At 66.5% G+C, this 461,373-nt stretch carries 414 protein-coding genes, 1 tRNA gene and 5 pseudogenes (2 of these 420 only partly in view); 196 read left to right on the forward strand and 224 right to left on the reverse strand.

Translation table 11 applies throughout. The features are described from left to right. The 8 genes in view from iolD to OG326_RS28660 are tightly spaced (at most 18 nt apart) and all read right to left on the reverse strand, a layout consistent with a single transcriptional unit that may run on beyond the window. A protein-coding gene (gene iolD, locus OG326_RS28625) for a 3D-(3,5/4)-trihydroxycyclohexane-1,2-dione acylhydrolase (decyclizing) (protein ID WP_327140229.1) crosses the window boundary here: on the reverse strand, nucleotides 1–909 show its beginning. It extends 957 nt beyond the left edge of the window; 909 of the gene's 1,866 nt are visible here — the first part of the coding sequence; the start codon lies at nucleotides 907–909; the stop codon falls past the left edge of the window. Continuing rightward, on the reverse strand, nucleotides 906–1,796 hold the full coding sequence (gene iolB, locus OG326_RS28630) for a 5-deoxy-glucuronate isomerase (RefSeq protein ID WP_327140230.1): 891 nt from the start codon (nucleotides 1,794–1,796) through the stop codon (nucleotides 906–908). The genes iolD and iolB overlap by 4 nt, the downstream gene beginning before the upstream one ends. After that, nucleotides 1,793–2,686 carry a Cgl0159 family (beta/alpha)8-fold protein gene (locus OG326_RS28635; RefSeq protein ID WP_327140231.1) on the reverse strand — a complete coding sequence of 298 codons (894 nt, stop codon included), beginning with the start codon at nucleotides 2,684–2,686 and terminating at the stop codon, nucleotides 1,793–1,795. The genes iolB and OG326_RS28635 overlap by 4 nt, the downstream gene beginning before the upstream one ends. Further along, nucleotides 2,677–3,615: a 5-dehydro-2-deoxygluconokinase gene (iolC, locus tag OG326_RS28640; protein WP_327140232.1), complete on the reverse strand. Its 939-nt coding sequence runs from the start codon at nucleotides 3,613–3,615 to the stop codon at nucleotides 2,677–2,679. Before iolC ends, OG326_RS28635 begins: the two co-directional genes overlap by 10 nt. Beyond that, the gene (locus OG326_RS28645; protein ID WP_327140233.1) at nucleotides 3,612–4,397 is read right to left on the reverse strand and encodes an ATP-binding cassette domain-containing protein; all 786 of its coding nucleotides are present in this window, start codon (nucleotides 4,395–4,397) and stop codon (nucleotides 3,612–3,614) included. Before OG326_RS28645 ends, iolC begins: the two co-directional genes overlap by 4 nt. Then, a complete protein-coding gene (locus OG326_RS28650) occupies nucleotides 4,394–5,446 on the reverse strand; it encodes an ABC transporter permease (protein WP_327140234.1) in 1,053 nt (350 codons plus the stop codon). The genes OG326_RS28645 and OG326_RS28650 overlap by 4 nt, the downstream gene beginning before the upstream one ends. An 18-nt stretch (nucleotides 5,447–5,464) precedes the next feature. After that, the gene (locus OG326_RS28655; RefSeq protein ID WP_327140235.1) at nucleotides 5,465–6,463 is read right to left on the reverse strand and encodes a sugar ABC transporter substrate-binding protein; all 999 of its coding nucleotides are present in this window, start codon (nucleotides 6,461–6,463) and stop codon (nucleotides 5,465–5,467) included. A gap of 16 nt (nucleotides 6,464–6,479) precedes the next feature. After that, nucleotides 6,480–7,397, reverse strand: a complete 918-nt coding sequence (locus OG326_RS28660; RefSeq protein WP_327140236.1) for a TIM barrel protein — start codon at nucleotides 7,395–7,397, stop codon at nucleotides 6,480–6,482. A gap of 232 nt (nucleotides 7,398–7,629) precedes the next feature. Here OG326_RS28660 and OG326_RS28665 point away from each other — a divergent pair, with 232 nt between their 5' ends. Beyond that, complete coding sequence (locus OG326_RS28665; protein ID WP_327140237.1) at nucleotides 7,630–8,634, forward strand: LacI family DNA-binding transcriptional regulator; 1,005 nt, start codon at nucleotides 7,630–7,632, stop codon at nucleotides 8,632–8,634. A 33-nt stretch (nucleotides 8,635–8,667) separates the two neighbouring features. Continuing rightward, nucleotides 8,668–9,678 (forward strand): Gfo/Idh/MocA family protein, encoded by a 1,011-nt coding sequence (locus tag OG326_RS28670; RefSeq protein ID WP_327140238.1) that lies wholly within the window; start codon nucleotides 8,668–8,670, stop codon nucleotides 9,676–9,678. Nucleotides 9,679–9,893: 215 nt separating this feature from the next. Here the strand turns inward: OG326_RS28670 and OG326_RS28675 are convergent, their stop codons facing one another. Beyond that, nucleotides 9,894–10,406: an RICIN domain-containing protein gene (locus OG326_RS28675; RefSeq protein WP_327140239.1), complete on the reverse strand. Its 513-nt coding sequence runs from the start codon at nucleotides 10,404–10,406 to the stop codon at nucleotides 9,894–9,896. A 4-nt stretch (nucleotides 10,407–10,410) separates the two neighbouring features. Continuing rightward, entirely contained in the window at nucleotides 10,411–10,977 is a 567-nt protein-coding gene (locus tag OG326_RS28680) for a LysE/ArgO family amino acid transporter (RefSeq protein WP_327146611.1), read from the reverse strand. Between the two features lie 123 nt (nucleotides 10,978–11,100). Between OG326_RS28680 and OG326_RS28685 the strand changes: the two genes are divergently transcribed. The 4 genes from OG326_RS28685 (at nucleotide 11,101) to OG326_RS28700 (ending at nucleotide 14,416) form a co-directional block, all read left to right on the forward strand. Continuing rightward, on the forward strand, nucleotides 11,101–11,979 hold the full coding sequence (locus OG326_RS28685) for a LysR family transcriptional regulator ArgP (protein ID WP_327140240.1): 879 nt from the start codon (nucleotides 11,101–11,103) through the stop codon (nucleotides 11,977–11,979). A gap of 77 nt (nucleotides 11,980–12,056) precedes the next feature. Beyond that, nucleotides 12,057–13,142 carry an S-(hydroxymethyl)mycothiol dehydrogenase gene (locus tag OG326_RS28690; protein ID WP_327140241.1) on the forward strand — a complete coding sequence of 362 codons (1,086 nt, stop codon included), beginning with the start codon at nucleotides 12,057–12,059 and terminating at the stop codon, nucleotides 13,140–13,142. Beyond that, on the forward strand, nucleotides 13,142–13,768 hold the full coding sequence (locus tag OG326_RS28695) for an MBL fold metallo-hydrolase (protein WP_327140242.1): 627 nt from the start codon (nucleotides 13,142–13,144) through the stop codon (nucleotides 13,766–13,768). The genes OG326_RS28690 and OG326_RS28695 overlap by 1 nt, the downstream gene beginning before the upstream one ends. Before the next feature lie 111 nt (nucleotides 13,769–13,879). Next, nucleotides 13,880–14,416 carry a DUF4333 domain-containing protein gene (locus OG326_RS28700; RefSeq protein ID WP_327140243.1) on the forward strand — a complete coding sequence of 179 codons (537 nt, stop codon included), beginning with the start codon at nucleotides 13,880–13,882 and terminating at the stop codon, nucleotides 14,414–14,416. 45 nt (nucleotides 14,417–14,461) lie between these two features. Here OG326_RS28700 and OG326_RS28705 read toward each other — a convergent pair whose 3' ends face one another. Continuing rightward, nucleotides 14,462–15,553, reverse strand: a complete 1,092-nt coding sequence (locus OG326_RS28705; protein ID WP_327140244.1) for a glutamate--cysteine ligase — start codon at nucleotides 15,551–15,553, stop codon at nucleotides 14,462–14,464. A 107-nt stretch (nucleotides 15,554–15,660) separates the two neighbouring features. Between OG326_RS28705 and OG326_RS28710 the strand changes: the two genes are divergently transcribed. The 9 genes from OG326_RS28710 (at nucleotide 15,661) to OG326_RS28745 (ending at nucleotide 28,621) form a co-directional block, all read left to right on the forward strand. Then, nucleotides 15,661–16,023 carry a TfoX/Sxy family protein gene (locus OG326_RS28710; protein WP_327140245.1) on the forward strand — a complete coding sequence of 121 codons (363 nt, stop codon included), beginning with the start codon at nucleotides 15,661–15,663 and terminating at the stop codon, nucleotides 16,021–16,023. A 141-nt stretch (nucleotides 16,024–16,164) separates the two neighbouring features. Further along, nucleotides 16,165–16,971, forward strand: coding sequence for an amino acid-binding protein (locus OG326_RS28715; protein ID WP_327140246.1), 807 nt, complete (start codon nucleotides 16,165–16,167; stop codon nucleotides 16,969–16,971). A 367-nt stretch (nucleotides 16,972–17,338) separates the two neighbouring features. Next, entirely contained in the window at nucleotides 17,339–18,811 is a 1,473-nt protein-coding gene (locus tag OG326_RS28720) for an ABC1 kinase family protein (protein ID WP_327140247.1), read from the forward strand. Between the two features lie 168 nt (nucleotides 18,812–18,979). Then, entirely contained in the window at nucleotides 18,980–20,611 is a 1,632-nt protein-coding gene (locus OG326_RS28725; RefSeq protein WP_327140248.1) for a flavin-containing monooxygenase, read from the forward strand. A gap of 26 nt (nucleotides 20,612–20,637) precedes the next feature. Next, entirely contained in the window at nucleotides 20,638–23,214 is a 2,577-nt protein-coding gene (locus tag OG326_RS28730; RefSeq protein WP_327140249.1) for an SDR family NAD(P)-dependent oxidoreductase, read from the forward strand. Continuing rightward, nucleotides 23,211–24,782 carry a flavin-containing monooxygenase gene (locus OG326_RS28735; protein ID WP_327140250.1) on the forward strand — a complete coding sequence of 524 codons (1,572 nt, stop codon included), beginning with the start codon at nucleotides 23,211–23,213 and terminating at the stop codon, nucleotides 24,780–24,782. Before OG326_RS28730 ends, OG326_RS28735 begins: the two co-directional genes overlap by 4 nt. Before the next feature lie 23 nt (nucleotides 24,783–24,805). Further along, nucleotides 24,806–25,264: a nitroreductase/quinone reductase family protein gene (locus OG326_RS43065; RefSeq protein WP_442790838.1), complete on the forward strand. Its 459-nt coding sequence runs from the start codon at nucleotides 24,806–24,808 to the stop codon at nucleotides 25,262–25,264. A gap of 161 nt (nucleotides 25,265–25,425) precedes the next feature. Then, a protein-coding gene (locus OG326_RS28740) for an IS3 family transposase (protein ID WP_442790839.1) occupies nucleotides 25,426–26,597 on the forward strand; the annotation gives its coding sequence in 2 pieces (ribosomal slippage) (nucleotides 25,426–25,678 and nucleotides 25,678–26,597; 1,173 coding nt in all). A 140-nt stretch (nucleotides 26,598–26,737) separates the two neighbouring features. Continuing rightward, a complete protein-coding gene (locus tag OG326_RS28745) occupies nucleotides 26,738–28,621 on the forward strand; it encodes an HNH endonuclease signature motif containing protein (RefSeq protein ID WP_327140252.1) in 1,884 nt (627 codons plus the stop codon). Between the two features lie 1,083 nt (nucleotides 28,622–29,704). Here OG326_RS28745 and OG326_RS28750 read toward each other — a convergent pair. The 3 genes from OG326_RS28750 to OG326_RS28760 form a co-directional block, all read right to left on the reverse strand. Beyond that, entirely contained in the window at nucleotides 29,705–31,045 is a 1,341-nt protein-coding gene (locus OG326_RS28750) for an ABC1 kinase family protein (RefSeq protein ID WP_327140253.1), read from the reverse strand. Between the two features lie 109 nt (nucleotides 31,046–31,154). Further along, nucleotides 31,155–32,066, reverse strand: coding sequence for an endonuclease/exonuclease/phosphatase family protein (locus OG326_RS28755; RefSeq protein ID WP_327140254.1), 912 nt, complete (start codon nucleotides 32,064–32,066; stop codon nucleotides 31,155–31,157). Nucleotides 32,067–32,080: 14 nt separating this feature from the next. Further along, nucleotides 32,081–34,003 (reverse strand): glycoside hydrolase, encoded by a 1,923-nt coding sequence (locus OG326_RS28760; RefSeq protein WP_327140255.1) that lies wholly within the window; start codon nucleotides 34,001–34,003, stop codon nucleotides 32,081–32,083. 102 nt (nucleotides 34,004–34,105) lie between these two features. On the opposite strand from OG326_RS28760, the gene OG326_RS28765 reads away from it, so the two are divergent. Together OG326_RS28765 and OG326_RS28770 are read left to right on the forward strand one after the other, a co-directional pair. After that, complete coding sequence (locus OG326_RS28765) at nucleotides 34,106–34,768, forward strand: response regulator transcription factor (RefSeq protein WP_327140256.1); 663 nt, start codon at nucleotides 34,106–34,108, stop codon at nucleotides 34,766–34,768. Further along, a complete protein-coding gene (locus tag OG326_RS28770) occupies nucleotides 34,765–36,126 on the forward strand; it encodes a HAMP domain-containing sensor histidine kinase (protein WP_327140257.1) in 1,362 nt (453 codons plus the stop codon). The genes OG326_RS28765 and OG326_RS28770 overlap by 4 nt, the downstream gene beginning before the upstream one ends. 138 nt (nucleotides 36,127–36,264) lie before the next feature. On the opposite strand, the gene OG326_RS28775 is transcribed toward OG326_RS28770, so the two are convergent. From OG326_RS28775 to OG326_RS28785, 3 genes are all read right to left on the reverse strand, one after another. Then, complete coding sequence (locus OG326_RS28775; RefSeq protein WP_327140258.1) at nucleotides 36,265–36,825, reverse strand: DUF6817 domain-containing protein; 561 nt, start codon at nucleotides 36,823–36,825, stop codon at nucleotides 36,265–36,267. A gap of 34 nt (nucleotides 36,826–36,859) precedes the next feature. Next, nucleotides 36,860–37,264 carry a DUF1003 domain-containing protein gene (locus tag OG326_RS28780; protein ID WP_327140259.1) on the reverse strand — a complete coding sequence of 135 codons (405 nt, stop codon included), beginning with the start codon at nucleotides 37,262–37,264 and terminating at the stop codon, nucleotides 36,860–36,862. A 106-nt stretch (nucleotides 37,265–37,370) separates the two neighbouring features. Further along, complete coding sequence (locus OG326_RS28785; protein ID WP_327140260.1) at nucleotides 37,371–38,408, reverse strand: AraC family transcriptional regulator; 1,038 nt, start codon at nucleotides 38,406–38,408, stop codon at nucleotides 37,371–37,373. A 253-nt stretch (nucleotides 38,409–38,661) separates the two neighbouring features. Between OG326_RS28785 and OG326_RS28790 the strand changes: the two genes are divergently transcribed. After that, nucleotides 38,662–39,063: a hypothetical protein gene (locus OG326_RS28790; protein ID WP_327140261.1), complete on the forward strand. Its 402-nt coding sequence runs from the start codon at nucleotides 38,662–38,664 to the stop codon at nucleotides 39,061–39,063. Between the two features lie 249 nt (nucleotides 39,064–39,312). Further along, nucleotides 39,313–40,128 carry an SDR family oxidoreductase gene (locus OG326_RS28795; RefSeq protein WP_327140262.1) on the forward strand — a complete coding sequence of 272 codons (816 nt, stop codon included), beginning with the start codon at nucleotides 39,313–39,315 and terminating at the stop codon, nucleotides 40,126–40,128. A gap of 1 nt (nucleotide 40,129) precedes the next feature. Here the strand turns inward: OG326_RS28795 and OG326_RS28800 are convergent, their stop codons facing one another. Both OG326_RS28800 and OG326_RS28805 read right to left on the reverse strand, forming a co-directional pair. After that, nucleotides 40,130–41,278: an acyl-CoA dehydrogenase family protein gene (locus OG326_RS28800; protein ID WP_327140263.1), complete on the reverse strand. Its 1,149-nt coding sequence runs from the start codon at nucleotides 41,276–41,278 to the stop codon at nucleotides 40,130–40,132. 66 nt (nucleotides 41,279–41,344) lie between these two features. Continuing rightward, a complete protein-coding gene (locus OG326_RS28805) occupies nucleotides 41,345–41,776 on the reverse strand; it encodes a hypothetical protein (protein ID WP_327140264.1) in 432 nt (143 codons plus the stop codon). Between the two features lie 164 nt (nucleotides 41,777–41,940). On the opposite strand from OG326_RS28805, the gene OG326_RS28810 reads away from it, so the two are divergent. After that, nucleotides 41,941–42,936, forward strand: coding sequence for an alpha/beta hydrolase (locus OG326_RS28810; RefSeq protein ID WP_442790840.1), 996 nt, complete (start codon nucleotides 41,941–41,943; stop codon nucleotides 42,934–42,936). Between the two features lie 3 nt (nucleotides 42,937–42,939). On the opposite strand, the gene OG326_RS28815 is transcribed toward OG326_RS28810, so the two are convergent. The 3 genes from OG326_RS28815 to OG326_RS28825 form a co-directional block, all read right to left on the reverse strand. Further along, nucleotides 42,940–44,364, reverse strand: coding sequence for an APC family permease (locus tag OG326_RS28815; protein ID WP_327140265.1), 1,425 nt, complete (start codon nucleotides 44,362–44,364; stop codon nucleotides 42,940–42,942). A 221-nt stretch (nucleotides 44,365–44,585) separates the two neighbouring features. Continuing rightward, nucleotides 44,586–45,473, reverse strand: a complete 888-nt coding sequence (locus OG326_RS28820; protein ID WP_327140266.1) for a dihydrodipicolinate synthase family protein — start codon at nucleotides 45,471–45,473, stop codon at nucleotides 44,586–44,588. 3 nt (nucleotides 45,474–45,476) lie between these two features. Continuing rightward, entirely contained in the window at nucleotides 45,477–46,262 is a 786-nt protein-coding gene (locus OG326_RS28825; protein WP_442791060.1) for an aldolase, read from the reverse strand. 118 nt (nucleotides 46,263–46,380) lie between these two features. Here OG326_RS28825 and OG326_RS28830 point away from each other — a divergent pair, with 118 nt between their 5' ends. Continuing rightward, nucleotides 46,381–46,950 (forward strand): helix-turn-helix domain-containing protein, encoded by a 570-nt coding sequence (locus OG326_RS28830; RefSeq protein WP_327140268.1) that lies wholly within the window; start codon nucleotides 46,381–46,383, stop codon nucleotides 46,948–46,950. A gap of 21 nt (nucleotides 46,951–46,971) precedes the next feature. Here OG326_RS28830 and OG326_RS28835 read toward each other — a convergent pair whose 3' ends face one another. From OG326_RS28835 to tuf, 3 genes are all read right to left on the reverse strand, one after another. Continuing rightward, nucleotides 46,972–47,808 carry an MspA family porin gene (locus OG326_RS28835; protein ID WP_327140269.1) on the reverse strand — a complete coding sequence of 279 codons (837 nt, stop codon included), beginning with the start codon at nucleotides 47,806–47,808 and terminating at the stop codon, nucleotides 46,972–46,974. Nucleotides 47,809–47,822: 14 nt separating this feature from the next. After that, nucleotides 47,823–48,389: an MspA family porin gene (locus OG326_RS28840; RefSeq protein WP_327140270.1), complete on the reverse strand. Its 567-nt coding sequence runs from the start codon at nucleotides 48,387–48,389 to the stop codon at nucleotides 47,823–47,825. A gap of 349 nt (nucleotides 48,390–48,738) precedes the next feature. Further along, nucleotides 48,739–49,914, reverse strand: a complete 1,176-nt coding sequence (gene tuf / locus OG326_RS28845) for an elongation factor Tu (RefSeq protein WP_327140271.1) — start codon at nucleotides 49,912–49,914, stop codon at nucleotides 48,739–48,741. 414 nt (nucleotides 49,915–50,328) lie between these two features. Between tuf and OG326_RS28850 the strand changes: the two genes are divergently transcribed. Together OG326_RS28850 and OG326_RS28855 are read left to right on the forward strand one after the other, a co-directional pair. Next, nucleotides 50,329–51,495, forward strand: a complete 1,167-nt coding sequence (locus tag OG326_RS28850) for an MlaD family protein (RefSeq protein ID WP_327140272.1) — start codon at nucleotides 50,329–50,331, stop codon at nucleotides 51,493–51,495. Between the two features lie 226 nt (nucleotides 51,496–51,721). After that, on the forward strand, nucleotides 51,722–52,180 hold the full coding sequence (locus OG326_RS28855; RefSeq protein ID WP_327140273.1) for a L,D-transpeptidase: 459 nt from the start codon (nucleotides 51,722–51,724) through the stop codon (nucleotides 52,178–52,180). A 71-nt stretch (nucleotides 52,181–52,251) separates the two neighbouring features. Here OG326_RS28855 and OG326_RS28860 read toward each other — a convergent pair whose 3' ends face one another. Next, nucleotides 52,252–52,647 carry an SgcJ/EcaC family oxidoreductase gene (locus OG326_RS28860; RefSeq protein WP_327140274.1) on the reverse strand — a complete coding sequence of 132 codons (396 nt, stop codon included), beginning with the start codon at nucleotides 52,645–52,647 and terminating at the stop codon, nucleotides 52,252–52,254. An 83-nt stretch (nucleotides 52,648–52,730) separates the two neighbouring features. Between OG326_RS28860 and OG326_RS28865 the strand changes: the two genes are divergently transcribed. After that, nucleotides 52,731–53,708: a sigma-70 family RNA polymerase sigma factor gene (locus tag OG326_RS28865; RefSeq protein ID WP_327140275.1), complete on the forward strand. Its 978-nt coding sequence runs from the start codon at nucleotides 52,731–52,733 to the stop codon at nucleotides 53,706–53,708. A 129-nt stretch (nucleotides 53,709–53,837) separates the two neighbouring features. Here the strand turns inward: OG326_RS28865 and OG326_RS28870 are convergent, their stop codons facing one another. Beyond that, a complete protein-coding gene (locus tag OG326_RS28870; protein ID WP_327140276.1) occupies nucleotides 53,838–54,458 on the reverse strand; it encodes a TetR/AcrR family transcriptional regulator in 621 nt (206 codons plus the stop codon). A gap of 23 nt (nucleotides 54,459–54,481) precedes the next feature. Then, nucleotides 54,482–55,156 (reverse strand): SGNH/GDSL hydrolase family protein, encoded by a 675-nt coding sequence (locus OG326_RS28875; RefSeq protein WP_327140277.1) that lies wholly within the window; start codon nucleotides 55,154–55,156, stop codon nucleotides 54,482–54,484. Nucleotides 55,157–55,279: 123 nt separating this feature from the next. On the opposite strand from OG326_RS28875, the gene OG326_RS28880 reads away from it, so the two are divergent. Then, nucleotides 55,280–56,200: a PucR family transcriptional regulator gene (locus OG326_RS28880; protein ID WP_327140278.1), complete on the forward strand. Its 921-nt coding sequence runs from the start codon at nucleotides 55,280–55,282 to the stop codon at nucleotides 56,198–56,200. Between the two features lie 8 nt (nucleotides 56,201–56,208). Here the strand turns inward: OG326_RS28880 and OG326_RS28885 are convergent, their stop codons facing one another. The 5 genes from OG326_RS28885 to OG326_RS28905 form a co-directional block, all read right to left on the reverse strand. Beyond that, complete coding sequence (locus tag OG326_RS28885) at nucleotides 56,209–57,507, reverse strand: lipase family protein (protein WP_327140279.1); 1,299 nt, start codon at nucleotides 57,505–57,507, stop codon at nucleotides 56,209–56,211. Further along, the gene (locus tag OG326_RS28890) at nucleotides 57,494–58,525 is read right to left on the reverse strand and encodes an esterase/lipase family protein (RefSeq protein WP_442790841.1); all 1,032 of its coding nucleotides are present in this window, start codon (nucleotides 58,523–58,525) and stop codon (nucleotides 57,494–57,496) included. The genes OG326_RS28885 and OG326_RS28890 overlap by 14 nt, the downstream gene beginning before the upstream one ends. Before the next feature lie 130 nt (nucleotides 58,526–58,655). Further along, nucleotides 58,656–58,901, reverse strand: a complete 246-nt coding sequence (infA, locus tag OG326_RS28895) for a translation initiation factor IF-1 (protein WP_327140280.1) — start codon at nucleotides 58,899–58,901, stop codon at nucleotides 58,656–58,658. Between the two features lie 182 nt (nucleotides 58,902–59,083). Beyond that, the gene (locus OG326_RS28900) at nucleotides 59,084–59,737 is read right to left on the reverse strand and encodes a TetR/AcrR family transcriptional regulator (RefSeq protein WP_327140281.1); all 654 of its coding nucleotides are present in this window, start codon (nucleotides 59,735–59,737) and stop codon (nucleotides 59,084–59,086) included. Nucleotides 59,738–59,777: 40 nt separating this feature from the next. Next, nucleotides 59,778–60,905 carry an AAA family ATPase gene (locus OG326_RS28905; protein WP_327140282.1) on the reverse strand — a complete coding sequence of 376 codons (1,128 nt, stop codon included), beginning with the start codon at nucleotides 60,903–60,905 and terminating at the stop codon, nucleotides 59,778–59,780. 116 nt (nucleotides 60,906–61,021) lie between these two features. On the opposite strand from OG326_RS28905, the gene OG326_RS28910 reads away from it, so the two are divergent. Next, entirely contained in the window at nucleotides 61,022–61,180 is a 159-nt protein-coding gene (locus OG326_RS28910; RefSeq protein WP_327140283.1) for a hypothetical protein, read from the forward strand. Nucleotides 61,181–61,202: 22 nt separating this feature from the next. Here OG326_RS28910 and OG326_RS28915 read toward each other — a convergent pair whose 3' ends face one another. From OG326_RS28915 to OG326_RS28925, 3 genes are read right to left on the reverse strand one after another with little or no spacing between them, the layout of a single operon-like run. Beyond that, complete coding sequence (locus OG326_RS28915; RefSeq protein WP_327140284.1) at nucleotides 61,203–61,529, reverse strand: CopG family transcriptional regulator; 327 nt, start codon at nucleotides 61,527–61,529, stop codon at nucleotides 61,203–61,205. Further along, entirely contained in the window at nucleotides 61,526–61,828 is a 303-nt protein-coding gene (locus tag OG326_RS28920) for a hypothetical protein (RefSeq protein WP_327140285.1), read from the reverse strand. The genes OG326_RS28915 and OG326_RS28920 overlap by 4 nt, the downstream gene beginning before the upstream one ends. A 47-nt stretch (nucleotides 61,829–61,875) precedes the next feature. After that, nucleotides 61,876–62,604, reverse strand: coding sequence for a 2OG-Fe(II) oxygenase (locus OG326_RS28925; RefSeq protein ID WP_327140286.1), 729 nt, complete (start codon nucleotides 62,602–62,604; stop codon nucleotides 61,876–61,878). A gap of 146 nt (nucleotides 62,605–62,750) precedes the next feature. Between OG326_RS28925 and OG326_RS28930 the strand changes: the two genes are divergently transcribed. Both OG326_RS28930 and OG326_RS28935 read left to right on the forward strand, forming a co-directional pair. After that, nucleotides 62,751–63,203 carry a MarR family winged helix-turn-helix transcriptional regulator gene (locus OG326_RS28930; protein ID WP_327140287.1) on the forward strand — a complete coding sequence of 151 codons (453 nt, stop codon included), beginning with the start codon at nucleotides 62,751–62,753 and terminating at the stop codon, nucleotides 63,201–63,203. Between the two features lie 35 nt (nucleotides 63,204–63,238). Beyond that, complete coding sequence (locus OG326_RS28935) at nucleotides 63,239–63,832, forward strand: hydrolase (RefSeq protein WP_327140288.1); 594 nt, start codon at nucleotides 63,239–63,241, stop codon at nucleotides 63,830–63,832. A gap of 56 nt (nucleotides 63,833–63,888) precedes the next feature. Here OG326_RS28935 and OG326_RS28940 read toward each other — a convergent pair whose 3' ends face one another. Beyond that, a complete protein-coding gene (locus tag OG326_RS28940; protein ID WP_327140289.1) occupies nucleotides 63,889–64,257 on the reverse strand; it encodes a P-II family nitrogen regulator in 369 nt (122 codons plus the stop codon). Beyond that, a complete protein-coding gene (locus OG326_RS28945; protein ID WP_327140290.1) occupies nucleotides 64,257–65,663 on the reverse strand; it encodes an ammonium transporter in 1,407 nt (468 codons plus the stop codon). The genes OG326_RS28940 and OG326_RS28945 overlap by 1 nt, the downstream gene beginning before the upstream one ends. Nucleotides 65,664–65,959: 296 nt before the next feature. On the opposite strand from OG326_RS28945, the gene OG326_RS28950 reads away from it, so the two are divergent. The 8 genes from OG326_RS28950 to OG326_RS28985 all read left to right on the forward strand — a co-directional run bounded on the left by OG326_RS28950 (nucleotide 65,960) and on the right by OG326_RS28985 (nucleotide 75,975). Continuing rightward, the gene (locus tag OG326_RS28950) at nucleotides 65,960–67,234 is read left to right on the forward strand and encodes a hypothetical protein (RefSeq protein ID WP_327140291.1); all 1,275 of its coding nucleotides are present in this window, start codon (nucleotides 65,960–65,962) and stop codon (nucleotides 67,232–67,234) included. Continuing rightward, nucleotides 67,231–68,199: a glutamate ABC transporter substrate-binding protein gene (locus tag OG326_RS28955; protein ID WP_327140292.1), complete on the forward strand. Its 969-nt coding sequence runs from the start codon at nucleotides 67,231–67,233 to the stop codon at nucleotides 68,197–68,199. The genes OG326_RS28950 and OG326_RS28955 overlap by 4 nt, the downstream gene beginning before the upstream one ends. A gap of 6 nt (nucleotides 68,200–68,205) precedes the next feature. After that, nucleotides 68,206–69,387: a hypothetical protein gene (locus OG326_RS28960; protein WP_327140293.1), complete on the forward strand. Its 1,182-nt coding sequence runs from the start codon at nucleotides 68,206–68,208 to the stop codon at nucleotides 69,385–69,387. Continuing rightward, on the forward strand, nucleotides 69,384–71,762 hold the full coding sequence (locus tag OG326_RS28965; RefSeq protein WP_327140294.1) for a serine/threonine-protein kinase: 2,379 nt from the start codon (nucleotides 69,384–69,386) through the stop codon (nucleotides 71,760–71,762). The genes OG326_RS28960 and OG326_RS28965 overlap by 4 nt, the downstream gene beginning before the upstream one ends. Further along, on the forward strand, nucleotides 71,759–72,877 hold the full coding sequence (locus OG326_RS28970) for a protein phosphatase 2C domain-containing protein (protein ID WP_327140295.1): 1,119 nt from the start codon (nucleotides 71,759–71,761) through the stop codon (nucleotides 72,875–72,877). Before OG326_RS28965 ends, OG326_RS28970 begins: the two co-directional genes overlap by 4 nt. Beyond that, nucleotides 72,874–74,166: a vWA domain-containing protein gene (locus OG326_RS28975; protein WP_327140296.1), complete on the forward strand. Its 1,293-nt coding sequence runs from the start codon at nucleotides 72,874–72,876 to the stop codon at nucleotides 74,164–74,166. Before OG326_RS28970 ends, OG326_RS28975 begins: the two co-directional genes overlap by 4 nt. Further along, nucleotides 74,166–74,834, forward strand: a complete 669-nt coding sequence (locus OG326_RS28980; protein ID WP_327140297.1) for an FHA domain-containing protein — start codon at nucleotides 74,166–74,168, stop codon at nucleotides 74,832–74,834. Before OG326_RS28975 ends, OG326_RS28980 begins: the two co-directional genes overlap by 1 nt. An 85-nt stretch (nucleotides 74,835–74,919) precedes the next feature. Then, nucleotides 74,920–75,975: a phosphatidylinositol-specific phospholipase C gene (locus tag OG326_RS28985; protein ID WP_327140298.1), complete on the forward strand. Its 1,056-nt coding sequence runs from the start codon at nucleotides 74,920–74,922 to the stop codon at nucleotides 75,973–75,975. On the opposite strand, the gene OG326_RS28990 is transcribed toward OG326_RS28985, so the two are convergent. Then, the gene (locus OG326_RS28990; protein ID WP_327140299.1) at nucleotides 75,949–77,514 is read right to left on the reverse strand and encodes an MFS transporter; all 1,566 of its coding nucleotides are present in this window, start codon (nucleotides 77,512–77,514) and stop codon (nucleotides 75,949–75,951) included. The genes OG326_RS28985 and OG326_RS28990 overlap by 27 nt on opposite strands. A gap of 88 nt (nucleotides 77,515–77,602) precedes the next feature. On the opposite strand from OG326_RS28990, the gene OG326_RS28995 reads away from it, so the two are divergent. Beyond that, the gene (locus OG326_RS28995) at nucleotides 77,603–78,121 is read left to right on the forward strand and encodes a MarR family winged helix-turn-helix transcriptional regulator (RefSeq protein ID WP_327140300.1); all 519 of its coding nucleotides are present in this window, start codon (nucleotides 77,603–77,605) and stop codon (nucleotides 78,119–78,121) included. Here OG326_RS28995 and OG326_RS29000 read toward each other — a convergent pair. From OG326_RS29000 to OG326_RS29010, 3 genes are all read right to left on the reverse strand, one after another. After that, nucleotides 78,040–79,275: an MFS transporter gene (locus OG326_RS29000; RefSeq protein ID WP_327140301.1), complete on the reverse strand. Its 1,236-nt coding sequence runs from the start codon at nucleotides 79,273–79,275 to the stop codon at nucleotides 78,040–78,042. The two genes, OG326_RS28995 and OG326_RS29000, sit on opposite strands and share 82 nt — an antisense overlap. A gap of 184 nt (nucleotides 79,276–79,459) precedes the next feature. Beyond that, nucleotides 79,460–81,841 carry a beta-glucosidase gene (locus tag OG326_RS29005; RefSeq protein ID WP_327140302.1) on the reverse strand — a complete coding sequence of 794 codons (2,382 nt, stop codon included), beginning with the start codon at nucleotides 81,839–81,841 and terminating at the stop codon, nucleotides 79,460–79,462. Then, complete coding sequence (locus OG326_RS29010; protein ID WP_327140303.1) at nucleotides 81,838–82,689, reverse strand: alpha/beta fold hydrolase; 852 nt, start codon at nucleotides 82,687–82,689, stop codon at nucleotides 81,838–81,840. Before OG326_RS29010 ends, OG326_RS29005 begins: the two co-directional genes overlap by 4 nt. Before the next feature lie 148 nt (nucleotides 82,690–82,837). On the opposite strand from OG326_RS29010, the gene OG326_RS29015 reads away from it, so the two are divergent. From OG326_RS29015 to OG326_RS29035, 5 genes are all read left to right on the forward strand, one after another. Beyond that, nucleotides 82,838–83,440 carry a TetR/AcrR family transcriptional regulator gene (locus tag OG326_RS29015; protein WP_327140304.1) on the forward strand — a complete coding sequence of 201 codons (603 nt, stop codon included), beginning with the start codon at nucleotides 82,838–82,840 and terminating at the stop codon, nucleotides 83,438–83,440. A 113-nt stretch (nucleotides 83,441–83,553) separates the two neighbouring features. Further along, nucleotides 83,554–85,158 carry an FAD-binding protein gene (locus OG326_RS29020; RefSeq protein ID WP_327140305.1) on the forward strand — a complete coding sequence of 535 codons (1,605 nt, stop codon included), beginning with the start codon at nucleotides 83,554–83,556 and terminating at the stop codon, nucleotides 85,156–85,158. A gap of 112 nt (nucleotides 85,159–85,270) precedes the next feature. After that, complete coding sequence (locus tag OG326_RS29025) at nucleotides 85,271–86,311, forward strand: NAD(P)-dependent alcohol dehydrogenase (protein ID WP_327140306.1); 1,041 nt, start codon at nucleotides 85,271–85,273, stop codon at nucleotides 86,309–86,311. A gap of 28 nt (nucleotides 86,312–86,339) precedes the next feature. Then, the gene (locus OG326_RS29030; RefSeq protein ID WP_327140307.1) at nucleotides 86,340–87,281 is read left to right on the forward strand and encodes a TIGR03564 family F420-dependent LLM class oxidoreductase; all 942 of its coding nucleotides are present in this window, start codon (nucleotides 86,340–86,342) and stop codon (nucleotides 87,279–87,281) included. 101 nt (nucleotides 87,282–87,382) lie between these two features. Then, entirely contained in the window at nucleotides 87,383–88,444 is a 1,062-nt protein-coding gene (locus OG326_RS29035; protein ID WP_327140308.1) for an LLM class flavin-dependent oxidoreductase, read from the forward strand. Nucleotides 88,445–88,495: 51 nt separating this feature from the next. Here OG326_RS29035 and OG326_RS29040 read toward each other — a convergent pair whose 3' ends face one another. Beyond that, the gene (locus tag OG326_RS29040) at nucleotides 88,496–89,527 is read right to left on the reverse strand and encodes an aldo/keto reductase (RefSeq protein ID WP_327140309.1); all 1,032 of its coding nucleotides are present in this window, start codon (nucleotides 89,525–89,527) and stop codon (nucleotides 88,496–88,498) included. Between the two features lie 20 nt (nucleotides 89,528–89,547). Further along, complete coding sequence (locus tag OG326_RS29045; protein WP_327140310.1) at nucleotides 89,548–90,255, reverse strand: GNAT family N-acetyltransferase; 708 nt, start codon at nucleotides 90,253–90,255, stop codon at nucleotides 89,548–89,550. A gap of 145 nt (nucleotides 90,256–90,400) precedes the next feature. Between OG326_RS29045 and OG326_RS29050 the strand changes: the two genes are divergently transcribed. Then, nucleotides 90,401–91,198, forward strand: coding sequence for an SDR family NAD(P)-dependent oxidoreductase (locus tag OG326_RS29050; protein WP_327140311.1), 798 nt, complete (start codon nucleotides 90,401–90,403; stop codon nucleotides 91,196–91,198). A gap of 212 nt (nucleotides 91,199–91,410) precedes the next feature. After that, nucleotides 91,411–91,487 (forward strand) — tRNA-Pro (locus OG326_RS29055). Between the two features lie 667 nt (nucleotides 91,488–92,154). On the opposite strand, the gene OG326_RS29060 is transcribed toward OG326_RS29055, so the two are convergent. Together OG326_RS29060 and OG326_RS29065 are read right to left on the reverse strand one after the other, a co-directional pair. After that, entirely contained in the window at nucleotides 92,155–92,637 is a 483-nt protein-coding gene (locus OG326_RS29060) for a hypothetical protein (protein WP_327140312.1), read from the reverse strand. A 65-nt stretch (nucleotides 92,638–92,702) separates the two neighbouring features. Then, complete coding sequence (locus tag OG326_RS29065) at nucleotides 92,703–95,735, reverse strand: AAA domain-containing protein (protein ID WP_327140313.1); 3,033 nt, start codon at nucleotides 95,733–95,735, stop codon at nucleotides 92,703–92,705. Between the two features lie 295 nt (nucleotides 95,736–96,030). Between OG326_RS29065 and OG326_RS29070 the strand changes: the two genes are divergently transcribed. Then, complete coding sequence (locus OG326_RS29070) at nucleotides 96,031–96,567, forward strand: serine hydrolase (protein ID WP_327140314.1); 537 nt, start codon at nucleotides 96,031–96,033, stop codon at nucleotides 96,565–96,567. 190 nt (nucleotides 96,568–96,757) lie between these two features. On the opposite strand, the gene OG326_RS29075 is transcribed toward OG326_RS29070, so the two are convergent. Both OG326_RS29075 and OG326_RS29080 read right to left on the reverse strand, forming a co-directional pair. Continuing rightward, complete coding sequence (locus tag OG326_RS29075; protein WP_327140315.1) at nucleotides 96,758–97,129, reverse strand: hypothetical protein; 372 nt, start codon at nucleotides 97,127–97,129, stop codon at nucleotides 96,758–96,760. Between the two features lie 31 nt (nucleotides 97,130–97,160). After that, on the reverse strand, nucleotides 97,161–97,634 hold the full coding sequence (locus OG326_RS29080; protein WP_327140316.1) for a roadblock/LC7 domain-containing protein: 474 nt from the start codon (nucleotides 97,632–97,634) through the stop codon (nucleotides 97,161–97,163). A 528-nt stretch (nucleotides 97,635–98,162) separates the two neighbouring features. On the opposite strand from OG326_RS29080, the gene OG326_RS29085 reads away from it, so the two are divergent. From OG326_RS29085 to OG326_RS29095, 3 genes are all read left to right on the forward strand, one after another. After that, nucleotides 98,163–98,555 carry an SRPBCC family protein gene (locus tag OG326_RS29085; RefSeq protein WP_327140317.1) on the forward strand — a complete coding sequence of 131 codons (393 nt, stop codon included), beginning with the start codon at nucleotides 98,163–98,165 and terminating at the stop codon, nucleotides 98,553–98,555. Nucleotides 98,556–98,788: 233 nt separating this feature from the next. Further along, on the forward strand, nucleotides 98,789–99,721 hold the full coding sequence (locus OG326_RS29090; RefSeq protein WP_327140318.1) for a M48 family metalloprotease: 933 nt from the start codon (nucleotides 98,789–98,791) through the stop codon (nucleotides 99,719–99,721). 71 nt (nucleotides 99,722–99,792) lie between these two features. Then, the gene (locus OG326_RS29095; RefSeq protein WP_327140319.1) at nucleotides 99,793–100,389 is read left to right on the forward strand and encodes a GPP34 family phosphoprotein; all 597 of its coding nucleotides are present in this window, start codon (nucleotides 99,793–99,795) and stop codon (nucleotides 100,387–100,389) included. 95 nt (nucleotides 100,390–100,484) lie between these two features. Here OG326_RS29095 and OG326_RS29100 read toward each other — a convergent pair whose 3' ends face one another. Next, a complete protein-coding gene (locus tag OG326_RS29100) occupies nucleotides 100,485–101,318 on the reverse strand; it encodes a COG4705 family protein (RefSeq protein ID WP_327140320.1) in 834 nt (277 codons plus the stop codon). 252 nt (nucleotides 101,319–101,570) lie between these two features. Here OG326_RS29100 and OG326_RS29105 point away from each other — a divergent pair, with 252 nt between their 5' ends. Continuing rightward, entirely contained in the window at nucleotides 101,571–102,815 is a 1,245-nt protein-coding gene (locus OG326_RS29105) for a COG4705 family protein (protein ID WP_442790842.1), read from the forward strand. Between the two features lie 279 nt (nucleotides 102,816–103,094). Here OG326_RS29105 and OG326_RS29110 read toward each other — a convergent pair whose 3' ends face one another. Further along, complete coding sequence (locus tag OG326_RS29110; protein WP_327140321.1) at nucleotides 103,095–103,748, reverse strand: MspA family porin; 654 nt, start codon at nucleotides 103,746–103,748, stop codon at nucleotides 103,095–103,097. A 368-nt stretch (nucleotides 103,749–104,116) separates the two neighbouring features. Between OG326_RS29110 and OG326_RS29115 the strand changes: the two genes are divergently transcribed. Genes OG326_RS29115 through OG326_RS29130 form a run of 4 tightly spaced genes read left to right on the forward strand, consistent with a single transcriptional unit; the run spans nucleotide 104,117 to nucleotide 109,297 of the window. Beyond that, nucleotides 104,117–105,088, forward strand: a complete 972-nt coding sequence (locus OG326_RS29115) for an NAD-dependent epimerase/dehydratase family protein (RefSeq protein ID WP_327140322.1) — start codon at nucleotides 104,117–104,119, stop codon at nucleotides 105,086–105,088. Between the two features lie 10 nt (nucleotides 105,089–105,098). Beyond that, complete coding sequence (locus tag OG326_RS29120; RefSeq protein ID WP_327140323.1) at nucleotides 105,099–106,925, forward strand: glycosyltransferase family 2 protein; 1,827 nt, start codon at nucleotides 105,099–105,101, stop codon at nucleotides 106,923–106,925. Beyond that, on the forward strand, nucleotides 106,922–107,950 hold the full coding sequence (galE, locus tag OG326_RS29125) for a UDP-glucose 4-epimerase GalE (protein ID WP_327140324.1): 1,029 nt from the start codon (nucleotides 106,922–106,924) through the stop codon (nucleotides 107,948–107,950). Before OG326_RS29120 ends, galE begins: the two co-directional genes overlap by 4 nt. Nucleotides 107,951–107,971: 21 nt before the next feature. After that, nucleotides 107,972–109,297 (forward strand): UDP-glucose dehydrogenase family protein, encoded by a 1,326-nt coding sequence (locus OG326_RS29130; protein WP_327140325.1) that lies wholly within the window; start codon nucleotides 107,972–107,974, stop codon nucleotides 109,295–109,297. Between the two features lie 26 nt (nucleotides 109,298–109,323). Here the strand turns inward: OG326_RS29130 and OG326_RS29135 are convergent, their stop codons facing one another. After that, the gene (locus OG326_RS29135) at nucleotides 109,324–110,727 is read right to left on the reverse strand and encodes a right-handed parallel beta-helix repeat-containing protein (RefSeq protein WP_327140326.1); all 1,404 of its coding nucleotides are present in this window, start codon (nucleotides 110,725–110,727) and stop codon (nucleotides 109,324–109,326) included. A 154-nt stretch (nucleotides 110,728–110,881) separates the two neighbouring features. Between OG326_RS29135 and OG326_RS29140 the strand changes: the two genes are divergently transcribed. From OG326_RS29140 to OG326_RS29150, 3 genes and pseudogenes are all read left to right on the forward strand, one after another. After that, nucleotides 110,882–111,532, forward strand: coding sequence for a TetR/AcrR family transcriptional regulator (locus OG326_RS29140; protein WP_327140327.1), 651 nt, complete (start codon nucleotides 110,882–110,884; stop codon nucleotides 111,530–111,532). 55 nt (nucleotides 111,533–111,587) lie between these two features. Next, complete coding sequence (locus OG326_RS29145; protein WP_327140328.1) at nucleotides 111,588–112,271, forward strand: response regulator transcription factor; 684 nt, start codon at nucleotides 111,588–111,590, stop codon at nucleotides 112,269–112,271. Between the two features lie 411 nt (nucleotides 112,272–112,682). Beyond that, nucleotides 112,683–113,588 (forward strand): annotated as a pseudogene (locus OG326_RS29150) (alpha/beta hydrolase). 18 nt (nucleotides 113,589–113,606) lie between these two features. On the opposite strand, the gene OG326_RS29155 reads toward OG326_RS29150, so the two are convergent. Then, a complete protein-coding gene (locus tag OG326_RS29155; protein WP_327140329.1) occupies nucleotides 113,607–114,173 on the reverse strand; it encodes a class F sortase in 567 nt (188 codons plus the stop codon). 71 nt (nucleotides 114,174–114,244) lie between these two features. Beyond that, entirely contained in the window at nucleotides 114,245–114,532 is a 288-nt protein-coding gene (locus tag OG326_RS29160) for a hypothetical protein (protein WP_327140330.1), read from the reverse strand. Between OG326_RS29160 and OG326_RS29165 the strand changes: the two genes are divergently transcribed. After that, the gene (locus OG326_RS29165) at nucleotides 114,527–115,219 is read left to right on the forward strand and encodes a hypothetical protein (protein ID WP_327140331.1); all 693 of its coding nucleotides are present in this window, start codon (nucleotides 114,527–114,529) and stop codon (nucleotides 115,217–115,219) included. The genes OG326_RS29160 and OG326_RS29165 overlap by 6 nt on opposite strands. A gap of 113 nt (nucleotides 115,220–115,332) precedes the next feature. Here OG326_RS29165 and OG326_RS29170 read toward each other — a convergent pair whose 3' ends face one another. From OG326_RS29170 to OG326_RS29185, 4 genes are read right to left on the reverse strand one after another with little or no spacing between them, the layout of a single operon-like run. Further along, nucleotides 115,333–116,181 carry an SGNH/GDSL hydrolase family protein gene (locus OG326_RS29170; RefSeq protein WP_327140332.1) on the reverse strand — a complete coding sequence of 283 codons (849 nt, stop codon included), beginning with the start codon at nucleotides 116,179–116,181 and terminating at the stop codon, nucleotides 115,333–115,335. A gap of 59 nt (nucleotides 116,182–116,240) precedes the next feature. Further along, the gene (locus OG326_RS29175; RefSeq protein WP_327140333.1) at nucleotides 116,241–116,681 is read right to left on the reverse strand and encodes a MarR family winged helix-turn-helix transcriptional regulator; all 441 of its coding nucleotides are present in this window, start codon (nucleotides 116,679–116,681) and stop codon (nucleotides 116,241–116,243) included. 31 nt (nucleotides 116,682–116,712) lie between these two features. Beyond that, a complete protein-coding gene (locus tag OG326_RS29180) occupies nucleotides 116,713–117,090 on the reverse strand; it encodes a nuclear transport factor 2 family protein (RefSeq protein WP_327140334.1) in 378 nt (125 codons plus the stop codon). Then, nucleotides 117,087–118,556 (reverse strand): MFS transporter, encoded by a 1,470-nt coding sequence (locus OG326_RS29185; RefSeq protein WP_327140335.1) that lies wholly within the window; start codon nucleotides 118,554–118,556, stop codon nucleotides 117,087–117,089. Before OG326_RS29185 ends, OG326_RS29180 begins: the two co-directional genes overlap by 4 nt. A gap of 272 nt (nucleotides 118,557–118,828) precedes the next feature. Here OG326_RS29185 and OG326_RS29190 point away from each other — a divergent pair, with 272 nt between their 5' ends. Continuing rightward, nucleotides 118,829–119,680 (forward strand): hypothetical protein, encoded by an 852-nt coding sequence (locus OG326_RS29190; protein WP_327140336.1) that lies wholly within the window; start codon nucleotides 118,829–118,831, stop codon nucleotides 119,678–119,680. Nucleotides 119,681–119,749: 69 nt separating this feature from the next. Here the strand turns inward: OG326_RS29190 and OG326_RS29195 are convergent, their stop codons facing one another. The 4 genes from OG326_RS29195 to OG326_RS29210 all read right to left on the reverse strand — a co-directional run bounded on the left by OG326_RS29195 (nucleotide 119,750) and on the right by OG326_RS29210 (nucleotide 122,677). Then, nucleotides 119,750–120,307, reverse strand: coding sequence for an Rv1733c family protein (locus tag OG326_RS29195; protein WP_327140337.1), 558 nt, complete (start codon nucleotides 120,305–120,307; stop codon nucleotides 119,750–119,752). A gap of 164 nt (nucleotides 120,308–120,471) precedes the next feature. Next, nucleotides 120,472–121,071, reverse strand: coding sequence for a YdcF family protein (locus tag OG326_RS29200; protein WP_327140338.1), 600 nt, complete (start codon nucleotides 121,069–121,071; stop codon nucleotides 120,472–120,474). A gap of 207 nt (nucleotides 121,072–121,278) precedes the next feature. Then, complete coding sequence (pnuC, locus tag OG326_RS29205) at nucleotides 121,279–121,917, reverse strand: nicotinamide riboside transporter PnuC (protein ID WP_327140339.1); 639 nt, start codon at nucleotides 121,915–121,917, stop codon at nucleotides 121,279–121,281. A gap of 262 nt (nucleotides 121,918–122,179) precedes the next feature. Further along, nucleotides 122,180–122,677 carry a hypothetical protein gene (locus OG326_RS29210; protein WP_327140340.1) on the reverse strand — a complete coding sequence of 166 codons (498 nt, stop codon included), beginning with the start codon at nucleotides 122,675–122,677 and terminating at the stop codon, nucleotides 122,180–122,182. Nucleotides 122,678–123,172: 495 nt separating this feature from the next. On the opposite strand from OG326_RS29210, the gene OG326_RS29215 reads away from it, so the two are divergent. From OG326_RS29215 to OG326_RS29225, 3 genes are all read left to right on the forward strand, one after another. Then, nucleotides 123,173–124,285, forward strand: a complete 1,113-nt coding sequence (locus tag OG326_RS29215; protein ID WP_327140341.1) for a ferredoxin reductase — start codon at nucleotides 123,173–123,175, stop codon at nucleotides 124,283–124,285. A gap of 8 nt (nucleotides 124,286–124,293) precedes the next feature. Further along, entirely contained in the window at nucleotides 124,294–125,565 is a 1,272-nt protein-coding gene (locus OG326_RS29220; protein ID WP_327140342.1) for a fatty acid desaturase family protein, read from the forward strand. A gap of 115 nt (nucleotides 125,566–125,680) precedes the next feature. Further along, complete coding sequence (locus OG326_RS29225) at nucleotides 125,681–126,241, forward strand: hypothetical protein (RefSeq protein WP_327140343.1); 561 nt, start codon at nucleotides 125,681–125,683, stop codon at nucleotides 126,239–126,241. A 78-nt stretch (nucleotides 126,242–126,319) separates the two neighbouring features. On the opposite strand, the gene OG326_RS29230 is transcribed toward OG326_RS29225, so the two are convergent. The 6 genes from OG326_RS29230 to OG326_RS29255 form a co-directional block, all read right to left on the reverse strand. Then, complete coding sequence (locus tag OG326_RS29230) at nucleotides 126,320–127,408, reverse strand: TIGR03857 family LLM class F420-dependent oxidoreductase (RefSeq protein ID WP_327140344.1); 1,089 nt, start codon at nucleotides 127,406–127,408, stop codon at nucleotides 126,320–126,322. 53 nt (nucleotides 127,409–127,461) lie between these two features. Further along, complete coding sequence (locus OG326_RS29235) at nucleotides 127,462–128,595, reverse strand: phosphotransferase family protein (protein WP_327140345.1); 1,134 nt, start codon at nucleotides 128,593–128,595, stop codon at nucleotides 127,462–127,464. A gap of 88 nt (nucleotides 128,596–128,683) precedes the next feature. After that, complete coding sequence (locus tag OG326_RS29240; protein WP_327140346.1) at nucleotides 128,684–129,319, reverse strand: TetR/AcrR family transcriptional regulator; 636 nt, start codon at nucleotides 129,317–129,319, stop codon at nucleotides 128,684–128,686. 123 nt (nucleotides 129,320–129,442) lie between these two features. After that, complete coding sequence (locus OG326_RS29245) at nucleotides 129,443–130,546, reverse strand: AI-2E family transporter (RefSeq protein ID WP_327140347.1); 1,104 nt, start codon at nucleotides 130,544–130,546, stop codon at nucleotides 129,443–129,445. Nucleotides 130,547–130,577: 31 nt separating this feature from the next. Further along, nucleotides 130,578–131,510, reverse strand: a complete 933-nt coding sequence (locus OG326_RS29250) for a formylglycine-generating enzyme family protein (RefSeq protein WP_442790843.1) — start codon at nucleotides 131,508–131,510, stop codon at nucleotides 130,578–130,580. Nucleotides 131,511–131,527: 17 nt separating this feature from the next. Then, complete coding sequence (locus OG326_RS29255; protein ID WP_327140348.1) at nucleotides 131,528–133,087, reverse strand: arylsulfatase; 1,560 nt, start codon at nucleotides 133,085–133,087, stop codon at nucleotides 131,528–131,530. A gap of 221 nt (nucleotides 133,088–133,308) precedes the next feature. Here OG326_RS29255 and OG326_RS29260 point away from each other — a divergent pair, with 221 nt between their 5' ends. Further along, nucleotides 133,309–134,226 carry an HAD family hydrolase gene (locus OG326_RS29260; protein ID WP_327140349.1) on the forward strand — a complete coding sequence of 306 codons (918 nt, stop codon included), beginning with the start codon at nucleotides 133,309–133,311 and terminating at the stop codon, nucleotides 134,224–134,226. A gap of 7 nt (nucleotides 134,227–134,233) precedes the next feature. Here OG326_RS29260 and OG326_RS29265 read toward each other — a convergent pair whose 3' ends face one another. Beyond that, nucleotides 134,234–135,526, reverse strand: a complete 1,293-nt coding sequence (locus OG326_RS29265; RefSeq protein ID WP_327140350.1) for a hypothetical protein — start codon at nucleotides 135,524–135,526, stop codon at nucleotides 134,234–134,236. Nucleotides 135,527–135,642: 116 nt separating this feature from the next. Between OG326_RS29265 and OG326_RS29270 the strand changes: the two genes are divergently transcribed. The 3 genes from OG326_RS29270 to OG326_RS29280 all read left to right on the forward strand — a co-directional run bounded on the left by OG326_RS29270 (nucleotide 135,643) and on the right by OG326_RS29280 (nucleotide 137,527). Continuing rightward, nucleotides 135,643–136,095, forward strand: a complete 453-nt coding sequence (locus tag OG326_RS29270; RefSeq protein ID WP_327140351.1) for a hypothetical protein — start codon at nucleotides 135,643–135,645, stop codon at nucleotides 136,093–136,095. 3 nt (nucleotides 136,096–136,098) lie between these two features. Further along, on the forward strand, nucleotides 136,099–136,554 hold the full coding sequence (locus OG326_RS29275) for a hypothetical protein (protein WP_327140352.1): 456 nt from the start codon (nucleotides 136,099–136,101) through the stop codon (nucleotides 136,552–136,554). 190 nt (nucleotides 136,555–136,744) lie between these two features. Beyond that, a complete protein-coding gene (locus OG326_RS29280; RefSeq protein WP_327140353.1) occupies nucleotides 136,745–137,527 on the forward strand; it encodes an HAD family hydrolase in 783 nt (260 codons plus the stop codon). A gap of 11 nt (nucleotides 137,528–137,538) precedes the next feature. Here the strand turns inward: OG326_RS29280 and OG326_RS29285 are convergent, their stop codons facing one another. Together OG326_RS29285 and OG326_RS29290 are read right to left on the reverse strand one after the other, a co-directional pair. Further along, complete coding sequence (locus OG326_RS29285) at nucleotides 137,539–138,768, reverse strand: helix-turn-helix domain-containing protein (RefSeq protein WP_327140354.1); 1,230 nt, start codon at nucleotides 138,766–138,768, stop codon at nucleotides 137,539–137,541. 360 nt (nucleotides 138,769–139,128) lie between these two features. Then, nucleotides 139,129–140,256: a hypothetical protein gene (locus OG326_RS29290; protein ID WP_327140355.1), complete on the reverse strand. Its 1,128-nt coding sequence runs from the start codon at nucleotides 140,254–140,256 to the stop codon at nucleotides 139,129–139,131. A 333-nt stretch (nucleotides 140,257–140,589) separates the two neighbouring features. Between OG326_RS29290 and OG326_RS29295 the strand changes: the two genes are divergently transcribed. Next, nucleotides 140,590–140,877, forward strand: coding sequence for a hypothetical protein (locus OG326_RS29295; protein ID WP_327140356.1), 288 nt, complete (start codon nucleotides 140,590–140,592; stop codon nucleotides 140,875–140,877). 51 nt (nucleotides 140,878–140,928) lie between these two features. Here the strand turns inward: OG326_RS29295 and OG326_RS29300 are convergent, their stop codons facing one another. Genes OG326_RS29300 through OG326_RS29310 form a run of 3 tightly spaced genes read right to left on the reverse strand, consistent with a single transcriptional unit; the run spans nucleotide 140,929 to nucleotide 145,510 of the window. After that, on the reverse strand, nucleotides 140,929–143,280 hold the full coding sequence (locus tag OG326_RS29300; RefSeq protein WP_327140357.1) for a glycoside hydrolase family 65 protein: 2,352 nt from the start codon (nucleotides 143,278–143,280) through the stop codon (nucleotides 140,929–140,931). Beyond that, nucleotides 143,277–144,050 carry a beta-phosphoglucomutase family hydrolase gene (locus OG326_RS29305; RefSeq protein WP_327140358.1) on the reverse strand — a complete coding sequence of 258 codons (774 nt, stop codon included), beginning with the start codon at nucleotides 144,048–144,050 and terminating at the stop codon, nucleotides 143,277–143,279. The genes OG326_RS29300 and OG326_RS29305 overlap by 4 nt, the downstream gene beginning before the upstream one ends. 47 nt (nucleotides 144,051–144,097) lie before the next feature. Next, nucleotides 144,098–145,510, reverse strand: coding sequence for a glucose-6-phosphate dehydrogenase (locus tag OG326_RS29310; RefSeq protein WP_327140359.1), 1,413 nt, complete (start codon nucleotides 145,508–145,510; stop codon nucleotides 144,098–144,100). Between the two features lie 470 nt (nucleotides 145,511–145,980). On the opposite strand from OG326_RS29310, the gene OG326_RS29315 reads away from it, so the two are divergent. From OG326_RS29315 to OG326_RS29325, 3 genes are read left to right on the forward strand one after another with little or no spacing between them, the layout of a single operon-like run. Next, complete coding sequence (locus tag OG326_RS29315) at nucleotides 145,981–147,462, forward strand: NCS1 family nucleobase:cation symporter-1 (protein ID WP_327140360.1); 1,482 nt, start codon at nucleotides 145,981–145,983, stop codon at nucleotides 147,460–147,462. Continuing rightward, nucleotides 147,459–148,214, forward strand: coding sequence for an aspartate/glutamate racemase family protein (locus tag OG326_RS29320; protein ID WP_327140361.1), 756 nt, complete (start codon nucleotides 147,459–147,461; stop codon nucleotides 148,212–148,214). Before OG326_RS29315 ends, OG326_RS29320 begins: the two co-directional genes overlap by 4 nt. Next, nucleotides 148,211–149,170 (forward strand): isopenicillin N synthase family dioxygenase, encoded by a 960-nt coding sequence (locus tag OG326_RS29325; protein ID WP_327140362.1) that lies wholly within the window; start codon nucleotides 148,211–148,213, stop codon nucleotides 149,168–149,170. Before OG326_RS29320 ends, OG326_RS29325 begins: the two co-directional genes overlap by 4 nt. A gap of 60 nt (nucleotides 149,171–149,230) precedes the next feature. On the opposite strand, the gene OG326_RS29330 is transcribed toward OG326_RS29325, so the two are convergent. The 4 genes from OG326_RS29330 to OG326_RS29345 all read right to left on the reverse strand — a co-directional run bounded on the left by OG326_RS29330 (nucleotide 149,231) and on the right by OG326_RS29345 (nucleotide 155,481). After that, a complete protein-coding gene (locus OG326_RS29330) occupies nucleotides 149,231–150,382 on the reverse strand; it encodes a type II asparaginase (protein ID WP_327140363.1) in 1,152 nt (383 codons plus the stop codon). Nucleotides 150,383–150,408: 26 nt separating this feature from the next. Further along, nucleotides 150,409–152,094: an aspartate-alanine antiporter gene (gene aspT, locus OG326_RS29335; RefSeq protein ID WP_327140364.1), complete on the reverse strand. Its 1,686-nt coding sequence runs from the start codon at nucleotides 152,092–152,094 to the stop codon at nucleotides 150,409–150,411. A 24-nt stretch (nucleotides 152,095–152,118) separates the two neighbouring features. Beyond that, complete coding sequence (locus tag OG326_RS29340; protein WP_327140365.1) at nucleotides 152,119–153,756, reverse strand: bifunctional aspartate transaminase/aspartate 4-decarboxylase; 1,638 nt, start codon at nucleotides 153,754–153,756, stop codon at nucleotides 152,119–152,121. A 195-nt stretch (nucleotides 153,757–153,951) separates the two neighbouring features. Next, a complete protein-coding gene (locus OG326_RS29345) occupies nucleotides 153,952–155,481 on the reverse strand; it encodes a hypothetical protein (RefSeq protein WP_327140366.1) in 1,530 nt (509 codons plus the stop codon). 423 nt (nucleotides 155,482–155,904) lie between these two features. Here OG326_RS29345 and OG326_RS29350 point away from each other — a divergent pair, with 423 nt between their 5' ends. Beyond that, nucleotides 155,905–156,123, forward strand: coding sequence for a hypothetical protein (locus tag OG326_RS29350; RefSeq protein WP_327140367.1), 219 nt, complete (start codon nucleotides 155,905–155,907; stop codon nucleotides 156,121–156,123). Between the two features lie 96 nt (nucleotides 156,124–156,219). Here OG326_RS29350 and OG326_RS29355 read toward each other — a convergent pair whose 3' ends face one another. After that, complete coding sequence (locus tag OG326_RS29355; protein WP_327140368.1) at nucleotides 156,220–156,555, reverse strand: DUF3759 domain-containing protein; 336 nt, start codon at nucleotides 156,553–156,555, stop codon at nucleotides 156,220–156,222. Between the two features lie 195 nt (nucleotides 156,556–156,750). On the opposite strand from OG326_RS29355, the gene OG326_RS29360 reads away from it, so the two are divergent. The 5 genes from OG326_RS29360 to OG326_RS29380 all read left to right on the forward strand — a co-directional run bounded on the left by OG326_RS29360 (nucleotide 156,751) and on the right by OG326_RS29380 (nucleotide 187,520). Beyond that, the gene (locus OG326_RS29360; RefSeq protein WP_327140369.1) at nucleotides 156,751–157,251 is read left to right on the forward strand and encodes a hypothetical protein; all 501 of its coding nucleotides are present in this window, start codon (nucleotides 156,751–156,753) and stop codon (nucleotides 157,249–157,251) included. Between the two features lie 729 nt (nucleotides 157,252–157,980). Beyond that, nucleotides 157,981–159,627, forward strand: a complete 1,647-nt coding sequence (locus tag OG326_RS29365) for a fatty acyl-AMP ligase (RefSeq protein WP_327140370.1) — start codon at nucleotides 157,981–157,983, stop codon at nucleotides 159,625–159,627. Continuing rightward, nucleotides 159,624–160,964 carry a MupA/Atu3671 family FMN-dependent luciferase-like monooxygenase gene (locus OG326_RS29370; RefSeq protein WP_327140371.1) on the forward strand — a complete coding sequence of 447 codons (1,341 nt, stop codon included), beginning with the start codon at nucleotides 159,624–159,626 and terminating at the stop codon, nucleotides 160,962–160,964. The genes OG326_RS29365 and OG326_RS29370 overlap by 4 nt, the downstream gene beginning before the upstream one ends. A 26-nt stretch (nucleotides 160,965–160,990) precedes the next feature. Continuing rightward, on the forward strand, nucleotides 160,991–186,886 hold the full coding sequence (locus tag OG326_RS29375) for a non-ribosomal peptide synthase/polyketide synthase (protein ID WP_327140372.1): 25,896 nt from the start codon (nucleotides 160,991–160,993) through the stop codon (nucleotides 186,884–186,886). A 205-nt stretch (nucleotides 186,887–187,091) separates the two neighbouring features. Then, nucleotides 187,092–187,520 (forward strand): ATP-binding protein, encoded by a 429-nt coding sequence (locus OG326_RS29380; RefSeq protein ID WP_327140373.1) that lies wholly within the window; start codon nucleotides 187,092–187,094, stop codon nucleotides 187,518–187,520. Between the two features lie 52 nt (nucleotides 187,521–187,572). On the opposite strand, the gene OG326_RS29385 is transcribed toward OG326_RS29380, so the two are convergent. Next, complete coding sequence (locus tag OG326_RS29385) at nucleotides 187,573–187,944, reverse strand: anti-sigma factor antagonist (protein WP_327140374.1); 372 nt, start codon at nucleotides 187,942–187,944, stop codon at nucleotides 187,573–187,575. Nucleotides 187,945–188,034: 90 nt separating this feature from the next. Between OG326_RS29385 and OG326_RS29390 the strand changes: the two genes are divergently transcribed. Then, nucleotides 188,035–188,355, forward strand: a complete 321-nt coding sequence (locus OG326_RS29390; RefSeq protein ID WP_327140375.1) for a hypothetical protein — start codon at nucleotides 188,035–188,037, stop codon at nucleotides 188,353–188,355. Between the two features lie 73 nt (nucleotides 188,356–188,428). On the opposite strand, the gene OG326_RS29395 is transcribed toward OG326_RS29390, so the two are convergent. The 16 genes from OG326_RS29395 to OG326_RS29470 all read right to left on the reverse strand — a co-directional run bounded on the left by OG326_RS29395 (nucleotide 188,429) and on the right by OG326_RS29470 (nucleotide 204,997). Continuing rightward, a complete protein-coding gene (locus OG326_RS29395; RefSeq protein ID WP_327140376.1) occupies nucleotides 188,429–190,213 on the reverse strand; it encodes an AMP-dependent synthetase/ligase in 1,785 nt (594 codons plus the stop codon). 15 nt (nucleotides 190,214–190,228) lie between these two features. Next, nucleotides 190,229–191,083, reverse strand: coding sequence for an alpha/beta fold hydrolase (locus tag OG326_RS29400; protein ID WP_327140377.1), 855 nt, complete (start codon nucleotides 191,081–191,083; stop codon nucleotides 190,229–190,231). Next, a complete protein-coding gene (locus tag OG326_RS29405) occupies nucleotides 191,080–192,330 on the reverse strand; it encodes an acyl-CoA dehydrogenase family protein (protein ID WP_327140378.1) in 1,251 nt (416 codons plus the stop codon). The genes OG326_RS29400 and OG326_RS29405 overlap by 4 nt, the downstream gene beginning before the upstream one ends. A gap of 28 nt (nucleotides 192,331–192,358) precedes the next feature. Then, entirely contained in the window at nucleotides 192,359–193,231 is an 873-nt protein-coding gene (locus OG326_RS29410; protein WP_327140379.1) for an SDR family oxidoreductase, read from the reverse strand. A 57-nt stretch (nucleotides 193,232–193,288) separates the two neighbouring features. Next, on the reverse strand, nucleotides 193,289–194,152 hold the full coding sequence (locus tag OG326_RS29415) for a MaoC/PaaZ C-terminal domain-containing protein (protein WP_327140380.1): 864 nt from the start codon (nucleotides 194,150–194,152) through the stop codon (nucleotides 193,289–193,291). A 25-nt stretch (nucleotides 194,153–194,177) separates the two neighbouring features. Then, on the reverse strand, nucleotides 194,178–194,621 hold the full coding sequence (locus OG326_RS29420; RefSeq protein ID WP_327140381.1) for a type II toxin-antitoxin system Rv0910 family toxin: 444 nt from the start codon (nucleotides 194,619–194,621) through the stop codon (nucleotides 194,178–194,180). Nucleotides 194,622–194,680: 59 nt separating this feature from the next. Then, the gene (locus OG326_RS29425) at nucleotides 194,681–195,886 is read right to left on the reverse strand and encodes a lipid-transfer protein (RefSeq protein WP_327140382.1); all 1,206 of its coding nucleotides are present in this window, start codon (nucleotides 195,884–195,886) and stop codon (nucleotides 194,681–194,683) included. A 130-nt stretch (nucleotides 195,887–196,016) separates the two neighbouring features. Beyond that, nucleotides 196,017–196,502, reverse strand: coding sequence for a hypothetical protein (locus OG326_RS29430; protein ID WP_327140383.1), 486 nt, complete (start codon nucleotides 196,500–196,502; stop codon nucleotides 196,017–196,019). A gap of 171 nt (nucleotides 196,503–196,673) precedes the next feature. Next, nucleotides 196,674–197,867, reverse strand: a complete 1,194-nt coding sequence (locus OG326_RS29435; RefSeq protein ID WP_327140384.1) for an MlaD family protein — start codon at nucleotides 197,865–197,867, stop codon at nucleotides 196,674–196,676. Then, on the reverse strand, nucleotides 197,864–198,952 hold the full coding sequence (locus tag OG326_RS29440; RefSeq protein WP_327140385.1) for an MCE family protein: 1,089 nt from the start codon (nucleotides 198,950–198,952) through the stop codon (nucleotides 197,864–197,866). Before OG326_RS29440 ends, OG326_RS29435 begins: the two co-directional genes overlap by 4 nt. Beyond that, nucleotides 198,949–200,067: an MCE family protein gene (locus tag OG326_RS29445; RefSeq protein WP_327140386.1), complete on the reverse strand. Its 1,119-nt coding sequence runs from the start codon at nucleotides 200,065–200,067 to the stop codon at nucleotides 198,949–198,951. The genes OG326_RS29440 and OG326_RS29445 overlap by 4 nt, the downstream gene beginning before the upstream one ends. Beyond that, nucleotides 200,067–201,122 carry an MCE family protein gene (locus tag OG326_RS29450; RefSeq protein ID WP_327140387.1) on the reverse strand — a complete coding sequence of 352 codons (1,056 nt, stop codon included), beginning with the start codon at nucleotides 201,120–201,122 and terminating at the stop codon, nucleotides 200,067–200,069. Before OG326_RS29450 ends, OG326_RS29445 begins: the two co-directional genes overlap by 1 nt. A gap of 11 nt (nucleotides 201,123–201,133) precedes the next feature. Next, entirely contained in the window at nucleotides 201,134–202,186 is a 1,053-nt protein-coding gene (locus tag OG326_RS29455) for an MlaD family protein (RefSeq protein WP_327140388.1), read from the reverse strand. Continuing rightward, entirely contained in the window at nucleotides 202,183–203,274 is a 1,092-nt protein-coding gene (locus tag OG326_RS29460; RefSeq protein WP_327140389.1) for an MCE family protein, read from the reverse strand. The genes OG326_RS29455 and OG326_RS29460 overlap by 4 nt, the downstream gene beginning before the upstream one ends. 9 nt (nucleotides 203,275–203,283) lie before the next feature. Then, on the reverse strand, nucleotides 203,284–204,147 hold the full coding sequence (locus OG326_RS29465; RefSeq protein WP_327140390.1) for an ABC transporter permease: 864 nt from the start codon (nucleotides 204,145–204,147) through the stop codon (nucleotides 203,284–203,286). A 1-nt stretch (nucleotide 204,148) separates the two neighbouring features. Beyond that, on the reverse strand, nucleotides 204,149–204,997 hold the full coding sequence (locus tag OG326_RS29470) for an MlaE family ABC transporter permease (protein WP_327140391.1): 849 nt from the start codon (nucleotides 204,995–204,997) through the stop codon (nucleotides 204,149–204,151). A 282-nt stretch (nucleotides 204,998–205,279) separates the two neighbouring features. Between OG326_RS29470 and OG326_RS29475 the strand changes: the two genes are divergently transcribed. Further along, complete coding sequence (locus OG326_RS29475; protein WP_327140392.1) at nucleotides 205,280–205,672, forward strand: LLM class flavin-dependent oxidoreductase; 393 nt, start codon at nucleotides 205,280–205,282, stop codon at nucleotides 205,670–205,672. A 10-nt stretch (nucleotides 205,673–205,682) separates the two neighbouring features. Here the strand turns inward: OG326_RS29475 and OG326_RS29480 are convergent, their stop codons facing one another. The 3 genes from OG326_RS29480 to OG326_RS29490 form a co-directional block, all read right to left on the reverse strand. Continuing rightward, a complete protein-coding gene (locus tag OG326_RS29480; protein WP_327140393.1) occupies nucleotides 205,683–206,453 on the reverse strand; it encodes a hypothetical protein in 771 nt (256 codons plus the stop codon). After that, on the reverse strand, nucleotides 206,450–208,306 hold the full coding sequence (locus tag OG326_RS29485; RefSeq protein WP_327140394.1) for an ABC transporter ATP-binding protein/permease: 1,857 nt from the start codon (nucleotides 208,304–208,306) through the stop codon (nucleotides 206,450–206,452). The genes OG326_RS29480 and OG326_RS29485 overlap by 4 nt, the downstream gene beginning before the upstream one ends. A 194-nt stretch (nucleotides 208,307–208,500) precedes the next feature. Further along, complete coding sequence (locus OG326_RS29490; RefSeq protein ID WP_327140395.1) at nucleotides 208,501–208,695, reverse strand: hypothetical protein; 195 nt, start codon at nucleotides 208,693–208,695, stop codon at nucleotides 208,501–208,503. A gap of 24 nt (nucleotides 208,696–208,719) precedes the next feature. Between OG326_RS29490 and OG326_RS29495 the strand changes: the two genes are divergently transcribed. Further along, a complete protein-coding gene (locus OG326_RS29495) occupies nucleotides 208,720–209,730 on the forward strand; it encodes a 1-acyl-sn-glycerol-3-phosphate acyltransferase (protein WP_327140396.1) in 1,011 nt (336 codons plus the stop codon). A 62-nt stretch (nucleotides 209,731–209,792) separates the two neighbouring features. Beyond that, entirely contained in the window at nucleotides 209,793–211,313 is a 1,521-nt protein-coding gene (locus OG326_RS29500; RefSeq protein WP_327140397.1) for a patatin-like phospholipase family protein, read from the forward strand. Here OG326_RS29500 and OG326_RS29505 read toward each other — a convergent pair whose 3' ends face one another. Further along, nucleotides 211,314–212,069 carry a bestrophin-like domain gene (locus tag OG326_RS29505; protein ID WP_327140398.1) on the reverse strand — a complete coding sequence of 252 codons (756 nt, stop codon included), beginning with the start codon at nucleotides 212,067–212,069 and terminating at the stop codon, nucleotides 211,314–211,316. 197 nt (nucleotides 212,070–212,266) lie between these two features. Between OG326_RS29505 and OG326_RS29510 the strand changes: the two genes are divergently transcribed. After that, on the forward strand, nucleotides 212,267–213,919 hold the full coding sequence (locus OG326_RS29510; RefSeq protein WP_327140399.1) for a lipase family protein: 1,653 nt from the start codon (nucleotides 212,267–212,269) through the stop codon (nucleotides 213,917–213,919). A 42-nt stretch (nucleotides 213,920–213,961) separates the two neighbouring features. Here the strand turns inward: OG326_RS29510 and OG326_RS29515 are convergent, their stop codons facing one another. The 7 genes from OG326_RS29515 to OG326_RS29545 form a co-directional block, all read right to left on the reverse strand. Then, nucleotides 213,962–214,321: a nuclear transport factor 2 family protein gene (locus OG326_RS29515; protein WP_327140400.1), complete on the reverse strand. Its 360-nt coding sequence runs from the start codon at nucleotides 214,319–214,321 to the stop codon at nucleotides 213,962–213,964. 125 nt (nucleotides 214,322–214,446) lie between these two features. Beyond that, complete coding sequence (locus OG326_RS29520) at nucleotides 214,447–214,830, reverse strand: hypothetical protein (protein WP_327140401.1); 384 nt, start codon at nucleotides 214,828–214,830, stop codon at nucleotides 214,447–214,449. Between the two features lie 109 nt (nucleotides 214,831–214,939). Continuing rightward, the gene (locus OG326_RS29525) at nucleotides 214,940–215,533 is read right to left on the reverse strand and encodes a hypothetical protein (protein ID WP_442790844.1); all 594 of its coding nucleotides are present in this window, start codon (nucleotides 215,531–215,533) and stop codon (nucleotides 214,940–214,942) included. 81 nt (nucleotides 215,534–215,614) lie between these two features. After that, complete coding sequence (locus OG326_RS29530; protein WP_327140403.1) at nucleotides 215,615–216,424, reverse strand: alpha/beta fold hydrolase; 810 nt, start codon at nucleotides 216,422–216,424, stop codon at nucleotides 215,615–215,617. 246 nt (nucleotides 216,425–216,670) lie between these two features. Then, nucleotides 216,671–218,566 (reverse strand): arginine--tRNA ligase, encoded by a 1,896-nt coding sequence (gene argS / locus OG326_RS29535; RefSeq protein WP_327140404.1) that lies wholly within the window; start codon nucleotides 218,564–218,566, stop codon nucleotides 216,671–216,673. Nucleotides 218,567–218,584: 18 nt separating this feature from the next. After that, nucleotides 218,585–219,391 carry a HEAT repeat domain-containing protein gene (locus OG326_RS29540; RefSeq protein ID WP_327140405.1) on the reverse strand — a complete coding sequence of 269 codons (807 nt, stop codon included), beginning with the start codon at nucleotides 219,389–219,391 and terminating at the stop codon, nucleotides 218,585–218,587. 93 nt (nucleotides 219,392–219,484) lie between these two features. Beyond that, nucleotides 219,485–219,790, reverse strand: a complete 306-nt coding sequence (locus tag OG326_RS29545) for a hypothetical protein (protein ID WP_327140406.1) — start codon at nucleotides 219,788–219,790, stop codon at nucleotides 219,485–219,487. A 247-nt stretch (nucleotides 219,791–220,037) separates the two neighbouring features. Here OG326_RS29545 and OG326_RS29550 point away from each other — a divergent pair, with 247 nt between their 5' ends. The 7 genes from OG326_RS29550 to OG326_RS29580 all read left to right on the forward strand — a co-directional run bounded on the left by OG326_RS29550 (nucleotide 220,038) and on the right by OG326_RS29580 (nucleotide 229,411). After that, nucleotides 220,038–221,228, forward strand: coding sequence for an Ig-like domain-containing protein (locus OG326_RS29550; RefSeq protein WP_442791061.1), 1,191 nt, complete (start codon nucleotides 220,038–220,040; stop codon nucleotides 221,226–221,228). Nucleotides 221,229–221,277: 49 nt separating this feature from the next. Further along, entirely contained in the window at nucleotides 221,278–221,775 is a 498-nt protein-coding gene (locus OG326_RS29555) for a hypothetical protein (RefSeq protein ID WP_327140408.1), read from the forward strand. A gap of 169 nt (nucleotides 221,776–221,944) precedes the next feature. Beyond that, nucleotides 221,945–222,907 carry an NADP-dependent oxidoreductase gene (locus OG326_RS29560; protein ID WP_327140409.1) on the forward strand — a complete coding sequence of 321 codons (963 nt, stop codon included), beginning with the start codon at nucleotides 221,945–221,947 and terminating at the stop codon, nucleotides 222,905–222,907. 123 nt (nucleotides 222,908–223,030) lie between these two features. After that, nucleotides 223,031–224,359, forward strand: coding sequence for a hypothetical protein (locus tag OG326_RS29565; RefSeq protein WP_327140410.1), 1,329 nt, complete (start codon nucleotides 223,031–223,033; stop codon nucleotides 224,357–224,359). Between the two features lie 133 nt (nucleotides 224,360–224,492). Beyond that, complete coding sequence (locus OG326_RS29570; RefSeq protein ID WP_327140411.1) at nucleotides 224,493–226,211, forward strand: hypothetical protein; 1,719 nt, start codon at nucleotides 224,493–224,495, stop codon at nucleotides 226,209–226,211. A gap of 35 nt (nucleotides 226,212–226,246) precedes the next feature. Continuing rightward, on the forward strand, nucleotides 226,247–227,482 hold the full coding sequence (locus tag OG326_RS29575; protein ID WP_327140412.1) for an FG-GAP repeat domain-containing protein: 1,236 nt from the start codon (nucleotides 226,247–226,249) through the stop codon (nucleotides 227,480–227,482). Between the two features lie 210 nt (nucleotides 227,483–227,692). Continuing rightward, nucleotides 227,693–229,411 carry an MFS transporter gene (locus OG326_RS29580; protein WP_327140413.1) on the forward strand — a complete coding sequence of 573 codons (1,719 nt, stop codon included), beginning with the start codon at nucleotides 227,693–227,695 and terminating at the stop codon, nucleotides 229,409–229,411. Nucleotides 229,412–229,484: 73 nt separating this feature from the next. Here OG326_RS29580 and OG326_RS29585 read toward each other — a convergent pair whose 3' ends face one another. Genes OG326_RS29585 through OG326_RS29600 form a run of 4 tightly spaced genes read right to left on the reverse strand, consistent with a single transcriptional unit; the run spans nucleotide 229,485 to nucleotide 234,555 of the window. Next, nucleotides 229,485–231,719, reverse strand: coding sequence for an acyl-CoA dehydrogenase (locus OG326_RS29585; RefSeq protein WP_327140414.1), 2,235 nt, complete (start codon nucleotides 231,717–231,719; stop codon nucleotides 229,485–229,487). Between the two features lie 48 nt (nucleotides 231,720–231,767). Beyond that, complete coding sequence (locus tag OG326_RS29590; RefSeq protein WP_327140415.1) at nucleotides 231,768–232,736, reverse strand: SDR family NAD(P)-dependent oxidoreductase; 969 nt, start codon at nucleotides 232,734–232,736, stop codon at nucleotides 231,768–231,770. After that, on the reverse strand, nucleotides 232,733–233,545 hold the full coding sequence (locus OG326_RS29595) for an enoyl-CoA hydratase/isomerase family protein (RefSeq protein WP_327140416.1): 813 nt from the start codon (nucleotides 233,543–233,545) through the stop codon (nucleotides 232,733–232,735). The genes OG326_RS29590 and OG326_RS29595 overlap by 4 nt, the downstream gene beginning before the upstream one ends. Continuing rightward, nucleotides 233,542–234,555 (reverse strand): TIGR03617 family F420-dependent LLM class oxidoreductase, encoded by a 1,014-nt coding sequence (locus OG326_RS29600; RefSeq protein WP_327140417.1) that lies wholly within the window; start codon nucleotides 234,553–234,555, stop codon nucleotides 233,542–233,544. Before OG326_RS29600 ends, OG326_RS29595 begins: the two co-directional genes overlap by 4 nt. 174 nt (nucleotides 234,556–234,729) lie before the next feature. Between OG326_RS29600 and OG326_RS29605 the strand changes: the two are divergent. Continuing rightward, nucleotides 234,730–236,293: pseudogene (locus tag OG326_RS29605) on the forward strand (LVIVD repeat-containing protein). Between the two features lie 96 nt (nucleotides 236,294–236,389). Here the strand turns inward: OG326_RS29605 and OG326_RS29610 are convergent. The 3 genes and pseudogenes from OG326_RS29610 to OG326_RS29620 form a co-directional block, all read right to left on the reverse strand. Continuing rightward, nucleotides 236,390–237,481, reverse strand: a pseudogene (locus tag OG326_RS29610) (AMP-binding protein). A gap of 176 nt (nucleotides 237,482–237,657) precedes the next feature. Next, the gene (locus OG326_RS29615) at nucleotides 237,658–238,944 is read right to left on the reverse strand and encodes a PucR family transcriptional regulator (protein WP_327140418.1); all 1,287 of its coding nucleotides are present in this window, start codon (nucleotides 238,942–238,944) and stop codon (nucleotides 237,658–237,660) included. Between the two features lie 27 nt (nucleotides 238,945–238,971). Further along, nucleotides 238,972–239,574: a TetR/AcrR family transcriptional regulator gene (locus OG326_RS29620; protein ID WP_327140419.1), complete on the reverse strand. Its 603-nt coding sequence runs from the start codon at nucleotides 239,572–239,574 to the stop codon at nucleotides 238,972–238,974. 59 nt (nucleotides 239,575–239,633) lie between these two features. Here OG326_RS29620 and OG326_RS29625 point away from each other — a divergent pair, with 59 nt between their 5' ends. Then, complete coding sequence (locus OG326_RS29625; RefSeq protein WP_327140420.1) at nucleotides 239,634–240,299, forward strand: DUF305 domain-containing protein; 666 nt, start codon at nucleotides 239,634–239,636, stop codon at nucleotides 240,297–240,299. Nucleotides 240,300–240,412: 113 nt separating this feature from the next. Here the strand turns inward: OG326_RS29625 and OG326_RS29630 are convergent, their stop codons facing one another. Next, on the reverse strand, nucleotides 240,413–241,660 hold the full coding sequence (locus tag OG326_RS29630; protein ID WP_327140421.1) for a helix-turn-helix domain-containing protein: 1,248 nt from the start codon (nucleotides 241,658–241,660) through the stop codon (nucleotides 240,413–240,415). Nucleotides 241,661–241,806: 146 nt separating this feature from the next. Here OG326_RS29630 and OG326_RS29635 point away from each other — a divergent pair, with 146 nt between their 5' ends. Then, nucleotides 241,807–242,799, forward strand: coding sequence for a poly(ethylene terephthalate) hydrolase family protein (locus OG326_RS29635; protein ID WP_327140422.1), 993 nt, complete (start codon nucleotides 241,807–241,809; stop codon nucleotides 242,797–242,799). A 17-nt stretch (nucleotides 242,800–242,816) separates the two neighbouring features. After that, on the forward strand, nucleotides 242,817–245,201 hold the full coding sequence (locus OG326_RS29640; protein WP_327140423.1) for a glycoside hydrolase family 3 C-terminal domain-containing protein: 2,385 nt from the start codon (nucleotides 242,817–242,819) through the stop codon (nucleotides 245,199–245,201). Nucleotides 245,202–245,232: 31 nt separating this feature from the next. Here OG326_RS29640 and mhpB read toward each other — a convergent pair whose 3' ends face one another. The 3 genes from mhpB to OG326_RS29655 are packed head-to-tail and all read right to left on the reverse strand — an operon-like array spanning nucleotide 245,233 to nucleotide 247,558. Next, nucleotides 245,233–246,183: a 3-carboxyethylcatechol 2,3-dioxygenase gene (gene mhpB, locus OG326_RS29645; RefSeq protein ID WP_327140424.1), complete on the reverse strand. Its 951-nt coding sequence runs from the start codon at nucleotides 246,181–246,183 to the stop codon at nucleotides 245,233–245,235. Further along, nucleotides 246,180–247,058, reverse strand: coding sequence for an alpha/beta fold hydrolase (locus tag OG326_RS29650; RefSeq protein ID WP_327140425.1), 879 nt, complete (start codon nucleotides 247,056–247,058; stop codon nucleotides 246,180–246,182). The genes mhpB and OG326_RS29650 overlap by 4 nt, the downstream gene beginning before the upstream one ends. Next, a complete protein-coding gene (locus OG326_RS29655; RefSeq protein ID WP_327140426.1) occupies nucleotides 247,055–247,558 on the reverse strand; it encodes a cupin domain-containing protein in 504 nt (167 codons plus the stop codon). Before OG326_RS29655 ends, OG326_RS29650 begins: the two co-directional genes overlap by 4 nt. 118 nt (nucleotides 247,559–247,676) lie before the next feature. On the opposite strand from OG326_RS29655, the gene OG326_RS29660 reads away from it, so the two are divergent. After that, nucleotides 247,677–248,432, forward strand: coding sequence for an IclR family transcriptional regulator (locus tag OG326_RS29660; RefSeq protein ID WP_327140427.1), 756 nt, complete (start codon nucleotides 247,677–247,679; stop codon nucleotides 248,430–248,432). Here the strand turns inward: OG326_RS29660 and OG326_RS29665 are convergent. After that, entirely contained in the window at nucleotides 248,390–249,940 is a 1,551-nt protein-coding gene (locus tag OG326_RS29665; protein WP_327140428.1) for a flavin-containing monooxygenase, read from the reverse strand. The two genes, OG326_RS29660 and OG326_RS29665, sit on opposite strands and share 43 nt — an antisense overlap. Nucleotides 249,941–250,105: 165 nt before the next feature. Here OG326_RS29665 and OG326_RS29670 point away from each other — a divergent pair, with 165 nt between their 5' ends. Beyond that, nucleotides 250,106–250,591: a cupin domain-containing protein gene (locus OG326_RS29670; RefSeq protein WP_327140429.1), complete on the forward strand. Its 486-nt coding sequence runs from the start codon at nucleotides 250,106–250,108 to the stop codon at nucleotides 250,589–250,591. Between the two features lie 42 nt (nucleotides 250,592–250,633). Here OG326_RS29670 and OG326_RS29675 read toward each other — a convergent pair whose 3' ends face one another. The 8 genes from OG326_RS29675 to OG326_RS29710 form a co-directional block, all read right to left on the reverse strand. After that, on the reverse strand, nucleotides 250,634–250,999 hold the full coding sequence (locus tag OG326_RS29675) for a VOC family protein (RefSeq protein WP_327140430.1): 366 nt from the start codon (nucleotides 250,997–250,999) through the stop codon (nucleotides 250,634–250,636). Nucleotides 251,000–251,029: 30 nt separating this feature from the next. Then, nucleotides 251,030–251,569, reverse strand: a complete 540-nt coding sequence (locus tag OG326_RS29680) for a DUF779 domain-containing protein (protein WP_442791062.1) — start codon at nucleotides 251,567–251,569, stop codon at nucleotides 251,030–251,032. Further along, nucleotides 251,566–253,089: an aldehyde dehydrogenase gene (gene adh / locus OG326_RS29685; protein ID WP_327140432.1), complete on the reverse strand. Its 1,524-nt coding sequence runs from the start codon at nucleotides 253,087–253,089 to the stop codon at nucleotides 251,566–251,568. Before adh ends, OG326_RS29680 begins: the two co-directional genes overlap by 4 nt. A gap of 94 nt (nucleotides 253,090–253,183) precedes the next feature. Beyond that, nucleotides 253,184–254,413 carry a helix-turn-helix domain-containing protein gene (locus OG326_RS29690; RefSeq protein WP_327146616.1) on the reverse strand — a complete coding sequence of 410 codons (1,230 nt, stop codon included), beginning with the start codon at nucleotides 254,411–254,413 and terminating at the stop codon, nucleotides 253,184–253,186. Nucleotides 254,414–254,549: 136 nt separating this feature from the next. Then, nucleotides 254,550–255,461 (reverse strand): short-chain dehydrogenase/reductase, encoded by a 912-nt coding sequence (locus tag OG326_RS29695; protein ID WP_327140433.1) that lies wholly within the window; start codon nucleotides 255,459–255,461, stop codon nucleotides 254,550–254,552. Continuing rightward, nucleotides 255,461–256,933: a flavin-containing monooxygenase gene (locus OG326_RS29700; protein WP_327140434.1), complete on the reverse strand. Its 1,473-nt coding sequence runs from the start codon at nucleotides 256,931–256,933 to the stop codon at nucleotides 255,461–255,463. The genes OG326_RS29695 and OG326_RS29700 overlap by 1 nt, the downstream gene beginning before the upstream one ends. Nucleotides 256,934–256,965: 32 nt before the next feature. Continuing rightward, entirely contained in the window at nucleotides 256,966–257,976 is a 1,011-nt protein-coding gene (locus OG326_RS29705) for a PDR/VanB family oxidoreductase (protein WP_327140435.1), read from the reverse strand. 56 nt (nucleotides 257,977–258,032) lie between these two features. Then, on the reverse strand, nucleotides 258,033–258,923 hold the full coding sequence (locus tag OG326_RS29710) for a metal-dependent hydrolase (protein ID WP_327140437.1): 891 nt from the start codon (nucleotides 258,921–258,923) through the stop codon (nucleotides 258,033–258,035). A 97-nt stretch (nucleotides 258,924–259,020) separates the two neighbouring features. Here OG326_RS29710 and OG326_RS29715 point away from each other — a divergent pair, with 97 nt between their 5' ends. Further along, nucleotides 259,021–259,635, forward strand: a complete 615-nt coding sequence (locus tag OG326_RS29715; RefSeq protein ID WP_327140438.1) for a TetR/AcrR family transcriptional regulator — start codon at nucleotides 259,021–259,023, stop codon at nucleotides 259,633–259,635. 11 nt (nucleotides 259,636–259,646) lie between these two features. On the opposite strand, the gene OG326_RS29720 is transcribed toward OG326_RS29715, so the two are convergent. Together OG326_RS29720 and OG326_RS29725 are read right to left on the reverse strand one after the other, a co-directional pair. Then, on the reverse strand, nucleotides 259,647–260,876 hold the full coding sequence (locus tag OG326_RS29720; protein ID WP_327140439.1) for a helix-turn-helix domain-containing protein: 1,230 nt from the start codon (nucleotides 260,874–260,876) through the stop codon (nucleotides 259,647–259,649). A gap of 27 nt (nucleotides 260,877–260,903) precedes the next feature. Further along, complete coding sequence (locus tag OG326_RS29725) at nucleotides 260,904–262,382, reverse strand: N-acyl-D-amino-acid deacylase family protein (protein WP_327140440.1); 1,479 nt, start codon at nucleotides 262,380–262,382, stop codon at nucleotides 260,904–260,906. 183 nt (nucleotides 262,383–262,565) lie between these two features. Between OG326_RS29725 and OG326_RS29730 the strand changes: the two genes are divergently transcribed. Both OG326_RS29730 and OG326_RS29735 read left to right on the forward strand, forming a co-directional pair. Further along, nucleotides 262,566–263,366 carry a GNAT family N-acetyltransferase gene (locus OG326_RS29730; protein ID WP_327140441.1) on the forward strand — a complete coding sequence of 267 codons (801 nt, stop codon included), beginning with the start codon at nucleotides 262,566–262,568 and terminating at the stop codon, nucleotides 263,364–263,366. A gap of 234 nt (nucleotides 263,367–263,600) precedes the next feature. Continuing rightward, on the forward strand, nucleotides 263,601–263,765 hold the full coding sequence (locus tag OG326_RS29735) for a hypothetical protein (protein ID WP_327140442.1): 165 nt from the start codon (nucleotides 263,601–263,603) through the stop codon (nucleotides 263,763–263,765). Nucleotides 263,766–263,786: 21 nt separating this feature from the next. Here the strand turns inward: OG326_RS29735 and OG326_RS29740 are convergent, their stop codons facing one another. After that, the gene (locus OG326_RS29740; protein WP_327140443.1) at nucleotides 263,787–264,596 is read right to left on the reverse strand and encodes a DUF1206 domain-containing protein; all 810 of its coding nucleotides are present in this window, start codon (nucleotides 264,594–264,596) and stop codon (nucleotides 263,787–263,789) included. A 71-nt stretch (nucleotides 264,597–264,667) separates the two neighbouring features. Between OG326_RS29740 and OG326_RS29745 the strand changes: the two genes are divergently transcribed. Next, entirely contained in the window at nucleotides 264,668–265,042 is a 375-nt protein-coding gene (locus tag OG326_RS29745) for a hypothetical protein (RefSeq protein ID WP_327140444.1), read from the forward strand. A 39-nt stretch (nucleotides 265,043–265,081) separates the two neighbouring features. Here OG326_RS29745 and OG326_RS29750 read toward each other — a convergent pair whose 3' ends face one another. The 4 genes from OG326_RS29750 to OG326_RS29765 form a co-directional block, all read right to left on the reverse strand. Further along, entirely contained in the window at nucleotides 265,082–266,386 is a 1,305-nt protein-coding gene (locus tag OG326_RS29750) for a family 1 glycosylhydrolase (protein WP_327140445.1), read from the reverse strand. Nucleotides 266,387–266,593: 207 nt separating this feature from the next. Next, nucleotides 266,594–267,448 carry a universal stress protein gene (locus OG326_RS29755; protein WP_327140446.1) on the reverse strand — a complete coding sequence of 285 codons (855 nt, stop codon included), beginning with the start codon at nucleotides 267,446–267,448 and terminating at the stop codon, nucleotides 266,594–266,596. A gap of 69 nt (nucleotides 267,449–267,517) precedes the next feature. Further along, a complete protein-coding gene (locus tag OG326_RS29760; protein WP_327140447.1) occupies nucleotides 267,518–268,678 on the reverse strand; it encodes a low temperature requirement protein A in 1,161 nt (386 codons plus the stop codon). A 5-nt stretch (nucleotides 268,679–268,683) separates the two neighbouring features. Beyond that, complete coding sequence (locus tag OG326_RS29765) at nucleotides 268,684–269,163, reverse strand: universal stress protein (RefSeq protein ID WP_327140448.1); 480 nt, start codon at nucleotides 269,161–269,163, stop codon at nucleotides 268,684–268,686. A gap of 181 nt (nucleotides 269,164–269,344) precedes the next feature. Here OG326_RS29765 and OG326_RS29770 point away from each other — a divergent pair, with 181 nt between their 5' ends. The 4 genes from OG326_RS29770 (at nucleotide 269,345) to OG326_RS29785 (ending at nucleotide 271,919) form a co-directional block, all read left to right on the forward strand. Further along, nucleotides 269,345–270,301 (forward strand): alpha/beta fold hydrolase, encoded by a 957-nt coding sequence (locus OG326_RS29770; RefSeq protein WP_327140449.1) that lies wholly within the window; start codon nucleotides 269,345–269,347, stop codon nucleotides 270,299–270,301. Between the two features lie 160 nt (nucleotides 270,302–270,461). Further along, nucleotides 270,462–271,283, forward strand: coding sequence for a helix-turn-helix transcriptional regulator (locus OG326_RS29775; protein WP_327140450.1), 822 nt, complete (start codon nucleotides 270,462–270,464; stop codon nucleotides 271,281–271,283). A 50-nt stretch (nucleotides 271,284–271,333) separates the two neighbouring features. Next, nucleotides 271,334–271,492, forward strand: a complete 159-nt coding sequence (locus OG326_RS29780) for a hypothetical protein (protein WP_327140451.1) — start codon at nucleotides 271,334–271,336, stop codon at nucleotides 271,490–271,492. 79 nt (nucleotides 271,493–271,571) lie between these two features. Then, nucleotides 271,572–271,919: a VOC family protein gene (locus OG326_RS29785; RefSeq protein WP_327140452.1), complete on the forward strand. Its 348-nt coding sequence runs from the start codon at nucleotides 271,572–271,574 to the stop codon at nucleotides 271,917–271,919. Nucleotides 271,920–271,951: 32 nt separating this feature from the next. On the opposite strand, the gene OG326_RS29790 is transcribed toward OG326_RS29785, so the two are convergent. The 6 genes from OG326_RS29790 to OG326_RS29815 form a co-directional block, all read right to left on the reverse strand. After that, on the reverse strand, nucleotides 271,952–273,298 hold the full coding sequence (locus OG326_RS29790; RefSeq protein WP_327140453.1) for an FAD-binding oxidoreductase: 1,347 nt from the start codon (nucleotides 273,296–273,298) through the stop codon (nucleotides 271,952–271,954). Then, nucleotides 273,295–274,299 (reverse strand): hypothetical protein, encoded by a 1,005-nt coding sequence (locus tag OG326_RS29795; protein WP_327140454.1) that lies wholly within the window; start codon nucleotides 274,297–274,299, stop codon nucleotides 273,295–273,297. Before OG326_RS29795 ends, OG326_RS29790 begins: the two co-directional genes overlap by 4 nt. Further along, on the reverse strand, nucleotides 274,296–274,661 hold the full coding sequence (locus tag OG326_RS29800) for a RidA family protein (protein WP_327140455.1): 366 nt from the start codon (nucleotides 274,659–274,661) through the stop codon (nucleotides 274,296–274,298). Before OG326_RS29800 ends, OG326_RS29795 begins: the two co-directional genes overlap by 4 nt. Then, nucleotides 274,658–275,755: an alpha-hydroxy acid oxidase gene (locus OG326_RS29805; protein WP_327140456.1), complete on the reverse strand. Its 1,098-nt coding sequence runs from the start codon at nucleotides 275,753–275,755 to the stop codon at nucleotides 274,658–274,660. Before OG326_RS29805 ends, OG326_RS29800 begins: the two co-directional genes overlap by 4 nt. Further along, the gene (locus tag OG326_RS29810) at nucleotides 275,752–277,188 is read right to left on the reverse strand and encodes an amino acid permease (protein ID WP_327140458.1); all 1,437 of its coding nucleotides are present in this window, start codon (nucleotides 277,186–277,188) and stop codon (nucleotides 275,752–275,754) included. Before OG326_RS29810 ends, OG326_RS29805 begins: the two co-directional genes overlap by 4 nt. A 189-nt stretch (nucleotides 277,189–277,377) precedes the next feature. Continuing rightward, nucleotides 277,378–278,547, reverse strand: a complete 1,170-nt coding sequence (locus tag OG326_RS29815) for a hypothetical protein (protein WP_327140459.1) — start codon at nucleotides 278,545–278,547, stop codon at nucleotides 277,378–277,380. A gap of 169 nt (nucleotides 278,548–278,716) precedes the next feature. On the opposite strand from OG326_RS29815, the gene OG326_RS29820 reads away from it, so the two are divergent. Then, nucleotides 278,717–279,316: a TetR/AcrR family transcriptional regulator gene (locus OG326_RS29820; RefSeq protein ID WP_327140460.1), complete on the forward strand. Its 600-nt coding sequence runs from the start codon at nucleotides 278,717–278,719 to the stop codon at nucleotides 279,314–279,316. 9 nt (nucleotides 279,317–279,325) lie between these two features. Here the strand turns inward: OG326_RS29820 and OG326_RS29825 are convergent, their stop codons facing one another. After that, entirely contained in the window at nucleotides 279,326–280,600 is a 1,275-nt protein-coding gene (locus OG326_RS29825; protein ID WP_327140461.1) for an NAD(P)/FAD-dependent oxidoreductase, read from the reverse strand. Nucleotides 280,601–280,824: 224 nt separating this feature from the next. Between OG326_RS29825 and OG326_RS29830 the strand changes: the two genes are divergently transcribed. Together OG326_RS29830 and OG326_RS29835 are read left to right on the forward strand one after the other, a co-directional pair. Then, a complete protein-coding gene (locus tag OG326_RS29830) occupies nucleotides 280,825–282,693 on the forward strand; it encodes a hypothetical protein (RefSeq protein WP_327140462.1) in 1,869 nt (622 codons plus the stop codon). A gap of 65 nt (nucleotides 282,694–282,758) precedes the next feature. Then, the gene (locus OG326_RS29835) at nucleotides 282,759–283,508 is read left to right on the forward strand and encodes a GNAT family N-acetyltransferase (RefSeq protein ID WP_327140463.1); all 750 of its coding nucleotides are present in this window, start codon (nucleotides 282,759–282,761) and stop codon (nucleotides 283,506–283,508) included. Nucleotides 283,509–283,518: 10 nt separating this feature from the next. Here the strand turns inward: OG326_RS29835 and OG326_RS29840 are convergent, their stop codons facing one another. Next, entirely contained in the window at nucleotides 283,519–284,307 is a 789-nt protein-coding gene (locus tag OG326_RS29840) for a CHRD domain-containing protein (RefSeq protein WP_327140464.1), read from the reverse strand. Between the two features lie 316 nt (nucleotides 284,308–284,623). Here OG326_RS29840 and OG326_RS29845 point away from each other — a divergent pair, with 316 nt between their 5' ends. Continuing rightward, on the forward strand, nucleotides 284,624–284,905 hold the full coding sequence (locus tag OG326_RS29845) for a hypothetical protein (RefSeq protein ID WP_327140465.1): 282 nt from the start codon (nucleotides 284,624–284,626) through the stop codon (nucleotides 284,903–284,905). A 1-nt stretch (nucleotide 284,906) separates the two neighbouring features. On the opposite strand, the gene OG326_RS29850 is transcribed toward OG326_RS29845, so the two are convergent. Then, the gene (locus OG326_RS29850) at nucleotides 284,907–286,064 is read right to left on the reverse strand and encodes a serine hydrolase domain-containing protein (RefSeq protein ID WP_327140466.1); all 1,158 of its coding nucleotides are present in this window, start codon (nucleotides 286,062–286,064) and stop codon (nucleotides 284,907–284,909) included. Between the two features lie 99 nt (nucleotides 286,065–286,163). On the opposite strand from OG326_RS29850, the gene OG326_RS29855 reads away from it, so the two are divergent. Further along, nucleotides 286,164–287,102: a LysR family transcriptional regulator gene (locus OG326_RS29855; protein ID WP_327140467.1), complete on the forward strand. Its 939-nt coding sequence runs from the start codon at nucleotides 286,164–286,166 to the stop codon at nucleotides 287,100–287,102. Here the strand turns inward: OG326_RS29855 and OG326_RS29860 are convergent. From OG326_RS29860 to OG326_RS29870, 3 genes are read right to left on the reverse strand one after another with little or no spacing between them, the layout of a single operon-like run. Next, entirely contained in the window at nucleotides 287,057–287,686 is a 630-nt protein-coding gene (locus tag OG326_RS29860; protein ID WP_327140468.1) for a non-oxidative hydroxyarylic acid decarboxylases subunit B, read from the reverse strand. The genes OG326_RS29855 and OG326_RS29860 overlap by 46 nt on opposite strands. After that, nucleotides 287,686–288,171: a hypothetical protein gene (locus OG326_RS29865; RefSeq protein ID WP_327140469.1), complete on the reverse strand. Its 486-nt coding sequence runs from the start codon at nucleotides 288,169–288,171 to the stop codon at nucleotides 287,686–287,688. The genes OG326_RS29860 and OG326_RS29865 overlap by 1 nt, the downstream gene beginning before the upstream one ends. A 26-nt stretch (nucleotides 288,172–288,197) precedes the next feature. Further along, nucleotides 288,198–289,619, reverse strand: a complete 1,422-nt coding sequence (locus OG326_RS29870) for a UbiD family decarboxylase (RefSeq protein WP_327146617.1) — start codon at nucleotides 289,617–289,619, stop codon at nucleotides 288,198–288,200. Nucleotides 289,620–289,800: 181 nt separating this feature from the next. Here OG326_RS29870 and OG326_RS29875 point away from each other — a divergent pair, with 181 nt between their 5' ends. Further along, nucleotides 289,801–290,328, forward strand: a complete 528-nt coding sequence (locus OG326_RS29875; RefSeq protein WP_327140470.1) for a phenolic acid decarboxylase — start codon at nucleotides 289,801–289,803, stop codon at nucleotides 290,326–290,328. Nucleotides 290,329–290,443: 115 nt separating this feature from the next. Further along, the gene (locus OG326_RS29880; RefSeq protein WP_327140471.1) at nucleotides 290,444–292,039 is read left to right on the forward strand and encodes an oleate hydratase; all 1,596 of its coding nucleotides are present in this window, start codon (nucleotides 290,444–290,446) and stop codon (nucleotides 292,037–292,039) included. A 57-nt stretch (nucleotides 292,040–292,096) separates the two neighbouring features. Here OG326_RS29880 and OG326_RS29885 read toward each other — a convergent pair whose 3' ends face one another. From OG326_RS29885 to OG326_RS29900, 5 genes and pseudogenes are all read right to left on the reverse strand, one after another. Further along, entirely contained in the window at nucleotides 292,097–292,810 is a 714-nt protein-coding gene (locus OG326_RS29885; protein ID WP_327140473.1) for a spermidine synthase, read from the reverse strand. 244 nt (nucleotides 292,811–293,054) lie between these two features. Beyond that, a pseudogene (locus OG326_RS43070) lies at nucleotides 293,055–293,972 on the reverse strand (serine/threonine-protein kinase); the annotation flags it as partial. A 100-nt stretch (nucleotides 293,973–294,072) separates the two neighbouring features. Continuing rightward, nucleotides 294,073–295,395 carry a DUF2786 domain-containing protein gene (locus tag OG326_RS29890; RefSeq protein ID WP_327140474.1) on the reverse strand — a complete coding sequence of 441 codons (1,323 nt, stop codon included), beginning with the start codon at nucleotides 295,393–295,395 and terminating at the stop codon, nucleotides 294,073–294,075. A 60-nt stretch (nucleotides 295,396–295,455) separates the two neighbouring features. Continuing rightward, entirely contained in the window at nucleotides 295,456–295,602 is a 147-nt protein-coding gene (locus tag OG326_RS29895) for a DUF6307 family protein (protein WP_327140475.1), read from the reverse strand. 12 nt (nucleotides 295,603–295,614) lie between these two features. Further along, nucleotides 295,615–295,809 carry an RGCVC family protein gene (locus tag OG326_RS29900; RefSeq protein WP_327140476.1) on the reverse strand — a complete coding sequence of 65 codons (195 nt, stop codon included), beginning with the start codon at nucleotides 295,807–295,809 and terminating at the stop codon, nucleotides 295,615–295,617. A 271-nt stretch (nucleotides 295,810–296,080) separates the two neighbouring features. Here OG326_RS29900 and OG326_RS29905 point away from each other — a divergent pair, with 271 nt between their 5' ends. The 6 genes from OG326_RS29905 to OG326_RS29930 all read left to right on the forward strand — a co-directional run bounded on the left by OG326_RS29905 (nucleotide 296,081) and on the right by OG326_RS29930 (nucleotide 302,543). After that, a complete protein-coding gene (locus OG326_RS29905) occupies nucleotides 296,081–297,268 on the forward strand; it encodes an MFS transporter (protein WP_327140477.1) in 1,188 nt (395 codons plus the stop codon). A gap of 51 nt (nucleotides 297,269–297,319) precedes the next feature. Continuing rightward, nucleotides 297,320–298,192, forward strand: a complete 873-nt coding sequence (locus OG326_RS29910) for an NAD(P)-dependent oxidoreductase (protein WP_327140478.1) — start codon at nucleotides 297,320–297,322, stop codon at nucleotides 298,190–298,192. 114 nt (nucleotides 298,193–298,306) lie between these two features. Beyond that, nucleotides 298,307–299,668 carry a glutamine synthetase family protein gene (locus OG326_RS29915; RefSeq protein ID WP_327140479.1) on the forward strand — a complete coding sequence of 454 codons (1,362 nt, stop codon included), beginning with the start codon at nucleotides 298,307–298,309 and terminating at the stop codon, nucleotides 299,666–299,668. 16 nt (nucleotides 299,669–299,684) lie between these two features. Continuing rightward, nucleotides 299,685–300,386, forward strand: a complete 702-nt coding sequence (locus tag OG326_RS29920) for a gamma-glutamyl-gamma-aminobutyrate hydrolase family protein (RefSeq protein ID WP_442791063.1) — start codon at nucleotides 299,685–299,687, stop codon at nucleotides 300,384–300,386. A 2-nt stretch (nucleotides 300,387–300,388) separates the two neighbouring features. Then, nucleotides 300,389–301,750: an aldehyde dehydrogenase family protein gene (locus tag OG326_RS29925; protein WP_327140481.1), complete on the forward strand. Its 1,362-nt coding sequence runs from the start codon at nucleotides 300,389–300,391 to the stop codon at nucleotides 301,748–301,750. 25 nt (nucleotides 301,751–301,775) lie between these two features. Next, on the forward strand, nucleotides 301,776–302,543 hold the full coding sequence (locus OG326_RS29930; protein ID WP_327140482.1) for a 3-oxoacyl-ACP reductase: 768 nt from the start codon (nucleotides 301,776–301,778) through the stop codon (nucleotides 302,541–302,543). 7 nt (nucleotides 302,544–302,550) lie between these two features. On the opposite strand, the gene OG326_RS29935 is transcribed toward OG326_RS29930, so the two are convergent. The 4 genes from OG326_RS29935 to OG326_RS29950 form a co-directional block, all read right to left on the reverse strand. Next, complete coding sequence (locus OG326_RS29935) at nucleotides 302,551–304,101, reverse strand: amino acid permease (protein ID WP_327140483.1); 1,551 nt, start codon at nucleotides 304,099–304,101, stop codon at nucleotides 302,551–302,553. A gap of 111 nt (nucleotides 304,102–304,212) precedes the next feature. Then, a complete protein-coding gene (locus OG326_RS29940; protein WP_327140484.1) occupies nucleotides 304,213–305,730 on the reverse strand; it encodes a vWA domain-containing protein in 1,518 nt (505 codons plus the stop codon). Nucleotides 305,731–305,795: 65 nt separating this feature from the next. Further along, nucleotides 305,796–306,206, reverse strand: a complete 411-nt coding sequence (locus OG326_RS29945) for a LapA family protein (protein WP_327140485.1) — start codon at nucleotides 306,204–306,206, stop codon at nucleotides 305,796–305,798. 103 nt (nucleotides 306,207–306,309) lie between these two features. After that, nucleotides 306,310–307,308: an Lrp/AsnC family transcriptional regulator gene (locus OG326_RS29950; RefSeq protein WP_327140486.1), complete on the reverse strand. Its 999-nt coding sequence runs from the start codon at nucleotides 307,306–307,308 to the stop codon at nucleotides 306,310–306,312. Nucleotides 307,309–307,460: 152 nt separating this feature from the next. Between OG326_RS29950 and OG326_RS29955 the strand changes: the two genes are divergently transcribed. Together OG326_RS29955 and OG326_RS29960 are read left to right on the forward strand one after the other, a co-directional pair. Further along, nucleotides 307,461–307,775: an antibiotic biosynthesis monooxygenase family protein gene (locus OG326_RS29955; protein ID WP_327140487.1), complete on the forward strand. Its 315-nt coding sequence runs from the start codon at nucleotides 307,461–307,463 to the stop codon at nucleotides 307,773–307,775. A gap of 59 nt (nucleotides 307,776–307,834) precedes the next feature. Further along, on the forward strand, nucleotides 307,835–308,287 hold the full coding sequence (locus OG326_RS29960) for a putative glycolipid-binding domain-containing protein (protein ID WP_327140488.1): 453 nt from the start codon (nucleotides 307,835–307,837) through the stop codon (nucleotides 308,285–308,287). Between the two features lie 16 nt (nucleotides 308,288–308,303). Here OG326_RS29960 and OG326_RS29965 read toward each other — a convergent pair whose 3' ends face one another. Then, nucleotides 308,304–308,960 carry a TetR/AcrR family transcriptional regulator gene (locus OG326_RS29965; protein WP_327140489.1) on the reverse strand — a complete coding sequence of 219 codons (657 nt, stop codon included), beginning with the start codon at nucleotides 308,958–308,960 and terminating at the stop codon, nucleotides 308,304–308,306. 123 nt (nucleotides 308,961–309,083) lie between these two features. Between OG326_RS29965 and OG326_RS29970 the strand changes: the two genes are divergently transcribed. After that, entirely contained in the window at nucleotides 309,084–310,508 is a 1,425-nt protein-coding gene (locus tag OG326_RS29970) for a cytochrome P450 (protein ID WP_327140490.1), read from the forward strand. Between the two features lie 47 nt (nucleotides 310,509–310,555). Here OG326_RS29970 and OG326_RS29975 read toward each other — a convergent pair whose 3' ends face one another. Further along, on the reverse strand, nucleotides 310,556–311,656 hold the full coding sequence (locus OG326_RS29975) for an NAD(P)-dependent alcohol dehydrogenase (RefSeq protein ID WP_327140491.1): 1,101 nt from the start codon (nucleotides 311,654–311,656) through the stop codon (nucleotides 310,556–310,558). Between the two features lie 199 nt (nucleotides 311,657–311,855). Here OG326_RS29975 and OG326_RS29980 point away from each other — a divergent pair, with 199 nt between their 5' ends. Then, nucleotides 311,856–313,376 (forward strand): FAD-dependent oxidoreductase, encoded by a 1,521-nt coding sequence (locus OG326_RS29980; RefSeq protein WP_327140492.1) that lies wholly within the window; start codon nucleotides 311,856–311,858, stop codon nucleotides 313,374–313,376. On the opposite strand, the gene OG326_RS29985 is transcribed toward OG326_RS29980, so the two are convergent. Both OG326_RS29985 and OG326_RS29990 read right to left on the reverse strand, forming a co-directional pair. Then, nucleotides 313,343–313,717: a cupin domain-containing protein gene (locus tag OG326_RS29985; RefSeq protein WP_327140493.1), complete on the reverse strand. Its 375-nt coding sequence runs from the start codon at nucleotides 313,715–313,717 to the stop codon at nucleotides 313,343–313,345. The genes OG326_RS29980 and OG326_RS29985 overlap by 34 nt on opposite strands. Before the next feature lie 32 nt (nucleotides 313,718–313,749). Beyond that, entirely contained in the window at nucleotides 313,750–314,124 is a 375-nt protein-coding gene (locus OG326_RS29990) for a cupin domain-containing protein (protein ID WP_327140494.1), read from the reverse strand. 83 nt (nucleotides 314,125–314,207) lie between these two features. Between OG326_RS29990 and OG326_RS29995 the strand changes: the two genes are divergently transcribed. After that, a complete protein-coding gene (locus OG326_RS29995; protein ID WP_327140495.1) occupies nucleotides 314,208–314,654 on the forward strand; it encodes a MarR family winged helix-turn-helix transcriptional regulator in 447 nt (148 codons plus the stop codon). 303 nt (nucleotides 314,655–314,957) lie between these two features. On the opposite strand, the gene OG326_RS30000 is transcribed toward OG326_RS29995, so the two are convergent. Further along, a complete protein-coding gene (locus OG326_RS30000; RefSeq protein ID WP_327140496.1) occupies nucleotides 314,958–316,466 on the reverse strand; it encodes an HNH endonuclease signature motif containing protein in 1,509 nt (502 codons plus the stop codon). A 220-nt stretch (nucleotides 316,467–316,686) separates the two neighbouring features. Between OG326_RS30000 and OG326_RS30005 the strand changes: the two genes are divergently transcribed. Next, nucleotides 316,687–317,160, forward strand: coding sequence for a cupin domain-containing protein (locus OG326_RS30005; RefSeq protein ID WP_327140497.1), 474 nt, complete (start codon nucleotides 316,687–316,689; stop codon nucleotides 317,158–317,160). Between the two features lie 21 nt (nucleotides 317,161–317,181). Here the strand turns inward: OG326_RS30005 and OG326_RS30010 are convergent, their stop codons facing one another. From OG326_RS30010 to OG326_RS30040, 7 genes are read right to left on the reverse strand one after another with little or no spacing between them, the layout of a single operon-like run. Beyond that, nucleotides 317,182–318,126: an ABC transporter substrate-binding protein gene (locus OG326_RS30010; RefSeq protein WP_327140498.1), complete on the reverse strand. Its 945-nt coding sequence runs from the start codon at nucleotides 318,124–318,126 to the stop codon at nucleotides 317,182–317,184. Nucleotides 318,127–318,149: 23 nt separating this feature from the next. Beyond that, on the reverse strand, nucleotides 318,150–319,319 hold the full coding sequence (locus OG326_RS30015) for an LLM class flavin-dependent oxidoreductase (RefSeq protein WP_327140499.1): 1,170 nt from the start codon (nucleotides 319,317–319,319) through the stop codon (nucleotides 318,150–318,152). Further along, complete coding sequence (locus OG326_RS30020; protein WP_327140500.1) at nucleotides 319,316–320,413, reverse strand: LLM class flavin-dependent oxidoreductase; 1,098 nt, start codon at nucleotides 320,411–320,413, stop codon at nucleotides 319,316–319,318. Before OG326_RS30020 ends, OG326_RS30015 begins: the two co-directional genes overlap by 4 nt. Beyond that, nucleotides 320,410–321,435: an ABC transporter substrate-binding protein gene (locus OG326_RS30025; protein WP_327140501.1), complete on the reverse strand. Its 1,026-nt coding sequence runs from the start codon at nucleotides 321,433–321,435 to the stop codon at nucleotides 320,410–320,412. The genes OG326_RS30020 and OG326_RS30025 overlap by 4 nt, the downstream gene beginning before the upstream one ends. Nucleotides 321,436–321,474: 39 nt before the next feature. Beyond that, nucleotides 321,475–322,170, reverse strand: coding sequence for an ABC transporter ATP-binding protein (locus tag OG326_RS30030; RefSeq protein WP_327140502.1), 696 nt, complete (start codon nucleotides 322,168–322,170; stop codon nucleotides 321,475–321,477). Next, nucleotides 322,167–323,033 (reverse strand): ABC transporter permease, encoded by an 867-nt coding sequence (locus OG326_RS30035; protein ID WP_327140503.1) that lies wholly within the window; start codon nucleotides 323,031–323,033, stop codon nucleotides 322,167–322,169. Before OG326_RS30035 ends, OG326_RS30030 begins: the two co-directional genes overlap by 4 nt. Nucleotide 323,034: 1 nt before the next feature. Continuing rightward, complete coding sequence (locus tag OG326_RS30040; protein WP_327140504.1) at nucleotides 323,035–324,066, reverse strand: NrtA/SsuA/CpmA family ABC transporter substrate-binding protein; 1,032 nt, start codon at nucleotides 324,064–324,066, stop codon at nucleotides 323,035–323,037. 194 nt (nucleotides 324,067–324,260) lie between these two features. Here OG326_RS30040 and OG326_RS30045 point away from each other — a divergent pair, with 194 nt between their 5' ends. The 7 genes from OG326_RS30045 (at nucleotide 324,261) to OG326_RS30075 (ending at nucleotide 331,408) form a co-directional block, all read left to right on the forward strand. After that, complete coding sequence (locus OG326_RS30045; RefSeq protein WP_327140505.1) at nucleotides 324,261–325,016, forward strand: IclR family transcriptional regulator; 756 nt, start codon at nucleotides 324,261–324,263, stop codon at nucleotides 325,014–325,016. A 45-nt stretch (nucleotides 325,017–325,061) separates the two neighbouring features. Continuing rightward, nucleotides 325,062–326,156 carry an LLM class flavin-dependent oxidoreductase gene (locus OG326_RS30050; protein ID WP_327140506.1) on the forward strand — a complete coding sequence of 365 codons (1,095 nt, stop codon included), beginning with the start codon at nucleotides 325,062–325,064 and terminating at the stop codon, nucleotides 326,154–326,156. Continuing rightward, entirely contained in the window at nucleotides 326,153–327,514 is a 1,362-nt protein-coding gene (locus OG326_RS30055; RefSeq protein WP_327140507.1) for an NtaA/DmoA family FMN-dependent monooxygenase, read from the forward strand. The genes OG326_RS30050 and OG326_RS30055 overlap by 4 nt, the downstream gene beginning before the upstream one ends. Before the next feature lie 137 nt (nucleotides 327,515–327,651). Further along, a complete protein-coding gene (locus OG326_RS30060) occupies nucleotides 327,652–328,485 on the forward strand; it encodes a GntR family transcriptional regulator (RefSeq protein WP_327140508.1) in 834 nt (277 codons plus the stop codon). Nucleotides 328,486–328,498: 13 nt separating this feature from the next. Next, nucleotides 328,499–329,929: an amidase gene (locus tag OG326_RS30065; RefSeq protein WP_327140509.1), complete on the forward strand. Its 1,431-nt coding sequence runs from the start codon at nucleotides 328,499–328,501 to the stop codon at nucleotides 329,927–329,929. Continuing rightward, nucleotides 329,926–330,069 carry a hypothetical protein gene (locus OG326_RS30070; protein ID WP_327140510.1) on the forward strand — a complete coding sequence of 48 codons (144 nt, stop codon included), beginning with the start codon at nucleotides 329,926–329,928 and terminating at the stop codon, nucleotides 330,067–330,069. Before OG326_RS30065 ends, OG326_RS30070 begins: the two co-directional genes overlap by 4 nt. A gap of 154 nt (nucleotides 330,070–330,223) precedes the next feature. Continuing rightward, nucleotides 330,224–331,408 carry an acyl-CoA dehydrogenase family protein gene (locus OG326_RS30075; RefSeq protein WP_327140511.1) on the forward strand — a complete coding sequence of 395 codons (1,185 nt, stop codon included), beginning with the start codon at nucleotides 330,224–330,226 and terminating at the stop codon, nucleotides 331,406–331,408. A 30-nt stretch (nucleotides 331,409–331,438) separates the two neighbouring features. Here the strand turns inward: OG326_RS30075 and OG326_RS30080 are convergent, their stop codons facing one another. Both OG326_RS30080 and OG326_RS30085 read right to left on the reverse strand, forming a co-directional pair. Then, nucleotides 331,439–332,086, reverse strand: a complete 648-nt coding sequence (locus OG326_RS30080; protein WP_327140512.1) for a sensor histidine kinase — start codon at nucleotides 332,084–332,086, stop codon at nucleotides 331,439–331,441. Between the two features lie 248 nt (nucleotides 332,087–332,334). Then, entirely contained in the window at nucleotides 332,335–333,381 is a 1,047-nt protein-coding gene (locus tag OG326_RS30085) for a polyprenyl synthetase family protein (RefSeq protein ID WP_327140513.1), read from the reverse strand. A 293-nt stretch (nucleotides 333,382–333,674) separates the two neighbouring features. Between OG326_RS30085 and OG326_RS30090 the strand changes: the two genes are divergently transcribed. Next, nucleotides 333,675–334,352 carry a hypothetical protein gene (locus tag OG326_RS30090; protein WP_327140514.1) on the forward strand — a complete coding sequence of 226 codons (678 nt, stop codon included), beginning with the start codon at nucleotides 333,675–333,677 and terminating at the stop codon, nucleotides 334,350–334,352. A gap of 92 nt (nucleotides 334,353–334,444) precedes the next feature. Here the strand turns inward: OG326_RS30090 and OG326_RS30095 are convergent, their stop codons facing one another. The 3 genes from OG326_RS30095 to OG326_RS30105 form a co-directional block, all read right to left on the reverse strand. Then, on the reverse strand, nucleotides 334,445–334,882 hold the full coding sequence (locus tag OG326_RS30095; protein ID WP_327140515.1) for an SRPBCC family protein: 438 nt from the start codon (nucleotides 334,880–334,882) through the stop codon (nucleotides 334,445–334,447). 260 nt (nucleotides 334,883–335,142) lie between these two features. Further along, complete coding sequence (locus OG326_RS30100; RefSeq protein ID WP_327140516.1) at nucleotides 335,143–335,490, reverse strand: hypothetical protein; 348 nt, start codon at nucleotides 335,488–335,490, stop codon at nucleotides 335,143–335,145. 272 nt (nucleotides 335,491–335,762) lie between these two features. After that, nucleotides 335,763–341,219 carry an ATP-binding protein gene (locus OG326_RS30105; RefSeq protein WP_327140517.1) on the reverse strand — a complete coding sequence of 1,819 codons (5,457 nt, stop codon included), beginning with the start codon at nucleotides 341,217–341,219 and terminating at the stop codon, nucleotides 335,763–335,765. A gap of 183 nt (nucleotides 341,220–341,402) precedes the next feature. Between OG326_RS30105 and OG326_RS30110 the strand changes: the two genes are divergently transcribed. Continuing rightward, nucleotides 341,403–343,097, forward strand: a complete 1,695-nt coding sequence (locus tag OG326_RS30110; protein WP_327140518.1) for a bifunctional 3'-5' exonuclease/DNA polymerase — start codon at nucleotides 341,403–341,405, stop codon at nucleotides 343,095–343,097. Here the strand turns inward: OG326_RS30110 and OG326_RS30115 are convergent. From OG326_RS30115 to OG326_RS30125, 3 genes are all read right to left on the reverse strand, one after another. Continuing rightward, nucleotides 343,079–343,948: a hypothetical protein gene (locus tag OG326_RS30115; RefSeq protein WP_327140519.1), complete on the reverse strand. Its 870-nt coding sequence runs from the start codon at nucleotides 343,946–343,948 to the stop codon at nucleotides 343,079–343,081. The two genes, OG326_RS30110 and OG326_RS30115, sit on opposite strands and share 19 nt — an antisense overlap. Before the next feature lie 56 nt (nucleotides 343,949–344,004). Next, complete coding sequence (locus OG326_RS30120) at nucleotides 344,005–345,162, reverse strand: radical SAM protein (protein WP_327140520.1); 1,158 nt, start codon at nucleotides 345,160–345,162, stop codon at nucleotides 344,005–344,007. 83 nt (nucleotides 345,163–345,245) lie between these two features. Continuing rightward, nucleotides 345,246–345,617 carry a hypothetical protein gene (locus OG326_RS30125; protein WP_327140521.1) on the reverse strand — a complete coding sequence of 124 codons (372 nt, stop codon included), beginning with the start codon at nucleotides 345,615–345,617 and terminating at the stop codon, nucleotides 345,246–345,248. A 120-nt stretch (nucleotides 345,618–345,737) separates the two neighbouring features. On the opposite strand from OG326_RS30125, the gene OG326_RS30130 reads away from it, so the two are divergent. Further along, complete coding sequence (locus OG326_RS30130; protein WP_327140522.1) at nucleotides 345,738–346,115, forward strand: hypothetical protein; 378 nt, start codon at nucleotides 345,738–345,740, stop codon at nucleotides 346,113–346,115. A 7-nt stretch (nucleotides 346,116–346,122) separates the two neighbouring features. On the opposite strand, the gene OG326_RS30135 is transcribed toward OG326_RS30130, so the two are convergent. After that, a complete protein-coding gene (locus OG326_RS30135; protein WP_327140523.1) occupies nucleotides 346,123–347,016 on the reverse strand; it encodes an AfsR/SARP family transcriptional regulator in 894 nt (297 codons plus the stop codon). A 299-nt stretch (nucleotides 347,017–347,315) separates the two neighbouring features. On the opposite strand from OG326_RS30135, the gene OG326_RS30140 reads away from it, so the two are divergent. Both OG326_RS30140 and OG326_RS30145 read left to right on the forward strand, forming a co-directional pair. Beyond that, entirely contained in the window at nucleotides 347,316–347,912 is a 597-nt protein-coding gene (locus OG326_RS30140) for a TetR/AcrR family transcriptional regulator (protein WP_327140524.1), read from the forward strand. Between the two features lie 26 nt (nucleotides 347,913–347,938). Further along, entirely contained in the window at nucleotides 347,939–348,736 is a 798-nt protein-coding gene (locus tag OG326_RS30145; RefSeq protein WP_327140525.1) for an aldose epimerase family protein, read from the forward strand. On the opposite strand, the gene OG326_RS30150 is transcribed toward OG326_RS30145, so the two are convergent. Next, the gene (locus OG326_RS30150) at nucleotides 348,733–349,197 is read right to left on the reverse strand and encodes a MarR family winged helix-turn-helix transcriptional regulator (protein ID WP_327140526.1); all 465 of its coding nucleotides are present in this window, start codon (nucleotides 349,195–349,197) and stop codon (nucleotides 348,733–348,735) included. The genes OG326_RS30145 and OG326_RS30150 overlap by 4 nt on opposite strands. A 96-nt stretch (nucleotides 349,198–349,293) precedes the next feature. On the opposite strand from OG326_RS30150, the gene OG326_RS30155 reads away from it, so the two are divergent. Further along, nucleotides 349,294–349,917, forward strand: a complete 624-nt coding sequence (locus OG326_RS30155; protein ID WP_327140527.1) for a GTP cyclohydrolase II — start codon at nucleotides 349,294–349,296, stop codon at nucleotides 349,915–349,917. Here the strand turns inward: OG326_RS30155 and OG326_RS30160 are convergent. The 3 genes from OG326_RS30160 to OG326_RS30170 are packed head-to-tail and all read right to left on the reverse strand — an operon-like array spanning nucleotide 349,904 to nucleotide 353,053. Next, the gene (locus OG326_RS30160; RefSeq protein WP_327140528.1) at nucleotides 349,904–350,785 is read right to left on the reverse strand and encodes an NAD(P)-dependent oxidoreductase; all 882 of its coding nucleotides are present in this window, start codon (nucleotides 350,783–350,785) and stop codon (nucleotides 349,904–349,906) included. The genes OG326_RS30155 and OG326_RS30160 overlap by 14 nt on opposite strands. Next, nucleotides 350,782–351,531, reverse strand: coding sequence for an SDR family oxidoreductase (locus OG326_RS30165; protein ID WP_327140529.1), 750 nt, complete (start codon nucleotides 351,529–351,531; stop codon nucleotides 350,782–350,784). The genes OG326_RS30160 and OG326_RS30165 overlap by 4 nt, the downstream gene beginning before the upstream one ends. A gap of 52 nt (nucleotides 351,532–351,583) precedes the next feature. Next, the gene (locus tag OG326_RS30170) at nucleotides 351,584–353,053 is read right to left on the reverse strand and encodes an aldehyde dehydrogenase (RefSeq protein ID WP_327140530.1); all 1,470 of its coding nucleotides are present in this window, start codon (nucleotides 353,051–353,053) and stop codon (nucleotides 351,584–351,586) included. A gap of 230 nt (nucleotides 353,054–353,283) precedes the next feature. Between OG326_RS30170 and OG326_RS30175 the strand changes: the two genes are divergently transcribed. Genes OG326_RS30175 through OG326_RS30195 form a run of 5 tightly spaced genes read left to right on the forward strand, consistent with a single transcriptional unit; the run spans nucleotide 353,284 to nucleotide 358,094 of the window. Next, a complete protein-coding gene (locus OG326_RS30175) occupies nucleotides 353,284–354,633 on the forward strand; it encodes a cytochrome P450 (protein WP_327140531.1) in 1,350 nt (449 codons plus the stop codon). A gap of 47 nt (nucleotides 354,634–354,680) precedes the next feature. Next, nucleotides 354,681–355,910: a cytochrome P450 gene (locus OG326_RS30180; protein ID WP_327146618.1), complete on the forward strand. Its 1,230-nt coding sequence runs from the start codon at nucleotides 354,681–354,683 to the stop codon at nucleotides 355,908–355,910. Nucleotides 355,911–355,961: 51 nt separating this feature from the next. Beyond that, nucleotides 355,962–356,489 (forward strand): MarR family winged helix-turn-helix transcriptional regulator, encoded by a 528-nt coding sequence (locus OG326_RS30185; protein WP_327140532.1) that lies wholly within the window; start codon nucleotides 355,962–355,964, stop codon nucleotides 356,487–356,489. Next, nucleotides 356,486–357,301: an ABC transporter ATP-binding protein gene (locus OG326_RS30190; protein ID WP_327140533.1), complete on the forward strand. Its 816-nt coding sequence runs from the start codon at nucleotides 356,486–356,488 to the stop codon at nucleotides 357,299–357,301. The genes OG326_RS30185 and OG326_RS30190 overlap by 4 nt, the downstream gene beginning before the upstream one ends. Beyond that, nucleotides 357,261–358,094: an ABC transporter permease gene (locus OG326_RS30195; RefSeq protein ID WP_442790845.1), complete on the forward strand. Its 834-nt coding sequence runs from the start codon at nucleotides 357,261–357,263 to the stop codon at nucleotides 358,092–358,094. The genes OG326_RS30190 and OG326_RS30195 overlap by 41 nt, the downstream gene beginning before the upstream one ends. A 17-nt stretch (nucleotides 358,095–358,111) precedes the next feature. Here the strand turns inward: OG326_RS30195 and OG326_RS30200 are convergent, their stop codons facing one another. Both OG326_RS30200 and OG326_RS30205 read right to left on the reverse strand, forming a co-directional pair. Continuing rightward, entirely contained in the window at nucleotides 358,112–359,488 is a 1,377-nt protein-coding gene (locus OG326_RS30200) for a TerD family protein (protein ID WP_327140534.1), read from the reverse strand. 97 nt (nucleotides 359,489–359,585) lie between these two features. Further along, complete coding sequence (locus OG326_RS30205) at nucleotides 359,586–360,515, reverse strand: alpha/beta fold hydrolase (RefSeq protein ID WP_327140535.1); 930 nt, start codon at nucleotides 360,513–360,515, stop codon at nucleotides 359,586–359,588. Nucleotides 360,516–360,634: 119 nt separating this feature from the next. On the opposite strand from OG326_RS30205, the gene OG326_RS30210 reads away from it, so the two are divergent. After that, nucleotides 360,635–360,937, forward strand: a complete 303-nt coding sequence (locus tag OG326_RS30210) for an ArsR/SmtB family transcription factor (RefSeq protein WP_327140536.1) — start codon at nucleotides 360,635–360,637, stop codon at nucleotides 360,935–360,937. Here OG326_RS30210 and OG326_RS30215 read toward each other — a convergent pair. Further along, nucleotides 360,930–361,277, reverse strand: coding sequence for a hypothetical protein (locus tag OG326_RS30215; protein ID WP_327140537.1), 348 nt, complete (start codon nucleotides 361,275–361,277; stop codon nucleotides 360,930–360,932). The genes OG326_RS30210 and OG326_RS30215 overlap by 8 nt on opposite strands. Nucleotides 361,278–361,460: 183 nt before the next feature. On the opposite strand from OG326_RS30215, the gene OG326_RS30220 reads away from it, so the two are divergent. From OG326_RS30220 to OG326_RS30240, 5 genes are all read left to right on the forward strand, one after another. After that, nucleotides 361,461–362,948, forward strand: coding sequence for an HNH endonuclease signature motif containing protein (locus OG326_RS30220; RefSeq protein ID WP_327140538.1), 1,488 nt, complete (start codon nucleotides 361,461–361,463; stop codon nucleotides 362,946–362,948). 1,670 nt (nucleotides 362,949–364,618) lie between these two features. Next, the gene (locus tag OG326_RS30225) at nucleotides 364,619–365,944 is read left to right on the forward strand and encodes a hypothetical protein (RefSeq protein ID WP_327140539.1); all 1,326 of its coding nucleotides are present in this window, start codon (nucleotides 364,619–364,621) and stop codon (nucleotides 365,942–365,944) included. Continuing rightward, nucleotides 365,941–366,345: a FixH family protein gene (locus tag OG326_RS30230; RefSeq protein WP_327140540.1), complete on the forward strand. Its 405-nt coding sequence runs from the start codon at nucleotides 365,941–365,943 to the stop codon at nucleotides 366,343–366,345. The genes OG326_RS30225 and OG326_RS30230 overlap by 4 nt, the downstream gene beginning before the upstream one ends. Before the next feature lie 38 nt (nucleotides 366,346–366,383). After that, a complete protein-coding gene (locus OG326_RS30235) occupies nucleotides 366,384–367,508 on the forward strand; it encodes a hypothetical protein (protein WP_327140541.1) in 1,125 nt (374 codons plus the stop codon). After that, the gene (locus OG326_RS30240) at nucleotides 367,505–368,065 is read left to right on the forward strand and encodes a hypothetical protein (protein ID WP_327140542.1); all 561 of its coding nucleotides are present in this window, start codon (nucleotides 367,505–367,507) and stop codon (nucleotides 368,063–368,065) included. The genes OG326_RS30235 and OG326_RS30240 overlap by 4 nt, the downstream gene beginning before the upstream one ends. A gap of 34 nt (nucleotides 368,066–368,099) precedes the next feature. On the opposite strand, the gene OG326_RS30245 is transcribed toward OG326_RS30240, so the two are convergent. Continuing rightward, entirely contained in the window at nucleotides 368,100–368,582 is a 483-nt protein-coding gene (locus tag OG326_RS30245) for a MarR family winged helix-turn-helix transcriptional regulator (RefSeq protein ID WP_327140543.1), read from the reverse strand. 103 nt (nucleotides 368,583–368,685) lie between these two features. On the opposite strand from OG326_RS30245, the gene OG326_RS30250 reads away from it, so the two are divergent. The 6 genes from OG326_RS30250 (at nucleotide 368,686) to OG326_RS30275 (ending at nucleotide 373,959) form a co-directional block, all read left to right on the forward strand. After that, the gene (locus tag OG326_RS30250) at nucleotides 368,686–369,321 is read left to right on the forward strand and encodes a DUF4386 domain-containing protein (protein WP_327140544.1); all 636 of its coding nucleotides are present in this window, start codon (nucleotides 368,686–368,688) and stop codon (nucleotides 369,319–369,321) included. Between the two features lie 43 nt (nucleotides 369,322–369,364). Then, nucleotides 369,365–370,132 carry an SDR family NAD(P)-dependent oxidoreductase gene (locus OG326_RS30255; protein WP_327140545.1) on the forward strand — a complete coding sequence of 256 codons (768 nt, stop codon included), beginning with the start codon at nucleotides 369,365–369,367 and terminating at the stop codon, nucleotides 370,130–370,132. Nucleotides 370,133–370,293: 161 nt separating this feature from the next. Further along, nucleotides 370,294–370,953, forward strand: a complete 660-nt coding sequence (locus OG326_RS30260) for a TMEM175 family protein (protein WP_327140546.1) — start codon at nucleotides 370,294–370,296, stop codon at nucleotides 370,951–370,953. Between the two features lie 151 nt (nucleotides 370,954–371,104). Beyond that, the gene (locus tag OG326_RS30265) at nucleotides 371,105–372,157 is read left to right on the forward strand and encodes a Rieske 2Fe-2S domain-containing protein (protein WP_327140547.1); all 1,053 of its coding nucleotides are present in this window, start codon (nucleotides 371,105–371,107) and stop codon (nucleotides 372,155–372,157) included. A 137-nt stretch (nucleotides 372,158–372,294) separates the two neighbouring features. After that, the gene (locus OG326_RS30270; protein WP_327140548.1) at nucleotides 372,295–373,269 is read left to right on the forward strand and encodes a poly(ethylene terephthalate) hydrolase family protein; all 975 of its coding nucleotides are present in this window, start codon (nucleotides 372,295–372,297) and stop codon (nucleotides 373,267–373,269) included. Nucleotides 373,270–373,338: 69 nt separating this feature from the next. After that, on the forward strand, nucleotides 373,339–373,959 hold the full coding sequence (locus OG326_RS30275) for a TetR/AcrR family transcriptional regulator (RefSeq protein ID WP_327140549.1): 621 nt from the start codon (nucleotides 373,339–373,341) through the stop codon (nucleotides 373,957–373,959). A gap of 43 nt (nucleotides 373,960–374,002) precedes the next feature. Here the strand turns inward: OG326_RS30275 and OG326_RS30280 are convergent, their stop codons facing one another. The 3 genes from OG326_RS30280 to OG326_RS30290 all read right to left on the reverse strand — a co-directional run bounded on the left by OG326_RS30280 (nucleotide 374,003) and on the right by OG326_RS30290 (nucleotide 375,746). After that, on the reverse strand, nucleotides 374,003–374,746 hold the full coding sequence (locus OG326_RS30280) for an SDR family NAD(P)-dependent oxidoreductase (protein WP_327140550.1): 744 nt from the start codon (nucleotides 374,744–374,746) through the stop codon (nucleotides 374,003–374,005). Beyond that, on the reverse strand, nucleotides 374,743–375,327 hold the full coding sequence (locus OG326_RS30285; protein ID WP_327140551.1) for a TetR/AcrR family transcriptional regulator: 585 nt from the start codon (nucleotides 375,325–375,327) through the stop codon (nucleotides 374,743–374,745). Before OG326_RS30285 ends, OG326_RS30280 begins: the two co-directional genes overlap by 4 nt. Nucleotides 375,328–375,434: 107 nt before the next feature. Then, a complete protein-coding gene (locus tag OG326_RS30290; RefSeq protein WP_327140552.1) occupies nucleotides 375,435–375,746 on the reverse strand; it encodes a hypothetical protein in 312 nt (103 codons plus the stop codon). 260 nt (nucleotides 375,747–376,006) lie between these two features. On the opposite strand from OG326_RS30290, the gene OG326_RS30295 reads away from it, so the two are divergent. After that, nucleotides 376,007–377,179 carry a TetR/AcrR family transcriptional regulator gene (locus OG326_RS30295; protein WP_327140553.1) on the forward strand — a complete coding sequence of 391 codons (1,173 nt, stop codon included), beginning with the start codon at nucleotides 376,007–376,009 and terminating at the stop codon, nucleotides 377,177–377,179. Here the strand turns inward: OG326_RS30295 and OG326_RS30300 are convergent. Next, nucleotides 377,149–378,042, reverse strand: coding sequence for a serine hydrolase (locus OG326_RS30300; RefSeq protein WP_327140554.1), 894 nt, complete (start codon nucleotides 378,040–378,042; stop codon nucleotides 377,149–377,151). The genes OG326_RS30295 and OG326_RS30300 overlap by 31 nt on opposite strands. Before the next feature lie 53 nt (nucleotides 378,043–378,095). On the opposite strand from OG326_RS30300, the gene OG326_RS30305 reads away from it, so the two are divergent. Continuing rightward, nucleotides 378,096–379,058, forward strand: a complete 963-nt coding sequence (locus OG326_RS30305; RefSeq protein ID WP_327140555.1) for a LysR family transcriptional regulator — start codon at nucleotides 378,096–378,098, stop codon at nucleotides 379,056–379,058. A 463-nt stretch (nucleotides 379,059–379,521) separates the two neighbouring features. Beyond that, nucleotides 379,522–381,006 carry an alpha/beta hydrolase gene (locus tag OG326_RS30310; protein ID WP_327140556.1) on the forward strand — a complete coding sequence of 495 codons (1,485 nt, stop codon included), beginning with the start codon at nucleotides 379,522–379,524 and terminating at the stop codon, nucleotides 381,004–381,006. Between the two features lie 5 nt (nucleotides 381,007–381,011). On the opposite strand, the gene OG326_RS30315 is transcribed toward OG326_RS30310, so the two are convergent. From OG326_RS30315 to OG326_RS30355, 9 genes are read right to left on the reverse strand one after another with little or no spacing between them, the layout of a single operon-like run. Next, nucleotides 381,012–381,836 (reverse strand): alpha/beta fold hydrolase, encoded by an 825-nt coding sequence (locus OG326_RS30315; RefSeq protein WP_327140557.1) that lies wholly within the window; start codon nucleotides 381,834–381,836, stop codon nucleotides 381,012–381,014. 33 nt (nucleotides 381,837–381,869) lie between these two features. Continuing rightward, on the reverse strand, nucleotides 381,870–383,078 hold the full coding sequence (locus OG326_RS30320) for a cytochrome P450 (protein ID WP_327140558.1): 1,209 nt from the start codon (nucleotides 383,076–383,078) through the stop codon (nucleotides 381,870–381,872). 2 nt (nucleotides 383,079–383,080) lie between these two features. After that, nucleotides 383,081–383,521: a PaaI family thioesterase gene (locus OG326_RS30325; protein WP_327140559.1), complete on the reverse strand. Its 441-nt coding sequence runs from the start codon at nucleotides 383,519–383,521 to the stop codon at nucleotides 383,081–383,083. A 2-nt stretch (nucleotides 383,522–383,523) separates the two neighbouring features. Beyond that, the gene (locus OG326_RS30330; RefSeq protein WP_327140560.1) at nucleotides 383,524–385,230 is read right to left on the reverse strand and encodes a fatty acyl-AMP ligase; all 1,707 of its coding nucleotides are present in this window, start codon (nucleotides 385,228–385,230) and stop codon (nucleotides 383,524–383,526) included. A gap of 9 nt (nucleotides 385,231–385,239) precedes the next feature. Then, nucleotides 385,240–385,980: a thioesterase II family protein gene (locus OG326_RS30335; protein WP_327140561.1), complete on the reverse strand. Its 741-nt coding sequence runs from the start codon at nucleotides 385,978–385,980 to the stop codon at nucleotides 385,240–385,242. Then, complete coding sequence (locus OG326_RS30340) at nucleotides 385,977–387,221, reverse strand: cytochrome P450 (protein WP_327140562.1); 1,245 nt, start codon at nucleotides 387,219–387,221, stop codon at nucleotides 385,977–385,979. The genes OG326_RS30335 and OG326_RS30340 overlap by 4 nt, the downstream gene beginning before the upstream one ends. Then, nucleotides 387,218–388,117, reverse strand: a complete 900-nt coding sequence (locus OG326_RS30345) for a cyclopropane-fatty-acyl-phospholipid synthase family protein (protein ID WP_327140563.1) — start codon at nucleotides 388,115–388,117, stop codon at nucleotides 387,218–387,220. The genes OG326_RS30340 and OG326_RS30345 overlap by 4 nt, the downstream gene beginning before the upstream one ends. A 2-nt stretch (nucleotides 388,118–388,119) precedes the next feature. Continuing rightward, nucleotides 388,120–388,377, reverse strand: a complete 258-nt coding sequence (locus OG326_RS30350; protein WP_327140564.1) for an acyl carrier protein — start codon at nucleotides 388,375–388,377, stop codon at nucleotides 388,120–388,122. Between the two features lie 60 nt (nucleotides 388,378–388,437). Next, nucleotides 388,438–389,373, reverse strand: coding sequence for an acyl-CoA desaturase (locus OG326_RS30355; RefSeq protein WP_327140565.1), 936 nt, complete (start codon nucleotides 389,371–389,373; stop codon nucleotides 388,438–388,440). 237 nt (nucleotides 389,374–389,610) lie between these two features. Here OG326_RS30355 and OG326_RS30360 point away from each other — a divergent pair, with 237 nt between their 5' ends. From OG326_RS30360 to OG326_RS30370, 3 genes are read left to right on the forward strand one after another with little or no spacing between them, the layout of a single operon-like run. Beyond that, nucleotides 389,611–390,210: a dihydrofolate reductase family protein gene (locus OG326_RS30360; protein ID WP_327140566.1), complete on the forward strand. Its 600-nt coding sequence runs from the start codon at nucleotides 389,611–389,613 to the stop codon at nucleotides 390,208–390,210. A 30-nt stretch (nucleotides 390,211–390,240) separates the two neighbouring features. Then, on the forward strand, nucleotides 390,241–390,582 hold the full coding sequence (locus tag OG326_RS30365) for a YciI family protein (protein WP_327140567.1): 342 nt from the start codon (nucleotides 390,241–390,243) through the stop codon (nucleotides 390,580–390,582). Between the two features lie 18 nt (nucleotides 390,583–390,600). Continuing rightward, complete coding sequence (locus OG326_RS30370; protein WP_327140568.1) at nucleotides 390,601–391,824, forward strand: RNA polymerase sigma factor; 1,224 nt, start codon at nucleotides 390,601–390,603, stop codon at nucleotides 391,822–391,824. Between the two features lie 50 nt (nucleotides 391,825–391,874). On the opposite strand, the gene OG326_RS30375 is transcribed toward OG326_RS30370, so the two are convergent. The 3 genes from OG326_RS30375 to OG326_RS30385 form a co-directional block, all read right to left on the reverse strand. After that, nucleotides 391,875–393,026, reverse strand: coding sequence for a ThiF family adenylyltransferase (locus OG326_RS30375; protein ID WP_327140569.1), 1,152 nt, complete (start codon nucleotides 393,024–393,026; stop codon nucleotides 391,875–391,877). Between the two features lie 146 nt (nucleotides 393,027–393,172). Next, nucleotides 393,173–393,784 (reverse strand): class I SAM-dependent methyltransferase, encoded by a 612-nt coding sequence (locus tag OG326_RS30380; RefSeq protein ID WP_327140570.1) that lies wholly within the window; start codon nucleotides 393,782–393,784, stop codon nucleotides 393,173–393,175. 10 nt (nucleotides 393,785–393,794) lie between these two features. After that, nucleotides 393,795–395,258, reverse strand: a complete 1,464-nt coding sequence (locus tag OG326_RS30385; RefSeq protein ID WP_327140571.1) for an MFS transporter — start codon at nucleotides 395,256–395,258, stop codon at nucleotides 393,795–393,797. A gap of 55 nt (nucleotides 395,259–395,313) precedes the next feature. Here OG326_RS30385 and OG326_RS30390 point away from each other — a divergent pair, with 55 nt between their 5' ends. Together OG326_RS30390 and OG326_RS30395 are read left to right on the forward strand one after the other, a co-directional pair. Continuing rightward, nucleotides 395,314–395,970: a TetR/AcrR family transcriptional regulator gene (locus tag OG326_RS30390; protein ID WP_327140572.1), complete on the forward strand. Its 657-nt coding sequence runs from the start codon at nucleotides 395,314–395,316 to the stop codon at nucleotides 395,968–395,970. 172 nt (nucleotides 395,971–396,142) lie between these two features. Next, on the forward strand, nucleotides 396,143–396,532 hold the full coding sequence (locus OG326_RS30395; protein ID WP_327140573.1) for a hypothetical protein: 390 nt from the start codon (nucleotides 396,143–396,145) through the stop codon (nucleotides 396,530–396,532). Between the two features lie 14 nt (nucleotides 396,533–396,546). Here the strand turns inward: OG326_RS30395 and OG326_RS30400 are convergent, their stop codons facing one another. Beyond that, nucleotides 396,547–396,669: a hypothetical protein gene (locus tag OG326_RS30400; protein ID WP_327140574.1), complete on the reverse strand. Its 123-nt coding sequence runs from the start codon at nucleotides 396,667–396,669 to the stop codon at nucleotides 396,547–396,549. Here OG326_RS30400 and OG326_RS30405 point away from each other — a divergent pair. The 5 genes from OG326_RS30405 (at nucleotide 396,668) to OG326_RS30425 (ending at nucleotide 401,441) form a co-directional block, all read left to right on the forward strand. After that, nucleotides 396,668–397,462, forward strand: coding sequence for an SGNH/GDSL hydrolase family protein (locus OG326_RS30405; protein ID WP_327140575.1), 795 nt, complete (start codon nucleotides 396,668–396,670; stop codon nucleotides 397,460–397,462). The two genes, OG326_RS30400 and OG326_RS30405, sit on opposite strands and share 2 nt — an antisense overlap. A gap of 168 nt (nucleotides 397,463–397,630) precedes the next feature. After that, entirely contained in the window at nucleotides 397,631–398,026 is a 396-nt protein-coding gene (locus tag OG326_RS30410) for a hypothetical protein (RefSeq protein WP_327140576.1), read from the forward strand. 18 nt (nucleotides 398,027–398,044) lie between these two features. Continuing rightward, entirely contained in the window at nucleotides 398,045–398,950 is a 906-nt protein-coding gene (locus OG326_RS30415) for an SGNH/GDSL hydrolase family protein (RefSeq protein ID WP_327140577.1), read from the forward strand. Further along, entirely contained in the window at nucleotides 398,947–400,266 is a 1,320-nt protein-coding gene (locus OG326_RS30420) for an acyltransferase family protein (RefSeq protein WP_327140578.1), read from the forward strand. The genes OG326_RS30415 and OG326_RS30420 overlap by 4 nt, the downstream gene beginning before the upstream one ends. A gap of 17 nt (nucleotides 400,267–400,283) precedes the next feature. Further along, nucleotides 400,284–401,441: a lipase family protein gene (locus OG326_RS30425; protein WP_327140579.1), complete on the forward strand. Its 1,158-nt coding sequence runs from the start codon at nucleotides 400,284–400,286 to the stop codon at nucleotides 401,439–401,441. A gap of 164 nt (nucleotides 401,442–401,605) precedes the next feature. On the opposite strand, the gene OG326_RS30430 is transcribed toward OG326_RS30425, so the two are convergent. Then, nucleotides 401,606–403,396 carry an MFS transporter gene (locus tag OG326_RS30430; protein WP_327140580.1) on the reverse strand — a complete coding sequence of 597 codons (1,791 nt, stop codon included), beginning with the start codon at nucleotides 403,394–403,396 and terminating at the stop codon, nucleotides 401,606–401,608. A 216-nt stretch (nucleotides 403,397–403,612) separates the two neighbouring features. On the opposite strand from OG326_RS30430, the gene secY reads away from it, so the two are divergent. The 4 genes and pseudogenes from secY (at nucleotide 403,613) to OG326_RS30450 (ending at nucleotide 407,782) form a co-directional block, all read left to right on the forward strand. Beyond that, nucleotides 403,613–404,932, forward strand: coding sequence for a preprotein translocase subunit SecY (gene secY / locus OG326_RS30435; protein ID WP_327140581.1), 1,320 nt, complete (start codon nucleotides 403,613–403,615; stop codon nucleotides 404,930–404,932). 17 nt (nucleotides 404,933–404,949) lie between these two features. After that, complete coding sequence (locus OG326_RS30440) at nucleotides 404,950–405,825, forward strand: response regulator transcription factor (protein WP_327140582.1); 876 nt, start codon at nucleotides 404,950–404,952, stop codon at nucleotides 405,823–405,825. Nucleotides 405,826–405,907: 82 nt separating this feature from the next. Further along, nucleotides 405,908–406,712 (forward strand): annotated as a pseudogene (locus OG326_RS30445) (alpha/beta fold hydrolase). A gap of 428 nt (nucleotides 406,713–407,140) precedes the next feature. Further along, nucleotides 407,141–407,782 carry a TetR/AcrR family transcriptional regulator gene (locus OG326_RS30450; RefSeq protein ID WP_327146620.1) on the forward strand — a complete coding sequence of 214 codons (642 nt, stop codon included), beginning with the start codon at nucleotides 407,141–407,143 and terminating at the stop codon, nucleotides 407,780–407,782. 19 nt (nucleotides 407,783–407,801) lie between these two features. Here OG326_RS30450 and OG326_RS30455 read toward each other — a convergent pair whose 3' ends face one another. Then, nucleotides 407,802–408,941 (reverse strand): FAD-dependent oxidoreductase, encoded by a 1,140-nt coding sequence (locus tag OG326_RS30455; RefSeq protein WP_327140583.1) that lies wholly within the window; start codon nucleotides 408,939–408,941, stop codon nucleotides 407,802–407,804. A 99-nt stretch (nucleotides 408,942–409,040) separates the two neighbouring features. Between OG326_RS30455 and OG326_RS30460 the strand changes: the two genes are divergently transcribed. Both OG326_RS30460 and OG326_RS30465 read left to right on the forward strand, forming a co-directional pair. Continuing rightward, entirely contained in the window at nucleotides 409,041–409,709 is a 669-nt protein-coding gene (locus OG326_RS30460) for a TetR/AcrR family transcriptional regulator (RefSeq protein ID WP_327140584.1), read from the forward strand. Between the two features lie 76 nt (nucleotides 409,710–409,785). Continuing rightward, entirely contained in the window at nucleotides 409,786–411,084 is a 1,299-nt protein-coding gene (locus OG326_RS30465; protein ID WP_327140585.1) for an NtaA/DmoA family FMN-dependent monooxygenase, read from the forward strand. Here the strand turns inward: OG326_RS30465 and cynR are convergent. Next, on the reverse strand, nucleotides 411,024–411,968 hold the full coding sequence (cynR, locus tag OG326_RS30470) for a transcriptional regulator CynR (protein ID WP_327146621.1): 945 nt from the start codon (nucleotides 411,966–411,968) through the stop codon (nucleotides 411,024–411,026). The genes OG326_RS30465 and cynR overlap by 61 nt on opposite strands. A gap of 127 nt (nucleotides 411,969–412,095) precedes the next feature. On the opposite strand from cynR, the gene OG326_RS30475 reads away from it, so the two are divergent. Both OG326_RS30475 and cynS read left to right on the forward strand, forming a co-directional pair. Next, nucleotides 412,096–412,680, forward strand: coding sequence for a carbonic anhydrase (locus OG326_RS30475; protein ID WP_327140586.1), 585 nt, complete (start codon nucleotides 412,096–412,098; stop codon nucleotides 412,678–412,680). A 26-nt stretch (nucleotides 412,681–412,706) separates the two neighbouring features. Then, entirely contained in the window at nucleotides 412,707–413,177 is a 471-nt protein-coding gene (gene cynS, locus OG326_RS30480) for a cyanase (RefSeq protein ID WP_327140587.1), read from the forward strand. A gap of 13 nt (nucleotides 413,178–413,190) precedes the next feature. Here cynS and OG326_RS30485 read toward each other — a convergent pair whose 3' ends face one another. Continuing rightward, nucleotides 413,191–413,943, reverse strand: a complete 753-nt coding sequence (locus OG326_RS30485) for an EI24 domain-containing protein (RefSeq protein ID WP_327140588.1) — start codon at nucleotides 413,941–413,943, stop codon at nucleotides 413,191–413,193. A gap of 494 nt (nucleotides 413,944–414,437) precedes the next feature. Here OG326_RS30485 and OG326_RS30490 point away from each other — a divergent pair, with 494 nt between their 5' ends. The 11 genes from OG326_RS30490 to OG326_RS30540 all read left to right on the forward strand — a co-directional run bounded on the left by OG326_RS30490 (nucleotide 414,438) and on the right by OG326_RS30540 (nucleotide 425,410). Beyond that, a complete protein-coding gene (locus OG326_RS30490) occupies nucleotides 414,438–416,489 on the forward strand; it encodes an ABC transporter ATP-binding protein (RefSeq protein WP_327140589.1) in 2,052 nt (683 codons plus the stop codon). Nucleotide 416,490: 1 nt separating this feature from the next. After that, nucleotides 416,491–417,357, forward strand: coding sequence for an ABC transporter permease (locus tag OG326_RS30495; RefSeq protein WP_327140590.1), 867 nt, complete (start codon nucleotides 416,491–416,493; stop codon nucleotides 417,355–417,357). Between the two features lies 1 nt (nucleotide 417,358). Then, the gene (locus tag OG326_RS30500; protein WP_327140591.1) at nucleotides 417,359–418,357 is read left to right on the forward strand and encodes an ABC transporter permease; all 999 of its coding nucleotides are present in this window, start codon (nucleotides 417,359–417,361) and stop codon (nucleotides 418,355–418,357) included. 65 nt (nucleotides 418,358–418,422) lie between these two features. Then, on the forward strand, nucleotides 418,423–420,003 hold the full coding sequence (locus OG326_RS30505; RefSeq protein ID WP_327140592.1) for an ABC transporter substrate-binding protein: 1,581 nt from the start codon (nucleotides 418,423–418,425) through the stop codon (nucleotides 420,001–420,003). 3 nt (nucleotides 420,004–420,006) lie between these two features. After that, the gene (locus OG326_RS30510; protein ID WP_327140593.1) at nucleotides 420,007–420,819 is read left to right on the forward strand and encodes an N-acyl homoserine lactonase family protein; all 813 of its coding nucleotides are present in this window, start codon (nucleotides 420,007–420,009) and stop codon (nucleotides 420,817–420,819) included. Further along, nucleotides 420,816–421,535, forward strand: a complete 720-nt coding sequence (locus tag OG326_RS30515; protein ID WP_327140594.1) for a hypothetical protein — start codon at nucleotides 420,816–420,818, stop codon at nucleotides 421,533–421,535. The genes OG326_RS30510 and OG326_RS30515 overlap by 4 nt, the downstream gene beginning before the upstream one ends. Next, entirely contained in the window at nucleotides 421,532–422,566 is a 1,035-nt protein-coding gene (locus OG326_RS30520; RefSeq protein WP_327140595.1) for an isopenicillin N synthase family dioxygenase, read from the forward strand. Before OG326_RS30515 ends, OG326_RS30520 begins: the two co-directional genes overlap by 4 nt. A gap of 119 nt (nucleotides 422,567–422,685) precedes the next feature. Then, nucleotides 422,686–423,900 carry an FAD-dependent oxidoreductase gene (locus OG326_RS30525; RefSeq protein ID WP_327140596.1) on the forward strand — a complete coding sequence of 405 codons (1,215 nt, stop codon included), beginning with the start codon at nucleotides 422,686–422,688 and terminating at the stop codon, nucleotides 423,898–423,900. 20 nt (nucleotides 423,901–423,920) lie between these two features. Then, nucleotides 423,921–424,553 carry a TetR/AcrR family transcriptional regulator gene (locus tag OG326_RS30530; RefSeq protein ID WP_327140597.1) on the forward strand — a complete coding sequence of 211 codons (633 nt, stop codon included), beginning with the start codon at nucleotides 423,921–423,923 and terminating at the stop codon, nucleotides 424,551–424,553. A 77-nt stretch (nucleotides 424,554–424,630) separates the two neighbouring features. Further along, on the forward strand, nucleotides 424,631–425,149 hold the full coding sequence (locus OG326_RS30535; RefSeq protein ID WP_327140598.1) for an ester cyclase: 519 nt from the start codon (nucleotides 424,631–424,633) through the stop codon (nucleotides 425,147–425,149). A gap of 102 nt (nucleotides 425,150–425,251) precedes the next feature. Further along, entirely contained in the window at nucleotides 425,252–425,410 is a 159-nt protein-coding gene (locus OG326_RS30540) for a hypothetical protein (protein WP_327140599.1), read from the forward strand. A gap of 84 nt (nucleotides 425,411–425,494) precedes the next feature. Here the strand turns inward: OG326_RS30540 and OG326_RS30545 are convergent, their stop codons facing one another. The 4 genes from OG326_RS30545 to OG326_RS30560 form a co-directional block, all read right to left on the reverse strand. Beyond that, on the reverse strand, nucleotides 425,495–426,253 hold the full coding sequence (locus tag OG326_RS30545) for a TIGR03943 family putative permease subunit (protein WP_327140600.1): 759 nt from the start codon (nucleotides 426,251–426,253) through the stop codon (nucleotides 425,495–425,497). Further along, on the reverse strand, nucleotides 426,250–427,254 hold the full coding sequence (locus tag OG326_RS30550) for a permease (protein WP_327140601.1): 1,005 nt from the start codon (nucleotides 427,252–427,254) through the stop codon (nucleotides 426,250–426,252). Before OG326_RS30550 ends, OG326_RS30545 begins: the two co-directional genes overlap by 4 nt. A gap of 146 nt (nucleotides 427,255–427,400) precedes the next feature. Further along, entirely contained in the window at nucleotides 427,401–427,964 is a 564-nt protein-coding gene (locus OG326_RS30555; RefSeq protein ID WP_327140602.1) for a DUF4352 domain-containing protein, read from the reverse strand. Between the two features lie 114 nt (nucleotides 427,965–428,078). Further along, entirely contained in the window at nucleotides 428,079–428,678 is a 600-nt protein-coding gene (locus tag OG326_RS30560) for a dihydrofolate reductase family protein (protein WP_327140603.1), read from the reverse strand. Nucleotides 428,679–428,824: 146 nt separating this feature from the next. Here OG326_RS30560 and OG326_RS30565 point away from each other — a divergent pair, with 146 nt between their 5' ends. The 3 genes from OG326_RS30565 (at nucleotide 428,825) to OG326_RS30575 (ending at nucleotide 431,968) form a co-directional block, all read left to right on the forward strand. Next, nucleotides 428,825–429,832, forward strand: a complete 1,008-nt coding sequence (locus tag OG326_RS30565; protein ID WP_327140604.1) for a sigma-70 family RNA polymerase sigma factor — start codon at nucleotides 428,825–428,827, stop codon at nucleotides 429,830–429,832. A gap of 97 nt (nucleotides 429,833–429,929) precedes the next feature. Then, a complete protein-coding gene (locus OG326_RS30570; protein ID WP_327140605.1) occupies nucleotides 429,930–430,352 on the forward strand; it encodes a TIGR03618 family F420-dependent PPOX class oxidoreductase in 423 nt (140 codons plus the stop codon). A 185-nt stretch (nucleotides 430,353–430,537) separates the two neighbouring features. Then, nucleotides 430,538–431,968, forward strand: coding sequence for an FAD-dependent monooxygenase (locus OG326_RS30575; protein WP_327140606.1), 1,431 nt, complete (start codon nucleotides 430,538–430,540; stop codon nucleotides 431,966–431,968). A 16-nt stretch (nucleotides 431,969–431,984) separates the two neighbouring features. Here OG326_RS30575 and OG326_RS30580 read toward each other — a convergent pair whose 3' ends face one another. Next, nucleotides 431,985–432,920 carry an alpha/beta fold hydrolase gene (locus OG326_RS30580; protein WP_327140607.1) on the reverse strand — a complete coding sequence of 312 codons (936 nt, stop codon included), beginning with the start codon at nucleotides 432,918–432,920 and terminating at the stop codon, nucleotides 431,985–431,987. A 112-nt stretch (nucleotides 432,921–433,032) separates the two neighbouring features. Here OG326_RS30580 and OG326_RS30585 point away from each other — a divergent pair, with 112 nt between their 5' ends. After that, entirely contained in the window at nucleotides 433,033–433,848 is an 816-nt protein-coding gene (locus tag OG326_RS30585; protein WP_327140608.1) for an AraC family transcriptional regulator, read from the forward strand. On the opposite strand, the gene OG326_RS30590 is transcribed toward OG326_RS30585, so the two are convergent. Beyond that, complete coding sequence (locus OG326_RS30590; protein ID WP_327140609.1) at nucleotides 433,845–436,403, reverse strand: cytochrome P450; 2,559 nt, start codon at nucleotides 436,401–436,403, stop codon at nucleotides 433,845–433,847. The genes OG326_RS30585 and OG326_RS30590 overlap by 4 nt on opposite strands. Nucleotides 436,404–436,539: 136 nt before the next feature. Between OG326_RS30590 and OG326_RS30595 the strand changes: the two genes are divergently transcribed. Next, nucleotides 436,540–437,817 carry a glycosyltransferase gene (locus OG326_RS30595; protein WP_327140610.1) on the forward strand — a complete coding sequence of 426 codons (1,278 nt, stop codon included), beginning with the start codon at nucleotides 436,540–436,542 and terminating at the stop codon, nucleotides 437,815–437,817. Beyond that, nucleotides 437,814–438,572 carry an ABC transporter permease gene (locus tag OG326_RS30600; protein WP_327140611.1) on the forward strand — a complete coding sequence of 253 codons (759 nt, stop codon included), beginning with the start codon at nucleotides 437,814–437,816 and terminating at the stop codon, nucleotides 438,570–438,572. The genes OG326_RS30595 and OG326_RS30600 overlap by 4 nt, the downstream gene beginning before the upstream one ends. Before the next feature lie 3 nt (nucleotides 438,573–438,575). On the opposite strand, the gene OG326_RS30605 is transcribed toward OG326_RS30600, so the two are convergent. The 11 genes from OG326_RS30605 to OG326_RS30655 all read right to left on the reverse strand — a co-directional run bounded on the left by OG326_RS30605 (nucleotide 438,576) and on the right by OG326_RS30655 (nucleotide 451,075). Next, the gene (locus OG326_RS30605; protein ID WP_327140612.1) at nucleotides 438,576–439,523 is read right to left on the reverse strand and encodes a hypothetical protein; all 948 of its coding nucleotides are present in this window, start codon (nucleotides 439,521–439,523) and stop codon (nucleotides 438,576–438,578) included. Further along, nucleotides 439,520–440,158 (reverse strand): nitroreductase family protein, encoded by a 639-nt coding sequence (locus OG326_RS30610; RefSeq protein WP_327140613.1) that lies wholly within the window; start codon nucleotides 440,156–440,158, stop codon nucleotides 439,520–439,522. Before OG326_RS30610 ends, OG326_RS30605 begins: the two co-directional genes overlap by 4 nt. Then, nucleotides 440,158–441,129, reverse strand: coding sequence for a ScbA/BarX family gamma-butyrolactone biosynthesis protein (locus tag OG326_RS30615; RefSeq protein WP_327140614.1), 972 nt, complete (start codon nucleotides 441,127–441,129; stop codon nucleotides 440,158–440,160). Before OG326_RS30615 ends, OG326_RS30610 begins: the two co-directional genes overlap by 1 nt. Continuing rightward, entirely contained in the window at nucleotides 441,129–442,028 is a 900-nt protein-coding gene (locus OG326_RS30620; RefSeq protein WP_327140615.1) for a nucleoside-diphosphate kinase, read from the reverse strand. The genes OG326_RS30615 and OG326_RS30620 overlap by 1 nt, the downstream gene beginning before the upstream one ends. Continuing rightward, nucleotides 442,025–443,113, reverse strand: a complete 1,089-nt coding sequence (locus OG326_RS30625) for an SDR family oxidoreductase (RefSeq protein ID WP_327140616.1) — start codon at nucleotides 443,111–443,113, stop codon at nucleotides 442,025–442,027. Before OG326_RS30625 ends, OG326_RS30620 begins: the two co-directional genes overlap by 4 nt. Continuing rightward, nucleotides 443,110–443,361 carry an acyl carrier protein gene (locus tag OG326_RS30630; RefSeq protein ID WP_327140617.1) on the reverse strand — a complete coding sequence of 84 codons (252 nt, stop codon included), beginning with the start codon at nucleotides 443,359–443,361 and terminating at the stop codon, nucleotides 443,110–443,112. Before OG326_RS30630 ends, OG326_RS30625 begins: the two co-directional genes overlap by 4 nt. After that, the gene (locus tag OG326_RS30635) at nucleotides 443,358–446,732 is read right to left on the reverse strand and encodes an AMP-binding protein (protein ID WP_327140618.1); all 3,375 of its coding nucleotides are present in this window, start codon (nucleotides 446,730–446,732) and stop codon (nucleotides 443,358–443,360) included. Before OG326_RS30635 ends, OG326_RS30630 begins: the two co-directional genes overlap by 4 nt. Next, nucleotides 446,719–449,448 (reverse strand): phosphoenolpyruvate synthase, encoded by a 2,730-nt coding sequence (locus OG326_RS30640; protein ID WP_327140619.1) that lies wholly within the window; start codon nucleotides 449,446–449,448, stop codon nucleotides 446,719–446,721. The genes OG326_RS30635 and OG326_RS30640 overlap by 14 nt, the downstream gene beginning before the upstream one ends. A gap of 391 nt (nucleotides 449,449–449,839) precedes the next feature. Continuing rightward, the gene (rplL, locus tag OG326_RS30645; protein ID WP_327140620.1) at nucleotides 449,840–450,223 is read right to left on the reverse strand and encodes a 50S ribosomal protein L7/L12; all 384 of its coding nucleotides are present in this window, start codon (nucleotides 450,221–450,223) and stop codon (nucleotides 449,840–449,842) included. Nucleotides 450,224–450,302: 79 nt separating this feature from the next. Next, entirely contained in the window at nucleotides 450,303–450,692 is a 390-nt protein-coding gene (locus tag OG326_RS30650; RefSeq protein ID WP_327140621.1) for an acyl-CoA thioesterase, read from the reverse strand. After that, entirely contained in the window at nucleotides 450,692–451,075 is a 384-nt protein-coding gene (locus tag OG326_RS30655) for an acyl-CoA thioesterase (RefSeq protein WP_327140622.1), read from the reverse strand. The genes OG326_RS30650 and OG326_RS30655 overlap by 1 nt, the downstream gene beginning before the upstream one ends. Before the next feature lie 114 nt (nucleotides 451,076–451,189). Between OG326_RS30655 and OG326_RS30660 the strand changes: the two genes are divergently transcribed. The 6 genes from OG326_RS30660 to OG326_RS30685 all read left to right on the forward strand — a co-directional run bounded on the left by OG326_RS30660 (nucleotide 451,190) and on the right by OG326_RS30685 (nucleotide 456,706). Beyond that, on the forward strand, nucleotides 451,190–452,146 hold the full coding sequence (locus OG326_RS30660) for a GlxA family transcriptional regulator (protein WP_327140623.1): 957 nt from the start codon (nucleotides 451,190–451,192) through the stop codon (nucleotides 452,144–452,146). A 15-nt stretch (nucleotides 452,147–452,161) separates the two neighbouring features. Next, nucleotides 452,162–452,893, forward strand: a complete 732-nt coding sequence (locus OG326_RS30665; RefSeq protein ID WP_327140624.1) for a DJ-1/PfpI family protein — start codon at nucleotides 452,162–452,164, stop codon at nucleotides 452,891–452,893. 19 nt (nucleotides 452,894–452,912) lie between these two features. Beyond that, complete coding sequence (locus tag OG326_RS30670; protein ID WP_327140625.1) at nucleotides 452,913–454,106, forward strand: cytochrome P450 family protein; 1,194 nt, start codon at nucleotides 452,913–452,915, stop codon at nucleotides 454,104–454,106. Nucleotides 454,107–454,254: 148 nt separating this feature from the next. Then, on the forward strand, nucleotides 454,255–455,259 hold the full coding sequence (locus OG326_RS30675; RefSeq protein WP_327140626.1) for a saccharopine dehydrogenase NADP-binding domain-containing protein: 1,005 nt from the start codon (nucleotides 454,255–454,257) through the stop codon (nucleotides 455,257–455,259). 5 nt (nucleotides 455,260–455,264) lie between these two features. After that, nucleotides 455,265–456,113, forward strand: coding sequence for an NAD(P)H-binding protein (locus OG326_RS30680; protein ID WP_327140627.1), 849 nt, complete (start codon nucleotides 455,265–455,267; stop codon nucleotides 456,111–456,113). A gap of 155 nt (nucleotides 456,114–456,268) precedes the next feature. After that, the gene (locus tag OG326_RS30685) at nucleotides 456,269–456,706 is read left to right on the forward strand and encodes a helix-turn-helix domain-containing protein (RefSeq protein ID WP_327140628.1); all 438 of its coding nucleotides are present in this window, start codon (nucleotides 456,269–456,271) and stop codon (nucleotides 456,704–456,706) included. Nucleotides 456,707–456,728: 22 nt separating this feature from the next. Here the strand turns inward: OG326_RS30685 and OG326_RS30690 are convergent, their stop codons facing one another. After that, nucleotides 456,729–457,682: a TauD/TfdA dioxygenase family protein gene (locus tag OG326_RS30690; protein ID WP_327140629.1), complete on the reverse strand. Its 954-nt coding sequence runs from the start codon at nucleotides 457,680–457,682 to the stop codon at nucleotides 456,729–456,731. Nucleotides 457,683–457,746: 64 nt separating this feature from the next. On the opposite strand from OG326_RS30690, the gene OG326_RS30695 reads away from it, so the two are divergent. After that, nucleotides 457,747–458,331 (forward strand): TetR/AcrR family transcriptional regulator, encoded by a 585-nt coding sequence (locus tag OG326_RS30695; protein WP_327140630.1) that lies wholly within the window; start codon nucleotides 457,747–457,749, stop codon nucleotides 458,329–458,331. 23 nt (nucleotides 458,332–458,354) lie between these two features. On the opposite strand, the gene OG326_RS30700 is transcribed toward OG326_RS30695, so the two are convergent. Next, entirely contained in the window at nucleotides 458,355–459,239 is an 885-nt protein-coding gene (locus tag OG326_RS30700; protein ID WP_327140631.1) for an LLM class flavin-dependent oxidoreductase, read from the reverse strand. A gap of 141 nt (nucleotides 459,240–459,380) precedes the next feature. On the opposite strand from OG326_RS30700, the gene OG326_RS30705 reads away from it, so the two are divergent. Next, nucleotides 459,381–460,991: an alkaline phosphatase family protein gene (locus OG326_RS30705; protein WP_327140632.1), complete on the forward strand. Its 1,611-nt coding sequence runs from the start codon at nucleotides 459,381–459,383 to the stop codon at nucleotides 460,989–460,991. Between the two features lie 71 nt (nucleotides 460,992–461,062). On the opposite strand, the gene OG326_RS30710 is transcribed toward OG326_RS30705, so the two are convergent. Further along, a protein-coding gene (locus OG326_RS30710) for a VOC family protein (RefSeq protein WP_327140633.1) crosses the window boundary here: on the reverse strand, nucleotides 461,063–461,373 show its 3' portion. 208 nt of this gene lie beyond the right edge of the window; only the last 311 of its 519 coding nucleotides appear in the window; its start codon lies beyond the right edge, outside the window; the stop codon is at nucleotides 461,063–461,065.

The raw sequence follows: 461,373 nt of genomic DNA on the forward strand, positions 1-461,373 counted from the left end.
GCGGGTACCGATGGCGAGCACCACATCGGCCGCACTCGCGAGGGTATTGGCCGACGCCGCGCCAGTGATGCCGAGCGGCCCCGCGTACAGCGGGTGATCATGCGGTACGAGGGTGCGGCCGGCGGTGGTCTCTGTCACCGGAATGCCGTGCTGCGCAGCGAATTCCACCGCGCGGGCACCGGCGCCGGAGTAGCGGACACCGCCGCCGAGGATCACCAGGGGACGCTGTGCGCCGCGCAGTACGTCGGCCGCCTCGGCCAGACTGCGGCGGTCGGGGCGTGGGCGCCGGATGCGGTGCAGCACGGGTTCGAACAGCGCATCCGGAAAATCGTAGGTCTCGACCTGAACGTCCTGCGGCAGCGCGAGAGTCACCGGCCCCGCATCGGCCGGATCGGTGAGTACCCGTGCCACCTGCGGAAGCGTGGCAATGAGCTGCTCGGGCCGGGTGATGCGGTCGAAGTAGCGGCTCACCGGGCGAAAGGCGTCGTTCACCGTGATCGTGGGGTCGCCGTAGTGCTCCACCTGCTGCAGCACCGGATCGGGCGCGCGGCTGACAAACGTGTCACCGGGCAGCAGGAGCAGCGGCAGCCGATTGGCATGTGCCACACCGGCTGCCGTGACCATATTGAGCGCCCCGGGACCGATGGAGGACGTCGCGATGCCGACCTGCCGGCGCTGTGCGGCCTTGGCCAGACCGACCGCGGCCAGGGCCATGCCCTGTTCGGTGTGCCCGCGCCAGACCGGGATCTCGTCGCGCCGCTCCTGCAGCGCGGTGCCGAGCCCGAGCACATTGCCGTGCCCGAAGATGGCGAAAACCGCGGGGAACAGCGGGACTTCGGCGCCGTCGAGGGTTTCGGACCGCTGGGCGACCAGCCAGGCCACGAGGGCTTGTGCGGTCGTGAGTCTCATGCGAGTCGTCCTTCGTGCGAGGTGACGGGGCAGCGCGGATCGAGCGGTTCGTCGGCCCACCGGGAGCGGACCCAGGCATGTGCGGGGTCGTCGCAGAAGGCCATGGACCGTTCGGGGGCGGGACCGGCCAGCACGTTCAGGTAGTACATCGGATAACCGGGCGCGGCGATGCAGGGGCCGTGGTAGCCGTGCGGGATCAGGAAGACGTCGCCGTCGCGTACGGCGACGTTCTCGTCCAGGTCACCGTCGGCGGTGTAGGTGCGATGCATGCCGAAACCTGTTGTGGAGGGCGTTGTTCCATCCGCTCCCGCGATGCGGAAGTAGTAGATCTCCTCGTTGACGACCTCGCAGTCGCTCGCCTCGTCGTGCTTGTGCGGCGGATAGGAGGACCAGTTGCCGCCCGGGGTGATGAGTTCACAGGCATTGAGCTTGTCGGCGTGGTCCCAGACGCCGGGCACCCCGAAACCGGTGACCTGCCGGGTCGCCGGACCCGCACCGCGGACCTCCACCGGAACCTGTTCGGCCGGGCCGTATTTCGGGGTCAGTCGGCGGGTGCAGCGCGCCATCGGCAGCGCGACCTCCAGACCGGACACGGTGGACAGCTCGACCTCGGCGTCGCGAGGGACGTAGGCGAAGTCGGTCACCCGGGTGAAAACTGTTTCGCGGCCTGTCAGTTCGAATACCCGGCCGTCCACGCGGACCGTGCACGACCCGGACAGCGGCAGTACGAAGGCTTCGAAGTCACCGGTGTGCACGGTGCGCGATTCTCCTGCGGCCAGCTGGAGCACGCGCAGCCCGGTGTAGGCCCAGCCCGCATCGGCGGGCGTCAGGAATACCGGATCCGCTCCGTCACACAGGGTTCCGGCGCGATGGTGGAGCTTGCTCATGAGGCCGCCTCCAGTACCCGGGCGGCTTTGTCCACCGCGCCCGCCACATCGCCGTCGGGCGGATACAGCAGGCTGCGGCCGACCACCAGGCCGCGCACCACATCGTGTGTGAGGGCCGCGCCCCAGGAGGCGAGGTCCGCGGCCGGGTCGCCGGAGGGCGCCCCACCGAGAACGACCACGGGCAGAGTTGTCGCATCCAGTGCCGAAATATCCTGCGGCGCTGGAATCTTCAGCCAGGTATACGCCGAGGTCACTCCGAGGCCCGACGCCACCGTGATCGCGCGCTGGAGCGCGGCGGCATCGCGGTGCATGACCAGCGCCCCGGAGGGATCGCGCCCGTAGGGCAGCGGTTCGACCATGGCCATGAGTCCGTGCTCGGCCAATTCCGAGACCGCGCGGGCGCAGGCTTCCAGGGTGGGCACGGTACCGGGGTCCGAATCCACCAGGCGCAGCAGCATTTTGCCGCCGTCCAGCCGGTATTTCACCAGCGATTCCGCGTCGTACCCGGTGAAGCGGTCGTCGATCTCCCAGTCGGCCCCGGCCAGTCCGCCGCGGTTCATGGAGCCGATGACGATCTTGTCGTGCACGGCGTCCAGGAGCAGCAGCTCCTCGACAATGTCCGGAGACCCGAGCACACCGTCCACGGCGGGGTTGTCGAGCGCGATGAGCAGCCGCTCCAGCAGCGTGCGCCGACCAGCCATGGCGGTGCTGTCCGCACGCACACTCAATGCACCCCGCGCCGGATGGTCCGCCGCGACCAGGAACAGGGTGCCCTTGTCCGACAGCAGGTTCGGCCGCCGGCGGCGGTCGGCGTAGGCAGCGCGAATGGCCTCGGGTTCGGTGGCTCGGGCGCGCAGCAGTCGGTACCAGCGTTCATCGGTCAGGTGCACAGCAGCTCCTCGATCTCGGCGGCGGTCGGCATGGCGTCGGCACAGGCCAATCGCGAAGCCACCAATGCCCCGGCGGCATTGGCATAGGTGGCGATCCGGTGCGGGTCCCAGTCCGAGAGCAGCCCGTGGATGAGGGCCCCGCCGAAGCCGTCACCCGCACCCAGCCCGCACACCACCTCGATGCGGCAGGGCTCGACCGTCCAGCGTTCGTGCTCGGTGGCGACCAGGACGCCCTCGGCGCCGCGCTTGATGACGGCCAGGCGCACACCGCGCGCGAGCAGCCGATCGGCCGCCTCGTCCGGATCCGCGGAACCGGTGGCCACCTGCACCTCGGTTCTATTGCCCACCACCACATTCACGTGATCGAGCATCCAGCCGATCTCGGCGCGTGCGGTCTCGACATCGGGCCAGAACATGGGCCGGTAGTCGAGGTCCAGCACGGTGTGGCCGCGGCGAGCGCGGCGCTCGAGGACCGCGCGCTGGGTGGTGCGGCCGGGTTCGGCGCTCACGCCGGTGCCCGTCACCCACAGCAGCGGGACGGAATCGACCACATCCCAGGGGATCTCGTCCTCGGTGAGGGTGAGATCCGGTGCGATGGGCGCACGGTAGAACAGCAGTGGCGGATCGGCGGGCGGATTGAGCTCACAGAACACCACGGGGGTATGGAGATTCGGCGCGGTGGCGACGAACTCGTTCACCACCCCGAAGTCCCGCAGCGCCGTGCGCACGAAGTCGCCGAAACCATCGGGCCCGACCTTGGTGAGAATGGCGGTACGGCGGCCCAGCCGAGCGGCCGCCACCGCGACATTGGTGGCGGTGCCGCCGAGGAATTTCGCGAAGGTGGTGACCTCCGCCAGCGATACGCCGCTCTGCTCGGGGTACAGGTCGACGCCGACCCGGCCGATCGTCAGCACTTCCAGATCGGTCACGGCGTCACCACCCGCTGCAATTCGTGCTGCAGCGCTTCCAGTTCCGCGCCGCCGGACATCTGCCGGGTCAGTTCCGGCAGGTCGATCTCGGACTTCTCGTAGCAACCGAGCTGGCCGCCGCGCTGCAACAGCAGGAAGCGGTCGCCCACCGGGTAGGCGTGGTGCGGGTTATGGGTGATGAGCACAACGCCCAGACCGCGTTCGCGGGCCTGCACCACATACCGCAGCACCACACCCGCCTGCTTGACACCCAGTGCGGCGGTGGGCTCGTCGAGGATCAGCACCTTGGCCCCGTAGTGCACCGCGCGGGCAATGGCGACGCTCTGCCGCTGACCGCCGGAGAGGGTTCCGACCGGCTGTTCCAGGTCATTGAGTTCGATTCCCATATCCGACAGGGCTTTACGGGTGATGTCCTTGGCGGTGCGCCGATCCAGCAGTTCGATCGGGCCGTAGCGTGTGACGGGTTCTGAGCCGAGCACAAAATTGCGCCACACGCTCATCAGCGGGACCACCGCGAGATCCTGGTAGACGGTGGCGATACCGCGATCCAATGCCTCACGGGGCGAGGAGAATCGGGTCGGCTCGCCGTCGATGCGCAGTTCACCCGTATCGTGCTGATGGACGCCGGACAGGATTTTGATGAGCGTGGACTTGCCCGCACCATTGTCGCCCAGTACGCAGGTGACCTCCCCCGCATTCACCACCATCGAGACATCGTGCAGCGCAACGACACCTCCGTAGCTCTTGCCGATATCCACCGCTTCTATCAGTGGCACAGTCATCGGCGTACCCTTTCCGCTCGCTTCTTGAATGCGGTATTGACCAGCACGGCCGCGAGCAGCAGAACGCCGAGGAACAGCATGAACCAGTCGCTGTTCCAGCCCGCGAACACAATGCCCTGCCGTGCCATGCCGAAGGTGAGCGCGCCCAGCGCCGCACCGACCACCGAGCCGAAGCCGCCGGTCAGCAGGCAGCCGCCGATCACCGCGGCGATGATGTACTGAAATTCCAGTCCCACACCCTGATTGGCCTGCACGCTGGAGAAGCGCAGCAGATTGCACGCGCCCACCACCCAGCCCGCGAAGGCCGTGGTCATGAAGAGCAGGATCTTGGTGCGCGCGGCGGGCACGCCCACCGCGCGGGCACTCGGCAGCGAGCCGCCGACGGCGAAGATCCAATTGCCGAACCTGGTGCGCACCAGCACGATTCCGGCCAGCACGGTGAGCACGATCCACCACACCACCGACGCCTGGATATGCGCGTCACCGATATTCGTGGTGGAGGCGAAGACCCAGCCCGCGGACTGGTAACCGCCCGCGCCGCGAATGCCCGATACCTGCACGGTGCCGGTAATCCACCGGGTAACACCGAGATTCAGACCCTGCAGCGCGAGGAAGGTGCCCAGGGTGACGATGAAGCTGGGCAGACCGGTCCGCATCACCACCCAGCCGTTGAGCGCGCCGACCGCCAGTGCGAAGACCAGCGAAACCGCCAGTGCCAGCCAGACATTCCAGCCCGCGTTCACCGCGAGCAGCGCCGTGACCAGTGCCGTGGACGCGGTCATCACACCGGCGGAGAGGTCGAATTCGCCGCCGATCATGAGCAGCGCCACCGCCACGGCCATGATGCCGAGCGTCGAGGCGTCGTCGAGCCAGTTGGAGACGCCGAGGGCGCTGAAGAACTTGTCGGTAATGATGGAGAAGAACAGGAACACCACCAGCGCGCCGATGAACGCGCCGAGTTCGGGCCGCACGATCAGCCGCTGCAGTATCGAGGCGCGGAGCCCGGCGGGCTTGGTGTCCGGCTCGGAAGCCGTTGTGGCAACACTCATGTCATTCACTCCCGACACTCACCGCGTGCCCTGGGCGACAAGCCCGGCGACGACATCGACATTGGTCTTGTCCACGAAGGCGGGACCGGTCTGCACCGGGAGGCCGCCACCGACGCTATTGAGGTTGGACCGGTACAGCTTCAACATGACCACCGGCAGATAGCCCTGTTCGTACTGCTGCTGATCGATCGCGAACAACAGGGTGCCGGCCCGAATGGCGGCCACCACATCATCATTGAGATCGAAGGTGGCGATGCCCGCCTTCGACTTGGACTCCCGCACCGCATCCACCGCCCGCGCGGCGATCTGCGAATTGAGCGTCAGCACCGCGTCGATGGACGGATCCGATTCCAGCGCGCCCCGGATGCGCGCCTGCACATCGGTGGGATTGTTGATATCGACCTGCAGGGTGACCGCGGTGCCGAAGCCCTGGGTCGCACCCGCGCAGCGTTCGTTCGCGCCGATATTCCCGGCCTCGTGGATCACGCACAGCATCTTGCGTTTTCCGGCGGCCGCGAGCCGCTTGCCCGCCGCCTCTCCGGCCTGCCGCTCACTCTGGCCGACATGCCCGATGGCGCCGAACTGGACGCTCTCTGCCTCACCGGAATTGATGGTCACCACCGGAATACCGGCCGAGATCGCCTTCTCGACGGAGGTGCGCAGCGCCTCCGGATTGGCCATGGACACCACCAGGCCGTCCACGCCCTGTGCCACCGCATTGTCGATGAGCTTGGCCTGCTGACCCGGATCGCCGGAGGAGTTGTACTCCACGCGCACGCCGAGCTGCGTGCCCGCCGCCTCCGCGCCGTTCTTCACCACATTCCAGAAGGCGTCACCGGGCGAACCGTGCGTGACCACGGCGACCGTATTCAGCTTGCCGACCTCGACGGGCGCCTGCGCGGGCGTGGTCTGATCGGAACCCGGACCACTGCAGGCCGCCAGGACCGCGGCGGCCGCGATCCACGGCGCCAGTCGACGCCAGCGCTTCCCGCCGCTTCGTACAGATGGGGACCTCATTGTCATCACCTCCCCACTAAATCCGGGTCGGGGTCGATTGGGCCCCGATTTCGACCAGGTGTCGCAGACTTCGTGCGGTATCTCGGGTCGGACCGTCCGCGGAGTCACCGGGAAGCAGTGCCGTGTCCTGCTCGAGGACGTACCAGCCGTCGTAGCCCGCCGACTGCACCGCATGCACGAGGGCGGCGATATCGACATCGCCGTCACCGAGCGGGACATAGAGCCCGTCGCGCACGGCGTCGCTGTATTCCATTCGGCCGCAGCGCACTTCGTTCGCGATCTCGAGACGTACGTCCTTGAGATGGATGTGCCCGATGCGTTCGGGGTACTGCCGGGCCAGCGCCACCGGATCGGTACCGCCGATGGCCAGATGCCCGGTGTCCAGGCACAGGTCGAGCTCCGAGTCGGCGAGGAAGCGGCGCACCTCGGCTTCGTCCTCGATGTGCGTGCCGACGTGCGGGTGCAGGGTGACGCGCAGACCGTGTTCGGCCGCGATATCGCCGATGGCGGCGGCGGTCTCGATCAGGGTCCGCCATTCGTCGTCGGTGAGCGGCATCCGGGAGTTGTAGCCGTTCGCGCCCGTGGCGGCGGCGAGGATCAGCACCTCCGCGCCGGTGGCCGCGAACAGTTCGGCGGTCACGCGGGCAGCGGCGAGGGCGAGGTCCGGTTCGCGGTGCAGCGCCAGCGCCAGGAAACCGCCGACCGGCGCGATGCCGTGCGCGGCAAGCTGATTGCCCAGCTCGACCGGATCGCCGGGGAGATATCCGGGTGGACCGAACTCGGTGGCGGTCAGACCCAGGCCCGCCATGGCCGACAGGACGGTGCCTGAATCGAGGACGTGACCCCAGCCCGGAACTTCGCACACACCCCAGGAGATGGGGGCGGCGGCAATACGCAGGGGGGCGGAACGCAGGGGTTGGAGCGGTTCGGTCATCGGCACTTCCCAGACCCGTCGGTAGCCATCATGGAGAGGCGCTCTATTGGAGCGCTCCAACAATGTAACCCCAATCACAACGGTGTCAAGAGCCTGGCGCGACTCGCAAAGTGGTGTTCCACCTTGCATATTCGGTCTCACCTGGGCCGTTGCGCGCGAGAAATAATGTCCGAATCACGCGATTAGAGCGCTCTATTGCTGTGAGCACTTCGGCACGGTAGCGTCAGGCAGCATGACAGGACCGACCATGGAAGACGTCGCCGCCCGAGCGGGTGTCTCCCGCGCACTGGTCTCACTGGTCATGCGCAATTCCCCCAAGGTGAGCGAGCATCGCCGGCGTGCGGTGCTGCAGGCCGCGCAGGATCTCGGGTATCAGCCGCACCTCATGGCCCGCTCGCTGGCCAGCCGCACCTCGAACATTGTCGGCGTCATGGTGTCCGATCTGCGCAATGCCTTCTTCGCCGATGTGGTGGAGGGCATGGACGAGGCCGCGCAGGACAATGGCCTCGAACTCATTCTCACCACCGGGCGGCGCAGCGCGGATCGGGAGGGCACGGCGCTGACCAGCCTGCTGGCCTTCCGGCCGGGCGGGATCATCCTGCTCTCACCGGTCCTGCCGACCGCCTCGATTCGCGATGCGGCACAGCGGTGTCCGGTGGTGCTGGTGTCCCGCGCATCCAGCCTGCCCGAGGTGGACACCGTCAATGACGACGGCGAACTGGGGGCCGCGCTGGCGGTCGATCACCTGGTCGCGCTGGGTCATCGGCGGATCGTGCATCTGGACGGCGGCGGCGCCTTCACCGCCGCACCCCGGCGCCAGGGGTACACCGCGGCCATGGTCCGGCACGGGCTCGAACCCATGGTCATCGCGAGCGAGCATACCGACGAGGCCGGGGCGGCGGCGGTGCGCAGCCTCTTGAATCTCTTCTCCCCCAGCAACTTTCCCACCGCACTGGTCTGCGGCAACGACTTCAATGCCGTGGGCGCCATGTCCGCGCTGACCGAGGCCGGACTGCGGGTGCCCGAGGATGTCTCGGTCGTCGGTTACGACAACACCTCGCTGGCGGCGCTGCGCCATGTCGCACTGACCACCATCGATCAGCCCCGCAATCGCATCGGGCAGCTGGCTGTCGCCGCCCTCACCGAACGACTGCGCGACGGCCGCACCGAACCGGTGCGCAGTCGCCTCGAACCCAGCCTGGTCGTCCGCTCGACCACGGCCGCACCCCGCGACTGACCCGGGGCCACCACCGATTTCGAAGGAGCACACATGTCCACGATCAGACTGGGCCTCGCGGGCACCGGCCGTATCGGCAGCTCCCACGCCGAAACGCTGACCACCCTGCCCGGTGTCGATGCGGTGATCGTCGCGGATGCCGACACCGAGCGCGCCCGGGCCACCGCAGACAAACTCGATATCGACTTCGCACCCGATATCGACGCCCTGCTCGCGGCCGATCTCACCGGGCTGGTGATCACCACGGCCACCGACTCGCATCCGGAGCTCATCACCGCCGCCGTGGATCGCGGTATCCCCGTCTTCTGCGAAAAGCCCATTGCCGCGGATATTCTCGGCACCCTCGCCGTGGTCGAACGCGTCGCCGGATCGACGGTGCCGGTGCAGATCGGTTTCCAGCGCCGCTTCGACGCCGGATATCGCGCCGCCCGCGCCGCTGTCGCGTCCGGGGAACTCGGCTGGGTGCACACACTGCGGGCCACCACGCTCGATCCGGCTCCCCCACCGGCGGAATACATTCCGCGGTCGGGCGGGGTGTTCCGCGATTGCGGCGTCCACGATTTCGACATCATTCGCTGGGTGACCGGGCGGGAGGTGACCGAGGTGTACGCGACCGGGGCCAATCGCGGTGAGCAGATGTTCGCCGATGCCGGCGATGTGGATACCGCCGCGGTAATCCTGCGCATGGATGACGGTGCGCTGGCGACGGTTTCGCTGAGCCGCTACAACGGGGCCGGATATGACGTGCGACTGGAAGTGCTCGGATCACAGGGCAATGCCATTGTGGGCCTGGACGACCGGGCGCCGCTGCGCTCGGTCGAGCCCGGATATCCGGCCTCGGCGCTGCCCGTGTATCCCGGATTCATGGACCGCTTCCACGGCGCATACGTCGAGGAGCTGACCACCTTCGTGGGCGTAGCCACCGGACAGGCCGCCAACCCGTGCCCGCCCGGGGAGGCGTTGCAGGCGTTCTACATTGCCGAGGCCTGCGAACTCTCCCGCCGAGAGGGCAGGCCCGTACGAATCGCCGAGGTCCGCAGCTAGCGGGTCCGACCGCAATCACCGCATTTTGACATACCGCGCATTCTTGGCATACCGCGCAATTCTCGCTGCCGCGCGGTCTTCGGCGGCCGCACAGTCTTCGGCGGCTGCGTAGTATTCGGCGTTCGCGCGGTCTTCGGCGGCCGCGCACCGAAAATGCGGCTGTTATTGCGCGGCGTGCCACAAGGCATGCCGCGCAATCTCCGTCCGGACGCCGGCTAGGCCGCCGGTACGGTCCAGCGCTGGCCGATCCCGTCGCCACAGCTCCGCAACACCAGGCCGGTATTCACCACACCGGGATCACCGGCCGTATCGACGCACAATCCGCTGTGCACGTTCGAGATGTGCGCCGTCGCACCGTCATAGGTCCAGAACTGCCCGGTGAAGTCGCCGCAGCTGCGCAGCAGCAGGGCGGTATTCACCACGCCCGGATCACCGTTCGTATCCACGCACAGCCCGCTGGACATGTTCGACACTCGGCCGGACGCCGCGTCGAACGACCAGACCTGCCCGGTGAAGTCACCACAATCACGCACCTGCAGAACGGTATTCACCACACCCGGATCTCCGTTGGTATCCATGCACAGGCCGCTGCGCGGGTTGGCGATCGCACCGTTCGCCTGCGCGGCCGCCGGACCCGCTCCGGCGAGCATCGCCGCGGGCAGTACGGCGGCGAGGGCCAGCGCGCGGACGAGGGCGGTGCGAAACGGCGGGCGAGGGATTCCAGACATCGGGCTAGCTTACGAGCAAGCCGATTGCGAGACCGGTCATTACGAGGGCGATGACCGAGTCGAGTACCCGCCAGGCCATCGGCTTGGCGAACAGCGGACCGAGCAGGCGCGCACCGAAACCCAGTGCGATGAACCAGATCATGCTGCCGACCATGGCCCCGGCCGCCAGGAACCAGCGGTCCGGGGAGGCGTAGGTGCTGGCGAAGGAGCCCAGCAGGACCATGGTGTCGAGATAGGCGTGCGGGTTGAGCCAGGTCACCGCCAGGCAGGTGGCGATGGCCGCGCCCAAAGCGATCGGGGTACCGCCACCCGCGCTCAGGGCCGAGGCCGAGAACGCGCGCTTGGCCGCCAGCGCCGCATAGCCGAGCAGGAACGCGATGCCCCCGTACTTGGCGAGGGTCAGCACAATCGGCGCGGCGTGCACCACCGCGCCGAAGCCGGCGACACCGATGGTGATCAGAGCCACGTCGGACAGCGCGCAGACCGCCACCACGGCCAGGACATGCTCGCGGCGGATGCCCTGGCGCAGCACAAACGCGTTTTGCGCGCCGATCGCCACAATGAGGGACATACCGAAGCCGAGTCCTGAAATGGCCGCCAGGGCCGCCGATGAGACGTTCACCCTCTCGAAACTAGGCGGATGCCCAGCACCAGGCCAGCTAATCATTCTGAAGCATGATTAGAGTTGCTTACTATGGACCTGCAGCTCGATCAGCTCCGCGCACTCGATGCGGTCATCAGCGAGGGCACCTTCGAGGCCGCCGCGCGCCGGCTCAGCGTGACGCCGTCGGCAATCAGCCAGCGCATCAAGGCGCTGGAGGATTCCGCCGGGCGGATTCTGGTGCAGCGCACCAAACCGGTGCAGCCCACCGAATCCGGGCTGACCGTGCTGCGGCTGGCCAAACAGGTGCAGCTGCTGACCAGCGATACCGCGCGGGAGCTGGGAGATGCGAACCAGCCCGCCGCGCGCCTGGTCAATATCCCCATCGCGGTCAATGCCGATTCCCTGCAGACCTGGGTCATGCCCGCGCTGGGCCGCGCCGCCGCGGACGTGACCTTCGAGATCCATCGCGAGGACGAGGAGCACACCACCCGGCTGCTGCGCGACGGCACGGTCATGGCGGCCATCACCTCGACCGCCGCACCGGTGCAGGGCTGTACGGTCCGGCGGCTCGGCGCCATGCGCTATCGGCCCACGGCGAACGCCGAATTCGCCCGGACCTGGTTCCCCGACGGACCGACCGCGCAGGCGTTCGCGGTCGCGCCGGTGGTCCTGTTCGACCGCAAGGACGATCTGCAGTTCCGGCTCATGCGGCGGTACACCCGCAGGCCCGTGGATCCGCCCCGGCACTACATTCCGTCCTCGGCGGGATTCTCCGACGCCATCCGGTTCGGATTGGGCTGGGGCATGATGCCGGATCTGCAGACCCGGCCCGGCGACAAACTCGTCCCCCTGGACAGCGCGGTCCACATCGATGTTCCGCTCTACTGGCAGCAGTGGCGACTGGACTCCCCCGCACTCGGTATGGTCGCGGCAACCATTGCCGAAGCCGCGGCGGCGGCGCTGCTCTGACAGCCCACTGCTATGAACGTTCGGTCCCGTGCATGCCATAGTCGATCGAGATTGTGCTTTGCAGAGAAAGGCATTACGTGTCCCAAGTTGTGCGCGGCGTCATCGCACGCTCGAAGAATGCCCCCGTCGAAGTGACCGAGATCGTCATTCCCGACCCCGGACCCGGCGAGGCCGTGGTGCAGGTGCAGGCGTGCGGGGTGTGCCATACCGATCTGCACTACCGCGAGGGCGGTATCAATGACGAATTCCCGTTCCTGCTCGGCCATGAGGCGGCGGGCATCGTGGAATCGGTGGGCGAGGGCGTCACCGATGTGGAGCCCGGCGATTTCGTCATCCTGAACTGGCGTGCCGTCTGCGGCGAGTGTCGCGCCTGCCGTAAGGGCAAGCCGTGGTACTGCTTCTCCACTCACAATGCGGCACAGCCGATGACGCTCACCGACGGCACGCCGCTCACCCCGGCGCTGGGCATCGGCGCGTTCGCGGAGAAGACCCTCGTGCACGCCGGACAGTGCACCAAGGTGGATCCGACCGCCTCGCCGGTCGCGGCCGGCCTGCTGGGCTGCGGTGTGATGGCCGGACTCGGCGCCGCCATCAATACCGGCAATGTGAGCCGCGGCGACAGCGTGGCCGTGATCGGTTGCGGCGGTGTGGGCAATGCCGCCGTGGCGGGTGCGAAGCTGGCGGGAGCGACGACCGTTATCGCCGTCGATATCGATGAGCGGAAGCTGCAGTGGGCCACCGGTTTCGGCGCCACGCACACCGTCAACGCCTCGAAAGAGGATGCGGTGGAGCGGGTTCAGGAACTGACCGGCGGCTTCGGCGCCGATGTGGTGATCGATGCGGTCGGGCGCCCGGAGACCTGGAAGCAGGCGTTCTACGCGCGCGATCTGGCGGGCACCGTGGTGCTGGTCGGCGTGCCGACTCCGGAGATGACACTGGAGATGCCGCTCATCGACTTCTTCTCGCGCGGTGGATCGTTGAAGTCCTCGTGGTACGGCGACTGCCTGCCCTCGCGGGACTTCCCGTATCTCATCGAGCTCTACAAGCAGGGCCGGTTCGATCTGGATGCCTTTGTCACCGAGACCATTTCGCTGACCGATATCGAGGCCGCCTTCACCAAGATGCACGACGGCGAAGTGCTGCGCTCGGTCGTGGTGTTCTGATGGCGCATATCGATCACGCCACCACCTCGGGCACCTTCAGCCTGGACGGTGAGACCTTCGAGGTCGAGAACAATGTCTGGGTGGTCGGCGACGATCTGGAGTGCGTCATCATCGATGCGCCGCACAGTGTTCCGGCCATTCTGGATGTGGTGGGCACACGCAAGGTGCGGGCGATTCTTGCCACGCACGCGCACGACGATCACATCCGGGTCGCGCCGGAGCTGGCCGCGGCCACCGGTGCGCCGATTCTGCTGCACCCGGAGGATCTGGTGCTGTGGCGGCTGACCCATCCGGATATCGCTCCCGACGGCGAACTTTCGGACAAGCAGATCATCGCGGTGGGCGGCACCGAACTGCATGTGCTGCACACTCCCGGCCATGCACCGGGCGCGGTCTGCTTCCACTCCCCTGATCTGGGTGTGGTTTTCACCGGCGATACGCTCTTCCACGGTGGTCCGGGCGCGACGGGGCGGTCCTACTCCGACTACGACACCATTGTGGCCTCGATCGCCGACCGGCTGCTGGCGCTGCCGCCGGAGACCCTCGTGCACACCGGTCACGGCGACTCCACCACCATCGGCGCGGAGGCGCCGCAGCTCGAAGAGTGGCGGGCGCGCGACAACTAATCGTCATTTGTAACGTGGTGTGGGCCCGACTCGCCGGGCTCACACCGTGTTCACAGTCTTTGCTGGCAAATCCGGCTTATCGCCCAGGTCTGCGACCGGATAATTCCCGCCATGCGAAAAATAGCTGCTGTTATAGCCGTTGCGTCTATCCCGCTGTTCGCCATCGGCTGCTCCTCCAGCCCTGGGTCGGTGAGCAAGAGCGATGTGGAGACCAAGACCGCCGGCGTGTTCCACGACAAATCGCACGAGGATGCGAAATCCACTGTGTGCGACGGCAGTCTGAAGGCCGAGGTCGGCGCCACCCAGCAGTGCACCGTCACCTCGGCCGATAATCAGACCTGGAAGACCACCGCCACCGTCACCAAGGTCGACGGCGACACCGCCTCGTACGACATCGTCTTCGCCGACAAGTTCCTGGGCCCCGACGATATCGCCACCAACGTCTCCAAGTTCTATCAGGACAAGGTAGGCACCGCGCCCACCTCCACCAGCTGCAACGGCCTGCTACGCGGGGCCACCGGCGCCAGCGTCCGCTGCGTGATCACCGAAACCGACGCCACCCGTTGGGGAGTCACGGTCACCGCCACCAATGTCGAGGGTGAAACGGTGAACTACAACATGGTCGTGGACGACCAGCCCATGCCGTAGCGGCAGTTTCAGGACTTCGCGATCTGCCTCAGTGGAATGGGCGGCTCAGCGGCAGGTGTGGAGGGTGGCTTCGGCGAGTTCCTCGACTACGTCCGATATTTCGCCGCGCGCGTGAAAAGCCCTGAGCTGTCTGCGGGCTCCGTTGCCGCGGGCGAGGAGGGCGGTGAGGGTGTCGTCTACGAAGGAGACGTCGCCCAGGTCTTCCAGGGCGGGCCGGACCAGATCGATGAGTTTCGCGAGCAGATCCTGCATCGGGATGGTCCGGCCGTCCGCGGGGTCGATGGCCGGGCCGTCCATACCCTCGTGGGCCGCGCGCCAATATGCCGCGCGCAGTGTGTCTTCCGCTATCACCGGTGTCACGGCGGCACGGCGGGCGGTCATGACCGCGGCGCGCACCAGGGTGGCCAGGAGAGCCGTTTCCTCCACGGTGGCCGGTACATCGCTGACGCGGACCTCGACGGTGGGGAACGTAACCGACGGGCGCACATCCCAATACACCATTTTGCGGTCCAGGATCACGCCCAGCGACAGCATGGACTCGACCGCGGCGTCGAACTCGACGACCGTGCCGAAGTGGGGTGGCGGCCCGGCGCTGGGCCAGCGCCGCCAGAGAATGTTTCGCCAACTGGCATAACCGGTTTCGTCACCGTGATAGATGGCGGAGTTGGCCGTCAGCGACAGCAGCAGCGGTAGCCAGGGCCGCAGGAAATTGCTGACCTGCAGTGCCACTTCACGATCGGGCACCGCGACATGGACATGGCAGCCGCACAGACCCTGCTCCCGGGCGAGCCTGCCGAAGGTCTCGACGACCCGGTGATAGCGCGGGGTGCTGGTAAAGGTGAGCAGTTCCTCAGGAAGGGCGGGCGGCACGGCGACTGCCAGCAGTAATGCGTCATTCTTCTCCGCGCAAGCCGCAGCGCCACGCCGCAATTCACGCAATTCCCGGAGTAGATCGACCGTATTCGTATGCACACGGGTGCTGGTTTCCACCTGGCACCGCATGATCTCCAATTGCATATCGATGCCGAAATCCGCAGCGGTGCGGGCGACGTCGGCATTCCTGCCGACAGGCGCACCGGTACGCGGATCCACGAGGAGAAACTCCTCTTCGACACCCACCGTCGGCGGGGCTTCCACCTGTCATGTGTACCTCATTGCCGCGCGCATGACACCTGCCGGAATGGTCTGTTTCGTTCTGGTATCCCCGGCGCAAACTTGTCGGTAGGCAGGTTCACAATGCGGAGATGAGCTATGACGAAAAGCTTGCCGACCGGATTCGGGATGCGCTGGGGCCGGCGCTGCCGGAAGTGGTCGAGAAGAAATTGTTCGGCGGATTGGCATTCCTGATCGGCGGCAATATGGCCGTCGCCGCCAGCGGGCGGGGAGGCCTGATGGTGCGCCTCGACCCGGAGAACTACACCGATCTGCTCGTGCCCGGATCGGTCGAGACGATGGTGATGGGCGGACGGGAGACACGCGGATGGGTGCGGGTCACCACCGAGACCGTCGAGGAGGACGAGGCGCTCATCGAGTGGGTGGAGCGCGGGGTCGCCTACGCGGGCAGCCTTCCGGTGAAACAGGCCGCGGGCAAGGGCCGCCGCAAATAGTGTGCGGTGCGGCACATCGAATGAATTCGTGTGGGCCGCTTCACTGAAAATGCCGCTGGCGCAGTCCTTTTGTCGCCGCGTGTCACCACCTATTTACACCGGAGCACAGCGCGGAAATCTCGGCCCCGCACCCTGGTGAATATGAGGCAAACCGAGGTACATGCCCTGGCATGCGAAGTATGCGGTCGCCTGCCCCATCCTCGTCGCACCCGGCTGACCCTGGCCAAGCTCGCCGCGGTGTTCCCGGTCGAATTGGCGCTGCACGCGCTGGTCATCCATTTCGATTTGCCGTATCTGGTCACCGTCGCGCTACTGACCATCACCACCACGATTCTCGTCATCTGGGTGGTCGAGCCGGGCGCCATGCGCTATCTGGCCCGCTGGCTGCACGGGCCGGAACTCGATCAGCGGCAGCGCCTGGACAGCGCCGAGCTGCTGTGGCGCATTCGAGTGCGCCTGGACAACACCCCCGGTCGCCTGGAACTGCTCGCCAAACAGCTCACCTATCGCCGCGCGAACATCCTCACGGTGCACGTGCACCATCTGGAGGACGGCGTGCTGGACGAACTGGTGGTCTCGACACCCGCTGATGTCGGGCCGCCGCGGCTGGCCCATGCCATTACCAAAGCGGGCGGATCGACGGTCGGCATCTGGCCCGCCTCCGCCCTGACTCTGGTCGACGGTCAGACCCGCGCACTGAGCCTGGCCACCCGGGTCGCCGGCGATCCCGGCGAGTTGCCCCTGGTGATCGCGGAACTGCTGGGCGCGCAGTATGTTTCGGCCGTCGATCCGGAATATGCCCCGGCCGGAACGATTCTGGAGATCTCCGCCGATATCGAAATCGACGCCATGACCTTCGTGCGCCCCGAGGAGCCGTTCACCCCGGCCGAGATCGCTCGCGCGCACCGGCTCACCGATCTCGCCCGACTCACCGCCCGACAGGGCTGAGCTCCACCACCCGACAGGGCTGAGCTGTACCTCCCGACAGGGCTGAGCTCCACCTCCCGACAGGGCTGATCTGCACCGCCCCTCCAAGCTGATCTGCACCGCCCCTCCAAGCTGATCTGCACCGCCCGTCAAAGCTGAACTGCACCGCCCCTCAACGCTGAACTGCACCGCCCCTCAACGCTGAACTGCACCGCCCCTCAAGGCTGACCAGCACCGCCCCTCAAGGCTGACCAGCACCGCCCCTCAAGGCTGATCAGCACCGCATCCAGGGCCGATCCGCGCAATCCCGTCAATCCGGGCTGCCCGGTTTCGCATCGTGGCACACTGCTCCTGGCGCACAGGGCGATAGGCGCAAGGGGATGATCGGATGGCGGTTCGGCGTATCGGCGCGCAGCGGAGGAGCTCGGGCGAGGGGGAACGACAGCACGATACCGGCGGGCATCCGCCTGCGCGCCCGGCTGTGCGCGCGGCCAAGCTGGCGGCGCTGCCCATTGCCTTCGCGGGCCGTCGAGCGGCCGGTGCGAGCAAACGGGCACTGGGCAGATCGCCGGGCGAGGTGGATCGGGATATCCGATTGCGCACCGCACAGCACCTCTTCGAGGTACTCGGCGAGCTGAAGGGCTTCGCCGCCAAATTGGGTCAGATACTCGGCATCTACGAACTCGCCCTGCCCCCGGAACTGGGCGAGCCGTACCGAATCGCCTTGAGCCGCCTGCAGGATGCGACGCCCGCCATGCTCCCCGCCACGGTGCACGCGGTGCTGGCGGAGGCGTTCGGCCCGCAGTGGCGCGCTCAGTTCCGCGAGTTCGACGATCGCCGCGCCGCCTCGGCCACCATCGGCCAGGTGCACCGCGCGGTGTGGCACGACGGCCGCAGTGTGGCGGTGAAGGTCATGTATCCGGGCGCCCGGGCCGCCGTGCACGCCGATCTCGAGCACTTGCGGCGCATGTCGGGCCTGCTGTCGGTCTTCGCGCCCAATGCCGATATTCGGGCGGTCACCGATCAGCTCGCCGAATGCGTCAGCGCGGAACTGGATTTCGCCGCCGAGGCGGACAGTCAGCGCGCCTTCGCCGCCGCCTTCGCGCGGGATCCGGACTTCCGGGTGCCGGAGGTGGTGACGCAGGGCGGGGACGTCATTGTCAGCGAATGGCTGGACGGCATACCGGTTTCCAGGCTGATCGCCTCCGGCGCGCAATCCGAGCGCGATCGGGTCGGACTTCTGACACTGCGGTTCGTCCTGTCCTCGGCCGAGCGCACCGGGCTGCTCTACTGCGATCCGCATCCCGGGAACTTCCGGGTGCTGCCCGACGGCCGGCTCGGCGTCGTCGATTTCGGCGCCTGCCCGGCCTGGCCCCCACCGCAGTTCGCGCCCCTGGTCCAGGATATTGCCGAGGCGCTGCTCAATGGCGGTGCGGCGGAGCTCGATACGGCCATGCGGCGGCACGGTTTCGCCGACCGGCTGCGAACCTACGATGTGCAGGCGCTGGCCGAGCAGCTGCTCCCCTACGTGGAACTGTTGCGGCAGGAGCACTCTCGCGTGGACCGCGCCTGGCTGCGGCAGCGAGTGCTGGTCGCGCTGAACCCCCGATTGAGCAATGTGCACCGGCAGCTCACCCTGCCCGCCTACTACACCCCGTTCGCCCGGGCCATCGCCACACTGCTCGGCCTGCTCAGTCAGCTCGAAGTCACCGGTCCGCTGCGCGACGAAATACTGCGCTGGTCACCGGAATTGGCCGCGGCAATGGCTCGGCATCACACCCGGACCGGCGGGCCCGCCGACCTCGCCGCCGCACGATCACGCCGCGCCGCGGCAGCGAAACGGGATGCTGCCACCGGGTGATTCTCCCGGTTTCCCGATAGCTCTTGATCACTGTCCCAGACAGCTCTAGTCTGGAGTGGAGCCCCGCCTCGTGCGGGACGAGTCCACGACGGCCTCGCAACGGGCCGCCGACGGCTGGCCGCAGCTACTCCACAGGCGGTCGGCCGCTTCGCTCTCGAAAGGCCGGACATGGTGGGCAGCGCATCGCATGGAAATCCGTCGGCATCGGGGTCCGCTCCGGATCACGAGGTCGCCGTCATCGGCGCGGGACCCGGCGGAATCGCCGCCGGCGTCAAGCTGAAGAAGGCGGGTGTCACGGATTTCGTGATCATCGAGCGCGCCGACGAGGTGGGCGGCAGCTGGAACGAAAACCATTACCCGGGACTGGAAGTCGACATCCCGTCGCTCGCCTATCAATACTCGTTCGCCCGAAATGCCAAGTGGACCAGGCTGTTCGCGCCCGGCGCGGAGGTCAAGCAGTACCACATCGACGTGGCCACGCGATTCGGGCTGTATCCGCATCTGCGGTTCGGCACCGAGGTGGCCGGTGAGGAATGGGACGAGGACAACCACTGGTGGAAACTGCATATCCAAGGCGGCGAGGTCATTACCGCGCGCTTCGTGGTGAGTGCGGTGGGTGCGTTCGTCAGCCCGAAGCAGGATCCCGGCATTCCGGGGCTGGAGGACTATCGGGGCGAGCTGCAGCGGCCCTCGGCGTGGGATCACGACTACGACCTCACGGGTAAGCGGGTCGCCATTATCGGCACCGGCGCGAGTTCGGTGCAGATCACGCCGTCGATCGCCGGACAGGTGGGCACTCTCGCGGTATTCCAGCGGACGCCGGTGTGGTGTATTCCCAAGCCCAATCCCAAGATTCCCGATGCGGTGAAGGTGGTCCTGCAGACGCCGGGGCTGCAGGCCGCGACACACGGCGCGGTGCTGGTGGCTGTGGATCTCGTCCTGCGGGCCATGTCGAACGCGCCGATGGCGGTAGTACGGCCGACCATGCGGGCCGTGGACGCATCCGCTATCGCCGGGTACCGGGGGCTACTGCGCATGATGGTGCGCGACCCGCAGACACGCGCGGCGCTGACACCGGACTACGGGCCGATCGCCAAGCGCCCCACCGCGAATACCGGCTATCTGCTGAGCTTCAATCGCGACAATGTCGAACTGGTCACCACATCGATCGAGCGATTCACCCCGGGCGGCATCCGCACCACCGACGGCACCGAACGCGAATTCGACATGGTGGTGCTCGCGACCGGGTACCACGTGTTCTCCGATCCGGAGACCTACACCCCGGGCATGGTGGTGGGCCGCGACGGGCTCGACCTGGGCAAGTTCTATACCGAGCACGGTCTGCAGGCCTACGAGAGCGTGGCACTGCCGGGTCTGCCCAATCGGTGGACGCTGGTCGGGCCGTACTCGTGGTCGGGCAGCGGCTGGCATGCCTTCGTGGAGATGACGGCCGATCATGCGGTGCGGGCCATTTCGGAGGCGCGGCGGCGCGGGGCCACGTTCGTGGCGGTCCGGCAGGATGCGCACGACGCCTACCATCGCGCGATCTATCAGCACGGTGCGGCCATGCGGTTCTATCTGGCCGAGCTGAATGCGCATGTGCCGACGTACTACCGGAATTCGCAGGGGGACAGCACGTATATCCGTCCCACCGGATTCTTCGCGGCGCGGCGCGGGCATCGGCGATTCCCGTTCTCCGACTATCGGTTCGACGTACTGCGGCCGAAGCCGGTCAAGCCGCAGGCCAATGGCGCCAAGCCGAAACGCACGCGGCGCGCCAAGACCGACAGCCCCGCGTGATTCCTGCTCGACAAGGAAGTTGAGCCATGATCGAACTACCGAAGTCGGTCCGGATCGCGCTGGGCGCAACCGGTTACGGCATCAGTGATCGCAGGCTGGGTCCGGCGGTCGCGGGCAAGGTCATTCTGGTGACCGGTGCGTCCTCCGGTGTCGGGCGCGCCACCGCCCTCAGACTGGCCGCGAACGGCGCGACGGTGCTTGCGGTCGCCCGGCGCGCGCAACTGCTCGAGGAACTGCGTGCGGAGGTGTTCGACTGTCCTGGAACGGTTTACGTCTACCCTGCGGATCTGAGCGATACCGATGCCTGTGCGGAGCTCATCGATCGCGTGCTCGCCGAGCACGGCCGCGTCGATGTGTTCGTGAACAATGCGGGCAAGTCGATTCGCCGCTGGCTCTCGGATTCACTGGACCGCTGGGACAATTTCGACGACACCGCCAAGGTGAACTACCTGGGACCGGTGCGGCTTGTGCTGAGTCTGCTGCCGTCCATGCGCGCCCGGCATCAGGGGCACATCGTCAATATCAGCACCGCCGGGGTGCATGCGCCGAGCGTCGGCTGGACCGCGTACATCGCCACCAAGGCGGCCTTCAACTCCTGGATGCGCGGCGCCGCACCGGAATTGCGGGCCGACGGCATAACGACTACCGCCGTGCACCTGCAACTGGTGCGCTCGGACATGCTGGGGCCGTTCCGGATGTACCGGTATACGCCGAGCATGTCACCGGAGGAGGCGGCGAGCCTGGTGTGCCGGGCGATCGTGGATCGGCCGCTGGCCATCCGGCCGTGGTGGGAGCGCGCGGCCGCGCCGATGTCGTATGCGCTGGACAGTTCGCACACCGCGCAGCGGGCCCTGGCGGTGTATGCGAAGGCGGGCAACTGGAACAACCGGCCGACGGATTGGGCCGGGCCGATCGGGCGGGTGGAGCAGGCGGCCAATCTGCTCGATGACGCGGTGACTATTGCAGGCTGGGTGCCGGCGGCGGGAGCGTGGAATCTGCTGCCGCCGCAGCGCATTCCGCAGCTGCTGCTCTCGCTGCGCGATGGAGCCGGGCTGGCGACGGTGCTGGCGTCCTTCGCGGCACGGTTTCCCGACCGGCTCGCCCTCATCGACGACAGCGGGTCGGTGACCGCCGCCGAACTACATCGCCAGGTGCGGCGTCTGGCCGCGGCATTGCGGGCTCGATGGAATATCGGGCGGGGCAAGCGAATCGGGGTGCTGAGTCGCAATCATCGCGGGTTTGTGGTGGCTTCCTTTGCGGCAGCGCGGCTCTCGGCTGATCTGGTGCCGCTGAACTACGGGTTCGCGGGGCCGCAGATCGGTGAGGTGCTGGCGCGGGAGCAGGTGGATCTGCTGCTCTACGACGCCGAATTCCACACCGAGATAGAGAAGTCCGGCTATCAGGGTCGCCGTGTGCTGGTGCGGGGGTCCGCCGGTGGGCTGCCGACCGTCGAAGAGCTTGTTGCCGAGGGCGGCCCGCCGGTGCGCACTCCGGCGTACGGCGGCTCGGTCGTACTGCTGACCGGCGGCACCACCGGTGTACCCAAGGGCGCTCCCCGGCAACTCGGTGTGCGGGAGGCCGTTCCCCTGATCGCCGGGCTGCACCCGCGCATGGTGCTGGCCATCGGGGATCTGGCCAAGGTCGAGCCGATTCCGCGGTTGGGCAGTCCGATGGTCATCGCACCGCCGCTGCATCACACCTATGGGTTCGGGGCACTGCTACTGGCCTTCCTGACCGGTTCCACCGCCGTCGTGCACGAGCGATTCGAGGCCGAGCAGACGCTGGCCGATATCGAACGCCACAGTGTGCGGATCGCCTGCCTGGTGCCGACCATGGTCAAACGCATTATGGAATTGCCTGCGGACGTGCGGCAGAACTACAACACCGAGCGCTTGCAGATGGTGCTGTGCGGAGCCGCACCCATGCCGCCGTGGCTGGCGGTCGCGTTCATGGACGAGTTCGGGGACGTGCTGTTCAACGGTTACGGATCCACAGAATCCGGTGCGGGAGCCTTGGCCACGCCCGCGGATCTGCGCGCCGCGCCTGGCACGGTCGGCAAGCCGCCGACCGGGTTCGTGGATATTCGGATCGTCGACGATCAGGGCCGCGAGGTCCCCGCCGGAACCACCGGGCGCATCGTCAACAAGAACCCCACCATGTTCCGTGGTTACAGCGACGGCAAGCAGCGAACCATGGTCGGAAAGTACATGGACACCGGCGATCTCGGGCATGTGGATGCCGACGGACGCCTGTTCATCGAAGGTCGCTCCGACGACATGATCGTCTCCGGTGGGGAGAACGTCTTCCCGCAGGAGGTGGAAACCGCACTGCTGTCGCATCCGGCGCTCGCCGATGCCGGCGCCGTCGGGGTGCCCGATGACGACTTCGGCCAGCGGCTCATCGCGGCGGTAGTCCTGCGCGGTGGCGCGCAAGCCACCGCGGACGAGCTGAAACAGCACATCAAATCCACACTCGCCAACTACAAAGTGCCGCGCGACATCGTGTTCGTGGCAGAGCTGCCCCGCACCACCGCGGGAAAGCTGCGCCGGCAACAACTTCCGGAGATCATCTCCGAATCACAGGACGCGAGGTCCCAGTCATGAACTCCACCAATGGTTCCCCCTTTTCCCCCACCTACGAGGTCGCCGTCATCGGCGCGGGTCTCGGCGGCATAGGCGCGGGCGTGGCCCTGCGCAAGGCCGGCGTCGAGAACTTCGTCATCATCGACAAATGGTCCCGCGTCGGCGGGACCTGGCTGGCGAATACGTATCCCGGTGTGGCCGTGGATGTTCCGTCGCCGGTATACAACTTCTCGTTTCAGCAGCGGTCGAAGTGGTCGCGGTTCTTCGCGCCGGGGAAAGAGATTCAGCGGTACGCCGAGGAAGTCGTCGACAAGCAGGGACTGCGCGACAAGCTGCGACTGGGATCAGGGGCGGCCAAGGGCGTCTTCGACGAGGTCCACGACTTCTGGCGGGTGACGCTGGAGGACGGCACGGTGATTACCGCGCGGTTCGTGATCGGCGCGGTGGGTGGGCTGGAGCAGCCGCACAATCCGGAGATTCCGGGAATCGAGGACTACCGGGGCAAACTCATGCACAGCTCTCGCTGGGACCATGAGTACGACTATCGGGGCAAGCGGGTGGCGGTGATCGGCACCGGGGCCAGTGCCCTACAGCTGATCCCCGAGCTGGCCAAGGATGTCGCGCAGCTGACGGTGTACCAGCGCCGCGCCATCTGGATCGCGCCGAAGCCGGACTTCCGGATGGGACCGGTGCTCAATTCGGTGCTCAACTTCGCGCCGGTGCAGCAGACGGTGCGGTTCGTCGGCAATGTGGGTGTGAATGCCGGGCTCGGTGCGGGATTGGCGGTCTCGGCGTATCCACGACTCACATCCGTTGGGCTGACCGTCGGCGAAACCGCTCTCAAGAGCTACCTCTTCGCTCAAGTGCGCGACCCGAAGCTGCGGGAGAAGCTCACGCCCGACTACCGGCTCGGCTGCAAACGGCCGTCGGTCTCCAACTCCTACTTCCGGACCTTCACACAGCCGAATGTGGATCTGATCACCGAGGGGATCCAGCGGTTCACCTCCACCGGGATCGTCACCGCCGATGGCGGCTCGCAGGACTTCGACATGGTGGTGCTGGCGACCGGGTTCAAGGTCATGGAAAAGGGGTTCACGCCGCCGTATCCGATTTACGGACGGGAGGGGCTGGAGCTCGGAGAGTTCTGGGACACCAATAGGTTCCAGGCGTATCAGGGAGTTTCGGTGCCCCGGTTCCCGAATGCGTTCCTGATCGTCGGACCGTATGCGTATGCGCCCGGGTCGTACATCCCGCTGATCGAGTCGACCTCAGCGCATGCCGCGCGGGTGATCTCCGAAGCAGGTCGGCGAGGGGCCACCTGCGTCGAGGTGCGGCAGGAGCCGCATGATCGCTATTTCGCCCGGATGGACAAGCGAGCCAAGAAGACTCACCTATTCAGTCAGGGATGCGCCAGTTCGAACACGTACTACATCAACTACCAGGGAGATGGAGCGGCGTTCCGGCCTTCCACGCAGCTCGAAATGTACTGGGAGAATCGACATTTCCCGATCGATGACTATCAATTCACCACCGCGCGGCCGGTTCGCACACGTGCCGACGGGCAGCGAGCATCCGCCCCAGCGCTCTGAGAATTGCAGATGAGGAGTAGGTCATGACAGGAACACCTCGGGCGCTGGTTCGATCCGGTGTCGCTCTACTCGATGCGGTATCGACGCCGTTGTTCCGCGCTGCCGGCGGGAATGTGCGGTTCGGACCCGCGCGGTTGGTGGAGCTCACGACCGTAGGGCGGCGCAGTGGGCAGCCCCGGAGCGTGTTTCTGACGTCGTATATGCGGGTTGGAGACGGATATTTGGTGGTGGGGACGCATGGGGCGGCTGTGCGGCAACCCGATTGGTTCTACAACATTTCTGCCGATCCGCGGGTGATTGCGACGGTGGGTGGGCGTAGCCGTCATATGGTCGCCCGGGTTGCCGCTGGTGACGAGAGGCGGCAGATCCTAGGGAAGCTCGCTTTGCGGGGGTATGGGATTCCTGTGCTGCTAGCGCAGCTGGCTCTGTCGGGTACGCGGGTTATTCCACTGGTTGTGCTGGAGGAGAACCCGGTTCAGTAGAGAACAAGACGACCAAAGAACAGAAGATAAAGACGCCCGGACGAGAAGAAAGAAACGACAAAAGCACAAAACAAGAAAAGAACAAAGCCGCGAATGAGGCGCTGGAAGGTTCTCGGACAGTGGCCCCGAAGTAGAGTCGGGGTTCACCGAACGGAGTTGTTGTGGCACGGAAGAATACGCGGTATTCGCCGGAGTTTCGTGAGGCGGCGGCCAGAGAAGTGGTCGAGCGGTCACGGACGGTGGCCGAGGTTGCGCGCGAGTTGGGGTTGATCGAGCAGACCTTGAACTACTGGGTGAAGAACTATCGGCAAACCCATGTGGTCGTGGAGCCGGAGTTGTCGATACCTGATAAGGCGCGGTTGGCCGAACTCGAGCGCCGGGTGCGAGAGTTGGAGGCGGAGAACGAGTTCCTGGGAAAATCGGCGGCCTTCTTCGCGAAGAGGTTCCGGTGACCGCGAAGTACGCGTTCATCGAATCCGAAGAAGGAAACTACCCGGTCTCCAGGATGTGCAGGTGGTCGAAAGTATCCAGGTCCGGCTATTATGACTGGAAGAGCAGATCGGTCTCGGTGACCACTGTTCGGCGCGAGATCCTTTCTGCTGAAGTTCAATTCGCGTTCGAACATTCCGACGGCACGTATGGGTATCGTCGCGTCCACGCTCAGCTCGCCCGGTGGGGCACCATCGCCGATCCGGAGACGGTGCGGTCGATCATGCGTGAGTTGGGTTTGGTGGCCTGCCAGCCGCGCCCGTTCCGGCCGGTCACGACCCTCGCCGGCGACGCAGGCGTGTTGCTGGACCTGGTACGGCGTGACTTCACCGCCGACCGGCCCGGCCTCAAGCTGGTCGGCGACATCACCTACGTTCGCACTGCGGAGGGCTGGCTCTATCTCGCGACTGTGCTGGATTGTTTTTCCAAGAAGGTAGTCGGCTACGCGATGGCCGAACACATGCGTGCCGAACTCGTCACAGACGCGTTGCGAATGGCCTGCCGCACAGTTAGTTTCGTGCCAGGGGTCACGGTATTCCATTCCGACCGCGGTACTCAATATCTGTCCGCGGCGTTCGCCGGTGTCGCGAAGGAATTGAACATTCTCCGGTCGGTGGGGCGGACCGGGGTCTGCTACGACAACGCCTGGGCCGAATCATTCAACGGGACCTTGAAGAATGAACGTGTCTACCGGACGCACTATCGGACCAGGGCAGCTGCCGAGGAAGACATCACTCGTTATATCGAGTTGCGGTACAACCAGATTCGGCTGCACTCAGCGATTGGCTACCGCACACCCAACGAGGTAGAGTCCGAATGGTCCGAACAGAACCAGGCAGCCTGACAGACCAAACCCTCACTGTCCGAATTCCTTCCGGCTCCTCAAAGCCGCGAAAGAGGCTGGTCGGTCCGCCAGTCTGAATATCCTTATATCACACCACAATTCACCTTTCCGTGCCCATCTCACGGCGGTAGAATAGTGGTATGAATCCAGGGGGAGAAACCGTGAACACCGAGAGTGCGCACGCACTGTCGGTAGCGGTCGGTCACCTCCTGAACGCGTCCCTGGTTCCGTTGCACGATGACGAATTCATCGCACTCATGCGGGAAGTCGAAACCTGCACCCGCAAACTCGAAGCAGTCAAAACCCGTTTCGTCGTGGAAACCACCAGTCGTGGCCTGGCCCAGCGGGGTGGGGTCGCGTCCCCGAAGGTGTTCCTGCGTCAAACCTTGGGTATCTCCCGCGCCGACGCCGCGTCCCGGGTCAGCGTCGCGGTGGAAACCGGTCCGCGCATCGTCTCCGGTGTGGAGCTGGAACCGACCCTGGCGCACGTGGCTGCCGCGCACCGTGAAGGGGTGATCGGTGTCGATCATGTGCGGCGGATCATGACGGTGATGAACCGGTTGCCCGGCAGTCTCGACATGGACGTTCGTGAGGCCACCGAGTTGCAGTTGACCGAGTTCGCGCCCACCGGGTACCCGGAAGGGTTGCCGGTGATGGGTGAAGTGTTGCTCGCGGGTTTGGATCCGGATGGCTCGTTGAGTTCCGATGCCGATCGTGAACGCATGCGCGGTCTCACCCTGGGTGCCGAGCGTGCGGATGGGATGTCTCCGTGGAACGGGGAGATCAACCGCAAGCTGCGCTCGGTCCTCGAGCCGGTGTTCGCGAAGCTGGCCCGCCCGGGTATGTGCAATCCGAAGGATCCGCAGAGCCCGTGGGTGTCCGAGCACAAGCTCGATGCCAAGGCGATGGCGGCGTGTGTCGAGCGTGATACCCGTACTCCGGCGCAGCGTAATCATGATGCGCTGCTGGCGTTCTTGCGCCCGGAGTTCGGTGGCCCGGCGAAGTTGGGTAGGCATCGTGGTCTGCCGGTGTCGGTGATCGTCACGATGAGCGTGACGGATCTGGAAGCCGACGCCGGTGTCGCCACGACCGCGTCCGGTGGGATCGTGTCGATCCCGGAAGCTTTGGAGTTGGCGGCGAAGTCGAACAAGTATCTGGCGGTGCTGAACCCGGTGGGGTTGCCGCTGTATCTGGGTCGCGGTACCCGCTCGGTGAACCTGGACCACACCCGCAACTCCTCGAGCATCGAGTGCGAGTCCCGTACGGCGGGCCTCGATTTCGGTGCTCACCCGGCCGGTTTCGAGCCCGGTTCGCAGACAGGTGATGCCGATCGCGAGTGCGGGTCGGCTGATCTCGGACACCGCGCCCTGCCTACCGGCGCCGAGAGGGTTCCGGGTACGGCCGGTCCCGACCATGCCCCCGGCTCATCGGGCACCGAATGCGACTGCCAGTCGGGAAGCTGCGGTACCGGTGCGTGCACTGTCAGCGCCGAGACCGGTTCGCGGGCAGACGGTTCCAGCCACGACCTCTGTGCAGCTGGCAACGAGGATGGTTCAGGATCGGCGAGCACCGGCCACGGCACCCGGCCAGCCTGCTTGGTGTTCGGACCGCGGTCCTTCGGGACCGAGCGGGTTCCCCGGTTGGCCAGTGCCGCACAACGACTGGCGCTCATCGCCTCCGAGAAGGGCTGCACCCGCCCTGGGTGCGATGCCCCGGCGACGATGTGCGCGGTGCATCACATCACCGAGTGGAGCAACGGTGGGCGCACCGATATCGACAACCTCACCCTCGCGTGCGATCACTGCCATGCCCAGGTCCACGACGGACCCGGAGGGTGGAAAACGGTGGTCATGGGACCGGAGTCGGAGTTTCCGGGGCGGACCGGGTGGATCGGGCCCCCGCACATCAACCCCAGCGGGGAACCACAGGTCAATCACCTGCACCACCCGCTCGAGCTGAAGGCTGCTGCGGTGGCGCGGATCCGGGCTCGTAACGAGCGGGAACTACAGCGCTACCGGCAGTAGGTTCCACACCCGCCTGCTGACACCTGTCTGTACCTGTTCCACCGCCGGGGTTCGTTCCCGTCGGTGCTACAGGTCGTTGTGCGAGTGGGGGTTTCGGGGTCTTGGTTCTCGGTTCTTGGTCTTTCGGGTTTTGTCTTTTCGGGTTTTGTCTCTGAAACCGGACCAAAGCCGGTCGACCCCGCCGGTACCGCAGGTACCTCCCTACTGCGGAAGGTAAATCGGGTACCCCACCTGACGTCACCAGCACGGCCATCTCGGGCCCTGCCCGCACCCCGTGGCCCAACACCACCTCTCGACGCACACAACCCAGGTGCACCGGCCCCATCTCGGCCTCGAAACCCCCTGAAGCGGGCACCACGCTACCCTTCTCTCCGACCGCACAGCAGGTATCCGCACGGCACAGACCCGGTAACCGTTGTGCCGCAGAGACACCCGCTGTTCCATCCCGGTGGCCGATGGGTTCTATGCCGAAACGGCCGGTACACCTGGACTTCTCGCCCCCGGCCTGTAGGCCCACCGCCGGACTTGGCCTTTCGGGTTTTGTCTTTTCGGGTTTGTCTCGGAAACCGGACCACAGCCGGTCGACCCCGCCGGTACCGCAGGTACCTCCATACTGCGGAAGGTAAATCGGGTACCCCACCCGACGCCACCAGCACAGCCATCTCGGGCCCTGCCCGCACCCGGAGACCCACCACCGCCTCTCGACGCACGCAACCCAGGTGCACCGACCTCATCTCGGCCTCGAAACCACCTGAAGCGGGCACCACACCGCGCTTCTCCCCGACCGCACAGCAGGTATCCGCACGGCACAGGCCCGATAACCGTTGTGCCGCTGAGACACCCGCTGTTTCGTCGCCAGCCGTCGATGTTCTCGCCATCGAAACGGCCGGTGCACCGTGGATTTCTCGCCCCGGCCTACAGGCCCGCCGCCGGACTTGGCCTTTCAGGTGCTCTGAAGCGGGACCCAGCGGGTCACCCTGTACAGGGCTGCAGGTTCCTCCCTGGTTGGGGAGCTAAGGTCGGGTTCGGCTGCCAGGATTCCCACGCTTCTTGTTGTTCTGTATGACACCGGGGAGCGACACACTATGAGGCCGCGGACTCGCTGTCGCCTAGTCCTGGGATCCATTTCTCGGCCAGTGCGATGAATGGGCCCTCGGCGTCGAGTTGGGCGCATATCCCTACCACTCCCCCGAGAACCCTTCCGAGCATTGCATATTCGGGGCGATCGGCGGGTGCGCGCATGGCGCGGGCGTTGGTGAGGGAGATGTTTTCGGGCTCTAGTGAGCGGGCTACCTCCTCTTGGAGGAACGCTCGGGTGAAGTGGAAGTCGGTGCCGTTGATCTGGGCGAGAACGGGGGTGATGCGGTTTTGGAGGGGAGCCATGTCGATGGGTGCGCCGGGTTTTATGAAGCCTTCCTCGCGGAGAACCTGCTCCATGCCTGCGTAGTCCTCGGTCAGTGCGCAGCGGGCCAATCGGCCTACGGCACGGGGGATTCCGTGGGGAGTCAGGGCGCACGCGCCGAAATCGATGATGCCGAGGCGGTTGTCGGGGCGCAGTTGGAAGTTCCCCGGATGCGGGTCACAGTGCAGCAGACCGACGCGGGAGGGTGAGCAGAGGGCGAACTCGGCGAGCAGGAGCCCGGCGCGATTGCGTTCTGGGCGAGCACCATTGGCGATGATGCGGGACAGCGGCACGCCGTCCATCCATTCGGAGACCAGGACCTTGGGTGCGGCGGCTACCACGCGGGGGATGAAGAATTGCGGGTCGCCGGCGAAGGCCTTGGCGAAGCGGCGCTGGTAGGCGGCTTCGATGCGGTAGTCGAGTTCGTCGTCGGTGCGGGCCAGGAACTCTTCGATGAGCTGGCGCGCATTGGTTCCGGCGAGCAGGGTGTTGAAGGCGCCCGAAACCATCTGCAGCATTTTGAGATCCGCGCGCAGCGATTCCTCCGCCTCCGGATACTGCACCTTCACCGCGACTTCGCGCCCGTCGTGCCAGATCGCCTTGTGCACCTGGCCGATACTGGCCGCGGCAATCGGCTGATCGTCGAAGTGAGTGAAGCGCTTGCGCCAGGCCGTGCCCAGTTGCAGGTCGAGCATGCGGTGAGTGTCGGCCACCGGCATGGGCGGGGCCTCCTGCTGCAATCGGGTGAGCGCCTCGCGGAAGTGGTCGGAAAAGCGCGGGGGCACTGCCGCCTCGGCGACGCTGAGGGCCTGGCCCAGTTTCATGGCTCCGCCCTTGAGCTCACCGAGCACCGCGAAGACCTGATCGGCGGCCGCGTCGAGCATCTCGTCGGTAATGCCGCCGCGTTCCGCACCTGACAGCAGTCCGCGTCCGGTGGCGGCCACGCGCTGCGCCATGAGCGTCGCGGGAATGCTCGCCACCTTGGCCATGCGGGCGATGCCTTTTCTTCTGAGTCCGGCCACGTTGCCGATCCTTTCCTCCGGAGCGCTCCCCCGAGCCCGCCCGACTCCCGTCCCAGACAGTGTAGGCGCGTTTCCGGGGCCGGTCGATCACGTGCCGGTCACCACGGTGTCAGCCCAGCCCGATGACCGCCGATACCGCACGGTGATCAGGGCCGGGGACACGCAGGACCACCGGATCGGTGATCGTCACACCACGCCCGAGAATGTGGTCCAGGCGGGCAAGCGGGAAGGAGGCGGGCCAGGTGAAGCCCGCGCCCGAGTGATTGTCCCGGTAGCCGGGGGCGAAGGCGGACCAGTGCCGGTCGGTGCCTGCGGTATTGAAGTCACCGGCTACCACGACGCGGTCTGCGCCTTCCTTGCTCAGCGCGCGGGAAAGGACGCTCAGGCCGTTGTTGCGGGTTGCGGTGTCGCCCGGGCGAACCGATGGCAGGTGCACGACGTACACGACGAGTTCTCCGTGCGGAGTGGCAATTCGGGTGCGCAGCCCGCGATGCCAATCCACGCCTACGTCGACGGCACTGGTATCCGAGATCGGGTATCGGCTCCACAGCCCGACGGTGCCGAGTTCGTCGTGGTAGCGGTAATCGTCGTCCAGGATGCCGAGCACCGCTTCACGATTGCTGCCGCCGAGCTCCTGCACCGCGATGATGTCAGCATTGATGGCGGCGAGCGCACGAGCGGTTGCTACCGGAGAAGTGTTGGCGGCGAACAGGTTCTGCGATACGACTCGGACCGATTGCGACTCCGGGACGGCCGGCGCACCGGGCGCCCACCACGATCCGAAGAGATAGGCCCAGGCCATCAGTGGAACCAAGGCGGCGACCGCACCTGCCGGGCATCGGCACAGGACGGCGACCACTGCCAACACCGGGATCAGCGCGCCGAGCCACGGCGCTGCGGTATCCATTGCGACGCCGAGGCCGCCGATATCCGGGATCCTGGTGTGCGCGATAAGCAGCAACGTGAGAAGTGCTGCCGCACTCGCGAATACGGCGATCTTGCCGATGCTGACCCTGTTCACGTCGTGCAGCTGATTCACTGGACAGGACACAGTCGTCGCGGCGTCTTGTCGCCCGTCACTTGCGCATCCACACACCCCCCAGGCAGACCACCGGAATCGGCCGCACCGAAATTGGCGGTGACAGTGAGCTCGCCGTCGCCGAAGACACTGCGCTGCACCAGATGATCATCGGTGAGCCACCGGAAGTCCGTCATGGGCAGGGTGCCCGCCGCCTGGTGCAGTGGTGCGAAGAACTGTTGCAGGCGTGCGATTTCGGGACCGCGGGCGGTCAAGGTGGCGCGGTCCAGGGCGAAGTTCAGCGGGGTGTTGTTCAGAATGGCGGTGAGGGCGCGCATGGTCTGCTGCTGCGGGAGTTTGTAGTACGACAGCTCCCACCGGTCCACATTGACCAGCGAATCGTGCAGGACGGTTTCGTACAGCGGCACGCGGTACACCGGATCGAACATCGACCGCACCAGATTCTCGGGCAGGTCGACCGGCTTGAAGAACACCTGCGGCGCCTGCTCCGGGTAGTAGGCGCCCCAGACCTGACGATCGCGCTGAAACTTCCAGAGCTCATCCGAAATCGGGTTCTGCGCACCGTGATCGAACGCGAGCACCGGTGCCGCCCAGGCCCCCGCCGCCTCCGATCCGAGCACCTGCCCGCGCTCGGCGAGCCAGCGCATGCGGTCGAGGCGGTTGGCGCGGTCCTGCTGTTGATTCATCGGGTGCGCGGCGGCGTAGTCGTCGAAGAAGTCGCCGGCGGCATCGACATCGAGGAAGTAGGTGTTCGCGCCATTGGCGGACATCTGCGCGTAGCGATCCCGGTACAGCGCCGGATCCTGTTTCAGCGCTTGCGAACTCACATAGCAGCCGCGGCCGCCGAAACCGTTCTCGGGCTTGCCCTCGGCATCGTGGACGCAGCCCTCCGGCCAGATCCGGCCGGGCCAGCGCGAACCGGGGTTGTCGGCGGTGGCGGGATCCTGGGCGTTGTCCCACGAATCGTAGGGTCCGGCAAGGTATCCGGCGTTCTCGGCGGCGTCGATCGCCGCCTTGGTCATCGGGTGGTCATCGGCGTCATAGCCCAGCCACATCTGACTCAGCCCGAGGTCACGCATCTGCGCGATGGCCTCCGGGCTGCGGCCGTCGCCCCACAGGTACGCGTGGAAAGCGCCCAGCAGCTTGGCAATCCGCGGATTCTGCTTGATCTTGTCCGTCATCGACACGAACCCGCCATGCTTGATCAGCTCATCGCGGTAGTCCTTCGCAGCGGCGACGGGTGACCCATCCGTGAGTGCGAAACTCACCGAGTAGTCGCGAGTGCCCGCGCGCTCGTCGAAGTCGTGTGCGGCGCTGGAGAGCAGTTTGCCCGCAACGGAATTCACGGTCAGGCTGCTGCCGATATCGGTGGGCACGATATAGCCGACTCCGCGAGCGCCGAGGGTGTAGCCCCAGAACGGCATGGTCAGACCGGAGGTCAAGGCGAGGGGCTCGCCGATGAGTCCGGTATCGGGGCCGTTCCAGAACGGGTCCCGCACGGGCAGGGACAGCCCCTCGCCGCGCGGGATCTGCAGCGCGGTCGCGCTCGTATCGCCGCCGGTGACCGGCCAGGTGAGTGTCGAGTCGCGGTCGCTGTGCACCGTGATTCGCAGACGCCCGTCCTCGGTGGTCGCGGTCACCGTCAGCGCACGGTCCGGGTAAGCCCAGTGCGCCTGGGTGCCGTCGATCCGCACCGGGCCGGGCGCGCCCAGCGGGTCGGCTGCCGCCGCGGACAGTTCGACGCTGTGTCCGTCGGCGGTCGCCGTGACCGCCAGCGAAGTGGTGTCGACGTCCGCACTGCCGCCGCCCATGGGGATAACCACACGATTGCCATCAATTTTCGGACGGGCGGCAGATGTGTCCTCACCGCAGGCCGTGATCCCGGTGGCCGTCAGACTCAGCAGCGCGATCACGGCCACGGCTCGAGGCGATCTCCGAAGTCTCATGGTCGCCACCCTCTCGGTCCGAGATGAGAGTCCGATGAGAAGGCGCAGGCAGAGGTATTACGTATAGTCCCAGGCGTGCGGGTACTGGTGGTCGACGACGAAGCGGCGGTGCGGGAGGCGCTGGTGCGCGCCCTCGACAGCGAGGGCTACGAGACCCACTCCGCGGTCGACGGCGCTGCCGCGCTGGAGGCGATTGCCCGGTGGCAGCCGGAGGTTGTGGTGCTGGATGTGCTGATGCCGTTCATGGATGGGCTGACGGCCTGCCGCACCCTGCGCGGGCGCGGTGACCGCACGCCGATTCTCATGCTCACCGCGCGTGATGCGGTGGCCGACCGCATTGCCGGGCTCGATGCGGGCGCCGACGACTATCTCGTCAAGCCGTTCGATCTGGACGAATTGCTGGCTCGGGTGCGGGCGCTGGTGCGGCGCACCTATCCCGAGGACGGCGCGGTGCTGTCGGCGGCGGATCTGATCATGGATACCGCCGCGCATACCGTGCGCCGCGCCGGGCGCGAGATCGAGCTCAGCCGAACCGAATTCGCGCTCCTCGAGGTGCTGCTGCGCAATGCGGGGCAGGCGCTGCCGCGCGAGATGCTCATCGACCGCGTGTGGGGCCACCATTCGTCGAATTCGCTCGAGGTCTACATCCGCTATCTGCGGCGCAAGGTCGAAACCGCCGGGGAACCGCCGCTGATCCATACGGTGCGCGGAGTCGGCTACCGGCTGGGCGCAGTATGAAGCGGCTCGGGCTGCGGGGGCGGATCGCCGTATTCTTCGTGCTGGCAATGGCTTTGGCGCTCGCGGGCATGGGCACCGCCGCATATGTCGTGACCGGGCACGAGTTGAACAGTGCGCTGGATCTGGGGCTGCGCCGGCAGGCCACGCGGATCATTCGGCAGTTTCCGGTCGAACCGCAGGTGGCCGCCATGTCGGGGCCGTGCGAGTACTTGGCGGCACCGAGTTGCGTGCAGGTGGTGGCAGCCGACGGGACCATCGAATCCGAGCATGCACCCGACGCCACATTGCCGATAAACGCCCGAACACGGGATGTCGCAACAGGTTCGGCGGACGGGTACTTCAGCGATATCACCCTGGCCGGTTATCGCATGCGCATGTACACCGCACCGCTGCGGCCGGGAAGCGCCGTGCAGGTGGCACAGCGATCCGAGACGGTCGATACCGGTCTGCGGCGGGTCGGCATCGCACTGCTCGCCGCCGCCGCGGCAGGGATACTGCTGGCGGCGGCCATCGGTACCGTGCTCGCGCGGCGGGCACTGGCGCCGGTGGCGGCATTGACCCGGGCGGCCGAGCGGGTGGCGCGCACCCGGGATCCCAACGAGCACATAGTGATTACCGGCTCCGATGAGCTGGCCCGGCTGGGGACCAGCGTCAACACCATGCTCGACGAACTCGACGCGGCACTCACGGGCGAGCGGAATTCCCTTGCGGCACAGCAGCGTTTGATCGCCGACGCCTCACACGAGCTGCGCACGCCGCTCACCGCGCTGCGCACCAATATCGATCTACTGCGCCGCTCTGCACGCCTGACGCCGAGCCAGCTCGGGGACACCGTCGCCGCGCTGCGGGTGCAGTCGGAAGAGCTGTCGGGGCTGGTCACCGATCTCATCGACCTCGCCCGCGCCGACGATCCTGCCGCGCCACACGAAGTCCTGGAAGATCTGCGGCTGGATGCGCTGGTCGCAGAGCGGGTGCAGACCGCCCGAAGGCATTGGCCCGCAATCATCTTCGACACCGAACTGGAGCCGACCACGGTCCAGGGCGCGGCCGCCCGACTGGCCCGCGCGGTCACCAACCTGCTCGACAATGCCGCCAAATTCAGTCCGCCCGGCGCGACCGTCCACGTGCGATTGAGTCACCGGCAGCTGACAGTTCACGATACGGGCGCAGGCATTGCCGCCGAAGACGTACCGCACGTCTTCGACCGCTTCTACCGCTCCCCCACCGCCCGCACCACTGCGGGCCACGGCCTGGGCCTGGCCATCGTGGCGCAGGTCGCCGAACTGCACAGCGCGGAAATCGGCCTAGTCTCCGAACCCGGCCGAGGATCCGAATTCCGCCTCACCTTTCCCAGCTGATCGCGCGCCGAGGATGCGAAACGTCGTGGCGAGCATCGCCGATCGGACTCGCCGACCTGAGGCATATGGACATTCGAGGCAAGTGGTATCGGCCCAGCGGCGCTCTCGACGATCACGAATTTCGCAGAGCGCTCGGCACTACTCAGGCCTGAGCTGCGCGTCGCAGGCCTCCCACGCCTTCGGCGAGAGGTATTGCCTGGCGCCCGCGAAGAGAGCGTGCAGCGCTGCGCCGTGTTGAGCCGCCAGCGCCTCGTTATGCGCCATGACGTCCAGTTCGTTGGCGGCGGTGATCTCCAGGAAGGCGCTCATGGCGGGCGTCGGCGGGCGAGAATCCGCACCGGTGAAGCGGTCTCGGAACAGCACGGGGGAGGTCGCGAGGCGCGGATAGACGAAGCCGCGGTCACAACTGCCGTAGAAGTAGACGAGGGCTTCGGCCTGATTGCCGATGAGCGCGGCGAGGGTGGCGCGCTCGGGCAGTTCGAGCAGGGACTGCGCGAAGCCGTCGGTGCCGTACGCGGCGTGGCACAGACCCGCGAGCTGGATGTTCTCGTCCGCATCCCAGCCGGCCAGCACATCGGCCACCCGGATCAGGTGCGCCAGCAGCGTACCGCCCGGGTGCGGTATGCGGTCCGCACCGTGGCCGACCAGAAACTGCTCCGCATGACCGCGTCGAAACCCGTTCCGCCCGAAAGCTTTCACGCCTCTCAGTTTGCGCCCTGCACGGGCACGACCGCTACTGGCTGCTGTCCGGCTGATCGAGCAGGCGGCGGTGCAGTTCGGTGGTCATCTGATGGATGGCCCGGGTGAGTTCGGTATTGGTCTTGAGCTCCAGCTCCTGCTCGGTGAAATCGTGATCGGCCTTCATCTGCTGGAATTCGGCCTGCCGGTTCTGGCCGATCATGACGAAGGTCGACAGGAAGATGGCTTCCAGCGAGACGACCAGTGTGAGCGTCGGCCACGGCGACTTCTCGACCAGAATCATCCAGAGGGCGAACCCGACCGCATGGATGTAGACGAACAGCATGGAGCCCGCGAACTTGGTGATCCAGTCCGCAATGCGCAGTTGCAGATTCGCGGCACGCTGTTCACGCAGGTTGATGACGGCGGGATGCTGCATGGGCTGCGACGACTTCGTCACGGACGGTCTCCTGAACGGATCGGCGGGCAGGCTGCTGCCGGAATCGTAGCCGCGTTCGCGGCGACAGGATCGTTCCGCGAGCCGACCCGTGCGTCACCCCGAATCGCTACACCGCCTCCGGCACCCGCGCCCGCACCCCTCGTGCCCGGTATTCCTGTGGCGGACAACCCTTCCAGCGGCGGAAGGCGCGAATGAAGGACGCCGCCTCCGCATAACCGAGGCGGGCCGCCACCTGCTCGGTGGTCATATCGGTGTGGTCCAGCAGTTCCTCGGACAGCAGTTGGCGGACCTCGTCCAGCAGAGCCCGGAAGGAGGTGCCCTCCTCATTGAGCCGGCGCGACAGCGTGCGCGGACTCATGAACAGCTCCGTCGCCACCGCGGCCTGATCGGGTACCTCACCGGGATTGCGGACCAGCAGATCGCGCACCGATCCGGCGACGCCCGTACGAGCCTGCCGGCGGGCCAGCAGATCACGGCACAGCTGTTCGCAGGTGCTGCGGGCCCACTCATTGGCCTGCGGCAGCGGCACATCCAGATAGGAGCTGTCGAAGGCGGCCACATTGGCGGGAGCGCCGAAAATCGGTTCGACGCCGAACACCTCGCGGTACCGGGAAGTATCGGACGGCCCCTGATGCCGGAAGGCGACCCGGTGGAACGGCACGCCGGTGGGGAACAGTTCCCGGCCGATCATCTGGATACCGGTCAGCACGCGCTCGGTGAGGAAGGCCCGGACATCCTCGGGCACCTCGCGATCGTCGAAGCTCAGCCGCGCCTCGCCGCCGGACTCCTCGAAGGAGATCTGCCCGAACGCGAAGGCGAGCCCGACGTACCGCAGCGCCACCTCCACCGCATCGCGCAGGGTGCGGCTGGCCAGCAGCGCCAGCCCCCACGGCCCGTACAGCGAAATGTGATAGCGGCTGCCGGCCTCGACGCCGAGCCCGGGTTCGGAGCCGAAGCGCGCGAGCAGGTTACGCACCACCATGACTTCCTGGCGCGCGGTGACCTCGGAATTCGGGTCGATCACGGTGGCGGGCGACAGACCTGTCCCGGACAGGCAGGCCGCGGCAGGCATTCCACGTTCCTCGGCGAGCTGCGTCATGGCGTGCACGCTGGACGTATTCCTCAGCAGATCCCATTCGAACATATACCTGTAGTCCTCATCGACTCCACAACAACAAGTGCTTCCGGCGGTATCGAGTGTGATTCCGGCCGCCGGACCATGTGCTGATCCTGCCGTGTCTGGGTCAGTTATTCCAGTGGCTGCGCCAAATTTCCACCCTGGAGCCACCGCATCGGGGCAGTCGAGCACGGGAGACCGCGAGGGAGACCCTGCCCACGGCGCCCTGATCGCGGCGCCTCCGGGGAGTTCAGCAGGGCCTGAGCTAGATTCGGTTGGTATGCGACTGCTCACCACTGTCTCCATTGCCGCATTCGGGCTCATGGTCGCCGGTTGTTCGTCCGGCGACGATTCGACGCCGGCACCGACGACCGCCTCCACCGCCGTGGTGGGCGTCAAGGACTGCCTGTCCCAACCGGAGTCGCATCCGAAGGACATCACCATCACCTGTGCCGACGCCGATCTGTCCGTCGCCGGAATCGACTGGGAGAGCTGGACCGGCGATTCGGCACGCGGGAAGGGCACACAAAATCGCAATACTTGCGAACCCTCCTGCGCGACGGGCACACATGAATCGCTACCTGTGACAGTCGAACTGACCGACCCGGTCGACGGCTACTTCAGCCGGATCACGGTGACCGCGACCGACCTCCCCGCGCAGACCTACCCCCTGCCCAACTAGGGCATTACCTGCTCGGCGGTCTCGTTTCGTCACGTAACAAAGCATTTCCGCCCGCGATGGGATACGCATCCGGTTTGCCGGATCGGTGACTACCCGAGGGAAGCTCCAGCATGAATTCACACACTCTCCTGTTAATGCCTGCTCTGGCCCTCGCGGCCTTCGGAATCGGTGTGTGGCTCGGTATTCGCTCGACCATCTGTGAGCGGCGCCGAAGGCGGGCCGACAGCGAACCCGCTAACGTGCTGATACATGAGCGCGAATTCGACCCGCACCGTGGTAGTTACCGGCGCATCGTCCGGTATCGGTAAGGCGACCGCCGCGGCCTTCGCGGCGCGGGGCCACCAGGTCATCGGCACCAGTCGCACTCCGAGCTCGATAGCCGACGCGGATCGCGTGCCCGGCGTCGACTACCGGGCACTGGATCTCACCGATGCCGAATCCATCGCAGGCTTCACCGCGGCGCTGGGTGAGGTCGACGTGCTGATCAACAATGCCGGTGAGAGCCAGGCCGGGCCGCTCGCGGAGCTGCCGACCGAGGCGATCGAACGGCTCTTCCAGCTCAATGTGTTCGGCGCGGTGACGCTCACCCAGGCGGTGCTGCCCGGTATGCGCACACGCGGCTACGGGCGGATCGTCATGGTCGGATCGATGCTCGGCAGTTTCCCCATGCCCTACCGCTCGTCCTATGCGGCGGCCAAGGCCGCGCTGCGCGGTTTCGCCACCGCGGCGCGCTTCGAGGAGTCACCGTTCGGCGTGTGGATCACCACCGTCGAGCCGGGGCAGATCGATACCGGACTGCGCGAGCGGCGCACCAAGTACATCGACGAAGGTTCCGCGCACACAGCGGAATTCACGCGCTTCATGGCCAAGATGGATGAGAAGCAGGGTCAGGGCATCGCACCGGAAAAGGTGGCCGCGACGATTGCCGGCGCGGTCGAGGCCGACCGGCCCAAGCCGCTGTACGCGGTGGGCAGCAATGCGCCGCTCATGTTCGCGGTGCGGCGACTGGTCCCGCGCACGGTGATGGAGCGGCTCATCGCGGCCTCCTACGGCCTCAAGCGCTGACCTAGGTGAGTTTCAGGTCCCGGCCGATGATTTCGCGCATGATCTCGGAGGTGCCGCCGTACACCCGGGTGACGCGGGCGTCGGCGGCGGCGCGGGCGATCGGGTATTCGCGCATATAGCCGTAGCCGCCGAAGAGCTGCTGACAGCAGTCCAGGCAGCGGAATTCCATTTCCGAGGCCCAGAGTTTGGCCTTGGCGGCATCGGCGGGGGTGAGACGGCCGGCATTGAGTTCCAGGACGCACCTGTCGACAAAGGCTTCGGCCACCGAGACCTCGGTCGCCACATCCGCGAGCACGAATTTGGTGTTCTGGAAGCCGCCGATGGGCTGACCGAAAGCCGTTCGGCCACCGACATATTCGATCGTCGTGCGCAGTCCGGCACGAGCTCGCGCCAAACATGCCACCGCGATCTGCATACGCTCCTGCGGCAGATTCCGCATCAGATACTCGAAACCGCGCCCGACCTCGCCGAGCACATTCTCCTTCGGCACTTCGACATCGGTGAAGATGAGCTCCGCGGTGTCCTGCGAATGCAGCCCGAGCTTGTCGAGATTGCGCCCACGCTCGAACCCCGGCATACCGCGCTCGAGCACCAGCAGGGTCACTCCTCGATGCCGATCGGGCGAGGTGCGCACGGCGGTGATGACGAGATCACCGTTGATTCCGTTGGTGATGAACGTCTTTGCCCCATTGACCAGGAAGTGATCACCCATATCCACTGCGGCCGTGCGGATTCCGGCCACATCCGACCCCGCTCCCGGCTCGGTCATCCCGATGGCGGCAATGCTCGTCCCCGCCACGAACCCCGGCACCCAGCGCTCCCGCTGCTCCGGCGTGGTCAACTGCGTGAAGTACGGCGTGCAAATGTCATTGTGCAGCGCAAGATTCAGCCCCACCCCGGCACAATCCGCATCCATGAACTCTTCGATCAGAATCTGATTGAACCGAAAATCCCCCACCCCCAATCCCCCGTACTCCCTCGGCGCCGCAAACCCCACCAGCCCCAGCTCCCCCGCCCGCGCAAACACCCCCCGCGGCACAATCCCCGCCTCCTCCCACTCCACATAGTGCGGCGCAACCTCTTTCCGCACAAACCCCCGCGCCAACTCCGCGAACGCCCGGTGATCATCCTCGTAATGCCCACGTTCCATACCCCCATCGTCCGGCCTCCGCACACTCGGATACCAGACAATCGCGGCCAGGATGACCGCTGGCCACTACTGCCGAGGTGGGTTCTTCAGGAGGTAGTCGGTGGCGGTGCGGGCGACGGTGTAGGCGTTGTCGAGGGCTAATGGGAAGCCGGCGGTGGAGTGGTCGAGATGGTCGAGCACTGATTGGCCGGGATGGGGCTGGTCGAAATTGCTTACGGTGCGCAGGGATAGGTAGCGGTTCAGGTAGCCGTGGGCTTTGAGGGCGGTGGCGGTGGCGTTGTCTTCCATTTGGGTGGTGCAGTAGATGCCCTGGGAGTTGGTGCGGAGGGTCATGATGCGGCGGGCGGTGTCGGAGTCGACCAGTCGGTGCGCCCACACGGCTGAGCCAAGGGTGCCCTGATCAGGTGGGGTGCCTGCGATTCCGGCGGTCAGGAAGTACGCCTTCGAGAAGTCGAGCCTGCTCGCGCTGGGAACGCGAGCACTGGCGGAGATGAACACCCGCACCGACCCGGCCGGCCTGTGACCCAGCCGCGCACGACCATCGGCCAGGCGGCTTGCGGCGGATTTCGGGCCGGGACACGGAAGTGCAGCGGCTTTGCCTGAGCGACAGCGGGATTCGGGGTCGTCGGTTACTTTGAGAGGGCCAGGTGGGAGGTATACGGGTGGATACAGCTGCGCTGACCGGAAAGCGGCGGGTGGGTTTCCGCTGGTTGCGCCAGGCCGTCACGGTGGTGACGACGGCGGTGCTGGTCTTGTCGATCGGGGCGGGGGTGGCTGCCGCGGGGCCGGTGCACGCGCCGATCGTGCGGGCACCGGCGGGCGGTACGCAGGATCTCTGGGTGCCGTCCAGTATGGGGAAGATCAAGGTGCAGGTGCAGTGGGCGGCTCGGGGCGGCAGCGCCGCGCTCTACCTGCTGGATGGGCTGCGTGCGCCCAGCGACCACAGCCAGTGGACCTCCGATACCGATGCGCTGCGCCAATTCGCCGGTGACAATGTCACTTTGGTGTTCCCGGTCGGCGGCCACTCGAGCTTCTATACGGACTGGTATCGGCCGAGCAGCACCAATCATCAAGCGACAACGTACAAGTGGGAAACCTTCCTGACCAAGGAGCTCCCGGCCTTCCTCGCGAAGTACGGGGTGTCGCGCACCAATGACGCCATTGTGGGAGCCTCCATGGGCGGCAATGCGGCGCTGATACTCGCCGCCCACCATCGCAATCAGTTCCGCTTCGCCGGATCCTTCTCCGGATTCCTGCATCCGACCTTCCCGCTCTGGGGCGAAGCGATGCGCGCGGCCATGCGGGACGAGGGCAATTTCGACGTCGACGACATGTGGGGTCCGGCCGGCGATCCCGCCTGGACCCGCAACGACGCCACCGACCAGGCCGAATCGCTGCGCGGCCTGCCGATGTACGTCACGTCGGGCAATGGTGTGCCCGGTCTGCCCGACGTGCCGTACGGAATCGGCAATACCGTGAATGCGATGGGCCTGGAGGCAATGGCACTGACCGCCACCCGGATTTTCGGAGATCGGCTCGCGGCCTTGCGAATCGGCGCTCGCATCGACATCGGTATGGGCACACACACCTGGCCCTACTGGCAGCAGGCCCTCACCACGGCCCATCCGATGATCCTCGATGCCCTCGGCGCGCACTGACGCTCAGGCCGGGGCCTCCAGATCGGCTTCGATCTCGGCCAGAATGCCCGGCCGCCGGCGAGCGGCCAGCCACAGCCAGCCGGCGCCGATCAGCAGATAGGTCAGGAAGATGTACGGGAACAGGTCGACCGGCCACGGCGGCAGCGGATAGAAGCTGCCCACCGTCGGCACCAGCAGGAAGACGAAGGCCAGCACCGAACCCACCACGGCGGGCCGCGAGAGCGCACCGAGCTTGCGCAGATACACCGGGGCCGCCACCACGACCATGAAATAGGCCAGCAGGAATCCGAAGGCGGCGAGCGTTCCGGCGTCATTGAAGATCGTCAGGACATCGGTCTGCGACGACCAGAGCGCGGGCACCCCCACCATGAGCACGATGTAGCCGGTGAGCGCGGCCGCCGGAGTCGCATTGGCGGCGTGCACCTTTCCCAGCGCCGCCGGGAAGACCGAATGCCGGGCCATCGGATAGATCAGCCGCGCACCGGCATTGAGACACGACAGTGACAGGGCGAAGAAGCTGATCATCGCGCCGAGGTCGATCGGCAGTTTGAAATAACCCACATTGTCGAGATCGGCGAGGGTGTTCAACGGCATGGCCAGGGTGTCGAGGCTCGCGCTCGAATTGCGGGTGCCGTAGACCTCGACATAGCTCATCACCACGAAGAACAACCCCGCGATCACCAGACTCCACACCACCGCGCGCGGAATAGTGCGCAGCGGATTGCGCGCCTCACCGCCGAGCGCGGTGGCGCTCTCGAATCCGACGAGGCTGAAGATGCAGGCGACCACGGCCAGACTCATACCCCTGGGCGAGGTGCCGTGCAGGGTCAATTGATCGGTGTCGATATGCACCCCGTGCGCGAAGACCACAACAAACGCCAGGGCCAGAATGCAGACAACGGAAATGCCCTCGAGCGCCAGGGTCAGCATGGACGACAGCCGGACGTCTTTCACCGCCAGCGCCCATGCGGCCACTCCGAGAATGACGAAGAAGACCACCGAGGGAATGGCGGAATGAATACCCAGCAGGCTCAGCACTTCTCGGCTGAATATGGTGAAACCCGTCATCCCGGCAATGCCGATGAACAGATAGCACCAGATGAGCGTCCAGCCCGACAGCACACCGCTGACCGGTCCGAGGCCGCGGCCGATATAGGCGTACATGGATCCCGGCGAGGTGGAACGCCGGGCGAACTGATTGAGGTTGTAGGCGACGAACAGCAGCATGCCGGTGCCGAAGAGGTACGCCATCCAGGTCCCCGAACCGGCCGAGGAGAAGGCCAGCGGGATGATCAGGGCCGCGGTCATCGTCGGTGAGATCAGGGCCACCGACTGGGCCAGCAGCGCCGGAAATCCCAGCGCTCCCGTCCGAAGTCCCGTGGCGGGTGCGGTCACCGGTGTCGACGGTTCGATTTCTGTATAACTCATGCGACGTTTCCTTGCTCATTCCCCCGGGAATATCTGGCACACACGAGTGTGACCACATCGCATTTCCGGAAAGCAGCTCGCCGTTAAGGAGTCGTAAATAGGATCTCACGTGGCAATTTCATTGTCCGGCAATGAAACTGACATGCCGAAGGGCCGTCGATACGATGGGCGAATTCGTATCGGCGGACCCAATTTTCGCTATTTATATTTCGCGCCCTAGATCAATCGCGCACGGCGGCGATCAGAATCTCCAATTCTTCGGCGACATCGGTTTCCAGCGGCAGCATCGGCAGGCGCGGGTCACCGGCCTCGAAGCCCAGTCCGCGCAGCCCCGCCTTCACCGTCGCGGGCAGGCCGCGGCTGACCAGCAGCCGCAGCAGTGGGTCGAGCCGCGTGAAGAGTTCATCGGCCCGATCGATCTCGTTGGCGCGCAGCAGCTTCCAGAACTGCACGATCTGGTCGGGCACCAGGCACGGTGCGGCGGTGCACCACCCGGCCGCACCGGCTTGGAAGGCACTGCGCGCCAGCGGATTGCTGCCATTGAAGAACGGCACGCCGCCTCCGCCGAGTTCGACAATGCGGTGCATACGACCGATATCGCCCGTCGACTCCTTGATCATCGTGATGTTGTCGACCGCGTCGACCAGCCCCACCAGGAACTCCGGTGACATATCGATGCCGGTGGTGCCCGGGTTGTTGTAGACCATGACCGGAATCCCCACCGACTCGGCGACGGCGGTGAAATGCTGCCGCAGTTCGCGCTCGCTGAGCTTCCAGTACGAGATGGGCAGCACCATGATCGCCGTTGCGCCACAGCTTTCCGCGATCCGGGCGCGCTTGACGGTGCCCGCGGTGGTGAGCTCCGAGACCCCGACCACGGTCGGCACCCGGCCGGCGGTGTGGCCGATGGATTCGCTTGCGACGAGGGTCCATTCGTCATCGTCGAGATAGGCGCTCTCGCCGGTACTGCCCAGCGGCGCGAGGGCGTCGACGCCGGCATCGATCATGCGATCGATCAGTATGCGCAGGGCGGCGACGTCGATCTTCTCCCCGTCGCCCGAGAACGGCGTCACCGGGTACGCCACGATTCCAGAAACAGTTGCAGGCATTGATCACTCCGAATTGTCGAGCTCGAACACATCTGGATGACGCCGGAGCACCCGGCGCGCATAGTAGGCGAAATTCGCCTCACTACGTTTGGGGCGGAGCGTCCAGTCATGGGCTTCGGCGGCCAGACGTGGAGGCAGCGGCTTGATCTCGCCCGCCGACATGGCGAGCAGTTGCAGTTGCGCCGCGCGTTCGATGAGATGCGCCAGCGAGCAGGCCTCTTCGATGGTGGCGCCGACCACGAGCTGCCCGTGATGGGCCAGCAGAATCGCCCGCTTGTCGCCCAGGGCCGCGGAAATGATTTCGCCCTCTTCATTGCCGACCGGAACTCCGGGCCAATCCGGCAGGAACGCGCAGTCGTCATAGAGCGGCGCGATATCCATCTGCGAGACCTGCAGCGGAATCTCGAGCATGGACAGTGCGGCGATATGCAGCGGATGGGTGTGCACGATGCAGTTCACATCGGGCCGCGCGCGGTAGATCCAGCTGTGAAAACGGTTGGCGGGGTTGGCCATTCCCGCACCCTCGAGCACGGTGAGATCCTCGTCCACGAGCAGCAGATTGGCCGCGGTGATCTCGTCGAAACCCAGGCCCAGCCGCTGCGTGAGAAATGTTCCGGGCGCCTGCCCGCGGGCCGAGATCTGCCCGGCGAGCGCCGAATCATGTCCGGCATCCGACAGCGCCCGGCAGGTCAGGGCGATCTTCTGCCGGTCGGTCCAGCCGCTGACCGGAATCTCGGTGCGCATGGCGCGCTCGGCGGCCGCCATGAGTTCGGCCTTGCCCAGATTCATCGTTGTTGCCAAGAGCCAGCTCCTTCAGGACACATCGTGCACAATAGGACACCTTGTGTCATCACGATACCCTGAGTTTCCTGCTGCGCAACCGGGCGCACGAAACCGAGGAGTGGATGTGTCCGCGTTCCTGAGATCGCATCGCCGCCGAGCGGGTCTGTCGCTGGACGCCCTCGCCGAGCGCACGGGTCTGACGAAGAGCTACATCTCCAAAATCGAACGCGGCCTGAGCACACCGTCGATCGCGGTGGCGCTGCGCATCGCGCATGTCCTGGATGCCGATGTCAGCCAGCTGTTCTCCGAGAATCCGGATCGCAGCGCACTACTGGCTATCGGTCGCAGCAGTGAACGCGCCGAGCCCGCGCCGAGCGGACCGGCGAACTATCAGCCCCTGGCCACCCAGATCGTGGGAAAGGCCATGCAGCCCTTCGTCGTCACGCCGAGCACCGAACCGGGCGCCAGCCATGTCGATCATCACGGCGATGAATTCGTCTTCGTGCACAAGGGCGCCGTGGAGGTGTCCATCCCGGGCAATGTGATCACGCTGAACGAGGGCGACAGCCTCTACTTCGACGCCGACACCCCGCATCAGCTGCGCTCGATCTCGGCGCAGCGGGCGGAGGTGCTCATCGTCGTACACGATCGCGACGCCGCGGACGTTCCCGCGGCGCCGCGATCGCGTGCCTGATGCGCCTCGTGTCCGAGGCGGTTATCCGAGACTGAAGGGCTGACCCCACAGCGTCTGGGTGACGTCCATGACATTGTCCTGCACCAGAATCGTTGTGTACGAACGGGCTTCGGCGTAGCCGGCACAGCCGTCCACCGCGATCGTATGGTTCACGTACTGGGTGATGCCCGAGGTGCCGGTGAAGTTGTAGGTCTGGATCGCCTTGGTGGCGACCTTGCCCGGCTTCAGCGACAGCGTCATATTCGGGTCGGCGTACGGGCTGATCCCGGTGGGTGCGACACCCGCGCCGAGGTCACCGGTGCCGACGGAGAGTCCGCCGCCACCGCCTCCGCCACCACCGCCGGAGTAGCCGCCGCCACCTCCGCCGCCGCCACCGCCACCACCGCTGTTGTCGCCGCCACCGCCGCCGTTGTCACCACCGCCACCGCCACCACCGTTGTCGGGGGTGGCCGGAGCCGAGTTGCCGCCGCCGCCCTGACCGGGTTTGGTCGCATTGCCCGCGGTATTGCCGCTGCCCTCGGTGGTCACCTTGCTATTGAGATCGACCTGGCAACCCACCAGATAGCCGGTCTCGATATGACCGCCGGTGACGGTGACGCCGGACGGTGGCGTCACCGTCACCGAGGTCACGGCCGACACCATGGCATTGCGCGAGAGCGGACTCGCGGCCATCGATCCCGAGAGTGTGGCCTGCTCACCGCTGCGGGCCACCTGGACGAGCACACCGTCGGGGGCGGTGAACTGCCCCTGACCATCCGGCAGCGCCACCTGGGTGTCCGCTCCGGCCGGACCGGCCGCGATCAGGACCGTGGGCAGAAAACCGCACGCCGCGATCGCGATTCCTATCGAATTCCGCATTGCGCCTGTCCTACTCACCCGACACTGAACGGATCGCCGTACAGCGTGACTTCGGCCGACCCCTGCTGGTTTTGCACCGTCAACGTGCTGAACGCGCGTGCCTGCGCATAGCCGGCGCAGCCCGAAATCTGGATGCCGCGACTGGAATACGCGATGCCGACGGCGTTCGCCGTGGGATCGAGCTGTTTGGTATCGAGCTTGACCACCGATACCCCGCCCGGAACCAGACTGATGCTGGGTGAGAGCTCGGGCGTCACGGAACTCGGTGAGACCCAGACATCCCCGCCCAGCGAGAGCCCCCCGCTCAGATCGACCTGACAGCCGACCAGATAGCCGGTCACCAGGGCGCCCTTGGTCGCATTGTCCACCTTGGCGAAGACGACTCCGGTCACGCTCGCGGTCCGCGAGGTGCCATTGGCAGCCAGGGAGGGGGCGATGACCGCCTGTTCATTCGTCCGGGTCAGATCCACTTGCACGCCCGTAGCGGTCGTGAGCGCCTCTCGACCGTCCGGCAGCGGCACTGTCGTATCCGCATGTGCCACGGCGGATCCGAGAATCAGCGCGGTCAGACCGACACCCACCCCAGCGATCCGTCCGCTTGTCCTCGAAACCAAACCTCCGCCGACCCTTCACATCTCATACAGCATTCGAGGACCGATGATATGGGCGGGCGGTGACCTGTGCACATGAACATTCGACGCGGGCACAGCGGCCTCCCAGCTGTGGGAAATCGCGAGGAACCGCCGGTCGGAGGGTTGCGATCCTCTATCCCGCAGCAAATATTTCGATCAAATGTCCGAAATGTGCATTCTGTGAACAAACTTGGAATGTGCTGAGCGGTTGCATGACAAAACGCACCACCCGGATGCGCGGGGGCGGCGGTGGACGGGAGTCTAGGCCCCGGGCACATGCCCGGGGCCTAGAAACGCCCTATTCGCTCACGGCAAGAACCGTGCCCGCCGCAACCGTCCGGCTACCCTCGCGAATCGCGAAGCCGAGCCCCGGCTCGAGCGGGACCGGACGACCCAGGGTCACCGCCATCTCGACGGTCTCCCCCGGCTGCGCCCGGCCCTCGGCCAGCACCACATCGCCGACCACATCACCGGTGCGCAGATAGAACTGCGGCCGGTATCCGGTCACGATGGACGTGCGCCGCCCGCCCTGCGCCGCCGTGAGCAGATGCACACGGGCGGTGAACTCGGTGTGCACCGCGATGCTGCCGACCGCCGCGACCACCTGCCCGCGGGTGACCTGTCCGCGCTGCACGCCGCGCAGCAGCAGCGCCACATTGTCGCCCGCCTCCGCCGATTCCATGGTGCGGCCGAAGGTTTCGACACCGGTGACCACGGATTCGAGGCTGTCCCCGTAGCCGAGCACCGCCACCCGGTCGCCCATGCGGACGCGGCCGCGCTCGATGGCTCCGGTCACGACGGTGCCGCGACCGGTAATGGTGAGCACGTTCTCCACCGGCATGAGGAACGGCGCATCGGTGTAGCGGACGGGCATCGGTATGTACTCGTCCACCGCATCGAGCAGTCGCAGCAGCGCCTGCGACCAGTGCGCGTCACCCTCCAGCGCACGCAGCCCGGAGACCGGTACCACGGGCAGCCCGGAGCCGTCGTACCCGTTGGCGGACAACAACTCCCGCACCTCGAGCTCGACCAGCTCCAGCAGCTCGCCGTCCCCGGCATCGGCCTTGTTGAGGGCGACCACAATGTGCTCGACCCCGACCTGCCGGGCCAGCAGCACATGCTCGGCGGTCTGCGGCATGACGCCGTCCAGCGCGGACACCACCAGAATCGCCCCGTCCAGCTGGGCGGCCCCGGTGATCATGTTCTTCACGAAATCGGCGTGCCCCGGCATGTCCACATGCGCGTAATGCCGTGTGGCCGTTTCGTATTCGACGTGCGAGATATTGATGGTGATACCGCGCGCGATCTCCTCCGGGGCGCGGTCGATGCGATCGAACGGTACGAACGCGCCACCGCCCCGCTCGGCGAGCACCTTGGTGATGGCGGCGGTCAGCGTGGTCTTGCCGTGATCGACGTGCCCCATGGTGCCGATGTTCAGATGCGGCTTGGTGCGAATGTAGGCCTGCTTGGCCATGATGATTTCTCCGTCTTGCGGCTGCAGCGATGACACAGCGTGAAATGACACAGCGTGATTCGAGGGACCTCAGCGGCGAGCGACCTTCCCCGCCTGAGGTCCCGGGACATCCCGGAGAAGGTCAGCTTCGTGCGCCGTCGAATGCGGAGACCACGAGTGCAGCGGCCATCGCACCCGCGACTGCGGGTGTGGCGACGATGGGCTGCGTGAACATGCGGACCAGAGTGCCCGACGATTACCGGAGCGCGCCAGTCATTTTCAATCCCTGAGGGCTCGCCCGTCGTGCCGGTCCGGTCTTCGACGATACCGTCGCTAGTATTGCCGCAGTTTCGCCAAGAGTTTGCTGCGTCGCTCTTCCTGCGCAGCACAGTGCACCGAACCGAATTGTCCGTGATCGGCGATGAAGGCGGGCCCGTGGGCATTCTGCACAACCACAAAACACTCGTGTCGAATGTCGCCCTGGTGTCGATGATGCTGGCAGGGGCGAGCTACCTGGCGTTCGATATCGCGCGGGTGCGGCCGGGTGGGTCGTATGCGGTCACCGTGCAATTGGATCGATCCGGCGGCGTGCAACCCGGCAATGATGTGACCTGGCGGGGATATCGGGTCGGCAAGGTCAGGTCGGTCTCGATCATCGACGGTGGCGCGCAGGTTGCCGCGGTGGCGGAAATCGAAGACCGGTACCGGATTCCGGCCGATACCGATATCAAGGTGGCGGCGCTGTCGGGAGCCGGTGAGCAGTACATCGACTTCCAGCCGCATTCCGATGGCGCGCCATTTCTGAAGGACGGCATGGTCATCCACTTCGATCCGAAGCGGATCACGACGCCGACCCCGATCTCGCAGACGCTCATCGATACCAGTGGCCTGCTGTCCCAGATCGATCCGGACAAGTACAGCGTCATCCTCACCGAGCTGGACACCGCGCTCAGCGGCGGGCCCGATCAGCTTCGGCATCTCATCGACGGCATCAGCCTGGCCACGGCGGGTCTGGACCGGCTGCTGCCGCAGACCGAGAGCCTCGTGGAGAACCTGCGCCTGATCGCGGGCACTACCGCGCACGCGCAGCCGGATCTGGGCACGCTGACCCGTAATTCGCAGCTGCTGTTCGATCAGGCCAATGCCGCCAATGCCGAATTGCGGCAGCTGCTCGAACGCGCACCGGGCCAGCTGGCCGTCGCCTCGGCGACGCTGGATCGCGATGCGGACCCGATCCAGAGCCTCACGACCACCCTCGCGGCGATCGTGAATTCCGCGATGCTGCGGATTCCGGCGATACACGCGCTGTTCCCGGCATTGGTGATCGGGACCTCGGCAATGGGTGTGCCCGCGCACGACAACGAGTTCTACACGATCGCCGATATCTGGCCGCGGCCGTGGTGCCGGTACACGACCAAGGACACCGCGCCCTATGTGGTGCAGGACGGCACCCTTGCCCGCTGGGCCTACTGCACCAATCCCCCGCCCGAACAGCAGATTCGCGGGTCCGGCAATGCCCCGCGACCGGACATTCCGAACAATGGCGCCGAAATGCCCACCTGGGCCGATCCGAACGAGCGCACCCTGCCGCCGGTTCGGTGATTCGCACGCGTGTCGGCGCGCCCGTCGCGAGTTGTCCCGCAAATCTCACCCTGCAACCTTCAGAATGATCACTTGGTACCTCCCGAGGGGGTTCCATGCTGTGCCAACGTGATGTCCCCTCGCCCTGGCAGCCGCGTCGACAGGGTGGCGGGCAAGGCTAGAGAGGTCAGATGTCTCGATGATGAGCAAGCGTTCCCTCGGCTTGGCAGCGCGTTCAGTTGTCTTCGTGGGTGTCGCGGCTGCCGGATTGACGGCCGCACCCGCACAGGCCGATCCACTGTGGCCGGGCGGTCCGGAAGTACCGGGTGTGCCGGCGATCATTCCGTCACTTCCGGCCGTGGCGCCGTGCTCGGCGCAGGCTCGCGCCTGCCTGCGGCTCGGCACCAATGAGGCGTGGCTGATGGACAATGGGAAGGTCACCTTCGGCCCGACCCCGATCTCCCACGGTATGCCGGGCTTCGAAACCCCACCGGGTGTCTTCAAGGTGGCGTTCAAGGAGCCGTTCCACTGGAGCACCATGCACCAGGCGCCGATGGAGTACGCGATTTTCTTCAATGGAGACATCGCATTCCACATCGGGCCGACGGATAAGAAGTCGCACGGTTGTATTCGCATGACGCCCGACGGCGCCAAGCAGTTCTTCAGTTACCTCAACCCCGGCGACGTGGTCGAGGTCGTGCCGTAGGTCGTCGACGCTGTTTCGATCTGTTTCGAAAAGCCCCCTCCCCGCGGTGCGGGGAGGGGGCTTTTCACCGGTCAGGCCGGGCAGCTGTGGAAGGCGTGCACCAGCCACTGCCCGGACGGCCGGGCGATCACCCAGGTACCCAGCACCGCCGGTTCGGTGCCCGACTTCCCGGGCAGCTGTACTGCGCTGCGGCCCACCACAATTGCGGTATCCGGGTTCAGGAACCGCACGGTCGAGGGCTCGTCCACGACCCGCGACCCCTGCCACGGCCCCGCGAAGGCGGCGGCGAAGCGAGCCCGGACCGCCTCGCGGCCCGCACCCGGCCAGCCCGGCGTCACCGAACTGGCGTCGGTATCGAAATTGGCGGCGAGCGCATCGGCGTCATTGTTCGCCCAGGCGCCGTAGACGCCGTCGATCACGGCGAGCACGGCGGCCCGCTCATCGGTCTGCACTGCGATGTCGTTCATGGTGATCCTCCTCGAATTCGCGCCGCCGATTCAGCGGCTCGTGAGTACCTACCGGCGCGGGCGCACAAACTCATCGGTGCCGCGTGCATGTCACCGCCGTCGCGTACAACAGGGAGGTGGCCGAGGAATTCACCACCCGCACCGATCCCTACCGCCGGGAGTTGCTGGCGCACTGCTACCGCATGCTCGGATCGGTGCACGATGCCGAGGATCTGGTGCAGGAGACACTGCTGCGCGCCTGGCGCGCCCGCGACAGCTATGACGAGAGCCGGGCGTCACTGCGCACCTGGCTGCACCGGATCGCCACGAACGCCTGCCTGACCGCACTGGAGCAGCGGACGCGGCGGCCGCTCCCGGCCGGGCTGGGCGGCCCGCCCGGAGACGACCCGCGCGAGGCGCTGGTGCACGGCGGTGAAGTGCCGTGGCTGCAACCGATTCCGGATGCCATGATCGGCGATCCTGCGGAAGTGGCTGCGGCACAGGGCAGTCTGCGCCTGGCGCTGGTCGCGGCCATGCAGCATCTACCCGCCCGGCAGCGCGCGGTGTTCGTGCTGCGCGAGGCGCTCGACTGGCCCGCCACACAGATCGCCGAGGCGCTGGAGATGACACCCGCCGGGGTGAACAGCGCCCTGCAGCGAGCACGAAAGACGCTCTCCGAAAGCGGTATCCACGAGGACGGCATCACCGAACCCACCGACCGCAAAGCCGTGATCGACCGCTACGTGATCGCCTTCCGGAACGCGGACCTGACCGCCATCGAAAAGCTCCTCACCGACGACGTCATCCTGGAAATGCCGCCCTACCTCAATTGGTACCGGGGCCCCGCCGACTACACCGCCTTCCTCGCCCGCGCCTTCGCACTGCGCGGCACCGAATGGCGCATGCTGCCCGCCGCCGCGAACGGCCAGCCCGCCGTCGCGGCCTACGTCCGAAACCCCGCAGGCGAGTACGTCTTACACACCCTGCAGATCTTCACCCTGTCCGGCGATCGCATCGCCCGCACCACCGTCTACCAGGACCCCGAAATATTCGCGCTCTTCGACCTCGCCCCGGCCTGCTGATCAGACAGGGCGTTCAGCGAGCCGATGCCGAATGCGGTGGTGGCACTACACAACCCGCCCGCCGCAGCTGCAGGTGTGGGGGCGGCACAGCAACTCTGCGCCACGCGGCGCAGGGGTTTCGGTTTGCCGTTACCGCGACCCGAGGACGCCGTCGACTGTACGGCGGATCTTCTCGACGGCGGTCGTATCGCCCAGGCGCAGGGCGGTGTTCGCGGAGCGGAGGATGGCGTCGAGTTGGAAGGCTACGAGATCGGTGTCCAGGTCGGTGATTTCGCCGGCGACGATGGCTTGGCGCAGTTCGTGGGAGAGGACGTAGATCCATTCCTGCTGGTAGCTTGCCAGCGCGTCTTGTACCGGGCCTGGGCGACTGTCGAATTCGCTGAGGTTGGCGGCCTGGAAGCAGCCGCCGGCGAACAGGGGGGCTTCGGCGTAGTCGATCCAGCGGTCGATCAGTTCTCGAAGGCGTTGTGCGCCGTGGGGTTTCGATTGGGCGGGGCGGACGACGGCGTCGATGAACATGCGGCGCGCATGGTCGACGGTGGCCAGCTGCAGTGTTTCCTTGGTGCGGAAGAGGGTTTGGATGCCGGCCTTGCTGAGCCCGACGTCCATGGCCAGCCGGCCGAAGCTGAGGCTTTCCAGGTTCTCCAGGGAGGCGATGTCCACGGCCCGGCCGAGCACGATCTGCCGGGTCCGGGCGCCGCGGAGCAGGCGCTTATCGGTGATCTCGGACGCGGACGCCGGATTGTCCATACGGTCGATCGTACTCCGGCGGACTATGCCGACCCGAGAACGTAGGCCAGCTGTCGCACCAGCAATGTCGCTATCACCGCCTGGCCGGAGGTCGAGAAATGAATCCCGTCCGCGCTGAGCAGGTTCGGACGGTCGTTGAACGGGTGCTCCTCACAGTCGGCGATGACGCCGCCGTACTCCGACGCCAGCGTGCGGGTGATCTCGTTGAGCGCCCGCACCCGGTCCTCCCAATCCGGGAACACCGGAATGACGAAGGCGCGGCCGAGGGTGAAGGCGGCCAGCTGAGCGCCCGTTCCGGCCGCCAGTTCCCACATGCGGCGCAGCGTCTGTTCGATCTGCGCCCAGTCGGGTTCGCGGCGCACGATGTCGTTCGCACCGCTGGGCACAATCAGCAGGTCCGGGCGGAATGCGAGGATCCGGGCGCTCTGCTCGTCCAGCGCCTGCCGCGTCGTGGCCCCGATCCGGCCGGTATTGAGGTATGCGAGCTCCGGCCGCACCCGGGCCAGAATCTGCCGAATCCGTTCGGGCCAGCCGAGATTCAGATAGCCGGGGGTCGGATCGCCCGCGCCCACCGAGAGGCTGTCGCCGACGGAGGCGAAACGCCGCCACGGTGCGTCGTGAAGCAGGCCGGCGGCCGCCGAGGGCGCTAGGCAGTACGGGTCCGTCGCCTCGGTGAGCGGTTCCACCATCACAGTCATGAATTAAGCATACGGTCGTACGTATCTATGAAACAAGAGGGCATCAATTGCCCCTCGACGTGACCGCCATTACAGTTACGCTCCAGTAGGAACTCCAGCGTTCCCTGAAATACGGAGTCGCACATGCCAACACCCGCCACCGCCGTGTCGACCACCGCAGCCCCCGCGACCGTCGTCACCCGCACCTGCCTCGAACTCACCGCCGATGTCCTCGAACGACTGCTGGAGGTGCTCGCGGCCGTCGACTCCGCGGTGCTGGCCGAACACCACACCGCCGTACACGCGGTCACCTCCGCACTGCTGGGCGGGCAGCCCGCCACGGCCCGGACGCGGTCGGCGGGCATCGAGATCGAGGAGTCGTATTTTGTGCTGGCCCTGCGCATTCCACCGCGGCCGCGCGGCGCCACACCGGCCGTCGACGCGGCGGTGCTGGCTCGGCGCACCCTGCGGCGCCTGCAATCGGGGCTGGCCGTGCGCAGCGCGGGACGGGCGCTGCCGCTGTTGAGCGTCGAGGGCGGCACCGTGCTGTTGCCCGAATCCTGCACCGACCCGGCGACTCTCGACGATCTCATCGCCGGACTGTCCGCTGCGGCAGCGGTTCCCCTCACGGCGACCGTCATGCACGCTGCGACACAGGCGATTCCGGCGGCGGCGGATCAGGCGCACGAACTGCTGGATATGGTGCACCGCCTGCAGTGCGAACCGGGTCTGTACCGGTTCGACGAGCTGGCCATGGAATATCAGCTGACCCGGCCGGGTCCGGGCCGCGAATACCTCGGGGCGCTACTGGATCCGCTCGACGAGTACCCGGAGCTGCTCGAGACCCTGCGCCGGCACCTCGGCAACGACCTGAACCGCCGCCGCACCGCGCGCGGGCTCGGCGTGCACACCAATACCATCGACTACCGGCTCAAGCGCATCGGTCAGCTCACCGGTTTCGATCCCGCCCAATCGGCGGGGCTGTGGTACCTGCGCTCCGCGCTGGTGGCCCGCACCTATCGAAATGCGGAGCAGCACAGGTACTTCGAGCAAACACTCACCTAGCGACTACCTCATACCGCGATCCGGCGCCGCACTTCGCGGCTGCCGGCACGGCCCAGCACCGGGCGGCCGCACAGCATCCGCAGCAGCAACGCCAGGAACGGCACATGCTGTGAACGCGACCGCCGTGACAGCGCCACCGACCACACCGTCTCGCGCCCAGGCAGACCCAGCGGCTGATCCTCGAATCGATCGGCAAGCCAGTCGATCATGGTGGGCGCGCCCAAAAACTGCAGTGGCAGATGCATACTGAGCCGATCCCGCAGATATCCGACGTGCGCCCCGCGCCGCAGATACCGGCCGACGTGCGCATCGATATCGGCCACCGCGATCACCTCGTCATGCACCGCCTGCAGCACCAGCATGGGCATGGCGGGAGCCTGTGCGCCGGGCCGGATGTCGTCGAGCACGATACGGAGCTCGGGATGGTCCAGCATGGCCGCGAGCCCTTCGCGCGCATGGCGATCGGCATCGCGTCCGGCGAAGCGGGCCAGCAGCGGGAGCGTCGGGGTGCGCTCGGCGGTATCCAGCAGTGCCAGATACGCGGCCGAGAGATGATCGCTCAGCACCGCACGCAGTTGCGGATACGCCCGCCGCAGTCCGGCGGTGAACACCATGGCGAAGCCCGCGTACGGCGAGGCGTTCAAACGCACGAAGGCCGCGGCCGGATCACCGACCGGCGATCCCGCCACCGCGCCGACGATATCGAGTTCGGGCGCGTACTCGGAGGCCAGCTCCGCCGCCCAGGCGGTCGCCAGACCGCCACCGGAGTAGCCCCACAACCCGATTCGAGTATCGGCGGCCAAACCCAGGGCCGGGAATCGCAGTGCGGCGCGCGCCGCGTCCAAGGCCCGATAGCCGGGTTCGCGGGCCGCGCCGAAATGCCCACCGAGCCCCTCGTGATCGGGCACCGAGACCGCCCAGCCGCGGGTCAGCGCACTGGCGATGAGCGGCAATTCCAGCTGCGGTATGGATCCGAGCGCGCGAGCGCCGTGCCGTAATGCGTAGGAGGGGAAGCACATCGGCGCGACGGCGTCGATCGCGCACTGGAACGACAGCAGCGGCCGCCGCTCGGCCGGATCGGCGCCCCACGGCAGCAGCACCGTGGTGACCGCCGCCTCCGGAGCGCCGCGCAGATCGGTGGTGCGATAGAGCAGTTGCCACGCCTCGATCTGCTGCGGCACCAGCCCGAACAGCCCCAGCCTGACCTGCCGCGAGCGCAGAATCGTGCCCGGTGCGAGGCGGCCGAGCGGCACCGGTGAGTGGTAGAACGGGTCGTCGCCCGGCAGTTGCGGCTCAGAGATGCCCATCACCACCGATCATCCAGGGGTTGAAGGCGCATTCGAGGTCCGGATGCGCGGCGGGATCCAAGGCGCGCAAGGCAATCGAGGCGGCGCGCGGCGAGTACATGATCGTCAGGTGGTCGGACAGATCCTGCGCACAGTCCTGCTGCAGCGTGATGTTGTCCACCGTGGCGCCGGGCCCCTGCTGCAGGAAGGTCCACTGGTACGGATTGGACACCTCATCGTGCTCGGTGCCGATGGCGGTGTAGTCGACGCCGGGCACGGTATCGCCGTCGGCATCGAGTTTGGTGTAGAACGGCGAGCCCACCGTCTGTTCGATATTCGACTGCCCGAGAATCGGTTCGTAGAAGCCGAGAATATTCACACCCATATTGGTGATCCAGCGCCCCAGGGTGGCGATGCCCATCAGCGAGGTGCCGTGGCTGGTCGCCCCGAGCGAGATCACCTTCCGCACCTTTCCCTGTCCGCCGTCGAATTTCAGGTACTGGCTGGTCACCGGCCCGCCCTGGGAGTGCGCCACCACATCGACGGCGGGCGCACCCGTGGCGGCCAGCACCCGGTCCACGAAACCGGCTACCTGCCGCGCCGAATCCTCCAGCGGCCCTACACCGTAGCGGCCCGGCAGGATCGGCCCGAGTCCACCACCCTCGAGCAGGCCCTCGCGTCCGTAGTTGAAGGCGAAGACGCAGAATCCGGCGCGGGCGATGCGCGGTGACAGATAGGCGAAGCTGTCGTAGGCGTTGAGCCAGGTGCCGTGCAGCAACACCACCGGGCGCGGGTGTTCGGCGCTGGGCTTGCAGGTCCAATCGTTCGCTCCGGGCGGCGCGGCATCCGGATGGGTCAATCCGTAGGCGAAGGCCGCCAGCGGCGCGGACAATTCGGGACCCGCGCCGACGGTGTCCGATGCCGTACTCGGCGAGAGCACCTCGGGCGCGGAATTCGCCACACCACCGGACAGCGCCATCCCCATCGCGGTGACTCCGGCACACACAGCGCCACCGAGCGCTCGCATTTTCGGTCTCATCGAACCTCTCCCACTACATCGAATTCGCTTGCGACAGTAGGGGTGTGGTGTGACCTGGAACACTGACCCTGTGGCAGGTGACAAGGCGGCCCGCCATGAGCGGGCCGCCGATTGTGGTGCGGGACAGCTACTACGTCCGGTACCGGAACAGGATCCGGCCGCGGGTGAGGTCGTAGGGGCTCAGCTCCACGAGCACCCGGTCCTGGAGCGTGATCTTGATGTAGTTCTTCCGAATCTTGCCGCTGATGTGCGCGAGCACCTGGTGACCGTTCGGAAGCTCCACCAGGAAGGTGGCATTGCGCAGACATTCGACGACGATGCCGTCGATTTCGATGCCCCCGCCCTTTTTGGCCGAGGTGGAATTAGCAGATTTCATGGTGTCGCCTTTCGAGATTGCCTTGTCTCGCAGGCGCTCCCGGCGACAGCTACAGCGTTCGCGCAACCATGACGACGAGGGGGAGCACCCACACGGGTACAGCGTTCATGGGTCTCACCTCCTTGCGTGATGTCACGGTGCGCCGGACGTTATCAGCCTCATCCGGTCCTGGCCACCCATTTTCACGCGGGCGGGCGGGAGATGGCGATGGCGGTGCGGGTGAACAGGGAGGCAAGTTCGGGCAGGTGCGAGGCATCGCGCTCGTTCAGGCAGGACCGCACCCGATCGTCGATGCCGCCGAGCAACATATCGATCAGTTCCGGATCCGGCTCCGCGGCGAGTTCGCCGTCGCGCACGCCGATGCGCACCACGGCCATGATGTATTCGGCGAAACGGCGGTGCACCCGGGCCCGATGCGCCACCAGGCCCGGGCCGGCGGCCATGGTCTCCACATACAGCGCGCGAGCGGCGGCCGGCTTGTCGGCCAGGACCCGCAGATAGATCTCGAACGAAAGCCGCACGCGGTCGGGGAAACTCACGCCGACCATTCCGGTGACGGTGTCCTGCAATTGGTCCAGGGCCTTACCCACCGCGAGATCGTAAGCGGCGGCAAAACATTCGTCCTTGCCGCCGAAGACGGCGTAGAACGTCCGCCGCGCCACCTGCGCCCGGCTCACGATGTCGGCGACCGTCGTGGCCCCGTACCCCAGCTCCCCCACCGCCTCCAGCACGGCGGTGCACAATCGCTGATACTGCGAGGACTCAACCTGTTCACGGCTGAGCCCGTGCCGCCCGCGCGGCAGTGGTCCCGCGGCCCCCGCACCCTCCACACTCACCTCGCCCACACTATGGCCTTCCGCCGATCGCCGATGCCCGCTATCGCTTGGGCCAGTGCCACGGTGGTTCCTCCAGGGGTCGCAGCCCGTAGACGGTGGTCGCGCCGTCCTCCTTGACCAGCTCGATGGTATGCAGGTCCGGGGCGTGCGCGGCCAGTACGTTGCGCAATTGCCGCGCGTGGGTCACCACGATCACCTGGGTGTCCTCGGCGACCTTGGCGATGAGTTCGCCGAGGGGGCCGAGCAATTCCGGGTGCAGGCTGGTCTCGGGCTCGTTCAGCACCAGCAGTTCCGGCGGGCGCGGGGACAGCAGTGCCGCGACCAGCAGCAGATAGCGCAGGGTGCCGTCGGAGAGTTCCCCGGAGCCGAGCGGGCGGTGCAGTCCGGGCTGGTGCAGCAGTAGTTCGAAACGCCCGTCCCGACCGGCAATCTCGATCTCACTGCCCGGAAAGGCATGGTCCACCGCCTGATTCAGGCCCTCGGCATCACCGATCTCGCGAATCGTCTGCAATGCGGCCGCGCCGTCGGAGCCGTCGTGCGCGAGCACCATGGTCCGGGTCCCGATCTGCAATGTGCGGCCGGGAGCGTCCGCATCGGTACGCAGGTGGTCGTAGAAGCGCCACCCTCTGATGCGTTCGCGCAGCACCAGCAAATCCGGCGCATGCTGCGGGTCGGCCAATTCGGCGAGCATGCTGTCGAACGGTTTCAGCGCGTGCGGGACCATCTGCCAGCCGCCCCTGTCCGCCCGAAGTCGCACCACCGGCCCACCGCGCTCGGCCAGCATGGTCGCGGGGCGCAGCACCGGTCCGGCCCACACCGCCTCCGCCTTGATCTCCGGATCCCGGTTGAACATCGAATACCTGTCCGGCACCGGCACACCCAGATCCGCCGCATAACCGAAGTCGTCGCCCGCGAACCCGAGCCGCAGTGCCAGCGGTTCCCCGCGCGCGGTCCGCCCGGGCCCCGCCCAGAGCGTCGAATCGAGCCCGCCCTCCCGCGCCAGCCCGGCCACCGCGCCATTGCGGGAGAAATCAGCCAGCAGCCGCAGCACCCGATAGAGACTCGACTTGCCACTGCCATTGGCCCCGGTGACCACGTTCAACTGCCCGAGCGGCGCCACCAACCGCCGCAGCGACCGATAGTTCTCGACGGCGAGCGTGGTCAACATGCCACCACCCTATTGATGGCAGCAGACACCCTCCAGCAATCGGACCGCCGCAATGAGCCAGGTCACCCCCCAGGTCCTGCCGGCCGGCTCCCGGGTCGTGTGGTGATCCGGTCACGATGCCGACCACAGTGACCCTCGTCAGAGCCGAGCAGCGCTCCGCCCGCACCGACAACCGTTCACAGCCTTGGCTGTGCCGCCCCTGCGACTTCGCCGCCTGCGGACGAAACGAGGGCAACTGCCCCGTCAATAACGCGGTGACGGCCGGCGACGATTAGGCGGCCGGACGGTGGGCGACGACTAGGCGGCCGGACGGTGGGCGACGGTGGCCAGGACGCGCAGGGCGTCGGCGAGGTTGACGACCATGCCGGACCCCTCGGCGGCCAGGCCCATCTCCATGTACTGGCGGATGAGTTCGGACTGCGTAATGCCCTTGGCCTCGGCGGTGGCCTTCAATCGCTCGTCGAGGTCGACCGACCACTTGACCGACCGCTTCACCGGGATGCCGTCCCCCGGCTTATCGGCCGGGCCCGGTAGTCCCGCGGGCGCGGGCGCGTCCTGATCGAATGTCATGCCTTCGGCCCATGCCGCGAATTCGGAAGCGGTGCCGGGGATTTCACTGGTCATTGTTCGTCCTCCCATTCCGTGAAGGTCTTCAGCTGCGGCGGCGTCATATCGGTGATGCCGATGATCTGATGGTCGGTCAGGGCCGATGCTTCGTCGTCGTCAGCCGGTAGGCGCCGTGTCCACACGATGACCGCACGCCCGGCGCGGGTGCGGCCCCAGAACGTCAGGGCGGTGACGTCGTGCCCGCCGGCGGGAACAACCTTCCTGCGCCGGCCGTACACGACGTCGTCGATATCGGCTGGAGACAATCCCAACTCGGCGGCCATTCGCAATGCTCGATGCAACCAGTAGTAACCCATGTCCTGCCCTATGGTACCTCGCGTGAGGTACCGGAGGCCATGGCAGCTCAGGCGTCGTGGAAGACGAGGCCGAGGGTGTGGCGGCGGCCGGAGCGGACGAGGCTCACGCCGTGGCGCATGGGGGCGGCGGACCAGCCGCGGGCGCTGGGGACCGGGCGGTCGCGGGTGGTGAAGATGAGGCCGTGGCCCTGCGGGAGACGAAGGGCCGAACCACGCGATTGGGCGCGGGGGCGCTGTTCGACCATGAGGAATTCGCCGCCGGTGTAGTCGACGTCGGGGACATCGAGTCCGATGACCACCTGGAGCGGAAAGATCATGTCGCCGAACAGGTCTCGATGCAGGGCGTTCCAGTCCCCCGGGCCGTAGCGCAGCAGGATCTGCGCGGATTTCTGCTGTCCGGCCGCGTGACACTGCGCGATCCAGTCGTCGAGTCGCTCGGGCCAGGTTCCGGGGCGGCGCAGGCGGGCCGCCCAATCCTGGGCAATGGGAAGCAGTTTCGGGTACAGCGCGGCGCGCAGGTCCGCGACGATCTCGGGAAGATCGTGGGTGAAGTAGCGGTACTGGCCGGACCCGAAACGGTGCCTGGCCATATCGATGGTCGAGCGGAAGCGGTCCTGCTGGTCGTAGAGATTCACCAGATCGCGGCATTCCTCGGCTGTCAGCAGCGGGCCCATCAGCGCGTGGCCGTGGTCGTCCAGGTCGGCGGCGAGCGCGGGCCAGTCCTGGGCGGCGATGCGGGCGGCGCGCACGGGCGGCAACTGGATACCTGCCGTCATCGATCGTGCTTTCGCGGATTCGTCCTGACCATTCCCCTACTGTGCCGGAGCCCGACGCACGGGACCGGCGGAGTTCGGACGTGACATTTTCCGCAAACTGAACAGGTTAACTTGCAAGTTTTACTGAGGTACTGCAAGCTGGCCGAGTGAGTGAACCCGGCACACGCAGGTCAGCGCAGGAGCTGGCGGGAGCTGCTGCCGATTTGCGGGTGGTGACGAGCAGGATACTGCGACATCTGCGCACCGCCCGCGGCGCGATCGATGTGACCCCGTCCCAGGCCGTGGCCCTGAGCCGCCTCGGCACCGACGGGTCGATGTCGGTGGCCGATCTGGCGCGTGCGGAGAAGGTGCGGCCGCAGTCCATGCGGACCACCCTCGCCGCACTGGAGGAGCGCGGCCTGGTGATCCGGTCGCCCCATCCCTCCGATCAGCGTCAGGTCCTCATGTCGCTGACCCCCGCGGGTGTGCGGTTGCTCGCGCAGGCCCATGTGGCGAAGGAAGACTGGCTCGCCACCGCCATTGCCACCAAACTCTCTCCGGCCGAACAGGATTCGCTGATCGCCGCCATTCCACTGCTCGATCGACTGGTCGGGCCCTGACCACTGTTTCGCACCCGTAGAAAAGGATTCGCTTCGTGTCTTCGACGATTCTGGAACCACGCACCGCTCTGGTACTGATCGACCTGCAGCAGGGTGTGGTCGGCATGCAGACCCTGCCGCACACCGCCGCCGAGGTGGTGCGGAACTCGGTGGCGCTGGCGCGCGCCTTCCGGAAGCGGGATCTGCCGGTTGTGCTTGTGCGCGTGTCGTTCTCGGCCGATCGGGCGGATGCCGCTCCGGGCCGGACCACCGATTCGGGCGCCCAGGCCTTCACCCCGCCCGAGGGCTGGGATGTGCTGGTCGACGACCTCGAGATCCAGCCCACCGATATTCAGATCACCAAGCGGCAGTGGGGCGCCTTCTACGGCACCGAACTCGATCTGCAGCTGCGCCGGCGCGGCATCACCGGGATCGTGCTGACCGGCATTGCCACCAGCATCGGGGTGGAGTCGACCGCGCGCGCCGCACAGGAGCACGGATATTCGGTCGTGGTCGTCGAGGACGCCAGCGCCGACCGCGATCTCGCCTCGCACGAGCATGCGTTCGGGAAGATCTTCCCCCGACTGGGACTGGTCGCGACCACACAGGATGTGCTCGACGCATTGGACGCGCAGGCCGGCGACGCCTGACGCAGGTACAACTGTGGGGCCGTGCACATATGTGCACGGCCCCACAGTTTTTCGAGTCACAGCCTCCTGGCGTCGATCATCCAGATCTGGATATTGGAGAACTCGTAGTTGGCCCCGATCCGGCTGACCATGCGGACCAGATCGGTGACGTCCTCCGTCCTGGCGAGTACTTCGATCCGAAGCCCGGCCGAGACATCGCTCTCGAACCGGCGGCCGCGATAGCTCTCGACCTTGCTGTCGCGGTCGTCCACGCGATACACCTGGGTGACCACCATCCGCCGCACCCCGAAAGTGGCGAGGGCTCTTTTGATCTCGTCGAACAGGCCGGGCGGCAGCACCAGCGTGATGAGTTTGGCGTCGCTTTCGCCGCCCGGATCCATATCGTGATAACCGATCGAGCCGCCGAGTTGTAGCGGCGCCGTCATCAGGATTCCTTGCTGGGCAGCTCCGGTTCCGCTTGTCGGACAGGTTGCTTCAGCACCGCCCGCGAGCTCACAAGGGTGTCGTCCGGGTAGGCCTCTTCCTCGTGCGCGCCGACGTCGCCTACTTCGAGCACTTCATCGGGTAGTCGCAGGTTCATGAACAGGCCGAGAATCTTCAGGATCGCGAAGGTGATGAAGGCGTCCCACACGATAATGGTCAGCGCCGCACCTGCCTGCCACAGCAGCAGTTTCGGATTGTGGCCGTAGAGCCAGCCGCCGTAGGTGGCGTCGGAGACATCGGCGCCATTGCCCAGATAGACCTTCATATGCGGGTCCGCGAGCACACCGACCAGCAGACCGCCCGCGAGTCCGGCGACACCGTGCGTATGCACCACGCCGAGGGTGTCGTCGACCTTGCGGAACAATCGGGTGCGCCCCAGCTTGTTCCACGACAGCCACACCAGGCTCGACGCCACCAGGCCGATGACCATCGCGCCGAAGCTGTTGACGAAACCGGCCGCCGGGGTGATGGCGACCAGGCCCGCGATCATGCCGTTGATGGCGCCCAGGAAGTTCGGCCGCCGCGACGGGCCCGCGAACATATCCCAGATGACCCAGGTCAGCAGCGCGACGGCCGTGCACAGGTTGGTGTTCAGCACCGCCAGTGACGCGTCCGCACCCGCGAAATACGGGTCACCGCCATTGAATCCGTTCCAGCCCAGCCACAGGATGCCGGCGCCGGCCGCCGCCATGGGCAGATTATTGGGGACCGCGCGTTCGCGGTCCCGTGCCAGCCGAGGGCCGATGACCGCCGCCGCCACGAATCCGGTGGTGCCCGCGGCCAAGTGGATGACATAGCCGCCGGAGTAGTCGATCGCACCCATCTGCGACCACCAGCCGCCGCCCCACAGCAGGAAGGCGTTCACCGAGTAGGCCAGCGTCGTCCACAGCGGTACGAAGATCAACCACACTTTGAAACTTATTCGGCCGATCACGCTGCCCAGGAACAATAGTGGCGTGATACCGGCGAAGACGAACTGGAAGTACGCCAGCGTCGTCTGTGAGAAACGGAATTTCGGCATCAACCCGTCGAGCAGCGGAATGACCGCCTGATTCTGATTATTGGCGCCGAGGATGGTGTGCGGGTGGCCGATTGCGGCCCGCAGAATTCCTGGTCCTATCTTGACGGGTTCGCCGAACCCCATATTGAAGCCCCAGAGCACCCACACGACCAGCACCAGGGAGAATCCGGTGAAGGCCATGAGTATGGTGTTGACGGCCCATTTCCGTTGCACGATACCGCCGTAGAGGATGGCGATACCGGGAATGCTCATCAGTCCGACGAGCGTGGCAGCAACCAACTGCCAAGCATTGTCGCCGGGGTTCAACCAATCGGGATACGGTGACATGATTCAGCGCTACCTCACCGCGGGAGCGGGCAGGCACCAATCCGCTTCCGGCACTAAAATCGCTGTGACGAATGGTGTCTGGCGTCACATTTGGTGAACCAAGTGTTGTGCCGCAACGTTTCCCGGCTATTACGCACGGTTAAATCTGGATTTCACGGCCCGTTCGGCATTCGCCGAGTATGCGAAAAGCTTGACTCGGCAATGCAATTCCAACTGGTCGGAACTCGATCGACACAACCGGGCGAGCTCCCGTACCATCGCCCTACGGGGAGATGAGCCGTTGAACGGGGGCAGGGGTGCGCAGGAGTCGTCTATCGACGACCGTCCGCAATGCCGCGGGATGGGCGCGACGTTTCGCGCGCACCGCGCCGGGCGTTCTGAGTGCGGTGGTCGCCGGACTCGTCCTGGTTTCGCTGGTCGCTGGTCTGGTGTGCGTGAATCAGCTGGGCGAGAAGCAGACTCGGCGTGATTCCGTGCTGCGGCATACCGAACCGCTCGCCGATGCGTCGCAGCGTCTGTACGTCGCGCTGTCCGCGGCCGATGCGGCCGCCTCCACGGCCTTTCTCTCCGGCGGCATCGAATCACCCGGGGTGCGCACGCAATACCGGCAGGCCCTGGCGGACGCGGCGGCGGCGCTCGCGGACGCCACCACCGGCGCCTCCGATGTGCAGACCCGGGAGATCGTGGCCGCCATCGCCGCCGAGCTGCCCTCCTATACCGGACTCGTGGAAGCCGCCCGGGCCAATAATCGCCAGGGGCTGCCGGTGGGCTCGGCGTATCTGCGGCAGGCGTCGGTGCTCATGCAGCATTCGGTGCTGCCCAATGCCGAGAAGCTGGAACAGAATCGGCTCGGTCAGCTGCGCGCGGACCAGCGCGATATCTCCGCGCTGCCACTGCTGAGCGTCGCGGTGCTGCTGGTGCTGCTGATCGCGCTCATCGCCGGATCGGTGGTGCTGCTGCGCCGCACCAACCGCCGGTTCAATCTCGGCGTGACCATCGCCGCGGGCGCGACCGTGCTGGCGCTGCTGTGGATCGGCGCCGCGAGCATCGCCGCGACCGGCGTCATCGACACCGGACCCGCGGGGGCCACCGTGCGATTCGAAACCCTCTCGCGGGCACGGATTCTCGCGCAGCAGGCGCGAACCGAGGAGACGATGCAGCTCATCACCCGCAGTGATGTCGATGCCAGCGAGGACATCTTCACCGCCGAGACCACGCAGTTGCAGAATCAGCTGCTGACCGTCGTCGCCCCGCAATCGGCTGCGCCACAGGCCTTCTCCAGCTGGCAGGCCGGCCATCGCGCCCAGCTCGCCTCGAATCGGAACAATGATTACAACGGCGCGGTGCGCCAGGCCATCGGCACCGATGCGGACGGGTCCGCCTTCCGCTTCGCCGCACTCGACGATTCGCTGCGCGCCGAACTCGACCGGACGCGTCAGCAGGTGCGCGACGATGTGGACGCCGCCGGCGATGCCTTCACCCTGAGCCCGTTCGGCACCCTGGTCCTGCTGCTCGCCGCGGCCGTCGCCATCGTCGTCGGCGTCTGGCCGCGACTACAGGAGTTCCTGTGAGCACGCGCTTTCGAATGCTGCTGATGGCCGGCGCCGCGCTGCTGGTCACCTCCTGCAGCGCGCACGCCCCGAGTTCTCAGCCCATGCAGTTGCCCGCCGAGACACTGCTCCCGCCGGGGGCCACCCAAATCACCAGTGCGCCCCAGCGCGGCAGCGATACCTGCGATGCCAATGCGAGTCTGCGCCCGGGCGCGCCACCGCGTCCCGGTGAGATGCCGGACGGATCCACCATGGCGGCCATCCTCAAGCGCGGGACACTGCGCGTCGGCGTGGACCAGAACTCCTTCCTGTTCGGCTACCGCAATCCGGCCGACGGTCAGATCGAGGGCTTCGATATCGATATCGCGCGCGAGATCGCCCGCGACATCTTCGGCGACCCGGCCCGTATCGAACTGCATCCGCTCGACTCCGCGCACCGCCTCACCGCACTGCAGGGCAAGCAGGTCGATATCGTGGTGGAGACCCTCACCCCGACCTGCGAACGCCGGCAGAGCATCGAATTCTCCTCCGCCTACTTCGTTTCCGATCAGCGGCTGCTGGTGCCGAACAACTCCGGAATCAAGTCCACCGCGGATCTGGCCGGCAAGAAGGTCTGCGGCGTTGTCGGCACGATTACGCTCAATCCGATCCTCGCGCTCCCGCAACGGCCGACAGTGATCGGTATGAGCAATTGGCTCGACTGCCTCACCGCCCTGCAGCAGGGGCAGGTGGACGCGGCCAGCACCGATACCCCGATCCTCTACGGCCTCAAGCAGCAGGATCCGAATCTGCAGATGGTCGGCGACGCGCTGGCGCAGGACCCCTACGCTGTCGGCGTGCAGCAGGAGACGAAGGATCTGGTGCGCTTCGTCAACGGGGTGCTCGAACGGATCCGCGGTGACGGGACCTGGCAGCGCCTCTACAACAATGAATTGGGCGCGCTCGGCCCCACGCCCGGACCGCCCGCACCCCGCTATATCGGGTGAGCGGCCATGACCGAGAATCCCCCGCATATTCTCTCCGTCGCCGAAATCGACCGCGATATCGCCTCGCGGGAACGCGAAATCGACGCCATCGCCTCCACTCTGTATGACCTGGACAAGCATCCCGGGCTGGTGCTGCTGCGCCGCTTCCCGCCCACCGGGGTCACCGCCCAGCGCTGGGCGCCCGCGCAGGACGCGCTGGACCTGATGTGGGAGGACTTCGGCCGCCTGCGCACGATTCTCGATCAGGCGCATGCCGCGCGCACCCGCCGCAGGCTCGACGCGCTCGACCGCGAGGAGCTCACCGTGCTCTTGCGCGGACAGCCGATGGAGGTGGCGCGCACCACGATTCCGCTGGCGCAGCGGACCTTGATCGGGCCGCGCGAGCAGGTGGTGCACATCGGGTTCACCGAACTGGTGACGCGGATGCGGGCCGCCTTCGCACAGATCGTCGAGGTGCTCGACGCGGTCGACGCGGTGAACAGCCGGGTCATGACCGATATCGCGCCGGTACGGACGGAGCTGGGGCGGATCGGCACCGGCATACCCGAATTGCGTTCCCTCGCAGCCGATATCGATGATCTCAGTACCCGGGCGACCGCCGATCCACTGACCCTGACCCCGGCCGAGATCGATCGCCGGCTCGCCGAGATCACCCGCCGCATGCGGGATGCGGAGGTGCTGCGCCGTGAGCTGGCCGCCATGGCCGCGGACCGGGATGGGACGATTACGCGTATGCGCACGCAGGTGGAGACACTGCGCACGACCTACGAGCGGGCGCGGTCGGCCCGCATCGCGGTGCAGCGCACCATACTCACCGGACCGCTGCCCGAACCTCCCGACAACAGCGCGGTCTTCGATGCGCAATTGTCCGCACTGGCGACCGCTGCGGGCGATCCCACCGCGCTCTGGGAATTGCGCGGCCGCATTGCCGCCGCGCTGACCACCGCCGCCGAGTCCGAGCAGCTGGCCCAGGGTCTGCTCGATCGCCGGGCCGAACTGCGGGGCCGGCTGGAGGCCTACAGCGCCAAGGCCGCGCGCCTGGGTGTCAGCGAGGAGCGGGAGGTCCTGGCCTCGAATCGGATTGCCGCCGGACTGCTGACCCGCAAGCCGTGCGATCTGGCCGCCGTCACCCGGGCCATTACCGACTACCGGCAGCTCATCGCTCAGAAATCGGGGAGACGACCGTGAACTGCACCGAAACCGGCTGCACAGGAACGATTGAGGACGGTTACTGCACGGTGTGCGGCACCGCACCGGCGCGCGGCGGCGAGCTGTCGCCGAACGTGCCCGATGGGCCGCTGCAGTGCGCCGAACCCGGGTGCGGCGGCACGGTCTCCGACGGCTACTGCGAAATCTGCGGTACCGCGCCGAGCGCCGCGGCCACGCTCGTATCCGGCGCGCAGAGCAGCCGGAGTGTCGCGGGCTCCCAATCCTTTTCGGTCGGCGGATCGCGGCGCGGCAGCGTCCGCTCGGTGCGGACCGGGACGGGTTCCTCCGGCGGGACGCGCGGACGGCTCGGCGCGGGCATGGTCACGGTGCCGCCGGTCGCGCCGATCGATCCGTCCGCGGCGGTCATGGCCGATCCGGTGGTGCCGGAGCAGCAGCGGTTCTGCGGGAAGTGCGATCGGCCGGTCGGGCGCAGCAGGGGCGATCAGCCCGGGCGCAGCGAGGGCTTCTGCGGGCACTGCCGCACCCGATTCTCCTTCACGCCCAAGCTGGTTCGCGGCGATGTGGTGGGCGGGCAGTACGAGGTGCTGGGGCCGCTGGCGCACGGCGGGCTCGGCTGGATCTATCTGGCGCTCGATCACAAGGTCAACGGGCGGCCGGTGGTCCTCAAGGGTCTGCTCAATACCGGTGACGCGGATGCCATGCGGGCGGCGGTGGCCGAGCGGCGCTTCCTGTCGCAGGTCGATCATCCGAATATCGTGCGCATCTACAACTTCGCCGAGGATATCGGCGCGGACGGTGAGCCGGCCGGGTACATCGTCATGGAGTACGTCGGCGGCACCTCGCTCAAACAGCTGCTGCGCCGGCGCCGCGAGGCGGAGGGCGTATGGCTGCCCGCCGCACAGGCCATCGCCTACGTCCTGGAAATGCTGCCGCCACTGGGCTATCTGCATTCGCGCGGGCTGGCCTACTGCGATTTCAAGCCCGACAATGTGATGCAGACCGAGGAGCAACTCAAGCTCATCGATCTGGGTGCGGTCATCGCCATGAGCGATGAGCACAGCGCCATCTACGGCACACCCGGCTATCAGGCGCCGGAGATCGCCGAGACCGGGCCGACCATCGCCTCCGAGGTCTACACCGTGGGCCGCACCCTGGCGGTGCTGCTGCTCAAGGTCCCGCAGGAGAACGGGCAGCTGGGCCCGCTGCCGACCCCCGAGACCGAGCCGCTGCTGGCGCGATACGAATCGCTGTACCGATTCCTGCTGCGCGCAACACATCCCGATCCGCGGGAGCGTTTCAGCGGCACCGACGAGATGACCGATCAGCTCACCGGTGTGCTGCGGGAGGTGCTCTCGATCGACGACGGGCGCGCCCGGCCGGGATTGTCCGCCCGCTTCGGACCGCCGCGCGGGGTCTTCGGCATCGGCGATGCGCTGCCGGATGATCCCGGCAGACTCATTGCGGCACTGCCGGTTCCGATGATCGACCCCAACGACAGCGGGGCCGCGCTGCTGGCGAGCACCAGCGCGGTCACCCCGGCGGATCTGGAACGCGAACTGACCGCGGGACTGCTCTCGGTGGTGACCGGCAAGGACGAATCGGTGGAGATTCCGCTCCGATTGATCCGCGCCGCACTGGAATTCGGTGACGCCACCGACGCCCTGCGCCGGATCGACACGCTGGAGCAGACCCTCGAAGGCGATTGGCGACTGATCTGGTTCCGTGGCCAGGCCATGCTGCTGCGCCGCAATTGGTTCGCGGCCGCAGCGGAATTCGATGCGCTCTACACCGCGCTGCCCGGCGATCCGGCCCCCAAACTGGCCCTGGCCGTCACCTCGGAGCTCCTGGCCCGCGACGGTGACGAACCGGATCCGGAGCCCGCACTGCGCAGCGCCACACGGTATTACGAGTTGGTGTGGCGCACCGATCACTCCTACACCAGCGCCGCGTTCGGGCTGGCGCGGTTGCGGCGTTCGGCCCGCGACCGCGACGGCGCGGTCGCCGTACTCGATCAGGTGGACCCGGCTTCGGCGGTGCACACCGAAGCGGGTGTGGCGGCCGTGGATACGCTGCTGAGCGTGGAACGCCCGGGCGAGCTCACCGAACACCTGCTACGCGATGCCGGCGGGCGGATCGAACGGCTCACCCTGGATTCCCGACGCCGGGCCGCACAGGCCCGGCTGCGCGTACTCGAGGCGGCGCTGCACTGGCTGCATCTGGGACGCGTACCCACCGATCACTCCCCGCTGCTGGGGGTGACACTCGATCTACAGGGGGTGCGTACCGGTTTGGAACGCTGCTATCGCGATCTCGCGCACGACACCGACGACATGTGGGAGCGCATCGCCCTCGTGGAGCAGGCCAACACCATTCGCCCGAGGACCACGCTGTGACCGCCCGCTGCCCGGCGTGCGGCACCTTCGCCGCGGTGAGCGATCGTTTCTGCGAGGAATGCGGGCGACAGCTCGGGATCCAGCGCATCGCTCTGCCGCCGACCGCCGCACCGACGGCGAACAGCGACAATACGCGTCCGACGATGCTGGTCCGGCCCGCCGTCGCCACCGTGCAGCGCTACACCGGCACCACGCTGACCTACGACTCGGAGGCGGCGCCGGCGTGCCAGGGGTGCGGCGGTGAGAATTTCGACGCCGACGGTTTCTGCCTGGTCTGCGGGCAGCGCGGTCCGGAACACGATCGGTTCGAGGCCGATCTCGGCGGGGTCGCGCTGGTCACCGATCGCGGAAACGTGCACGCGCACAACGAGGATGCTGTCGCCGTGGCCGTGCTGGAGAGTTCCAATCCCGGCACACCGCCGGCCCTGATCATCGCGGTTTGCGACGGGGTCTCGACCTCCGAGGATCCGCAGGCCGCTTCGGGCGCGGCGGTGCGCACCGGGGTCGACGCCTGCCTGACGGCCCTGGCCGCGGGCAGTTCCGCCGAGGACAGCGTCATGGCCGGATTGAGCGAGGCGGCGCAGGCCGTCCGCGATATCGGCACCGACGGACGGTCCCCGTCGTGCACCTATGTCGGGGCGGTGGTGCAGTTCGACGAATCCGGCGGCGCGCATCTCACCGTCGCGAATGTCGGTGACAGCCGGGCCTATTGGCTGCAGGCGGATCCGGACGGCTCACAGCGCCTCACTCTGGACGATTCCCTCGCCCAGGAAATGGTCAATACCGGCGCCATGGACCCGGACAGCGCCATGGACAGCCCGCACGCCCACGTGCTGACCCGCTGGCTCGGCGCGGACGGCGAACCCCGGCCGTGGTCGGACCACTGTGTGCGGACACTGCACGCCCGCGCACCCGGCGTCCTGCTGATCTGCAGCGACGGACTCTGGAACTATCTGCCCGAATCCCCGGCGCTGGCCGCGATCGCCACCGCCGACGCACCCATGCCCGCCGCGCGCGCTCTCGTCGACTACGCGCTGGCCGCCGGCGGCAAGGACAACATCACCGTCGCGCTCGTTCCCGTTCCGTTCTCCGAGCAACCAGGAGAAGCACCATGAGTTCCCCTGCCGTCACAGGCATTTCGATCAGCGTCGATCAGAACCCGTATCTGGCCGAGGGCGTGCGCACGGTGGACGCCGTCATCTCGGTCGAGACCACCGATGAGCTGATGGTCGCCGCTCCCCCGGCCGAGCGGGTCGAGATCCTGATCATCGATTGCTCCGGCTCCATGGGCGCGGGCGACAAGTTCGCGGGCGCGCGCAATGCCACCCTGGCGGCACTGCAGGTCATCGCCGACGGTACCCGGTTCGCGATTGTCGAGGGCACAGACAAGGCCGAGGTCGTCTATCCCCGCGACGGCGCTACCGCGGTGGCCGACAACAGGTCTCGCACCGAGGCCCGGCACGCGCTGGACAGGTTGAAGCCGCACGGCGGCACCGCCATGGGCACCTGGCTCGGACTCGCGCGCATGATCGCGCAGCGGCATCCGAGCGCCATGGCGCACGCCATCCTGCTCACCGACGGCCGCAACGAACACGAGAAGCCGCAGCAGCTCGCCGCGGAGATCAAAGCCTCGGAGGGGTTGTTCACCTGCGACTGCCGCGGTGTCGGCGCCGATTGGGAGCCGAACGAACTGCGGGCCATCGCGGGGGCGCTGCACGGCACGCTCGATGTGGTGCGGACGCCGGATCTGCTGGCCGCCGATTTCGCCGAGATGATGCAGACCTCCATGGCGAAGGCCATTCCGGAACTCACACTGCGGGTGTGGACACCGGTCGGGGCGGCGGTGCGCATGGTCAAACAGGTGGATCCGTCGATCACGGACTTCACCGCGCGCCGCACCGAGACCTCCGCCCAGATCGGGGAGTACCCGCTGGGGGCCTGGGGCGCCGAGGAGCGCGAATATCACCTGCAGATCGAGTTGGAGCCCGCACCGCCGGGACGCGAAAAACTTGCTGCCCGAATCAGTCTCGTGGCCGAGGGCGAGGTGCTGGGGCAGGGACTGGTGAAGGCGGCATGGACCACTGATACCGATCTCTCCGCGCGCATCAGCCGGCGGGTGGCCCACTACACCGGCCAGGCCGAGCTGGCCGAGGCCGTGCAGGAGGGCCTGACGGCGCGCAAGGTGGGCGATCTGGCCACCGCCACCGCCAAACTGCAGCGGGCCGTGCAGCTGGCCAACGAGTCCGGCAACGAGAACACCGCGAAACTGCTCAAAGCCGTTGTCGAGGTGGATGATCGGACCGGGACGGTCCGGCTGCGGGCTCATATCGACGCGGCCGACGAGATCGCCCTGGATGTGCGTTCGAGCAAGACCGCGCGCGTTCGCAAGGAGAGCGGTTCGTAATGGCGACCTGCCCCGAAGGACATGCCTCGACGGCGACCGACTACTGCGATGTGTGCGGGTCGCCACTGACAGGTGCCGCACCGGCGGCCGAAAGCGCGGCCGCCACCACGCAACTCGGCCGGTGTCCGGCCTGCGGGGCGGCCATCGACGGCCGGTTCTGTGAGGACTGCGGCCACGATTCGGCGCTGCCCGCACCGGTGGCACAGGCCGCGACGACGGTGAACCCCGCAGTGCCGGAGGCCGATCCCGGTGGCACGGCGACGATCTGGGTCGCCATCGTCACCGCGGACCTCGCGCATTACAACCGCATGCTCGCCCAGAACGGCCCCGATGTCGATCGGGTGGACTTCCCGGACTACTACCCCGAGCGCCGAATCCCGCTGCACGGCAGGGATATTCTCATCGGCAAGCACAGCACCACGCAGGGGTTGTATCCGGAGATCGATCTGGCGATCGCCCCCGCCGATATCGCGGTCTCGCGCTCGCACGCCCTGCTGCACCTGAACGGGGAGACGGTCACGGTGACCGACCTCGGATCGACCAATGGCACCTGCATGAACGACAGTGCGACCCCGATCACCGCCAAAACCCCCGTCCCGGTGCAGCCGGGTGACCGAATCCATGTGGGCGGCTGGACAACCATCACTCTCACCAGGGAAATTCACTAAACCGACGATCTTGGTCTCTTGTCCAAGTTAGGCTCCCCGCTCGATACGCATGCTCGCATTCCGGGCATGCAGAACGAGGGACCTGATGAGACTGACTCGCCGAGAATTCGTGCGCACCGCCGTGGCCGCCACCGCCGGAGCCGCCGTGGCCGGGCTGACCGCCCCCGGAGCCGGAGCCATACCGTCGCCACTGCGGCGCAGCGTGGGCGCCCCGCAGGCCTGGATGGGCGCACTGCCCGACAGCACTTCACTACTGCGGCTGACGATTCCGGGCACCCACGATTCCTGCTGCAATAGCGCGCTGCACGGCACGCCCTGGGCCCAGACCCAGAACTGGGCTCTCGCCGATCAATTCCAGCAGGGCATTCGCTTCCTCGATATGCGCCTCAACGGCCTGCAGGACCATATGGGTGATTCGTTCGGGGTGTACCACTCGTCGGCGTACCAGGGCATCACCTTCGACGGGGTGCTCGACGCCTGCCGAAACTTCCTGGCCCGCAATCCCGGTGAGGTCATCGTCATGCGGGTCAAGAAGGAGGACGGCACCGACAATGACGTCGGGGGCAACTTCGAGCAGATCTTCGACGGCTATCTCGATGCCAAGGGGTACCGGCCGCTGTTCTGGATCGGCGCCCACGTGCCGACTCTCGGTGAGGCGCGCGGGCGGATCGTGCTGATCGCGCAGTTCGCCAATCAGCTGCCCGTGCTGCAGTGGCCCAGCGGCGACAATGGGAATCTGTCGAACAGCTACTTCTACCTTCAGGACCACTACACGGCCAACGGCCTGATGGGTATCGATTCCGGATCCGCCGGTGGGACAGGATCATTCGGCGGCGGCAAGACGATCGGCGGCACCGGCTCCGCCGATGTCGGGTCCTCCGGCGGCGACAAGTTCTCCTATGTCAGCAGCTGCTTCGACAAGGCGGCCGCCGACAGCAACAACTCGCTGATGTACATCAACTTCACCAGCTATTCCGATAATGCGTGGCCCAGGGACAATGCCGATGCGATCATGCCGCAGGTGGAGCGCTATCTGACCGCGCACCGCACCCAGGCCGGTCACTTCGGCATTGTCCCCATGGACTTTCCGGACCTGTTCCCGAATGTGCTCGGACTACTGCTGGAGAAGAACTTCCTCTGACCGCACCGGCTCCGGGGCCGGTGTGGCGGGAGTTCGCGTGGGGCGCATGGTGATTGCCAGCACGGCTGCTCCGGCGAGTGCGATCACCATGGTCCAGAGCGAACCGACATGCATGGCATGGATGAAGGCGTCATCGGCGGCATGAGCGAGTTCGGGCCGCCCGAGGGTGGCGGCGATATGCCGGGCCTGTTCGGCGGACACCCGGGCCTGATCGCGCACCGGGCCGGGCACGTCCTGCAGCGAACCGTCGATGGCGCGGCGGTAGGTGATGGACATGATGGTGCCGCCCACCGCGATTCCGAGCACGCTACCGGTCTGGCGCACGGTATTGGTGACCGCGGATCCGGCGCCGACGCGTTCCAGCGGGAGGGTGTTCATCAGGGCGGCGGTGACCGAACCCATGACGATGCCGATCGAAATACCCTGCACCGCAAGCACTATCTCGTTCCACACCAGCGGGGTATGCAGTCCGAACAGGGCGAAACTACCCATGGCCAGCGCCGCGACGGTCACGGCCGTCGCGGTCACCGGGCGAATCGTCCAGCGGCGCACCAGGCGAATGCCGAGCGGGCCGCCGATCATCGCGCCGAAGGCGGCCGGAGAGCTGGCCAGGCCGGCTTCCAGTGGTGAAAAGCCCCGTGCGCCTTGCAGATAGAACGCGCCGTAGAAACCGGCGGCGGTCATGGCGAACAGCAGCAGGCCCAGGGCCGCATTGCCGCCGCCGAAGATCCGGCCCGCCAGCAGCCGGGGATCGAAACTGGGCTGCCGCATACGCAATTCGACCGTCACGAAGGCAGTCAGCAGCGCCGCTCCGGAGGCGATCGGCGCCCATACATCGAGCGGGGTCCAGGAGGCCACCTGCCCCGCTCGGATCAGTCCGTAGGCCAGTGCGCCGAGGCCGCTGATCGATAGGACGAATCCGGCGGGATCGAGCGGGCGTGTGGTGGGGCTGCGGAATTGCGGGACCAGGGCGATGATTCCGATCAGGGCCAGCGCCACGGCCGGGACATTGACGAGAAAGACCGAGCCCCACCAGAAGTGGTCGAGGAGTACTCCGGCGATCAGGGGGCCCGCGGCCAGTCCGACACCGGCGGAGGCCGAGGAGATGCCGATGGCGGTATTGCGCGCGGGACCGGTGAAGGTCCAGGTGAGGATGGCCATGGTGGCGGGCATGATCATCGCGCTGCCCACGCCCATGGCGGCGCGCGCGGCGATCAGCTCTCCGGCATCGCCGGCGAAGGCCGCCCACACCGAGGCGGCCGCGAAGGTCGCCATCCCGGTGGCCAGCACGGTCCGGTGACCGAAGCGGTCACCGAGCGCGCCCGCGGTGAACATCAGGGCGGCGAAGACCAGGGTGTAGGAGCCGGTGGCCCATTGCAGTTGGGACAGGGTGGCGCCGAGGCCGCGGACCGGGTCGGCGAGGGTTTCGGCGGTGATGCCGAGGATGGTGTTGTCCATCCAGATCAGGAATGACGAGAGCAGGAGTACGGCGAGAATCAGCCGCTGCCGGGATTTCGGCAGCGTCGCAGGCGTAGTCATGGGCACCTTCGGTACGATTGGTAGGAACCTGACGATCTAAGAATGCAGAATCGTCAGGAACCTGTCAATCTCTAGGGAAGGCTGGACGGTGGGTTCGTATAGCGGCGAGGGCGGTTCCCTGACCTTCATGGTCCGCACGGTCTGGCTGACCATGCGCGCGGCAATCGGTGAGGAGCTCAAGGCTTTCGGGCTCTCGACCTCGCAGTATGCGACGCTGATGATGACCGATTCGCATCCCGGGCTCTCGGTCGCCGACATTGCCCGCGAGGTGGCCAGCTCCCGGCAGGCCGCCAATGAAATGCTCGGCGGACTGGAAGCGGAGGGCCTGATCGAACGCAGCCCGCATCCCACCGATCGGCGCACCCACCAGATCCATGTCACCGAATCCGGGCGAAAACGGTTGGCAGCGGCGCGTATCGCGGTCGCCGCGCGAGAGTCCGAGCTGGAGGCGCGGTTCACGCCCGAACAGCAGGCATCGATTCGCGACTGGCTGGCGGGTCTCGCCGAGGCCTGCGCTGAATCCGGTCAGCGCACCGAGCGAATGGGTGCGACGGCGAGCGCGCCGAGCACCGACAGCACACCGCCGAAGAGGAAGAGCGGGGCGTAGCCGCCCAGGCTGACCACGGCCGAGGCGACGAAGGGGCCGAGGATCTGCGGGGCGGCGTTCGCGATATTCAGCACGCCCATATCGCGGGCGGCGTCCTCCGCCTTCGGCAGCACCATGGTGACCAGGGCGGTATCGACCGCCATATAGCAGCCGAACGCCACACCATTGACGGCCGCGAAGGCCAGCATGCCGGGCCAGGTCGGGGTAATGACCGGGATCAGCTGCGCGGCCGCCGCAATGCCCGCAGAGAGCCCGACAAAGAGCTTGCGGCGGTTGAAACGGTCGGAGAGCACACCACCGACGACCGTCGAAATCGTCATGCCCACAGCGGAAATGCCCGTCAGCACCGCCACCGCCGTCGACGGCTTCAGATCACCGGGCAGGGAGATATGGTCCTGCAGGATGTAGAGCTGGTAGCCGACGACCGAGAAATAGCCGAGGACCAGCAGGAAGCGGCCGATGAAGGCCCAGCGGAAGTCGTGCTCGCGCAAGACGCTCAGGAAGGCGCGGCCCTGATCGCGTAGGGACGCCGCTTTTTTGGCAGGCATGCGCTGTTCACGGGCGCCGGCGGTGAAGATGACGGCGGCCGCCGCGACGAACACGCCGAGCACGAGGTAGCCGGTGCGGTAGCTGAAGGCCGAGGCCAGCCCGACACCGACCACTGTTCCGAACGGCAGGCCCAGACCCACTGCCGCAGAGGCGATCCCGCGGCGTGCCAGCGGCACCCGGTCCGGGACCACCGAGGTGATGGCCGCCTGATAGATGTTCATGACCGCCTGGCCCACACACCAGGCGAGGGTCACCAGCAGCACGGTATTCACACTGCCGAGCAGCGCCATGGCCGCGATCGCGGCCAGACCGCCACCGAGAATCCAGGGATTGCGCCGCCCGGACCGGTCCGACAGCGCGCCCGCGACCGGGTTGAAGATCGTGGCGAAGATCGCCGAAATACCCGCTACCAGACCGAGATTGGCGACCTTGTCGGCCGCGTCGATATGTTCGACCTGCAGCGGCAGCAGCACACCGCCGACGCCGGAGTACATCGCGTACATGGCCGCATTGCCGAGAAACAGCAGGGGCAGCAGACCACGGGTGGGCGTGCCGGCGGGAGCGGAATTGCCGCCGAGGGAGACATCGGCGTCAGAGTGAGCCACGGTGAAATCCAAAGTGTGCGAGTGAAAGTGGATAAATAGTGCGCGGCTCCCCGTCGCCCCGGCGCGCTTGTGGCCGGGATCCATACCCGACTGTGGTCCAGCGGGTGCGGTGGATCCCGGCCAGAAGCATGCCGGGATGACGGGACGGTTCCGGGCCCGCGGGTGGCGGGCCCGGAACCGGTGATCAGGCGATCTGGGCGGTGAGGGGCAGGTCTTCGACCGAGGTGCCGATATGCAGGGTGAAGGCGCCGGGTTCGACGGCCCAGCCCTGATCGGTCCAGTGCTGGAACGAACGCTGCGGCAGATCGATGGTGGCGGTGACGGTTTCACCGGCGGCGGCCTCGACGAGGTCGAAGCCGGAGAGCCAGCGCACCGGGCGATCCACGGCGCTGTCCGCGCGGGACAGGTAGGCCTGCACCACCTGGCGGCCGGTCCGCTCACCGGTATTGCGGACGGTGACCGTCGCGGTGTGACCGCTCACGGTCACCTCCGACAGCTCCCAGGTGGTGTAGCCGAGGCCGTGCCCGAACGGATAGGCCGGTGCCACACCGGATTTCAGCCAGGCGCGGTAACCGATGTGGATGCCCTCGGTGTAGGGCAGCGAGTTGTCGGCGGCGGGCTTGGTATCGACCACCGGCACATCGGCCAGGACCTTGGGCCAGGTGGTGGGCAGGCGACCGCCGGGTTCGGCCGCACCGGTGAGCACATCGGCCAGGGCCGCACCGAATTCCTGGCCGGGGAACCAGGTCAGCAGCACGGCGGCGACATCGTCGCGCCACGGCATCTCCACGGGCGAACCGGAATTCACCACCACGATGGTGCGCGGATTCACCGCGGCGACCGCGGCCACCAGTTCGTCCTGACGGCCGGGCAGGCGCAGATCCTTGCGGTCGAAACCCTCGGACTCGATCTGCTCGGTGGTACCGACCACGACCACCGCGACCTCGGAGCTGCGGGCCAATTCCACTGCGGCGGCGAACTCTTCGTCGGCGGCGCGGCGCGGGCGGCCGACCGCGAAGGTCAGGCCCATGGCGGGCAGACCCGAATCCAGCACCGGGGCCAGCTCGATGAGCACCTCGAGCTCATCACCCTCGGCCAGCGTGCGAGTCACCCAGCGCTGCGGCGGATTCAGCAGCATCTCCACCGGATCGGCGCCGTCGGGCATGACGGTCTCGGTGAGCACGGTCTCGCCGTCGATATCCAGGCGCAGCGTGCCCACACCGGCGAAACCGATCCGCCACTCCCCCGCCGTATCGACGCGCAGCGTGCCGCGCAGTTCGAAGGACTTGGCCACCATGGCATTCGCATTGCCGAAGAGCATCAGCCCGCCCGCGGTGCGATGCTCGGTATCCAGGACCGAATCACCGTCGAGGTAGCGCAGCGACAGACCCGGCGTGCCGGTCTCGGGATCGGTGACCAGATCCAGCGGGACCGCGATCAGATGGTCGTTGAGGTGCACACCCGGCGTGTACCGCACCGGCAGCACCGCGGACAGGCCCTCCAGCGGCGAAGTCGTATGCGCCGGAATGACTGTGGCACTACCGCCGCCCATGAAGCGGGGCTCGGTCGCGGCCGCGCCCAGCAGGGCGACCTGGGCGGGCTTGCCCAGCGGCAGGGTGCCGTCATTGGTGGCCAGCACCATGGCCTGGGCCGCCGCCTCACGCACCAGGCGCTGGGCGGACTCGTCGGTGAATGCCGGGGGCTGCTGCGGGGTTCCGTTCAGCGCACCGACACGAATGGCGAAACGCAGTATGCGGCGGATCTTTTCGTCGATGGCCGACTCGGGGACCTCACCCTTGCGCACCGCCTCGATCAGGGGCGCGCCCCACAGCTCCCACGGGCCGGGCATGGCGATATCGGTGCCGTGGGCGGCGCCGGCGGTGGAGCGCACCGCGGTCCAGTCCGACACCACCACACCGTCATAACCCCACTCGCCCTTCAAAGGCTCGTCCAGCAGGGCGTTCTCGGTCATGGTGGTGCCGTTGACCGAGTTGTAGGAATCCATGATCATCCAGGTGCCCGCCTGCACCGCCCGCTCGAACGGGTACAGGTACAGCTCGCGCAGCGTGCGATCGTCGGCAATGACATCGGCCGTGAAGCGTTCGGTCTCGGAGTCATTGGCCACATAGTGCTTCGGGCAGGCGCTCACACCGTGCGCCTGCACCGCGTCGACATAGGCCGACGCGATCTCGGCGGTGAGCATGGGATCCTCGGAGAAACATTCGAAATGCCTGCCGCCCAGCGGGGATCGGTGCAGATTCATGGTCGGCCCGAGCACCGCGTAGACGTCCTTGCGCCGGGCCTCGGCGGCAATGAGCCCGCCGATCCGGCCGAGCAGCTCGCGGTCCCAGGTCGCGGCCAGCGCGGTACCCGAGGGCAGACTCACCGAGGGGTCGCGCTCATCCCAGAGTTCACCGCGCACACCGGTCGGGCCGTCCGAGACCGGCATTTCGGCCAGGCCGATGCTCGTATCACCGGCGAAGCGGAAGACGCCCGAGCCGGAGATGAGCCGGACCTTGGCCGCCAGGTCCAGTTTGGCGAGTAGGTCGCCGATGACGTCGTTCATGCCAGTTCCTCCCAGAAGTTCACCAGATCCGCCGACACCTGATCGGGAACGGTCTCATTGGGCACATGCCCGGAGCCGCGATACACCGCGGTCCTAGCCTGCAACTGCTGCGCGAACTTCTCGTGGACGCTGGGGTCCCAGAGGTCGTTCGTGTCGCCGTAGGCGACCAGCAGCGGCACACCGGCGTCGCGCAGCGTCGCGGCATCGGCGAGTGGCGGCGTCTCCATGTTCTTGAGAATGCCGAGGATATTGGCCTTCTTGGTCTGCAGAATGCGTTGATGCAGGAACTCCATGCGCTCCGGCGACGGTGGCTGCCCGGCTGCGGTCATAGCGGCGCTCATCTGCTGCCAGATCGCTTCCTGCCCAGCGCTTTCCACAATCTGCGCGACGGCCTGCGGCGGCGGGAACTTGATGTCCTCGACCGAGGACGGCCCGGAGGCGAGCAGGGTGAAACTGCGGAAGCGCTCGGGGCGGGCGACCACCGCCACGCGGGCGACGTAGCCGCCGAAGGAGTGGCCCACGAGGTGGACGGGGGCATCCGGGGAGACCTGGTCGACCACCGCGAGCAGGTCGGCGGTGAACTCGTCCATGGTGTACCCGGCGATATCGTCCGGGCCCTGCGACTGCCACTGCCCGCGCTGGTCGTAGGCGACCGCGCGATAACCCGCCGCGGCCAGCAGCGGGAGCATGTACTCGAAGTCTTCCTTGGAGCCGGTGAAGCCCGGCACCAGCACCACCGTGCCGCGGTTGCCGGCGCCGCTCGGCGGGTTGGTCTGCCATCCGGCGAGCGTGCCCGCCCCGCCCTGCAGCGTGATCGATTCGATCGGTGCTTCGGTGCCCTGAGTCATCGGCTGTCCTTCCTCGTACGGCCCTGTACGGCTGGCCCCGAGTCTGCCAGCGGATAACCCACCTACCGAGTACTCACTCGGTACTGTGACCGTTTTGTTATATGACCCGAAGTCGCAGCTCCCGACGCCGCGACTAGTGTCGCTGCTCATGGCCCCGCACCCGCAACGCCGCCGACGGAGCGAGGACCGCCGCGAGCAGATCATCGACGAAGCCCTGAAGACCTTCGCCGACAACGGCTATCACGGCGCCTCGATCGCCGAGATCGCCGCGCGCTGCGGGCTCTCGCAACCCGGTCTGCTGCACTACTTCCCGAACAAGGCGGCACTGCTGGCCGCGGTCCTCGACTATCGCGACCGCCTCGATTACGACCGCCTGGGCTTCAGTCAGCAACTTCGCGGCAAAGACGCACTGGAACGACTGGCCGTGCTCGTCGAACACAATATGCACGTACCCGGGCTGGTGCGGCTCTTCACCGTGGTCACCAGCGAGGCGGTCACCACCGACCATCCGGCGCGCGACTGGGTGGTCAACCGGTACCGCACCTTCGAGACCTACCTCGCCGGCGCGCTCGAGGACGGCATCACCGACGGCACCATCCGCCCCGAGGTCGATACCCGGGCCGTCGCGCGCCAGATCTTCGCCATGATGGACGGCCTGCAATTGCAGTGGCTGCTCGAGCCCGACAGCGTCGATATGGCGCAACTGTTCCGCGCCTACGTCGACGGGCTCATCGAACGCATATCGGCCTGAATCGCGCCTGCCTGCCGGCCGTGTCCTCCGATAGCATCATGAACTAGAACGCGTTATAGTTCGGCACGCTTGTCATGGGTGGGCGTTCTTCGTTCTGGAAGGTGGTCGCAAAGGTGCGGACCTGGGATTCTTCGGCCGATGTCGTGGTGGTCGGCTACGGCGGCGCGGGCGTCGCGGCAGCACTGGCCGCGCGCGAATCCGGCGCGGACGTACTGGCCCTCGACCGGTTCATCGGCGGCGGCGCGACCACACTGTCCGGCGGCATCATCTACGCCGGCGGCGGCACCTGGGTGCAGCGCGCCGCGGGGGTCACGGACGATGTCGACACCATGCTCGCCTATCTGCGCGCCGAGGTCGGCGATGCGGTGAGCGAGCAGACGCTGCGGCGGTTCTGCGAGGGATCGGCGGCCATGATCGACTGGCTGACCGGGCACGGGGTGCCGTTCCAGCCCTCGCTGTGCCCGTACAAGACCTCGTACCCGACCGATGAGCACTACCTGTACTACTCCGGCAGCGAAAACTCCGGCGGTTTCCGGGAATTGGCGGCACCGCGGCAGCGCGGACATCGCGCACACGGGCGCGGCGTCTCGGGTAAGAAGCTGTTCGGGCCGTTGGCGGCCTCCGCCGCGAAGCACGGTGTTCGGACGCAAACCGCCACCCGCGCAACGGGACTCGTGGTCGAGGACGGCCGCGTGGTCGGTGTGGAGGCCATTACGCTCGCCGGCGCCTCCGAGGCGGTGCTCAAGAGATTCACGGCGCTGGCCAAGATTTCCGCCAAACCCGGTGTGTACCACCCGGGTTTGCGGCAGCTGGTGCAGTCGCAACTCGATCGGATGGAGCGCCGTTACGGCGTGCCGGTGCGCATCGAGGCGCGCTCCGGCGTCATTCTCAGCACCGGCGGGTTCATTGCCAATGGCGCGATGGTCGCACGCCATGCCCCGGCCTATCCGTGGGCCGAGGGCCTGCCGCTCGGCACCGCCGGTGACGACGGCAGCGGTATCACCATGGCCGAGGCGATCGGCGCGGCCACCGGCAAGATGGATGCCATGTCGACCTGGCGGTTCATCGCACCGCCGAGCGCGTTCTTCGGCGCCATCGCCGTGGATGCCGACGGCCGGCGCATGATCGACGAATCCCGTTACGGCGCGGCCATGGGCGCGGCGATCGCCACGAGCCCCGGCAACCGGGCCTGGCTGCTGCTGGATTCGGATCTGGTCGCCGAATCCCGCACGCAGATCGGGCCGCAATCGGTGTGGTTCCAGCGCATGCAGGCCGAGCGGCTCATGCGGCTCAGCCCGATCACCGGTAAGTCGATCGAGGATGTGGCGGCTCGCGCGGGCATCGAACCGGCCGCGCTGCGCAAAACCGTGGACGCGCACAATCGCGCGATCGCGGAGAACCTGCCCGATCCGATGGGCAAGCCGTCCGATATTCGCCGCCCGCTGCGCAATGGGCCGTTCCAGCTCCTCGACATCTCCTTCAAGGCCAAGCTGACCTACCCGATGCCGATGCTCACACTGGGCGGGCTGCTGGTCGATGAGGACACCGGCGCGGTACGCAATACCGACGGCGGCACCATTCCCGGCCTGTACGCGGCGGGCCGGGCAGCGGTCGGGGTCTGCTCCAACTCCTATGTCAGCGGACTCTCGCTGGCCGACTGCGTCTTCTCCGGCCGCCGGGCCGGCGCGCACGCCGTTCAGGCGCTGAGCACTCGCTGAGCTGAGCGGGGCCTCCACACACCAGCATTCGCAGGCCCCGCGCACCGGAGTAGCCTTCGATTCGCGGACACACCGGCAGCTCTTCCGAGAGGTTTTCCGAACGGAGGTTGGCATGAAAGCTGTGCAATATCGGACCGTGGGCGGAGCGCCCGAAGTGGTCACCGTGCCCGATCCCGAGCCCGGACCGGGTCAGGTGCTGCTGAAAGTCGCGGCCGCCGGAGTCTGTCACTCCGATGTCATGGTCATGAGCCTGCCGGCCGAGGCCATTCGATTTCCGCTGCCGCTCACGCTCGGTCACGAGGGGGCGGGCACCGTGGCGGCGCTCGGATCCGGCGTGGAGGGCGTCCGGATCGGCGACATGATGGCCGTGTACGGACCGTGGGGATGCGGTGCGTGCCACAAATGCGCCGAGGGCAAGGAGAACTACTGCCTGCGCGCGACCGAATTGCGGATCTTCCCGCCGGGTCTGGGCGCGCCGGGCGCGATGGCGGAGTACATGATCGTCGACGATGCGCGCCATCTGGTGCCGCTCGGCGATCTCGATCCGGTGCGCAGCGTGCCGCTCACCGATGCGGGGCTCACGCCCTATCATGCGATCAAAAGGTCTGTGCCCAAACTGATTCCGGGCAGCACCACCGTGGTGATCGGCGCGGGCGGACTCGGCCATGTGGCCATTCAGCTGCTGCGCGCCATGACGGCCACCCGCGTCATCGCCCTGGATGTGTCCGAGGACAAGCTCGACCTCGCGCGCCGCGTCGGTGCGCACGAAACGCTGCTGTCCGATTCCAGCGCACCGGACAAGGTCAAGGCGCTCACCGGCGGCCGCGGCGCCGAGGTGGTGCTGGACTTCGTCGGTGCGCCGCCCACCGCATCCATTGCCGCCGCCTGCGCGGGGGTCGAATCCGATCTCACCATCGTCGGCATCGGTGGCGGGTCGGTACCCGTCGGATTCGGTTCGCTGCCTTACGAAACCGCGGTGACCGCGCCCTACTGGGGCACTCGGGCGGAACTGATCGAGGTGCTCGACATCGCCCGCGGCGGTGAGGTCGAGGTGCATGTCGAGACCTTCGGCATCGACGAAGCGCCCCTGGCTTATGAGCGATTGCACGCGGGCACGATCGATGGTCGTGCGGTGATCCTGCCCAATTCGTAAGCGCGAAGCCGGAACATCGTGCGAACGCATGCGGTTGCACTGGGTCGTGAACCTCGGAATAGCTCTCGCCCAGGCGAATACCACGAACTATGTCGATGCGATCGTGCTCGCGGCACGCGAGGCCGCGCAGGCGGGGGTGCGATCGGTGTGGTTCGGCCAGCGGATGGATTACGACTCGGCCGCTCTGGCTGCCATTGTGGGCCGGGAGGTGCCGCAGCTACAGGTGGGCACCTCGGCGATTCCGGTGGTCGGGCGCCATCCACTGCTGGTCTCCGCACAGGCCCAGACCACGCAGGCGGCCACGCACGGGCGCTATCACCTGGGGCTGGCGGTCGGATCCAGCTTTGCCGCAGGCGCTTTCGGCGTGCCGTTCGATCGGCCCATCACCCGCCTGCGCGAATTCCTCACCGCGCTGCGGGAATTGCTCGATACCGGCACGGCCGACTTCCACGGTGAACTGCTCACCGCCACTCCCCCGATGCCCACCGCCCTGCCCGGCGCGCAGCCGCGGGTGCCGGTGCTGGTCGCGGCCATGGGGTCGCAGTCGCTGCGGGTGACCGGCGAACTCGCCGATGGCACGCTGCCGTATCTGGCGGGCCCGAAAACCCTCGGCGAGCACATCGTTCCGGCCATTACCAAGGCATCCTCGACACCGCCGCGCATTGTCGCGTTCGTACCGGCGGTGGTCACCGCCGATGTGGAGGCGGCGCGCGCCGAGGCGGTGCGGCAGCTCTCGTTCTACGACCAGGTGCCCTCCTACACCCGGGTCATCGAACTCGAAGGCGCGACCCGGGCCGCGGACCTGGCCGTGATCGGCGACGAGGAGACCGTCGCCGCCCAGATCCGGCGCTATTTCGAGGCCGGTGCCACCGAGGTCGTGCTCACCAGCACCGATCTGGCCGGGCCGGAGGATCAGCGGCGGACCTGGAAGCTGCTCGGCGAGCTGGGTTCTGGAATCTCGACGAATTAATGTCTCAGCCTTGTGATCCGCTGCTGGTCAGGCGCATTTTCTGACCGGGTGCCGGACGCCGGGCCGGGGCCGCGGGCAGAGCCGAGGTCGATACTTTCGAGGTGAGTCTCGAATTCCTTTGGTACATCCCGAATCAGGTCACCCCGGGGCACCGCGGCGAGCCGGTCACGACCGATCACAACAGCCTGGAAACCCTCAGCGCGCAGGCGAAGGCCCTCGAGGAGCACGGCTGGCGGGGAGCGCTGCTCGGCACCGGCTGGGGCCGGCCGGACACGCTCACCGTCGCCACCGCCCTGGCCGCCCGGACCACGAGCTTCGAACCGCTGGTCGCGATTCGGCCCGGATACTGGCAACCGGCCCACTTCGCCACCGCCGCAGCAACTCTGGATCAGCTGTCCGGCGGACGGGTGCGCGTCAATATCGTGTCCGGGAAGGACAATCTCGGAGCCTACGGTGCGGCCGAGGAAGACCAGGCGCAGCGGTACGGCCGGACCAGGGAGTTCCTGCAGCTCATTCGCAAACTGTGGACGCAGGAGAACGTCACCTACCGCGGTGAGCACTATCAGGTCACCGACTCCACCGTCGTACCGCGCATCACCCCGCGCGGGGACCGGTTGCACCCGAAACTGTACTTCGGCGGCGCTTCCGAGGCGGCCGAGCGGGTCGCGGCGGCCGAAGCCGACGTGCAGCTGTTCTGGGGCGAGCCGCTCGACGGTGTGCGCGAGCGGATCGAGCGCCTGCGGGCACTGAGCGCGGAACTCGGGCGCGAACACGCGCCGCTCGAATTCGGGCTGCGGATAACCACTTTCGTCCGGGACACCACCGAGCAGGCGTGGGCGGACGCGGAGGCGAAGGTGGCGCAGATGGCCAGCACCGAAGGCGCGCTGCGCGATCCGCTGCGCAGTGCCGCCGTGGGGCAGCAGCGGCTGCTCGATCTGGCCGCCCGCGGCGACGTGCTCGACGACAATCTCTACACCGCGCCCGGCCGGTTCGGCGGCGGTGGCGCGGGCACCACCTGGCTGGTCGGCTCCGCCGAGGACGTCGCCAAATCGCTGCGCAAGTACCGGGATCTGGGGATCACGCACTTCGTGCTGTCCGACACCCCGTATCTGACGGAGATCGAGCGGCAGGGCAACCAACTGCTGCCGCTGCTGCACGAATAGGCAAGTACGGCACAAGGGTTGGGAGCCCAGCTCCCAACCCTTCCGGTGGTGCTACAGCCCGAGGCCGGTGCCGTGCACGCCGTACTCCTCGATGAGCGCGAGTTCTTCCGCCGTGAGGTCCGGGAAGTTCAGCGCCGCAATATTGTGATCGAGCTGCGCGGTCGAGCTCGCGCCGATCAGCGCGGAGGTGACCTCCGGCCGCCGCAGCACCCACTGCAGTGCCAGCTGCGCGAGCGACTGCCCGCGCGCCTCGGCGATCTTGTTGAGCTCGGCGGTGCGCCGCCGGTAGGTCTCGTCGATCACGTCCGGCGACAGGAACGTGCTGTTGCGCGCCCGCGCGCCGACCGGAATCGACTCCAGGTACTTATCGGTCAGCAGCCCCTGCGCCAGCGGCGAATACACGATCAGGCCGAAGCCGTCCTGTACGGCAGTGTCCAGCAGGCCATTTCGCTCCGGACGGCGATCGTAGATCGAATACCGGGCCTGATCGATGAGCAGCGGCACACCGGCCTGCCGCAGCAGCTCGGCCGCCGCATGGGCACGATCGGGCAGGTAGTTGGAAATGCCGACGTACAGCGCCTTGCCCTGCTGCACCGCACTGACCAGAGCGCCGACCGTCTCCTCCAGCGGCGTCTCGAGATCGGGGCTGTGGTGATAGAAGATATCGACGTAATCGGTGCCCAGATCGCGCAGGCTGTGCTCGAGCGAGGTCAGGATCGACTTACGCGACCCGCCCCGCAGATACGGGCTCGGGCCGATCGGATTGCCCGCCTTGGTCGAGAGGATGAGCTCGTCGCGATAGGGCGCGAGATCCTTGGCCAGCACCCTGCCGAACGTCTGCTGCGCCGCGCGATGCGGCGGGCCGTAGCGGTCGGCATTGTCGAAATGGGTGATGCCCAGATCGAAGGCGTGCAGGAGGATCTCGCGCTGCGTCGCGAAGGCGTAGTCGGTGCCGAACTTCTGCCACAGGCCGAAGGAGAAGGCTGGCAGATCGAGCCCGGAGTTTCCGGTGCGGCGGTACGGGATTCGCTCGTACCGGTCCGGTGCGGCGGCGTAGGTCAGTTCGAAAGGGCCGTGGGTCATCGGGTGATTTCGCTTCCGTGTCAGGGTGCCTGGACGAGGGTCAGCTGCCCGCGCTTGCGGAGAGTGAATCCCAGCGTTTCGTAGAGGCTGATCGCCGTCGTGTTGTGCGCGACGGCATGCAGGAACGGCGTCTCACCGCGCGCCCGAATCCCCGCACCGACCGCCCGCACCAGACGGCTGGCCAGACCCCGGCCCCGGAACTCGGCATCGGTGCAGACCGCACTGATCTCGGTCCACCCCGGCGGATGCATACGCTCCCCCGCCATCGCGACCAGTCTGCCCTCCACCCGCAGACCCAGATACGTCCCCATTTCGATGGTCCGCGGCGCGAACGGACCCGGCTCGGTACGGGCGATCAACTCCAGAATCTCGGGCACATCCGCCGCGGTGAGCTCCGCGAGCTCCGGATCGGCGGCGACCTCGAGCCCGGTGCCGTCCATCTGCACCGACCCGAACTGATCCAGCAGCGACCAGCTCTCCGGCAGCACATGACCGTGCCCGCGCAGCGCGGTCACCCCACCCGGCCCGACCACCTCAGCCAGATCAACCCAGTCCTGCTGCTCCAGCACCGGCGGATGCCCGACGAACCGGGCGACCTCCGGGTCGTACCGCCCGATCTCACCCACCCAGTGGGCGAACCGCCTGTGCTCACCACGCAACGACGCCCGCACGGGGTCATCGAGCGGGTGCAGCGAGGTATCGACGTCGATGGTCGACTCCGTGGTCAATGCACACTCCTCCGCTAAGCGTCCGACCAGTGAACGTTAGCGAGGCGCACCACATCGGGCATCGGTTGCACTCACCGCGATTTCGATGGGCTCAGCTCGAGCCGAATCGGCGACCGGCGGGGCCGGCGTGGTTAGCGTGGCTGGGATGGATCTGCATCTGACTGGAAAACGCGCCATCGTCACTGGCGGCAGCAAAGGCATCGGGCTGGCCATTGCGCGCGGGCTTGCGGCCGAGGGCGTGGATGTCGTACTCGCCGCCCGCTCCGCCGAACCGCTCAAAGCCGCGGCACAGGCACTGGCCGAGGAGACCGGCAGGCGCATCCTCGCGATCCCGACCGACACCGGCGACGACGACCAGGTCCGCGAGCTGGTCCGGCGCACCGTCGAGGAGCTCGGCGGCGTCGACATCCTGGTCAACTCCGCCGCCACGCCCTGGAGCGCCGGCGCCCCCACCGACCTGAACGCCACCACCGACGAGGTGCTCCGCCACGAAGTCGAAATCAAGGTCCTCGGCTACCTGCGCACCGCCCGCGCCGTCGCCCCGCACTTCATCGAACAGGGCTGGGGCCGCATCATCAATATCAGCGGACTCGGTGCCCGCCAAGCCAATTCGATCGCCCAGACCATCCGCAATGTCAGCGTCTCCGCACTCACCAAAAACCTCGCCGACGAACTCGGCCCCAAAGGCATCAACGTCACCGTCGTCCACCCCGGCCTGACCCGAACCGAACGCCTCACCCAGCGCCTCACCACCCAGGCCGAAGCCGCCGGCACCACCGTCGCAGCCCTGGAAGCCGACCTCCCCGCAAACTCCATCCGCCGAGTGATCGACGCCAGCGAAGTAGCCGACGTAGTCACCTTCCTCGCCTCCCCTCGCAGCGGCGCCATCACCGGCGACGCCATCGCCGCAGGCGGCGGGGTACCGGGACCAGTCTTCTACTGACGCAAACGCCAAGTAAGTCAGGACAATTCACCCACAGCCCACTTGCCCCCCAGCCAAGTGGGCCCCGAACCCCAAAGCGCCCGACCGCAACCTCCGAACCACTCCCCCATCGACACCCCCAAATCCCGCCCCACACGCCCATAACGTGCCGATTTGGAGGAACCAGGGGGTACTGATGTAATCTCATCGAGCACGAAGCGAAGCGAGTGCAACGGGCTGTGGCGCAGCTTGGTAGCGCACTTGACTGGGGGTCAAGTGGTCGCAGGTTCAAATCCTGTCAGCCCGACCAGGTAGAGGCGGTTTCCGTCCTCCGCGAGGCGGTTCTACGCAAGGTAACTTGCCAAGAACTTGCCAACATGTGGGGGGCGGTTTCTGCGTTTCTAGCCGAAGAGTGCGGCCCCCGTGCCCACTCAGCCGTGCATGAAGTTCTGACAACCTGCTGACTGGTTCGGCTTGCGTCACGGCGCTTCGGAGTGTTCGGGATGTGCTGCCTCGCAGTACATCCCGTTATGCCGACAACCGGGCACGATGACAAGAGACTGCTCTACAGCCCAATTGTTCTCACCGGACCGGGTTTGCCACCACTAAGAACGCCCTGTCGGTGGAGAACTCGACCTGAGCGGTCAGAAATCGTCTCCAGAGGCCATATTTCGACGTGAAGGTGGATTTTGTGACCGATCAGGCCAACCACCACAGGTCGCCGCTCATCGGACCGTCGAGGCAATCTCCGCCACCTACCTGGCACTGCTGCCGCCGACCCACTCTGTCACTGGTTGGAGAAGAGCTTCGGAACTGGAAGGAGAGTCGGTAGACGACATTCCCGACGAAGGCGTACCGGGCAGAATTGTCACGGCTCATTCCTTCTGCATTGAGATCCCGTGCACTCGATCAGCACGGCGTTGCAGGTTTCGGACCAGCAGCATTGGCCGCACATTCAACTGGCTCTGACCGGGCGTTCACATTCTGCGAGCGTTGTCGCGCGCAGCGTTCAACTGCTGCATCAGGGTGGTGCTTCCAGTAGGACGGTCTGGATGTAGGAACTTCGTCAGGGTCTTGAACGCCGCCTCGGCGGGCTCCGCGCCGACAGTGGTGAACAGCAGCTCCGCCCAGTTGCCCGACGCAGCTGTGTGGCGGTCACGATCTGCGGCCGCTCGAAGGCGTTCTACTTCATCTCGTAGTTCCACTACTTCTTCGTGCAGACTCTTAGCTGCGGATTCCATCGCCTCGAATTTCCGTTTCCAATGGTCGGCACTGTAATGACTTGTGCTTTCAGCCTTCTCCTCGCGAGGCTGGTCGAGCACGGTGACCGTCGCGCCGAGGCTTTCGAATACGGCGCGAAGACGCGTGATGTCATCGGCATCGAAACGCCATTCGACACTGGCCGAGATCCACCGGCGTTTGTCTGCTGGCACAATCGACTTGAACGCTTCGAGCAGCAAGGGATCCTTGTGGCTGAAAGTTAACGCCCAGTACGGGATCCGGGAGGTGAGGGTAACTGCCGCCCTCAACGATCGTCACCCGCTTGCGGCAGCCAGCGGCTCAGCTGATCGAGCGGGATATCGGCAGCGACATGCCAGAGCTTCAGCGTGGGGTTCCAATGCGCTTTCACAGCGCGCTTTGCCTCGTCCTTCTCCTCGCGCGGGACGTTCAAATATCGACGGCCGTCCCGAACGTCACCCACTTTGATCTCGCCGTTTATGGCTCCGCCAGTGGCCGTTCGACCGTAAGGCGGCCGGGCGGGACGTTCCATCTTGGCTTGGTCCACGATCCGCTTGACGCGCTCGCACGAGGTCGGGTCGGTTATGCGCATCATGAGGTCGGTGGGTCCGATGTTGGCGAGCAGGTTCAATGACCCGTGCCAGAGCACGGAATCGTCGACGATCATGACCTTTTCGTGCATCCGCTCACGGTAGTTGATTTGACATCCGCTGGTCCGGAGCTTTTCGACCAGTGCGACTTCTTTGGAATCGGGTTCGGGCGGCCGGGTGTGGACAACAACGCGAATTCCTCGGGAAATGGGCTCCGACAGGGTCCTCAACCACCGCGCCACCGGACCTCGGTTCAGGAAGGCACAGTAGATGTCGATGCTTCGGCGGGCCTTGGCAATATCCCATTCCACGGCGCGGTGCACTTCGTCGGCAGGGAAGAACGCTGGCCGGGCCAACTGCTCCTGGTCCATGGCAGCCAAGTCGGAAGCGGCGCGTATCGGAATCAGCTCATCGATGGACAAGCGCTGGGCGTGCTGTTCGAGATGATCGAGCATCCGAATGACAGGGCCCTGCCTCAACTTCGCGCGCAGGAAGGACACGTTCGCGACGACCGCCAATTGGTCTTGTGCCCGGCTCAATGCCACGTTGAGCAGTCGGCATGTTGACGAGTCGAGATTCACACCCTCGTAGAAATTGCCCAGCTTTTCACCGGCACCGGCGACTGTATCGATCACCACCAAGGGACGCTGGCTGCCTTGAAACCGGTGCACTGTGTCCACCAGCGCGTCATAGCTCTCGCCGAAACGATATTTCAAACTTGCTGCGAGGGTTCGCTTCTGGTTGTTGTACGGGACGATGACCGCTAGAAGGTCGGTCGGTCGGTGACCGTCGGCTGGGTCGGTCGCCTTCCGTGCGGGCAGCACTGTGTCGTACTGAAGGCCGCGGATGAATTCGTGGATCGCCGCCTCATGCACCGGATTGGTGAGGTGCGCCTGATTTCCGCCGCTTTCGATGGTTCGGTGCGACGTATCAATCAGGACCAGCGGTAGCTCCAGCAGTGGAGACGCCGCCAGGCTGCTGACGTTCGAGCGCCCAGTGGACAAGGGCGCGTCCTCATATGCGACCCTGTTGACGACCGCGCAGATCGCGGGTCGCATTCGATACTGCTCGTTGAGGGCGATCATCCGGGGATCGTCGGTGCGAACGGATCCGTGAGTGGTCACCAGGCCCGCGGCCCGGAATGCGTCCCGGTCCATCCAGATTCGAGAGTGTTCTCGGTCCTCGGCGGGGGCATTCCGGTTCGATGACCCACGGGTGACGGCCGATAGTTGCCGGAAATCGCCCGCCACGACGACACGTTTCCGGGCCAGACCGGCGGCCAGCCAGGCCGACGGCAGATCGACCATGCCAGCCTCATCGATGACCACGACATCGATCGAGTCCATCAACGTCCGGGACTGGACCGCCTTGGCGACTGTCGTTCCCATGACACGGCACTGACTCCTGACGTAATCGGCAAGCTTTTGGCGCTGCTCCTGGAGTTGTCCGTGATGCTCTCGTATGCGGTCCCGTAGGGGGCGTAACTGGTCGGCGGGACTCTTGCCGATCAGCGCCGCGCTCGCTCGCTCGAGGCGGCCGGCGACGGCCGCAGAGTCGGCGAGGAGGCCAGGTTTCGGCGCCTTGGCCGCGGCTCGCTGCTGACGGACGCCCTCGGCATCTTGTTCCACCCTGAACTTTCGTCTGCGGAGGTCGTCGAGCTTGGCTTGTTTGCGCTGCGCGAAAAGCCCTGAGGGCGAGCCGATTTCGTCGATCTGCTGACGCAGTTGGGCAACCGATTTGGTGGCGGCTTCGAGTTCGGTATCGAAAGCGACGACCTGACGATCGATTTCGCTCAGTTGAGCACCGATTCGCGACAGCTCCGCGGACAACTCTGAGGCTTCGTCGTACTGGCGAATATCGGATTCCACCGCGTGCAGTTGGGCCTTCGCCTGCACGATCTGCTCGTCGAGGTTGCTCGCGGCCCGGTCTGCGATCCGCTCCGCAACGATGCGATCTCCGTAGCGGCGGTCCAGTGCGGGAGCAGCGATGGCACCCTTCCGCTGGACAAGACCGTCTTCGAATTGTTCTTCACCGCACAGCAAGTCACATATGCGCTCCAAAGCCTGATCAACGGCGATATGGGTCGGTGCGACGAACAGGGTGCGCAATCCCTGTCGATAGCAGCCTTCCACTATGGAGGCGACAACATCGGTCTTCCCTGTGCCGGGCGGCCCCCAGACGAAGGTAACCTCGCTGGCGAGCGCATGCTCGATAGCTCTGCGCTGGCGGGCGTTCAACTGCCGTCCGTGGTAGCCGTTGACGAAACGGCCAGGGTCTGGGCACAACGCGATCTGTGGACGCCCGAGACCGAACAGCCATCCAGCGCTCGAGGTAGAGAAGGAACCGTTGTTTTCCGCAGCGTGTCGCAGGCGCTCCATGAGAACCTCGTGCCCAGTTGTCTCATCCGGGATGATGGTCGCAGTGGGAACCTTCTGTCCCAGAGGGGCATCGGTCGTGACCCGGATGTGGCGGCCATCCGGGTCACGGGACACGGTGGCCCGCGTCCACTTGCCGGATCGACCCGCCCGGATCAGCAGGTTGCCAGCGGACAGGGCATCATTCCACTTGGCATCGGAGAATACATATTCGTCCGGGCCGACTCGACTGCCATCCCGCAACGTAACCTTCTCCGCAGACGACGAACCATCGTCAAGAATCGCCGCGATCTCGACCTTGGTCGCGCGGAGCAACTCCTCAGCTGGAAAGGGCAGCGCCCCCGCACCCGTCATCGATTCCTCTCCTGTCGACGCTGGTCGTCAATGCCTACGCCTGGACGCCCCGTCCGGATGTTACACGCGCACGACTGAGCAATCGCTGCCAATTAGGTTGCAGCGCTGAGGAACTGAGGGAGGTTTCCCATTCTGAGGACAGTAATGTGGGGATTCTGCCGCAAACCTCCCCCTTCTCCCCGATCGCGATGACACCAACACGGCAATGCGCCAATGTCTTTTGGACATCATTGACCGGTCGCGATGCCCAGATACGCCCAGATGGGTACGGCTGCCCGCCGACCAGATCCACCGGTTGCCGCCGCTGTACTCCCCCGACCCGCAGACCGGGGAATTCCTCGTATGGGACGAGGCCGTGGGCGGACGGCACAGCCGGCCACCGGCGTTCGCCGGCGGTGGTGGCGGACTGAACTCCACGGTCGATGACTACCACGCCTACTTCCGGATGCTGCTGAACCACGGAGTGCACGAGGGCTGGCGGATCCTTTCCCGGCCCGCCGTCGAGTTGATGACCACCAATCGCCTCACACCCGCACAGCTGACCGCCCGCGAGACGATGGCCCGCGACAATGTCCACATCTCCTTCGGCCAAGGCCAGCACGGCGGCTGGGGCTTCGGCATGGCGGTGCGCACCTACCGCGGCGACTACGCCCCGGTCGGCCAGTTCGGCTGGGACGGCGGAAGCGGCACCTCGACCTACGCCGACCCGGTCAATGGGATCACCGGGATCCTGCTCACACAGGTCGGAGCGTCCACACCGGATTCGATGCAGCTCATGCACGACTTCTGGACCACGGTCTACCAGAGCATCGACGACGGCCACAGCAGGTGACGCCGTCGTAGAACCATCACTCGCAAGACGTCCCGGCTCTTCCGTGGTACCTGCTGTCAGCGTGCGCGGTGACCATCTCGTCTCAGCGCGTCGCTACGAAGTGCACCGGCCGCGGCGTGGACCGCGAAATAGCCCCTCGCCCTTGTTCTCTCGTCCGATCGCATCCTGCCTGCCGGTATACCGAAGCCGGTCAGATCTCGAGCTCGTCGTCGATTTGGCGCAGGTGATGGCGGGCCAGAGCCAGATTGGCACGGACTCGGTCCAGCGCCAGGTAGAGGAACAGTCCGGTGGAGCGCTGGGCGCTCAGTGGGCGCAGGATGTGGTACTGACCGGAGAGTGTGATCAGGATGTCCTCGATACCCTCGTTCAGCCCGAGCTGTTCGATCGTGCGGATCTTGGCGCGCATCACCTCGGTGTTGCCGGCCGCACCTACTTGAAGATCCAGTGTCCGTGAACCTCCGGCGGTGCCCAGGGTCATTCCGCTGGTGTAGTCGACGACCGCCGCGCCCAGCGCACCGTCGATGTTCATCATGTCCTTCAGTGCCACATCCAGGTTCGACATCGCTTGCCTCTCTCCCGCATTGTGTTGCGGCTCAGTGGATTTTCGGAACCTCGGGCCCGGATCCGTTGGACGTCAGCGCGAATCCGCTGCCGGTCATCATCATTTCCGCCGGAGGGGCGGACGGAGTCGACAGATCCGCGATCGCCCGGGCTACCGGGCGCGCTTCCAGATGCACCCGCCCCAGGACGGCGTCGGGGTCGGTCAAGACCGCCAGCAGCGCGGTCGGGCCGGCGGCGTAGACGACCACGTGTCCCCCGCCGCTGTCGATGGTCACCTCGTGCAGGCTCGAACCATGGGTAGTCGCAACGAATGTCAGCGACAACGACAGCTGGGCGGCCGCTAGAGCGGCGATACCGGTGGGCTCGATCGATTCGGGTAGGTCGGCGGCGATCAGCAGACCGTCACTCGAGGCCACGACCGAGCCGACCAGGTGGGGAACGCGCTGTCGCAGTCCCGATAGGTGGGCTTCGATATCACTGTTCGACGATTCCGGGTGAGAGTGCAAGCAAATCGCCCCTTCCTGGACTCTTGTCTGAGATCAGCTGTCCCACCGCGACCGACGCCGACTATTCGGACAGCCCGCGTGTGAAGGGGACGAACCGAAACCCGGCAAGTTCCGTCGCCACATCGGTTCCGAACCACTTCGGCAACCTGAACCGGCAGCTCGGCACCGACCGGCTCCCTTGGGGCACTGAAGTTTTCGCTGCGTTCACTAGGCCTTCTCAGCATAGCGGGGCGATGGCGAATGCGCAGCTACAAATCAGGTTGCGGCCGGAATCGGCGAAAGTGGGTGGTCTACAGCAGCTTCTGCAGCTTGCCGGCGAGCACACTCCTGCGGTGTGCGCGGCGCGGCGATGGAGGTAGTCCGGCGATGCGCGATGTTCTGAAGCGAACCGCTCGGCAACTACGAATTCATCTCCATGCCAGGTAAGTAACCTCGCTACGGCGCACCTCGGCGACGAAAATTCCCCCGAGCCGCCGCGGCACGCGGCGCAGGGGAACGGCTACAGGAGGTAGTGCTATAGCGTCGATAGTGCGGGAAGTCTTGATCGATGTTGCGCCCGAACAGGTTTGGGAGCTGGTGTCCGATTTCGGCGCCGGGCCGCAGCGTATGGCTCCGGGGTTCGTGACGGACAGTCATCTCACCGGGGAGGACACGCGGGAGGTGGCCTTCCTCGGGGGCACGATCGTGCAGGAGCGCCGGATCACCCTCGACGACGAGGCTCGCCGCCTGGTCTACTCGGTCTACGACGGCACCACGCCGCCCGAGCATGACAATTCCGTGCTGCAGGTCTTTGCTCGCGAGGACGGATCCACCCGGCTCGTCTGGTCCCGCGATATCCTGCCCGATGGTCTGGCCGGCCAATACACCGCGACCATGGAACAAGGGCTCGCCCTCTTCAAGAAGGTGCTCGAGTCCGCCTGATTCACCCAGGGCTGGTGCTACTCCGGCGGGCACGCGACCGAGACGAGACCTCCGTACTTGGTACGGCAGGCTCGTGTCGGGAGAGCATCCATGAATTCTGTTGCCGGAACTTTCATGGTCTGGTGCCTGGGAGGATTCGGCCTCTAGCCTTGGCAACTGAAGGACCCTGCGCTCCAAGGAACCTGAACGATATGCAGCCCATAGCGTGGCGTCTGCCGTAAATCAGGAGACGTATGCGGCCATTGCGGAAGTCGCGGCAACTCGACGATTCACTCCGGCATCGTGAGCGAGCGCTCCTGTCGGGCTCGATCACCCTACTGCTCGCATCGCCGACGGCGGCGCTGAGTGTGCTGATCGTGGTTGTCATCGAAATGTGCATGGGGCCATGGCTTTTCGCGATAGCCACCGGATTGTGGCTGCTCGCCGGAGTCACGCTCTTCGATTTAGGATGGTTCACTCCGAATCGTGCCGCGCTGGCCAAGATCTTCGGATTTCGCCGGCCGATCTCCCCCGAAACGGAAATCCTCACTACCGCCTGGACGAATGTCACGTCCGCGCCCGGGGTGGACGGGTGGCCGTATTCGCTGTGGGTGGAGCAATCGTCATTCCTGAATGCCTATGCCGCACCGACCCGCATCGTCGCGGTCACCAGCTGGGCCGTCGCTTCGCTGGAGCCACGCCAGCTCGAGGCTGTCCTCGCCCACGAACTGGGCCATCAACTGCACACCGACCAGCGCCTTCGGCTGCTCGCGGCCTGGAGCTCGATACCCACAACAGTGGTGCAACGCCTCGCCGGCGGGCCCGCATTGCTCATGAATGCCGTTGGTATCAGGGGTAACTCCGAGATCCTCGTTCGATTCGCGCTCACTACAGCCGCGCTGGCCTCGCTACCGTTCCTCCTGGCATCCACGACCGGGGTTCCGGTCGCGCTATCGCTGTCCGCGCTGTTCATCATCGAACCCCTCGCCCGGGCAGCTCTGAGACGCCGTGAGGAATTCGCCGCCGACCAGACCGCGGTCGATCTCGGGTACCGGCAGGACTACGCCGCCGCATTGCACCGGCTGGCGCTGGACGACCTGCCGCCCACCGGCCTACTCACCCTGCGTAACCGCTGGTGGAGCAGCCACCCTCCGTTCACCGCGCGGCTGCGCGCACTGGATCGCTGATCACCTGAATTCTGCTGTGCCGGCGGTGAGTCTCAGCGTGCTCACAGCGGGCCTTCGGCAAGCTCGGCTGCATGACCTCGATTGCCGATGATCTGCTGTGGCTGCTCCTCGATGACCACACCGGGGAGTTCCTCGTCGACCGCGCTCACGTCGCTTTCGCCCTCGAAGCGGCCGTCCACTTCGAGGCAGCGACACCGACCTCAGAGGGCACCGGCGAGTCTCTACGATTCGCTGTCCGTGAGCCGCAACGTCACAGCCTCGAGGACGTGCTGTCGCGGCTCGCCGACGATCGCCGAACCTGCGCGATGCCCGCGCGTCGATTCGGCCTGTTCCGCCGGTGGAGTTGGCCGACGCTCGATTGCCCCGGGAAATATGCGCTGCGCACATCGATCCACCGCGCACTGATCGACCCCGCGGACAGCGATCTGCGAACAGCTGTCCTCGTCGCACTGCTCACCGCCGTGCATGCCCTGTCCCCGCAGTGCCCCGGTCGGCAGCCCGGAGAAGTCGATCGACTTGCGTCACGAGTCCTGCTGTCGCACAGTTCTTCCCACGATGTTTTCGACTCTGTGCGCCGCCGGATGCAAGCGGACTATGCCGCCTCGTTCTGCGGAATCGTGCAACCGATGTTTCAGCGCCCGCGATCGATCGACCGTCTCGGCCTGTAACCCTGAGCCCTGATGACGTTGCGCGACAACGACGGACGCTTGCCTGGCGGCAAGCCGCTGTCTGTGGCCGATCCCCTCGGCCACAGCGTGGGCGGCTACCGCCGCACGACAGGGTCCTCACGCGGCGCTGACTCCGCCCGATCAGACTGTTGGACATCAGATTTGGTGACCGCGAGATAGGTGACCAGAGCCACGATCAGCACACCCAGAATCGCCAGGACCGGACCGTCCCCCAGGCCGACGCCACTGACGTCGCGCGGTTTCGCCAGCCAGTCGGCGACGGAGGCTCCCAGCGGCCGGGTGATGACATAGGCGGTCCAGAAACACAGGATCGGGTTCCAGCCCAGCCACCGGTACCCGATCGCGGGAATCGTGATCAGGACAGCGAATATCGCCACCGACGCGCCGTACCCCAGATGCAGGGAGTAGGCGGTGAAATCACCGAGGGCGGTACCCATGGCGAAGGTCGCCGCGACCGCCGCCCAGTAGAACAGTTCCCGTCGCGGTGTGTCGATGGTGTGAATGGACAGGGTGTGCTCGGTGCGCTGCCAGAGCAGGAACACCGCAGCCAGTGCCGCAGCGTAGAAGGCGGTCGAGACCGGGTACGGCACGCCGAGCGCGACATGCATCACGTCGGCCGCCATGGTGCCGAAGACACCCACCGCGACCACCGCGAGCCAGTACGTCCACGCGATATAGCGACCCGCCCGAATCTGCAAGGCCAGCGCCGCAACGAATCCGATGAACCCGAGCGCGACCGCGATCGGCGGATCCATGGCGGTGACCAGGAAGTCGGAACCGGATTCGCCGATGGCCGTGGACAGGCCCTTGACGATCCAGAACGCGGCGGCGATCTCGGGCACGCGCAGGGCACCGGCGCGGGTGAGTAGGGAGGACGAGGAACGGTCTGGGCCGGATGGGGAGTTCAAGGGGCCACCTTCGCGAAAAGTTAAGACAGACAAGAACATCGACAACGACGGCACAGGGCGGTGTCGACAGATGCAGGCGGACAACGCAACTCGTGTGCGGTTCGGTCGGAACGGCGTCGGCATCGACGGGCCGGCCGACGACCTCGCTGCTGCTCCGCAGTGTGCCCGACGGGCGCTGAGAGCACGCTGAGACGTGCGCCCGACCAGGTTTCTCAGCGCGGTCACAGGCACCGCTGCGTACGGTCACCTGCTGTGACTGAGACGACGAACTCCCAGGTCGGCGCGACCCGGCGCATGCTGAGCAAGGTGCCCGAGGTCACCCTGTGGTTCTGGATCATCAAGATCCTGTGCACCACGGTGGGAGAGAGTTTCGCCGACTGGATCAACACGACCCTCGGCGTCGGCCTGAACCTGACCGCGCTGCTGTTCACCGTGGTGCTCGCCGCGGTACTGGGCTGGCAGCTGCGCCTGGACCGCTACGTGCCGTTCGTGTACTGGCTGACGGTCGTCGTGGTCAGTGTCACCGGCACCCTCTACACCGACATCCTCACCGACAACCTGTCGGTCCCGCTTGCGTTGAGTACCAGCGTCTTTGCCGCACTCCTGGCGGTCGTGTTCGGCATCTGGTTCGTGCGGGAGCGCACACTGTCGATCCACAGCATCGTCTCGACGCCCCGGGAGCTGTTCTACTGGCTCGCGGTGCTGGTGACCTTCGCCCTCGGCACCGCGGCGGGCGACTGGACCTTGACCATCACCGGATGGGGCCCCGGAGTCTCGGTGCTGCTGCCGGCCGGGCTGATCGCCGCCGTCGCGCTCGGCTGGCGCCTGGGCGCCAACGCCGTGCTGGCGTTCTGGCTCGCCTACATCCTGACCCGCCCGCTCGGCGCCAACCTCGGCGACTGGTTCGCCTCCCCCACCGCTGATCACGGCCTCGGCGTGGGTACCGCCGCGACCAGCGTCATCTTCCTCGTCGCCATCCTGGCCACCGTCCTCTACCTCACCCGCACCCGCCGCGACGTCATCAGTGCCGGGCAACCGGCGGCGGTCACCCCTGCCGAGCCGGCCCGCGAACGTCTCATGCTGGGCTATTACGGGGTCGTCGCGGTACTGGCCGGTGCGCTTCTGGTGTGGGCATCAGCGCAACCGCACGCCGACACCTCCGCCGGCGACGAGGAATCCGCGCCCGCCACCACAAGCCTGGCACCGCAGCAGACCACAACGCACTTCCCGGCCAGCGAGATCACCAAGTTCCGCACCATCACCCAGGACACCCTGACCAAAGTGCAAGCCGGACAACAGAACGACGCCAAGACCCGCATCAAGGACCTCGAAACCGCATGGGACCAAGACCAGGACACCCTGCAGCCCATGGACAAAGCCGCCTGGGACGTCCTCGACAGTCAGATCGACCACGCCCTCAAGGCCGTACGCGCGAACACTCCCGATCCCGTGACCGAAAGCCAAACTCTCACAACCCTGCTCACCTCCCTCGGCTGAACCAGGTCCTCTGGCCGACCGGACAGACTTCGATCATCCCGTGCGATGTGGACAGCCTCTATACAGACGCAACGGCACGCCGTCCGGCAAGACGTGCGAATCGACATCGGTGTGGCACCCCGAATTCAGGACGTCCCTAATATCGGGACAAGTTATCCCTCAGGTCGGGACAAGAATGCCGCAATATTTGCCGATCAGCATGATCAAGATCTACTCTCGACACAGACTTCGATTCATATAAGCCTGACCAACGAGAATTTCGTGGTATGAGCACCGCCGCTAGAGCCATATGGGATCGCCGTACACGGTTGTGGAATTGTCGGCCGTGTCGGTGGATATCGTGATGGTGGCGAATGAACGCAAAGTGACCGGACCCATACACCCGTCGACTTTGACCTCCGCTTGGTCGTCGGCAACCGAGGCGTGATGGTCGACCACTGACTTGGTCGCGAAAGAGACGGTGTTGATCGAGCCCGGTTTCAGAGTTGTCGACACATTGGGACTGACCGATGCGTGCGCGCCGACATCGGGGCCGATGATGCTCAGGCCGACCGAGGGTCCGATGGAGAACCCGAGACCCAGATGGAGTCCGTTGGACACATCTACCTGGCACCCGATCTGGTAGCCGGTATCCAATACTCCCCATCTGACGTCGGATTTGCCGTGGCCGGTGATATCCGCGGCAGCGCGAAGCGAGACGAAGCCCTCCCTGGTGAACGGGGTCGAGGCCAGGTTCGGGACCCGATCTACGGTCTCGCCCAGTTTGGATACAGACAATGACCAGCCGTCCTCGGTGACGATGGTGCGGGACTTGTCTGCCACCGCATCCGCCGACGACGATCCGGCGGTCACCGTCGCCACCACCCCGCCGGTGACCACGACTGCCGCGGCCGTTATCCAGCGGCGGACAGCCACCCCTCGGATGTTCGACATTGTGGACGACCTTTCTTCCGATCTGATATATGGGCGGAACATTTCAATTACAAGCATTCCATTCACCAATCGGCAATCGCATGTCCCTGAATACGGGACATACGCTCCAGCCGTTTCTAACGTTTATGTCACGCAGAGTCACACCGGTGCCGGATATACCGGAAAGGCCTCGCGATGCCACCCGGTCCAGATGCGATAGTGCGTCCGAGAAGTTATTCAGAACACAGATTTCGAATACTGTGACGGCCCCCGATTTCCGTTGCAAGACGAATTGCATGAGTGTTCGCTGAGTGAATACCAGCAGTTACCGGCACCGCCTGAAACTCTGGATCGACTCGACACCCCATTTTCCGAATCCGGAGGATCTCATGCGAATTCTCGTAACCGGTGGAGCCGGCTTTCTCGGATCACACCTCACGGACGCACTGCTCGATCGCGGCGACGAGGCAGTCGTCTTGGACGATATGTCGACCGGGAATCCCGCCAACCTGCGCCCGGCGCGCCCGGGGCTCACGATCGTGCACGCCGATGTGCGGGCTCCGCTGCTGCTCGACGGACCTTTCGATGCGGTCGCGCACCTGGCCAGCCCGGCCTCCCCACCGGACTACCTGCGCAGACCGGTGTTCACCCTGACCACCGGCGCGCTGGGCACCCAGCAGGTGCTGGAGTTCGCCGCACGCAAACACGCCCGGGTGGTGCTCGCCTCCACCAGCGAGGTGTACGGCGACCCGGAGATCCATCCGCAGACCGAAAACTATTGGGGCAATGTGAATTCCGTCGGCCCGCGGGCGGTGTACGACGAGGCCAAACGTTATGCCGAGGCGTTGACCACCGCGTTCGGCGACAGCCGAGGCGTGGACACCGGCATCGTCCGGATCTTCAATACCTACGGCCCGCGGCTGCGCCCGGAAGACGGGCGGGTGGTGTCGAACTTCATCGCCCAAGCACTCGAGGGACGCCCGCTCACCGTCTACGGTGACGGCAATCAGACGCGCAGCCTCTGTTATGTCGACGACCTCGTGCGAGGTCTGATCGCGATGATCGATGCCCGCGGCGAGCGCGGCCCCATCAATCTGGGCAATCCGGTCGAAATGTCGGTCCGGGCCATCGCGGACCTGGTGCTGCGGCTGACCGGATCGCCTTCAGGGCTCGAGTGGCGGCCACTGCCGATCGACGACCCGGTGCGGCGCCGGCCCGATATCACCCGTGCCGCCGAACGACTCGGCTGGCAGCCGGCCACCGCGGTGGTGACCGGCATCGAACGCACCATCACCTGGCAACGCGACAATCATCCGACTGCTCGGGTCCACCCATCATCCGCCGTGCCGCTGGCGAGCTGATCGGACCACCATGACGAACTCACTCACCCTGGAGCCCGCGGCGGAGGCCGTCGAATCCTATGTGCGGCGGATCTCCGGCGGCGCCGTCCGAACCATCGAACCGTCGGGACCCGTTTTCGCCCAGCCGATTCCGCAGCGGCGGCGCACCCGCGCGCGTACCTTCGCACCCGCCCTCGGGATCCGCGCGCGGCTTGCCGTGGTCGTGGGCACGCTCGCCTGGGCAATCGTCATTGCGCTGTTCTGGGTGTGGTGGATGCAGCCACAGCACCGGCTCGGACTCGTCGGATTCGTGGTGACCACCCTGCTGGTGGCCTACGTGACACTGCTGCCGATCTACTTCCTCATCACCGTCAATCGGCTGCGCCGCGTGTGGACCGGCCGGGCCGTACCGCCACTGCGGGTCGCGATGGTCGTCACCAAAGCCCCGTCCGAACCCTGGCCCATGGTGCGGAAGACGTTGCAGGCCATGCTCTCCCAGCGCTACCCCCATCGTTTCGACATCTGGCTGGCCGATGAGGATCCGCAGCCCGAAGTGCTGGAATGGACACGGCGGCACGGGATCCGGGTGTCGACCCGCCGTGGGGTCGAGGAGTACCAGCGCACGATATGGCCTCGACGCAGGCGCTGCAAGGAAGGCAATCTGGCGTGGTTCTATGACAATTGGGGCTATCGCGACTACGACGTCGTGAGCCAGCTCGATGCCGACCATGTCCCCGATTCCGGCTACCTCGCCGCGATGGTGCGCCCCTTCGCTGATCCCGCGATCGGGTATGTCGCAGCTCCCAGCATCTGCGATTCGAACGTTCGCACCTCCTGGGCGGTGCGCGGGCGGCTCTTTCACGAAGCCACGTTCCACGGTCCGCATCAGCTCGGACACAACGGCGGGCTTTCCCCGGTCGGCATCGGTTCGCACTACGCCGTGCGCACCGCGGCGGTACGGAGCATCGGCGGACTCGGACCCGAACTGGCGGAAGACTTCTCGACCAGTTACCTCTTGACGATCGCAGGCTGGTCCAGTGCGTTCGCGATCGATGCCGAGGCGCACGGCGAGGGGCCGGCCACCTTCGCCGCGATGTTGACCCAGGAGTTCCAGTGGTCCCGTAGTTTGAGCACGGAACTGCTCGAACTCATGCCCCGCACGCTGCGTCTGCTGCCGTGGGGATTGCGGCTGCGGTTCGGCTTCGCCCTGCTGTACTACCCACTGTCGGTCCTCACCGCAGCGGCCGGTGTCCTGATGCCCGCGGTCGCGGCGGTGACCGGGAATTCGTGGGTCAGCATCAATTACGGCGTATTCATCGGATTCGTTGTGGCACAAGGGGTGTGCCTGATGAGCATCGTCGCGGTGGTTCGGCGAGCCCGGTTACTTCGGCCGGTGAACGCCCCGCTGCTCAGCTGGGAGCAGGCCCTCTACATCTTCGCCAAATGGCCGTTCAATGCCTGGGGCGTCCTCGCTGCGGTGGCGCAGCGCTTCAGCCCGCGCCCCCTCGACTTCAAGGTCACCCCGAAAGACGTTGCGGTGCAAGCGATGCCGGTACGCCTGGCAGCCCCGTACCTACTGTTCGCGAGTCTGCTGGCCCTGTCCGCCGACATCGGCATGCGGACCGGCGGACCGGTCGGCTACATCGGACTGTGCGCACTCGGTGCATTGACCTACCTCACCGTCGCCGCGTCGGTAGTGAGCCTGCATGCCCGTGAGGCCGCCCGGCTCACCGGCGCCACCCACACCGGTTCCGCCCTGGTCTGGCGGCCCCTGCTCGCGGTCGCGCTCGCGGTACCGCTGGTCTCGTTCACCGTCGGCGCTTTTCCCGTCTTCGCCTTGAAGGAGTTCTCCGCATGAAACCCGGCACTGTTCTCGTCACCGGAGGTGGCGGATTCATCGGCAGTCATACCGTCGTCGCGCTGCAGGAACGCGGGCATCAGGTGGTCGTGGTCGACGACCATTCCACCAGTTCACCGCTCGCACTGGACCGGGTCGCTGCGATCAGTGGTGTTGCGCCGCTGCTGTATTCACTCGACCTCAACGATCGAGCGGCACTGGACCGGGTGTTCGAGGCACACCCGATCGACGCGGTCATCCACTTCGCCGCCCGCAAGGCCGTCGGCGAATCGACCGAGATTCCGCTGGAGTACTTCGACGTCAACCTCGGGGGAACCACCAGCCTGCTGCGGACGATGGACGTACACGGAGTAGACCGGCTGGTGTTCTCCTCCTCGTGTTCGATCTACGGAGACGGCGCGCCGGATGGCACTCCTCTGACCGAAACCACGCCGGCTCGCCCGACCAACCCGTACGCGTGGAGCAAGTGGGTGTGCGAGCAGATGATCGAGCAGGGCTGCACATTCCATCCGGCGTTGCGGGCGATCAGCCTGCGCTACTTCAACCCCATCGGCGCGCACCCGAGCGGTTTGCTCGGCGAGGATCCGCTCGGTGAACCACGCAACGTGATGCCGCACCTGATGCAGGTAGCGACGGGCCGTCGCCCCGAGCTCATCGTGTACGGACAGGACTACCCCACACCCGACGGCACGGCGATCCGCGACTACATCCATGTCTCGGACGTCGCCGCCGGGCACCTCGCGGCACTCGGCCATATCGACGACGCACCGGGGCATCGAGTGGTGAATCTCGGTACCGGACAGGGCACTTCAGTGCTGGCACTGCGCGCAGCGGTCGCCCGGGCCACCGGCCATCCGATTTCCTACAGCGTGCGCGACCGTCGCACGGGGGATGTGGCCGCGCTGATCGCCGACGCGGACAAGGCCCATCGCGAATGGGGCTGGCACGCCCACCACGACCTGGCCGACATGTGCCGCGATGCCTGGAAATTCACCCGCACGAACCCGCACGGCTACGTGCGCTGACCGCCATCTGAGGAAAAGACCATGACCAAGCTGACTGTTCTGGGAACCGGATATCTGGGCGCGACGCATGCGGCGTGCATGGCCGAACTCGGTCACGAGGTACTCGGCGTCGATATCGACGAAGGCAAGATCGCCAAGCTGCAGGAAGGGCAGGTACCGTTCTTCGAGCCCGAACTCGAAGAGGTGCTGCAACGCAATATCAAGGCCGGGCGACTGCGCTTCTCCACTTCGTATCGGGAGGCAGCCGAATGGGGCGCCGCGCACTTCCTGTGCGTCGGCACCCCGCAGAAGCGCGGCGAGTACGCCGCCGACCTGCGCTATGTGGAATCGGTCATCGACGAATTGGCGCCGCACATCACCGAACCCGCTGTCATCTACGGCAAGTCCACGGTTCCGGTCGGCACCGCGGCCCGGCTCGGGGAGCGGGCGCGCGCACTGTCTCCGGCGGGTGAGCGGCTCGAGGTGGCCTGGAATCCGGAGTTCCTGCGCGAGGGCTTCGCGGTCGGGGACACCTTGCATCCGGACCGGCTCGTGGTCGGCATCGACCCGCAGCGGCCCGGCCGAGCCGAGGAACTGATCCGGGAGATCTACGCCACGGCCATCGCCGCGCAGACTCCTTTCCTCGTCACCGATCTGGCCACCGCCGAATTGGTGAAGGTGGCGGCCAATGCCTTTCTCGCCACCAAGATCTCGTTCATCAACGCCATGGCCGAACTGTGCGAGGCCGCCGATGCCGATGTGACCGTCCTGGCCGACGCCATCGGGCACGACGCGCGCATCGGCCGCCGATTCCTCAACGCCGGCTTGGGATTCGGCGGTGGCTGCCTGCCCAAGGACATCCGAGCCTTCATGGCCCGCGCGGGCGAATTGCAGGCGCACCAGGCACTGACCTTCCTGCGCGAGGTCGACAACGTCAATATGCGCCGGCGGACACGCATGGTCGAGCTGACCCGGGAGACATTCGACGGTTCACTGATCGGCACCCGGCTGGCGGTGCTCGGTGCGGCGTTCAAACCCGATTCCGACGATGTGCGCGACTCCCCCGCACTCAATGTCGCCGGTCAGCTGCAGTTACAGGGCGCCAATGTCACCGTGTACGACCCCCAGGCCATGGACAACGCCCGCGCACTGTTCCCGACGCTCGAGTACGCTACGAGCCTGACCGAGGCGTGCGCTGGCGCCGATGCGGTGCTGGTACTCACCGAATGGCAGCAGTTCCGTGAGCTGGACCCCGCGGCTCTCGCCGATCTGGTCCGCAGCACGCGGATGCTGGACGGGCGAAACTGCCTGGACGCCCAGCGCTGGACCGCGGCCGGCTGGACCTATCGTGGTCTCGGTCGTTATTGACAGCGCGTTCCGCGGTCGGCTGCAGGTCAGTGTTGCCCGGTAGCCGAGTGCCAGTCCGCCGTCGTGGCGTACCGATTTCCGGCCCAGCCGACGGCCGGGGACGGCGAATGATAGGTGTTGGCGCGCAATGTGATTCCCTCGACGGTGAAGTTCTCGGCCTCGACGAGATCGGCATCGTCGTACGCGGTGAACACGTTGTCGTACACCACGACTCCGCCCAGCGTCCCCGCGATGCGCACCACCGGAGGAGTTTTCGCCGCGGATCTACCCACGGTCACCGCATTGCCGTACACCTGGGCATCGAATACCCCCGTGGTCGAGGCCGGACCGGACAGACCACCCATGATCGTGACGCCGCCGTAGAAGTCCCCGCGCCGCCCGTCATCGACCGAGCTGTTGAAACGCACCACATTGCCGGTATTGGCACGGTTGGCGGCATTGCTGAACAGGAGATAACCGGGCCCGTCGTTGGCGTACGAAAGATTGTGCTGGAGAACGCAATGCGAGGTGTTCTGATCCAGGTCGAATCCCCCGCCGTCCGCGCCGCCGGTGCGATTGTGATGAGAGATATTGCGCTCGATGACAACTCCGGTCGAATCGTAGGTCCAGATGCCGTACGGACCCTCCGATGCCACGGACTGCGCGCCGTTCTCGTACGCCACCGACCCGACCACGCGGCCATCGGATACGCTGCCGAGCACGATGCCGTTGCCGGTGTTCACCTGCGCCGCAGGGTCTCCGAGGTTGCGGTATGCGACCACCTCCGACACCGTGATGTCGGTATTGACGTACACGGGGGCGCCCGCGTCGAACGCGGGCCCATAGGTCGTCACCCCGGACTCACGGTTGTCCCTGGCAACCACCCGGCGCACCTGCACGCCGTGGAAACCGGAGTCCGATCGTGTGGCCCCGATCGACACCCCGTTACGGAAACCGCTGACCTCCAGGTCCTCGAACACGACTCCCGAGGGGCGGGTCCCCGGTCGATCGGTGTAGACCGTGACCCCGTCGGCCGCGCCGCCACCGGTGCCGACGATCGTGAGATCGCCGACCCTGACGCCGCCGGTGTCCTGAACCAGCACTCCGGGACCTGCACCGGCGGCGACCACCGCGCGCCCGGTTCCGTAGGACCCGATCCACACCGGACGACGGGCGTCACCCGCGTCGCTCGCGCCCAGCCGCAGCGTGCCCTCGAACGTGTCGCCGCCCTCGAGCAGTACTCGCACGCCCGGTTCGAGAGATTGCCGAGCGAGCCGCTCGAGCGTCCGCCATGCGGTGCCCGGCGTGCGGCCGTCCGCACCGTCATCTCCGGAGTTACTGAGATAGAAATCGTGCCGCCCATCGACGGCCTCCACCCGGTCGATCCCCGTCAACGCCACAGCAGTCAGCACAACAGCGATCAGGATCAATAGGGACCGCGACTCGATCACGCGTCCATCACCGAAAAGTAACATTTCGGCGGATGCTACACCGTAGCCCGCACGTCATTGCAGACTTTCATCCCTACCCCTACCCAGGCTATTGGCTAGATTGCCAATAGCTGATAATGTGCTCTTATTGGTAGCTCGACCAATAAGGAGCCTGATGCCGAAAGCGAATTCGCCTCCGGAGCCGAGCGAACCCCGCAGGCGACGCCTACCGCCGGCGCAGCGACGCGCCGAAATCGTGGACACCGCCGGTCGATTGATCGCATCCACCGGGGTCCGCAACCTCACCCTCCGCAGCGTGGCCGACGAACTCGGTGTCGCCACCGGACTCATCAGCCACTACTTCGTGTCGATCGACGATCTGGTCACCGAAGGTTTCGCCCATGCGGGCACGGGTTCCCTCGACGCATGGGACGCCTACGCCCGGGTCGCACAGGCCCCCGTCGACCAACTCCGCCGGCTGCTCGACTACAGGCGACACCGCGAGGAATTCCCGGTTCCGCTGTTGTGGGTCGATGGATGGCAAGCCGCCTACAGCGAACCGCACATGCGCAAGGAGGTGGTACGGCAGATGGACCATGCCCGAGCCATCATCAGTCGGATCATCAGCGATGGCGTCGATGCCGGTCAGTTCTCGACCACCGATGTGCGAGGCTCGGCCACTCGGATTCTCGCGACCGCCCACGCCGTCACGATCCAAGCCGTCATGCAGACCGACGAACAATTCCTGCTCGTGGCCGATTTCGTCCTGGCAACCGCCGAACGAGAACTCGGCCTGTCACCGCACACGCTCGAGACAGACCACTGAAAGAAATACACACCTGCCGGAGCACCGAACGGCACAGCCGAGGGTAAATATCGAGATGATCCAAATTTTCATTGTCGACGATAACAACGTCGCCCTAGCCGGTCTCAAGTCGTTCCTGAGAAACAACCGGTCACTGATCGTCACCGGGGAAGCTCGCGATATGACAGGCGCCCTGAAAGCAATAGATCCGAAGTCGGTAGATATCGCCATCGTAGGACTCGACCTCCCCGATGGAAGCGGAATAGAGCTATGCCGCCGACTGCAGGTGGAATTCCCGGGTATCAAGTGTGTGATATTCAGCGCCCCCGCCGACGCCGAAACATTGACGCGGGCAGCCCTGGCCGGCGCTTTCGGATATCTCACGAGCAACCTTCCCGGCGAGACGATCCTCCAGGCAATGCACATGGTCTCAGCAGGGCGACTCGCCTTCGACCAGCGCCTGATCGAGATTCTCATCAGGCATGTTCGCCAATCAGCTGCGATCGAGAGCGCTCTTCGCGAGCTGACCTTCCGCGAATTGGAACTCTTCAACTCAGTGAGTGACGGCCATTCCAGCCAGCAGATCGCCGAGCGCATCGGCATTGCAGAGAAGACTGTCAGGAACAATCTCACGAAACTCTACGCCAAGCTCGGCGTGGAAAACAGGAACGAGCTGGTCGCACTATCGGCAAAATTACGAGAAGGCTTGATACAGCCGCAATTATGCAACAACCCAAGAGGCACCCGATCCGCCGCTTGATGCTTGAACCGCACGGTCTATCGACACTCGCGGCTCGGGTTCGCCCGAGCCGCAACAGGCATTCGCGACCTGTCGCGTCGGGTGGCCGCGCCGTCCACCGACGCCTGCGACGTCCTGCGGCCGACGAGGTCGGGACGGTCATCAAGTGTACGTAAGATTGCCAACCAACAGGCATCTGAAGCGCTCGAATGGCATCGCAATCTAGGACATAGATGGCCTAATTATGCTGTTACACAACACAATAAGACGATCATCGATCACATCTTCAGGACCTCGTGGGATCCATGATGTGAATGCCTATTAGTTCCGCTTAGCGTCAGGACGTGGTTCAATCGTGGCATGACCAGTTCTGCTGGGCCGTCACTGTGGACGGCATCACGGGTAAGCCGACGGATCCTGACCCTGTCATCGATGGCGAGTTGGCTGCCGCCGCTGATTCCGGGCAATCGGGCCGGCGCGTACGCCGGACGCGGACTGCTCAATGCCGTGACCGTGATCGGATATCAACGCCCCCGCAGGTCGCTGGTGCGCCGCGTCGACGAACCGGGCGCGGTTCGCGGGGAATGGGTCAGCGGTCCGGCCCGTCCGGGACAGCGGGTGCTCTACTACCTGCACGGCAGCGGCTATATCGGATGCTCGCCTGCCACCCACCGCGGCCTTGTCGCGCAATTGACCTCCCGTACCGGCAGACCCGCCTTCGTGGTCCGGTACCGCCGAGGTCCCGAACATCGGTTCCCGGCAGCCCACCAGGACGCGGTCGCCGGTTTCCTCTGGCTCCTGGACTAGGGCTTCGATCCGTCCGACATCGTCGTGGCCGGAGACTCCGCCGGAGGACATCTGGCGGTGGCACTGTGCGGTGAGCTGCGGCGGCGCGGCATCGGGCAACCCGCAGGCCTCGTACTGATGTCCCCGCTGATCGATCCCACGTACGACGTTGCCGCCGAATACGAGTCGGTATCGCGCGACCCGTTCATCGGAGTCGGCATCGCGCGCCGGCTGACCGGCCTCTACACCGTCGGCGCCGACACCACCGACCCCCGATTGGACGTTCGCCGCGACGTCGGCGCGGATCTGCCGCCGATGCTGATCCAGGCCGGCGGCCGCGAAATCCTGCGCGCCGACGCCGAACAGTACGCAGCCGCCCTCCGGATCGCCGGCGGCACTTGCGATTTGCAGATCTGGTCCGGGCAAATGCATGTCTTCCAACTCTTCTACCGCATCCTGCCGGAAGCGCGAGAAGCCCTCGACCAAATCCAGCAGTTCATCACCGACCTGGACGCCTCGACTTCCCGCCCGAACCGGGCCTCCACGGCATAGAACGCACGTGCGGAGCGTCTACGTGACCGAGTCGAGGGAGGAGAAGACGACCACGTTGGAGAGGTAGCTCTTGGCGGATTGGTCGAAATCGCCGCCACAGGTGACCACCTGCAGGGTTGCGCCGCCGCGGGGGCCGAACACGAGTTGGTCGGGGAATTGGGATTTGAGGTACATGCGCACGTCGGTGACCTTGAAATGGGCGGTCTTGCCGTCTGCGCGGGTCACATCGATCATGTCACCGGCCTTGACCTTCTTGAGGGAGAAGAACACGCCGGTGCCCTTGTAGGAGTCGACGTGGCCGAGGATGACCGCGGAGCCCTGCTCGCCGGGGGCGGGGCCCTGCTGATACCAGCCTGCCTGCTGATAGTCCGCGGGGACCTGGACCGAGTCATCGGTGTTGCGGCCCAGCGAGATCAGTGAACCGGAGGCCTTGATCGAGGAGATCGTGAACGACGTCGGAGTCGAGCGGCTGATCGCCGCCGCCGTCTTCACACCGGTGGTCGATGATGCCGCCGTCGTGGTTGACGCCGAGGTCGTCTTGTCGGAAGACGTGCAGCCCGCGACGAGGGTCGCGACAATCGCCACCGCTGCGGCGAGAGCAACGAGCGGTGTGCGACGGATTCTCCGCGTGCTCAGGGTGTTCGCGTCCGAGGGAATCACTGTGCACTCACCGCGTGCGCCATGCCGCCCGCACCGGTTTCCGGCGCGCCCTTCGGGATGACGTAACCGCCCGCCGGGACCTGATCGGTGACCGCCGTGCCGCCACCGATACCGACGGTCGCGGCCGGGGGAATTGTCATGCCGTACACCGTGTCCGCCCCGGCGGCACCAGCGCCGGCTGCCAGCAGGTCGATGCCGCCCAAACCACCGGCCTGCACGCCCGCTCCGGTCTGCACACCACCGCTGGCGTTTCCGCCGACCTGCACACCGCCACCGGTTTGCACACCGCCACCCGCGGTCCCGCCGACTTGCACCCCACCACCGGTCTGCACTCCACCGCCCGCGTTTCCACCGACCTGCACACCACCTCCGGTTTGCACACCGCCACCCGCAGTCCCACCGACCTGCACACCACCACCGGTCTGCACACCACCGCCCGCGTCCCCGCCGCCCTGCACACCACCCCCGGATTGCACTCCACCACCCGCGTTTCCACCGACCTGCACACCACCGCCAACGGTCCCGCCGGTCTGCACGCCGCCCCCGAGATCCCCGTTGCCGCCGCCCTGGATACCGCCTCCGGCGGTCCCGCCGCCCTGCCCATCGCCCCCGGTCTGCACACCGCCGCCGACCTGAACACCACCCCCGGCGTTCCCGCCGGGAGTCGCGCCGACGCTCGGTTGCACCGTCGCACCGGCATTGCCGCCGAGCCCGCCCCCGGCATGCACGTCGATGCCGAGTCCGACTCCGCCGCCGCCCGCCGCACCCGGTGCCGTGGTGCCGCCCCCGGCGTTCGCCCCGCCATTGCCGCCGATGCCGACGTCGACGCCCAGACCGATGCCCGGTGCGGGTGTCGTGGTCGTGGCGGGATCCGCGACGGCCGGGGACGCGCAAAGCGCAACCGCAGCCACAACGGCCGCCACGACCGTGAATGTCCTTGCCGACATGATGAATTCACTTCCAGACGTTGAAACCCGACACCCTTCTTTCGAATGTATCGGGCCTTGTGTTACCTCGATCCGCTCGAAATTACGAAAGCTATGGCAATCCGGGAGCAATCCATACTGGACGTTTGCTCAATCACCTACATGCCCCTATCCGATCCACCCCTGGTGTCCAGATGTGCCAGTTTCCTCACCACCTCGACCGTGACGGCCTGCTGACCGGCCAGGGTCAGGTGCACGCCGTCATCGAGATGCAACCCGACGCCCGAGGAGGGCATGGTGACCGAAAGAGCATCAGCGGCCGGCTCCGGCTGGGCGTACATGATGCGTGCGGTGTCCGCCATATCGGCTGTGGCCCAAGAGATTCCAGCCCGTTGAAAATGCGGGAAGGCGGCAGCGCGGCCCTCGTCCACCGCTGTGGGAGTGAGCCAGACCCATTGCGCGGAGGTCAGTTCCAGCGCTCGGTCGCGCAGCAGAAGCAGGTTGCGGGCGGTCTCGGCGGCACTGACCAGCCTGGTCCGGGCGCTCCCCAGACGCTGCGCGTCATTGGCGCCGAGCTGGCACAGCACCCAGTCGGGACGCTGGAAGCCCAGGGCGGGCAGCATCGTCAGCGCTTGCGTGGTGGAGCAACCGGTGACGGCCGCATTCGTCAGCTTTACGGCGTCGCCGGGACGGCGGACGGCAAGTAGTTCACGCAGAATCTCGAACCAGGACAGACGATCTGCGGTGGAGCTCTCCCCCAGTGCCAGTACATGCTGGCCCAGCTCGAACGGCAGTCGATCCACCTGCGCCGCGAACTGCGCGTCTTCCAATAGCGCCTCGGCGGCGCGGCGGGCCTGATCGGCGAATCCCGCACGCAGGTCACGGTATTGGAGGAGATCCAGGCCGAAGAGTCCGGCAATACGGGCGTCGTCGAGCCCATTCACATAGGGCAGCGCCTTCTCCGGCTGCTGGAACCGCACCAATTTCTCGATCAACTCGGCGTTCACGGGGTTGCTCCCATTCATTTCGGACGGCGCCGTCGTCCGAAATGACCTCGCGCCAGAGGTCAGGGGACGATCGGCGTGGTGATATTGCGCTGCAATCGTTCGAGCAGACTCACGAGGGTGTCGATCTCGGCGTCACTGAATCCGGTACGCAGGCGCTGATCGTGGGCGGTGGCCGCACCGGCGAGCTGGCGGAACAGACTTTCGCCGTCGTCGGTGAGTTCCACCTGATGAACTCGGCGGTTGCTGGGATCCCGGCGGCGGGTGACCAGGCCGTTGCTCTCCATCGCATTGAGGTGATGGGTGAGCGTGGCGCCCTCGATGCCCACCGCCTTCGCCAGCTCCCGCTGATTGCCGAGTTCCCGCGTTTTCAAGGTCAGCAGGATCAGCCAGACCGGTAACGAGCCACCCGCGGCCGCCAGCGTCTCATCGAAGGCGCGACTGACCGTTTTGGCTGTACGAGCCAGGGCTAGGCCGACGGGTGTTCCAGTGGGTCTTGGCATTCCCTCAACGTACCTCGGTGGATCCGCGCCGCTAGGGTCCGACGCTGGTACTCAGGTGCAGTCCCGCCAGTAGCCAGGCGCCGTCGCGCAGGATTGCGAAGTGTGTGCTCCGGAACCGGCCATTGGCAGGATTGCCCTGGTATTCGCCGTCCTGAACGTACCGGCCGATCGCGAGCGCGGCGGTGCCGTACGCACGCACGCCGATCTCGTCCTGCCATGTCACGGATCGAATGTGGAGGGCGCCGGTGCGGAAGCGGTCCAGCCATGCGGACTTGTCGAGGACGAAGCCGGCGGGACCGACCACCTCGAAATCAGGCGTGGACATCTTGTCCAGTGCGACAACATCTTCGAGCTGTTCGGCCGCGGCCCAGCGCCGGCACAGTTCGCGTACCTGATCGTGCGTATTCATTGCTGTTCCCTTCGTGGATGTGCGTTGATGAGCAGACCTGCCGCGATCGCGGCGAGGAAGAGGAGCGCGGCTGCCCAGGCGGTCGCGGTCGTATAGCCGTGGACCACGGCAGCGATCGCGGACCGATCAGGGCGGTGCGCGAGAAATCGGGCGGCGGCGCCGGCGGCGACGGTATTGAGCACGGCGACACCCAGTGAACCGCCCACTTGCTGACCAGCATTGACGACGGCCGCGACCACACCGGCTTGGCTGTGCGGCACATCGGCGGTCGCCACGCTGATCGCGGGTGCGAAGACACATCCCACTCCCGCGCCGAGGAGCACCAGGGCGGGAAGCACGCCGGTGACATAGCGACTGGTCGGTGTCAGCTGTGTGAGCAGCAGCATTGCGAGGGCGGCGGCGAGCAGACCCGGGACGATGAGCGTGCGCGGCGCCACGCGGGGCGTCCATCGTCCGGCGATGAGCTGCGCGGAGACGAAAACCGCCAATGACAGTGGCAGGAAAGCGGTTCCGGCCCGCAGTGGGCTGAATCCGAGGACCGATTGCAGGTAGTAGGTCAGGAACAGGAACAGTGCGAGCAGTCCGGCCACCGCGCAGGCCACCGTCAGCACGGCCCCGATCCGATTGCGATTTCTCAAGATGTCCAGTGGCAGCAGCGGATTCGGGACCCGCGCCTCCCATAACCAGAACAGCGCCAGAGCGACCACCCCGAGTGCCAGTGGCGCGAGCATCGACATCGAGGTCCAGCCGGTCTTCGCGGCTTGGGAGAACCCGAAGACCACCGCCGTGATACCGCCGGTGACCAGGGCTGCCCCGGTGATGTCCAGCCGTTCCCGGCGTACTTGCCGATCGCCCGGCAATACGGACCAACCGGCCGCGAGGACAAGCCCCACCAATGCGATATTGACATAACAGCACCACCGCCAGCTCAGTGTCTGCGTCAGCAGCCCGCCGAGCACCAACCCGATCGCGCCACCACCACCGGCGATCGCGCCGAACACCGCAAATGCCTTGGCGCGCAACCGCGGATCGGTGAACGTCACGCTCACCAACCCGAGCACGGCAGGCGCCAGCAATGCCGCGAACGCGCCCTGCGCCGCCCGCGCCGCCGCCAGTTCGACAAGGTTCCTCGCGGCCCCTGCCACCCCCGACGACACCGCGAAACCCGTCAGCCCGATGATCAAGGCCCGCCGCCGCCCCAGCAGATCGGAGATCCGGCCACCGATCAACAGCAGCCCGCCGAAAGCCAGGGTGTAGGAGGTGATCACCCATCCCCGGTCGGAATCGGAGAACCCGAGGTCGGCCTGCGCGGAGGGCAGCGCGACGTTCATCACGGTCGCGTCGAGCGCAATCATCAACTGCGCCAAGGAAACAACCACGAGCACACTCCACTGCCGCGCACTCGCCCGGGGCGCCTCGGCCACCTCCCCCAGCGGCAGCCCCGACCCGCCTCTGTCGCTACTCATCACAGTCCTCCTCGATCGTCTCAACCCGAGTTAAACGTTAGATATCGAATGATTAGATGTCAATCAGTTCCTGGCGCCCGGTGCTACTCCGCAGGCTGACGTCCGGGCTCGGTTGCGGAGCGCGAGGCTCCCAGCGCTCTGACCCACGCGGCAATCAGCACTGTCCGCGCTGCGCCTCAGTCACTACTCTCGGCGATAGCACCGTGCCGGGGATCGCTCGAAAGCGGAGACCGGCAGGCGCTTTCGCCCCGACCTCGGACGAAAGGAATCCCGTGTCCCCCACCGCCGTTTCCTCGCGCCCCTCGACTCTGCCCGCCCGCGCCCTGGGCCTGCTCTCGGCTCTCGCGGTCGTGCTCGGCGCCGCCGTTTTCCTCGCGCCACCGCTGCTGGCCTCGATCGGATCGACCGGCTATTCCAGCGAGTCCGCACTGCGCGATGCCTTGACGAAAGCCTTCGTCGAGTACTGGGCCGCCGGTCAGCGCGACTACACACCGGCCTTGGACCAGACCGTCGACTACTGGATGCGGTTCCATCTCGCCAAGGCCGTGATCGCCCTCGCTCTCCTCGCGGTACTCGTCACGCTGAGCGTCCTGCTCTGGAAGGCGTTCCTGCGTTCCGAAACCCTGAGCGCCGCAAGACGATCCACTCTCGCCTCGACCGGCGCGGTCACCGGGCTCCTCGCGCTGTTCGCACTTCTGCTGGTGATAGCCAACATTCAGGGCACGTTCGCGCCCTTCTCGTCCTTGCTGTCCATGCTCCCGATGCATACCGCCGATCCGGAACTGGCGCGCACTCTCACCCAGATCAACCAGCAGCTCGCCGACTCCCCCGGCGCTCCGGCCCACACGCCGCCACTCGATGCCATGATCAGTGATTTCGCCCGCTATCACGCGATCCTCGCGGTGGTGGCCGCAACCGTCGCGATCGCGCTGATCGGTACGACGATCCTGTTCTGGCGTCGATTCGCGCGCTCGAGCGATGGCCGCACCCGGCGCGTGCTCGCGTCCTTCGGCGCCTGCTCCACCCTGCTGTCGCTGGTGGTGATCGTGTTGGCCGCGGTCAACGCCTCCACCGCCGCCCACTCCGCGCCCGCCCTGGCCGGCTTCTTCGCGGGCGGGTGGTAACCGGGCTCGTTCCGGCGAACGGCCACTACCGGCGCGCGCTCCAATGCGCTCCCGTCGGATACACCGAGATCATTGCCTGCGATGTCTCACCGCACCGCTGATCTGCGACCACTCGCGCGCCCAGCCGATGCTGCGACGCCGGCTGAGTACCAAGCCGGTCAGTACGTACAGCACGCCCGCACCGAACCACACTCCGAGCAGCGTCGCGAATCCCGTGCCGATTCCCGCGATCACGGCCGCGTCCAACTGCTGCGGCGGTGCTGCCGGATGTCCGTCCGGTGCGAGCCACAGTGTGATCCGATCACCGGCTTTCGCTGTCGCGGGAACCTCGGTCAGGGTCTGGACGAGGCGGTCGCGCTGGTTCCATCGCACCGGCGCTTGCGGACGGCCGCTCGGCACGCCCGCCACGACCGGCTCCTTCAGCGGCGCAGTGATCACCGTGGCAGTCACCGGTACCTTGCCCGCATCGTCGAGCCGAATTCGTGCCACCGCGGATGAGTGTGTGGCACAGGCGATCAGCAGCGATATCGGTATCGCGGCGACCATCACCAGCACGGTGAGGAGGCAGATCGATCCTTCGAATCGGTCCGAACCACGCATCAGTGGATTGCGGCCCCACGGCGCCATTCGTCGAATCCGTGTCACCCGCGATGGGCACCGTGGCATCCCGATCGCCTCCAATACCCTTGCGGGGCAGGTGAAGCAGCCTCACCCGCCCGGTTTCCGATCCCTTTGTCGCGGCTACCCGGGCCAGCCTCGTCCAAACCCCCGTTGAGCCCCTGCGGTCGGGACTATCGGTGAGTCATCGACTGGTAGAGCCAATCGAACCGGGGTACCTGCTCAGGGGTCACCGTGCCGACCACGTCCACCCCCGCCTCGATGAACGTCCTGACGGCACGGGCAATATGGTCGGCCGAGGTCACTACGACAGCGTCGCGTGCGCCGATTTCACGGATGATCGCGGCGGAATTGTCGGCGTTGTCCACGGTGGATTGAGCGTCTTGCTCCAGATGGATCCGATTTGCCGAAATGCCGTGCGACATAAACCAATCCCCCATCGCCTGCGCTTCGGTGACACCGTTGCGCGCATTGCCTCCGGTGAGGATGACGGGCGAGGCAGGCGCCAGCAACGCTTGGATGCATCCGGCTTGTAGCCGCTCGATGAGTTCCGGCCGCATCGCGCCGTCGGGTAGCAGGCCGTAGCCCAGTACGACGATCGCGGTGGCGGGCCCGCGCGGAGCGGGCAGCGGTCCGGACGGGAATTCGTCGGCCCAGTCGGACGACCCGGATGCCGAGCCCGACGACGATCCGGACGACCCCGACGACGATCCGGAGTCCGCGCTCGCGATCCCGGCAGGCAGGTTGATCAGAGTGACGGCTGCCGCGATCACTCCCAGCCACACGGAAAGCGCGCCGAACCTCCCGATTCGCCGGGTGTAGAACGATGACTTTCGACGCAGAATAGGAAACCGAATCCGTACACCGGCCGAGGGCCTCATTCACTCCCCTTGCGCTTACGATCGGATGGAGCCGAGCGTTATAGCAACACCGCCGCTATCGTATTCGCTGGGAAATGAAGCACGAAGAGGACACGCAGATTATTCGCGACCATTCCCGGCGACCACGAGACCGTCTCGGCGAGCGCGGTATTCACGGCGCCATCGGATGAACCCGAGTAGCACCAGCACAAAGAAGACTCCGTATACGGCTCCCGAGGCGTACAGCCCGGACTTCAGCGCCAGCGGCACACCGACCAGATCGACCAGCATCCAGATGATCCAGAAATCCACCAGCGCCCGGCTCTGCGCGAATGTCGCAATGGCGCTGCCGACGAATACATAGGCATTCGCCCACGGCGACCACGCGATATGCAGCCACGAAAGATGCGCGAACAGTTCCGCCACCAGCGCCGTTCCGACCACGAGCAGTCCCAGCAGAATTACCCGCTCCCGGCGAGAACCCGGCCGCACCAGCAGCTCCCGATGGTCCCTGGTGCCGCGGGTCCACGTCAGCCAGCCGTAACAGGCCAGCACGAGAAACAGCAGCTGCTTGAGCACATTGCCGGGCACGTGCGCGTGCAGCGATGCGGACAGCAGCAATAGCGCACCCGCCATCTGCACGGGCCAGGTCCACACCGTCTTGCGGATGGCCAGCCACACCACCGCCAGCGACAGCACATTCCCGATCGCGTCGGTCCAGAGCACATGCTCCCCGAACAGCTCGAACGCCGCGTTCACGCCGCACCGCTCCGATTCCTCATCCCGAATCCCTCGGACCTCACAGGCATCCGGATCTCCTTCACGGCTTGTGAATCAGCGCTGCCGAATTCCGGAGCGTACACACCCGGCCGAAGATCAGATCAGCGGACCGCCACGCCGCCAACCTCCAAAGACACGGTCGGCCAGCCGATTCTCTCGAATCGCGCTCCTCGACGCCGCGCCGGTCCAATGCGAACCGGGCGCGCCGCGGGCCGACAGTTGTGATCACAACCGGAATCGGTCAGCGAGCAATCACCCACACTGCAGCCCCCGGGCTCGGCACGGCGCGAGGAGGAACCCGGCGGGATAGCTTCCTCCGCCGATGCTCGAAGAACTTCATGCCCGCATGATGTGCTTCTTGATCAGGGCCGACCGTATAAACGCAGTACACGAACGCCGGTGCGTACGGAGCGGCCCCGAGCTGCGGAACCAGCTGCGCCGTATAGGACATCATCAGCTCGCCGGCCCCGGCCCCGGTCTGCAACACCCGGACCAAGCCCTCCCAGCCTTCGTGCGGGCAGCCCTGAGACAAGTACTGCCGAAGGTCGTCACGGGCCTCACCCACCGTGCCGCAGACCGCCCACGCGTAGTCATCCTCGGCGGCGGTGAAGAATCCTTTGGGAATCGCCCTGTGCGAATACTTCCGATCAAGTGGGAGCTCGTCCTCCCATGGCCAGTCCACGCGGATCCAACTCCACCCCGGCCCACGCTCGATCCGGTCCATTCCATAGCTCGCCATGTCAGCCCTCCCCCTGGAGATCGCCCCACCGGCGATCCGTAGCGCGATTCATCGGGTCGATGTCCGCGCACCTGAGATCGACCGAAAGTGACTGTAGTGCAAAGGAGTTCCCTGCACAGAAGTTCAGCTGCGCCTAACTGCTCGCCCGCGATCGGCCCGAACGTCCCATTCCTGGGCGTCCTGGACGCCGGAACAGGCGTGCCGTTGTGAGCAAGAGCGCGGCACAGGGCGGGCTCAACGCTGCCGCCCACTCAGATCGGTGGGCCCCTTGCTGTTTCGGGACCGGGGGTGGCGAGAAGGTTATTGCAGGCGGCGAATTCACTGGCGAAACTGACGCGCCCGCCCACAGACACGTAGCGACGGCGAGATTTTCATCGATCCTCGCGCCGAACGACGAAACGACAGGCCCGGCAAGGCGATTGGCCCGATGGGATGCTCCCGCTGGGCGACCTAGTTTCAGTGTACAGTTGTACACAGAAACTAGAGGGAGCTGCTGTGGGCCTCGTGAAGTGGAGTATCCGTCCGGCCGCAGGCGTCGGCGCGAAGAAGCCGAAGGTCAATATTCTGCGTGGACTGTTGGCGCGAGCTACCACGCCGCTGCTTCCCGATGACTACTTACACCTGGTCAATCCGCTGTGGACCGCCCGCGAACATCGCGGGAAGGTGGTCGGCCACGTCCGGGAGACAGCGGACACCGCCACGGTGACGATCCGTACGGGGTGGGGGTTTCCGGCGGCCTACAAACCTGGCCAGTATGTCGGCATCGGTGTACAGATGAACGGCCGCTGGCGCTGGCGTTCGTATTCGCTGACGTCCATCGACTCGGCCGCGAAGAAGACCATCGCGATCACCGTCAAGGCCAACCCCGACGGCTTCCTCTCCACCCATCTGGTGGATGGTGTCGCGCCCTCCACCGTCATCCGGCTGGCCGCACCGCGCGGAGATTTCCATCTACCGGAGCCGGTTCCGGACAAGATCCTGTTCGTCACCGCGGGCAGCGGCATCACGCCGGTGATCGCGATGCTGCGGTCGCTCGAATCGCACGGACGGCGGCCCGATATCTGCCACATCCATTCCGCGCCGACGCGCGGCGATGTCATCTTCCTCGAGGAGATGGAGACCCTCGCCGACAAGATGCCCGGCTACGACCTGCGACTTCAACTCACGCGAGAAATGGGCAAGGTCGCTGTGTCCCGGCTCGATGAGTGGGTACCCGACTGGCGTGAGCGCGAATGCTGGGCATGCGGGCCCGCGGCCCTGCTGGATGCGATGGAATCCCATTACGAGGGCGGCGGGCTGCGTGATCGCCTGCACGTCGAGCGGTTTGCCATCTCCCGGACCGATCACGGCGGCGAGGGCGGAACAGTGCGGTTCGCCGTCTCGGGCAAGAAGGCCGAGATTGACGGCGCCACAACGCTTCTCGAGTCCGGTGAGAATCTCGGCATCACCATGCCGTTCGGCTGCAGGATGGGCATCTGCAAGACCTGCGTCCTTCCGCTTGCCGGCGGATACGTCCGCGACCTGCGTACCGGCGAGGAGCGCCGCGAAGGAGAACGAATTCAAACGTGCATCAGCACCGTCTCCGGTGAATGCACTCTCGATATTTAGGAGGCCGAATGGCCATCACCGACATCGACACCTATGCCCATCTGACCGCCGACGATATCGAAGCGCTCGGTGCCGAACTCGACGCCATACGCCGCGATATAGAGGATTCGCGCGGCGACGATGACGCCCGGTACATCCGTCGCGCCATAACGCTCCACCGCACGCTCGCGGTCGGCGGCCGAATCGCCCTCATGTTCAGCAACCGCAAGCCCGCGTGGCTGGCGGGCACGGCGTTGCTCTCGCTCGCCAAGATCATCGAGAATATGGAGCTCGGCCACAATGTGATGCACGGGCAGTGGGACTGGATGAACGATCCGGAGATCCACTCGTCCTCGTGGGAGTGGGACACCACCTGCCCCAGCGTGCAGTGGAAACATTCGCACAACTTCGTCCACCACAAGTACACCAATATCGTCGGGATGGACGACGACGTCGGCTACGGCATTCTGCGCGTCACGCGTGATCAGCGGTGGGAGTGGTGGAATGTCGGAAACCCTGTCTACAACCTGATTCTCGGAACCTTTTTCGAGTGGGGCGTGGCCCTGCACCATCTCGAGGTGGAGAAGCTCCGCAGCGGCGACAAGACTTGGCGCCAGGCGTTCAAGGATCTGCGCATCATCGGCACCAAGGTCGGCAAGCAGGCGGCCAAGGACTATCTGATCTTCCCGGCGCTGGCCGGACCGAACTGGAAGACGACGCTGGCAGCCGATGCCACCGCGAACTTCGTCCGCAATTACTGGACCTACATGGTGATCTTTTGCGGCCACTTTCCCGACGGCGCAGAGAAATTCACCGTGGCGGAGTTCGAATCCGAGGACCAGCCGCGCTGGTATCTGCGACAGATGCTGGGATCCGCCAACTTCCGGGCAGGGCCCCTGATGCGCTTCATGAGCGGCAATCTCAGCCACCAGATCGAGCACCACCTGTTCCCCGATCTGCCGAGCAATCGGTACGAGCAGATCGGTGTGCGCGTGCGCGAGCTGTGCGACAAATACGACCTCCCCTATACGACCGGTTCACTCGGCGGCCAGTACCTGCAGTCGTTCCGGACGATCGCCAAGCTCGCGCTGCCGAATGCCTTGCTGGAGGCGACTTCCGACGATGCACCGGAAACGGCGTCGGAACTGCGGTTCGCAATCCGCGAGGGCATTCAGACCCACTTCGGCATCGACCCCGAAACCGGTAAGCGCCGTGGGCTGCGGACGGCTTTGCGCGAGTTGAAGGACGCACCGGTACGAAAGGCCACGCACCGTCGGCTGCGACCGGGGGCGACCGCATAAATTACAGCAATGAAGTTTCGCGGCTAGAATTCGCCTTTACGCTGGGACGAACTTTTCGATCGCATCGCCGGAAGTATCGGCCTACGATGGAATGGTCGTTTGTACTGCCATCGAGATGCAACGGCGCATCACGGCGAAGGGTACTGAAATGCGATTCCAGCGCTGTAAAGCGGTTTTATTCGGTGCAACTTTTGCGGTCCCGGTACTGATAGCTTCAGCGGCCCCCGCAACCGCCGATCCGGTCATCGGCGGTTGTTACGGCGGTCAGCTCACCACCACCAACGTTCCGGGTAGCGGTAGTGCCGGGATGAACACCAATGTGACCGGGGGACTTACCGACTGTGGTAGCGCACAGCTGCCCGACGTCACCGGCGGCATGTTGAACATCAGTTATCCGTTCAATGTCGTCACCGGCAGTTCGTCGGGCACCGGAGCGGGCGGCAATCCGGCGGGCGGGACCATTGCCTGGTCCGACGGATCAGTCAGTGTCGTATCGGGCAATTGGGTTACCTCCCCGGTCGGGCAGAATGCCATCAGCACGCTCGGCGTCATGAGCGGCCCAGGGGCAGGTCAGCAAATAGTTTTCGGTACACGCCAGACCGCCAATGCCGGATCAGTCGGCGGCGGTAGTGGTGGAGCCGGCTCGGTGATGGTCATCGACGCCCTCTTCAGGTGACCTCGACACCTCGGCCGCAATGTGTGCCGCCGAGCCGACAGGTGGTCATCGGCTCGGCGGGAGACGAGAGTCCTTGTCTCAGGCGAACTTTCCCGGGTTCGCCGCCACAGCCCGGCGCAGCGTGGGCCGGTCGGCGCGGTAGGCGTCGACCACCGATGCCAGCTCGTGCGGGCTCGCGCCGTGCATGATGACCGAGTGGCAGCCGAGGTCGTATTCGCGGGAGATCTTCCGCACGCACTGCTCCGGGGTGCCGTATGCGGCCGAGTTCAGCCATTCGTCCGGGATGAGAGCGTCGAACTGCTCCAGCACCTCGACGGAGGCGGACGCGTCGATGGGGCCCGCCGCCGCGGCGTCCTGGAACAGCTGGGTGGCGCGAATTCGCTCCCACACCTGTGGATCCCAGCCATTGGCGCTGATCAGAATGTCGGCATACGCCTGCAGGTAGGTCACCAGCCGCCCGGTTCGCCGGCGCAGCTGATCCTCTTCGGAGAGTGCGTCGCTCGCGGTCGCCAGGCAGGACCAGATGCGGACACTGTCGGGGTCCTTGCCCGCCCGTTCGGCGCCGCGCCGCACCGCCGCAACGGAATTCGCGGTGGCCTCGTCGGAGAAGAAGGTGTGCAGAACGACGAAGTCGCCGATCTCACCGGCGAGTTCGAGGGTCTTCGGGCCCACCGCGACAAAGCCGATCGGGGGCGCGTCGTCGAGACCGTTCTGGTGGTAGAGGACAGGCCATGTGCCCGCGGGCCCTTCGTGATTCACAATGGTCTCACCGGCCCAGAGGCGGCGCAGGATGCCGACGAAATCGCGCAGCTGCGCTTCGGTGACGGGAGGCAGGCCGATCGCCTTCCAGTTCGCCGCCATCCCCCGTCCGAATGCCATGGCGTATCGACCCTCGGTGATCGCCTGCATGGTCGAGCCGATGGTCGCCGTCACCATCGGATGCCGGGTGTGGTGATTTGTTGCCGCCGCGGCGATTCCGAGATCGGTCGTGCATCCGGCGAGGCCGCCGGACAGGACGGCCGAGTCCTTGACGGTCATACGCTCGCCGATCATGCATGAGCCGAGTCCGAGTCGCTCCGCGTCGCGGGCCTCGGGCAGCAGTACACGAGCGTCGGCAGGGTGCCGGGTGATGCAGTAGTAGGCAAGTTCGTTCAGTTGATCGGTCACGAGAGTGGTTCTTCCCCAAGAGTGTTCGGAACGGCGACGGTCAATGCTGTTTGTCAGGCGCCGAGTTCGGCGAGCAGTTCTTCCACGAGCGCCCGGTGGTGCAGCAGCACCTCGATATCGCCGGGGCGTTCCATCTCGCCGAAATGGATCTGCCGGCCACCGGCGCGCAGGAAGACGACGCTGTAGTTCAGGGCGGCGAACATCGTGTACCAGGTGAGGTCGCCCAGATCCACGCCCGAGTGCGCGGCATAGGTCGCCCGCACATCGTCCACGTGCATGAAGTCCGGCATGCCCGGCAGCCCGAAGTTGTTGGCGATGACGTGAAAGACGCGGTGCCCGAACACGATCCAGGCCACATCGAGCTCGCGGGGGCCGATGGACGCCATTTCCCAGTCGAGCACCGCGACCGGTGCGAAGTCCCGGTACATACAGTTGCCGAGCCGCGCATCACCCCAGGAGAGCACGGTGTCATACGACGAGGGCTCCGGCAGATTGGCCTTGAGCCACGCCAGGATTCGCTCCACCAGCGGCGAGGGGCCGATATCGCGCGCCGCGAACTCGTACCACGCCCGGGCCCGGTTCAGGTTTCGTTCGAGCACGCTCTCCCCCGGATATCGCGGGTCGAGGAACGCGAAAGTGGTTGCCGCATCAGGAATCGCGTGCAGTTTGGCGAGCGCCTCGACGGTGCCCTCCTGCACTCGGCGCTGCTGCTCCGGGGTGGCGTCGAAGAGCCAGTTGCCGCCGAAGGTGTAGGGCATGACATCGGGCGGCACCTCGCCCTCGACGCGGTCCATGAGAAGAAACGGCGAGCCCAGCACGTCGCCGGTCGGCTCGAGGAAGCGCACCCGCGGGACGCGGACATCGGTGGCTTCGGCCACGATGCGCATGACGTCGAATTGGTCCGGCAGGTTGTAGTGCTCGTAGACGGGGAAGTCGCCGGCGGACGGCACCACCCGCGCGATCAGATCGGCGACCTGCGTCTGTCCGCCTTCTCGCCAGCGCAGAGTGAGGGTCAGGGTTTCCGACGACATGCCGTTGCTGTCGATGCCGGACCCCAGGGTGAGCTCCGGATCGGCCCCGTCGGGCAGCTGCGTCGCCAGCCATTCGGTGAGGCGCGGGACGAGGGCGGCGGGGTCGCGGCTGCTGCGCTGTAGGCGCATGCCCTGGTCATCGGGAGACGGAGACATGGATCACTCCTGACTGGATTGCTAAGGGTGGAGGTAACAGTGGACCTCCCCTTCGCAATTGTCAACGAGGGTTCTCAAAGAATATGAGTCACTGCAGGTAGACCGCCATGGCATCGACCAGGCAGTGGCGCGCGTTCGTCAACTCGGCGGGCGAGGAGAGCCGGCGCTCGTTATTGATGCCGCGCATGGCCATCGGAATCAGGGCTTGGACCCGATGCACCTTTCCGGCCTCGAGGGGCAGGCCCGCCAGGAAGTACTCGAAGGCCCTGCGCCAGGCCTCCTCGTATCCGGCCATCGCCCCCGTGGTCAGGGGGAAGACCTCGAGCCGCTCATCCTGCCCATTGGGCAGTCCGGCCCGCAGCGCTTCGACCGCTCGGCCCTCGGGCGTATCCAGGATGGTCCAGATGGCGTCGACCATTTCCCACACCCGCTCCCGGATCGAGCCGGTCACCTGCGGCCAGATCTCGGGGCTGTTGGCCCCGCTTCGATCGGTCAACTCGATGAGCACCGCGGCCCACAATCCGTCGATATCACCGAACTGATGCTTCAGGGTGCCCCAGCTGACCCCGGCCTCACGGGCAATCCGATTCGCCGACAACGGTTCCCCGGACCCGTCCGCGAGCGTGACGATGGCGATATCGAGCAGCCGCTGCCGGGTCTCCCGCCCCTTGCGATTGAGGCGAGTTCCAGCCGCGGACTGCATGGTCGAACTCGCTTCGGTCATCGCTCTTCCGTTCCGCACATCGCACAGTCTCGGAATCTCCGAATGTCGTTCCGACGATAGCGGCAGACCGGGCCGCCTCGAACCGCGTACGCTGTGGCTGTGACCGCCACCCCTCGTGCGTCGCTACGTCGTCGGCGCGGAATCGGCATCGGATTCGAGCCGGGCGGGTATCCGGTCGCCGATGAGGACATCCAGCCATTGGGTGGCGGGGTCGATATCCAGCAGCAGCGCCTTGACCAGCAGCGACAGCGGAACGGCGAGCAGGGCCCCGAGCGGGCCCAGCACCCAGGACCAGAACACCAGCGACAGGAAGGTCAGGGTGACGCCCAGTCCGACGGCGTCCCCGACGAACTTCGGCTGAATGACCGACTGCACCAGCACATTCAGCACGATGTAGACGACGATCACCCAGACCATCCGCCCCACACCGCCGTCGAGCAGGGCCAGTAGCGCAGGCGGGATCACCCCGATGACGAAGCCGATATTGGGGATGTAGTTGGTGATGAACGACAGCAGCGCCCACAGCACGGGCAGCGGAACGTCCAGCAGCCACAGCGCCGATCCGTCCAGCACCGCCACAATGGCGCCGAATACCGTGGTGACAACGAGGTATTTGCGCGTACCCCGCGCGAAGATGTCGAAAGCCTGTGCGATATCCGGCCTTTCGCGGCGCATCAACTCCATGCGCCGGCCGATGGTCATTCCGTCGACCGCCATGAACAGCAGCAGGGCGAGCACGAATACCAGATTCGAGACCACGCCGAGCAATCCGCGCAAGGTGTGGTCCAGGACCGAGACCAGCTTGCCGAGATCGATGCCGCTGAGCATCTCGTGCACCTTGTCCTGACTCACCCCGACATCGGACAACAGGTGCCGCAGTTGATCGAGGAGATCGTTCAACCGGTCCGAATACTGCGGCAGCTCACCGGCCAATTGCGCGACCGACAGGATCAGAGCTCCGGCGAGCGCGGCCAGGATCAGATTCACCGCGGTCAAGGCGGCCAGCATCCCGGCCCACGCGGGCCAGCCGCGTCGCTGCGCCCAATTCTGCACCGGCTGCACCGCGATGGTCAGCATCATGGCGAGGAACAGCGGGCCGAGCACTGCCGCGAACGCCCTGGCGCCGGCGACCGCCACGACGGCCGCGGCCACCGCGAGCAGAACGATGAGCCCACGCGGAATCGCCCATGCCGCAGCACGTTCGGAGGGACTGATTTCGGAGGTCATGGCGTCTGCTCTCTGTCCCTGTCGATATCGGCTATGGAGCGACCGTGGTGACGCAGCGAAATCCGATGTGGCTCATACCGGTATCGATCATCTGCGGGCGGCGCGCGGCGGGACGGTAACGGCGGCAATAACTGTCGGCGCACAGGAAGGAGCCGCCCTTGATCACCCTGCGCGGCACCGTGAACTGTGGTTGGCGCGGGTCGAAACTGTCGGTCATCGCGGCGCCGCGCGGATTGCGCGGCGCACAGCACCCGCCCGCGGATTCACGGTGCCCCTGGGAGTACCAGTCGGTTGTCCACTCCCAGACATTGCCGGCCATATCGTGCAATCCGTAGGCGTTGGCGGGAAAGGCGCCGACCGGTGTGGTCCTCCCGTATCCGCGCCTGGCACGCCAGGGAAAGTCGCCGTGCCAGTAGTTCGCCAGTGCCGTATCACCGTCCTCCGAATGCTCACCCCAGGTGAACTCGGCGTGCGCGAGGCCGCCGCGCGCGGCGGCCTCCCACTGGGCTTCGGTGGGCAGCGCGCGCCCGGCCCAGTCCGCATACGCGGCCGCATCCTCGAACGCGATGTGCACCACGGGGTGATCTGCCCGGTCGGCGAGCGCTGAGCCGGGTCCCTCGGGTCGTTTCCAGTGCGCGCCCGGCACCCACGTCCACCACTGATCGAGGTGGCGCAGATCGACCGGCCCCGGCGTCGGGGTGAAGACCATCGATCCGGGCAGCAGATTCTCCGCCGGTGCGCCCGGAAACTGTGCCGGGTCCAGCGGGCGCTCGGCGACCGTGCGGTAGCCGGTGTCCCGGACGAACCGAGCGAACTGCGCGTTGGTCACCGGGGCGACCTCGATGCCGAACGCATCGAGACCGACCCGGTGCGCGGGCGCCTCTTCCGGATAGTGGTCGTCGGACCCCATGGTGAAGGTTTGCGCGGGAACGGATTTCACCTCGGTGAGGCCCAGGGTCTCCACAATATCCTTCCCGGCGATCAGGCCTCGGTGATCATGGGCCTGCGCATTGTGAGGTACTCGTGCAGCTTCTTCACCGCCTGGTCGACGGTGAACGAAGCGGGTTCCTGCCGCGGCGGGAACTCCTTGAACGTGTCGAGGAACTGGGTGACGATGGCGGTGGCGTACGCGGTGATGAAGTCGTGGTCGAGGAACCAGTCCCAGTAGGTGTTCGATGTGGTGTCGGCACGCTCGTAGGGGTCGGTGCGCAGGTTGAAGATCTTCGGCAACCGCAGCGGTGTGAACGGTTCCGCCCAGACGCCCAGCGTGCCCTGCGACCGCTGCTCCATGAACACGATCTTCCAGTTGTCGAATCGCAGGCCGAGCACATCGCAGTCGTCGGAGAAGTAGACCAGGCCCTTGCGCGGAGAGGTGGGCACCTCGCCGGTCAGATACGGCACCAGGTTGTAGCCGTCGATGTGCACCTTGAAATTCTTGTCCCCGGCGGTGTGCCCCTTCTTCAGCTTCTCGACGATATCGGGATCACCGGCGGCGGCCAGGAAGGTGGGCAGCCAATCATGGTGCTGCACGATCTCATTGGACACCACACCGGCCGGAATGCGCCCGGGCCAGCGGATGACCTCGGGTACCCGGAAGCCGCCCTCCCAGTTGGTGTCCTTCTCACTGCGGAACGGTGTGGTCGCGGCGTCGGGCCAGGAGTTGGCGTGCGGGCCGTTGTCGGTGCTGTAGATGACGATGGTGTCCTCGGCGATGCCGAGCTCGTCGAGGTAGTCCAGCACATCGCCGACATTGCGGTCGTGGTCGATCATGGTGTCGTGGTACGGCGACTGCCAGCGCCCGGCCTGACCGATGCTCTCGGGCTTGGTGTGGGTGCGCAGATGCATATGGGTGGTGTTCATCCACACGAAGAACGGGGTGCCCGCCGCGTGCTGACGACCGATGAAATCCTTTGCGCGCTCGGTGATGTCGTCATCGATGGTCTCCATCCGCAATTTGCTGAGCGGTCCGGTGTCCTCGATGCGCTGCTTACCCCACGGCCCGTAACGCTCGTCGACCTCCCCGGTGTCCTCCTCGGTCGCCCACGAATGAATGACGCCGCGCGGTAGCACCATCTCGTGCAGCCGGGGGAAATCCTTCAGGTCGGGATAGTCCGGGAGCTCGGGCTCCTCCTCGGCATTGAGGTGGTACAGGTTGCCGTAGAACTCGTCGAAGCCGTGCGCGGTCGGCAGGTACTTGTTGAGGTCGCCGAGATGATTCTTACCGAATTGCCCGGTGGCGTATCCGAGCGGCTTGAGCAGTTCGGCGATGGTCGGATCTCCCGCCTGCAAGCCCACATCCGCGCCCGGCGCACCGACCTTGCTCATTCCGGTCCGATACACACTCTGACCGGTGATGAACGCGGCCCGGCCGGCCGTACAGCTCTGCTCGCCGTACGAATCGGTGAATTTCATGCCCTCGGCCGCGAGCCGGTCGATATTGGGTGTCCGATAACCCATCAACCCGTCGCTGTAGCAGCTGATATTGCTGATTCCGATGTCATCGCCCCAGATGACCAGAATATTGGGCTTCGAATCCGGCACAGCGTTCTCCTCGTCTCGGCAACGGCCTGCGCGTTCCACTGCCGTGAACACGCATTGCTTGCGATAAACACTCGGAAAGGCTTCCCTCGCCCCCACATTCTCGAGGACTCGCACCGTTCGGACCTCACCCGTCGCGGGTGAAATCACGGCGTCGGCGTGGATCGATCACCGATCTGCACGCGCGTGCCAGACTCCTCGATATCACCCATCCAGGAGGCGCGATGACGCGGTCGGAACTGATGTCGTGGCATGACGGGCCGACGCGGACCGCGATCGTCGAATTCGTGGCCCGGATCGAGGCCGCGGGTGTGCCACTGCCCGAGCGGGTCGCCGTCTTCGACAATGACGGCACCCTGTGGACCGAGAAGCCCCTGCAGATCCAACTGCAGTTCATCTTCGCGCTGTGGGCGAAAATGGCCGCTGCCGATCCGGCTCTCGCCGATCGGCAGCCGTTCAAGGCGGTGGTGGACAAGGACTTCGCATGGCTCTCCGCAGCGGTCGACAAGCACTACGCCGGTGACGACACCGATATGCAGACCCTCATGGCGGGTGTCGTACAGGCCTCGGCAGGCCAGGAGGTCGAGGCCTACACCGCGCAGGCCAAGGCCTTCCTCGACGGCGGCACCCACCCGGTACTCGGGCTGCCCTACGCGCAATGCGTCTTCGCGCCGATGGTGGAATTGCTGCGCTACCTCGAGGCGCACGGCTTCACGACCTATATCGCCTCGGGCGGAGACCGTGACTTCATGCGTCCCGCCGGCAGCGAGTTGTACGGGATACCGGGCGAACGGGTCATCGGCAGCAGCCTCGGATTGCGGTACGCGGACGGCGCCGTCACCTACACCTCGGACATGGGCTTCTTCGACGACGGGCCGGAGAAGCCGGTGCGGATCTGGAGTCGGATCGGGCGCCGACCGCTGCTCGCCGCCGGAAACTCCAACGGCGACCTGCCCATGCTCGAATTCGCGCGCGACGACGCGCTGCGACTGCTCGTCCACCATGACGACGCCGACCGCGAATTCGCCTATGACACAGGCTCGGAAGAGGCGCTGAAGACCGCGGCGGACAAGGGCTGGACCACGGTCAGCGTGCGAAACGACTGGGCGACGGTGTTCCCCGCCGCGACCGCACCGCGCTAACCGTCCTTTATCTGCCGAACGTATACGGCGTATAGACCTTGTAGCCGTCTCCGTTGAGGGTGTTCATCATCATGTTGGTGATCATGTACGTGGCGATCTCGGGTTTGCCGTTGTTCTGCTTCTCCGCGGCATTGCCGATGTCCATGTGCGAATACCCTTCCGCCACAGCACTGTTGGCGGGCATGACATCCTTGGCGATCAGATCCTGCAACCCCTTCACCCCGGGGACCAGATCGGCGAGATCGAAACCGACCTTGAAGATGCCGAAACCATTGCGGGTCAGCACCGCGGCATTGGGTCGCTTACCGCCGAAATCGGTATGCCAGGTGCGCACGCCCGAGCCTGCGGTGCCGGTGTATCCGAAAGCCATGTCCACCAACGATTTCAGCGAGTAGTAGTACTCGGTGAAATCGTAGGTCGGCGCGCCCATGGTCCAGGCCGCGTCGTGCGCCGCGGTCACTTCGGTCTCGGGCTTGCTGATCGGCTGGCCGAGCAGATCGGTGTGGGCGTAATCGTAGGAGTCGGCGACCTTGTCGTAGTCACGCCAGGTGTAGAACTTGCCCGGATCGGTCGGCACCTGGCGCGGCACCGGGGTGAGGATATTGACCGTCAGCGGCAGCAGCTGCGCGGGGAGCCAACCGAAGATCGAGCCGGGCAGCGGGAAGGTCTTCTCCGCGACCGGTCCGCCGTCGAGGGTGCCCATGCCGTAGTTCAACCAGGTCGGCAGGCTGTTGTTGTCGACCAGCGTGCCCAGCGCGGCCATATTGCTCATCCGATAGGTACGCAGATCCGGTTGGCCGGTGAAGAAGTCGACGTAGTCCTTGGACAGCAGAATCCGGCGCACGACCGAACCGGCCAGATTCTCCAGCAGATTCGACTGCGGGTTCTCCGGCATCTGGGCGAGCAGTTTGCTCGGCTCATCGGGATACAGGCGCGCGGCGAGGCCGTAGATATTGAGCATGCGCAGGTAGTACGACGCGCTCAGCTCGCTCGTCAGATTCGCCGAGCCCGGCAGCAGGCCCGATGTGAACAGGGCATCGCTCAGGTTGCCGAGCGGCCCGGCCAGCGCGTCACCCACCTGCTGCAGTCCGGGAACGAGATTGGTGAGGACCTTGGTGTCGAACGGGATGATCGGACCGTCGTAGGCGAACCAGCCGGCGCAGTCGTTGTATCCGGCGTACCGATCACCGAAGGTGTTCTCCTGCTGGGTGCGCGCCGGGCCGAAGTCCGTGGACAGGTACAGCGCGGTCACCGGACCGCCGAGCGAGTGACTGGCGATGAACAGCTTCCGCTGCCGCATGTCATGACTCGGCATTTCGTGCGAATTGATGAAGTGCCAGTCGTCGAGTTCCTGAGCGAGACCGATATCGGCCAGCGCGCCTGTTTCCGATTCAATTGAGCCCGAAAGGAATCGGCGTGCGAACCCCGATCACCACCATCTCGCTCGGTCTGGCCGTCTGCGTCGCCGCAGCCGCCGGGGCCGTTCTGTCCGGCGGATCCGGCACCGCCGCAGCCGAACCCGCCGTCACCTTCAATGTCGATCTCGACGGCCTCGGCGGCAGCCACACCACTCAGTTCTTCCCCGGCGGAATCTTCGACGCCGACGTCCTGAACCTCACCAAGGGCGCGGTCCCCTACTTCCTGGGTCTCATCATCGACTGGCCCTTCGACACCGACTGCTCCCACGGCCGAGTCATCCTGCAGCCCAAGGACGGTCCCCCCGAGGTGCACGAACTCGGCTCGGCATGCGGACTGCCCGCAGTCTTCCTGAACACCGGCAACCGCCCCAACGGTGACTACGCCTGGATCTGCTTCGAAGGCACATCCGATGCGGCCCAGCCCGTTCGAACCTGCTTCCCGAAGCCCTGACCGATGAAAGACGAACACATGCGCTCGTACACGGCACTGCTCGCCGCCCTGCTCGGCGCCGCCACCCTCACCGCGATCACCGGAGCCGGTGCGCCCCAGGCCGAAACCGTACTCAACCTCAACGGTTCCCTCGGCGACCTGTCCGTCGATCACACCGACGAGATCGCCCCGGGCGGCCTGCTGGGCAGCAATCAGATTCGGCTGGGCAAGAACCTCCCACCCGTCTACTTCGGCCTCATCATCGATCTCGCCCCCTTCGACAGCACCTGCGCCGACGGCAAAATCTCCGTACACCCCGCCACCGGCCCGGATCGCGACCTACCGCTAGGCGAGAGCTGCGGAATCCCACTCCCCTACCTCGTACTGGGCGACACCCCCGCCGCCGCTATGCCCACCATCTGCTCGACACTCATGATCGGCGGCAACGAGTCCGCCCGATCCTGCACCCACCACGAATAGGCGAACCCCTGACCAGAGTGCGCACAGGGTCGATCGGTTCCCACACCTCAAGGCGTCGGTCGAATGGGTTGGAAATACCCGTTATCTCCCGAATTAGTAGTGGACTGGACGGTAGCCTGTTGATAGCAAGTTTGAACCGATCGGACTGTTTCTCGATTCGGCAGGTCCTACTGAGACTTTCGCCCTTAATATGGCGGCCATCATGTCGAATCCACAACATTCTCACGCACTCCGGATCAAAGCGGTCGTCTTCGATTGGCGCGGCACGCTTGTCACAGAACTAGACTCTCGGCAGTGGGTCCGGGAGGCGCTCCAGCTAGCGAGGCTAGAACATGACGACAATGCCGTCGACGCGGTATTACGGGCGATTCACACACCCGAGCTGCTGAGTCGATTGCAGTCGCCGGATGGGAATATCAACGCTGAACGCCACCACCAGACCTACTTCGGAGTGTTCCGCGACGCTGGACTCGACGATGCTCTCGCACAAGCGCTTTGGGACGTAGACACCGACCCGACTTACAATCGGTTCGCCGCCGACGCTGCCGAGACCATCTCCGTCCTGCTCGAAAGCGGCTGCAAGATAGGCGTACTGAGCAATATCCACTTCGACATCCGGCCCTACTTCAGCACCTCACCGTTCGACTCGATCGAGACCTTCGTCCTGTCCTACGAGGTCGATATGCAAAAGCCCGATCCGGCGATCTTCGAGATGATGCTCGAGGCACTCGGGACCCGAGCCGGGGAAACCCTCATGGTCGGCGATCGGCTCTCCCGTGACGGGGCAGCGAAGAACATCGGAATGCCGACCATCATCGTCGATTCACTCACCGACCGGGAGAAGCGGCAACTCCACCAAGTCACGGCATACGTCGAGGCCAACCACATACAGTTCGCACCAGAGGACCGCAACGCCACTGCCCTCGGAGATCGAGCGCCCACCGGCAGCAAACGTCAGCATTCCATGGCGTAGCAGGACCTTCGTCAGATCGGTCGCATAGCTCGCTGAATCGCACCCAACCCGGCATCGATTGCGCTGGGCTGGGCGCGATGACACAGTTCGTCGACCAGATCGCGCACCGTCGGATGGTTGTAGACATATTGCGGGGCTAGCCGGACCGCCCGTTTGAGCTGATCGACCGCAGCGCTGTCGCGTTTGAGCCGACCACAGGCACGCGCGACTTCGATTCGGTGACGCGTGTGGCGTTCCTTCGACGTCAGACCCGCCAGATCTATCTCGGAGTGCCGCCGCAGTGCGATATCGGGCTGATCGAGCGCCACCGCGATCTCGACGGCGTGAATATGACAGTTGGTGGGGCCGAACACGGTTTGAAAATCATTGCGGTCCACACCCAGTCGCGCCGCAGCCGCCTCCGCTTCAGCCAGATGTGCCCATGCCGAGGTCGCGTCATGGCGGCGTGCCGCGGCCACAGCGCACCGGAGGTGCAAAGCTCCCCAGAGCGAGATCGCCTGCGGTGTAGGCATTCCCATGACCTCTTGCAACTCGGTCAGTGCCGCCTCGGCAATAGGGAACACCTCGTCGGCGGTATCGGTGTGCAGGAGCACCCCGCAGCGTTCCCATGCCGAGCACGCACGCAGTAGCGGATCCCCGAGTCTCGCAGCGGCGGTGGCGCCATTCTCGACCGCAGTCCAGGCCAGGTCGTGGTAACCGAGTTGATTGAGGACCGTGGGAGCGACATGCGATGTCTCGACGATCAGTCCATCGACCACGTCCCGCCCGTGTCCGGATGCTATGAAGGCGGCGGTATTCAGCGATTCGACCAGTTCGGGCAGCTCGCGCATGACCTCGAAGAGATTCGCCGCCTGTCGGCGGCGCGTGATGCGATCGACATCGGCCCGTAGATCGGTCAACAACGGCGGCGGTGTCATCGGCCGCAGGCCCGGATGCCCCGACAAACCGAGACTGGTGCGCCGCAGCGACATTCGCAGTGCGGGTACCGCATGGTGCCCAGGATCCGGACTGAACCCAAACGGCTGCCCGAGCAACCATGCGACATCAACCTCGAGAACATCGGCCAGACGATCTATCACCGAGTATTTGTCCAGGTTGATCCGACCGGCCTCCACTCCTCGCATCCATGACTCGGAACGCTCGACGAGACCGGCGAGCGCAGCCTGGCTCATCCTCTTGGTCCGCCGGGACCGTCGTATCCGAGCGCCGATGCTTGTCACGGCGTTGGTGCTTGGGGCCACTTCTCAAGTCTATTTCGGACACGCTCTCAAACCGTCAGATAGTTGACGGTTCGGAATGTTTCCGCGGAACCGTCAATAATCTGACGATGCGGTACAGGCGGATTCGTCATCATTCGAACGAGACGAACTCGACTACAGATCTTGGACCGCGCACATGACTACCGATCACAATCCGGCTGAGGGAAACGAGCCTCGGTCGACGTCCCACAGCTTCGAATCAGCGGCACACCCGTTGGTCGCGCTATCGCTGAGTACCACACTCGCCACAATTGCCGGAGTGCTCACCGACTGGAATACGGGGGCGCTGGTGTTCCTCTCCGCCACCGCGCTTTTCGGCAGTGCACGGCGAACGTCCTGAACTCAGATACCCAGGCACATGGCGTCCGCTACGCCGGCCAAGCCGGCATCGAAGGCGCTGGGTTGCGCCCGCCGCAGCAGATTCTCGACCAGCCCGCGGGCGAGCGGATGGTTGTAGACATAGTGCGGTGCGGTACCCGCCGCTGTCCGTAGTGTTCGCACCGCTGTCGTGTCGTCGCCGAGTTGTCCGTACGCCCGGGCGACGTCGATGCCGTGCCGGATATGGCGTTCCCGGCTCGGCACCGACTCGAGAGCAACACTGGTGTGATGGCGTAGAGCCAGCTCGGGCTGGTCGAGTTCGACTGCGATCTCGGTGGCATGAATGGCCACGTTGCCGGGACCGAATACCGTCTGAAAGTCATTGCGGTCCAGGCCGATCCGGGCCGCGGTACGTTCGGCCTCGCGCAAATACTGCCAGGCCGACGCGGAGTCGTTGTGACGGGCCGCCGCAACCGCACACCGCAGACCGAGCGCTCCGTACAGCGAAAGAACCTCCGCCGAATGCGTGCCCATTTGATCTGCGAGGTCGTCCATGGCGGCTTCGGCCACCACGAGGACCTGCGCCGGCGATCCGGTGTGTAGCAGCACGCCGCAGCGTTCCCACGCCGCGCACGCCAGCATCAACGGATCGCCGGACCTGGCCGCGGCGGCGGCGGCAATCTCGACCGCGGTCCACGCCAAATCGTGGTAGCCCAGTTTGTTCAACACCATTCGCGCGACTTGGCTCGTCTCCACGATCAGTCGACCGATGACATCCAACTCGTTCGCGCCGGCCGCACCGAGAGCCCGGATATTCAGTTCGGCCACCAGATTCGGAAGGGCGAGCATGACCTCGGGCAGGCTTGCCGCCTGGCGCATGCGGACCACCCGGTCGACTTCGGCACGCAATATCGGAAGTGATTGCGGTTCGGTCGCTGCCCGGATCGCCGGGTAGCCGGACAGAATCAGGCTGGTTCGCTGTAGGGCGCTACGGAGGGCTGGCACCGCGTGGTGTCCACCATCCTGGGCGGCTGCGGCGGGCTGATACGGCTGGCCGAGCAACCAGCCGACATCGATCTCCAGTAGCCCGGCCAGCTTGTCGATCACCGAATGCTTTTCCAGCGCAACCTGATCGTGCTCGACGGCCCACACCCACGACTCCGGCCAATCGCCTAATCCGCCCAGCTGGGCGATGCTGAGATTTCTTGCGCACCGTGATCGGCGAACTCTCGCACCGACACTACCGGCGTTCGCATTGCTCGCCATACCCGATTGTCTCGAGTTTCGACCTAACGCACGCCATTTGTCCGCGAACTCGAGCCGAACGCTGCGGCCGACACGCCAACGAAATTCGGGGCACTCCAATTCGGGGCACTGCTCGAGAGCCTCCGCGGCGCGCCCCTGGCGTAGCGTTTAGCCCGTCCGGGGAGTTTGCCACTCGTAATAGCCAGGGCAACAACACCATTCGCTATCGGCAGGACTGTGATGCCATCTCTTTCCCGCTTGACCGCCACCGCCGCCCTCTGCGCCGCGCTGACCGCGGGCGCCACTGCGGTCGCAGCTGCGGCCGTACCGGATTCGACCGCTGTGCCGGTTGCCGATTCCGGCTCCTCCAACGTCACCGGCTCGGCCGCCGCCTACGGGGTGGATCTGATCCAGATCTTTCTCCAGCAGACCGGGTCCTCGGCGCTGGCGCGTTCACTGGACCAGTTGGAGTGCACGCTGGGCGGGCACCAGTTCAGCAACGGCACATGCATTATCGGCGGCATCTGAACGCGTGACCTGCAGCGGCAGCCGGGTCGCCGTCCCGGATGCCGCTGCGGGTCACGCACGTCGCCGGGTCGGGGCTCGCCCGGGAGGTTGGGTCGGTGTGGGGGTTGGCGGCGGAGAGTCGGTGATCGGCTGGGTGATCGGGTGGTCGGTGGTCACGACGAGTGTGTGGTCGTGGTGGGTGATGTGCAGTGGGTCGCCCTCGCGCAGGGTGTAGGTCGCCGCCTGCGCGGTGATGTCGATGGCGAGGCGGCGGCCCTGCCAGTGGAGGGTGAAGGCGAGGCGGGTCACGGTTTCGGGTAGTCGGGGTGCGAAGGTCAAGGCGCGGTTCTGATCTCGCATGCCGGCGAGTCCGGCGATGACGGCGATCCAGGAGCCTGCGAGGGCGGCGATATGCAGACCGTCGCGGGTGTTGTGTTCGAGGTCGTCGAGGTCCATGAGCGCGGCCTCGGCGAGGTAGTCGTAGGCGAGGCTGAGGTGTCCGACTTCGGCGGCGATGACCGCCTGCGTGCATGCCGACAGCGAGGAATCCCGGACGGTGAGCCGCTCGTAGTAGTCGAAGTCGCGGACCTTCTGATCGGCGGTGAAGGCATCTGTGCGGCGATACAGGGCAAGCACGAGGTCCGCCTGTTTGACGACCTGTTTGCGATACAGGTCGAAGTACGGATAGTTGAGCAGCAGCGGATAGCCGTCGGCGGGCGTACCGGCGAAGTCCCACACCTGATGGTCGGTGAAACCCTCGGCCTGCGGGTGCACGCCCAGCGCCTTGTCGTAGGGGATGTACATGGTTTCGGCGGCGTCGCGCCAGTAGGCGGTCTCCTCCTCGTGGAGCCCGAGTGCGCGAGCCATATCGGGGTGCCGGGCGGCGGCGTCGGCCGCGGCGCGCAGGTTCTGTTGCGCCATCACATTGGTGTAGACGTTGTTGTCGGCGACGGCGCTGTACTCATCGGGTCCGGTCACACCGTCGATGCGGAACCGGCCGTCGGCGTCGTGATGACCGAGACTGGCCCAGAGCCGGGCGGTTTCGGCCAGCAACTCCACACCGATATCACGCTCGAAGCCGTGATCGCCGGTGGTGTCGATGTACCGCAGAACGGCGTCTGCGATATCGGCGTTGATGTGGAACGCGGCCGTCCCGGCGGGCCAGTAGCTCGAGCATTCCTCGCCGTGGATCGTGCGCCACGGGAACGCGGCGCCCGCGAGGCCGAGCTGGGCGGACCGCGCGGTGGCCATGGGCAGCGTGGCGTGCCGCCACCGCAGTGCGTGCGCCGCCGCATCTGGAACGACCTGGGTCAGCACCGGCAGCACGTACGACTCGGTATCCCAGAAACTATGCCCGTTGTAACCGGGCCCGGTGAGACCTTTGGCGGGGATGGCCCGGCCTTCGGCCCGGGCACCGGCCTGCAGCAGGTGGAACAGCGAAAACCGCAGCGCCTGTTGAATTTCGGGATCACCCTCGAGCAGAATGTCGGCGCGAGACCAGAATTCGTCGAGGTACTCCCGTTGTTCGGCGCACAGGGCATCCCACCCGGTGCGGCGCGCACCGGCGACAGCGGCGTCGACCTGATCGCGCACGGCGGGCAGCGAGCGGGTCGCCGACCAACCGTAGGCGACGAACTTGTCGATCCGAAGCCGTTGTCCCGGTTGCAGGTCCGTGGTCACGGTCACCCGCCCCAGATCCGGGAAGCTCTCCGACTCGACCTGGGTGGAGTCGGGCCCGTCGACGATATGGTCCATCACCGCGGCGAGATACAGCCTGCTGCGCTGGGTCGAATGCACCAGCCCGGCGCGGGTGCCCTTCGCCGCATGCTCCTCCCCCACCAGCGGCGCGGTATTCGTCGGCCCGGCCCTGGGATCGGCGTCCGGCGCCGGAAGTTCTTCATTGGCAACGAGTTCGGACTGCACCACCACCCGCACCGGCCGATCCAGCGCCTGCACCTCGTACCGGATCGCGGCGATGGAACGCTGCACCAGCGACACCAATCGGATCGAGGACACCCGAACACCACGATCGGCCGGGGATACCCAGTCGGTACTCCGGTGCAGCACCCCGTCCCGGAAGTCCAGGCACCGCTCGTGCGCATCCACCCGGCCGTAGGTGAGATCGAAGGGCTCATCGTCGACGAGCAGCCGGATGAGCTTGCCATTGGTCACATTGATGACCGTCTGATCGGACTCCGGATAGCCGTAGCCGGTCTCCGCGTACGGCAGCGTGCGCAATTCGTGCACCCCGTTGAGATACGACCCGGGCAGCCCGTGCGGTTCGCCCTCGTCGAGATTTCCGCGCCAGCCGATATGCCCGTTCGACAGCGCGAACACCGACTCCACCTGCGCGATGATGCCGAGATCCAATCCGGTCGCCCGCAGGCACCAGGGCTCGACCTTGAACGAAGGGTGGTGGATCATTTGCTGCCCAGCAGATCGGCCAGATCCGTCACGACCCGGTCGGCGCCGTGCGCCAGCAGCTGCTCGGCCTGCCCGGCCCGGTCGACCCCGATCACATAACCGAATCCACCGGCGCGCCCCGCGGCGACACCGGCCAGAGCGTCCTCGAACACGACCGCCTCCGCCGGCTCGACACCGAGCGCCCGGGCTCCGGCGAGGAACATGTCCGGGGCGGGCTTACCGGCCAGATGCTCCCGCTGTGCGGTGATGCCGTCGATGCGTTCCTCGAACAGCTCCTCGATATGAGCGGCGATGAGCACGTCCTGGCAATTCGTGCTCGAGGACACCACCGCGCGCCGCAACCCGGCCGCCCGCACCGCATTCACGTAGGTGACCGAGCCCGGATACGCCTGCACCCCGTCGTCGTGAATGCGGCGCAGCACGATCTCGTTCTTGCGGTTGCCCAGGCCCTGCACCGTCTCGGCGTCGGGCGGGTCGTCGGAATTGCCTTCGGGCACAGTGATTCCCCGGGATTTCAGAAATGCCCGGGTCCCGTCGGCGCGCGGCATGCCGTCGACATAGGTGTCGTAATCCTCGATCGGGTCGAAGGCGACGAACGGTTCCTCGCCGCGCTCGGCCCGGGTCTTCAGATAGGCGTCGAACATTTCCTTCCACGCGGCGGCGTGCACCTTCGCGGTCTGGGTGATCACCCCGTCGAGGTCGAACAGGCAGGCGCGGATGCCGTGCGGCAGTCCGAGGACGCCGAGTTCCTGCGGATCGGGTGAGGTCATCGTCAGATCTCCGCTCGTAGTGTTGGTCGCCTCGGGCCCGTGTGCGCTCAGGTGCCGGTGTTGCCGGTATCGGGCAGCCAGGGCAGCTGCCAGCCGGGGTGACCACGCAGCAGTTCGTCGGCACCGGCCGGCCCCCACGACCCGCGCGGGTAGGACACCGGTTTCGGTGGATGATCGATCATGGGCTGCAATATCCGCCAGGTTTCCTCCACCACGTCTTCGCGGGTGAAGAGGGAATGCGCACCGGTCAGCGCATCGTGCAGCAGGCGCTCGTAGGGTTCGGGCGGTTGGCCGAGTTCGGCGGCGAAGGGCAGATCCATGTGCACAGCCTGTTCGGTCGTGCCGGTCGCGCCCTGCGAGGCGAGGATCAGCCGCAGAGCGGGGTCCGGATCGATCCGCAGTACCAGTTGGTTGGCGGCGACCGGTTGCGGCCGTGGCAGAAATGTCAGCGGCGGCGGGCGGTGGAAGACAATCCTGACCTCGGTGGCGCGGGTGGCGAGCGCTTTGCCCGCCCGGATGAACCAGGGCACACCGGCCCAGCGCGGGGTGTTCACCTCGAGGCGCAGGGCCACGTACGTCTCGGTCACCGATTCTCTGCCCACACCGGTCACGTCCAGGTAGCCCTCGTACTGGCCGGCGATCGTGTGGGCGGGGTCGACGTCCGCGGTGGCCCGGAAGACATCGGCCTTGCTGTCCCACAGCGCACGCGAACCGGGCCCCGCCGGGGCCTCCATGGCGAGCAGGGCCAGCACCTGCAGCAGGTGGTTCTGTACCACGTCGCGCAATGCCCCGACCGAATCGTAGAACCGCCCGCGGTCCTCGACGCCGAAGTCCTCGGCCATCGTAATCTGCACGGCGGCAATGTGATCGCGATTCCACACCGGTTCGAACATGATGTTGTCGAAGCGCAGGAAGGCGATGTCGAGCACCGGTTGTTTGGCCAGAAAGTGGTCGATCCGCAGAATCTGGTCTTCGTCGAGGGTGCGGTGCAGTTCCTCGTTGAGAGCGCGAGCCGAGTCGAGGTCGTGTCCGAACGGCTTCTCGATCAGCACCGAGGCGCCGTTCGTGAGTTTCGCCTGCCCCAGCGCCGTGACCACCGGGCCGAACAGTGCGGGTGGTATCGCCAGGTAAAACACTGGCGCAGAGGCATTCTCCAGACGCTCGGCGAGTTCCCGGTACGTGGCCGGATCGCTGAAATCCCCGCGCAGATAGCTCAGGCGCCGAGCCAGCCGCTCGAATACCTCCGGGTCCACGCTCTGATCGCCGGCCGCCAGCGCCTCCCGCGCCGCGGTGACAAGCCGGTAGTGGGACCAATCCGCGTGTCCCAGCCCGATGATCGGGCAGTTCAGCCGCCCGGCCGCTTCGAGGCGATACAGCGCCCGGAAGGTCATCTTCGCCGCCAGATCCCCGGTGATCCCGAAGACGACAAACGCGTCGGCACGGGTCGATGTCGCATTCATGTCAGGCTCCTCGCGCAGGAAGACCACGGCACAGCTGCCGACGCTACTCCGAGGTTACCGACCGCAACACCGGAAGTCTCGGGCGACAGCAGCCGAACGCCGCCGACCTGCCCGCCGTGTTCGCATGGATGTAACACACCACCGCCGGGCCGTAACGCCGCCGCCGTATCGTCAGCGCATATCTCGCTGAGACGCACGGTGGAGGGTGGTGGCGAATTCGATGAGCGGACAACGTATTACGTTCACGGTTGCCGATTGCCTGCGCGCCGTCGCTGCGCAGACGCCTCGATTGGCGCTGCTCTCGGTCGATCTCGGCCGGGTCTGGTAGACCCTCACTTCGTTCGTTGCTTCCGGCCGGGTCATGCCCGGCACGCTCCGGGTTCTGTTGTGGACCCGCATTCGCGGCGCAGTCGCGCCCGCTCCGTTCGCACGGCGTCGATGCGCCGTGCCCACGAACAGTGAGTTCTGCCATGTCCGAGTATTTGCCCAGCGGGCTGCCCGAGGGGTACAGCCCTGCCCTCTACAACGATGACCTCGCCCCAGCCAAGAAGCGGAACTGGGGTATCTACAACATCTTCGCCATGTGGATGCAGGACATCCACTCCATCACCGTCTACACCTTCGCCGCCGCACTGTTCTTCATGGGACTCAATGGCTGGCAGGTGTTCATCGCGCTCGTGGTGAGCGTGCTGATCATCTGGGGGTTGATGAACCTCACCGGCATTGCCGGACAGCGCACGGGGGTTCCGTTTCCGGTGCTGGCCAGAGCAAGTTTCGGCGTATTCGGCGCGAATATTCCGGCCATGATCCGGGCCGGTATCGCGGTCATCTACTACGGCATCCTCACCTATCTCGGTTCGGTCGGGTTGCAGATCGCTGTGCTGCGGATGGCGCCGGGACTGAAATCGCTGACAGCGCACTCCTTTCTGGGCCTGCACGCGCTGGGCTGGCTGTGTTTCGCGGTCATGTGGGTGATCCAGCTCCTGGTGGTGCGCCACGGTATGGACACCGTGCGCCGCTTCCAGGACTGGGCCGGACCGGCGGTGTGGATCATGATGTTCGCGCTTGCCCTGTGGATGGTCGCGAAATCGCACGGCCACATCTCCTTCAACCTGTCCCCCGATCAGGCCACCGGGTGGCATCTGAGCTATGAAATGCTCGCCGCCGTCGCGCTCAATGTGTCGTTCTTCTCGACGCTGCTGCTGAACTTCGCCGATTTCGGGCGACTGGCGCCGAACAGGCGAACGGTGGTGTGGGGCAACTTCTTCGGGCTGCCGGTGAACTTCACGCTGTTCGCCATCGTCGCGGTCACGGTGACCTCGGCCAGTATCGTGGTCTACGGCGATGCCATCACCGATCCGGTGAAGCTGATCGAGAGGACCGACAGCACGCCGGTGATCCTGGTCGGTGCGATGGTATTCGTCATCGCCACCATCGGCATCAATATCGTGGCCGACTTCATTTCCTGCGCCTACGATTTCGCCAATCTCGCGCCCCGGCGCATCACCTTCCTGCGCGGTGGGCTCATCGCGGCCGTGCTGTCGATTCTGCCGTTGCCGTGGCACCTGTACAGCAATCCGGATTCCATCAAGTATTTCGTCGGCGGACTCGGCGCGTTCCTCGGCCCGCTGTTCGGCGTGCTCGTCGCGGACTACTGGCTGATCCGGCGGGGTCGAGTGGACGTGCACGCCCTGTATTCGGCAGATCCCGAGGGCCCCTACTACTTCGAGAAGGGCGTGAATCCGCGGGCCGTGGCGGCCATCGTCCCGGCCACCGTGATCGCGGCGGTGACGGCGCTGGTTCCGGCGTTCACCGATGCCGCGCCGTTCTCGTGGTGCATCGGCGTCGTGCTCGCCGTGCTGGTGTATCTGCCGCTGTCCTGGGCGGGCCGGCACGCGGCGCCGGTCCAGATCACGGTGGACCCGAGCCCGGAATTGGCGCCGGTGTCATGAGAATCGTTGTGATGAACTGCAATACGTCCGCGGCGATGACCGAATCGATCGGTGCGGCCGCTGCGGCGGCCGCCGGACCCGGCACCGAAATCATTGCCCTGCAACCCGAATGGGGCGTGTCCTCCGCCGAGGGCTACTACGACAGTTTCCTGAGCGCGGCGGCGGTGCTGGACCGGATCACGACTCTCGACCTCGAATTCGACGCACTCGTCATGGCGGGTTTCGGAGAGCACGGTCGTGAGGGCGCCCGTGAACTGCTCGATGTCCCCGTCGTCGACATCACCGAAGCGGCGGCCATGACAGCAATGCTGATCAGTCCCCGATTCGGAGTCGTCACCACGCTGCGGCGATCGGTGCCGCAGATTCACGACAGTCTGCTCACGGCTGGGCTGCTGTCCCGCTGCGCCGCCATCGATGCCACCGAACTCGGTGTGCTGGAACTGGATTCGGACGGTGATCGCACCCTCGCGGCCGTCCGGATAGCCGCGGAGCGAGTCATCGCCGAAGGCGCGGAGGCCGTCGTACTCGGATGCGCGGGCATGGCCGACGTCGCCGAACAGCTGCGCGGAATTCTCGGCATTCCGGTGATCGACGGCGTTGCGGCAGCGGTGAAGATCGCCGAGGGACTGGTCGATCTGCGTCTGCGCACCGCCAAGTCCGCGAGCTACGCCCCGCCGATGCCGAAAGCGCGTCCCGGCTGGCCGGTCAGCACACACATCCACACTCGTCCCGCGAAAGGGGCCACCCTGTGACCGTCGTTCCGCTCATCGATCTGTCGCTACCCCGCGAGCGTGTGGCGGCACAGATCGACCAGGCCAACCATCAGGTCGGATTCTTCGGCATCGTCGGCCACCGCGTTGATCCACATCTGCTAGACGAAATGTACACGGTGACAACCGAATTCTTCGATCTCCCGATCGAGGAGAAGCTCCGCTACCGTTCGATCGAACCCGGTATCAGCCGCGGCTATATGCCGCCGAAATCCCGGGCGCTCGCCCAGACGCGCGGCAGGATGACTCCCGCCGATCTGGTCGAGTTCTATTCCATCGGCGCACTGACGATTCCGCCCGACGACCCGTACTATTCCCCCGCACAGGCCGGAGTCAATTTCCGCCCCAATATCTGGCCGCGGCACTCCGCACGATTCCGCGAGGTGTGGAGCGAGTACTACCGCGCCATGGAAGCCCTCGCCGCCGACCTCATGCGCCTGTTCGCCCTGGCGCTGCGGTTACCGGAAGCGTTCTTCGACAACCACATCGATCGCCATATCTCCAATCTCTTCGCCAACCACTACCCGCCGCTGGACGACGACCCGGAACCGGGCCAGCTCCGCGTCGGCGAGCATTCCGACTACGGCAGTCTCACCCTGCTGTACCAGCGTGACGAGGTCGGTGGACTGCAAGTGCACACCGGCGGCCGCTGGCATCCGGTCGCACCCGTCCCCGATTCCTTCGTCATCAATATCGGCGATCTCATGCAGCGCTGGAGCAATAATCGCTGGGTCTCCACTCTCCACCGAGTCCAGAATCCACCCCCGGGCACCCCCGCCGCCCGCCGGCTGAGCTTCCCCTTCTTCTGTCAGCCCAACTACGACACCCTCATCGAAACCCTGCCCACCTGTAAGGACACCGATACGCCAGACCTGTTCGAGCCCATCACCTCCGGCGCGAACATGATCGCCAAGACCGAGTCGAGCTTCGCGCTCTAGGCACCCGGATTCCTCCGGCTCCGCGCCCTGCCGCGACCTCAGCCGACGCTGCGGTCGCGGTCAGCGCGTGGCGAACGCGTCCTGGACCTTGTGCGGGTCGGTGATGTCGTTGACGAGCAAGAGCTGCACCAGGATTCGGGATTTGGACGGGTTCAGGTCGAGGGAGGCGACGGTGCCCAGATCGTCGTCGTTCACTTCGGCATTGCGGACCGTCGAGCCCGAACCGACCCGGGTGGAGCGCACCGCGATGATGCCCTTCTTCGCCGCGTCGCCGAGGGCGGACAGGACCGGTTTGGCGGTATTGCCGTCGCCCACACCGGCGAGCACGATGCCCTTGGCGTCATGGCCGAGCGCATCGTTCACCGGGTCCGCGTCCACACCGGCATAGGAGTAGACGATGTCGACGCGCGGCATCGAATTCTCCGGGACCGGGAAGCGGGGACGGTGCTGTTCGGTTGCGGGACGGTAGAAGTGGACCTCCGCGGCATCGACGTGACCCACCGGGCCGTCGTTGGGCGAGACGAAGGTTTGCAGGCTGGTGGTATTGGTCTTCGTCACATCGTGCGCGCCGTGGATGGTGTCATTGAGCACCACCAGCGTGCCGTGCCCCCGCGCGTCGGGCGATGCGGCCACCTGGACCGCCGAGCGCAGATTGGCCGGGCCGTCGGCGCTGAGCGCCGTGGAGGGCCGCATCGATCCGGCCAGCACGACCGGTTTGTCGGCGGCAACCACATTGTCGAGGAAGAACGCGGTCTCCTCGATGGTGTCGGTGCCGTGCGTGATCACCACGCCGTCGGCCTTGTTGCCGGCGAAGATCTCATTGATCCGGCGGGCGAGCGGGAGCCAGACCGCATCGCTCATATCCTGGCTGCCGATATTGGAGATCTGCTCGGTGGAGAGGGTGGCGATCTTGTCGATGCCGGGGACCGCGTCGATGAGGTCCTTCGCGCTGGCCTCGCCCGCGGTGTAGCCGACCGCGGAGTTCGCATTGGCCTTGCCGGCGATGGTGCCGCCGGTGGCCAGGATCGTGATCCGCGGCAGGTTGCCGGGCGCGGGGGCGGCTTGACCGGACGCGGGCGCGGGGGCGGCCCGGCCGGAGGTGGCCGTGGTGGAGGCCGGAGCACTGTCACTGGCCGGATCGCTGCACCCCACGACCAGAACAGCAACGCCGGCGACAACACTCGCGAATACAGTGGCGGACTTTCGCGCCATTCGACACTCCTTCCGACTCCGGTCGGTCAGCCGAGAGTTGTCGCCATTGCCACGGCGACCGGTCCCAGCAGCGGCAGGACAACATTGGAGAGGGCGTAGACGATCGTGTAGGACATGAGCGGGGTGGTATTGCCCGCGACCTGCTGCACGGCGGTGATGCCGGGCGTCGAGCACTGCTGACCGGTGATGGCGCCCAGTACGAGTGGCGCCGGGAGCTTCATGAGCTTCCATCCGACCGCGAGTGAGATGCACGCCGGGATGCCGGTCATGAGCACACCGGTGATCGGCAGGCCCCAGCCGAATTTCTGCACCAGACTCACGGCCTGCGGGCCGGAGGTCAAACCCACCACCGCGATGAACACCGATAGGCCGAGAGTCTTGATGACGTCCGCGGCGGCCGGAGCGTACTGGCCGATCACCGGATTCTTCGATCGGAACCAGCCGAACAGCAATCCGGACAGCAGACAGCCGCCACCGGTGCCGAGCGTCAGCGGAATGGTGCCCAGCTGCACCACCCCCTTGCCGATCAGGAACCCCAGCGCCACCCCAAGCGCAATGTAGATGATGTCGGCCTTGACACTCGGGTCGAGCCGATAGCCCAGCGCCGGAACGGTTTTGGCGAGATCCGCCTTCGCCCCCGTCAGTTTGAGAGTGTCGCCGCGCTGGACGGGAGTGTTCGGCCGCAGCGGAAGTTCCTTGTCCTCGCGCACCAGGCCGGTGACGTAGAGCCCGGTCCCGAGGTGCTGCCCCAATTCACCCAGCGTCGTGGCTTTGACGTGGCGGTGATCGAGCACCACCTGGGCGATGTCGAGGCTGGTCCCCAGCGCCGCACCGGGCACGATCTCGGTGCCGATGGCGCCTTCGGCCGGCACCATATCCTCGCGCCGCCCCACCACGAGCACCTCGTCCCCCGGCTGCAGGACGGTGTCGGCGGCGGCGCTGACCGAATCGCCCTTCCGGAGAACCCGTTCCACGGTCAGATTGCCACCGAGGTCGGACATGACCCCGCCGATGGTGCGCCCGGCGACCTGCTCGACCTTGAACGCGCGGCCGACCAGCTCGGGCGCGGCGGCCACATGCTGGCCGTCATCGTCGTCATCGCCGCCGCCGAGCTGCTTCCACAGCTTCTCCGCCTCGGTGCGCAGGTTGACGCGCATGACGAGCGGGAAGATCTGGCTCGACAGCAGTACGACCACGATCAGTCCGCAGATATACGAAATCGAGTACGCGGTACCGACATTCGCCTGCAGCGTGGCGATCTCGACGGCCGGCCGATCGAGGCGGGCGATGGCGTCGGTGGCGGTACCGACCGCCGCGGACTCCGTCGCGCCACCGGCCATCAGACCCGCCGCGGTACCGGGGTCGAGATTCAGAATGAGCACCGCGGCCGCGGTGATACTCAGGACGCTGGCGACCTCGATCACGGTGAATGTGCCGTACCGCAGGCTCTTTCGGTTGAGGCTGGCGAAGAATGTGGGACCGGAGATATAGCCCAGGGTGAAGATGAACATGGCGAAGGCGATATTCTTGACCTGGTCGTTCAGGACTATGTGCCCTGCCATGCCGACGAAGATGGCCACGATCAGGGTGCCGGCGACTCCACCCAGCGACAGCTTCCACACCCGGATCTTGCCGACCGCGTAACCCCCTGCCAGACAAAGGAACAGCGCCAGCTCGGGGGTGTCCTGCAGCAGCCTTTTGACAGCGTCCATGAATCCCTCCTAGGTCGGGCGCGGTCAGTGGCTCGCGGTGCTGCTCCGGAATTCTTCGTGATAGTCGTTCATGACCGCCCGCAGAGCCGCACCGATCGTGTCGTAGCTGCGCTGATAGAGATTGGCCAGTGATACCCGCACCGACCACTGCGGGCCGTCGAACCCGCCGCCGTTGAGCAGTACCACCGATCCGACCTCGGCCAGCCGGAACACCGGATCGACCGGCTCGTGCTCGGCCTGCAGCCAGGTCGCGAACTCGGGGCTGTAGTTCTGATGCACCCAGACCAGGAGGTCGATCTCCACGTAGTAGTTCGCCGCGTTCGGATCCTGCGGCACCGGAATCTCGAGGCCGTCGCACAGGGCCTTCAGGCGGCGGGCGATGATCGCCTCGCAGTCCCTGCGATGCTGCGAATCCTTGTCCAGCAGATCCGAGAGCGCGAACAATGCCATCTGAACCTGTTGGGGCGTAGACAATCCCGCGGTGTGATTGAGCGCCACGTCCCGTGAATCCGCGACCATGCGATCGATGAACTTGAGCTTTTCCGGTTCCAGTGCGATCGAGAAGTAGCGCCGAGTCAGCCGATCCTTCTCCGCCTGCGGCAGCGCCGCGATCCGCTTGTCGAAGGAATTGTCCTTCGCCACCGCGATCACGCCCAAACGCCAACCGGTGCAACCGAAATACTTGCTGAAGGAGTAGACGCCGATGGTGTTCGCCGCGGCGATCGACATCAGCGATCGGAAGTTCTCGACAAAGGTCCCGTACACATCGTCGGTAATGATGGTGAGGTTCGGGTTCACCTTCTCCGCGATCTCCGCGATTCGCTCGATGGTGGAGTGATCCAGCATCACCGACGGCGGATTCGACGGGTTGACCAGGAACAGCGCCTTGATCGTGGGATCGGTGAGCTTCTCGATCTCCGCGGCGGGGTACTGCCAGGTGTGCATGCCCGTCGCGGTCTCCCTGGAGGCCTGCAATTCGACGACATCGAAGTGAAAGCGTTCCAGCTCAGGGATTTCCAGGTACGGCGTGAAGATCGGGGTCATGATCGCGATGCGGTCCCCCGGCGCCAGCAGTCCGTTCACCACGGCGCTGTCGAACAGGTAGCACATCGCCGCGGTGCCGCCCTCGGTGGCGAACAGGTCCCATCCGCCCGCCGGGGCTCCGCCCATGGTCAGGTCCAGATAGTCGTGGACGACCTTCTCGATTTGGGTCAGCATGCGATCGGGGACGGGATAGTGGTCACCGTGGATCGCATCGGCCAGCTCACCCACCCAGGCGTCCGCGTCGAAACCCGCCCGCGCGGTGCCGTAGTCGACCGCGCCGCGCAGCAGCGCCACGGCCGGGGTCTCCGCCTGCGCGGTGAGGAATTGATCGAGCCGTCCCGCGATACCGTCGGCCTGCGGCATCCCCGCCAGTTCGGGAAACTCACCCCAGTCCCGCCTGGCCTCACCGGCCGCGAACTGCCCCAGCAGATAAAACGCCTCACGGGGAACGATGGACGTCCAGTTCGGATTGCCGCGCCCCGCGTTGATCATCGTATGAGCGGTCTTCTTCAGATTCTCGTCGGCCAGATCGATGAGTTCGTTCTTCAATTCGAACGGGCTGAGCTGCTCGTACTTCTTCTCGGTAGCCCGGTCGACCTCGGTATTGTCAACGCTCATTCTCCAAAACCTCCGCATGTCGACGTCCGGCAGGTTCCCAAATTCAGCGCTCATCGTGACCTTCGAAGTGAATCCTGCATCATTATGCAGCAACCCCGCAGCAAATCGGAGGTATTCCAACCCCTCCTGCCCGACGATCAGCGCCGCGATCTCGACCGAATCGGCAGACGGGGACGAGCGGGCCGGGCAGAATGACTACAGCAGCTCTTCATCCGCCGAAAGAAGCTCGTTGTCGAGCGGGGTGCCGAACATGTCGAAGCGGCTTGTGCGCCTGGTGGGTGGGTCTTCGTCGTCGCCTTCATCGCCATCCCGAGCAATCTCGCGGCGAATCGGTGACCGCATATCCTCAGTGCGGATGGTGATTACGCCATATATCTCGGGCCTTTTCAGGAAGGCGAGGATCGGGTCGAGATCGTGACGCAACCGCATGACCTGATACTTGTCGAGAGGCACGCCGATAATGGCTTGCAGCACCATATTGTCAACCTGTCCACGGATCAGATCAACATCTTGCGGTGGTGGCGGATTCCATGCTGGCACTTGCCTTTTAGGCATCCGTACAAGCAGTTCAGTGACCGTGACGTTCAAGAGGCGGGCTTCTTCACGAGCGAGCTTGGAGAGCACCCCCGCGCAGCCCGAGGACCGGGAGTTGCGTTGCATCTTGCTGTAGAAATCTACGGCTCGTTCGAGCACATAGATCCGCAATTGATTCGGATCGGCACCACCGTCCGGTGCGAAACGGCGTTGCAGTTCCGAATCGCCGGCTTGCGCCCAGTGAGCAAGCTGGCGCGCGATGAGGAAGTCCCCGATGCTGAGAAACCGTGACACACGTAGCAGATCCACAGCCCGCACACCATGATTGGCCATCAACTTCAGTAGTGCCTGGGCATCTCGACGCGCGTCGCGTTCCGCGTGACTCTTGCCGAACCAGCGCAGCAACTCCTCTCGCACCGGTGCGAGGCGACGGTTGACGTCAGGGTGCGAATAGGCAATGGCCATCGCACACAAACGGGTGAACAGCATCAGCGTCGTCTCGGAGTTCGGTTTGCCTATCTCATCGGTTCGCTCGCTGACACGTTGAACGACTGAGACCAGTGCATTGATCTCCCCATCAGCGCTGTGCACGACCAGAGCCTCTGCTCTCTCGAGGTGGAATTTGGCGATCTCGTCACGCAGAAATCGTCCGATGCGGCGGCTGTAAGTCCTGTCCAGCCTCTTGATGCGCATGATCTCACCCAGATGCGCACTCTCGGCATCACCGACTGCGAGAGCACGGTGAGCGTCCACGGCGGCGTCCATGACTCGCAGACAGATTTCCATGTCTTCGGGCCCTGACGTGACATCGATGAGATCGAGGCGAGTGAGGACCTGCTCGGCGATATCGATGATGTCTGCGGCGTGTTCGTCTCGCCGTTGGCGGTGCTGATGCAATGTCCGAATCAGCCTGTCCGCTGAGTGTGCGATCGCACCTGCGTCACCGGCATCGACGGCCGCCTCGTACTCGGATCGGTACTGTTCGTCGGTACGAGGCCGACCCTGCCGGATATTTCGCAACCGGGCCCGGGTGTATTCGCGCTGCGCGTAGGCGAGGACGTCCGGCGGTACGCCAATGCCCTGCTGACGCAGCCACGCAACCAGCGCGGCACACACCTGATGCCAGTCCTTGAAATGCTTACGGGTAACCGTTGTTACCGAACGCTCGGCTTTCTTGGCCAGGGCGGTCATCGTGACCAGGGGTAGATCGCGCCCAGCGCGCTCGTGTTCGACAACGATGGCCCAGGCGGCTTGTAGCAGATCCTGTCTGGTCGCCTGATTCTTCGCCTGGTCCGCGGCAATCCGCCCGGGACTTAGCACGATGGCTGGTCAGCCTCCCACCGATCTCAGTTGGAGTTGACGCAACGCCCTCTCACAACTCGACGCAACAGAGCGTGCGATCGAGGCGCACAGCCCGGTTTAAGTAGATTTGCAGGTTACCCGCTCAGTAACGTGTCCCCCGCCGAACCGACGAAAGTCTCACCCCCAGAGACGAAACCGCGAGAGCTCGGTCCGTGACACACGGCCTGTAGGACGACCGTGCGCCACGTGGAGCTTGTGCCCACGCACCCACGTCAACGAGTGCACCGATACCTCACGGAGAGATGACCCAGTATGACCCCGAAATGGGTTGGCCCGCAGCACGAACAACCAGAACCGCACAGCTGCCCCACCACCATGGTCGATCTCGCCGCGCTGGCGTTGATCTTGACAGCGGTAGTCGCCCTGGTGGTCTTCGGCAGCGCGACCGCCGCCGTCCTGGCCGCGGCCGGCGGCGCCGTCGCGCTCTGCTACCGGACGTGGCGCGGCCACCACACCGGCAGCAAGGAATAGTTCGCCCATACCGAGACTGGCTGCAGGGCCAGCGACAGCGACGGCCATTTTCGCTCGCCACGATCCGCACCGGCGTGGATAGAGCCGAATCCGTGGCTAGAACTGGCCGGACTGGTCCAGGGCCTGCTGGGCCTGGCTGGTCGCGTGCCGCTTGGCCTCTTCTCGGTCCCAGGCGTTCAGGCCCTTGGTCTCGAAGAGCCTGTCGCATTCGGCGCTGGCGAAGCCTGCGATCAACTCCTTGGCGAGCGCGTGTGACGGGGGCTTGCCGTTGGCGGCGCAGTGCTTCTCGTAGGCCTTCATCGCCTCGAATCCGGCGGCGCCGCCGATCAATTCGTGCGACAGCTTCGCCTTGTGGTCATCATTGTTCGGGTCGATGTTGTACACCTGATCGCGCTTGGCGCTGTCGTTGCCGAAGAAGTCGAACAGACCCATGGGGTTCCTCCCGAAGGCTCAACTGCCGGTGCGCTACCACATCGGAGACTCCCTGGAAGGTAACACCATCCAGTACCCGGCTCGCCGATTTCCTTGCAGGCCAACACCATTGGAACCGACCGGTTGGAGCGCCACTTCGGCGGCGGTCACAGCACTGCGCTAGGGTTCCCGAAGGTCCTTCTCGCAGGTAATGGAATGACAATCGGCCTGCCACCGCGCGTAACGAGTCCGGAATCCGCCGCGTGGGCCTATTGGCCATCACCCGAGGACGCGATCGACGGTGTCGGCTACCGGGTCGCACGCTTGATCGGACCGGATCTCGAGCTGGTGGCGATCGGAAGCCCCATTGCCACAACAACACCCAAGCCGCCGCACACATGGCTGCGCTATCACGACGGCCAGGGCCGAGTGTTCGGTGCGGTCACTCTCCCGTGGCCGTCGTTCGTCACAACCGACCCGACGTCATGTGCGGCCATCGCATCCGCGGTGGCGGCACTGCTGCGCGAACCGAGCGCGCACGGAGCGAACGCAACGACCACCAGCGCCCCGATGGCCGTCGACGCCGTCTACCGGCCGGGCACGATAACCGCCTTCGACTCCGGCCTGTTCGTTCGCGCGACGATCATCGGGCGGGGTCGCGCAGTGGCGGCGTGGGGCACGGCGGAACCCCCGCACATCATCACACTCGATGGCTGACCTACCCCTCTCTACGGAATCGCCGCGACGTCTCGGCAACGATCGAATAACACCGGCGTGGCAGCACGTCAATTCCCCCGATATGTGCTTGACGGCTACCGACGCGGCCTTGCGGATTCGGTTCAAAACTTGACCCATCCACAACACTCGCGGCGACGAACTAGGAAGAACACTGGACCACTGCCGTTGTGCCGCACCATGAAAGGAGCAATGTGAAACGCATCGGTTCAATAGGTCCCGTCGCCCTACCGCGCCGCTGAAGAATCGCTTTTCGAGACACTCCAACAGAGCGCGGTGCGCGTGTAATCCGCAGTGGTGTACTACCTTTCGACGTCAGAGATGGTGGCGATCATATGCCGGCAGCTGTGGCGCGGTGTTCGAGTTCGCCGCAATTGGTCATTAGACCAATTTCCGGATTTTCTACTGACTGGTTCCAGAATCAATTACCTGGTGATGGAGATGCTCGACGTATCGCCGAAGTTCTGGTCGCCGAGTCCTCACATGGTGGGACTCCGAGCGCCGCTCGGTCGATCGAATCGTGCCCGAGAATGTCCTGCGCGCGGAGCGTATCCGCACCGCTGCCGCGGTGACTTTCTGCAGGCCGCGCGTAACGCGTTTCGCCTGAATATCGTTAATCCAGTGTAGCTAGAAGCTGCTGACTCGAGAGGTCGAAGGTCGATGAGTTTTGAACAAATATCGGGGCGTCCGTCGACTCTGGCGGACATACTTGTGAGTCGCGCTGCCGAACAACCCGGGCGAGTCGGCTACACATTTATCGACGGCCGCGGTGAACGCGAAGTCGAGGATTATGCACTCCTGCTGGACCGCGTGGTCTGCCTGGCGGCGCGTTTACAGGAAGTCAGCGCGCCGGGCGATCGAATCCTGCTGCTCTGTCCACCGAGCCTGGACATGATTCACGCATTTCTCGCCTGTCTGCTGACCCGGCGCATTGCCGTGCCGCTGTATGTGCCGACCTCACAACGACATTCCGAGACCGTGGCGGCCATTACGCGGGACAGCGGCGCTGTTGCCGTCATCGCGCCGCAGTCGGTCGCATCGGTCGCACGCGACCTGCTCGGCTGGCCCGACGAGAAGATCATCGACAGCGCGGCAACCGAATTCGGCCATTCGCTGCAGCTGCTCGACACCCCTGTTCCCACAGCGGACGAGGTCGCATACCTGCAGTACACCTCGGGTTCCACCGGAAGCCCGAAGGGTGTTGTGGTGCGCCACCGCAATCTCATGCACAACCTCGAGTGCCAGCGGCGCGCCCTCGGGCACAACGAGAGCACCTCGGCCGTCCACTGGCTGCCGCCGTCTCATGACATGGGCATGATTCTGGGCATTCTTTCGCCGCTGTTCGTCGGATATCCCGTGACGCTCATGTCCCCGCTGACGTTCCTGCGCCATCCTCTCATCTGGTTGCGCGAGATATCGGAAAACACGAATACCACTGCGGGCGGGCCGAATCTGGCCTATGGAATTTGCGCTGAGCGCGTCTCGCGCGCGGAAGCCGAGCAGCTGGATCTGTCGCAGTGGGACATTGCTTTCGTCGGCGCCGAACCGGTCAATCCGATCATATTGAGAACGTTCGCCGACAAATTCGCCGGAAGCGGCTTCCGCCCGGAAAGTTTCTTTCCCGGCTACGGTCTCGCCGAGGCTACTTTGTATGTGAGTGGCGGACCTTCCGGCTCGGGCCTGCGCACGTGCTCGTTCTCCAGCGAGGAACTGGAAAAGGGCTTCGTCGTGGAAAAGCCGAATGGCCGGGAGCTGGTCGACTACGGCCCGGTCCGGGCCGGTGCCGCGGCAATGATCGATCCCCGGACACTGCGGCGATCCGAACCCGGTCGAGTCGGCGAAATCTGGCTGTCCGGCGAGAGCGTCACCGCGGGCTACTGGAACAAACCCGAGGAGAGCGAGCGGACATTCTCGGCGCAGATCGAGAATGAAGGCGGCACACCCTATCTGCGTACCGGCGATCTCGGATTCATGGTCGACGGGCATCTCTTCATCTGCGGACGCCTCAAAGAAGTCATGATCATCAACGGGCGAAACCTGTTCCCGCAGGACATCGAATGGAGTATCGAGTCCACCCATCCCGCGCTCCGCCGGGGTGGCTGTGCCGCACTGTCGATCGAGATCGACGGAGAAGAACGTCTGATCGTCCTGCAGGAGCTCGAAGAGGAAATCGCGGCCGGCGATATGGCCGCCCTCGAGGAGTCCATCAAGTCCGCTGTCAGTCGCGCCCACGGTGTATCGCTGTATCGAGTCATATTCGTGGACAAAGGCAAAGTGCTGAAAACGACCAGCGGCAAGATCCGCCGATCGCACCTACGCCACTTGTACGCCAACGAATTCGAATCGAGGGCCCTGTGAGCGAGCCACAGGACGACGCAGACACCACGACCTTCTTCCTCGAATGGGCAACGCAGCGCCTGGGTCTCGACTCCGTCGACCCTCGGACACCGCTCACCGCGCTCGGCCTCGATTCGGTCAAAGCCGCCGAGCTGCTGACGATCCTCGAGGACCGATTCGGCGTCGAGATTTCCGCCGAGGACGTCTACGGCGGCATCTGCATCGACGACCTGGTCGAGGCGGTCGACAAGCACCGTGATCCCGGCGTCCGGCTCGCCGAGGCATCGCCCGGCGCGAGCGCGCCGTCTCACCACGCCGGCGCGGGCATCGATTTCAGTCTGTTCTTCTTCGCCAGCGATGCACAGCAAGCTGTTTCGCAGCGCTATCAGCTGTTGTTCGACAGCGCTCGCTTCGCCGATGCGCACGGGTTCCGCTCGATCTGGTTGCCGGAACGGCATTTCCACAAGTTCGGCGGGCTGTACCCGAATCCCGCGGTTCTCGGGGCAGCCCTGGCGGCGATCACACAGCGGGTACGCCTCAGGGCGGGCAGTGTGGTGCTGCCGCTGCACAACCCGGTGCGGGTCGCCGAGGACTGGTCGGTGGTCGACAATCTGTCGAACGGCCGGGTCGATATCGCGTTCGCCACGGGCTGGAACCCCGACGATTTCGTCCTGGCGCAGGACAATTACCGCACGCGGGTCGACGTCACGCGATCCGGTATGCAGAGCATCGAGCAGCTCTGGCGTGGTGAGTCGATCTCGCTGCCGAACGGCGTGGGCGAATCCCGGTCGGTGCGCATCTTCCCCACCCCGATCCAGCCGGACCTCGCCACCTGGGTCACCTGCAGCGGCGGTGTGGAGCGCTTCGAGATGGCGGGTGAGCTCGGCACGAATGTGCTGACCGCCCTGCTCTTTCAGACCGTGGACGAACTCGCGGAGAAGATCACCGCCTATCGCAAGGCGCGCGCCCACCACGGCCACGATGCCGACGCCGGAAAAGTCACGGTCATGCTGCACACCTTCGTCGGAGACGACGACGCCGCGGTGCGGCGGACGGTGCACGGTCCGTTCAAGAGCTACCTCGCGGACTCCGTCGATCTGTGGCGTCGCGGTGCGGAGTCCCTCGAGGAGTTGGACGACAGGTCGCGAAACAAGGTGCTGGACTTCGCCTTCGAACGGTACTACCGAACCAGCGGACTGTTCGGCACGCCCGATTCGGCGCTGTCGATGGTCGAGAGCCTGCACCACGCGGGCGCCGACGAGATCGCCTGCCTCATCGACTTCGGAGTGGCCGCGCCGACCGTGCTCGACGGTCTCGAATCGCTGGCCACCCTCGCACACAAAGCACGTTCTCTTTGAGCGTCGGATCTTCATCAGGAGGCGGGATGCACGACCACGGATCACCCCTGCATGCCCGCGACGGTCACCCGCCTACCTATTCGCTGACCGCGGCACAGCGTGCGATTCGGTTGCTTCAGCAGTTGGCGGGCGCCACACCGGTGTCGAACGCGCTGTATCTGGAGCTGGCCGGTGAACTCGATACCGCACTGCTGATCGCCTCGTTCGGGCAGGCGCTCGACGAATTCGAAGTCAGCCGCGTGCGCGTCGTCGAGGTGGACGGACAGCTGCGGCAGGTGGTGGACGAGACCGCCAATGGCGCGGTGCAGTGCCTGGACTACACGTCGGCGCCCGATCCTGTCGCCGCGGCGCTGGAGTGGATGCGCAGCGACTACCGCGCACCCATCGACCTGCCGAACGGCCCCGTCGTGATGGGTGCGCTGGTGCGCGTCGCCGAGCGGCGGTGGTTCTGGTACCTGCGTGCCCATCACATCGTGATGGACGGCATCGCCGCACTGAACATCCTCACGCGCAGCGCACAGCTGCACACCGCCGCGCTGGAGGGCAAAGAGCCTGGGCGACAGGCGATTCGCTCGCTGGGCGAGATCGTCGCCGCGGACGAGCAGTATCGCGCCTCGCACCGCTTCCACGACGATCACGTGTTCTGGTCCAAGTATGTGGCAGAGCTCCCCCAGCCGGTGACGCTGACCGATCAGGTCGCCCTCGCCGAGGAGCATCCGCTGTCGGTGAGCGCGCTGCTGTCCGCCGACACCGACAGTGCGCTCCGCGCCGCCGTCGCGACGCGATCCTCCGGACCGGCGGTCTTCGTGCTCGCCGCGTTCGGCCTGTATCTGGCGCGCATGACCGGCTCCGACGATGTGGTGCTGAGTCTGCCGGTGTCCGCGCGCGTCACGGCGGCCATGGGCCGCTCCGGCGGCATGACCGCCAATATCGTGCCGTTCCGCATTACCGTCACCCCCGGCCTCAGCGTCGGGTCACTGCTCGAGCAGACCCAGCGCACGCTGATGGATGTCCTTCGCGGACAACGCTATCGGCACGAAGATATGCTCGCGGACTCGGAATCGGTTGCCGCCCGCCATCTTCCGCAGGCCGCCGGGCCGATGGTCGATCTGATGATTCTCGATACCAAGATCGTCCTCGGCGATATCACCGCCCGGTTGCAGGTCTTGACCCCGGGATTGGTTCCCGATCTTTCGGTGAACGTCTATCCGGCCGTCGGCGGCGAGAGCACCCGGCTCGACTTCTTCGCCAACCCGAGCGTGTACACCTCCGACCAGGTCGCCTACCACCACCGGCGTTTCGCGCAGTTCCTCGACAGCTTCCTGCAGTGCGTGCTCACCGATTCCGGGACCCGGGTGCGCTCGGTGGAACTGCTCGAACCCGACGAGCGCCGGCTGTTGCAGGAATCAGGCGCCGGCGCTTCGGGCCCCGCGCAGAACACGTTGCCCGACATACTGTCCCGGGCAGCGGCAGCGCACGCCGATCGGCTCGCGGTCCACGACGCCGCGCGCACCTGGACCTACCGCGAACTCGACGAATGGTCGAATCGGTGTGCACGGGCATTGATCGACCGCGGCGCCGGCCCGGAAACCACGGTGGCGGTGGCGGTGCCGCGCTCGGCGGCCTGGGTGCATGCGGTCTGGGCGGTCGCCAAGACCGGCGCCGCGTTCGTGACGCTGGATCTCACCCAGCCGGTCGAGCGAAATCGGTTCATTCTCGCCGACTGCCCTGCCACCATCCTGCTGATCAGCAGTGAAACCAGCACGGAAGCAACCGGGTTGGATGGTCCAGGAGTTCAGGTGGTCGATATCGACCGCCTCGAACCGCGCGAGGCCAGCGCTGCCCCGATCACCGACGCGGATCGCCGCGGTGCGGTACGAATCGGCAATACCGCCTACATCGTGTACACCTCGGGCTCGACGGGCACCCCGAAGGGCGTTGCCGTCACCCACGCCGGGCTGTCCGGAGTCTCCGGTACCCTCGCGCAGCAGTATCGGCTCGACAGCAACTCTCGCGTATTGGCCGTCGCCGCACGCACTTTCGATGCAGCAGTATTCGAACTCCTCTCGGCCGTACCGGTCGGTGCGGCGCTGATCGTCGCTCCCGCCGATGTTTTCGCCGGTGCGGCACTCACGGAGTTGATGTGTGCCGAGAGAGTGACGCATGCGTGTTTGACTCCGGCCGTCGCCGCCACGCTCGATGAGCGGCGACTCGACGATCTGCACGTGCTCATGGTCGCCGGCGAAGCATGTCCGCCCGCACTGGTGCGGCAGTGGCCGGACAGCGATGCCGCCGGTATTCGCCTGCTGTACAACCTGTACGGGCCGAGTGAGGCCACGATCTGGGTCACCAGCGCGGCACTGCGTCCGGGCGACGAGGTGTCGCTCGGTGCTCCCATCCCCGGAATCCGGCTTTCGGTGCTGGATCCGTGGCTGCGCCCGTCATCCTTCGGTGTGGCGGGCGAGTTGTATGTCTCCGGTCCCGGTGTGGCGCGCGGATATCTCGGCCGTTCCGGATTGAGCGCGGCATCGTTCGTGGCCGACCCGCAGGGTCCGGACGGTGCGCGTATGTACCGCACCGGAGACGTGGTGCGCTGGGAGCGCCGCGGCGCCGACGGCGCGATGCTGGTCTTCGTCGGCCGCGCCGACTCCCAGATCAAGATTCGTGGCCAGCGCCTCGAACTCGGCGAGATCGAAGCCGCACTGACCGGCCTGGACGAGGTGCGGCACGCCATCGTCACCACCGCCGGCGAGGATTCCGAAACCGCCTGGGTGGCGGCCTATCTCACCGCGACACCGGGCTACGCCATCGACGCGGGCACGGTCCGGCAGGCGGTGGCGCGGCGACTGCCGTCGTACATGGTCCCCGAGACCGTCACGGTGCTCGACGAATTGCCGATGACCGCGACCGGGAAGGTGGATCGCCGCGCATTACCGGCACCGCAGCGACCGGTGGCGACCTACCGTGCCGCCTCGTCCCCCTTCGAAGAGATTGTCGCCGCGGCGTTCGCCGAGGTGCTCCATGTGGAGCGTGTCGGGGCCGACGACGACTTCTTCGCCCGTGGCGGGCATTCGATTTCGGCGACGCGGGTGGCCGCGCGACTGGCCGAGGCGACCGGGCGCACGGTCGGCGTCCGTGACATCTTCGACGCCCCCACTGCGGCCGCGCTGGCCCGGGTGCTCACCGGACGCGAGATCGGGCCGGGCCGAGCGCGGTCGGAGCTGGTCGTGCGAGAGCGGCCCGCGCACATACCGTTGTCGTTCGCGCAATTGCGCATGTGGTTCATCAACCGGTTCGAACCCGAATCGCCGACCTACAATATTCCGCTGGTCTTCCGGCTGGCCGGATCGCTGAACACCGAGGCATTGGCCGCGGCGCTCGCGGCGGTGGTCGCGCGCCATGAGGTGCTGCGGACCCGCTATCCCGAGCTCGACGGGGTGCCGCACCAGGAGGTTGTGCCGAGCGCGGCAGCCGTCCCGGTGCTCGAGGTGACCGGCGTCGACCCGGCCCAGCTCGACGATGCGGTGGCGCAGCAGGTCCGGCGCGGATTCGACCTGCGGGTGGATATGCCGCTGCGGGCCACGGTCGTGCGGAGCGGCCTGCTCGAGCACGTCGTGGTGCTGGTGCTGCATCACATCGCCGCGGACGGTCTGTCCATGGCGCCGCTGCTGCGGGACCTGTCGACGGCGTACGCGGCATATTCGGCGGGGCAGCAGCCGGGATGGACCCCGCTGCCGGTGCAATACCCCGATTACGCTCTGTGGCAACGTGAACTGCTGGCTTCGGAGTCCGACGCCGACAGTGCGCTCGTGGCTCAATGCCGGTACTGGGAACAGGAATTGGCCGATGCGCCGCAACCGATAGCGCTGCCGGCCGATCGGCCGCGCCCGCCGGTGCTGAGCAATCGCGGTGACGTCGTCGAATTCACCATCGACGCACCGCTGCTGGAGGCGATCCATCGGCTCGCCCGGGAGCACCGGGTCAGCGTGTCGATGGTCTTGCAGGCCGCGCTGGCGGTGCTGCTGTCGCGGCTGGGAGCCGGACCGGACGTCTCGATCGGCGGTCCGGTCGCGGGGCGCACCGATGAGGCCCTGCGGGATGTGGTCGGCTTCTTCGTCAATACCTGGGTATTGCGGGTGGACCTTTCCGGCAACCCGCGTTTCGAGCAGGTGCTCGACCAGGTCCGCGGTAAGGCCCTGACCGCCTACGAGAATCAGGACGCGCCGTTCGAGCGGCTGGTGGAACTGCTCAACCCGGCCCGGTCGACGGCCTATCACCCGCTGTTCCAGGTATCGCTGGAATTGCAGAACGGTGGCCTGCCCGCACTCGAACTGCCCGATCTGGTTGCCGAATTCCTCCCCTTCTCCACCGCAAGCGCCAAGAACGATCTGCATGTCGATCTGATCGAAATCCCCGGCACCACAGCAACTCCCGCGGTACTTGCGGGCCGAATCGAATATGCCACCGATCTGTTCGACCATTCCACGGTGACCGGCATTGCCGACCGCTTCCTCCGGGTGCTCAGCGCGGTGAGCGCCGACCCGTCCGAGGCGATCGCCGATATCGGCCTGTTGGACGAGGCGGAGCGCACACAACTTCTGACGCAGTGGAACCCGCAGCTCGAGACCGCGAACCCGGAGACCACGATCGTGGCGGCGTTCCTCGGACGCGTCGATGCGGCACCGACCGCCGTCGCACTGCGTTTCGGTGACGAGCAGCTGACCTACGCGGAATTGGCTGCGCGGGTGGATGTTCTGGCGCGGGTGCTGGCGGATCGGGGCGTCGGCCGGGGTTCGGTGGTCGCGGTGGCCATGCCTCGATCGACGGATCTGGTGACCGCCGTCCTGGCGGTGGTGACTGCCGGTGGCGCGTACCTGCCGATCGATCCCGAATATCCCAGTAGCCGTATCGAATTCATTCTCGCCGACGCCGATCCGCTGCTGGTCTTGACGACGACTGCTACGGCAGCGGCACTGCCTTTGGGTGAGCGTGCGGCCCTGTACCTGGACGTCGCCGACCTCGCGGGTGCGCCGTCCGGTACGAGTTTGCCGGTGCTGTCGCCCACCGACGCGGCGTATGTGATCTACACATCGGGTTCCACGGGCCGCCCGAAAGGCGTTGTGGTCGAACACCGCGGCGTGGTCAATATGGCGAGGTACGGATGGCCCGGCGGACCCGGCGAGCGGGTGCTGCTGCATTCGTCCATGGCGTTCGACGCATCGGCCTACGAGCTGTGGCCCGCACTGCTGGCCGGATCCACCATCGTCATCGCACCGCCCGGCCGATCGGATATCGCGGAGTTGAGCCGGGCCATATCCCGCCACGGCGTGACGGCACTGTATGTGACAACCCCGCTGTTCGAGATACTGGCGAGCTCCGGGCCGGAGCTGACGCTCGATTCGGTATCCCGGGTGGTCACCGCCGGAGATGCGCTGCGGCCGGTCGCCGTCACCCGCTTCCACGACAGGTGGCCGGGAATCGGCGTGGTCAATGCCTATGGGCCGACCGAGAATACGGTGTGCGTAGCGGCGTACGAGATCCCCGACTCGGCGGAGTGGACGGGCGGCAGCAGCGTGCCGATCGGCATCCCCGTGGGCAATATGCGCTTGTACGTGCTGGATTCGCGGCTGCGGCCGGTACCGGCGGGCGTGGCGGGCGAATTGTATGCCGCCGGAGTGCAATTGGCGCGCGGGTATCGGCACCGTCCGGGCTTGACCGCGGAGCGGTTCTCCGCCTGTCCGTTCGGAACCGGCGAGCGGATGTATCGCACCGGTGATGTGGTGCGGTGGCTGAAAGATCCGAACCAGGGCACCGGCGTGCTGGAATTCGTCACTCGCGCCGATGAACAGGTCAAGGTGCGCGGGTACCGGATCGAGCCCGGCGAGGTCGAGACCGTACTGACCGCGCACCCGCTGGTCTCGCAATCGGCGGTGATCGCGCGTGAGATCGGTTCCGCGACCGCGGATTCGGTGAGTGCGGCGGACAAGAGGCTGGTCGGCTACGTGGTGCTCGATCGCACCGGCGAGGTGCGCGACGAGGCCGTTCTCATCGGCGAGATTCGCCGCTTCGTCGCCGATCGCCTGCCGGAGTACATGACGCCCTCGGCCATCGTCGTCCTCGCCACACTGCCGTTGACGCCCAATGGAAAGCTGGACCGGCGCGCACTGCCCGCGCCGGCCTTCGCCGTCGCGGACTATCGCGCCGCATTGACACCGGCCGAGGAGATCGTTGTCACCGTCTTCGCCGAGGTGCTCGGCGTGGATCGAGTCGGGGTCGACGACGACTTCTTCGCGCTCGGCGGGCATTCGCTGTCCGCCATGCGCGTGGCCTCGCGAATGACCGCGGTGCTGGGTACCGAGGTGGGCGTGCGGGACGTGTTCGAGGCTCCCACCCCCGCTCGCCTGGCGCGCGCGCTTGCCGAGCGAGGAGCGGACCTCGATCCGGCACGACCCGGATTGACTGTTCGAGAGCGGCCGGAGCGGATGCCGCTGTCGTTCGCCCAGTCCCGGCTGTGGTTCATCAACCGATTCGAAATGGATTCCCCGGCCTACAACATTCCGATGGTGCTGCGCCTGCGCGGGCCGTTGGATCAGGACGCGCTGTCTGCCGCACTGACCGATGTGGTGGCGCGCCACGAGAGCCTGCGCACCATCTTCCCCGATGAGGACGGGGTGCCGTTCCAGCGAATCCTGCCGGTCGGCCTGGCCACGACGACCATCGAGACCGGTACGGCAGATCCCAGCGAGATCGAGCAGACCCTGGCGGTTCTGGTACGCCGGGGATTCGATGTCTCGTCGGAGCTGCCGCTGCGAGTGACGCTGTTGCGCAATGGTTTCAACGACCACACCGTGGTGCTGGTGCTGCACCATATCGCCGCGGACGGGTGGTCGATCGCACCGTTCGTGCGGGACCTCACCGCGGCGTACGCCGCGCGCCGAGAAGGCCGGTCACCGCAGTGGGCGCCCTTGCCCGTGCAGTACGCGGACTTCACGCTGTGGCAGCGCGAGACATTGGGTGCGGAGTCCGATCCGGACAGCATGCTGGCCACCCAATTCCACTATTGGGAAACCGAACTGGCCGATGCCCCGCAGCCGATCACACTGCCGCTGGACCGCCCGCGCCCGGCGATTGCCAGCAATCGCGGCGATGTCATCGAGTTCTCCTTCGAGCCCGCGCTGTGCGAGCGGCTGTATCGACTCGCCCATGATCGCCAGGTGACGGTGTCGATGCTGTTGCAGTCGGCGCTGGCCGTACTGCTGTCACAGGTGGGCGCGGGCGAGGACATCAGCATCGGTGGTCCGGTCGCCGGGCGTACCCAAGAGGCGACGCACGATTTGATCGGATTCTTCGTCAATACCTGGGTGCTGCGGGTGGATCTGTCCGGTAACCCGCGTTTCGAGCAGGTCCTCGACCAGGTCCGCCGCAAGGCCCTGACCGCCTACGAGAATCAGGACGCTCCCTTCGAGCGACTGGTGGAATTGCTGCAACCCACTCGTTCTCCGGCGTACCACTCGCTGTTCCAGGTGTCGTTCGCACTGCAGAACAACCTGCTGCCCGATCTGCGGCTGCCGGAGCTGGAGGCCGAGATCGTTCCGGCGATCACCGGAACAGCCAAATTCGACCTGCACATCGATGTGGCCGAACGACTGAATCCGGCGGACACCGCCGCCGCCCCCGTACTGGCGGGCCGGATCGAATACGCCACCGATCTGTTCGATCGCACCACCGTGACCGACCTCGCCGCGCGATTTCTGCGACTGCTGGACACCGTCACCGCGGACCCGGAAATGCCCATCGGCCGCATGGAAATTCTCGCGCCCGAGGAACGCGACCGGTTGCTGCGAACCTGGAACGACACCGCGGCGCCGGTGCCGCAGGAGACCTCGCTTGCCCGCCTGTTCGCCCGGCACGTAGCGGCCACGCCGGATGCCGTCGCCGTCGCACACGCGGACGGCGATATGACCTATCGCGAATTGGCCGCGCGGGTGGGTGTGCTGGCGCGGGTGCTGAGGGATCGGGGCGTGGGCCGGGGTTCCGTGGTGGCGGTGGCCGTGCCACGGTCCGTGGATCTGGTGACCGCGGTGCTGGCGGTCGTGGTGGCCGGTGGCGCGTATCTGCCGATCGATCCCGAATATCCCGGTAGCCGTATCGAATTCATCCTTGCCGACGCCGATCCGCTGCTCGTGCTGACGACAGTCGCCACCGCGGCGGACCTGCCCCTGGGTGAGCGCGCGGCGCTGTGCCTGGATGCCACAGACCTCGGCGGTGAGTCGTCCGGCCATGAGCTGCCGTCATTGTCGCCGAGCGATGCGGCGTACGTGATCTACACGTCCGGTTCGACAGGCCGCCCGAAAGGCGTTGTGGTCGAACACCGCGGCGTGATCAATATGGCGGTGCACGGGTGGCCCGGCGGACCGGGCGAGCGGGTGCTGCTGCATTCGTCCATGGCGTTCGACGCGTCCGCATACGAGCTGTGGCCCGCACTGCTGGCGGGATCCACCCTCGTCATCGCACCGCCCGCCCGGCTCGACCTGTCCGCGCTGATGCGCACGATCTCCCGCCATCGCGTCACCACGATATTCGTGGCAACCGCTCTGTTCGAGCTGCTCTCGACGGCCGGACCCGAGCTCGATATCGATCCGGTGCGTCAGGTCGTCACCGGTGGCGACGCCTTGGGTTCGGCGGCGGTGGCCCGGTTCCGGGATCGCTGGCCGGGTGTCGATATCGCCAATGCCTATGGGCCGACCGAGAATACGGTCTGCGTATCGACGCAGGAGATCCTCGCATCGAGGCCCTGGGCTGCCGATGCGCGGATACCGATCGGCGCTCCGGTGGCGAATGTGCGGGTGTTCATTCTGGATTCGCGATTGCGGCCGGTGCCGGTGGGCGTGGCAGGCGAATTGTATGTCGCCGGAGCACAATTGGCGCGAGGCTATGCGGGCCGGCTCGGATTGACCGCGCAGCGGTTCGTGGCGTGCCCGTTCGGCGCCGCCGAGCGGATGTACCGGACCGGAGATGTGGTGCGGTGGCTGAAACCTTCGGGCGAAGGCGCCGGGGTGCTCGAATTCGCCGGCCGGGCCGACGATCAGGTCAAGGTGCGCGGGTATCGGATCGAGCCCGGCGAGGTCGAAGCGGCATTGATGGCGCATCCGGCCGTGTCGAGCGCGGTGGTCGTCGCCCGCGCGATGTCCTCCGCCCCCGCCGACGCCGTGGCCGACAAGCAATTGGTCGCCTACATCGTTCGCGATCGCGAAACCACGGTCGGCGACGACAGCGACCGCGCGGCCGAACTGGTCGGCCATTGGCGAGACGTTTACGACAACCTGTACGCGGGCAAGGAAAGCTACCTCGGCAACGGCCGTGAATTCGCCGAGCCGATGGCCCTGGATGCCGATTTCGGCGGCTGGAACAGCAGTTACACCGGAGAACCGATTCCCGTGGGGCAGATGCGGGAGTGGCGGGACGCGGTCGTGGACCGGGTTCTCGGTCTGCGGCCGGCGCGGGTGCTGGAAATCGGTGTGGGATCGGGCTTGCTGATGTCGCGACTGGCATCGCAGTGCGACGAGTACTGGTGCACCGATTTCTCGGCGGCGACCATCGAGAATCTGCAATCGCGACTGCGCGAATCGGCGGTGGACTGGGCGGATCGGGTCCTGCTGCGCGTGCAGTCCGCCGACGACGTCACGGACCTGCCGCCGGATCGCTTCGATGTGGTGGTGCTGAACTCGGTGGCACAGTACTTCCCGAATGCCGCCTACCTGATCGACGTGATCGACAAGGTCATGACGCTGCTGGCGCCCGGTGGCGCGTTCTTCCTCGGCGATATCCGCAATCTGACACTGCTGCGAGAATTCGCCACCGGCACCCAACTGGCCGGCGGCGAGGACCAGGACACGGTGGCGGCGGTGCGGGAGCGCGCACGCCGCGCGTTGATGGCGGAGCAGGAATTGCTGGTCGCCCCCGAGTTCTTCCTCGCGGTGCGGGACAGGGTCGCCGCCGTGGCCGCGGTGGATATCGAGTTGAAGTACGCGCCGGTCGACAATGAGTTGACGCGCTACCGCTACGACATCGTCCTGCACAAGGCCCCGGCGCGAATTCGCTCACTTGCCGACGTGCCGCAACGCGATTGGTCCGAATTCGGCGACCTGCGGGGACTGCGCGACCAGCTCGCCGCCGAGCGGCCCGAGAGTCTGCGAATCACCGGAATACCGCAGGCCGGAACGATTCTGGATGTGACGGCCACTCGAATTGTGGACACCGCGGCCGAGCAGGCGCGCGTGGCCGATCTCGACCTGAACACCACCACCGCGGCGGTCCTGCCGCACGAGATCCGTTCCCTCGGCGCGGAATTGGGCTTCACGGTGGCTGTCACCTGGGCGCCGGTGCCCGGCCGGATGGACGCCGTCCTCGTCCGCGGCGCGGGCGAGACCACGGTATTCGACGACGTCTACCTGAACGCGGGCCCCCTGGATTCGCTGGGCGCCTACGTGAACGATCCCGGTATCGGCGATCTGGTCGCCGAGATCCGGGAATTCACGGCAGAACGGTTGCCGGAGTTCATGATTCCGGCGGCCATCGTCATCCTCGACGAGCTGCCGCTGATGCCCAACGGCAAGGTGGACCGGCGCGCCTTGCCCGCCCCGCAGCTGTTCACCCTGGCATATCGGGCTCCATCGACACCGATGGAGGAGATTGTCGTCGCGGTCTTCGCCGAAGTACTCGGCGCCGACCGGGTCGGCGCCGATGACGACTTCTTCGCATTGGGCGGGCATTCGCTCTCGGCGACGCGGGTGGCCGCACGCGTGGCGGCGGCCACCGGCCTCACGGTCGAGGTGCGCGATGTGTTCGACGCACCGACCGCTACCCGATTGGCCGCGGTACTGGCCGAACGGTCCACCACGGAACAGCCGAGCTCGGTGTTGGCGCCGCAGGACCGGCCCGCACGAATACCGCTGTCGTTCGCGCAGTCCCGGATGTGGTTCATCAACCGATTCGAGCCGGACTCCCCCGCGTACAACATCGCCATGGTGCTGCGTTTGCGCGGGCAGTTGGATTCGGCCGCGCTGGCCGCCGCGATCGGTGATGTCGCGGCCCGGCACGAGAGCCTGCGCACGGTGTTCCCCGATGAGAAGGGGATTCCGTGCCAGCGGATTCTGCCTGCCGGCGGCGTGGAGATGGCGACGGAGGCCGTCGATTCGACCGAGTTCACCGACCGCGTGACGAGCATCGTGCGGCAGGGGTTCGATGTGTCCGCACAGCCGCCGTGGCGAGTCACGGTGCTGCGCAGTGGATCCGATGACCATTCGCTGGTCGTGGTGCTCCACCATATTGTCGCCGACGGGTGGTCGATCGCACCGCTGGTGCGTGATCTGGCGCTGGCCTACACCGCGCGCCGGGCGGGGCAGGACCCGCGGTGGGCGCCGCTGCCGGTGCAGTACGCCGATTACACCCTGTGGCAGCGCGAGGTGCTCGGTGCGGAGTCCGATCCGCACAGCGTCGTCGCGCGTCAGATCGCTTATTGGACAGGCCATCTGGCGGGTCTGCCGGATCGGCTGGAGTTGCCCGCCGATCGGCCGCGGCCGGTGGCGGCCTCACAGCGCGGTGGGAGCTATTCGTTCACGCTGGATGCCGCGACGGTGACCGGGCTGGGGGCGCTGGCACGCTCGCACCGGGTGACGATGTTCATGGCCGTGCACGCCGCACTGGCGCTGGTGCTGTCCCGGCTGTCGGGCAGCGCCGATGTCGCGGTGGGTACTCCGATCGCGGGTCGCGGCGCGGCGGCGCTGGACGGGCTGATCGGCATGTTCGTCAATACGCTCGTCTTGCGCACCCGGGTCGACGAGGCCGGTTCGTTCACCGATCTGCTCGATCAGTGCCGTCAGGTGGACCTGGCGGCGTTCGCACACGCCGACATTCCGTTCGAACGAGTTGTCGAGGCCCTCGATCCGCCCCGGAGCCAGGCCCATCATCCGCTGTTCCAGGTGATGCTGGCCTTCCAGAACCTCGATCTGGACCCGGCGATGGCACAGCTGCCCGGGCTCGAGGTCGAGCCACTGCGGAGTCTCGATATCGGGGTCGAACGATTCGATCTCACCATTACCGTCGCCGATATCCCGGACACCACCACCGCCGATATCGACGGCGGCGTACCGATCACCATCAGCTTCGCGCTGGACCTGTTCGACAGGCCGACGATCGTCGCGCTGGCTCACCGCCTGCAGCGCACCGTGCGTGCCGTGGTGGCCGATCCGGCGATCAGCCTGCGCGATCTGGATCTGCTCGCACCGGATGAGCGAATGCTGTTGCGCCAGTGGGGCGATGGCGGGCCCGGTCCGGAGCCGGAGGCGTTCGGCGAAATGCTCGCTCGCGCCGCGGTGGAATTCCCGGCACGGCCCGCGGTCGTGGACGCGGGGCAGGAGTGGACCTACGCGGATCTCGACACGTGGTCGAATCGGTGTGCGCGGGCGCTGATCGAGCAGCGGGTCGGCCCGGACACCGTAGTGGCGATCGCCATTCCCCGTTCGGCGGCCTGGATGAAGGCGGTGTGGGCGGTCGCGAAGACCGGAGCCGCCTTCGTCTCCCTCGATCCGGCCCAGCCGCGAGAGCGCAATCGCGGCATCCTCGCCGATTGTGCGGCCTCGGTCCTGCTCACCGCTGACGAAGGCACACGAGCGATAACCGGGGAATGGCAGCTGCCCGGGACAACCGAGTTCGCGCTGGACGGGTTCGACCTGTCCGCCTGGGATGCCGCCCCGATCGGGGACGGTGAACGCCTCGGCTCGATGCGGCCGGACAATACCGCCTACATCGTCTACACCTCGGGGTCGACCGGAACGCCGAAGGGCGTGGCGGTCACCCATGCCGGGCTCTCCGCCATCGCCACGGCTCAGCGTCACCGCAATGGGACGGATGCCGAGTCGCGGGTATTGGCTGTTGCCTCACGCACTTTCGATGCGGCGATCTTCGAACTGGTGCTCGCGGTACCCGCGGGCGCCGCACTCATCATCGCTCCCGGCGAGGTGGTGGCCGGGCCGCCGCTGGCGGAATTGATGCGTGCGCAACGCATCACCCACGCCTTCCTTTCGCCGATGGTCGCGCTGTCGATCGAGTCCGACGGGCTCGATGACCTTCGAGTCCTGTCGACCGGCGCCGAGGCATGCCCTCCGGAACTGGTCGCGCGGTGGTCGGGAACCGATGCCGCCGGTATTCGCAGGGTGCACAATCTGTACGGACCCAGCGAGGCCACCATCTGGGTGACCGGCGCGGAACAGAGTGCCGGTGCACCGGTTTCGGTGGGAACGCCGATTCCCGGCATCCGCTCGGTGGTACTGGATGCCTGGCTGAACGTGGTGCCACCGGGTGTGGTCGGCGAGCTGTACGTCGCCGGTCCCGGCGTGGCGCGCGGATACCTCAACCGCGGCGGGATGACTTCGGCGGCCTTCGTTGCCGATCCGTTCGGACCTGCCGGATCCCGCATGTACCGCACCGGGGATCTGGTGCGGTGGATGCCGGAGGGCGCCGAGAGCGCGGTGCTGGCGGTGGTCGGCCGTGCCGACAACCAGATCAAGATTCGCGGCCAGCGCCTGGAACTCGGCGAAATCGAAAGCGTGCTCACGGAACTCGACGAGGTGCGGCGCGCCGTCGTCATTCACGTGACCAACGGCGGCACCGGCGAAGCCGCGCGGCTGGCCGCCTACGTCACCCCGGCACCGGACCGGGTGCCTGATCCGATCGCCGTCCGGCAGGCGGCGGCGCGGCGGCTCCCGTCGTACATGGTCCCCGACACCGTCACCGTCCTGGACGAGCTGCCCCTGACCACGAGCGGGAAGGTCGACCGGCGAGCGCTGCCGATACCGCAGTGGGCGACCACCACGTACCGGGCGCCCGCCACCGCCACCGAAGAAGCTGTGGCGGCGGTATTCGCGCAGGTCCTCGGACTCGATCAGGTGGGAGCCGATGACGACTTCTTCGCCCTGGGCGGAGACAGCATCGTATCGATCCAGCTCGTGGCCCGGGCCAAGGACCGCGGTGTGGTGTTCACGCCCCGGCAGGTGTTCGAGGCGCGCACGGTGGCCGCGCTGGCGGCCCTGGCCGAATCGGTCGAGCCGGCAACGGTTCTCGCGGAATTGCCCGGCGGCGGCATCGGTGAGCTGCCGCTGACGCCGATCGTCCGATGGATGGTGCGGCAGGGCGACTTCCGGCGCTTGAATCAGACCCTGGCGCTCACGGCCCCGGTCGGAGTGGATCGCGCCGGGTTGATCGCGATCCTGACAGCGGTGATCGACCGGCACGACATGCTGCGAGCCCGGTTGTGGCACAACGGCCGGGACTGGCAGCTCGAGACGCGGGCGCGCGGGACGGTGGACGTCGGGTCGCTGGTGCGTCCGGTCGTCATCGCCCCGGATATCGATCCGGAGCGCCGCCATCAGCTCGTGACGGCGGAGGTCGCGGCCGCGCTGCACCGCCTGGATCCGGCCGAAGGTGTTGTCCTGCAGGTGCTCTGGTTCGCTCCCGCCGACGCGGCGCAGGCCGGGCAGCTGATCATCGTCGCGCATCACCTTGTGGTGGACGGTGTTTCGTGGCGCATTGTGCTTCCCGACCTGATGTCGGCATGGCAGCGGTACCGCGCCGGTGGTGAGGTGTCGATGCCGCCGGTGGGGACGTCGATGCGGCGCTGGGCCCACGGCCTGGTGGAACAGGCGCGGTCGCCGCGTCGGGTGGCGGAACTGCCGCTGTGGCAGCGGATTGTCGATGGGCCGGACCCGCTGCTCGGGTCGCGTGCGGTGGACCCCGTGCGCGATGCGGGCGGGATACGCCTGCGGCGCGTACAGGTATCACCGGAGATCACCGAGGCATTGCTGACACGGGTGCCCGCGGCCTTCCACGGCGACGTGCAGGACGCGCTGGTAGCCGCACTTGCCCTGGCCGTGATGCGATGGCGAGCCGGTCGCGGCGTGCTCGAATCCTCGACGCTGTTGCGGCTCGAGGGACACGGGCGCGAGGAACAGGTACTCGAGGGCGCGGATCTGACCGCGACGGTCGGCTGGTTCACCACGGTGTATCCGGTGCGAATCGATATGGCGGGAATCGATCTCGAGGACGCCTACGCCGGTGGACCGGCGATCGAGACCGCGGTCAAGAATACGAAGGAACATCTGCGCGCGATTCCGGACCACGGCATCGGCTACGGACTGCTGCGCGATCTCAACCCGGACACGGCGCAGGCCCTGCCCGCCGGGCAGCCCGCACAGGTCGCCTTCAACTACCTCGGTCAACTCTCGCCGAACCGATCCTCCGGCGGGACAGGCGAATTCGGCGTCACCGAGGCACTCGGCGCTCCGATCGCCGATGAGGATCTGCACGTCCTGGCGACAGCCGTCGTCGATATCACGGCGGTGGTCACCGAGGGCCGCTTGTCGGCCACCTTCGGCTACCCCGAAGCCGTGCTCGACGAGGCGGAGGTCGATGAGCTGGCCCGATTGTGGGTCGAGGCACTGCAGGCCGTCGTCACCCGGCAGCGAGACCCGCACTCCGGTGGGCATACTCCCTCGGATTTCCCGCTGGTGCGGGCAACACAATCGGATATCACGACCTGGGAGGCGCGCTACCCGAGCCTGGTCGACGTGTGGCCGCTGTCGCCATTGCAGACCGGACTCCTCTTCCACGCCCGGCTGGCCGAGTCGCGGGTGGATGTGTACGCGGTCCAGCTCGCGATCACGCTGTCCGGTGCGGTGGACGCCGCACGGCTGCACCACGCGGCCGGGGCGCTCCTGCAGCGGTATCCGAATCTGCGGGTGGCGTTCGGCGCCACTGCCGAAGGCGAAGGCGTGCAGATCATTGCCGATGGTGTGGTGGTGCCGTGGCGCGAGATCGACCTGCGCGCGGTGCCGGACGCGGAGTCCGCGCTGGCGGAGGTGATCGCCGGGGACAAGGCCGCATCGTTCGATATCGAAACTGCGCCGCTGCTGCGCTTCACGCTGATCGCGGTGGCCGAGGATCGGTTCACCCTGCTGCTCTCGTATCACCATGTGCTGTTCGACGGTTGGTCGATGCCGTCGCTGCTGCGCGCCCTGCTGGCGGAGTATGCGACACCGAGCGGCGCCGCGATGGCGGAGTCTGCGGGTTCGTACCGGTCCTATCTCGACTGGCTCGGCCGGCAGGATTCCGACGCCTCGCTGCGGGTGTGGCAGCAAGCGCTCGACGGCGCCGAGGCGACGCTGGTGGCTCCGCACGCCGCGGCTGCCGAGACGACAGCGCGAATGAGCACTGTCGCAGTCGATTTCGACAAGGGATTCACCGACCGGTTGATCGCTTCGGCATCGTCGGCCGGGGTCACGGCGAACACCGTGTTCCAGGTGGCGTGGGCAATTGTCCTGGGGTATCTGACCGGGCGCGACGATGTCGTGTTCGGCGCGACGGTGTCCGGGCGGCCCGCGGAGTTGCCCGGTATCGAGTCCGCGGTGGGCCTGTTCATCAACACCATTCCGGTGCGGGTGCGCCACTCCTGCGGCGAGCCGATCACGGCGGCGCTGAACCGGCTGCAGGCAGAACAGTCGGGATTACTGGGACACCATCACATCGGTCTCACCGATATCCATGCCGCACTGGATGTTTCGTCCATGTTCGACACGGTGCTGGTATTCGAGTCCTATCCGGTCGACAAGGCCGCGCTCGCGAAGCAGGCCGCGGCGCTCGACGGCATGGCCGTGGAGGATCTGCGGTCGAACGATTCCGCGCACTATCCCCTCGCATTGATCGTGGTCAAGGGAGAGCCGTTCCGGGCCCAGTTGCAGTATCAGCCCGGGGTATTCGCTCCTGAGTGGGTTCAGGCCTGTGCTGACCGGCTCGCACGGGTGCTGCATGCGATGACCACGGATTCGTCGGTCACGGTCGAGGCGATCGACATTTTGTCCGCCGCCGAGCGGGCGCGGCTCGTGCCGGTGCGCGGTCTGCCGGCGCAGCCGCCGCGACCGCTGGCGGATCTGCTCGTCGCGGGCGCCGCCTTCGATCCGGCCGCGCCCGCGGTGGTGTCGGGTGCGGTGACACTGAGCTTCGGTGAGCTGGACAGTCTTTCGAACCGGCTGGCGCGGTTGCTGATCGGGCGCGGTATCGGGCCGGGCGATGCGGTCGCGCTCGCGCTGCCCCGGGGTATCGAGTTCCTCGTCGGATTGTGGGCGGTGACCAAGACCGGTGCGGCCTTCGTTCCGATCGATCCACGCCATCCGCTGGATCGGGTCGCGGTCATGGTCGCCGATTCCGCTGTGCGCCTTGCCCTGTCAGTGCAAGCCACAATGTCCACGCTGCCGGGCGCCACCGATCGGCTGCTGCTCGACGAGCCGGATCTGCCGGCGCGCCTGGCGGAGTTCTCCGCGGCCGCGGTGACCGACGCGGTCCGGGTTCGCCCGCTCCGGCCGGAACATACCGCGTACATGATCTATACCTCCGGATCCACCGGCACCCCGAAGGGTGTGGTGGTCACCCATGACGGCTTGGCGAACTTCACCGCCGAGCAGCGCGAGCGCTACGACCTGAACGAGAGCGCCCGGGTCTTGGCCGTATCGGCGCCGGGTTTCGACGCGGTGATGATGGAGCTGCTGATGGCGCACCCGAACGGGGCCGCGCTGGTGGTCTCGCCGCCGGACATCTTCGGTGGTCCGGCCCTCGCGGACATCGTTCGGCAGCAGCGGGTTTCGCACGCCTTCGTGACAACGAGCGTCCTGGCGACCATGTCCCCGGCCGGGCTGGACTCACTGCGGGTGCTCGTCACCGGTGGCGAGCGGGTGCCCGCGGAGCTGGTGGCGGCGTGGGCGCCGGATCGGCGACTGTACATCGCGTACGGACCGACCGAGACGGTGATTGTCACCCTCATCAGCGATCCGATGGAGCCCTCCGCGCCGGTGACGCTCGGCGGGCCGATCCGCGGCATCGAGGCGGTGGTCCTGGACGCACTGCTGCGCCCGGTACCGGCCGGTGTGCGTGGTGAGCTGTACCTCGGCGGCATCCAGCAGGCGCGCGGGTATTCGAACCGGCCGGCGCTGACGGCGGCGTCCTTCGTCGCGAATCCGTTCGGGCGCAGTGGTTCGCGCCTGTATCGCACCGGCGATCAGGTGTGCTGGAACGCGCAGGGCACCCTGGAGTTCCTGGGACGCAACGACTTCCAGGTCAAGGTGCGCGGACAGCGAGTCGAGCTGGGTGAGATCGAGGCGGTGCTCGCCGACCAGGCGGGGGTGAGCCGGGCCATCGTGGTGCAGCACGCGACATCGAATCGGCTCATCGGCTATCTCGTCGGCGCCGACATCGACGCGGCGCAGGTGCTGGCCGCTGCCCGGCATCGGCTGCCCGCGCATATGGTGCCCGATGCGTGCTCGGTCCTGGCCGAGCTGCCGCTCACGGTGAGCGGCAAAGTGGATCGCGCGGCCCTGCCGGAACCGGAAGCGCTGACGCGGGATTACCGCGAGCCGTCGACACCGGCCGAGCAGCTGGTGGCGGACGTGTTCGCCGAACTGCTCGGAGTCGACCGGGTCGGCGCGGACGACGATTTCTTCGCGCTGGGCGGACATTCGCTGTCGGCGATGCGCGTGACCTCGCGGGTGTCCGCGGTAACGGGTGTGCGTATAGGCGTACGCGATGTGTTCGAGTCGCCGACTCCCGCGCGGTTGGCGCGGGTGCTGGATGCCGGTGCATCGGCTGCCGGTGCCGCTGGTTCGGCGGACACCGCGCTGGTCGTCCGGGAGCGCCCCGAGCGGGTGCCGCTGTCGTTCGCGCAATTGCGAATGTGGTTCATCAACCAATTCCACGGGGCCTCAGCGGCGTACACCATTCCGCTGGTGCTGCGGTTGACCGGTGAATTGGACAGCGATGCATTGATCGCGGCGATCGGCGATGTGGTGGCGCGGCACGAAAGTCTGCGCACGGTATTCCCCGATGAGGCGGGGACGCCGTTCCAGCAGGTGCTGCCCGTCGATCAGGCTGTGGTCGGCGTCGAGGTGCGGTCGGTGGATCCGGTACAGCTCGAGGCGGCCGTCGCCGCGGCGACCCGGCACGGATTCGACCTGTCGGCCGAGCTGCCGGTGCGGGTTACCCTGCTGGACAGCGGTTCCGGTGAACACGTGTTGGTGATGGTGATTCATCACATCGCCGCCGACGGGTGGTCCATCGCACCGCTCGCGCGGGACCTGTCGACCGCGTACGCGGCGCGGCGGTCGGGACGGTCCCCGGAATGGGTGCCGCTGCCGCTGCAGTATGCGGACTACACGCTGTGGCAGCGTGCGGTATTGGGTGCGCCCGCCGATCCGGAGTCGACGTCCGCGCGCCAACTCGCCTATTGGACAGCGCATTTGGCGGGGTTGCCCGACCGGCTGGAATTGCCTGCCGATCGGCCGCGGCCGATGGCCTCCTCACACGAGGGCGGCAGCCATTCGTTCGTGCTGGACGCCGGATTGTTCGCCGAGATGGGCAAACTGGCGAATGCCCGCGGGGTGACGGTGTTCATGGTCGTTCACTCGGCGGTGGCGCTGCTGCTGTCGCGGTTGTCCGGCGCCGGGGATATCGCCGTCGGCACACCGATCGCGGGGCGCGGTGCGGCGGCCCTGGACGAATTGATCGGCATGTTCGTCAATACCCTGGTGTTGCGGACGCGCATCGACGAGGCCGGTTCGTTCACGGATCTGCTCGACCAGGTTCGACAGGTCGACCTCGATGCCTTTGCCAATGCCGACATTCCGTTCGAGCAACTGGTGGAGGCCATCGATCTGCCCCGGACCCAGGCGCACCATCCACTGTTCCAGGTCATGCTGGCATTCCAGAATCTCGACCTCGATCCTGCGTCCGCGCGCCTGCCGGGGATAACGGTCACGCCGATGAACCTCGGCGCCACGGTCGAACGGTTCGATCTGTCCATTACCGTTGCCGACCTTCCGGATTCGAATGGCGATATCCCGGTCAGCATCGGTTATGCCACGGAACTGTTCGATCGGTCGACGGTCGCCAGGATGGCTCACCGGCTGGAGCGAATCCTGCGCTCCGCGGTGGCCGATCCCACGGCCGGACTGCGTGAACTGGAGGTGCTCGAACCGAGCGAGCGGAAGTTGTTGCGGGAGTGGGGTGACGGCGGCGACGGGCCCGACCCCATCACGCTGAACGAGATGCTCACCCAGGTGGCCGCGCGGTTCCCGGATCAGCTCGCGGTCGTCGATGCGAGGCATCGACTGACCTATCGGGAACTGGATCACTGGTCGAATCGATGCGCGCGGATGCTGATCGAGCAGGGGGCCGGGCCGGAAACGGTGGTGGCGATCGCGCTCCCGCGCTCGGCGGCATGGGTGCGGGCGGTATGGGCGGTCACCAAGACCGGCGCCGCCTTCGTCTCGATCGATCCGGCACAGCTGCCGGAGCGGAACCGATTCGTCCTGACCGATGCCGCCGCATCGGTGGTGCTCGCCGAGAGTGGCGAGTGGGACGATGCCGGAATTCCGGTGATCGATCCGGAGCGGCTCGATCTGCTCGGGCACAGCGACGCACCGGTGACCGATACCGATCGGCGCGGTGGCGTGCGACCGGGCAATACCGCCTACGTCGTGTACACCTCGGGGACGACCGGTACGCCGAAGGGCGTCGCCGTCACCCATACCGGTGTGGCCGCGGTGGCGACCGCGCAGTGCCGGCAGTTCGGCCTCGACGCCGATTCGCGCGTATTGGTGGTTGCCGCACGCACTTTCGATGCGGCCGTGTTCGAATTGCTGTCGGTGGTTTCGGTCGGTGCGGCGCTGGTGGTCGCCGCCGGTGACGCGTTCGCCGGTGCGCCGCTGACGGAGTTGATCCACACCGAGGGTGTCACCCACGCCTGTATGACTCCGGCTGTGGCGGCCACGATGGATGCCGGGCGGCTGGACAGTCTGCGCGTGCTGATGGTCGCCGGTGAAGCGTGTCCGGCGGCGCTGGTGCGGCAGTGGTCGGGTACCGACGCCGCCGGTGTTCGCAGGTTGTACAACCTGTACGGGCCGAGCGAATCCACGATCTGGGTCACCGCGGCCGAATTGCTTGCGGACGAACCGGTCTCGCTGGGTGGGCCGATCGCGGGAGTCCGGTTGGCGGTGCTGGACTCGTGGCTGCGTCCGGTTCCGGCGGGCGTGGTCGGAGAGCTGTATACCGCCGGTCCCGGTGTGGCACGCGGATATCTGGATCGGGAGGCATTGACGGCCGCGTCGTTTGTCGCCGATCCCTCCGGTCCGGCCGGGTCGAGGATGTATCGCACGGGAGATCTGGTGCGATGGATGCCGATCGGCGAGCATCGTGCGCTGATGTTCGCCGGCCGCGCCGACCGTCAGGTCAAGATCCGGGCCCAGCGTCTCGAACTCGGCGAAATCGAAACCGCATTGGCTCAGCTGGACGAGGTACGGAGCGCGGTGGTCGTCACGCACGCCGCCACGGGTGACGAGCCCAGCGCCACAGTGCGATTGGCCGCCTATGTCACCGCGGCGCCCGGGCAGCTGCCCGATCCGAGCACGGTCCGGCGGGCAATCGCACAACGACTGCCCTCGTTCATGGTCCCCGACACCGTCACGGTGCTGGAGGAACTGCCGCTGACCTCGAGCGGCAAGGTGGATCTGCGCGCCCTGCCCGCCCCGGAGTGGGTGGCGGTGCCGTATCGGGCCGCCTCGACACCGTTCGAGGAGATCGTGGTCTCGGTCTTCGCCGAGGTGCTGGGAGTGGACCGGGTCGGGGTCGACGATGACTTCTTCGCGCTGGGCGGACATTCGCTGTCGGCGACGCGGGTGGCGTCCCGGGTGGCCACGACGACCGGCGCCGAGGTGGGCGTGCGGGATGTGTTCGACGCGCCGACCGCGGCCCAGCTGGCGCGAATGCTCACCGAACGATCGACCGGCGCCGATCCGGTGTGGTCGAGGCTGGTGGTCCGGGAGCGGCCGGAATACCCGCCACTGTCGTTCGCGCAGTGGCGAATGTGGTTCATCAACCGGCTCGAACCGGACTCACCGGCCTACAACATTCCACTCGTGCTGCGATTGACCGGCACCGTGGATATCGCGGCGATGACCGCGGCCATCGGTGATCTGGTAGCGCGCCACGAAACCCTGCGCACGGTGTTCCCGGACCGGGACGGCACTCCGTATCAGCGGATCGTGCCGGTGGCCGAGGCCGCCGCGACCGTCGAGGTGCGGACTGTCGATGCGGGCGAGATCGAGCAGGCGGTGCTGCCGCTGGTGCGGCGCGGGTTCGATCTGCCGAGTGCGCCGCCGCTGCGGGTCACCCTGCTGGACAGCGGTTCCGATGAGTACGTACTCGTGCTGGTCATGCATCACATCGCGGCGGACGGCTGGTCCTTGGCGCCGCTGGCGCAGGATCTGTCACTGGCGTATTCGGCCCGCCTGGCCGGGCGGGAGCCGGAGTGGGCGGCGCCGTTGCCAGTGCAGTACGCGGACTACACGCTGTGGCAGCGTGAGCTGTTGGGGTCGGAGTCCGAGGCGGACAGTGTGTCGGCACGGCAGGTCCGATACTGGACCGGGCAGTTGGCGGGATTGCCGGATCGGCTGGAGTTGCCTGCCGATCGGGCGCGGCCCGCGGCGGCCTCACACCGCGGTGACACGTATTCCTTTGCGGTGGACGCGGAAACGGCGGCCGGATTGCACCGGGTCGCGCGCACACACCATGCGACCGTGTTCATGGTGATGCACGCGGCCTTGGCGGTTGTCCTGTCGCGGGTGTCGGGCAGTAGCGATTTCGCGGTGGGTACTCCGATCGCGGGCCGCGGCGCCGCGGCCTTGGACGGTCTGGTCGGCATGTTCGTCAATACGCTGGTACTGCGTACCCGGGTCGATGAGACCGCCTCGTTCGGCGAGCTGCTGGAGGAGTGCCGGCGTATCGATCTGGAGGCGTTCGCCCACGCCGATATTCCGTTCGAGCGGGTGGTGGAGGTGGTCGATCCGCCACGGACTCAGGCGTATCACCCGCTGTTCCAGGTGATGCTGGCGTTCCAGAACCTCGACCTCGATCCGACGGATGCACTGCTGCCGGGGATTCGGTGCACACCGATGGATCTCGGCGCCGGGGTCGAGCGGTTCGACCTCACCGTCACCGTTTCCGATGCCCCGGACACCGACGGTGGCCTGATGGTCGGGGTCAGCTTCGCTCTCGATCTTTTCGATCGGTCGACGATTGCCGCGATGACACGGCGGTTGCAGCGCGTCATCGGTGCCGTGGCCGCTGATCCCGCAGTGGGACTGGGTGATATCGATGTGCTCGATGCGGACGAGCGACTGCTGTTGTCGCAGTGGGGAGATGGCGGCGCGGGCCCGGAGCGGGTCACCCTGACCGAGATGCTGGACCGAGCGGCCGCCGAGCATGGCGATCGGCTCGCGGTCGCCGATTCCCGGGGCCGATGGACGTACCGGGAGCTGGATGAGTGGTCGAATCAGTGCGCGCGCATGCTGATCGAGTCGGGCGCCGGGCCGGAATCCGTTGTTGCGGTGGCAATTCCACGATCAGCGGAGTGGGTGCGCGCATTGTGGGCGGTCGCCAAGATCGGCGGCGCGTTCCTGTCCGTCGATCCCGGCCAGCCTGCCGAGCGCAATCGGTTCATCCTCTCCGATTGCGCGGCCGCCATCGTGCTGACCAACAGTGCGATCCCCTCGCGGACAACCGGATCGACTTCCGCCGGTGCAGATCCCGCTGAATGGGTCGGGGCCGGAATTCGGGTGATCGACCTGCACCGGCTCGACCTGTCCCGGTACAGCGCCGCACCGGTCGGCGATACCGACAGGGGTGGGGCGATACGGCCGGTCAATACCGCCTATGTCGTCTACACCTCGGGATCGACCGGTATGCCCAAGGGCGTGGCGGTCACGCACACGGGGTTGGCCGCCGTTGCCGCTGTCCAGTATTCGCGCTGCCTGCTGAGCCCCGACTCCCGCGTATTGGCCGGTGCCGCACGCACTTTCGATGCGGCGATGCTGGAGGTGCTGTTGGCGGTACCGGCCGGCGCGGCACTGGTTGTCGCTCCGGACGATGTCTTCGCCGGGGAACCGCTCGCGGAATTGCTGCGCGCCGAGCGTATTACGCACGCCTTCATGGCACCGGCGGTCGCCCTCTCGGTCGATCCCGCCGGGCTCGATGACCTGCGGGTGGTACTGAGCGGTGGCGAGCCGAGTACGCCGGAGTTGGTGCGGCGGTGGTCGGGCACGGACGCCGCCGGTGTCCGCAGGCTGCACAATGTGTACGGGCCGAGCGAGTGCTCGATGTGGATTACCGGCACGTTCCTGGACTGCGGTGATCCGGTGTCGGTGGGTGCTCCGATTCCGGAAGTTCGCCTCGTGGTGCTGGATTCGTCCTTGCGGCAGGTACCGCCTGGTGCGGCCGGAGAGCTGTACGTGGCCGGTCCGAGTGTGGCGCGCGGCTATATCGATCGGGCGGGATCGTCCGCGGTGTCGTTCGTGGCCGATCCCTTCGGGTCGCCGGGGTCGCGGATGTATCGCACCGGAGACCTGGTGCGGTGGATGGCCCGCGACGACGGCAATGCGGTGTTGATGTTCGTGGGCCGCGCCGATTTCCAGGTCAAGATTCGAGGTCAGCGGCTCGAACTCGGCGAAGTCGAAGCTGCGCTGGCGGGTGTGGACGAGGTACGGCAGGCGGTTGTCATCGTCCACACCTCCGATACAGGGGTCGGCGGTGCGCGATTGGCCGCCTATGTCACCGCGGAGCCGGGGCGCGGCCTCGAATCGGCGGCGATCCGGCAGGCGGTGGCGCGGCGGTTGCCCTCGTTCATGGTCCCCGACACCGTCACCGTGCTGGATGCGTTGCCGCTGACCGTGAACGGGAAGGTCGATCGGCGGGCGCTGCCTGCCCCGGAGTGGGTGGTCGCGACATATCGGGCGCCCTCGACGCCGCTCGAGGACATTGTGGTCACGGTGTTCTCGGAGGTGCTGGGAGTCGCACGGGTGGGGGTCGACGACGACTTCTTCAGCCTGGGCGGGACCTCGGTGGTCGCCATGCAGCTGGTGTCCCAGCTTCGTGCGCGCACGGGAACAGCCGTTCCCTATCGGCTGCTCTTCGCCGATTCGACACCGGCATCGCTCGCGCGGTACCTGGCAAAACCGCAGTCCGAGTTGGGCGTATCCCTCGGTGTGCTGTCACCGCTGCGTTCGACGGGACACAAAGCACCGTTGTTCTGCGTCCATCCGGGTGGTGGTCTCGCCTGGGTGTACGGCGCGCTTGCCGGTCACCTGGACCCGGATCGCCCGGTCTACGGCCTGCAGGATCCCTACATCGTCGAGGACGGTCCCCGGCTCGAGTCGGTGGACGCGTACGCCGAGCGCTACGTCGAGGAAATCCTGAAGTCCTTCCCCGACACCACCTATCACCTGCTCGGCTGGTCACTGGGCGGGAAGATCGCGCACGCCATGGCAGCGCGGCTGCAGCAACTGGGCCACCCGGTCGGACTTCTCGCCCTCGTCGATGCGGGCATTGCCGAGAATCTCGCGCCGACACCGGATGCCGAACCCGATGATGTGCAGAGCAACCGCGCACTGACCGAATTCCTCCGCGGCTGGCGCGAATTCCTCGGCATGACAGACGATCAGCAGATCGACAACCCGGCAGAGTTGCTTCCGCTCATCGCGGAACGACTCAGCAGCGAGGGCATCCTGACCCCGCAGCAGGTGGAGCGAGTAACCGAGTGCTTCACCACACCGGTCTCACACACACCGGGACGTTTCGACGGCGATGCCGTCCTGTTCATCGCCGCCCGCGAGTCCTACCGAGACCAGATCGCCGGAACCTGGCACGGGCACATCACCGGACCCATTCACGAGATCCCGATCGACGAATGGCACACCGGAATAATGAATCCGAAGGCCGCCGCGGAAATCGGCCCGCTGCTGAATACGCTGCTCCAAGACAAGGACGAGTAACCGCAGAGCTGACATCGGGCAAACCTCCTGTTTGCCCGGTGCCGGGTCGGGTACCGCCGTGGTGGGCATCCAGCCCGCCTCGGGTGACCTTGTCCGGGGTGCGTGGGTTGGATGCGCTCAACGCAGTCCGGCGGGCATGACCTAGGTTTCTGGGTAGCCGGACGCCATCTGCACTCCGGCCGGCAGAGAGCGGGAAGAGAACGCGATGACTTCACCGTTGTGGTCGCATTCCGGCGACGATGAGCGGGCGCCGGAGTTCGACGTCGATACGACGTCGGGCCGCCTGATCAGGGATGCTGTGCGGATGCTGCTCGCACCGGACACCGGTGTCGTCGTCGAGGATGCGGTCCTGGTCGTCGAGGAGATGGTCGCCAATGCCCGCGAACACGGCGGTTCGCCGCGGCGCTGCCGACTCCGATTGCAGAGCGGCCCGAATCGACTGCGGATCGAGGTCGATGACAGCGGAGCCGATGACCCCCGGGTGCGCACCCCGAATTCGGCGGGCGGGCGCGGCATGATCGTCATCGACCGCCTCGCCACCGCATGGGGAGTCATCCGTCACCCGGAATTCAAAACGGTATGGGCAGAACTGCCCCTCGACAAGCCGAACTACTCCCCCATGAGCAGCGCCTGATCCGCCTGGCCGCCAGCCTCTTTCGCGAAGCTCGCAGCCCCGGCGATCCGCATCATCCGGCGAGGGCCTCTTCGACGGTGTGATAGAGCGCGAGCACCTCTTCGAGCCCGGAGATCTCGAGGGGACGGATGACAGGACGATTCGCATCGACCACGATCCGCAGTGGCTCCCGGCGGATTTCGGCCGCGCGATTGGTCTCGGAGAGGGTCTTCAACCCCGCGCCGCCGAGGAATTCGACCTCGGTCAGGTCGAGGATGCAGTACGGGACCCCGGTGCGTTCGAGACCGGCCAGCACCGCCGCCGCCAATTGCGGGGCCGTAGAGGCGTCGACCTCCCCCTGTATCTCCACCACGGCGACCTCGCCGATCATCCGATGCTCGACTCGCAACTCCGACGCCCGCGGTTCCTGCCCATCCTCGTTCACGGTCGGCACTATAACCGGAAGGTTCGTTTCACGATCGACTCACGGGGCATACAGCGCACGGAGAACCCCCTACCTCAGAGGAGTGCCACCATGGCCCGTCGATACCGCACCTACCTCGCACTGGCGGCATTGAGCTCGACAGTGCTGCTGAGCGCGTGCGAGCAGGCGAAGGAGGCCGTCAACAAGGGCGGCGACACTCCCTGCAGTGAATTCACCGCACAAGATCAGGACAAGCAGCGCATCACCGTCCGCAAATACATCGAAAACGACACCAAAACCACCCCAACCCCCAGCCCCGACACCGTAGACGGCTCCATCACCGCCATCACCCTGATGTGCAAGGCCCAGGCCAACCCCGACACCCCCATCCGCAACGCCGACCTGACCGGCATCCTGGTCCCGAAGAAGTAATTCTTCACAATCGGATTCATGACACCACCGATCGGGGCGGCAGCGCCGGAAGCGCCGCTGCCCCGGAGGGCGTTCAGCGGTAGAGGGCGTCGATCTCGGTGGCGTATTTGGCGTTGATCGGTGTGCGTTTGAGTTTCATCGTGGGGGTCAGGGTGTCGCCGCCCGGCTCCCAGGTGTCGGGCAGGATTGTGTATTTCTTGATCTGCTCGACCCTTGCCAGGGTGTTGTTGGCCGCTGCGATTCCCGCGTCGATCTCGGCCTTGACGAGCGGATGGGCTGCCAGTTCGGGCACTGATGTTGTTGTCAGAGAGTGCTTTTCCGCGAATGCCGCGATGGCGTCGGGGTCGAGGGTCACCAATGCCACGATGTAGGGGCGTTGTTCGCCGATCGCGACCACCGAGCCGATCAGCGGGCAGGCGACGGCGACGGAGTTCTCGATATGCGTCGGGGACATGTTCTTGCCGGAGGAATTGATGATCAATTCCTTCTTGCGATCGATGATTCGCACGAAGCCGGCCTCGTCGATGGTCCCGACGTCACCGGTATGCAGCCAGCCGCCGGAATCGACTGCCTCGGCGGTCTTTTCGGGATCGTTGCGGTATCCCTTCATCAGCATCGGACCGCGCACCAGCAGCTCACCGTCCGCGGCGACCTCGATCTCCGCGCCGGGGACCGCGCGGCCGACCGTCCCCACCCGAATGTCATCGGGCCGATTGACCGTCGCCGCCGCGGTCAGTTCGGACATGCCCCAGGCCTCGCACACTGTAATGCCGAGCCCCAGCATGAACCGATGCACCTCGGGCGGAATAGGCGCGGCGCCCGAGACACCGATGCGCACCTGGTCCAAGCCCAGTTTCTCCCGCACCTTCGACAGCACCAGCTTGTCCGCGAGCAGATGTTGAGCCTTGAGCGCCAAGGCAATCGGCTCCCGGTCCGATTCCCGGCGTGCCCGCTCCTGCCCGGTGCGCAGCGCCCAGCCGGCCAGCGCGCGCTTGACCGGACTTGACTCGCCTGCCACCGATCCTTCCAGGGCCGCCTTGACCTTCATCCACATCTGCGGAACGCCGACGAACATGGTCGGCCGCGCATCGCTCAATGCTCCGAGCACCTCCCTGCGATCGGCCACCGTCGTAATCTGCACTCCGCGAAGCAAATTCGCGTAGTGCGCGATCCACCGGTTCGCCGCGTGCGCATCGGGCAGGTAGGACACCACGCGATCGTCCGGGCCGCAGCCGCCGAGCTCATCGATCAGCAGCGCGTTCGCCATGAAGTTCGCGTGGGTGAGTTCGACGCCCTTCGGCATTCCGGTGGTGCCGGAGGTGTAGACGATGGTCAGGATGTCGCCGGGCTCCACCGATCGCCAGGCGGCGTCGAAGTCGAAGTGCGCCAGGGGCGCGGCCTCGACGGCGGCCAGCGCGAGTGTGCCCTCGGGTTCGCCGTCCACGCAGATCACGTGCTCGACCTTGCCGCCGAGTGCGGTCGCCGCGAGCACCTGCGGCACGAACTGGCGCTCACAGATCACCACCCGGCACCCGGAATTCTCGAAGAGGTAGGCCAGCATCTCGGGAGGGTTGGTGTTGTACATCGAGAACGGGGTCGCCCCGGCGTGCAGCGCCGCGGTATCGCACACATGGAATTCGGGCCGGTTGGTCAGCATCAAGGCGACGGTGTCCCCCGGCCGTACTCCCAGACCGGCCAATCCGGCGGCGAGGGTGCGGACCCGCTCGCCGTACTCGCGCCACGTTATCCGGACATCGCCGCCCGGAGTGCGCAGCGCCACCCGCTCCGCGTATCGAATCACATTGAGCTGGAACGCCGCACACAGTGTGCCGGGCGCGGCGGCAATCGTTTCGGTCACTCTGAAATCTCCCACTTATCCCACCTGATGGTTCCGGCCGTCGAGTGTCGAATCGAGGAACCGCAGCACATGCGCGGCAAGTCCGGCCGGGTCGTCGATCTGCGGGCAATGCCCGGATTCCGGCATGACGATCAGCGTGCTGCCGGCAACGGATTGGTGCAGCCGCACACCGGCATGCACCGGAATTATTCGATCCTTGCGCCCGTGGACGACCAGCAGCGGGCAGGCGAAACGCGCGAGGTCGTAACCGGAGGCGGTTTCGAGCCCGTACCGGCGAGCGTCCGCCAGCATGACTCTCATATGGGCCGCGTCGGGAACCTGGTCGACAAATCGCGCGACCACCTCGGGATCGGCCTGTTTCGGATCGCCGTAGAGCAACCGGGCGAATGCCGCCCGCACCATGCGCTGGTGCACGACTTTCGGCACACACTGCCGATCGGTGAACAGCCGGAACGGATCTCGGCGCCCGCGCGCCATGCGCGCGAGTAGATGCGAGGCCAGCACCGGCTCGTCCACCGCGACAACACCCCGGATTTCGCTCGACCCCCGGCCTCCCGCCCGGACGGCGGTACAGGCCCCGAGAGAATTGCCGACCAGTACGCACGGTCCGATCTCGGCGATCAGCGCATCGGCGAAGGCGTCGAGCTGCGGCAGTCTCGGCCCGGGCGCCAACGCTCCGGCCGCGCCGAACCCGGGCAGATCGACCGCGATCGCCGATCGCCCCGCCGCCTCGAATTCGGCCAGCAGCCCCCGCCAGGTATCGGCGCTGTCCGCGAAGCCGTGCATCAGAACCATCGGCAGGCCATTGCCCGCGACCGAAAGCACCCGCGTGCGCACGCCGTTGTAGGACGCGCGGGTCTCAGTGATCATTTCCCGAGTAGCCCCTTCGCGATATGGGTGACCTGGACCTCATTGCTACCGGCGTAGATCATCAGCGACTTCGCGTCCCGCGCAAGCTGTTCCACGCGGTACTCGCTCATATAGCCATTGCCGCCGAACAGCTGCACCGCGTCCATTGCCACATCCGTGGCCGCCTCGGAGCTGTAGAGCTTGATGGCCGAGGCCTCGGCCAGATTCATGGGCGTACCCGCCGCGCCGAGCTCGAGGGCGCGGAACACCATGTTCTGCACATTGATTCGCGCGATCTCCATTTTCGCCAGCTTGAGCTGGATCAGCTGGAAGTCGCCGATTCGCTTACCCCACAGCTGCCGTGACTTCGCGTAGTCGATACTCAGCCGCCGGCACTCCTCGATGATGCCCAGCGACATCGCACCCACCGCGACGCGTTCGAAGACGAAGTTCGCCCGGGCGCTGGCGCGGCCGTCACCGCCCGTGTTCTCCTCGGTCTCACCGAGCAACCGGTCGCTGCTCAATCGCACATTGTCGAAGGACAGTTCGCCGGTCGGCGAGGAGTGCATGCCCATCTTGCGGAACGGCTTGGACTGGGTCAGTCCGGGCATTCCGGCATCCAGCACGAACGTCAGCACCGGCTGCGACCGCTTGTCCACGCCGGTGCCGTCGTCGAGCTTGGCGTAGACGACGATGGTGTCGGCGTAGGGACCGTTGGTGATGAAGGTCTTGTGCCCCTTGAGGATGTAGTCCGCACCGTCCCGCTTGACGGTGGTCTTCATGCCGCCGAACGCGTCCGACCCCGCCTCGGGCTCGGTGATCGCCCATGACCCGACCTTATCGAAGGTCAGCAGGTCCAGTGCCCACCGCTCCTTCTGCGCGGTAGTGCCGCGGCTCATAATGGTGGTCGCCGCCATGCCGACGCTCACGCCCGCGGCGGTGGAGACGCCCATGGCCACCTTGCAGATCTCGGAGAACGCGGCGAATGCCATCGACATCGGCATCCCGCCGCCGGACCTGTTCTTCCTCGGCGCCGGTTCCTCACCCGCGGCCAGGGCGGCGGCCTTCGCCTTCTCCCTGGCAATCGTCTTGAAGAAGTTCTCCCGCGCCATATCGGCAATGCCGAAGGCGGTGAACATCTTCCGGATGATCTCGTACGGCGGCAGATCGCCATGCTCGAGCTCATCGATATTGGGCCGGATCTCTTGATCGATGAATCCCTTGATGCTGTCGCGGATCATCAGGTCGGTCTCGGACCACTCGATCATGACGTACTCCCTTGTACGAGAAGGTTATTCAGTTGGGCAGGCGGGCGGCGATATCGTCGATCACCCACGGGCCCTCGGCCTCGATGGTCTTGACGTCGTGCCAGCCGGCGAGGGTGGAGATCGCACCGCCCTGCACCGCGAAGACCTGACCGGTCAGCGGGCACTTCTCGGTCGCGAGATAGGCCACCACGGGCGAGATATTGGCGGGGCTGAAGTAGTCGTACTCACCCTCCTCGACCTCGGCGGAGAAGATCGCGCCCATACCGGGGGTGGCCTCGGTGAGCCGGGTGCGGGCGATCGGGGCGATCGCGTTCACCCGCACGCCGTAGCGCTCGAGCTCATCGGCGGCGACCAGGGTCAGCGCGGCGATCCCCGCCTTGGCCGCGCCGTAATTGGTCTGACCCGCCTGCGGCACAGTGGTTCCCGAGGCCGATGCCGTATTGATGACAGCGGCATTGGGCTGATTTCCGGCTTTGGACTGCGCCTTCCAGTAGGCGGCCGCATGATGCAGCACCGCCGCATGACCCTTCAGATGCACCGCCAGCACCGAATCCCACTGCGACTCCGTCATGGCGGCGATAAAGCTGTCGCGCAGGATGCCCGCATTGTTCACCACCACATCCAGACCGCCGAATGCGCTGATCGCCTGTGTGACAAGCGCTTCCGCGCCCGCCCACGTCGCGACATTGTCCGTGTTCGCGACGGCCCTGCCGCCCGCCGCGATGATCTCGTCGACGACGTCCTGCGCGGGTCCGGCATCGGAACCCTCACCGGAGTTGCTGCCGCCGAGGTCATTGACCACGACCGACGCGCCCTCCTTCGCGAAAAGCAGCGCATGTTCACGGCCGATACCGCGCCCCGCGCCCGTGATGACGGCGACGCGCCCTGCCAGTGCACCCATGGTTCTCCACTCCTCAGTACGAAATTCCTTGTGCGCCAGGCGCCGAAAGGTTGGTATTCAGTCCGCGATCTCGGCCAGGCCGTCGGTGATGACAAGGTCGCCGCCGCGCGCGGTCTCGAAGGCGTAGGTGGTCACACCGTTCTCGGACCCCTTGCGCCAGATCCGGGTCTCCAGGTCGTCGCCGGGGATGACCATCTTCGAGAAGCGCACCGCAAATCGCTTGAGCCGCCGCACATCCGAGCCGCCGACCTGCGTCAGCACCGCCCAGGAGGTGAACGCCATGGTGCACAGACCGTGCGCGATGATGCCGGGCAGCCCAGCGTCTTTCGCGACTTCCGCGTCCAGGTGGATAGGCATCGGATCGCCCGACGCCGGTGAGTACCGGAACGTCTGATCCGCATCGACATGCTGCACGAGCGTGGCCAGCGGGGCCTGCTCACGCAGACTCGCGTCGAACTTGTGCCCGGGGCTGAGCTCGCCCTCGATCTTGCCCGCGTCGAAGCCCCGGAAGAACATCGTCACGTACTGCTCGTTGACGAGTTCGCCCGATTCGGTGCGGCATTCGATGAACACCGCTGCGCGAGTGCCGTTCGCCAGACCCTCGTAGCCGGTCATCTTGGCCCGGGAGATCAGTACGTCGCCCGGCTGGATCGGCCGATGGAAACGGAAATCCTGCTCGCCGTGCACACCGCGCGCGATCAGCTCGAGCGGCACCACATCCAGTGCCGGAGAGAGCATCGAATCGAACACCGGGACGATGGCGAAGACCGGCGGTGCGAGATCACCGCTCAGGTGCGCCGCGATCGGGTCATTGGTCGCCTTCGCGTAGTCGATCAGGCGTTCACGGTCGACCGTGAACTTCTCCTCATCGCTCCATACATTCAGGCCGGCATCGTCGAATGCCAGTTCTTCCTCGGACATCACTGCCGTCCTTCCGATCCCGGGATCAGGCCGCTGCGCCGACGGCGAGCTGGTCGAGCTTCGCGACGGACTTGTCCAGCTGCTTGCCGAAGTCCTTCTCGACCGCCTTGCCGAGCGCACCCTTGATCAGCGCGCCTTCGAAATCGCCGATGACGGAGAAGGTCGAGCCGGTCGCGGCGGGCGCGACGAGGAAGGAGAATTCGACCTTGACGCCCGCCATGCCGGTGCCCGCGAGCGTGATCTTCGAGCCCTCGTCGAATGCGGTGATATCCCATTCGAGTTTATTGGCCATGCCGAGCATGACGATCTTCTCGACCAGCCGGGTACCGACCGACAGACCGACCGGAGGCTGTTCGAGCCAGCCGTCGTGGATGGTGAACCATTTGTCCCACGTCTGCGGATCGGAGATGACGCTCCATACGGCAGCGGGGGTGGCGGAAAGGTCCCTGGTGGATTCGACGTGTCCCATTTGCATTCTCCTCGTACAGATTTCGATAGTGGTCAGCGCAGTGCCGGAGCTTCGCGAGCTCAGCGTTCCGCGCGCTGATAGGCGGTGACGACGGCAGCGCCGCCGAGACCGATGTTGTGCTGCAGGGCGGCGGTGACGTTGTCGACCTGACGCTTGTCGGCGGTGCCGCGCAGCTGCCAGGTGAGCTCGGCGCACTGCGCCAAACCCGTTGCGCCCAAAGGGTGTCCCTTCGAGATGAGCCCGCCGGAGGGGTTGACCACCCAGCGACCGCCGTAGGTGGTGTCGCCCGCGTCGATCAGCGCACCCGCCTCACCCTCGGCACACAGCCCCAGCGCCTCGTACAGCAGTAGTTCGTTGGCGGAGAAGCAGTCGTGCAGCTCGATGACCTGGAAGTCCTCGGCGCCGAGGCCGGACTGCCGGTATACCTGCTGTGCGGCTTGCACATTCATGTCGTAGCCGATGATGTTCTTGGCGGACCCATCGAAACTGGATTCGAAGTCGGTGGTCATGGCCTGCCCGACGATCTCCACCGCCTGGCCGGCGAGCCCGTGCTTGTCGACGAACGCCTCGCTGGCCAGAATGGCCGCGCCGGAACCGTCCGAGGTCGGCGAGCACTGCAGTTTCGTCAGCGGATCGTAGATCATCCGCGAGCCGAGGATCTCGTCGAGCGAGTACTCGTCCTGGAACTGCGCATACGGATTATTGACCGAATGCCGGTGGTTCTTGTACCCGATCTTCGCGAAATGCTCTGCGGTGGTACCGAATTCCTTCATATGCTCACGACCGGCGGCGCCGAACATCCAGGGCGCGGGCGGGAAGAGCACCTCGGAGATCTGCGCCAGCTTCTCCATATGGTTGGCCATCGGCTGCTCACGGTCCTCGTACATGGCGCCGAGCGAGCCGGGGTTCATCTTCTCGAAACCGAGCGCCAGCGTGCAGTCCGCGAGACCGCCCTTGATGGCCCGCGCCGCCAGGTAGAGCGCGGTGGAGCCGGTCGAGCAGTTGTTATTGACGTTGGCGACCGGGATACCGGTCATGCCCAGTTCGTACACCGCGCGCTGTCCGGAGGTCGATTCGCCGTAGACGTAACCGACGTAGGCCTCCTGCACCTCGCGGTAGTCGATGCCCGCGTCCGCCAGAGCCTTGGTGCCCGACTCCCGGGCCATCTGGGGATAGTCCCAGGCGCTGCCGTCCTCGTTCTTCCGACGGCCGGGCTTCTCGAACTTCGTCATGCCAACCCCGACGACATAGACCTTGTTCGCCATTGCACACCTCCTGTTGCCTACCCGAACCCGCAGCGGACGTGCGGTTCAGGATTCTCAGTTAACATACACATCTGCATGTAACATGGCAATAGGACAGCACCGTGGCACTATTTCTCTTCATATGTGAATGTCAATTAGCATGTGGCTCGACCGGCGGATCGGCTGCCCGCAGCGGCTGCAGTGCGGGCGCGTCGAGCTTGCTCACCAGCCATCGACCGTCGATCCGGTCCAGCGATGCCACCAGTGAGATCTGGCTCGGCACCGGTTTCCCCTGGGTGCCCAGGCTGCTGATCGATACGCTCATGGCGACGACCACCTCCGCGTGGGTGCCGTTCGCGGTGTCGACACCGCATCGCGCATCGCGGTTCTGCGACTGGATCTTCGCCTGGACGATCACGTCCTTCAGCTCGCCACTGGTCTTGCCGAACTCGGTCTTGAAATCCCCTGTGGCGCCGGCCAATACGGTCGCGACGTAGGTGTCGATGCTCTGCGCGTCGTAGTTGGTCAGTGCTTTCGCATAAGCGCATGCCGCATCGCGCGCGGACGACTCCGCGTCGAAGGTCTCCCGGCTGCTGTGATCGCGGGAAAATGCCAGGGCGGCAAGCGATATCGGCACCAGGACTGCGAGAGCCACGGCGGCGATTCGGACGGGCCGAGACCACCGGCGCCCGGCCGCGGCCGTCGGTTCTTCCGCAGGTTCGGTCGGTTCGGCGGATTCGGTATCGGTGGAGGTCATCTGGTCTCGCTCTGGGTCGAAGGTAGTGCCGGGCATGACATGCGCGGCCGGTCAGCGTGGCGGACTTGCGGTGTCGACCGGTACCGAGCGCTCGTCCGGGTCCACCCCGGGCGGCCGCGTCGCGCCGTTGTCCGGCAGATCGGGCCGGGGCGCATTGGCGGAGCCGCGGATCTGCAGGGCGGGATTATTGGTGACGCAGTAGTTCCAGCGGCGGACGGTCGGCCCGCTCAGCTGTGTCGGCGATACCGGCACGGTCTCGTACTCGCATGTCTGGCGCGGCCAGATATCGACGAGCGTATTGAAAACGCCGTCATGGATCGGCACCCCGAGCGCCCCGGCCCCATCCCGTAGCGCCGGGAACAACTCCCGAATCGCCGGTGTGCGCAGCCGGGCCGAGCGCGCGATGGCCAGGAAGTTCGTCGCGAGATTCGTGACCGGATCGGAGGTTTCACTCAGCACCCCGCCGAGCGTCGCCAGTTCACCGGGACCGAGGTCGAGCATGCGGCGCAATTCGCCGTCGGCGGCGGTGAGCTGCCCGAACAGGGTGCTCGAATTGCGGGTGAGGGTGCCCAGATCCGGCTGGATCTGAGCGGTCGTCGCCGCGATGGTGCGCAGATTCTGCAGCAGCGCGACGGTCTGCGGCAGCAGATTGTCCATGCCGACGGTGAGGGCGCTGATTCCGGAGATGAGATTGCGCAACTGATCCGGTCCGCCGCCGAGCGCCTTGTCGAGCTCGGCGATGATGGTCTGGAATCGATTCGGGTCGGTGGCCGGATCGAGCTGGGCGATCAGGGCCTCCGAATTCTGCAGCACATCCGCCATCGGCACCGGAGTGGTGACGTCCTCGGCGCGAATCACCGCACCGTCCGCCAGATACGGGCCGTCGTTGGAGGTCGGCCGGAAGTCCAGGTACTGCTCCCCCACCGCTGAAAGTGACTGCACGGCAACGATTCCGCCCGCGGGGACGCGCGCCGAGGAATTGATCTGCGCGAGCGCCTCCAGACCCGTGCCGGTCAGGCGGATCGAGGTGATCCGGCCGATGCGGTAGCCGCGCAGGGTGACGTCGCTCTTGTCCATCAGCCCGCCGGAGCGAGTCAGCTCGATCCGGACCGTATAGGTATCGCGCAGCGGGTTGATATCGGCGAGCCCCGCGAACAGGTAGCCGCCGCCCAGCAGCAGTGCGAAGACCAGCCCGAGGTTGGTCAGCAGCACCTTGCGCCGCAGCAGATTTCGCAGCACGCTCATCGCTGTCCCCCCGTCACGCGGGCGTAGACCCGTTGCAGCACATCGAGCAGACTGCCGGTGAAAGCAGTGGCATCGGTACCGTCGGGCACCCTGCTGCCCGGGTCGTAGAGCGCCCCGATGCCGAGGTAGGTCGCGGTGCCGTAGAAGGCCATCGTGTTGCCGCGCAGGGTGCTCAGCAGTTTCGGCGTGACCTCGTGCAGGGCATCGAGGGTGCCCGCGAAATTGTCGCCCATGCGGGCCAGGCTGGAGGTCAGCCGCTCGGTGCTGTCGAGCAATGCCGACAGGTCATTCGTCGAGGTCTTGGCGAAATCGTCGAGCGCTGCGCTGGTGACCGCGATCTTGCTCAGCAGATCACCGATCTTCTTGTTGTCGTCGGCGATCGCGCCGATCATCGCGGGGACGGTGTCCGCGACAGCGCCCAGTTCGGCGCGGCGCTGCTCGAATTGTGCGAGCACACCGTTCATCCGGCCGAGCAGGCCATCGAATTGATCGGAGCGTTGATTCAATGCCGTTGTCACAGAGGTCATTTCGGTGATCAGATGCGAAAGCACCGGTCCGCGACCGGCGACCATCGAATTCAGCTCGGTGGCCACATTCGCGATCCGATTCAGCGCACCGCCATTGACCAGCGTCGCTACCGACAGCAGCAGGTCCTCCACCGACGCACCCGCCGAGGTGTTCTGCTGCGCAATCGTGTCACCGGGCCGCAGCAGTTGCTGATCGGGCGAGCGCGGCGGCAGCGTGATCGCCACGAACACATCACCGAGCGGAGTGGCCTGCCGGAGTTCGGCGGTCGCATTCGCGGGAAGCTGTACATCCCCGCGAATGCTCATCCGGACGTCGGCGAGGAAGTTCCGGGTCGAGATGGCGGTCACCTCACCGACATCCGAGCCGCCGATCTTCACATGGGCCGATGCGGGCAGATTGAGGGCATTGCCGAAGATCGCGTGGATGGTATAGCCGTCCGAACCGACACCCGGCCGGGGCAGCGGCAGGTTCTCGACGGTCAGACCGCAGCCGGTCAGCGAGCCGAGCGCGGCGGCCACCAGCACGGGTGTCAGCAGGCGCGTACGGGTGAATGTCATTTGTCACCCGTCAATCCGAGCAGCAGGGCGGTGAGGCCGAAGTCCGGTCCGAAGTCCGACACCTTGCCGGTGCGGCAGCCGTCGGAGCGCATCTGGATCCGGGAGCAGAACACGCTCAGCGCCTCGCCGTCGAGCAGTGACTTGTCCACCAGGAAGTGCAGCCGGATCTGTCCCTGATCGCGCATCGTGGCATTGTCGAGATTGCGGAACAGCAGTGGCGTGACGTCCACGATCTCGATCAGATTGCGCGCATTGTCTTTCAACTGACCGGTGGTGGCGGTGAGCCCGGTCAGCGCGTCACCGAGTTGACCGCGATTCTGCTGCAGCACGGTGGCAGTATTGGCGAGGAAGTCGTTGAGCTGGGCGAGCACCGCCTGCATACCGGGCGCCTGGTCGGCGAGCAACTGGCTCAATTGTGTGGTCTGGCCGCTGAATTCGCGGACCGCCTGGTCATTGCCGGCGATGATCTGTGTGATGTCGTTGAGCCGGACCACGATTCGGGAGAGAGCGTCGCCATTGTCCAGGCCGAGCTGCACCGACTGTGACAGCGCGGCGATCGTCTCCTTGATCTTGTCGCCATTACCGCTGAGCACCTGCGCGAGCGCCGCACCCGACAGCGGGCCTTCGGCGCCGCCCTTACTCTTCAACGAGGTGGCGATATTGTCGACCGTGGCCAGCACCCGGTCCAGGTCGACCGGGGTCCGCGTCCGTGCCGGACCGTCCAATCCGCAGGGACTGCCGCACGGAATATGATCTCCGTCAGCGAGTTTCGGCCCCTTGCCGGAGTAGGCCGGCGCGAGTTCGATATGCCGGTTGGTCACCAGCGAAGGCGAGAGCGTGGCGGCGATGGCATCGGCCGGGACCGGGGTGTGGGCGGTAATCGTCATCGACACGGTGGCGTAGGTGCCGTGCGCCACGATCTTGTCGATCTGGCCGATCTTCAACCCGAGCAGCGAGACGTCATTGCCCTCATAGACTCCGGCGATATTCGCGAAATCGGCTGTCACATGGATCTTGTCGGCAAACGGGCCGTGTTCGGCGAGCGCCCCGCAGCCTCCGGTCGTCGCTGCCGCGCAGACCGCGGCGACGGTCATCGCGATTCGGCGAAGTCTCATCACCGGCACCCCTCGATAATCGGAGCTCCGGGAACGCCGCAGAGCATCTGGTCGGTAATGGGTCCCCAGGGCGCCCACACATCGCCGTAATTGCCATTGCCGAAGGCATTGTCGACCTGGCGCACCGCAATCGGCATGATCTGCAGCAGCTGGTCGAGTTGCTTCCGGTTCTTCTCGAGGCCCGCGCTCATGGTGGCCAGCTGGCTGATCATCGGGCCGAACTGCGCGTCGTTCTCCGCACCGATCTGCTGGAACTGCCGCGAGAGCGCGGCCATATTGTCGAGCAGGCTCTGCACCATCTGCCTGCGCTCATTGACCCGGTCGCCGATCGCACCGGCTTTCACCATGATCAGCAGAATGTTGTTCCGGTTGTCGTCGAGAATGCCCGACACCTGGTCCAGGCCCCTCACCAGCGCTTCCACCTGACCGCGCCGGGCATCGATGGTTTTCGCCAGCGCGCCGACGCTGTCGAGCGCTGTCGCGGTGAGCTGCGGCGAATCGCCCAGTTGGGCGCCGAGCACGCCGATCATGTCGGCGACCTTGCCGGTGTCGATCCGATCGAGGCGATCGAACTGCGACGGATAGTCCGGATCCTGCACGATCTTGGCGAGGTTGAACGGGACCACGGTGTGCGACAGCGTGATTCGCCCACCCGGCAACCCGTGCCCGTGCCCTGTCACCAGCCCGACGTAGGTGCCGCCGAGAATCGTCGAGGTCTTGATCTCCGCACTGGCATCGGGTCCGAACTCCAGCCCGCTGTCGACGTGCAGGGTCGCCAGCACGTGATCGCCCTCGATCTCGGCGCCCACGACCCGGCCCACCTCGATGCCCGCGACCCGCACCTTGTCACCGGACTTCAACCCCGCCGCCTGGGCGAATTCGGCGAGCACGGTCTTCTCCCCGATGCCGAGCGAGTTGTACATGCTCGATCCGATGAGCAGTGCGGCGATGACGAGTGCCCCGAGCAGACCGGTTCGCCGATGGCGTGCGGTCGGTGAGTCGGTGCGGAATCGGGAGAGCAGTCGCGCCGGGCGGAACCGGACCGGCCTTCCCATTGTCGGCATCTTCATCGGCATACCTCCGAATGACGTTCGCCCAGAACGGACTTCACGATGGCCGGCAGCATCCCCGGCGGGAACAGCACGCCGTACAGGGAGATGTCGAGCTCACAGGCATAGGCGTTCGCGTAGGCGCCGTTCTCGGTGAGATGCGACAGCCCGAGCAGAATCTTCGGCAGGTCGATCGCGGCTTGATCGAGCTTCGCGCCATTGCCGATCAACAGGTCGAATGCCGCGGTCGTGGAATTCTGCGCCGTGCGCAGCTGGGTTTGCACCTGTCCCACCATGTTCGCGACCGATCCGGTGGCATCGGCGACCTGCTGAGTCGATTGCAGCAGCGCCTGGCCCTGGGCGTGCAGCCCGGTGACCAGATCGGTGGTCCGATTGATCAGGGAATCCAATTCCCCTCCGCGCGCGGCCAATCCGGTGATGACCCCGCTCAGGTTGTCGATCACATCACCGAGAATCTGATCCCGCTGCTGGAATTGTGCGGCGACCGCGGCGGCCTGGGTGATGAAGGCGCTCAACGACACGTTGTCGCCCTGCAGGGCAAGGATCAATGTGCTCGACAGCGAGTTGATCTGATCGGGCTTCAGTGCGCTGAACAGCGGTTCGAACCCGCCCAGCAGCGCGGACACGTCGAAGGAGGGCTCGGTCTGGAACGAGCCGTCCGCGGCGTGCAGCGGGATGGCGCCGTGGTCGGCGAGCGGTGCACCGTTTCCACTGCCCGGCGCGAGCGCGACATAGCGCTGACCGATCAGATTCTGATAGCGAATCATGGCTTTGGTATCGGTGAACAGCGACTGAGTGCGCTGCACCTGGAACGTGACGCGGGCATTGTGATCGCTGTCGAGCGCCACCGAGTGCACGCGGCCGACCCGCACGCCCGCCATCCGCACATCGTCACCGGGATGCAGTCCGTAGGCATCGGAGAACGTCGCCGAGTAGTCATTGGTATCGCCGGGAACAGTGCGCTGCAGTGTCGACCAGACGATCCAGGTCACCAGGACCGATGCGATGGCGAACAGGCTGAATCCGATCAGCGGTTTGCGGTAACTCAATGTCCCGGGCCTCCTTCCGAGGTGTCCTGCGGGGCCGTCGCGCAACTCGGCCCGGTGAGCGCGCCGTAGCGCGGGCAGTCGGCGGCGGTGTAGGGCCGGAACGGGGTAAGCGAGACCGCGATATTCCACTGCCACATCAATTTCCCGCCGGCGCCCTCGTGGAAGGTCGTGGAGAACTTGCGCAGGGTGTCGCTGAAATTGACCATGGACTGCGGGAGCGCATCGGGATCGGCGGCCAGTGCGCCGAAGGTGTCGGCCAGGCCGCCGACCAGCTCCTTGCCGGTGTTCGGGTTGCGCGCGAAGAGTCCGTTGACCACGTCCACGGTGCTGCCCGCGCCGGTCAGCAGCGCGGTCAGCCGATCTCGGCGGTCGGCGATCGTGCGCGCGGTGGCGACCGACCGGCTCAGCACATCGATGAGCGCGGGCGCGGATTGATCGAGACCCGCTGCCGCAGTGGTGAAATTCTGCAGATCCGCGGCGATGTCCACCTGATCGACCGCGGTGAGCCAGCGGTCCAGGCGCTCGAGGGTCGACCCCGGCATGCGGGCGCTCCCGTTCAGCGCGTCCGAGAGCGAGGTCAGGATCCGTCCGAGCTTGTCCGGATCGAGCTTGGTCAGGACAGTGCGGAAGGTGGTCAACGCCGATTGCAACGCAACGGTTTCCCTGGTCCTGTCCTGCTGGACCACGGTGCCCGAGGTCACCGGTTTCGCGGGACCGTTGTCGAGCAGCTCGATCGAGGTGACGGCGAAGATGTTGGCGGGCACCACTCGTGCGGTGACGGTGGACGGCACGCCGTCGGCGTACTGCGGTTTCAGGTCGATCGCGACCCGCTGCACCTCACCACTGGCGGCGAAGGCGGAACTGCGCACCCGGCCGACGGTGAGCCCGCGGAACTTCACATCCGAGCCGGCGGGCAGTCCGTCGCCGGTGGAGGTCAGCTCCGCGACGATCGGCACCTTATCGGTGAAGACCCCGCTGTAGCGCAGCAGCAAAAGCGTTGTGGCCATCGAGATCACCACGATGAGCGCGATTCCGGCGAACAGCAGCCGGCGGCCGCTCGGCCCGCGCCCGCTTGGATCCTTGATCATATGCCGCCCCTATCCCGAGAACCGGATGCCGGGGTCGATGCCCCAGATGCCCAGTGTCAGAAGCAGATCCGCGAGCACCACCACGACGAAGCAGACCTTGATGGCGGCCCCGGCGGCGATGCCGACGCCCTCCGGACCGCCCTCGGCGAAGAACCCGTAGTACGACTGGATGAAGGTCGTCAGCGTGACGAAGACGACCGCCTTGAGAATCGAGAACAGCAGATCGGTGCTGACGAAGAACTGCTGGAAGTAGTGGAAGTAGGTCCCGCTGGAGGTGCCGCCCATCAGCGTCACGGTGAACCGTGCGGACAGATAGGCGGCGCAGAGCCCGACCAGATACATGGGCACGATGGCGATCCACGCGGCCAGAATCCTGGTGCTGACAAGGTAGGGCATCGGCCGGATCGCCAGGGAGTCCAGCGCGTCGATCTCCTCGGAGATTCGCATGGTGCCCAGTTGTGCGGTGATGCGGCAGCCACCCTGCACCACGAATGCCACGACCGCGATCATCGGGCCGATCTCCCTGGTGACGGCGAATGCGGTGATCGCGCCCGTGACCGGCCCCATTCCGAGCAGGTCCAACTGCGAAAACGCTTCCAGGCCAATGGTGATGCCGACGAAGATGTTCATCGCGATGATCACCCCCATCACCCCGCCGCCGACCACGAGCGACCCGTTACCCCAGGTGACATCAGAAAGCAGCCGCCACACGTCCTTGCGATAGTGCTTGAACGCCAAGGGAATATCGGCCAGGCAGCGAACGAAGAAGAAGGCCTGGTGGCCCGCCAGCCGCACCGCGTTCACCGGTGCGTTCGCCGCCCGGACCAGCGCGCGGACCGGGCGCAGCAGCGGAGGCACATACGTTGCCGCCATCTCAGACCACCTGGTGCGGAAACAGGGTGTTGAACACCTGGGTGAGAATCACATTGGTCGCGAACAGCAGGAGCGCGGAATTGACGACCGCCGAGTTCACCGCATTCGCCACACCGCCGGGACCGCCTCGCGTATTCAGGCCGGTATCGCACGCGATGATCGCGGTCAACAGCCCGAAGATGAGCGATTTCGTCACTGCCGCAACAAGATCGGCGGGTCCGGCGAAAGCAGCGAAGGTGCTGACGAACGAACCGGCCGTGCCGCCTTGAACGTAGACATTGAACATGTAGCCGGTGATGAATCCGATGAAGACCACGAACCCGCACAGCAGCACGCTCACCAGCATCGCCGCCAGCAGTCGTGGCGCGACCAGTCTGGTCAGCGGGTCGACACCCATCACCTTCATGGCGTCGATCTCCTCGCGCACCGTCCGCGAGCCCAGATCGGCGCAGATCGCCGAGCCCACCGCCCCCGCGATCATGAGCGAAGTCACCAGTGGCGCACCCTGTTTGATGATGCCGAGCCCGCTCGCGGCGCCCATGAACGAGGTGGCGCCCACCTGGACCACCAGCGAACCGACCTGAATCGACAGAATGACACCGATCGGAATCGCGATCAGCACCGTCGGCGCGGCCGAGGCGCTCGTCATGAACGCGCACTGACGCACGAATTCGCCGAAGTGGAACCTGCCCCGGAACAGGTCACCGATCAGCTGCGAAATCGCTCGGCGGCCCATGGTGATCTGCCTGCCGAAGGTTTCGATCGAACGCACCGGATGGTCGCGGTAGTACCCCTGACTCCACCGCATCGCGGCCACCGACGGGCCGCGGAGATCCCTGATCGACTGCATCGTGCCTCACCGGCTCGCGAGGGTGGAGCGACTACTGCCGGGTAACGCCATCGATCCTCCAGGTACGTCATATGTGAACTCGGCGTAGTGTAACAGCAGTCACATGTCAGCGAGCAAGACAAGATAACTCGGTCGATATTTCGGTTAAATAGATGCTCTGCCTGCAATTTCCACAGCGCTCGAGGCGCATGGATGCGTTTCAAGTGAATCTGAGTTAGCCTACAATCTGATCAGTTACCGGTCGCGTGACCGGTTTTTCACCGATTCAGGAGTCAGCCTCTGATGCTGCTCGGAGCGAACGTCGGCTATTTCGGAATGCTCGGACCGGTCGCCGAGGAACTGCGTTTCGCGCAGGAATCGGAGCGACTCGGTTACTTCTACAACCGACTGATCGCCTCCTACGGCTACGAGAAGGTGGCGAAGCAGGTGCAGGACCTGTACCTCGACGGTCACAAGGCGGAGGCGACCGCGCTGATACCCGATGATCTCGTCGATCTGGTCTGCCTGGCCGGGACACTCGAGCGAGTCGTCGACCGCCTCAGCGCCTACGCCGACGCCGGCGTGGACACCGTCATGGGCATCCCGGCCGCATTCAGCCATGAGGACCGGCTCACCCAGCTACGCCTGCTCGCCGACGCAGCCGAGAAGTCCGGCGTGGTCGGTACCGGACAGTGAGTCGTTCACTCTATTGGCTGGGCCGACCCGCGATGGCGTTGTAGAGATCGTTGCGCAGCCGATCGAACCAGCGCACCTCCCGTTCGCGCCGCTGTGCCCGAATCGCTTTCGCCGATCCGGCCGGGTATCGCGCACGGGCCCACGGTGATTGCGGCTGCGCCAGGCGTACTGCGCCCACCACGCCCAGTATCGGTACGAACAGTGCGAACAAGCCGGTCCAGACCTTGCCCTTGACCATTGTCACCAGTGCGAACGCGCCGTGGAAGAGCACAAGCCCGGCGACGACCTGCCAGCCGCGGAAATTGTCGGTGAGGCCCAAAGGTGTTGCCCCCAGCAGCATCAGCGCGCATACCGCCACACCGATGACAACGGCGTCCACCGATATCCGGCCCTGCTCGGACCAGTACACATCCTTCAGATCCAGGATCAGCGCGAATTCATCGAGAACCAGTGCGGTGCCGGTTCCGAAGAGTCCCGCGAAGATCTCCGGCCACGGGGTGTGGCCGCCGATCGGGCTGAAGACGCCGAATCCGGCCGCGATCATGAACACCACGCCGAACACCATGTGGTGGATATGCTTTCCGCCCGGCGTGATATTGCCCGGCCACCACGAAACGCCGGCCCGAATCATCCGCACGCTGAAGCGAATGAAGATGAACGTGCTCACGAACATCAGCAGCAGGATCGCCAAGGGCAGTTTGCCCGGCAGCACGATCATTCGGTCGAACCATCCACCCGTGGCCGAAGCCGCCAGCAGCGCTTGACCATTCAGCGGAATCATGGCAGCCCTTCAGGGTTCGGCAGGTACGACCATCCACCACCGGTCACGAGTTCCAGGCGGGCGGTGTGGTGCCGGTCGACCGTGCGGCGGTGCGCGGTGCTGATCAGGATGAGGTCGGGCAGTTCGGCGCGGATCAGGCTGTAGAGCGCGAATTCCAGGCCCTCGTCCACGGCGGAGGTCGCCTCGTCCAGGAACGCCGCCGCCGGCCGGATCAGAAGGATTCGCGCGAACGCCAAACGCTGTTGCTCCCCGGTCGACAGAATGGCCGCCCAGTCGGCTTCCTCGTCCAGCCGAGTCGCCAGATGACCGAGTTGCACCTTGGTCAGGGCGGCGGACAATGCGGCATCTGTCGCGCTGGCGGGTGCGGCGGGATAGGTGATGGCCGCGCGCAGATCGCCGAGCGGCAGGTACGGCAGTTGCGAGATGAACAGGGTGCCGGGAGACGACGGTCTGCCGACGACACCGCTTGTGTAGGGCCACATTTCGGCGAGCGCGCGCAGCAGGGTCGTCTTACCGGTCCCGGAGAGTCCCGTGACGACCACCGCGTCACCGGCACGCAACCGCAGATTCAAATCCTCGACCAGAATCATCCCGTCCGGCCGATAGACATTCACCGTGCTCAGTTCCACCGAACGATCCAGGGCGCGCACCCCGATCTTGGGCAGCTCGCGGGATCTCTCGTTCGCCTCGAGCAGACCCTCGAGGCGCAGCAGCGTCGCACGGAACGCCGCGAAGCTGCTGTAGCTATTGCGGAAGAACGACAGTGAGCCCTGGATCTGCCCGAATGCCGCACCCGTCTGCTGGACATCGCCGAGAGTCAGCGTGCCCGCGAAGAACTTCGGCGCCTGCAACAGCCACGGCAGTACCCACGCCGCCTCGGTGGCCGCCTGATTCCAGCCGATGAACCGTGTGGTGAACACCACCAGGCGGCGGTAGATGCGCAGCACCTCCGCGAATCGCGCACGCAGGCCGCGCCTTTCGGTGGCCTCGCCGCGGTAGAACGCGATCCGCTCGGCATTGTCACGCAACCGGACCAGGGCATAGCGGAAGTTGGCCGTCGCGGCCTGATAGTCGAAGCCGAGCTGAATCAGGGGGCGGCCGATCCAGAACGCGACCGAACTCGCCACCAGTACGTAGGCGAAGACCAGAAAGACCATCGCCCTGGGGATCTCGACGCCGGCGACACTCAGCGGCCCCGACAGATCCCAGAGAATCCGGGTGAAGGAGACGACCGACACCACCGCGGTGATCGCTCCCAGCGACAGGGACCGCGCACCCGCGATCATGTCGCCGACATCCTGCTGGATGCGCTGATCCGGGTTGTCGATCGGCGCGGCGATGAATCGGCCCCGGTAGTAGGCCTGATCATCGATCCACGCCCCGGTCATGCGCTCGGTCAGCCACTCACGCCAGCCGATCTCGAATATCTGACCGAGATAGAAGTCCAGCTGGGTGCGCACCACCTCGATCACCGCGAGCACGCCGAAGATGATCAGCGAATGCCAGAACGCGTGTTCCGCGCTGTCGAGCGCACCGCCGTCACCGTTTCCGATCGCCGCGGCCGAGCCCTGCAGCGCCGAGAACATGTCATTGCCCTGATAGGACAGCAGCACCTTCACCCGGACCGACAACACCGCGCTCAACAACAGCACCCCGGCGAACGGCAGGGTGCGCCACGCTTCCGCGCCGGTGAAATACGCACCGGCGACCGCACGGAAGTGCCTGCCCCACTTGGTAATCCGCAGCAGTACCGCCGCAACCAACAGGAACACAACCCCCGCGATCACCACCGTGATCAGCAACCACTGCGCCGAAGCGACCAACTCGTCGCTCCAGTCGCGCGACGCATCCACAGCGGCCTCCGATCGGATCCGGGCAATGTCGTCAGGCAGTCGAGAATCCGCTCCCAACTCGTGAGCGCACGCCAACAATAACTTCTACCTGCGCAAATCCGGTGGAACCCACTCACCGGCGGCACGAAGCACCCCCGCCGATCGGCGACGAGGCCGTTGTCTTCGCGGTCGTGGTCGCCGAACCATTCCGAACGCTATTGCCGGACAGATTTTTCCGACGTCATGCCGGCGGGGCCGTGCCAAATTTTCTCGGTGACGGCGAATATCGCAATTCCGAACATCGGATCGAATCCCGGCGCGACATCGCCATTGCGGCGATATTCGATCGGCTTTCCTACCATCTGTTCGAGGTGCGACACGCGACCCGGCATCGCGTCCCCGGTTCCCACGACCGCCATTGATATCACTTGGACATGACTCCGCTACTACCGCGTCTGGCGACAGTCGTCATCGGCGGAATCCTGTTGATCGTCGGCGCGCCTTTCCTGGTGATCGCCCGAATGGTCGTCCTGGCGCCGGGAATCCCGAATGCGGTACGCAACAGAGCTCGCCTGTTGTTACTCGGGGCGGCGTTCTTGATCGTGTACGAGCTCGCGGGTAGTTCGGGGGTCGAGGGCCAGCGATTCGGGCGGCAGGGCGGCTGTGACCGCCTCGCGGCCCTGAACCGGCGGTTCTACGGTTGGGGGTTCGCGGTGGCCGGGATCCGACTGGTCTGCGCTCCGCCGCCGCGCATCGCGGTCGATCGGCCGGTGATCGTGCTGGCCCGGCACGCCGGGGCCTTCAACAGCGCCCTGATGGCGCACCTCATCGCCAGCGAGTTGGGCCGGGACACCTACACGATCGCCAAGCGGTGCGCGGCGATCACACCGGGCCTGCGGGATGCGTACACCGCGTCGGGGGTGGTGTTCTGCCGGTTCGATGCCGAGGGGAAAACCCTGGCGCTGCAACAACTTCGATCTCAAGCAGTCGGCGCGCTGCCCACCGACGCACTGCTGCTGTTCCCGGAGGGCACGAATTATTCGGTGAAGCGGTGGCATCAGGCCATAACGACATTGCGAGCCGACGGGCGGCACACCCACGCCGAACAGGCCGAACAATGCCCGCATGTGATGCCGATTCATCCGGCCGGAGCCTGGATGCTCGCCTCCAGCGCCCCGACCGCCGACGTGGTCGTACTGGCGCAGACCGGGCTCGAGGATCTGGCCGCCGAGGGGCTGGGATATCCGCCACGCGGGTGCGGCACGGTGGATGTCGGATGGTGGCACATCCCCGCCGATCAGGTGCCGCGCGAGCGTGACGCCTTCAGCGCATGGCTGCGCGACCAGTGGCGGGAGGTCGATGCGTGGATCGCGACAACCCGGCAGCCGGAAACGATGAAACAGGCTCTGCCGCTACCACATCCGACACCGGCGATTCCGACATAGCGACTTCGCACCGGTCCGGCTCGCTGCACTTCACTTACCCCCAGGAAGGAACCGGAACCGCCATGGCAGACCCGGACACCACAGCAGACCCGAGTGCGAACGCGCCACACACCGCCTTCGTGCTCGGTGGCGGCGGCATGCTGGGCGGCTACCAGGTCGGGATGTTGCGTGCGCTCTTGGAGCAGGGCATCACCCCGGACTTCGTCGTCGGCACCTCGGTCGGGTCGATTCAAGGCGCGATCCTCGCCGCGGACCGCACCGTGAACGCCATCGAATCCCTGACCTCGTTCTGGCACGACGCGCTCACGAAGAAGGTCATGGGCGTCCCGCTGCGCTCGGTGCTGACGAACCTGGTCCGGCTGCGGCCCGCACTGGCCACCCAGGACGCGCTGCGAGAAGTACTCGAGCGGCACGTCGGTTCGAACACCCGCATCGAGGACCTCGCGGTGCCGTTCCAATGCGCGGCCGCCTCGATCGAACGTTCCACCGCACGCTATTTCGACTACGGCCCGCTGGTGCCGGCGCTTCTGGCCTCGAGCTGCATCCCCGGATTGTGGCCGCCATTGCGCATCGGGGCCGAGCACTACATCGACGGCGGCGTGGTGGAGACCGTCCCGTTCACCCGGGCGGTTTCCTTCGGGGCGAAGGAGATCTACGTGCTGCGACTGCGACAGCGCGAGCTGCCGTTGAAAGCGCCACGCCTGCCTTGGCAATTGGGGCAGACGGTGTTCGAGGTCTCGCGGCGGCACCGCCTCGGGCAGGTCATCAATCTGCGGCCGCCGGGGGTGACGGTCCATCTGCTGCCGACCGGTGAGGATCTGCTCGAACCACCGGATACCGGTCTGTACACCACGGTCCAGCAGCAGCTGGAAGTCTTCGACCGGCGGGTCACGGCCGGCTATCAGAGCACCCTGGACTATCTGAACGCCACCGACGAGCGCAAGACCGCGACCATCAGGTCCCGGACCAGGGAGCACACCTCGCCGCGCCACCAACTCCAGGATCGGGATGGTCGCCGAATCTCCTTGTCCCGCCCCACATCCGCGCTCGTCCGGGCCAAACTCGCCAGGTTCTTCGACCTCTTCGATATCGACGGCGACCAGCGCGTCACCGGCGCCGAATACACCCTGGCGGCGGATCGGATCTGCCTCGCGTTCGGCTGCCCGATCGACAGCACCACGGGGGGACGGTTGCACGCGGCGTTCGCCGAATTCTGGGCCGGATTGTGCCGCGAAGCGGGCTTCGACATATCCGCCGAGCTCGAGCGCGACCAGTACGTCGACGCACTCGCCCGGCTCACCACCGACCCTGCCGGATACGACGCGAATGTGCTCCCCGCGATCGCCGCGATCCTGGCCGCCGCCGACCAGGATCGCGATGCGGTGCTGAATGTGGACGAATTGCGTTCGCTGCTCACCGCCCTGCGCGTCGACACCGCCGATATCCACGCCGTCTCACTGCGGCTGGATACCAACAATGACGGTGTGCTGAGCATCGACGAACTCGACGAGGCGTTCTGCGACTACTTCACCAGCGAGGAACCCGGCGCACCGGGAAACCTGCTGTTCGGCGCCGCGCAGTAGTCAGCGCTGTGGCGGCAGGCCGCGCAGGAAGATCTCGAACGCCTCCGGCCCGACCGCTATGCCGCCGCCGAAGGGTTGATCGAGCATCTGGATCAGTGCCATCACCAGCACGACAAGCACCGCCAGCGAACTCCCGAGCAACAGATGCGTCCAGAATTTCGGCAGCCCGAATACAAAGGTGAATCCGACGGTCACCGCCGCACCCAGAGCCAGTCCCAGCCACAGCACGGTCGGCACATTGTGGCCACTCTGACTGAGTCGTTCGCGCCGCGCCGAGGCGAGGTCATTGATTGTCGAGAGTGAATGCTCGTAGATCGACTGTGTCTGCGGGGTATCGGTCGGCAGGGCATTGATCTGCTCGCGCATGCGATACACCAGCGTGGTGGCTTCGGGACTGTATTCGCCGCGACCGAGCCCGGGCCATTCCTCATCGATGACCACTCGCGCGTACTGCTTGGTGGTCGCTTCCAGATCGCGTCCGGCCTCCGGCGGCAATGCCCGGGTATTCCAGTACAGCGCACCGAGTTCATTCGCCTCGGTGAATGTATTGGTCCTGGCCTCCTGCAATGAATTCCACTCGTTGACCACCACAAAAGCCAGCAGCACCGCATACAGCGCACCGACCGTCTGGAAAACCATTCCCGCGACCTCGTTGTGCTCGGCCGGCGCACCATGCCGCAAAGAATGCCGCATGAGCATGACGCCGCCGCCTACGGTCACTACCGGTACCAGCATCGCAATCGACGCCCACGACATCGACGATCTCCCTGCATCGAAGGAACCCGAGTCTGCTGTCGCGGACAGACGGTACCTGCGCGCATTGCCGGTTCCGGGCAACCCGCCGGGAATGTCGGAATCGCGAGAGTTTCCGCTGATGAAACCTCTACAATTCCCCCGAGATCGCGTTACCGCAGTTCGGCACCGAAAGAACCGGCCACGAAACGGAGCGGACGATGATCACAGCGGGCAATTCGTTGCAGGACAATGCATTGCAGGATTCCGCATTACAAGATGCCGCATTGCAGGACGCTGTATCGCATCCAGCGGGGACCCTGGTTCGCAGCGAAGACCTCCCGACGTCGTTCTGGCCCGGCCATACCGCGGCGGGCTATCGCGTCTGGTACCAGGGAGTCGGCTACGACGGTTCGGGCCGGATCGTCTCCGGATCGGTGTTCGTACCCGTGGGCGTCTCACCTCAGGGCGGCTGGCCTGTGGTCAGCTATGCACACGGGACGACCGGGCTGTCCGACCGAACCGCTCCGTCCATCGCCGGATTGTCGCGACCGGAGAGCCGACACGTGGCCATGTGGCTCGAAGCCGGATACCTGGTGACCGTCACCGACTACGAGGGCCTGGCCTCCCCCGGCCCGCATCCGTATTTCAACGGTGAGGCCGCCGCCGACGATGTTGTCGATATCGTTCGGGCCGCCCACCAACTCGGTCATCCGCTCAGTCCGCGCTGGGTAGCGGTCGGCTTCTCCCAGGGTGGCCATGCCGCGCTCTTCACCGGGCTGATGGCCACGAAATACGCTCCAGAGCTTGACTTTCGAGGCACGGTCGCGCTGGCTCCGCCAGTGGAACTCCCGTTGATCATCAGCCTGCAGACCACCGAGGACACCGCCGCGGTCACGCTCTTTCTGCCCTACCTGCTGGCCGGGCTGCGAACCACCCGAGGTCTGGCCACTCAGGATTTCATGACCGGCCTGGGCCAGCGACTGCTCGAACTCGCCGAGCACGCACCGGTCCGCGATATCCACTATGCGGTCGCGGTATTGACCAACCAGGACATCGGCACCACCGGTCTGAGCGGGCGGCCCGGCGTCGAGGACATGCTGAGCGCCTGCCGGGTCCCGTCGGCCCGATTTGATCGACCGGTGATGCTGGCCGCCGGGACCGCCGATGACGTGCTGCCGATGGAGGCTGTCACGCGATTCGCCGACGCGATACGCAGTGCGGGAACGGATATCCAGCTGACGACCTGCGCGGGAGCCGACCATACGGGCATGCTGTCCGCAGCACCGGAAATGCTCGACTGGGTCGGCGCGCTCATGACGGCCACCACGTCTGCGGATGCGTCCGAATCAGGCAGTGCCCGAAGCGGATTCGGGTTACTGGATATCACCGGCGATGGTTACCTGATGGCCGATGACTACGAGGCATTCGGGTTGCGGTTGGTGCAGGCCTTCGGCGAAGCCGTGGGCTCGCCCAAGGCGACCGCCGTACGTGCGGGATACCGCGCCCTCTGGCGCTCGATGGCGGCCAGGGCGGACGCCGACGGGGACGGGCGCATCACCCCGTCCGAGTTCCAGGGCTGGCTCGAAACCCATTGGGATAACGAAGAATTCGATCGAAGCATTACCCCGCTGGCCCAATCCGTCATCGACCTGGCCGATACCGACCGCAACGGCGTACTGGATCGCGACGAACTGATCGCCCTGCTCATCGGCTGCGAACACTCCCCCGCCGAAGCCACGATCCTCTTCGACCGCCTGGACATCGACAACTCCGGCACGATCACCACCGATGAACTCATCACAGCCATCCGCCAGTTCTGCCTGGACCCCACCCCCGACAAACCAGGCGCATGGCTCTTCGGCCGCTTCTGATCCGAGGCGTGCAGCGGCGCGGGTAGCCGCACCGAACCACCGTCAATCGGCCGTACCCGCATGCGCGGCAATAATCCGCCACCCGTGCGTGTCATCGTGCAGCCACGTGCGGGTATAGCGCATCCTGGCGGCGAACGGAGCCCCACCGACCGTCCCCTCGACCGATCCGAGAAACCAAGTGACACCGGCACATCCGTCAACGAGGACAGTCAACTCCTCCTCCGCCATCCTCGTCACCACCTGCGCCCCGGTGCGATGCATCTCGAGATCGTCGGCCTTCGTATAGACACCCGCCCCGAAGGTGAAAATCAGCCGATCATCCAGCAGCCCCTCCAGCGCCGCAACATCCCCGGCAACCTGCGCCGCCTGCAACCGCCGCTCCGCATCCCGTAGGTCCTCCACACCCCCATCGTAGAACAGCGCCGAACACCACCATCGACGGCCGAGAGTGTCTCGGCCAGTCAACCTTTCGGATACTTCCCGAAATCATGTGACATGTCAGGCCGGAACGGTGAGTGCGTGAACGGCTAGGACACCGCGATCCGCACATCGAACCAGCACTGCTCGACGCCGGAGTCGAACGGGAAATGGAAAATGCCGTAAGCCGTCACCGGCCGGCCGACCTCGCTCGCGGACACCAGCAAGGTTGTCGTCGGCCAACCCTCACCATCCTCCGCACCATCCTCCTGCGCGTCGCTGTCGTCGCCGTCGGACTCCTGACGCACGCCCACCAGCACTGTTCCAGCAGCCGACGCAGTCAACGTCAGGTTTGCGTTCGGCCACACCGGGGTCACCACCACACGACGAAACAGATAGATCGGATCACCGGTGCTGGACTCCAGCGTGTGCAGCGACTCCCCGACGAGCTCGTCACCCGCATCATTGGTCAACCTAATGCCCGTCAGGTCCATCCGAACTCCCTCGGTCGATAGCCGCGATACGCCGAAAAATAGCCTAGCGCGCGGCGAAGTATTCTGTGCAGCAACCACTTACAGCAACGTGGGCCGGCAGCCGAAACATTCAGAACTTGCCAGTGTGGTGTTCGATTCGGTGCCCTAGTCGCGCAGCGAATTCGGCAATGAAGTCCTCGGCCAGTGGCGGCCAACCCCAGAAGTCGAAAGCAAGAGCGCCCAGAGCGAAATCGTCCGCCCACTGCCAGGTGGTGATGGGGCTCGGTATCGCACAGGAGGGGCAGATCGCCGCACCCGTGCCTGTTTGTTCCCAGGCATCGATCCCATCCGAGAATGGTTGCCACACAGCGGGATCTGCTTCCCATTGTTGTGGATAGTCGATGATCACTGTGGTCGTCTGGCAACGTGGGCATGTTACGGACGCCGGTTCGATGCCGCCCTGTCCCGGGTAGTGGGCATGGCGTCCGACAACGACAGCGACCGGGCCGGGGATCCAGTCGGCACCCCATTCCTGGGTAACCTGCGACCAATCAGGGCCCGCCACATAGCCCTCTTCGGCGTGGAGGCTGTACATCGCCTCGCGCGAAGTCTCCCGAAGCAGCAATCGCCGCGACACCATCCAATCCACCATGCCCTCGGCAAGCACGCCCGCATCGGCCGAGTTCACCTCGAGGTCAACAATTCGCTCGAAATAATCACCCACCCCCCGCATCCTGCCACCAGCTGCGAGATCCTTCGAGAAGGCCTATCCCCTTGGCAGAAAGTCAATTCCCCTGGGAATTGGTTAGGCGGGAAGGTCGGCGAGGATCCTGTGGAGGGTGTCGGCGAAGACGCCGGGCTGATCCAGCATTACGAAATGCTTGGACGGTTGCATCGGCACGACAGTGACGTGGGGTGCGGCACGGAGCAGTTCCCTGTAGTAGGAAACCTTGTCCTCGGCGGTGCTGTCCGGGCGGTCGGACGGGGCGTAGTACGGGGCGATTTCCCAGATCGGGATGGTTGCCGCGGCCAATTCGGCTCGGTTGTCGATGAGCAGGTCCTCGCGCAGATATGCGGCGGCCGTGGTGAAGTCGCTGCGTGCCATCATCGGAGCGTATCGATCGGCGAGTGCCGGATCGATGACTCCGGTGCTGCGCATGTAGTTCCGCGCGAATACGAGCTTCGCGTCAGGGGTTTGTGCCGTTCGCGTAGTCGCGGCGATGGCGTCGGCGCTCTGAGTTCGCTGCTGTGCGGGGATGTCTTCGGTACCTGGGAACACCGGCAGTCCATCGACCGCGACCACGGCGGCGAGCAGATCCGGGTGAGTGGCGGCGAGATGGAGCGCTATGGTGCCGCCGATGCTGTGGCCGATGACGATCGGCTTGTTCAGGTGCTGAGCCGAGATCAATGCCACGACCTCGTCGGTGTATCTCCCGATCAGGTCGGAAGTATCAGCGGGAGCAGGTGCGTCGTCGAAACCGGGGAAGGCAACCGCGTAGACGGTGTGATCGCGGCGCAGTGCCTCGATGGTGCTGCGCCACTCCCATGGCCCGCACATCGAGCCAGGAAGCAGGATGAGAGCAGACCCCGCGGTTCCGGCCCGCTCCACCTGCATGCCCTCGACCCAGCTGGTCGACGAACCTTGCGACCGGCCACAGGCCGCAACCACAATCAAAATGCTGACTGCCGCGACAGCCCCGACCAATCTTCGCGGCCATGGCCACCTCGATCGCCTGTACGCACCCATCGCACCCCCCATTGTTCGGTCCTGGCTCAAATCACTCACAGGATGCTTTGTACTGCAACGGTATTCGTAGCATCCGAAGGCGAACGGCGGGCCCGGCATGTCAAGGCCGACGGCTCACATGCGTGCCGGCGCCGCGATACCGAGCAGTTCGAGTCCGTGTGCGAGGGTGCGAACCGTTAACTGGCACACCGCGATCCGGTTACTCCGGACAGGCTCTACGACGCTCAGGACGGGGCAGGTGTCGTAGAAGGTGGTAAACGCTCGTGCGAGCTCGTAGAGATAGTTTGCGAGGCGGTGCGGTTCGAGTGTCTCAGCTACATCGGCCAGAATCATCGCGTACTCGTCGAGGACGAACAACAGCGCCCGCTCGGCCGGTTCGAGCGTGGCGGTGGTATCGATCCGAACAGCACCGGGCTCGTCCGCCTTGCGCAGGATCGAGCAGACCCGGGCGTGCGCATACTGCAGGTAGACCCCGGTGTTCCCATTGAACGCGGTCATCCGGGCGGCATCGAACATGTAGTCCTTGACGCGGCTGGTGGACAGGTCCGCGTACTTGACCGCGCCGATGCCAGCCTGTTCGGCGATGGTATCGAGTTCGGTGGCGGGCAGCTCGGGGTTCTTCTCGGCCACGACCGCCCGCGCGGCAGCGACCGCGGCGTCGAGCAGGTCCATCAAACGCACCGTGCCCCCGGCGCGGGTTTTGAATGGCGTGCCATCCGGGCCGAGGATCGTGCCGTAAGCGACGTGATCGACAGCGATCGCGTCGCTCAGCCAGCCGACGCGCCGGGCAGCTTCGAAGATCAGCCGAAAATGCAGCGCCTGCCTCGAATCGGTGACATACAGCAGACGATCGGCGTGCAAGGCCGTGATCCGGTATCGGATGGTCGCCAGATCGGTGCTGTCATAGCCGTAGCCACCATCGCCCTTGCGGACCATGAGCATTGCGGGGGAATCGTCGGGACCGGTGACTTGCGTGGAAAGCACCACCACCGCGCCATCACTGTGAACCGCGACCCCTTTGTCGAGCAGTTCGGTGGTGACAGCCGGCAGCATAGGGTTGTAGAACGACTCACCGGCGTAGTCATCAGGGGTGAGCAGTACACCGAGCCGGTCGTAAATGGCGCCGAACGCCTTCTCCGACTCAGCGACGATGTCACCCCAGCGCGCCACCGTCTCCCTATCACCCGCCTGCAGGGCGACCACACGTGTACGAGCGCGATCGGCGAATGCGGAATCGGCATCGAACCGGGCCCGGGCGGCCTTGTAGAGACCATCCAATGCCGACACCGTCGATTCGGGACCGACATCGCTGGCGTGCCAGTGCTTTTCGGGATGTTCGTCAATGAATTGGATCAGCATCCCGAACTGGGTGCCCCAGTCTCCAAGGTGATTGGCGCGCACCACATCCGCACCGAGGAATCCGAATACGCGGGCCAGACAATCACCGATGATGGTGGTCCGCAGATGACCGACATGCATTTCCTTGGCCACATTCGGCGCGGAGTAGTCGATGACTATCCGCTGCCCGTGCGCAGGCTCGCCCACACCGAGCTGTGCATCACCCAGGCGCGCGGCGAGCTGTGCCCAGATCGCCGCGCCGGTGACAGTGATATTGAGAAACCCGGGCCCCGATGCCTGTACGTCCGCGACCACGGCGTCGCCCCGGTCGGTGAGTGCGCCGATGATCTCCGCAGCCAGTCGATTCGGTGCCACACCGATCCCCTTCGCCAGCGGCAAGGCGGCGTTGGATTGGAAGTCGGCCCGATCCGATCGGCGTACCACCGGGTCCGCCCCCGCCAACTGTGGGCGAGCTCGCACGATCGCCCCCGTCACAGCGGTAGCAACGTATGCACGCAGCGGCACGACAGTGGCAGCACTCATCTGATGATCCTTTCGCCACTCATCTGATGATCCTTTCGCCGAGACAGGATATCGAATGTTCAGTATCTCAGTGCCCGCCAACTGTTTTCGGATACACCGTGCCTGGCAAGAAGCGCGTGGCCGGTCCACGAAGCGCAGGAATCGACCCTAACTGACTGCGCGGGCGGCGATTGCGGCTTGGATTCGGCGGAGGGTGCGGAGGGCTTTTTTGGCGGCGACGCTGACCATGCCGTCGAAGACGGTCGATCCGCGGTCGTGGGCCATCAGACGTTCCAGGGTTGGTACTGCGCGGTCGTCGCCGGTTGAACCGAGTGCGACAGCTGCCCAGTAGCGCTGGTCGGGGTCGTTGCTGTCGGCGGCCTCGCACAGTCGCGGGATGATGTCGGGGGTGAAAGTGGCCAGGGCACTGGAGATGTAGCCGATGCGGTAGTAGCGGCGGTTGTCGAATTCGTCCCACAGTGCGGCCAGGGCTGCCTCGCCGCCGATCATGCCGAGGGCCTCGGCGGTGCGTTCGCGCATGCCTGCGATCGAGTCGCTCAGCCCGGGAATGAGTGCGGGGGCGACGGATTCGTCGCCGAGTATGCCCAGCGCGATCACCGCTTGCTCGCGAGCGATTTCCTGTGGGTGGTCCAGCATGGCGACCAAGCCGGGAACCGCCTCGCGGAAGCCGAGCGCCGCGCAGCCCATCGCCGCCCACGCCTGGCAGTTGTATCGAGTGTCGGCCAGGGACGCGAGCAGCGGGGCCTTCAGGCTGTCGTCGCCGAAGACCGCGGCCCGGTTCAGCGCCAGGCTGTAGAGCGCCACTTGGTAGTCGCGATAGTCGCGCACCAGCGCGCACAGTACTTCTTTGGCGGATGCGTCGCCCTCAGCAGCCCGCGCGAGCAGGAGCCGCAGGTTTTCCTTGCGGGTCTCGAGATCGCCGTCTTTGAGCAGTCGCGCATCAGCTGGGTTCACCGCCCAACGGTACCTGGCGGCGAACCGGTCTCCCCGGCCGCGCTTCGGGTGGTCAGCGCCACCCGAAGCACGTGAACCGGGACGGTGACTCCCCTATCCGAGATCTCCCAGTGCGCCCATGGTTTCGCGATAGGCGAGCAGGTGTTCCAGGAACGGAAGTTCGTTGTGCTCACGCAGGCGCCGCAGCGAGCCGGTGTCGGTCATGAGATCGGGGGTCGGGGACAGGTCCAGCTCGTCGAACAGAATCACCTGCAGTTCGAGCTCGGAGTAGAGGTCGACGTCTCTGCCGACGACTGCGCATGCTGCGCGGTGGTGGGAAGCCGCCTCGTTCAGCAATTGCTGACGGTCGGCCGGTGGTGTCGAGATCAGAGCCGATGGACCGCAAACGGGTTCGCTCATGCCCTTCATCAATACTCCGCATTCCCCCCGAAAAGGCAGCGACACGCACGGCACCCCCGCCCACACTCGATCCGGACGCTCGGGACCGAGGGCCATTACAGAGCTGTGACCTGCAAAAACGACGACTGGGCCCCAACCTCGTGTGGTAGCCGGAGAGACTGTGGCCTACCGTGATTGGGGTCGGCATCTGCCGGTTGAGGATTGTTCTCGAATTTCGGCGGAGTACAAGGCGGAGACGATGACGGACATGCGCGGGCGCAGATCACTGATAGTGATGTCGACTGCATTGGCGGCGGTCGCCATACTTATCGGCGCGTGCAGCAGCTCCAACTCGGGCACATCCACCCCGACGGGGTCCGCGATCACGGCCCCGGCGAAGGTCGATGTCCCCGCGGCCGACCACGGCCCGGTCAACCCGTCCGTACCGATTGTGGTGAACGCGACCGATGGACTGCTCATCAGCGTGACCGTCACCAATACGGCCGATGGCAAGGCCATCGCCGGTGACCTCGCGCAGGACCGGCGGAGCTGGACATCGAAGGACCCGCTCGGTTACGGCGCGAGTTACCTCGTGACCACGAAGGCAGCCAACAGCGTCGACGTGACGAGCGACAGCACCGCGACGGTCACCACCATCACTCCCCAGAAAACGGCCTACGCCAACGTCGTTCCGGCGCCCGATGTGGTGAGCAATACCGGGATCGGCGTCGGCCAGCCGATGGTGTTCCAGTTCACCCAGGCGGTCGCCAATAAGGCTGAGGTGCAAAAACATCTGAAGGTGACGGTCACTCCCGACCAGCCGGGCGCCTGGTACTGGGTCGACGACAAGGACGTGCACTACCGCGCCGCCAACTACTGGCAGCCGGGCACCAAGATCCATATCGAAGCCGATGTACTCGGGGTCGATCTGGGCGGCGGCGTATTCGGCGCGGAGGACAACAGCGCGGACTACACCGTCCACGATGCCTGGGTCGCCAAGGCCGACGGAAATACCGAGCAGCTGACCATCTTCGACAACGGCCAGCAGGTGAATCAGATGCCGATGAGCCTCGGCTCCCCCGGCTTCCCCTCGCACGAGGGCCCGCACGTCATTTCCGACAAGCAGCCCTCGATTGTCATGGACTCCTGCACCTACGGCGTGTGCGCAGGTCAGGCCGGCTACTACAAGGAGACCGTGGCACTGGACGAACGCATCTCCAATGACGGCGAATTCGTCCACTCCGCCCCCTGGTCGGTCGGCCAGCAGGGCAGTAGCAATGTCTCGCACGGCTGCGTCAATCTCGCGCCCGCCAATGCCCAGTGGTTCTTCGACCACTTCGGGATCGGCGACGTCGTGGAGATCACCAACTCCGGCGGCCCGACACTTCCGGTGTGGGACACGTACGGTGACTGGGAAGTCCCGTGGCAGCAGTGGCAAGCAGGCAACGCGGGCAGCTGAACACCCTGCCGATAAGGAACATTCGTTGCGCTGGATGGAATCGCGAGATATGTCGATCATGAGAACACTGCCCCTGCTCACCGCCGCCGCACTGGCGGCCGGAGGCCTGGGCCTGAGTGCGACGGCCACCGCCACCGCCGCGCCGGCCGATTGCCTGTGGGCGAGCGCCGCCCATCCGCAGGGTGAGACGGTCGTGGCCGGCGGTTCGAACTTCACCTGCACCACCGATGCCGCAGGTCCGCATTGGGCCCAGGGGCAGGCGACGAGCCAGCCGAGCACCGTGCCCACTCCGGGCGCCGACTCGAATCCGGCGGGACTGTTCAGCGCCGGCGCACGCCAGCCCGGCACCGATTACGACGACGACTGTGTCGGCGATCAACTGGTCATGGGCGTGCAATACACCTTCGAGGCGGTTGCGGAGGGTGGCGGCGTGTACTGGAAGTCCGTCGGCCCGATCTCGCAGTGGACCTTCGACCCGGGCGTGAACTGGCCGACCGAATCATCGCGGGACGCATTGCTCGCCTGCCACGCGGGCTCGATGCAGTAACAGCAGTTCCACCACTGCCCGGCCGACCAGGCCGGGCAGTTGCGTTTCACGCAACTATTCCTTGCTGATGTTGCGCTGCAGGTCATGGCCCGGCGGGTCGATACTGATGATGGTCCGCCACCCGCTACGGGCAGTGCCGACCGCAACCCATCAGACAAGGAGCTCAATCATGCCCAGAATCGTGCGTCCGACCGCCTACGGAACACCCGATGTGCTCACCGTGATCGAGGTGCCGACGCCGCACGCGGCCGCCGGTGACGTGGTCGTCGAAGTCCGTGCCGCAGGGGTCAATCCGATCGACTGGAAGCTCTACAGCGGTGCTTTCCACGCCGTGGACGAGGACCATAAGGACGCCGCCGGGATCGCCGCATCGATGCCCTCGCTCGGCCTGGAGTGCGCGGGCGTCGTCACCGAAGTCGGCGCGGATGTCACCGACGTACGGGTCGGGGACGAGGTCATCGTGTATCCCGTGACGGCCGCCTACGCCGACTACGTCACGGCTCCGGCTACATCGATCTTCCCCAAGCCCGCCGAAATCGACTGGGCCCGAGCCGGATCGCTCATGCTGACCGGCACCACCGCCGTGCACGCCCTGCACGCCGCCGGTGTGGGCGCCGGGGATACGGTGCTCGTCCACGGCGCGGCCGGCGGGGTCGGCCTGATGGGCGTGCAGCTGGCCACCGCCGCGGGCGCGACGGTGATCGCCACCGCCGCCGAGCGCAACCACGCACTGCTGCGCGAACTCGGCGCCGTCCCCGTCGTCTACGGCACCGGTCTCGCCGACCGGGTGAACTCCGCTGCGCCGCAGGGAATCACCGCCGCCGTCGACTTCGCCGGTACCGATGAGGCGCTCGCCGTCTCACTGGAGTTGGTGGCCGATCGCACCCGGATCGCCTCGATCGCCGGGTCTCCACGACGCGCAGAAGCAGGCATCAAGGTGCTCGGCTACGGACCGGGGCAGGACGCGGGCACCGAGGTTCGCTCCGCCGCCCGTGGCGACCTCGTCGAGCAGGCAGGCTCCGGCGCGCTGCGGGTCCTGGTCGATACCACCTTCCCGCTCGACCAGGCCGCGAAAGCCCATGAGGTCGGCATCTCAGGACACGGACCCGGCAAGCTGGTGCTGATTCCCTGACCGGCATCTCCATGAGGATTCCGGCGGCTCGCGACAATCATCTGTCCGGCCGTGCCATACCGGCCGGCCGCTGAAGCGACTTGAATTCCGGCGGTGGATTGCCGACCGGAAGGTGTGCGACTGATGGGATCGGGTAGCCGACTGCGCGGATTGGGCGTGCTCACCGCGGTGGCGCTGGCAATGGTGTCCACGGCGGCGGTGGCGGTGGCCGATGCGCCCGGGCGCAGTGAGCGGGTCGTGGAAAGCTGGGGTGGGGTCGAGGTTCGTGAGGTCACGCTGGACAGTCCGATGCTGCCCGCGGCGGGTGCGCATCCGGCCGAGTGCGACAGGATCAGCTATCTGCGGTATCGGCTCACCGATGGACCGGAGGACCCCGAGCGAGCCGACGCGGTGCTGGTGATGCAGCCCGGAGCGACCGGGAGCGCCTACTCCATGGACCGGGTGGCGCGAAATACCTTGCACCAGCTCGCGAATCGGGGAAAGAAAGCCGAATGGTGGTCCCTGGCGAGGCGCGGGATATGCCAGCAGGACAATACGGGAATCGATGCGGCGCGAGCAGCCGGGGACTACCGGCTGGCGATCGACTATTACTACAACGGCGCAGTTCCCCAGACCTTCAATGCGGTATCCATTCTGGGCCTGGCCGCACAGTTCGAGCCCGACGCCGAATCCGATGTACTGAAGCGCCTGCCGGTCACCTGGGGGCTGGACAGTACGTTCCGGGTCGGCGGCTCCGATTCCTGGTCCGACTTCCTCACCGGCGCAAAGAATCTGCGGAATTTCCGTTTCACCAACCGCGCGGCCTTCGGGCAGATTCTCAGCAAGAACGGTATGAATATCGGCCTGGACCAGGTCAGTCTGGGCGCGCTGGACGGTGGTCCGGTGGAGGAGAAGACCTTTCCGCTGCCGGACGGGCTGCAGCACATTCCGCTGCTCGGCCTCGGCGTCGGCGGCGTCACCGGACCCGAGAAGCGCATCGGGCCGACCGACCCGTCGGCGCTCTACACCTGGGACGACTACCGCCACACGCCCACGACCTTCTACACCGACGCCTCCAAGGAGGTGGTCGATATCGACGACTTCGCCCGAATGGTCAGTGGCCCCTTGGGATTCACCGAATGGTACTTCCCCACCCGCGTGCTCTACGACACCTTCCTGGCGCTGGCGGGCAGCCGCACCGGCTCACTGTCGAATATCACATACAACGCGGAAGTGAGGCAGAAGCCGATGGTGACCATCAACGGGACCGACAGCGTGGTGCGCGACTTCCTCGACGCCCAGGACATCGCCGCCTCCCTCATCGCGACCGCCCCGCACTTCCAGCGGGTCCTCATCCCCCACTACACCCATATCGACACGCTGGCCGGGGCCGAGGTCCAGAACGACGGCAGCCCCGATCCGGTCGGTGTGGCCATTGCCGATTTCACCGCCGGAACGGTGCGGCCGCACTAGACCTCGATCTTGTCCGCAACTGTCAAACCTTTGGCCGATGGCGAGGTCCTCGAACGTGGCTCCGGCGCATTGAATCGAGAGGTGGATCACCATCGCGGATCCGGTCGATCCACTCGGGTTTCAGGAGGTTCAGGTGCGCACAATCCGTCGAATTCGTGGACTGGCCGCGGTGCCGGCGGCGGTGCTTCTCGCGCTGGGGGCGAGCGCAATAGCACCGGCACATGCTGATGACATTCTCGCGCCGCAGCCGCCGGACCCGTCCTACGTTTTCACCGAATTCGCCGACCTGTTCTCCGGCACCGCCGCAGATCTGCTGGCGCCCGGGCAGCTCCAATACTTCGTCAGCGCAGGCATTCTGACCAACACGGGCAGACTGGCCGAGCCCTTCGCGGACCTCGCCGAGCCGGAGACCTGGCATACCCCGCAGGGCGCGGCGGCGGGTGCGGCGGCGGCGCAGAAGTTCTGGGACACGCTCTCGCATGTGCCCCCGTTCGCCCTCGGCCTCCCCACCCATCCGGCCTATATCCCGGACTGGAATCACAACGGCCGGTTCGGGATCGCCGACGTGGACGATGCACTGCACGACGACGACTACGACAACCCCGACTACGCGCAGGCGCAGTTCCGGCTGCCGTGCCAGAACTCCGACGGCACCGTGTGGTTCGAGACCCTCGACGGTTCCTGTGCCGCAGGCGATTCCGGCGCACAGTTCACGCTCGGCACGGTCGAGAAGTTCCGGATGATCGACGCACGCGGAATCTCGCTGGCCGGTCGCGCCTACTTTCCCGCGGGCGTGGACCCCGACCACCCGGACGCCACGAAATACCCGGTGACGGTGGGGTTTCCGGGTGCGGCCGAACACGAGAGCGATGTCGGCATGTACGCGGAGGGCGCGGCCAGGGACGGATTCGTCAGCTTCGTCTTCTCCCAGGCCGGACAGCCCGGCAGTGACGGCAACGCACTCGATCTGATCACTCCGCTGCTGCAACTGGAGAATTGCTTCGCGCCAGGCTCCTGCCTGGATGCCCAGGATGTGGTGCGCTGGGTGGCCGGGCAGGACATCACACCGGTCAGCGATCTGAACAATGAGATCGGAAATGTGTTGCGGGGGCAGAATCCTCGTCTGGTGCGGGCCGATTCCGCCTACGCGCCGATCGGTGCGAACCCGCGCAATCGGTGGCTGGACATGCTCGATACCGGCCACATCAATCTGTGGGGACAATCGGTCGGCTCCATCGGCATGTCCTCGTACCTGAACTACCAGGACAGGGGCCGCGGCTATGACGGCCGTCCATTACCGAAGGTGAGTTCCGCCTCGCTGATGTCCGGGTTCACCCAGCATGTCGCCTCGGCCGCCGTGCAGTGGCAGACAGCCGATTTCGATATTCCCGGACTCAACCAGTACGGGATCGTCTTCCCGAATCCGCTGTTCCAGCCCACCGACGGGCCGATCGGCACCAAGGATCTCTACGACATGGAGCGGCGCGATCCGCGCAGCACCAATCCGATGATGTTCCTGACCTACGAGGGCGGCAGCCACGGCGACTCCATCAACTGGCTGGGCGTCCCGCACAATGTGAAATCGCCTGCGCTGTCGGTGCATTACTCCATGGCCTGGTTCAACTGCTACGGCCGCGCCGACGCCGACCGGTCCGCCTGCGACTCGCTGAGTCAGCCCTTCGACGGACTGTCCCGCGCGGTGGCCACCGAATACGCCCCGCAGGGCCACGACGGACCCAGCCTGTGCGTCACCATTCCCGATCGCGCCACCCTCGAGCAGATCTTCCGCCCGCAGATCTTCGCCCAGAATCTGACCTCCAGTCCCGGTTGGCACGACTGCACGCCGCAGTGACCGCTCCGCAGCCGAATTCAGTAGGGAAGCACTACATGTCGGTAACCAAGACCCTCACCACCGGCGCCGTCCTCGCGGTGCTGACGCTGAGCGGCGCCGCGATGCCCGTCCCGGCCGTCGCGGCGCCGGACACCGGGTCCAGCCTCACCGGATCCAGCGGTCCGAGTCCCGTATTCGAGGATTCGACCGAGTATTACGCCGGCGGGCTGGGCTCGGGCGTGGGCTCGCAGACCATGGCGGTCGGCGACTTCTTCCACGACGGCAATCAATCCGTGGTCGCGACGGGAGTCGGCGGTGGTGTGGCCGTGCTGCGCGGCGACGGTCACAGCCATCTGAGCCGCACCCAGTTCATCGGGACCGAGATCGGTACCAATTCCGTAGTCGCAGGCGATCTTCGGGGCACGGGAAGCCTCGATCTGGTGGTGACCAACCAGTTCAGCATCACCGTGCTGTTCAACGACGGGAACGGCAATTTCACCGTCGACCGCGAGTACGCGCTCGACCCGAACCCCAATGTCACCTATCGCACCGGTGGACTGCCGTTCAGCGTGCAACTCGGGGACTTCGACCACACCGGCCATCTCGACATCGCATTCAACAATCTGGTGCCGGTGCCCGGCGCGATCGGCGTCATGCGCAATGACGGGACCGGGCACTTCGCCGAACCGCAGTGGCTCGCAGCGGGTTTGATCCGCTCCACGGTCCTGGCCGCCGATGTGGACCATGACGGGTACACCGACCTCATCACCGGCGATCTGGGCACCTCCGGATTCTGGGTGCTGCTCAATGACCATCACGGCGGGTTCCTGCCGCCGCGCTGGAATCTGCTGCCACTGCCCGACGAGGACCTCAAGGTCGCCGATATGGACGGCGACGGCAATGCCGACATCATCTCCGCCAATGTGGCCGCATTCAGTTTCTCGGTGAATTACGGCGACGGGCACGGCAATTTCGGCCCGCCGCAACTGACCTTCGGGCAGATCGGGCCGTGCGCCGTCGCGGTCGGCGACTTCACCGGCAATGGCCGAAAGGATGTCGCGGCACTGCAATTCGCGCCCTCCACCGCGATGATCTATCGCAATAACGGCGACCGCACCTTCTCCTATGTGGAACAGCACACCGTGGGACTGGGCGCACAGGGCGCCGAAGCCGCGCGCCTGGACAACGACCGCCACGACGATCTCATCAGCATGAGTGCCCTCTCCGAATCGGTAGCCGTGCTGCGCAACCGCATTCCCCTCGATCCGGCCTCAGGACCGCAGGATCGGTGAACCCGAGGACCGCCGGCAGGCGGTTACGGGCCGTGATGCTTTGTGGCTCCGAGCTGCGGTACTCCTAACCAGGTCTATTCCGAATAGTCATATTTCAGAGAAGGCTGCGTTCTCGAGTCCCGGTGAGTGGAATCGCCCGGAGCCGGACCCCGCGGGGATGTGACACGTTTCACGCCGAAGTGTTACCCATCCCCTTCTGGAGGACGCTGTATGTCCACCTCTGTCGACAATGCGGTGCCTCCGAGCCCCGAACTCGACGATTCCGCTCGGCTCGACGGCGCTTCCAAGCTGAGGATCTATTCGGTCCTCGCCATCATCGTGCTGTTCACCGAGATCTCCCCGATGCAGTACGTAATGGTCGCGGCGGCCCTGCGGCAGATCGCTCCGTCATTTCCCAGTGAAGGCGCCAATATCAATTGGGCCATCATCGTTTTCGGCGTCATCGGCGCCGCGGTATCACCGCTGATCGGCAAGCTCAGCGATATCTACGGCAAGAAGAAGCTGTTCCTGGTGTGCGGCGTGCTGTTCCTCATCGGCACCGTCATCTGCGCCCTCACCAGCAACTGGGGACTGTTCCTGCTCGGCCGCGGCCTCGAGGCGACCGCCATCGCGACGACCGTGGTGTCCTACGGCCTCATCCGAGACCTGATGCCGCGCAAGCTGGTTCCGGTCGGCCTGGGCATCGCCTCCACCGGTCTGGGCATCTCCGCGCTGATCGGCCCGCTGGTCGGCGGTTACATCACCGATCACTACAGCTGGCGCGGGATGTTCTGGTTCCTGTTCGTCTTCACCCTGATCATGATTCCGCTGCTGATCCTCGTGGTGCCGGAGAGCAAATTGCGGACCCCGCAGCGACTCGACGTGCTCGGCGTGGTCCTGCTCGGCGCGGGCGCCACCCTCACGCTCATCTACCTGGACAAGGGACAGGACTGGGGCTGGCTGAGGCCGGCCACCCTGGCCTGGCTGATCGGCGGTCTGGTACTGCTCGCGCTCTTCCCGATCGTGGAAATGCGTGCGCGCCAGCCGATCATGGATATGAAGCTGCTGTTCACCCCGCGCGTGAGCGTGGTGTTGTTCATCGCGCTGCTGGGTTCACTGATGATCGGCGTCCAGTCCTACGGGCCCAGCTACATGATTCAGTCCCCGCCCTCCTCGGAGGTGGTCGCGCAGGCCAAGGCGGCGACCTATGAGCAGGTGAAGACGCAGGCGCTCGCGCAGGCGCAGAAGCAGGCCGAGGCGCAGGCACAGGCATCGCTGCCGCCCGGTGTCACGCTGCCGCCGGGTGCGGTGAAGGTCCCGGAGGCCGCGGTGCTCGCACAGCTTCCGCCGGATATGGTGCAGGTCAAGCTGGATCCGGGGTACAGCTACGGCAACGGCTTCAGCCTGATGAAATTCGCCACCCATGTCACGCTGCCGCAGTCGCTGATCTCCATGCTGTTCGGCTTCCTCGGCGGATTGTGGGTGCGCCGCGTCGGCGGGCGCCGGCCACTGGTGGTCGCACTGGCCGTCTTCGTCGTCACCGGTTTCGGCTATGCGGCCCTAGGGCACGGCTGGGTGACGATGGCACTGCTCGGCGCCGTCATGGGCACCGGCTTCGCCATGTACTACGCCACCATGCCGAACCTCATAGTGGAGGCGGTGCCCGCGGAACAGCAGGGCATCAGCGCGGGCATGCTCGGCGTCATGCAGGCCATGGGTGCGGGCATCGGCATCTCGGTGGCGACCGCATTCCTGAATGCGAACCCGGTCAAGGCGGTGGTGTCGGTGACGGGGTCGCCCTCGGTGACGCAGAACGTCCCACTGTTGTTCTCCGACAGAGGATATGAGCTCAGCTTCTACTTCGTGGTGGCCACATCGGCCATCGCACTGATCGGCGCGCTGATCATGAAGTCCGGGCGCACACCCGCCACCGGCGGCACCGCGTTCTGATCACATCGCACAACTGAAGGGGTATGGCCCGGAGGCGAATCGCCTCCGGGCCACCCCCTTTTGCCTTACTTTGTCAGCGGGGCAAACCCAGCACTCGCTGGGCGATGATGTTCAGCTGGATTTCGATGGTGCCGCCGCCGAAGAGGATGGCGGGCAGGCCGAGGAAATCGAAGGTGTAGGGCTGATCCGGGTGACCGATGGCGGCGCGGGGGCCGAGGATCGAGGTCAGGGCGCGGGAGGCGTCGCGCTGGGCGATGGCGTGCCAGACCTTGCGGACGCTGTTTCCGGCGGTGCCGGCGCCCGCTAGGCCGTTGAGACGGGCCAGCGCATAACGCAGATTCAGTGCCGCGACCGAGAGTTCGAGAGCGGTATTGCGGCCGAGCACCCGGATCGCGTCGTCGCGGGTGCCGGTGTGATCGCCGGAGTCGAGCAGCCGGCGAACCAGGGCGCTCGAGCCGTGCCCGAAGGTGGCCGAGCCCATGGCAAGTCGTTCGTTGGCGAGGGTGGTGACGGCAATGCGCCAGCCCTCGCCGGGGTGGGCCACCACCTGGCTGTCGGGGACGAACACCTCGTCGAGGAATACCTCGTTGAACTCCCAGATTCCGGTGACCTGGCGGAGCGGCCGGACATCGACCCCTTCGCTGTCCATGGAGATCAGGAAGTAGGTGATGCCCGCGTGTTTCGGCGCGGCGGTGTCGGTGCGCGCCAGGCAGACCGCCCAATCCGCCTCCTGGGCTTGTGAATTCCACACCTTCTGGCCGTTGAGCACCCAGCCGCCCTCGACTCTGCGTGCGGTGGTGGACAATCCGGCCAGATCCGAGCCCGCACCGGGTTCGGAGAACAGCTGACACCAGATGATCCGGCCGTGCAGGGTGCCGGGCACAAAACGATCGCGCTGCTGCGTACTGCCGTGTTCGATCAGGGTCGGCAGCACCCACCCGCCGATGCCGAGTTCGGGCTGGGTCAGTCCGCGCCGGTCGAATTCCTCGGCGATCACGGCCTGTTCGGCCGGTCCCGCACCGAGACCGTACGGGCGCGGCAGGTGCGGCGCGACCAGTCCGCCGGCCACCAGCAGTGCCCGCCGGTCCGCACCGCGCGCGGGAGCCCAACCGGCGGAGGGCATTTCGTCATCGGGCAGGGCGGCCACCGCATCGAGGACCACACCGGCCCGCCCCCGCAGTTCGGGCAGCGATTCCGGTGTGACAAAGGAGAAGTCACGTTCCGCGATGAGGGACCGCTCCCCCATTTCACGGGCCCAGAAGTCCGCGCCACCGGTCGCCGCCGCCAGACTGATCGCGCGCCGCCAATACAGGTGCGCGTCGTGCTCCCAGGTGAATCCGATACCGCCGAGCAGACTGATGCACTCGAGCGCCTGATCCACGGCGGCGGGGAGGGCGGTCAGGGCGGCGTGCGCCGTGGCCACGCGCTGCTGATCGGCAGTCTGGGCCTCGGCGCGTGCGGCGTCCCAGGTGGCCGCCGCGGCGACCTCGGCCCGCACCAGCATGAGCGCGGCCTTGTGCTGCACGGCTTGGAAACTGCCGATCGGACGGCCGAATTGCTCTCGCACGCCGATGTATTCGACGGTGGTGTCCAGACACCAGGCGCAGATCCCGGTTGCCTCCGCTGCCGCCAGCGCCGTCGCCCACAGTTCCGCCGCATCGGGATCGATGCCTTCGAGCACCTGCGCGGAGGGCACCGGATAGTCGACGAATTCGGCACTGCCGAGCGAGCGGGTGAGGTCGACCGATTCGTGCGTGATCACCTGCACGGCGGCGGACGCGTCCGCGGCGGTGAACCAGAACCACAGGGGCGCATCGGGATTGCCGTCGATATGGGCGCGCACCACCACCCGCCTCGCACCCGGCAGACCGAGCGCCGGATCCGACACCCCGGACACCACCCAGCCCTCCGGATGCCGGTCCGCGCGCACCCCGGACCCGGCGATCACCGCACCGGTCATCCCGGCGGCAAAGTCCTCCAGCAGTCGCTCCGCACCGGACTCCGCCAGCATTGCCAGCGCACTCGCGGTGACGGTGGACAGGTACGGTCCGGGAAACAGCGCCGCACCCAATTGCTCGGCGACCACGGCGAGCGTCGCGAGCCCGCACTCGTCGCCGTCGTATGCCTCGGGCAGGTGCAATCTGTGTAAACCCTGCTCGCACAGGGCCGTCCAGACTTCGGCGGCCACGCTCCCGACCGCGTAATGATGCAGATACTCGCGGGTGCTCGACAAGGGCGCGATCTTGCGAGCGAATGCGGCGACGGACTCCGCCAGCGCACGCTGATCGATATCGACTGCTAGGGACATCGAGGTACTCCTGAGAAGAATCAGAGTGTGCTGCCGACGATTTCGCCGTCAGGGTTGCGCGATCAGCCGGGTGGACAGGTCCCACAGCTCGTGTGCGGTTTCCGGGTCGGCGGCGTGCCCGGCGGCTTTTCCGATGCCGCAGTCGGCGAGGTAGGCGCCCCGGTGCCGATCCAATTCCGTTGCGGTGGCGGCCCATACCGAGGTCGCGGCGGCCTGCTCCAGGGATTTCGGATTGGCCAGCCGACCCGGAATGCGGACGGTGAGCTGCCGCATGCGGTCGAAGTCGTCGCGGGACATGAAGCGCGCCAATCCCGTAATCGCGATGCCCGGGTGCACGGCGTACGCGGCGACCGGAGCCTGGGCCATGCGCCGCTGTAGTTCTACGGTCATCAGCACGTTCGCGGCCTTCGATTGCGCGTAGGCGACGAACTTGTCGTAGGGCCGCTGGAAGAACTGCAGATCGTCCAGATCGATCGGATAACCGCGGTGCGCGTCGGAGGACAGCGTGATCACACGGGCCGGGATCCCGGTCCGGTCGCCGGTGGCGGCCAAGAGCGGCAGCAGTTCGGTGGTGAGCAGGAAATGTCCGAGATGGTTGGTGGCGAACTGGATTTCGAGGCCGCGCGCGGTCCTGGTGAGCGGTGTGTACATCACCCCGGCGTTATTGATCAGCAGATCCAGACCCGAGCGCCGGAACGCCAGAATGCCTGCGGCGGCGCGCACGCTGTTCAGGTCGGTCAGGTCCAGCCCGATGACATCCAGATCGGCTTTCGGGTGCAGCTTGCGGATCCAGCAGGCGCGCGAGACCGCGGCATCGAAGTCCCGGGCGGCGAGCACAACGGTGGCCCCGGCCGCGGCCAGCGCACGAGCGGTCTCGGCGCCGAGCCCGCTGGTCGCCCCGGTCACCAGGGCGGTGCGCCCGGTGAGATCCACCCCTTCCAGCACCTCATCGGTGGTTCGCACCGCTCCGTCGAGAGATGCTCTGGGCACGCCACCGTGATCGGGAGAGGTGTTCATGAATCGGGAAGGTCCTTCCATTCGGCCGACAGCCGCGCCGACCAGACGGGATCGCGGTGTTCCAGGCGTGCGTGTACGCCTTCGGCGGCGTCGGGACGGCCCATTACCCGCAGATGCAGCTCGGTTTCGAGCTCAGCGACATAGCTCGGGTGATAGCCGTGAATCGCGGTGTCCCACAGCAGTCTTTTGCACAGTGCGGCGGACATGGGCGCGGTATTGACCGCCATGTCCCGGGCCATCTCCAGTGCGGCGGGAAGCACTTCGGCGGCGGGCAGGCTGCGCGAGGCCAGTCCGAGACGACAGGCTTCGGCACCGTCGAATGCCCGGCCGGACAGGAGAATGTCCGCCGCCACGGCCATGCCCGCCACCCGGGCCACGGTCCAGTGCGCCGTGGCATCGGGCAGGACTCCGAGCCGGACCTGCGGAATGGCGTATCGGGCGTCGGTGGCGAGAATGCGGATATCGGCCTGCATGGCCAGGGTCATGCCGATGCCGATGGCATGACCGTTGACCGCGGCGATCACCGGCTTGCGCAGCGCGTAGGCGGGCGGATCGACCGGCGAGGCGGAAAACGCCGCGCTGTCCGGACTTCCGAAGGTGTCCCCGCCGCCGGAGAGGTCGGCGCCGGCGCAGAATGCCGGTGGAGCTCCCGTCAGCACGAGGACGCGCACCGCGTCATCGGCGTCGAGTTCCCGGTAGGCCTGCCCGAGGGCGCGACCCATCGCACTGGTGAAGGCATTACGCCGCTCCGGCCGGTTCAGCGTCACAACCGCTACCCCACCGGCTATTTCGACAAGCAGGTCACTCATGCGCCGGCCTGCAGTGCGGTGATCAGATCCGCCACATGTGCGGCCGATACGTCGTATCCCGGGAAATAGCAGCAGATTCGGTCGGCGTAGGCCCCGAATCGCTCGACTATCGCGGCGGCGCACTGTTCGGGTGTGCCGTAGACGGCCAGGGTCTCGAGCATGCCGTGGTCGATGAGTTCGGCCATCGCGGCGATCTGGCCGCGTGTGGCGAGATCGCGCAATTCCGGTTGCAGCTCACCCCAGCCCTCCACGTCGAGAACCGGGCGATACGCCGGAGTCGCGCCGTAGAACGCGAGCAGTCGGCGCGCACCCTGGGCAGCGGCATCCAATTCGCCGCGCGTGCGGCCGGTCGCCACCACCACCTGCGGGTAGATCGCCAGATCCGCGGCAGTACGACCGGCGCGAGCCAGCCCCTCCTCGATGGCGGGCCTGGTGCGCTCGGCAAAGTGGCGGGCGCTGTTGAACGGCATGACCAGCAGGCCGTCCGCGACTTCCGCGGCCACCCGGGTCATGATCGGCCCGAGCGCACCGAGGCAGATCTGCGGCAGCCCACAGGGATTCGGGCCGGGGTCGAAGGTCGGCGGCATGAGGGTGTGCCGGGTGAACTCCCCCTCGAAGCGCAGCTCCGCGCCGGACTGCCAGGCGCCGAGAATCGCCTTGACCGCGAGCACCGCCTCCCGCATGCGCGCCGCCGGCCGCGACCACGTTCCGCCGTAGCGCTTTTCGATATGCGGCCGGGTCTGCGATCCCAGACCCAAGCGGAACCGGCCGCCGCTGAGCAGGTGCAGATCGTAGGCCGCGTGCGCCAGATGCAGCGGACTGCGCGGCAATGCGATGGCGACATTGGTCATCAGGTCCGTTCGGACCGCCCCCGCGGCGAGCGCCAGCGGCAGGAAGGCATCGTGTGCGCCCTCGAAGGTGAACAGCCCATCAGCCCCGCAGGCCACCAGTTCGGTTGCGCGAGCGGCTATCTCGCCGGGCCGCCCGTCAAGCTGCAGATCGACTCTCACAATTACATAGTACCATGTTACGTTATTGCGGATGTGCCCGAGGTCACGCCTCCGTTCCGTTACGCCAGCGGCCACGGATCGGACAGACACATCGGCAAGCGGAAGCGGCGTCCGGCCTTGCCGCCATTCCCATACATATGAACAGGAAGGCGCCCTCATCGACGAGGGCATGACATGAGAGTTCTCCCAGCCCGCCGCACCCGGCGCTATCTGGTCATCACCGCGGCCGCGGTCCTGCTCCCCATGGGCACCGGACTCGCGCAACCACCGCTCAGCTCCCCCGACTCGGTACAGGAGTTGGACGACATCGCGAATACCGCTGTCCCCCGCGCGAACTGCGGCGACGGTGCGCTCGCCGAAACCGGCCTGCAGGGCGATGTCTCGGCCGCCGACCGCGATAGCGGACGCAGCACGGCCGGATACAGCTGCAATATCGTTCGCCTGGGCGGATATGCCGGGCGCGGTGGCGGCATCACCTCGACCAGCTTCGATCACTGTGCGTACATGGGCAGCTTCTTTCCGGGCGATATGGTCGGGCCCACCAATGGCGTGCAGGTGATCGACGTGTCCGATCCGGCGAATCCGGTACTCACCGATACGCTCACCGCCCCGGCCATGCTGGCCGGTACCTGGGAGAGCCTCAAGGTCAATGCCACGCGAAAGCTGCTGGTAGGCGTCGGGGTTCCGGCAATGACCGGGTACGGCCTGATCGCCATCTACGATGTCTCCGATTGCGCGCATCCCGTCCTGCTCAATCCCGGACCCGGCACCGATCTGTCGATGCTTGTTCCGCTGACCGGCCATGAGGGCGGGTTCTCGCCGGACGGCAGGACCTACTGGTCCTCGGGGGTCATCCCCGGCATCGTCAGCGCGGTGGACCTCACCGATCCGTCGCAGCCGCATGTCATCTGGCAGGGCATGCCGGGCTCGTCCATGCACGGCATGGGCTTCAGCGCCGACGGCAATCGCATGTACCTGGCGAACAATATGGGCGGGATGAGTGTGCTCGACACCAGCGCTGTGCAGCGCCGGGATCCGGATCCGCAGGTGCCGGTGCTGTCGCAGACCACCTGGACGGACGGGTGGGCGACACAGCACGCCATCCCGGTCACCTATCGGGGCAAGCCCTATGTCTTCGCCGCCGACGAGGCCGGATCCGGGGGTGTGAAGGTTATCGACATCTCCGACGACAGTCGCCCACGCGTGGTCAATTCGATCAAGCTGGAGATCAATCTGATCGAAAACCGGGCCGGGGCAATCGCTTCCGATATGGGCGGCTCGATCTTCTCCTACGACTCGCACTACTGCGCCGCCGATCGTGCATCCGACGGCGCTGGCCTGCGGCTGGATCTCCTCGGGCATCCGGGTCTTCGATGTGCGCGATCCGCTCCATGTCCGTGAGATCGCGTACTACAACCCGGGCGCGCGCACCGGGCACAACACCGAGCTGTGGAACTCGCCGCATGCGCTGGCCTCCATTATCGGACTTCCGCTGCTCAGTGCGCCGTCGGTCATGCAGGCCCTCAATCAGGGCGCGTTCGATCCGGCGAAGGCATTGAGCTCTCGCAGCGGACAGGTGGCCTTCGGCGATCTGTCCACGGACTGGTGCATGTCCCCGCCGGAATGGCACGGCTCGCAGCTGTGGGCCACCTGCGCCGACAATGGCTTTCTGACCCTGCAATTGTCACCGGACGTGTATTCCCCTCCCGCCGACCAACTTTCGACGGTCGGCTCCTGACACCGTCCCCGGGTGGGCCGCGCTCCCACCCGGGTCCGGGTCTTCACGGTGGCGCCAGTTCCACCGTGTCTGCTCCGGGCATTCGATCGGTCCTCGTCAGAGGAGACGCTGATCGAATATCCGGAAATCTCGGGCGCCCGGTCGCTCCACCGCCACCGAGACACACAGGTCCGGCACGATCCGGTGGACGCTGCCCAGCGGGACCGGCTCGGTCATCCCCCACGCTTGACGCAGTCGGAGGCCGTGCCGCTCGAATCCGTCGAACATGCTGCGCGCCACCACGGTTCCGACGACGATCAGCCGCCCGAGCCGGCTCAGATCCCACCGGCGCGGCGCGATATCGAGTGTCCCGAGCAGTGCCATCCACACGTGCGGCTCGCTCACCGCCACCGTAACCCCTTCGGCGGCACACAGATCCAGCAATCCGAAGGGGTCCAGCGGCGGTCCGGGCAGGATGATTCGCGCACCGACCATCACCGCGGCAAAGGGCAATCCCCAGGCATCGGGATGGAACATCTGCACTGTCGGCAGCAGGGTGTCCCGTCCGGAGACACCCAGCTCATCCGGTAGCGCGACGGCCAGCGACTGCAGTACCAGTGCGCGGTGCGAACAGAATGCGCGCTGTGGGAGACCGGCGAAATCGATGGTGTAACACAGTGCGGCGGAGCGTCTTTCGTCGATCTCCGGCTAGGTCATGGGCGCCGCGCGGGCGATGAGCGTCTCGTAGTCGCGCATTCCCGCCGGGGCAGACCCGCTCCGGCCGACCACGATCACATGCTCGAAGTCGAACCCGTGCCGGAAGCTTTCGAAAACCTCCAGCAGCGACTCGTCGACGACGATGACCCGGTCCCGGGCATCGTGGACGATGGCGGCGAGTTCATAGGCGCTCCGGCGCGGATCGAGAGTGTGCAGGACCGCTCCCATGGCGGGGACGGCGAAGCACAGCTCCAGCAGCTCGGCCTGATTCCACAGCAGGGTCGCGACCGGATCACCGTCCCCGATCCCGAGAACCGCCAGGGCGGTGCCCAGCTTGCGAGCTCGAAGAGCGCACGCACCCACCGTGGTTCGCGCAATGCTGTCATCGGGTCGGCGAGTGACGACCTCCTGGTACGCATGGAACCGTTCGGCTCGCTCGAGGACAGCGGTCAGGGTCAGCGGGTGGTCGTCCATCGTCACTGCATTGATCATCGGAGCTCCCGAATCGCCTGCCCCGCTGGGGATTTGCCATAGGCCCCGCCGGAGGGGCGCGGCGTGCCCCTCCGGCAGGAATGGCGGCCGAGGGGCCGCCGCACGTCACCGTAGGTGAGCCGGATACCCACGGCTCGTGGCCGGACGACAATGTTTCGGCGGAAACTGTGCTCGGGTCACAAATCTGCGACGGGTAGGGCGGTCAGCCCCGATAACGACGGCAAGATCGCCAATGCGACCTGCAGGTCCAGCAGTCCGGTGTCGACGCCGCGACCCAGGATCGACTCCGCCTGCTGCACGCGATAACTGACCGTATTCGGATGGACGGTCAGCCGATCGGCGGCACGACGGCGGCTGCGGTTCTCCTCGAGATAGACCGCCAGGGTCATGGCCAGCCGGAAGGTGTTCTCCTCCGGTGCTGCCAGGGGCCCGAGCACCCGAGTCACGAAGGCCCGCGCCTGCGCCGGATCGACGGTGCAGAGTGCGGCGACGGCGACGTCCCGATAGCGGGTCACAGGCTCGGCACGAGCGCCGACCAGAACGGCGACCCGGCGCGCGTGTTCGGCATCGATATGACCGCGCCGGAAACCACTCAGGCCGTGGCCGGGTTCGCCGAAGGCCACCCGGACACCCGGCGGGAGGTTCTCGACCCGGCCGAGTTCCTCCACCGTCTCAGGGCCGAACGGATCACGGGTGCTTGCCCATCCGGCGAGAATCAGCGCGCTGAGATGGTGTGTGAAGGTGCTCTCGGCGCCGAGCCGGCGGGCGAGCCCGGCGAATGCCTCGCTCAGCAGTCCCTGCGGGTCGCCGCAGTCGGGGACCGTCTCGACCCAGACGACCAGCGCGGCGTGATGCCGGTTCACCTCGTAGCGCAGGCGTGTTGATGCCCGCGCCACATCGCGCTCGCGTTCGGCGAGAATATCGGCGATCGCCGCCGCCTGAGCCGCCGCGGCGCTGCGCATCCAGCCTTCCTGCTCGATTTCGTAGGCCCGCTCGGCCCGGATCATCGCCCCGTCGGTATAGGCGAAAAGCCAGCCGGTGGCCAGTTCCAGGGCGTCTGCCAACTCCGTGGCATTCCGCGCGGCGGTGGTGATGCCCGCGAACATCCACTGCCACACCCGTTCCTGCGCCATCCGGTACAGCCGCATGATCTCCGAGAGCGGCACCCGGCGCCGCACTCGCGATCTGATCAGCGACAACCCCGGCTCCGGGAGCACGAATCGTCTGGGGTCACTGGCATTCTCCATGGTCTCGGCCAGCTGGACCACATGCGAGAGAATGCTGCCCCGGCTCTCCTCGACGGCCTGCGCATCGGGAAACAGCGCACCCATCTCAGCCTGCATACGGTCGACCGCCTGCTGGGTGAGCGCCGGAGCGTTCCTGCGCAAATCCCGCGCGATCGGGCGCAGTATGTCCGTCCAGACCTGTTGCGCCACACCGGGAACAACCGGTGACCAAGCCATCACCGCGGTACCTTCCATCGCTCGGCCTCAGGTGTGGCGGGCGGCCACGCCCTGGGACGCCATCACGTAGAGAGCGTCGGCCAGGCTGGACACGAATGCGCCGGACTCCCCACCGCCGCGCACCAGGGCATGGAATGTGGTTGTGCCGGAAAGGATCTCGAACAGGAATTCGGAATCCGCGCCCGGCGGTATGCGGCCGTCGTCCACCGCGCCGCCGAGCAGTTCGGCGAAGGCCTTGCGGGCCGGAGCGCCGATGGCCAGCAGTCGGCGGCGCGCCTCCTCGGTCTGGGAATCGGCGAGCAGGCCGGGCACACCCGCGCGGGCGGCCGGACTTTCGGCGCGCACCAGGAAGATCCGCACCCAGGTGGCCAGATCGGCGCGCAGATCACCGGTCGGCTCCGGCGGCGGATGACCCCCCGGACCGTGAATAGCCTCCTCCAGCAAGGCCTGCCGACTCGGCCAGCGCCGATAGATCGCCGGGGTGTTCACCCCGGCGCGTCTGGCGATCGCGACCACGGTCGTCTGCGGGTAGCCCACCTCGGCAAGCAGGTGCCGGGCGGCAATGAGCACCGCGAGGTCCTTATCCCCGTCACGAGGCCGACCAGGGCGCGGCTGGTTATCCGAAGTCACCATTACATAGTAGCCTGTTACGTTATTTCGACGTGGTCAGGACCAGGCGAGAGAAGCACATGAGAAGATTTCCGGCACGGCACCACTGGATAACCGCCGCGGCGCTCGGCTCGCTGGGACTGCTCCTGCTGGTGCTGGGCGCCTCGGCACGGCCCCTGTTCATTTCCGAAAACCCCTCCCCCACACCGATTCTCGATGCCACCGAGATCGGATTCACGCAGGATATGCTCGCCCACCACCAGCAGGCATTGATCATGGTGCAACGGCTGAGTCCCGATGCCGACCCCACGGTGCGCCGACTCGCGCAGCAGATCGCCGACAATCAGCGGGTCGAGATCGGCATGATGCTGGGCTGGCTGCGACTCGCGAATGCCGTGCCCACCGATCCGCACCCGATGGCATGGATGCACGACTCCGCCACATCCATGATGGTCCACGGGCATCAGGCAGCGCCGATGACCGCAAGCCCGGCGACCACCATGCCCGGAATGGCGAGCCCCGCCGAACTCGACGCCCTGTCCGCGGCATCCGGGCGTGATGCGGAAATCCTTTTCCTGCAACTGATGCAGCGCCACCACTTCGGCGGCGTCGCCATGGCCCAGACCGCCGATGCGCTGCTCACCGGCGGTCCGGTCAAACTGGCCGCGCGGGATATGGTCAGCACCCAGAGCCAGGAGATCGGCTTCATCGGACTGCTGCTCGCCCAGCGCACCGGGCTCGGGTAGCACCGCACTGGGCGCTGCCTCCGGCTCGATCGGGTGCTGCCTCCGGCTCGATCGGGTGCTGCCTCCGGCTCGATCGGGTGCTGCCTCCGGCTCGATCGGGTGCTGCCTCCGGCTCAGTGGTTGATCGTGATGTCCGCGATCGCGGTGCGCACCTCTCGAATATCGGCGGACGCCGCGGCGAATTCGAGTGATTCGTGCTGGAAGTCGCGCAGGCGGGCCGCCGTACGACCACCGGCTCGCGGTCCGGCCAATTCCAGGGCGACTCCGGCGAGTTCGGCCGCCCGGTCCGGTTCGCCCAGCATCAAATGCAGTCGGGCGGTGGAGGTCACCGTCATCACCGGTGGAACGATATTGCCGGGCAGGGGAGTTCGATCCATGCCGAAGGCCGCACCGGCCAGCCGCGGACGCGTCGCGACCAGATGCCGGTAACTGGGGCCGAGCAGTTCCGATTGCCTGCCCCGGCTCGGCCAGGTGCGCCGGGGTCCGAGCAGGAAGCTCAGATTCAATGCGGTCAGGCTCCGGTCGACCGGGGTATCCGCGGGCGGGCTCGCGGCCGCCTCCAGATGACATTCCGTGGCGTAGGCGGTTTCCCGCTCGAACGCGGTGGTGTCGCCGACGATGCCGTACGCGGTGGCCTGCAGATGTGCCAGCGTGCCGCGCAATCGCGGACTCGCGGACCGGCGGGCGACGTACTGCGCCAGCTGGGCCACCTCCAGCCCGTCCGCGGGACGGCCCTGGTCCAGGTACTGCATGGCCAATCCGGCCAGGGCGGCCGCGACCAGGCTGGCATCACCGGCGATATGCGCAAGGCGCGCGGAACCCAGGTAATACCGGCGGGCCGAGTCGGTGTCCTCGATATCCCAGGACATGGCGGCGGCGATATCGGCGAGTTCCGCACCGGCGCGCAGGGCCTGTTCGGCGCGGCCCGCACCCGGCGAGAGCTGGTGCAGGCGCGGCAGATTCGCCTCCAGCCAGTCGATGACCGCACGCCGGGGCGGTGTCGATTCGGACCACTGCAGCCCGCGCGCCCACCTCGCCAATCGCTCGGCCGCACCCAGTTCCGCGAGGGTGAACCCGGTTTCCGCGCCACCGGCAAGAGCGCTGGGCACCAGGAACGACGCCAGTTCGATCGACAGCTCACCCTCGGACCGCGCGGGCATCGGCATCTGCGCGTACAGCGGACTCAGCGATATGCCGAGCGCCGACTCGTAGGCGGTGACATGCTCGACGCGAGCAATCCGGGCACCGGTTTCCAGCTGCCCGAGGTACGGCTTCGAATAGTTCGTCCGCGCGGCCATGCCCTGCAGACTCAGCCCGGCCGCCATCCGCGCGGTGCGCAGCGCACGCCCGATCTCCGTCATGCGCCCCGCCTCTCTGCAGGCCGACCGGTTCGTCCCGGATCGAGTATTTCGCCAGAATACGTCCGACCGCATCCGCCGTCTGCAACTGTCTGCAGAACGCTGCGGATGGGCCCGGACCAGTCATAACGGCCATAACGTCTGCGTTCGTGAATGACAGCAGTCGAAAATCCACACGGCAGCGCGGCCGTGTCCATACCGTCGCAGCGGCAATCGCGCTCTCCTGCGCTGCGATCTCGGCCGTGGCCCCGGCCCAGGCGGCACCCGACTATCAGCCCGGCGGGCCGGTCGAAGCCACCTATCACGCGGCCGGTCCCCATCCGGTAGCCAAGCGCGCCGGGACCGACTGCTGCAGTTCCACCGGAGATGCCTGGGATATCTGGTACCCGGCGGATCTGGGCGCGAGCGGGACCCGCCATCCGGTCATCACCTGGGGAGACGGCACCTGGGCGCATCCGAGGGAGTACGACTTCCTGCTGTCGCACCTGGCCTCCTGGGGTTTCGTGGTGATCGCCCCCGACCTGACCAATACCGGTTCGGGCACGCAGATGCTCGACGGCGTGAACTTCCTGACCCAGCAGAACAGCGATCCGAACAGCGAGTTCTACGGGAAGATCGACACCTCCGCGGTCGCCACCATGGGCCACTCCCAGGGCGGGCTCGGCGCTCTCAACGCGGCAGCTCATTCGAACGGCCTCGTCAAAACAACGGTCACCCTCGAGATGCCGGGCCAGGGGCTGTGCGACAGCATGCCGCCGGGTGTCCTCGACCTGAACTCCTGTCATGTCCCCACCGGTCAGATCTCGAACTCGGTGCTGCTCGTCAGCGGAACCGCGGACCCCATCACCTCGGCCGATTCGCCCAGCGGGAACGCCATGCAGGACGTCTACAACGCGCTGCCCGCATCGATCCCGAAGGCCCGGGCGGCGCTGATCAATGCCAGCCACAACGACATTCAGGGTCAGCCCGGATGCACCAATTTCGGCTGCAATGACGGTGTCGACGGCTATCTCGGCTATGTGACCGCATGGCTCCTGGACCGGCTGACCGGCGATTCGCAGGCGCACAGCGTCTTCGTCTCCGGCACAGGCGAATTCCAGCACAACGCGCACTGGTCCGACCAGCAGAGCAATATCAATTGAAAGGGGAACACCCGCATATGGACGACCGCATCGACCAGTTGCTGGCCAAGCTCGACCTACCGGCGAAGCTACGACTCATCTCCGGAGCCGGTCTGTTCCGGCTGGCGGGCGATCCCGGCATCGGGCTCGCGGAGATGCCGATCTCGGACGGACCGTCCGGGGTGCGCGGGGAGAGCATGGACGAGCCGGATCCCTCGGTGAGCCTGCCGTCGGGCACCGCGGTGGCCGCGACATGGGATCCGGAGTTGCTCATCGAGATCGGCGCGCTGATCGCCGCCGAGGCGCGGCGCAAGGACGTGTACGCGGTACTGGGACCGACCATCAATCTGCACCGCTCACCCCTGGGCGGGCGGCACTTCGAATCCTTCTCCGAGGACCCCGTGCTCACGGGCGAGATGGCCGCCGCGTATGTGCGCGCGGTCCAGGACAACGGGGTGAGCGCGTGCCCGAAACACTACGTGGCCAATGATTCCGAGACCGAACGCTTCAGCGTGGACGTCCAGGTTTCCGACCGCGCGCTGCGCGAGCTCTACCTCTACCCGTTCGAGCGCGCGGTCGAGGCCGGCGCCTGGATGATCATGGACGCCTACAACGGTGTGAACGGCGCCGCCATGTCGGACAACCCGCTGCTGGACGAACCCCTCAAGGGCGAATGGGGATTCGACGGCGTCGTGGTCTCGGACTGGGGCGCCGTCCGGACCACCGAGGCCGCCTCCGGGGGCACCGATCTCTGCATGCCCGGCCCGCCGATGCTGTGGGGTGAGCCGCTGCTGGCCGCGCTCGACGCCGGGACGGTCTCCGAGGACGCGATCGACGAAAAGGTCCGGCGCATACTGCGATTCGCCACCCGTGTCGGCGCGCTCGACGGAACTCCGCTGCCTACCCAGGATTTCACCGACAACCAGGCACGGAATCTGGTGCGGCGGTTCACGACGCAGTCGATGGTGCTGGTGCGCAATGACGGAACGCTCCCGCTGAGCCCGGGCACGACGGTCGCGGTGCTCGGACCGTCCGCGGCCGAACCGCGCATCATGGGCGGCGGCAGTGCGACCGTATTCCCGACCCACATCAGCACTCCGCTGGCCGGATTGCGGGCCGTGCTGCCCGTGACGCATACACCGGGCGTCCGCCTGATCGAAGGGCTGATCGCCGCACCGACAGAGTTGATCACCGATCCGGAGATCGGAACGCCCGGAGTGCGGGTGCGCTACTTCGACGGCGCCACCGAGATCGGCGCCCGGCATCGCAGCATCGCCCACATGGTGCTGCTCGGTGACGAATTGGCCACCCGTGCAACACATATCGAAATGCATGCGCGGCTGCGCGCCGATATTGCGGGCGAATGGCAGCTCGGCTTCGGCGGCACCGGCGAGGTGCGACTCGATATCGACGGGACCCCGGCGATCGACGAGAACGTCGTCGATGCCGCGGGCGATCCGGTCGCGGCGCTGCTGGAACCACCGCAGCGGTCGGTGGCCCGCATCCTGGCCGCCGGACAGGAGGTCGACCTGCGTCTCACGATCGCGGTCCCCGAGGCCATACCCGGACTCGGCGTCCTGCTGGCCTTCCTGCTGGGCATCGATCGTCCACAGCGGCCCAAGGACGAAGAGTTCGCCGCCGCCGTCGAATTGGCGCGCACCGCCGACGTGGCGGTGGTCCTGGTCGGCACCAGCGAGAAGATCGAGAGCGAAGGCACCGACCGCACCTCGCTGCGCCTGCCCGACCGCCAGGACGAACTCGTCGCCGCGGTCGCGGCCGTGAATCCGCGCACTGTCGTCGTGGTCAATTCCGGTGCGCCGGTGGAGATGCCGTGGCGCGAGGACGTCGCCGCGGTGCTGCTGACCTGGTTCCCCGGTCAGGAATTCGGCGATGCGCTCGCGAATGTCCTCACCGGAGTGGCCGAACCCGGCGGCCGCCTGCCCACCACCTGGCCCAAGACCATCGCCGACGTCCCGGTCCTGAGCACCACACCGGAGCAGGGCGTCCTCACCTACACCGAGGACATCCACATCGGCTACCGCGCCTGGCTGCGCACCGGCGCCGAACCCGCGTACCCCTTCGGGCACGGACTCGGCTACACCACGTGGTCTTCCGGCGATCTACGGGTCACCGGACGCAAAGCCAGCATTACCGTCACCAATACCGGCACCCGCACCGGAAAACAGGTCTACCAGGCCTACCTGTCCCGCCCCGACAGCACGATCGACCGGCCGATCCGATGGCTGGCCGGCTTCACCGCCGTCACCCTCGGCTCCGGCCAGTCCCGCACCGTCGACATCGAACTCCCCCGCCGCGCGTTCGAACACTGGACACCCGAGGGCTGGACGATCGAACCCGGCGCCTTCACCCTCCACGTCGGCACATCGGTCACCGACCTTCCCCACACGACAGAGGTGAACTGATCGATCTGCCGGACCTGGGCATCGCTTCCGACTATGCCGAATTCTGCTGGTGTACCGGAAAAGTGGTTCCGATGCCCATTCCGGTGATCCATTCCGGGACGGGTTCGTAGCTGGTCCAGACGAAAGGCGCGGCCGCGGCGGCGGCGCCGATCAGCCAGTTGCGGATCTCGTTGCCGCCGCGGCCCGCGACATGTTCGAGCTCGGTGTCGGCGAGAGCGGTGATCGAGGCCAGGTCGCTGTGGCGCAGGCGGTCCAGGAACCAGGTGTCCCATGCGATATTGACCCGGGCGTTCGGATCGCCTCCGAGGGCGCGGATTCGGGGCTCTCGGGCCGCGTCGAAGGCGTGCGGATCGCGGCCGCCGTGGATCACGCCCGCGCGGCGTTCGCGGTCGAGGTCCGGGTCGCGAGGGTCCGCGGACGGCAGCCAGTGCGACAGTCCGCCGCTGGCGATGAGCAGGACCCGGTCCGCGTGCTCGGCCGCGCGGAGGGCGTCGCCGAGCGCGCGGCCCAGGTCGGCGCAGCGCGACAGGGTGGGCAGCGGCGGCGCCGTGGTGTTCACTACCAGCGGGACCATGGGGATATCCGCAGTGCCGCAGATCATTTCGTAGCTCTGCACGATGCCGTGGTCCACGGTCAGCGCATAGGACAGCGCCAGGTCGAATCCGGCCGCGGTGACCTGCTGCCGGATCGACCAGGCCAGCGTGTCCGCCACCGCTACAGGCCCCGGGCGGCTGCCGAAATCACCGAATCCGGTGGCCTGTTCGACGCCGAGCACAAACGGCGGCATCAGGTCGTAGAAGGTGGCGTGAAAATGGTCGGGGCCGATGAGGACTACCGCATCGGGAGCCAGGCGGGCCACGACCGCGGCGACTCGCGCGGTGTCGGCGAGGAAGCGCGCGCCGGGTGCGGTGGGCCCGTCCGGTGGCAGCAGGTGTGCGAAGGGCGAGTGCGAAACGGCCACCAGGCCGACTATCTCGCTCATGCCGGATCCTTGCCGAGCAGCAGGAATTCGCGATGCGCGTACAGGAATTCGTCGCGCTTCTCCCACTGCGGCCAATGCCCGGCGTCGGTGATCACATGCAGGCGGGCATCGGGCAACCAGTTCAGCAGCAGTTCGGCTTCGTCGAGACCGCCGGTCGGATCGTGGTCGGTCCACAGCAGCAGCGTCGGTGCGCCGATCCTGCCGACCCATGCGGGCCGCCAGGCGAAGTCCTTGCGCACCACCGGATCCTGCAGCACCAGAATGTTCTCGGCGGCCCGCACGAAGCCGGGGCGGCTGTACACCGCACGGCGCAGGTTCACCAGCTCATCGGTCACCAATTCCTTGTGGTGGAACAGGAATTCGACCCGCTGACGCACGAGGGCCGGATTCGGGTCACGCACCGCCGCCATGGTGCTCTCCCGCATCTTCACCATGACCTCCGGCTTGTCGGCGATATTGCCGGGGGTATTGAGAATCAGTCGCCGCACCCGGTCCGGATGGTGCGCCGCGGCCCAGGCCACCACCCAGCCGCCCAGTGATTCGCCCGACAGATGCGCCGCCTCGATACCCAGGGTGTCCATCAGGCCGATCAGGTGCGCCGCGAGCACATCGGTCGTGTACGGGTAATCGGGCAGGTCGGACCATCCGTGGCCGACCATGTCATAGACGGTGACCCGGAAATCCTCGGCCAGACCCGCGATATCGCGGGCATATGCCTCCAGATGACCGGCGGTGCCGTGCACGAGGATCAGATCCGGTCCGGACCCGGCGCGCAGCACCCGCGTCCGCACTCCGGCCACGTCCACGAAGTGCAATTCATGTGCGGTGGTGGACAATTCACCCCAGATGCCGATGTGCTCGGGCAGCGCGTTCATGACGATTCCTTTCCGAATCGGGTGCGGGCCTCGGCGACGGTCACCAGCCCGGCACTCTGCCTGCGCCCCACCCCGAGCGCACCGAGCAGCCGGGAGTTCTCGATGGTGAGGAATTCGACCGGTTCGGTGGCGGAGTCGTTGTAGTGCCGGTGCCAGGTCCACGGCGGGGTGTAGATGAAATCCCCACTCCCCCAGGGCTCGGTCTCATCCTCGATCTCGCTGTGCCCGCTGCCGGAGATCACGTAGTGCACGGTCTCGTGGTGGTGGCGCTGCATATCCGAGCTCAGCCCGGCCGGGATGGTCTGCCGGAAGATCTCGAAGGTGACGGTCGGAAGCCGGCCGGCGATCGCCAAGGCGGTGGGGTTGTGCACCTGATCGGCCGGTAGTGGCGTCAACTGGTCGGCGTGCACGACGAGCGGTCGTGCCGCACCGGGCGGCACGGTCTGCGCGAGCGCGCCGAGAAAGTCCGCCACCTGGAAATCGCTTCCGCTGCTTGCCATCGGATTAGCCTGGCTGGTATCGGGATGAATGTGATCGAAGCGTTCCCCTGGGAGAAACGGCGGCACCGTGCGAGACGACACAGCACCCGGCGACAGCGATAGCGCGCGGGATACGCCGATGAGCGGATTGGAGCGCGCCGCAGCCATTTTCGAGGCATTCGACGTGACGCACCGCGAATTGAGCCTGGCCGGCCTGGTGGCCCGCTGCGGGCTGCCCCGCTCCACCGTGTACCGGGCGGCGGAACGGATGGCCGGGCTCGGCTGGCTGGACAAGTTCGGCAACCGCTACCGGATCGGAAGCCGGCTTTTCGAGATCGCCAGCCTCGCGCCGATCCGGCTGCAATTGCGCGAGGCCGTGCTCCCCTTCCTGCACGATCTGCACAATGCCACGATGACCACGGTGCAACTCGGCGTGCTCGAGGGCGACCGAATCCTGGTGGTGGAGAAGATCAGCGGGCACCGGCCCATGCCCATGCTCTCCCAGACCGGCGGCGTCGTTCCGGTGTACTGCTCGGCGCTGGGTCGCGCCATCCTCGCCTACTCCGGCAGGGAAACGGTCGACGCGGTGCTCGATTCCACTATGCCGCAACGCACTCCGCGCACCCTGACCAGCAAGACGGCCATTCTGCGGGAACTCGCCGCGGTCCCCGCACGCGGCTGGGCGAGCGAGCGGGAGGAGGGCAATGTCGGCGTGAGCTGTGTTGCCGCACCGATTTTCGGACCCCTGGGCGACGTCGTCGCGGCCGTCTCGGTCTCCGGGCCCAGCGCCCTGGTGCGGGCCGACCGGATCGCGCCCGCGGTCTGCATGGCCGCGGCCGCATCGTCGCGAGCCTACTTCGCGGCCGCACCGCGCGTGGACTCCGTGCCGCGATAGCTCCCGCGCGACAGCCGATTCGGAGTTGGGCTCGCCGACTGACGCCGGACCAGCGCCGGGGTGATCCTGCGGTAGGCGGCCGGATCGATCGGGGCCAGCCAGTGCCAGGCGCGGACCGGTGCGGGTATGTCCAGGCCGATATCGCCGAGCACCTCGTCCACATTGTGCATGGAGAACGGAATGATCTTCGTACCCCGGCAGTGATGGCGGTCGGTGGCCGCATCGAGAAAGGCGAGCTGAGCGATGACGGCCTCGGCTCTGGTCTGCGCGTCCGGCAGCGTGAGCAGACCGGCCAGGTCGGCCGCGATCCACACCGCCGCCATCTCCGCGTTCAGTGGGCTGAAGAACGACGAGTTGTAGCCGTTGAAGTACAGGCCGGGCACGTGCACCGGCTGAATCTGGCGATAGAGCTGGAAATTCCCGCGCTCGTCGAATATCCGCTCCTGCACATCGGCGGGCAGGAACGGCACGCCCTGGCTGAATCCGGTCGCGCAGACGATCAGATCGGCGGGCAGCACGGTGCCGTCGCTCAATTCGGCGAAGGGGCGGCCGTCGGCGGCGAGCAGCCGGGTGATGGTGCGGTCGCGATGCACGGTGATCGTTCCCGCCGCCACGTTCTCGAAGAAGCCCTCGGTGGCCAAACCGATTGCGCCCCGGACGATGTCCTCCATCTGGCCGGGCGGCACCAGCCCGAGCGTATCCAATCCGAATTGCCGAATCGAGGTGGTGCCGAGGGAATTGACCATGCCGTCACGCATCCCCCTGCCCGGACCGTGCAGGAACCGCTCCACACCACGCAGCCGCGCATAGCGGAACAGTGCCTCGCCGAGCCTGGTGAGCAGCACCAGTTTGAAATTGACCCGGCCGCGGATCCGGCGCGGGACCTTCCACAGCAGCTGCCGGGCAATGACATCCGTGCTCACCGCGACCCCGCTGATCGGCACCGTGACATCGCAGGCCGATTTGCCGTACCCGACAACCAGGACGCGCTTTCCGCGCGCCTGCTCGGCGTCGTGAAATTCCGTGCCGGCACAGAGGATTCCGCCTGCCGCGCGGAAGTCGCCGAGCCCCGGATAGGCGGGAACGGAGGGTTCACAGAACACGCCGTTGGCGACGACCAGGCGATCGAATGTCCCGGTGACGGGCCCGGAGGTGGACGATACCGAGGTGAGGGTCCAGCGGTCATCGGAATTCGACTGTGCCGCAGTCACTTCGGTGTTCAGCCGAATGTTCGCGCCGAGTCCGAAAGCAGCGGTGTACCCGGCCAGATATTCCTGCACCTGCGCGCCGGTCGGCCACTCCGGGAAGTCGCGCGGCATGGGGAAATCCGAGAACGAGTACTGCGCCTTGGGACTCTGCGTGGCCAAGCCCGGATAGCGCCGCGTCCGGCTCCACACCCCGCCGACATCCGGGGCCTTCTCGAAGACCGTGACCGCGTGACCGGCCTGGGTGAGCACCTTGGCCGTGGTGAGACCGGCGACGCCGGCGCCGATGATCGCGATTCGCATGACTGGACCCCTGACATTTCGGTCACCATAGCGTCGGCGCACCGGCGGCGAACCGCAAACAACCGTTCCTCCCAGAGGGATGATGTGCCGGGCTCGATGCGGTGCGGAGTCAGGCTGGAAGCCCAGCCCCGCGCGGCCCGGCCGCGACGAATGAAGGAGTCGGTTGTGGACGTGGATGAGCAGACCCGGGCCGATCGGGCGGACACCGCGCTCGTGCTGCCCGACAGCGGCGAGAATATGGGAGCGATCGGGCTCGGTATCTACCTGCGACTGGACGGCGCGGACACCGGGGGTGCGTATTCGCTGTTCGAGTACGTGGTGCCACCGGGGCTCGGCGGACCGCCCACCCATATCCACACCCGCCAGGACGAGCTGTTCCTCTGCACAGCGGGCCGGGTGGTCGTCGAACTCGACGGTGTGGCACGCACTCTGGCGCCCGGTGCGTCCATGCTGCTACCGCGCAACGTACCCCACGTGTTCTACAACCCGTTCGAGGAGGAGACCCGCATTGTCGCGGTCGTCTCCCCGCCGGGGCTGGAGGAGTACTACCGCGACCTCAGCCGGCTGCCGCCCGGTCCACGCGATATGACCAAGGTCGCCGAAATCATGCGCACACACGGGCTTTCGCTGGTCCCCAAGCCGGCCGGATGACCGCGCCCGGTAACCGGCACGCCACCTGACCCGCCGGATATGTCATTCGGCCGGGTCGTGGGTCGCGATCTGCCAGGTATTGGACCACGGGTCTCGGACCATCGCGCGGCGATCACCGTACGGCGTCAGGGCCGGCGCCTCGAGCGAGGTCGCGCCGGCGGCGATCGCGCGGAGGTAGGTGGCGTCGGCGTCCTCGACGTAGACGTACAAAAAGGCGGGCATTTCTTCGCGCTGCCCACTGCCGCTGATCATCACCAGGGAGTCGCCGATGCGCATTTCGGCCGGTGCTCCGGGACGAAATTCGCCCCCGGCATCGAAGACATCCCTGATGAATGCGACCAGTTTCTCGGGATCCGGCGAAACGATCCGCGGTATCACCGTGGGCCAGCCCTCGGGTTTGAATGCCATACCTCGATTGTCCTCTGATCGAGGCCGGCGTCAGCGCATTTCGCGGCCCGGAATCGGGCAGGCATCGGCGGCCTCGGCGACGACCTGGGGTTCGGTGGAGGGTGCGGGTCGCTCGCCCGCCTCGAAGTCCGCGCCGGTGATGATCGCGACCGTGTTCAGGACGTCGAGTTCGGGTGGATCGAATACCCTTCCGCGACTGAGGAATCGGAAGCCCTCCGGCGATTCCAGGCTGAATCCCGAACCCCGGCCGGGGACCATGTCGAGCACCAGCTGGGTGTGCTGCCACGCGGCGAACTGCGGACCCGAAATCCAGACCTGCACAACGTCTTCGGGCCCGGGCACGGAGTCCGCCGACTCACCGGTCCGCAAGCGCAGGTCGAGCAGTCCGAGTAGGACGTCACGATCGCCGATGATGAATTCGCCTGCGGGGTAACACATCGGGGCCGAGCCGTCACAGCATCCGCCCGACTGATGCAGCATGAGCGGTCCGTGCGTATCGCGGAGGCGACGGAGCAGATCCATCGCCGCCGCGGTGGCACGCGCCCGCCGGGGAGCGGGGGCAGGCATCAGAAGAAGCCCTGAGCCTTCCCTGCATAGCTGACCAGGAGGTTCTTGGTCTGCTGGTAGTGATCGAGCATCATGCGGTGGTTCTCGCGGCCGATGCCGGACTGCTTGTAGCCGCCGAATGCCGCATGCGCGGGGTACTGGTGATAGGTATTGGTCCACACCCGCCCGGCCTGGATATCGCGCCCGGCCCGATAGGCCACCGCGCCGTCCCGCGACCAGACGCCCGCGCCGAGCCCGTACAGGGTGTCATTGGCGAGCTTGATGGCATCGTCGTAATCGGCGAAGGAGGTCACCGAGACGACCGGGCCGAAGATCTCCTCCTGGAAGATCCGCATGGAGTTGCTCCCGGTGAACACGGTCGGCTGCACGTAGTAGCCGCCGGACAGGTCGCCGCCCAGGTCCACGCGCTCACCGCCGGTGAGCAGGGTCGCGCCCTCGGCCTTGCCGATCTCGATGTAGGACAGGATCTTTTCGAGCTGATCATTGCTGGCCTGCGCGCCGATCATGGTCTCGGTATCGAGCGGATCCCCCTGGCGCACAGCCTTGGTGCGCACCACGGCCGCGCTCAGGAAGTCGTCGTAGATATCGGCCTGGATGAGCGCGCGCGAGGGACAGGTGCAGACCTCGCCCTGATTGAGCGCGAACATGGTGAAGCCCTCGAGCGCGCTGTCCTGGAAATCATCGTTCGCGGCAAGCACATCCGAGAAGAAGATGTTCGGGCTCTTACCGCCGAGCTCGAGCGTCACCGGAATCAGGTTCTGCGAGGCGTACTGCATGATCAGCCGGCCGGTGGTGGTCTCACCGGTGAAGGCGATCTTCTTGATGCGCGGGCTGGAGGCGAGCGGCTTGCCCGCCTCGACGCCGAAACCATTGACGATATTGACCACACCGGGCGGCAGCAGATCGCCGATGAGGCTCATCAGGAACAGAATCGAGGCCGGAGTCTGCTCGGCGGGCTTGAGCACCACCGCATTACCGGCGGCGAGCGCGGGCGCGAGCTTCCAGACGGCCATCAGGATCGGGAAGTTCCACGGAATGATCTGCCCGACAACGCCGAGCGGCTCGTGGAAGTGGTAGGCGACGGTGTCGGAGTTGATCTCCGACAGCGAACCCTCCTGCGCGCGAACGGCTCCCGCGAAGTACCGCAGATGGTCGATGGCCAGCGGGATGTCCGCGGCCATGGTCTCGCGGATCGGCTTGCCATTGTCCCAGGCCTCGGCCAGCGCCACGGCCTCGAGATTCGCCTCGATGCGATCGGCGATCTTATTGAGAACGAGGGCGCGCTCGGTCACCGAGGTCTTGCCCCAGGCGGGGGCGGCGGCGTGCGCGGCGTCCAGGGCGAGCTCGATATCCTCCGCGGTCCCGCGGGCGACTTCACAGAACGTCTGACCCGTGACCGGGGTCGGGTTCTCGAAGTACTGACCCTTGACCGGAGCCACCCATTCGCCACCGATCCAATTGTCGTAGCGGGAGGGAAAGGACATCGCGGCGTCGGGGGTGCCGGGGCGGGCGAAGACAGTCATCGAAAGGCTCCTCGATCTGCTGACGGGTATGGCAGTCAGGTGTGACCCAGGACACTACGAGCGAGCATGTTGCAGCACCGTTGCAAGAAGCTGGTCAGATGCCCAGCTTGCGATCGAGCAGCGTCAGCTGCGCTTCCACCTGGGCATATACCGAGGAATTGCGATCCATCGAGCCGAGATAGGCGGCCCACGCGGCAATATCGTCGCGCCCGTCCACACAGCTGGTCCAGCGCGCCAGCAGGCGCGGATCGCCGGTCGCCAGCAGACTCGCGCGCAACCGCCCGTGCAGTTCCGCGCGCAGCTCGGTAATGCCCGGCGCGAGCGAACGCGGCAGCACCGGCCCCGGATACGCGCGCATCGCCGCCGCCGCGTCGCCCCGCGCCAGCGCCCGCCGCACCTCACCGAGGTCGGTATCGAGGTCCATCAGCAGCCGATACGGCCTCGAGGCCAAACCGTTCGCGCCCAGTATCTTTCGCACCCGGGACATTTCCGCACGCACGGTCACCGGATCGAGTTCGGACTCGTCGAGCAGCATGCTCAGATGGTCGGCGCTCAACCCCTCCGGATGATCGGCCAGCAGCACCAGAATCTCGGCATGCCGCTGCGACAGGCGAATTCGCTCACCGGCAATGGTGAGCACGGGCCGGCCGGGACCGAGCACCTGCAACCGTGCCGTTGTGGGATCGGGGACCGTGGGGGCACCGAGCAGATGCAGTCGCAATTCCGATTCCGCCGCCACCACCGTCGCCCGGATCAGCGCCAGCACCTCCGGCGCGGCCACTCGCGGACCGCCGGTGATATCGATCGCACCGATGACCTTGCCGCTCAACGGATCATGCACCGGTGCGGCCGTACAGCTGAACTCGTGCGCGGCCCGGCTGAAATGCTCCGCCCCGAAGATCTGCACATGATGATCGAGAGCCAGCGCGGTCCCCGGCGCATTGGTGCCCACCCGGTCCTCACTCCAGTCCGCGCCCTCGACGAAGTTCATCCCCGCGACGCGATCCTTGACCTTGGAATCACCTTCGACCCACAGCAGCCGACCCCGCGCATCACTGATCGCGACCAGCAGTCCGGCGTCCGACGCATCCTCGACCAGTAGTTTGCGCACCACCGGCCGGATCAGCGCGGTGGGATGTGTTGCCCGATACCGCTGTAGATCCAGCCCGGCCATTCCCACCGCGCCACCGAATCCGTCGGGATCGACCCCACTGCTACGGCTGCGCCGCCACGAATCGAGCACCACCGATCGCACCGAATCACCACTCGGCCGTACCGACGGCAGCCTGGTTCCCTCGATGAATGAGCTGTGCGCAAACGACATCCGCACCGCCAGCTGCGTGACGTCATCCTCCGGCCGAACGGCAACCCACGGGCTGCCCTGCGCAACAGTGCTCAATAGTCGTCCTTCACGTTCCCCCCACTGTAACGCCGGTCACTCCGGCAGCACACCGCCTCCGTCACACCGATGCCCGGCCGCGACTGTGCTCGGCCCCGCGCACTCGCTGTTCGACCGCGTTCACCAATTCGTGCACCCGGGCGTCGCGGGCCAGCTTGCTGTCCAGTACGACGTTCACCGCACCGCGCAGCAGGGCATAGGGCTCCCAGCCGATCGGGGCGATGGTGCGGGGTGCGCGGCGGGCGATGCCGTCGGCGATCGTCAGGGCGGCCTGGTGTGCGGTGATCCGGACACTGAGCGGCCAGGGCAGCATATCGCCCAGCCGGCGGCCCAGCTCGTCGTCATCGAGGGTGTCATGGGTCATCGCGGTTTCCACGACGCCGAAGTAGGCGACGCCCGCGCTCGCGCCGACGGCGGCCAGCTCGACCCGCAGCGCGCGGCCGAGTTGTTCGACGGCCGCCTTGCTGATCATGTAGGGCGATCCGCCCACACCCGGTGCGAACGCGGCGGCCGAAGAGACCACGACCACATGACCTTTCGCGGCAATGACGTGCTCGAGCGCGGGGCGCACGGTATTGAACACCCCGGTGAGATTGACGCCGATCACTCGATCGAAGTCGCGGCCGTTCATGACGCGCAGTGTCGCGGGCTTGGGCACGATACCGGCATTGGCGACAACGACGTCCAGCCGTCCGAAGCGCTCCACCACGCGGGTGGCCACCTGCTCCATCGCCGTACGATCGGCGACATCGGCGGTGATCGCCAGCGCACGCCCACCGAGCGCGTCGGCCGCGGCACGGGCGCCCCGCTCATCGATATCGGCCAGTGCCACCGACGCGCCGCGCGCGTACAGAATCCGCGCCAGCTCCAAGCCGATGCCCTGACCGGCGCCGGTGATCAAGACCGCCTTGCCGCTCACGTCGTAGGACGGGCCCGCGGTCCAGCCGAGCGGGTTCCACACACCGATGCCCATCACGCACTCACCTCATAAGAATCGATATCGAATCGGCTTGTGCGGCGGCGGTATTCGAAACTCCAGTTCGGATACAGACCCGCATTGTGGCCGTCGGCCGTCGTGTAGTAACTCTGGCATCCGCCGGTGAGCCATACCGTCGAACGACTGCGTTCCGCCATCTCGTCCAGGAACGCCTCCTGCACCTCCGGCCGCACCTCGACACGTTGAGCCCCACGCTCCCGCATGGTGCGCAAGGCGTCCACGATATAGGCGACCTGAGACTCGATCATGAAGACCGCCGACTGATTTCCCGCCGCACCGAACGGGCCCAGCGTGCAGAAGAAGTTCGGGAATCCGGCGAGTGCCGCGCCCAGATAGCTTTGCGGCCGTTTGGCATACACCTCGGCGGCGGTGATGCCGTCGCGCCCGGTGAATCGTTCGAACGCGCCCGGAGCGGATTCGAAACCCGTTCCGTAGATGATGGTGTCGACCGGATGCTCGACACCATCGCGCGTCACGATCGAGTGCGCTCGCACCTCCGCGATTCCGGTGGTGACAACCTCGACATTGTCCTGATCGAGCGCGGGCAGATAGGCATCGGAGAAGATCGCGCGCTTGCAGCCGATCATGTAGTCGGGCGTCAGCTTCCGGCGCAGCTCGGGATCACCGACCTGACGGCGCAGCTGCATCTTGCCCAGCAGTTCGTACGGGTGCCGGAATCTGTTGTCCACGAAGCCGATCAACCCGAATCCCTCGATCAGCGTGTAGTAGCCCCCGCGAATGGCCTTGCCCACCGCGGGCACCCGGCGCAGCAGCGACCGTTCCAGCGCGGAGGTGGTGCGGTCCATCCGCGGCACTATCCATGGCGCCGAACGCTGGAACAGCGTGAGTGCGGCGACCTTCGGCTGGATCTCGGGCACGAACTGCACCGCCGAGGCGCCGGTGCCGATCACCGCCACCCGCTCCCCTGTCAGATCGTGGTCGTGATCCCAGTGCAGCGAGTGAAAGCTCTTGCCCTGGAAAGTTTCCAGACCCGGCAGCGAGGGATACTTCGCATCGCTGAACACGCCGGTCGCGGAGATGACGAAGTCCGCCGTCAGCAGACCGGCGATGGTCTCCACCCGCCAGATCGACGCGTCCTCGTCCCATGCCGCCCGCACAACCTCAGCGCCATAACGGATTCGGCCGGCGACATTGTTCCGGTGGGCCACCGAACGCAGGTATTCGAGAATCTCGCGCTGCCTGCCGTAGGTCCGAGACCAGTTCGGGTTCGGCGCGAACGAATAGCTGTACAGCTGCGATGGGACATCACACGCGCAGCCGGGATAGGTGTTCGCCTGCCAGGTGCCACCGAGGTCGCCGGCGCGCTCCAGAATCACCAGATCGTCGAAACCGGCCTCGCGCAACTTGATCGCGAGCCCGATGCCCGCGAACCCGGCGCCGATGATCACGATATTCCTGTGCTCGGTCGATCCGGTCTGAGTTTCCATGGACGTCGTCGTCCTTTCTAGAGGTCGAGCGGTCAGAGGTCGAGCACAAGACCGTCGTCGGCCGCTCGGGATACGCAGGTGAGCATGGAGGTCGCACGCTCGGAATCGGGCAGGGTGCGGTCGCGGTGCTCGACGGCTCCCGCGAGCACCGCCACTTTGCAGGTGCCGCAGAAGCCCTGCTGGCAGGAGTAGACCACCCCGGGAAGCGCGCGGCGAATCGCGGCGAGCGCGGTCTCCTCCGCACCGACGCGCACCGTGGTCCCGGTCCGCGCCAGCCGGAGGTCGAACTCCTTGCCGTCGATCACCGGCAATGCCGAAAAACGTTCGGTGTGCAGCGATCCTGCCGGGTTGACCACGAACGCCGTGCGCTCCGCTGCGGCCAGCACCGGCGGCGGTCCGCAGACGTACACCGCCGCACCGGGTTCCGCGCGACCGAGCAACTCTTCGATATCCGGGACGCCGAATTCGTCATCCGGACGGATGTCTATCTCGCCACCGGTGCACGCACTCAGCTCGTCCAGAAACGGCATGGTCGCGCGCGACCTGCCGAGATAGACCATCTTCCAGCGGGTTCCGGCGGCATCGGCCGCCCGCACCATCGGCAGGATGGGCGTGATGCCGATGCCACCGGCGACAAACAGATACGAGGGCGCTTCGACGAACGCGAAGGCATTGCGCGGTCCGCGAATTCGCAGGGGATGCCCCGCGCGCAGGACCTCGTGCACCTCACGGGATCCGCCGCCGCCCTCGTGGATATGCCGGACCGCGATCCGATACCGCAGCCGGTCCGCCGGATCACCGCACAGCGAATACTGCCGCTGGCGGCCCGACGGCAGGAACACATCCAGATGCGATCCCGGCGTCCAGGCGGGCAGCCGCGCACCATTTCCCGCGACCAGGCTCAGACTTATGACGTCCGCGGCCTCGGCGCGCACCTCGTCGACAATCAGATCCAGCTCGAACCCGCTGCGCCGCACCGGATTCGGACGCGACAGCATACGCGCGGACCCGCCGGAGACGAATACCCGCTTATAGGTGTCCATGGCGGCAACCAGAGCGCGCATCGTCGCCGGCGGCCTGTACTCCTTCACCACGGCAGTCACTGCGCCGCTCGCGCCGCCGGCGACTGCGCCAGATACCGCAGGGCGACATCCATGGGCCCGAGCTGCGAGGGGTGGAAACCCGGGCGCAGATACCGCGGCATCTCGGTGAAGAACGTCGTGAAGCTCGGAATGACCCCGCGCACAGTCGCAGTGACGAACTGCAGCGGCCAGAACCTGCCCTTGTCCGGCTGCGGATCCTGCCGGTAGAGGTACGCCGTCGACACGATGAACAGCGGCAGCAGCGTCGCGCTGGCCAGCACCGCGGTCCGGGCCTTCCGCGCGTAACTGCCGTCGACGTACATGTACGCGTCGTAGACGACACTCCGGTGCTCGACCTCTTCGGCGCCGTGCCAGCGCACCAGGTCCAGCATCGCCGGATGCATGCCCTTCGCTTCGAGAATGTCGGCCTTCAGCAACCATTCGCCCAGAACGGCGGTGTAGTGCTCCATACCTGCGAACAATCCGAGCCGCTCCTTGAGCCACTCCTGTTTCGCGCGACCGGTCAGACCGTGATCGCCCAGCACCCGATCCACCAGCCACGCAACCATATTCACGTAGGACTCGACATCGAGCCCGATCGATTGCAGATGCCGGCGGGCGCCTTCGTGACTGCTGGCGTGCATCGACTCCTGGCCGATGAATCCCGCGACCTCCTCGCGCAGCCGCTCGTCCTCGATCAGCGGCAATGCCTCGGCGAGGCAGTTCGCCATCGCCCGCTCCCCCTCCGGGAGCACCAGGTGCATCACATTGACGATATGGGTGGCCAGCACCTCGCCGGGGATGTAGTGCATCGGCACCGACGCGAAGTCGAAATGGACGTCGCGAGCATGAATCGCATGCGCTTCGTCGCCGTAGTGGTGCCTCGTCGCACCAGCCTTGTCAGCCATGCCCTGAACGTACAGCGCAACAAATTGCATTGCAATGTATCAGCAACAAATTGCTCCAGAATGTTGCAGAGGGCGTGATTTCTGCTAGCGTCGAAGGGTGACCACTCCGCCTATGACCTCGAAGAACGCCCTCGAAGCAGCCGATTCCGTCGAATCGCGCATCCTCGACGCCGCGCTGGTCCAATTCGAGCAAGTGGGTATCAAGAAGACGACCATCGAGGACATCGCGCGCCGCGCCGGCGTCGACCGCGTGACCGTCTACCGCCGGGTCGGCTCCCGCGATGATGTCGTACAGCACGTCACGACCCGCGAGGTCGCGCGGGTGCTGGCCGAACTGGCCGAGATCCCCGAACGCCACCGGACCCTCGAGGACCTGGTCGCCGATATCTTCGTCACGGTCGTCACCCGCTGGCGCACCCATCCCCTGCTCAACAAGATGCTGGCCCTAGAACCGGAACGGGTTCTGCCGCAACTCACCACCGAGGGCGGACCTACCTTCGTCATGGCGCTCGCGGCGACCACGGGCGCGCTGCAGCGCGCGGTCGAGGACGGCTTGCTCGCGGATTCCGCCGATATGGTCACCCGCGCGGAGATCATCTGCCGAATCGTCCACTCGCTCGTGCTGCAACCGGAGGGCACCACCGCGCTCGGCACCAGCGAGGAACTCGACGCCTTCGCGCGAAAGTACCTGGCGCCCATCATCTCCGGATGAGATCGGCCGCCTCAGCCGAGAGTTGCCAGTGCGAGCAGTTTGGCCAGATCACGCCTGATCAGGTGATGATCGTGGCGCGCCAGTTTCTGCAGCGTGCGATGAGCGCGCCAGTCGTAGCGAATATCCTCCGCACAGGCCCGCTCGACCTGCTGTAGCGCGAACACCGCGGCGAAATCCTCACCGCGCAGGCTGTAGGCGTAGGCGGTGGTCAGGAAGTACCCGACTCGCACATCGATGGCGGAATCATCCGGAATATCGGTCTCTGCCGCCAATCGGATGGCGTCGTCCACCCGTCCCAGGCGCAGGTTGATATCCATTCCGGTGATCGCGGTCTCCTTGACCCCGAAGCGAACTCGCCGATCCGAGGAGTCCGGTCCGAGCTCCTCCGCCAGCTGCCCCGCCTCCGCGAGCAGCGCCTCGGCACCGTCGGCGTCCAGCCGCGCGGCCGCCGCCTCGGCGGCCACCAGCAGCAGCGCACCATCGACGAAAGCCGCGCGCCTATCGTCCCCGGCGTTCAGCCGCAGCCAGTTCGACGCGGTGGTCGCGTAGTCGAAACTCTCTGCGTGATAACCCATTGCCAGCAGCACACTGGTCATATGCCAGCAGCTGATCGAGATGGCGAGCGGCTCGGAGTTGCGGGCCAGAATGCCGATGGGCCGATCCGCGACCAGCCACGCGAGATTGTGCTCACCGACACGGGTGAACAACAGCCGGGCCAGCTGATACGCGTCGACAAGCAGCCGGCCCGACTCCTCGACCGGCCGTGTCGAATCCGACTGCGCCGCAGCGCGAACCACTCGCGCCGCCACCAGCACCCGCGGCAGCTGCGCGGCCAGTTCCGTATACCGGCCGGGCGAGCCGAGCCACACCCGCCAGCACTGCTCCAGCCCATCGCGCACGGAATCGATTGTCGGCGAGCCCGATTCGAGATCGATATCCGGATGTACGGAGGGATGGTTCATCACCGCGCGGGTGAGCGGCGCCATGTCCAGCCCCACATCGTGAGCGATCGGCCGATTCAGCGACGACCAGCCGACCAGTTCCATCGGACTCTCGAAATGCAGGACTTCGGCCAGCCGCGTGGCCATTTCGATGCTGTCGAGGCGGCAGCGGCCGACTTCCACCTGGCGCAACCACTCCTCGCTGCGGCCGGACAGTTGCGCAACCACCCTCCGCGACAAGCCGAGTCGTCGGCGACGCAGCTCGATTCGCTCTCCAGCGGTGAGTATTCGGTGATCCATATCGGAAGCTATTCTGCTCCAACAATCTCACCCCGGATAGAGGGGAACACCCGGCAATCGTCCGGTGAGATGACCTCGGTACAAAACCGGAATACCCGCGACAACAACATCATCGATTCCGGTGGCCAAACGGAATGGTCTGATATATGTGGCGTGATCGCTGATCGCGGCCGGATCGATAACAATTAGATCAGCCGCTTGGCCGAGCGCAATGGTGCCGCGATCGTGCAGCCGGAATCGCGCGGCCGGGCGGGCGGACAGGTGCATCACGGCTTCCTCCCAGGTCCAGTCCCCGAGCTCGATGACATGTCTGCGGATCAGCCGGGCGAAGGTGCCGTAACCGCGCGGATGTGGTTGCTCGCCGATATAGATGCCGTCCGACCCACCCATATGCGCATTGTGGCGCAACAATTCTCGAATCGATTCCTCGTCCTCGGAGAAATCGATCACCACACCGGCGTCAAGTGCGGTATCGACGAGTACGTCGGCGCACAGATCGGCGGGATCGACACCGGCCGCGTCGGCGGCATCGGAAATCCGCATTCCGATCGCCCACCGGTACGACCCGGAGGGCACATGCGAGAGCGTCAATGTCCGCCACTGCGCGGGATCGCTCTCCGCGGCGAACCGCCGGCGCGCACCACGATCGGTCAATCGATCGAGCACGTGGTCGAGTTCGGCGCCGCCGAACCAGTCCGGCAGCATGCGCGCCAGGATGCTGCAGCCACGCCCGTACGGATAGGTGTCGAAGGTGATGTCGATACCGCTGCGGCGGGCGGCGTCCACCAGCCCGACCAGCTGAGCGCTCGGACCGTGATAGTGCGAAACATGCACGGCTGTGCGCGCTTCGCGGCCGATCGCGCAGGCCTCCACCATGCCCAGATCGGCCTGCCGACCGTACCCGCGCATATGGGTGACGTAGGGCAGCCCCCGGCGCGCGGCCGGAGCGCAGAGCGCGGCGAGTTCGTGCACCGTCGCGAAGCGGCCCGGCAGATATCCCAGACCCGACGAAATGCCTGCTGCGCCTTGGTCGATGCCCTCCTCGACGAGCCGGACCATGGCCGCCAGCTGGTCCTCGTCGGGCGCCTTCGGCGATCCCCGCATGACGCTGTAGCGCACTGTGCCGTGCGGCACCAGATAGACCGTGTTCACCGCCGTCGTACCCCGGTAGCCGTCGAGCAGTTCCGCGACGGTCAGCACCTGCCCGGAATCGCTCGGCGCCGAATCGGTCTCCTCCGGTCTGGTGGCCCGATAGCCGTTGACCGCGGCGAAATACCTTGATACCCAGGCCAATGCCGCCGGGGTGGCCGGTGCGAAGGACAATCCGTCCTGCCCCAGGACGACGGTCGTCACGCCCTGCCGCAGCAGCGCCAACTGCGGGCCCTGCTCATGGATGACCGCATCGGCATGCAAATGAGCATCGATGAATCCGGGGACCACATAGCGCCCCGACGCATCGATCTCGTGCCGCGCATGCGCTCCGTCGCAGGCGCCGATCTCCCGCATCCGATCGCCGACAATGCCGATGTCTGCACGGTAGCCAGGGCGACCAGTTCCGTCTAATATCAGGCCGCCACGAATTAGCACATCGAAATGCATTGTCCCCGAAGTTAACCTATCAATAACTGATCGGTGAATGACCGGGGGCAGGTACGGTTTCATGATCCTTTTGAGCAACACTTTCGCGTTATGGCAGCCATGACCGAATTCATCAAAGTCAACGAGCTGAACGAGCTCGATAGCTGGTCCGACCCGATCACCTTGTACCGGGACGTGTTCGGCTTGAAGTCCGACGATCCCGCCCCGAGTTCTCGACTGCTCGCAGCGCTCACCCACAATGGCGGAATTGTGCTCGGCGCCAAGGTTAATGGGCTATTAGCTGGGTTCAGTTACACCTTCCTGGGCCGTGACCTGACCGACGAGGGCCACGCTGCCTCCCTCTATCACTATATGGAGTTACTGGTGGTCCGCGCGGAGCTACGGAACCTCGGGGTCGGCCGGGTCCTGATGCATCGCCTGCGCGATATCTCACTCGCCCGCGGCGTCGATACCGTGCGCTGGGCCTATGATCCGCTGCGCACCGACAATGCCTACTTCTACCTCGATGTACTCGGCGCCCGCAGCCGCGGATTCGCGCCGAATCTGTACGGCGTCGAGGACACTGGACGCGATCGGGGCCGCCCCACCGACCGCATTCTGGCCCAGTGGGACCTGACCGCACCGCCGCACCGGCCCTGGCCGCCACCGCCCGCCGGCCTCGATATCGGGAACCCCGCCATCGATCCCCGAAGCGGAACGGTGCTGCTCGCGGTGCCCTCGGTGTACGGCGAGCATCCCAGCCGCGACCTCGTCGTGCGGCAGCAGCGGATTTGCGCGGTACTCGGCCATCTCATCACGGACGGCTTCCACGCGGTGTCGTGCCGCCGGGCGGCCGACGGCCAGGCCGTGTACCGGCTCATCCGGCGCGAGCCGTCACCGCATCCCCAATAGCTCGTCCCAGATAGTTTGGAACAGAATCACCAGATTCGATTGGCGCCGAATGTCATCGGCGAATTGGATCAATTCCCACCATCGCGCCGTTCCCCCACCGCAGGGGCCGAATATCCGCCAACGCGGATGAGCGATAGCGCCCGCGCGCCTGCCTAGCCTGAATACGAACCGTCGCCGGCCTCGGCACATTCCGTGCCGGACGGCCGATGCGATGGCGAATCGGCGGGAGCCACAATGCTATTCGACACCCAACTGGTACTCGTACTCATGGCTTCGCTCTGGTCGATCGCCATGCTTCTCGCCGTCGCGACGGCGGTGCTCGCCCATGATCCCAAAAAGCGAGCCGATGCCCGGAAAGTGGTCTCCGCGCTCCTGCACTTTCACCTGCCGCCCAGGTGATTTCGGGTCGGCCACGCCCGGCTACATCTTGGTGTACCGGGCCATGGCGAAGCTGTAGAGGCCGTAGGTGATGATGCCCAGACCCGCCACGACGAGCATGACCGCGCCATAGGGTTGTGCGCCAAGGGTTTTGAACGCGCCGTCGAGTCCGGTGGCCTTGTTCGGCTGGGACTGGGTCGCGGCGAGGATGATCAGCAGTCCGGCGGCGGCAATGGCCAGGCCCTTCGCGATATACCCGATCGTGCCGAGCCTGCGCACGAAAGCACTGGTGGCGCCCTTCAGGTCCTGTAGGAAGTTCCGGCTGAACCCCTTGTAGAAGTGATACCCGCCGATCCCGATGATGATGAGCCCGCCCACGATCAGGCAGATCGTGCCCGGCGTGGAGTGCATCAGGCGAGCGGTGAGCCCCGCACTCTGCGCACCGCTGGACTTGCCCCGGCCACGGGCGAATCCCCACGCGGAGAAGGCGAATGCGAAGTAGACCACTGCCACGCAGAATGCCTTGAAGCGATCGACCGCCTCGGCCTTCTTGCTGTCGGCATCGGGTTGGGACGCACTGCCGAGCGCAGCTTCGGCGAGCCGCCACAGCGCCATCATCAGGAAGGCGATCACGCCGATCCAGAGCGCGACAGTGCCGCCCGGCTTGCCGGCCAGCTCCGTCATGGCGCCGGACTGATCGGCGGTATCGCTCGCACCGCCGAACGCGATGCGGATGGCGAGATAGCCGATCAGCAGATGGACGATGCCGCTCATGACGAAGCCGGCCCGCGCGAAACGCTCGAAGACACTGTTCTGCGCGATCCGGCCCGCAAGGGAGGTCGAGTTGTCCATGGTTCCTTCCGGGCGGTCGATCGTCCGATACGGCTGGCCCGCTCACGCCATGATTGCCCCGCTGAGCCGAGATGAATCACCCCGGCGCGGAGATCGTCGGCGTCATCGTCTACAACACCGGTAGCCAGGGTCCGGTCATGGGCTGCCCGCAGACCATCGAGGCGGGTATCACCGACCCGGCCGGCAGTGCGTTCGAGATCACCGACAATGGCGCGCCGTTGCAACCTGTGACGCTCGATCCGAACGGGGATCCGCAGGTGCTGTGGACCCCCGGCAATCTGGGCTGGCACACCATCGAGGTGCGGCAGCACAAGCCGGACGGCTATACCGCGACCGGGCACCTCGATATCGACGTCCACCGCGTCGGAATCAATTCCGGCAGTGTGTGTCTCGCCGACGGACTGCCCCTGTGGATCAATCCGCAGACCGGCTCGCTGTTCACCTGAGAGACCGCGAGCGCCTCGGCGCTGACTCTGCGCGCGGAGTCAGCGACCGGGGACGGTGACCGGGGCGATGCAGCTCGAGGGCAGGTCCTGCAGTGAGCAGAGTGCCGGGGCGCGGGTGGGCAGGTAGCCCGCCGGGACTCCGCCGGAGGTGGCGATGTCGTGGTACGCGCCGACCGCGTCGGTGGGGTGGCGGGTCAGGCCGGGGTCGGTGGTGACGTCGACGGTGTAGAGGCCGAAACGCGGTGAGTAACTGCCCCATTCGTAGTTGTCGGTAATGCTCCAGTAGTTGTAGCCCATGACGTTCATGCCGTCGGCCTTCGCGCGCTGCACCCAGTAGACGGTGTCGCGCAGGTCATCCGCGCGGGTCATGCCGTCGGTGGTGGGTGAGCCGTTATCGGAGGGCATACCGTTCTCGACGATGTAGAGCGGGCGGCCCGGGAACTTCTGCGCGTATCTGCGCAGCACGTAGTAGATGCCCTCGGGCTCGAGCACGAGGCTCGACGGCTGATTGGTCAGCATCGCAGCCAGATTCGGCGGATTGCTCAGCGATCCGCCGTAGTAGTAATCGATGCCGACGTAGTCGAGCTTATCGGCGATCCGGTCGACGAAGGACGCATCGGCCTGCGCCGCACCGATATCGGAGTAGGCGATATTGCTGGTGACCATCGCATCGGACTGCCGGGAGTGGATGTAGTCGTAGATCCCGCGGTGCGCGGTGACCATCCGATCGATCATGGGCGCGACATCGAGCGCGCTGATATCGCCGATCCGCTGCTCCTGTCCCACATACGCCAGCGGCTCGTTGAACGTGACCCACAGCGGATCGGATCCGGCATAGCGATCCACCACCGCACGGGCATTCGTGAGCCAGTCATTGACCATGCCCGGATTGCGCCAGCCGCCGCGATCGACCTCCCACCCCGGGAACACCCAGTGGTCCAGGGTGATCATCGGCCGCATCCCGGCCGCACGGATGCGCGCGATCACACTGTCGTAGAAGGAGAAATCCCAGTCGCCCGGACTCGGCTGCACGCGCGCCCATTCCACGCTGATCCGGTAGACCCCGACACCGATATCGGCCGCATGCTGGATGTCCTCACCGTAGCGATGAAAGAAATCGACGGAATCGCGGTAGGCGTCGGCGCGGCCGGATCCGGCGTATCGGCTCCAATTGCTATCGGGCGCGGAGCCTTCGCTCTGGAACCCGGAACTCGAGACACCCCACAGGAAATTGCCGCCGACAGATGGTAGCCCGGGATCAGCGGACGCACTCCCGGGTACGGTGACCGCGCACAGTGCAGCCAAAGCGGTACATACCAGCGCAAACAGTGCACGATATCCCATCTCAACGAGAGTACCTCCCGGAGAGCCTGTTTCGTTGCGCACCGATCAGATTGCCGGTGCGCTACCCGAACGGGAAGGGCGGCAAAACGCTGACCGGGCGCGACATCCGTCCCGTTTGCTCCATTGCTGCCATTGTTCACCGAACGTTCGGCGCGACGACAGCGGACCGACAGTCGCTGGCGCAGAACAGCATCGCGAGGTGCGGCGTCAGTCCCTGTTACCGGTCGACGGGCGGGCGATAATGGTCGGGCAGCCGATCTCGTCCAGCACCGCCTGGCTGGTGGAGCCGATAATCATGGCGGACAAGGCGTTCCGGCCGTGGCTGCCGAGCACCATGAGCTGCGCATTCGCGGCTCGCTCGATCAGATGATCGACCGCGTAGCCCTCGACGACGGCCCGGTGCACCACGACATCGGGATACCGTTCGCCGTAACCGGCGAGGTTCGCCGCCAGCAGTGCCTCGGGCTCTTCCTCCAGCTCAGGGCGGGTGCCGTGCAGCATAGGTCGTGTCCAGGCGTGCACGGCGACAAGTTCCGCCGAGCGCGAGGACGCTTCGTCGAACGCGATCTGAATGGCCACGGTGCTGTACGCCGATCCGTCGACGCCGACCACCACCGGACCGGGCTTCGCACCGCTGTCGACGGACGTGGCGGGAATCACCGCGACCGGACAGTGCGCCCGGCGCGCCACCGCACTGCTCACCGAACCCAGCACACCGGGGCCGTGCCCGCCCGCGCCGACTACCAGGAGCCTGGCATTCTCCGAAAGGTCGACCAGGACGGAGATCGACGGCGTATCGACCACAAAGGTCTCGATATCCACCGTCCCCACCGGTGCGGCGGCCGCGATTGCCGCCTCCGTCGCCTGCTTGACGACAACATCCCCGTCACGCCGCAGGATCGCCTGGTCCGCGGAGATCGGGGCGTCCTGCTCCGGCACTCCGGCATAAACGAGGTGCAGCGGGCAGCCGTGCCGCGCGGCATCGACCGCGGCCCAGCGCACCGAGGTCAGGGCGGCATCCGAACCATCGATCCCGACAACGATCGGCCGGTTGACAACCATCGCGATCCTCCTCTGCGTCACAGTGGCCTCGACATCCGGTTCCGACGCTACCCGGCCGCGCCGCAGGAGCTAGACCGCCGCTCGGCGAAGCAGGAGCAGCGGCCTTCCCGTAGTGACCGTCCAGTGTTCGTAACCGTTGAGCGCGAGCAGAATCGCGGTCACCAGCGAGAGCATCACGATTTCCGGCAGCAGCGGCGCGGCGACCGCCAGGACGGCGAGCACCGCGGCCCCGGTGGTCCTGCCCACCGTGGCCGCGCCGAACATCCGCCAGCGGTTGAAACAGAAGGCCGATACGTACAGCGCCGCGCCCAGCGGCAGCAGATATCCGGTGACCCCGTGCGCAATCGCCGTCGGGTGCTCGACCATGGTGCGCGCGCCCACCGAGACCAGGACCAGGCCGATCACCAGGAGTACGTGCCCGTAGCTGAGCACATCCCGCACCACGGTGCCGCGCACCTGATTGGTGCGCAGCGAATGCTCCACGGCCGAGAACCCGTACGCGAAGTACAGCCACCACAGCCCGCAACCGAGGACGAAGGTCAGCACCACGCTGCCCCAGGACACCACCCCGAGATTCGCCTGTGCCGCTTCGGAACCGACCGAGGCCACCATCTCACCGAGCGCGATGATGACGAAGGTGCCGAACCGTTCGGGCAGATGGGTGGCCCCGAACTGCACGGTCCCGAGCCGGCGCGCCAGCAGCGCCGGACCGGCGAAGGCCAGCAGGACCGCAATGATCCAGAGCCCGTTGCGAATTCCTCCCGGGGGCGCGAGCGCCGCCGCCACCAGCAGCAGGGCGCTGAGGACGGTCACGGTGTACGGGTTGAACCAATTGCCGAGCGTCCCGGCGTGCGCGAACGAGCCCTTGCGCCGCATCGCGTCCCACAGCAGCAACCGCAGCACCAGATGCGCCACGGCGAGTATCAGGGGCTGGGCGTATCCGGTGAACGCGTGCGGTGCGGTGATCGCGATGACGAAGACGCATAAACCGCAGGCGAACAAGAAGATCCGCTGCCTGTCCGAATCCTCGATCCCGTGCACGGTCAGGGTGGTACCGACCCACGACCACCACATGATCGCGAGCAACAGCACCGTCTGGCCCACCGCTGTCCAACTTTGTTCCACCACCGGCACATGCGCCGCCTGAGTCACCGCGAACACCAGCACCAGATCGAAGAACAACTCCGCCCAGCTGGCCCGCTCGTGCGCCTCGTGTCGAGCTTCCGTCACGCCCGCTACGGTACGACAGTCACCGGCCAGCGACCCGATCTCACCAGCCGCATGGCCACCGAGCCCACCAGCCGGTGCCCCGCCTGCTGCGAGGCGCCGACGACCACCGCATCGGCGCCGAGTTCGTCTGCGGCCTTGGCCAGTTCGGCATAGGCGTCGCCGTGCCTGGTGAGGAACTTCCAGCGGATGGTGTAGATATCCTTGACCCGCTCGACGGCTTCGCGGATCTCGCCGACCAGCTCATCGGCTATTTCGGAGGTCACCGACCGGACGTCGGTCCCCAATCCGGCAGCCATGGCCATCCACGGTTGGACATACACCACCGCGAGCAGCGCGTGCTGCCGCCGCGCGAGCCCGGCCGCGTAAGCCGCTGCCCGCCACGAGGATTCGGAGCCGTCGACCCCGACCGCGATCACCAGCGGACCGTCGGTACCCAGCTCGAAGCCGGAATCGCCCTGTGCCCCCGGAGTCGTCGCCTCACTCACGTCCCCAGCCTAAATCACCACCGGCGCAGCTACGCGAACATCTCGGCGCCCGGGCGGCGAGGCACCCACCCAGGGTGGTGATCTCCTCCCCCTCGGGGGAACGACCCCAGCTCTCGGGGTCCTGATACCGAGGGCGCCCGGGGCGGACAGTTAGGTCATCACCAGCGAACCGGAGCCCGCAATGTCGATATCCAGCCTGATCGCCGCCTCGGCCGAACGTCGTGTCACGGTCTCGACGCGGGATCGGGTGGCACTCGCGGTTCGCGAATACGGCCCGCGCGGAGCGGACCTCACCGTCGTTCTGCTGCACGGGCATTGCCAGCGCACCGAGTCCTGGACCGACGTCCGCGACGCGCTGCTGCGGCAGTATCCCGGCGCCCGGGTCGTCTGCTACGACCACCGCGGCCACGGCGACTCCGCCAACGCACCCCGGCAGACCTACAACCTCGCGCAACTGGGCTATGACCTGCGCGAGGTCCTCGACACCGTCGCTCCCACCGGACCGGTGGTCCTCGTCGGCCATTCGATGGGCGGTATGACCGTGCTGACCTATATCAGCCAGAACCCGCACGAGGTCGGCACCCGCATAGCCGGCGTGGCACTGATCGCGACCGCCGCGAGCGGGCTCGCCGACGCCGGTTTCGGCCGCCTCCTGCGCAATCCGATCGTCTCGGCATTCCAGAGCGCCGTCCGCTATGCCCCGCGCCTGATGCAGCACGCGAAGCTGGTGGCCTGCAAGGTCTTCGCACCGGTCATCCGCACCGCCGAATTCGGCAATCGCAAGGTCAGCGTGCGCGTGCGCAGCCTCGCCAATGCGATGCACAACGAGACGCCGATCGTGACCATGGCGAGTTTCCTGAGCTCGTTCCCGCATTACGACCGAACCGGCACCCTGCCCGCCCTGTCGCGGATCCCGACCCTGGTGCTGTGCGGTTCCGCCGATCTGATGACGCCGCCCTCGCATTCCATCGCGATGGCCGCCGCCGTCGAGTATTCGGATCTCGTGATGATCGAGGGCGCCGGTCACTCCGTGATTCTCGAACAGCCGGTACACGTGGCTGAGGCGATCGCCCGCCTGATGACCCGGGCAGGCGGCACCGGCCGAATCGCACAGCCGCACCTCACCCTCGTCGCGTAATTGCGGGACATCCGGCCTGGGATGGCTGCAAACAGTTTGCTACCGCCCGCCGCACTCGGGGTGAGGCGTGTGCACCACCCGGACGGCCGATATGGTACGGATAAAAGGGTGGTCGAAATCTTCTTCACCAGCTAGTTCGTCGTTCCAGGAGTGATGCGCCGTGACTGTCCAGCAGACCGCGGATCACGAATATCCGCCGCAGCCACCCACTCTCGGGCAGTTGCTGCGCAGACTCCGGGACGCGCGGCAGATTTCCCGCGAGCGACTGGCCTTCGCGGCCGGCGTGAGCGTCAGCTACCTCACCCACCTGGAACAGGGGCAGCGCGAGCGTCCGACGCATTCGGTGGTGAAAGCGCTGGTACAGCAACTGGATACGGTCGTCACGCTGTCGGACACCGAGCGCAGGCATCTGCACGATCTGGCGGGTCTGGCCGAAACCGCGGTACCCACCGTGGCGCAATTGCAGGCCGAGATCACCCCGGGGATGCACCGCGTCCTGGCCCTGCACTCCCCCGGTCCGGCCGCGTACTTCGATATCCGCCTCAATCTGCTGGCGCGCAATAACGCCTACGCCGCAGCGCTTCCGGGGCTGACCGAAACGGGCAACTGGGTCCACTGGATGTTCGGCAACGAACTCTCCAAGCAGGTCATGGTCGATTGGGAGCAGGAGGCCGCACTCGCGGTGTCGCGGCTGCGCGCCACCCTGGGCGGATCCGGGAGCCCGGCCTGGTTCGCCGAACTGATCACCGAATACGGCGTCTACCCGCACTTCCGCCGCCTGTGGGCACACAGCGCCGCGGCCTTCGGGCGGGCGCGGATCCCGGTGGAGCTGCGCGACCCCCTGACCGGCGCCCGCACCCGCTACTTCAGCCAATCCTTCGGAGCGCACTCGATCCGCTATCCCGGCTGGATCGGTTTCGTCTCCTGTCTCCGCCTGCCCGGAGCGGTCGAGAGCACCGGTAACCTCACGTCAACACTGTAGGTCTACAGTAGGCATCACGGCTGCTCATACGAGCCGGCTAGGAGGACCGCATGACCCAGAAGGCAGTGCACGATCACACCGGCAATAGCGATCGGCCGCTCAGGTGGCCCGATCCCAGTCCGCTGAGCAGTTGGTGGGACACCGTCATGGACCTGCCACACGGCGATACCGTGCCGAAACCAGGGGCCACGGGCGCGCACGAGCTCTGATATCGGGCGCGCGGCATACTGTCGGGATGCAGGACTCGATACTCGACACCATGCTGTGCGCGCCGGCGGCGGTCGCCGGATGAGCATTCGCCGAGTGGTGCCCGACATTACGACCGCGGATCTGGCCGAGAGTCGAAAGTTCTACGGCCTCATCGGGTTCGAAGAGGTCATGGACCTCGGCTGGGTGGTCACGATGGCCTCGCCGTCGAATCCGACGGCACAGGTCACGCTGGTCCAGCCGGGGGCGGACTACGAGCAGCCGGACTTCAGCGTCGAGGTTGCCGATGTGGACGCGGTGCACGAAACCCTCACTGCCGCAGGCGCCGACATCGTGTATGCCCTGCGGGACGAACCCTGGGGCGTACGCAGATTCTTCGTACGCGATCCGAGTGGGCGCATCGTCAATGTGGTGAGCCACCGCCACTGAGCGGATCGGCCGATCGCGGCGGAAAACGCTTGTCAGGCGTCGAGGATCTTGCCCGGATTGAGCAATCCGTATGGGTCCAGGGCCTGTTTGACGGTGGTCATGATGTCCACGGCCGGGCCGTGCTCGGCGCGCAGGTACTTCTTTTTCGTCAGGCCGATGCCGTGTTCACCGGAGGCGGTGCCGCCCACCGCGAGAGCGTGCCGCACCACCTCATCGGAGAAGCGCAGCGCGGTCGGCAGCGTCGTCTCGATGTAGGGCACCACCACATGGACATTGCCGTCCCCGATATGGCCCGCGACGCTGATATCCAGGCCGAGTTCCGCGCCGAGCCGGGTGGCCGTGCCGACCGCATCGGCAATGCGCGAGTAGGGCACGGCGGTGTCGGTCACGAGGAAGCGGTGTCCCGGACTGCGGGCCTTGAGGGCGAAGAACAGTTGGTGGCGGTCCTCCCACAGGGTGTGGCGCTCGGTATGGGTGCGGGCCACATCGATGCCGTGCGCGTGGTACGCGCGGCAGACCCGCTGGATCTCACGCTCGTCCGCATCGGCCGCGGCCGACGAAGCCGCCTCCAGGTCGATGAACAGGGCCGGTGACTCGGCGTATCGGCTGCCACGAAAAACGTTGACAGCGGCCATGCTCGCGGCGTCGACGAACTCGAGCCGGCTCACCGGCACCGCGAGCCCGAGCAGTTCGACCGCCGCGGCCACCGCCTCCCGTACCGTCGGAAACGAAATCCGCAGCGACCGCAACCATTCCGGAATCGGATGCAATCGCACGGTGAGTTCGGTGATGACCGCCAGGGTGCCCGCCGACCCGATCACCAGATCCTTCAGGTCGTAGCCGCTGGAGCTCTTGCGCACCGCCCGGCCCAGCCGCGCGACCCGGCCGTCGGCGAATACCGCCTGCAGCGCAGGAACATTGGCGCGCATACCGCCGTACCGCACACTCGTGGTGCCACTGGCATTGGTCGCGGCCATCCCGCCCAGCGAGGCGTCCGCGCCGGGATCCACGGTGAATTGCAGGCCGAATTCGGCCGCCGCCGCATTGAGCCGGGTGCGGGTGACGCCCGGCTGCACGGTGGCGGTGAAGTCGGCGGGCGCCAGGTCCAGAATCGAATTCGCCTGCGACAGATCGAGAATCAACTCATCTCCGCGAGCCAGCAGATGACCCTCCAGGCTGGTGCCCGCACCGCGGGCGATCAGCGGCGTGCGGGTATCGCGTGCCCACCCGACGACCGCCAGCACGTCGTCGAGACCGGTCGCGTAGGCGATGCCACGCGGGCGGCGGCCGAGGCGGCCGGTCTCGTCGGCGGTGAACTGATCGAGCACCGCGGGCCGGGTGTCGATATCGAAGGGCGTGCCGTCGAACGCTGTGGTCACCCGCGTTCCAGAATGGTGGTGACCAGCATGGTGTGATCCTCCATCCGCCGCGTCACCGACCAGCCCAGCTCGGCGAAGGCGCGTTCGTATTCGAGCTGCGTCCACAGCCGCACACCGGTGATGGTGTGGTAGATCTCGTAAGTCGGTGAGAACCAGGGCTGTTGGGTCCAGTGCTCGGCCTCGAGCAGATAGCCGTCGCCGATGACGAGGCGGCGCACATTGGGGAACCACTCCATCCAGCCGCGCAGCACCGCCGCGATGCCGTCGCCGTCGCTGGCGAGCTGATGCAGCAGGAAGAAGGACATGGCCGTGGTGACGCTCTCCCGGTCGATCTTGCCGAGCCAGGCGGGCAGCTGCGGTTCCGGTTGCACCGAACCCGGCAGCAGCGTGATCCGATCGGAGAGTCCGAGTTCCGCGACGTCGACGGTCGCGGCGTCGATCACCTCGTCCTCGATATCGACACCGAGGAACTGTTCCCGCGGCGCCAGCCCGGCCAGCGCCTGGACCCGTCCGGCGTCGGCGCACCCGAGATCGATGGTGCAGCCCGGGGTGTCGGCGGCAATCGAGGCGCCGATCGTCGCGAATATCTCCGGCCGCCGCCGCGCGATATCGGTGCAGGCGCGCGCCACCTCGCCGGGTTCGGTTGCGGCGGGGATGTATTCGTCGTGTGCGGCGCTGGAGAGCCGCCGGAAGGTCGGTTCCCAGCCGCGGACCGCGCACCGGACGAAGCCGCGGTTCTTGCCGACATCGTGGCCGGTGTGGGTGAGGTGGTAGCGGTGGCCGCGCCGGGCCAGGAAGCCCGCCCGGACCAGGCCGTGGGCGACGGTCTGCTGGATACCGGTGCTGGGCGCGATGGTGTCGCCGCCGAGCAGCGTTGTCCACCAGCCCCAGTCGTCGGCCGCGACAATGAGCTGACCGGCGGTCTGGCCCTCGATGACGTCGCGGATGGTGAAGTCGCCGATGCCGGCGTGGGGATGCACGAGCGGTGTCACTGCGGTCATGATGATCTTCCTCGAGCTGGGGCGATGGCGATCGCCTGGATTTCGATGAGCAGCCCCTCGATGGGCAGGGTGGTGACGGTCGTGGTCCGCGCCGGTGCGGCTGACGTGAAAAATTTGCTGAAGGCGGCATTCCAGGCCGGAAACCATCGGCGGTCGGCCAGATAGCATTCGAGTTCGAGTACCTCCTCGCGCGAACTGCCGGTTTCGGCCAGTACCGCATCGAGCTGGTCGAATACCGCGGCGGCCTGCTCGTCGAAGGTGGTTGCCGACAGGGCCATGGTGGCGGGGTCGATCGCGGCGAGGCCGGAGGTGAATATCAGCCCGCCACCACTGCGGAACGAGGGGAACGGCGCGGCGCTCACGGGACTGCCCTCGTAATGCGGGCGGCGTCGATATCGCCGATCGTCGCGGCGCCGGAGAGGATCATCAGTGTCCGCAGCTCCTCGGTCAGCAGCTCCAGCACCCGATCCACCCCGGCCTCACCGGCCGCCGCGAGTCCATAGATGGCCGAGCGCCCGATGATCACCGCGTCCGCGCCCAGTGCCAGCGCCAGATACACATCGCTGCCGGTGCGGATTCCGCTGTCCAGCAGGATCGGCAGTTCGGTCCCCACCGCCGCTCGAATACCCGGCAGCATATCCAGACTCGCGGGCGCCGGATCCAGCTGGCGGCCACCGTGATTCGACACCACCAGCGCCGAAGCACCCGCGGCGAGCGCCCGTTCGGCCGCCGCCGGCGTGAGAATGCCCTTGGCGATCCACGGCAGTCCGAAATCGGCCGCCGCATCGGTCAACTGATCCCAATTCCACACGGAGCCACCCTGTTTGAGTAGCTGCCCGAATACCTCGGCAACACCCGGAGCGCCGTTCTCCCCGGTGAGGTTGCCCGCGAACAGGCGCTGGTCCGGGTCGAAGCGATTACCCATATTGCGGGTGCGGAAGCCGCCGACCGGGCAGTCCACCGTGACGCAGAGCGCCTCGAAACCGGCCCGCCGCACCCGGTCCGCCACCGCGGCCGCATGCGCGAACGGGTGCAGCTGGGCAATGCGCGCGGCGCGCGGGGCGACCGCGTGGACCTCTTCGTAGGAGAAGCTGCCGGCCTCGGGCACGATCGACAGTGCGCCCCGATGCTGGGCGGCCCGGGCGACGGCGAGGTGACCGTCGGGATGGAACAGTGCGTCACCACCGAAAGGCGCGGTGATGACCGGGGTTTCGAGGGACATCCCCAGCAGTTCGGTCCGGGTCGAGGGGGTGGCGACACCGCTCATCGGTTCGGGCAGAATCCGCCAGCGGCCGAACGCCGCCAGATTGGCGCGCAGCGTGATCTCCTTGCCCGCACCGCCTTCGACGAAGTCGAGAACATCGGAGTCCAGCGCCGCGGCCGCCGCGCGGTGGATCTCGTCGTGGGTGCCGAAGGTGACCTGGGTCGGATAGAAGCTGTCCAGCTGCGCGGTCACGCGGCACCTCCCGCGGCGACCACGGAGTGCCGGCGGCCGTAGGTGAGGTAGAGAACTCCGCCGACGGCACTCCAGATCACGAAGCGCAGCCAGGTCAGCGTCTCGAATGTGGTTGCCAGCCAGATGCATCCGGCGATCGCCACAATCGGCACCAGCGGCATGAGCGGGGTCCGGAACGGTCGCGGCCGATCCGGATCGGTGCGGCGCAGGATCATCACGCCCAGGGCGACGATGAGGAAGGCGAACAGCGCACCGATATTCACCAGTTCGGCGACGGTGTCGATCGGCGTCAGCCCCGCGACCACCGCGATCACCGTGCCCAGCAGCAGACTCAGCCGCACGGGAGCGCCGCGGGAGCTGGTGCGGCACAGCGCCTTCGGCACCAGTCCGTCGCGGCTCATGGCGAACAGCAGCCGGGTCTGCCCGTAGAAGACCATCAGCAGGCCCTTGGTCAGCGCGATCACCGAGGCCACCAGGATCACCTTGCCGATCCACCCGGCGCCGATCGCCGCCAGCGCGGTAGCCACCGGCGCGGAGTTGTTCAAGCTGGAATACGGTGCGACACCGGTCAATACGGCACTCACCGCGATATATAGCAGGGTCGCGATGACCACAGAGCCGATAATGCCCCAGGGCATGTCCTTACGCGGATTACGGGTCTCCTCGGCCGAGGTGGCGACCACATCGAAGCCGAGATAGGCGAAGAAGGCCATGGCCGCCCCGCCCGCGATGCCATTGACGCCGAACGGCATGAACGGCGCCCAGTTGCCGGCGTGCACATGCGGCGCACCGACCGCGATCACCACAATGAGGACGGCAATGGTCAGGGCCACCAGTGTTTTCACCACCGCGGCGGCGATCTTCACTTCGAAGACCAGTACGGCGACGATGAGTCCGACGATGACAACCGCCGGAAGATTGACTACTCCGCCATCGCTGGGCCCCGCCGAAATTGCCTTCGGAAGGGTGACGCTGAAAAGCGATTTCAGGGCCGCACCGAATAATCCGGACCAGCCGATGGCAATTGCCGCCGTGGCCACCGCATATTCGAGCAGCAGATTCCATCCGACCAGGAAAGCCGGGACCTCACCCATGGTCGAATAGGTGTAGGTATAGGCGCTGCCGGAGACCGGCGTCATTGCCGCCAACTCGCTGTAGCACAGCGCCACCAGCACGCAGATCGCCCCTGCCAGCAGAAATGACAGGACGATCGAGGGTCCGGCCTTGGTTGCCGCGGCAACGCCGGTGGTGACGAATATGCCGGCGCCGACAATGGTTCCGACCCCCATGGCGATCAGATCGGTACGCCCGAGAGTGCGTTTGAGCGCCCCATCGGTTGTTGCCGCCGAAGCGATCGAGGCGTCGGTACTGCGTACGCGGAATGCGGTCGGCCGCCGCGTGGCGGAGGGCCCGACCCGGGTGGGTGCTGCCATGACTGGAATCCATTCGCTGGGAATGTATTTGTTTCTTGTGTATTCAGTGAACCAACCGAAGTTTGTGTGCCGATGAACGCAAGTAACGAACCCGTTTCGTGATTTCAGCGAAATGTGTTGTGGCACAACATGTTTCAGACATGCGAATACCGCACGCCGATAAGTGCGTGCGGAATGCGGCGACCCGGTCTATGCGATTGTCGAAGGCTGCAGAACGAGGAGGGAGTCCGCGGCGCGCGCCGTTGCGCGCCTGCGGACGAGCGAGGTGACCGCGGCGACCACGATCAGAACCGCGGCCGCGGCCAGTACCGCATCGCGCATCGATGCGACGGTGGCGACAATGCCCAGACCGATGGTGCCGACCGCCGCGCACAGGTAGGCGACGGCCGCGAAGCGCGAGGAGATCCGGGCATGCTGATCGGGTGCCGTTGCGGCACTGACGATCCGGAGCCCGGTGCGATACGCGATGCCCTGACCACACCCCGCGATCACGCCGCCGCAGAGCAGCAGCGGCAGGCTCGGCACCCACGACACCGCGGCCGCGATCGCCACACCCGCGATGATGATCAGCTGCGCCGTAACCGGCTCGGCGGGCAGGGTATTCGGCGTCAGGACACGCTGTGCGACCCAGGCGCTGACCAGATACAGGGTCACCGGCAGCGCCAGCAGGGTGAGGTTTTTGGTGCCCAGCAGCTCCGCACCGTAACTCGGCAGCAGCGCGACCACCAGACCGGCGGACACCCACGCGGCGATTCCGGTGAGATACCCCGCCAGCGGAGCTTCGCTCTCGACATGGGGGGTCTGCGCCCTGCGCGGTGGAGCGGCCGGTCGTGTTGCGCGATCGGAAAGCACAAGCAGCGCAACAGCTCCGAGCAGCAGCGCGTGCACCAGGTACACGGTGACGCCCGGCGCGGGCAGATACTGCGCCAGGCCCGCCGCCGCGAAGGTACCCAGCGCGGAACCGAATACGGTCGCGCTCGCCATCGCCGTGCGACCCCGCTCGCCCCGGCGCTCCAGGATCAATCCGGCCAGCGATCCGGTCACCAGACCGACCGAGAGTCCGGCGCAGATCCGCGCCACGCAGGCGGGCCAGGCCGAATGCGCCACTGCCATAGCAAGATCCGCGGCCATCCCGAAGACGCTGCCCACGCCGATCCGCCACCACCACCCGCTGCGCGAGGGTGGTGTCCCGAGTATCGACAGCGTCGGCGTGAGCGCGAACAGGTAGGCCGCGAAGATCACGGTGATGAGCAGCGGCGCCAGCGACCAGGCGTGCCGGTAGTACGGCATCATGCCCGTCGCCATATTGGGCTGCGCCATGATCAGCACCAGGAGCGCGCCCGGAACCGCTGCCCTCATCAACCCTCCCAAGTGAGGAGATCTTCTCGGTTAGAGAATAGACAATTGAGAAGAACTTCTCTACTCGAGGGCGGATGATGGTCTACGTCAGCACGCGGCGCGGCGCGCCCAGGACACCGATTTCGACCCACTCGCCCCGGCGCCGCAGGTGTTTGTGCAGGATGGAAGCGTGCCCGTGAATACCCGCAGCGATGCCCAGCGCAGCCGAGTGCTGCTGGTCGACGCGGTCCGCAATCTGCTGCAGGCCGGTCGGATCGGCTTTTCGATACCCGAACTCGCCGCCGAGGCGGGCGTCGGCGTGGCCACGGCATACCGGCACTTCCCGACCCCGCAGGATGCGATGCAGGCTTTCCATCGCCGCGCCATCGAACAATTGCTGGAAGCCTTCGCCGAGGTCGATGCCGCGGCCGCGGCGGATCTCGATCCGGTCGAACGCTTCCACCGGTTCTGCCGCACCTGGGTCGAACAGGCCATGCAGTGGGGCCCGGCGGTGCGCTATATCCGCAGCAGCAATGGCTTCATCGAACGGCTCGGGGATGGCGACGAGGCGATCACCGCCATGCACGACCGGCTCGCCGATGTGCTGAAAGCGCTGGCGCGCGAAGGGAAGACGACCGAATTCGACGTCACCTACGCGGTGCTGCTGTGGATCACGATCTTCGACGAACGCGTCGTCTACGACCTGGCGGAGCACCGGCACTGGCAGCGCGCCGAGATCACCGACCACCTCACCCGTGCCGTCGCGGGGGCGCTCGGCGTCAAGGTGTGAGCTCCGGGATCACCGCGGCGGGCGGACCGTCGACAGGGTCGGCTTCTTATCGTCTTCCCAGGCAATGCGTTTCGGATCACCGTGGCATTCGACCAGTGCGGCGTGATCACGATCCATGTAGTCCCAGGCCCACGACATGAAGGCGTCGACCTTGCTGTGCGCACCGCTGAGCAGTGCGGCGTGCACGCCCAGCCAGGCCGCACACGCCACCGGGCCGTGGATGTGATGACGATGCTCGCCCACCTCGGCGATCGCGGCGCCGCGGCCGATCATGGCCATAATGCCTTTGTCCTTGTAGTGGAACGGCTTCCGGTCCTTGTCCGTGATCTCCCGGATGATGTTCTCGGCCGCCCACACCCCGGACTGCTGTGCCACCGAACCGAGTTGCGGAAGCGTCTTGCCCTCTCCGTCATGAATATTCGCGACGTCTCCGATCGCGTAGACGCCCCAGTACCCGTCGACCGTGAGGTCCGCGGTCACATCGATGCGCCCGCCGTGCCCCGGTGCGACACCGCATTCGTGCGCGACCGGCGAGGCCGATTCCCCGCCGGCCCACACCGTGGTCTGCGTCGCCAGCACCGTCCCGTCACTGAGCTGAACGCTCCCGGCCTCGATCTTGCTCACGCCTACGCCGAGTTTCACCTTCACACCGTGTTCGGTGAGCTTCTCGAAGGCATATTTGTGTGACCGCTCACTGAACGGCGCCAGCAGCGCATCACCGTGATTGACCAGGTAGACATCGGCCGCGCCGCCCGCATGCTCCATCGTGCGCAGCGCGGCGAACAGTTCGGCGAAGGCTCCCGCGGTCTCCACACCCGTCGGCCCGCCACCGGTGACGACCACATCGAGCGGGCCCGAACGCGTTTCGAGCATGGACCGCACATGCAGGCGCAGCCGCTCGGCATCGACGATCGAGTACAGGGGGAACGAATGTTCCGCCGCCCCCGGCGTTCCGAAGAAGTTCGCGCACGCGCCGGCGGCCAGCACCAGGTAGTGGCCGGTGACGGTCTCGCCCTCGCCGGTCGTCAGCGACCGGGAGCGGAAATCGATATCCACGATCTCGGACTGGATCAATCGCACATTCGGCTGCTTGGCGAAGATCGCCGCCAAGGGCCGCGCGACATCCTCGGCGGGGAGCTGCGAGGTCGCCACCTGATACAGCAGCGGCTGAAACTGGTGGTAGTCATTGCGGTCGACCAGCACGACGTCGACGCCGGCCGAGGCGAGCTTGTGCGCACACGCAACTCCCGCGAGACCGGCCCCGGCTATCACTACAGACGTCATCCCCCCACCTTGCCAGCCGAAGCTGTGTGTTTCCCGCCTTTGCCGAACGAATATGCGATGAAGACCTTGTTACCACCCGCGCAGAGCCCCACCGTCCGCCTGACCGGTGAAGTCCATCCAATGGCCGGTGCAGTCATTACGACCGGAACATGATCGCGGGAAGATTCGACGATCAATAACACTGTTCGGTACCGCTGCGGTACTTGAAGGTATTCGGGGTTGCCATGCAACAACACCCACTGCTCGCCTCGGCCGCTCTCTGCGCCTGCGCGGCCATCCTCTTCACCGGATTGGCCCCGGCGGCCTCCGCCGACGACGGCATTCGCCACGAGACCGCCGCGGGCGACAGCGACGGGATCACCAAAAGCGTTGTGTCCTACGACTATCCGATGCTGCCGGGATCGCTGCCGCACAGCGCGAAGTGCGATCGGACGAAGTACATGCGCTGGCGGCTGGACGACGGGCCGGAGGATGCCGATGACGCCGATGCGATCATCGTGATCCAGCCCGGCACCGTGGAGGGCGGCGCCGCCTTCGATCCACTGGCCCGCAATACCCTGCGACAGCTGAAAGCGCAGGGCAAGCGCGCGGAAGTCTGGGGTCTGGACCGGCGTGAGAACTGCGCCGAGGACACCACCGGACTGGACGCGGCGATCGCGGCGAAGGACTACCGGATCGCAATCGACTACTACTACAACGGAAAAGAGATCGACGGTCAGCGATTCCAGGGCTGGTCCTCGCAGCATGAACCGGCGCTGGCGGATATGGGCATGGGCCAGATCGTGCGCGATATGCAGTTCGTGCTCACCCATGAGATACCGCTCGCCGCCGACCGCAAGAAGAAGGTCTTCGTCGGCGGGCACTCCCAGGGCGTATTCCTCGCCGGGCACTTCGCGGCCTGGGACTTCGGCGGTGATCCCGCGACTTCCGGTGGCGCGGTGAAGGATCAGGTCGCCGGCATGTTCGGGCTCGACGGAATCCTCGGCGCCGACTATCAATTCCTCGGCGACACCATCGTCAAGGACGCGTGGAACCTGATCGGCGGCCAGCCCTATCCACTGGTCGTCGAGGGACTGCGGAGCGGAATCATCCCGCGCGCCATCGACGGCGGCGCCCTCGGGCAGGCCGTCGGACTCGGCGAGGTCGGGTTCCCCGCCATAGCCGAGGTCGCCAAGATCGCCGGCATTGCCGCCCGGTTCGAACCGGATGCGGAGAGCGAGCTACTCACTCGAATTCCGCAGGGGCTGCAGAACTTTCCGACCGGGCTGGTCGACGAACTGGCCGGGCGCGCGTTCATCACCCAGGACTATCTGAAATTCCTTACCGGGCAAACGGATCCGACGAAGCTGCGGGCCACGAATATGGCGCTGCTCGGCACTCTGCTGGATGACAACTCCTCGCCGATCGTCGCCATTCAGGCCAGCTTCGGCGGGGTGGATCCGGGCGGGCCGGTGGGCGTGAAGAGCTTCCCGATCCCGGATGTGCTGCGCCGGATTCCCCTGCTCGGCACGCTCGTCGACTTCGGCGGCGGTGCGAGTACGAAGATCGCGCCGCTCGCCGCCGATGGCCAGACCGTCTACCGGTGGCTCGACTACAACCAGGTACCGGAGGCGGGCTTGTACACCGTCGATGGAGTCCGCTATACCGATCCCACACTGGAGATCGCGTCGGCCACCAATTTCGCCGATTCCGTCGGTACCTCGGTGGACGGGGTCGGCTTCATCGATTCCTATGAAAACCTCCGTCATCTCATCGATCTCGGATTCCTCGCCGCGGGCTACCGCGGTGGTGAACTGGCAGGTTTCAAGAATCCGCATTGGCAGGACACCGTGCCCGTGCTGACCATTCTCGGCGGCAAATCGTTCGGGGCTTTCCGCGGCCTGCCGAGGTTCTTGGACAGCAAGGACACCGTGATCGCGCCGAGCGCGAGCCATCTGGACACCTTCTCCACGGCCGCGGTGCAGAACGGCGGCCGGCCCGACGTCCCCGCCACCAGCCTGGCCAATTTTGTCCTGCAGCACAGTGGTGACGCGCCCGCGAAACCACCGACCACAATCCTGGACTCCCTCGAAACAGGCTCCGGCGGACGCTAGAAACGCGAACACTCAGCTACCATCCCCTGCGGCCGAGCGCGCGGCCCGACACGGAGGAGGCCGAAATGGATGCGGGCGGGGAGGTCATCGAGGCAATCCTCGATCGCGACGGAAACCCGCTCGGCTATTTCGAACGGGATGAACGCGGGGGGCGGCCGTGGGCGGATGAATTGTGCTGTGCCGCAGAGGTTTCGCCCGGTGCCGCTGCGGCCGCGATCGTGCGGTCCCTGGCGGGCTGGGGAGCCACGGTCGCAGGCGGATTCGGGAGCGATCTCGTCGATGCCGGCGCCAGGCGGCTGCGGACATTCTTCACCTACACGCTGTCGCTGTCCCCGCCGATTCCGGAACCGAGGTTGCCCTCGGGTCTGCAAATCCTGCCCGCCGGGCAATTTCCCCCCGAGGCCCTGTACGAAGCGCTGCTGGCCGCCTATCCCCCGGGGCATCCCGATCACGACGACGATGCGCCCGCATCACTCGACGGGCTGTACGACGGGACGCTCATGGGTCCCCTGCACCCGTGCAGCGCCGTCGCCTGGGACGGTCGCCGCGTGGTCGCGGCGGTCCTCGTCCAGGATGCCGAGGGCAAGCCGCCATTGGCGGGCCCGTGGATATCCGAGGCATTCCGGCACCCCGGACCCGACTACGCCGGACTCGGGGCGCTGCTCCTGCACTGCGTGACGGCCCGTGCCAGCGACGCGGGCCTGACTGCACTGGGGTTGTCGGTCACCGACGGCAATCCGGCGCAGGCGGTCTACGAGCGGCTCGGCTTCACCCGCACCGCCCGCTGGACAGACCTCGAATTTCCCAACGCCTGAATCCTCGTGCCTACCCGGTGACGTTCGCACACAGAATGGGCGCGAACAGCAGCGTCGGGGTGCTTCCGTCGAGGATCTGGCTCATCGGACCCATATGCACGTTCACGTACCAGCCGGTCGCCGGAGGCGCGGTGGCGACATTGTCGACGGTTGCCGTCAGCGAACCGTCGCCGGCGCCGTCGGCCTGCAGATCGGGTAGCGGGTAGAGGACTGCGCCCTGGGCCGCACAGCTTCCGGTGTGGATGTGCACGGCGTGGGCACTGCCGGCGGGCAGGCCGGTAGCGTTCACGACCACCTGCAGACTGTGCTGGGTGCCGTCGTAGGTGAGCTTGACCGTACCCGCGGGAGCCTGGCCGTTCTTCTGTGGCGCAGCGACTTTCAACGTCACCGGCCCCGCCTGGGGTGTGTCCGCGGGAATGTCCGCGCAGCCGATCGGTGTGAAGCTCACGTCGGTGGCTGCGCCGAGCTGGGCGCTGGGCGCCAGGTGAATGTTCAGATACGACCCGCCGGGGATTCCGCCGGGGGCCGGCCCGCTGACCACGCTCTGCCGGATCGCCCCGGAGGCGTCGGCGGTGATGTCCGGGAACGGCACCGACGGCGGCTGCGTCTGATCGGCACAGGTACCGGGATGGATATGCATGGCATGGCTGCTGCTCGGTGTGAAGCCCTGCATATCGATCGCCGCGGTGACGAGCGTCGTGGCCGGATCCCAGCTCAGCACCGCCGTCCCGGTGGGCATGCTCTCGAGCTGCAGCCCGCCCTGCGCGGTGGCCGGAGAACCAGTGGATACGGAGGTCACCGGAGGACTGGTCGACGGTGACGTGGACGAAGTCGAAGAGGTCGAACAGGCGGCCGCCGCGAGCACACCCACCGCCGCACTGCACAGAATCGCGCCACGAAGCATAGGAATCATCCCTTGAATTGGGTGAAATCGGTGGCTGAGATTCTGACGCTAGGCTCGGTGCGAGTGACCTGTCAAGGCGCGTCGAAAGACGTTGGCGGAGTATGCGTTCACATGGAACTCACAGCTCCGGAGGTGCTTTTCCACGCGCCGCCTCGGTTAGAGTTCGCGCACGGCGACCCCTCGGTCGGCGTGCGCGAACAGGAGAACCACTATGCCACCGTCCCGGACCGGGAGATTGCTCGCCGAAGGTATTGCAGTAGCGAGCCTCTGCTTCGCGGGCGGGGGTGTGATCGCCGCGGGTGATTCGGCGGCGGAACCCGTGACGCTGGTGGCCGGTACGGATGCCGGATCGTCGCTGTCACCGACCGGTTTCGCCGCGGGATCCGCGGAGGGCGGCAAGCACTTCTGCGATGCGGGCGGCATCGCGGTCAGCCTCAGCGGCAATTCCAGCGTGACGTGCAAGGGGATCACCAGCGGCAGCGGCGGGGCCTGATTCAGGAGGCCGCGCAGATCGCCGCATCGAATACGTGCTGCTGTGCGGCCGCCGTGGCCGGGTCGGAGGCGCGCAGGTTGGCCAGCACGGTCACCGCGCGGCCGTCCGCGGTCACCCCGTCGTAAGTCCGGAAGCCGGGGATGGAACCGCCGTGGCCCCACACCTGCGCACCGCACGGCACCGACAGCCGCGCGAGGCCGAGACCGTAATCGATGCCCTCGCGATTGGTGAGCGGCTGCGGATCGCTCCGCATTTCGGCCAGTTGCGCCGGCTGCAGCAGCTTTCCGGTCAGGAGTGCGGTGAAGAACCGGTTCACCTCGCTGCCGGTGGAGACCATCGCTCCGGCCGAGCCCGCCCAGGAGGTCTCCAATCGGGTGAGGTCGGTGCGCTGACCGTCGATGATCTCGTAGCCCTGCGCATGCGGATCGCGCAGCTCGATCTCACCCGGTGCGGGAATGTAGGTGGCTTTCAGCCCGAGGGGTTCGATGATGCGCCGGGTGATCTCGTCCGCGAAGGGTTTTCCGGTGATCCGCTCGACCAGCATGCCGACGATCAGATAGTTGGTATTGCTGTACTCGGCCTTCTCCCCCGGCGGGAAGTGCGCGGGCATGGTGCTCAGTGCGCTGTGCACCAGCGCGGCGGAGTCGAAGCGCTGCTTCAGCATTGCCTCGTAATCCCCGTCCAGCTCCGGCAATTCGAGATAGTCGGGCAGTCCGCTGGTGTGCTGCATGAGATTTCGCACGGTGATCCGATTGCCGTCGATACCGCCGCCCTGCACCACACCGGGGAGATACCGCTCGATCGGGGCCTCCAGATCCACGGTGCCCGCGGCCACCAGCTGCATCATCACCGTGGCTACGAAAGCCTTGGTATTACTGCCGATTCGGACCCGGGCAGCGTCGGGAAAGGGCGCGCCGGTCGCGATATTCCCCACCCCCGAGGCAGCGGTCCAGTCCTTCCCCTGCTCGGTGACCACCACCTGGATACCCGGCGTTCCGGCCGCGACCGCCGCATCCAGTGCGCGCTGCACCTCGGCTCGCCCGGCATCGGACAGCGGCTGCCGCGGCGTCGAATCCGCCCGCGGCGTACATGCGGTCAGCGCGCACACCAGCGCCACTCCACCCGCCACGATCCGCCCGGCGCTCAGCATCGAAGTCATACCCGCAGACTCACACGCCCGCACCGGTCCGCACATCGCTCGCAGGTCCCACGCCTACCCCGAGAATCCCCCGAGTCCGCCGTTCGCTAGACATGGACCATGGACCTGCGCCAGCTGCACTACTTCATCGCCGTCGTCGAGACCGGCACCTTCACCGGTGCGGCAGCGCGCGTGCATGTGGCCCAGTCCGGTGTCAGCGCCCAGATCAAGGCGCTGGAACATGAACTGGGCCAACCGCTTTTCGAGCGTCGCCCGCGCACGGTGGTCCTCACCGCCGCGGGCGATGCGCTGCTGCCGCACGCACGGGCCGCGCTGGCGGCACTCGACGCCGGTCGCGGCGCGATCGACGCGCTGACCGGACTGCTGCGCGGCCATGTGGCGGTCGGCAGTATCAGCTCGATCTCCCCGCGCAGTATCGATCTGCCCGAAACCCTCGCGTCCTTCCATCGCGCGCATCCCGGCGTCGATATCTCCTTGATCGAAGACAGTGCGGCGGGACTGGTCCGGCGCCTGCGCGAGGGTGTCCTCGATGTCGCGTTCACCAGCCTCATCGACGAAACCGTGACGGGACTGCACACCCGGGAATTGCATCGGGAGCGTGTGGTGGCGGTACTGCTGCCGTCCGATCCGCTGGCGCTCGAGGCGGCACTTCCCCTGTCCGTGCTGAGTGACCGGCCGCTGATCGCCCTCCCCGAGGGTTCGGGGCTGCGCTGGCAGCTGGATCGGGCGCTGGCCAAGGCCGGTGTTCGCGCGCGCATCGCGTTCGAGGCGGGCAGCCCCGATATTCTCGTCATGATGGTGGAGAAGGGTCTCGGCATGGCCCTGGTTCCGGAATCGGCTCTCGCACACAATGATCGAGTGGTGAGCGTACCGGTGCCCGAACTCCCGGCGGGGCGGCTCGGCATCATCTGGCTCGAGGCCGTCGCCGCCCGGCCCGCCGCCCGGGCGTTCATCGAGCACACCGCCGCGCTGGCATCGAAGCGCCCGGCCGCTCAGCGCCCGGGCAGTGCGGCAACGCCGTCCGCGGCGCGTTCCTGACGGGCCGCATCCAGTCCGCGCCACCGCTTCGCCTGCGGCGCATCGAGATCGAACTGGTCGAGAATCCGGGTCACCACGTGATCGACCAGGTCGTCGATGGTTTCGGGGCGGTTGTAGAACGCCGGCATCGGCGGCACGATGCGCGCACCCATCCGGCTCAGCGCGAGCATATTCTCGAGATGGATCTCATTGAGCGGCGTCTCGCGGGGCACCAGGATCAGGCGGCGGCGTTCCTTGAGCACCACATCCGCGGCGCGGCAGATGAGGTTGTCCGCCTGCCCGTACCGAACTGCGGAGAGCGTGCGCATACTGCACGGCACGATGATCATCCCGGCTGTCCGGAATGATCCCGACGAAATCGCCGCGCCCTGTTCGCCCAGCTTGTAGGAGACATCGCCCAGCGCCGCGACCTCACGGACCGTATAGGGCGTCTCCATCTCGATATTGGATCTCGCCCAGGTGCTCATCACGAGATGTGTTTCTATTTCCGGCATTTCACGCAGGGTCTGCAAGAGACGCACGGCGTACGGTGCACCACTGGCCCCGGTGATGCCGACGATGATGCGCTGTACCGATTCGGCCACTATTCCCCCTTCCGGGCGGCCCGGCCGGCTTCCAGCCGGGCGAATACCATGGCGCTGCGCGCCCAGTTCTCTTCCTCGACGAGGTCTGCGGAAGTACGAAATGTCAATGGCCGCATGGCGATACCGATGTCGTCACGCTTGTGCTCGGCCAGCGCGAACTCACAGCCGAGAACATCCTCGAAGATCACCGAGGCCACCAGTCCCAGCTTGAGGTGGTGACAGACCGTACCGTCCACGGCGAGCAATGCCGCGGTACCCGATCGCAGCAGATTCGCCCGGGTACGGCTGCTCGCCACCGCGGCCAGCAGCGTTTCGCCGCCGACCGCGGGCTCGAGTTCCGAGCGCGAGAGCAGGGCGCTGTGCGGGAACCCGTCCGCATCGACCGAGAGAAATGGAAATGCCTGCTCACAGGCTCCGACAGTGGGGAATCCACGCAGCAGCGCGGAGATTTCGTCCGGAATCGTCATGACCATTCGGCCTTTCATCGATCGGTACGGGACGGCGATCGGCGCTACAGCGGTAGCGTGGCCTTCCACTTCTCGCGGATCTCGGCCCGGTACGGTTCCCCGAAACGGTTCGCGCGCGGGTAGGAATCCTTCCAGGCGAACGGTTTACACGCGTCGATGAGCACGATCCCCATCGACATATCCCCGGCCGCGCGCTTGGCCGGTGAGAGCCGCGGATCGATCGCGGTGGTCGGAGCCCGGAGGATATGCATCGATTCCGACGGATCCACCCGGGTGAAGATCGCCCACAGCACATGATTGATATCGGTGATGTCGATATCCTCGTCGACCACCACGAAATAGCGTTCCATGCCACCGGTCCGCTTACGACCGGCCGCCGCCAGCAGCGCGTGCATCGCATCGCCCGCACCGGTCTGCTCGACCGAGATGACCATCATCAACTGCCGCGCGTACGCCCACACGCCTCGAATGTTCTGCACGCCCGAGGCTTCCAGGTGATCCCAGGTGACCGATGCGGAATACAGCGGCACCGCCTGATCGCCGGCCGGAACCGTCGGAATCATCGGCGGCGCACCGAGAATGATCGGATCATTCCGGTGCATGATCCGGTTCACCCGCACCACGGTCTCCTGCCCGGCATGGGTGAAATAGCCCGTCCACTCCCCGAAGGGGCCCTCGAGCATCGATTCCTCTGCGACCGGCGGCATCTCACCCAGGATGACGATCTCCGCATGCGCGGGAATCGGCAGATCCGAGCCCGGGGCGTACAGCACCTCCACCGCTTGACCGCGCAGGCCACCGGCCACGTCGTACTCCGAAACCCCTTCGGGTGCAGCGATTGCGGCCACCGTGGACAGGATCGGATCCGACCCGACGACAATAGCGATCGGGCACGCTTCGCCCCGATCCCAGTACTTCTGCGCGATCGCACGCGCATGCCGGTTACCCAGCATCCACAGCGACAGGCGGTCCCTGCCCTGCACACAGCCCCGGTAGGTACCGACATTCACCCATCCGGTATCCGGATCGCGGGTGATGACCATACAGGCGGTCCCGATATACCGGCCACCGTCCCCGTCGTGCCAGCGCGGTGTCGGGAACACGGTCAGATCGACATCGTCTCCCGCCATGACGTTTTCGAGCACCGATCCGGTCGGCACCACCACCGGCGGGATCGGCTCGATCGCCCTGCTCAGTTCTTTCCACGCCCGGATGATCTCCATTTTCGGTGTGTCCGAAGGCAATCCGAGCGCGACCGCACACCGCTGCGCGGTGCCCATGAAATTGGCGAACACCCGATAGCCCGGCGGATAGCCCGGAATATTGTCGAACAGCAGCGCCGGTCCCTCCGCTTCGGCGAGAAGCTCTGTGAGAGCGCCGATTTCGAGGTCCCAGTGCGCGCCGTCGATCACCCGCACCTCCTCCTTACCCAGTGTGTCGGTGAGATTGTCGATGTAATGCCGCAGATCGCGAAACAAAGTCATGACCCCACTCTGCGAGCAGCCTTGCCATCTGTCCAATAGCTGGTTCTGCTACCTGCCATCACAAATGAATATGGTGGGCACTTCCCCGCGAATACCGGTCCGAGTCATTAGGCTGGTAAAAGCCCAGGTCCCGAACGCGCAGGTCGACCGAGAGGATCTATCGATGAGTGCTGGCCCCACCATCTCGAATGCCGCGTTCACCGGTGATCTGACCGGGATTCTCGGCAAGCACGTGATCTACGTGTATGAGAACGGCTGGAAGTACGAGCTCTACGTGCGCAATGCGGAGACCATCGAATCCCGGTGCCTGATGGGCCCGATGTTCGGCCGGTGGTCCAAGAACCAGGCGGCGAAGATCATCCAGCTCAGCGACGACCTGTACAAACTGGCCTGGGTGGAGCCGACGGGCACGACCACCGTCATCATCGTGTATCTCACGGGCCGCCAGGTGCACACCAGCATTTCGTACCCGCAGTGGATGCTCGACTATCCCGAGAGCACCCTCACCCGCTACGAGGACAATCTGGACGAGATCATCGCCGCCCGCGATCTCGGACCGACCTACCCGCTGACCCTCGTCTCCTCGGCCGGGCGCATCACCTACCTGGAAACCCGAGAGCAGGAAGACGATTCCGTCATCGACGGCCCGCCCGGCAAACTTCCACTGGGCTATGCCGACCGAACGAATTGATCGAGGGCTGTACGGCCCGGCCCGAATTGATTAGGGTCGAAATTACCGGCGTCTCCGGTGCAACGCTCATCGATAGAAACCCTGACAGTGATAGATATCCTGAAAGAGGTTGATCATGGCGAAGGCGTACCTGGTGGGAAGCGGAATCGCGTCACTCTCCGCGGCGGCATTCTTGATTCGCGACGGCGGTTTCGCCGGTTCCGATATCGTCATTCTGGAAGAGCAGGGCCGCGAGGGCGGCAGTCTGGACGCGGCGGGCTCGCCGGAGACCGGTTACACCATGCGCGGTGGCCGCATGTTCGAGATCCACTTCGATTGCACCTATGACCTGCTGCGTTCCATCCCCTCACTGGACAACCCCGCCGTCTCGGTCACCGATGACACCTTCGCCTTCCACAAGGATTTCGCCTGGGACGACCATGCCCGCCTGGTCGATGCGGCCGGTGAACCGATCGACGCGCATTCCATGGGATTCACCGAACGCGACCGGCTCGAACTCGTCAAATGTGTTGCCACCCCGGAGCAGATGCTCGACGGCAAACGCATCACCGACTGTTTCAGCCCCGAATTCTTCACCACCAATTTCTGGTGGATGTGGTGCACGACCTTCGCATTCGAACCGTGGCATTCCGCGATCGAGTTCCGCCGCTATCTCAATCGATTCGTGCACCTGTTCAAGACCTTCGACTCCATGTCCGGGATCTACCGGACCAAGTACAACCAGTTCGACTCGATCGTGCGGCCCATGCTGAAGTGGCTCACCGAGCAGGGTGTCACCATCCGGCTCGGGGCACGGGTCACCGATGTGCGCCTGGCCGGCGGCGATGCGCTGACCGCCGAGGCGCTCACCGTGACCAGCGGCGGCAAGACCGAGGAGATCAAGGTCGGCGCCGGCGATCTGGTCATGGTCACCAACGGTTCCATGACGGCCGACTCGACGCTCGGCGCCACCGATAAAGCCCCTGTCCTGGATACTTCCGGCTCGGCGGGCGCCTGGCAGCTGTGGCGCACGCTGGCCGCGAAACGCCCGGGCCTGGGCAGGCCGGAGGTATTCGATTCCTCGATCACCGATTCCACCTGGGAATCGTTCACGGTGACCACCAAGGACCCGACCTTCTTCGCCGAGATGGAGAAGTTCAGCGGCAGCGAGGCGGGCAAGGGCGGCCTGATCACCTTCAAGGATTCCAACTGGCTGCTGACCATCGTGCTGAACCACCAGCCGCACTTCCGGGAGCAGCCTTCGGACACCTTCGTCTGGTGGGGCTACGCCCTGTTCCCGGACAAGGCCGGCAATCACGTCCAGAAGCCGATGTCCGCCTGCACCGGCGCCGAAATCCTGCAGGAAGCGTTGTCGCACTTGACCATCGACAATCGCGAACAGATCATGAAGAACTCCATCGTGATTCCGGCGATCATGCCCTACATCACGAGTCAGTTCCTGGTCCGCTCACACGGCGACCGCCCCGATGTGGTTCCGGCGGGCTCGACCAACCTCGCTTTCATCGGCCAGTACGCCGAAGTCCCCGATGATGTCGTCTTCACGGTCGAATACTCCGTCCGCACCGCCCAGGTCGCCGTGGCCACGCTGCTGGGACTCGATACCCAGCCCAAGCCGGTCTACAAGGGCAGCCACAATCCGAAGGTCCTCATCGAGGCACTGGAAACGCTGCACCGCCACGGCAATAAAACGACCGCCCACGCCGGCAGCTGATACCGGCGGGACGTTCGAGGCAGTGCCGCCGCCGGCGGGCATAGGCCGCGGCACTGCCTACTTGGTCGCGAGATAGACCGTGTTCGACGACTGTCCCCTGGTCAGCGGGTTGTCGAAGAACACCTGCCGAGCCTCGATATCGGTGAAAACGGTATCGAGGATCGCGCAGAACTCGTCGTCCGGCGGATCGTCGGACCACAGCGCGAAGGTTCCGCCCGGGGCGAGATATGCGGAAAGCGCCTGCAATCCGGCCCGGGTGTAGAAGCCCGCATGCGGTTGATGCAGCACGTGCCGCGGCGAGTGATCGATATCCAGCAGCACCGCATCGTAGGTCCGGCCCGGCAGCGCCGGATCGAACCCGACCGCACCCACGGCCGCGGCGAAGAAGTCCGCACACACCAGCGCAACCCGCTGATCACCGGCCAAACCGGCGGTATCGGGCAGCAGATCCCGCTCATGCCAATCGATGACCGCGTCCGAGTATTCGATAACGGTGAGCGTCCGGACCCGCGGATCCGCCAAAGCTGTTCGCGCGGTGTATCCCAGCCCGAGCCCGCCGACAATCACGTCCAGCCGCTCCCCCGGCGTCCGTGCCAGCCCGAGCCGCGCCAATTCCTCTTCGGCAACGGTGAACAGGCTCGACATGAGGTATTCGTCCCCCAGCTTGACCTCGTACACATCCGCCCGCACTCCCGGATCGAACCGCCGCCGCAAACTGATCTCGCCCATCGGCGTCAGCCGCCAGCCCAACTCCTCGAACCGTGCGCTCATCGCACGACGATAGACCAGGTCTCAGCTGCGGAACGCGACGTGCACGGGCGACATCCCATTCCAGCGGTGGCCGCCGGAACCCGGGATCCGACCTCAGCGGTTCGGCCCGGCGCACAATCTGGGTGGCTGCGCGGTGCTGGGACTGTCCGGCGTGCGCCGCTGCCGCGACCTCGGCGACCGGAACCGGCGCCGCCTCGGCGGACTCTTCCGCAGCCGGTGCGGCGAGCATTGCCCGCGCCTGCGAAATACTCGGTCGCGCAGCGGGATCCTTGTCCAGGAGGCTGGTGATCAGTGCGGCGATGCCACCGGCGTACTTCGGCGCCGGAGCGCGGTCGAACACCACCGCCGCCAGGGTCGCGGGCAAAGCCGAACGGAGAAAAGGGGATCGGCCTTCGATCGCGTGATAGAGCGTGACGCCCAGCGAGAACAGGTCACCGGCGCCCCCGTGGCCCACGCCTCGAATGCGCTCGGGAGCCATGTATTCGGCCGAACCGGTGACCGCCCCGCACTCGGCGAACGCATCCTCGGACAGGTGTGCCGCGGTGCCGAAGTCGGTGAGCAGCACCTCGCCGGTATCGGTCAGTAATACATTGGCGGGCTTGATATCTCGATGCACCACGCCCGCGTCGTGCGCGGCGGCGAGAGCATCCAGCATGGCCCTGGCGACAGCGGTGGTTTCCTCCACCGTGAGGCGGCCCTGTTCCTCGATGCGCTGCTGTAGCGACTGCCCGCGCACCAGGCGCATCACAATCCAGGGCATCCGGTCCTGTACGACAACATCGTGCACCGTCACGATATTCGGGTGATCGCGCAACCGCGCCGCGGTGCGGGCCTCATGCTCGGCGAGGGAAAGCCGTTCGGCTCTTTCCACATTCGAGGCCGTCGGCGGCAGGCAGACCTCCTTGACGGCCACGTCCACACCCAGCAGCGCGTCGCGCGCCTTCCACACGCGGCCGAAGCCGCCCGCCCCCAGCAGTTCGATCAGCCGGTATCGTCCCGCCAGCACCGAGCCCGGCCGGTTCTCCGTGCGCACACCGTCCCCGTCGCACGCGGCGACCGGGTGGCGAGAGATCGTGTTCCTCATCAGGTTTTCCCAACTCCGTCGGGCTTGTTTGGAGACACCTCTCATACTTCGCGTGCGAGCACCCGCAGGAAACCTCATTGTCCCGATTTGCGCAGTTCATTCCCCCTATACGTCAATTCCTGACCGGAAGGAACGGACAACATCCGGATCCGGACCGGAACCCGCAGCGGGAGAGCGCCTATCGATCGAGCGATCGGCGGGCGTCGAGGCGGGCGCGGTCGGCGGCGGCACGACCGGCCTCCCAGCCTTCCGCGCTGCGGATGGAGACGCCGCGGGTGCGGGCTTGCGGAAACAGCGTGTCGAAGGCGGCGTCGACCGCGATCTGATGTGAGGCCAGCACCGGCAGCAGCCGTTCCGGCTCCACCGATTCCGCGATGGTCGCCGCGGTGGCCGCCTCCAGTCGCTCGCCGATGCGGGAGGCATAGGCGACCAGGAAGGACTTCCGGAAGGTGCGGCTGCGCGCCTCATCGCTGCGCGTGTCCGTATTACCGCTGGCGATCATCGCCCTGGTGGCCTGCACCAGCAGTGAGGTGGACAGCAGTTCGACCGCCTCCAGGTCTCCGTCATCGCCGACGATGGTCATGAAGCCCCACGCCGAGGCGAAGATCGCGCGGCTGCGATTGGCCTTGGCGACCACATCGATCAGCAGCGCCTTCGCGTCCACGTAGGGGGTTTCGAGCCAAATGCGCCGCGCCCCAGGCAGATCGGGGACCGAGGCGCCGGCATCGACCAGCACCCGATCGAGTGCGTACTTGGTCATCAACTCCTGCGCCTTGGCCGAAAGCGCCTCGGCCTCTTCCGGAAAGGAGGTCGATTCGGCCTTGGCGAGCAGACCTCGGACCCGGCCGAGCACCTTCTCATCGATGTGATGGGGCACCTCGGCATGCGGGCGCGCGGTGCCGGGCAACTGCCGGATGAGTTCCAGCTTCGGCAGCAGAATCAACAGTGCGAGCGCCTCGATGACGGTGGTGAGCGCCTCGGCGGTGGTCAGCATATGTTTGGCCGCCCATTGGGCCAGATGTGATGTCGAATCCGACCACCAGATGTCCGCGGCGAGTTCGCGGAGTTGCCCGAGCCAGGTCTCGTCGACGGTGGCGGGTGCGAACGGGCGGATGTAGGCGGCCATCACATCGATCAGGAAGCTGATGGCGAAGGTGTCGACCCGGCGCTGCGCGGCCTGGTGGATGTCGGCGGGCAGCCAGCCGTTCTGGAAGGCCCTGGTGATGATGTGCTGCCCGGCCAGGTGCGCGCCCAGTTCCACCTCGTGAACCGGCAGACCGCTGCCCGCGAGCGCGACGGCGAAGCGTTTGGCCACTACGGAATCGCCCTTCGGCGACTTACTGCGCGCACCGCTCTGCGCCGAATCCATGGCGGTGGTCATGATCGCATCGGCTATATCGGCCGCGGTGACATTCCCCGAATCGGGCGCCGTCCAGAAATCGGACCCACCCTGCCGCGCCTGCTGCTTGGCCGCCCGATGCTTGCGATTCGGCTTACCCACGACCACCGACCATATTTCACCGAGGCCCCGGGGCCTCGGCAGGGGCGTTGAACGCTGCGGTCAGCGCACTTTCTCGGGGATCGTGTCGAGAGCGTGCAGCACATGCACCGCGAGTGCGTTCGCGGTCTTCTCATCGAGCTTGGAATGCTTCCGAACGGTGTCGCTGACCCGCTGGACCCGATTCTCATAAGGTGATTTAGTGGTCATTGCCTTGCTTTCCTATCGCCGGTAGTAGGTCTTCTCGTGCTCGGCCGGGAGAACGCAGACGCATCCTCTGTCCAGCCCGCTCGTCGCGGTCGCGGAGCAAAACCTGACTCCGACGCCGGCGTGCGCTTCCAGATCGTGCGGGCATGCCGCACAGGAGAATTCGAGCGGCGCAACGTCGATGGGGGTGACCTGTTCGTTGGACGACAACTGCCTCACCTCTTTGGTAGGTCTACGCCGTAGACATACGGTGCAGACACCTCCAAGCTACACCCAATGCCGCCGGCGCCGGTGCCTGCCCTGGTTCGACAGCGGGCGCGGGTGCTGTGATTCTGGAATCTCTGTGCTCGCGGAAGAACCGGGCACGGCGGCTTCGAAGAGAAAACGGGATGTCATGGACCGTGAGGGTTTGGCGGTAGTACCTGAAGCCGCTCCGACCGAACAACTTCGGTCCGCCGGCCGGACGAATGCTTTCCGAGCCTTGCGATCACAACCTTTCCGGTGGTATTTCGCCGGTCAGATCGCCTCTGCCAGTGGCACTTTCGTCCAGACGACCGCAGTCGGCTGGCTGGTGCTGCGGCTGACCGGTTCACCGGCATCGCTGGGCCTGGTACTGGCGGCGGGCGGGCTGCCGCCCCTGCTGCTGGGGCCGTGGGGCGGCGTTGTCGCCGATCGGGTGGATCTGCGGCGGCTGCTGATCGGCACCCAGATCGCCTCCGGCCTGCTCGCCGCGGCGCTGTGGGCGGCCGCGGCGGCCGGGCATGCGTCCGTGCCTCTGGTCATCGCGGTGACCATGGCGGGCGGGGTGGTGCAGATCGTCGATGCTCCGGCGCGCCAGGCGTTTGTCGCCCGGCTGGTGCCGCCCGCGGATCTGGCCAGCGCGGCCAGCGTCAATGGCATCGTGATGAACAGCGCCCGAGTGGTCGGTCCCGCCCTGGCGGGCGTACTGATCGCGACGATCGGCACCACACCGTGTTTCGCGGTGAACGCCGTGTCCTACCTCGCGGTGGTCGGTGCGCTGCTGGCCATCAAGCCGCTCGATACTCCGGCGCGGGCCGCGGTGAAAGCCGGCGGAGTCCTGGCCGGAATACGTTATGCCCGTACCCGCCAACAGCTTTGGCTGCCGCTCACCATGATGGCCCTGGTCGGGTTGCTGGCCTTCAATTTCGCGGTGCTGCTGCCCGTTCTGGCCGAGCAGACCTTCCACGGCTCCGGCGGCACCTACGGCTTGATGTCCACCATGCTCAGCATCGGATCGGTCGCCGGGTCACTGGCCGTCGGACTGGTCCGTCATCCCCGCCGAACCTATCTGGTCGCGGCATCACTGGCTTTCGGCCTCAGCCTGGTCGCCACCGCCGCGGCCCCGAATCTGCTCACCGCCTGCGCCGCCCTGGTGATCACCGGCATTGCCGCCTTCTGCTTCGTCACCCTGGCTTCCACTGCCCTGCAACTGCATTCGGACCCCGCCTACCGCGGCCGCATTATGGCCCTGTGGGTGTTCGTCTACCTCGGCACCACCCCGATCGGCAGCGTGATCACCGGCTGGATCTGTGATTCCGCGGGCCCCCGCGCCGCGCTCCTCGTCGGCGCTGCCGCCTGCCTCGGCGCCGCGGCCATCGCCGCCCGGGTACACACGCCGCCACATCCGGACGCCGAGCAAGACAGTTGAGTTCAGATTCAAGATCATCTTCGGTAACCACGACTCGGTAGGGTGCGGCGGGTGGCGAAGATTGCGTTTCTGGGCGCGGGTCGGATGGGGCTGGGGATGGCCGCGCGCATGGTGGCCGCCGGGCATGAGGTGACCGTGTTCAATCGGTCGCCGGAGAAGGCGGCGGAACTGGTTGCGGGCGGGGCCGTCCTGGCGACCACGCCGCGGCTGGCAGTGGCGCGGGCCGAGGCGGTATTCGCGATGGTGGCCGATGACGACGCCTCGCGCGCGGTCTGGCTCGGGGAGGACGGGGCGCTGGCCGGGGACATGGAACCCGGCGCGTTCGCGGTCGAATGCTCGACCATCTCCCGGCCGTGGGTGCTGGAATTGGCGAAACATGCCGCAGCACAGGGCTTCCGGTACCTCGACTCACCGGTCACCGGGCTGCCGGAGGCCGCCGCGGCAGGCGCGCTGACACTGTTCGTCGGCGCGGGTACCGCCGATCTCGAAGCCGCTCGTCCGCTGTTGAACCCCCTGTGCACCACCATTGTTCACTTCGGCGAGGTCGGCGCCGGTACCGCGTACAAACTCGTGCAGAATCTGCTCGGCTCCGTCCAGATCGCCGCGACCGCCGAGGCGCTGCGCATCGCCGAACTCGCGGGGCTGGACCTGACCACCGTCGTCGATACGCTCGCCACCAGCGGCGCCGCCAGCCCCACGGTGGTGCGCGTCAGTCGCCTGATGCTCGACGGCGTGCACGATCGCGATATCGCTTTCACGGCTGCGCTGCGGCTGAAGGACACTCGCATCGGAGTCGAACTGGCCGATACCGTGCACGCTCCGGCCGCCCTCGGGCACACCGCCCTCGATATCTTCACCCGGCTCATCGACGCGGGCCACGGCGATCTCAACGAGACCAAGGTGATCGACCTCCTGCGGGAGTGAAGTCCCGTCCGCGCGGCACCTCGCCCATGATGGGGGCGATCTCCTTGCGTGTTCGGGCACGCGCGAGGCCCCGGTTCGCTTAGCGTGATCACGTTGATGCCGAGAGGGGTCGTAATGCGTGCCGGAATGCTCAGTGTCGCGGATTTGGTGCAGCAGGTCGAGGCGGGGACGCTCGACACCGTCCTGGTCGCCATGACGGATATGCAGGGGCGGTTGCAGGGGAAACGTTGTTCGGCAAGATATTTCGTCGAAGAGGTGCTCGATCAGGCGACCGAGGCCTGCGACTATCTGCTTGCGGTGGATGTCGAGATGACGACGGTCGAGGGCTACGCGATGTCCTCGTGGGACACCGGGTACGGCGATTTCGTGCTGCGCCCCGATCTCGGCACGCTGCGGCTGGTGCCGTGGCTGCCGGGGACCGCGCTGGTGCTGTGCGATGTGGAGCAGGTGGATCCGGCGGGCACGCCCGTGGTGGCCTCACCGCGCCAGGTGCTGCGCGCGCAGCTGGATCGGCTGACCGCGCACGGATTGCGGGCCTATGCCGGGACGGAACTCGAATTCCTGGTTTTCGACGACACTTACGAGGCGGCGTTCCGCGGCGGCTACCGCGATCTCACCCCCGCCAACCAGTACAACGTCGACTATTCGATGCTCGGCACCTCCCGCATCGAACCGCTGCTGCGGCGCATTCGCAACGAGATGTCCGGTGCGGGCATGTATGTCGAGTCGGCGAAGGGCGAATGCAATCCGGGGCAGCACGAGATCGCGTTCCGCTACGACGAGGCGCTGGTGACGTGCGATAACCACAGCATCTACAAGACCGGGGCCAAGGAGATCGCCGCACAGGAGGGCCGCAGCCTCACCTTCATGGCGAAATACAATGAGCGTGAAGGCAATTCGTGCCACATTCACCTCAGCCTGCGCAATGAGGCGGGTGAGCCGGTCTTCGCCGACAGCACGGGCCGCGAGTCCACGCTCATGCGGCACTTCCTCGCCGGGCAGCTGGACTGCCTGCGGGAGCTGACCTATATGCTCGCCCCGAATATCAACTCCTACAAGCGGTTCCAGGCGGGCAGCTTCGCGCCCACCGCACTGGCCTGGGGACGGGACAACCGCACCTGCGCGCTGCGGGTGGTCGGTCACGGGCCGTCGCTGCGGTTCGAGAACCGGGTGCCGGGCGGGGATGTGAATCCGTATCTCGCCGTGGCCGCCACCATCGCCGCCGGATTGCACGGTATCGAGCGGCAGCTGCCGCTGGAGCCGGAGTTCCACGGCAATGCCTACCGCTCGCACCGGCCCCGGGTGCCGCACAACCTGCGCGACGCCGCCCAGTTGTTCGGCGACAGTAAGATCGCGCAGGCGGCCTTCGGCGAAGACGTGGTGCTGCACTACCGGAATGCGGCGCAGGTCGAGCTCGACGCCTACGACGCCGCGGTGACCGATTGGGAGCGCGTGCGTGGATTCGAACGACTCTGAGGTGGTGCGGCGGCCGATCATCGGGCTGCCCACGTATGCCGAGCGGACGCGGTTCGGCACCTGGGATGTCGACAGCGCGGTGCTGCCGCTCAGCTATGTCGATATGACGGCGCGGGCCGGCGGGCAGCCGGTACTGCTCCCGCCCACCGGAACTCCCGGCCCGCAATTGCTGGAGCGGCTGGACGGACTGGTGCTGACCGGCGGCGCCGATATCGACCCGGCACGCTACGGCGCGCCGCCGCATTCCGAGACTCGCGCCACCCGACCGGACCGCGACGAATCCGAATTCGCGCTCTTCGAGCTGGCCCGGGCGGCGGGGATACCGGTGCTGGCTATCTGCCGGGGACTGCAATTGGTGAATGTCGCGCTGGGCGGCACACTGCTGCAACACCTTCCGGACGTGCTCGGGCACACCGGCCACAGCGGCGGCCCAGGTTCCTTCTCGGTCACCACCATCCGGACCGTCGCGGGCAGCACGGTGGCGGACATCGCCGGCGCCGAGGTGCAGGCGCACTGCCACCATCATCAAGCCATCGACACGCTGGCCTCCGGTCTCACCGCGACGGCACACGCGACGGACGGCACCATCGAAGCAGCGGAGACGAGCGGCGGACCGTTTCTGGTCGGCGTGCAATGGCATCCGGAAGCGAATGCGACCGACCACCGGCTCATGCGGGCCCTGGTGGAGCAGGCGGCACTGTACGGAAAGGAGCGCTGACGGTGACAACAACCCAGGTCGTCAACCCTGCGACCGAAAAGGTCGTGGCGACAGTGGAATTGGCCGATGAGGCCGCGGCCGATGCCGCTATCGCCCGGGCGCAGCGGGCCGCGCCGGGCTGGCGGGATGTCGCACCGGGAGATCGGGCGCGGCTCCTGCGCCGATTCGCCGAGGCCGTGGACGCCGATCTCGAGAACCTGGCACAGCTGGAAGTGGCCAATGCGGGGCACACCATCGGCAATGCGCGCTGGGAGGCGGGCAATGTCCGCGATGTGCTGCACTACAGCGCCGGACTGCCGGAACGCTTGCTGGGCAATCAGATTCCGGTCGCCGGCGGTGTCGACATCACCTTCCACGAACCGCTGGGGGTTGTCGGAATCATCGTGCCGTGGAACTTCCCCATGCCGATCGCGGCGTGGGGCTTCGGGCCCGCGCTTGCCGCCGGCAATACGGTGGTGTTGAAACCGGCCGACCTCACGCCGCTCACCGCCATCAGGCTCGGTGAGCTCGCACTGCAGGCGGGATTGCCGGAGAACGTCTTTCAGGTGATTCCGGGCAGGGGTTCCATTGTCGGGGCGCGGTTCGTCACCCATCCCGCGGTGCGCAAGGTGGTGTTCACCGGGTCCACCGAGGTGGGCCGGCAGATCATGGCGGGCTGCGCCGAGCAGGTGAAGCGGGTGACGCTCGAATTGGGCGGCAAGAGCGCCAATATCGTGTTCGCCGACTCGGATCTGGAGAAAGCCGCCGCCACGGCGCCTTACGGCGTATTCGACAATGCCGGTCAGGACTGCTGCGCGCGGTCACGGATTCTGGTGCAGCGCAGTGTCTTCGATCGATTCCTGGAACTGCTGGAACCGGCGGTGCAGGGCGTGAAGGTCGGCGACCCCGCCGACGAGGCCACCGAAATGGGGCCGCTGATCTCATCGGCGCACCGCGAGCGGGTCGCCGGATTCCTGGAGCCGTCGACGAAGGTGGCGTTCACCGGGACACAGGTGGACGGACCCGGATTCTGGTTCCCGCCGACCGTGGTGCTGCCCTCCGGCGCCGATGACCGGGTCTTGACCGAGGAAGTGTTCGGGCCGGTGGTGGCGGTGCTGCCGTTCGACGATGAGGCCGACGCCCTGCGCATCGCGAACGACAGCGAATACGGCCTGTCCGGGTCCATCTGGACCTCCGATGTCGGCCGGGCGCTGCGGGTGGCCCGGGGCGTCGAGGCCGGGAATCTGTCGGTGAATTCCCACTCCTCCGTACGGTATTGGACGCCGTTCGGGGGCTACAAACAATCCGGACTCGGCCGCGAACTCGGACCCGATGCGGCCCGCGCCTTCACCGAGACCAAGAACGTCTTCATCGCCACCGAGTAGTACCTGCCATCCGATCAGAGGAGATATGTTGCAGCGCTTACAGGATCGAGTAGCGGTCGTCACCGGCGGCGGCAGCGGCATCGGCCTCGCCACCGTCAAGCGTTTCGCCCAGGAGGGCGCGAAAGTTGTTGTCGCCGATATCGATGCCACGTCCGGCGAGGCCGCGGCGGCGGCGGTCGGCGGGCTGTACGTGAAGGTCGATGTCACCGAGGAGGCTCAGGTCGAGGCGCTGTTCCAGACGGCGGTCGATACCTACGGCGGCCTGGATATCGCCTTCAATAATGCGGGTATCTCACCGCCGGACGACGATTCGATTCTCACCACCGGAATCGAGGCCTGGCGGCGCGTACAGGAGGTGAATCTGACCTCGGTCTACCTGTGCAGCAAGTACGCCATCGGGCATATGCTCGAGCGCGGTAAGGGGTCGGTCATCAATACCGCGTCCTTTGTGGCGGTCATGGGTGCGGCCACCTCGCAGATCTCCTACACCGCGTCCAAGGGCGGTGTGCTGGCCATGAGCCGTGAGCTCGGAGTGCAGTTCGCGCGCCAGGGAATTCGCGTCAATGCCCTGTGCCCCGGGCCGGTGAACACACCGCTGCTGCAGGAATTGTTCGCCAAGGATCCGGAGCGCGCCGCTCGCCGGCTGGTCCACATTCCCACCGGGCGTTTTGCCGAGCCGGAGGAAATCGCCGCTGCCGTGGCGTTTCTCGCCAGCGACGATTCCTCCTTCATCACGGCCTCACAGTTCCTCGTGGACGGCGGAATCTCCGGCGCCTACGTGACCCCGCTGTAGCACCCGTTCAGGCGCCGACGGGGGCTTCGGCCTCCGGCGGCTCCGGAACATTGCGTTTGGGGCCGGTGAACCATTTCCGGGCGGAGACGAACCACCAGACGGCAATGGCCCCGACCACGCCGACCAGGGTGATGGGCGCGTAATTGACTGCGTTCCAGGTGAATCCATCGACCCACGGATAGCCGTGGTCATCGGTGGGCAGAATGAACAGCAGGCTGATGAAGACGATCCAGATGATCGCAATCACCCCGATCGGGCGATACCAGCGGCCGAGTTGCCAAGGGCCGGTGTGGAATCGGCTGCCGTGCAGCTGGCGCAGCAGGATCGGTATGCCGTAGGCGATATAGAGGCCGATGGTGGCGACGGAGGTGGCCGCCGCATACGCCGTCGGGGCATTGACCGCGGGCACCAGCATCGACGGAATCAGCAGTATGAAGGCGAAGACCGAGATGAACAGGACCGCGTTCACCGGAACCCGCCGCGCCGAAAGCTTCGACCAGAGCGCCGATCCCGGCACCGCGCCGTCGCGGGCGAAGGCGTACAGCATGCGGGAGGCCGAGGTCACCGAGGCATATCCGCAGAACAGCTGCGCGGCGGCGGCGATGATCAACAGCAGGCCGGACCAGAACGAGTTGAGCGAGTTCTGCAGGATGTAGATGACCGGGTAGCCGCTGTTCTTGGTCGGATCGAGTGAATCGTCGAGATTCGGAATCGCGAAGGTCACCGCCATGATCAGCAGGTAACCGGCGATCGCCGAGACGACGATGGTATTGATGATCCCCTTCGCCGCCGTCCGGGACGCGTCGTGCGTCTCCTCCGACATATGCGCCGAGGCGTCGTAACCGGTGAAGGTGTACTGCGCGTGCAGCAGACCCAGCAGGAAGCTGAAGGCGACGCCACCGAATCCGACCGCGCTGTTGTCCACGGTCTTGGTGAAGACGAACCCGACGCTCTGATGGTGTTGCGCACCGATTCCGAGCACCAGCACGAAGACCGCGACACCACCCACATGCCACCAGGCGGAGACATTGTTGATGACGGCGGACAGGTGCGGGCCGATGGCGTTCAGCACCGCGTGCAGCACCAGAATGGCGGCGAACACCAAAAAGATTGCGGTGCGGTCGGTTCCGATGTCGAGGCCGATCACATTGAGCACCACGGTGGTGAAAATGGCTGCGCCGTAATCGATTGCGGCGGTGACCGCGATCTGCCCGATAAGATTGAACCAGCCGGTGAACCAGCCCCAGATGGGCCCGCCCAGCTCCGAGGCCCACCAGTACAGCCCGCCGGAAGTCGGGTAGGCCGAGGCCAATTCGGCCATGGCCAGCCCCACGAACAGCACCATCACCGAGACCAGGGGCCAGCCCCACGCCATGGTGATGGGTCCGCCGTTGGCGAGCCCGATGCCGTAACTGGCGAGCCCGCCGGTCAGGATCGAGACAACGGTGAAACTGATGGCGAAATTGGAGAATCCGGACCAGGATCGAGCCAGGTCCTGTTTATAGCCGAGCTCGGCCAGCCTGCGTTCGTCGTCGGATTGGTGCTGAATTTCGGTCATGCGCACTCCCGAGTGAAAAACGCCGCCCTCACAGCGTTTACCAGGAGCTCAGTGTGAGGTAAACCGGGGTAGACCGCAGCGCAACCCGGAAAACTCGGCCGATCAGTATGGTCAGCGCAGAATGTTCGCCGCCTGCGCGGCGCGCACCCAGCCGGGGAATTCATTCAGCAGCTGGGCATACAGCTGGGCGTCGGTCATGCGGTCGATATCACCGACGGCGAAGAAGCCCGCATTGTCGACTACGCGCCCGTCGAGAGTGTCGAGCTCGTGCAGGATGCCGAATCCGCTGTGGCCGAGACCGATGAACTGCCAGAACACCGGGTACCTGGAGGCGTCCCGCATCAGGGCGGCGATCTGGGTCCGCTTGGAGAAGCCGCCGTCGGTGAAGAACAGCACGAGAGTCGGTGCGTCGCCGGGGCGTAGCGACTTCAGGACCTCCGTCATGATCGGCAGCTCGTCATTGACGCCGCCGATCTTGCTGTAGTTGATGCCGCCGTGCTTGCCCGACATATGAATGAAGGTCTCGCACCAGGCGTCGGCATCGGCAACCGTGACATTGGGCAGTTTGGCGAAGCTCTTGCCGTACAGGTAGGGCTCGAGCTGGCCGTCGTCATCGAGCTGTGTCGCCACCGGAACCATGCGTTCCACCACCCGATGCACCACGCCCGAGGCGTACTCCCGCGACATGCTCCCGGTCTTGTCGATCACCAGGATGACGCGTGCACGAATACCGTTGGCGCCCTTGGTGAGCAATACCTTCGCGACCTCTTGCTTACGCATGTTCAGCGTCTGCCGCTTCTCCAGCGACAACTTCTCCTCCCCCGGCACCGACCGCACCTGCGGCTGTTGCGAGGAGGGCGGGAACGGCGGCTGCTGGTGAAACCCTTGCGGCTGAGGCTGGAACTGCGGCGGCGGAGCCGACTGGAACTGCTGCGGCGGGGCCGGTTGAAACTGTTGCGGCGGAGGCGGAGCCGGCTGGTATTGCTGCGGCGGAGCCGACTGGAACTGCTGGGGTGGCGGCGGAGGTGACTGGTACTGCTGCGGCGGCGGCATGGGCGGCTGGAACTGTTGCGGCGGGGGCGGCGGCTGGAACTGCGGTTGCGGTGCGGGTGTCACCTCATCGTCGACCCGCACACCGTGATCGGTCACCAGCGCGGCAAACCCACCGGCGTATCCCTGGCCGACCGCGCGCACCTTCCAATCACCCACGCGCCGATACAGTTCCAGCGCGATCACAATGGATTCACTGGTCAGCCCGTCGATCCGGTACGCGTACAACGGGTTTCCCGCGGTATCGGAGACATAGGCGATCGGCGCCGGAATGGCGCCGAAACTACTGCCCGCTCCGTCGAGGGTGATGACGGCTCGGATCTGCGCGATATCGGCCGGGATCGCCGCCGGCGACACCCGCAGCGAGGCAAGCTGCCCGGGAGCGCCCGGCTGCAGATTGACGCCGGGCCCGCTGGGCTGGTTGAAGAAGACGAAATCCGCATCGGATCGCACCTTCCCGCTCTCGGTGACCAGGAGCGCGGAAAGGTCGGCAGGCGCGGCGATCTGAACCCAGATCACCACATCGCCGACTGTCAGCGGCCCGTTCTGGCCCTTCATCAGGTTCGTAATCGCCGTCATCATGACCCATTTCGCTTCGCCCGGCCGGGCTCAACCGTACGACACCCCACCGGCGCTCGCCAGGTCTAGTCGTGCAGGGCACCGGGTTTGTGACCGCGGGCCAGGCGCGTGAACGCGGTGCGCAGCTGGATGATCCGCACTCCCCCGGCAATCGCCATCACCAGCAGCCCGACTACGGCCGCCACCAGAATGGTGACACCGATCGGCAGCGCGAAATGCCATCCCAGGAACCCGATTCGGGTGCTGGTCGTGTTCTGAACCACGAATATCAGCAACACCACCAGGAATACGCCGCCGGCGCTCAAGCTCGCCCACACGCTCCCGGCTCTCGTCCGTTTGACCCGAGCCGGCGGGGTGGTTTCGATCGGCGGCGTTGTTTCGATCGGGTGCACCGGTTCCAGGGGCGGCGCCTGCTCCCTCGGCATCGGCTCCGGCACATTCTGCACATACGACTCGTCGTGGCCTGCAGGGTTCACGATGACCTCCTCAGCTCTTCCGACGCCAGACACGCGGTATGCCGCCCCGAGTCCGCGGTCTCGGGACAGGCGTCTGTAGTCGGATTGCCCCGGAAATCGACAATCAATCCCGCGCTGTGCCGGGGTCGACGAGCCGCCCGTCTGCGATGAGCCCACCGGATTGTTTGACCATGCGCGCCAGCGGCACAACCTCCATGGAAACGATGGCGTCGAGGGTGCCCGCGTCCGCGGTCATGAATGCGTAGAGGTGCGACAGGTCGCGGCAGGCGACCGATGCCATCAGGTTGTGGCGGCCCGACAAGGCGGCGGCAAATCCCACCTCCGGAAGCCGGGCGAGCGCCTCGCCGACCTCGTGCAGGCGGGCCGGGGTGACGGCGAAATAGATCTGGGCCCCGACGGTGATGCCGAAAACCTCGTGCGCCAGATCAAGATCGATGATGAGGGTCCGGCTCTGCCTCAGCACGGCCAAACGCCGGGCCGCCCGCCCCTCGCTGATTCCGGCGGCCTCCGCCAGCTGCGCGGTGGTAGCGCGACCGTCGGCCGCCAGCACGCCGAAAAACGCAGAGTCGCACGGCTCGAGCGGAATCGGCGCCGCCTCGCCCTCGGCCACCTCTTCGGCCGTGAGCAGCGTGATCTCCTCGGCGGTGAGCGCCCCGCCGAACGAGGACCAGCCACGAGAGCTCAGTCCCCGGAAGATGTGCAGTACCACCGCGGCCTCGATATCGAGCACCTGCGCCGAGCGTGGCAGCAGTCGTGTCAGCAGCAGATCACGCCGCTCCGCCGACAGCGATCGAACCGAGAACGAGACCTCCGAACCGGCGGCTGTCACTGCCACCCAGGCAATATCGTCGCGTGCCGCGAGCGCCGTCGCCAGCGACTCCGACGCATCCGGCCGGCAGCGGACCCGCACCTGCCAGAACTGGTACCCGACCGCCATCGGATTGACCATGCCGAAGATGCGCACAATCCCCGCCCGGCGCAGCCTGCGGTAGCGGCGGGCAGCCGTCCGCTCATGGACCCCGACCACCTCCGCGAGCCTGGCGAAACTTGCCCGCGGCGCCAGTTGCAGGGCACGCACGAGCCGCAGATCGTCGAGCTCCATCGAACCCCCTCGTGCCGGATTCCTTCATCTCTAGCCATATTTTGCGACAGAAAGCCACACCGCAGCCAGTTTCAGCGCCTCCGGCGAATCACCGCCCGTCTACAACTGTGGTCACTTCAACCGTGCTCACCTCACACGCCAGGAGCGTCATCGTGAACATCATTCCCACCGAGAACCCGGGCCTGTTCGTACTGATCGTGCTCACCGTCCGGCCCGAGAACCAGCAGGCGCTGATCGACACCATCGGATCGGCGGGCGATCCGGCAGCAGTGCCGGGGCTGCGCTCGATCAGTCTGCTCCGCAGCCTCGACGGCACACAGGTGATCAACCACATGCACTGGGCAGGCAGAGCGGAATTCGAGGAGGCCCGCGCCCACCTTCCCGTGATCGAAAAGACCCGAGCCGCAGCACAACAGCTCGTCGAGCATGCCACCACCAACCTCTACGAGGTGGCCGCCCACTTCTGACGCGCACGACCGCTGGTTTTCGACGCTGTCACGCACATGAGATCGGTAGTCTCAGGGGCGTGCGAACATTCGTCTGGCAGGGGATCGATGAGCCGCGCATGGAGATCGTCCAGGTGGAGAGCCTCGATCGCGCTCGCGGCACGCAGATCGGGTTGGTCTACGAATTGCGCTGGCAGCTCGACGGTTCGGAGCTGATCGTCGATATCGGTGACGGGCCGGTCCGGCACAGCCTCGAGGGGGCCGACTTCTTCGATGTGCAGCATGCGGTGTTCTTCAATTCGCTGCCCGTGCTGCGCGACGGACTGCTGCTGCCGGATGCCACGCCGCGGGACTACACCATGCGGTATGTCGATGTTCCGCAACTGACCTCGCGCCTCGCCGCGCAGCGCTACCAGCCGCGCGGCAAGGGTGTGGTCGGCTTCAGTTCCGGCGATTACAGCGCCGATATCGAATTCGACGGGGACGGGTTCGTGACGGACTATCAGGATTACGTACGCCGACTGCACCCGTAATTCGTCCTGAGAAGTCCTATTTGTCGACGGCGGCTTCTCTGCGGGCGAAGGCATCCGCGTGGTCGAGGCTGAAGGTGGACACCAGACGCACTGTGTGATCGACGATTTCGGCGGCGGTGCAATCGAGTAAGCCGGATTGCCAGGCGGTGATGAGTTCCACGAAGCCGCCCACGCCGATGATCGCGTCCATGTGGAGTGCGCGTTCGTCGGCGGCAGGGCCGAGAACGCGAAGGGCGCCGGCCACCACGAGACCGGCGGTGAGGCGCATGGCGTTCACTCGGCACGCTTCGAGGGCGGGACTGCCGGCGTGGTGCAGCAGCAGAATTCTGCTGTAGGCGGGGTCGGCGGACATACGGTCGGTGACGACTGTTGCTGCGATGCGGACGATTTCGGGCAGCGGGCGGTCGAGATTGTCCTCGAAGGCGGTGGCGAGGGCTTCGAGCATATCGTCGCGAACGGTTTCCCAGGCCGCCCCGAGCAGTTCGTCGCGATCGGTGAACGTCTCGTAGAAGTAGCGGTCGTTGAGGGAGGTGCGGGCGCACACCGCGCGGATCGTGACTGCGGGCCAGCCGTTTTCGCGCCAGATCTCCAGGGCGGCGGTGATCAGCCGCTGCCTGCGCTCGGTACGGCGCTCCACGGCGCTGCGCCCGCCCCACGTCTTCGGTGTCGACACTGTTCCATCTTGACAAGGTCGGGGGCCGCTCACAAACTGGTGACATGCGCAGTCATTGGTGACAGTCGTCACCAGTTGAGCGCGGAGCGACACGATGCGGTGTCGACCCAAGGAGGGTCCGGTATGTCCACACTCATACCCGAAGCTGCTGAGCAGCACTACAGTTCGGCACGGCCGAGCAAACGCACCCGCACTTCGACCGCGACGCTGGAGGCCTTGACGGTCGGACTCGACGTCCAGGCCGGGATCTTCGGCCGGGCCAAAGACACTGATCTGCTGCGATTCCGGGCGGGCACCCGGCGGTATGCGGTCCTGAACCATCCCGACTACGTCGACCATGTATTGCACGGGGGCCGCCTGAAGTACGAGAAGGCCTTCGAATACGAAATGCTGCGCGCGATCCTGGGCATCAGCCTCTTCACCGATGAGGGCGAGTCCTGGCAGCGGCACCGGACACTGCTCAATCCGATGTTCGCCAGACGGCATCTCCACGGGCTGCTCGATCTGATGGTCGAGCCGATCGCCGAAAGCATCGCCGCGCTCGACACCGGGCCCGCCCGCGCCGAGATCGATATGGTCGGCGAAATGGTGCAGCTGACCCTGAACGTTGTCGGCAGCGCACTGTTCGGCCAGCAGTTCGGCCATATCGCGCAACGGATGTCGGGCCTGGTCACCGGCGGACTGCGGTTCGCCGAGCGGCTGGAGCGGCTGTTCGTGGTCGCCGCGCCACCGAAGTCACTGTGGCGGGCCGCGGCCCGGGTCGCCTTCACGCCGATTCCCCTGCCGCCGCCGCTGCGCAAGATCCAGCACATTGTGCGCACTCTCGACGCCGAGGTCTGGCGCGTGGTGACCGACCGCTACGAAAACCCCACCGACAGTCCGGATCTGCTGAACCATCTGCTCACCGCCGCCGATTCCGAAGGAACACTGCAACTCAAGCGCGTCCGGGACGAGGCGCTCACCTTCATGCTCGCCGGCCACGAAACCACCGCCAATGCGCTGTCGTGGATGTGGTACCTGCTGGCCCTCAACAGCGAAGCCCGCGAACGCATGCTGACGGAGGTCGACACCGTCCTACAGGGCCGCACCCCGACCGTCGAGGATCTGCCGAAACTATTGTGGACCTCGGCCTGCGTGCAGGAGGCGATGCGATACTTCTCCCCCGCGTGGACAATTCCGCGGGTCGCCATCGAGGACGATGTCATCGACGGCCATCACATCCGGCGCGGCACCACGGTCATCGTGCCCTCCCACTTCATCCACCACGACGCGCGGTGGTGGCCGGAACCGGAACAATTCGACCCGTCCCGCTTCCTCCCCGGCGCGGGCAAGGGCCGCCCCCGCTCGGCCTACCTGCCGTTCGGCGGCGGCCGGCGAATCTGCATCGGCTCGAGTTTCGCACTCATGGAATCCGTGCTCATCACCGCAATGTGGAGCCAGCACTACGTTTTCGACCTGGTCCCCGGATTTCCGGTCGAACCGGAGGCGACATTGACCCTGCGCCCCAAGCACGGCCTGCGAATGGTCGCCCGGCGTCGCGAGACGTGACGACCCTCGGCACAGCGTGCACCGCGCCGAGGGTCATGTGGCACCGCTCAGTCGGCGGTGGGGAGCACCAGGATCGGCTTGATGGTCGCACCGATTTCGGCGTCGTGCATGGCCGTATTGATTTCGGAGAAGGGGTACTGGCGGGAGATCTTCTCGATCGGGAACTTGCCCGCGCGATGCCATGCGATCAGCTGCGGGATGAATTCCTGTGGGTCGCAACTGCCTTCGATGCAACCGCGCACGGCCTTGCCGTTGCCGGTGAGGTGGCCGATCTCGAATTCCATGGCGGCCTCGCCGAGGCCGACCAGGACCAGCGTGCCGCGCGGCGCGAGGGCCAGCAGGGCGTTGGCGATCACGGGGTTGGCCGCGGTGGTGTCCAGTGCGAAGGTCGCACCGCCACCGGTGGCGGCCTGCACCTGGGCGACAACGTCTTCGGCCGCACCGTCGATCACCGTCGACGCACCCAGTTCCTTTGCCACAGCGAGTCTTTCGGCGGAGAGATCCACCGCGACCACATTCTCGACGCCGAGCGCACGCGCGGCCAGCAGCGCCGACATGCCGACACCGCCGGCGCCGAAGATCACGATGGACTCGTGCGGGGCCGGGCGCATCACATTGGCGACCGCACCGGCGCCGGTCTGCACGCCGCAGCCGAAGGGGGCGCAGGCGACCAGATCCACATCGTCGTCCACCACCACCACATTGCGGCGGCCGACCAGTACGTGGGTGGCGAAGCTGGACTGGCCGAAGAACGCGCCCATGACCCGCTCGCCGCCGATGCTCAGCGGTGAGGTGAAGTCGGTGCGGCCGCCGGAGGTGTTCAGCATGACGAACTGCTCGCAGTACGAGGGCGCGCCGGTGGTGCACTGGGTGCACGTGCCGCAGCTGCCGTAGGTCAGCAGTACGTGGTCGCCGACCTTCACATCGGTCACGGCCGAGCCGATCTGCTCGACAATGCCCGAGCCCTCGTGGCCCAGGACGATGGGCAGCTCGGGCGGGAAGACGCTCTTGGTCACCAGGTCGGTATGGCACACGCCGGTGGCGACGATGCGCACCACGACCTCATCCGCGCGAGGCTCCTCGAGGGTGATGGTTTCGAGCGCGAGCGGCACTTGCGCTCCACGCGCGACCGCGGCAGTGATGTCCATCCGGACACTCCTTCCCAAAAGACGGCGAAGTGACTTCTCACGCCGATCACCTGCACCATAGGGCGGGGAACCACCTCAGATATAGAACACGTTCCACTCACCGGGGCGATACGTTGCCACATTCGGGCTGCCTGCGTAACCCCGGCCCCGCATACTCGAGACCATCCCCCACCTTCGCGACCCATCCGAAGGAGTCCTGATGGACCTCACCGCACCCATCTGCGTCGTCGGCGCCGGGCAGAGCGGCATCCTCGCAGCCGCGAAACTACGCGATCTCGGCTACCGGAATATCGATATCCTCGAGGCTGGTGCGCAGCTCGGCGGCTACTGCCAGACCGCCGAGGCGGAGGGCGAAATCTATGATTTCCAAGCACATCTCATCATTCAGCAGGACTTCGGCGAGGATGCGGCAGGAACCGCGATCGATGAGCTGATCGGTAAGCATCCGGTGGAGACGCAGGTCGAAGCGCTGCACTTCGTGGCCGAAACCGATTCCGGCAAACCGGGATTGACCGTTCCGCCGCACTTCCTACCGCTGTTCCGGACGCTGACGCCCGAACAGGCGGCCGATCAACTGGCCGAGGCGTGGAACCTGATCGAGCGAGCAATCCGGGACAAGCGAGGACCGGGACTCAGCGGATTGGCCTTCGATCGGATCCCCGGCGAGACGTGGGAGACGTACCGGGCGCGCCACACCCCACTGGTCGGTGAGATTCTGCAGGGGCTCACGCTGTACGCGAATATGCGCAGGCCCCGGCAGCCCGCCGAAACCATCATCAATATCAATGCGCATATCTCGGGTCATGTTTCGCAGTTGGCGAAGATGATCCTGTCGCTCTACCCGGCGCAGAAGCAGGCGCTGCTCGAGCGAATGCCGCAGTCGCTGCGCGCGCAGATGAACTCTCGCAGGCCGGTCACCGTGGCCTTCCGGCACGGATTCATCAGTTTCATTCGGCAGATCGTCGACGACTGCCGACTCGAAGTCAGCGTCGACAGCACAGTGACCTCTATCGAACCTGTTCCGGGAGAGGGTGTTCGGGTTACGTACACGGCAGGCGGTGAGAATCGCAGTGCCATGTATTCACGCGTGGTGGTGACAGCACGTCCCGCCCAAATTCGGGATATCTTCCCCGCCGGGGCTGTTCACGAACTCTTCGCCGAGCGGAACTGTCCCCGAACCTGGACCCGCAGCTATCTGATCAAGGTCCGGGAGGAGCTTCTCACCTTCCCGAGCCGATCGAATTCCCCTGAGCCTCTCGGCTTCTGGCTGCTGGAGCCGTATGGCAGCTACACCGACTCCGATCCGGAACAAGCCCTGCACCGCATCACCGCCGCCAACAAACAGCACCCCGGTCCGTACTGGATCTGCTTCAGCAATTCCGACACCTCGATAACGGATGCCCAGGCCTGGGCGCTCGCCAAAGAGGGGCTGTTCCTGTTCGACGACCCGGAACTCGTCGCCGAGACCATTGCCGAATGGCCCGCCTACCCCAGCGCGACCGCGGTCCGCGAAGGCTGGTTCGAGCGGGTGTCGGATATCCAGGGCCGGGACGGCATCTACTTCGTCGGCGAAATCCTCTCCGGGCCGACCGCAGAATGCATCAGTTCCTTTGTCCGCGAAGTGATCCCGTCCTGGTTCGGCCCGGAAGGCGACACCCCTGATCCGCCGCCCGGCCCGGCGGCGGATCAGCGCGCCCAGGGAGCGACAATCGGCGGCTGACCGGGGATGAGGCCCTGCCCGCCGACGGGCAGCACCACGATCGCCTCGAACGGTTCATCGTTCGGATTGGACATGGCGAACGACTGGTGCGCGGGCACGATGAATGCGTCTCCGGCTGCGACCGTGAGGATTTCGCCGTCCATGGTGACATTCATCGTGCCGGACAGCGCGATGAAGATCTCCTCGCGAGTCAGTGCGTGCGCCGGCGCGTCCACGCCCGGTTTGATGGTCAGTCGCCATGCGCTGTTCTCGGTGGAACCACGACTGGGTGCGGCCAGGCCGATGAAGCTCGCGTGGTCGTTCTCGAAGCGCGGGGCGCGGTCGGCGGTGATGTGCGGCATGACTCTCCTGTGTAATCGACTGCGAATGTGGACTATTGGGCCCAGGGTGGGCTGACCCGGTCGCCACCGGGAGCCTGGGCGTAGGCGCCGACCGGCAGGATCGCGACGGCCTCGAACGGTTCGTCGCCCGGCACGGACACGTGGAAGACGGTGTGCGCCGGGATCACCAGGGCATCGCCCGCACAGAAGTCGCGGGTTTCGCCGTCGATGGTGGCGCGGGCCCGGCCGGAGAGGGCAATGAAGATCTCCTCCCGCGAGACCGAGTGTGCGTGACCGGGGTTGCCGGGGTGCATGATGAAGCGCCACACGCTGTTCTCGGTGGAGCCTCTGCTGGGGGCGGCCAGGCCGACGGCGGTCATGAGGGGACCTTCGAAGACGGGTGCGTCAGCGGATTTGATGAGTGGCATGCTGTGACTCCTAGTATTCAACCAAGGTGTTCAACTATGGTGTTCAACTAGAGTTGAACACATCGAGGGAAGGAGCGTCAAGGATGGATTTCGGGGTCCTGCTCGGGCAGGCGTATCAAGCCTTCGTCCAGGAGCTGCACACGCATCTGGCCGAGCGCGACCATCGCGTCCTCGGCGCTTCCTACGGCTATGTCCTGCGGACTCTGGCCGAGAATGCGCTTACCGCAAGCCAGCTGGGAGAGCGCCTGGGTATCACCGCGCAGGGCGCGGCCAAGATCGTCGACGAGATGGTCCGCCACGGCTATGTGGAGCGGCGTCCGGACCCGGCCGACAAACGCGCCAAACTCCTGCACCTCTCGGCTCATGGCCACGACATGCTGAACACCGTCCGCCGATTTCACGCCGATTACGAGCAGAAGCTGATTGCCCGAGTGGGCAAAGAACACGTAGAGGCAGTGAGAGCGGTGCTGACCGAAATCATCGACACCACAACCGATTCCGGGACCGAACGGCTCTTCCGACCACTATAGAATTCGGCATGGAAAACGTCGGTGCACCTGGGTTGATTGTGCCGAAAGGCGGTGTTGGGTTTCTGGGTGCGGGCAGGGCCCGAGATGGCTGTGCTGGTGGCGTCAGGTGGGGTACCCGGTTTACCTCCCGGGCCAAGGGGAGGTACCTGCGGTACCGGCTCGGTCGACCGGCTGTGGTCCGGTTTCAGAGACACAGGACGAAAAAACCAAAGACTCAAAGAACAAAACCCCGAAATACCCTGTCCGGCAACGACCTGTAGCACCGACAGGATGATCCTGTCGGTGACACAAGGGGCGGGAAACCTATTGTCGCGGTGACGGTGGGGCGACCCGACGCAACACCCGGTACCGCACCGGGGACAACCCCCAGGCACGACACACCCGGCCAGGGCGCAGCGACGGCGGAGCCTCACCCATCAACTCGCCAGGGTGATGCAGGTGATTGACCTGCGGAGTCCCGGACGGATCCACATGCGCGGGCGCGATCCACGCCGTACGACCCGGGAAGTCCGAATCCGCACCGAGTTTGATCGTCTTCCACCCGCGCGGGCCGCCCTTCACCAGGGCATGGCAGTGATCGCAGGCGAGAGTGAGGTTCTCGATATCGGTGCGCCCACCCTTGCAGAACTCGGTCACATGATGCACCGCCGCCATGCTCGCCGGAGCCGAGCAACCCGGACGGGTGCAGCCGCGTTCGGTAGCGATCAACGCCAACCGTTGTGCCGGGTTCGCCAGGCGGGCTTCGCCCAGGTGCAGGGGCATGCCGTCCTTGTTCTTCACCAGCACGAACGTCTTGGACCGGCGGGCCACCAACTTCAACGCCTCAGGAACGGGCACCGTCCCACCGGTCGCGGTGGTCGCGACCCCGGCGACGCGTTCCACGTCTTCGATGCTCATGGTGAGGATGGTCGAGACGGGCAGGCCGCGGTGGGAGCCGAGCTTGGCGGGGTTGAAGTCCGGGTGCAGCACCGCCAAGAGGGCATCGTGCTGGCGTTGGACCTTGGTGCGTTCGTCGCGGGCGGCGCAGGCTTCGAGTACGTCCCGGGGTATCGGGTTGTCCTCGTCCTCGGCCCAGGGGCTTTCCTTGTCGGCGGGGTTGCAAATGCCCGGGCGCGCCAGCTTGGCCATCACCGCATCGAACGCCCCACGCGCATCAGGGGTGAGTTCGACGGTGAGGGTGGACATCAGGTCGTAGCGTTGCGGGCTCGCACTCGCCGACCGCAGCCGTTGGCGGTCGTCGTCATCGGTGAGTTTGCCGTCGGGGTCGAGGTAACCGAGGATCCGCTCTCCGATCCGAGGCAGATGCGTCGGATCCAACGCGCGCGCTTGCCGGGCCAGTTCTTCTTCGGCGTAGGCGCGGGCTTCGGCGGGGATTTTGCTGGGCAGCCGGTTCATGACCTGCCGGATCACCCGCACATGGTCGAGGGAGATCGCCCCGTCATCGAGAGCCTGGGCCGAGCACGGCAGTATCGGGGCCGGGTCGGGTTCGTCACCGACGCGGTGCCAGACGGCGAGGTCTTCGGCGGTGCGCCACCGGTTGATCGCGTCCCCGTGCGAGATGTGCAGCACCGCTTGCAAATACAGGGCCGGGCTCCCGGAACCGTTCTTGGTGGGCAGCGACCGGGCACACGCTTGCACGATCAGGTCCCGTTGCACGGATGCCAACCGGCGGGTGCTGGTTTCGATCTGCTGCATCAACTCGACAATGTCGGTGTCGGGCAACGGAATCAACGACATAGTGGTGAGGGAATCGACCGCCGCGACCAGTGCGGCTGCACCGGTCGTGATTGCGGTTTCTTCCCTTGATTCCATGCCTTTATTCTACTCCGGGGAAACAGACCCGGAAAGGCGAATCACGTTGTGATATAAGGCTATTCAGAATATTCGGGTTTTATCTTTTGTTCTTGTTCTTATGTCTTGCTCTCTTCTTGTCCAGGCGTCTTTTATCTTGTTCTTTATCCGAACCACCACCAACCTCTTCCCACCCGAACAACTACGATGAAGTCCGCGGCGAATCGAAGGGCGGTATGTGATGGCGGATGCTAATGACTGGCGTGAACACGGCGTACGTGTGGTCAGGGCCGATCAACTGGATTCGAATACGCCGCAGACTCCGGGGATGACCCGGGCGGCGGCCATCGATGCTGCGCGGGTGGGTGCGGAGCGGCTGTGGGCCGGGACGGTCACGATTCATCCGGATGCCAAGACCGGGGCGCACCATCACGGGGCGCTGGAGAGTGTGATCTACGTACTTCGGGGACGCGCTCGAATGCGGTGGGGTGAGCAGTTGGAGTTCGTCGCGGAGGCGGGGCCCGGGGATTTCATTTTTGTCCCGCCGTATGTGCCCCACCAGGAGATCAACGCCAGCACCGAGGAGCCGCTGGAATGCGTGCTGGTGCGCAGTGGAAGCGAGGCCGTGGTCGTCAATCTCGATATAGAACCGGTGGAGCGGCCCGACGCCGTGTACTGGGTCGATCCGCTCCACCGCGAGCCTACTGGGGACTGATGTCGCCCAGAAGCTGAAGGATTAGACGGCTGCGCTGGACTTGGTGGCCTCGACCGCCTCGCCGATCCACGGCAGCACCGCGTCGCGGACGCGAATCGTCTGCGGCAGCAGCCCATTCGCCGCCAGCAGATCGGCCGCGTGCTGCTGCTCGTCGAGGAACTGCTCGGTCACCGCGTTGACGCCGAAGGGACGGCCGCGCAGGGCGGCTTCCCAGGCGTCGAGGTCGGCCTTGCCGCCACGGGCGACAACATCGTCGACGAAGTACTGGGCCGCCTCGCGCGGGTTGGCGGTGATCCAGGCGTCGGACTCCTGCAGCGACGCGATAATCGCCTCCAGCGCTTCGCGATTGTTCTCGGCCACATCGCGACGGGTGAACCACAGCGACGGGTGGCTGAAGACCGATTCGGTATCGACCAGGGTGTGCAGTTCGGTGGCGGCTTCGACGTCGGCCAGGCTGGGGTACGCGCCGACCCAGGCATCGAGGTCGCCGGACAGCAGGGCGGCGCCGTCACGCACATCGGTATCGATGGGTTCGACGTCGGACCAGGTGAGACCGGCCTGCTCCAGGGCGAAGAGCAGCAGCGTGGTCTGCCAGGAACCGTGCGCGATGCCGACCCGCTTGCCCTTCAGATCCGCCGGGGTGCGAATTCCGCTGTCCGCCTTGGTGACCAGACGGCCGTTCTCCACCCGCGGGCCCGAAATGCCGACGTACACGAGGTCGCGGCCATTGGCCAGACCGGTGACCGGCGGGGTGAAACCGGTGCCGATGAAGTCGTAGCCGCCCTCGGTGAACAGCCAATCCGAGTGCAGCGACGGCAGACCCGTCTTCGGGTCGACGCGCTCGGTGGCCGGCAGAGCACGCAGGTCGACCCATTCCACATCGGGCAGGCGGGTTTCCAGAATGCCGCGGTGGCGCAGGACGAACAGGGAGTTGTTGTGCGGGAAATAACCGACACGAAGGGACATGAATGCTCCTGGGATCGAAGTGGTTAGCGGGAGAAAGACAGTGCTGCTTCGGAATTCGGCGCGGTGAGGCGGGAACGGCCCAGTAGCGGCAGGACCTCCTCGCCGACCCGGTACGCCTCCTCCAGATGCGGATTGCCCGCGAGAATGAAGGCGTCCACGCCGAGGTCGATCAGTTCGTCGAGGCGCTCGGCGACCTGCTCGTAACTGCCGACCAGGCCGAAGGCGGGGCCGCCGCGAATGAGGCTGAAGCCGCACCACATATTCGGCTGTACCTCGAGATCGTGGTAGCCGGTGATGGTTTCGGGCACCCAGCCCTTGATGCGCGCCGCGCCGACGGAGTCGCCCTGGGCGGCCCGATTCGCCGCGTCACGGTCGACGAAGGCCCAGCCCTTCTCGATTTCCGCCCAGGCCGCCTCCTCGGTGTGCCGGGCGACGATATCGATGCGCACCGCGAACTTCGGTGTGCGTCCGAAGGTTTCGGCGTGCGCACGGGCCCCGTCGAACTTGGCACGCAGATCGGCATACGGCTCGAGCCAGGACAGGTAGTAATCCGAGTGGCGGCCCGCCGCCTGCACGGCTGCGCCCGACGACCCGGAGAAGTACACCTCCGGAAACGGCTGACCTGCCAATCCCGGTGGCAGCGCGGCGCCTTCGGTGTGGAAGAACCGGCCGTCATAGTCGTACGGTGCACCGTCCCACACGCCGCGCAGCACATCCAGGAACTCACTGGTGCGCGCATACCGGTCATCGTGGGAAACCTTGTCGCCCCACCACAATTGGGCAGGACCGCCGCCCCCGCTGATGATGTTGTAGACCAGCCTCCCCCCGGTGGCCCGCTGCAGACTCGCCGACATACGCGCCGCCTGCACCGGATGCAGGAACCCGGGCTGGAACGCGACCATGAACCGGTAGGTGGTGGTTTCCCGGGCCAGCGCGGCGGCCACCGCCCACGGGTCATCGGTGACCGGGAACGACGGCAGCAGCCCGCCGAGGAATCCCGCCGACTCCGAAGCCTTTGCCACAGCGGCCATATGGTCGATATAGCCGTACCCGTCGAGTTCGCCGTCACGGATGGCGGGAGCGATATTGCCGGGTCCGTAACCACCCGCGTGCCCGCGGTTGGACCGGCGCGGGGTGCGCAGCGACGCGTGGTCGCCCTCCATGCCGATGCGCCAGTAGATGTCGATGGTCATGCCGTGGCCTCCTGGGCGGCCAGGGTGCGCCCGGCCGGATCGACGAGATGCAGCAGGTGTTCGCCGGTGCGGTGCACTTCCTCGATATGGGGATGCCCGACGAGCACGAAGGATTCGATTCCGGCCTCGATATAACCCGAGAGCCGCTGCGCCACTTGCTCATAGCTTCCGACGAGGCCCACCGGCTGGGAGTAGCCGAGTTCGGCGAATCCGGCCCAGCGGCCGTCGCCGAGAGCCAAGTCGCCGGACGGGTCTTCGGGGTGCACCTCGCGCCACTGGCGGTGCGCTCGCGCCCACGCCTCCTGCTCGGTTTCCCTGGCGATGACCGGGATTTCGAGCCCGGCCCGCACGGTCCGCCCCGCGGCCGCCGCACGTTCGCGCAGCTCCGTAACCGATGCCGTGATGCCGTCCGGTGTTTCGGTGAACACGTGCACATCGCCGTGCCGCGCCGAAAGCTCCAGCGCCTGCGCCGACGTGCCGGAAAGGTACACGGTCGGGAACGGCAGCCCGGACAGAATGCCGCGGAAGCCCCCGTCGATCACATCGAAGTACTCGCCGTCGAATTCGAAGCCGGTGCCCTTGAATCCCGCACCGGGGACCGGGGTTTCGTTCCATACCCCCCGCGCCACGGTCAAGAACTCGGCGGCGCGCGCGTAGCGGTCGTCGCCGGTGACCCGATCGCCCCGCGCCCGGGCATCGGCTTCCTCGGTCTCCACGGCGATCCGCCACGACAATCTGCCCCGGGAAATCTGCTGCAGCGTCGCCGATACCTTCGCCGCATACACCGGAGTACCGAAGGCGGGCTGGAATTCGACGATCACGCGGGCGTGCCGGGTGGCGCGCAGCGCCCCGCCCGCCACGATCCACGATTCCTCGCCGAGCGGATCATAGGGGGCCAGTACGCCGTCGAGACCGGAAAGCTCTGCGGCATCGATGATCTGGTGCAGGTCATCGAACGGTCCGAACCGGCCCGGACGCACATCGGTGGCCGGGGTGACCGGCGCGGGCCCGCCGAAGCCGCCGCGATGTCGCGTCGCCGCCCCGGCATGCCGCCCGTCACCCTGGGTGGGCAGCCGCCACAGGAACTCGGTCACGCGAGCACCTTCCCCGACTCGACGAGCTCACGGGCCCGCTCCAAAGGCTCACGGGCGACCCAGGATTCAAGGTCGAAGTCAGCGGCCAGGAAGCCGTGCGTGTACAGGAACTGCTTCTGGATCCCGATCAGCTCGACGCGCTCATCCGACAGCGACGGGTGCAGATCCTTGTGGAAGTTCTCGCCATAGGCCGCGACCACACCTTCGGGGCCGGACAGGGTTTCGCGCTGCAGCACCTCGCGCACCGCCTCGAGGTTGCCCGCAGCCCAATCGGCGGCGCGCAGGCTCTGCGCGAGGAATCCGATCACGACCTCGGGCCGCGATTCCAGCAGATCCGCATGCACGGTAATGGGGCGCGGAGTGCCATTGTTGACCCGCAGCCGCTTGCTCTCGGTGGCGTCGAGATCGACCGCGACCCGCAGCCCGTGCTCCCGCGCGACCTCCTGTGCCCGCGCGCCCTTGACGTAGATGGCATCCACCTCGCCGCGCAGCAACTCCTCCACGCCCCACGTCGTCATGCGGCCCTCGGCGCGGGCCGCGGTGCGCACCTGCGGGTTCCGCTCCGTGCCGACCTCGACGACGGTCACATCGGCGAGGGTGAGCCCGCCCAGGCGCAGCGCGCTCGCGAAACCGTGCAGCGCCATGGCGCGGGGGAAGCTGCGGGCCTGGTCCTGCGCCCAGGCGGGGACGCCCACCCGCAGTCCGGCGAGTTCGGCCGGACCGGCAACCTCGGCATCGGGCCCGACGAGAATGGCCTGCGCCTCGTCGATCCAGGTCAGTCCGATCAGCCGGGTCGGCGAGCCTTGCGCACGAGCCGCGAGAGCGGGCACATTGCCGCCTTCCCGGACCAGGCCGGACAGATCATGCAGGAAATGGTGCGCGGCCAGTTCGGGCCCGGCGTCCTGCAGGACACCGAATTCCAGTCCGGCCGCACCGGCGGTCTCGCCCAGCCAGCCGAGGCTGTTCGCGAGACCGCTGGCGGTGGGGACGGGGCAGCGGGTGTACCAAAGGGTTTCGGTCATGAGCGCTCCTGATAAGACGAAGGTGTCAGCAGCCGGGTCTCAGTGGACGCCGAGCTGATCGAGGAATTCGGTGCGGTAGCGGATGGTTTCGGGATCCGCGCGGTCCCGGGGATGCGGGAGGTCGATGGTGAGATCGACGGCGAAGCGACCGCGGTCGAGAATCAGCACCCGGTCGGCCAGGCGAATCGCCTCGTCGACATCGTGGGTCACCATCAGCACGGCCGGACGGTGCCGGGCGACCAGATCGCCCACCAGATCCTGCATCTGCAATCGGGTGAGTGCGTCCAGAGCCGCGAAAGGCTCGTCCAGCAAAAGCAATTCGGGTTCCCGGACGAGCGCGCGGGCCAGCGCCGCCCGCTGCGCCTCACCGCCGGAGAGGGTGGCCGGCCACTGCCGGGCCTTGCCGTCGAGATTCACCTCGGCGAGCGCCCGCAGCCCCGCCTCCCGATTCTCGCGAGAACGGCGCTGGCCCACAACAACATTGCCCAGCACGCGCTTGGAGGGAATGAGTCTCGGCTCCTGATAGACGGTGGTGCGCCGCGCCGGTACCAGCACCTCCCCCGCGTCCGGGACCTCGAGCCCGGTGAGCAGGCGCAGCAGTGTCGTCTTACCCGTGCCGCTGGGCCCGAGCAGTACCACGAACTCACCGCGCCGAATGGTGAGATCAACACCGTCGAGAACGGTCTTGTCGCCGAACGACTTCCGCAATCCGGTGATCGATACGGCGGTGCTCATCGAATCGCCACCTGTTTGCGCCACGGCATCGAGAACTTCTCGATGATCCGCACCACGACGTCGAAGATCAGGCCCAGCGCCGCGTACAGCACGACGCACAGCACCATGTAGTCGGTGCGGTTGTATTCCTGCGCCAGCGTCACCAGATAGCCGACACCCTCTCGGGTACCGACCTGTTCGGCCGCGATGAGCCCGGTAATGCTGATGGACAGGCAGACTCGCAGCGCCATCAGAATTCCCGGCAGCGCCGAAGGCAGGATCACCTCGAGCACCAGCCGCGGCCCGCGCAGGCCGAAACTCCGTGCCGCCTCGACCATTTTGCGATCCACATTGCGGACACCGAGATAGGTGTAGGCGTACATCGGCGCGATGGTCGCGACCGCGATCAGCAGCACCTTGTACGTCTCGTCGATGCCGAACCAGGCGATGAACAGCGGCGCCAGCGCCAGGAAGGGCACGGCGCGCACGATCTGCATGGTCGAATCGACGAGTTCCTCACCGAGACTGGACAACCCGGCCAGCAGGCCGAGCACCAGCCCGGCGCTCACACCCAGGCCGACACCGGCGGCCGCACGCGTGAGCGAGGCCAGCGCGAAATCCACCAGCTGACCGCTGGAGGCCAGCTCGGTGAAGGCCGCCCACACCTTGGGCGGTCCGGCGAGCACCTGCGGCGAGACCGTCCCGGTCGCCGAGGCGATCCACCAGGCGGCGAAGATCAGCGCGGGCAGCAGGAACCGCAGTGGTACGGAAAGCCATGCGGGCCTGCGCCGTTCGATCCGGCTGCGCGGCGGGGCCAGCACCGGATCGGCGCGTACGGGCTCAGCGCGGACGGGGTCGGTGACAGCTCCCGAGATCACCGCCATATCAGCTGCCCACCTTGACCGCCGCCAGTTGCTCCGGCGTCAGCTTGGACTGCAGGTCGTAGAAGATATCGCCGGCGGTGATCTGGCGGGTGATCACACCATTGCCGAAGAACGTAGTGACCACGTCACCCAGATCCGACGCATCAGCGGTGGAGGGCAGGCGCGGCACGGTGGCCTCGCTGCCGACACGGACAGCGTCCGCGAGCCGCGCGCCGGAAAGCGCTGTGGGGCCGGTCTTGTCGAAGACATTCTCGAAGTCGGCCGGATTGGCCCGCTGCTTGGCCGTAAGTCCCTGCAGCACTTGGAGATACTTGGCCGCGATCTCGGGATGCTGGTCGAGCACCTCGGTGCGGAACACCACGACGCTGTTGTCCTTGGAGCCGATGCTCTTCTCGGTGGCGATCTCGACGCCGCCGTTGGCCTTGGCCTCCTGGTACGGGATCAGGAACGAGGCCCAGGCGTCGATCTTCCCGCTGGCGAAGGCGGAGGCGGCGTCCTTCTGCTGCAAGGGAACTCGCGTCACCTTATCGGCGGGGATGCCCGCCTGCGCCAGCGCCTTGAGCAGGATGTACTCGCCCTTGGCGGCGGGATTCACCGCGACGCGCTTGCCCACCAGATCGGCGACCGTATGGATGCCGGACCCCGGTGAGGCGATGATTCCGCTCTGATCCTGACCGGCCGGGTCCTGCACCGCCACGATCCGCACGCCGACATCCTTGGACAGCGCACCGACCACGGGGCTGAAGGCCGCGCCGGAGACGTCGAGTTCCTTGGTATTGAACAACTTCAGCATGGAGCTGAAACCCGGTGTGGTGGGGACCCATTGGATCTTCACCCCGAGCGGCGCGAGCGCGGCATCGAAGGTGCCGTCCCGCTTGCCGACCGCGATCGGCCCCTCGTTGCCCGGGTCGACGACCTTGAGCACGATGGACGAATTGCCGCCACCACCGGAACCGGAGCTACACCCGGCGACGAGTGCGGCGATGGGGACGATCGCGATCGCGATACGCATGAGGGCTCGCCTGCGGGACATCGTGGAGGCTCCTGTTCCGGATTGTCGATCAATGCCTCCGCAGAGTAGGGACGGCGGTGGGGTCACGGCCAGGTAATGCTTTCCGAGGATTGGAAAGCTTGACAGCGCGATAATCCCTGCTATTAGCCTGGCTTTCCACCTATCGGAAAGCCGAACGGCCGCTGCGGGTCCGCGGCTGTGTTAGCGTCGGCCCCGTGGAAGCTTCCGGCGTACAGACCGTCGCCCGCGCCCTGTCCGTCCTGGACTGTTTCCGAGGCGGCGAAGAGCGCGGCGTCTCGGAGATCGCACGGCAGCAGGGGCTCGCCGTCAGCACCACCCATCGCCTGCTGGCCGCGCTGGTGCAGGCGGGCTTCCTGGAGAAGGACACCGTGTCCAGCCGGTACCGCATGGGCGGCACACTCGCCGAATACGGGCAGATCGCCTACCGGCAGCACCGCATCTATCTCGCGGAGCCGCATCTGGAACAGCTGGCCAATACCACCGGCGCCAGTGCGTCGGTGGCGACGCGGCACAATATCCACGCGGTACTGCTGGGCACCAGCCGCTGGCGGGAAACCGATGGTCACGCACTACAGGGCGTGCGCCTGCCGCTGCACGCCAGCGCCCTCGGCAAGGCGCTGCTGGCCTGGTCTGCGACCACCGATGACGAATTGCGCGGCCTCCCTTACGAAGAGGGCACCGAGCGCTCGGTCTCCGGCCCCGCCGAACTGCGCCGCGAACTGACCACCACCCGCGAACGCGGATACGCCTACAACGACGAGGAACTCGATCCCGGGTTCCGCACCATCGGGCTGCCCCTCCTCGATCCGCGCGACAGCGCCGCCCCGTGCCGCTTCGCGCTCGGACTGCGCGGGCCCATCACCCTGATGATTCCCGAGCGAGTGCCGTTCTTCGTGGAGCTGGCGAAGGTGACCGCACAGGAGATCGCGGCCAAGTTCGGATCACGCTGACGGCAACCGTGGCGACCGTCGCCAAGTTCGACAATCGTCGAACGTATGGCGAGCGAAAGCGCAGTCCGGAAGAGCCTGTTCGCAGTGGGAATCGAGCTCGACGGCGAGGGATATCACCCGAGGGCGTGGCGTCGCGCCGGGCACGAGCCCACCCTGTTACTTAGCCCGCGCAGACTGCGCGCGCAGGTGGCCGCGGCCGAGAATGCCGGGTTCACCTTCGCGACCTTCGACGATTCGATCGCCCCCGCCGGTGAGATCGCGGGCCGGATCGACGCGATCGGCCGGGCCTCGTTCGTGGCGGCCACCACCAGCACCATCGGGCTGGTGCCCGTCGTCGCCACCACCTACGGCGAACCGTTCCATATCTCTACGCAGCTGGCGACTTTGGACTACGCCTCCCGAGGCCGTGCGGGCTGGCTCGCCGCCGATGACCCGGACACCGCGCGGACCTGGGGTGCGGCGCCGCGGGTCACCGAGGACGACATCCGGCACGAGCGTGGCGATGCCATCGAGGTCGCGCGGCGGCTGTGGGACTCGTGGGAGGACGATGCGGTGGTGCGGGACTATGCCGCCGGCAAGTTCCTGAACCGGGATCGGCTGCACCATATCGACTTCATCGGCGAGACGTTCTCGGTGAAGGGACCGTCCATAGTGCCGCGCCCGCCCCAGGGGCAGGTGGTGGTATTCGGTTACGGCACAGAGCAATCCGGCATCGACGTGGCGCTGGTGAGTGGCGCGCAGCCATCGGACGCGGTGGCGGCGGTACAGCGTGCGAGAGAGTCCGGGGCGGCGCGCGTGCTGGTCGATCTCACGGTCGCGCTGGACACGCCCACCGAGACCGCGGCCGAGCGACTGGCCGATCTCGGCTCCGATGTCACTACGAATCGCCCCGTCCCGCTGCACTTCTCGGGCAGTGCGGCCGATCTTGTCGTCTTGCTCACGGAGCTGTCCGCACACGCCGACGGCGTCCGCCTGCACCCCGTGGTTCTCGACGAGGACCTCCCCGTCCTCGCCCGCTATGTCCTGCCCGCCCTGCTGCGTGCGGGCATCGCGCACCGCCCCGTTCCCGGTTCGACTCTGCGCGCGAATCTCGGACTGTCCCGGCCTGCCAACCGTTACGCCAAGGAGCTCACGCGATGACCGAGGTCCCCTTCCCCGATGCCCGAGTGCATTTCGGAGTCTTCTTCCAGGGCGTCAACCACAGCACCGTCTGGTCCGATCCGAGCAGCGGCTCGCAGATCGACTTCGAGACCTTCCGCCGGGTGGCCACCACCGCCGAGCGCGGGCTCTTCGATGCCTTCTTCCTCGGCGAGGGCCTGCGCCTGCGCGAGCAGGACGGGCAATTGCTCGACACCGATATCGCGGGCCGCCCCGATGCGATCGCCCAGCTGGTGGCGCTGGCGGGGCTCACCGATCGAATCGGGTTGGTAGCCACGCAGAACACCACCTATAACGAACCCGCTGATCTGGCGCGGCGACTGTCCGGACTCGATCTACTCTCCGAAGGCCGGGCGGGCTGGAATGTCGTCACCACCGACAATGCCTGGACCGGCGAGAACTTCCGGCGCGGCGGGTTCCTGGACCACGCGCACCGCTACGAGCGCGCCACGGAATTCCTCACAACCGCCCGCGAGATCTGGGATTCCTGGTCCGACAGGGCGATTGCCCCGTCCCGGCGCAGCTCGTCCTGGCTGACACCGGGCGCGGTGCGGACCATCGAGCGCGATACCGATCATTTCCAGGTCGCCATCACACCGACTCTGCCGCGCAGTCCGCAGGGTCATCCGGTGATCTTCCAGGCCGGCGTCTCCTCCCAGGGCCGCGATTTCGCGGCGGCCCATGCCGAAGTCATCTTCTCGCCCTTCGGAACCAACTTCGAACCGGCTCGCGAATTCGCCGACGATATCCGGACGCGACTGGTCGCGGCGGGCCGTCCGGCCGACGATATCCGCATTCTGCCGGGCACCCAGATCGTGCTGGCCGAACGGGAATCGGAGGTAGAAGAGAAGAAGCGCTGGGTGCTGGAGCAGCAGATCACCGGTGCGACCGCACTATCGCTGGTCGGCCAGGTCTGGGGCCGGGATCTGTCCCATCTCGATCCCGACGGGCCATTGCCCGCGGAAGACCCTGAGCAGTCGGTGATTTCGGGCACCCGGGGCGCGCAACGCGACGGCCAGGATCGGGTCGCGATTGCCGGGCAGTGGCGCGAGCTCGCCGAATCGCGCGGACTGAGCCTGCGTCAGGTGGCCATCGAGACCACCGCGCGCTTCGGTTTCGCGGGCACCCCCGGGCAGGTCGCGGATGAGCTGACCCGCTGGGTCCGGCACGGTGCGAGCGACGGCTTCAATATCACCCCGTATCTGGTGCCGACCGGTTTGGACGACATTGTCGACTGGCTGATTCCGGAGCTGCAGGAGCGCGGCTCCTACCCCACCGAGTACACGGGCACCACGCTCCGCGAACATCTCCGATTGCGCCCGCCGCTCACTCGACGCTGACCTTCCGGCACCGCGAAACTCTCGCGGCGCCGGACAAATTCGCAGGTCAGAGCGGTCGCGCTACCACAATCGGTCGCGTAACTGGACATTTACGCCAGCTCCTTGTCGCGTAACGTGCCGATGGGCACAGTACGAATATGCCACCCAGCGAGCAGAGCCCCCGCCGAGCCGATGCGACCGAGCTCGCACAGGAACGGGCGCAATTCAACGTTCAGGTCGAGGAGTGCCTGCCCGCCTCCTCGCATCTGCTTGCCCGGCGGTTGCACGATCTGCTGCGCGCGGCCCTGCGCGACGGCGCGTTCGGCTCCGGCAAGCTGCCGAGCGAGCCCGAGCTGATGAATCAGTACCAGGCCTCGCGTGATGTCGTGCGTGAGGCGCTGGATCTGCTGCGTTCGGACGGTCTCGTCGAACGGCGGCGCGGGGTGGGCACCGTACCGGTCCGCGCCGACTACCTGGTCTCGGGAGCGCTTCCGCCGGAGGGCCGTTCGCTCGAGGAGCATCTCGCGCTGGGGCGCATCACCCCTCGACTGCTGCACTGGGCGTGGGTTCCGGCGCCCCGGGTGATCGCCGACCATCTCGACGGCACCGCCCTCGGCGAGGACTGCCTGTGCATCGAGTATGTGCTGCTGCTCGACCGGCGGCCGATCGCGCTGTTCACCAATTACCTGCGCGCTCCCGAAGCCGCCCGGGTCGACCTGACCACTTTCCGGGACGATTTCTACTCGCTGCTGCATGCCGGCGGCATCGACTTCACCACCTTCGATATCGGCCTCCAGGCCGCTTTGGCCGACGACTACGCGGCGGCGCTGCTGCATGTGCTGCCGGGCGAGCCGGTGCTGCTGGTGGAACAGACCATCCGCGATCGCAACGGGCAGGCGATCGACTATGCGCTGGGCACCTGCCGCAGCGAGATGCAATTGCGCATCGGCTCGATCCCCCGCATCGATCTGACCGGTGCACTCCCCCGCTGAACGAGGAGCAATCATGACCACAACAACAGTCCCCGTTGCCTTTTCGACGCTCACCGATGCGGCCGCCGCACTGCGCTCCGGGGCGGTGAGCGCGGTCGAACTGATCGAGGGCGCCCTTGCCACCGCCGATGCGGTCGACGGCAGTCTCGGCGTTTTCCTGGCCCGCTTCGACGAACGGGCACGGGCGCAGGCCGAGCGGGTGGACGCGAAGATCGCGGCAGGCGGCGAACTGGCTCCGCTCGACGGAATACCGCTGGGCGTCAAGGACATTCTCGCTCACGCTCACGCGTCCACCACCGCGCAGAGTCTGGTGCTCGCGCCCGAATGGGGCGCCGCCACCGGCGATTGCGCCGTGGTGTCCCGGCTGGAACAGGCCGGGGCGATCGTCACCGGCAAGACCACCACCATGGAGTTCGCGATCGGTGTTCCCGATCCGGATAAACCGTTTCCGGTGCCGCGCAATGCCTGGGACCTGGACCGGTGGGCCGGTGGATCCAGTTCCGGATCCGGATCCGGCGTGGCGGCGGGCATGTTCCTGGGCGCCATCGGCACCGACACCGCGGGCAGTATCCGAATTCCCGCCGCGTTCAACGGAATCACCGGTTTGAAGCCCACCTTCGGGCGGGTGCCGAAATCCGGTGTCGTCCCCCTGGGCTACACCCTCGACCATGTCGGGCCGATGGCGCGCTCGGCCGCGGACTGCGCGCTGCTGCTGTCGGTGATCGCCGGGCACGAGGCCGCCGACCCGTACAGCTCGCCCGCCGCGGTCGACGACTACTCCGGTGCGCTCACCGGCGATCTGCGTGGAATCACCATCGGCGTAGACGATCTCGACCGCTACGCCAATGCGGGCATCGACCCGGCCCAGCCGGAACTGTTCGCCGCGGCGATCGCCGCACTGCGCGAGGCCGGGGCGACCGTGGTGCCGGTGGAAGTCCCGATGTATCCGGAGGTGTCCGCGATCGATGTCGTGGTCATGCTCGCCGAGGCGCACACCTACCATCGCGAGGATCTGCGCACCCGCTGGAGCGATTACGGCCGCGGCACCCGCGTCATCCTCGCCGCGGGCGATGCGCTCAGCGCCTCGGATTACATTCAGGCGCAACGGGTTCGGCGCATCGCACAGCAGCGGATGGCCGCGCTGTTCACCGAGGTCGACCTGGTTCTCACCCCGACCGGCCATCTCGGCGCGCCACCGCTGGCCGCCATCGACCAGCTGCAGCCGCTGAATGTGCTTGCGTCCCTGCACACCCCGTACTGGAATCCGCTCGGCAATCCGACCCTCGCCGTGCCGATCGGCCTGTCGAGCGAGCACACACCGCTGTCGATGTCCCTCAGCGGCAGGCCCTTCGCCGAAGCCACCGTACTGCGCGCCGGCGATGCCTATCAGCGCCTGACCGACCACCATCTGCGCACGCCCGACCTCACGAAAGGCCTGTCATGACCGAATCCTGGTCCACCGATCCGGCGGAGAATGCCGCCGTCACCGCACTCGGCGAGGTGGTGCAGGCCATGGCGGCCATGCTGCACGGCGTCGAGGACACCCAGCACACCAACCCGAGCGGCGGATTCGTCCTCGGCTGAGAGCCGCCAAGCGTACTGCAGCAGTGCCCGCACCACCATCGGCCGACCCGATCAGCGGGAAGATCATCCGCTGTGAGGGTGGTCACCGTTAACTTCGAGGGGTGCCTCGCCGCTTGGCGGGGCCGGTTCTCGCTAGTGGTTCGGAGGTGCGGGCATGTCGCACAGCGTTGTTCATCGGGTGGCGGAGATTTCCGGGCAGTTGGCGGAGGCCGCTGCCGAGACGGAGCAGGCGGGCAAACTGTCCGACAAGAGCGTCGCGCTGATCCGCGATGCCGGGGCGATGCGCATGCTGCAGCCCACCGACTTCGGCGGATTCGCCGCGCACCCCAGGGATTTCGCCGAGGCGGTCATGGCGGTGTCCGCGGCCTGCGGGTCGACGGGGTGGGTATGCGGCGTGGGCGGGGTGCATCCGTGGGAGATGGCGCTCATGGATCGCCGGCTGCAGGAAGAGGTGTGGGGCGCGAATCCGGATACCTGGATCGCCTCGCCCTATGCGCCGCAGGGTATCGCCACGCCGACCGACGGCGGCTACATCCTGAAGGGCCGGTGGAGCTTCTCCTCCGGGACCGACCATTGCGACTGGATCTTTCTGGGCGCCATAGTCGGTGACGCCGACGGCATGCCCGTAATGCCGCCGCAGATCCTGCATGTGGTGCTGCCGCGCGCGGACTACACCATCGTGGACGATTCCTGGGATGTCATCGGACTGTGCGGCACCGGCAGTAAGGACGTGATCGTCGACGGTGCGTTCATCCCGGCGTATCGCACCATCGACTCGGAGGAGGTCTCCTCCGGAACCCTTGCCGCCGACCGGGCCGGGCGCACCGAAACCGTGTACCGGCTGCCGTTCTGGGCCATGTTCCCGCTCGGCATCACCGCGGCCGTCATCGGTATCGCGGAGGGCGCACTGGCCGCGCACCTGGACTATCAGCGCGGCCGGATCACCGCCATGGGCACCGCGATCAAGGATGATCCGTACGTGCTGTACGCCATTTCCGAGGCGGCCTCGGAGATCGCGGCGTCACGCGCCCAGCTGCTGGACGGGATCAGCAGGCTCTACGATCTGGCCGATGCGGGTGCGCCGATCACTTTCGCCGATCGGTCCGTGGTGCGCCGCAATCAGGTTCGCTGCGCCTGGCGCGCGGTGGCCGCGGTCGATGAGATCTTCGCCCGGTCCGGTGGCAATGCCGTGCGCAAGGGTCATGTGCTGCAGCGCTTCTGGCGGGATGCGCATGTGGGCCTGCAGCATGCCATTCATATTCCGGGATCGATCTACCACTCCGACGCGCTGACCTCGATGGGCATCGAACCGGAGGGCATGCTGCGGGCGCTGATCTGAACGACCTGTCCGATCAGTGGCCGACCGGCATCACGGCCGAATGCCACCGGGAGTTCCGGAACCGCACGGAGTCAGGGCGCGGGGTAGTTCGACGGTGAAAGTGCCACTGCGACCGGCCTCGTGCTCGACCCACACCGCGCCCGCGTGTGCGGCGACTATCGACTGAACCACGGCCAGCCCCAGCCCGGCGGTAGCCCTGCCGGCGGTGGTCGCCTGACCATTCGTGGTGGCTTCGATGCGAATCACCCGCTCGCCCGCGATGAGTCGCACCGAGACCACGGCGCCGGGCTCGGCGGCGGCCATCGCGCACGCGATCAGGTTCGACAGCGCCAGGCGCAGGCGAATGCGATCGCCGACCACCCCGCAGGAATCAGGGCCTTCGATTGTCAATGCCGCCAGGCGATTATGCGATTCGGGGACATGGACGTCGCGCAGGACCTCATCGGCCACGGCGCCCATGTCCACGGGCTGCCATTCGAATGGATACAGCACATCCATTCGGGTGAGGGTCAATAATTCGTCGAGCATGCGGCGCATGCGCACCGACTCCTGGGCGATCCGGTCCATCACCAGATCGCCGTCGGATTCCGCGCCCTGCCGATACCGATCGACGAGTTCGCCGATTTCGGTCAGCGGGGCGCGCAGGTCATCGTTCGCCTCGATCAGCAACTGACCCATTCGGTTCTCGGTTCGAACAATGTCGGGCGTGAATCGCCCAGGTCGAAGGGAGAAGATCGGGTCCGTCGCATTCATTCTGCGCTGTCCCTTCTGACCGAGGGTCGAGGTGCGGCCGAGCCGAATAATACGGAACCATGGCGTCTCGCAACGGCCCAACCATATGACTCCAGATATCAGCTGGCAACCGCAGGAACTGTGATCCGAACCACTCGGGACCACAAATGCGGCGCGGACCGCGCCCTCGTCGCTCAGTGGTTGCGGTGCGTGATCAGGTCCGCCAGCACCCGCAGATCCGCGGAGTTTTCCGCATCCGCACCGGCGCGCTCCAGGCAGGCCAGCGCCGCGGCGATCTCCCGCTCCGCCTCCGAGCTCGCCCATCTGCGCGCGCCCGCCCGCTCGATCAACTCGGTCAATCGGGCAACCGCGAGATCGTCGACCGGCTCGTCGCGGTAGTACAGGCGGCCGAGTTGCGCACCGGCCGCGGTGCCGGAAGACAGCGCCGCCATGACCGGAAGCGACTTCTTATGGCTGCGCAGATCCGAGCCGACGGGCTTGCCGGTCGCCTTCGGATCGCCCCAGATGCCGAGCAGATCATCCACCAGCTGGAAGGCCGTGCCGAGATGCCTTCCGAAGGAACGCATCTCACCGATCTGCCGCGGCCCCGCACCCACCGCGATCGCGCCGAGCTCGCACGCGCAACCCAGGAGCGCGGCCGTTTTGCCCGCCGCCATGGTCAGGCATTCGTCCAGGGTGACATCGGTGCGGCTCTCGAACGAGATATCGGCGGATTGGCCCGCGCACAGTTCCAGCACCGTCTCGGTGAGTACCCGCAGGGCGGGGCCGGGCGTCGCCACCTCGGCCAGCACGTCGATCGCCAAGGCCTGCAAGGCATCACCGGCCAGAATTGCCTGGCCGACACCGAACACCGACCAGGCCGATGGGCGGTGCCTGCGGGTCAGGTCATGGTCCATGACGTCATCGTGCAGCAGCGAAAAGTCGTGCACGAGTTCGACGGCCACCGCCGCGGGCACCGCGGCCCGGGCGAGCAGATCACCGAGCGGACCGCTCACCGCGCGCGCGGCCGCCAGCGTCAGCGCCGGCCGCACCGCCTTCCCGGATTCGGAGCAGGCGGCGCCGTCGGCATTCCACCAGCCCACGTGATATCCGACTATGTGCCGCAGGGGTCCGGGCAGCCGGTCCACCGCAGCGCGATGGGCGGGTTCCACCAGTTCCCGGGTATGCGCCAGTACCTGTGCGGCGGTCTTGGTTTCAGGCGCGAACGGACCAGCAGTCATTCGACCTCCAGGGCTCAAAGGATGTAGCGCGAGGGGTACCGCAGGATGACGCGGGGGAAATGACTTGGGATGCAATCCAATTGCGGACTGTAGCGGACGAATCCGACAAAAGCCCTTGTGTGGCAACCTTGTCGCTATCAAAGTTCTATATCGATCCGAAGCCGACCCATAGAGCAAGCGTCCGCTCGGGGACGGTGCGTATGTTGCGAGCCTCGGATTCAATCGATTCGTCTGCCGAATCGCCTGCCGGCAGATAGCGTCTCGCAACGGCCGCCCAACAGTGAGGAATCCCCTTGACTCAATCCGAGAAAGCAGAACTGTCCTTCCCCCCGGTTGAGCCCCCGCCTTTTCCCGAAACGCAACCCGAAAAGCGAGGATTCACACGCCGGAAGCTCGCCGCCATCGCCGGTGTGCTGCCCCTGAGCGCGATCGCCGTCGGCGCCACGTACTACGCCCGAAACGACGGAAATGCCGGTTCCACCGCAGCTCAGGGCAGTACGAGTACTACCGCCAAGCCGGCGAACTTCGGCGCCGTCCCCACCCAAACCGAACCCCCGGCCGGCCTGGTCCCCGAAATAGCGAAAATCGGAACCCGCCACATTGCCGCACTGCACTCGATCCATCTCTATTTGAATCACATGTCGACCTACGACCCCCAATCGCTGGACGACTATTTCACCGGCGCCATAGACGCGTCAACGGGCGCACATCGCCAACAATTGATCGATACCAACAACGCGACCCGCGAATACTTCCTCGCCACGAACAGCCGCAGCGAAGTCATCGAATTCAACTGCGGCCTCCGAGCGATCACCGGCACCACCGCCCTCGGCGTCGGCTACGTAAAACAATCCACCACAACCGATCTCACCCCCACCCCCGCGGTCTCCCTCACCGCCTCGGTGGTCACCGCGGAAGAACAACCCGACGGCCGCTGGCTCATCAGCGACGTAAAACTCATCTCGACGTGACCGTTCAGGCCGCCGCCGCACCGACAGCCACCGCGATCGCCGACCACTGCTGAAGTAGGCCGGAATCGCCGAACATCGCTGCCTGCAATAGTTCAGCGTTGGTTCGCCCGTTCTGCGATTTGAGCCTCGGCCAGAGTTACCAGTTTATCGACGGTGGGCGGGAGTTCGCGCGAAAGAATCGCGCGCATGATCGGGCGCAGGATGAATGCGGTCGATCCGTGTGCGCTGATATCGAAGGTGACCGCGCATCCGTCATCGGTGGGCTCGATGCTGTGGACCCAGTCCATCCGCCCGCCCATGGGGAGGAAGAATCGGTCTGTATAGCGCTGCGGCCGAATGCATTCGACGATCTCCCAGACGCGCACGGGCTGCCCCTTCAACTTCACCGAGCCGCGCGCACCCAGCTCGAACGAGCCCTCGATCGACTCCAGGGCGCCGTCCCAGCGAGTGCGACCGGCGACATCGGCGAGCAACGCCCAGATGTCCTCAGGTGCGGCGGAGGTTGTACGGGTGACAGTGATGACCTTCATGACAGGTCCTTTCGATCCGGCGCCGAGGCCGGTGCGATCTCTCGCCTAAGACTAATGTCTAAGACATATGTACTATAGCGCAGACGCGGCCGATCGCAACAGCGAATTCACTTGCGCCGCATGTGCAGATCCCCGAGGGACGCCCCGCTGCGGCGACACCGCATCCCCCCCATCATGGGCGGACGAGACTCGGCGCTCCCGGCTCTGAACGAGTCGCGGGCGTACCCCCTACGAGCGCAGGCGTCGAGACCGGCCGCGGCTCAGAGGTCTTGGGAGAGGAGGGTGTTGCACCAGATGCGGATGCGGTCGACGGGGAGGTTGTCGGATTGGTCGCAGTATCTGGAGAATTCGCGGCGGCCTTTGAGGGCGGGGCGTTCGGGGAGGTTGAGGGCTTCTGCCCATTGGAGGGCCAGGAGTTCGGCGGCTACGGGGTCGTAGTCGGCGGGGACCGCGCCGAGGGCCTCGGTGAGGGTTCCCAGGCCGCATTCGTCGGCGGGTTCGGTGTGCAGACTCCACTGCAGTGGTTCGAGATTCATCCAGTCGAGGATGTGGGCGATCCGGGCCGACATCCTGTCTGGCTCGGCCTGGTGGTGCGGGTCCACCCCCATTGGTGGCCCTCCTTCCCGTGGATTCCCAACTTCCCCGAGCACTGACACTTCACCGCGACAACGCAAATCACCAGCGAACTAGCTGCGCTGGAAGCATACGACGCCCCACCCAGTGTGCTCTCACCAGGTGCTTTTCGCCGGGCATCCGCAGGACTCGGCCCGCGGAACACCCTCGAACGCCCTGCGCCCCAGACCTGACCGGTACTCGGAAAGGCCTGGGGCGCAGGGGAATACGCTACCTCGGCGTACTGCCGATCAGAAGATCGGAAGCATCACCGCAACCGCGCCTCGATAGCCTCGATGATGCGGGGGCGCAGTTCGGCGGCGCGGACGATGGCGTCGACCGAACCGACCTCGACAGCGCGCGGAATATTGTGCACGCGGTCGAATTCCGAAGCGACATCACCGAGCTTCTCGGTGCGCACCGCCGAACGGACATCGTCGCGCTCCGCGATCAGCGCCGCCCGATCGGTGCCGGAGGCGTTCGCGGCGCGCTCCTCCAGGTCCCGCACCCGCGCATCCGCGGCCGTGCGCGCATTGACCTCGTTCGAGAACACCACGGCCGCAGCGGGAGCCCCGCCGAGCACCGAGGCGAACGAACCTTCGATCGCCAGCACCGTCATATTCGGGTTCAGCGCCTTGGAGAACACGACGAACGCGCCGCCGTGATACCGGGAGATCACGCAGAACACAATGGGGCCTTGGAAGTTCACGATCGCACGGCCGATCTCGGCGCCGTACTCGAGCTGCAACTTCCGCATGGACTCCGGCGAACCGTCGAAGCCGGACAGGTTCGCCAGCACCACCAGCGGGCGATTGCCACTCGCGGCATTGATCGCCCGTGCGGCCTTCTTCGACGACCGCGGGAACAGCGTGCCGGCCGTATAGGTGTCCGGCCCGTCGGTCGACGGGAAGCCGCGCCGCGGCACCCCGCGCGACTCGATACCCAGCAGGCACACCGGGATTCCGCCCAGATGCGCATCCTGCACCACGGAGGTCTCGGCATCGGCCATGCCCGCCCAGCGCTCCAGCACCGGATGGTCCTGATCGGACACCGCCCGCATCACCGTCCGAATATCGAACGGCTTCTTGCGATCCGGATTCGCGGCAGCGGAGAAGATCTGACCGACGGTGGTGAAATCGCTGTCCGCCACCACATGCGGGTAATCGGAGACATCGCGGTCGATCGGATCGCTGGTCTGCGCCCGTCGCGGGGACTGCTCCCCCGGCGCCACATAGGTGTGGTCGTAATGCGCCATCAGCACATCCCGCGCGGCCGTCAGGTTCGGCGCCCAATACTGCGCCTGACCGTTCGGGCCCATGACGCGGTCGTAACCGCCGATACCGAAATTGTCCTCGGCCGACACACCACCGGAGAAGTCCAGCGCCTGCTTACCGGTCAGCACCATCGCCGAATCCGGCGTCATGACCAGAATGCCCTTGGTGTGCATGAGCATGGTCGCCTCGGCGTTCCAATACGGCTGCGCACCGACATTGATGCCCGCGACGACAATATTGATCTCGCCGCCGTCCTGGGTGAACTCGACGATCCGCTTGAGCGCCGCGGCCACCCAGTCCATATTCTCGGTACCCGACTCCATCGAGATCCGGGCGCCGGAGGACAGTGCGAACCACTCCAGCGGCACCTGCATCCGCTCGGCCAGATCCAGGGCGGCGATCACCCGGCGGCATTCCGGCTCCGACAGTGCGCCGAGCGATTTGGTCGGATCGCCGAGCAGCACCACACGGGTGACGCCCTCCGGATACAGCGTGGTCGGCGTGCTCACCACACCCGCCACGATCGCGGCCCTGTTCGTACCCTTGGGCCGGTCCACCGGCACCAGCGCGTGATTCGCGTCGAGGTCGTACTCGGCGAAATCGCCCAGCATGCCGGTCAATTCGTACGGGTACACCGTATTGCGGCTGCTCGCCCGCAACACCTTCTGCCGGTACGCATCCAGCGGCTCCACCGGATCATCGGACCGCTCACCGATGATCACCTCGGTGCCGCCGGTGGCGCCGAAGACGACGCGCACCGCGACCTTCTTCAGCTCATCGGTCTTCGGATCCCGATGCCGCGCAATGATCAGGATCTCCTCCAACCCCGCACCGGCGGTGGTCGGCTGCACGCGGGCCGCGATCGTCTCCAGCTCGGCGCGGGTGATATCGACCGGCGGCCAGATGTACATCACAATGCGGTTGGTGTGCAGGCGCTTTGCCGACGGCCGCAGGGTCTGCGCCCGGCGGATCGAATCCAGGCATGTGGCGATGGTGATCTCGGCGGTCGGCAGCGCGAGCAACCGGCCGTCGTGCTCACGCAGTGACGCCAGGTCACGAACCTGCGCGAAGGCGACAAGCCGCTCGTCCGACGGGTTTTCCTTTGCCACACAGCGGAAGAGGTAGATCTCCTCGTCATCCGAGGACGGCAGCCGCGTGAGATCGAACTTGTGCAGCCGCTTCATCTGCATCCGCTGCGCGATGTACGGGTGCAGACCGCGGATCAGGCGCTCCTCGGCCAGACCGGTGGCGGAGGGGCGGAAGGTGAAGTGGTGGTGCATGACCGCACCGCCGCTGCCCGCCACCGTAGCGGTGATCCGGTGCACCTGGTGCGGCAGCGGTTGCGCATTGAGCGCCTCCTGCAGGGCCGCCGCCATGGCGTCGAAGTCCTCCGGCTGCTTTTCCCAGCTGAGGTAGATATCGGCCTCGATAGAGGCAGCGCCACCGGCCAATTCGCTCAGACCGCGCAGCACGGTGTCGAGCGCGTCGAAACTCACCGCGGCCGAGACCAGGGTCAGGCCCCGGCGCTCGGCGATGACGAAGGTGCAGTCGTCCGCCTCATGGGTGCGAACGTCGACCAGACCCTTGTTGCCGTAGTACCGGCGGGTCAGCACCTCGAGCATGGCCGTGTTGTCGGCATGACCGCGCACCAGCCGCTGGCCCAGCAGTCGCACCAGAGGTTCGGTGCTGCGCACCATATCCGAGATGTGCTCGGCGCGATCGGGAGTATCCGGATGCGTATCGAGGTGGCGCAGGTACTTGCGGACATTGGTGTAGACGCGAGCACGGTTGCGCCGCAACAGCGGCTGGCCGTACCAGGCGTACACCACGCCGCGGGTGAGGTCCGCGATCGCGGGGAAACGCACCTGCGTCGCCGCAACCAGGCGCTCCAGCGCCAGACCCGCCGGCTCGCGCAGCGCACGGTCCGGAACCGACTCGCGCAGCCACTCACGCAGGAGCGTGGTGATGACCGTGATGGTGTCGGCCGGACGCTGCTGCGCCAGGAAGATGCGGAAGACCGCGCCTTCCAGATCGGGAGTCCGATCCAGATCGGTGACACCGTAGTGCCCGAGCGCCTTGGCGAGCTTGGCCCGGTAGGTCTCCGGCAACCCGGCGCGCTCGACATCGAGGCTCTGCAGGTAGGTGTGGAAATGCTCACGGGCACTGTGGACGTGGCTGTGGCCGCCGTCCTCGTCCCAGGAGCGGTTGTGCGTCAGCTCGGCGAGATCGGCGAACACCTCGACGAGTTCGAGCTCCTCGGCCAGCGGCCGGCGGTTGTCCAGAATGGCTTCCCGGCGCGAGACCAGGTAGTCCTCGACCACCCGGCGCTCATCGTGCGGATCGACATCGAAGCCGAGCAGCATGCCGCGCAGGTCCTGCTGACCGCGGGCCAGCCGCTCGTGCGGCAGCACCGCCGTGAATTCGGCGGGCAGATCCAGCTCGCCGACCGTGACCGCCGCGGCCTCCGCGTCGTCATCGGCCAGCGGCTCCAGCCGCATCAGCGGTGCGCCCGTCTCCACCTGGGAGCCGACGGACACAGCGCATTCCTTCAATCGCGCCCGGAACGGTGCGCGTAGCACCGTTTCCATCTTCATGCTCTCCAGCACCAGAATCGGCGCGCCCGCCTCGACCTCGGCGCCGATCTCCAGCGGCGTGGCGACCACCAGCGCGGGAGCGGGTGAGCGCACCACACCGCCCTCGTCACGACTGATGCGGTGGGTGACACCGTCGACATCGACCACGTGGATCGGGCCGTGCGTGCCGGTGGTCAAGCGGTACCGGGTGCCATTGACGACGATCTGCCCGGTGTGGTGATCGAAACGCTCGAGATCGACATCGGCGGTGCGAATTTCGCTGCCCGACTCGACCGCGATACGGAACCGGTGCGCACCGATGCGCGCGACGCGCACCCGGTAGCCGGCGCCGCGCAGTTTGAGATCGCGCGGGCGGCCGCTCTCGTGCTGCACCTGCGGGCGTCCGCCGGAAGCCGTGGACAGCAAGCGGTTCCGCTCGACCCGCTCTTCCTCCTCATAGGCGTCGATCGCGGCGGCGGCCAGGGCGACCGTGGAGTTGAGGTGCGAGACCAGACGGCCCTCACCGCGCACGCGGTCGATCCAGCCGGTGTCGGCGCTGCCGTCGATCACCTCGGGCTGGATCAGCAGATCGAGCACAAAGCTCTTGTTCGTGGCGCCGCCCTCGATGACCACGCGGGTCTGCGCCACGGCCCGGCGCAACCGGCCCAGCGCCTCATCGCGGTTACGACCGTAGGCAATGATCTTGGCGATCATCGAGTCGAAGTCGGCGGGAATCGTATCGCCCTCGCTGACACCGGTATCCACGCGAATTCCGGGTCCGGCCGGCAGGTCCAGTCGCGCGATGCGGCCCGGGGCGGGCGCGAAATCGCGATCGGGATCCTCGGCATTGAGCCGCGCCTCGATGGCGTGGCCGCGCTCGGCCGGGGGCTCACCCTCGAGCCGGCCGCCGGAAGCCACCAGCAGCTGCGCCCGCACCAGGTCGAACCCGGTGGTGGACTCGGTGATCGGATGTTCCACCTGCAGGCGGGTGTTCACCTCGAGGAATGCGAAAAGCCGCTCACCCGGGTGGTAGAGGAATTCGACGGTCGCCGCACCGCAGTACCCGACCGCCACCGCGAGCCGCTCGGCCGAGGCCTTGAGCTCGGCCGCCTGCTCGGGGCTCAGCACCGGTGAGGCCGATTCCTCGATGACCTTCTGATTGCGGCGCTGCACCGAGCAGTCGCGCACGCCCAGCGCCCACGCGGTCCCGTGACTGTCGGCGATCACCTGGACCTCGACGTGCCGGGCGCCCGTGACCAGGCGCTCGAGGAAGACCACACCACTGCCGAAGGCGCGCGCGGCTTCCTGACGAGTGCGTTCATAGGCATCGACAAGTTCGGCGTCGTTCGACACCATGCGGATGCCGCGCCCGCCGCCGCCGGCGGTGGCCTTCAGCATGAGCGGATAACCGATATCGGCCGCGGCCGCCAGGGCGTCGTCGGCGGTCTCCACCGCCCCGCGGCTCCACGGCGCGACCGGCACACCGACTTCCTCGGCGATCAGCTTCGCGCCGATCTTGTCGCCGAGCTTGCGCATGGCTTCCGGGCTGGGCCCGATGAAGGTGACGCCGATCTGCTCGCACAGCTCCGCGAATGCCGGGTCCTCTGCGACGAAACCCCAACCGACCCAAGCGGAATCGGCTTTGGTCGCGAGTAGGGCGCGCTCGAGCACCTTCAGATCGAGATACGGGCGGGCGGAGGCCGGACCCAGGTCGTAGGCGATGTCAGCCTCGCGCACGAATGTCGCATTGCGGTCGACATCGGTGTGCAGAGCGACGGTTTCGATCGGTATTCCGGTCTCCGCTGCCAGATCTCGGGCGGCATGGATGAGGCGCATAGCGGCCTCTCCCCGGTTCACGATGGCGATGCGGCTGAACAACTCGCCGACTCCTTTCCACAGCACTGGCCCGGTAGGGCAAGGGTGATTACTCCCGGTTCCGCTTAGTGTGCACTCCGCTTCGAGCAGATGCACAGCGTCACGGGGTTACCCGTCCGTATTGCGGGAATCGGCCCCACATGCGGGTAGAACCCGCCGCAATTGTGGAGATCGACAGTGATGTCGGTGCCCGCTGCCAGACTCGGGCATATGCGATGGGCGGTGGCGAAAACTGACGAGGGGGGTGCGCGGCTGTGCCCGTTGGGCCCGGACGGTCGCCCGGCCGGGGCGGTGCTGCACGAGCCCTCGCTCGCCGAGGCGGTGCGCTCGCGTCCGGAGGTCGAGCGGTGGGTCTGGCGCTCGACCTCTGAGATATATCGGCATCTGCTGGCCGCGGGTGTGCGGGTCGAGCGCTGCTATGACGTGGAGGCCGCCGAATCACTGTTGATCGGTCATGAGCAGGGCCAGTCGGGGCAGGCTCGCTCGTTGGCGGCGTCCTGGGCGCGATTGCACAATCTGCCGGTACCACCGGACGCACCCGCGCGGGCCGCCGAGACCCAGCCGTCCCTGTTCGAATCGGGCCCGGTGCCGCTACCGCCCGGTACGGACGAATTCACCGCGCTGCTGGAGGTCTACGCGGCACAGGTGGCCCGCACGGCCCGGACCGAATACCCAGAACGCATGCGGATGCTGCTCGCCGCCGAATCGGCGGGCATGCTGGTGGCCGCGGAGATGTACCTGGCCGGAATTCCCTGGCATGCGGACGTGCACCGGGAGCTGCTCGAAAGGCTGCTCGGGGAACGGATTTCGGGCGGGACCGAGCCGCGGCGGATGGCGGAGCTGGCCGAGGAGGTATCGCGGGCCTTCGGAGACGGCGTGCGGGTGCGGCCCGACCTGCCGCAGGACATCATCCGGGCCTTCGGGCGCGCGGGAATCCTGTTGTCCTCCACCCGGAAATGGGAGCTGCAGGAGGTCGATCACCCCGCGGTGGCGCCGCTGCTGGCCTATAAATCGCTCTATCGCCTGTACACCGCACACGGCTGGTCCTGGCTCGAGCAGTGGGTGCACGATGGTCGCTTTCGTCCCGAATATGTGCCGGGCGGCACGGTGACCGGACGCTGGACCACCAATGGCGGTGGCGCGCTGCAGATTCCGAAGGTGATCCGGCAGGCGATCCGGGCCGACCCGGGCTGGCGCCTGGTGGTCGCCGACGCCGATCAGATGGAACCGCGGGTGCTGGCGGCGATCTCGCGCGATCCGGGGCTCATGGAGGTGGCCGGTCGCGGTGAGGATCTGTACGCGGATCTGGCGGCCCGCGCCTTCGGCGGCGATCGCGCCCAGGCGAAAATCGCCATGCTGGGCGCTATGTACGGCCAGACCTCCGGCGATGCCCTCACCCATATGGCCGAACTGCGCCGCCGCTATCCGGCCGCGGTCGCCTATGTCGACGACGCGGCCAGTGCCGGTGAGGAAGGCCGCCTGGTGCGCACCTGGTTCGGCCGCACCTGTACGCCGGTGGCCGCGGCCTCCGATCAGGTGGACCACTCGCAGGAGAATGCCGGGCGGTTCGGCAGTACACCCGGCGCGCGTGCGCGCGGCCGCTTCACCCGGAACTTCGTGGTGCAGGGCAGCGCCGCCGACTGGACGCTGCTGGTACTGGCGGGGCTGCGGCATGCGATCACCCGCGCGGGGCTGCGGGCCGAACTGGTCTTCTTTCAGCACGATGAGGTCATCGTGCACTGTCCGGCCGAGGAGGCCGACACCGTCGCCGCGGCAATCGCCGCCGCGGCGGACGATGCGGGGCGAATCGCCTTCGGGCCCACACCTGTTCGGTTCCCCTTCACGACCGCGGTGGTGGAGTGCTACGGGGATGCGAAGTAGCCGCGGCAGCTGAACTGCAGGTCGATCTGCCCGTGAGGTTCGGCGTACGCGTCGTGCAGCATGTTCTCGGTGGGAGCGATGTACGCCTCGCCCGGGTGCACGGTGATCTTGGTGACGGGATAGTCCGGGAACACCTCCATAAAGCGTTTACCCAGGGCGAATCGCGGATCACCCGCACCCGCGAGTAGGTCGCCCTCACGCAGCGCCTGTTCCATGACCTGGACCGGGGCATTGACGCACAGCAGCCAGCGGTCGCGGCTGCCGAGGTTGAGGGAGACGCGATTCGCCGCTGCTGCACGGGATTTCAGCGGATTGCCGTACCAGCTGTCGACATGCATTCCGACCCTGAGGCCGTGACTGCCCGTGGTCATCGTCAGGTTTCCGGCGGGGGTCTTGCCGTACAGCAGCGGGTTCTCGATACCGGGGCGGGCCGGATCGGTCAGGGTGGTGGCCCAGCGGATCGACTCGACCAGTGCCATGCGGCCTGCCGGGCCATCGAGCAGCGAGGCGAGCGCCGACTCGGCGCCGACGGCCGCCGCCGCGCGTAGCTCGGCGCACGCGTCGAGTACCGGGGCGGGTACGGGCACGACGGCAATCCAATCACCCGGCGGCGCTCCGGGATCGGGTGTGCCGTACAGGATTCCGCGTTCGTAACAGGTGGGCGAGCGCCACGGCGCGCGAGGAACGAACGAGCCGTCGGCGTAGGTGCCGGGCAGCGGCCCCGCGGCCGCGGGCAGGAAGCCGGAGCTCAGCTCGACGCGGTCCGTGGATTGTGTTCCGGACGGGGGAAGAAGTTTCACACCGTTGCGGAGTCCGGCGTAGGCGATGCCGGTGTGCTGACGCAGGGTCATAGCGTGTCCTGGACAGAAGGGCGGAGGGATCGGGAAAGGTTGTGCGCCAGCCGAAGTCAGGCAATGGTGTACTGCTGCCGCCACTGCTCCACGGTGTCGGGCACCCGGTCGCGCAGCAGTTCGGCGATATGGGCGATGACCGGGCGGCCGGTGCACAGCAGGGTGCCGTGGCCGTCCTCATCACGTTCGTGGGGTTCGGTTTCGGCCACCAGCGAACCGCCGCAGGCGTCGAAGAACGGGCAGGACAGGCAGTTTCGGGCGACTCTGCGCTCGGCCTCCACCGCGCAGCGTTCGAAGGCTGTGCCGGCCAGCATGTCCACGAAGGGTTCGGTGAAGATATTGCCGATCGACCATGCGGGGTCGCCGTAGGGTTCGCCGTAGGTGAAGCAGGAGCCGTCGGTATTGACCAGAACCAGCGGGAGCCACTCACGGCGGTCGTAGTACTCCGCGCCCCCGGCTCCGGCAAGGTAGCGGGCGGCGATCTGAACGTAATTGTCCAGGGGCGCGGGCGGGCGCTGCATGGTTTCGCTGGCCAGCCACAGTTCGATCAGGTGCGCCAGCGCGGACAGCTCCTGCTCGGCGCTCACCTCGAACGGGGTGGTCTGGCCGGGCTCGCCGGTGTCGAACAGCGGCAGCACCCGGAAGTTGACCCTGCGCTCCTCGAAGAAACGGAACACCTGCTCCACGGCGTGGATGTTCTGCGCGGTCAGCACCGAGATGCATCCCACCTGCGCGTGTGCCGCCAGCAGTCTGTCCAGATTCTCGGCCACCCGCTGCTGTGAATCGCGGCCTGCCAGGTTCACTCGCAGGCCCCCGATCACGTCGAGGGAGACGCCCACGGAATCGAAGCCGTCCATGAGCAATTGGCGGCGTTCGTCGTCGAGGATCATCAGATTGGTCTGCACACTGTTCGAGGTCGGGAGCTGCGCACCGAATATCTCGTTCTGGTCGGCCAGTGTCTGCCGGTAGAACTCGGTGGGCTGCAGCAGCGGTTCGCCACCGTGCCAGATGAAGTCGAGTTTGGTGCGCAGTCCGTCCCGCTCGTCGATCATCGAGAAGTATTCGCGCAGATTGTGATACATGGCGGTCACCTGTGCCCGCGACATCGCCGCACGGTTTCCCAGTTCCGGGTATTCGTAGCAGTACTTACACCGCAGATTGCAGAACTTGGAGACCTTCACCACGATCTGGATGTTCCGGTTGAACGAATTCACTTGGGCTCACTCATTTCTCGCACATCGACGAACCTGGCCCACACCCGCCGCCAGGTCTGCGCAAACCTGGCGGCGGGCGCGATCTAGGGCTCGGACAACTCCATGAAGGGGTCCCCGGGCGCCTGGTGGAACGGGGCGTCCTGGCCGAACGGACTCCCCTGGCGGAACGGGCCCTCGTTGAACTGATGGAACTGGTGGAACGGATTCGGCTCCGTCGTATCGTGTTGCACGCCATGGGAAGCGGCGGTCAGGTCCGCCGTGACGCCCTGGGCGAGCAGCGTGGACAGATGCTCCTTCGCCGCGGCTCCGACGACGTAACTCTGTGGCGCCGGGGCCACTGCCGCACCGGCCGGACCGGCAATGGTCATGGCCACGGCCGGTACCGCCGCCATGGACGCGGCGATCGCGGCGAGCCGCGCTATGGCTGCCGATCGGCTGCTGCTTGGAGGTGACATTCTGATTTCCTTCCAGTAGGGCCCCGCCGATCCCGGTAGCCCCGAGTGCCTACCGGACTCGGCGGGACAGCTATAGATATGCGCGGGGGTTACGTCCATCCACGGGAAGGGAAGTGCGCCATGCACGATGACGATGCGCGGGCCGCGCTGCAGCGCCACTGGGCAGCCTCGGACGCCGGCGATTTCGTGACCGAACACCAGATCTACCGAGCCGACGCGGTTCTCGACTATCCGCAATCCGGCGAGCGCATCCGCGGCCGGCAGCACATTCAGGCATCACGGACCGCCCAGCCCAGTGCGAAACGCTTCACCGTGCGCCGCATCCAGGGCGGCGGCGGGCTCTGGATCACCGAACTCGTCATCGACTACGACGGGCAACCGTCCTACGTCGTCAGCATCATGGAATTCGAAGGCGCCGAAGTAGTCCACGAGACTCAGTACTTCGGCGATGCCTTCGCCCCCGGACCCTCCCGCTCACAGTGGGTTGAGCGAATGTAGCGCGCAACTATCGACTGTTGAGGGCGCTCACGAATCGGTGCCGCCGGCCGAAGCCGGGGGAACCTGCCGCCGACTGAGCGGGGCGCGGTTCCACCGCGAATTCGCGGTTGAGTACCCGGCGCAGCAGTGCGCGGGTGTGGTGGTCGGGATCGAGTTCGAAGTGTTCGCGCAGGCGCTCGGCGCAGAGTTCGTACCACCATTCCACCTGCTGCAGCTCGCCGCGCCGGGCGTGGATCACCATCATCCGGCGGAAGGCCGCCTCATTGGCGGTGTCGATGGCAAGGGTGTGGCGGCAGGCGTCGGCCGCGTCGCCGAGTTCGCCTGCCTCCAGGGCGAATTCGGCCAGGGCCTCCCAGGCGCTCAAGGCCAGCGCGCGCAGCCAATGCCGCTGCTCGGTCACCCACCCGTCCCGCTCGCCGCTGAAGAATTCGCCCGAGTACAGCGTGACGGCCCGCCGATACAGCTGTACCGCCTCCGCCCGGCGACCGCGCGCGGCCGCGTCCCGGGCGGCCGAGGTGTGCCGCTCGAACTCGTGACAGTCGACGATCACCTCATCGCCCACATCCATGACGTAGCCGAAGTCCCGGTACTCCACCCGCAGATAGTCCCGATCCGCGCCGAGGTGGGTGTCGAGCACCCTGCGCAGCGTATGCACCGCCACCTTCAACGAGGTGCTGGACCGATCGGCTTCCGGCCACAACAGCTCTCGCAGCCGATCCTTGCCGACAACGAGGTTCTTGTTGACGAGCAATACCCCGAACAGTGAGCGCGCCTTATTCGAACGCCACCGCATCCATTCATTGCCGGGATTCGAAAAGGCGAACTCGCCCAGCATTTTCACGCATATCGTGTTCTCGCGCATATCGTGCCGCAGTGCCGCACTGTCGTCAGATGCCATCATCGAAACTCCTCGCATCCAGGCGTTCACCATTCAGCCGGCACGCTAGGCAATCTGTTGCGTGACAACATATCTCGTACCCGGCCGCGCTGGCGGTTATGTTCGCACGCTCAACAACACTGCGCAAGTTGGTGTTTCACATTCACGCGACCCGCATACACCGGCATAAACAATCCACAGCGCCTGTAATGTTTCCGTCGCGTCGCTACCTGGCCGATCCGCCGAAAAGTCATGTTCCGCTCATGTTCTGCCGCCGCGGCCAAGCGCGGGACGAACGCCCCGCGGTCTGAGATCATGAGCGGGTGACCGAGGCGGGACGGCTGCGACGCGCACCCGTGCAGTCGCGCAGTAGGGAACGGGTCGAGCGCATCCTGGATGCGGCCGGAGAGCTCGTGTGCGACAACGGCATCGACGCCGTGACGACCCGTGCGATCGCCGAGCGCGCCGCGGTGCCGGTCGCCACGCTCTACCAGTTCTTCGCCAATCGCGAAGCGGTGCTTCAGCAGATGCTCGAACGCGATATGGAACGCATCGACCGGCGCATTGCCGAGGACATCCAGACGCTGCGGGCGGCGAGCATCGCCGACGCGATCGCGGTCTTCGCGACCGTGCACCGCACCCACTTCCTCCGGCACCTGGAGTTCGTCTCGCTCTACTTCGCCGCCGCGGACCGCGAACTGGTCCGCACCCACCAGCGGCGCTGTGCACAGTCGTTCGGCCACCTGCTGATCACCTCGGGCCTGCTCCCCGCCCATACCGATCACCGCGTCTTCGCCGTGGCGATCGCCATTGCCGAGGGCACCATCGAACAGGCCTACCGCAACGCGCCCCGCAACGAATGGATCGTCAGCCAGGGCCGCCTGGTCCTGCAGCTCTATCTCGAAGCCCACCGCGGCTGAGCCGGTTCGAGTCGTAAGGTCGATTCGTGACCACCGACACGATCATCTCGCTGTCCGCTGGAGACGCCGGACTGACCATCGATCCCGAGAACGGCTGCCGCTTGACGAGCCTGCGGCTCCGGGACACCGAACTCCTGCGGCAGGGGGCCAAGTTCGGGGTATTCCCCATGGTGCCCTGGTGCGGCCGAATCGAATTGGGCCGGTTCCGCAGTGGCGGGAAGCAATATCAGATGCCCATCAACAGTGCCCCGCATGCCATTCACGGCACCGGTCGCAATACCGCGTGGAGCACTGTCCGCAGCGATGGGCGTTCCGCCGCATTCACTTACGACCTCGTCGAGCCGTGGCCGTTCCCGGGGCGCGTCACCCAGTCGATCGAGCTGAACGAGAACTCGCTGTCGCTCACCATGACCGTCGAAGCCGCCGGGGACTCGTTCCCGGCGCAGGCCGGCTGGCATCCGTGGTTCCTGCGAAACCTCGCCCGCGGCAAGGATGTCGAGCTCGCCTTCGAACCCGCATGGCAGGAGGAGCGCGGTGCTGATCATCTGCCCACCGGCCGGCGCATTCCCCCGCTGCCGGGCCCGTGGGACGACTGCTTCGGCATGCCCGGCGGGGTGGATGTCACCCTCACCTGGCCGGGTGCGGTGGAACTGCGAATCACCAGCCGGACCGAATGGGTCGTGATCTACGACGAGCAGGCCGAGGCGGTCTGCGTGGAAGCGCAATCCGGTCCGCCGAACGGACTCAATACCCTGCCGCGCCTGGTCACGCCTGCCGATCCCCTGGAGATCTCCGCGATGTGGACCTGGCGGTCCCTGGCCTAGTCACCGGATTCGCGCAGCCGCTGAGTGATCCGGCCGAGACCGTCGGCGATCGCGGTGAGCTGCGCCGGAGTCAGCACATCGATGAACAGCTCCCGAACGGCTGCGACATGCCCCGGCGCGGCTTGTTCGAGCTTGTCCCGGCCCGCATCGGTGAGCACGGCGTAGACCGCGCGCATATCGGTCGGACAGGACCGCCGCCGCACCAGACCGGCCTTCTCCAACTGGTCGATCTGATATGAGAGCTTGCTCTTCGAATTGAACATGGCCGTGGCGAGCTCACTCATGCGCAACTCGTTCCCGGGTGCGTCCGCGAGCCGGACGAGGATCTCGTACTGCGGGTGCGAGAGCCCGGCATCGTGCTCGAGCTGCTGATCCAGCCGCCGATTCAGCAGGGTCGCAGTGGTGACAAAGGCCAGCCAGGCCCGGCGCTCCTCCCCGTCCAGCCACCGCGAATGACCCATAGTCCCAGGTTACAGCGATTGTTCGAAGTGGAATAAGCAGATGATCACCGAGGTTCAAATTTGAACAGAACAGGTCCTCGGAACACCGGAGCAGTTATGGACACCACCACCGCAGTGGGTGCGAGTATTCGCACCCGAGTGACGATTCCGCTGACCTTCGGGGACGGATACTCGACCGTCGCGGAAGCCGTCACCTTCGACGGCCTCGCCGACGGCAGAGAACACCTCGCCCTGCTGCTCGGCGACCAGCGGCCGGCGCGAACGCCACTGGTACGACTGCATTCGGAATGCCTCACCGGAGACGTCTTCGGCTCGGCTCGGTGCGATTGCGGACCTCAGCTGCGCGAGGCGGCCGAACGCATCACCCATGCCGGCGGCGTCCTGCTCTACCTGCGCCAGGAGGGCCGCGATATCGGCCTGTACAACAAGCTCGACGCCTACGCGCTGCAGGATCTGGGCATGGACACCTACGCGGCCAATACCGCGCTCGGACTGCCCGAGGATGCGCGCGACTACACCGCCGCCGCGCAGATGCTCGCCGCGCTGGGCGTGACGGAAGTGGATCTGCTGACCAATAATCCGGATAAATCACGCCAGCTCGGTGCGCTCGGAGTGGGTGTCCGCACCCTCGTGCCGACGGCCGTCCACGCCACCTCGAGCAATCTGCACTACCTGCGCGCCAAGATCGAGCACACCGGGCACACCATCAGTCTGAGTTGAGCGCGGTGTCGCCCACGCCGAGTCCGCTGCCGAGTCCGGTGCGGGCGAACTGCGCGAGCGGCAACGGAATTCCGAGGCGATCACCGAGTTCGAGAGCCAGACTCAGATCCTTCTCCCCGAGGTCGCGGACATGCCCGAGGATCGGGTACCAGAAGTCGGCCGGATCGATCGGCGCGGTGGTGTCGCGCAGCATGATCGCGCCCGGCCCGCCGGTAATGGCATCGGAGTGCCGCACGACTTTGCCGAGAGCGGTGATATCGAGCCCGGCCGCCTCCGCCAGGCGCTGCGCCTCGGCGGCGGCGGTGAAGGCGACGAAGTGCAACAGGTTGCGCGCCAGCTTCATTCGGGTGCCCGCACCGACCCCGCCCGCGTGCACGATGAGATCGGAGAAGCAGCCGAACGGCGCTCGGATGCGTTCCACCGCGGCGTCACTGCCACCGACCATCACCGCGAGCACACCGCGTGCGGCGCCGGGTGCGCCGCCGCTCACCGGCGCATCGACGAACTCGACCTCGTGCTCGGCGCAGACCGCCGCGAGCTGCGCCGCGGTCTCATCGCTGATCGTGGAGTGCACGGCCACCACGGTTCCCGGGGCCGCGGTACGCAGAATGCCCGCCGGGCCGGTGAGCACCTCGCGCACCTGTGCGTCATTGACGACGGTCACGCAGATCACCGCCGACTCGGCCGCCAACGCCGCGGGATCGGCTGCCGCCCGCGCGCCCGCCTCGGTGAACGGGAGAGTCGCGGCCGAATTCACATCGCACACCGTGAGCCCGCCCGGCCAGTCCAGCAGCCGCTTCGCCATGGGCGCGCCCATATTGCCCAGGCCGATGAATCCGACCGGGACACTGGAGGATTCGAGTGTCATCGGATGATCTGCCCGCCGTCGACATTGAGAATATGGCCGGTGACCCAGCTCGCGTCGTCGGAGAGCAGGTAGAGGCAGGCGCCCACCAGATCCTGCGGCGTACCCATGCGCTTGATCGGCAGGCGGGAAACCATATCCTTCACAATGCTGCCCGGTGTGACGGTCAGGGTGGCCTCGGTGTCGATGGGGCCCGGCGCGATCGCGTTCACCCGAATCTTGGAGCCGCCGAGCTCGACCGCGAGTTGCTGTGTCAGGCCGTTGATTCCGACCTTCGCCAGGCCGTAGAAGCCGGAGTACACCCACGCCGCGGTGGAGGACTGATTGACGATGGAACCGCCGCCGCCCGCCGCCATCTGCTGCCACACCGCGCGCGTCACGTTCAGTGCGCCGTCGAGATTCACGCCCATGAACTTCTTGTAGTAGTCCCACGGCACGGTGAGCAGCAGATCCAGCTTCATCTCGCCGTAGATGGCGGCATTGTTGACCAGGTGGTCGATGCCCCCGAACTGCGCGACGGTGAATTCCGCCAGTGCGGCGGCGGATTCGGGATCCGCGACGTCTACCCGGCAGAAGGTAGCGGTGCCGCCGTCTGCCGTGATCTGCTTCGCGACTTCCTCACCGCGTTCGATATTCAGGTCGGCGACAACAACTTTCGCGCCTTCCGCGGCGAGCGCGCGGGCGTAGACCTCACCGATGCCCTGGGCGGCCCCGGTGACAATGGCGGATCGGTCGGTAAAACGGGCCATGAAATAATCAGCTCCTAAATATGTTGCGGTACAGACTTTTTCGTCGGCGCGGTCAGGCCGGTGTGGCGACCAGCTTGGTTTCCAGATACTCCTCGAACCCGGCCACGCCCATTTCGCGGCCGAAACCGGACTGCTTGTAACCGCCGAACGGCGCATCGGCGGCGTACCAGAGACCGCCGTTCACGCTCAGCGTCCCGGTGCGCACTCCGGCGACGACGGCATCGATCCGCTCGGGATCACTCCCCCAGACCGAACCCGAAAGGCCGTAGGGCGATTCGTTGGCCAGCCGGATCGCATCGGCGTCGCCATCATGCGGAATGATCACCAGCACCGGACCGAAGATCTCCTCCTGGGCGACAGTCGCGGTATTGGGGATATCGGCGATGAGCGTCGGCTCGATGAAGAATCCGCGCTCCTGCGCGGCAGGCCGGCCGCCGCCGACCACGATGCGGCCGCCCTCGGCCCGCGCGATATCGAGGTAGCGTTCCACGCGGTCGCGCTGGCGTGCGGAAATCACCGGGCCGCAGACGGTTCCGGATTTCTCCGGATCCCCCGCGCGAATTCCGCCCAGGGTCTTCGCGGTCGCGGCCACGGCCTCCTCGTAGGAGGCACGCGGCACCAGCAGCCGGGTGGTCAGTGCGCAGCCCTGTCCGGCGTGCACGGTGACCGAGAATGCGGTGTAACTGCACGCGGTCGCGATATCGGCGTCGTCGAGCACGATGGCGGCCGATTTACCGCCGAGTTCGAGGAAGGTGCGCTTGAGCGTGGCGGCGGCCCCGGCCATCACCGCCCGGCCCGTTTGCGTGGATCCGGTGAAGGTGATCATGTCCACCCGCGGATCGGCGACCAGCTGCGCGCCGAGTGCGTGATGGTCGGAGGTGACGATATTGACCACGCCTGCGGGGATATCGGTGTGCTCGGTAATGAGCTGCCCGAGCACGGCGGCACACCACGGGGTGTCCGGAGCGGGCTTGAGCACCACGGTGTTTCCCGCCGCCAGCGCCGGGCCGAGCTTGGCCAGATTGATCTGATGCGGGAAGTTCCACGGGGTGATGGCGCCGACGACGCCGACCGCCTCGCGCCGAATCCGCCGGCGGCTGGTGATCCCCATGGTCACCCCGAGCCCGAGATCGGTGTCCCAGTCGTAGCTTTCGGTCAGATCGGCGGCGAAACCGAGATCGGCGATCGGGCCTTCCAATTGCGGCCCGCTCGTCAGCATGCGGGGCGCACCCACTTCGGCAATGGTGATCTCGCGCAGTTCGTCGACGTGCGCGCGCAGGGCCTCGCGCAATTGACGCAGGCAGTGTGCGCGGAAGGCGTGATCGCGGGACCAGTCGGTGGTGTCGAAGGCGGTGCGGGCCGCACCGATCGCGGCGTCCATATCCTCGGCCGACGCATTGGCCGCGTGACCGAGCACCTCCTCGGTGGCGGGATTGATCGTCGCGAAGACGCCGGCCCCGCCGGAGACCAGTTTGCCGCCGATCAGCAGGGGTGTGCCGCCGGCGGGAACAAGGCCGTTCATAAGTGGCTCCGATACGTGTCTGGACAGGTGCTCGGAATATAGTTCGAAGGTCCGGCCCGGCACAAGGATGGAATGCCCGTGCGCAGGTCCGGGGCTTCGCCAATCTCATAATGCCGCAATCGGATACATGTTCACGCCGGATTCGAGTCTTGTCGCGGGACTGCAATCGTAGTACCGTCCGGACACGTGTCCGGCACGTGTCCGGGCAGCTATTCCGGGAAGGATTTCCAATGACACTGGTCAAGCCGCGACGGGTCTCGGGAGGCGAAGTCGAGCACGGCCATCTCGAAGAGTTCCGCACCGATCCGATCGCCCTCATGCACCGGGTGCGCACCGAATGCGGCGATGTCGGAGCCTTCGAGCTGGCGGGCCGCGATGTGATCATGCTGTCCGGTGCGCAGGCCAATGAGTTCTTCTTCCGCTCCGGCGACGAGGATCTCGACCAGAGCGCGGCCTACCCGTTCATGAAGCCGATCTTCGGTGAGGGCGTGGTATTCGACGCCAGCCCGGAACGCCGCCGCGAAATGCTGCACAACCAGGCGCTGCGCGCGGATTACATGCGCGGGCACGCCGCCACCATCGCGCACGAGGTCGACCGGATGGCCGCCGGCCTGGACGACGAGGGCGAGATCGATCTGCTCGACTTCTTCGCCGAGCTGACCATCTACACCTCCTCGGCCTGTCTGATCGGCGTGAAGTTCCGCAATCAGCTCGACGGGCGGTTCGCGCATCTCTATCACGAACTCGAGCAGGGCACCGATGCCCTCGCCTACGTGGACCCGTACGCGCCGATCGACAGCTTCCGGCGGCGGGACGAGGCCCGTGTGCAGCTGGTGGAACTGGTGCAGGACATCATGATTCAGCGCGAAGCCGCACCGTCCGCCAAGGACGACCGCGATATGCTCGACATCCTGATCTCGGTCAAGGACGAGAACGGCGGACCGCGCTTCTCGGCCAGTGAGATCACCGGCATGTTCATCTCCATGATGTTCGCCGGGCACCACACCACCTCCGGCACCGCGGCGTGGACGGTCATCGAACTGCTGCGGCATCCGGAGCTGCTGCGGACCGTTGTCGGCGAGCTGGACGAACTCTTCGCGGACGGCTCCGACGTGAGTCACAATGCGCTGCGCCAGATTCCGAATCTGGAGGCGACGCTGAAGGAGACGCTGCGCCTGCATCCGCCGCTCATCATTCTGATGCGGGTGGCACGCGATGAGTTCGAGGTGTGCGGAAACCGCATTGCCCCTGGCGATCTCGTTGCCGCGACCCCGGCCATTTCCAATCGGATTCCGGAGGATTTCCCGAATCCCGACGCCTTCGATCCGGACCGCTACCTGGATCCGCGCCAGGAGGACATCCTCAATCGCTGGACCTGGATTCCCTTCGGCGCCGGACGGCACCGCTGTGTCGGGGCCGCGTTCGCGCTCATGCAGCTGAAGGCGATCTTCTCGATTCTGCTGCGGGACTGGGAATTCGAGATGGTGCAGCCGTCCGATACCTACCGCAACGATCACTCCAAGATGGTGGTGCAGCTGCAGCAGCCGTGCCGCGTCCGCTACCGCCGCCGCCAGCGGTGACTCCGGACCACAACGACGTGACTTCCCAGGAGACAGCTGTGCCATCGATGCCCACCGGATTCGACTTCACCGATCCGGCACTGTGGGAAACCCGCAATCCCGTAAAGGAATTCGCCGAACTGCGGCGCACCGCCCCGGTGTGGTGGAACGCGCAATCGGACGAGACCTCGGGCGGCTTCCGCGACGGCGGGTACTGGGTGGTGAGCAAGCTCGAGGACATCAAGGAGATCTCCCGCAAGCCGGAGCTGTTCTCCTCGCAGCAGAAGGGCTCCATCATCCGGCTGCCCGGTGAGGTCACTCCCGAGCAGATCGAACTCACCGGTGCGCTGCTGGTGAATATGGATCCGCCCAAGCACACCAAGACCCGCCGCATCATCTCGAAAGGCTTCAGCCCCCGGGCGATCGAGGGGCTGCGCGCGGCGCTGACGGAACGCGCGGCGGCCGTGGTGCACGCCGCCAAGCGGGAGGGCAGCGGCGATTTTGTCGAACAGGTGGCCTGTGAGCTGCCGCTGCAGGCCATTGCGGAACTGATCGGCGTGCCGCAGGCCGACCGCCGCAAGCTCTTCGACTGGTCCAATCAGATGCTCAACTACGACGATCCGGAATTCGGGGAAACGACGACCACCGACTCCTCGACCAATGCCTCGGTCGAAATCCTCGGTTACGCTTGGAATTTGGCGGAGCAGCGGCGCGCCTGCCCGATGGACGACATCGTCTCGCAGCTGGTGACCGCCGATCTCGACGGTGAATCGCTGGGCTCGGACGAGTTCGGGTTCTTCGTCATTCTGCTGGCTGTCGCCGGTAATGAGACCACTCGCAATGCCATCACCCACGGTATGAAGGCGTTCATCGACAATCCGGAGCAGTGGGAGCGCTACAAGCAGCTGCGGCCGCGCACCGCGCCCGATGAGATCGTGCGGTGGGCGACGCCGGTCACCGCCTTCCAGCGCACGGCGACCGCGGATACCGAACTCGGCGGACAGCTCATCCGCAAGGGTGATCGGGTCGGATTGTTCTACAGCTCGGCCAATTTCGACGAGGAGGCCTTCGAGGACCCGTTCACGTTCGATGTGTTCCGCGAATCCAATCCGCATGTCGGGTTCGGCGGTACCGGGACGCACTACTGCGTCGGGGCGAATCTGGCCCGGCTCGAGATCGACCTGATGTTCAATGCCATCGCCGACGTCATGCCCGATCTGTCCCAGGTGTCGGAACCGGAGCGGCTGCGGTCGGGCTGGATCAATGGCATCAAACGCTGGCAGGTCCGGTACGAGTAGCCGCGAGAAGCCGCCTGGACAATACCTCTGAAGCAGAGGTATTGTCGGTGTATGCCAGCACCTTCCCCTGATGCCGAACCAGGCCTGCGCCCGGTCGGGCACGACGGTGTCGAGTCCGGGCAGATGTTCTCTCTGCTGTTCGGCGCGATGGGCCGCCTGCGCCGCCAGCTCGGCAGAATTGCCGGGCGATCCTTCGACGGGCCCGAGCTGTCCGCCGCACAGGCGGAATTCCTGCGCCTGGTGGGTCGCCAGCCCGGCGTATCCGTGAAGGCCGCGGCGGCCGAACTGGGTTTGGCCGCCAATAGCGTGTCCACCTTTGTCACCGCCCTGGTCAAGGCCGGTCTGGTCGTGCGCGAACCCGATCTGCTCGATCGCCGGATGATGCGCCTGTCGCTCACCGCCGATGCGCAGCAGCTCGCCGACAGCACCCGGCTGCGCAGGCAGGAGCTGGTCTCCTGGGCTGTCGATCAATTGACCGCCGACCAGCGCGCCGACCTGCGGCGCGGTCTGGATGTCATTGCCACACTGACCGATCTGCTCCACGAGCAGGAGCAGCGGGAGAAGGGCGAAACTCGATGATTTCACCGCCACCTGCCGTCGAATGCCGCGATCTCACACATCGCTACGGCGCCAATACCGTGGTCGACAGCCTCACCCTGACCATCGACCGCGGCGAGATCTTCGGACTGCTCGGACCCAATGGCGCGGGCAAGTCCACCACGATCCGGCTCATCAATACGCTGATTCCGGTGCAGCACGGGTCCGTTCGCGTGCTGGGGCTCGATGTCACCACACAGGCCACCGACGTTCGCTACAACCTCGGCTATGTGCCACAGCAACTTTCGATCGAGGCGGGACTCACCGCGCGGCAGAACGTGACCTGGTTCGCGCGACTGTTCGATGTGCCGCGCCGGGAACGGACGCAGCGGGTGGATGAGGCGCTCGAGGCGATGCATCTCATCGATGTCGCCGAACAGATGGCAGGCACCTTCTCCGGCGGCATGATTCGCCGCCTGGAGCTGGCGCAGGCGCTGGTGAACCGGCCCGCGATTCTGGTGCTCGACGAGCCGACGGTGGGCCTGGACCCGATCGCCCGCGACAGCGTGTGGGAGCGGGTCGCGGAAATGCGGCAGAGCTACGGCATGACGGTACTGCTCACCACGCACTACATGGCCGAGGCCGATGAACTCTGCGACCGGGTTGCGTTGCTGCACAAGGGTGTACTGCGCGCTGTCGGCTCGCCGACCGCGCTGAAGAACGAGATCGGCCCCGCCGCGACTCTCGAAGATGTGTTCCGGCACTACGCCGGCGAAAGTCTCGACGACGACAAGACGGAAGCGGGGATGCGCAGTGTCCGAACTACTCGCCGTTCAGCCCAACGAATGGGCTGAACCCACCCGAGCCCCCCAGGGCTGGGCTCGCGTGCCCGCGCTGACCTCCCGCGTCGGGACGTTCGCCCTGGTCGAAATTCAGAAGCTGCGGCACGATCAGACCGAAATCCTCACCAGGGCAGTGCAACCGGTGCTCTGGATGGTGATCTTCGGATCCACCTTCTCGCGCCTGCGCTCCATTCCGACCGGCAAGGTGCCGTATCTGGATTTCCTGGCGCCCGGCATCATCGCGCAGTCGGCGCTGTTCATTTCGATCTTCTACGGCATTCAGATCATCTGGGATCGTGATGCGGGCATTCTCAACAAGCTGCTGGTGACTCCGACGCCCAGGTCCGCGCTGATCGCCGGAAAGTGTTTTGCCGCGGGCGTGCGGGCCATTGCGCAAATCATTGTGGTGGTGATCGTTTCGCTGCTCATGGGCGTGGGGATGACGATGAATCCGCTGAAGATCGCGGCGACCATTCCGGCGGTATTCCTCGGCACGGCGTTCTTCGCGTGCCTGTCGATGACCATCGCGGGGATCGTGCAGGCCCGGGACCGGCTGATGGGCATCGGCCAGGCCATCACGATGCCACTGTTCTTCGCGTCCAATGCGCTCTATCCGATCGCCCTCATGCCCGGCTGGCTGCAGGTCATCAGTCGCATCAATCCGCTGAGTTACGAGGTCGACGCGCTGCGCGGGCTGCTCGTCGGCACACCCGCCAACCTCTGGCTCGACTTCCTCGTGCTCACCGGTGCGGCTGTGCTCGGGGTCATCTCGGCCTCGTCACTGCTCGGCCGATTGGTCCGCTAGCTCCGGCGGTTTCGTGCTCAGTCGGTCACCCACCGGCCCAGCTGCGGCACCGCCTCACCCGGATGTTTGGCCTGGAAGCCGTCACCGATCGCCTGCATCTTCCAGTCGCCGCCGGACCGGTACAGCTTGGCCATGGCCAGGGCGGTGAAAGGCATACCGCCGGAGAGGGTGAAGCGCGCCAGCTCGGTGCCGGTGGTGCCGTCCACCAAGCGGCAGAAGGCATTTCGCACCTGTTCGAAGGTGTGCCCCTGGTAGGAGGTCACGATGAACAGCAGGGTGTCGACGCGTTGCGAGACCCGCGTGAGGTCGACCTGGATCACCTCGTCGTCGCCCTGGCCGCCGCCGACCAGATTGTCACCCTGATGCCGGATCGAGCTGTCCTTCGACGTCAGCTGACCGTAATAGGCAACATCGACAAGGTTGCGGCCCGCGAACATGGCGACCCAGGCGTCGAGATCGATATCGACGGCACGGCTGCCGAAGAAGCCCTTCTTGACCGGATCCCAGCCCAAACCCATTCGCACAGCGGTCAATGCGACGCCGCCGTCCTTGCGAAGGGTGACGCGCTGACCCTTCGCGAGGCTGACCGGACGGTCCTTGGAGAGGCTGACCTCGCCTGAGGAGTGCGGGGGCGGAGTTGCCCACGATTGAGGAGTGGGTGATGCGGGAGGGTAAGAGGCTGCCGACGGGGCGATCGGCGGCCGAGCGGGGACGAAAGGCGGCGGAGGCGGAGCGACGGGCGATTGGGCCGGGACCACGGGCGACTGGGCCGGGACTACGGGTGGCTGGGTCCGAGCAACAGGTGACTGTGGTGAAGCCACAGGCTGCAGTGGTGCGGGCGGCGTAGGCGGCGGCTGCGTGGGATAGGGCGATGCGGTAGGCATGCTCGTGTGCGGCGCATCATCCACCGACACACCGTGATCGGTGACCAGCGCCGCAAATCCGCCCGCATACCCCTGCCCGACCGCGCGCACCTTCCAGCTGCCCTGACGGCGGTACAGCTCCACCGCGACAACAATCGATTCGGCGCTCAAGTCAGCGATCCGGTACTCGTACAACCGATTCCCGGCCGCATCCGAGACGATCGCGGTCGGCGGAGCGATCTGGCCGAAATTGCTGCCCGCGTTCTCGAGGGTGATCACCGCCCGAATCTGTGCGATCTCGGCGGGGACCTGCGCGAAGGACACCGCCACCGAGGGCGGTTGCCCGGCCTGCAAACGCACCCCCGGACCCGAAGGCTGGTTGTAGAACACGAAATCCGCGTCCGACCGCACCTTGCCCTGCTCGGTCACCAGCAGTGCGGACAGTTCCGCCGCTGCCGCGACCTGCACGGAAATCACCACATCGGGAGCGGTCAGCGCCGCGTTCTGCCCCTTCACCAGCGTCGCCACCACAAGCACCCCTCAGCTCGGTTAATCTCCCCCGCCACTCTACGACCGGGTCCCGCCGCCGACACGCTTCCCAGGTACCGCGATTATCAGCGGTGCGAATTCAGCCGAGGAAGCCGATGAGGGCGTCGATCACCGCCCGCGGCTGCTCCTCCGGGATGTAATGACCACAGTCGCCCACCTCGACCACTCGCACGTCGGCTCCCTTGGCGGGCATCAGGTTTCGCAGGTACCGGTAATTGCTTCGATCGCCGCCCAGTGCCAGGATCGGCGCGGAGACCTTGCCGTAGGCGCGTTCATCGAGGATGTCCTTGTTGAAGGCGCGGTACCAGGCATTGCCTGCGCGGATGGCCTCCGGCGTCGAGTAGGCCTCGGCATACACGCGCCGCGAGAACTCGTCGATGCTGCCCGGATCTGCGGCCTGACGACCGAACAACCAGTCCAGTAGTAGCCGAATCCGGCCTTCCAGCAACAACTCCGGCAGTTCTGCGACTTGGTTGAACGCGAACCACCAGAGATACGAACGGGCGCCGGACTCGATGACCGAATCGGCATGTTGGTCGGGCTCGGGCAGGAGACCGAAATCCGACCAGCCGCCATCAGGATGCGGCACATCGAGCATGGTGATCTTGTCGGTGGCGTCGGGATAGCTTGCCGCATAAGCGTAGGCGACCATCGCGCCGATATCGTGCCCGGCAATGCTGACCGATTTCAAGCCGAGCTGCTCGACCAGTTCACGGATATCGCCGGCCATCGTCTTCTTGTCATACCCGCCGACCGGCTTGCCGGACCCGCCCATCCCCCGCAGGTCCACCGCGATCACCCGGTACCGCTCGGCCAAGGCGGGCATCACCCGGTGCCACTGCCACCAGGTCTGCGGCCAGCCGCCGAGCAGCAGCAGTGGCCGCCCGGCCCCACCCTCGACATAGTGCAATCGCGTTCCACTGACGTCTGCGTATCGGCTGACAAACCCGCCTTTCAGCGAGTCTGCCAGCGCCGCATCGGACAAAGGTTCAGTCGTGGTGGTGTTCATACGTCCCTCGCTGCATCGCCGAATAGTACGAACATCTCGTACAGTGACGGTACGAGATGTTCGTACAATCCGCGAGTCCCGTCAAGTGCCGATACGAGAAACCCGTACAGTGAGAACCCGTGGACGACCTACCCCACCCCGCCGCTGACGAGATCCAACTCGTCAATGTCTTCGCCGCCCTCGGCCACCCGGTCCGCCTCGAAATCATCCGGGCCCTGACCTCCGGCGAGGAGCGCTTCTGCGGCGAAATCCTGCCCGCCGAACCGAAATCCAGCATGACCCACCACTGGCGCGCCCTCCGCGAAAGCGGCATCATCCACCAGCGCCGCGAAGGCCGAAAGTTCTACCTGACCCTCCGCCGCGACGATCTCGAATCCCGCTTCCCCGGCCTGATCGACATCGCCCTCGCCGACGTCACGTAGACGGGGTCGAGTTCGCCTGCGCCACAAGCCGTTCGAAAGCATCGAGCACCTCGACGTACACGGCCGGTACGTCGATGCACATCACCGAGCCACGGCTGTCCCCGCTGAACGTGAAGCTGAAAAACGAACAGCACCCACTCTCCCGTGCGGCCAAATCTCGCGCGACCGATTCGGCACCACCCACCAGCACAAGCTCCAGCCCCGTCGGCGCCGTGCGCGTAGCCACCCGAACCGACTCGGCAAAGAACGCCGCAAACTCCGCCACCCGAAACGGCTGCTCCGCCGTAGGCAAGGTGCACGAGTCCGGCACCCAGCCCGCAGGTTCGATATCAATCCGCATGGATTCACACTAAGCCCGCATGAGGGATAGATAAACCCCAAAAACAAAGACGCCTGGACAAGAAGAAAGAAGACGAAAAGAACAAGGACGAGAAGGATGCTGGACGGTCCGCCAGTCTGAATATCCTTATATCACAACACAATTCACCTGTTCGATCCCGTTCCCCGACGGTAGAATAGAAGCATGAATCCGGGGGCAGAAACCACAATCGTATCGAGTGCACACGCACTCGATACCGCCGTGGAAAACCTCCTGAACACCTCCCTCACCCCACTGTGCGACGAGCAATTCATCACGCTCATGGGCGAGGTCGAGACCAGCATGCGCAAACTCGAAGCCGTCAAACACCGCTTCGTCACCGAAACCTGCACCCGCAGCCTGGCCGCCCGCGCCGGATCAACCTCACCGATCAAATTCCTCGAACAAACCCTCCGCCTGTCCCACGCCGACGCCGCCTCCCGGGTCAACGCCGCCAAACAACTGAGCCCGCAACCCGCCCTCGGCGGGGACCTGGAACCGGAACTGGCCTACGTGGCCGAAGCCCAACGGGCCGGGGACATCTCGGTCGATCACGTGCGCCGGATCACGCAGGTCCTCAAGCGCATCCCGTGCGCGGCCGACCCGGGGCAGAAGGACCTCGCCCAGGACGTTTTGACCACGTACGCGCGTACCGGCAGCCCGGACAAGCTGATCGATCTCGGAGAGATCATCCTGGCGCACATCGATCCGGACGGCACCTTGACCCAGGACAAGGACCGCGACCGCATGCGCGGACTCACCCTCGGACGCAAACGCGCCGACGCCATGTCCCCGTTGATCGGGGAGATCACCGAGCCGTTGCGGGAAGTCCTGGAACCCTTGCTGGCCAAGTTCGCCCGCCCCGGCATGTGCAACCCGGGCGATCCGGACAGCCCGAAGGTCGCCGACCGCACCCTCGACCGGGACAAGCTCAAAGCCGCCGCTGAACGTGATAGCCGCTCGGCCGCGCAACGCAATCATGATGCGTTGCTGGCGGTGCTGCGGTTTCAGCTCGACCGCCCCAAACTCGGCTCCCACCGGGGACTGCCGGTCGAGGCGATCATCACCATGCGCCTCGAGGATGTGGAGCGGGGTGCCGGGATCGCGACCACCGCGACCGGGGGCACCCTGACCATCGCGCAAGCCCTGGAACTGGCCGCCGGAACCCGCCCCCTGTTGGTGGTGTTGAACAAGGCCGGGCTGCCCCTGTATTTGGGGCGGGGTCGGGACCGGTTGGCCAGTCCCGCACAACGACTGGCGTTGATCGCCTCCGACAAGGGTTGCACCCGCCCCGGGTGCAGTGCCCCCGCCTCGATAGCGGCCGCCCATCATGTCACCGGGTGGGCCGAAGGCGGGCGCACCGATATCGACAACCTGACCCTCGCCTGCGATGGGTGCCACGCCATGATCCACGACGGCCCCGGCGGCTGGAAAACCATCGTCATGGGCGAAGACACACCGTTTCCGGGCCGGACCGGGTGGATCGCCCCACCGCATATCGACCCCACCGGCACCCCGCAGGTCAACCACCTGCACCACACCGGTGAGCTGATGGCCGGTGCCCTGACCCAGATCCGCACCCGCGACCGGGCACAACGGGCGCGGCGGCAAGCTTGGCTCGATGCCCGCAAAACCACCCCCGTCCGCGAATAGGCGGGCCGCCCCCTTGTAGACACCGTCAGGCTGGTCCTGACGGTGCTACAAGGCGTTGCCCACCAGGGTCTTCGCAAGGTGAACGACCAGACCTGGACCGAGCGGCCCGGCAGCGGGACCGGGCATCACTCCATGCCGGCGAGTCCACCCCACACCCGCAACCGCACGAGTAGCAAGCCTTACCCCGCTCTACCCCTACCACCGACCGACCCCCGCGCTACCCCGCCGCCACCAGAGTGGATCCCCCGGGCACCACAAGCGTTGCCAGCCCGGGCCTTTCAGACTTCTGTTCTTCGATCTCTTCTCTCCAGGCGTCCTTGATCTTTCGGGTCTTCGTCTTTTCGTCTTTGTCTCTGAAACCGGACCACAGCCGGTCTTCCGGCTGGTACCGCAGATTCCCTCGTGACCGCGGAAGGTAAATCGGGTACCTCACCCGAGGCCACCAGCACGGCCATCTCGGGCCCTGCCCGCACCCAGAAACCCCAACACCGCCTCTCGACGCACGCAACCCAGGTGCACCGGCCTCATCTCGGCCTCGAAACCCCCGAAGCGGGCACCACACAGCCCTTCTCCTTGACCACACAGCAGGTATCCGCACGGCACAGACCCGATAACCGTTGTGCCGCTGAGACACCCGCTGTTCCACCACCGATGACCGACGGTTTCTCCCCGCACCCAAGGCCGCGCCGCCCCACCCCAACTCTGCCAGCACCCACCCGAACCCACCGCCACCATCAGAACCGATCCCCAAGCCCCACAAGCATTGCCAGCCAGCACCTTTTCAGGCTCTTGATCTCCGATCCCGTGCCTCCAGGCGTCCGCGATCTTAGGTTCTTCGTCTTTCGTATTTGTCTCTGAAACCGGACCACGGCCGGTCGACCCCGCCGGTACCGCACAGTCCTTCCCAACTGCGGAAGGTAAATCGGGTACCCCACCCGACGCCACCAGCACGGCCATCTCGGGCCCTGCCCGCACCCCGAAACTCACCGCCACCTCTCGACACAACCAACCCAGGTGCACCGACCTCATCTCGGCCTCGAAACCCTCTGAAGCGGGCACCACACAACCCTTCTCGCCGACCGCACAGGAGGTGTCTGCACAGCACAGACCCGATAACCGTTGTGCCGCTGAGACATCCGCTGTTCCATCCCCGGTAGCCGACGGGTTCTATGCCGAAACGGTCGGTGCACCTGGGTTTCTTGCCTCCCGGGCAGGGTTGATCAGCACGGGGGTGCGGGCAAAGCCCGAGATGGCCGTGCTGGGCACGTCGGGAGGAGTACCCGATTTACCTTCCGCAGCTGGGAGAGATACCTGCGGTACCAGCGGGGTCGACCGGCTGGGGTGCCGTTCTCGAGAACAAAATGCGAAAAGACCAGGGCTCGGTTTGGGCTCTGTCTCCCCCGTCGGGGGGACGTGGGGCTTGGATGCAATGGGGGTTCTCCCGGAGTTGTGGGGGGCGTCCTTTCGGTAGCTTCGGAATGGTGCAGTCGCTGCGGACAACTCGGGGTTTCGGTAGGTACGGACAATTGGGCTGTCTGTGGCTGGGGCGGGTGGCTGTGGTGGGGGGCTGGGCGTAGATGGGTGGGGGGCGGATTGTGGGGGTGGCGCTTGCTGGGTGGCTGTGTTTGATCGGCTTTTTCGGTGGGGCGGTGGCGCATGCGGATGGTGGGGTGGCTGGGAGCGATCTCATGGTGGCGCAGTCGCTGGGGGGTCGGGAGTTGACGGTTGTCGTGCGGCGGGCCGAGCCGGTGCCTGGGCCGTTGCGGGTGGATATCGTTACGCATACCGGTTCGGCGGCGGGCACTCTCGGGCTGAGTGTCACGCCGTCGGATCGGGGTGGGGACGGGGCGTCGGGCACTGTGGTGCTGGGAGATCGGGCGGGTGTGTATTCGGCGACGCTGCGGGTGGACCATGCGGGGCCGTGGGAGTTGGCGGTCAAGGATGGCGATCAGGTGGCGCGTATTCCGTTTCTGGTGGCGGCTACGGTGGTGACTCCGTGGGAGCGGGCGGCTTACGGTGGGTTCTTCGGAGCCGGTGTGCTGCTGCTCGTTTCGATCGGCACGGCGATGGTGTCCAAGCGCGGGTGGCCGACGCTGGTGCCTGCGGGGGTGATGATCGCGGCGCTGGCGGTCGGTATCACAGGGGCGACGCTGTCCGCGAGTGCACCGCTGCCGCGGCCGGCGGGGAGTCTGCTCGATCCCACCTCGGATACGATCGGCGATCCTTTTCCGGAGCGGCAGTTGCCGCTGACGACGAATTACTCACGGCCGCCGGTGAATCTGACGCTGACGACGACGGGGGCGGCGGAGACGAGTCACCCGACCGAGCTCATGCTGTCGCTCACCGATGCGGCCACCGGGCGGCCCGTGGACGACCTGCTGGTCAACGATGACGCACTGCTGCACCTGATGATCGTCGGCCCGAACGGCAGCTTCTGGCATCGGCATCCCATCCGGACCGCGCCCGGTGAGTACCGGATTCGCCTGGCCCTCAACCAGTCCGGCGATTACGGGGTCGCGGCGGAGATCGCGCGCCGTGGTGGCGGGGTGCAGCTGTTGCGGTCCACACTGCATGTTTCTGGCGAATCCGCACCGGTCGCGGCCCCTGATTCCGGCGGGGCCGAGTTGACCCCCACGGCACTGGTTGCGGGCGAACCCGGCACGCTCACCGCACATTTCGGCGGCGCTTCGGATCTGCAACCCTGGCTCGGCATGGTCGGCCATCTCATTGCCGTCGGACCGCTGCCCGACCAGGCGCCCACCGGTGCGGCCGCAGCGGCCGCACCGATCTGGGCGCACGCGCACGCCATGGCTCCGATGCTCGGCCCGGGCGCACAATTGCCGGACGAGACCGTTGCCGCCTACAGCCCGGATGTGTCGTTCACCTTCACTTTTCCACTGCCCGGCCGATACCTGGTCTGGGCTCAGGCCGAGCGCGGGTATTCCCTGATGACTGTGCCCGCCACCGTCGATGTCCGGGCGAAGGAGTCGCAATGACCACCCGCAGAGGTCTGCTGTTGATCGCCGCCGCGGTGATCGTGGCGTTGGTGACATGGTGGGTGTGGCCGAGCGATTCGGCACCGGCCCAGCGCATGACCGCCGGGCCCTACCGCGTCCAGTTGACCGTCGGCGGCGGATCGGCGCATACCGGCGACAATACGGCCGAGCTGGAGATTACCGATCAGCAAGGCAAACCCGCTGCACCGGACCGGGTTTCGGTGGAACCTGCCATGCCGCAGATGGGGCATGCGGTACCGCCCGCCACCGCCACGACCGTGACACCCGGCCACTACCGCGCCGCCGTGAATCTGCCCATGCCGGGGCAGTGGGAGATCGCGGTGAACCTGTCCGGCCCGCAGGGCGCCGGGCGCGCCACCTTTTCCGTCCGAGCCAACTGACTTCCGTCCGAGCCAACTGACCTGATCAGGAGCAGCACATGGACCTCACCGCATCCGGGCGAGGGATCACCACCTCGGTGGCCTCCCCCGCCACCTCCCTCCGCCCCTGGCTACCCGCGTCGATCCTGCTCGCCGCCACCATGACCTGGGCGGTCGGCGCCACCTGGGATATCCAGTGGCACAGCGACGTCGGCCCGGACACCTTCTTCACCCTGCCGCATCTGTTCATCTACGCCAGCGCCGCCATGTCCGGATTCACCAGTCTCGCAGTGATTCTCGCGACGACAGCGGCGGGGCGCGCGGGCCGGCCCGTGGACGCGACTCTCGGCGGCCCGGGCATCGGCGTCTTCGGCCGGACCTTCACCGCACCGCTCGGCTACCTGGTGACCAGCCTGGGCGCGGCCGCCTTCCTGCTGTACGGCCTGTGGGATCTGTGGTGGCACAGCCTGTACGGCTTCGACGCGATCATCGATTCACCACCGCACATCGGGCTCTTCCTCTCCAGCACCGTCACCTCGGTGGGCACGGTCATCGTCTTCGCCGCAGCGCGGGAACAGCGCTGGGGACAGCTCGGTGCGCTCATCTGCCTCGGGAATCTGCTGATCTCCAGCACCATCACCGCACTGGCCGTGCAGCGACTCAGCGGCGGCACCATTCGGTGGACCGTCGTGGTGACCGCATTCATGGCGTTGATCCTGCTGGTCACCGGCGGCTCCTTCCGCAAGGGTGGTGCGACGATCACAGCTTTGGTCGCGGCCGCCATGCAGGGCATCTTCTGGTGGTTCGCGCCGTGGGCCGCGCGCGCCTACGCGGATTTCGTGGGACTGCCTATGCGCGAGCACATTCGGGGCATTCCGGCGACTCCGGCACTGATTCCGCTGTGCCTGATCCCGGTCGGCATTGTCGTCGATCTGCTGCTGCGCCGGAGCGGGCACACCATCCGGCTGCTTCCGGCGCTGGCGGGTGCGATCGGCGGCGCCATCGTCGCACTGTGCGCACCGTGGCAGAACATTCTCATCTACGGCGGTTCGCTGCCCGTGACCGCGACCATTGTCGGCACCACCGTTTTCGGCGCGATCTTCGGCGGCCTCGCCGGTTTCCTCGGCTGGCGTTTCGGCGACATGCTGCGCCTCGCCGCCCCGACCACCGGAGCCCGCGCATGATCGCCCGCCTGCTGTCCGCCGCCGCAACACTTCTCGCCGTCCTCGGACTGCTGGCCACCGCCACCGGCACCGCCGCCGCCTATCAGCCGGTCGATATCGTGCATACCGAGCACGTCCAGGCGGGTCCGTACAGTCTCACCATCGGATTCAGCCAATGGCCCTTGCGCGCAATGCAATCGCTGGATTTCACCTTCGACCCGGAGGGCGGCATCGCCGATAAGTCCGGCACCCTGACCACGATCCGGCCCAACGGGCAGGTCAGCAAATCTCAGCCGCTCTCCCGCCATCCTCGTAAACACGAGGTCTGGGGACTGGATGTCAGATCGCTTGATCAGCAGGGCAATTGGACGTTTCGCTTCACGATCGACGGACCGCAGGGTCAGGGGGTCGGCGAACTGCACGACCTCAACGTCCTGCAGCAGCCCGGTCCGCCGCTGTCGGTCAGCTGGGCCGTGAGCTCCCTGCCGCTGCTGGGCCTGATCGTCTTCCTCGCGTACGTCTGGCGGCGCACCCGCCGCACGACCCCCGATAAGCGGGAGCTGGTCGGTCAGCACTGAACACGGTTGACCGGCAGCCTGATTCAGGATCCGGTCACACCGATTTGTACCCCGGGTGCACGCCCGGGCTGAGCCCCTGATCGGCGGCGATGCGGCCGAGCATATCGGCGAGTTGCCGATGCTCGTCGTCGGTCAGGGAACGGCACAGCTGCGCCTCGTTGTCCATGGCGACCACCCCGAGTTCGCCCAGCGTCGCCTGCCCCTTCGGCGTCAGGAACAGCGCGTGCAGACGCCTGTCGTCCGGATTGCGCTTGCGTTCGATCAGGCCGCGCTCCTCGAGCTTGTCCGCGAACTGCACGAAGCGGCTGGGCGGCATGCCCAGATCATCGGCGAGTTCGCGCTGACTGCGGCCGGGCCGGAAGACGAGCGCGCGCAGTAGACCGGCCTGAGCCGGCGTCAGGTCCAGCGCCGCGGTGCCCTCGGCGAATCTATTGGCGGCATGCGCTCCGACCTGGGCAAGCAGGAAGCCGACCGCCCGGGGTGTGCGATGTCCGCCCGCTTCTTCTTTCGTGTCCACGAAGCAATGGTAGCAGCGTGAATACGATTAACCATTGACAATCGTTACATATTGTAATCATTATTGAGGAAGTACGGTTCACCCGAGCTTGAGGATCGCCGCCATGAGCACCACCACCGCTCGCACCAGCACCACTCGCATCAACCCCGTAGTTCTCGCCCCCGTCCTGGCCTTCGCCGGATTCACCATCGCCTACGTGGCCACCAATGCCGGCGTCCCGCACCCCGATGCCAGCGGCGCGGATGTGCTCGCCTACACGACCTCGCACACCGGACTGATCAAGGCCGGAGCGGTGCTGATGTTGCTGTCGGCGACCCCGCTGGCCATTGCGGGCGCACTGCTGCAGCGCACACTGCGCGCTCCGGCCATTGCCGTCGTCGGCGCCGGGCTCGCTGCCGCCGCACTCACCCTCAGCGCGCTGTTCGCCTGGGCCGGTGGGCATCTGGCCGGTAGCAGCACACCGGAACTGGCCCGCGCGATCGCCGATCTGGGCTACCTGACCGGCGGGCCCGCCTATTCCGCCGGATTCGGACTGCTGATCATCGGGATTGCGGTTCCGGCACTGCTGAATCGGTCGCTGCCACCGGTGCTGGTGTGGATCGGCCTCGCCATCGCCGTGGCCGCGGCTCTGTCCACGCTGGCGCTCATTGCCTCGGGGTTCGGCTATCTGCTTCCGGTCGTCCGGTTCGGCGGCCTGCTCTGGCTGATCGCCACCGCCGTAGTGCTCTCCCGTCGCTGAATTCACCTCTATCCCTTTATTACTCATCGAAAGGCTCGATCCCATGTCCCTCAGCAGCTACTCCGACCTCTCCGGCAAGATCGCGGTAATCACCGGCGGCTCACGCGGTATCGGCGCACAGACCGCCCGCATGCTGGCCGCCCAGGGGGTGCGGGTCTGCCTGGTCGGCCGCGACGAGAAGGCACTCGACGCTGTCGCGGCGGAGATCAGCGAGGCCGGTGGCACGGCGCTGGCGGCCGTCGCCGATGTCACCGATGCGACTGCGCTGGAACAGGTCCGGGAGCTCGTGGAGAGCCGACTCGGCCTGGTCCAGATTCTCGCCGCCTTCGCCGGTGGCGTGGGCGAGCCGGTGCCGAGCCCGAATCTCACCGAACAGCGCTGGCATCAGGCGCTGGATTCGAATCTGACCTCGGCCTTCCTCACCATCCAGGCCTTCCTGCCCGGCATGATCGCCCAGGGTTCCGGCAGCATCATCACCATGTCCTCCACCGCGGGCCGCCAGCCCAGCCAGGCGAATCTGGCCTACGGGGTCGCCAAGGCCGGAGTGATCATGCTGACCCGGCACCTCGCCACCGAACTCGGCCCCAACGGCATTCGCGTCAATGCCCTGGCCCCGTCCTCGATTCGCACCGAGAAGGTGGCCGCGCATATGCCCGAGTCCGTGCAGCAGCAGGTCGCGGCCGCGCACCCGCTGCGCCGCCTCGGCCTGACCACCGATGTCGGTGAGGCGGCCCTGTTCCTGGCCTCCGACGCCTCGTCCTATCTGTCCGGCATCACCATCGATGTGGCGGGCGGGCGGATCACGAACTGACCTACGCGCCAGGCATATTCGCCATCACGCAGCTATCGGACCCGGGTCCCGCGACCCGGGGCCGTCGCACGCCGCACTGCCGCTGTCGGCGATCGTCGTCATACTCGGACCCGACCCGGCCACCGACCCGCGTGGCCTCGACCGGAAGGGGTACGGGGTTCGTGACCCGCTATCACCGCATCGCCGCTCAGGATCTGGGCCGGCTCGCCGCGCTGAGCGACGGGATATTCGCTGTCGCAATGACTTTGCTGGTCCTGGATCTGCACGTACCGGCCGCGCAGACCTGGCACGAGCGACTGCTGTGGTCGACCGGCGCGGTATCCGACGAGGAGCAGGTGTGGCACGCCCTGACCCACACCGGACCACAGTTCGTCATCTGCCTGCTGGGGTTCCTCACCCTGGGCATGTTCTGGATCGGACAGCAGACCCAGCTGAACCTGCTGACCCGCGCCGACCGATCGCTGGCATGGATCCACATCATGTTCCTGTTCGGAATCTGCCTGGTGCCCTTCGCGACCGCACTGCTGGCCGCGTTTCCGCAATCACGCCTGGCGCTGCTGGTCTACTGGGTGGATCTGCTCTACCTCGGCCTGGTGCAGCTCGGGGGCCTGCGATACGCCCGCCGGGCGGAACTCTTCGCCGACACCACCACACCCGAAGACGTGACGGCGATTCGACGTCGCATCGGCGTCGTGCAGATGCTGTACGCCGCGAGCGTGGCGCTGTGCCCCGTCAGCACCTATCTGAGCATCGGCGTGATCATCGCGCTACAGGTGAATTCGGCTGTCTCCCCGCCCATTCGCCCGTTGAACAAATTCTGAAGCAATCCTCGCCCCGCGCACCGGACCGAACGTTGCGAATTGGGAGCCGTCCCACCCGAATAGTGAGTTGCGTTACAGGACAACGCTATTCGCTCACTTCGAAAACATCAGGTTCACCATTCAGTAACACGTTCTAGTTATGGTGGGCAGCGTGATCCTACGACGTGATCGTCCCGGCCTATCCGAGTTGCCGCGCGATCCGCGCGCCGACCAATATCCGATGCCCAGCGTGCCCGACGGCTGGTACGCGGTCCTGCGCAGCGCACATCTGCGCCGCGGCAAGGTTGTCAGCCTGCACTACTTCGGCCGTGCGCTCGTCGCCTTCCGCGGCCGCGACGGCGAAGTCGCCGTCCGCGATGCGCACTGCCCGCACTACGGCGCCCATTTGGGCGCCGGCGGAAAGGTGGTGGACGGCAAGCTCGAATGTCCTTTTCACGGCTGGCAATTCGATACCGACGGCTCCTGCGCCTCCGCGCCGTTCGCCGCCCGCGCACCCCGCGTCGCGCTGGGCGGGTTCCCGGTTCGCGAACACAGCGGGCTGATCTTCGTCTACACCGGGTCGGAGGAACCGGCCTGGGAGGTGCCCGTCGTCCCGGAAGCCACGGCCCCGGACTACGCCCGCCCGATCGACGATGTCCTGCAGGCCCGCATCCACGTACAGGAGATGCGGGAGAACATCGTCGACGAATCCCACTTCCACCACATTCACGGCCAGAGCGAACCGCCCGTGCAGGACCTGCATCCCGACGGGCCGTTCGCCGAGATCCACAGCCGGTTCCGCAAATCCGTGCTGGGGTACTGGCTCGACAACAGCTTCGACGTCTTCATGTACGGGCCCGGCGTCATGGTGGTGCGGACCAGCGGACTGCTGATCACCATGACCGCGATCGCGCTCACCACGCCGATCGACGACACCACCAGCGAGCTGCGGATGCTGTACTACATCCAGCGCCCGGCCCGCGCACCGTTCGCCACTCCCCTGCTGAAGCTGGCCTTCCGCATGGTCGCGCTGGACGAGGTGCGGGAGGAATTGGAAATCTGGGATCACAAGATCCACCGGCCCCGGCCGGTACTGCTTCCGCACGAGAAGGGCATCAAGGCGCTGCGGCGCTGGTATGCCCAGTTCTATTCCCCAGAATCACCGCGGGGAATCTCGAATACGCTGCCGCAGAACGAATCCCGAGAACTGGAGACCAGCAGCTAGATCACCCGCAAGAATGCACGGCCCGCGAGTTCCCCTCGCGGGCCGTTCGCGCTATAACGGTTATATAACGACTCCTACTTAATACTCGGTAGCGGGCCGGGCAGTCTGCATGCTCTGTGGGCGTGAAAGGAATCCCCATGGCCCGCACACTGACCCGCACACTGGCAGCGCTGGCTGCCGCCACCTGCCTCGCGACCGCCGCGGCAGCCACCGCGACGGCGGCCCCGAACGAGCAGGCGGCGGGCACGATCGAATCCGGCTACAGCGCACCCGGGCCGTGGCAGGTGACCGCGCAGCCCGCCTTCGCATGCTGCGATACGACCGGCGCGGCCTACGACGTGTGGTACCCAACCGATCTGGGCGCCAATGGTTTCCGGCATCCGATCATCGCCTGGGGCGACGGCACGCTCGCACTGCCGCGCCAGTACACATATCTGCTCCAGCATTTGGCGTCGTGGGGTTTTGTCGTGATCGCCCCCGAGAACGAGGCCACCGGGACCGGCGCCGATATCGCGGCCGCCGCGAACTACCTGGTGCAGCAGAACTCGACGCCCGCGAGCATCTTCTTCCAGAAGTTGAACACCGGCGAGATCGGGGCCATCGGCCATTCACAGGGCGCCGTCGGCGTACTGAACGCCATGATCGACTCCGGTGGCGCGATCAAGACCGCCGTCCCGATCGAACTGCCCGTGCAGCTGACCTGCCTGCCCGGCATCTGCGCCGACACCCGGCGGATCGGGGCGGGCTCGGTGTTCTTCGTGAACGGTGCGCAGGACACTGTCATCTCACCCTCGACCCAACCGCAGCCGTGGCAGACGAGCGGATTGCAGTCCGATCAGGCCTATTACGAGGCGACTCCGGACACCGTGGCCAAGGCGTGGGCCACGGTGAACGACGCCAACCACAACGATGTGCAGGGGCAGCCCGATTGCGCGGCGGCGAGCTTCCCTTGCGTGCGCGGGGTGTATAGCTATCTCGGCTACCCGACCGCGTGGTTGCTGGACCAGCTGACCGGTGATGCGCGGGCGCACAGCGTCTTCGTCTCGGGCACCGGCGAACTCTTCGACCGAACCGGAAGCTGGAGCAATCAGATCAGCAATATCGTCTCCTGAGCAGCGTGCAGACCGTGCCGCAGCCCAACACGGGACGCACCCGGCAAATCAGACCGATAAGCTCGTGCCGTGAGGCAGCGACAGCGTGGCGGGCGGGCCGCCCAGGCGGAGGACCGGCGGGAGACCATCCTGCGGGCCGCAATGGAGGTCATCGCCGAGCGCGGCTACCGCGGCGCATCGCTGGCGGCGGTAGCCGAACGCGTCGGCCTGACGCAGCCGGGGCTGCTGCACTACTTCCCCAGTAAAGAGCTGCTGCTGATCGGCGTGCTCGAAGCCCGCGACCGCTGGGATATCACCGCGTTCCCCGCGAAGTCCGAAAGCTCCTGGCGGATAGCCGATGTCGAGCAGCTGGTGGACTACAACGCCATGCGCCGCGGCCTCGTGCAGACCTTCGCCGCCCTCGCCGGCGAGGCCGTCACCGACGATCATCCCGCGCGGGAATTCTTCAAGGAACGCTATGAGGACGCCCGCGCGGCACTGGCGGACGTCCTGCGCAATGAATTCGGCGAGCGGCTACCCGGCGGCCTGACACCGGAACAGGCTGCGCCCCTGCTGGTCGCGGTCATGGACGGCCTGCAGACCCAGTGGCTACTGGATCCCGACGCCGTGGACATGGCCGCCGTATTCCGGGACTTCACGCCGCTGCTGGGCGTGCGGACCGGGAACGAGTCCGAACGCGAAACCGCCTGAGCCACAGCGGAGTGCGGTCGGCCAGAGGCACCCTTCGTTGATTTCAGCCGCGACCGAGCAGCGTGCCGCCGTTGATCTGCAGGATCTGGCCGGTGGTCCAGCCCGCTTCCGGGGACGCGAGATGGGCTATGCCCGCAGCGATTTCGTCGGGAGTGCCGGGGCGTCCGAGGGGGATCTGCGACACGCGGTCGGCTTCGAGCTCGGGGGTGAGGCGCTCGGCCCAGAATTCGGTGGCGGGGACGAAGCCGGGGGCGACGAGGTTGACGGTAATACCTTGGGGCGCAAGCTGTTGTGCGAGCCCCATGGACCAGCCGTGCAGTGCCGCCTTGGCTGCGCCGTAGGGGCCCGCGCCGCGCAGTGCGGCAATGGAGCTGACCGAGACGATGCGGCCGCCGGGAGCGGTGAAATGGGGAATGAGGGCCTCGGTCAACAGGACTGCCGTGAGGACGTTCAGCCGGAAGGTATCGGTATAGGCGTCGGCGAGCGCGGCCAGCCCGTCCGGCTGCTGCACGGGATTGCCGCCGGCATTGTTGACCAGGACATCGACGGCTCCACCCGCCGCGATCCGTGCACCCAGCGCTCGAACCTGTTCGGGCACTTCGAGATCGCCGACGGCGATGGTCACGCGCTCCTCGCCCAGGGCTTTGTTGATGTCGTCGGCGGCAGCCCGCAGTACGCCCTCGCGGCGCCCGACGATGATCACCGCATCGCCGTCGGCGGCGAGGCGTCGTGCCACGGCCCTGCCGATTCCGGTACCGCCACCGCTGACCACCGCGCGTCGTGTCATCGCTGCTCCCCTGACGATCCAAGTTCCGCGATCAGATTACCGCTCAGCAGCTTTCGCGCCCGATCCAGCTCCAGCGATCCGCTGAGCCAGCGCATGCTCAGGCCCTCGATCGAGGCGGTGAGTCGTTCGGCCGCGGCGCCGGAGTCCACCTCGGGCGGCACGCTGCCGTGCCGCTGCGCGGTGCGGATGAGTTCGCCGATGTAGTCCGTCCAGCGCGCCGTGGCCGCCTGCAATTGCTCGCGCAGTTCGGGCTGGAAAATGGCCGAGGCGCGCAATTCGCCCCAGGCCGTGCTGTTCTCGACGACCATCGGGGTGTCCTGCAACTCCCGCAGCAGCGTCTGCTCGAGGTGCCCGCGCGGATCGGCCTCGGGATCGGCGTCCACTTCGGTGTACTGCTCGGCGCGGGTGCTGATGAACTCCAGCGTGCTCGACACCACGCCCGCGCGATCGCGGAAGTGGTAGTAGATCAGCGCGGTCGATACACCGGCCTCCTGCGCGAGCTCCTCGACCCGCAGGCCGCGAATGCCACGCTGGGCGACAACCCGGACAGCGGCCTCCAGAATGTCGGTGCGACGGGACATTCGCTCACTTCCCACGGCGTTCAGGGTTCGACGGCAGTCCACCCTAGCGCAGAATTCTGACCGATTGTTCAGTCAGCGGATCCGTCGCCGAGCCCCGGCAGCGCCGATCAGGCGCGGCGGTCGACTGCCGCCCAGGCCGCGAGCGCGACGACGCTCGAGACGACCGCCACCGACGGCCACGCGCCGATCTTCTTCGCCAGCGGATGCGAGGCGCCCATGGCGCCGATCGACAGCCCGGTCAGGGCGGCGGCGCCACCGGTGCCGACCGTCCTGCGCCACTGCGGGAATGCCGCCGCCGTGCCCGCCGCGAACACCGCCCCGCCCAACTGCCGCTGCTTGGTCGCCTGTGCGAGCGCGAAGCCGCCGGTGAGGCCACCGGCGGCCAGCAGCGATGTCGGTACAGCGGAAATTCGAGCCATGTCACTACCTCCGAAAGACAGCAATTCGAACGAACACCCTCGACGGTAACCGGAGGTGAAACCGCCGGTTCAGTCGGGAGCCGCTCCGGACGGCGAATACGGCGAGTCGGCCGGGCACGGCTCGGCCGCACCGGGCCGAGAGGTAACATCACACGCTCGCCGACGGGCGAGGAATCGGAGGCGATGGCGCGGTGAGCGGGTCGAACGAGCGGACCCTCGGTGACCCGGTTCGCGGCACACGGCCGGCGAATCGACGGCAAATGATCTTACGTGCGGCGGCGGATCTGTTCTACGAGAACGGTTATGCCAGGGTCGGCATGGGCGATGTCGCCGAGGCGGTGTCCATCGGCCCGTCTGCGCTGTACCGGCACTTTCGCGGGAAGCAGGATCTGCTCGTCACCGTTGTCGGCGAAGCGCTGGAAACCATGGAATCGGTCCTGCGCACCGCGACCGCCGCCGATCTGCCCGCGATCATCGCGGCCGCGACCCTGCAGCACCGCAGGGTCGGTGTGCTGGTGCGGCGCGAATCCCGGCAGCTGTCCGCGGAGGATCGCGTCTCGATCAGGGTGTCCACCAAGCGAATCGGCGCGCGCTTCGCCGAACTGGTCACCGAGCGCCGGCCCGGCCTCACCGCCGCCGAGGCCGATCTGCTGGCCTGGTCCGCGCTGGCGACCGCGAACAGCTTTTCGTTCCACAGTCTTTCGCTGCCCGAGCCCGCATTCCTCGCGCTGATCGAAGAACTCATCACCGTCGTCGTCGAGGCGCCGATCATGCTGCCGGCCGAGCCCGCCGACCACACCGCGCATGCGGGATTGACCCGGCAGTCCCGCCGCGAGGCCATTCTCGCCGAGGCCACCCGGCTCTTCGCCCGGAACGGATTCGCGGGTGTGAGCCTGGAGGAAATCGGCGCCGGCGTGGGCATTTCGGGCCCGAGCGTCTACAACCACTTCCCGGCCAAATCCGACATCCTGATGGCCGCGGTATTCCGCGGCGAAGAGTGGCTGCAGATGGAGATGAACCGCGCGTTCGCACGGGCGGCCGATCCTCGCGACGGCATGCTGCGACTGCTGCACAGCTATGGCGCGTTCGCCTTCGAGAACCCGGATCTGATCCAGCTGCTCATCTCCGAATCCATGCACCTGCCCGAGGCCGAACGGCATCGAGCCAGGTCCACCCAGCACGCCTATATCGCGGAGTGGGTGCATCTGCTCGTCCAGGTGCATCCGGGCCTGGATGCGGTCACCGCGCGCATTCGGGTGCAGGCGGCGCAGACCGTGATGAACGACATCGCGGTCATGCCCCATCTGCAGGCGCAGCCCGGCATCGATACGGCGCTGCTCGAACTGGGCGCACAGCTGCTGGGGCTCGCGGGCGACGCACCGGAGGCTCAGGCGAATCCGGATCAGAGCACTTCGGCGGGCGTGCGCAGCTGATCGACCGCCGCGCGGGCAGCGCGGCTCATGGCCAGATCGACATCGATGCGCCGCGAACCCAATTCCTCGGTGCGCGCGAAGACCGCGACCGCATAGCGACCGCCGTCCGGGTATTCGACCACCCCGGCCTCCATATGCAGTCCGGGGAGTGTGCCGGTCTTGGAGGCCACCTGCACCTCGTCCGGGAATCCGGCGGCCAGGCGAGTCCAGAACACTTGCCGCCGAAGCAGATCCCGGGTGGCCGCGCAGGCCGCGGCCACACCGGCCTCGTCCCGCCAGATCCGGGCGAGCAGATCGGTGATCTCGCGCGGGGTGCTCGAGGTGGTGTGGTCCGGCCGGAAGACCCGCATGGTCGCGACCTGCTCCCGGGTGAGCGCCGGATAGATCCGGGCGAATTCACCGCCGTCGGCCGCGCCCACATCGGCCAGCATGGATTCCAGCAATTCGCGCGGCCCGCCGATCACGCGGGTGCGATCCAGGCCGAGTTCGGCGGCCAGCAGGGCGGGCGTATCGGCGCCGATCCGGCGCAGCAGCAGGTCCGCGGCGGTATTGTCGCTCACCGACATGGCGAAGAACGCCAGGTCACGCAGCGATAGCTCGATATCGTCCTGACAGCCCGCGGTACCCCATCCGCCCAGTCGATCCTCGGCGCGCACCAGCACCCGTTCGGTCGGATCCAGTTGCCCGGCCGCGCACTGCCGGCAGAATTCGAGCGCCAGCAGGATCTTGAAGATCGAGGCGATCACCACCTGGTCGCCGGCATCCACCGCGATCTCGCGACCGCTGTCGATATCGACGGCATGCAGCCACCCCCGGACCGGGATCGCCGCGAAGGTTTCTCGAATCCGTTCCGCTGCCGCCACCCGATCACGGTAGCCGCAGGCGCGACCGGTATCGGATGCCCTATCGTTGCCGGGTGGATTTGGCCCGGCACCTGCGCTACTTCCTGGTCGTCGCCGATGAGTTGCATTTCGGCCGGGCCGCCGAGCTGCTCGGGATGGCGCAGCCGCCGCTGAGCCAGTCGATTCAGCGACTCGAACGTGAGCTCGGGGTGCCGCTGTTCGACCGTTCGCACCGCCGGGTGGAACTCACCGTGGCGGGCAGCCTGCTGATCGACGAGGCGCGGCGAATGCTCGCCGCCGAGGAACGATTGCGCACTGTCATGCGCAAGGCGCGGGCGGGCGATCTCGGGACGCTGCGCGCCGGGGTGCCGCCGGATCTCTCCGCACCCGTGCTGCACGCGCTACTGAGCCGCATCGATGCCGAAATACCCGGTCTCACAGTGGATCTGCTGGAATTGACCACAGCGGAACAACTTCGGATGCTCGATACCTCGAGCCTGGATGTGGGGATGGTGGATCATCCGATCGGCCGTCCCGACCTGCAGCACGGCAGCGGCGTCGAACTGCCGCTGGGCGTCGTGCTGCCGCGCACCTCACCGCTGGCACGGTCGGCGGAGATCGAGCTCGCCGATCTGACCGGGCACGATCTGGTGCTCTTCCCGCGCGAAACCGCACCCGATTGGCACGATCTGCTGCTGGAGCGCTGCCGTGAGCACGGTTTCGCACCCGCTCGAATTCGGCACGCCCGGAATCCGGAATTTCTGCTCGGCCTGGTGCTGGCCGGGCATGGGGTAGCTCTCGATCAGGAATCTACCGCACGCCGTGAGCCCAGAGTGACATGGCGACCGCTCGCGGGCCGCCCATTGCGCCGTCACCTGTCCATGGTGTGGCCGAGCACCGGCACCCATCCGGCGGCTACTCGATTCGCCGAGCTGGCCACCCGGGTGGTCGCCGGGGATATGGCGCGCACCCCACTGGCCGCGCCGGGTGCGGCAGCTCCGTGGTCCGTCGTCTACACGCCGCACCTACGGAACTGATCACCACCGGTGATTCACTGCCGGCTGAACAGCCCCCGGCTGGTAGACCCCGACACCGGGTTGGAGCACGAACAACGCTGCGCGACAGGCACATCGCCGAGGACTTCCTCGACATGCTCGCCGCAGCCCTGGAAGGAGGGCTTACCGCAGCTCTGGCAGACGATCCGCTGACACACGCGATCTCCTATGACATTCGTTGGTGATTAATACCTAGACGGGGTATTGCCCGGAGGAGGGTATCAACGGCGCATGTCAGCGCTGTCACCCGTCACCGAGAAGTGCACGGATATCCCCGTCCCTGACTACCAGGGTAGCCTCCGCCCGCGCGGCGGCGGACAGCGCCCGACCGTCGGCGCGGCGCGGGCGCCTCCACCCCCGGACGGAGAGCGGGTGGGAATGAGACTCGCCGCCCCGGCCTCCGGGTGGTTCCGCGACCGTATTCCCCTGGTGCACCGTGGGATACATGATGCGGATCGGTACCGGCGTTCGGGTGGTGGCGGCACTCACCGGTGTGCTGCTGGTGACGGCGGGATGTGCGGCCACGGACGGGAACAAAGCGCAGGCTCTGGAGTGGGGATCGTGTCCACCGCCCGCCGCCTCCACGACCACCGCACCGGTCGTGGTGGACCCCGGTCAGCAGTGCGCGAAAATAACTGTGCCGGTGGATTATTCCCATCCGGGCGCAGACACGTTGGCGCTGACCGTTTCACGCCTGCGGACCAGCAAACCGGGCGAGCGCCTCGGGGATCTGATCATCGGTCAGGGCGGCCCTGGCGAACCCGGGCTGGACCTGCCCAGCGAGGGGCTCACCACGCTGCCCGCGGCTGTTCGCGATCATTTCGATCTGTACGGTCTGGACTACCGCGGAATGGCCAACAGCTCGCCGATTCAGTGCGGTATCGACGAATCCGATCGGCAGGCGCTGGTGGGTGTGCCGTATCCGGCGCCGGACGGGGATATCAGCGCGGACATCGCCCGCGCGCATCGCATTGCCGAGGCCTGCCTGCAGCACGGCGGGACGGTGCTGCCGCACGTCACCACCGCGAATATCGCGCGCGATATCGACCGGTTCCGTATCGCGCTGGGTGATGACAAGATCTCGTACACCGGAGTCTCGTACGGCACCTATGTGGGCGCGGTCTACGTCAGCCTGTTCCCGGATCACGCCGATCGAGTGCTGCTCAATAGCGTGGACCCGCCGGGCGGAGTGCGCGACGGTATCGAAAACAAGGGACTCGCAGTCGATCAGGCCTTCCCCTGGTTCGCACGGTGGGCCGCCGAGCGGGATGGCGACTATCACCTCGGCAGCACCGCGGACGAGGTCCGCAGTGCGACGCTCGCGGCGAGCCGCGCGCTGAACACGACACCGCTGACGGTCGGTGACCACACTCTCACCGGTAATGCGCTGCTGCTGGGCGTGCAGTCGCTTCTCGAACAGCCGCAGTACTTTCCGTTGATGGCCGGATTGATCAGCGGTGCGGCCGCGCGGAACCTGCCGGCAGCGGCGCTGTCCGGACTGCCTGTGGCGCGGGTGTTCCCGGACAATTTCGTGAGCAGTCAGGATGCGGTGCTCTGCGGTGATACCGCCTGGCCCACCGATCCGGCGCAGTACGCCGCCGCGGTGACCGACAATCTGCGGCGCTATCCGCTCACCGGTGGATCCCCCGCCGATATCTGGCCGTGCGCCTTCTGGTCGAAGCCGCTCGAGCCGCCGGTCGCGATCAGTTCGACCGGACCGGCAAAGGTATTGCTGGTCAACAACACCGGCGACCCGTCCACCACCTATGCCGGAGCGCAGGCGATGCGCAATGCCCTCGGTTCACGCTCGGCGTTGATCACCGTCGAGGGCGTCGGTCACGGGGTGCCCATCACCGGGGACTGCGTGGGGCGCACTGTCGAGAACTATTTCCTCACCGACGCGCTGCCGCCCGACACCCGCTGCGGCTGATGCGGTCACCTGGCCGCTACGGCGGCCAGGAATTCCTCGAGCACCGCGGTGACGGCAGCGGGCTGTTCGAGAGTGCTTGTGTGCCCGCAATCTTCGATGATGTGCAGCCGGGCGTCCGGAATGCGGTCGACGATCTGGCGGGCGCGCAGCGGCGGAGTCGCACGGTCGTCGGCGCCGACCACCACGAGGGTGGGATGGGCAATGGCCGGGAGCTCGTGTTCGACGGATTTCCGATCGGCCACGGCGAGAACCGCTTTGCCGATGGCCGCCCGATCGTGGCGGCGCAGGCGGGCGGACCAGTCTCGGATGATCGGGCCGCTCTGCGGCCCGCTACGGAAGACGGAGCCGAACATATGCGGTTCGACCTGACTCTGGATCGCCCGGAAGCCGACCAGGCGCAGGGCCATGGCGAGGCGTTTGTACTCACCGACCTTCGCCGAATCTTCCGGACCCGCACTGGTATCCAGCAGGATCAGCGAGCGCAGCAGTTCGGGATGGCGGGCTGCCAGTCGCTGGCCGATGAAGCCGCCCATGGACAGGCCCACCCAGTGCACCGGTGCGATCGCGAGCAGGCCGATCAGGCCGGCGGCGTCCGCGGTGAGGGTATCCATATCGTAATCGCCTGCGGTGGGCGGTGTTTCGCCCTGGCCACGCCAGTCCAGGGTGATGCAGCGGTAGCGATTGCGCAGCGCCCGGATCTGCGGTTCGAACATCCAGCCGCCGAACAGCAGCCCGTGCCCGAAGACCAGGGTCTGAGCATCCGGATACTCGGGCGGAATCCCGGTGTCGGAGTAGGCGATCGGGACGCCGTCGATGAGGGCGGTCGGCATGGGCAGGCTCCTCGGAAATGCCGTGACAATCAGCTATACCGTGACAATCAGTTGCGCGGGACCGCGCACATTGATGCGGCCGTTCCACCGCACCTCCTCGGCAACGGCCCGCGGGAAGCGGCGCACGAACGCGGCGAACGCCGTGCTGCCCTCCAGCCGGACCAGTGCCGCACCCAGGCAGTGGTGGGCGCCGGCGCCGAACGAGCCGTGCTGCGCCGCATTCGGCCGGTTGATACGGAGTTCGTCCGCATCCTCGCCCCAGAATTCGGCGTCCCGATTGGCGGCGGCAATGCAGGCGAGCACCCAGCTGCCGGAGGGGATTTCGGTATCGCCGACGATCAGCGGCTCGACGGTGATGCGGCGCATGAGGTGGACAGGCGAGTCATAGCGCAGCAGCTCGTCCACCGCGTTCACCGCCAGGGCGGGCTCGGCGCGCAGCAGCGCGGCCTGCGCGGGATGGTTCAGCAGGGCGAGCAGGCCACCGGACAGGTGGTTGACGGTCGTCTCGTGCCCGGCCACGTAGAGCAGCATGACCTGGGCGATCAGCTCGTCCTCGGTCAGTGCGTCACCGTCGTCCTCGGCGCTGATCAGCGCGGTCAGCAGATCGTCGCCGGGGTGGGTGCGCTTCCACCGGACGAACTCACCGATCATGGCGCGCAATTCTTCGCTGGCGGCCCGGATGCGCGTCTGCAGGTCGGGATCGGCGAGCGGTTCGAGTGAGAGCACCATGAGCGCGGTCAGTTCACGCACCCGGGCGCTCTCCACCACCGGAATGCCGAGCATCTCCGAGATGATCGCGAAGGGCAGCGGAAAGGCCAGTTCGGCAACGATATCGGCGCTGCCCGCCGCCGCGATGCGCTCCAGCGCCGCGTCCACATAGGCCACGATGCTCGGCTGCCGGTCCGCCACCGCGCGGCGGGTGAACGCCTTGGCGACCAGGCGGCGCAGCCGGGTGTGATCGGGCGGATCCTGATCGAGAATGGATTGCCCGCGCATGATCCGGTTCGCCTTGCCGAGCGTGGCGCTGTCACTCTTCCAGGCGGGTAGCCGAGTCAGATTGGCTTCGTCGACAGAGTGCGAAGAGCGCTGTAGCGCAGCCACATCCGCATGCCTGGACAGGATCCAGAAGCCGAGCGGATGCTCGTGCACCGGCGCTTCGGCGCGCAGGCGGGCGTAGTCCGGATAGGGGTCCTCCGCGAAACCCGGTGCGAAGAGGTCGAAGGCGAAGGGCGCGGTGCTCACGGCTACCCCAGCTTTACATTGCGCATGGTGACCAGGGCGGTGGCACAGAGGATTTCGCCCTCGTCCTCGACCGAGTAGACGTCCGCGGCAGCGGAGGTGAGGAGCGCGCCGGGCTTGAGCACGCGGCCACGGGCCACAATCTGCTTACCCTTGGCGGGGGCGAGGATCTTCACCGTGTAGTCGATGGTCATATTCACCCAGCCCGGCTGCAGCAGGGTGCCCGCGGCGGAACCGGCGGCGAAGTCGGCGAGCGAGCCGAGCACACCACCCTGGAAATAGCCATTGTGCTGGGTGAGTTCCACCCGGAACGGCTGCACGATCTCGACCTCGCCCGCGGCCACGCGGCCGAACTCGAAACCGAGATGCCGGGCCGCGGGCATGCTGAGCACAGCGCCCTCGACTGCCTGCGCGAAATGCGGATTCGGTGCCTGCCAATTCGACATGCTCAGCTCCTCGGTGCGTCGGTGAGTGCTTCGACCTGCGGGGTCCACAGTTCGAATTCCTTGGCCAGATAGCGTTTCCGGGCGGCGGACCGCATGATCTTGCCGCTGCTGGTGCGCTGCACCTCGTCCGGCGCGGTCAGCACCACCTCGGCGAGTGCGAGTTCATGTTCCCGCAGTACTGCGGCCTTGATCTCGGCGGCGAGGTCGGCGGGATCGGCCTCGGCCGTGCGCCGGATCTCCTGGATCACCACCAGCTTTTCGCCTTCCGGGCCGTCGATCGAGAATGCCGCCCCCGCGCCTGCCCGCAGCGCCGGATGGGCGGACTGCACGGTGTGCTCGATGTCCTGCGGGTAGTAGTTGCGGCCGCGAATGATGACCAGATCCTTGGCTCTGCCGACCACGTACAGCTCGCCGTCCAGCAGCAGGCCGAGATCACCTGTGCGCAAGTACTTTCCGCCGGCGCGGAAGGTCAGTTCGGTGGCGGTCTCGTGCTGCCAGTAGCCCCGCGCGACATGGCCGCCCGCAACCCAGATCTCACCCACCCGATCCGGCGGGCACTGCGCGCCGGACTCGGGGTCGATGATGCGCACGTCCTCGCCCGGCAGGACGTGTCCCGAGCCGACCAGGGTCTTGGTCCGCGCTCCGGTGGCGGCGACGTACCGGCGCTCGCCCAGCGCCTCGACGTCCACCTCGAGCAGCCGCCGGCCGCGGCCCGGTGTGCTGCCGCTGACCAGCAGTGTCGCCTCGGCCAACCCGTAGCACGGATACCACGCGCCGGTGCTGAATCCGTGCGGCGCAAAGGTTTCCTCGAAGCGGCGTAGCGTGTCCGGGCGGATCGGCTCGGCGCCGTTGAACGCGACCTTCCAGCTGCTCAGGTCCAGTTCCGGAACGGGTGCGGCGGCGGCGCGCCCGACACAGGCCTCGAAGGCGAAGTTGGGGCCGCCGCTGGTGTGCGCGCGATACCGCGAGATGGTGGACAGCCACAGCAGCGGGCGGCGGATGAAGGTGGCCGGTGACATCACAATGCTGGTGGCGCCGACGTACAGCGGTTGCAGCACATTGCCGATCAGGCCTTGATCGTGGAAGAACGGGGCCCAGCCGACCACGGTGGAATCGCGATCGTGGCCGAAGCCCTGGCGGATCATCTCCTCATTGGCCATCAGATTCCCGTGGGTGACCATGACGCCCTTGGGTGCTGCCGTCGACCCCGAGGTGTACTGCAGGAATGCCACGTCGTCGAGGGCGGCGGCGAGGGGTTCGAATCCCGGTGCGGCTGCGGGCATCCCGTCGACCGCGAGCCAGTGGGTGGCGGCGCACAGCGGCGACAGCGCGGCCCGCAGCGGCGCCAGGAAGAGTTCCAGGCTCAGCACCGCGGTCGGTGCGCAGTCCCGCACGACAGATCGGGTGGCGTCCTGAATCCGATTGCGGCGCGGCGGATTCAGGGGTACCGCGATGACGCCCGCGTAGAGGCAGCCGAAATAGGCGACGATGAATTCGAGACACTGCGGAAAGACCAGCAGCGCACGATCGCCCGGTGCGCAGCGTGAGGCGAGCTCCTGCGCCACACCCAGCGCGGCGGCATGCAATTGACCGTACGTGAGTGCGGCGGTCTCCTCCCCCGCGTCGTCGAGGAAGATGTAGGCCGTGCGGTCCGGCTCGGCGGCGGCGCGCTCACGCAGGATATCGGGAAGCACTGTGGGCTGCGGCATCTCGGGTCCTTACTGCACGGCCTCGGCCATGCGCGCCGCGATGGCGGCGCGATGCCGGTGATGGAAGAGGTGGTCGCCCGGGAATTCGTACAGCGCGAACGGGCCGTCGGTGAGCTGCTGCCACGCGACGGCCTCGGTGCTGTCGAGCATCGGGTCCTCGGTGCCGTGGAAGACGGTGATCGGGCAGGTCAGCCGCGGCTGCGCGTGATGGGTGTACTCCTCGGACAGTTCGAGATCGGCCCTGGTGAGCGGTAGGGCATAGCGCAGGAACGCCGAGCTGCGACCGGCCTCGCCCCATGCGTTCATATCGGCGAGGGCGGCGGCGAACTCCGCCTCCGGCAGAGCGTGGATCGGCGGACGGGTGGCGCGCAATTGCGGTGCGCGGCGGCCGGAGACGAACAGATGCACCACCGGTGTTCCGGCGGCGGCCAGCGCGCGGGCCAGTTCGTAGGCGACCAGCGCGCCCATGCTGTGGCCGTACACCGCCAGTGGCTCCCGCTCGAAAACCGTGAGCTGGGACAGTAATCCGGCAACGGCCTCGGGCACGCGGCGCAGGGCCGGTTCTCGGGCCGCGTCCTCCCGGCCGGGCAATTGCACCCGGATCGGCGAGATCTCCGCCGGGAACAACTCCAGCCATCGATTGAACGAGGAGGCTCCCGCACCGGCGTGCGGCAGGCAGATCAGGCGCACGGCCGCGGTATCGGCGGTGTAGCGCAGCCAGTTCCGGGTGCCCGGCTCGACGCGGGTCATACCGCACTCCGGATCGCCACGGGCAGGTTCCGCAAGCCCCGGACGATGAAACTGTGTTCCTGCCAGTCGAATTCCTCGGCGAGCGGTGCGAATTCGACCGCGCCCAGGTGCGCGAACGCGACCTCGGCCACCAGTTCGGCCAGTTGCCCGCCGAGGCAGCCGTGCATTCCGTGCCCGAAGGCGAGGTGGCCGGACGCATCGCGGGTGAGGTCGAATTCGTCCGGGCGCTCGAAGATTTCGGGATCGCGATTGGCCGCGCCCAGGCACACCAGCACCTGGTCGCCGGTGCGGATGATCCCGTCGCCGATCTCGACATCCCGGGTCGCCAGACGCTTGGTCAGCTGCAGCGGGCTGTCGTATCGGAGCGCCTCCACCACAACGGATTTCACTACCTCCGGCGTACTCCGAAGCATCGCCGCCTGTTCCGGATGCCGCAGCAGCGCCAGGGCGCCATTGCCGATCAGGGATTTTGTGGTCTCATTGCCCGCCACAAAACACATGAGGCAGACGAAAACCAGTTCTTCGTCGCTCAATACATCGCCGCCGGTGGTACGCGCGGCGAGCAATCGGCTGATCAGATCCGTGCCCGGCTGTCGGCGGCGCTGCACCAGCACCTCGTCCAGCGCGGCCGCGAACTCCTCGACCACCTCGCGCACCCGCGCGAAATCGGCGGCCTTCATCAATCCCGGTTCCAGCAGGAATCGAATGTCGTGCGTCCACGACCCTACGTGCGCACGCAGGTCCTCCGGCAGTGCCATCCATTCGCACAGCACCGAAATGGGCAGCGGTGCAGCGAAATCGGCAATCACATCCATGCCGCCGGCGGCCCGGGCGGAGGTCATCAGCCGGGCCGCGATATCGGTCGCCACCGGTCGCAGCTCGGCCACCGCCGCTGCCGTGAACACCCGGTTCACCAGCCCGCGCAGCCGCGCGTGATCCGGATTGTCGGTGAATACCAGCGACTTCCGGCCCAGCCGCTCGATGCGGTCCACCTCGCCCTGTCCGAGCCGTTCGGCCTGCGTGCTGACCAGCTGCGGGATCAGCCCGGCGCTGAAGGAGCGGTCGAGCAGCACGGTCTTCACATCGGCATGCCGGGTCAGCACCCACATGCCGAGGGTCTTGTGCACCGGCTTGTGCGCGCGCAGCTCCCGGTACATCGGGTAGGGGTCACGCCGGAATTCGGCGCTGAACGGGTTGAACCGGACGCGCGGGCGGGCCGGATCGGAGGCCGCCACCGTCATGCGACCCGATCTCCCCGGGCGGCGAAGTATTCGCTCCGATACGGCCGCAGCACCAGCCGGTACAGCGTGATCTTGCCCATCCGAAAACCCATGGCGGACAGCTTGAGATAGCGCTCGTAGCGGGCTACCGCCTCGGGGCCGACGAGTGCGGTGGCCGCCGGTCGCTCGGCCTTCAGCCGCCGGGCCCATTCCGCACAGGTCCAGGCATAGTCCAGACGGCCGTTGCTGATCGCGCAGACTTCGAACAGGCCGTCCGCCGCGGCGGTGATCTCACCCAGCGTCGGCAGTTCGGCGTCGGGGAAGATCTCCTGCTTCATGAAGGTATTCGCCTGTGCGGCATTCATATTCGCGTAAGCGATGGTCTGCAGCGACAGCGTGCCGTCGGGGGTGAGCCACTCCCGGCAGCGCGTGAAGAATTCCCGGTAGACGCGGATCTTCTCCTCGGCGGAATCGTCGGGCCGGGCGAAGTGCTCGAAGGCGCCGATGGAGATAATTCCGTCGAATTTGTCCTCGGGCCGATAGTGCAGCCAGTCCTCGACCCGCACTTCGACGCCGGAATACTGCTGCGCCCGAACGTATTCCGCCTGTTCCGCACTGAGGGTGAGGCCGACCGATCTTTCCACGCCGTGCCGCCCGGACAGCCGCTCCAGCACCGCACCCCAGCCGCAGCCGATATCGAGCACCGAGCGAGCATGATCGGCGTCGATGGCGTTCAGGTGATGGCGCAGTTTGTTCTCCTGCGCGAGTTCCAGTGTGTCTTCGGCTGTTTCGCGCAGTGCGCACGAGTAGCTCAGCGACCGATCCAGCCAGAGCCGATAGAATTCGTTGCCGATATCGTAGTGGTGGCGGATCGCGGCGGCCGCGGCATCGGTTCGCCCGGCATCGATCGTGACCATGCTCAGGCCACGTTTCTCGAGGTCTGCTCGTGCAGGTAGTTCGCCACCGCGTCCAGCGTCGGGTTCTCGTACAGGTCCTCCGGCGACAGGTCCACGCCGTAGCGCTCCTCGACCTCGATCAGCAGCGCCACGGCCAGCGCCGAATCGATGCCGAGACGGTCGAAGTCGGTGGCCGGGTCGATCGAGGCGGCCGGTACCTCCAGCAGGTTCGCCAGGTACTCCTGGCACCAGCCGACGATCGCTTCTTTACTCGTATCCACTGTGCGCCTCTCTCGGGCAATGCTTTTCAGAGCTTCAGGGCTCTTCAGGACAAGGTGTTCTCAGGCAACACGTTTGGCGGCCATGCGCGCCGAGGTCGGCACCTTCAGATCCCAGGCGAGACCGGTCGCGGCCAGCGTTCTGATGAGCCAGTAGCCCGGGTCGAGCCGATACCAGTCCAGCCCGAACGAGGGCGAATCCGGGAAGGCGTGGTGATTGTTGTGCCACGACTCCCCCAGCGTCACGAGGGCGAACACGCCGCCGTTGTGGCTGTTCTCCCGGGATTCGTACGGCCGGGTGCCGAACATGTGCAGGAATGAATTGATCGCCCACACAATGTGTTCCAGCAGGAATATACGGACGAAGCCGCCCCAGAGCAGGCCGCTCACGGCGCCGGTCCAGCTCATGGTGACCAGCCCGCCGATGACCGTCGGAATCAGCAGCCCGAGCGCCACCCAGTAGTAGTACAGCCGGGCCACCCGCACCAGCTTGCGATCTTTGATCAGATCCGGTGCGTAGTGCACGATATTCGGGTATTCGTGGCGGCGCATCCACAGGAAATGCGAATGTGCCAGCCCGCGTACCGCACCGGTGAATCCGCCGCCGGAAAGATTGGGCGAGTGCGGATCTCCCTCGCGGTCACTGAATTCGTGATGCCGCCGGTGCAGCGCGACCCATGACACCACACCGCCCTGTCCGGCCATCGATCCCAGGATGGCCAGCAGCGCGGCGACCCACGGCGCGGCCTTGAAGGTGCGGTGGGTGAAGAGCCGGTGATACCCGACCGTCACGCCCAGGCCCGTGACCAGCCACATGCCGAACAACAGCGCGAATTCGACGACACCGAACGGGCGAACCGCCAGGAAGGCGAAGGCCGCCACGGTGCCGATGATAGGAAGCACATCGAACAGGAGAAAATGCCGACGCTGCAATCGGTGGATATACGGATTGCTGATCGTCTTCCTGCGCGGTGTGGGATTCTCGTCAAGCTCAGTCATCGCACCCGTCCAAACCCTGATGAGTACCGGCTACCAGCCGACGAACCGAACGTAACAGCGGCCCGGCTCGCGCCACCCGGTCGCGCAATCCTGTCGATCGCAGCATCGGAATCGTTGATCGACGGGCCGGATGTAATACGCCCGGGCCGATTTTCGGCGCACTGTCGTATTCGCGGCGGCCCGTTCGTGTAGAGGGTGCAGCCCGGTGGTGTGCCGGGCACTTCCGAAGGAGCGAACATGGGCAAGGTCGTCGCGGTTGTCAGTGTCACCCTGGACGGCGTCATGCAGTCGCCGGGGCGGGCGGACGAGGACACGCGGAACGGATTCACGCACGGTGGGTGGGCACTACCGTATGCCGATGCGGAGCAGGGGCGGGCCGTCGCCGCGCACTGGGCCACGCACAGCGGGGCGCTGCTGTTCGGCCGGCGCACCTATCAGGACTTCTACGGGGTGTGGCCGGGGCGGACCGATAATCCGTTCAGTCAGATCCTCGACAAGACCGAGAAGTTCGTGGCGTCCCGCACGCTCACCGAACCGCTGCCGTGGCAGAACTCGACGCTGCTGGCCGGTGACGCGGTAGATGCGGTGCGGCAGCTGCGGGCCGAGCAGCCGGAGCTGGATCTGGTCATGCTCGGCAGCGGTGATCTGCTGCGTTCGCTCATGCGGGCGGGCATGATCGACGAGTACCTGCTGCAGATCCATCCGCTGGTGCTCGGGACCGGCCAGCGGCTGTTCGACGGTGTGGAGCTCGGGCAATTGCGGGTGTCCGACAGTGTCACCACCACAACCGGCGTCACCATCGCGACCTATCGGCCCACCGGAGAGGAGCAGCGTTGAAGGGGAAGCAGTGTTGAAGGGGAAGCAGCGTTGAAGCAGTATCTGCTCAGCATCTATCAGCCCGCCGAGACCGATCCGCCGGACAATCTGGACGAGATCATGCGCGATCTCGCGGTACTCAATGACGAGATGCGCGCGGCCGGGGCGTGGGTATTCACGGCCGGACTGCATCCGCCGAGCACCGCCACCGTGCTGCAGGCCAGCGGGTCGGAGGTCCTCATCACCGACGGACCCTATGCGGAGGGCAAGGAGCAGATCGGCGGGTTCACCGTGATCCAGGCGGGCGATCTCGATGAGGCGCTGGAGTGGGGACGGCGACTGGCCCGCGTGGTCACGCTGCCGATCGAGGTGCGGCCGATGCAGGATCGCTGATATGCCGGACCGGCTGAAATGAGCTCCGGCACAAACGATGCCGAGGCGATCTCGGAGGTCTTCGCCGAGCACTACGGTCGTGCCGTCGCCACCCTGATCCGTGTCTTCGGCGATGTCGGCATGGCCGAAGACGCGGTACAGGATGCCTTCGCCGCCGCCCTGCAGCGCTGGCCCGAGGACGGGCTGCCGCCGAGTCCGCCCGGCTGGATCATCACCACGGCCCGCCATCGGGCGGTGGATCGCCTGCGCCGCGAGGCGGCCCGGCAGGACAAGTACGCCCAGGCCGCGCTGCTGCACGCCCGCGACGAGCCGGTGGAGGAGGACGCCATGCGCGATGATCGGCTGCGCCTGATATTCACCTGCTGCCACCCCGCGCTCGCACGCAATGCGCAGGTGGCGCTGACCCTCCGGCTACTGGGCGGGCTGTCCACCGAGGAGATCGCGCGCGCCTTCCTGGTACCGGAAACGACTCTGGCGCAGCGGATTACGCGGGCCAAAGGCAAGATTCGCGATGCTCGGATCCCGTATCGGGTGCCGTCGCAGGCCGAACTGCCGGCGCGGTTGGATGCCGCGCTGGCGGTGGTCTACCTCATCTTCACCGAGGGGTATACGGCCACGGCAGGCGATCAACTGGTCCGTGCGGACCTGTGCGCCGAAGGCATTCGTCTCGGCCGCGCACTGACGGAGCTGATGCCCGACGAGCCCGAAGTGTGGGGTCTGCTGGCCCTCATGCTGCTCACCGAATCCCGTCGCGCCGCGCGCACCACGCCGGACGGGCAACTCGTCCCGCTGCCTGAGCAGGATCGCGGCCGATGGAATCGCACGCTGATCGACGAGGGCCAGTCCCTGGTGCGAAAGTGCCTGCGCCACAACCGACCCGGCCCGTATCAGATCCAGGCCGCGATCAATGCGGTGCACGCCGATGCCCTGGCCGCCGCCGATACCGACTGGCAGCAGATCCTCGATCTGTACGACCACCTGATGACCATCGCGCCCAGCCCGATCGTGGCACTCAATCGCGCGGTGGCGCTGGCCGAGGTGTCCGGCCCGGAGTCGGCACTGGCCGAACTGGACACCCTCGACCTCCGAAATCACCACCTACTGCACGCAATCCGAGCCGATCTCCTGCGCAGACTCGGGCGAACCAGCGAGGCCACCGCCGCCTACGATCGCGCCGCGACTCTCACCCGCAACCGCGCCGAGCGCGACTTCCTCATCGATCGGCGCAGCGCCCTGAACTGAGTGGGCGGCGTTATAGGTCTGTGGTGGGTTCGGCTCCACAGACCGCGGGGTCAGACTGTTGCGGGGGCGGCGGCGGTGTTGTGCTCGGGGGCGATGAGGGCTTCGAGGTCGAGGTAGAAGCAGCCGGATTCGCAGGGCAGGGCGAGCAGGATGCGGCGGGCGGCTTCGGTGACGAGGGCGCCGCCGAGTGCCACGTCCGAGGCGAGTTGCGGCCAACTGCTCAGGGTCCGGCCGATTTCGGGTAGCGCGGCCGCGAGTGCGGGGCTGATTCGCTCGGAGTCGACCATCTTCAGGAGGAGCTCGATCTTGTCGTGATCGGACAGCGCCGGCAGGTCCGCCGCGGTGATATCGCCGATGCGGCCGTGCAGCAGCGGCCGGTCCGGCTCGAGATCGAACCGTTCGATATCGAGCATGCCGCGATCATTGCCGTCCATGATCACCGGAATGCCCAGGGCCCGAGCATGTTCGCGGGCGGCGATCTTCACATACGGGGTGTCGCACTCCTCCACCAGCAGATCGATCGGCGCCCCGGCGCCCTCGAAGAAATCGGACATGGTGGCATCGGTGAGCCCGGCCGGCATGATCTCGATATCGAGATACGGGTCGATCTCGAACAGCTGCCGGGCGCAGATGACCGTCTTCCCGACCTGCAGATGATGCACGCCCGCGCGCAGCCGGTTCATATTCGACAGACTCAGCTCGTCGAAGTCGGCGAGCCGGAATGCGCCGCCGACACCTTCAAGTGCCAGGGTGATCGCGGCCGAATTGCCCACCGACAGACCGACAATCCCGATGCGGCTGTCGAGCAGTCGGCGCTGCTGCGGCCGCTGGATCTTCTCCCGATTGCGATCGGTGCGCACCAGGCGGAACTCTTCGCGCGGCAGCACATGCACCAACCGGCCCGACCAGGGATACCAGACCCAGCTGCCGTACGCCCAGATCTCGGTCCCGGCCAACTGCTCCTCCACCTTGGCCGCCAGTTGCGCGCGGTCGAATCGGCGGCCCGGCTCGCGGCTGCGGATCAGCTCGTGCAGCTGGGTCTCGATGGTGTCGTGGACTTCTCGTACCGCCTCGGATTCGAGCAGCGCGGCCATGGCCGCGTGATCGGCGGCGTGCACCGGTTCGAGTACCACCGGTTGCCATACGTCGCGATCGGGCCGGGCGGCCGAGAACAGGCCCGCCGGTGCGGCGCCGTGGTCCATGGAATCCTTCCGGGAAGTTCGTGGGAAATGTGGGGAATCTTCGAGCAGGAGAAGGAGATTCCTGCCTCAGAGCACCCCGGGGAAGCAATTGCCAGATATTAGCTTTCACAGGGCCAGTTCCACGAATCGGACAATTCGCATGGCGGCTACCGCCGCGAGAACACCGCCACCAGAAAGTCGGACTCGGCGGCGAACGGGCGCAGATCCCACGTCGACAGCCGCAAATCGACTGCGAGCCCGGCATTCTCGGCGTCGGCCAGAAATTCGGGGAACTCGTATCCACGATCGGCGCCGAACCCCGTCACCAACCGGCCGGTGGGTGCGAGATGGCGGGCGAATCCGGCCAGGACCGTCTGCCGGGTGGACGGCGCCAGAAATGTCATCACATTCCCCGCGCATACGATGGCATCGAAGTCGGCCGCGATCCCACTGCCCGGCAGGTCCAATTCGGCGAGGTCGCCGACGATCCAGCGCGGACCGGGATAGTCCTGCTCCGCCGCGGCGATCAAGACCGGATCGACGTCGACCCCGACCACAGCGTGCCCGGCCCGGTGCAGGTACCCACCCACACGTCCCGGACCGCACCCCGCATCCAGGACTCGGCTGCCGCGGTCGAGCATCGCATCGACCAGCCGCGCCTCCCCGGCGATATCCCGGCCCTCGGCCGCGAGTGCGCGGAACCGCTCGACGTACCACGTCGAATGCGCGGGATCGGCAGCCGTGAGTTCCTCCCACTGACTGGGGATACGTCCGCTCATCGCTCACTCCTCACTCGACCCGCCCCCGGTCCACTGTGCCACCGCGCTGCCGATGCCCGGCGCGCGGATCGATCGCGGGGCGGGTGCGCCGGATCAGATGGGACGCCGGCCAGGCCAGCACGGCGGGGACGAGGAATATCGCGAACAGCCAGCGGGCGGCGTGCGCGGTGGCGGCGGGGTCGGCGAAACCGGCGAGGTTCGCGACCGTGCCCGCCAGTGCCGAGCCGAAAGCTGTTGCGGTGAGCTGCACGATGGTGGCGGACGAACCGGCCAGGTCCTGGTCGCGGTCGCCTGCCAGTTGGAAGACATCGGTGAGCAGATGCGGGAAGACCGCGCCGATGCCGCCGCCCAGCAGGACCAGACCCGTGATGATGATCAGCAGGATCGCGGGCGCCCGCGTGGCTGCCGGGCCCGCGGTGACCAGAATGGCCAGGCCCAGTACACAACTCACCGGGGCGAGGCCGATCAGCAGGCCGCGGCGAGCGGAGACGCCACTGAACAGGAGCGATCCCGCGGTCCAGCCGGCCGCCATGGCCGCGCCGAAGTATCCGGCCTCCAAGGGACTCAGCCCCTGCAGATGCTGACCGAAGTACGGGACGAAAACCTCTACGCTGGAGGCGATTACGAGCAACGACATGGTGATATAGACCAGGCGCAGGCGCCGATCGGGCCCGAACGCGGCGGCGGGCAGCACCCGCACGGCGGCGGTGCGCTCATGGCGCAGCCACAGGGCCAGCAGCCCGCCCGCGCCCGCCAGTCCCGCCGCATTCACCGGCAGTGAATCCGATACGCTCGCGACCGAGATCACCAGCGCCGAGGCGGTGAGCAGACCGACTGCCGCCCAGGGGATTCGGACCCTCCCCTGCTGCTGCGAGGCGGACGGCAGACGGCCCGCTCCCCAGACCAGGAACAGCAGCAGCACCGGTATGAGCATCCAGAACGCGCCGCGCCACATAGCGAGTTGCGCCCATATACCGCCCAGCGCGGGACCGATCAGGGTCGCGACGCCCCACATGGCCGATACCAGCGCCATCGCCCGCGGCCAGAGCGATTCGTCCAGCGCCACCCGCACAATCGAATAGCACAGCGCGAACAGCAGTCCGCCGCCGAAACCCTGTGCGGCACGGCCGATCAGCAGCACGCCCATGGTCGGGGACAGTGCGCAGATCACCGTCCCGGCCACCAGCACCAGCGCCGACCAGCGGTAGGCCCAGCGCGGTCCGGAGTGGGCCAGCAGGGCTCCCGCGGTGGCCGAGCCCAGCACCGAGGCGACGACGAAAACCGTAGTGGCCCAGGCATACAGCCGCGCGCCGCCGATATCGGCGACCACGGACGGCATGACCGTCGTGGCGAGGTACACATTGGTCGCGTGCAGCCCGACGCCGCCGGCCAGCGTGATGACGACCGCGCCGTGTGCGCGGCCGAGTAGCGCCCGCCAGCCTGGCGGCGCGATGTCTACAGGAACAGAAGTCATGGCATCTCCACTTTCATTACGGTCCGTACCGTAATAGATACGGTAGAGTGACCGCATGGCAGAAGGCAATACCCGCACCGGCCGCCCTCGCGACCTGAGCATCGACCACGCCGTGCGCGAGGCGGCGCTGACCTCGCTCGCCGAGGTCGGCTATCGCGGGCTCGCCATGGAGGCCATCGCCCGCCAGGCCGGTACCAACAAGCCCGCGGTCTACCGGCGCTGGCCGAGCCTGGCCGCCCTGGTGCTCGACGGCCTCGCGGCGCGGCTGGGTGATGTCGAGCCGCCCGATACCGGCTGCACCATCTGCGATCTGTCCGATGCAATCAAGCTGCACCTCAACGTTTTCCGGCGCATGCCACCCGATGCGCTGGCGGCTCTGCTCGCCGATTGCAATGCCGATCCGGCGCTCCGGGAGACCTTCATGGCGACCCTGTTCCGCCCGCCCAGGGATGCGGTCGCCCAGGTACTCGACACCGCCATCGGGCGTGGCGATCTGCGCTCCGACGCCGATCGTGAACTGCTGCTGGATCTCCTGGCCTCGCTGGTGCACTATCGCGCCCTGTTCGGCCACGCCGCGACCACCGATGCCCAGGTCGAGGAGGCCGTCCACACACTCCTGCGCGGCGTCGCGAACGATTACGACCATCTGGTGGCTATCAGCCGGGCCGAGGCCGGGGATCCGCTGTTCCACCCCCACCACGCTGCCCAATAGTCGCAATTCGCCACCGGCGGCCGTTGTGAATTGATAGCCTGGCCGCTCAGAGCGCCTATCCGCGAGTCCAGGACAGGCAGTTTTGCCGATTCGGGTCGAATCCGGGGAGTCCTTTTGTACACTCCCCGCTGAAGTGAACAGATGGCACTTCAATTTCTGATTCGAGGTACCGATGAAATCTGTTACACCAAACGCGTTCGCACTACGTGCCGTCACGGCCGTAATCGGCGGATCGCTGCTGCTCTCCGGAGTGACGGCATGCGGCAGCGATAAGGCGCCCGACGGGTCGCCGAGCAGCGCCACCAGCGCGGTGGTCACACCGGCCGCCGCGCCGATCAGCACGGTCGCGCCCGCGCCGACCACCGAGGCGCCGGCGCCGACCACCGAAGCACCCGCACCGCAACCCGCGGCCGCCGAACCAGCCGCGCCGGAGCCGGCCGCACCGCAGCCCGTCGTGACCGAACCGGCCGCGCCGAAGCCCGCACCGCAGACCCAGCAGCCGCAGAAGCCCGCGCCGCCGACCTTGGACGCGCCCGGGTTCGAACCGCGCGCAGGCTACTGAAAAGGCCAGGGAATTCAGTTGTTCGGCAATAGTGGACGGTGGCTGTGTGCTGCCGCGGTGGCGCTCTCGGCATCGGTGACGGGAGCAGGGGTGGCGGGGGCGGATTCCGCTCCCGAGGGGAAAGAGCTTGTGGTCATGGGTGATTCGTTCACCGCGAACGCGTGGGACTTCACCGACCCCGATAACGCCTGCCTGCGCCACGGGAAGACGGCCTGGCCGGCGCAGCTGGGCGCCCTGATGGGCGTGTACGGCACCGACGCGATGGTCGATCCGTCCTGCCCGGGCGCGTCGATCGACAGCGGGCCGGGCTGGACGCTGGGCGTGGAAACCGCGAAGGCGGACAAGGCAGGCGCGTTCGGACCGCGCACCAAGCTCGTCGCCCTGCAGTTCGGCCTCAACGACCATTGGGGACAGACCACGCAAACTCTGTGGAAGTCGTTGCAGGGCTGCGTATTCAACCTCGTCGACGGCTGCGGGCCGGAGGCCGCGACCCAGGGCCGGATCACCGATTACAACGGAGTCTCGGGCACGCTGTTCGCCGATCGCATGCGCAATGCGATCACCTACATTCGCTACTACGCACCCAATGCGCACATCGTGCTGGTGGGGTACCCGGAGCTGTTCCAGCCGGGAACCGACACCATATGCCTCGACGTCCTCGGTGTCGCACCGTTCATCCAGCCGCGCGGCGGCGCGGTGGTCGCGTACTTCGATCGCATCCAACAGGCGCAGCAGCAGGCCGCGCAGCTGTTGAATATCGACTTCCTCGATGCCCGCGCACTGACCACCGGGCACGGACTGTGCACGGATCAGCCCTGGCTGAACGGTGTGATGGACCCGCGCACCGATATCGACGGCCTGTTCTTCCACCCGTCCAGCAAGGGCGACGCCGTGGTCGCGAACGCGATCTACGACAGGTACGGACACTGACCCAACCACCGGAGGCGACAAGTTACCCACCGGTAGCCGTTACCGCACGCCGGTCGACTGCCCTGGGGATTTGTGGTTTGCCGAATCCGGGGTCATCGACCCGAAAGTCTCTTGTACACTCCCGCTGAAGTGAAATTCTTACACTTCAGTTCTTGATTCGAGGATCTCATGAAGTTTCGTACCCCAGGTGCATTCGCCGTACGTTTCGCAGCAGCGGCGATCGGAGGGGTTTTGCTGATCGGCGGGGTGTCGGCCTGCGGCAGCGATAAAGCATCCAGCGGATCGAGTGATACGCCGACCAGTGCCGTCGTGGCACCGGTGAGCAGCGCGATCGCGCCCCCGACCAGTGCGGCAGCCCCGGTGACCAGTACCGACGCACCGCCGCCGCCCACGACGGAGGCACCCGCTCCGCAGCCCGCGGCCCCTGAGCCCGTGGCCCCCGTGGCTCCCCAGGCGCCGGTGGTCCAGCCGGCCGCGCCGAAGCCCGCGCCGCAGACCCAGCAGCCCAAGGCGGCGCCGCCGACCTTGGACGCGCCCGGTTTCGAACCGCGCGCAGGCTACTGAGGAATCCGGAGAATTCTCGTGTCGGGAAACAGTGGACGGTGGCTGTGCGCCGCGGTGGTCGCGGTCGCGGCCGTCACGGCGGGCGCCGGAGGATCGGGCGCGCAGACCGCTCCCGAGGGCAAAAAGCTTGTGATCCTGGGTGATTCGTTCACTGCGAACGCCCTGGACTTCTCCTCCGATCACAAGTGCCTGCGCGGCGACACGGCGTGGCCCACACAATTGAGCACGCTGATGGGCCTCCGAGACGGTGATCAGGTGTCCAATTCGTCCTGTGCGGGCGCGTCGATCGACAACGCTCCGGGCTATACGCTCACCGTCGAGGCGCGCGATGCCGACAAGGCGGGCGCGTTCGGTCCGGATACCAAACTCGTGACGCTGCAGTTCGGCCTCAACGACCACTGGGGCGGCTCCGCCCAGAACCTGTGGGACGCAATGCAGCAGTGCGTCTTCGATCTGGCCGACGGCTGTGGGACCGACGCCGTGGATCAGGGCCGGATGCCCGACTCCCAGCTGATTTCGGGCGCCTCGTACGCGGACCGCATTCGCGGTGTCGTGACCTACATCCGGTACTACGCACCCAATGCGCGCATTGTGCTGGTCGGGTATCCGGAGCTGTTCAACGCGGACCAGAGCACCGTATGCCTCGACTTCTTCGGCGTCGTGCCGTTCACGCAGCCGCGCGGCCGCACGGTCGTCGAATACTTCAACAGGCTCGATCAGGCGCAGCGCGATGCCGCCGCGGAGCTGAAGCTGGACTACCTCGACGCCCGCGCGCTGACCGCCGGGCACGGGCTCTGCTCGCCGCAGCCATGGGTGAACGGCGTTTTCGATCCGACGATCAAGTTCGACGGACTGCCGTTCCACCCCTCGCCCGAGGGTGACTCCGTGGTCGCGAACGCGCTCTACGAAAGGTACGCACGATGACCCGCCCACCGGAGGTCCTGTCCACGCGGCCCACGGAGGCGGCCACCGTCGTACCGCGGCCCGCCGCACCCGCCGCCCCACCGGATACGGGGGCGCTCGTCGCCGAGCGGGCGGACCGGGAGCGGCCCCCGCTGCCCTCGCTGACCGGTTCCCGGTGGTGGGCGGCATTCGCGGTATTCGTCTTGCACGCCTTGGTATTTCTGCCGGTGTACCCGTTCCAGAAGTCCGAGCTGTTCCGGCATATCCACGAATGGGTGCCGATGCAGTTGGGCGCCGCGGGCGTCACGTTCTTCTTCGTACTGTCCGGCTTCATCATCTACTGGTCGTTCCGGCCGGGCATGACGGCGCGCGCGTTCTATCGGCGGCGAGTGCTGAAGATCTACCCGATGCACCTGCTGGCGGCCGCGGCGTTCATCGTGGTGGCGAGCGTGCCGCTCTCGCGCCTGATCGTCTGGGTGCCGAACCTGCTGCTGGTGCACACCTGGGTGCCGAAATGGACCACGGTGGGCGGGCTGAACGTGCCGTCGTGGTCGCTGGCGTCGGAAGTGCTCTTCTACCTGAGCTTTCCGATCCTGCTGCCGTTGATCCGGCGGATCCCGACCCGGCGCCTGTGGCTGGCCCTCGGGCTGCTGATGCTCGCGATCATCGCACTGCACACCTCGTACTTCCTGTGGACCGACGGACCGAAGGGCATTGCGAATGCCTTTGCGCCCCGGCTGGTTCCGGGCAACACCTCGCCGTATTTCGAGCTGCACGCCTCCCCCGCGTGGTTCGTGCAGCCGGATATTCCGGTCTCGCCGTCCTACTGGCTCAGCTACAACTTCCCGCCGTCGCGCCTGCCGGAGTTCTTCCTCGGCGTCCTGGCGGCCCGCCTGGTCCTGGAGGGGCGCTGGCGCAATACCAGTCTCACGCTTCCGCTCGTGACGCTGGTCGCCGCCTACGCGGCCACCTGGGTGGTCCCGGTGAACTACAAGATGTCGGTACTGCTGCTGCCCCCGATGACAGCGGTCATCGCCACCATGGCCGTCCGCGATCTGTACGGAATCCGCAGCCTCAATTCCCATCCCCGCATGGTCTGGCTGGGCAATGTGTCCTTCGCCTTCTACCTGATCCAATTCCCGGTCATGGTCGTGATCACCCGATACCTCATCGGCGGAAAGGAATTCGGCATTCTCGGCTGGGCCGGCTTCACCCTGCTGTGCCTGGTGGTCGCGACCATCATCGCCGCTGGTCTGTACCACTGGGTGGACACCCCGATCATGCGCCGCTTCGCGCGGTCCAAGAAGGACGCCAAACGGAAGTCCGTACCGGCCTGAGGCCTAGCATTTGCGGTATGCGATCGCGAATTGCGTTCTCGATACTGGCGGTGCTGGTCGTGGCCGCGTGCGGCACATCCACCGATACGGCGACGACGAAGGCGGAATCGGCGGGAACGCTGATATCCAAGCGACCTCTGGGCACTCTCGATCCCGCCCTGTCGGCGGCCCTGTCCTCGGCCACCTATATACGCTACGAATCGACCTCACCGGCCGGACAGCCGATCGAGGTGTCGGGTGCGGTATTCCTGCCGAAAGGGGACGCGCCCGCCGGAGGCTGGCCAGTGATTGCGTTCGCGCACGGCACCTCCGGCGTTGTCAGCGCGTGCGCGCCCACCAATTCGCCCACGCTGTTCGGCTCGGCGCCCACGGTCGCGCAACTGCTGGCGGGCAATCGGGCGGTGGTGATGACGAACTACCAGGGCCTCGACGGCCCGGGCAACGCACCGTATGTGGACACCCCGTCCTCGGGCTACGACGTGCTGAACTCGGTGCGCGCCGCGCGGGCCACCGGCCTGCCGCTGGCCGCCGATACCGTGCTCGTCGGCGTCTCCCAGGGCGGGCGGGCCGCGGAATCGGCCGCCGAAACCGCGAAATCCTATGCGCCGGAACTGGATATCCGCGGAGTGCTGCTGCTGTCCCCGGCGCTGGAGGTCAAGTTCGTCGATGCCGTCCGCAGCGGTACGCTCAACGCCCCCGATCAGTACCTGATCCTGCCGTATCTGGTGGAAGCCGTGCGCTACAGCAACCCCGGCTTCGGTGACGACCGGGTGCTGCACGGTGATCTGCTCACTGCCGCACCGCATCTGGAGTCGCTGTGCACCGGCGATATGACCGCCGCCGATCTCGCCCTCGGCGCCGCGGCCACCCCCGCCGAGGCCCGCTTCGCCGATGATGCCGCCGCACAGACGGTCGCTGATCTCGAATCACGCACCAATCTGCCGAAGGTGGCCACCACCCTGCCCACCTATATCGTCCGCGGCGACGCCGACCTGCTGGTGAGCACCGCATGGTCGACCGCGGCGATCGCCGCCATGTGCACCCTGGGTACCCCGGTACACGACCTGATCGTCCCCGGCGGCCACGGTGCGCCGGACAAGGTGTCCGATCAGTGGCTGCCGTGGATCGGGGACCTGTTCGCCGGCACTCCCCTCAAATCCACCTGCCCACAGTGATTTACGCCCCGGCTGCCTGGATTTCACCGGTCCCGGCAGTCTCATTTCACCGGTCCCGGCGGTCTCGGCACCGTAGATTGGCGATGGTGATCCCCGCCTGGGCGCAGATGTTCCGGTCCTCGGGGGCAATGTCTCCAATCACAGTCTGAAACGTCTCAATTTCACTACAGTTCCGTGCCATGACCTCCAACACTCGTCGTGCCGGACTCGCCGCCATCGCCATCGCCGCCGCCCTGGTTGCCGTCGCCGGACCCGCCTCCGCCGATACCACGCCCGCCTCGGGCTCCTCCAGCCTCACCACCATGAGCTCCAGCAATGGCACCACGCCGCTGGGCAACTTCTGGACCACCATCATCAATACGATCGGTGTCGCCGCCGGTTCGTCCGCCCCGGCCAAATAGCGCTTCCGGATCCGGCAGGGTCTTCGCCTCGTCCAGCGCGGCGAAGATCGCCGCGGCCAGGATCAGCAGCGCCGAAACCAGCAGTGCCACATCGAGTCCGTGATGGAATGCGGCTTTTCCGGTGTCGAGCACCTCGGACACCTTCGACAGATATTTGAGATACGGGCCGAGGTCGGCGCCCTCGGGAATGCGGCCGCGTTCGAGCGCGTCGACGACGGGCGGCTGTAGTGCAGCCGGTAGACCCAGTTCGTTCATCCGGGCCTTCAGATCCGAGGTGAGGAACGAATTCACCACGGCCCCGAGCACGGCGACGCCTACGGCGGAACCGACCTGGCGCATCGTATTGGTCGCCGCGGCGGCCATGCCCGAGTGCTCCGGCGGTACTCCGGACATCACGGCGGACGTCAAAGGCACTACGGCAATACCGAATCCGAGGCCGGCCACCGCCATCGCACCGGCCAGCGGCAGATCGTGCAGTGGACCGGCGAGGGATTGACGGGTCAGCAGGATGCCGCCGGCGCCGAGCACACAACCGATGATCATGGGGCCGCGCGCACCACGACGCGCCACCCAGAAGCCCGCGCCCAGTGATCCGGCGATGATCGCGACGGCCATCGGCGCGAAGACCGTGGCGGTGCGCGCACCCGAATACGACTGCATCACTTGCAGATACAGCGCGGTGAAGAAGAAGATCGAGAAGATGCCGAAGTAGACGGCGAAGGCGACCGCCAGCGCACCGCGCACCCCCGCCCGGCCGAGATATCGAAAGTCGAACAGCGGTGCGCGCGAACGCATTTCGATGGCAATGAATCCCGCCAGCGCGAAGCCGCCGAGCACGAACAGCGCGATCACCGAGGGCGCGCTGTAACCCCGGTCCTCGCCGGTGGTCGCGGCATAGATCACCGAACCGAGAAAGGTTGCGCCGAGCAGGATTCCGCGCCAATCGAGCGGACCCGGCCGGGGGTCGGCGCTTTCCGGAACGGACCACAGTGCCGCAGCCAGGGCCACCGCCCCGATCACCAGATTGAACCAGAAGATCGAGCGCCATCCGTACGCGTGCACGAGCACTCCGCCCAGTACCGGCCCGGCCGCCAGCGCCAGCCCCGATACCGCCGCCCACACACCGAGGGCCTTGGCGCGCGCCCGATCGTCCGGGAAGATCTGCCGCACCACCGACAGCGTGCCCGGTTCCGAAGCGGCCGCACCCAATCCCATGATCGCGCGGCCGGCGATGAGCATCGGCACGCCGGCCGCGAGCGCCGCGATCACCGATCCGGCGCAGAAGATCACCAGTCCGATGATCATCACGCGCTTGCGCCCCCACCGGTCACCGAATGAGCCGCCCGCCAGCATGAGACTGGCGAAGACCAGCGTGTAGGCATTGACCACCCACTGCAGCAGCATCACATCGGTATCGAGTTCCCGCCGGATATCACCGAGCGCGACGCTGACCACCGTGGTGTCGAGGAAGGTGACGAACAGAACGGCGCTGACCGCCGCCAGGGCGATGCCCGGCCGCGCCGCCGTACTCGGTGCGTTGTCGATCGACGCCACCGGATCAGGCTACCGACCCGGGGCGTCGAGCCGGTGCCACTGCTTGGAAGTGGGCGTTTCTCGCCGGGTTCCCCCTATCGAGGGAGGCGGAAGTCCGACTCGCGGGCGACGTGGACGGGTAGGTGCGATCCGTACCGTCGAAGACCCCGGGCAGGGTCGTTCGATCGCTCGCCACGGGATTCGCCTGTCCCGCACCATCGTTCCTCAGGAGGTTCCGTGCTTTCCGCCCTAGTGCCGGCTATCCGGACCCCGGAGCTACGGCGGAAGATCCTCCTCACCCTCGGACTGCTCGCACTGGTTCGCCTCGGCGCCGCCCTTCCGTCACCCGGCGTCGAGTACAAGACGGTGCGGGACTGCGTCGACATCGCTTCCGGCGGGGATTCCGGCGGTGTCTATCAGCTCATCAATCTCTTCTCCGGCGGTGCGCTGCTGCAGCTTTCGATCTTCGCGATCGGCATCATCCCGTACGTCACCGCGAGCATCATCACCCAGCTGCTGACCGTGGTGATCCCCCGGTTCGAAGAACTGCGCAAGGAGGGCCAGACCGGGCAGAACAAGATCACGCAGTACACCCGCTACCTGGCTGTGGCGCTGGCGGTTCTGCAGGCATCGACCCTGGTGGCGCTCGCCGGGCACGGCCAACTATTGCGCGGATGCCCGAAGAATGTGCTGTCGGACAGCTCGCTCTTCGGCATGATCAGCATTGTGCTGGTCATGACCGCGGGCGCCGCACTGGTCATGTGGTTCGGCGAGCTGATCACCGAACGCGGCGTCGGTAATGGCATGTCGCTCTTGATATTCGCCGGAATCGCCGCTCGCATCCCGAGCCAGGGCATGGCGATACTGGACAGCAAGGGTGGTCTGGTCCTCGCGGGAATCGGCGGCGCGATACTGCTGACCATTGTCGGCGTGATCTTCATCGAGCAGGGCCAGCGCCGGATTCCGGTGCAGTACGCCAAACGCGTGGTGGGCCGGAAGATGTACGGCGGTTCGTCGACCTATCTGCCGCTGAAGGTCAATCAGGCCGGTGTCATCCCGGTCATCTTCGCATCGTCGCTGCTGTCGCTGCCGAACCTGTTGGCGCAGTTGACCCAGAAGAATTCGGGCAATCCCGCCGAGTGGCAGCAGCTCATCCAGAAGTACCTGGTCAATCCGAGCAACCCGGTGTACGTCGCGATCTACTTCGCGCTCATCGTGTTCTTCACCTACTTCTATGTCGCGATCACCTTCAACCCGGAGGAACGCGCGGACGAAATGAAAAAGTTCAGCGGCTTCATCCCCGGCTATCGCCCGGGTAAGCCCACCGCGGACTACCTCAACTACGTCCTCAGCCGGATCACCCTGCCCGGTTCGATCTACCTCGGCGCTGTCGCCGTCCTGCCGAACCTGCTGCTGCACTTCGGCGGTACCAGCACCACCCAGACCCTGGCGCTCGGCGGCACCTCGGTGCTGATCGTGGTGAGTGTCGGGCTGGATACGGTCAAACAGATCGAAAGCCAGCTTCTGAACAGGAATTACGAAGGATTCCTCCGCTGAACCTAGAGTCGGAAGGCATGGCCACGAATACCCCCACCCACCCGTTGCGCCGGGCCGCGTCCTCACTCGCGCTCGCCATTACCGCGGCGACGCTCTCGGTGGGCGGCACGATCGCACCGGCCCACGCCGCGACCCCGGAATCGTGGCCCGTAGCGCAGAACTCGGAGGTGGTCCGGTCACCGGCGGCCGCCGAAGTGGCGCCGCAGTCCACGATTTCGGTGCTCATCGCCGACGGCCACCTGGTCTTCCGGTCCGGCCTGCGAGCGGTCATCGGCAGCCAGCCGGATATCGAATGTGTCGCGGAGGTCGGCGACGGCGCCGCCGCGGTCAGGGAGATCCGGCGGCTGCAACCGGATGTCGCCCTGGTCTGCCTCGATATGCCCGGTCTCGACTATTCGGCCGCCGGCGGACCGACCTCGATATTCGGCGACACCACCCAGATCCTCACCTTCACCACCAACGAATCCGATGAAAACCTCTACCGCGCACTGTGTCTCGGCGCCAGCGGATTCCTCGCCAAAACACTGCCCTCGGCGGGCCTGGTCGCCGCCATCCGGACGGCGGCCCGCGGTGACGCGCTGATCGATCCGACCCTCACCCGCCGCCTGATGGCGCGCCTGACCGCCGGAATCGAACCCTTCCCCGCCGCACCCGAGGTCGAAACCCTCACCGCCCGTGAACATCAGGTCCTCCTGCTGATCGCCAGCGCCTACACCAACCCCGAAATCGCCCGCGCCCTCGGCGTAGGCGAACAGACAGTCAAAACCCACGTCTCGAACGTCCTGGCCAAACTCGGTGTCCGCGACCGCGTACACGCCGCGGTCTACGCCCACACCCGCCGCATAGTCCCGCGCGAACCCCATCCTGAGGTGTCGGCGATGCTGCACCGATGATTTTCGGGTGAGCCCGTAGTCGATACCTCTGGATGTACCGGCAGACAGGAGTACGGACATGGCGAGATCGATTCGAATGGGCATGACCACAGTGCGGGCGAACGGTGTGGATCTCGGTATCGAGAGCTTCGGGCGCGAGGATGATCCGCTGGTGCTGCTGGCGGGCGGGACGACGATGCTGTCCTGGCCGGACGCGCTGTGCGAGCGGCTCGCGTCCGGCGGGCGGCGGGTGGTCCGCTACGACCTGCGGGACTCCGGTGCGTCGACAACGCTCGACCCGGAGAATCCGGCATACGACCTGAGGGATCTGAGCGCCGACGCGGCCGCGCTGGCCGGGGCGCTCGGGACCGGCGCCGCGCATCTCGGCGGGGTCGGTGTCGGTGGGATGGTCGCCCAGGTCGCCGCGCTGGAGCATCCGGGCGGTGGCGCCGGGACCGGTCGACGAGGATCTGCCGGACCACGACAGCGCGGTCATGGGCGCGGTGTTCTCCCATCCGCTGCCGGACTGGACCGACCGGAATGCGGTCGCGGCCTTCGCCGCCGAGGGCGCCGGGCTGATGGGCAATGATCCGGAGCAGGCGCGGGCGACGGCGGCCCGCATCTGGGACCGGACGCCGTCGAGTGATCCCGCGGTGCATCAGGCCAATCAGCTCGGAATGGTGTTCTCCCGAATCGACTGCTCCCCGCGATGGCGGGAGCGGCTCGGTGAGCTCGATATGCCCACGCTGGTGGTGCACGGTCGCGCCGACCCGTTCTTTCCGGTCGGCAACGGGGAAGCCCTCGCCGCCGAGATTCCCGCGGCGCGATTGCTCGTTCTCGACGATATGGGTACCGCGCTGCGGAACGCCGCCGCCGACCAGGTCGCCGCCGCCATGCTCACCCTCTGAGCGCGCTGGGATGCGAAGGGGCTGCCGATCGGCGCCGCGGGTGGCGAGGCCCCGGCGGCGGCTGCCGGGGCCTCGACCGTTCACGATCGTCACCGGGTCCGTTGCAGGCGGAGCGGGCGACGACCACGGGCCGGCCCGAGAAAGCGGCCCGCGGTTCTACAGCTCTTGCTGCCGGAAAACGGAGCTGGAGCCGACTGATCTGAGTGCCGTGCACACACACAGGCGTCATCGAGATGACGTGTGCGGGTTGGCCTCTCGCATGTATCTACCAGCGTTGCGAAGCGCCGCCCACGCTACGCCAAAGCCTGGACAGTCGTCAAGATTGTCTTTGACGACTGTCAAGCCATGAGCGAGGGGGGTCAGTGGGATCGGCTATAGACTCGGGACGGTTCGTCACCGGGTGCCGAATGCGATAAAGGAGAAACGCGATCAAAGAAAGCGTCGAGAAGCGGGCGCGACAGGCCCGCGACCAAGTCGACAAGTTCGCCGAGCGGCGGACCCAGTTGGCGACCGCGGCGCTGGATACGTTGGCGGAGCTGGGCTACGCCCGCACCAGCCTGCGCGAGATCGCCCAGAAATCCGAGTTCTCACACGGCGTGCTGCACTACTACTTCAGTGACAAGGTCGAGCTGCTCACCCACGCGGTACAGCTGTACGAGGCCGTGTGCGTCACCCGCTACGACGATGTCGTCGCGACCTCGGACACCGCCGAGGAACTGCGAAATGCCTTCAGCGCCTTGATGGCCGGCACCCTGCAGGACGACGCCCCACTGCATCGGCTGTGGTACGACGTCCGCAATCAGAGCCTGTTCGAGGAATCGTTCCGTGCGGACGTCGTCGATATCGACAAGCGCCGGCAGAAGATGATCGCCAATGTCGTCGAGCGCTACGCCGTCCTGTGCGATCAGCCCCTGGTGGTCAGCGAAGCCCTGGCCTACGCCACCTTCGACGGGCTCTTCCAGCTGGCCCTGCTGCGCTATCACGCCGGCGAACCCGATGCCGCGGAATCCCTTCGCCACGATGCGGCCCAACTCCTCGATCTGACAATCGGGCGCACCCACCGCGTGTAGGCAGAGCCGTTCGGCCTTGTCACGCATGCTCTTCCGCGGGGGCGCTGTCGAAGAGCTCGATCAGCCCGAAGGGGGCGCGGTCACCGAGGCAGAGGTCGAGAATCTCCACGGCGTCTGCGTAGAAGGACTCGCTGCGGGGGAACAGGGCCGCTTCGTATGCGGTGAGTGCGGCTTCGATATCGCCGGGGTGCGCGGCGATCGCCATCGCGAGTTCGGCGCCGTCGAACATGGCCAGATTGGCGCCGTCACCAGAAGGCGGCATCAGGTGTGCGGCATCACCGAGCAGGGTCACGCCGGGGATGCGGTCCCAGTGATGTCCGCCGGGGAGGGTGTGGATCATGCGCGCGACGGGCGCCGATTCGCCCTCGGTGATCAGTGCGGTGAGTTCCGGCGCCCATCCGTCGAATTCGGCCGCCACGCGCGCGGTCGCGGCTGCGGCATCGGTGAAGTCGATATCCGCGATCCACTCGGCGGAACGGTTCAGCTGGACATAGGTGTGCAGAATATCCCCGGCCTCGCGATGCGCGGTGATCCCCTTTCCCGGGGTCAGCGCGTACATTGCGCCGACGCCGACCACCGCGGCCGTGGCCGGATGCCGATTGTCGACGTCGTACAGGTAGGTCTCGATGAAAGTGGTCCCGGTGTAGACGACTTCGGCATCGGACAGCAGCGGACGGACCTTCGACCACGCGCCGTCGGCGCCGACGAGGAGATCGCTGGTCACCGTCGAGCCGTCGGCGAAGGTCAGTTCGTGCCTGCCGTCGCCGAGGGGCCGGACGGCGGTGACCTTGTGCCCCCACCGGACAGTGCCTTCGGGTAGCGAGTCGAGCAGGATCTGCCGCAGGTCGCCGCGCAGTACCTCGGGACGCGAGTCCGTGCCGTCGTCGGGGTCGTCGTGCAGCAGGACACCCTGCGGGTCGAGTACGCGAACCGCTTCCGCGCCCTCGTGAATGATCGCGCGGAACTCGTCGGTGAGACCGGCCGCCGCGAGCGCGAACTGGCCGTCCTCCTTGTGGATATCGAGTTGGCCACCCTGGGTACGGGCCGCCGCCGAGGCGTCCGCCTCGTAAATCGTCGCCGGGATGCCGTGAACGTGCAGAACGCGGGCGAGGGTGAGTCCTCCGAGCCCAGCGCCGATGATCGTGATGTCGGTAGTCATGATGATCTCCCTTCTGGAACGTTGTTCCAATAGTCTGGAACAGCGTTCCAGAAATGTCAAGCTGGAACGCCGTTCCAGCTTTGTGCCAGAATGACCCCCATGGCACCGAGGGCACGTCGTACCGAGCGGCGAGAGCAACCACTCTCCCGCGAGCGCATTGTCGAGGCCGCGATCGAGATCCTCGATACCGAGGGCGAGAGCGCGCTGACCTTCCGCGCCCTCACCGCGCGCCTGGCGACGGGAGCCGGGGCGATCTACTGGCACGTCGCGAACAAGAGCGAACTGCTCACCGCGACCACCGACGACGTCATCGCGCGCGTCATGACCGACGCGGTCGGTGATACGGAGCCTCGCGAGGCGATCCGGACCATTGCCCTCGGGGTGTTCGACACGATCGACGCCCACCCCTGGGTCGGCACCCAACTCTCCAGTGAGCCTTGGCAATCCGCGGTGCTGCAGATCTTCGAAGGCATCGGCGGGCAGCTCCGGGCGCTCGGTGTTCCCGAACGCGCGCAGTTCGATTCCGCGTCCGCACTCGTGAATTACATTCTCGGCCTCGCCGGGCAGTACGCCGCGGGCGCTCGGCTGCTCGCGCGCGATACGGATCGGTCGGCCTTCCTCGCGGCCGTTTCCGCGCGCTGGACACACGACCCCGAGAAGTTCCCGTTCATGAATCGGATGGCGGCGCAATTGCGTGATCACGACGATCGCGAGCAATTTCTCGCGGGCATCGACCTCATCCTGGCGGGCATCGATACCGTCCGATAGGCGTTGCCGCACCGGGTTTCGTTCACGGCGAAGGTAATCATCGTGGATGGGCCGCGGGCGTCTTAGCGTGGATGAAATGGGTGACGCGCGGCGGCGGCCGTTGAAAACGGTTACGGGAGTGAGCGGTTCGGCGGACGTCTATGCGGACGCGCTGGACCCGGGGCGGTCGACGGTGGCGTCGGCGATCGAGATCGCCAAGCTCGCGGAGGCGCACAGGTTCGATGCGCTGTTCGCCGCCGACCTGCTCAGTTTCGGGGCGCAGGGGGCGATCGGGGCGCAGGAGCCGTTGATCTTCCTGGCCGCGCTGAGCTCGGTGACCAGCGACATCGGGTTGATCGCCACGGTGACGACGACCTTCCACCACCCCTACAATCTGGCCCGGCTGTTCGGGACGCTCGATCACGTCAGCAATGGGCGCGCGGCCTGGAATGCCGTCACCTCGTCCCTCGGCGAGGAGAACTACGGCGACCGGGATCTGCCCAGCCCGGAGGAGCGGTACGAGCGTGCGTCGGAGTCGATCGAGATCGTCAATGCCCTGTTCGACAGTTGGCGGCCGGGTGCGCTGACGCCGGATGGGCGTGGCGGGGCGGTACTGGATGCAGCGCTGGTTCGTCCGATCGAGTACGCGGGCAAGCACTTCACGGTGCGTGGGCCGCTGAATATTCCGCCGCTGCCGCAGCGGCGGCCGGTGCAATTCCAGGCCGGTCAATCCGAGGCCGGCATCGAGCTCGGGGCGCGGTTCGCCGAGGTGGTCTTCACCTCCCTGCCGACGCTCGAGGACGCGGTCACCTATACGAAGAAGATCCGTTCGCGCGCAGCCGAATTGGGTCGCTCGCAGGAACTGCCCCTGATCATGAGCTCCTTCCACGCGACCTACGGCTCCACCGAGCAGGAGGTGCGCCGACTGGTGCGCGAGCGGGACGAGGCCACCGATTTCGACGCCGGGCGACTCGCCCTGGCCGATATGTTCGGCGGCGGCATCGATCTCGCCGATCTGCCACTGGATCAGCCGATCCCGGAAACCCTGCTGCCCGATGTGCGTTCGATACAGCGCCGACGCGGTCGCGTGGAAATCTTCAGCGCCTTCGCCCGCTCCGGGAAAACCCTGCGCGAGTTGATCATTGCCGCGAAGGACACCGGTCACTGGGCGGCGGCGGGCACCCCCGAACAGCTCGCCGACGCCATTGCCGAACGCTACGACGCGGGCGTGCTCGACGTCATCTCCCTCGGCGGCCTGGCCGATCCCCGCACCCGCGACTTCCTGCTGAACGGTCTGCTCCCGGAACTGCGCCGCCGCCGCATTGTCGGCGACGACTATGTGGGCGGAACCTTCCGCGACAATCTCGAGCTGCCGCCGCTCCCACCCGCCGGATAGCCCAGCGTCTGGATGAGCTCGCCGGTGAGGGTGAGAAAGGCGCGGGTGGCAGCACTGCTGTAGGCGCCGTCACGGCGGAGCAGGGCGACGGTGCGCGAAGGCAGGGCCGGTTCGAGGCGCACGGATGTCAGCCCCGGATGGCTGTCGGCGATGGCGTCGGGCAGCACGGTGATCAGTGCGGTCCGCTGGACGATCTCGATGAGGGCCTGAATCGAGTCGGCCTGCACGGCAATTCGCGGGCTGACCTGATGGGCGGCGAGGTAGGCGTCGATATGCGTGCGGGTGGAGAACCCGCCGCTGAGCAGTGCGAGCCGATAGTCCGCAAGCGCCGCCACCGGGACTGCCGCGTTGCGTCCCGCATCTGGATGGCCCACTCCGACAACAAGACTGAGTTTCTCGGTGAACAACCGGGTGGCGTCGATACCGGCTAGGTGCGGTCCGTCGAATGCGATGCCGAGGTCGAATTCGTCTGCCAGCAAACCGGTTTCGAGCCGATGCTGTGGCACCTCGCGCACCTCGACATCGATCCCGGGGTGGCGGGTGTGCAGCTGTTCCACGAGCGGGCCGACGAGGTAGGCCGTGAAGGTCGGAGTCACCGCCAGAACCAAACTGCCCCGGGTCAGATCGGCGACATCGCTGACGGCGCGGTCGGCGGCCGCCAGATCACCGAGCACCCGCCGCGCGTAGTGCACGTACGCGGCCCCGGCATCGGTGAGCCGCACACTGCGGCCGCTGCGGTCCAGCAATTGCGCGCCGACAGCGCGTTCCAGCTGCTTGACCTGCTGCGACAGTGTGGGTTGCGAAATGTGCAGATCTTCGGCGGCACGCGTGAAATTGCCGCGTTCGGCCACCGCGAGCAGGTAGCGCAGATGCCGGAGTTCCAGGGCCACCTCCGAACTATAGATGAGACCAATAGATTCCATGACTTCTTCGTCTTGGACACTATAGGCAATGGTCAGCCAGAGTGGATCTGGTCAGCCCCACCGGCAGATTCCACCCGAAGGAGTGACCATGCACGATCTTGCCGCGGGAGTCGCGCGCTTCCAGCGCACCGTGTTTCCCGCCAAGACGCCGCTGTTCGCCGAACTGGCGACCACGCACCGCCCGACCGCCCTGTTCATCGGCTGCTCCGATGCGCGGGTGGTGCCGGAGCTGATCACCCAGAGCGAGCCCGGTGAGCTGTTCGTCATCCGCACCGCGGGCAATATCGTGCCCGCCTACTCCCCCGGCTCGGACGGCGTCGCGGCGAGCATCGAATACGCCGTCGCCATGCTGAAGGTCAGAGATATCGTCGTCTGCGGACATTCGGCCTGCGGTGCGATGACCGCGCTGGCCGAAGGCCACGATCTCACGGGCGCACCGGCGGTCGCGGGTTGGCTCCGGCACGCCGATGCCTCCCTGGCCCGGGCCTCCCGCACCGGCGAGTCGGTCGCAAATCTGGTGCGCGCGAATGTATCCGCGCAATTGGCGAACCTCGCGACACACCCCTCGGTGGCCGCGGCGCTCGCCGCGAAGACCCTCACCCTCCGTGGTTGGGTGTACGAAATCCCCACGGGCGCTGTCGAAGAACTCGACCTCGCCGGCCACCCGGCCTGATCTCACCCTTCGAAAGGAAATCCCCCATGGTGCACTCCCAGTTCGATCCCGCCGCCCGCCAGACGCTGGCCATCGTGGCCGTCGATGCCAAGATGCGAAAGGATCTGTCCTGGCAGCAGATTGCCGATGTCACCGGTCTGTCGGTGGCCTTCGTCACCGCCGCCGTTCTCGGTCAGCACCCGCTGCCCGAGGCCGCCGCGGTCGCGGTCGCCGAACTGCTGGGCCTCGACGACGATGCCGCGCTGCTGCTGCAGACCATCCCGACCCGCGGCTCGATTCCGAGCGGTATCCCCACCGATCCGACTATCTACCGCTTCTACGAAATGCTCCAGGTCTACGGGACCACGCTGAAAGCGCTTGTGCACGAACAGTTCGGCGACGGCATTATCAGCGCCATCAATTTCACGCTGGATGTGAAGAAGGTCGCCGACCCCGACGGCGGTGAGCGCGCCGTCATCACGCTGGACGGCAAATACCTGCCGACCAAGCCGTTCTGACCGGCGGCCCGGGTCAGGACGCGGTGGCCGAATCCAGATCCCGCACCAGCAGGGTCGCACCGGCCACCGCACCCGGCATGAGGAATACCGCCACCACGGGGATCAGGAACGCCATGGCCAGCGGTACGCCGAAGCCCCACACCAGCAGGCGCCGCGAGCGCATCAGCGCGAGCTGCTCACGAACCTGAACACCGCGGCGCTGCAGGGCCACCGACGTAAGTTCCTGGGCCAGAAAGAAACCCGTGACGCCGATGCCGATGACCGGGACCACGGTCTGCCCCAGCACCGGGATGAACCCGAGCGCGAACAGCAGCACGGCCCACACCAGCGCCCGCGCCAGCAGGCGAATACTGTCGCGCGTCGAGATCCACAGCTCACGCGCCATGGACATGCCGGACTCCGGCGCCTTCCCGTCCGGGGATGCGGATTTGTCGACCTGTTCGGAGAGCTTCTCGTAGAACGGCTGCCCGATGATCAGGGTGACCGCGGTGAAGGCGACGGCCGCGAGCAGCAACCCCAGCACGAAGACCCCGACCACCAGGAAACCGCGGAACAGGCCGAGCCAGGGCGCACTCCAGTGGTCCGCGAACGGGGTCGCCCAGGTGACGAAATCATCCGCCCCGAAAGCCAATCCGGTGAACGCGGCCACATACAGCACCAGCGTGATCAGCCCCGGCAGCAGTCCGAATCCGAACCACCGCCGATTCCGGCCGACCCACCGCTGCCCCGCCACCAGATAGCCGAACCCGTTCCCCAGATCACGCATGCGCACACCCTATCGGGGGACCGCACCCTCATATCAGTTGACGACGGCTCAACCTGTCCGCTGACGACCGCGCAACAGTGTCGCCGCCGAATCCGGCTTTCGTCTCCCGGCAGCATCTCCCGCGACAGCTGAGCGAGACGCCTCGCCGGCACGGAGACGGCCCGATGCCCGCAGCGGCAGCGCGACGAGCCGCTCTCGCTCGAACGGTTCGAGCGCAACCCCGGCCGCCCGATCGAATTCCGAGAGGACAGCGGCCATCTCGTATCGGGTCCTGCGGGAGCGCGGACCGGCAGTCGCCGTCGCATCTGTGTTTGCCCAGCTCAGTACCGGAAAAGCAGCCCCTCCAGTCGAAGCCGAGCGTTTTCTGTCACTCGATAGAAACCATCGGCAATCCAGAAGTTACCAGGCGCAGCACAAGCGATACGTGTGCGTCATCGAAAGACGCAGTGGCACCTAAAAACTATCGGTTGACAGGTTGATCGGTAGGAGCGTTCATGGGCACTGCATTGATGGACACGGCACTGAGCGATGTCGCCGCTGTCGAAGACCTGCGGGTGACGTTCCGGCGCAGCGGGCGCGACCTGCATGCGCTGCGCGGAGTGTCGCTGACGGTACGCCGCGGCGAGATCCTCGGACTCGTCGGCGAATCGGGTTCCGGGAAGAGCGTTCTCGGGTTCTCACTCTTGGGATTGCTGCCCGCGGGCGCCCGCACCGACGGCGCGGTGACCGTCGCGGGGACGGACATGATCGGCGGCAACGCCAAGACGCTGGCACGAGTGCGGCGGCTCGATCTGGGTGCGGTATTCCAGGATCCGATGACGTCGCTGAATCCGACCATGCGCATCGGAAAGCAGGTGATCGAGGCCGCCGGCACCGCCGAGGAGGCGCAGCGCCTGCTCGCGGCGGTGGGAATACCCGAGCCCGCGCGCCGCATGCGCAGCTATCCGCACGAGCTCTCCGGCGGGCTGCGCCAGCGCGTGATGATCGCCATGGCAATCGCGGGCAATCCCGAACTGATCATTGCGGACGAGCCCACCACCGCACTCGATGTGACGGTTCAGGCGCAGGTTCTCGCACTGCTCAAGACGATTCGCGACGAGCTCGGCTGCGGCATTCTGATGATCACCCACGATCTCGGGGTGGCGGCGCAGATCTCGGACCGGCTGGCGGTGCTGTACGCCGGGCGGATCGCCGAGATCGGACCGACCGCCGAGGTGCTCGCCACGCCCGCACATCCGTACACCCGCGGACTGCTGCGCTCGCGTTTGACGCTGCAGACTCGGCCGGATCAGCGATTGCCCTCACTTCCCGGCGAGGTGCCCAGTCCGGCAAATCCCCTCTCCGGCTGCGCTTTCGCCCCGCGCTGTGCGCATACGACACCGGATTGCGCGACCGCCCCACCCGACCCGGTGGCAATCGCCCCGGACCGGGTGTCCGCCTGCATCCTGCCGCCGATCAGTACCGCCGATCCCGTACCGGTGTCCGTGGATACGCAGGGCCCCAGCCTCATTCAGGAGGCGATCGACCGCGCGCCGGCTCAGAACCAGGACGCCGGTATGACAGGTCAGGCGAATGTCCTGCCCGGCAACGCCGGTGACACCGCGGAGACCCCGATTGGTACCGCCGCCGAGACCGACGCCGTCGTCACGCTGCGCGGTATCACCAAAACGTTTGCGGTCGGCGGTATTCGGCAGCGGGCGGTGCTGCACGCGCTTCGCCGGGTATCGCTGACGGTCGGGCGCGGCGAATCCGTAGCCCTGGTGGGCGAGAGCGGATGCGGCAAATCCACTCTGCTGCGCGTGATCGCGGGCCTCGAACAGCCGACCGCCGGCGCGCTCGCCCTCACCGGCGCACAGCGCCCGCAGATGGTGTTCCAGGATGCGGGCGCGTCATTGACACCATGGATGTCGGTGGGCGAGTTGATCTCCGAACGACTGTTGCGCTCGGGACTCTCGCGATCCGAACGTGCCGCCGAGGTCGAGGAGGCGCTGCGGCGGGTCGGGCTCATGCCCGAGATCGCCAAGGCGCGCGCCGGTCAGCTCTCGGGCGGTCAGCGCCAACGGGTTTCGCTGGCCCGCGCCACCGTGGTGCCGCCCTCGCTGCTGCTCTGCGATGAGCCCACCAGCGCGCTCGACGTCTCGCTGGCCGCGGCGGTGATCAACCTCATCGGCGATCTGCGCCGCAGCCTGAATATGTCGGTCGTCTTCGTCACGCACGATCTGGCGGTAGCCCGGGTGGTCGCCGACCGGATCGCGGTCATGTATCTCGGCCGCATTGTCGAAATCGGCACTGCCGAACAGGTTCTCGGCAATCCGGTGCATCCCTACACCCGCGCGCTGATCGCTTCCATCCCCGATCCGGCGCACGAGCCCGCCGCACCCGTGGGCGAGCCCGCCAGCCCGCTCGCACCGCCCTCCGGCTGCTCCTTCCACCCGCGCTGCCCGCTGGCCATCCCGGCCTGCGCCGACGAGGAGCTCGATGTCCGGCTCGAAGGCATTCCCGGCGGCACGCATCAGGTGGCGTGTATCGAACAGAAGGTGAGCTGAGATGACTGTCGCCCTGCCCGCGCTCACGCGATTGCGCGGCGCCCGAATCACGGTGGTGCCGCGCGCATTTCCCGGTGGCTGGAACTGGCTCGGGGTGTCACTGATCGGGGTGGTGACGCTGGTCGCCGTCGCGGTGCCGATCCTCGCGCCCTACGATCCGCTGCTGCCGGTCGGCATGCCGCTGAGTGCGCCCGGCCAGCACGGGTTCCTGCTCGGCACCGACAATATCGGCCGCGATCTGCTCAGCCGGGTGCTCTACGGCATGCGGGCGAGCTGGTTCGCCGCACTCGCCGTGGTGGCCAGCGGACTGCTGGTGGGCGGCCTGGTCGGACTGATCGCGGGCGCGGTCGGCGGCTGGGTCGACTCGCTGCTCATGCGCATCACCGATGCGTTCCTGGCACTGCCCGCACCGGTGCTCGCCATCGCGGTGGTCGCCGCCCTCGGCCCGGGCTTCACCCACACGCTGATCGCGGTGTCGATCGTCTGGTGGCCGTTCTACGCGCGGCTGGTCCGCGGCGATATCAGTGCGCTGGCCGCGCGCCCGCACGTCGAGGCGGCGAAACTCAGTGGGGTGGGGCCGATTCGGCTCGCCCTGCGGCATCTGCTGCCGGGCGCCGCGCCCGGTGCGCTGGTCGCCGCGAGCCTGGATCTGGGCACCCTCATCCTCACCCTGGCCTCGCTGTCGTTCCTGGGGCTCGGGCAGGCCGCGCCCGCACCGGAACTCGGTGCGGACGCCGCCCGCAATCTCAGCTACTTCCTGCAGCAGTGGTGGATTCCGGTCATGCCCGGTCTGGGCGTCGCGGTGCTGGCCCTGATCGGCACCGTCGCGGGCGACTGCCTGCGCAACCTGATGAAGAAGGAGGGGTAGCGTGCGCACTTTCATTCTGTCCCGGATCGCCGCGATGGTGGCCATCCTCATCGCACTGACCGCCGTAATGTTTGTGCTGCAGCGCATTTCGCCGCTGGACCCGGTGCACGCCCAGCTGGGCGGCTCCGCGTCGCAGGGAGCCATCGCGGCGCGGCGGCACGAGCTCGGCCTGGATCGTCCGGTGCCCGTGCAGTTCTGGCACTATCTGACCTCGGCGGCACACGGCGATTTCGGCACCTCCTATCGCACCCGGCGCCCGGTCAGCACGGACCTGGTGAACTTCGTACCGGCGACGCTGGAGCTGGCGCTGTGCGCGCTGCTCATCGCGCTGGTGCTGGCGGTCCTGCTGGCATTCGCCACCACATTGAACTGGCCCGGCTCGGGCCTGTTCCGCGCGGTGCTGTTCGTCGGCGCCTCGACACCGATGTTCCTGCTGGGCATTCTCGGCCTGATCGTCTTCTACCAGCAGCTGGGCTGGGTGCCCGCGAACGGCCGGTCCTCGATCTCGGGCGCACCGACCGGCCCGACCGGACTGCTCACCGTCGACGGCCTGCTGGCCGGGCGCTTCGATGTGGTGGGTGATGCGATAAGCCATCTCATCCTGCCCGCCACCGTGATCGCCCTCGGCCCCGCGGTCGCGATCGGCCGGGTACTGCGATCCAGCCTGATCACCGATGTGGACAGCGATTACGCCCGCACCGCCAAGGCGAAGGGCCTCGGCCCCGCGCGCATCCTGCTCCGGCACGTACTGCGCAATTGTGTCGGCGCGGCGCTGTCCATGACGGGATTGCAAGTGGGACTGATGTTCTCGGGCGTTCTGGTGGTCGAGCAGGTCTTCGGCTGGCCCGGCATCGGGCAGTACATCGCCCAGAGCATTCCGGTCGCCGACTTCCCGGCCATCGCGGGTGTGACCCTGCTGCTCGGCGCCGTCTACGTCGTCATCAACACCATTGTCGACCTCCTGCAAGCCGCCGCCGATCCGCGCATCGTCGCCGTATGACACCGATCCCGGCTTCCCCTTCCCCAGCCCCTTCCTCAGTACCGTCTTCTCGAAGGAACCGCCCGATGATCCATTCCGCCCGAAGGCTTTTCGCCGCCACCGCCGTCGCCTCCGCGGCACTGCTCGCCGTCACCGCGTGCGGGTCCGGTAATCAGACGCCCAATTCCGCCCCCACCGACAAGGTGCTGCACCTGTCATTCCTGCAGGATCCGGGTCAGCCGCCGGACCCGGACGTGTACTACGCGGGGCAGGGCCTGCTGCTGACCACCAACCTGTACGAGGGCCTGCTGCAATACGCGCCGGGCACCGACAAGGCGCAGCTGCAACCGCTGCTGGCCACCGCGTGGACCGCCTCGCCGGATAACAAGGTCTTCACCTTCACGCTGCGGCAGGGTGTGAAATTCCATGACGGCACCCCGTTCACCTCGGCGGCGATCAAGACGTCGTTCGATCGCCGGCTCGCGGTGAATCAGGGCCCGGCCTACATGGTGTCGGATATCGATTCGGTGACTACGCAGGGTGATTACGCCGCCACGATCACGCTCAAGGCCCCCAACGCGGTCTTCCTGGACTACCTCGCCTCGCCCTACGGGCCGCGCATGCTCAGCCCGACGGGTCTGGCCGCGAATGCCGGGAAGGACAATGATCAGGCGTATCTCACCACGCACGATCTGGGCACCGGACCGTACACGCTGACCGACGCGCAGGTCGGATCCCATTACGGCCTGGCCTCTTTCGGCGACTACTGGGGCCCCAAGCCGTACTTCACCACCGTGGATCTGCCGGTGATCACTGACACTTCGGCTCAGCAGCTGCAATTCAACAATGGTCAGCTGGCCGCGGTACTGCACGATTTGCCGTCGTCCGCGGTGTCGTCGTACATCGGCAATTCCAAGTTCGCGAATTACTCACTGCCCACGATGATGTCGAACTACTTCTACGTGAATCCGCACAAGGGGATGTTCACCAACCAGGCCGCACGCGTCGCGCTGACCCAGGCGATCGATGTCCAGCAGATCGTGCAGCAGACCTATTTCGGTCGCGGCAAGGCCGCCGATCAGGTCTTCCCGCCGAATATGATGGCCGCTGATTTCGCGAAACAGACTATCCCGCACGATACTTCGGCCCTGAAGAAGATCGTCGACGGCCTGCCCGCCGATCAGAAGACGGTCACCGTCGGATACGACTCCAGCAACCCCGACAACCAGCTCGTCGGCAATCTGATTCAGACCCAGCTGGCGACGGTCGGCATTACCGCGAAGGTGCAGGGCTACCCCACTTCTCAGATCTACGGCTGGCCCGGAACCGCCGCGGCCGACGCGCCCGAGATGCTGCTGCTGGCGGGCTGGCCGGATGCGCCCTCCCCGTACACCTGGGGCCACATCAACTTCGACCCCGACGGCGGCCTGAACTACCTCAACTGCTCCTCGCCCGATGTCACGTCCTCGCTGGCGAAGGGCCGGGAATCCGGTGCGTCGGATGTCTTCTCGACTGCGGCCGCCCAGGCCTCGGCGACCGGCTGCTGGCTCAATATCGCCGATGTGAACGACTTCATGGTCGCGCAGCCGTGGCTCAAGGGAGTCGCCGAGTCGCATGTCGTCTCCGAGCCGAACTCGCTGCGGATCGCCGGATTGTCGGTGGGCTGAACCATGACCGGATTGGTACGCCGCATCGTCCTGCTGACCCTCGGATGGGAGGACCTCCCCAAATCCATTTCGGTGCACGGCGCTCCGGCCCACGAGCGCCTGCGTGAACCCACACCGGGCGTGCTGCTGCAGACCGACGGCGGCTGGGTGCTGCTCGACACCGGATTCAATACGGCCCTGATCCGCGATCCGGCGCTGTACCGCCGGTTCTACCCGAGCGTGGAATACATTCCGGTGCTGCCCGGCCCGGGTGAGCCGATCGAGGAATCGCTGCACGACATAGGAATCGACATCGACGACATTCACGCCGTCGCCGTCAGCCATCTGCACCACGACCATGCCGGCGGCCTGAAGCTGTTCGCGGGCAAGGTGCCGGTGCACGCGCAGCGCATCGAGCTGGAGTACGGGCTGTCGAATCATCCTGAGCCGGAACATCATGCGATGGCACGGGTGGACTTCGACGATCCGCGCATCGAATGGCAGCTCGCCGACGGTGAGGCCGAGATCGCGCCGGGCATCACGGCGGTCCCGACCTACGGCCATACGCCCGGGCACCAGAGTTTTGTGGTGGAGCTCGATCCCTCGGTGGGTGGCGGTGGCTTCGTATTCGCGTTCGACGCAGCCGATCTCACCGAGAATATCGAGCACGAGCTGGCCATCGGCGGTTATGTCGGGGTCAGCCACGAGGACACCATCGAGCCGATCCGCCGGCTCAAGAAGCTGGCCGCCGACAAGGGCTATCCGCTCATTCCCGGTCACGATCCGCACGCCTGGCCGGAGTGGACGCATCACTTCCACGAGCGGTTCCCCGGATGACGGCGCAGGAGGCGGGCACGCCGGTGCGCATGGCGGAGTGCGCGGGACTGTGGCAGCGCACCCTGCTGGTCGACACCGACGGTTCGCAGGACCTGACCACGGATGTGCGCTGGCTGCAGGGCCTGACCCGCTTCGTCGACTTACGCAGGCCGACACCGAGACCGGATTTCAGCGGGGTGCGCTGCGCTTCGGAACTGACCGATCAGCAGCGCGGCTGGCTGCGTATGCAGGACGGCTTCGCCGGTGAGCTCACGCAGTACGACGACGTCTTCCATTGGCAGCGGCACATCGAACTCCAGCCGCCCGGACCGCATCCCGACGAAGGGCGGATGAGTTACGCCGCCGGGATCCTGGTCGAAATCGGTGTGCACGCCGACTATTTCGAGCACTGGACCCGCGATGCACCGGCCCGGGACTGCTGGGCCATGGATCTGGAATCACCCGCCGGAGATCGTGCGCTGCTGCTGCGGGTCGATGACCACTTCGGCTGGGCCCGGCGTGATTCCGCAGGCGCCGTGGAACTTTCACTCGGCTCGGTATCCGCCGGCTGGATCATCGGCGATTCCGCGCTGCCGTACCGGGAGCAGCAGGCACTCGCGCCGCGTTGGGCCGACGGTGATCGAAACACTCTGCACACCACTGATATCGACGCATACGGCGCTCCACTGACGTGGGAGTGGCTGGTTCGCTATACGGAAGGAAGCGTGACGCTATGAATAAGGCCACCTCGTTCACTTCGGTCCCGGTGATCGACGTCAGCGGGCTGCGATCCGACCATGCGGCGGACCGGTTGGCGGTCGCCAATGACATCGGCAAGGCCGCACGCGAAGTCGGGTTCTTCTACATCAGCGGGACCGGGGTCGATCCCGCACTCTTCGACGGACTGCTGGACGCCACCGAATCCTTCTTCGCCCTGCCGCTGCAGGAGAAGATGCGCTCGTATATCGGGCTGTCCCAATGCCATCGCGGCTATGTGCCCACCGGCGAAGAGGGGTCCGACGAAGGCGTCCCGGACCTGAAGGAGGCCTTCGACACCGCACTCGATCTGCCCGCCGACGATCCCGATCACCTCGCCGGCAATCCCATGCTCGGCCCCAATGTCTGGCCTGCGCTCCCGGGTTTCGCCGAGACCGTCACCGCCTACTACCAGGCCGTACTGAATATCGGCAGGCAGCTGCTGTGGGCCTTCGCCGTCACGCTCGGGGAAGACCCGGACACCTTCCTGCGCTACGCCACCAAGACCCCGAGCCAGCTCCGGCTCATCCACTACCCCTACAACCCCGCCAATGAAGACGCCATCGGCATCGGCGCGCACAGCGATTTCGAATGCTTCACCCTGCTCAAGCCGACCGCCCCGGGCCTGGAGGTCCTCAATGGCGCGGGCGATTGGATCGATGTGCCGCCGATTCCGGACACCTTCGTCATCAATATCGGCGACATGCTCGAGCTGTGGACCAATGGCGAATTCGTCGCCACCACCCACCGCGTCCGCAAGGTGAAGGAGGAGCGCTACTCCTTCCCCCTGTTCTTCAATGTCGACTACGACACCGTCGTGCAGCCCCTCCCGCAATTCACCTCCCCCGACCGCCCGCAACGCGAGCCCCTCCGCGCCGGCGAGCACCTCTTCGCCCAAACCGCCCAGATCTTCCGCTACCTCAGAACCCGCCTGGAAAGCGGCGACCTCGCACTACCCGACGGTTCCCTCCCGGTCGGCTCCTTCGGCCAGGAGGCCCGCCAACGCGCCTGACCGCGAGCCGAATCGACCGTTCACCGACCAGGTCGGCGGATAGTGAGCTAGCTTAAGTACGGAATCGTAGTTACGGTTCCGTACTTAAGTGCGTCAGTAGCTCGACATGGAGGTCGCCAATGTCTGATGGAATCGTGGACGCCGAGCCGTGCGTAGTCGTCGGAGCGGGGCCGGTGGGTCTGGTGGCCGCGCTGGCACTGGCCCGCAAGGGAATTCGGGTTCTGGTCCTCGAAGCCGAACCGGAGGACCGGATCCGGCCCGGCAGCCGGGCGATCGCGCTGATGTTCCCGACACTGCGGCGACTCGACCAGGTGCTGCCGGGGCTCGGCCGGCAGATTTCCGCCGCCGGGGTCGCGCCGACCGGTTACGACGCGTTCTACGGCGGCCGCCGAATCTTCAGCCAGCACAACAAGAATCTGACCCGGCTCGCCGCCAGCCTGCCGCAGCGCACCACCGAGCGGCTCATCTTCGCCGAATGTGTCTCGCACGGAGTCGAATTCCGCTGGGATGCGGCGGTCGCGGGCGTCGACAGCGACCCGGACGGCGTCACGCTCACGCTGGCCTCGGGCGATCGGATCCATGCGCCCTATGTGATCGGCGCGGACGGCGCACGATCGGTGGTACGCAAGGCAATCGGGGTGCGGATGGACGGGGTCACCGACGAGACGCCATTCATCATTGTCGATGTGGACGAGCATCCGGACGGCTCGACACCGATGGCCGGTTACTTCCATTACGAGAGCCCCGAGTTGGGCGGCCGCAATGTCATGCATATGCCGTTCGCGACCGGAATGCGGATCGATCTGCAGTGCCTGCCCACCGACGACGTGGAGTACCTCGCCAGCCCCGATGGTGTGCGCGAATGGGTTTCGAAGGTGGTGGACCCCTGGTACGGGCAGCACGTGCAGTGGATTTCCACCTACCGCTTCCATCAGGTCGTCGCCGATTCGTACACCGACGCGCACCGCAGGGTCCTGCTGGTCGGTGAGGCCGCGCACTTGTTCGCGCCGTGGGGTGGGCGCGGCCTCAACTCCGGTGTGTTCGATGCCGCCGACGCCGCCGACGCCATCGCGACGGCCATGTCCACCGGCGATCCTGCGCGCCGCCGCGAATTGATCGACCGTTGCGCCGAAGACGGGCGGAACTGGGGTCTGCACAATCGGGACATCTCCTCGAAGGCGCTGCGGGTCATGCGCGGCACGGACCTGGTGACCAAGGTGAAGCGAGAAGTGGCATCTCGGCTCGCGCCGAGGGTCTGGCCCGCCGGCGCCTGGCTCGCCAATGGCCCCCTCCAGATCCCGGTGCCGCGCCCGGGTGCTCGGGCCTACTACTGACCATGACTACCGTGGGTGCGGTGAGCTCACCTGCCAAGCGCCCCCGCCAGCCGCGGATGCTGCTCGAAGTGCGCCGCGAGCAAGTCTTGGATGCGGCGCTCCGACTGCTCAACCGGAACGGGTACGGCGCACTCACCATGGAGGCCGTCGCCAAAGAGGTCGATCTCGCCAAACCCCGTGTCTACGCGGCATATCCGGGTCTGGAGCCGATGCTCGTCGCGCTGCTCGAACGTGAGGAGCAGCGCGCACTGATGACGCTCGCCGACGCCATGCCGGTGTTCGAGGACACCGGCAACTTCGACGACATCCTGCTGGATGCGATGACCAACCTGCTGCGGGCCGTCGCCGCGAATCCCGAATCGTGGCGCCTGCTCTTCCTGCCCGCCGATGACGCCCCCGCCCCGGTCCGCACCCGCTTCGACACCGGACGGCGGTTCGCCCTCGAACAGCTCACCGCGCTCCTGGAGTGGGGCCGCGATCGCCGCCCGGGTCTCGCCGAACTGGACCTCGAACTGACCGCGATCTCACTGCTGGCCATCGGCGAGCAGGCCGGGCGCCTGGTGCTCTCGCAGCCGGATCGATTCACCCCGGAACGCTATCGGGCCTTCGCCCGCGGCCTGCTCGGTACGATGTCGGCGCCTTCCGGCTCCTGAGCGGACGGCCGTTGTAAGCGGATTGGAATGGCGGACTGCGATGATATGGGTCTTGTTGCCGAGCAAGGAATATGCCGATGACGAATACCCGTACCACCGCCGAGCAGATCGCGATTCGCTGCGTGCGGATGATGGGCGACGGCGCTCGCGAGGAATTCGAAGCCCTGGTGCACCCCGAGGGGTTCAATCGCGAGTCCGCCGCCGAACCGCCGCCCGCTCGCGGCGCCGGGCCGGAGGCGTTCTTCGCCAGCGCACAGTGGCTGCGCGCCGCGTATACCGACATGAGCTGGGAGATCCATGAGGTGGTCTCCGACGGCGATCTCGTTGTCCTGCACACCACGATGCACGGCAAACACGTCGGCACCTTCGTGATCTACGATGCGGACGGCCGGCCCGCACAGGCATTCCCGTCGACCGGAAAATCCTTCGCCGCCACCCAGACCCACTGGTGCCGGATCAGCGACGGCCGGTTGATCGAACACTGGGCGAACCGCGACGATCTCGGTCAGGCCACCCAGCTCGGCTGGGCCCCACCCTCTCCGGCCTACCTGCTGCGCATGCAGGTCGCCACCCGCCGCGCACGCCGCGAGAGCTGACCATCCGCGACCGCGACCGGGTCGCCTGCCCAGGGAGCGACCGAGCCCCGACAACTCGGACGAATCGACGAGTCACAATCCCCGTCGACTATCGTGACCTGCGTGCTTACCTGCCGGGTGCTCGGACCGATCGAAGTCGAGGTCGGTGGAATCAGGGCCGATCTCGGCGGACCTGTGCCGCGGCGGCTGCTGGCCGCACTGTCCGCCGCGGAACCGCGCTCGGGCTGCTCGACGACCACGATGCCGACCATGATCTGCTGATCTTGGAGGCGCATCTGCGCCGCTGTAATGCACTGGCGGACTTGCACTTACCGGAGCGCTTGCGCCGGGCGCCCGATAGCCGGGTCAGCGCGCTGCTTCGTAGGTGCTCTTCGGTGTCGGAATCAGTTGGTAGTCGGTGACGTCGAAGGTGGGGGTGAGTTCCGGGTCGTGCCGGGCGCTGTCGGTGCGCACGATGCCGCGCAGTTGCAGCCACTGGTCGTCCGGAATCACCTCCGGCAGTCCGGCCAGGTGCACCAGCGCGTATTGGGCGTCGGCGACACAGCAGGTGATGACGACCTTGGCGAGATCGGCATCCGCGGCGCCCGGGTGATCGCGTTCGAGATCCTTGGGCCGGACGATGAATCCGCTGATGGTCACCTCCCTGCCGTCCAGCGAATGCGTGGAGTCCTGTAGCGCCCGCTGGACGAGTTCGACCACCGGCACGGCCGGCGCATCGCCGGCAGGCAGTGGCGGGAACGCGCGCTGTCCGGGCAGTGCCGAGGCCGCATCGCCGGTGATGGCCTGGACCGGTGAGCTGCTCTGTACTCCGTTCGCGCCCAGTGCGGGCGGGGCGATGAACAGCAGGGCCGCGATCGGCAGGAGCAGCAGCCACTGCGCTCGGCCGGTGCCGTGCTCGTGCTCGTCATGCTCATCGGGTGCGGCGCCGCGGCGGATATCGCGAACAATGGCCACCAGTGCCAGCACAATGAATCCGGCCGCGCTCACCAGCAGATACGGATGCAGGCTCGGTTTCACATAGCGGGCGTAGCTGCCGTCGAGCGTGATCCACAGGACCGCGCCGCCGATGAGCAGCAGCACCAGATTCTGCGCTTCCCGTTTCATCGCGCGCCTCCGAGGAATACGTAGCCGGCAATGCTGCCGCAGACAATGGCCACCCCGAAGGTCAAGGGCGCGAATCGGAGTGCGAACCTGCGGCCGAAACTGCCCGCCTGCATGGCGAAGAGCTTCACATCCACCGCCGGGCCCACCACCAGGAACACCAGCCGTGGGAGCAGCGGCAGGGTGGACATGCTCGAGGCGACGAAGGCGTCCGCCTCCGAACACAGCGCGAGCACGATCGCCAGTACCGCCATGACCAGGACCGCGATCACCATCTGCCCCGCCAATTGCTGATACCAGGCGGGCGGGACCAGCACATGCAGTGCGGCCGCGGCTGCCGCGCCCAGCACCAGAAAAGCACCGGCCTGCAGCAGATCGTGCCGGGCGGCCTCGGTGAAGACCTCCCACCGGGTGCGCCCCGCCGCGCAGTGGTCGTGCCCGCGCTCGCGCGGCCGCATCCACTCCGGGCGGCCGATGCGCGACCACACCAGACCCATCACAATCGCCGTGGCGAGGGAGCCGGTGAACCGCGCGGCCACCATGCCCGGTTCGCCCGGAAATGCCACCGCCGTCGCGATCAGCACCACCGGATTGGTCGCGGGCGCCGACAGCATGAACGCCAGCGCCACCGACCCCGGTGCACCCTGATCTGTCAGCCGCCGGGCCACCGGCACCACGCCGCACTCACATCCCGGCAATGCCATCCCCGCCAGCCCCGCCACCCCGATCGCCGCGGATTCATTGCGCGGCAAAATCTTTCGCAGCAGCGCCGGAGAAACGAAAGCCGCGATGGCCCCACTGACCACCACCCCGAGCGCCAGGAACGGCACCGCCTGGATGAACATCCCCGCGAAGATCGTGACCGCCGTCTGCAGCCGCGCCGATGTACCCACCGCATGCGCCAGCGGCACCTGCAGCACCAGCCCGACAACAAGCAGCACCACCAGCGCATAGGTCGAAGAAACCTTCGTCCGCACAATATTCAGACCATTCGGCGCGACCACCCGCCCATCCTGTCAGCCGCTCCCCCGAACCGCCCCGCGACGGACCGGCCATATAGTGCCAGTCGTCGAAATCGCTTGATCCAGTCGAGCGCCGGAGAGCAGCGGGAGCTGCGTTCCCCGGCGCCCGAAGTCCGCACTGCGGGCTGCTACGCCACGGTCCACTGGCCGGTGCGGTCGGACATGCCGCTGTCCATTCCGAACTGGACCTTGGCGATCGTGGCGTCCGCCGGAACCTGGAAGACCAGGAAGCCGAGGGCGTTGTCACCCGGAGCGATGGTCAAGGTGGTGCCGAAATTCGGGCCCGCCGAGGTGTCGGCGTAGGTGAGGGAGGCGGGGAAGGTCTGGCCTTGACTGTCCACCACCTTGGCGCCGTTGGAGGGCGCATCGTCGTATGCGGCGGTGCCGGTGTTCACGATCCGGAATTGCACTGCGTAGTAACGCTTCCCGGGCGGCAGAGCGTCCACGTCGTCACCACTCGTCGGTGCGTCGATCACCTGCACCACCGTCACATCGGCCTTGGTGCCGCTCGCTATGCCCTTCAGGCCGATGGTGTCTCCGACCTTCGCGGGCGCGGCCTGCGCGGCGGCCGGTCCACCCGAATTGGCCTTGGTGACAACGGCATCCCCGGTCGACGGACCGCAACCGGTCAGAGCGACTGACACCGCGAGCGCCCCCAGCAGAGCAGTGGAGCAACGGCGCACATACTTCATTCTGAATTTCTCCCCTTCAATGTGCCAGTGTGGCAACGCATATTGATCGCGGAGAAAGATCATCGTGTTAATCGCCGGTGCTCGAGGCCCGATCTCACTGCGGATCAGCCTGTGTCACACCGGGTTTACCGATACGAATTCGTAGGCATGAGACACCAGGCCGTCACCGACCCTCCGCGTGTCGACCAGGCGCAGCGGCTTTCTCCGACAAGTCTCGCCGAAGAGGCGCAGGCCGGTCCCCAGTACAACCGGGAAAACGACCAGGCGCAGTTCATCGGCGAGGTTGTGGTCGATCAGGGTGCGCACGAGCTGATAGCTGCCGTAGACCAGGATTTGCCCGTCCACCTTTCGCTTCAGCTCCGAAATCTCCTTTGCCGCATCACCATTGAGGACGGTGGTGTTGCGCCACCGCGGATGGTCGAGAGTCGACGAGACGACGTATTTGGGGAGGCTGTTCATGCTGTCCGCCCATGTGCTGCTCACTCGATCGGCCATCGACGGCGTGCGGGACGCGAACCACTCGTAGCTCCGCCTGCCCAGCAGCAGCGCCTCGGCGCCCTGCGCTTCCTCGGTCTCGGCGGCGGTCCAGGCTTCGAGGTCGCCACTGCCCACGAACTGGTGGAACCAGCCGCCCAGCTCGAAGCCCTCCTGGCCGTCCGGGTCCTGGACCACTCCGTCGAGGGTGACATTGGTGCTGAGGACGATCTTTCCCATTTCCGTACTCCTTTGACAATGCTGTCGGCTATCACTGGTATCGACGCCGGGGCATCGGAAAAGGAGGCGCTGCGCGACCGCCCCCTTCGCGCCTCCGCCGGCGTCCATACGGCATGGAACTGCACACAGGGAATGAGGTGGCGGGAGTGGAATCGGCGCGAACGGACCTGATGTCGAGGGCGCGGTCCGGTGACGGCGAGGCCTTCCGGGCGCTGACCGAGCCACACCGCCGCGAGCTACAGGTGCACTGCTATCGGATGCTCGGATCGTTCCAGGATGCCGAGGACGCTCTGCAGGACACGATGCTCGCCGCATGGCGAGGCCTCGACCGGTTCGACGGGCGCGCCGCACTGCGCACCTGGCTCTACCGCATCGCCACCAACCGGTGCCTCGACACGCTGCGCTCCGCGCGCCGCCGTCCCGCACAGCAGTGGGATATCCCGGGCATCGAACCGCCGGAACCCACCGGATTCGGCGAAACCCCTTGGCTCCAGCCCTATCCCGATGCCCTGCTGGCCGGTGCGATCAGTGTGCCGCTCGGTCCGGAGGCGCGCTACGAGCAAACCGAATCCATCTCCCTGGCCTTTGTGACCGCGTTGCAGATCCTGCCGCCGCGCCAGCTCGCCGTCCTCATCCTGCGCGACGTCCTCGGATTCCACGCGAGCGAAGTAGCCGACATGCTGGACACGACAGTCGAATCGGTGAAAAGCGCTCTCAAACGCGCCCGTGCGGGACTGGATCGCCGACTGCCGATGACCACCGATCGAGAGCAACCGCCCGCAAGCGACTCCCCCGCCGAGGGCGCGATCGTGGCGAAGTTCGTCAGCGCCTACGAAGCTGCCGATATCGGCGCACTGGTGGCCCTGCTGACCGACGACGTCTTCATGTCCATGCCGCCGATCCCACTGGAATACCGGGGCCGAGACAGCGTGGCCCGCTTCTGCGCCTTCATCTTCGGCGCGGTGCAGCGATTCGAACTGGTGCCGACACGAGCCAACGGTCAACCGGCCTTCGGGGTCTACCGCCACACCCCGGCCGGCATCCACGGGGCAGGCCTCGTCGTCCTCGCTCTCGCGGGCGACCGAATCGGCGCGATGACCGTTTTCGAAAACGCGGTCCTGCCCGTCTTCGGCCTTCCGGCAGATCTTACTTGAGCGGACTATCGTCAGCGATGAGTTTCGAACGCCCGCCCCGTCGGTACAGACGAGGGCATACGCACCTCGAATCACCTCGATTGCGAAGAAGGACAGAATGAAACTCGACGACACCGCACGCCAACTCATCGCTTCCGAGCCCGCGACGCTGGTCACGGTCAATCGCGACGGCAGCCCGCAGATAAGCCTGGTCTGGATGGCGGTGCAGCGCACGGCCGACGGCGACGACGAGCTGGTCACCGCGCATCTGGCGGAACATCAGAAGGTTCGCAATATCCGGCGGGACAGCCGGGTTGCCGTCACCTTCGTCTCGACCGACCGCAATACGCTGCAGCCCTGGTATCTGTCGATCAAGGGCACCGCGCACATCGAGGAGGGCGGCGCACCCGAACTGCTGGACGAGATCGCCACCTCACTGCTCGGGCCCGGCACCGGTTTCCCGCCGCCCGGTTCACCGGCGGGATACCTGACCCATATCGCCATCGAGCACATCGGTGGTGTCGGGCCCTGGGCGACCTAGGGACACTACCGGCCGTGCGGCCCTTCGGCGTATATCGCTTGCGATGAGAGCCGAAGGTGCCGCACAATGGCCGCCGATGCCAGGACCTGCGGAAATCCGGAATCAGCGAGCCGTCCACACGCGGCTTCGCACGAGGACGGGATGTGCGGTGACTGGGTGGAGCGAATTTCACGAACGGGTGGTTCATGTTCGATGTGATCATTGCCGGGTGCGGGCCGACCGGTGCGATGCTGGCCGCCGAACTGCGCCTGCATGATGTACGGGTACTGGTGCTGGAGAAGGAAACCGGGCCCGCGTCGTCGTTCGTCCGCATAGTCAGTCTGCACATTCGCAGTCTCGAGCTGATGGCCATGCGCGGACTGCTCGATCGCCTGCTCGAACGCGGCAGACAGCGTCCGGTCGGCGGCATCTTCGCCGCCATCCCCACACCCGCGCCCACGGGCCTGGATTCCGCGTACGCCTATCTGCTGGGCATCCCGCAGCCGATCGTGAATCGGATACTCGAAGACCATGCGACCGAACTGGGCGCCCAGGTCCGGCACGGTTGTGCGGTAACAGGTTTCGAGCAGGACGACGAGGGTGTGACCGTCGAACTGGCCGACGGAGAGCGGCTGCGCTCGCGCTACCTCGTCGGTTGCGACGGCGCGCGCAGTACGGTGCGCAAACTGCTCGGCGTCGGCTTCCCCGGCGAGCCCTCGCGCAACGACACGCTGATGGGCGAGATGGAACTGGGTGCGCCGCCGGAGGAGATCGCCGCCCAAGTGGCCGAAATCAGCGCCGCCGACAGGCGATTCAACGTCAGGCCCTTCGGCGACGGGGTCTACAGCGTTGCCCTCCCCGCCGCGGGAGTCAGCGAGGATCGCACGGAGCCGCCCACCCTGGAGGATTTCACCGAGCAGTTGCGCGCCCTCGCCGGAACCGATTTCGGCGCGCACTCCCCCCGCTGGTTGACCCGCTTCGGCGATGCCACCCGGCTGGTCGAAAACTATCGGGTCGGACGGGTGCTGCTGGCCGGCGATGCGGCGCATATCCACCCGCCCGCCGGCGGTCAGGGCCTCAATCTGGGCGTTCAGGACGCGGTCAACCTCGGCTGGAAACTGGCCGGACAGCTGCGCGGCTGGGCGCCGGAAACCTTGCTGGACACCTACCAGGGCGAACGTCATCCGGTCGCCGCGGACGTGCTGGAGAACACCCGCGCCCAGGTGCAGCTCGCATCCACCGACCCGGGCCCGCAGGCCGTGCGCAGGCTGCTCGCCGAATTGATGAACTTCGACGAGGTGAACCGCTCTCTGATCGAGAAGATCACCGCGACCGGCATCCGCTACGACTTCGGCGAGGGCCCCGACCTGCTCGGCCGCCGGCTGCGCGATATCGACCTGAAACAGGGCCGCCTCTACGACCGGCTGCGCCTGGGCCGCGGCCTGATCATCGACCGGACCGAACGCCTGACCGCCGACGGCTGGTCGGACCGAGTCGACCTCATCGCCGATCCCACTGCGGCACTCGATATTCCGGCCCTCCTGCTCCGTCCCGACGGCTACATCGCCTGGATCGGCGAGGACCAGCAGGATCTGAACAACCACCTCGCCCGCTGGTTCGGCAAGCCCGCCAACTGATTTCGAGCACGCGCGTTCAGTGATGTTCGACGAAGTCGTGGATGAGTGCGCCGGTCGCGCCGGGCTCCTCGATCATGGGAGTGTGACCGCAGTCGAGGGTTTCGATCCGGACGTGCGGGACGCTGCGGTAGTCCTGGAAGGACGCGGCTTGCCAGCGCCGGTCCTGGGAGCCGAAGAGCACCATGGTCGGCAGGGCCAGATCGGTCAGACGGTCCGGTTCGCGACGGTCCCGCAGATAGACATCCGATGCGTCGGAGGTCGCGGTGAGGCTGCGGTAGGTCATCCCCCGGACGTCGGCGACGATCTCGTCGGGAATCCGCACATCGCGAGTGAATGCGCTGCTGAGCGACAATCGGATGGCGGCGTCCGGGAGCAACGGCCACAACGATTGCCCGAGTGCCGGAATAGACAGCAGGACACCGGCCGGGCCGTTATCGGTGAAGGCATCCAGCCGCGGGCCGGTATCGATCAATGCGAGTGCCGTCACCAGATCGTGGCGTTGTTCGGCCAGCGAGGTGGCCACGTAGCCGCCAGTGGAGTGCCCGATTACAACCGCCTCGCGCACGCCGAGTCGGTCGAGCACGGCTCCGACCCGGCGGGCTTGTTCGGCCATGCTGTAGCCGCTGTCCGGCTTAGCCGATTTGCCATGTCCGAGTAGGTCGATCCGCACTACGTACTGATCATGCAATTCGGGCATCACCTGGTCCCACCAGGCGGTCGATCCGGCCAGCCCGTGCAGCAGCACCACCGCGCGGGCGCTGGGCGCTCCGCCGGCCACGACGTGGATATCTCCGTCCGGCAGGTGCACCATCTGTTCCTGGGAATCATCCGCCGAGGCGGTCGTGGCATTCGCCGTACTGCCGGTGAGCAGTGCGGCCCACATCGCGACGATCAACAGCCCGGCACGGCGGCGCCGACTCGATGATGTTGCGGCGGTGCTGGTCTCATCCATGGGTTTCCTTCGATCGATCGGTGATGCCACCACACTCCCGGACGACCGCAGGTGCTGTATTGAAGAAATGTCAGCCTCCCCCGAAGGGATGAACCACTCCTACACTCGGTGAGTGGCCTGGGAAATTGCACGACCGTTGCGCGCATCCGCACTGCACGGCGTCGATATGGCGGGATTCCGTATTCACGATGACGGCCCGTCGCAACTGCGCGCCATTCCCCATCCGGCCGTCACCGTGGTCGTCGAATTCGGCGACCGCTGCTTCGACGTCCGCGATTCGGCCGGCCGAAGTCATTCGGGCAGTTTGGCTCTCGGCCTCGGCGGTAGTCCGGCCCCGGTGCGCGTCGAGGCCATCGAGTGTGTGCAGGTACGCCTGTCACCGGTGGCCGCATCCGCAATCCTCGGTTTCCCACTCGCCGAACTGAGCCGGAAAATCGTGGGACTCGAGGATATTTGGGGTCGCGATGCCATGCGCCTGCGTGAGCGCCTGCACGAAAGCCACAGCTGGCCGGAACGATTCGCACTGGTGGATATGACGCTGTCGGCGCGCTTGCGAGAGGACCGCCGGGTCGATCCCGAGATCGCCTGGGCGTGGCGCCAAATCACCCGCAGCCGGGGCCGATTCCGCGTCGAACATCTTGCCACTCGAGTCGGGTGGAGTCGCCAGCGACTGTGGTCCCGCTTCGGCACGCAGATCGGACTGACACCCAAACGCGCCGCCATGCTGGTTCGTTTCGACCACGCCGTGCACCGGCTGGTGCTGGGCCATCCGCCCGCACAGGTCGCCGCCGACGGCGGTTATGCCGACCAATCCCATCTCTATCGCGACGTCCGCGATTTCACCGGCGCTCCCCTCACGTCCGCGACAGGTGAACCTTGGCTCGCGGTGGACGACCGAGCCTGGCCGTCGAGCGCCGCGTCGGCCTAGCGGCGGTGCAGGGTGACGGGCAGGGCCGAGGGTGAGAGGACGAAGTCCCGATTCGATGCTCGGACTGTGTATTCGGCGACGGGGGTGGGGCGCCAGCGGGTGAAGAGGGCGGCGGAGGCCAGGGCTATTTCGAGCATGGCGAAGTGGTCACCGAGGCAGCGGCGGCGGCCCACGCCGAAGGAGAGGCTGGCTTTCTTCGCGGCATCGTCGGATCGGCCCGGGGCCCAGCGGGCGGGGTCGAAGGCTTCCGGATTGGGGAAGTAGCGGGGGTCGTGCTGAACCATGTAGGGGCTGAACATGATCGCGTCACCGGCGGGGATGGTGAGGGTGCCGAGGACGAGGTCCCGGGTGGCGTTGGCGGCGCTGATCCAGGGGCCCCAGAAGCGAATGGTCTCCGCCACCACCTGTTTCAGGTAGGGCAGCGAGTCGAGGTGGCCGGGCCGGACCGGTTCGGATCCGATGACGGCGTCGAGTTCCGCGTAGAGCCGCTCGGCGACCTCCGGATGCCGCATGACCTCGTGCCAGAGCCAGCCCGCCAACGATGCCATCGATCCGACGCCACCGGCGAGCATCAGAATCGCCTCGTCGATAATGTGCTCATCGGAGAGCGTCGCGCCGGTCTCACTGTCGGTGTGGCGGATGAGCGCCGACACGACATCATTGAAATCCTCGTCACGACGGCGGTATTCGGTGATCACCGCGCCGACGGCGGTGCGCAGATGATGCGCCTTGGTCTGCCAGCGATGATTGGCGATGACGCGCAGGCGGCGCACCTGCGGGGGCAGCGCGGTGCGCAGGATGACCTGACTGAGCAGCCACGGCACATTGTCGCGGATCTCGCGGCGCGCGGCCTTGCCGAAATCGGCCTGGAACAGGGTCGAGGACACGGTGTCCAGCACCAGCCCGTGCGCCTCGTCCATGAGATTCACTCGCTCACCGGCCGCGAGCCCCGCCGACCAGACGTTCGCGGTATCGGCTGCCGATTGCGAGTATTCGGCCAGCCGGCTCTGCCGCAGCGCCGGTGAGATCATTCTGCGGCGCAGCTTGTGCTCCTCACCGCGCAGCACATTGACCGAGCCGCCCGCGACATCCTCGATGGCCTCGCGCAGATCCTCCCGGTCGAATTCGGCCTCACTGAGCTGAACCTCCCGCACCAGATCGGGGGTGGTGAGCAGGTATCCGGTCTTGCTGCCGAAGCGAATTCGCACGATCGGCCCGAGCTCGGGCAGCGATTTCACGAACCCCGGCGCGTCCTGCAAAGCCCGCAGACTGTGTCCCAGCACCGGCAATTGCCCCGGCGCCGTGGGTATTTCGGCCAGAGTACGAGGCAGCGACGGAACAGCAGGGTGCCCCTTGTCCTCGATCGCCCGCAGGTAGACCTCCAGCACCTCATCGATATGCCGGGACTGGTGCGCGGATTCACCGTTCTCCCCCAGCACCTTTCGCATTCCCGCGAGGACGCCGCGATCGGCGGCGAGCTCCGCGATGCTCGCGGCCAGCGCGTCCACGGAAGAATCCGCGGCCAGCACACCACCGCCCTCGGGCACCGTTTCGCCCAGCGCGGGATCGCTGTAGATGATCGGAAGACCCACCGCGACGGCCTCGAGCAGCACCATGCCCTGGGTATCGAATCCGCTGGAGGGGAACAGCAGCGCATCCGCCGCCGCCATGGCCTCCAGGCATTCACGCTGGGTGGTCCTGCCGTGCAACCGGATTCGATCGGCAAGACGATGCGAGGCGATGAACCCCGCCGCGGCGCCGCGCAGCTCACCCTCGCCGTAGATATCCAGCTCGCAGTGCTCATTGCGCTGCACCGCTTCGATGGCTTCGAGCAGCCGCTTCTCCGCGGAGAGCCGCCCGCACCACATCAGCCGCAGCGGTCCGCCCGCTGAATTCTCCGGAGCCACAATGTCTTCCAGCAGCGCATCGTCGACCCCGTTGGAGACGACCCGCAGCGGCCGGGTCAGCCCGTGCGCCAGCATCAGATCGGCGAAATGACGGGTCGGCGCGATCACCTGGTCCGCCGCCTCGGCCTGCCCGACAATGGTCCACCAGGCATGGCGCGCCGCACGGCTTTCCAGCAGTCGCGGCATGTGATGGCGATGCGGAACGAAGCGGCCGTGCAGCAGGCGCAGCGCCAGCGCGGTCGGATACGGTGCGGGCGAGGTGCGTTCGATGAAGGCGTCGTCCCGGCTCTGGGCGGTGTGCACGAGCGGAATACGATGCCGCCGAGCGGCTTTCATTCCGGAGATGGCGACGCCGTAGGTGGTGTGGGTATGCACGATATCGATCGGCCCGCGCGCGGCGAATATCGCGTCGATCAGCGCGTCATTGCCTGTGGTGGGCAGCACCACCGAGAACCCGTTCACCGCGGGCACGGAAAGCGGTTGCAGCTGCACCACATTCGGGTCCGCTGACTCCGCGCCGGGTGCCGGCGCGACGAACAGGGTGACATGGTGACCGGCACGTTCGAGTCCGTGGCGCAGCGAGTCGACGGCGGTTTGAACGCCGCCGAGCGTGGCCGGGTGGTAGTCCACGAACATCGCGATGTGCATCACCGACACTGTACTGATGCGGGGCGGTAACTGAAACGCCCACATTTCTATGGTCTGGACGGCATGCTGGGCAGCGCCGAGTGTCGAAGCACCACCGCACCGCCATGCGTCCCACCACCGCGCCGAAAGAAGCCCTGTGCGAATAGCGATCCCGCTGACCGGAACCCGAGGGGACGTGCACCCGGTTGTGGCGCTCGGGCTCGAACTGCGGCGACGTGGTCACGACGTACTGGTCGGCGCCCCGCCCAATCTGGTCGAATTCGTCACCGCCGCCGGGCTGTCCGCCCGCCCCTGCGGACCCGATATCCAGCAGCTCTACAGCTCCGAGGCGGGTCAGCAGGCGCTGGCCGCCGGAAATACGCTGCGGCTCATGCAATTGGTCGCCGGCCAGATGTCCGAGTACGCCGAGCAGATGAACAACGAGGTCATCGAGGTGTGCGCGGCGGCCGAGCTGATCGTGGCCAGCACCGTCACCGAGGATCGCGCGAGTTCGGTCGCCGCGGCGATGGGCGTGCCGCTGGTGAGCCTGCACTATTTCCCGGCCCGGGCGAACAGCGCCTATCCGTTCCCGGGCGCCCTGCCACCGCAGTGGAATCCCCCGGCGCTGGTCAATCGCGCCACCTGGACGGTCGCGGAGAATCTGCGCCGCGTGGTTTTCATGCGCTACCTCAACGACCTGCGAACCACACTCGGCCTGCCCAAGACGTGGACCAGTCCCGCCGCGGCCCTGGCGCGGGCACACGTCCCGGAAATCCAGATCTACGATCCGGCACTGGTTCCGGGACTGCCGGAGCAGTGGGACGATCGGCGGCCCTTCACCGGCTTCCTCACCCTCGACCATGCCACCCGCGCGGCGGTCGGCGAGCTGACCGGCGACCACGAGGGCATCCTGTCCTGGATCGACGAGGGCGAGCCGCCGGTCTTCTTCGGCTTCGGCAGCATGCCCATTCGCGATACGGCGGCCGTACTGGCCATGGTCGAGCAGGTGTCCGCCCGGCTCGGCGTGCGCGCGCTGATGAGCGCGGGCTGGAGCGATCTGGATGCCGCGACCTCGCAGGCCGCGAACCACGTCAAGATCGTCGGGCCGTTCGCCTACGACACCGTCTTTCCCCGGTGCGCGGCCGCGGTCCACCACGGCGGTATCGGCACGCTGTTCGAGAGCCTGCGCGCCGGACTGCCGACCCTGGTGTGCTCGGTATCGTTCGAACAGCCCATGTGGGGCGGTCAGGTCGAACGCCTCGGCCTGGGCGCGCATCTGCCGTTCACGCGACTCACCGCGGCACGCATGGAGCAGGCGCTCGCACCGCTGCTGACGCCCGAACGCCGTACCCGGGTAACCGCATTCGCGAAGACACTGCGCACCGAGGGCACCGTGGCACACGCCGCGGATCTCGTCGAGGCCGCCGCGAAATGACCGCACCGGTGGTCGCGGACACCCTTGTCATGTTCCGCCGGTGCGCCCGGCGCACGCTGCGCAGTCCGGACACCCTGGTTATTTCGCTGACGATGCCGATCCTGGTCATGCTGCTGTTCACCTACGTCTTCGGCGGCGCGATCGACGTCGGCGGACCGTATCTCAACTATGTGGTGCCAGGAATCATGCTGCTCTGCACGGGATTCGGCGCCTCCATCACCGCCACCAGCGTCTGCACCGATATGACGAAGGGCAGCGTCGATCGATTCCGCACGCTGCCCATGTTCCGGCAGGCGCTCATGGCCGGGCATGTCACCGAGGGCGTCATTCGCACCATGGCGGCCATCGGTATCGCGGTCATCGTGTCGGTGCTCCTGGGTTATCGCCCGCATGCCGGTCTGGTCGGCTGTGTGGCGGCCGGCGCGGTGATCACCCTGTTCGTACTGGCGATCACCTGGATCGCCGTCGCCCTCGGAATGGCCGTCGACAATCCCGAAGCGGCCGGCGGGCTGACCTACGCCATCACATTCATCCCCTACGTCAGCAGCGCATTCGTCCGGACGTCCACCATGCCGAGCTGGATGCGCGGGTTCGCCGATCATCAGCCCGCGACACCGATCGTGGACACCGTGCGCGGACTGCTGGACGCCAGCGGCGCCGGGCACTGGGTCGCCGCACTCCTGTGGTGTGCGGGATTGGCAGCGATCGGCTTTGCCAGTGCGGCAACCATTTTCGCTCGATTAGCGCACCACTGAGGGTCAGCTTCGAGTAGCGACCACCGCCTGGCCGATCAATACCAGGTACAGGCTCAGGATGAACAGTACGGCGGGCACCACAGGGTATTGCGCATCGTCCGAACGCCGGAACCGCCACGCCCCCACCGCGGGAATCAGCAGCAGCGCCAGCGGAATCCAGCCGATCACGACCGCCGCACCGCCGAGGGTCCACGGCTGCACCACCGCAACCTCACACACCACCGCCACCACGGCGAACAGCATCGACGCGGCGGCACTCCCGTTCGCGCCCAGCGCATTCGAATACAGGAGTTCACCGGGACGGTTGCTCCGGGAGGTCTTGCGCGCGAACTCGAACTGCAGAAACGCGCCCGCGAAGACGACCGCCACCAGCGCCGTCCGCCACCGCCCGCCCACCTCACCGGTATCGATGGCCGAGAGCACCGCATAGGCGGTCACCAAGAGCTGCACCGGATACGTCACCACGAGATTCAGCAGAATATTCGTGCGCACTGACTCCGACAGCCGCTCCAGCCCCCACAGCAGCAGCCCGTACCCGAGCACGGCGGCAATCATGAGGGCCGACCCGATCGACAACAGCAGACTCGCGGCGATGGCCCCGAAGGCGATGGCCCCCATCGACATACGCAATTCGGCGGCGCTGACCGCCCCGGTGACCAGCGGCCGGTCCGGATTGTGCACGCGGTCGTACTCGAGATCCTTCTGCTCGTCGACCATGCGCAGATACAGCAGCACAACCGCCACGATCGCGATGCGCGCGACCGTCGCGCCGGTCGGATGCCAGGGCGTATCCGGCCGCGATACCAGCGCGGCCGTGCCCTCGAGCGCCAGCACCCACAGCACCCCGTAGAGCAGATAGTGCGGCTTGTACATCACCCGGGTGAACCGGCCGATCCGCCCGAGGGATACGAAAAGTCCCGGGCGGAACGCGGTTTCGGCGATTCCGGTCACGACAGCGGCTCCTGCGGCAGCGGCGCGCCCCACCCGTCCCAGCCGGTGAGTTCGGCTGCGGGTGTGCGGTGGCGAGCCGGTGTGTCCGAGCCGGGCAGCAGGTGCGCCACCGGTATCAGCGCCACCTGGGTGGCCTCCTCGAACGGAATCCCGAGCACCTCGCCGACTTCGCGTTCATAGGCCAGATGCGCGGTGGTCATGGTGGAGCCGAGGCCGCGCTCGCGCAGGGCCAGCATGAAGTTCCACACCGCCGGATAGATGGATCCGTAGAAGCTGGCCAGCCGCAGCGGCGTCGGCTCCGCCGGTGGGCGACCCAGCGCACAGACCAGCACCAGCGCGGGGACCTCGTGCAGATGCTCGGCCAGGTACCGGCCGGAAGCCAAGTCGGCCAGCTGATCCGGGCGCGGCGTGCGACCGGAAAGGTTGGCGGCGAAGCCCTTCCGATAGTGCTCCGCGACCCGCTGCTTGAGTTCCGCGTCCTGCACCACCACAAAGCGCCACGGCTGGCGATTGGTGCCGCTCGGCGCGTGCACCGCGATCTCCAGGCACTCCAGCAGATCCTGTCGCGACACCGGCCGGCTCAGATCCAGCCGCCGCCGGAAGGCGCGGGTGGTGGTCAGCAGATCGATACCCATCAGACCGCCTCCGCATCGGACTCCGCTGCGCTGCCGGCGAATTCGAGATCGATGCGCGAGGCCACCGCACCCTTCTGATGAATCTCGCACCGCACGACGGTGGTGTCGACGCCCGCGTCGGTGATCGTCGCGATGCATTCGGCGGGACGATCGAGCTCCACGAAGTGATTGAAAGTGCTTGTCACGCTGACTAATCGACGCAGTTCGGGTTGGATCGCGCCGAGTGCGACCTGCCGGCTCGCCTCGATGAGCAGATTGCCGGGCACATGATCGAGCTGATGGTCGAACAGAATCGGATGCGTGGTGTCGGCGACCAGGGCGGCACGGGTCACGCCGTCGACCGACTCCGGCGGTCCGATCACCACATTGCGCCAGTTCTCCCGGCCGACCAGTGCGGCGGGCGCGCGCTCGCCGATATCGATCGCTCCCTCGAAAGCCCCGAGCCCCAGCTGTTTCCGGAAGCCACCTCGAATGGCTCCCCACTGCCGCGGGCTGACCCAGGAGAACGAGCCGTCGACCGTGGTCATCGGCACGCCACGACTGCTGATATCGAGTACCAGATCCAGGCCCTGCAGCTCCTCACCCCGGTAGTGGGTGCGCAGCGCCCGCACCTGCATCTCCAGATCCGCAGGGGCCGTGCCGATATCCCAGGCCGTGGTGTCGGCCCCGGTGCCGTTGAAGGTGCGCACCAGGAAGGCGCGGTCGGTGGGCACGCCGTAGAACTCGTGGGTCACCGCGATGGACGCCTGCCGGGCGGCCTCCATCACCGCCACGAGATCGTGCCGCAGACCCAGCGCACCGGCGTGATCGCCGTAATGGGCGTGCATGCGCGGCAATTGCGCGCCGACGATGAAGGTATCGGGGGCGACGGCGTCCAGCGAGGTCACGAATACCTCCGACACGGAGTGCCGGTGCGCCAGCGTGCGGGGAATGGTGCGGACGTGCGTGGCCGTCATGGCTTGAATGTGCATCAGGGTCGACCTTCCAACCAGTCTTTCGCGCCGATGGGCCGCAGTGTCTGCGACTGCGACCCGACGCGCATGGGAAATACGTAGGAACCGAGCACGATTGCCGACCAGGCATCCAGCTCGCGGCCGGAGGCCATGGCGGCCGCCAGCAGCTCGGCGCATTCCGCATCGGATTCCGGTGCCACGGAACCGAGTTCGGTGTACAGCCGGGCGAAGGCGGCATCCCGATCGAAGCTGCGCTCGGGCACCCCGGCGTACAGCTCACTCGCGAGTTCGGCCGCGGCGGCGGACCGGTCGATGCCGGTGACCGCCTGGGTGAGCACCTGCGCCCTGGTCCGCTCGTCGAAGTAGATGGCGAGCTCGCGCAGCACATCGGCCGGATCATCGGGCGAATGCACAAGATTCAGCAGATAGTTGTGCCGCCCGAGCAGATACCGCAGATCACCCGGACGACGTTTGCGGGGATCGGTGGCGCCCTTCGCCTCCGCCAACCGGACCGGCACCGGCAGGTCGCCGTCCGCGCCGTGCACGACCAGTAGGAGCACATCGGAAATACCCACCAGCAGATCGGCCAGGCGACGCCGCTCCGGTGAGGCGATATTCCACGCGAAGTACCACAGCGCACGCGCCAGATGCCGGTCCACCACCACACGGTGGGCCGAGACCACCCGGAACCCATTGCCGGACAACCATTCCAGCGTCGACTCGACCGCCCGGGCGACAATGGCGTCGGGCTTGAGCAGCAGCAGTGAGTGCTCCCGGGCGAAGGTGGTGGCATCGAGGCCGAGGCGCTCGAGCTGATCGACCGTCTCCAGCACATAGGTGTCGCCCAGATAGGCGTCGACCTTCGCCTCGGACGGCGTCAGCTCCGAAAGCAGCTTGCGCACCGGATCTTCGGTCATACCGCACCGCCGATCGTGGTGCGCGCCAGCATGTCCTCGATCGACGGCAGCGGGGTGCCGAGGTAGCCCGATTCCAGGCAGTGATCCAGAAGCACGCGCAGGTACTCCTTGCCGGTGGGCGGCGAGGGCCGGCCGAGCACCTCGTCCGCGACCGTGGTCTCGAAGTGCAGGCGGCGCTTGAAGTAACTGGTGTAGAGGGTGCCGATGCGCAGGTAGTACTCGCGCTCGATCGCGTCGAGATCCTCGGGCCGGAAGGTCGTCTCCGGTACGAAGGTGGCCACCTCGAAGGACGGATACTCCGCGAGCACATCGGAGACCTCCCGCAGCGACAGGGTGTCGCGGCCCACCGCGTGCAGGGTGCGACCGGCGGCGGACTCGAAATCGACTGCGGCGGCGGTGATCACCTCCGCCACGTGATCGACGGGTGCGAGCGAGAGCGTCGCATCGTAGCGGCCGGGCAGGGTGCGCAGTTTGCCCTCGACCATGAGCTTGACGACGGTGTAGAGGTTCTTGTACTCGCGAATCGCACCGGTGACGACCTCACCGGTGACAATCCCCGGCCGCACGATCGTCCAGCGCAGGCCCCGCTCCCCCGCCGTCCGCACCAGCTGCTCGGCGCGAAACTTGCTCTCCTCGTAGCCGTTTCCGAAGGACTGACCGGGGGCCGCCGCACCCTCGTCGATCGCGCCGCCGCGCAGACCGCACACATACGCGGTGCTGACATGCACGAGCGGTACGCCCCACTCCAGCGCGAGCTCGACAGCGTGCGCGGTGCCGCGCACATTCAGCTCCTCGTAGGCGTCGGGCGTGGCGTCGAAGGCGGTGGTCGCGGCCGAGTGCACGATCAGGTCCACCCGACCGGCGAGTTCGGCCGCATCCTCCGGCGAGAGCCCGAAGCGCGATGCGCGGATATCGCCGGCCACCTGACGCTCGGCTGCCACCGGTGTGCCGTCATTGCGCGTGATCTCCGAATTGCTGTGCACCACAGCGGCTACCGGTCGCCCGGCTGCCGTCAACCGGGCCACCACCTCGGCCCCGACCAGACCGCTCGCGCCGGTCACCAGCACCAGATCACGGGTACTCATGCGGCCTCCGTCCGGGCCACCAGGTCGATGACCTGGCCCACGCGCAGGACGCCCATCAGATCTTCCGGCCGGTACCTGGGCAATCCGAAGGACCGCTCCAGCACCACGGTCAGTTCCATCAGACGGAGCGAGTCGTAGCCGAGATCCTCGATGAGGCGCTGGGTGTCGGCGAACTCGGCGGGCGGTTGCGGCGCCATGGCGGCGACGATGTCGCGGATGCGTGCGGCGACAGCGGGTTCGGCGGTCATGAGTGCTCGCTTTCGCGTAGATGCGGCTGGTGTCCACCGCTGGCCAGCAGGTCGCGGGTCTCGTCCAGGGGCAGATCGGTATTCAGATAGCCCGCGATGCGCAGCCAGTCGTAGCCGATGGCGAGAGTGCGCTGCCATTGCTCGCGGGAGTCGAACGAGGCCGGGAAACCGCTGGCGGAATCGGGTTCTCCGGCAATGCGGCGCACCAGGGCGACGAAGTCGTCGAGTGTGGCCAAGCCGTCGAGCGGATCGCCCTCGGTGCGCATGATGTCCGAGAAGCGCACCCGCCGAGCCGATTCCAGCTGGGTCAGCAGATCCTCGCGCTGCGCCGCATGGGCGGGCAGGAGGCGACGCACCGTCTCGATCGGGGCGACGTCGGCGGGCAGGGGATGAATACCGAAGGCGGACAGCACCACTCGCACGCTCATGGCGATGAGACGATGCGCGGCGATATCGGCGACCGCGCCCTGTGCGCCCTTGATCGCGCCCACCAGGTCCTCCCTGGCGTTTTCCAGCACCACGTTGGACCACACCAGGTTCAGGCCGCATTCGGTGAATCGGGTCGCGGACAGCGGTACCAGCGTGGCGATCCCGCTCTCGCGCGCCGCACCCGTCTGCCCCAGCGCGGGTGCGAGCGCGCTCGGCACCGGGGTGTAGGGGCGCACCGGCTTGCACATGGCCAGGGCGGGCTCGAGGACCTCCGCACCGCGCCACTGCAGGCCGACCAGGCCGAGGTGAACGAATTCGGCCAGAGCGCCGCCGATCTCGTGCGGCGAGCGGGCGAGCACATCGCGCACCGAATGCCGGAAGACCACCGAGCGCCAGGCGCGGGCGGCCGCATCGGAGAGCACGAAGACCTCCCGGTCACCGCGCAGGACATGGAGGCGTCCACCGATGGACCAGGTGGTCACGCCGGAACTGCGCGTGAACAGGATGCGATGCGGGTCATCGGCGACGTCGACGCCGAGCGCGGACGCCAACCGCAGCAGCTCGTCCCAGCGGGCCTGCTCCTGCGGGCCGATCGCCGGCCACGCTCCCGGATCAGCGATCCCGCGATACCGATCCACCAGTTCGCCGGAACCGATTCGATCGAGTTGTTCGGGCAGCCATTTGGTCTCGATATAGCTCTCACCGTGGCGCGCCGCCCAGCCCTTCATGGCCTGCTGCAGGCCGTCGCACGCCCATTCGACGGCCTCGGCCTGCGATCCGAAGGCCCGCAGGGCTATCGAGAAGCGCAGTGCCTGCACCGCGCGTGCGGTCCACCAGGCCGCCGCCACCGCGGTGAAGTCGGGGTAGGAAATCAGCGCGCGCAGTGCCTCGAGATCAACCGCCCCCGCCCGCAAAACCGTGCCCCGCAGGAATCGCTGGCATCGATTGAGCAGATCCTCGCTCGGCGTCGCCGCGACCTGTTCCAGCTGCCGCCGCAGCTGCGCGACCGACCGTGTGCGCACCTCCACGCGCCGACCGTCGAGGAACAGCACGGTCGGCAGTGTCGGCATCTCCTCCTCGCCCGGGGCGACCACGAGGAAATCGATATCGGACCCGACATTGCCGAAGCCCTCGGCGAGCGAGCCCTCGAACAGCACCGCCGCCTCGTCCGGCACCGCGACCAGGTCGAGCGCAGATTCCAGCAGCTGCCGCACCCGGTGCTCCGGCAGGCCGAGCTCGGTAGCCGGTGCGGCCTCGGCATCGTGCAGCACCGCACCGGCGAGCGCGCCGTCCCGCAGCAGCTGCCACATGTGCCGGCGGCGCGGCTTTCCGCTGGAGGTACGGCGGATCAGTCCGCGCGGGCCGGTGACGATATGCACGGTCTGCGCGGGACCGAGGTGCCCGCGAATAATCTTGTGGGCCTCCGCGATCCAGTCCCCCGCCGCGGTTTCGGCGAACAGCGCGATGCCCTGCTCCCCCGCGGTGCTGATACCGACGGCGGCGAGCTTGCCCTTGGTCAGCCCCGTCTCCTGGGCGACGCGGGATTCGATGTCCTCCATGAAGACCGAGCGGCCGCGCACCTTGAGACTGGAGCCCATGCGCCCGAGGACGAAAACCTGGTCGCGGTAGCGGAATCCGGCGTCCCCGGAGTAGAGCTTGCCGTCGGTGATGTGCGTCGAGGAACCCGCACCCGGTGCGCCGGAGTACCCCAGCGCCACCGATCCGCCGGTCACGACCATTTCGCCGAGTACACCGTCGGGCAGTTCACGGCCCTCGTCATCGACGACCGTGACCGCCGATTCGGGGGTCGAGTACCCGAGGCCGGTGATCCAGCCCGCCCCGAAAACGCGGTGCGTATCGTCGAGCAGCGCCTCCTCCAGGATCGGGACCGGTTCTCCGAAACGAAGATTCGGATTGTCGACCCGCAGCGCGGTGATCGGGCTGCGGGTGTGCGAGGAGGTCACCATGAGCGTGGCCTCGGCGAGACCGTATGCCAGGGTGTACGACCCCATCGAAAAGCCGCGCGGGCCGGTGAGATTCGCGAAGGACTGCAGGTCCGATACCTCGACCGGTTCGGAACCGATGGCCAGCGTGCGCCAGCCGGACAGGTCCAGATCGGCGATCTCCTCGGGCCGGACCCGGTGTGCCACATAGCCGAGCGCGAAGGACGGCGACGGCGAGTGCTGCGCATGGGCCATGGCGCGCAGCCAGCGCGCGGGATCACGCACGAACTGATCGGGACGCATGAGGTAGAGATCGCCCTGATTGGTCACCGTGGTGAGGAAGGCGCCCACCAGACCCATATCGTGATAGAGCGGCAGCCACGACACCAGTGCCTCACCGGGCCGCCAATCGATGAGCCGGGAGATCATCGCGATATTGTTCGCCAGGTTGCGCCAGCTCACCCGGACGCCGCGGGGCGTCCCGGTGGAGCCGGAGGTGAACTGCAGCAGCGAAACCTCCGCCGGGACACCGAATTCCCGAGTGCCGGAGGCCGGTTCGAGCTGCTTCGGGTCGATCACCAGCGGCTCGTCGGTGCGGCCTGCTTCGATCGCCGCACGCCGTACGAACTGCTCGAATTCCGGGGAGGTCACCACCAGCCGCGGTGTGGCCTGCTGCAGAATGCCCGCGATGTGGGCGACGATCTCGTCCAGATCGCCGAACATGGGCGGCGCGACCGGGGTGAAGACGCCACCGCACGCCCACACAGCGTAAAACGCTGCCACGCAGGGGAATCCGGTCGGCATGATGACGCAGGCGCCGTCACCGCTGCCCAGCCCGTGCGCGCGCATGAGCGCGGCGATCGACCAGGTCTGGTCGGCCAGTTCGCGATAACTGCGGAACTCCCAGCCGTCGGCCTCGTCGGCCAGGTGGATTCCGGTCGATTCGGACGGGTCCGCGAGCCAGTCCCGCACCGCCGCACTATCTTCAGTGAGTTTCATCAGGCTGATCTCCTTCGGACAGCACGGTGACCGTGCCGTTGATGCCGTCGACGCGAATTCGCATACCGGTCCGCAGGCGGGTGGCGGCGTCCTTGACCTGAACCACGGTGGGCACGCCCAATTCCCGCGCCACAATGGCCACATGGGTCAGCGGGCTGCCCCGCTCGATCACCAGCGCCGTCGCGGACGGCAGTGCGGCCACCCATCCGGGGTCGGTGCGGTAGGCGACCAGAATGCCGCCCGCCACATCGCGGGGCTCGTCCACCACGACTGCCGGGCCTTCGACAATGCCCGCCGCCGAGGGTGTTCCGGTCAGCACCGTGCCCACGGTGGCGGCCGCGGTGGTGGTGAGCGGCACCCAGCCCTGTTCGGCCAGCTCCGCACGACCCAGCGCCGGGCCGAGGGTGCGGAATCTCGCGGGCGCGACCAGGGTGGAATCCTTCGCCCGCAGCACCTTCCGTGCGGCGACGAGGGCGCGCAGCGTCGTCGTATCCTCGCCCTCGTAGCAGCCGCGCATTTCGCTATTGGTCAGGTAGAACACATCGGCGAACTCGTCGAGTACACCGCGCGCCACCAGATCCCGGCCCATTACCCGGATCATGCGCTTGACCATGCCGAAGGCGCGGGTGCGGCAGAAGCGCAGCCGCTCGCGGTGCGCGGCGCAGCGAGAGGCCTTGGCGCGCAGCCGTTCATAGATCCGCCGGCGCGGGCCGCGCAGATTCGCGTCGAGATAGGCGTCCGCCTCGGCGGAGCGGCTGGCGGTGGCGGCATCACCGACCCGGCCCGAGGCACTGCGCAGCATGACGAACAGGCTGGCCGGATCCTCGCGCAGGTCGGGGGTTTCCAGCTTGAGCTCGTCCAGGCTGCGATAGCCGTACAGGTCGATGTAGGCGTTCACGCGGGACAGGAATTCCGCGCGATCGGAGTTCTGCAGTTCGGCGTAGATCTGTTCCGGTGCACTGGAATTGATCAGCGCCGTCAACTCCGGATCGGCGCGCACGAGCTGGGCCAGCTCCGTCATGGCCCGCGCGGGATCGGCGGATTCGACATCGGCCCCCGGACCCACCACGGCATACAGGAACCATTCCGGCGCCTTGGGCAGGAAGAGCTTGGTGAGCAGGAACATGGCCCCGGTGAGGGTCAGCAGGAGGGCGTCGAGCACCATCAGCGGGCCCCAGCGCTCGACCAGGTCCCGATCCACCGTCCGGTAGGCCGCATAGGCTTGTTCGCCGGTCAGCTCGGTGTAGTCGAGAGCGTCGTATTCGTCGTAGACCCGGTAGAACTCGGTGACGAACCGCTCGACCATGGCATCGATTCCGCGCAGCCGCCGCACATAGATCGCCGTGGTGAGCGCGCGCGAGCGCAGTCGGGCGGTGCGACTGCGGAATACGAACGGCCGCAGGGTCTTCGCGATATCGTCGGCCAGGGGTTCGTCGACACCGAGCGCGGCCTCGAGCACCTTGCGGTTGAGCGGATATCCGGGCGCGATGCCGACCATCCGATACCAGTGCAGCAGGTTGTAGTACACGCGAGAGTGAAAGCTGCCCAGCAGCACCGAGGTCCACGCGTCGGTCTGGCGCAGCTGTTCGTCCGGGACGCCCAGCGAGGCCGCATAACCGCGATAGACCCGGCCGTAGATATCGGCGGCCGTGGTGTAGGTGAGCGGTGAGGTGACGCCGCTGAAGCTCTCGATAATATTGGAGTTGTCCCAGATTCGCAGTTCACCGGCCGGAATCTCCTCCCCCGCACCGCGCAACTCCACGGTCCGCCCGAGCGGTGCCGCCTCACCGAGGGTGGTGATCGGCCGTGACTGCAATACCCATACGCCGATATCGTCGATGGCCCACTCGATGTCCTGCGGTGCACCGCAGTGTGATTCGAGCTTGCGGCCGATCTCGGTCAGCTCGGCGAGTTCGGCATCGGTGAGCACCGCACGCCCGCGCGCCTCCGCCTCGACCTCCCGCACCTCCCAGCCCTGCTCCCCCGCGGGCTCGTAGCGTCGATCCTTATCACCGAGCACGACCTCCAGCACCGCGCCGCTCAGCTTGTCGACGATCACCGAATCCGCGTCGACCGCACCGGAAACCAGGCCCTCCCCGAGCCCGTACACGGCGCTGATCACGGCCTCGTCCCGCGCGCCGGTCGCCGGATTCGCGGTGAACACCACACCGCTGGCCCGCGCCGCCACCAGGCGCTGCAGCAGCACCGCCGGTGCGGCGGCACGCGGCAGCGCACGCGCGAAGGCGTAGCGGACGGCCCGCTCGGAGAATGCGGAGGCCCAGCAGTCGCGCACCCGCGCGAGGATCGCCGGTTCACCCCGGACATTGAGATACGTATCGAACTGTCCCGCATAGGAATTGCCCGCGCCGTCCTCGGCGAGCATCGAGGAGCGCACCGCGATCGGGCCGTCGCCCAGCCGCTCACCCGCGGTCGCGATCAGCTCCCGCACCACCTCCGGCACCGCCGCGGCCACCAGCTCGGCGCGCAGCTCCCCGGCGCGCACCACCGCCTGCTCCACCTCGGCGATCTCGGCGAATTCCGCTACCGCCGTGGACAATCCACTCTCATCCACAAACCTGTCGAACACATCCCTGCCGAGCACCACCCACTCCGGCACCCGCACACCACTGCTCTGCACCCCGTACAACCCGCGCGCCTTTCCACCCGCGAGCTCATCGATCACCACCGAATCGGACCACGGACCAAGCACCTGCACTAGAGCTCTCCCATCACCCCCCGACCGGAGCCGCAGTCTCGGCGCGCAGCCCGGCGGGGAGCCGAACAAGATCGAAGGACTCTCTTTGAATAGTGCATGTTTCAAATGTGCGCCAGCCCACAATTCTCGGGTGTTTGCATCAAGCGGAGACTGAATGCCACGCCACCCGCGGGCTTTGCCGAGGCGGACGACCGCGACCCACTTCCGTCCCAGACAATCTCCGCGATTCGAGAAGTCGGCGCACACGACAACCGCCGCTGTTCACCAGACAGCCGGCGACGCTCGATGTCGTCACCCTGCTGCGTGCTGGCGACTCGGCGAAATGGTCACGCCGCGTGGACGAATCGAGCCCACCCCGCTCGCGCGACCGCAGCTGCGCCGGCCACGACCCTCATTTGACGGTGGCGCGGGCTCCGGCGGTCTCCAGTTTGAATCGCGCGGTTTCGGCGGCGTCGCGGCTGAGGCCCTCGAGGACCTGCTTGGGGGCGGACTCGACCAGATCCTTCGCCTCCTTCAGGCCCAGGCCGGGGATGATTTCCCGAATGGCCTTGATGACCTGAATCTTCTTGTCCCCGAAGGATTCCAAGATCAAGTCGAATTCGGTTTGCTCATCGGCGACCTCGTCGACGGGAGCGGAGGTATCGGCCGCGACCGCCACCGGCGCGGCGGCGGTGACGCCGAACTGTTCTTCGAATGCCTTGACGAACCCCGAAAGCTCCAGCAGCGTCATGCCTTTGAAGACGTCCAGCAACTCGTCGACGGTCATCTTGGCCATGATGCACCCCTTATAACGCTGACCAGGCGGTACATCCATCATATGCGCGCCGGGCGGGCGGCGGCCGCGCGCGCAGGCCTCAGTTCTGCGGCGAAATCAAGGTCGTCAGATACTCGCGCTCGGCGGCGTCCAGGGGGCGGGGAGCACTGTCCGACACCGCCACCAGCGTGGAAGTCGCTGTGAGATAGAGGGATTCGGCATCGCGGATCTCGTGCGCCAGGGTGAAGGAGCTGTTCCCGATGCGTTCCACCGCCGTGGTCACGGTGACCGGGTCGGCGCGAAAGGTCAGCGGGGTGCGGTAACTGAGCCGCTGACCCGCGACCACCACGCGCCACGGCCCCGCCGCCGCTTCGTGCCGGGCCAGCAGATCGGACCGGGCCTCGTCCAGGTATTGCGCGAACACCACATTGTTGAGGTGCTGGAAGGCATCCATATCGGTGCGGCGCAGCTGGATGGCATAGGTGTGCATCAGGCACTCAACTCCTCGAGCATATGGCGTTCGCTGTCCTGCAGCGGCCGGGAGCGCTGCGCCTCACGATCGAAGGCGACCATGGTGCAGGTGGCGGTCGAATAGAGCGCATCCTCGTCCCGGATCTCCTGCACCAGCGTGAAGGAGGACGTGCCCACCTTGCTCACCCAGGTCTCCACCCGCACCGGCTGCGCCCGATACCGCAGCGGCGTCAGATAGTCGATATCCATCTGCGCGACCACGCTCGCCCCGCGGAAGCCGCGCGAGCGGAACAGATCGATCCGGGTTTCCTCCAGGTAGCGGAGGTGGACGGCATTGTGCACATGGCCGTCCGCGTCCATATCGGACCAGCGCAGCGGGCAGAGGAAGAGGTGTCGGGCCACCCGGCATTTCTATCAAGCCGCACCGCGGCGGCTCGGACCGGGCGGTCTCACAATGGCTCGAATTGCCAGAGTTGTGTCGTTGACGCCATCGGCCGGGAGTCGCAGGCTGTAGGCATGCGGGTGGTGCTGATGGTCGTCTACGACGGGTTCCAGTTGCTCGATCTGGCCGGGCCCGCCGATGTGTTCAGCGCGGCCGCGGCGCTGGGGGCGACGCCGGGATATCGGGTGGAGGTCGCGGCGATGCGAGCCGGGCCGGTGCGCACCTCCAGCGGGGTGGTGGTGACCGCCGAGCACGCGCTCGGAGACTGGCACGATCCGGTGGACACCCTGCTCGTCGCGGGCGGGCTGACCTTCTGGACCGCGAGCGCGGACCGGGAACTGGTGGCGGGCATCCGGCAGACGGCGATCTGCGCCGAACGCGTCGGGTCGGTCTGCACGGGCACCTTTCTGCTGGCGCATGCGGGACTGCTCGACGGCCGCCGGGCGACCACGCACTGGGCCGGCGGGGACCTGCTGGCCGAGCAGTTTCCCACGGTGACGACGGAGCCGGATCGGATCTATGTGCGCGACGGGCACATCTGGACCTCCGCGGGGGTCACGGCCGGGATCGATCTGGCCCTCGCCATCGTGGCCGCCGACCACGGACCGGATCTGGCACGTGAGGTCGCGCGCTGGCTCGTCGTCTATCTGCGCCGGCCCGGTGGGCAGAGTCAGTTCAGCGCGCCGCTCGCCTCCACTCCGCCGCAGCGGAATTCGCTTCGCACCCTGCAGGTCTGGATGGAGGACCATCTCAGCGCCGATCTCTCCCTCGCGGGGCTGGCGGAGCACGTCGGGATGAGCACCCGGCATTTCTCCCGGGTATTCGCGAGCGAGACCGGAACCACCCCGGCCCGCTACGTCGAACAGGTGCGGATCGGCGCGGCACGGCGGCTGCTGGAGACGACCGATCAGCCCATGGATCGGGTGGCCGCCGCCGTCGGACTGGGCAGTCCCGAGACGCTCTATCGAATCTTCCATCGCCACTTGGGCATCCCGCCCGGCGAGTATCGCGCTCGCTTCACCCGCTTTTGAAAGAGAGAGTGCCCCATGACCTTCCAAATCGCCATTGTGCTGTACCCGGGCATGACCGTCCTGGACGCGATCGGTCCCTACGAGGTGCTGCGCTCACTGCCCGACAGCGAATTGCGGTTCGTCTCCAATGAAGTCGGGCCGATCGTCTCCGACAGCGGCGTGCTGGTCCTGGGCGCGACGCACACCTTCGCGGAGACACCGGCCCCGGATCTGGTGCTGGTGGGCGGCTCGGGAACGGCGACAACCGAGGCCATGGCCAATCGGGAGCTCATCGACTGGCTGCGCGGCGTGCATCCGAAGACGCAGTGGACCACCTCGGTATGCACCGGATCGCTGATCCTGGCGGCGGCGGACATCCTGCGGGGACACCCGGCGACCTCGCACTGGTCGGCCCAGCCGATGCTGGCCGCCTTCGGCGCGGAATCGCGACCGCACGAGCGGATCGTGCGCAGCGGCAAGATCGTCACCGCCGCAGGCGTTTCCGCGGGGATCGATCTGGGATTGTGGCTGGTCGGCGAGATCGCCGGAACCGAAGCCGCGCAGATGGTGCAGCTGGGCATCGAGTACGACCCGCAGCCGCCCTTCGACACCGGGCATCCGGACAAGGCCCCCGCCGATCTGCTGCGCAAGACCCGCCTCGAGATGACGAAATACGCTGCCAGGCCGCGAATTCCGCTGGATATCGCGACCGTCTTCTGGCATCTCACCCTCAATCGTGTCCGCGAACGCGGGTTCGCGCGGCGCTGAATTGCCGTAGCGTCGAAGTGTGAGCGAACTGCTCGATGCCTGGTTCTTCGCCGATCCGCACCGGTTCTACCGCCGCTGGCGGGAGCAGGGGCCGGTGCGTCGCGTCGATTTCGGTGACGGCCTCGACCGCTGGCTGATTCTCGGGTACGACGAGGGCCGGGCGGCACTGGCCGATCCGCGACTGTGCAAGGACATCCGCCGATTCGATACCGTGCTGGCGCGCAAACGCCCTGGGGCACGACGCAATCCGCGGCCCGATATCGTGCTGCGCCATATGCTCAATGCCGATCCGCCCGACCACACCCGACTGCGCAAGGCGGTCGGCAAGGCCTTCACGCCGCGGCGGGTGGCACAGTTGCAGCCGATCATCTCGCAGACCGCGAACGAACTGCTCGATGGGATGGCCGGGCACGATCAGGTCGATCTGCTGGAGGCCTTCGCGGTCCCGCTGCCGGTCACGGTGATCAGCCACCTGCTGGATGTGTCCATCCAGGACCGCGACACCTTCCGCGCCTGGAGCCGGACGCTGGTCGGGACGCCCGATCCCGGCAGCGACCCGGCCCGCGCCTACGGCGAGATCGGGCAGTTCCTGCGAAATATGCTGCGGGACAAGCGCGCACATCCCGGTGACGATCTGCTGTCCACCCTGCTCACCGATGACGATGCGCGGCTGAGCGAGCCGGAGATCGTGGGCATGGCCCTGCTGCTCCTGGTCGCCGGCCACGAGACCACGGTGAACCTGATCGGCAACGGCACCCTCGCCCTGCTGCACAATCGCGCCTGGCTGGAGCGGCTGCGCGCCGATCCGGAGCTGATTCCCGGCGCGATCGAAGAATTCCTGCGCTTCAACGGCCCGGTCGATATGGCGACGCCCCGCTTCACCGTCGAGCCGATCACGGTGGGCGACACCGTCATTCCGGCCGGAGAAATCGTCTATATCGGCCTGGCCGCCGGCAATCGCGACCCCCGCCACTATCCCGACCCGGATGATCTGGACCCCACCGCCGACCGTGCGGGCCACCTCGCCTTCGGCCATGGCATCCACTTCTGTGTCGGCGCTCCCCTGGCCCGCCTGGAAGGCAAGATCGCCTTCAGCACTCTGCTCCAGCGCTTCCCGCATCTGAGCCTGGCCGTCGAGGACTCCCGGCTGCGCTGGTATGCGAATCCGGTGATCCACGGGCTCACCGCATTACCGGTCCGGTTACAGCCTTAGCGCGCGCATTGCCCGAGGAGTATCGTTGCGGCCGAGCATGATTCGCTGATCGGTTGCCTCGGAGAGATCAGCGGAACCTGTCGGTGGGGCGACTTACGCTGGATCGGCACGTTTGTGCATTGCCTATCAGCGTAAAGAGTTGATCTTCATGGCTGTATTTGCGATTTACGGGGCCACCGGCCATACCGGGCGCTTGGTCACCACCGAACTCCTCGCTCGCGGACAGGATGTCATCGTGTCCGGGCGGGATCCGCAGGCCCTTGCCGGGCTGGGCCAGGCCCGGGTGCTGGCCGCGCCACTCGATGATCCGGGGGCGCTCCGTGCGCTCGCCGAGGCGGCCGACGTCATCATTCACTGTGCGGGGCCCTTCTCCACCACCGGATTGCCGGTCGCCACCGCCGCGGTCGAGGGCGGTTGTCACTACATCGATCACTCCGTCGAAGTGCACTATGTGAAGCAGCTTTTCGACACCTTCCCCGAGCGGGCACAGCGGGCCGGGATCACCATGCTGCCCAGCGTGAGTTTCTACGGCGGGCTGGGTGATCTGCTGGCGGGCGCGGTCGCCCGGGATATATCCGATATCGACCGTGTCACCGTGGCCTACGCGGTGCACAACTGGAAGATGACGCACGGGGCGGTGGAGACGGCCCGGCTGCTGTTCGCCGATACCGACCGCATCGGATTCGAGGACGGCGCACCGCGGTTCGGATTCGTGGAACCGCGCAATGCGATCTTCGCCTTCCCGCCACCGGTCGGGCCGCGCACCATGATCGCCCCGGTGCCGTTCCCGGAAGCGGTCACCGTGCCCCGGCATGTGCGCACCAGGGCCGTGGAGGCCCAGCTCACCGCCCGCACCTTCGAGGAGGAACAGGCCTTCAGCAGTGAGAATGTCGACGACGACGAGCGCGCCGACAGCGAATTCACCATTACCGCACAGGTTCTCGGAGCACACGGTGCCGCGGCCGGAAATCTGCGCGGGCGCGATCTGTGGCTGGCCGCCGCACTGACCTCGGTCGAGGCCGCGGTCCGGCTCACGGAGGGCGCGGCCAAGAGCGGAGTGGCCAGTCCCGGCGAAGCTTTCGACTCGACGGAATTCCTGACCACCCTCGCCGGCCGCGGCGTCTTCACCCTCGAACTCCCGGAACAGCGGTGAGCGGCATGGGTACCGAACCGATCCTCGTCACCGGGGCCGCCGGTGGCAGTCAGGGCGGCACCGGCCGGACGGTCGCCGAAGCGCTGCTCCGGGCGGGCCTTCCGGTGCGGGCGTTCGTGCACCACGACGATGCCCGTGTGGCCGAACTGAAGGACCTCGGGGCGAAGATCGTCGTCGGTGATCTCCGCGAGATCACCTCGGTCCTGCCCGCCCTCGAGGGCGTGCGGCGCGCCTATTTCACCTATCCGGTCACCGCCGGAATGCTCGATGCCACAGCGGTTTTCGCCGCTGCCGCGCGGGCGAACGGGGTGCAGCGGGTGGTCGCGGTCTCCCAGCTCGGTTCGGCGCACAATGCGGGCACCCCGCATATGCGCCGGCACTGGGTGGCCGAGCAGGTGCTCGATCGCGCGGAGATCGGCGCTGTGCATCTGCGCGCCGCGGTCTTCTTCGAAAACCTGCGCGTGGCCATCGGCGATCGCGGCGAACTGGCACTGCCGCTCGGCTCGCCCGATACCGTGCTGCCGCTGATCGCGGCCGACGATGTCGCCGACGTGGCGGTCGGTGTACTGCGCACCGCCGACCCGGTCGATCCGGTGCTGTGGCTGGCCGGCGAAATCCTCACCACCGGTGCCGCAGCCGCAGCCCTCGGCGTCCCGTACGTCGATGTCGACCCCGAGCGGTGGGCCGAATCCGCCCGGTCGATCTACCGGGACGAGGTCACCGTCGAACACCTCACCCAGCTCTGGACCATGTTCGCCGCCATAGGCTCCGGTCACGAACTGTTCCAGGTCACCGCATCCATCGAGCGGTACGCCGGACATCCTCCACGCACACTGCGGGGAACCGAACGGTAGCCATTCGTCGCGGTCGCCCGCGCCTTCCCAGTTTGCTACACGATCGCCCCACGGCACGCCGAGCTTTCCACTCCTGCCCGGGGTGGACGCGCAGTCGTGGCAGTCTTCCCGAAGCTCGCGCGACAGCGGGCAGCGACAGACCTGGGAGGGTTCGTATGGCGAAGATCGGTAGGCGGAAGCGGTCACGACTGACCACGCAGGCGTTTCTGTCCGGTGCGGGCACCCGGCCGGCAGAGGCGCCGGTGAAGAAGAAGGCCGAGGCGCGCGCGGCCAAGTCGGCCGAGGTGAAGACCGCCGAGGCGAGTGCGCCGAAGGCCGCCGCGGCACAACCGGTCGAGGCGACCGCGGCCGCCGCGGGTGCTCCGGATATCAAGGCGCTGGCCGACAAGGTGAAGGAGCGCCGTCGCGAAAAGAGCTGGACCCAGGGCGATGTCGCCAAGCAGGGCGGACCGGCGGCCGGAACGATCAGCCAGATCGAGCGCTGCCTGATCGAGGAGCCCACGGCGGAGACGCTGACCAAGCTCGACGCGGGACTGGAATGGCCGGCCGATACCGCCGCGGCCATCCTGCGCGGGAACCTGGTCGGCGCGTAGGTCCGCTGCCGTCGGCGCGCGCTCAGCGCGCCGGTCGCGGTCCGATGATCGAGGCCCGCTCCATAATGCGGATCGCGGGCCAGTAGTCGCTCGCGGCGTAGTGCTGGACCGCCCGGTTGTCCCAGAAGGCGACCGAATCGGGTTCCCACTGGAAGCGGCACTGATGTTCGGGCGCATCGGCCTGGCGGCACAGCCGGTCGATCAGGGCACGGCTCTGGTCCAGATCCATACCGTCGATGTGCGAGACGAAGATCCGATTCACGTAGAGGTGGCGGCGACCGGTGGCGGCATGCGTGCAGACCACCGGATGGTTGACCGCCGGAAAGCGCTCCCGCATCTGCGCGCGCTGATCATCGGGTACGAAGCGGCCGAAGGCCTGGGTGTAATCGTGCACCGCCTCGAGATTCTCGATCAGCGCCTTGGTGTCGTCGTCCAGGGATTCGTAGGCGGCATACATATCCGCGAAGAGGGTGTCGCCGCCCAGCGGCGGAATCGAGACGCCGTGCAGCACCGCACCCATGGACGGCTGCGCACGCCAGGTCACATCGTGATGCCAGGAGTTCTCGAATCCGGCTACCTCAGCGCTCTTTTCGAAGCGGACGAGCTCGGGCTCGGTGGTACTGGACGGAATGAACGGGTGAATCTCCAACTCGCCGAACCGCTGTGCGAAGGCAACGTGCTGCGCGGGCGTCATCGGCTGATCCCGGAAGAACACGACCTTGTATTCGTGCAGCGCCTGCCGGATCTCCGCGACCACCTCGTCGGCCAGCTCCGCCGTGAGGTCCACACCGCTGAGCTCGGCGCCGATGCTCGCACCCAGCTGCTTGGCGTCGAAATGCTGCCAGCGCAGTGCGGAGAGCCGATCGCGTTCGGCGGCCACATGGGTGAACGGGCCCACGATCAGCGGGTAACCGTCCAGGCGCATCGACTGATTCGCGCCGGTGCGGACAGCGGAGTTCTTCGTGGTCGTTTCCATCAAAACCATCTCCTCGTGCATGCGTAGTCGATTGACTACAACGCCCGAGTGCTAACGTAGTCAGATGACTACACGTAGTCAATCGTCTACAGCAGACTCTCAGGATGATGCCGACGTCCCGATGGGCCGCGCGGAGGTGGTCGCGGCGGTACTGACCCATGCCGCCGATCTCTTCGCCGAACGCGGTCCGGCCGCCACCTCGATTCGCGATATCGCCACCCGCTCCGGGGTCAATCACGGCCTGATCTTCCGGCACTTCGGCGCCAAGGATCAGCTCGTCGCGGCCGTGCTGGACTACCTCGCGGCGCATTCCGCCGAGCTCATCGAGGCCAAGGCCGACCGTGCGGAGCTGGAGGCAAAGGTCGAACGGCAGTGGAAGGTGCTCGCGCGGGCCATACTCGACGGCTACGAGGTCGGCAGGCTGCAGCAGCGCTTCCCGACCATGTCCAGCCTGGTCGACCAGGTCAGGGAGCGCCACGACAACGATCGTGATGCCCGGCTCGCCGTCGCCAATACCGTTGCCCTGGAAATGGGCTGGCGACTGTTCGAACCGTTCCTGCGCTCGGCCACCGGATTACAGGATCTGTCCGAATCGGAACTGCGCGAGGCGATCAATGCCGAGACCGGGCGGATCATCGAACCGCACTGATCGCCCGGCGAATTCCCTGTGGTTCAGCGTGATTCGACCAGTGTAATCATCGCGTCGAGCACTGCCAGGTCGGTGGAGCCGGGGACCAGGATGAATTCGTCCAGACCGGCGGCTTCCGCGCCGTCGAGTGCGCGGTGTATCGCGGCGGCATCGAAGGTGGTCATCGCGGCGGCCGTGGTCCCGGCGGTCTCGGCCCCGAAGAAGGCCAGATAGTCGGCGGTGAACTCGCGCAGCACCGCGGTCGGGTCGGGTACGCCGAGAACGTAGAAGCAGCCACTCACCAAGCGGGGCGCGGTATCTCGTGCGGCGGTGACCCATGCCTTCCGGGCCGAGTCGGCGGCCCAGGCGATCTCCGCGGGCACGCCGCTGAGGCTGAAGGCGACCACGCCGTCGGCCCACCGGGCCGCGCGGGCGAGCGATTTCGGCCCGAGCGCGCCGGCCAGGATCGGCGGGCCACCCGCTTGCACACACGGCGGGCCGATGGGGTCGCCGCCCGGCGTGGACGGGACACCGGACCACAGCGCGCGCATTTCGGCGACCCCGCGATCCAGGCGGTCGTGCCGATAACCGAAATCCGATGCGAGACTGCGGTAGTCATCAGGCCGGGCGCCGACACCGACGCCCACCGTCAACCGGCCGTCCGACAGGACATCGATTGTCGCGGCTTGTTTCGCCACCAGGGCAGGCGGATGTGCCGGCAGCACAGCAACATTGGCAATGATCCGGACGCGTTCGGTCAGTGCCGCGGCCGCCGCCAGCGTCGTCCACATCTCCGGATTGTGGAAGGACATCCGCTCACCGCACGAAATGCTGGAGAACGGTCCCTGTTCGGCCTGCAGGCACCAATCCACGGTCGAGCGCCGGTCATAGCCCCGGCACATGGTGGGCAGTGCGATACCAATATCCATCCGACCACTGTGCACCGGCCGTGGGGTCGAGACCGGCGGAATGCCGGACAGACCCAGAGTTCGGGCAACCATCATCGCGGCGCAAGGTAGGCGTCATGACCAGGCGCTAGCTTTCGCCGGGTGATGAAGGTCAGAGTTGGTGTGGCGGTAGTGAGTGCGTGTGCCGCCGTGGGATTGGTCGCGAGCGGATGCTCCAGCGGGGGTGCGAATTCCAGTGGTCGCGATGAGCATGTGCTGCTGCTGTCGGTGGATGGGATGCACGAGTCGGATCTGACTGATTATCTTGCGGCACATCCGGATTCGAATCTGGGGAAGCTGGCCGGGCGGGGCGTGCACTACACGGACGCGCAGACGCCGATTCCCTCGGATTCCTTTCCCGGCCTGATGGCGATGCTGACCGGCGGAAGCCCGAAGACCACCGGGGTGTACTACGACGATTCGTGGGCGCGGGATCTGCTGCCCGCCGGCACCACCGACTGCGCGCATGCCGCCAAGGGGGCGCAGGTCGATCTGACCGAAGACCTCGACAAGAATGTGCACCGCATAGACGGTGGTCAGGGGCTCACCGGGCTGCCTGACAGCATCGGGAAGATGACCGATGATCCGGGCACGGTGATCGACCAGGCCAAGCTGCCGGTGGATCCGGCAAGCTGTAAACCGCTCGCCCCTGCCGACTACCTGAAGGTGAACACGGTCTTCTCGGTGCTGCACGCGGCCGGGGATCGCACGGCGTGGACGGACAAGCATCCGGCGTATCAGATCGCCAATGGTCGCGGTGGGCGATCGATCGACGACCTGTTCACTCCGGAGATCAGCAGCAGCGCGACCGACGACCCCGCCGCCGACAGCTGGGACAAGGACAACACCCTCACCCGCCGCTACGACACCTACAAGGTGGACAGCGTGGTGAACGAGATTGCGGGCAAGGATCATTCGGGCGCCACCGACGCCGGGGTGCCGGTGCTGTTCGGCATGAACTTCCAGACCGTCTCCACGGCACAGAAGCTGCCCGCGTCCAAGGGCTACCAGGCCGATGGCAAGCCCGGCGTACTGCTCAGCGGCGCACTCGATTTCGTCGATCAGCAGCTCGGTCGCATGGTCACCGCCCTGGATCAGGCGGGACTGCGCGACAAGACCACCATTGTGCTCACCGCCAAGCACGGGCAGGCGCCGATCAAGGCCGACAGCCTGACCCGGATCGATGACAAGAAGATCATCGACGCGATCGATACCGAATGGGCCGCAACACATCCGGCGACGCCGAAGCTCATCGCGCATTCGGTGGACGATTCCGCCCTCCTCATGTGGCTCGCGGACCGCTCGGCCGCCGCAGCCGCCTTCGTCAAGCAGAAACTGCTCGCCGCCACGGGCACCGGCACCGATATCGCCGGAAATCCCAAGCCCTTCACCGCCTCCGGCGTCGACAAGGACAAGCTGTACGTGGGCGCCGACGCCGCGGCCTTCTTCGGGGTGAGCTTCGACGACCCCCGCGTCCCCGACGTCTACGCGGGCGTCACCCCCGGCACCGTCTACACCGGCGGCAAATCCAAAATCGCCGAGCACGGCGGCATGACGCCCGACGACCGCCACGTCCCACTCATAGTGGCAGGCAACGGCATTGCCGAGCACGACGAAAAGTCCGAGGTGGCGCTGGCCCAAATCGCCCCGACAATCCTGCACCGCCTCGGCCTCGACCCCGCCAAACTCGACGCGGTCGCTGCCGAACACACGGCATTGCTGCCCGGGGCTTAATCCCTCAGACCCGTTCACATCGGCCGGGATCCACTGAAAACTGCTGGAGTGCAGGCAGTGTGGATCCCGGCCTACGGCATTGCGACGGCGCTCGCACGGCCGTGGGTACGGCCGCTGAGTTCAGCATCGAGGGTTTCCTGCGCGAACTGCATCTGCTCCCGATATACGGGCAATTCCAGCCGGCGCATCCCCTCCTCCGGAGCGACCGTCTCGACAAGGGCGGTGATCCACCAGATATTGCCGAACGGATCACGAACACGGGCGCCACGCTGGCCGAAAGCATTGTCGGACAACGCAGTCACCTGGCGAGCACCGGCTCGAAGAGCGGCGGCGAACGCGATATCGGCATCGGGGACGAACACCCGCAGCAACGACGGCATAT

Origin of the sequence: Nocardia sp. NBC_01327, assembly GCF_035958815.1 — a bacterium.
In the GTDB taxonomy this organism is placed as follows: domain Bacteria; phylum Actinomycetota; class Actinomycetes; order Mycobacteriales; family Mycobacteriaceae; genus Nocardia.

Excerpts from the sequence above, each read along its gene's own strand:
- iolB (WP_327140230.1), bottom strand. The coding sequence starts at position 1,796 with ATGAGCAAGCTCCACCATCGCGCCGGAACCCTGTGTGACGGAGCGGAT.
- OG326_RS28645 (WP_327140233.1), bottom strand. The coding sequence starts at position 4,397 with ATGACTGTGCCACTGATAGAAGCGGTGGATATCGGCAAGAGCTACGGA.
- OG326_RS28650 (WP_327140234.1), bottom strand. The coding sequence starts at position 5,446 with ATGAGTGTTGCCACAACGGCTTCCGAGCCGGACACCAAGCCCGCCGGG.
- OG326_RS28655 (WP_327140235.1), bottom strand. The coding sequence starts at position 6,463 with ATGAGGTCCCCATCTGTACGAAGCGGCGGGAAGCGCTGGCGTCGACTG.
- OG326_RS28660 (WP_327140236.1), bottom strand. The coding sequence starts at position 7,397 with ATGACCGAACCGCTCCAACCCCTGCGTTCCGCCCCCCTGCGTATTGCC.
- OG326_RS28665 (WP_327140237.1), top strand. The coding sequence starts at position 7,630 with ATGACAGGACCGACCATGGAAGACGTCGCCGCCCGAGCGGGTGTCTCC.
- OG326_RS28670 (WP_327140238.1), top strand. The coding sequence starts at position 8,668 with ATGTCCACGATCAGACTGGGCCTCGCGGGCACCGGCCGTATCGGCAGC.
- OG326_RS28675 (WP_327140239.1), bottom strand. The coding sequence starts at position 10,406 with ATGTCTGGAATCCCTCGCCCGCCGTTTCGCACCGCCCTCGTCCGCGCG.
- OG326_RS28680 (WP_327146611.1), bottom strand. The coding sequence starts at position 10,977 with ATGTCCCTCATTGTGGCGATCGGCGCGCAAAACGCGTTTGTGCTGCGC.
- OG326_RS28685 (WP_327140240.1), top strand. The coding sequence starts at position 11,101 with ATGGACCTGCAGCTCGATCAGCTCCGCGCACTCGATGCGGTCATCAGC.
- OG326_RS28695 (WP_327140242.1), top strand. The coding sequence starts at position 13,142 with ATGGCGCATATCGATCACGCCACCACCTCGGGCACCTTCAGCCTGGAC.
- OG326_RS28700 (WP_327140243.1), top strand. The coding sequence starts at position 13,880 with ATGCGAAAAATAGCTGCTGTTATAGCCGTTGCGTCTATCCCGCTGTTC.
- OG326_RS28710 (WP_327140245.1), top strand. The coding sequence starts at position 15,661 with ATGAGCTATGACGAAAAGCTTGCCGACCGGATTCGGGATGCGCTGGGG.
- OG326_RS28715 (WP_327140246.1), top strand. The coding sequence starts at position 16,165 with ATGAGGCAAACCGAGGTACATGCCCTGGCATGCGAAGTATGCGGTCGC.
- OG326_RS28720 (WP_327140247.1), top strand. The coding sequence starts at position 17,339 with ATGGCGGTTCGGCGTATCGGCGCGCAGCGGAGGAGCTCGGGCGAGGGG.
- OG326_RS28725 (WP_327140248.1), top strand. The coding sequence starts at position 18,980 with ATGGTGGGCAGCGCATCGCATGGAAATCCGTCGGCATCGGGGTCCGCT.
- OG326_RS28730 (WP_327140249.1), top strand. The coding sequence starts at position 20,638 with ATGATCGAACTACCGAAGTCGGTCCGGATCGCGCTGGGCGCAACCGGT.
- OG326_RS28735 (WP_327140250.1), top strand. The coding sequence starts at position 23,211 with ATGAACTCCACCAATGGTTCCCCCTTTTCCCCCACCTACGAGGTCGCC.
- OG326_RS43065 (WP_442790838.1), top strand. The coding sequence starts at position 24,806 with ATGACAGGAACACCTCGGGCGCTGGTTCGATCCGGTGTCGCTCTACTC.
- OG326_RS28745 (WP_327140252.1), top strand. The coding sequence starts at position 26,738 with ATGAATCCAGGGGGAGAAACCGTGAACACCGAGAGTGCGCACGCACTG.
- OG326_RS28770 (WP_327140257.1), top strand. The coding sequence starts at position 34,765 with ATGAAGCGGCTCGGGCTGCGGGGGCGGATCGCCGTATTCTTCGTGCTG.
- OG326_RS28785 (WP_327140260.1), bottom strand. The coding sequence starts at position 38,408 with ATGTTCGAATGGGATCTGCTGAGGAATACGTCCAGCGTGCACGCCATG.
- OG326_RS28790 (WP_327140261.1), top strand. The coding sequence starts at position 38,662 with ATGCGACTGCTCACCACTGTCTCCATTGCCGCATTCGGGCTCATGGTC.
- OG326_RS28795 (WP_327140262.1), top strand. The coding sequence starts at position 39,313 with ATGAGCGCGAATTCGACCCGCACCGTGGTAGTTACCGGCGCATCGTCC.
- OG326_RS28800 (WP_327140263.1), bottom strand. The coding sequence starts at position 41,278 with ATGGAACGTGGGCATTACGAGGATGATCACCGGGCGTTCGCGGAGTTG.
- OG326_RS28815 (WP_327140265.1), bottom strand. The coding sequence starts at position 44,364 with ATGAGTTATACAGAAATCGAACCGTCGACACCGGTGACCGCACCCGCC.
- OG326_RS28820 (WP_327140266.1), bottom strand. The coding sequence starts at position 45,473 with ATGCCTGCAACTGTTTCTGGAATCGTGGCGTACCCGGTGACGCCGTTC.
- OG326_RS28825 (WP_442791060.1), bottom strand. The coding sequence starts at position 46,262 with ATGAATCTGGGCAAGGCCGAACTCATGGCGGCCGCCGAGCGCGCCATG.
- OG326_RS28835 (WP_327140269.1), bottom strand. The coding sequence starts at position 47,808 with ATGCGGAATTCGATAGGAATCGCGATCGCGGCGTGCGGTTTTCTGCCC.
- tuf (WP_327140271.1), bottom strand. The coding sequence starts at position 49,914 with ATGGCCAAGCAGGCCTACATTCGCACCAAGCCGCATCTGAACATCGGC.
- OG326_RS28860 (WP_327140274.1), bottom strand. The coding sequence starts at position 52,647 with ATGAACGACATCGCAGTGCAGACCGATGAGCGGGCCGCCGTGCTCGCC.
- OG326_RS28870 (WP_327140276.1), bottom strand. The coding sequence starts at position 54,458 with ATGGACAATCCGGCGTCCGCGTCCGAGATCACCGATAAGCGCCTGCTC.
- OG326_RS28875 (WP_327140277.1), bottom strand. The coding sequence starts at position 55,156 with ATGACTGTGATGGTGGAACCGCTCACCGAGGCGACGGACCCGTACTGC.
- OG326_RS28880 (WP_327140278.1), top strand. The coding sequence starts at position 55,280 with ATGCCAACACCCGCCACCGCCGTGTCGACCACCGCAGCCCCCGCGACC.
- OG326_RS28885 (WP_327140279.1), bottom strand. The coding sequence starts at position 57,507 with ATGGGCATCTCTGAGCCGCAACTGCCGGGCGACGACCCGTTCTACCAC.
- OG326_RS28890 (WP_442790841.1), bottom strand. The coding sequence starts at position 58,525 with ATGAGACCGAAAATGCGAGCGCTCGGTGGCGCTGTGTGTGCCGGAGTC.
- infA (WP_327140280.1), bottom strand. The coding sequence starts at position 58,901 with ATGAAATCTGCTAATTCCACCTCGGCCAAAAAGGGCGGGGGCATCGAA.
- OG326_RS28905 (WP_327140282.1), bottom strand. The coding sequence starts at position 60,905 with ATGTTGACCACGCTCGCCGTCGAGAACTATCGGTCGCTGCGGCGGTTG.
- OG326_RS28910 (WP_327140283.1), top strand. The coding sequence starts at position 61,022 with ATGCCGACCACAGTGACCCTCGTCAGAGCCGAGCAGCGCTCCGCCCGC.
- OG326_RS28915 (WP_327140284.1), bottom strand. The coding sequence starts at position 61,529 with ATGACCAGTGAAATCCCCGGCACCGCTTCCGAATTCGCGGCATGGGCC.
- OG326_RS28920 (WP_327140285.1), bottom strand. The coding sequence starts at position 61,828 with ATGGGTTACTACTGGTTGCATCGAGCATTGCGAATGGCCGCCGAGTTG.
- OG326_RS28925 (WP_327140286.1), bottom strand. The coding sequence starts at position 62,604 with ATGACGGCAGGTATCCAGTTGCCGCCCGTGCGCGCCGCCCGCATCGCC.
- OG326_RS28940 (WP_327140289.1), bottom strand. The coding sequence starts at position 64,257 with ATGACGGCGCCGCTACAACTCGGCGGCTCGATCGGTTATCACGATATG.
- OG326_RS28945 (WP_327140290.1), bottom strand. The coding sequence starts at position 65,663 with ATGTCACCGTATCCCGATTGGTTGAACCCCGGCGACAATGCTTGGCAG.
- OG326_RS28960 (WP_327140293.1), top strand. The coding sequence starts at position 68,206 with ATGACCGAGAATCCCCCGCATATTCTCTCCGTCGCCGAAATCGACCGC.
- OG326_RS28975 (WP_327140296.1), top strand. The coding sequence starts at position 72,874 with ATGAGTTCCCCTGCCGTCACAGGCATTTCGATCAGCGTCGATCAGAAC.
- OG326_RS28980 (WP_327140297.1), top strand. The coding sequence starts at position 74,166 with ATGGCGACCTGCCCCGAAGGACATGCCTCGACGGCGACCGACTACTGC.
- OG326_RS28985 (WP_327140298.1), top strand. The coding sequence starts at position 74,920 with ATGAGACTGACTCGCCGAGAATTCGTGCGCACCGCCGTGGCCGCCACC.
- OG326_RS28990 (WP_327140299.1), bottom strand. The coding sequence starts at position 77,514 with ATGACTACGCCTGCGACGCTGCCGAAATCCCGGCAGCGGCTGATTCTC.
- OG326_RS29005 (WP_327140302.1), bottom strand. The coding sequence starts at position 81,841 with ATGAACGACGTCATCGGCGACCTACTCGCCAAACTGGACCTGGCGGCC.
- OG326_RS29010 (WP_327140303.1), bottom strand. The coding sequence starts at position 82,689 with ATGACTCAGGGCACCGAAGCACCGATCGAATCGATCACGCTGCAGGGC.
- OG326_RS29015 (WP_327140304.1), top strand. The coding sequence starts at position 82,838 with ATGGCCCCGCACCCGCAACGCCGCCGACGGAGCGAGGACCGCCGCGAG.
- OG326_RS29025 (WP_327140306.1), top strand. The coding sequence starts at position 85,271 with ATGAAAGCTGTGCAATATCGGACCGTGGGCGGAGCGCCCGAAGTGGTC.
- OG326_RS29030 (WP_327140307.1), top strand. The coding sequence starts at position 86,340 with ATGCGGTTGCACTGGGTCGTGAACCTCGGAATAGCTCTCGCCCAGGCG.
- OG326_RS29040 (WP_327140309.1), bottom strand. The coding sequence starts at position 89,527 with ATGACCCACGGCCCTTTCGAACTGACCTACGCCGCCGCACCGGACCGG.
- OG326_RS29050 (WP_327140311.1), top strand. The coding sequence starts at position 90,401 with ATGGATCTGCATCTGACTGGAAAACGCGCCATCGTCACTGGCGGCAGC.
- OG326_RS29065 (WP_327140313.1), bottom strand. The coding sequence starts at position 95,735 with ATGACGGGTGCGGGGGCGCTGCCCTTTCCAGCTGAGGAGTTGCTCCGC.
- OG326_RS29075 (WP_327140315.1), bottom strand. The coding sequence starts at position 97,129 with ATGTCGAACCTGGATGTGGCACTGAAGGACATGATGAACATCGACGGT.
- OG326_RS29090 (WP_327140318.1), top strand. The coding sequence starts at position 98,789 with ATGCGGCCATTGCGGAAGTCGCGGCAACTCGACGATTCACTCCGGCAT.
- OG326_RS29095 (WP_327140319.1), top strand. The coding sequence starts at position 99,793 with ATGACCTCGATTGCCGATGATCTGCTGTGGCTGCTCCTCGATGACCAC.
- OG326_RS29110 (WP_327140321.1), bottom strand. The coding sequence starts at position 103,748 with ATGTCGAACATCCGAGGGGTGGCTGTCCGCCGCTGGATAACGGCCGCG.
- OG326_RS29115 (WP_327140322.1), top strand. The coding sequence starts at position 104,117 with ATGCGAATTCTCGTAACCGGTGGAGCCGGCTTTCTCGGATCACACCTC.
- OG326_RS29120 (WP_327140323.1), top strand. The coding sequence starts at position 105,099 with ATGACGAACTCACTCACCCTGGAGCCCGCGGCGGAGGCCGTCGAATCC.
- galE (WP_327140324.1), top strand. The coding sequence starts at position 106,922 with ATGAAACCCGGCACTGTTCTCGTCACCGGAGGTGGCGGATTCATCGGC.
- OG326_RS29130 (WP_327140325.1), top strand. The coding sequence starts at position 107,972 with ATGACCAAGCTGACTGTTCTGGGAACCGGATATCTGGGCGCGACGCAT.
- OG326_RS29140 (WP_327140327.1), top strand. The coding sequence starts at position 110,882 with ATGCCGAAAGCGAATTCGCCTCCGGAGCCGAGCGAACCCCGCAGGCGA.
- OG326_RS29145 (WP_327140328.1), top strand. The coding sequence starts at position 111,588 with ATGATCCAAATTTTCATTGTCGACGATAACAACGTCGCCCTAGCCGGT.
- OG326_RS29175 (WP_327140333.1), bottom strand. The coding sequence starts at position 116,681 with ATGCCAAGACCCACTGGAACACCCGTCGGCCTAGCCCTGGCTCGTACA.
- OG326_RS29180 (WP_327140334.1), bottom strand. The coding sequence starts at position 117,090 with ATGAATACGCACGATCAGGTACGCGAACTGTGCCGGCGCTGGGCCGCG.
- OG326_RS29185 (WP_327140335.1), bottom strand. The coding sequence starts at position 118,556 with ATGAGTAGCGACAGAGGCGGGTCGGGGCTGCCGCTGGGGGAGGTGGCC.
- OG326_RS29195 (WP_327140337.1), bottom strand. The coding sequence starts at position 120,307 with ATGGCGCCGTGGGGCCGCAATCCACTGATGCGTGGTTCGGACCGATTC.
- OG326_RS29210 (WP_327140340.1), bottom strand. The coding sequence starts at position 122,677 with ATGGCGAGCTATGGAATGGACCGGATCGAGCGTGGGCCGGGGTGGAGT.
- OG326_RS29220 (WP_327140342.1), top strand. The coding sequence starts at position 124,294 with ATGGCCATCACCGACATCGACACCTATGCCCATCTGACCGCCGACGAT.
- OG326_RS29225 (WP_327140343.1), top strand. The coding sequence starts at position 125,681 with ATGCAACGGCGCATCACGGCGAAGGGTACTGAAATGCGATTCCAGCGC.
- OG326_RS29235 (WP_327140345.1), bottom strand. The coding sequence starts at position 128,595 with ATGTCTCCGTCTCCCGATGACCAGGGCATGCGCCTACAGCGCAGCAGC.
- OG326_RS29240 (WP_327140346.1), bottom strand. The coding sequence starts at position 129,319 with ATGACCGAAGCGAGTTCGACCATGCAGTCCGCGGCTGGAACTCGCCTC.
- OG326_RS29245 (WP_327140347.1), bottom strand. The coding sequence starts at position 130,546 with ATGACCTCCGAAATCAGTCCCTCCGAACGTGCTGCGGCATGGGCGATT.
- OG326_RS29260 (WP_327140349.1), top strand. The coding sequence starts at position 133,309 with ATGACGCGGTCGGAACTGATGTCGTGGCATGACGGGCCGACGCGGACC.
- OG326_RS29265 (WP_327140350.1), bottom strand. The coding sequence starts at position 135,526 with ATGCGGCAGCGGAAGCTGTTCATCGCCAGTCACTCGCTCGGCGGTCCG.
- OG326_RS29275 (WP_327140352.1), top strand. The coding sequence starts at position 136,099 with ATGAAAGACGAACACATGCGCTCGTACACGGCACTGCTCGCCGCCCTG.
- OG326_RS29280 (WP_327140353.1), top strand. The coding sequence starts at position 136,745 with ATGGCGGCCATCATGTCGAATCCACAACATTCTCACGCACTCCGGATC.
- OG326_RS29295 (WP_327140356.1), top strand. The coding sequence starts at position 140,590 with ATGCCATCTCTTTCCCGCTTGACCGCCACCGCCGCCCTCTGCGCCGCG.
- OG326_RS29300 (WP_327140357.1), bottom strand. The coding sequence starts at position 143,280 with ATGATCCACCACCCTTCGTTCAAGGTCGAGCCCTGGTGCCTGCGGGCG.
- OG326_RS29305 (WP_327140358.1), bottom strand. The coding sequence starts at position 144,050 with ATGACCTCACCCGATCCGCAGGAACTCGGCGTCCTCGGACTGCCGCAC.
- OG326_RS29310 (WP_327140359.1), bottom strand. The coding sequence starts at position 145,510 with ATGAATGCGACATCGACCCGTGCCGACGCGTTTGTCGTCTTCGGGATC.
- OG326_RS29315 (WP_327140360.1), top strand. The coding sequence starts at position 145,981 with ATGTCCGAGTATTTGCCCAGCGGGCTGCCCGAGGGGTACAGCCCTGCC.
- OG326_RS29320 (WP_327140361.1), top strand. The coding sequence starts at position 147,459 with ATGAGAATCGTTGTGATGAACTGCAATACGTCCGCGGCGATGACCGAA.
- OG326_RS29330 (WP_327140363.1), bottom strand. The coding sequence starts at position 150,382 with ATGGCGCGAAAGTCCGCCACTGTATTCGCGAGTGTTGTCGCCGGCGTT.
- aspT (WP_327140364.1), bottom strand. The coding sequence starts at position 152,094 with ATGGACGCTGTCAAAAGGCTGCTGCAGGACACCCCCGAGCTGGCGCTG.
- OG326_RS29340 (WP_327140365.1), bottom strand. The coding sequence starts at position 153,756 with ATGAGCGTTGACAATACCGAGGTCGACCGGGCTACCGAGAAGAAGTAC.
- OG326_RS29345 (WP_327140366.1), bottom strand. The coding sequence starts at position 155,481 with ATGACCGCCCTGGCCAAGAAAGCCGAGCGTTCGGTAACAACGGTTACC.
- OG326_RS29350 (WP_327140367.1), top strand. The coding sequence starts at position 155,905 with ATGACCCCGAAATGGGTTGGCCCGCAGCACGAACAACCAGAACCGCAC.
- OG326_RS29355 (WP_327140368.1), bottom strand. The coding sequence starts at position 156,555 with ATGGGTCTGTTCGACTTCTTCGGCAACGACAGCGCCAAGCGCGATCAG.
- OG326_RS29360 (WP_327140369.1), top strand. The coding sequence starts at position 156,751 with ATGACAATCGGCCTGCCACCGCGCGTAACGAGTCCGGAATCCGCCGCG.
- OG326_RS29375 (WP_327140372.1), top strand. The coding sequence starts at position 160,991 with ATGCACGACCACGGATCACCCCTGCATGCCCGCGACGGTCACCCGCCT.
- OG326_RS29380 (WP_327140373.1), top strand. The coding sequence starts at position 187,092 with ATGACTTCACCGTTGTGGTCGCATTCCGGCGACGATGAGCGGGCGCCG.
- OG326_RS29390 (WP_327140375.1), top strand. The coding sequence starts at position 188,035 with ATGGCCCGTCGATACCGCACCTACCTCGCACTGGCGGCATTGAGCTCG.
- OG326_RS29400 (WP_327140377.1), bottom strand. The coding sequence starts at position 191,083 with ATGATCACTGAGACCCGCGCGTCCTACAACGGCGTGCGCACGCGGGTG.
- OG326_RS29405 (WP_327140378.1), bottom strand. The coding sequence starts at position 192,330 with ATGATCGAGTGGTCCGAGACCGACCTGATGATCCGCGACAGCATCAAG.
- OG326_RS29410 (WP_327140379.1), bottom strand. The coding sequence starts at position 193,231 with ATGGGTGCACTGGCAGGGCGCGTCGCCGTCATCACGGGCGCGGGGCGC.
- OG326_RS29415 (WP_327140380.1), bottom strand. The coding sequence starts at position 194,152 with ATGTCCGAGGAAGAACTGGCATTCGACGATGCCGGCCTGAATGTATGG.
- OG326_RS29420 (WP_327140381.1), bottom strand. The coding sequence starts at position 194,621 with ATGGGACACGTCGAATCCACCAGGGACCTTTCCGCCACCCCCGCTGCC.
- OG326_RS29425 (WP_327140382.1), bottom strand. The coding sequence starts at position 195,886 with ATGGCGAACAAGGTCTATGTCGTCGGGGTTGGCATGACGAAGTTCGAG.
- OG326_RS29435 (WP_327140384.1), bottom strand. The coding sequence starts at position 197,867 with ATGAGCGTGCTGCGAAATCTGCTGCGGCGCAAGGTGCTGCTGACCAAC.
- OG326_RS29440 (WP_327140385.1), bottom strand. The coding sequence starts at position 198,952 with ATGACATTCACCCGTACGCGCCTGCTGACACCCGTGCTGGTGGCCGCC.
- OG326_RS29445 (WP_327140386.1), bottom strand. The coding sequence starts at position 200,067 with ATGAGACTTCGCCGAATCGCGATGACCGTCGCCGCGGTCTGCGCGGCA.
- OG326_RS29450 (WP_327140387.1), bottom strand. The coding sequence starts at position 201,122 with ATGGGAAGGCCGGTCCGGTTCCGCCCGGCGCGACTGCTCTCCCGATTC.
- OG326_RS29460 (WP_327140389.1), bottom strand. The coding sequence starts at position 203,274 with ATGATCAAGGATCCAAGCGGGCGCGGGCCGAGCGGCCGCCGGCTGCTG.
- OG326_RS29465 (WP_327140390.1), bottom strand. The coding sequence starts at position 204,147 with ATGGCGGCAACGTATGTGCCTCCGCTGCTGCGCCCGGTCCGCGCGCTG.
- OG326_RS29470 (WP_327140391.1), bottom strand. The coding sequence starts at position 204,997 with ATGCAGTCGATCAGGGATCTCCGCGGCCCGTCGGTGGCCGCGATGCGG.
- OG326_RS29475 (WP_327140392.1), top strand. The coding sequence starts at position 205,280 with ATGCTGCTCGGAGCGAACGTCGGCTATTTCGGAATGCTCGGACCGGTC.
- OG326_RS29480 (WP_327140393.1), bottom strand. The coding sequence starts at position 206,453 with ATGATTCCGCTGAATGGTCAAGCGCTGCTGGCGGCTTCGGCCACGGGT.
- OG326_RS29495 (WP_327140396.1), top strand. The coding sequence starts at position 208,720 with ATGACTCCGCTACTACCGCGTCTGGCGACAGTCGTCATCGGCGGAATC.
- OG326_RS29500 (WP_327140397.1), top strand. The coding sequence starts at position 209,793 with ATGGCAGACCCGGACACCACAGCAGACCCGAGTGCGAACGCGCCACAC.
- OG326_RS29505 (WP_327140398.1), bottom strand. The coding sequence starts at position 212,069 with ATGTCGTGGGCGTCGATTGCGATGCTGGTACCGGTAGTGACCGTAGGC.
- OG326_RS29510 (WP_327140399.1), top strand. The coding sequence starts at position 212,267 with ATGATCACAGCGGGCAATTCGTTGCAGGACAATGCATTGCAGGATTCC.
- OG326_RS29520 (WP_327140401.1), bottom strand. The coding sequence starts at position 214,830 with ATGGACCTGACGGGCATTAGGTTGACCAATGATGCGGGTGACGAGCTC.
- OG326_RS29530 (WP_327140403.1), bottom strand. The coding sequence starts at position 216,424 with ATGCAGGTGGAGCGGGCCGGAACCGCGGGGTCTGCTCTCATCCTGCTT.
- OG326_RS29545 (WP_327140406.1), bottom strand. The coding sequence starts at position 219,790 with ATGAGCGAACCCGTTTGCGGTCCATCGGCTCTGATCTCGACACCACCG.
- OG326_RS29550 (WP_442791061.1), top strand. The coding sequence starts at position 220,038 with ATGCGCGGGCGCAGATCACTGATAGTGATGTCGACTGCATTGGCGGCG.
- OG326_RS29555 (WP_327140408.1), top strand. The coding sequence starts at position 221,278 with ATGTCGATCATGAGAACACTGCCCCTGCTCACCGCCGCCGCACTGGCG.
- OG326_RS29560 (WP_327140409.1), top strand. The coding sequence starts at position 221,945 with ATGCCCAGAATCGTGCGTCCGACCGCCTACGGAACACCCGATGTGCTC.
- OG326_RS29565 (WP_327140410.1), top strand. The coding sequence starts at position 223,031 with ATGGGATCGGGTAGCCGACTGCGCGGATTGGGCGTGCTCACCGCGGTG.
- OG326_RS29575 (WP_327140412.1), top strand. The coding sequence starts at position 226,247 with ATGTCGGTAACCAAGACCCTCACCACCGGCGCCGTCCTCGCGGTGCTG.
- OG326_RS29580 (WP_327140413.1), top strand. The coding sequence starts at position 227,693 with ATGTCCACCTCTGTCGACAATGCGGTGCCTCCGAGCCCCGAACTCGAC.
- OG326_RS29585 (WP_327140414.1), bottom strand. The coding sequence starts at position 231,719 with ATGTCCCTAGCAGTCGATATCGATCAGCGTGCGCTGGCGGAGTCCGTC.
- OG326_RS29590 (WP_327140415.1), bottom strand. The coding sequence starts at position 232,736 with ATGAACACCTCTCCCGATCACGGTGGCGTGCCCAGAGCATCTCTCGAC.
- OG326_RS29595 (WP_327140416.1), bottom strand. The coding sequence starts at position 233,545 with ATGAGTGACCTGCTTGTCGAAATAGCCGGTGGGGTAGCGGTTGTGACG.
- OG326_RS29615 (WP_327140418.1), bottom strand. The coding sequence starts at position 238,944 with ATGGCTTGGTCACCGGTTGTTCCCGGTGTGGCGCAACAGGTCTGGACG.
- OG326_RS29625 (WP_327140420.1), top strand. The coding sequence starts at position 239,634 with ATGAGAAGATTTCCGGCACGGCACCACTGGATAACCGCCGCGGCGCTC.
- OG326_RS29630 (WP_327140421.1), bottom strand. The coding sequence starts at position 241,660 with ATGACGGAGATCGGGCGTGCGCTGCGCACCGCGCGGATGGCGGCCGGG.
- OG326_RS29640 (WP_327140423.1), top strand. The coding sequence starts at position 242,817 with ATGGACGACCGCATCGACCAGTTGCTGGCCAAGCTCGACCTACCGGCG.
- mhpB (WP_327140424.1), bottom strand. The coding sequence starts at position 246,183 with ATGAGCGAGATAGTCGGCCTGGTGGCCGTTTCGCACTCGCCCTTCGCA.
- OG326_RS29650 (WP_327140425.1), bottom strand. The coding sequence starts at position 247,058 with ATGAACGCGCTGCCCGAGCACATCGGCATCTGGGGTGAATTGTCCACC.
- OG326_RS29655 (WP_327140426.1), bottom strand. The coding sequence starts at position 247,558 with ATGGCAAGCAGCGGAAGCGATTTCCAGGTGGCGGACTTTCTCGGCGCG.
- OG326_RS29660 (WP_327140427.1), top strand. The coding sequence starts at position 247,677 with ATGAGCGGATTGGAGCGCGCCGCAGCCATTTTCGAGGCATTCGACGTG.
- OG326_RS29665 (WP_327140428.1), bottom strand. The coding sequence starts at position 249,940 with ATGCGAATCGCGATCATCGGCGCCGGCGTCGCCGGTCTCACCACGGCC.
- OG326_RS29675 (WP_327140430.1), bottom strand. The coding sequence starts at position 250,999 with ATGGCATTCAAACCCGAGGGCTGGCCCACGGTGATACCGCGGATCGTT.
- adh (WP_327140432.1), bottom strand. The coding sequence starts at position 253,089 with ATGACTGTCTTCGCCCGCCCCGGCACCCCCGACGCCGCGATGTCCTTT.
- OG326_RS29690 (WP_327146616.1), bottom strand. The coding sequence starts at position 254,413 with ATGTCGTTTGCGCACAGCTCATTCATCGAGGGAACCAGGCTGCCGTCG.
- OG326_RS29695 (WP_327140433.1), bottom strand. The coding sequence starts at position 255,461 with ATGGGCATCGGTGTGTGGAACCCGCTCGGCTGGACCGCGGGCCCGTCC.
- OG326_RS29700 (WP_327140434.1), bottom strand. The coding sequence starts at position 256,933 with ATGGAAACTCAGACCGGATCGACCGAGCACAGGAATATCGTGATCATC.
- OG326_RS29705 (WP_327140435.1), bottom strand. The coding sequence starts at position 257,976 with ATGGACACCTATAAGCGGGTATTCGTCTCCGGCGGGTCCGCGCGTATG.
- OG326_RS29710 (WP_327140437.1), bottom strand. The coding sequence starts at position 258,923 with ATGGCTGACAAGGCTGGTGCGACGAGGCACCACTACGGCGACGAAGCG.
- OG326_RS29720 (WP_327140439.1), bottom strand. The coding sequence starts at position 260,876 with ATGGATCACCGAATACTCACCGCTGGAGAGCGAATCGAGCTGCGTCGC.
- OG326_RS29725 (WP_327140440.1), bottom strand. The coding sequence starts at position 262,382 with ATGCGGGAGATCGGCGCCTGCGACGGAGCGCATGCGCGGCACGAGATC.
- OG326_RS29730 (WP_327140441.1), top strand. The coding sequence starts at position 262,566 with ATGGCAGCCATGACCGAATTCATCAAAGTCAACGAGCTGAACGAGCTC.
- OG326_RS29735 (WP_327140442.1), top strand. The coding sequence starts at position 263,601 with ATGCTATTCGACACCCAACTGGTACTCGTACTCATGGCTTCGCTCTGG.
- OG326_RS29740 (WP_327140443.1), bottom strand. The coding sequence starts at position 264,596 with ATGGACAACTCGACCTCCCTTGCGGGCCGGATCGCGCAGAACAGTGTC.
- OG326_RS29745 (WP_327140444.1), top strand. The coding sequence starts at position 264,668 with ATGAATCACCCCGGCGCGGAGATCGTCGGCGTCATCGTCTACAACACC.
- OG326_RS29750 (WP_327140445.1), bottom strand. The coding sequence starts at position 266,386 with ATGGGATATCGTGCACTGTTTGCGCTGGTATGTACCGCTTTGGCTGCA.
- OG326_RS29755 (WP_327140446.1), bottom strand. The coding sequence starts at position 267,448 with ATGGTTGTCAACCGGCCGATCGTTGTCGGGATCGATGGTTCGGATGCC.
- OG326_RS29770 (WP_327140449.1), top strand. The coding sequence starts at position 269,345 with ATGTCGATATCCAGCCTGATCGCCGCCTCGGCCGAACGTCGTGTCACG.
- OG326_RS29780 (WP_327140451.1), top strand. The coding sequence starts at position 271,334 with ATGACCCAGAAGGCAGTGCACGATCACACCGGCAATAGCGATCGGCCG.
- OG326_RS29785 (WP_327140452.1), top strand. The coding sequence starts at position 271,572 with ATGAGCATTCGCCGAGTGGTGCCCGACATTACGACCGCGGATCTGGCC.
- OG326_RS29795 (WP_327140454.1), bottom strand. The coding sequence starts at position 274,299 with ATGACCGCAGTGACACCGCTCGTGCATCCCCACGCCGGCATCGGCGAC.
- OG326_RS29810 (WP_327140458.1), bottom strand. The coding sequence starts at position 277,188 with ATGGCAGCACCCACCCGGGTCGGGCCCTCCGCCACGCGGCGGCCGACC.
- OG326_RS29815 (WP_327140459.1), bottom strand. The coding sequence starts at position 278,547 with ATGAGGGCAGCGGTTCCGGGCGCGCTCCTGGTGCTGATCATGGCGCAG.
- OG326_RS29825 (WP_327140461.1), bottom strand. The coding sequence starts at position 280,600 with ATGACGTCTGTAGTGATAGCCGGGGCCGGTCTCGCGGGAGTTGCGTGT.
- OG326_RS29830 (WP_327140462.1), top strand. The coding sequence starts at position 280,825 with ATGCAACAACACCCACTGCTCGCCTCGGCCGCTCTCTGCGCCTGCGCG.
- OG326_RS29835 (WP_327140463.1), top strand. The coding sequence starts at position 282,759 with ATGGATGCGGGCGGGGAGGTCATCGAGGCAATCCTCGATCGCGACGGA.
- OG326_RS29845 (WP_327140465.1), top strand. The coding sequence starts at position 284,624 with ATGCCACCGTCCCGGACCGGGAGATTGCTCGCCGAAGGTATTGCAGTA.
- OG326_RS29850 (WP_327140466.1), bottom strand. The coding sequence starts at position 286,064 with ATGACTTCGATGCTGAGCGCCGGGCGGATCGTGGCGGGTGGAGTGGCG.
- OG326_RS29855 (WP_327140467.1), top strand. The coding sequence starts at position 286,164 with ATGGACCTGCGCCAGCTGCACTACTTCATCGCCGTCGTCGAGACCGGC.
- OG326_RS29865 (WP_327140469.1), bottom strand. The coding sequence starts at position 288,171 with ATGAAAGGCCGAATGGTCATGACGATTCCGGACGAAATCTCCGCGCTG.
- OG326_RS29875 (WP_327140470.1), top strand. The coding sequence starts at position 289,801 with ATGAGTGCTGGCCCCACCATCTCGAATGCCGCGTTCACCGGTGATCTG.
- OG326_RS29880 (WP_327140471.1), top strand. The coding sequence starts at position 290,444 with ATGGCGAAGGCGTACCTGGTGGGAAGCGGAATCGCGTCACTCTCCGCG.
- OG326_RS29885 (WP_327140473.1), bottom strand. The coding sequence starts at position 292,810 with ATGAGCGCACGGTTCGAGGAGTTGGGCTGGCGGCTGACGCCGATGGGC.
- OG326_RS29895 (WP_327140475.1), bottom strand. The coding sequence starts at position 295,602 with ATGACCACTAAATCACCTTATGAGAATCGGGTCCAGCGGGTCAGCGAC.
- OG326_RS29915 (WP_327140479.1), top strand. The coding sequence starts at position 298,307 with ATGCGTGCCGGAATGCTCAGTGTCGCGGATTTGGTGCAGCAGGTCGAG.
- OG326_RS29930 (WP_327140482.1), top strand. The coding sequence starts at position 301,776 with ATGTTGCAGCGCTTACAGGATCGAGTAGCGGTCGTCACCGGCGGCGGC.
- OG326_RS29935 (WP_327140483.1), bottom strand. The coding sequence starts at position 304,101 with ATGACCGAAATTCAGCACCAATCCGACGACGAACGCAGGCTGGCCGAG.
- OG326_RS29940 (WP_327140484.1), bottom strand. The coding sequence starts at position 305,730 with ATGACGGCGATTACGAACCTGATGAAGGGCCAGAACGGGCCGCTGACA.
- OG326_RS29950 (WP_327140486.1), bottom strand. The coding sequence starts at position 307,308 with ATGGAGCTCGACGATCTGCGGCTCGTGCGTGCCCTGCAACTGGCGCCG.
- OG326_RS29970 (WP_327140490.1), top strand. The coding sequence starts at position 309,084 with ATGTCCACACTCATACCCGAAGCTGCTGAGCAGCACTACAGTTCGGCA.
- OG326_RS29975 (WP_327140491.1), bottom strand. The coding sequence starts at position 311,656 with ATGGACATCACTGCCGCGGTCGCGCGTGGAGCGCAAGTGCCGCTCGCG.
- OG326_RS29980 (WP_327140492.1), top strand. The coding sequence starts at position 311,856 with ATGGACCTCACCGCACCCATCTGCGTCGTCGGCGCCGGGCAGAGCGGC.
- OG326_RS29985 (WP_327140493.1), bottom strand. The coding sequence starts at position 313,717 with ATGCCGCACATCACCGCCGACCGCGCCCCGCGCTTCGAGAACGACCAC.
- OG326_RS29990 (WP_327140494.1), bottom strand. The coding sequence starts at position 314,124 with ATGCCACTCATCAAATCCGCTGACGCACCCGTCTTCGAAGGTCCCCTC.
- OG326_RS29995 (WP_327140495.1), top strand. The coding sequence starts at position 314,208 with ATGGATTTCGGGGTCCTGCTCGGGCAGGCGTATCAAGCCTTCGTCCAG.
- OG326_RS30000 (WP_327140496.1), bottom strand. The coding sequence starts at position 316,466 with ATGGAATCAAGGGAAGAAACCGCAATCACGACCGGTGCAGCCGCACTG.
- OG326_RS30005 (WP_327140497.1), top strand. The coding sequence starts at position 316,687 with ATGGCGGATGCTAATGACTGGCGTGAACACGGCGTACGTGTGGTCAGG.
- OG326_RS30010 (WP_327140498.1), bottom strand. The coding sequence starts at position 318,126 with ATGTCCCTTCGTGTCGGTTATTTCCCGCACAACAACTCCCTGTTCGTC.
- OG326_RS30015 (WP_327140499.1), bottom strand. The coding sequence starts at position 319,319 with ATGACCATCGACATCTACTGGCGCATCGGCATGGAGGGCGACCACGCG.
- OG326_RS30025 (WP_327140501.1), bottom strand. The coding sequence starts at position 321,435 with ATGACCGAAACCCTTTGGTACACCCGCTGCCCCGTCCCCACCGCCAGC.
- OG326_RS30030 (WP_327140502.1), bottom strand. The coding sequence starts at position 322,170 with ATGAGCACCGCCGTATCGATCACCGGATTGCGGAAGTCGTTCGGCGAC.
- OG326_RS30035 (WP_327140503.1), bottom strand. The coding sequence starts at position 323,033 with ATGGCGGTGATCTCGGGAGCTGTCACCGACCCCGTCCGCGCTGAGCCC.
- OG326_RS30040 (WP_327140504.1), bottom strand. The coding sequence starts at position 324,066 with ATGTCCCGCAGGCGAGCCCTCATGCGTATCGCGATCGCGATCGTCCCC.
- OG326_RS30050 (WP_327140506.1), top strand. The coding sequence starts at position 325,062 with ATGGCGAGCGAAAGCGCAGTCCGGAAGAGCCTGTTCGCAGTGGGAATC.
- OG326_RS30055 (WP_327140507.1), top strand. The coding sequence starts at position 326,153 with ATGACCGAGGTCCCCTTCCCCGATGCCCGAGTGCATTTCGGAGTCTTC.
- OG326_RS30060 (WP_327140508.1), top strand. The coding sequence starts at position 327,652 with ATGCCACCCAGCGAGCAGAGCCCCCGCCGAGCCGATGCGACCGAGCTC.
- OG326_RS30065 (WP_327140509.1), top strand. The coding sequence starts at position 328,499 with ATGACCACAACAACAGTCCCCGTTGCCTTTTCGACGCTCACCGATGCG.
- OG326_RS30070 (WP_327140510.1), top strand. The coding sequence starts at position 329,926 with ATGACCGAATCCTGGTCCACCGATCCGGCGGAGAATGCCGCCGTCACC.
- OG326_RS30075 (WP_327140511.1), top strand. The coding sequence starts at position 330,224 with ATGTCGCACAGCGTTGTTCATCGGGTGGCGGAGATTTCCGGGCAGTTG.
- OG326_RS30080 (WP_327140512.1), bottom strand. The coding sequence starts at position 332,086 with ATGGGTCAGTTGCTGATCGAGGCGAACGATGACCTGCGCGCCCCGCTG.
- OG326_RS30085 (WP_327140513.1), bottom strand. The coding sequence starts at position 333,381 with ATGACTGCTGGTCCGTTCGCGCCTGAAACCAAGACCGCCGCACAGGTA.
- OG326_RS30095 (WP_327140515.1), bottom strand. The coding sequence starts at position 334,882 with ATGAAGGTCATCACTGTCACCCGTACAACCTCCGCCGCACCTGAGGAC.
- OG326_RS30100 (WP_327140516.1), bottom strand. The coding sequence starts at position 335,490 with ATGGGGGTGGACCCGCACCACCAGGCCGAGCCAGACAGGATGTCGGCC.
- OG326_RS30115 (WP_327140519.1), bottom strand. The coding sequence starts at position 343,948 with ATGACCCTGCGTCAGCACACCGGCATCGCCTACGCCGGACTCCGCAAC.
- OG326_RS30125 (WP_327140521.1), bottom strand. The coding sequence starts at position 345,617 with ATGTCACCTCCAAGCAGCAGCCGATCGGCAGCCATAGCGCGGCTCGCC.
- OG326_RS30130 (WP_327140522.1), top strand. The coding sequence starts at position 345,738 with ATGCACGATGACGATGCGCGGGCCGCGCTGCAGCGCCACTGGGCAGCC.
- OG326_RS30135 (WP_327140523.1), bottom strand. The coding sequence starts at position 347,016 with ATGATGGCATCTGACGACAGTGCGGCACTGCGGCACGATATGCGCGAG.
- OG326_RS30150 (WP_327140526.1), bottom strand. The coding sequence starts at position 349,197 with ATGGGTCATTCGCGGTGGCTGGACGGGGAGGAGCGCCGGGCCTGGCTG.
- OG326_RS30155 (WP_327140527.1), top strand. The coding sequence starts at position 349,294 with ATGGACACCACCACCGCAGTGGGTGCGAGTATTCGCACCCGAGTGACG.
- OG326_RS30160 (WP_327140528.1), bottom strand. The coding sequence starts at position 350,785 with ATGACACTCGAATCCTCCAGTGTCCCGGTCGGATTCATCGGCCTGGGC.
- OG326_RS30165 (WP_327140529.1), bottom strand. The coding sequence starts at position 351,531 with ATGGCCCGTTTTACCGACCGATCCGCCATTGTCACCGGGGCCGCCCAG.
- OG326_RS30170 (WP_327140530.1), bottom strand. The coding sequence starts at position 353,053 with ATGAACGGCCTTGTTCCCGCCGGCGGCACACCCCTGCTGATCGGCGGC.
- OG326_RS30175 (WP_327140531.1), top strand. The coding sequence starts at position 353,284 with ATGACACTGGTCAAGCCGCGACGGGTCTCGGGAGGCGAAGTCGAGCAC.
- OG326_RS30180 (WP_327146618.1), top strand. The coding sequence starts at position 354,681 with ATGCCCACCGGATTCGACTTCACCGATCCGGCACTGTGGGAAACCCGC.
- OG326_RS30185 (WP_327140532.1), top strand. The coding sequence starts at position 355,962 with ATGCCAGCACCTTCCCCTGATGCCGAACCAGGCCTGCGCCCGGTCGGG.
- OG326_RS30190 (WP_327140533.1), top strand. The coding sequence starts at position 356,486 with ATGATTTCACCGCCACCTGCCGTCGAATGCCGCGATCTCACACATCGC.
- OG326_RS30205 (WP_327140535.1), bottom strand. The coding sequence starts at position 360,515 with ATGAACACCACCACGACTGAACCTTTGTCCGATGCGGCGCTGGCAGAC.
- OG326_RS30215 (WP_327140537.1), bottom strand. The coding sequence starts at position 361,277 with ATGCGGATTGATATCGAACCTGCGGGCTGGGTGCCGGACTCGTGCACC.
- OG326_RS30220 (WP_327140538.1), top strand. The coding sequence starts at position 361,461 with ATGAATCCGGGGGCAGAAACCACAATCGTATCGAGTGCACACGCACTC.
- OG326_RS30230 (WP_327140540.1), top strand. The coding sequence starts at position 365,941 with ATGACCACCCGCAGAGGTCTGCTGTTGATCGCCGCCGCGGTGATCGTG.
- OG326_RS30235 (WP_327140541.1), top strand. The coding sequence starts at position 366,384 with ATGGACCTCACCGCATCCGGGCGAGGGATCACCACCTCGGTGGCCTCC.
- OG326_RS30240 (WP_327140542.1), top strand. The coding sequence starts at position 367,505 with ATGATCGCCCGCCTGCTGTCCGCCGCCGCAACACTTCTCGCCGTCCTC.
- OG326_RS30250 (WP_327140544.1), top strand. The coding sequence starts at position 368,686 with ATGAGCACCACCACCGCTCGCACCAGCACCACTCGCATCAACCCCGTA.
- OG326_RS30255 (WP_327140545.1), top strand. The coding sequence starts at position 369,365 with ATGTCCCTCAGCAGCTACTCCGACCTCTCCGGCAAGATCGCGGTAATC.
- OG326_RS30270 (WP_327140548.1), top strand. The coding sequence starts at position 372,295 with ATGGCCCGCACACTGACCCGCACACTGGCAGCGCTGGCTGCCGCCACC.
- OG326_RS30280 (WP_327140550.1), bottom strand. The coding sequence starts at position 374,746 with ATGACACGACGCGCGGTGGTCAGCGGTGGCGGTACCGGAATCGGCAGG.
- OG326_RS30285 (WP_327140551.1), bottom strand. The coding sequence starts at position 375,327 with ATGTCCCGTCGCACCGACATTCTGGAGGCCGCTGTCCGGGTTGTCGCC.
- OG326_RS30290 (WP_327140552.1), bottom strand. The coding sequence starts at position 375,746 with ATGGCTCGAATTTCCGCTGTACCGACATCGCTGCTGGCCGCCGGTGGC.
- OG326_RS30295 (WP_327140553.1), top strand. The coding sequence starts at position 376,007 with ATGATCTTACGTGCGGCGGCGGATCTGTTCTACGAGAACGGTTATGCC.
- OG326_RS30310 (WP_327140556.1), top strand. The coding sequence starts at position 379,522 with ATGATGCGGATCGGTACCGGCGTTCGGGTGGTGGCGGCACTCACCGGT.
- OG326_RS30315 (WP_327140557.1), bottom strand. The coding sequence starts at position 381,836 with ATGCCGACCGCCCTCATCGACGGCGTCCCGATCGCCTACTCCGACACC.
- OG326_RS30325 (WP_327140559.1), bottom strand. The coding sequence starts at position 383,521 with ATGTCGAATTGGCAGGCACCGAATCCGCATTTCGCGCAGGCAGTCGAG.
- OG326_RS30330 (WP_327140560.1), bottom strand. The coding sequence starts at position 385,230 with ATGCCGCAGCCCACAGTGCTTCCCGATATCCTGCGTGAGCGCGCCGCC.
- OG326_RS30335 (WP_327140561.1), bottom strand. The coding sequence starts at position 385,980 with ATGACCCGCGTCGAGCCGGGCACCCGGAACTGGCTGCGCTACACCGCC.
- OG326_RS30340 (WP_327140562.1), bottom strand. The coding sequence starts at position 387,221 with ATGACGGTGGCGGCCTCCGATCCGGCCCGCCCGCGCGTCCGGTTCAAC.
- OG326_RS30345 (WP_327140563.1), bottom strand. The coding sequence starts at position 388,117 with ATGGTCACGATCGATGCCGGGCGAACCGATGCCGCGGCCGCCGCGATC.
- OG326_RS30355 (WP_327140565.1), bottom strand. The coding sequence starts at position 389,373 with ATGACTGAGCTTGACGAGAATCCCACACCGCGCAGGAAGACGATCAGC.
- OG326_RS30360 (WP_327140566.1), top strand. The coding sequence starts at position 389,611 with ATGGGCAAGGTCGTCGCGGTTGTCAGTGTCACCCTGGACGGCGTCATG.
- OG326_RS30370 (WP_327140568.1), top strand. The coding sequence starts at position 390,601 with ATGAGCTCCGGCACAAACGATGCCGAGGCGATCTCGGAGGTCTTCGCC.
- OG326_RS30375 (WP_327140569.1), bottom strand. The coding sequence starts at position 393,026 with ATGGACCACGGCGCCGCACCGGCGGGCCTGTTCTCGGCCGCCCGGCCC.
- OG326_RS30380 (WP_327140570.1), bottom strand. The coding sequence starts at position 393,784 with ATGAGCGGACGTATCCCCAGTCAGTGGGAGGAACTCACGGCTGCCGAT.
- OG326_RS30385 (WP_327140571.1), bottom strand. The coding sequence starts at position 395,258 with ATGACTTCTGTTCCTGTAGACATCGCGCCGCCAGGCTGGCGGGCGCTA.
- OG326_RS30390 (WP_327140572.1), top strand. The coding sequence starts at position 395,314 with ATGGCAGAAGGCAATACCCGCACCGGCCGCCCTCGCGACCTGAGCATC.
- OG326_RS30395 (WP_327140573.1), top strand. The coding sequence starts at position 396,143 with ATGAAATCTGTTACACCAAACGCGTTCGCACTACGTGCCGTCACGGCC.
- OG326_RS30405 (WP_327140575.1), top strand. The coding sequence starts at position 396,668 with ATGGGTGATTCGTTCACCGCGAACGCGTGGGACTTCACCGACCCCGAT.
- OG326_RS30400 (WP_327140574.1), bottom strand. The coding sequence starts at position 396,669 with ATGACCACAAGCTCTTTCCCCTCGGGAGCGGAATCCGCCCCCGCCACC.
- OG326_RS30410 (WP_327140576.1), top strand. The coding sequence starts at position 397,631 with ATGAAGTTTCGTACCCCAGGTGCATTCGCCGTACGTTTCGCAGCAGCG.
- OG326_RS30420 (WP_327140578.1), top strand. The coding sequence starts at position 398,947 with ATGACCCGCCCACCGGAGGTCCTGTCCACGCGGCCCACGGAGGCGGCC.
- OG326_RS30425 (WP_327140579.1), top strand. The coding sequence starts at position 400,284 with ATGCGATCGCGAATTGCGTTCTCGATACTGGCGGTGCTGGTCGTGGCC.
- OG326_RS30440 (WP_327140582.1), top strand. The coding sequence starts at position 404,950 with ATGGCCACGAATACCCCCACCCACCCGTTGCGCCGGGCCGCGTCCTCA.
- OG326_RS30455 (WP_327140583.1), bottom strand. The coding sequence starts at position 408,941 with ATGACTACCGACATCACGATCATCGGCGCTGGGCTCGGAGGACTCACC.
- OG326_RS30460 (WP_327140584.1), top strand. The coding sequence starts at position 409,041 with ATGGCACCGAGGGCACGTCGTACCGAGCGGCGAGAGCAACCACTCTCC.
- OG326_RS30465 (WP_327140585.1), top strand. The coding sequence starts at position 409,786 with ATGGGTGACGCGCGGCGGCGGCCGTTGAAAACGGTTACGGGAGTGAGC.
- OG326_RS30475 (WP_327140586.1), top strand. The coding sequence starts at position 412,096 with ATGCACGATCTTGCCGCGGGAGTCGCGCGCTTCCAGCGCACCGTGTTT.
- cynS (WP_327140587.1), top strand. The coding sequence starts at position 412,707 with ATGGTGCACTCCCAGTTCGATCCCGCCGCCCGCCAGACGCTGGCCATC.
- OG326_RS30485 (WP_327140588.1), bottom strand. The coding sequence starts at position 413,943 with ATGCGTGATCTGGGGAACGGGTTCGGCTATCTGGTGGCGGGGCAGCGG.
- OG326_RS30490 (WP_327140589.1), top strand. The coding sequence starts at position 414,438 with ATGGGCACTGCATTGATGGACACGGCACTGAGCGATGTCGCCGCTGTC.
- OG326_RS30495 (WP_327140590.1), top strand. The coding sequence starts at position 416,491 with ATGACTGTCGCCCTGCCCGCGCTCACGCGATTGCGCGGCGCCCGAATC.
- OG326_RS30505 (WP_327140592.1), top strand. The coding sequence starts at position 418,423 with ATGATCCATTCCGCCCGAAGGCTTTTCGCCGCCACCGCCGTCGCCTCC.
- OG326_RS30510 (WP_327140593.1), top strand. The coding sequence starts at position 420,007 with ATGACCGGATTGGTACGCCGCATCGTCCTGCTGACCCTCGGATGGGAG.
- OG326_RS30515 (WP_327140594.1), top strand. The coding sequence starts at position 420,816 with ATGACGGCGCAGGAGGCGGGCACGCCGGTGCGCATGGCGGAGTGCGCG.
- OG326_RS30520 (WP_327140595.1), top strand. The coding sequence starts at position 421,532 with ATGAATAAGGCCACCTCGTTCACTTCGGTCCCGGTGATCGACGTCAGC.
- OG326_RS30525 (WP_327140596.1), top strand. The coding sequence starts at position 422,686 with ATGTCTGATGGAATCGTGGACGCCGAGCCGTGCGTAGTCGTCGGAGCG.
- OG326_RS30535 (WP_327140598.1), top strand. The coding sequence starts at position 424,631 with ATGACGAATACCCGTACCACCGCCGAGCAGATCGCGATTCGCTGCGTG.
- OG326_RS30545 (WP_327140600.1), bottom strand. The coding sequence starts at position 426,253 with ATGAAACGGGAAGCGCAGAATCTGGTGCTGCTGCTCATCGGCGGCGCG.
- OG326_RS30555 (WP_327140602.1), bottom strand. The coding sequence starts at position 427,964 with ATGAAGTATGTGCGCCGTTGCTCCACTGCTCTGCTGGGGGCGCTCGCG.
- OG326_RS30560 (WP_327140603.1), bottom strand. The coding sequence starts at position 428,678 with ATGGGAAAGATCGTCCTCAGCACCAATGTCACCCTCGACGGAGTGGTC.
- OG326_RS30570 (WP_327140605.1), top strand. The coding sequence starts at position 429,930 with ATGAAACTCGACGACACCGCACGCCAACTCATCGCTTCCGAGCCCGCG.
- OG326_RS30575 (WP_327140606.1), top strand. The coding sequence starts at position 430,538 with ATGTTCGATGTGATCATTGCCGGGTGCGGGCCGACCGGTGCGATGCTG.
- OG326_RS30580 (WP_327140607.1), bottom strand. The coding sequence starts at position 432,920 with ATGGATGAGACCAGCACCGCCGCAACATCATCGAGTCGGCGCCGCCGT.
- OG326_RS30590 (WP_327140609.1), bottom strand. The coding sequence starts at position 436,403 with ATGCACATCGCGATGTTCGTGGACTACCACCCGGCCACGCTCGGCGGC.
- OG326_RS30600 (WP_327140611.1), top strand. The coding sequence starts at position 437,814 with ATGACCGCACCGGTGGTCGCGGACACCCTTGTCATGTTCCGCCGGTGC.
- OG326_RS30610 (WP_327140613.1), bottom strand. The coding sequence starts at position 440,158 with ATGGGTATCGATCTGCTGACCACCACCCGCGCCTTCCGGCGGCGGCTG.
- OG326_RS30615 (WP_327140614.1), bottom strand. The coding sequence starts at position 441,129 with ATGCACATTCAAGCCATGACGGCCACGCACGTCCGCACCATTCCCCGC.
- OG326_RS30620 (WP_327140615.1), bottom strand. The coding sequence starts at position 442,028 with ATGACCGAAGATCCGGTGCGCAAGCTGCTTTCGGAGCTGACGCCGTCC.
- OG326_RS30625 (WP_327140616.1), bottom strand. The coding sequence starts at position 443,113 with ATGAGTACCCGTGATCTGGTGCTGGTGACCGGCGCGAGCGGTCTGGTC.
- OG326_RS30630 (WP_327140617.1), bottom strand. The coding sequence starts at position 443,361 with ATGACCGCCGAACCCGCTGTCGCCGCACGCATCCGCGACATCGTCGCC.
- OG326_RS30635 (WP_327140618.1), bottom strand. The coding sequence starts at position 446,732 with ATGAAACTCACTGAAGATAGTGCGGCGGTGCGGGACTGGCTCGCGGAC.
- rplL (WP_327140620.1), bottom strand. The coding sequence starts at position 450,223 with ATGGCCAAGATGACCGTCGACGAGTTGCTGGACGTCTTCAAAGGCATG.
- OG326_RS30650 (WP_327140621.1), bottom strand. The coding sequence starts at position 450,692 with ATGCACACCTATGCCATCCAGCTGCGCCGCACCGATATGGATGCCTTC.
- OG326_RS30660 (WP_327140623.1), top strand. The coding sequence starts at position 451,190 with ATGCGGGTGGTGCTGATGGTCGTCTACGACGGGTTCCAGTTGCTCGAT.
- OG326_RS30665 (WP_327140624.1), top strand. The coding sequence starts at position 452,162 with ATGACCTTCCAAATCGCCATTGTGCTGTACCCGGGCATGACCGTCCTG.
- OG326_RS30675 (WP_327140626.1), top strand. The coding sequence starts at position 454,255 with ATGGCTGTATTTGCGATTTACGGGGCCACCGGCCATACCGGGCGCTTG.
- OG326_RS30680 (WP_327140627.1), top strand. The coding sequence starts at position 455,265 with ATGGGTACCGAACCGATCCTCGTCACCGGGGCCGCCGGTGGCAGTCAG.
- OG326_RS30685 (WP_327140628.1), top strand. The coding sequence starts at position 456,269 with ATGGCGAAGATCGGTAGGCGGAAGCGGTCACGACTGACCACGCAGGCG.
- OG326_RS30690 (WP_327140629.1), bottom strand. The coding sequence starts at position 457,682 with ATGGAAACGACCACGAAGAACTCCGCTGTCCGCACCGGCGCGAATCAG.
- OG326_RS30695 (WP_327140630.1), top strand. The coding sequence starts at position 457,747 with ATGACTACACGTAGTCAATCGTCTACAGCAGACTCTCAGGATGATGCC.
- OG326_RS30700 (WP_327140631.1), bottom strand. The coding sequence starts at position 459,239 with ATGGATATTGGTATCGCACTGCCCACCATGTGCCGGGGCTATGACCGG.